Origin of the sequence: Butyrivibrio proteoclasticus B316, from assembly GCF_000145035.1 — a bacterium.
Taxonomy (GTDB): domain Bacteria; phylum Bacillota; class Clostridia; order Lachnospirales; family Lachnospiraceae; genus Butyrivibrio; species Butyrivibrio proteoclasticus.
The window spans coordinates 2,635,756-3,097,128 of record NC_014387.1 but is presented as its reverse complement, the minus strand read 5'-3'; the positions used below and the strand labels follow the sequence as shown (position 1 = coordinate 3,097,128).

Annotated in this window: 382 protein-coding genes, 9 tRNA genes, 3 pseudogenes, 2 riboswitches and 2 other annotated features (2 of these 398 cut by a window edge); of the genes and pseudogenes, 340 read left to right on the top strand and 54 right to left on the bottom strand. The window is 40.0% G+C overall.

Annotated elements, in window-relative coordinates; genetic code table 11:
• The 17 genes from BPR_RS12855 to BPR_RS12775 form a co-directional block, all read left to right on the top strand.
• A protein-coding gene (locus BPR_RS12855; RefSeq protein ID WP_143754304.1) for a glycosyltransferase crosses the window boundary here: on the top strand, positions 1–369 show its 3' portion. The gene continues 864 nt to the left of window position 1, outside the view; the window shows 369 of its 1,233 coding nt (coding positions 865–1,233); its start codon lies beyond the left edge, outside the window; it ends in the stop codon at positions 367–369.
• A 5-nt stretch (positions 370–374) separates the two neighbouring features.
• Positions 375–1,895 carry an MBOAT family O-acyltransferase gene (locus BPR_RS12850; RefSeq protein WP_013281916.1) on the top strand — a complete coding sequence of 507 codons (1,521 nt, stop codon included), beginning with the start codon at positions 375–377 and terminating at the stop codon, positions 1,893–1,895.
• A gap of 14 nt (positions 1,896–1,909) precedes the next feature.
• Positions 1,910–3,001 carry a hypothetical protein gene (locus BPR_RS12845; protein WP_013281915.1) on the top strand — a complete coding sequence of 364 codons (1,092 nt, stop codon included), beginning with the start codon at positions 1,910–1,912 and terminating at the stop codon, positions 2,999–3,001.
• The gene (asnB, locus tag BPR_RS12840) at positions 2,998–4,899 is read left to right on the top strand and encodes an asparagine synthase (glutamine-hydrolyzing) (protein WP_242662169.1); all 1,902 of its coding nucleotides are present in this window, start codon (positions 2,998–3,000) and stop codon (positions 4,897–4,899) included. Before BPR_RS12845 ends, asnB begins: the two co-directional genes overlap by 4 nt.
• A gap of 88 nt (positions 4,900–4,987) precedes the next feature.
• On the top strand, positions 4,988–5,860 hold the full coding sequence (locus tag BPR_RS12835; protein ID WP_013281913.1) for an alpha-1,2-fucosyltransferase: 873 nt from the start codon (positions 4,988–4,990) through the stop codon (positions 5,858–5,860).
• Between the two features lie 21 nt (positions 5,861–5,881).
• Entirely contained in the window at positions 5,882–7,687 is a 1,806-nt protein-coding gene (locus BPR_RS12830; protein ID WP_013281912.1) for an ABC transporter ATP-binding protein, read from the top strand.
• Between the two features lie 13 nt (positions 7,688–7,700).
• The gene (locus tag BPR_RS12825; RefSeq protein ID WP_013281911.1) at positions 7,701–8,744 is read left to right on the top strand and encodes an O-fucosyltransferase family protein; all 1,044 of its coding nucleotides are present in this window, start codon (positions 7,701–7,703) and stop codon (positions 8,742–8,744) included.
• 60 nt (positions 8,745–8,804) lie between these two features.
• On the top strand, positions 8,805–9,572 hold the full coding sequence (locus BPR_RS12820; protein WP_174261970.1) for a DUF5672 family protein: 768 nt from the start codon (positions 8,805–8,807) through the stop codon (positions 9,570–9,572).
• A complete protein-coding gene (locus tag BPR_RS19995) occupies positions 9,569–10,642 on the top strand; it encodes a glycosyltransferase family A protein (protein ID WP_013281909.1) in 1,074 nt (357 codons plus the stop codon). Before BPR_RS12820 ends, BPR_RS19995 begins: the two co-directional genes overlap by 4 nt.
• Positions 10,632–11,585 (top strand): glycosyltransferase family 17 protein, encoded by a 954-nt coding sequence (locus tag BPR_RS12810; protein ID WP_013281908.1) that lies wholly within the window; start codon positions 10,632–10,634, stop codon positions 11,583–11,585. Before BPR_RS19995 ends, BPR_RS12810 begins: the two co-directional genes overlap by 11 nt.
• 10 nt (positions 11,586–11,595) lie before the next feature.
• A complete protein-coding gene (locus BPR_RS12805) occupies positions 11,596–12,777 on the top strand; it encodes a hypothetical protein (RefSeq protein WP_013281907.1) in 1,182 nt (393 codons plus the stop codon).
• A complete protein-coding gene (locus BPR_RS12800) occupies positions 12,761–14,122 on the top strand; it encodes a DUF3329 domain-containing protein (RefSeq protein ID WP_013281906.1) in 1,362 nt (453 codons plus the stop codon). The genes BPR_RS12805 and BPR_RS12800 overlap by 17 nt, the downstream gene beginning before the upstream one ends.
• Before the next feature lie 19 nt (positions 14,123–14,141).
• Positions 14,142–15,134, top strand: a complete 993-nt coding sequence (locus BPR_RS19990) for a glycosyltransferase family 2 protein (protein ID WP_013281905.1) — start codon at positions 14,142–14,144, stop codon at positions 15,132–15,134.
• Positions 15,134–16,300, top strand: a complete 1,167-nt coding sequence (locus BPR_RS12790; protein ID WP_013281904.1) for a polysaccharide pyruvyl transferase family protein — start codon at positions 15,134–15,136, stop codon at positions 16,298–16,300. The genes BPR_RS19990 and BPR_RS12790 overlap by 1 nt, the downstream gene beginning before the upstream one ends.
• Positions 16,301–16,330: 30 nt before the next feature.
• Positions 16,331–17,260 (top strand): alpha-1,2-fucosyltransferase, encoded by a 930-nt coding sequence (locus BPR_RS12785; RefSeq protein WP_013281903.1) that lies wholly within the window; start codon positions 16,331–16,333, stop codon positions 17,258–17,260.
• The gene (locus tag BPR_RS12780) at positions 17,260–18,780 is read left to right on the top strand and encodes a lipopolysaccharide biosynthesis protein (protein WP_013281902.1); all 1,521 of its coding nucleotides are present in this window, start codon (positions 17,260–17,262) and stop codon (positions 18,778–18,780) included. The genes BPR_RS12785 and BPR_RS12780 overlap by 1 nt, the downstream gene beginning before the upstream one ends.
• Positions 18,777–19,985 carry a glycoside hydrolase family 88 protein gene (locus tag BPR_RS12775; RefSeq protein ID WP_013281901.1) on the top strand — a complete coding sequence of 403 codons (1,209 nt, stop codon included), beginning with the start codon at positions 18,777–18,779 and terminating at the stop codon, positions 19,983–19,985. Before BPR_RS12780 ends, BPR_RS12775 begins: the two co-directional genes overlap by 4 nt.
• Positions 19,986–20,068: 83 nt before the next feature.
• Here BPR_RS12775 and BPR_RS12770 read toward each other — a convergent pair whose 3' ends face one another.
• On the bottom strand, positions 20,069–20,326 hold the full coding sequence (locus BPR_RS12770; protein ID WP_013281900.1) for a hypothetical protein: 258 nt from the start codon (positions 20,324–20,326) through the stop codon (positions 20,069–20,071).
• 217 nt (positions 20,327–20,543) lie between these two features.
• Here BPR_RS12770 and BPR_RS12765 point away from each other — a divergent pair, with 217 nt between their 5' ends.
• The 14 genes from BPR_RS12765 (at position 20,544) to BPR_RS12700 (ending at position 38,408) form a co-directional block, all read left to right on the top strand.
• On the top strand, positions 20,544–22,061 hold the full coding sequence (locus tag BPR_RS12765) for a hypothetical protein (RefSeq protein ID WP_013281899.1): 1,518 nt from the start codon (positions 20,544–20,546) through the stop codon (positions 22,059–22,061).
• A gap of 851 nt (positions 22,062–22,912) precedes the next feature.
• The gene (locus tag BPR_RS12760) at positions 22,913–23,623 is read left to right on the top strand and encodes an IspD/TarI family cytidylyltransferase (protein WP_013281898.1); all 711 of its coding nucleotides are present in this window, start codon (positions 22,913–22,915) and stop codon (positions 23,621–23,623) included.
• Between the two features lie 12 nt (positions 23,624–23,635).
• Positions 23,636–24,793: a galactitol-1-phosphate 5-dehydrogenase gene (locus BPR_RS12755; RefSeq protein ID WP_013281897.1), complete on the top strand. Its 1,158-nt coding sequence runs from the start codon at positions 23,636–23,638 to the stop codon at positions 24,791–24,793.
• A 76-nt stretch (positions 24,794–24,869) separates the two neighbouring features.
• A complete protein-coding gene (gene rfbF, locus BPR_RS12750) occupies positions 24,870–25,649 on the top strand; it encodes a glucose-1-phosphate cytidylyltransferase (protein WP_013281896.1) in 780 nt (259 codons plus the stop codon).
• 5 nt (positions 25,650–25,654) lie between these two features.
• Positions 25,655–27,514 (top strand): thiamine pyrophosphate-binding protein, encoded by a 1,860-nt coding sequence (locus tag BPR_RS12745; protein ID WP_013281895.1) that lies wholly within the window; start codon positions 25,655–25,657, stop codon positions 27,512–27,514.
• Positions 27,515–27,591: 77 nt separating this feature from the next.
• Positions 27,592–27,783 carry a hypothetical protein gene (locus BPR_RS12740; RefSeq protein WP_042257074.1) on the top strand — a complete coding sequence of 64 codons (192 nt, stop codon included), beginning with the start codon at positions 27,592–27,594 and terminating at the stop codon, positions 27,781–27,783.
• A 117-nt stretch (positions 27,784–27,900) separates the two neighbouring features.
• A complete protein-coding gene (locus BPR_RS12735) occupies positions 27,901–31,743 on the top strand; it encodes an InlB B-repeat-containing protein (RefSeq protein ID WP_013281894.1) in 3,843 nt (1,280 codons plus the stop codon).
• A 5-nt stretch (positions 31,744–31,748) separates the two neighbouring features.
• Positions 31,749–32,219, top strand: coding sequence for a hypothetical protein (locus tag BPR_RS12730; protein WP_013281893.1), 471 nt, complete (start codon positions 31,749–31,751; stop codon positions 32,217–32,219).
• 55 nt (positions 32,220–32,274) lie between these two features.
• Positions 32,275–33,054 carry an alpha/beta hydrolase gene (locus BPR_RS12725; RefSeq protein ID WP_013281892.1) on the top strand — a complete coding sequence of 260 codons (780 nt, stop codon included), beginning with the start codon at positions 32,275–32,277 and terminating at the stop codon, positions 33,052–33,054.
• A 162-nt stretch (positions 33,055–33,216) separates the two neighbouring features.
• Entirely contained in the window at positions 33,217–34,791 is a 1,575-nt protein-coding gene (locus tag BPR_RS12720; protein WP_013281891.1) for a glycoside hydrolase family 28 protein, read from the top strand.
• 29 nt (positions 34,792–34,820) lie between these two features.
• Entirely contained in the window at positions 34,821–36,395 is a 1,575-nt protein-coding gene (locus BPR_RS12715; protein WP_013281890.1) for a glycosyltransferase family 39 protein, read from the top strand.
• A 79-nt stretch (positions 36,396–36,474) separates the two neighbouring features.
• Positions 36,475–37,023 (top strand): ribonuclease domain-containing protein, encoded by a 549-nt coding sequence (locus BPR_RS12710; protein WP_013281889.1) that lies wholly within the window; start codon positions 36,475–36,477, stop codon positions 37,021–37,023.
• Entirely contained in the window at positions 37,020–37,298 is a 279-nt protein-coding gene (locus tag BPR_RS12705) for a barstar family protein (protein WP_013281888.1), read from the top strand. Before BPR_RS12710 ends, BPR_RS12705 begins: the two co-directional genes overlap by 4 nt.
• A gap of 69 nt (positions 37,299–37,367) precedes the next feature.
• Positions 37,368–38,408, top strand: a complete 1,041-nt coding sequence (locus BPR_RS12700; RefSeq protein WP_013281887.1) for a S66 family peptidase — start codon at positions 37,368–37,370, stop codon at positions 38,406–38,408.
• A 690-nt stretch (positions 38,409–39,098) separates the two neighbouring features.
• Here the strand turns inward: BPR_RS12700 and BPR_RS12690 are convergent.
• On the bottom strand, positions 39,099–40,241 hold the full coding sequence (locus tag BPR_RS12690) for a glycoside hydrolase family 88/105 protein (RefSeq protein WP_013281886.1): 1,143 nt from the start codon (positions 40,239–40,241) through the stop codon (positions 39,099–39,101).
• 219 nt (positions 40,242–40,460) lie between these two features.
• On the opposite strand from BPR_RS12690, the gene BPR_RS12685 reads away from it, so the two are divergent.
• The 39 genes from BPR_RS12685 to BPR_RS12490 all read left to right on the top strand — a co-directional run bounded on the left by BPR_RS12685 (position 40,461) and on the right by BPR_RS12490 (position 84,207).
• A complete protein-coding gene (locus BPR_RS12685; RefSeq protein WP_013281885.1) occupies positions 40,461–41,444 on the top strand; it encodes an ABC transporter ATP-binding protein in 984 nt (327 codons plus the stop codon).
• Positions 41,437–42,804, top strand: coding sequence for an ABC transporter permease (locus BPR_RS12680; RefSeq protein ID WP_042257067.1), 1,368 nt, complete (start codon positions 41,437–41,439; stop codon positions 42,802–42,804). The genes BPR_RS12685 and BPR_RS12680 overlap by 8 nt, the downstream gene beginning before the upstream one ends.
• Complete coding sequence (locus BPR_RS19985; RefSeq protein WP_013281883.1) at positions 42,801–45,107, top strand: CPBP family glutamic-type intramembrane protease; 2,307 nt, start codon at positions 42,801–42,803, stop codon at positions 45,105–45,107. Before BPR_RS12680 ends, BPR_RS19985 begins: the two co-directional genes overlap by 4 nt.
• Positions 45,108–45,186: 79 nt before the next feature.
• The gene (locus BPR_RS12670) at positions 45,187–46,509 is read left to right on the top strand and encodes a M18 family aminopeptidase (RefSeq protein WP_013281882.1); all 1,323 of its coding nucleotides are present in this window, start codon (positions 45,187–45,189) and stop codon (positions 46,507–46,509) included.
• 76 nt (positions 46,510–46,585) lie between these two features.
• A complete protein-coding gene (locus BPR_RS12665) occupies positions 46,586–47,890 on the top strand; it encodes an SseB family protein (RefSeq protein ID WP_013281881.1) in 1,305 nt (434 codons plus the stop codon).
• 107 nt (positions 47,891–47,997) lie between these two features.
• Positions 47,998–48,885: a chemotaxis protein CheX gene (locus BPR_RS12660; RefSeq protein WP_013281880.1), complete on the top strand. Its 888-nt coding sequence runs from the start codon at positions 47,998–48,000 to the stop codon at positions 48,883–48,885.
• A 39-nt stretch (positions 48,886–48,924) separates the two neighbouring features.
• Complete coding sequence (locus tag BPR_RS12655) at positions 48,925–49,281, top strand: response regulator (RefSeq protein WP_013281879.1); 357 nt, start codon at positions 48,925–48,927, stop codon at positions 49,279–49,281.
• A 105-nt stretch (positions 49,282–49,386) separates the two neighbouring features.
• The gene (gene ymfI / locus BPR_RS12650) at positions 49,387–50,109 is read left to right on the top strand and encodes an elongation factor P 5-aminopentanone reductase (RefSeq protein WP_013281878.1); all 723 of its coding nucleotides are present in this window, start codon (positions 49,387–49,389) and stop codon (positions 50,107–50,109) included.
• Between the two features lie 122 nt (positions 50,110–50,231).
• Positions 50,232–51,170, top strand: a complete 939-nt coding sequence (gene trxB / locus BPR_RS12645) for a thioredoxin-disulfide reductase (protein ID WP_013281877.1) — start codon at positions 50,232–50,234, stop codon at positions 51,168–51,170.
• A 172-nt stretch (positions 51,171–51,342) separates the two neighbouring features.
• The gene (locus BPR_RS12640; protein WP_013281876.1) at positions 51,343–52,665 is read left to right on the top strand and encodes a C40 family peptidase; all 1,323 of its coding nucleotides are present in this window, start codon (positions 51,343–51,345) and stop codon (positions 52,663–52,665) included.
• Positions 52,666–53,184: 519 nt separating this feature from the next.
• Positions 53,185–53,715: a ribosome hibernation-promoting factor, HPF/YfiA family gene (gene hpf, locus BPR_RS12635; protein ID WP_013281875.1), complete on the top strand. Its 531-nt coding sequence runs from the start codon at positions 53,185–53,187 to the stop codon at positions 53,713–53,715.
• A 222-nt stretch (positions 53,716–53,937) separates the two neighbouring features.
• A complete protein-coding gene (locus BPR_RS12630) occupies positions 53,938–55,131 on the top strand; it encodes an acetyl-CoA C-acetyltransferase (RefSeq protein WP_042257064.1) in 1,194 nt (397 codons plus the stop codon).
• A 68-nt stretch (positions 55,132–55,199) separates the two neighbouring features.
• Complete coding sequence (locus tag BPR_RS12625) at positions 55,200–55,994, top strand: enoyl-CoA hydratase-related protein (RefSeq protein ID WP_013281873.1); 795 nt, start codon at positions 55,200–55,202, stop codon at positions 55,992–55,994.
• A 38-nt stretch (positions 55,995–56,032) separates the two neighbouring features.
• Positions 56,033–56,905: a 3-hydroxyacyl-CoA dehydrogenase family protein gene (locus tag BPR_RS12620; RefSeq protein WP_013281872.1), complete on the top strand. Its 873-nt coding sequence runs from the start codon at positions 56,033–56,035 to the stop codon at positions 56,903–56,905.
• Between the two features lie 131 nt (positions 56,906–57,036).
• The gene (locus BPR_RS12615; protein ID WP_013281871.1) at positions 57,037–58,197 is read left to right on the top strand and encodes an acyl-CoA dehydrogenase; all 1,161 of its coding nucleotides are present in this window, start codon (positions 57,037–57,039) and stop codon (positions 58,195–58,197) included.
• Positions 58,198–58,241: 44 nt separating this feature from the next.
• Positions 58,242–59,033, top strand: coding sequence for an electron transfer flavoprotein subunit beta/FixA family protein (locus BPR_RS12610; RefSeq protein ID WP_013281870.1), 792 nt, complete (start codon positions 58,242–58,244; stop codon positions 59,031–59,033).
• 204 nt (positions 59,034–59,237) lie between these two features.
• Positions 59,238–60,287 carry an electron transfer flavoprotein subunit alpha/FixB family protein gene (locus BPR_RS12605; protein ID WP_013281869.1) on the top strand — a complete coding sequence of 350 codons (1,050 nt, stop codon included), beginning with the start codon at positions 59,238–59,240 and terminating at the stop codon, positions 60,285–60,287.
• Positions 60,288–60,401: 114 nt separating this feature from the next.
• Positions 60,402–61,073 (top strand): DNA alkylation repair protein, encoded by a 672-nt coding sequence (locus BPR_RS12600; protein ID WP_013281868.1) that lies wholly within the window; start codon positions 60,402–60,404, stop codon positions 61,071–61,073.
• Between the two features lie 16 nt (positions 61,074–61,089).
• A complete protein-coding gene (locus BPR_RS12595; protein ID WP_013281867.1) occupies positions 61,090–61,284 on the top strand; it encodes an SEL1-like repeat protein in 195 nt (64 codons plus the stop codon).
• A 30-nt stretch (positions 61,285–61,314) separates the two neighbouring features.
• Complete coding sequence (locus BPR_RS12590) at positions 61,315–64,428, top strand: family 78 glycoside hydrolase catalytic domain (RefSeq protein WP_013281866.1); 3,114 nt, start codon at positions 61,315–61,317, stop codon at positions 64,426–64,428.
• Between the two features lie 34 nt (positions 64,429–64,462).
• On the top strand, positions 64,463–65,584 hold the full coding sequence (mtnA, locus tag BPR_RS12585; RefSeq protein WP_013281865.1) for an S-methyl-5-thioribose-1-phosphate isomerase: 1,122 nt from the start codon (positions 64,463–64,465) through the stop codon (positions 65,582–65,584).
• 244 nt (positions 65,585–65,828) lie between these two features.
• Positions 65,829–66,839, top strand: a complete 1,011-nt coding sequence (locus BPR_RS12580; protein ID WP_042257061.1) for an energy-coupling factor ABC transporter permease — start codon at positions 65,829–65,831, stop codon at positions 66,837–66,839.
• A gap of 46 nt (positions 66,840–66,885) precedes the next feature.
• A complete protein-coding gene (gene cbiQ / locus BPR_RS12575) occupies positions 66,886–67,683 on the top strand; it encodes a cobalt ECF transporter T component CbiQ (RefSeq protein ID WP_013281863.1) in 798 nt (265 codons plus the stop codon).
• Positions 67,684–67,747: 64 nt separating this feature from the next.
• Entirely contained in the window at positions 67,748–68,488 is a 741-nt protein-coding gene (locus tag BPR_RS12570) for an energy-coupling factor ABC transporter ATP-binding protein (RefSeq protein WP_013281862.1), read from the top strand.
• A 138-nt stretch (positions 68,489–68,626) separates the two neighbouring features.
• On the top strand, positions 68,627–69,808 hold the full coding sequence (locus BPR_RS12565; RefSeq protein WP_013281861.1) for an acetyl-CoA C-acetyltransferase: 1,182 nt from the start codon (positions 68,627–68,629) through the stop codon (positions 69,806–69,808).
• A 32-nt stretch (positions 69,809–69,840) separates the two neighbouring features.
• Positions 69,841–70,977: an HD domain-containing phosphohydrolase gene (locus BPR_RS12560; protein ID WP_013281860.1), complete on the top strand. Its 1,137-nt coding sequence runs from the start codon at positions 69,841–69,843 to the stop codon at positions 70,975–70,977.
• Positions 70,978–71,100: 123 nt separating this feature from the next.
• Positions 71,101–71,174 (top strand) — tRNA-Arg (locus BPR_RS12555).
• 350 nt (positions 71,175–71,524) lie between these two features.
• A complete protein-coding gene (locus BPR_RS19980; RefSeq protein WP_013281859.1) occupies positions 71,525–79,723 on the top strand; it encodes a pectinesterase family protein in 8,199 nt (2,732 codons plus the stop codon).
• A gap of 179 nt (positions 79,724–79,902) precedes the next feature.
• On the top strand, positions 79,903–81,051 hold the full coding sequence (locus BPR_RS12540) for a THUMP domain-containing class I SAM-dependent RNA methyltransferase (protein ID WP_013281858.1): 1,149 nt from the start codon (positions 79,903–79,905) through the stop codon (positions 81,049–81,051).
• A 6-nt stretch (positions 81,052–81,057) separates the two neighbouring features.
• Positions 81,058–82,107 carry an N-acetylmuramoyl-L-alanine amidase gene (locus tag BPR_RS12535; protein ID WP_013281857.1) on the top strand — a complete coding sequence of 350 codons (1,050 nt, stop codon included), beginning with the start codon at positions 81,058–81,060 and terminating at the stop codon, positions 82,105–82,107.
• On the top strand, positions 82,104–82,721 hold the full coding sequence (locus tag BPR_RS12530; RefSeq protein ID WP_013281856.1) for an XTP/dITP diphosphatase: 618 nt from the start codon (positions 82,104–82,106) through the stop codon (positions 82,719–82,721). The genes BPR_RS12535 and BPR_RS12530 overlap by 4 nt, the downstream gene beginning before the upstream one ends.
• A gap of 15 nt (positions 82,722–82,736) precedes the next feature.
• A complete protein-coding gene (locus BPR_RS12525) occupies positions 82,737–83,219 on the top strand; it encodes a metallophosphoesterase (protein ID WP_013281855.1) in 483 nt (160 codons plus the stop codon).
• 99 nt (positions 83,220–83,318) lie between these two features.
• Positions 83,319–83,393 (top strand) — tRNA-Pro (locus tag BPR_RS12520).
• Between the two features lie 20 nt (positions 83,394–83,413).
• Positions 83,414–83,484 (top strand) — tRNA-Gly (locus BPR_RS12515).
• Between the two features lie 120 nt (positions 83,485–83,604).
• A tRNA-Arg gene (locus tag BPR_RS12510) sits at positions 83,605–83,678 on the top strand.
• A gap of 22 nt (positions 83,679–83,700) precedes the next feature.
• Positions 83,701–83,774, top strand: a tRNA-His gene (locus BPR_RS12505).
• A 115-nt stretch (positions 83,775–83,889) separates the two neighbouring features.
• Positions 83,890–83,961: transfer RNA gene (locus BPR_RS12500), tRNA-Gln, on the top strand.
• A gap of 45 nt (positions 83,962–84,006) precedes the next feature.
• Positions 84,007–84,079, top strand: a tRNA-Lys gene (locus tag BPR_RS12495).
• A gap of 48 nt (positions 84,080–84,127) precedes the next feature.
• A tRNA-Leu gene (locus tag BPR_RS12490) sits at positions 84,128–84,207 on the top strand.
• A gap of 63 nt (positions 84,208–84,270) precedes the next feature.
• On the opposite strand, the gene BPR_RS12485 is transcribed toward BPR_RS12490, so the two are convergent.
• Positions 84,271–84,666, bottom strand: coding sequence for an RrF2 family transcriptional regulator (locus BPR_RS12485; RefSeq protein WP_013281854.1), 396 nt, complete (start codon positions 84,664–84,666; stop codon positions 84,271–84,273).
• Positions 84,667–84,890: 224 nt separating this feature from the next.
• Between BPR_RS12485 and BPR_RS12480 the strand changes: the two genes are divergently transcribed.
• The 8 genes from BPR_RS12480 to BPR_RS12440 all read left to right on the top strand — a co-directional run bounded on the left by BPR_RS12480 (position 84,891) and on the right by BPR_RS12440 (position 93,603).
• On the top strand, positions 84,891–86,168 hold the full coding sequence (locus tag BPR_RS12480) for an O-acetylhomoserine aminocarboxypropyltransferase/cysteine synthase family protein (protein WP_013281853.1): 1,278 nt from the start codon (positions 84,891–84,893) through the stop codon (positions 86,166–86,168).
• Positions 86,169–86,193: 25 nt separating this feature from the next.
• Positions 86,194–87,105 (top strand): transporter substrate-binding domain-containing protein, encoded by a 912-nt coding sequence (locus tag BPR_RS12475; protein WP_013281852.1) that lies wholly within the window; start codon positions 86,194–86,196, stop codon positions 87,103–87,105.
• Positions 87,105–87,764, top strand: coding sequence for an amino acid ABC transporter permease (locus tag BPR_RS12470; protein WP_013281851.1), 660 nt, complete (start codon positions 87,105–87,107; stop codon positions 87,762–87,764). Before BPR_RS12475 ends, BPR_RS12470 begins: the two co-directional genes overlap by 1 nt.
• Complete coding sequence (locus BPR_RS12465) at positions 87,745–88,419, top strand: amino acid ABC transporter permease (protein ID WP_013281850.1); 675 nt, start codon at positions 87,745–87,747, stop codon at positions 88,417–88,419. Before BPR_RS12470 ends, BPR_RS12465 begins: the two co-directional genes overlap by 20 nt.
• Before the next feature lies 1 nt (position 88,420).
• Positions 88,421–89,161, top strand: a complete 741-nt coding sequence (locus BPR_RS12460; protein WP_013281849.1) for an amino acid ABC transporter ATP-binding protein — start codon at positions 88,421–88,423, stop codon at positions 89,159–89,161.
• Between the two features lie 81 nt (positions 89,162–89,242).
• On the top strand, positions 89,243–90,406 hold the full coding sequence (locus BPR_RS12455; protein WP_013281848.1) for an ATP-binding protein: 1,164 nt from the start codon (positions 89,243–89,245) through the stop codon (positions 90,404–90,406).
• Positions 90,407–91,225: 819 nt separating this feature from the next.
• Entirely contained in the window at positions 91,226–92,623 is a 1,398-nt protein-coding gene (locus tag BPR_RS12445; protein WP_013281847.1) for an MATE family efflux transporter, read from the top strand.
• A 20-nt stretch (positions 92,624–92,643) separates the two neighbouring features.
• Positions 92,644–93,603 (top strand): radical SAM protein, encoded by a 960-nt coding sequence (locus BPR_RS12440; RefSeq protein WP_013281846.1) that lies wholly within the window; start codon positions 92,644–92,646, stop codon positions 93,601–93,603.
• An 87-nt stretch (positions 93,604–93,690) separates the two neighbouring features.
• Here BPR_RS12440 and BPR_RS12435 read toward each other — a convergent pair whose 3' ends face one another.
• Positions 93,691–96,441, bottom strand: a complete 2,751-nt coding sequence (locus BPR_RS12435) for a transglycosylase domain-containing protein (RefSeq protein WP_013281845.1) — start codon at positions 96,439–96,441, stop codon at positions 93,691–93,693.
• Positions 96,442–96,594: 153 nt separating this feature from the next.
• Between BPR_RS12435 and BPR_RS12430 the strand changes: the two genes are divergently transcribed.
• Positions 96,595–97,227: a YigZ family protein gene (locus BPR_RS12430; RefSeq protein ID WP_042258017.1), complete on the top strand. Its 633-nt coding sequence runs from the start codon at positions 96,595–96,597 to the stop codon at positions 97,225–97,227.
• Between the two features lie 501 nt (positions 97,228–97,728).
• Here BPR_RS12430 and typA read toward each other — a convergent pair.
• Positions 97,729–99,558, bottom strand: a complete 1,830-nt coding sequence (typA, locus tag BPR_RS12425; protein WP_013281843.1) for a translational GTPase TypA — start codon at positions 99,556–99,558, stop codon at positions 97,729–97,731.
• A 279-nt stretch (positions 99,559–99,837) separates the two neighbouring features.
• Between typA and BPR_RS12420 the strand changes: the two genes are divergently transcribed.
• From BPR_RS12420 to hisA, 5 genes are all read left to right on the top strand, one after another.
• Entirely contained in the window at positions 99,838–101,271 is a 1,434-nt protein-coding gene (locus tag BPR_RS12420; protein ID WP_013281842.1) for a TldD/PmbA family protein, read from the top strand.
• A 13-nt stretch (positions 101,272–101,284) separates the two neighbouring features.
• On the top strand, positions 101,285–102,559 hold the full coding sequence (locus BPR_RS12415) for a metallopeptidase TldD-related protein (RefSeq protein WP_013281841.1): 1,275 nt from the start codon (positions 101,285–101,287) through the stop codon (positions 102,557–102,559).
• A 123-nt stretch (positions 102,560–102,682) separates the two neighbouring features.
• Positions 102,683–102,854, top strand: a riboswitch (Lysine riboswitch).
• 193 nt (positions 102,855–103,047) lie between these two features.
• A complete protein-coding gene (gene dapA, locus BPR_RS12405; protein ID WP_013281840.1) occupies positions 103,048–103,935 on the top strand; it encodes a 4-hydroxy-tetrahydrodipicolinate synthase in 888 nt (295 codons plus the stop codon).
• Positions 103,936–103,988: 53 nt separating this feature from the next.
• Positions 103,989–104,744, top strand: coding sequence for a 4-hydroxy-tetrahydrodipicolinate reductase (gene dapB / locus BPR_RS12400; RefSeq protein ID WP_013281839.1), 756 nt, complete (start codon positions 103,989–103,991; stop codon positions 104,742–104,744).
• A gap of 12 nt (positions 104,745–104,756) precedes the next feature.
• Positions 104,757–105,533, top strand: coding sequence for a phosphoribosylformimino-5-aminoimidazole carboxamide ribotide isomerase (hisA, locus tag BPR_RS12395; RefSeq protein ID WP_013281838.1), 777 nt, complete (start codon positions 104,757–104,759; stop codon positions 105,531–105,533).
• Between the two features lie 218 nt (positions 105,534–105,751).
• On the opposite strand, the gene BPR_RS12390 is transcribed toward hisA, so the two are convergent.
• Positions 105,752–105,952: a cold-shock protein gene (locus BPR_RS12390; RefSeq protein ID WP_013281837.1), complete on the bottom strand. Its 201-nt coding sequence runs from the start codon at positions 105,950–105,952 to the stop codon at positions 105,752–105,754.
• A 272-nt stretch (positions 105,953–106,224) separates the two neighbouring features.
• On the opposite strand from BPR_RS12390, the gene BPR_RS12385 reads away from it, so the two are divergent.
• On the top strand, positions 106,225–106,512 hold the full coding sequence (locus BPR_RS12385; protein ID WP_013281836.1) for a YerC/YecD family TrpR-related protein: 288 nt from the start codon (positions 106,225–106,227) through the stop codon (positions 106,510–106,512).
• Positions 106,513–106,606: 94 nt separating this feature from the next.
• On the opposite strand, the gene BPR_RS12380 is transcribed toward BPR_RS12385, so the two are convergent.
• The 3 genes from BPR_RS12380 to BPR_RS12370 form a co-directional block, all read right to left on the bottom strand.
• Positions 106,607–107,086 (bottom strand): bactofilin family protein, encoded by a 480-nt coding sequence (locus BPR_RS12380; protein WP_013281835.1) that lies wholly within the window; start codon positions 107,084–107,086, stop codon positions 106,607–106,609.
• A gap of 15 nt (positions 107,087–107,101) precedes the next feature.
• Positions 107,102–107,884, bottom strand: coding sequence for a murein hydrolase activator EnvC family protein (locus BPR_RS12375; RefSeq protein ID WP_013281834.1), 783 nt, complete (start codon positions 107,882–107,884; stop codon positions 107,102–107,104).
• A 179-nt stretch (positions 107,885–108,063) separates the two neighbouring features.
• Positions 108,064–110,517 carry a GH36-type glycosyl hydrolase domain-containing protein gene (locus BPR_RS12370; protein ID WP_013281833.1) on the bottom strand — a complete coding sequence of 818 codons (2,454 nt, stop codon included), beginning with the start codon at positions 110,515–110,517 and terminating at the stop codon, positions 108,064–108,066.
• 397 nt (positions 110,518–110,914) lie between these two features.
• Here BPR_RS12370 and BPR_RS12365 point away from each other — a divergent pair, with 397 nt between their 5' ends.
• The 7 genes from BPR_RS12365 (at position 110,915) to BPR_RS12335 (ending at position 119,033) form a co-directional block, all read left to right on the top strand.
• The gene (locus BPR_RS12365; protein WP_013281832.1) at positions 110,915–111,946 is read left to right on the top strand and encodes a LacI family DNA-binding transcriptional regulator; all 1,032 of its coding nucleotides are present in this window, start codon (positions 110,915–110,917) and stop codon (positions 111,944–111,946) included.
• A gap of 16 nt (positions 111,947–111,962) precedes the next feature.
• Entirely contained in the window at positions 111,963–112,868 is a 906-nt protein-coding gene (locus tag BPR_RS12360) for an ABC transporter permease (protein WP_013281831.1), read from the top strand.
• A 24-nt stretch (positions 112,869–112,892) separates the two neighbouring features.
• Positions 112,893–113,828 (top strand): carbohydrate ABC transporter permease, encoded by a 936-nt coding sequence (locus BPR_RS12355; protein WP_013281830.1) that lies wholly within the window; start codon positions 112,893–112,895, stop codon positions 113,826–113,828.
• 61 nt (positions 113,829–113,889) lie between these two features.
• Complete coding sequence (locus tag BPR_RS12350; protein WP_013281829.1) at positions 113,890–115,458, top strand: ABC transporter substrate-binding protein; 1,569 nt, start codon at positions 113,890–113,892, stop codon at positions 115,456–115,458.
• Between the two features lie 444 nt (positions 115,459–115,902).
• Entirely contained in the window at positions 115,903–116,358 is a 456-nt protein-coding gene (locus tag BPR_RS12345) for an ACT domain-containing protein (protein WP_013281828.1), read from the top strand.
• Between the two features lie 60 nt (positions 116,359–116,418).
• Positions 116,419–117,627, top strand: a complete 1,209-nt coding sequence (locus BPR_RS12340) for a homoserine dehydrogenase (RefSeq protein ID WP_042257049.1) — start codon at positions 116,419–116,421, stop codon at positions 117,625–117,627.
• Between the two features lie 86 nt (positions 117,628–117,713).
• Complete coding sequence (locus tag BPR_RS12335; protein WP_013281826.1) at positions 117,714–119,033, top strand: aspartate kinase; 1,320 nt, start codon at positions 117,714–117,716, stop codon at positions 119,031–119,033.
• A gap of 146 nt (positions 119,034–119,179) precedes the next feature.
• Here BPR_RS12335 and BPR_RS12330 read toward each other — a convergent pair whose 3' ends face one another.
• Entirely contained in the window at positions 119,180–119,983 is an 804-nt protein-coding gene (locus BPR_RS12330) for a hypothetical protein (protein ID WP_013281825.1), read from the bottom strand.
• A gap of 259 nt (positions 119,984–120,242) precedes the next feature.
• On the opposite strand from BPR_RS12330, the gene BPR_RS12325 reads away from it, so the two are divergent.
• The 5 genes from BPR_RS12325 to BPR_RS12305 all read left to right on the top strand — a co-directional run bounded on the left by BPR_RS12325 (position 120,243) and on the right by BPR_RS12305 (position 127,834).
• Positions 120,243–120,755: a hypothetical protein gene (locus BPR_RS12325; RefSeq protein WP_013281824.1), complete on the top strand. Its 513-nt coding sequence runs from the start codon at positions 120,243–120,245 to the stop codon at positions 120,753–120,755.
• Between the two features lie 85 nt (positions 120,756–120,840).
• The gene (gene guaB, locus BPR_RS12320; RefSeq protein ID WP_013281823.1) at positions 120,841–122,298 is read left to right on the top strand and encodes an IMP dehydrogenase; all 1,458 of its coding nucleotides are present in this window, start codon (positions 120,841–120,843) and stop codon (positions 122,296–122,298) included.
• A 39-nt stretch (positions 122,299–122,337) separates the two neighbouring features.
• On the top strand, positions 122,338–125,067 hold the full coding sequence (locus BPR_RS12315) for a sensor domain-containing phosphodiesterase (RefSeq protein WP_013281822.1): 2,730 nt from the start codon (positions 122,338–122,340) through the stop codon (positions 125,065–125,067).
• 143 nt (positions 125,068–125,210) lie between these two features.
• Positions 125,211–126,917, top strand: a complete 1,707-nt coding sequence (locus BPR_RS12310; protein ID WP_013281821.1) for a glutamine--tRNA ligase/YqeY domain fusion protein — start codon at positions 125,211–125,213, stop codon at positions 126,915–126,917.
• Positions 126,918–126,973: 56 nt separating this feature from the next.
• Entirely contained in the window at positions 126,974–127,834 is an 861-nt protein-coding gene (locus tag BPR_RS12305; protein ID WP_013281820.1) for a DUF2225 domain-containing protein, read from the top strand.
• A gap of 74 nt (positions 127,835–127,908) precedes the next feature.
• On the opposite strand, the gene BPR_RS12300 is transcribed toward BPR_RS12305, so the two are convergent.
• Together BPR_RS12300 and BPR_RS12295 are read right to left on the bottom strand one after the other, a co-directional pair.
• Entirely contained in the window at positions 127,909–128,877 is a 969-nt protein-coding gene (locus BPR_RS12300; protein WP_013281819.1) for a glycosyltransferase family 2 protein, read from the bottom strand.
• 121 nt (positions 128,878–128,998) lie between these two features.
• On the bottom strand, positions 128,999–129,325 hold the full coding sequence (locus tag BPR_RS12295) for a hypothetical protein (protein WP_013281818.1): 327 nt from the start codon (positions 129,323–129,325) through the stop codon (positions 128,999–129,001).
• A 177-nt stretch (positions 129,326–129,502) separates the two neighbouring features.
• Here BPR_RS12295 and BPR_RS19975 point away from each other — a divergent pair, with 177 nt between their 5' ends.
• The 6 genes from BPR_RS19975 (at position 129,503) to BPR_RS12265 (ending at position 138,023) form a co-directional block, all read left to right on the top strand.
• A complete protein-coding gene (locus tag BPR_RS19975) occupies positions 129,503–130,108 on the top strand; it encodes a TetR/AcrR family transcriptional regulator (RefSeq protein WP_013281817.1) in 606 nt (201 codons plus the stop codon).
• Between the two features lie 42 nt (positions 130,109–130,150).
• Positions 130,151–131,089: a carbohydrate kinase family protein gene (locus BPR_RS12285; RefSeq protein ID WP_013281816.1), complete on the top strand. Its 939-nt coding sequence runs from the start codon at positions 130,151–130,153 to the stop codon at positions 131,087–131,089.
• A gap of 220 nt (positions 131,090–131,309) precedes the next feature.
• Positions 131,310–132,830, top strand: a complete 1,521-nt coding sequence (malQ, locus tag BPR_RS12280; RefSeq protein WP_042257045.1) for a 4-alpha-glucanotransferase — start codon at positions 131,310–131,312, stop codon at positions 132,828–132,830.
• A gap of 82 nt (positions 132,831–132,912) precedes the next feature.
• Entirely contained in the window at positions 132,913–133,941 is a 1,029-nt protein-coding gene (locus tag BPR_RS12275) for a LacI family DNA-binding transcriptional regulator (RefSeq protein WP_013281814.1), read from the top strand.
• A gap of 58 nt (positions 133,942–133,999) precedes the next feature.
• Positions 134,000–134,776, top strand: a complete 777-nt coding sequence (locus tag BPR_RS12270) for a hypothetical protein (protein WP_013281813.1) — start codon at positions 134,000–134,002, stop codon at positions 134,774–134,776.
• A gap of 127 nt (positions 134,777–134,903) precedes the next feature.
• A complete protein-coding gene (locus tag BPR_RS12265) occupies positions 134,904–138,023 on the top strand; it encodes a lectin like domain-containing protein (RefSeq protein ID WP_013281812.1) in 3,120 nt (1,039 codons plus the stop codon).
• Between the two features lie 21 nt (positions 138,024–138,044).
• On the opposite strand, the gene BPR_RS12260 is transcribed toward BPR_RS12265, so the two are convergent.
• On the bottom strand, positions 138,045–139,049 hold the full coding sequence (locus BPR_RS12260) for an acyltransferase family protein (protein ID WP_013281811.1): 1,005 nt from the start codon (positions 139,047–139,049) through the stop codon (positions 138,045–138,047).
• 31 nt (positions 139,050–139,080) lie between these two features.
• Entirely contained in the window at positions 139,081–140,004 is a 924-nt protein-coding gene (locus BPR_RS12255; protein WP_013281810.1) for an ATP-grasp fold amidoligase family protein, read from the bottom strand.
• 157 nt (positions 140,005–140,161) lie between these two features.
• Between BPR_RS12255 and BPR_RS12250 the strand changes: the two genes are divergently transcribed.
• The 11 genes from BPR_RS12250 to BPR_RS12200 are packed head-to-tail and all read left to right on the top strand — an operon-like array spanning position 140,162 to position 153,066.
• Positions 140,162–141,235, top strand: a complete 1,074-nt coding sequence (locus BPR_RS12250) for an acyltransferase family protein (RefSeq protein ID WP_013281809.1) — start codon at positions 140,162–140,164, stop codon at positions 141,233–141,235.
• 14 nt (positions 141,236–141,249) lie between these two features.
• Positions 141,250–142,641 (top strand): polysaccharide biosynthesis tyrosine autokinase, encoded by a 1,392-nt coding sequence (locus tag BPR_RS12245; RefSeq protein ID WP_013281808.1) that lies wholly within the window; start codon positions 141,250–141,252, stop codon positions 142,639–142,641.
• A 3-nt stretch (positions 142,642–142,644) separates the two neighbouring features.
• A complete protein-coding gene (locus tag BPR_RS12240) occupies positions 142,645–143,571 on the top strand; it encodes a glycosyltransferase (RefSeq protein WP_013281807.1) in 927 nt (308 codons plus the stop codon).
• A gap of 10 nt (positions 143,572–143,581) precedes the next feature.
• Positions 143,582–144,931 carry a hypothetical protein gene (locus BPR_RS12235; RefSeq protein ID WP_013281806.1) on the top strand — a complete coding sequence of 450 codons (1,350 nt, stop codon included), beginning with the start codon at positions 143,582–143,584 and terminating at the stop codon, positions 144,929–144,931.
• 18 nt (positions 144,932–144,949) lie between these two features.
• Positions 144,950–145,546, top strand: coding sequence for a VanZ family protein (locus BPR_RS21340; protein WP_013281805.1), 597 nt, complete (start codon positions 144,950–144,952; stop codon positions 145,544–145,546).
• Entirely contained in the window at positions 145,543–147,762 is a 2,220-nt protein-coding gene (locus BPR_RS12225; protein ID WP_013281804.1) for a CotH kinase family protein, read from the top strand. Before BPR_RS21340 ends, BPR_RS12225 begins: the two co-directional genes overlap by 4 nt.
• A gap of 20 nt (positions 147,763–147,782) precedes the next feature.
• Positions 147,783–148,799, top strand: a complete 1,017-nt coding sequence (locus BPR_RS19970) for a glycosyltransferase family 2 protein (protein ID WP_013281803.1) — start codon at positions 147,783–147,785, stop codon at positions 148,797–148,799.
• An 8-nt stretch (positions 148,800–148,807) separates the two neighbouring features.
• A complete protein-coding gene (locus BPR_RS12215; protein WP_013281802.1) occupies positions 148,808–149,971 on the top strand; it encodes a polysaccharide pyruvyl transferase family protein in 1,164 nt (387 codons plus the stop codon).
• 3 nt (positions 149,972–149,974) lie between these two features.
• Entirely contained in the window at positions 149,975–151,150 is a 1,176-nt protein-coding gene (locus BPR_RS12210; RefSeq protein ID WP_013281801.1) for a Coenzyme F420 hydrogenase/dehydrogenase, beta subunit C-terminal domain, read from the top strand.
• A gap of 24 nt (positions 151,151–151,174) precedes the next feature.
• Positions 151,175–152,347, top strand: coding sequence for a galactokinase (locus BPR_RS12205; RefSeq protein ID WP_013281800.1), 1,173 nt, complete (start codon positions 151,175–151,177; stop codon positions 152,345–152,347).
• Positions 152,344–153,066, top strand: coding sequence for a nucleotidyltransferase family protein (locus BPR_RS12200; RefSeq protein WP_013281799.1), 723 nt, complete (start codon positions 152,344–152,346; stop codon positions 153,064–153,066). The genes BPR_RS12205 and BPR_RS12200 overlap by 4 nt, the downstream gene beginning before the upstream one ends.
• Positions 153,067–153,111: 45 nt before the next feature.
• Here the strand turns inward: BPR_RS12200 and BPR_RS12195 are convergent, their stop codons facing one another.
• Both BPR_RS12195 and BPR_RS12190 read right to left on the bottom strand, forming a co-directional pair.
• On the bottom strand, positions 153,112–154,662 hold the full coding sequence (locus BPR_RS12195) for a lipopolysaccharide biosynthesis protein (RefSeq protein WP_013281798.1): 1,551 nt from the start codon (positions 154,660–154,662) through the stop codon (positions 153,112–153,114).
• 127 nt (positions 154,663–154,789) lie between these two features.
• Entirely contained in the window at positions 154,790–155,341 is a 552-nt protein-coding gene (locus BPR_RS12190) for a DJ-1 family glyoxalase III (RefSeq protein WP_013281797.1), read from the bottom strand.
• Between the two features lie 166 nt (positions 155,342–155,507).
• Between BPR_RS12190 and BPR_RS12185 the strand changes: the two genes are divergently transcribed.
• From BPR_RS12185 to clpX, 5 genes are all read left to right on the top strand, one after another.
• Positions 155,508–156,113 carry a CYTH domain-containing protein gene (locus BPR_RS12185; protein WP_013281796.1) on the top strand — a complete coding sequence of 202 codons (606 nt, stop codon included), beginning with the start codon at positions 155,508–155,510 and terminating at the stop codon, positions 156,111–156,113.
• A gap of 168 nt (positions 156,114–156,281) precedes the next feature.
• The gene (gene tig / locus BPR_RS12180; RefSeq protein WP_013281795.1) at positions 156,282–157,739 is read left to right on the top strand and encodes a trigger factor; all 1,458 of its coding nucleotides are present in this window, start codon (positions 156,282–156,284) and stop codon (positions 157,737–157,739) included.
• A 58-nt stretch (positions 157,740–157,797) separates the two neighbouring features.
• Positions 157,798–159,309, top strand: coding sequence for an ArnT family glycosyltransferase (locus BPR_RS12175; RefSeq protein ID WP_013281794.1), 1,512 nt, complete (start codon positions 157,798–157,800; stop codon positions 159,307–159,309).
• Between the two features lie 94 nt (positions 159,310–159,403).
• Positions 159,404–160,009, top strand: a complete 606-nt coding sequence (gene clpP, locus BPR_RS12170) for an ATP-dependent Clp endopeptidase proteolytic subunit ClpP (RefSeq protein ID WP_013281793.1) — start codon at positions 159,404–159,406, stop codon at positions 160,007–160,009.
• A gap of 68 nt (positions 160,010–160,077) precedes the next feature.
• Positions 160,078–161,346, top strand: coding sequence for an ATP-dependent Clp protease ATP-binding subunit ClpX (gene clpX / locus BPR_RS12165; protein ID WP_013281792.1), 1,269 nt, complete (start codon positions 160,078–160,080; stop codon positions 161,344–161,346).
• Positions 161,347–161,646: 300 nt separating this feature from the next.
• Here clpX and yihA read toward each other — a convergent pair whose 3' ends face one another.
• Positions 161,647–162,249, bottom strand: a complete 603-nt coding sequence (gene yihA, locus BPR_RS12160) for a ribosome biogenesis GTP-binding protein YihA/YsxC (RefSeq protein ID WP_013281791.1) — start codon at positions 162,247–162,249, stop codon at positions 161,647–161,649.
• 156 nt (positions 162,250–162,405) lie between these two features.
• Between yihA and BPR_RS12155 the strand changes: the two genes are divergently transcribed.
• The 16 genes from BPR_RS12155 (at position 162,406) to BPR_RS12080 (ending at position 177,082) form a co-directional block, all read left to right on the top strand.
• On the top strand, positions 162,406–163,008 hold the full coding sequence (locus BPR_RS12155; RefSeq protein WP_013281790.1) for an HdeD family acid-resistance protein: 603 nt from the start codon (positions 162,406–162,408) through the stop codon (positions 163,006–163,008).
• Positions 163,009–163,059: 51 nt separating this feature from the next.
• Positions 163,060–164,037, top strand: coding sequence for a glycosyltransferase family 8 protein (locus BPR_RS12150; protein WP_013281789.1), 978 nt, complete (start codon positions 163,060–163,062; stop codon positions 164,035–164,037).
• A gap of 28 nt (positions 164,038–164,065) precedes the next feature.
• A complete protein-coding gene (locus tag BPR_RS12145) occupies positions 164,066–164,680 on the top strand; it encodes a vitamin B12 dependent methionine synthase activation domain-containing protein (protein WP_013281788.1) in 615 nt (204 codons plus the stop codon).
• A 105-nt stretch (positions 164,681–164,785) separates the two neighbouring features.
• On the top strand, positions 164,786–165,319 hold the full coding sequence (locus BPR_RS12140; protein ID WP_013281787.1) for a cob(I)yrinic acid a,c-diamide adenosyltransferase: 534 nt from the start codon (positions 164,786–164,788) through the stop codon (positions 165,317–165,319).
• A 110-nt stretch (positions 165,320–165,429) separates the two neighbouring features.
• The gene (clpB, locus tag BPR_RS12135) at positions 165,430–168,030 is read left to right on the top strand and encodes an ATP-dependent chaperone ClpB (RefSeq protein ID WP_013281786.1); all 2,601 of its coding nucleotides are present in this window, start codon (positions 165,430–165,432) and stop codon (positions 168,028–168,030) included.
• 1 nt (position 168,031) lies between these two features.
• Positions 168,032–168,214, top strand: a complete 183-nt coding sequence (locus BPR_RS12130; protein WP_013281785.1) for a DUF4250 domain-containing protein — start codon at positions 168,032–168,034, stop codon at positions 168,212–168,214.
• 195 nt (positions 168,215–168,409) lie between these two features.
• Positions 168,410–169,135 (top strand): CpsB/CapC family capsule biosynthesis tyrosine phosphatase, encoded by a 726-nt coding sequence (locus BPR_RS12125; protein WP_013281784.1) that lies wholly within the window; start codon positions 168,410–168,412, stop codon positions 169,133–169,135.
• A gap of 9 nt (positions 169,136–169,144) precedes the next feature.
• On the top strand, positions 169,145–169,876 hold the full coding sequence (locus tag BPR_RS12120; protein WP_013281783.1) for a YveK family protein: 732 nt from the start codon (positions 169,145–169,147) through the stop codon (positions 169,874–169,876).
• 48 nt (positions 169,877–169,924) lie between these two features.
• A complete protein-coding gene (locus BPR_RS12115; RefSeq protein ID WP_013281782.1) occupies positions 169,925–170,755 on the top strand; it encodes a polysaccharide biosynthesis tyrosine autokinase in 831 nt (276 codons plus the stop codon).
• 42 nt (positions 170,756–170,797) lie between these two features.
• Positions 170,798–171,256, top strand: a complete 459-nt coding sequence (locus BPR_RS12110) for a DUF5011/hyalin repeat domain-containing protein (protein ID WP_013281781.1) — start codon at positions 170,798–170,800, stop codon at positions 171,254–171,256.
• A 76-nt stretch (positions 171,257–171,332) separates the two neighbouring features.
• Complete coding sequence (locus tag BPR_RS12105; protein WP_242662167.1) at positions 171,333–172,391, top strand: LCP family protein; 1,059 nt, start codon at positions 171,333–171,335, stop codon at positions 172,389–172,391.
• A 25-nt stretch (positions 172,392–172,416) separates the two neighbouring features.
• Positions 172,417–173,169 carry a class B sortase gene (locus BPR_RS12100; RefSeq protein ID WP_013281779.1) on the top strand — a complete coding sequence of 251 codons (753 nt, stop codon included), beginning with the start codon at positions 172,417–172,419 and terminating at the stop codon, positions 173,167–173,169.
• Positions 173,170–173,207: 38 nt separating this feature from the next.
• A complete protein-coding gene (locus BPR_RS12095) occupies positions 173,208–174,182 on the top strand; it encodes a hypothetical protein (protein WP_042257036.1) in 975 nt (324 codons plus the stop codon).
• A gap of 302 nt (positions 174,183–174,484) precedes the next feature.
• Complete coding sequence (hisC, locus tag BPR_RS12090; protein WP_013281777.1) at positions 174,485–175,588, top strand: histidinol-phosphate transaminase; 1,104 nt, start codon at positions 174,485–174,487, stop codon at positions 175,586–175,588.
• A 69-nt stretch (positions 175,589–175,657) separates the two neighbouring features.
• Entirely contained in the window at positions 175,658–176,140 is a 483-nt protein-coding gene (locus tag BPR_RS12085; RefSeq protein ID WP_013281776.1) for a COG2426 family protein, read from the top strand.
• Between the two features lie 57 nt (positions 176,141–176,197).
• Positions 176,198–177,082 carry a class I SAM-dependent DNA methyltransferase gene (locus BPR_RS12080; protein WP_013281775.1) on the top strand — a complete coding sequence of 295 codons (885 nt, stop codon included), beginning with the start codon at positions 176,198–176,200 and terminating at the stop codon, positions 177,080–177,082.
• Here BPR_RS12080 and dapF read toward each other — a convergent pair.
• The gene (gene dapF, locus BPR_RS12075; RefSeq protein WP_013281774.1) at positions 177,079–178,002 is read right to left on the bottom strand and encodes a diaminopimelate epimerase; all 924 of its coding nucleotides are present in this window, start codon (positions 178,000–178,002) and stop codon (positions 177,079–177,081) included. The genes BPR_RS12080 and dapF overlap by 4 nt on opposite strands.
• Before the next feature lie 279 nt (positions 178,003–178,281).
• Here dapF and pssD point away from each other — a divergent pair, with 279 nt between their 5' ends.
• The 8 genes from pssD to BPR_RS12035 are packed head-to-tail and all read left to right on the top strand — an operon-like array spanning position 178,282 to position 186,090.
• A complete protein-coding gene (gene pssD, locus BPR_RS12070) occupies positions 178,282–178,755 on the top strand; it encodes a PssD/Cps14F family polysaccharide biosynthesis glycosyltransferase (protein WP_013281773.1) in 474 nt (157 codons plus the stop codon).
• Positions 178,752–179,228, top strand: coding sequence for a PssE/Cps14G family polysaccharide biosynthesis glycosyltransferase (gene pssE, locus BPR_RS12065; protein ID WP_042257032.1), 477 nt, complete (start codon positions 178,752–178,754; stop codon positions 179,226–179,228). Before pssD ends, pssE begins: the two co-directional genes overlap by 4 nt.
• Positions 179,229–179,244: 16 nt before the next feature.
• Positions 179,245–180,648 (top strand): sugar transferase, encoded by a 1,404-nt coding sequence (locus tag BPR_RS12060; protein ID WP_013281771.1) that lies wholly within the window; start codon positions 179,245–179,247, stop codon positions 180,646–180,648.
• Between the two features lie 20 nt (positions 180,649–180,668).
• Entirely contained in the window at positions 180,669–180,932 is a 264-nt protein-coding gene (locus BPR_RS12055) for a PqqD family peptide modification chaperone (RefSeq protein WP_013281770.1), read from the top strand.
• 36 nt (positions 180,933–180,968) lie between these two features.
• Complete coding sequence (locus BPR_RS12050; protein ID WP_143754357.1) at positions 180,969–181,976, top strand: glycosyltransferase family 2 protein; 1,008 nt, start codon at positions 180,969–180,971, stop codon at positions 181,974–181,976.
• Between the two features lie 29 nt (positions 181,977–182,005).
• Positions 182,006–183,166: a nucleotidyltransferase domain-containing protein gene (locus tag BPR_RS12045; RefSeq protein WP_167531171.1), complete on the top strand. Its 1,161-nt coding sequence runs from the start codon at positions 182,006–182,008 to the stop codon at positions 183,164–183,166.
• A 9-nt stretch (positions 183,167–183,175) separates the two neighbouring features.
• A complete protein-coding gene (locus BPR_RS12040; protein WP_013281767.1) occupies positions 183,176–184,111 on the top strand; it encodes a phosphoenolpyruvate carboxykinase (ATP) in 936 nt (311 codons plus the stop codon).
• A 14-nt stretch (positions 184,112–184,125) separates the two neighbouring features.
• Positions 184,126–186,090, top strand: a complete 1,965-nt coding sequence (locus BPR_RS12035) for an asparagine synthase-related protein (protein ID WP_013281766.1) — start codon at positions 184,126–184,128, stop codon at positions 186,088–186,090.
• Between the two features lie 82 nt (positions 186,091–186,172).
• Here BPR_RS12035 and BPR_RS12030 read toward each other — a convergent pair whose 3' ends face one another.
• A complete protein-coding gene (locus tag BPR_RS12030) occupies positions 186,173–186,361 on the bottom strand; it encodes a hypothetical protein (RefSeq protein WP_042257025.1) in 189 nt (62 codons plus the stop codon).
• Positions 186,362–186,485: 124 nt separating this feature from the next.
• Between BPR_RS12030 and BPR_RS12025 the strand changes: the two genes are divergently transcribed.
• The 33 genes from BPR_RS12025 (at position 186,486) to BPR_RS11860 (ending at position 229,306) form a co-directional block, all read left to right on the top strand.
• Complete coding sequence (locus BPR_RS12025; protein ID WP_013281765.1) at positions 186,486–186,938, top strand: lasso peptide biosynthesis B2 protein; 453 nt, start codon at positions 186,486–186,488, stop codon at positions 186,936–186,938.
• Positions 186,939–186,942: 4 nt separating this feature from the next.
• On the top strand, positions 186,943–188,640 hold the full coding sequence (locus BPR_RS12020; RefSeq protein WP_013281764.1) for an ABC transporter ATP-binding protein: 1,698 nt from the start codon (positions 186,943–186,945) through the stop codon (positions 188,638–188,640).
• A gap of 5 nt (positions 188,641–188,645) precedes the next feature.
• Positions 188,646–189,341 carry a response regulator transcription factor gene (locus BPR_RS12015; protein WP_013281763.1) on the top strand — a complete coding sequence of 232 codons (696 nt, stop codon included), beginning with the start codon at positions 188,646–188,648 and terminating at the stop codon, positions 189,339–189,341.
• 20 nt (positions 189,342–189,361) lie between these two features.
• Positions 189,362–190,168 (top strand): sensor histidine kinase, encoded by an 807-nt coding sequence (locus BPR_RS12010; protein ID WP_013281762.1) that lies wholly within the window; start codon positions 189,362–189,364, stop codon positions 190,166–190,168.
• A 102-nt stretch (positions 190,169–190,270) separates the two neighbouring features.
• Positions 190,271–190,777: an SEC-C metal-binding domain-containing protein gene (locus BPR_RS12005; protein WP_013281761.1), complete on the top strand. Its 507-nt coding sequence runs from the start codon at positions 190,271–190,273 to the stop codon at positions 190,775–190,777.
• A gap of 114 nt (positions 190,778–190,891) precedes the next feature.
• Positions 190,892–192,775, top strand: a complete 1,884-nt coding sequence (locus BPR_RS12000; RefSeq protein ID WP_026663350.1) for a threonine--tRNA ligase — start codon at positions 190,892–190,894, stop codon at positions 192,773–192,775.
• 127 nt (positions 192,776–192,902) lie between these two features.
• Positions 192,903–193,499 (top strand): PsbP-related protein, encoded by a 597-nt coding sequence (locus tag BPR_RS11995; protein ID WP_042257021.1) that lies wholly within the window; start codon positions 192,903–192,905, stop codon positions 193,497–193,499.
• A 350-nt stretch (positions 193,500–193,849) separates the two neighbouring features.
• Positions 193,850–196,981 (top strand): pectate lyase family protein, encoded by a 3,132-nt coding sequence (locus BPR_RS19965; protein ID WP_052301827.1) that lies wholly within the window; start codon positions 193,850–193,852, stop codon positions 196,979–196,981.
• A 55-nt stretch (positions 196,982–197,036) separates the two neighbouring features.
• Positions 197,037–197,169 (top strand) — a sequence feature (ribosomal protein L10 leader region).
• Positions 197,170–197,192: 23 nt separating this feature from the next.
• A complete protein-coding gene (rplJ, locus tag BPR_RS11985) occupies positions 197,193–197,768 on the top strand; it encodes a 50S ribosomal protein L10 (RefSeq protein ID WP_013281757.1) in 576 nt (191 codons plus the stop codon).
• Between the two features lie 69 nt (positions 197,769–197,837).
• Positions 197,838–198,215 (top strand): 50S ribosomal protein L7/L12, encoded by a 378-nt coding sequence (rplL, locus tag BPR_RS11980; RefSeq protein WP_013281756.1) that lies wholly within the window; start codon positions 197,838–197,840, stop codon positions 198,213–198,215.
• A gap of 352 nt (positions 198,216–198,567) precedes the next feature.
• Positions 198,568–202,434 (top strand): DNA-directed RNA polymerase subunit beta, encoded by a 3,867-nt coding sequence (gene rpoB, locus BPR_RS11975; RefSeq protein ID WP_026663246.1) that lies wholly within the window; start codon positions 198,568–198,570, stop codon positions 202,432–202,434.
• A gap of 103 nt (positions 202,435–202,537) precedes the next feature.
• Positions 202,538–206,266 carry a DNA-directed RNA polymerase subunit beta' gene (gene rpoC, locus BPR_RS11970; protein ID WP_042257990.1) on the top strand — a complete coding sequence of 1,243 codons (3,729 nt, stop codon included), beginning with the start codon at positions 202,538–202,540 and terminating at the stop codon, positions 206,264–206,266.
• 148 nt (positions 206,267–206,414) lie between these two features.
• A complete protein-coding gene (gene rpsL / locus BPR_RS11965) occupies positions 206,415–206,834 on the top strand; it encodes a 30S ribosomal protein S12 (protein ID WP_013281753.1) in 420 nt (139 codons plus the stop codon).
• A 194-nt stretch (positions 206,835–207,028) separates the two neighbouring features.
• Entirely contained in the window at positions 207,029–207,499 is a 471-nt protein-coding gene (gene rpsG, locus BPR_RS11960) for a 30S ribosomal protein S7 (RefSeq protein WP_013281752.1), read from the top strand.
• Positions 207,500–207,547: 48 nt separating this feature from the next.
• Positions 207,548–209,665: an elongation factor G gene (gene fusA / locus BPR_RS11955; protein WP_013281751.1), complete on the top strand. Its 2,118-nt coding sequence runs from the start codon at positions 207,548–207,550 to the stop codon at positions 209,663–209,665.
• A gap of 136 nt (positions 209,666–209,801) precedes the next feature.
• Positions 209,802–210,992, top strand: coding sequence for an elongation factor Tu (gene tuf, locus BPR_RS11950; RefSeq protein ID WP_013281750.1), 1,191 nt, complete (start codon positions 209,802–209,804; stop codon positions 210,990–210,992).
• Positions 210,993–211,411: 419 nt separating this feature from the next.
• Complete coding sequence (locus tag BPR_RS20755; RefSeq protein WP_013281749.1) at positions 211,412–211,585, top strand: hypothetical protein; 174 nt, start codon at positions 211,412–211,414, stop codon at positions 211,583–211,585.
• 631 nt (positions 211,586–212,216) lie between these two features.
• Positions 212,217–212,675 carry a zinc ribbon domain-containing protein gene (locus BPR_RS11945; RefSeq protein ID WP_081441781.1) on the top strand — a complete coding sequence of 153 codons (459 nt, stop codon included), beginning with the start codon at positions 212,217–212,219 and terminating at the stop codon, positions 212,673–212,675.
• Positions 212,676–213,189: 514 nt separating this feature from the next.
• On the top strand, positions 213,190–214,488 hold the full coding sequence (locus BPR_RS11935; RefSeq protein ID WP_013281747.1) for a zinc ribbon domain-containing protein: 1,299 nt from the start codon (positions 213,190–213,192) through the stop codon (positions 214,486–214,488).
• 1 nt (position 214,489) lies between these two features.
• Positions 214,490–215,818, top strand: coding sequence for a zinc ribbon domain-containing protein (locus BPR_RS11930; RefSeq protein ID WP_013281746.1), 1,329 nt, complete (start codon positions 214,490–214,492; stop codon positions 215,816–215,818).
• A 55-nt stretch (positions 215,819–215,873) separates the two neighbouring features.
• Positions 215,874–217,628: a zinc ribbon domain-containing protein gene (locus BPR_RS11925; RefSeq protein WP_013281745.1), complete on the top strand. Its 1,755-nt coding sequence runs from the start codon at positions 215,874–215,876 to the stop codon at positions 217,626–217,628.
• Positions 217,629–217,658: 30 nt separating this feature from the next.
• A complete protein-coding gene (locus BPR_RS11920; protein ID WP_013281744.1) occupies positions 217,659–218,597 on the top strand; it encodes a zinc ribbon domain-containing protein in 939 nt (312 codons plus the stop codon).
• 15 nt (positions 218,598–218,612) lie between these two features.
• Positions 218,613–220,649 carry a zinc ribbon domain-containing protein gene (locus BPR_RS11915; RefSeq protein ID WP_013281743.1) on the top strand — a complete coding sequence of 679 codons (2,037 nt, stop codon included), beginning with the start codon at positions 218,613–218,615 and terminating at the stop codon, positions 220,647–220,649.
• 468 nt (positions 220,650–221,117) lie between these two features.
• Complete coding sequence (locus BPR_RS19960) at positions 221,118–222,131, top strand: non-canonical purine NTP pyrophosphatase (protein WP_013281742.1); 1,014 nt, start codon at positions 221,118–221,120, stop codon at positions 222,129–222,131.
• Between the two features lie 52 nt (positions 222,132–222,183).
• Complete coding sequence (locus BPR_RS11900) at positions 222,184–222,807, top strand: hypothetical protein (protein WP_013281741.1); 624 nt, start codon at positions 222,184–222,186, stop codon at positions 222,805–222,807.
• 83 nt (positions 222,808–222,890) lie between these two features.
• Complete coding sequence (locus tag BPR_RS19955) at positions 222,891–223,388, top strand: HAD domain-containing protein (protein WP_013281740.1); 498 nt, start codon at positions 222,891–222,893, stop codon at positions 223,386–223,388.
• 92 nt (positions 223,389–223,480) lie between these two features.
• Positions 223,481–223,945, top strand: a complete 465-nt coding sequence (locus BPR_RS11890) for an 8-oxo-dGTP diphosphatase (RefSeq protein ID WP_013281739.1) — start codon at positions 223,481–223,483, stop codon at positions 223,943–223,945.
• Positions 223,942–224,340, top strand: coding sequence for a hypothetical protein (locus BPR_RS11885; RefSeq protein WP_052301826.1), 399 nt, complete (start codon positions 223,942–223,944; stop codon positions 224,338–224,340). Before BPR_RS11890 ends, BPR_RS11885 begins: the two co-directional genes overlap by 4 nt.
• A 337-nt stretch (positions 224,341–224,677) precedes the next feature.
• The gene (locus BPR_RS11880; RefSeq protein ID WP_013281736.1) at positions 224,678–225,652 is read left to right on the top strand and encodes an aminoglycoside phosphotransferase family protein; all 975 of its coding nucleotides are present in this window, start codon (positions 224,678–224,680) and stop codon (positions 225,650–225,652) included.
• A 36-nt stretch (positions 225,653–225,688) separates the two neighbouring features.
• Positions 225,689–227,215 carry a hypothetical protein gene (locus tag BPR_RS11875; RefSeq protein ID WP_013281735.1) on the top strand — a complete coding sequence of 509 codons (1,527 nt, stop codon included), beginning with the start codon at positions 225,689–225,691 and terminating at the stop codon, positions 227,213–227,215.
• A gap of 96 nt (positions 227,216–227,311) precedes the next feature.
• A complete protein-coding gene (locus tag BPR_RS11870; protein WP_013281734.1) occupies positions 227,312–227,815 on the top strand; it encodes an RNA polymerase sigma factor in 504 nt (167 codons plus the stop codon).
• Entirely contained in the window at positions 227,812–228,588 is a 777-nt protein-coding gene (locus tag BPR_RS11865) for a hypothetical protein (RefSeq protein WP_013281733.1), read from the top strand. Before BPR_RS11870 ends, BPR_RS11865 begins: the two co-directional genes overlap by 4 nt.
• A gap of 115 nt (positions 228,589–228,703) precedes the next feature.
• Positions 228,704–229,306, top strand: coding sequence for a 2-dehydropantoate 2-reductase (locus BPR_RS11860; protein WP_013281732.1), 603 nt, complete (start codon positions 228,704–228,706; stop codon positions 229,304–229,306).
• Between the two features lie 25 nt (positions 229,307–229,331).
• On the opposite strand, the gene BPR_RS11855 is transcribed toward BPR_RS11860, so the two are convergent.
• Positions 229,332–230,027, bottom strand: a complete 696-nt coding sequence (locus BPR_RS11855; RefSeq protein WP_013281731.1) for a YczE/YyaS/YitT family protein — start codon at positions 230,025–230,027, stop codon at positions 229,332–229,334.
• Positions 230,028–230,602: 575 nt separating this feature from the next.
• Between BPR_RS11855 and BPR_RS11850 the strand changes: the two genes are divergently transcribed.
• The 6 genes from BPR_RS11850 (at position 230,603) to BPR_RS11825 (ending at position 238,914) form a co-directional block, all read left to right on the top strand.
• The gene (locus BPR_RS11850) at positions 230,603–232,027 is read left to right on the top strand and encodes an ABC transporter substrate-binding protein (protein WP_013281730.1); all 1,425 of its coding nucleotides are present in this window, start codon (positions 230,603–230,605) and stop codon (positions 232,025–232,027) included.
• Positions 232,028–232,135: 108 nt separating this feature from the next.
• Positions 232,136–233,053, top strand: coding sequence for a carbohydrate ABC transporter permease (locus BPR_RS11845; protein ID WP_013281729.1), 918 nt, complete (start codon positions 232,136–232,138; stop codon positions 233,051–233,053).
• Positions 233,054–233,056: 3 nt separating this feature from the next.
• Entirely contained in the window at positions 233,057–233,884 is an 828-nt protein-coding gene (locus tag BPR_RS11840) for a carbohydrate ABC transporter permease (protein WP_013281728.1), read from the top strand.
• 186 nt (positions 233,885–234,070) lie between these two features.
• On the top strand, positions 234,071–235,681 hold the full coding sequence (locus BPR_RS11835) for an extracellular solute-binding protein (protein ID WP_013281727.1): 1,611 nt from the start codon (positions 234,071–234,073) through the stop codon (positions 235,679–235,681).
• Positions 235,674–237,449 (top strand): sensor histidine kinase, encoded by a 1,776-nt coding sequence (locus tag BPR_RS11830; RefSeq protein WP_242662165.1) that lies wholly within the window; start codon positions 235,674–235,676, stop codon positions 237,447–237,449. Before BPR_RS11835 ends, BPR_RS11830 begins: the two co-directional genes overlap by 8 nt.
• 4 nt (positions 237,450–237,453) lie before the next feature.
• Positions 237,454–238,914 carry a response regulator transcription factor gene (locus BPR_RS11825; protein ID WP_013281725.1) on the top strand — a complete coding sequence of 487 codons (1,461 nt, stop codon included), beginning with the start codon at positions 237,454–237,456 and terminating at the stop codon, positions 238,912–238,914.
• Between the two features lie 14 nt (positions 238,915–238,928).
• Here the strand turns inward: BPR_RS11825 and BPR_RS11820 are convergent, their stop codons facing one another.
• The 7 genes and pseudogenes from BPR_RS11820 to BPR_RS21635 form a co-directional block, all read right to left on the bottom strand.
• Positions 238,929–239,477 carry an ANTAR domain-containing response regulator gene (locus tag BPR_RS11820; RefSeq protein ID WP_013281724.1) on the bottom strand — a complete coding sequence of 183 codons (549 nt, stop codon included), beginning with the start codon at positions 239,475–239,477 and terminating at the stop codon, positions 238,929–238,931.
• A gap of 60 nt (positions 239,478–239,537) precedes the next feature.
• On the bottom strand, positions 239,538–240,872 hold the full coding sequence (gene glnA, locus BPR_RS11815; protein WP_013281723.1) for a type I glutamate--ammonia ligase: 1,335 nt from the start codon (positions 240,870–240,872) through the stop codon (positions 239,538–239,540).
• A 161-nt stretch (positions 240,873–241,033) separates the two neighbouring features.
• Entirely contained in the window at positions 241,034–241,663 is a 630-nt protein-coding gene (locus BPR_RS11810) for an anthranilate synthase component II (RefSeq protein WP_013281722.1), read from the bottom strand.
• A 6-nt stretch (positions 241,664–241,669) separates the two neighbouring features.
• Complete coding sequence (trpE, locus tag BPR_RS11805; RefSeq protein WP_013281721.1) at positions 241,670–243,181, bottom strand: anthranilate synthase component I; 1,512 nt, start codon at positions 243,179–243,181, stop codon at positions 241,670–241,672.
• Positions 243,182–243,272: 91 nt separating this feature from the next.
• Positions 243,273–243,568, bottom strand: a binding site (T-box leader).
• A 54-nt stretch (positions 243,569–243,622) separates the two neighbouring features.
• Positions 243,623–244,714 (bottom strand): ribose-phosphate pyrophosphokinase, encoded by a 1,092-nt coding sequence (locus BPR_RS11800; protein WP_013281720.1) that lies wholly within the window; start codon positions 244,712–244,714, stop codon positions 243,623–243,625.
• An 82-nt stretch (positions 244,715–244,796) separates the two neighbouring features.
• Positions 244,797–245,198: pseudogene (gene tnpA / locus BPR_RS11795) on the bottom strand (IS200/IS605 family transposase); the annotation flags it as partial.
• 4 nt (positions 245,199–245,202) lie between these two features.
• A complete protein-coding gene (locus BPR_RS21635) occupies positions 245,203–245,337 on the bottom strand; it encodes a DUF551 domain-containing protein (protein WP_167531170.1) in 135 nt (44 codons plus the stop codon).
• Positions 245,338–245,469: 132 nt separating this feature from the next.
• Between BPR_RS21635 and BPR_RS11790 the strand changes: the two genes are divergently transcribed.
• The 3 genes from BPR_RS11790 (at position 245,470) to BPR_RS11780 (ending at position 249,825) form a co-directional block, all read left to right on the top strand.
• Entirely contained in the window at positions 245,470–246,609 is a 1,140-nt protein-coding gene (locus BPR_RS11790; protein ID WP_013281718.1) for an RNA-guided endonuclease TnpB family protein, read from the top strand.
• A 471-nt stretch (positions 246,610–247,080) separates the two neighbouring features.
• The gene (locus tag BPR_RS11785; protein WP_013281717.1) at positions 247,081–248,295 is read left to right on the top strand and encodes an LL-diaminopimelate aminotransferase; all 1,215 of its coding nucleotides are present in this window, start codon (positions 247,081–247,083) and stop codon (positions 248,293–248,295) included.
• Positions 248,296–248,418: 123 nt separating this feature from the next.
• A complete protein-coding gene (locus BPR_RS11780) occupies positions 248,419–249,825 on the top strand; it encodes a carbon starvation CstA family protein (protein WP_013281716.1) in 1,407 nt (468 codons plus the stop codon).
• A gap of 106 nt (positions 249,826–249,931) precedes the next feature.
• On the opposite strand, the gene BPR_RS11775 is transcribed toward BPR_RS11780, so the two are convergent.
• Positions 249,932–250,576, bottom strand: coding sequence for a DUF4867 family protein (locus BPR_RS11775; protein WP_013281715.1), 645 nt, complete (start codon positions 250,574–250,576; stop codon positions 249,932–249,934).
• A 192-nt stretch (positions 250,577–250,768) separates the two neighbouring features.
• Entirely contained in the window at positions 250,769–251,845 is a 1,077-nt protein-coding gene (locus BPR_RS11770; protein ID WP_013281714.1) for a glycosyltransferase family 2 protein, read from the bottom strand.
• Between the two features lie 185 nt (positions 251,846–252,030).
• Here BPR_RS11770 and BPR_RS11765 point away from each other — a divergent pair, with 185 nt between their 5' ends.
• Positions 252,031–252,537 (top strand): acyl-CoA thioesterase, encoded by a 507-nt coding sequence (locus tag BPR_RS11765; protein WP_013281713.1) that lies wholly within the window; start codon positions 252,031–252,033, stop codon positions 252,535–252,537.
• 131 nt (positions 252,538–252,668) lie between these two features.
• Here the strand turns inward: BPR_RS11765 and BPR_RS11760 are convergent, their stop codons facing one another.
• Both BPR_RS11760 and BPR_RS11755 read right to left on the bottom strand, forming a co-directional pair.
• A complete protein-coding gene (locus BPR_RS11760) occupies positions 252,669–256,814 on the bottom strand; it encodes a glycoside hydrolase family 16 protein (RefSeq protein WP_013281712.1) in 4,146 nt (1,381 codons plus the stop codon).
• A 128-nt stretch (positions 256,815–256,942) separates the two neighbouring features.
• Positions 256,943–258,121, bottom strand: coding sequence for an ROK family transcriptional regulator (locus tag BPR_RS11755; RefSeq protein ID WP_013281711.1), 1,179 nt, complete (start codon positions 258,119–258,121; stop codon positions 256,943–256,945).
• Between the two features lie 237 nt (positions 258,122–258,358).
• On the opposite strand from BPR_RS11755, the gene ptb reads away from it, so the two are divergent.
• From ptb to BPR_RS11725, 6 genes are all read left to right on the top strand, one after another.
• Entirely contained in the window at positions 258,359–259,285 is a 927-nt protein-coding gene (ptb, locus tag BPR_RS11750) for a phosphate butyryltransferase (protein ID WP_013281710.1), read from the top strand.
• A gap of 20 nt (positions 259,286–259,305) precedes the next feature.
• Positions 259,306–260,370 (top strand): butyrate kinase, encoded by a 1,065-nt coding sequence (gene buk, locus BPR_RS11745; RefSeq protein WP_013281709.1) that lies wholly within the window; start codon positions 259,306–259,308, stop codon positions 260,368–260,370.
• 188 nt (positions 260,371–260,558) lie between these two features.
• On the top strand, positions 260,559–263,123 hold the full coding sequence (gene secA / locus BPR_RS11740; RefSeq protein ID WP_013281708.1) for a preprotein translocase subunit SecA: 2,565 nt from the start codon (positions 260,559–260,561) through the stop codon (positions 263,121–263,123).
• Positions 263,124–263,150: 27 nt separating this feature from the next.
• Positions 263,151–264,293, top strand: coding sequence for a peptide chain release factor 2 (gene prfB / locus BPR_RS11735; RefSeq protein ID WP_013281707.1), 1,143 nt, complete (start codon positions 263,151–263,153; stop codon positions 264,291–264,293).
• Between the two features lie 139 nt (positions 264,294–264,432).
• Positions 264,433–264,852 (top strand): hypothetical protein, encoded by a 420-nt coding sequence (locus tag BPR_RS11730; RefSeq protein WP_013281706.1) that lies wholly within the window; start codon positions 264,433–264,435, stop codon positions 264,850–264,852.
• A 5-nt stretch (positions 264,853–264,857) separates the two neighbouring features.
• On the top strand, positions 264,858–265,892 hold the full coding sequence (locus BPR_RS11725; RefSeq protein ID WP_242662162.1) for a glycoside hydrolase family 43 protein: 1,035 nt from the start codon (positions 264,858–264,860) through the stop codon (positions 265,890–265,892).
• Positions 265,893–265,941: 49 nt separating this feature from the next.
• On the opposite strand, the gene BPR_RS19950 is transcribed toward BPR_RS11725, so the two are convergent.
• Positions 265,942–267,024 (bottom strand): GGDEF domain-containing protein, encoded by a 1,083-nt coding sequence (locus BPR_RS19950; RefSeq protein WP_013281704.1) that lies wholly within the window; start codon positions 267,022–267,024, stop codon positions 265,942–265,944.
• A 214-nt stretch (positions 267,025–267,238) separates the two neighbouring features.
• On the opposite strand from BPR_RS19950, the gene BPR_RS11715 reads away from it, so the two are divergent.
• The 3 genes from BPR_RS11715 to BPR_RS11705 all read left to right on the top strand — a co-directional run bounded on the left by BPR_RS11715 (position 267,239) and on the right by BPR_RS11705 (position 270,777).
• Entirely contained in the window at positions 267,239–268,186 is a 948-nt protein-coding gene (locus BPR_RS11715) for an AAA family ATPase (protein ID WP_013281703.1), read from the top strand.
• A 112-nt stretch (positions 268,187–268,298) separates the two neighbouring features.
• Positions 268,299–269,342, top strand: a complete 1,044-nt coding sequence (locus BPR_RS11710; protein WP_042257009.1) for a DUF58 domain-containing protein — start codon at positions 268,299–268,301, stop codon at positions 269,340–269,342.
• Between the two features lie 160 nt (positions 269,343–269,502).
• A complete protein-coding gene (locus tag BPR_RS11705) occupies positions 269,503–270,777 on the top strand; it encodes a hypothetical protein (protein ID WP_013281701.1) in 1,275 nt (424 codons plus the stop codon).
• Here BPR_RS11705 and BPR_RS11700 read toward each other — a convergent pair.
• Positions 270,702–271,898 (bottom strand): YncE family protein, encoded by a 1,197-nt coding sequence (locus tag BPR_RS11700; RefSeq protein WP_013281700.1) that lies wholly within the window; start codon positions 271,896–271,898, stop codon positions 270,702–270,704. The genes BPR_RS11705 and BPR_RS11700 overlap by 76 nt on opposite strands.
• Positions 271,899–272,148: 250 nt before the next feature.
• Between BPR_RS11700 and BPR_RS11695 the strand changes: the two genes are divergently transcribed.
• The 9 genes from BPR_RS11695 (at position 272,149) to glf (ending at position 281,194) form a co-directional block, all read left to right on the top strand.
• On the top strand, positions 272,149–273,132 hold the full coding sequence (locus tag BPR_RS11695) for a glycosyltransferase (protein ID WP_042257007.1): 984 nt from the start codon (positions 272,149–272,151) through the stop codon (positions 273,130–273,132).
• Between the two features lie 54 nt (positions 273,133–273,186).
• Positions 273,187–274,290: a CDP-glucose 4,6-dehydratase gene (gene rfbG / locus BPR_RS11690; RefSeq protein ID WP_242662161.1), complete on the top strand. Its 1,104-nt coding sequence runs from the start codon at positions 273,187–273,189 to the stop codon at positions 274,288–274,290.
• A 23-nt stretch (positions 274,291–274,313) separates the two neighbouring features.
• The gene (rfbH, locus tag BPR_RS11685; protein ID WP_013281697.1) at positions 274,314–275,678 is read left to right on the top strand and encodes a lipopolysaccharide biosynthesis protein RfbH; all 1,365 of its coding nucleotides are present in this window, start codon (positions 274,314–274,316) and stop codon (positions 275,676–275,678) included.
• Between the two features lie 40 nt (positions 275,679–275,718).
• Positions 275,719–276,633, top strand: coding sequence for an NAD-dependent epimerase/dehydratase family protein (locus tag BPR_RS11680; protein WP_013281696.1), 915 nt, complete (start codon positions 275,719–275,721; stop codon positions 276,631–276,633).
• Between the two features lie 174 nt (positions 276,634–276,807).
• Complete coding sequence (locus BPR_RS11675; protein ID WP_013281695.1) at positions 276,808–277,146, top strand: hypothetical protein; 339 nt, start codon at positions 276,808–276,810, stop codon at positions 277,144–277,146.
• Positions 277,147–277,191: 45 nt separating this feature from the next.
• Complete coding sequence (locus BPR_RS11670; RefSeq protein ID WP_042257005.1) at positions 277,192–278,349, top strand: glycosyltransferase; 1,158 nt, start codon at positions 277,192–277,194, stop codon at positions 278,347–278,349.
• 116 nt (positions 278,350–278,465) lie between these two features.
• Positions 278,466–279,194, top strand: coding sequence for a hypothetical protein (locus tag BPR_RS11665; RefSeq protein ID WP_013281693.1), 729 nt, complete (start codon positions 278,466–278,468; stop codon positions 279,192–279,194).
• Positions 279,195–279,521: 327 nt separating this feature from the next.
• A complete protein-coding gene (locus BPR_RS11660; RefSeq protein ID WP_013281692.1) occupies positions 279,522–279,857 on the top strand; it encodes a hypothetical protein in 336 nt (111 codons plus the stop codon).
• A gap of 134 nt (positions 279,858–279,991) precedes the next feature.
• Positions 279,992–281,194 (top strand): UDP-galactopyranose mutase, encoded by a 1,203-nt coding sequence (gene glf / locus BPR_RS11655; protein WP_013281691.1) that lies wholly within the window; start codon positions 279,992–279,994, stop codon positions 281,192–281,194.
• Positions 281,195–281,352: 158 nt separating this feature from the next.
• On the opposite strand, the gene fliD is transcribed toward glf, so the two are convergent.
• The gene (gene fliD / locus BPR_RS11650) at positions 281,353–282,654 is read right to left on the bottom strand and encodes a flagellar filament capping protein FliD (RefSeq protein ID WP_042257003.1); all 1,302 of its coding nucleotides are present in this window, start codon (positions 282,652–282,654) and stop codon (positions 281,353–281,355) included.
• Positions 282,655–282,971: 317 nt separating this feature from the next.
• Here fliD and rpmG point away from each other — a divergent pair, with 317 nt between their 5' ends.
• From rpmG to BPR_RS19940, 7 genes and pseudogenes are all read left to right on the top strand, one after another.
• Complete coding sequence (rpmG, locus tag BPR_RS11645) at positions 282,972–283,121, top strand: 50S ribosomal protein L33 (RefSeq protein ID WP_013281689.1); 150 nt, start codon at positions 282,972–282,974, stop codon at positions 283,119–283,121.
• 36 nt (positions 283,122–283,157) lie between these two features.
• Positions 283,158–283,421: a preprotein translocase subunit SecE gene (secE, locus tag BPR_RS11640; RefSeq protein WP_013281688.1), complete on the top strand. Its 264-nt coding sequence runs from the start codon at positions 283,158–283,160 to the stop codon at positions 283,419–283,421.
• A gap of 35 nt (positions 283,422–283,456) precedes the next feature.
• Positions 283,457–284,098, top strand: coding sequence for a transcription termination/antitermination protein NusG (gene nusG, locus BPR_RS11635; protein ID WP_013281687.1), 642 nt, complete (start codon positions 283,457–283,459; stop codon positions 284,096–284,098).
• 224 nt (positions 284,099–284,322) lie between these two features.
• Positions 284,323–284,748 (top strand): 50S ribosomal protein L11, encoded by a 426-nt coding sequence (gene rplK / locus BPR_RS11630; RefSeq protein ID WP_013281686.1) that lies wholly within the window; start codon positions 284,323–284,325, stop codon positions 284,746–284,748.
• Between the two features lie 13 nt (positions 284,749–284,761).
• Positions 284,762–285,451 carry a 50S ribosomal protein L1 gene (gene rplA / locus BPR_RS11625; protein WP_013281685.1) on the top strand — a complete coding sequence of 230 codons (690 nt, stop codon included), beginning with the start codon at positions 284,762–284,764 and terminating at the stop codon, positions 285,449–285,451.
• Between the two features lie 87 nt (positions 285,452–285,538).
• Entirely contained in the window at positions 285,539–285,982 is a 444-nt protein-coding gene (locus BPR_RS19945; RefSeq protein ID WP_143754300.1) for a hypothetical protein, read from the top strand.
• A gap of 90 nt (positions 285,983–286,072) precedes the next feature.
• Positions 286,073–286,828 (top strand): annotated as a pseudogene (locus BPR_RS19940) (CapA family protein); the annotation flags it as partial.
• A 13-nt stretch (positions 286,829–286,841) separates the two neighbouring features.
• Here BPR_RS19940 and bilS read toward each other — a convergent pair.
• The gene (gene bilS, locus BPR_RS11615; RefSeq protein WP_013281682.1) at positions 286,842–287,381 is read right to left on the bottom strand and encodes a flavodoxin family protein BilS; all 540 of its coding nucleotides are present in this window, start codon (positions 287,379–287,381) and stop codon (positions 286,842–286,844) included.
• 226 nt (positions 287,382–287,607) lie between these two features.
• Here bilS and trkA point away from each other — a divergent pair, with 226 nt between their 5' ends.
• The 3 genes from trkA (at position 287,608) to BPR_RS11600 (ending at position 291,152) form a co-directional block, all read left to right on the top strand.
• Entirely contained in the window at positions 287,608–288,969 is a 1,362-nt protein-coding gene (gene trkA / locus BPR_RS11610) for a Trk system potassium transporter TrkA (RefSeq protein WP_013281681.1), read from the top strand.
• A 15-nt stretch (positions 288,970–288,984) separates the two neighbouring features.
• Positions 288,985–290,418 (top strand): TrkH family potassium uptake protein, encoded by a 1,434-nt coding sequence (locus BPR_RS11605; protein WP_322786858.1) that lies wholly within the window; start codon positions 288,985–288,987, stop codon positions 290,416–290,418.
• A 143-nt stretch (positions 290,419–290,561) separates the two neighbouring features.
• Positions 290,562–291,152 carry a hypothetical protein gene (locus BPR_RS11600; RefSeq protein WP_013281679.1) on the top strand — a complete coding sequence of 197 codons (591 nt, stop codon included), beginning with the start codon at positions 290,562–290,564 and terminating at the stop codon, positions 291,150–291,152.
• A gap of 79 nt (positions 291,153–291,231) precedes the next feature.
• Here BPR_RS11600 and BPR_RS11595 read toward each other — a convergent pair whose 3' ends face one another.
• Together BPR_RS11595 and BPR_RS11590 are read right to left on the bottom strand one after the other, a co-directional pair.
• Positions 291,232–292,059 carry a TraX family protein gene (locus tag BPR_RS11595; RefSeq protein WP_013281678.1) on the bottom strand — a complete coding sequence of 276 codons (828 nt, stop codon included), beginning with the start codon at positions 292,057–292,059 and terminating at the stop codon, positions 291,232–291,234.
• A 47-nt stretch (positions 292,060–292,106) separates the two neighbouring features.
• On the bottom strand, positions 292,107–293,258 hold the full coding sequence (locus BPR_RS11590) for a DUF3048 domain-containing protein (RefSeq protein ID WP_013281677.1): 1,152 nt from the start codon (positions 293,256–293,258) through the stop codon (positions 292,107–292,109).
• 264 nt (positions 293,259–293,522) lie between these two features.
• On the opposite strand from BPR_RS11590, the gene feoB reads away from it, so the two are divergent.
• The 17 genes from feoB (at position 293,523) to BPR_RS11505 (ending at position 314,090) form a co-directional block, all read left to right on the top strand.
• Positions 293,523–295,886: a ferrous iron transport protein B gene (gene feoB / locus BPR_RS11585; protein ID WP_013281676.1), complete on the top strand. Its 2,364-nt coding sequence runs from the start codon at positions 293,523–293,525 to the stop codon at positions 295,884–295,886.
• A 129-nt stretch (positions 295,887–296,015) separates the two neighbouring features.
• Positions 296,016–297,620 carry an MBL fold metallo-hydrolase RNA specificity domain-containing protein gene (locus BPR_RS11580; RefSeq protein ID WP_013281675.1) on the top strand — a complete coding sequence of 535 codons (1,605 nt, stop codon included), beginning with the start codon at positions 296,016–296,018 and terminating at the stop codon, positions 297,618–297,620.
• A gap of 49 nt (positions 297,621–297,669) precedes the next feature.
• Entirely contained in the window at positions 297,670–298,521 is an 852-nt protein-coding gene (gene thyA, locus BPR_RS11575) for a thymidylate synthase (protein ID WP_013281674.1), read from the top strand.
• Between the two features lie 58 nt (positions 298,522–298,579).
• The gene (locus tag BPR_RS11570; protein ID WP_013281673.1) at positions 298,580–299,074 is read left to right on the top strand and encodes a dihydrofolate reductase; all 495 of its coding nucleotides are present in this window, start codon (positions 298,580–298,582) and stop codon (positions 299,072–299,074) included.
• A 42-nt stretch (positions 299,075–299,116) separates the two neighbouring features.
• The gene (locus tag BPR_RS11565; RefSeq protein WP_042257968.1) at positions 299,117–300,040 is read left to right on the top strand and encodes a diacylglycerol/lipid kinase family protein; all 924 of its coding nucleotides are present in this window, start codon (positions 299,117–299,119) and stop codon (positions 300,038–300,040) included.
• 154 nt (positions 300,041–300,194) lie between these two features.
• The gene (locus BPR_RS11560; protein WP_042256999.1) at positions 300,195–301,232 is read left to right on the top strand and encodes a hypothetical protein; all 1,038 of its coding nucleotides are present in this window, start codon (positions 300,195–300,197) and stop codon (positions 301,230–301,232) included.
• A gap of 43 nt (positions 301,233–301,275) precedes the next feature.
• Entirely contained in the window at positions 301,276–302,289 is a 1,014-nt protein-coding gene (locus tag BPR_RS11555; protein WP_013281670.1) for an HD-GYP domain-containing protein, read from the top strand.
• Positions 302,290–302,371: 82 nt separating this feature from the next.
• Positions 302,372–303,574 (top strand): DUF362 domain-containing protein, encoded by a 1,203-nt coding sequence (locus BPR_RS11550; RefSeq protein ID WP_013281669.1) that lies wholly within the window; start codon positions 302,372–302,374, stop codon positions 303,572–303,574.
• A gap of 70 nt (positions 303,575–303,644) precedes the next feature.
• Complete coding sequence (locus tag BPR_RS11545; RefSeq protein ID WP_013281668.1) at positions 303,645–304,601, top strand: leucine-rich repeat protein; 957 nt, start codon at positions 303,645–303,647, stop codon at positions 304,599–304,601.
• Between the two features lie 18 nt (positions 304,602–304,619).
• Positions 304,620–305,573 (top strand): TIGR01212 family radical SAM protein, encoded by a 954-nt coding sequence (locus BPR_RS11540; RefSeq protein ID WP_013281667.1) that lies wholly within the window; start codon positions 304,620–304,622, stop codon positions 305,571–305,573.
• Positions 305,574–305,609: 36 nt separating this feature from the next.
• The gene (locus tag BPR_RS11535) at positions 305,610–307,049 is read left to right on the top strand and encodes an MATE family efflux transporter (protein ID WP_013281666.1); all 1,440 of its coding nucleotides are present in this window, start codon (positions 305,610–305,612) and stop codon (positions 307,047–307,049) included.
• A 117-nt stretch (positions 307,050–307,166) separates the two neighbouring features.
• Entirely contained in the window at positions 307,167–308,489 is a 1,323-nt protein-coding gene (locus BPR_RS11530; protein ID WP_013281665.1) for a replication-associated recombination protein A, read from the top strand.
• A gap of 69 nt (positions 308,490–308,558) precedes the next feature.
• The gene (locus BPR_RS11525) at positions 308,559–310,442 is read left to right on the top strand and encodes a DUF5722 domain-containing protein (protein WP_013281664.1); all 1,884 of its coding nucleotides are present in this window, start codon (positions 308,559–308,561) and stop codon (positions 310,440–310,442) included.
• 70 nt (positions 310,443–310,512) lie between these two features.
• Positions 310,513–311,676 carry an NAD(P)-dependent malic enzyme gene (locus tag BPR_RS11520; RefSeq protein ID WP_013281663.1) on the top strand — a complete coding sequence of 388 codons (1,164 nt, stop codon included), beginning with the start codon at positions 310,513–310,515 and terminating at the stop codon, positions 311,674–311,676.
• Positions 311,677–311,721: 45 nt separating this feature from the next.
• Positions 311,722–312,243, top strand: a complete 522-nt coding sequence (locus BPR_RS11515; protein WP_013281662.1) for a DUF4364 family protein — start codon at positions 311,722–311,724, stop codon at positions 312,241–312,243.
• 519 nt (positions 312,244–312,762) lie between these two features.
• A complete protein-coding gene (locus BPR_RS11510) occupies positions 312,763–313,317 on the top strand; it encodes a hypothetical protein (protein WP_013281661.1) in 555 nt (184 codons plus the stop codon).
• 38 nt (positions 313,318–313,355) lie between these two features.
• Positions 313,356–314,090 carry an ion transporter gene (locus BPR_RS11505; protein ID WP_013281660.1) on the top strand — a complete coding sequence of 245 codons (735 nt, stop codon included), beginning with the start codon at positions 313,356–313,358 and terminating at the stop codon, positions 314,088–314,090.
• 81 nt (positions 314,091–314,171) lie between these two features.
• Here the strand turns inward: BPR_RS11505 and BPR_RS11500 are convergent, their stop codons facing one another.
• Positions 314,172–316,142, bottom strand: coding sequence for a zinc-ribbon domain-containing protein (locus tag BPR_RS11500; RefSeq protein WP_013281659.1), 1,971 nt, complete (start codon positions 316,140–316,142; stop codon positions 314,172–314,174).
• A 205-nt stretch (positions 316,143–316,347) separates the two neighbouring features.
• Positions 316,348–316,420: transfer RNA gene (locus BPR_RS11495), tRNA-Thr, on the bottom strand.
• A gap of 769 nt (positions 316,421–317,189) precedes the next feature.
• Between BPR_RS11495 and BPR_RS11490 the strand changes: the two genes are divergently transcribed.
• The 3 genes from BPR_RS11490 (at position 317,190) to BPR_RS11480 (ending at position 321,569) form a co-directional block, all read left to right on the top strand.
• Complete coding sequence (locus BPR_RS11490) at positions 317,190–318,974, top strand: ABC transporter ATP-binding protein (RefSeq protein ID WP_013281658.1); 1,785 nt, start codon at positions 317,190–317,192, stop codon at positions 318,972–318,974.
• Between the two features lie 15 nt (positions 318,975–318,989).
• Complete coding sequence (locus tag BPR_RS11485; protein WP_013281657.1) at positions 318,990–320,777, top strand: ABC transporter ATP-binding protein; 1,788 nt, start codon at positions 318,990–318,992, stop codon at positions 320,775–320,777.
• 177 nt (positions 320,778–320,954) lie between these two features.
• On the top strand, positions 320,955–321,569 hold the full coding sequence (locus BPR_RS11480; protein ID WP_167531169.1) for a PilZ domain-containing protein: 615 nt from the start codon (positions 320,955–320,957) through the stop codon (positions 321,567–321,569).
• Positions 321,570–321,666: 97 nt separating this feature from the next.
• Here the strand turns inward: BPR_RS11480 and glmS are convergent, their stop codons facing one another.
• Positions 321,667–323,490 carry a glutamine--fructose-6-phosphate transaminase (isomerizing) gene (gene glmS, locus BPR_RS11475; protein WP_013281655.1) on the bottom strand — a complete coding sequence of 608 codons (1,824 nt, stop codon included), beginning with the start codon at positions 323,488–323,490 and terminating at the stop codon, positions 321,667–321,669.
• Between the two features lie 182 nt (positions 323,491–323,672).
• Here glmS and BPR_RS19935 point away from each other — a divergent pair, with 182 nt between their 5' ends.
• A complete protein-coding gene (locus tag BPR_RS19935; RefSeq protein WP_052301823.1) occupies positions 323,673–324,653 on the top strand; it encodes an SH3 domain-containing protein in 981 nt (326 codons plus the stop codon).
• 173 nt (positions 324,654–324,826) lie between these two features.
• Positions 324,827–326,137 carry a sugar phosphate nucleotidyltransferase gene (locus tag BPR_RS11465; protein WP_013281653.1) on the top strand — a complete coding sequence of 437 codons (1,311 nt, stop codon included), beginning with the start codon at positions 324,827–324,829 and terminating at the stop codon, positions 326,135–326,137.
• A gap of 454 nt (positions 326,138–326,591) precedes the next feature.
• On the opposite strand, the gene BPR_RS11460 is transcribed toward BPR_RS11465, so the two are convergent.
• From BPR_RS11460 to BPR_RS11445, 4 genes are all read right to left on the bottom strand, one after another.
• Positions 326,592–327,461: a carbohydrate ABC transporter permease gene (locus BPR_RS11460; protein WP_013281652.1), complete on the bottom strand. Its 870-nt coding sequence runs from the start codon at positions 327,459–327,461 to the stop codon at positions 326,592–326,594.
• Positions 327,461–328,510 carry a carbohydrate ABC transporter permease gene (locus BPR_RS11455; RefSeq protein WP_013281651.1) on the bottom strand — a complete coding sequence of 350 codons (1,050 nt, stop codon included), beginning with the start codon at positions 328,508–328,510 and terminating at the stop codon, positions 327,461–327,463. Before BPR_RS11455 ends, BPR_RS11460 begins: the two co-directional genes overlap by 1 nt.
• Positions 328,511–328,644: 134 nt before the next feature.
• Positions 328,645–329,973: an ABC transporter substrate-binding protein gene (locus tag BPR_RS11450; RefSeq protein ID WP_013281650.1), complete on the bottom strand. Its 1,329-nt coding sequence runs from the start codon at positions 329,971–329,973 to the stop codon at positions 328,645–328,647.
• A 409-nt stretch (positions 329,974–330,382) separates the two neighbouring features.
• Positions 330,383–331,399, bottom strand: a complete 1,017-nt coding sequence (locus tag BPR_RS11445; RefSeq protein ID WP_013281649.1) for a LacI family DNA-binding transcriptional regulator — start codon at positions 331,397–331,399, stop codon at positions 330,383–330,385.
• Between the two features lie 168 nt (positions 331,400–331,567).
• Between BPR_RS11445 and BPR_RS11440 the strand changes: the two genes are divergently transcribed.
• The 4 genes from BPR_RS11440 to BPR_RS11425 all read left to right on the top strand — a co-directional run bounded on the left by BPR_RS11440 (position 331,568) and on the right by BPR_RS11425 (position 337,574).
• A complete protein-coding gene (locus BPR_RS11440) occupies positions 331,568–332,548 on the top strand; it encodes a nucleoside/nucleotide kinase family protein (protein ID WP_013281648.1) in 981 nt (326 codons plus the stop codon).
• Between the two features lie 29 nt (positions 332,549–332,577).
• Complete coding sequence (locus BPR_RS11435) at positions 332,578–334,236, top strand: alpha-amylase family protein (RefSeq protein ID WP_013281647.1); 1,659 nt, start codon at positions 332,578–332,580, stop codon at positions 334,234–334,236.
• Positions 334,237–334,426: 190 nt separating this feature from the next.
• A complete protein-coding gene (locus BPR_RS11430) occupies positions 334,427–335,974 on the top strand; it encodes a vWA domain-containing protein (RefSeq protein WP_013281646.1) in 1,548 nt (515 codons plus the stop codon).
• 61 nt (positions 335,975–336,035) lie between these two features.
• Complete coding sequence (locus BPR_RS11425) at positions 336,036–337,574, top strand: ATP-binding protein (RefSeq protein ID WP_013281645.1); 1,539 nt, start codon at positions 336,036–336,038, stop codon at positions 337,572–337,574.
• 94 nt (positions 337,575–337,668) lie between these two features.
• Here the strand turns inward: BPR_RS11425 and BPR_RS11420 are convergent, their stop codons facing one another.
• Positions 337,669–339,711, bottom strand: a complete 2,043-nt coding sequence (locus BPR_RS11420) for a HelD family protein (RefSeq protein WP_013281644.1) — start codon at positions 339,709–339,711, stop codon at positions 337,669–337,671.
• Positions 339,712–339,852: 141 nt separating this feature from the next.
• Positions 339,853–341,580 (bottom strand): glycoside hydrolase family 43 protein, encoded by a 1,728-nt coding sequence (locus tag BPR_RS11415; RefSeq protein ID WP_013281643.1) that lies wholly within the window; start codon positions 341,578–341,580, stop codon positions 339,853–339,855.
• Positions 341,581–341,900: 320 nt separating this feature from the next.
• Here BPR_RS11415 and BPR_RS11410 point away from each other — a divergent pair, with 320 nt between their 5' ends.
• From BPR_RS11410 to BPR_RS11395, 4 genes are all read left to right on the top strand, one after another.
• Positions 341,901–342,305, top strand: coding sequence for an amino acid-binding protein (locus BPR_RS11410; protein ID WP_026662377.1), 405 nt, complete (start codon positions 341,901–341,903; stop codon positions 342,303–342,305).
• Between the two features lie 207 nt (positions 342,306–342,512).
• Positions 342,513–344,504, top strand: a complete 1,992-nt coding sequence (locus BPR_RS11405) for a 2-isopropylmalate synthase (protein ID WP_013281641.1) — start codon at positions 342,513–342,515, stop codon at positions 344,502–344,504.
• Between the two features lie 101 nt (positions 344,505–344,605).
• Positions 344,606–346,075 (top strand): NAD(P)/FAD-dependent oxidoreductase, encoded by a 1,470-nt coding sequence (locus BPR_RS11400; RefSeq protein ID WP_081441779.1) that lies wholly within the window; start codon positions 344,606–344,608, stop codon positions 346,073–346,075.
• A 174-nt stretch (positions 346,076–346,249) separates the two neighbouring features.
• Positions 346,250–347,320 carry a peptidylprolyl isomerase gene (locus BPR_RS11395; protein ID WP_013281639.1) on the top strand — a complete coding sequence of 357 codons (1,071 nt, stop codon included), beginning with the start codon at positions 346,250–346,252 and terminating at the stop codon, positions 347,318–347,320.
• Between the two features lie 21 nt (positions 347,321–347,341).
• Here the strand turns inward: BPR_RS11395 and BPR_RS11390 are convergent, their stop codons facing one another.
• Positions 347,342–349,204: a GGDEF domain-containing protein gene (locus BPR_RS11390; protein WP_013281638.1), complete on the bottom strand. Its 1,863-nt coding sequence runs from the start codon at positions 349,202–349,204 to the stop codon at positions 347,342–347,344.
• Between the two features lie 261 nt (positions 349,205–349,465).
• Between BPR_RS11390 and htpG the strand changes: the two genes are divergently transcribed.
• Positions 349,466–351,595, top strand: coding sequence for a molecular chaperone HtpG (htpG, locus tag BPR_RS11385; RefSeq protein WP_013281637.1), 2,130 nt, complete (start codon positions 349,466–349,468; stop codon positions 351,593–351,595).
• 137 nt (positions 351,596–351,732) lie between these two features.
• Here htpG and BPR_RS11380 read toward each other — a convergent pair whose 3' ends face one another.
• Positions 351,733–352,185, bottom strand: coding sequence for a hypothetical protein (locus BPR_RS11380; RefSeq protein ID WP_013281636.1), 453 nt, complete (start codon positions 352,183–352,185; stop codon positions 351,733–351,735).
• Positions 352,186–352,397: 212 nt separating this feature from the next.
• On the opposite strand from BPR_RS11380, the gene BPR_RS19930 reads away from it, so the two are divergent.
• The gene (locus BPR_RS19930; RefSeq protein WP_013281635.1) at positions 352,398–354,467 is read left to right on the top strand and encodes an AAA family ATPase; all 2,070 of its coding nucleotides are present in this window, start codon (positions 352,398–352,400) and stop codon (positions 354,465–354,467) included.
• A gap of 14 nt (positions 354,468–354,481) precedes the next feature.
• On the opposite strand, the gene BPR_RS11370 is transcribed toward BPR_RS19930, so the two are convergent.
• Positions 354,482–355,114: an HTH domain-containing protein gene (locus BPR_RS11370; RefSeq protein WP_143754298.1), complete on the bottom strand. Its 633-nt coding sequence runs from the start codon at positions 355,112–355,114 to the stop codon at positions 354,482–354,484.
• A 49-nt stretch (positions 355,115–355,163) separates the two neighbouring features.
• Between BPR_RS11370 and BPR_RS11365 the strand changes: the two genes are divergently transcribed.
• The 4 genes from BPR_RS11365 (at position 355,164) to BPR_RS11350 (ending at position 359,077) form a co-directional block, all read left to right on the top strand.
• On the top strand, positions 355,164–355,910 hold the full coding sequence (locus BPR_RS11365) for a DnaB-like helicase C-terminal domain-containing protein (RefSeq protein WP_013281633.1): 747 nt from the start codon (positions 355,164–355,166) through the stop codon (positions 355,908–355,910).
• A gap of 72 nt (positions 355,911–355,982) precedes the next feature.
• Positions 355,983–357,344: an MBL fold metallo-hydrolase gene (locus tag BPR_RS19925; RefSeq protein ID WP_013281632.1), complete on the top strand. Its 1,362-nt coding sequence runs from the start codon at positions 355,983–355,985 to the stop codon at positions 357,342–357,344.
• The gene (locus BPR_RS11355) at positions 357,334–358,323 is read left to right on the top strand and encodes a hypothetical protein (RefSeq protein ID WP_143754297.1); all 990 of its coding nucleotides are present in this window, start codon (positions 357,334–357,336) and stop codon (positions 358,321–358,323) included. The genes BPR_RS19925 and BPR_RS11355 overlap by 11 nt, the downstream gene beginning before the upstream one ends.
• A gap of 43 nt (positions 358,324–358,366) precedes the next feature.
• Positions 358,367–359,077: a metallophosphoesterase gene (locus BPR_RS11350; protein WP_013281630.1), complete on the top strand. Its 711-nt coding sequence runs from the start codon at positions 358,367–358,369 to the stop codon at positions 359,075–359,077.
• Between the two features lie 15 nt (positions 359,078–359,092).
• Here BPR_RS11350 and BPR_RS21630 read toward each other — a convergent pair.
• A pseudogene (locus tag BPR_RS21630) lies at positions 359,093–359,476 on the bottom strand (ATP-binding cassette domain-containing protein); the annotation flags it as partial.
• 173 nt (positions 359,477–359,649) lie between these two features.
• The gene (locus tag BPR_RS11345; protein ID WP_013281628.1) at positions 359,650–360,528 is read right to left on the bottom strand and encodes an SPL family radical SAM protein; all 879 of its coding nucleotides are present in this window, start codon (positions 360,526–360,528) and stop codon (positions 359,650–359,652) included.
• Positions 360,529–360,737: 209 nt separating this feature from the next.
• On the opposite strand from BPR_RS11345, the gene BPR_RS11340 reads away from it, so the two are divergent.
• From BPR_RS11340 to BPR_RS11260, 17 genes are all read left to right on the top strand, one after another.
• On the top strand, positions 360,738–362,111 hold the full coding sequence (locus BPR_RS11340; protein ID WP_081441777.1) for an MFS transporter: 1,374 nt from the start codon (positions 360,738–360,740) through the stop codon (positions 362,109–362,111).
• A 26-nt stretch (positions 362,112–362,137) separates the two neighbouring features.
• A complete protein-coding gene (locus tag BPR_RS19920; RefSeq protein WP_013281626.1) occupies positions 362,138–363,250 on the top strand; it encodes a helix-turn-helix domain-containing protein in 1,113 nt (370 codons plus the stop codon).
• Between the two features lie 225 nt (positions 363,251–363,475).
• Positions 363,476–364,207, top strand: a complete 732-nt coding sequence (locus tag BPR_RS11330) for a hypothetical protein (RefSeq protein WP_143754296.1) — start codon at positions 363,476–363,478, stop codon at positions 364,205–364,207.
• A gap of 114 nt (positions 364,208–364,321) precedes the next feature.
• A complete protein-coding gene (locus tag BPR_RS11325) occupies positions 364,322–364,972 on the top strand; it encodes a CatA-like O-acetyltransferase, family 3 (protein WP_042256984.1) in 651 nt (216 codons plus the stop codon).
• 206 nt (positions 364,973–365,178) lie between these two features.
• Positions 365,179–365,688, top strand: coding sequence for a YcxB family protein (locus tag BPR_RS11320; RefSeq protein ID WP_013281623.1), 510 nt, complete (start codon positions 365,179–365,181; stop codon positions 365,686–365,688).
• An 87-nt stretch (positions 365,689–365,775) separates the two neighbouring features.
• Positions 365,776–366,054: a hypothetical protein gene (locus BPR_RS11315; protein ID WP_013281622.1), complete on the top strand. Its 279-nt coding sequence runs from the start codon at positions 365,776–365,778 to the stop codon at positions 366,052–366,054.
• A 71-nt stretch (positions 366,055–366,125) separates the two neighbouring features.
• Entirely contained in the window at positions 366,126–366,287 is a 162-nt protein-coding gene (locus BPR_RS20750) for a hypothetical protein (RefSeq protein WP_154649886.1), read from the top strand.
• A 169-nt stretch (positions 366,288–366,456) separates the two neighbouring features.
• Complete coding sequence (locus BPR_RS11305) at positions 366,457–367,026, top strand: HD domain-containing protein (RefSeq protein ID WP_013281621.1); 570 nt, start codon at positions 366,457–366,459, stop codon at positions 367,024–367,026.
• Positions 367,027–367,160: 134 nt separating this feature from the next.
• Positions 367,161–368,357, top strand: coding sequence for an ATP-binding protein (locus tag BPR_RS11300; protein ID WP_013281620.1), 1,197 nt, complete (start codon positions 367,161–367,163; stop codon positions 368,355–368,357).
• A gap of 100 nt (positions 368,358–368,457) precedes the next feature.
• Positions 368,458–369,417: a GNAT family N-acetyltransferase gene (locus BPR_RS11295; protein ID WP_013281619.1), complete on the top strand. Its 960-nt coding sequence runs from the start codon at positions 368,458–368,460 to the stop codon at positions 369,415–369,417.
• A 78-nt stretch (positions 369,418–369,495) separates the two neighbouring features.
• Positions 369,496–370,299, top strand: coding sequence for an APH(3') family aminoglycoside O-phosphotransferase (locus BPR_RS11290; RefSeq protein WP_013281618.1), 804 nt, complete (start codon positions 369,496–369,498; stop codon positions 370,297–370,299).
• 161 nt (positions 370,300–370,460) lie between these two features.
• Entirely contained in the window at positions 370,461–372,539 is a 2,079-nt protein-coding gene (locus BPR_RS11285; RefSeq protein ID WP_042256977.1) for a hypothetical protein, read from the top strand.
• 28 nt (positions 372,540–372,567) lie between these two features.
• Positions 372,568–373,062: a hypothetical protein gene (locus tag BPR_RS19915; protein ID WP_013281616.1), complete on the top strand. Its 495-nt coding sequence runs from the start codon at positions 372,568–372,570 to the stop codon at positions 373,060–373,062.
• 134 nt (positions 373,063–373,196) lie between these two features.
• Positions 373,197–373,901, top strand: a complete 705-nt coding sequence (locus BPR_RS11275; protein WP_013281615.1) for an HAD family hydrolase — start codon at positions 373,197–373,199, stop codon at positions 373,899–373,901.
• A 27-nt stretch (positions 373,902–373,928) separates the two neighbouring features.
• A complete protein-coding gene (locus BPR_RS11270; protein ID WP_013281614.1) occupies positions 373,929–374,426 on the top strand; it encodes a GNAT family N-acetyltransferase in 498 nt (165 codons plus the stop codon).
• A 547-nt stretch (positions 374,427–374,973) separates the two neighbouring features.
• On the top strand, positions 374,974–375,348 hold the full coding sequence (locus BPR_RS11265) for a YccF domain-containing protein (RefSeq protein WP_013281613.1): 375 nt from the start codon (positions 374,974–374,976) through the stop codon (positions 375,346–375,348).
• 171 nt (positions 375,349–375,519) lie between these two features.
• Positions 375,520–376,665, top strand: a complete 1,146-nt coding sequence (locus BPR_RS11260) for a hypothetical protein (RefSeq protein ID WP_013281612.1) — start codon at positions 375,520–375,522, stop codon at positions 376,663–376,665.
• Here the strand turns inward: BPR_RS11260 and BPR_RS11255 are convergent.
• The gene (locus BPR_RS11255; protein ID WP_013281611.1) at positions 376,655–377,437 is read right to left on the bottom strand and encodes a formate/nitrite transporter family protein; all 783 of its coding nucleotides are present in this window, start codon (positions 377,435–377,437) and stop codon (positions 376,655–376,657) included. The two genes, BPR_RS11260 and BPR_RS11255, sit on opposite strands and share 11 nt — an antisense overlap.
• A 404-nt stretch (positions 377,438–377,841) precedes the next feature.
• Here BPR_RS11255 and BPR_RS11250 point away from each other — a divergent pair, with 404 nt between their 5' ends.
• From BPR_RS11250 to tnpA (BPR_RS10945), 64 genes are all read left to right on the top strand, one after another.
• Positions 377,842–378,543: an ABC transporter ATP-binding protein gene (locus tag BPR_RS11250; protein WP_013281610.1), complete on the top strand. Its 702-nt coding sequence runs from the start codon at positions 377,842–377,844 to the stop codon at positions 378,541–378,543.
• Positions 378,544–378,645: 102 nt separating this feature from the next.
• Positions 378,646–380,265, top strand: coding sequence for an efflux RND transporter periplasmic adaptor subunit (locus BPR_RS11245; protein WP_013281609.1), 1,620 nt, complete (start codon positions 378,646–378,648; stop codon positions 380,263–380,265).
• A 65-nt stretch (positions 380,266–380,330) separates the two neighbouring features.
• Entirely contained in the window at positions 380,331–381,539 is a 1,209-nt protein-coding gene (locus tag BPR_RS11240; RefSeq protein WP_013281608.1) for an ABC transporter permease, read from the top strand.
• Positions 381,540–381,542: 3 nt separating this feature from the next.
• A complete protein-coding gene (locus BPR_RS11235) occupies positions 381,543–382,748 on the top strand; it encodes an ABC transporter permease (protein WP_013281607.1) in 1,206 nt (401 codons plus the stop codon).
• 99 nt (positions 382,749–382,847) lie between these two features.
• Complete coding sequence (locus tag BPR_RS11230) at positions 382,848–386,435, top strand: DUF5717 family protein (protein ID WP_013281606.1); 3,588 nt, start codon at positions 382,848–382,850, stop codon at positions 386,433–386,435.
• 21 nt (positions 386,436–386,456) lie between these two features.
• Complete coding sequence (locus tag BPR_RS11225; protein ID WP_013281605.1) at positions 386,457–387,758, top strand: DUF5716 family protein; 1,302 nt, start codon at positions 386,457–386,459, stop codon at positions 387,756–387,758.
• 23 nt (positions 387,759–387,781) lie between these two features.
• Positions 387,782–388,630 (top strand): hypothetical protein, encoded by an 849-nt coding sequence (locus tag BPR_RS11220; RefSeq protein ID WP_013281604.1) that lies wholly within the window; start codon positions 387,782–387,784, stop codon positions 388,628–388,630.
• The gene (locus tag BPR_RS11215) at positions 388,630–389,823 is read left to right on the top strand and encodes a hypothetical protein (protein ID WP_013281603.1); all 1,194 of its coding nucleotides are present in this window, start codon (positions 388,630–388,632) and stop codon (positions 389,821–389,823) included. Before BPR_RS11220 ends, BPR_RS11215 begins: the two co-directional genes overlap by 1 nt.
• 135 nt (positions 389,824–389,958) lie before the next feature.
• Positions 389,959–390,897 (top strand): MetQ/NlpA family ABC transporter substrate-binding protein, encoded by a 939-nt coding sequence (locus tag BPR_RS11210; RefSeq protein WP_013281602.1) that lies wholly within the window; start codon positions 389,959–389,961, stop codon positions 390,895–390,897.
• Between the two features lie 316 nt (positions 390,898–391,213).
• Positions 391,214–392,185: a methionine ABC transporter ATP-binding protein gene (locus BPR_RS11205; RefSeq protein WP_013281601.1), complete on the top strand. Its 972-nt coding sequence runs from the start codon at positions 391,214–391,216 to the stop codon at positions 392,183–392,185.
• A gap of 85 nt (positions 392,186–392,270) precedes the next feature.
• Entirely contained in the window at positions 392,271–392,933 is a 663-nt protein-coding gene (locus BPR_RS11200; RefSeq protein ID WP_330367318.1) for a methionine ABC transporter permease, read from the top strand.
• Between the two features lie 153 nt (positions 392,934–393,086).
• The gene (gene purF / locus BPR_RS11195) at positions 393,087–394,529 is read left to right on the top strand and encodes an amidophosphoribosyltransferase (protein WP_013281599.1); all 1,443 of its coding nucleotides are present in this window, start codon (positions 393,087–393,089) and stop codon (positions 394,527–394,529) included.
• A gap of 417 nt (positions 394,530–394,946) precedes the next feature.
• On the top strand, positions 394,947–396,380 hold the full coding sequence (gene purB, locus BPR_RS11190) for an adenylosuccinate lyase (protein ID WP_013281598.1): 1,434 nt from the start codon (positions 394,947–394,949) through the stop codon (positions 396,378–396,380).
• Between the two features lie 98 nt (positions 396,381–396,478).
• Positions 396,479–397,342 carry a methylenetetrahydrofolate reductase [NAD(P)H] gene (metF, locus tag BPR_RS11185; RefSeq protein ID WP_013281597.1) on the top strand — a complete coding sequence of 288 codons (864 nt, stop codon included), beginning with the start codon at positions 396,479–396,481 and terminating at the stop codon, positions 397,340–397,342.
• Positions 397,343–397,521: 179 nt separating this feature from the next.
• A complete protein-coding gene (locus tag BPR_RS11180; RefSeq protein ID WP_013281596.1) occupies positions 397,522–398,583 on the top strand; it encodes an AAA family ATPase in 1,062 nt (353 codons plus the stop codon).
• Positions 398,584–398,659: 76 nt separating this feature from the next.
• On the top strand, positions 398,660–399,559 hold the full coding sequence (locus tag BPR_RS11175) for a DUF58 domain-containing protein (protein WP_013281595.1): 900 nt from the start codon (positions 398,660–398,662) through the stop codon (positions 399,557–399,559).
• Positions 399,525–400,016: a hypothetical protein gene (locus BPR_RS11170; protein ID WP_013281594.1), complete on the top strand. Its 492-nt coding sequence runs from the start codon at positions 399,525–399,527 to the stop codon at positions 400,014–400,016. Before BPR_RS11175 ends, BPR_RS11170 begins: the two co-directional genes overlap by 35 nt.
• Positions 400,007–401,119, top strand: coding sequence for a VWA domain-containing protein (locus BPR_RS11165; protein WP_013281593.1), 1,113 nt, complete (start codon positions 400,007–400,009; stop codon positions 401,117–401,119). Before BPR_RS11170 ends, BPR_RS11165 begins: the two co-directional genes overlap by 10 nt.
• Positions 401,116–402,075 carry a vWA domain-containing protein gene (locus tag BPR_RS11160; protein ID WP_013281592.1) on the top strand — a complete coding sequence of 320 codons (960 nt, stop codon included), beginning with the start codon at positions 401,116–401,118 and terminating at the stop codon, positions 402,073–402,075. Before BPR_RS11165 ends, BPR_RS11160 begins: the two co-directional genes overlap by 4 nt.
• 66 nt (positions 402,076–402,141) lie before the next feature.
• The gene (locus BPR_RS11155; RefSeq protein WP_013281591.1) at positions 402,142–402,921 is read left to right on the top strand and encodes a tetratricopeptide repeat protein; all 780 of its coding nucleotides are present in this window, start codon (positions 402,142–402,144) and stop codon (positions 402,919–402,921) included.
• Between the two features lie 71 nt (positions 402,922–402,992).
• On the top strand, positions 402,993–404,144 hold the full coding sequence (locus BPR_RS11150) for a hypothetical protein (protein WP_013281590.1): 1,152 nt from the start codon (positions 402,993–402,995) through the stop codon (positions 404,142–404,144).
• Positions 404,145–404,199: 55 nt separating this feature from the next.
• Complete coding sequence (locus tag BPR_RS11145; RefSeq protein WP_013281589.1) at positions 404,200–404,760, top strand: DUF3990 domain-containing protein; 561 nt, start codon at positions 404,200–404,202, stop codon at positions 404,758–404,760.
• A 141-nt stretch (positions 404,761–404,901) separates the two neighbouring features.
• The gene (locus tag BPR_RS21470) at positions 404,902–406,122 is read left to right on the top strand and encodes a flagellin N-terminal helical domain-containing protein (protein ID WP_013281588.1); all 1,221 of its coding nucleotides are present in this window, start codon (positions 404,902–404,904) and stop codon (positions 406,120–406,122) included.
• Positions 406,123–406,547: 425 nt separating this feature from the next.
• Positions 406,548–407,117 carry a flagellar basal body-associated FliL family protein gene (locus BPR_RS11135; protein ID WP_042256965.1) on the top strand — a complete coding sequence of 190 codons (570 nt, stop codon included), beginning with the start codon at positions 406,548–406,550 and terminating at the stop codon, positions 407,115–407,117.
• Between the two features lie 63 nt (positions 407,118–407,180).
• Entirely contained in the window at positions 407,181–408,239 is a 1,059-nt protein-coding gene (locus BPR_RS11130) for a hypothetical protein (protein WP_013281586.1), read from the top strand.
• Between the two features lie 156 nt (positions 408,240–408,395).
• On the top strand, positions 408,396–409,499 hold the full coding sequence (locus BPR_RS11125; protein ID WP_013281585.1) for a DegT/DnrJ/EryC1/StrS family aminotransferase: 1,104 nt from the start codon (positions 408,396–408,398) through the stop codon (positions 409,497–409,499).
• On the top strand, positions 409,496–410,557 hold the full coding sequence (locus BPR_RS11120; protein ID WP_013281584.1) for a LuxE/PaaK family acyltransferase: 1,062 nt from the start codon (positions 409,496–409,498) through the stop codon (positions 410,555–410,557). The genes BPR_RS11125 and BPR_RS11120 overlap by 4 nt, the downstream gene beginning before the upstream one ends.
• The gene (locus BPR_RS11115) at positions 410,547–411,746 is read left to right on the top strand and encodes an acyl-CoA reductase (RefSeq protein WP_013281583.1); all 1,200 of its coding nucleotides are present in this window, start codon (positions 410,547–410,549) and stop codon (positions 411,744–411,746) included. Before BPR_RS11120 ends, BPR_RS11115 begins: the two co-directional genes overlap by 11 nt.
• A gap of 8 nt (positions 411,747–411,754) precedes the next feature.
• Positions 411,755–412,564 carry a transketolase gene (locus tag BPR_RS11110; protein WP_013281582.1) on the top strand — a complete coding sequence of 270 codons (810 nt, stop codon included), beginning with the start codon at positions 411,755–411,757 and terminating at the stop codon, positions 412,562–412,564.
• A complete protein-coding gene (locus BPR_RS11105; protein ID WP_013281581.1) occupies positions 412,557–413,537 on the top strand; it encodes a transketolase family protein in 981 nt (326 codons plus the stop codon). Before BPR_RS11110 ends, BPR_RS11105 begins: the two co-directional genes overlap by 8 nt.
• Positions 413,518–414,339 carry a transketolase gene (locus tag BPR_RS11100; RefSeq protein WP_013281580.1) on the top strand — a complete coding sequence of 274 codons (822 nt, stop codon included), beginning with the start codon at positions 413,518–413,520 and terminating at the stop codon, positions 414,337–414,339. Before BPR_RS11105 ends, BPR_RS11100 begins: the two co-directional genes overlap by 20 nt.
• Before the next feature lie 31 nt (positions 414,340–414,370).
• Complete coding sequence (locus BPR_RS11095; RefSeq protein ID WP_013281579.1) at positions 414,371–415,303, top strand: transketolase family protein; 933 nt, start codon at positions 414,371–414,373, stop codon at positions 415,301–415,303.
• Between the two features lie 4 nt (positions 415,304–415,307).
• On the top strand, positions 415,308–415,544 hold the full coding sequence (locus tag BPR_RS11090) for an acyl carrier protein (RefSeq protein WP_013281578.1): 237 nt from the start codon (positions 415,308–415,310) through the stop codon (positions 415,542–415,544).
• 12 nt (positions 415,545–415,556) lie between these two features.
• Positions 415,557–416,669 carry an aldo/keto reductase gene (locus tag BPR_RS11085; protein WP_013281577.1) on the top strand — a complete coding sequence of 371 codons (1,113 nt, stop codon included), beginning with the start codon at positions 415,557–415,559 and terminating at the stop codon, positions 416,667–416,669.
• A 1-nt stretch (position 416,670) separates the two neighbouring features.
• A complete protein-coding gene (locus BPR_RS11080) occupies positions 416,671–418,170 on the top strand; it encodes an AMP-binding protein (protein WP_013281576.1) in 1,500 nt (499 codons plus the stop codon).
• Positions 418,171–418,286: 116 nt separating this feature from the next.
• Positions 418,287–418,943: an acetyltransferase gene (locus BPR_RS11075; RefSeq protein WP_013281575.1), complete on the top strand. Its 657-nt coding sequence runs from the start codon at positions 418,287–418,289 to the stop codon at positions 418,941–418,943.
• A 122-nt stretch (positions 418,944–419,065) separates the two neighbouring features.
• Positions 419,066–420,052, top strand: coding sequence for a hypothetical protein (locus BPR_RS11070; protein WP_143754294.1), 987 nt, complete (start codon positions 419,066–419,068; stop codon positions 420,050–420,052).
• An 11-nt stretch (positions 420,053–420,063) separates the two neighbouring features.
• A complete protein-coding gene (locus BPR_RS11065) occupies positions 420,064–421,161 on the top strand; it encodes a hypothetical protein (RefSeq protein WP_013281573.1) in 1,098 nt (365 codons plus the stop codon).
• Positions 421,162–421,182: 21 nt separating this feature from the next.
• Positions 421,183–422,592, top strand: a complete 1,410-nt coding sequence (locus BPR_RS11060; RefSeq protein ID WP_013281572.1) for a radical SAM/SPASM domain-containing protein — start codon at positions 421,183–421,185, stop codon at positions 422,590–422,592.
• A 38-nt stretch (positions 422,593–422,630) separates the two neighbouring features.
• On the top strand, positions 422,631–423,953 hold the full coding sequence (locus BPR_RS11055; protein WP_013281571.1) for a glycosyltransferase: 1,323 nt from the start codon (positions 422,631–422,633) through the stop codon (positions 423,951–423,953).
• Positions 423,950–425,254, top strand: a complete 1,305-nt coding sequence (locus BPR_RS19910; RefSeq protein WP_013281570.1) for a glycosyltransferase family 2 protein — start codon at positions 423,950–423,952, stop codon at positions 425,252–425,254. Before BPR_RS11055 ends, BPR_RS19910 begins: the two co-directional genes overlap by 4 nt.
• Positions 425,255–425,262: 8 nt before the next feature.
• Complete coding sequence (locus BPR_RS11045; protein ID WP_013281569.1) at positions 425,263–426,435, top strand: glycosyltransferase family 2 protein; 1,173 nt, start codon at positions 425,263–425,265, stop codon at positions 426,433–426,435.
• Positions 426,436–426,448: 13 nt separating this feature from the next.
• Complete coding sequence (locus BPR_RS11040) at positions 426,449–427,588, top strand: DUF5672 family protein (protein WP_013281568.1); 1,140 nt, start codon at positions 426,449–426,451, stop codon at positions 427,586–427,588.
• 96 nt (positions 427,589–427,684) lie between these two features.
• A complete protein-coding gene (locus BPR_RS19905; RefSeq protein WP_052301821.1) occupies positions 427,685–428,773 on the top strand; it encodes a glycosyltransferase family 32 protein in 1,089 nt (362 codons plus the stop codon).
• 21 nt (positions 428,774–428,794) lie between these two features.
• Positions 428,795–429,973 (top strand): radical SAM protein, encoded by a 1,179-nt coding sequence (locus BPR_RS11030; RefSeq protein ID WP_143754293.1) that lies wholly within the window; start codon positions 428,795–428,797, stop codon positions 429,971–429,973.
• 15 nt (positions 429,974–429,988) lie between these two features.
• Complete coding sequence (locus BPR_RS20405) at positions 429,989–430,198, top strand: glycosyltransferase family 2 protein (protein ID WP_013281565.1); 210 nt, start codon at positions 429,989–429,991, stop codon at positions 430,196–430,198.
• A 111-nt stretch (positions 430,199–430,309) separates the two neighbouring features.
• On the top strand, positions 430,310–432,055 hold the full coding sequence (locus BPR_RS11025; protein ID WP_013281564.1) for an AAA family ATPase: 1,746 nt from the start codon (positions 430,310–430,312) through the stop codon (positions 432,053–432,055).
• Positions 432,056–432,166: 111 nt separating this feature from the next.
• Entirely contained in the window at positions 432,167–433,783 is a 1,617-nt protein-coding gene (locus BPR_RS11020) for an AAA family ATPase (protein ID WP_013281563.1), read from the top strand.
• A 96-nt stretch (positions 433,784–433,879) separates the two neighbouring features.
• On the top strand, positions 433,880–434,209 hold the full coding sequence (locus BPR_RS21110; protein ID WP_042256960.1) for a hypothetical protein: 330 nt from the start codon (positions 433,880–433,882) through the stop codon (positions 434,207–434,209).
• A gap of 249 nt (positions 434,210–434,458) precedes the next feature.
• A complete protein-coding gene (locus BPR_RS11010) occupies positions 434,459–434,824 on the top strand; it encodes a helix-turn-helix domain-containing protein (RefSeq protein ID WP_042256959.1) in 366 nt (121 codons plus the stop codon).
• 2 nt (positions 434,825–434,826) lie between these two features.
• Positions 434,827–435,633 carry an ImmA/IrrE family metallo-endopeptidase gene (locus tag BPR_RS11005; RefSeq protein WP_013281560.1) on the top strand — a complete coding sequence of 269 codons (807 nt, stop codon included), beginning with the start codon at positions 434,827–434,829 and terminating at the stop codon, positions 435,631–435,633.
• Positions 435,633–436,571 (top strand): hypothetical protein, encoded by a 939-nt coding sequence (locus BPR_RS11000; protein ID WP_013281559.1) that lies wholly within the window; start codon positions 435,633–435,635, stop codon positions 436,569–436,571. Before BPR_RS11005 ends, BPR_RS11000 begins: the two co-directional genes overlap by 1 nt.
• A gap of 124 nt (positions 436,572–436,695) precedes the next feature.
• A complete protein-coding gene (locus BPR_RS21320) occupies positions 436,696–436,971 on the top strand; it encodes a hypothetical protein (RefSeq protein ID WP_013281558.1) in 276 nt (91 codons plus the stop codon).
• A 13-nt stretch (positions 436,972–436,984) separates the two neighbouring features.
• Positions 436,985–437,545 (top strand): radical SAM protein, encoded by a 561-nt coding sequence (locus BPR_RS21315; protein ID WP_013281557.1) that lies wholly within the window; start codon positions 436,985–436,987, stop codon positions 437,543–437,545.
• A 12-nt stretch (positions 437,546–437,557) separates the two neighbouring features.
• On the top strand, positions 437,558–437,872 hold the full coding sequence (locus BPR_RS21310; RefSeq protein ID WP_052301820.1) for an SPASM domain-containing protein: 315 nt from the start codon (positions 437,558–437,560) through the stop codon (positions 437,870–437,872).
• 259 nt (positions 437,873–438,131) lie between these two features.
• Entirely contained in the window at positions 438,132–438,743 is a 612-nt protein-coding gene (locus BPR_RS10985) for a hypothetical protein (protein WP_013281556.1), read from the top strand.
• Entirely contained in the window at positions 438,706–438,897 is a 192-nt protein-coding gene (locus tag BPR_RS10980) for a hypothetical protein (RefSeq protein ID WP_042256957.1), read from the top strand. Before BPR_RS10985 ends, BPR_RS10980 begins: the two co-directional genes overlap by 38 nt.
• A gap of 61 nt (positions 438,898–438,958) precedes the next feature.
• Positions 438,959–440,176, top strand: a complete 1,218-nt coding sequence (locus BPR_RS19890) for a glycosyltransferase family 2 protein (protein ID WP_013281554.1) — start codon at positions 438,959–438,961, stop codon at positions 440,174–440,176.
• 35 nt (positions 440,177–440,211) lie between these two features.
• Positions 440,212–440,859, top strand: coding sequence for a hypothetical protein (locus BPR_RS10970; RefSeq protein ID WP_013281553.1), 648 nt, complete (start codon positions 440,212–440,214; stop codon positions 440,857–440,859).
• Positions 440,817–441,344 carry a DUF4422 domain-containing protein gene (locus BPR_RS10965; protein WP_013281552.1) on the top strand — a complete coding sequence of 176 codons (528 nt, stop codon included), beginning with the start codon at positions 440,817–440,819 and terminating at the stop codon, positions 441,342–441,344. Before BPR_RS10970 ends, BPR_RS10965 begins: the two co-directional genes overlap by 43 nt.
• A 618-nt stretch (positions 441,345–441,962) precedes the next feature.
• Complete coding sequence (locus tag BPR_RS10960) at positions 441,963–442,289, top strand: type II toxin-antitoxin system RelE/ParE family toxin (protein WP_013281551.1); 327 nt, start codon at positions 441,963–441,965, stop codon at positions 442,287–442,289.
• A gap of 9 nt (positions 442,290–442,298) precedes the next feature.
• On the top strand, positions 442,299–442,592 hold the full coding sequence (locus BPR_RS10955) for a helix-turn-helix domain-containing protein (protein ID WP_013281550.1): 294 nt from the start codon (positions 442,299–442,301) through the stop codon (positions 442,590–442,592).
• 94 nt (positions 442,593–442,686) lie between these two features.
• A riboswitch (TPP riboswitch) is annotated at positions 442,687–442,789 on the top strand.
• A gap of 105 nt (positions 442,790–442,894) precedes the next feature.
• Positions 442,895–443,605 carry an energy-coupled thiamine transporter ThiT gene (gene thiT / locus BPR_RS10950; protein WP_042256954.1) on the top strand — a complete coding sequence of 237 codons (711 nt, stop codon included), beginning with the start codon at positions 442,895–442,897 and terminating at the stop codon, positions 443,603–443,605.
• Positions 443,606–443,799: 194 nt separating this feature from the next.
• Entirely contained in the window at positions 443,800–444,270 is a 471-nt protein-coding gene (gene tnpA, locus BPR_RS10945; protein ID WP_013279565.1) for an IS200/IS605 family transposase, read from the top strand.
• A 131-nt stretch (positions 444,271–444,401) separates the two neighbouring features.
• Here tnpA (BPR_RS10945) and hflX read toward each other — a convergent pair whose 3' ends face one another.
• The gene (hflX, locus tag BPR_RS10940) at positions 444,402–445,736 is read right to left on the bottom strand and encodes a GTPase HflX (RefSeq protein ID WP_013281548.1); all 1,335 of its coding nucleotides are present in this window, start codon (positions 445,734–445,736) and stop codon (positions 444,402–444,404) included.
• Between the two features lie 525 nt (positions 445,737–446,261).
• Complete coding sequence (asnA, locus tag BPR_RS10935) at positions 446,262–447,272, bottom strand: aspartate--ammonia ligase (protein WP_013281547.1); 1,011 nt, start codon at positions 447,270–447,272, stop codon at positions 446,262–446,264.
• A 312-nt stretch (positions 447,273–447,584) separates the two neighbouring features.
• On the opposite strand from asnA, the gene BPR_RS10930 reads away from it, so the two are divergent.
• The 9 genes from BPR_RS10930 to BPR_RS10890 form a co-directional block, all read left to right on the top strand.
• A complete protein-coding gene (locus BPR_RS10930) occupies positions 447,585–447,824 on the top strand; it encodes an HPr family phosphocarrier protein (protein WP_013281546.1) in 240 nt (79 codons plus the stop codon).
• Between the two features lie 198 nt (positions 447,825–448,022).
• Positions 448,023–450,488 carry an ATP-dependent DNA helicase gene (locus BPR_RS10925; protein ID WP_013281545.1) on the top strand — a complete coding sequence of 822 codons (2,466 nt, stop codon included), beginning with the start codon at positions 448,023–448,025 and terminating at the stop codon, positions 450,486–450,488.
• A 579-nt stretch (positions 450,489–451,067) separates the two neighbouring features.
• Positions 451,068–452,702 (top strand): tetratricopeptide repeat-containing diguanylate cyclase, encoded by a 1,635-nt coding sequence (locus BPR_RS10920; protein WP_013281544.1) that lies wholly within the window; start codon positions 451,068–451,070, stop codon positions 452,700–452,702.
• A gap of 458 nt (positions 452,703–453,160) precedes the next feature.
• The gene (locus tag BPR_RS10915; protein WP_013281543.1) at positions 453,161–455,833 is read left to right on the top strand and encodes a valine--tRNA ligase; all 2,673 of its coding nucleotides are present in this window, start codon (positions 453,161–453,163) and stop codon (positions 455,831–455,833) included.
• A gap of 455 nt (positions 455,834–456,288) precedes the next feature.
• Positions 456,289–457,686, top strand: coding sequence for a bifunctional folylpolyglutamate synthase/dihydrofolate synthase (locus BPR_RS10910; RefSeq protein WP_013281542.1), 1,398 nt, complete (start codon positions 456,289–456,291; stop codon positions 457,684–457,686).
• Between the two features lie 79 nt (positions 457,687–457,765).
• A complete protein-coding gene (locus BPR_RS20985) occupies positions 457,766–457,930 on the top strand; it encodes a hypothetical protein (protein ID WP_013281541.1) in 165 nt (54 codons plus the stop codon).
• A 2-nt stretch (positions 457,931–457,932) separates the two neighbouring features.
• Positions 457,933–459,351, top strand: a complete 1,419-nt coding sequence (locus tag BPR_RS10900; protein WP_013281540.1) for a tetratricopeptide repeat protein — start codon at positions 457,933–457,935, stop codon at positions 459,349–459,351.
• Positions 459,352–459,390: 39 nt separating this feature from the next.
• On the top strand, positions 459,391–460,935 hold the full coding sequence (locus BPR_RS19885) for an MBOAT family O-acyltransferase (RefSeq protein ID WP_013281539.1): 1,545 nt from the start codon (positions 459,391–459,393) through the stop codon (positions 460,933–460,935).
• Positions 460,936–460,953: 18 nt separating this feature from the next.
• A protein-coding gene (locus tag BPR_RS10890; RefSeq protein WP_013281538.1) for a GDSL-type esterase/lipase family protein crosses the window boundary here: on the top strand, positions 460,954–461,373 show its 5' portion. Its footprint extends 591 nt past the window's final position; only the first 420 of its 1,011 coding nucleotides appear in the window; the start codon lies at positions 460,954–460,956; the stop codon falls past the right edge of the window.

The window sequence follows — 461,373 nt, the reverse complement described above, 5'->3', positions numbered from 1 at the left end:
AACGTTCAGTTTCTTGGAATGGTCAGTAATGTTGCTGAATATATCGAGAAGGCGGATCTTTTTGTGCTTGCATCGAAACAGGAAGGAATGCCAAATGCTCTTATAGAGGCTATGGCTCTTGGACTTCCATGTATTTCTACTGATTGCCCGTGTGGCGGTCCCAGGGACCTTATTACGGACGGAGAAAACGGCCTTCTCATCCCTGTGGATGATGTTAAGGCTCTTGAGGCAGCCATGCTGAGAATTCTGGGAGATAAAGAGTTTGCTGAGAAGCTTGGCAAAAATGCGGCAAGAGTACAGGAGAAGTATTCTCCCGATGCTTCTAATAAAATGTGGGAGAAGTACTTTGAAGGTATTCTGAAGAGGTAGTTTTTATGCAGTTTAATTCATATATTTTCATATTGCTTTTTCTGCCGCTTGCAATCATCGGTTATTATGGCCTTAATGCCTTGGGAAAAGAGAAACTTGCAAAAGTATATCTTCTTGTGATGTCTTTGTGGTTTTATGACTACTTCAATGTGATCTATTTAGTGATCATATGTGCCAGCATCGCAGTGAATTACCTCCTCTCAAAGGGCATGAGTTTATTAGATGGTAATCGCAGAAAAATAACGTTACTATTTGGGATTATTTTCAACGTTGGACTAATTTTTTACTTTAAATACAAGAACTTTTTTATTTCCAATATCAATGAAGCATTTGGAACAGGATTCCATTTGCAAAAGGTGATCCTGCCACTGGGAATAAGCTTTTTTACTTTTCAACAGATTGCCTATATTGTGGATTCGTATAAGGGAGAGACCAAAGACTACGGATTCATTGAATATGCACTTTTTGTGACATTTTTTCCTCAGTTGGTGGAAGGACCTATCGTGCTCCACTCGGAGATTATTCCGCAATTTAGAGATAAGAGTAAATGGAAAGTGGATTATGATAACCTCTCTAAGGGCTTTATGATGTTTGCCAGAGGACTTACCAAAAAAGTTCTCATAGCAGATGCCTTTGGAGTTGCTGTTGAATGGGGATTTTCAGTGGCCTCTTCTACTCCTTTGGGAGAGGGAGCACTTACCATCTGGGAAATCATAATAGTAATGCTCTCATATACTTTCCAGATTTACTTTGATTTTTCGGGATACAGTGATATGGCTATAGGCCTGGGCCTCATGTTTAACATTGTACTTCCGGCAAATTTCAATTCTCCCTACAAGGCACTTTCTATAATTGACTTCTGGAAACGGTGGCATATGTCACTTACAAGGTTTCTTACGAAGTATATATATATTCCTCTCGGAGGAAACAGAAAAGGTGTTTGGAGAACTTATCTCAATATAATGATCGTTTTCCTTGTGAGTGGTATATGGCATGGGGCAAACTGGACATTTATATTATGGGGACTTATACACGGAGCATTTCAGTGCATAAACAGAGCTGGAAAGGGTATATATACAAAGTGCATTGGCTTTGCAGAAAGACTCCCCGTGGCAAAGGTGTGGATAAGTCTGATCCAGGTAGTTCAGTGGGTTGTTACATTTATAATTATTAATGTGGCGTGGCTTTTATTTAGAGCTGACAGTGTAGGACAATTCACTCAGATAATGAGTAGACTTACTGTCCACAATTACAGTATCAGAACAGAACTGCTTGAGAGCTTTAGGATACCTAAGATCAGATATTTATTTGCACTTTTAGGTCAGAATCCTTCTGAGATGTTTACACTTGGCTTATCTACTGTGGTAGTTATGATGACAGCCCTTTTTATAGTGCTGATCCTTCCAAACAATGGTCAGTGTCAGTACAAAAAAAGCAAACTTAATCTTGTATGTACTTTTATAATGATGATAATCTGCATGATATCTCTTAGCAAAGTATCTACATTCCTATACTTTAACTTCTGATGTATGAGGATCATATGACAGGAAAGAAATTTTTTTATACAAGCCTCATATTGTTTGTTTCAGCATTGGCAGTCATGGCACTGACAGTGTTTATTGTGGACCCGTTTTTCCACTATAGGGCCCCGAATCCTAATCTGTATTACAGACTGTACGATCAGAGGTCTCAGAATGACGGTATCACCAGGCATTTTAGTTATGACAGCATTATCACGGGAACATCAATGGCTGAGAATTTCAAGGCTTCACGCTTTGATGAAGCTATGAATACAAGATCCATAAAAGTGTGCTACTCGGGAGCAACCTATAAGGAACTTAATGACAATCTAAAGGTTTCTTATGAGTCAGGCCATGATATTAAATATGTTTTCAGAACGCTTGATTATTCGCTTTTGTACAGGGATAAGGATGCACTCAGGGAAGACATGGGAGAATATCCATATCATCTTACAGACAGTAATCCCTTTAATGATGTTAAGTACCTTATAAATCGTGACGTGCTGATCAATTACACGCTTCCTGTAATCTATCATGCGATTAAAGGGGATGCCAGTGGCTATACGAATTTTGATGAGTACAGTTATACTGATGCAGAAAATGTCTATGGAAAAGAGTATGTTTTAGCCTCAGTACAGGGCTTTGATGAAGCTGAAGAAGTCATAAGCCCAACGGATGAAGAGATTTCACTTCTTGTAGATAATATGGAGCAAAATGTGGTTTCTCTTGCAAGGAGTCATCCTGAGACAACTTTTATTTATTTTTTCCCTCCGTATTCCATGGCATACTGGGGAAGTCTTAGACACGAAGGTACGCTGGATCATATGCTGGAGGGCAAGAAAAAAGCTATAGAATGCATGCTTGAATGCGATAACATTCATATATATAGTTTCTCAACTCATACAGATATAACAGGAAATCTTGATAATTACAGAGATCCCGGGCATTACAGGGCAAGCATTAATGATCTGATCATGGATATAATGACGCAGGCAGAGGTTTCAGGTGAGCCTGTATATGATAGAATATGCAAAGAGAATTATATTCAGTACCTTGATGATGAAAAAGAGCTGTTTCATAGCTATGATTATGACAGCCTTCTTGATGAATGAGATTTGACGAGGATAATATGTGCGGAATTGCAGGTCTGTTAAAATTTAAAGGTGATACCAAAAGAAACATTCGCAAGATGAATGAGAGGATGGTCCACAGAGGACCGGATGATGAAGGCATCTATATAAGTGAAGATGGTAAAGTGGCGCTTGGACACAGGCGCCTTTCTATCGTTGACCTATCCAAGATGGGAGCTCAGCCTTTTGTATCAGGAAGTGGCAAGAGCATCATGGTTTATAACGGAGAAATCTATAACCATCAGGAGATTAGAGATAAACTCTTAAAAGAGGGTGCCGTTACTAAATTCAGGAGTACTTCAGATACAGAAGTACTTATTGAAGCCATTGAATATTATGGAATTGAAAAGGCTCTTACCATGTGTAAGGGTATGTTTGGAATTGCAGTTTATGATACTGAGAAAAAAACAATTACTCTTGCAAGAGACAGAGTAGGTGAAAAGCCTTTATATTATGGCACTGTTGCAGGATCCTTTGCCTTTGCTTCTGACCTTGGATGCCTGAGAGTGGTCGACGGCTTTGATAACAAGATCAATACTCAGGTACTTACGATATATTTTACTGAAGGATATATTCCTGCGCCCTATTCTATTTACGAGGGCATTTACAAGCTGGAAGCAGGAACTTATATGACTGTGGATGTTGAGACATTTAAGACAGATGTTCACACCTATTGGTCGATGAAAGAAGCTGCAAGAAGGGGACAGAGTAATATCTTTACAGGAAGTAGGCAGGAAGCTGCGCTTGAGCTTGAGAGGCTTTTAAGAGCTTCTATCAAAGATCAGATGGTCGCTGATGTTCCGGTAGGAGCCTTTCTTTCGGCAGGAATAGACTCAAGTACTATAGTATCTCTTATGCAGGATCTTGCTCCGGGCAAGGTTAAGTCTTTTACCATTGGAATGGATGATCCTGCTTACAATGAAGCTACCTATGCTAAAGAAATAGCCGCTCATTTAGGAACTGAACATACTGAGTTATACATATCTGACAAGGATGCCAAGGCAGTTGTACCTAAGCTTGCAACTATGTTTTCAGAGCCGTTTGCGGATTCATCACAGATACCAACATACCTTGTAAGTAAGATGACAAGAGAGCATGTTACTGTCTCTCTTTCGGGTGATGCCGGAGATGAGCTCTTTTGCGGATATACATCCTATGGATCAATAGACAGAATCTGGGGTAAAATGAAGGGATTCCCATATTTTATCAGAAAACCTGTCAGCAGCCTGGTTCTTCACAGCCCTTTAGTTAATAAGGATATATACAGGATCAAGGGAACACTTCTTGGAGCAAAGGGACCGTGCGAGATCCATAAACTTGAACATGAAACTGATCCGATAATATACAGTATTGCTCTGGATAAGAGAACACTTCCATATAAGCTGACAGAGCTTCCGGAGGACTTTCTCACTGAGCCTAATCATGAATGCATGCTTGCAGATATGCTCCTGTATCATCCGGACGATATCCTGGTTAAGGTTGACAGGACAGCTATGGCTGTGTCGCTTGAAACAAGGGTTCCAATGCTTGATAAGGATGTTGTTGAGTTTGCCTGGAGCCTGCCTTTAGAGTATCTTAGAGAAGGCAGCGTTGGTAAAATGGTTTTGAGGGATGTGCTATACAAGTATGTTCCAAGGGAAATGATGGAAAGGCCGAAGAAAGGCTTTGCCATTCCTATTGATAAATGGCTTTTAGAGCCGGAGCTCAGAGAATGGGCGGAAGGACTTCTTGATAAAGATAAGGTCAGGTCACAGGGAATACTTGATCCTGACGTTGTTGAGAAGATTTGGAGAGATTACACCGACAGAGGTATTTATAGGATACAGATTTGGTATATTCTTATGTTCCAGCAGTGGTATGAGGAAGAATACAGACAATGATGCTTGTACATAACGCGATGAAGACTGTGCCATATTATGCTATAATGCTTTTAGGTATGCGTTACTTGCTACTTTCTTTGGAGGGGATATGATAATAATTCAGTTGAAGGGCGGAATGGGCAATCAAATGTTCCAGTACGCTCTATACAGGCAGCTCAAAAAGCTTGGCCGTGAAGTTAAGATCGATGACGAAACGGGATTTGTGGATGATGAACTTCGAATTCCTGTTTTACAGAGATTTGGAATAAGCTATGATAAGGCCACCAGAGAAGAGATTGTTAAGCTGACTGATTCCAAGATGGATATTTTCAGCAGGATCAGGAGAAAGCTTACAGGTAGGAAGACTTTCAGAATTGATGAGGAGTCAGGAATCTTTGACCCCAGGATTCTTGAGGTTGAGGATGCTTATCTTGTTGGCTATTGGCAGAGTGACAAGTATTTTGCAAATGAAGAGGTTGAGAAAGAGATAAGAGAAGCTTTTGAGAAAAGACCTCAGGAAGTTATGCAGGATAGTGTCAGCTGGACTATTTTACAGCAGATTGAATGTTGTGAGTCTGTAAGCCTGCATATCAGACGAACAGACTACATTGATGAGGAACATATTCATATTCACAATATCTGTACTGAGAAGTATTACAAGTCAGCAATTGACGAAGTGAGAAATCAGTATCCAAGTGCTGTGTTCTTTATTTTTACTGATGATAAGGACTGGTGCAGACAGCATTTCAGGGGACCGAATTTCTTTGTGGTCGATCTGGATGAGGATACCAACACAGATATAGCTGAAATGACTCTTATGAGCAGGTGCAAACACCATATACTGGCTAACAGTTCTTTTAGCTGGTGGGCAGCATGGCTTAATGATAATCCAGGCAAGATAGTTATCGCCCCTTCAAAGTGGATCAATAACAGGAAGATGGATGATATCTATACTGCCAGAATGAAAAAAATAGCTATATAGTATTTAGATGGGAAATATGTAATGAGCAACAATAAAAACACTGAGAAGGTTTCTCTTCTCGGGAAGATAGGCTATATATTTGATAAAAAACAAAAGGGACAGCTGGTTTTACTGGCTGTCCTTATACTGATTGGAGGCGTATTTGAAACACTTGGTGTATCGGTGATGGTCCCTGTCGTTTCAACTATCATAGTCCCCAAAACTCTGCATGATTTTATTGACAGACATGAACAGGTAAGCAATTTGATAAATATTCTTGGCCTTGATAGTGACATGAAGATAGCCTGTGTGCTTCTGATAACAATGATAGCTCTTTTTGTAGTCAAGAATACTTATATGCTCTTTTTGATATACAAACAGAATACTTTTGTGGCAAGAGCCAGAAACGATATGATAAGCCGTGTCATGAGAGAATTCTTGAACAGACCTTACGAAGATTATCTTGGCGCGGATATTCCTACTGTATTTAGAATTACAGACAGTGATATTCCAAGAGTTTTTTCACTTGTACTTGCTCTTCTTTCTCTTTTAACAGAGCTTGTAGTTTCAACATTCCTTGGAGTGGTCCTTATGCTTGTTAACTGGCAGATGACACTGCTTATGATAGTAGTTCTTTTGGTGATGACATTTATCAGTGTCAAGGGACTTAAGCCAAGGCTTAACGATATTGGAAGACGTAATCAGGAGACTCAGTCAAGGATTGCCAGATGGAGACTTCAGGCTATTTATGGCCTTAAGGATGTCAAGGTACTTAACAGACAGGATTTTTACATTCGTAATTACTATGAATCAGGTAAGGTTGGCGCCAACATTGCCAGAGATTATGCGGTACTTAATAGTGTGCCAAGGCTAATGATCGAGACAGTATTTATGGCATCGGTTATGCTGTTTATCCTGGTCTATATATTAAGAGGTGGTGATGTAGGGCTACTTATTCCACAGCTTACCGCCTTTGGTCTTGCTGCTATGAGGATCATGCCTTCTGCAAACCGAATTAATACTTATATTACAGAAGTTGCCTATAATCAGTATTCATTGGATTATCTTTATGAGAATCTTACCGAGTCAATGAAGAGTGATAAGGCTATGAGAGCAGAGAGGGCAGCTATTGCAGGCCCAGCCCTTCATCTTGAAGATAAGATTGAACTTAAGGATATCACTTTTGCTTATCCTGATTCAGATAAGAATATCTTTACTAAGGCGAACATGGTAATTCCTAAGGGAAAGTCTGTTGGAATCATGGGACCATCAGGTGCAGGAAAGTCTACAGTAGTAGATATTCTGTTAGGACTGTTGCATGTTCAGTCCGGTGAGATTTTGTGTGATGGTTCTAGTATTTTCAGCAACTATGACTCCTGGCTTTCACAGATTGGATACATTCCACAGTCAATTTATCTGGTTGACGAGACTATCAGAGAGAATATTGCTCTTGGTATGGATGCAGATGCGATTGATGAGAATAGAATCTGGGAAGTAATGGAAGAAGCCCAGCTTGCAGATTTTGTAAGGTCTCTTCCAGACGGCCTTGATACAACGATCGGAGACAGAGGAGTAAGGCTTTCAGGTGGGCAGAGACAGCGTATTGGTATTGCCAGAGCTCTTTATCATAATCCTGAGATACTTGTCTTTGATGAGGCTACAAGTGCACTCGATAATGAAACCGAAGCGGCAGTTATGGAGGCAATCAACGGATTCCATGGTAAGAAGACTATGGTAATCATTGCTCACAGACTTAACACTATTGCTGACTGTGATATTATCTATGAAGTTAGTGATGAGCAGGTGAGAGAGACAACGCTTAAGGGCAAAACAATTATTCAGGGATGATCAAGAGGTTTATATGATAGGAACAGAGTTTGAACATGGCTTTGGACTAGGAAATCAGCTTTTTTGGTACGTATCAATGAGAGCTGTAGCTGAGGAAAAAGGATTTGAGTTTGGTATTATCAATCCAAAAGGACTTGCCAACAATATGCATTCAGATACAGGAATGTATTTTATGGATATTGACCTCGGTAAAGAGATAAAAGCGGAAGATAAGGATAAGTTCAAGATTTTTGAGGATAACGACAACAGATTGTATCTTGGCAATTCTGTCCATGATATGACACACGGTGCCTATATCAGTGGCGTTGATCCTGAGTTTGAGAATATACAGGATAATACTCTGATGTACGGTAATCTTCAGGCAGAGGCTTATTTCCAAAAATATAAGGATAAGCTTAAAGACTGGCTTAAGATCAAACCGGAGTATGATTCACATGAATATACCAGGGATAATCTGTGCATCATACATTTAAGGTGCGGAGATTATTCTAATTCACCGGAGTTATGGCTTGATCGCAGTTACTGGGTACATGGGATCAGACAGATGCGTAAAATAAGACCGGATATGGAATTTCTGGCTGTTACAGATGATGTTGAGGCGGCATATAAGATATTGCCTGAAGTTAGGGCTGTGAGAAATGATATTGGTAAAGACTATGTTACAATCAAGAACGCCAGATATCTTCTTTTGTCTAATTCATCATTTGCTGTTTTTCCAGCACTTACAAGTGATGAACTTAAATATGCAATAGCGCCTAAGTATTGGGCCAGACATAACGTTTCAGACGGCTATTGGGCTTCTGAACAGAATATTTATAGTTGTTTTCATTACATGGATAAAAAAGGCAGAATATTTACTCCTGAGGAATGTAAGGCAGAACTGGAGGAATATAAGAGAACATCAGCTACTTATCGCAGGATAAATGTTAAGCCGGGGACTATTAGAAAGTGTATGCAGAACATACGGGCCAAGTATTTATACTCAGTATATATGGGCAAAAAAATCTGGCGAAGTCTGGAGCGCAGAACCGGGCTGATAAAGGTATTTAGAGCGTAACAGGTAATGATGTAAGAATTACAGTTAATAATAAAGTTGACTATTTGGAAAGACAGTAATATGGAAGCTAGGGCTAAGAAGAAGCTGCCTGACGTGACGCTGGTGGCTATGACCAGTGTGGATATATATGAGACTTTAAAAGCTATGGAATATAGCATGAGGGAAATAGAGTTTGGTGATGCTGTTATAGTAACACATAAGAAACCTCTTTTCATGCCCAAGGGTATTAGATACAGCCATACTGATAAACTTGATAATATTGATAAATTTAATTATAAAATGACCTATGAATTGGGTGAGCATATTCGAACCAATTATGCGCTAATAGTGCATGCGGATGGATTTGTAATACACCCCGAGAATTGGCGAGATGAATTTCTTGAATATGATTATATTGGTTCACCATGGCCACTTCCAACCAATGAATATGCCTACAGAGACAGTAGGGGCGAAATATGCAGAGTTGGTAATTCTGTTTCCATAAGATCCAAGCGTCTGATGGATTATCCCAAAACTCATGATCTTCCATGGGAAAAGGGCTTTGATGATTTTTATAATGAAGACATTTTCCTGTGCTGCATGCATAAAAATGAAATGGAAGATGATGGACTAAGGTGGGCTCCGATAGAAAAGGCAGTACTGTTTGGGAGAGAGCATCCACTTCCTGAGAATAAAGGAATAGAGCCATTTGTGTTTCATAAATGGTGGGGAGAAAATGAAAACTATCCAAGGTTCTATAGTCCTGTCAAAAGATTTAAGAATGCTGTGAGACCACTTCTTTTCTGGCGTAGAACTCGCAAATGGAAAGAGGAGCATAACGTTCAATGACATTTTCTATTATTATTCCGGTACACAATGCTGAAAAGTATATAGACGGTGCTATGAAGCCACTTATTTCTGCATATGAAAAGGGATACCAACTGGAAGTCATTCTTGTTGAGAATGGCTCAAGTGATGAAAGCGCAGGTAGCTGCGATCATTATGCAGACAGATATGATTATGTTAAGAGTTATCATTATGGTCCGATAGGAGCGTTTAGGGCAAGACTTGAAGGAATTAAGCTTGCAGGCGGTGACTATCTTGTCTTTTGCGATTCTGATGATGAAGTAGCTACGGACATGTTTGATGTTTTGTCTAACAGCATTTCATCGTATCAAAAAAGAGGCTTCGAGCCGGATATAGTTGTTTATAATGCTGCAGATAGCATATACAGAGAAGAGAAACTTTTTTCATTCCCTTTTGATGAAAATAAAGTATATTCAGCAGATGAAAAACAGGTGTTTTACGATGTGATGAGTTCATCTGATGCGCTTAATGCAATGTGGAACAAAGCTATCAGAAAGGGTTTTGCCAGAAGGACTGATTGCTTTGAAGGACTCAGGCTTAATCACGGAGAGGACTTGTTACAGACTGCTGAATTTATAGATAAGGCAGATACGATAGTATTCATTAACAGGATATTATATTATTACAATCAGAATTCGCTTGGATTGACAAGTGCTTTTCATAGACAATATATGGAAGACCAGATTTGCGCCTGGGAACAGTTTGATAAGTATATTCGAAAATGGCAATGCATAGACAACCAATATACAGATATTGTGGATAAAAGAAAAACTTTGACCTGTGCAATTGCTGTCAGTAATCTTATATATTCCAGCATTCCTTTTGGCAAAAAGGCTGAGTATCTTAGAGAAATGATTAAAATGCCTTTTTACGAAAAATATGCCACAATGGCTCTGCCTGACTGGGCACCTGAAGGAGAAGTGTTTGTCTATGATCTGATGAACAGGGATAACCCGTTTTGGGCGCTTATGCTTTCAGCAGGCAAGTTCGGGATCAAACGCTTTGTTAAACGGTTACTTGGTTGGAAAGAGGACATAAATAATGGTAATTGATTGCGTACCTTTTTTTAATGAGGTAGATATTTTAAAGATGCGCCTCAACATATTAAATCCATATGTGGATAAGTTCATTATTGAGGAAGCAACGACAACTTTTTCCGGAGAGCCAAAAGAGCTCTGTTTTGATAAGTACAAAGCAGAGTTTAAAGAATTTCTTGATAAGATAATTTACGTAGTAGTTTCAGAGGACAGAGAGTTTTCAATGACCCATGAGAGAGACTATTTCCAAAAGAATCATCTCATGGAAGGGCTAAAAAAAGTTGGTGCAGGTGAAGATGACATCATCATTTTTGGTGACGTTGATGAAATTCCTAATCCGGAAGTACTTGAGAAGATTATAAACGGTTTTGATAAAACTAAGGTTTACCATCTTGCTCAGCGTAATTTTTATGCCTTTTTGAACATGGAAGAAAAGTCCGGAGAACTAATGTCTATAACAGGTGATTTTCCGGAAATCCCAAGATGCGACAGAAAATGGCTTGGTACGAAAATCACTGGCCTTAATAATATTCCATCAGAAGGAATAGTAAGGCTAAGGGACCTGGTCCCTGTAACTGATGCCCGGTCTGTTCGGGTGGATAATGGAGGCTGGCACTTTGGCTATATGGGTGGAAAGGGAGAGACAAACCCTGTTAAGCGTATCGGGGTTAAGGTCAAGGCTGCCGCTCATCAGGAGTATAATGACAGAGAAATCCTAGCTGAAACTATGGACAGACTAATTCTTGGACAGGACATATTTGGCAGAAATGCCAGATTTGAGAGAGTTGAGATTGATGATTCATATCCAGAATTTTTGAGAAGTCATTTTGAAGAATATGGATATCTGGTAATGCCGAAAATAACAGCAATTTCAAGAGCTTACCACAAGTTGGATATTACGTTGGGAAGATTCTGCCGTAAGGCATATCACAAGATACTGAGGACAATAAGGAAATAAGAGATTATTTATGGATTATCTGACGGTAGAGGGAAGAAAGAGAATATCTAACAGGCTTTTTTATCTGGCTCTTGTAATAGAACTTGTGCTGATGATTGTCGAAAAAAGTGAGCTGTACTTTAGCTTTGAAAGCTATGTTTTCAGATTGACGTTTATGCTTACTCTTTTGGCCGTGTTTATCAACCATCATGAGAAAAAAGAGTGGGTAATAATTGCATGTATCTTGTTATTTACGTTTATTTGCTACAAGATTACAGGTAGGAATGAACTTCTTAGGTATGCAACATTTGTTATGGCGGCTCGCGATATTAATCTGGGCAAGACTATGAAGTTTGTTTTTTATACGTGCCTGTCCGGATTTTCGCTTATAGCAATTCTTTCAATATTGGGAATTGTAGGAAGAGTATATGTCATACAGGATTATGGCAGGGGAAATGTCAATGAATTAAGGTACGTACTTGGCTTTGGCCACCCTAATGCTCTTTGGGGCTGTGTGTATGCACTGATACTGATGTGGTTGTGGATATACGGCAGTAAGGCCAAATTGTGGATGTACGCAGTTTTGCTTGCAATAATATGTGGCATGTATCAGCTGACAACTTCAAGAACAGCTTTTTTGATTGGTATTGCAACTTTTATACTGGCTCTGATAGTCAGATATGTTCCACTGATCAGTGGGAAAAAGATATTCTATATACTTACAGGAATAGTAACTCCGTTTATGTGTGTGGCCTTCTCTACCTGGGGAGCAATTGTGAGCCCGGTGCCAAGGTATGAGTTTCATTATCCGCATTATAAGCAGATTGAAGCTATAGATGAACTGTTAAACAACAGGATACACGACCTGTACAGAGGAAATGAGAAACATGCAGGTTCTATAGGAACCTGGAAACTGTTTTCAGACAGAATGTCAGAAGAATACTTTGACATGGGATGGGTCAGGCTTATCTATTGGTACGGAATAATACCGGCAGCACTTATCTGTATACTACTCATAGTATTTATATATGTCTGTTACAAGAGAAGAGACTTATGGAGTGTGTTGCTTCTTCTTTCGATGTCAATATATACGGTTATTGAGGCTACATTTGTGTCTGTGTATATCGGAAGAAATTTGATGCTTCCTATTATGGGCGTCTATCTGTGCTCTTTTAGTGAAAGGATGATAAATAAAAATGTCTCTAAAGACTAGGAAGAATGTTTTTTACATAATGGTTATAGTGGCGTTTTTGGCTGTGACTATTTATGAGTTTTTAACGCCATATCTGTCAGATGACATAATTTATATGGATACTGTTGCAGGGGCCAATAGCTTTTTTGATCTTTTTGCTCAGGAATATGAGCATTGGGTAGGACATACCGGCCGAAGCGTTGCGCACATGATCCTCAGAGTCTTTCTGTATATCGGAGTAAAGGGCGTATTTAATGTTGTTGCCGGCGCGGTATTTACATTGTTATCGCTACTTATTTATCTAAACGTTGATGTCAGAAAAGAATTTGATGTTCGCGTGTATGGATTCATACTGATAATGCTGTGGTTTTTTGATCCGGCCATTGCAAATACAGTTTTCTGGGAAGATGGGGCTTGCAACTATCTCTTTACGACTACTATCATAATGGGCTTTATTACTCTTTTTAGAAAGAGCATCAGGCAGCAGAAGAATGGTGCCTTACTTGCTGTAGGAATGTTCTTTTTTGGAGTTTTGGCTGGCTGGTGTAATGAAAATACATCCGGTGGTCTGATTTTGTTCATACTGATCGAACTGGTATATCACTTTGTTATCAGTAAAAAGAGCTTTAGTTTTATCAGGCCATATATGATAACAGGACTGGTGGGAAGCCTTGTTGGGTTTGGACTTATGGTTTCTGCTCCTGGTAACTTTGGAAGATTATCTGTTACTGAAGAGGAGCATACCGGACTTTTGGCGCTTGTAGCAAGGTTTCTTAAGATAACCCTTGTTATCAAGGATTACTATTTTGTTCTGGTTGCTGTGTTTGTATCAATTGTAATAATTGCATTGTTCGTATTTGGACGTGACAAGAAGATACTTGAAAAGATGTCAGTAATGGCTATGTTTGGCTTTTTATTCCTGGCGACATGCTATGCGCTTATAATGGTCCCTTCTTCTGCACTCAGATCATATTATGGTGCAAGTATTTTTCTGATGACGGCAATAGCTCAGGGGATTTCGATATTATCAATGTCTTCTGAGAAGCTTCTTCAGGCTGCTCTTGCCTGCATCGTCGCAGTGTTTGGAGTCTTTTTCCTCCTGGGATATATAGAGGATGGGGCTAATCTTGCCAGAATCAAAAGAGAAGTTGACGAGAGAGACGTTTATCTCTCAGAACTGGATGTAGAGCCGGGGGCTAATGTTCAGGCGCCTATATTAAGACCACAGTGGGAGAATAGATTTACTGTAGCCTATGAGAATGATATCCAGGAGGAATGGAGATTCTGGATAAATCAGGTACTTGCTGAACATTATGGACTTGGAACAATACATGGCGTTCCAAGAGATGAGTGGACTTTATACTAATATGGAGTAGGGATTATTTATGTCTTTGGATAGGAATAAGACAATCAGCATGATCATTCCTGTATATCAGGCTAAGGACACACTAAAGAGGTGTGTCTTGTCATGTTTGAACCAAAAGAATCTTGATCCGAAAGAAATTGAAATTATTCTTGTTGATGACGGTTCTACAGACGGGAGTGATATCCTATGTGATGAACTTGCAGCAGGAGATGAGCTTGGAAGGATAAAGGTTAAGCATACAGATAACGGTGGAGTATCACGTGCCAGAAATATCGGTATTAGCGAGGCTACAGGCAGATTTGTCGTGTTTGTAGATGCGGATGATGCGGTTACAGATGGACTTTTGGGCAATATGATCAAATTTGCTGATGAGAGTACTCTTTTGGTAGATGAAACGGATAATTATTCAGCTACCAGGAAAATAAATGGCTATCAGTACATAGAAAATGTGATCCTTCGTGAAAATACCCATGTTTGGGGCAAACTTTTTGACAGAGCTTCAATTGTTGAAGGCGGGATCAGATTTATAGAGGGCCTTACAATAGGCGAAGATCTGCTATTTCTCATGGATTATGCTCTGTATCTTGAGAAAAAGTATAGTATTCGCTGTATAGCCGACGGTGACTATATTTACTCTGAAAATGAGAACAGCGCAATGAACAGAGCATTTAAAAAGAGCTATCTTGATCAGATAAAGTGCTGGAGGCTTGCAGAGGATAAGCTTATGGAAGCTAAGGAGTACTTTTCGCCATATGCATTTGTTTCAGTAGCTGTGTCTCAGATATTGACAGCTCTTTTGGTTGCGGGGAAGGTTGCAACTCAGGGAGACTTACGTGATGAAAAGCTTGATAAAGAAGCTATGAAGCTGGTTAATGAACAGATAAGACATGCGCTTAAGACAAGGGGGGCCTTTGCCGGACTTCCTATCGGACATAAAATAAAAGTGATGATGTTCAGGATAAGTCCTGATTTATATCTTAATCTGTATGCCAGACATAAAGGGGCTAAGTGATGAGTATGGATCTTAACAGACCAATAATTTTATATATGCACGCCGGTTCAGGCAATCATGGCTGCGAGGCAATTGTTAACAGCACTGTCAAATTGATAGCAAAACTGAGAAAGGAAGCAGGTGTCAGCACCAGTATCCCGGTTTTGGTGGTTTCAAACAGTGTAGATGAGGACCGCAGATATTCTCTGGCTCATCTGGAAAAAGAAGGCTTGTGCAGGCTTGTTGAAGACAGGCATATTGACAGAGATACAATTGCTCACATTTTCTATTATGTCTACCGCAAGATCACCGGGGACAGGGAGTCTTTTCTCAGATACAAGTATAAGGATGCTTTTTCTCTTTTCCGTAAAATAACAGCAGAGTATCAGAATGTGACACCACTTGCAGTATCAATTGGCGGTGATAATTATTGCTATCCTGATATGGTAGAGGATTTAATTCTTGCCCATAATGTTTTTAGACAAAAGGGCTTTGAGACAGTTCTCTGGGGATGCTCTATAGAGCCGGATTCTCTTAAGGATCAAAAGCTCGTACAAGATCTTGATTCATATTCAAAAATATATGCAAGAGAGTCGATTACTTACAAGGCTCTTTTGGACGCAGGTATTTCTGAAGATAAGGTCATATTGCGCAGAGACCCTGCTTTTGAGCTGGAAACCAGCAAGGTTACTGTATCCAAGGCATTTGTTCCAGGCAAGACCATAGGAATTAACCTTAGTCCGATGGTTCAGGACAAAGAGAAGATTCCGGGCATAACGATTGAGAATTACAGGAATTTTATCAGGTATATCCTGAATGAAACTGATCAGAATATAGCACTTGTTCCTCATGTTGTATGGCCAAGTAATGACGACAGGAGACCACTTGAGGAGCTTTATCTTGAGTTTAAGGATTCAAAGAGGGTTACACTAATCGGCGATGCTCCTGCACAGGAACTTAAGGGGTATATTTCTATGTGCAGCTTTTTTGTAGGCGCAAGGACACATTCTACAATTGCAGCTTACAGCTCAGGTGTACCTACACTTGTAATTGGATACTCTGTAAAGAGCAGAGGAATTGCTACAGATCTTTTTGGAACATATGAGAATTATGTTCTGCCGGTTCAGGAGATCAGTGAGCCGGATGCAATGATCAGGGCATATAAGTGGATCATTGCAAATAATTAAAAACATAAAAATGTACCGGGGGTATGGGGAATGGTTATAGTTAAGATTGCAGGCGGTTTGGGGAACCAAATGCAACAGTATTCTGTATATAGAAAGCTACTTAGCTTGGGGAAAGAAGCTAAGCTGGATTTATCATGGTTTTCGCCTAAGGTTCAGGAGAAGATGCTTGCCAAAAGAGATTTTGAGCTGCCTCTTTTTGTAGGAATCCCATATGAAGAAGCCAGCAAGGAAGAACTGGATAAGCTTCTTGCACAGAGCTTTATGGAGAAGGTAAAGGGCAAGATTAGACGTAAACTTGGTAAACAGGATTCAGATAATGAAAACGTATTTCTGGAAAAAGAGATGTATCATCCGGAAATTTTTGATTTTGACAACAAGTATATTGATGGTTATTTTGCATGTCAGAAATACTATGGAGACATAATGCCACAGCTCCGTGAATTATTTGTTTTTCCGGAGCACTCTATTCCTGAATTACAGCAGAGGAATATGGTCATGGCTCTCAAAATGGATAAAGAGAATTCTGTCAGCGTGCATATAAGAAGAGGGGATTATCTTGATCCGGAGAACTTTAAGGTCCTTGGAAATATTGCTACAGAGCAGTATTACAATAGCGCCATGAAATACTTCATGGACAAGTATCCGGATACGCATTTTTATATTTTTACCAGTGATCATGAATATGCCAGGGAGAACTTCAAGGATGAGAGCCTGTATACCATCATTGACTGGAACACAGGCAGGGACAGCGTTCAGGATCTCATGCTCATGAGCCACTGCAAGGGGAATATATGCGCTAATTCCACTTTCAGTTTCTGGGGAGCAAGACTGAATAAGAGACCGGATCATGAGGTGATAAGAACCTTTACCATGCGCAATAATCAGCACTGTGAGCCTGATATCATGCATGATTACTGGGACGGCTGGATTCTGATGGATAAAGACGGGAAGATTGTTTAATGGGTAGAGTTAAATCTGCAACAAGAAATATTAAATTCGGATATATAGGTCAGATTGCAACTGCGCTGGTTTTTTTTATCCTGCGTAAGCTGTTTATCCTATACCTGGATGAAACTCTTCTGGGAGTTAATTCCCTTTATGGTAATGTGCTCTCCATTCTCAACATGGCTGAGCTTGGAATAGGAACGGCTCTGAATTTTAGCCTCTACGGCCCTGTTGCGAGAGGTGAAAAAGAGAAGATCAAGTCTTATATGCAGCTATACAGGAAGGCTTATTATATTATAGCCATAGTTGTAGCTGCAATTGGACTTATGTTGACACCCTTCCTGGAACTATTGGTTAAGAATCCCGGGAATATAACTACTACAGAATTATATACCTACTATTTTATTTTTCTGTTTAATACAGTCAGCAGCTATTTTGTTGCTTACAAGTACAGCCTTGTTAACGCTGAGCAAAAGAACTACATACAGACCAATGTTATTACAATAACCAAGATCATTACTGTATCCATACAGATGCTTGTTATTGTGATAACTAAGAACTTTTTCTTTTTCCTTATTACAGATGCGGTTATACAGCTGATCCAGAAGATATTCGTTTCAAGATTTCTCGACAATATGTATCCTTATCTGAGGGAAAAGAATGTTCAGAAGCTTAGCAAGGATGAAAGTGATGCTGTCTGGACCAAGACCAAGGCACTTGTTTTCCATAAGGTTGGTGATGTGGCAAGGCTTCAGACCGATGCACTAATTATATCTTCACTTATTGAAGTTGCCATGGCTGGCGTTGTGGATAACTACAACATGGTGATCAGTACAGTTTCAAACTTTGTAAATATTATCTTTAATTCAGTAATATCAAGCTTTGGAAATCTTATAGCCACGGAGTCCAAGGAAAAGCAGTTCGATATGTTCAGGGTATACAGATTCTTTGCTTCCTGGATATATGGTTTTTCCTGTGTCGGATTTATGATCCTTCTGACACCGCTTGTCAGAATATGGCTTGGAGATAGCTGGATACTTGCTCCGGCTGCAGTGTACTGCATTTTGACGGATTACTATTTTAAGGGCGACAGGATTGTACTTAGTAACTACAAGACAGCGGCTGGTGTATTCGAACCGGATAAGTATCTGGCTCTTATTCAGGGAGCAGTTAATCTGGTCCTGTCAATCTGGCTGGTGCAGACACCTCTTGGAATCACAGGCGTATATATAGGAACTATAGTTTCAGGCCTTATCGCCAACGTGACTAAGCCGGTAATAATTTACAGAACATGTTTTGACAGGTCGGCAAAGAGTTATTTTGTTGACACTTGTAAGTATCTTGCAAGTCTTATATTTGTTCTTGTGGTTTGCCGGTTTATCAGTACAAGGATATTGGCGAATCTGAACATTGGAACATTTCTTTTAATGGCTATCATTATTACTGTGATCTTTAATGGCGTTTATTTGTTGCTATACGGAAGGACCAAAGAGTTCAAGTATCTATTCGGCAAAGTAAAGGAAAAGCTTTTATGAATGAATATGAACTGATAGTTTCAAGAACTGCAGATGAACTAAATAGCATCATGAAAGTAAGCCCTGCGCAGAGAGCCAAGGATACAGTTAAAAAACTCCTTGGAAGATCTGTCAGGAGTAAAGATCCCATGTTCTGGCCTTCAGGTATGCTCATGCTGGGGTTAACCGAGGCGATTTCTAATTGCAAGGATAAGCAGGAGCTTGATAAAAAGATACATAATGCTCTGGAAGATCATTTTAGACTCTGGCAGAATAATTATGGCAGCAGGATACGCTTTATAGACGATTCACTTGCGGGATATTGTATGCTAAGACTCGGAGAGAAAGAGCATCTTGAGAGCTTTAATGCAGGCTGGGAAGTTGTCAGGGACTATCTTAAAACAGCCAAAGTTGATAATATTGGTTCATTTATTTATAATCCCGGAATGAATAATCGCAATATATTTGCGGATGGTGTCGGGATGGCGACTTTGTTCTTGGCGGCGGATGTAATCAGTAAGCTAATGGCTGGTGAGAGCTCTTTTGAAGATAATACGCAAAACGATCTGCATTATTATAATGAATCTGATTATGTAGCGATCATGGGCAAGATGTACACTCAGTTCATGAACTATCATATGTATGGGCGAGATGACAACAGCGGACTTTTATACCATGGATATCAGGTTTCAGTTGACAAAAAGGCCGTGAGCAAAGAAGTTACCTGCGAAAGAAAAGGGCTTCTTGGCTGGGGAAGGGCACACGGCTGGATGATGCTTGGAATGTCTGAGGCTGCAATGCTTGAAATGGAAATAGATAAAAGAAGTACCACATTTCAGGGGAAATCAATATTTAATATTCGCCCTTGGTTTAGAGAGATGTGCGATACTGCTGTTTGTTATCAGAGAAAAGATGGTGGCTGGAGCTGGCAGATCAATGCTGTGGAAGGCCATATAGATATGTCTGCTACCGGAATGATTGCTTATTCTATTGCAAAGGCATATGAAGCCGGTTTGTTTGACGGAGACGACAAGGAAAAAGAGATACTTAAAAACAGCCTTATTAAGGCGAAAGAGTCTATGTTGTCCCATGCGCATGGTGGAATCGTTACTGATGCTCTGGGGTCATGCGATGACTTTGCTGTTCATTACCAGAACTATGGTAATTATCCATGGGGGCAGGGCGCTGTATTGGCGGCTTTATCTGTCATAAACAGGATTGAGTAATTGTGAAAATAAAAAATGTCCATATGGAAATGTTCGTTTTCGTCTGATAACTTCACATTTCCATATGGACATTTTATTATCATTTATTTGGCAGGTGCCCATGTAATTCCGTAGAGCTGTTCCATGAGCTTTCTAAGCTCATCCTTCATGGAGTTGCAGGCAGAAGCTTCATCTACAAAGTTCATAACTCCGATACGCTCTTTATTATCCTGGAAAAATACTGCCCAGCCTTTATCTGTCTTGTCGAGGCAGATTCTATTTTTATGATGGCCACCTATCTTATAAAGCTTTTTAGGTACCAGATGATCTTTAAAATATTTTTTTAATTCTTTTGATGTCATAGTGTAACCCCCAAATGTGTGGTTTTAAAAATAATCACATGTAGTTTTGATTACTACATATAATATAACACAATACTACCTATGTATCAAGAGTTAAAAGTCATTATTACCGGATTATTAATTCTTGGTGAAATTACTCTAAAAACTAATGATTATTAATATTTTACCGATATAATATATGAACCAATATTAGGTTTGTTTCACAGGAGGGACAAGGATGTTGACTCTTAAATACCTAAAAATTGCAATAAGTACAGCGATGGCTGCTGTTTTAGTAGCGGTAAACCCTGTAATGATAATGGCTGCGGATGTCGAGGAAGTATCTGTCTTCGGCACTGGAAGGAGTGCTACTGACCTTGAAGAGGTCAGAAATGCTTTACTTGAGTCAGAGATTACAGGAGATGAAATTATATATGGAATAGATGATGAAGAGATCTGGGCTCTTATAGATAAAGACGACCTAAGGTCTTTTGTTGACGTGGACACAATCAGAGAAGCTATTGATAAAGAGGCAATTCTAGGAAAAATAGATGTTGACATGCTTGCTGAGGAGATAGACGAAGAAGACCTGGCACGTCAGGTGGATACAGATCAGCACCCTGTTGATATTATCAATACTAAAATGCCTATTATTGGGGAAAAAAGTCCCTTTGACTTTATCATTGACCCGATGAAGCTTGTATATGATACAGATGCTGCCAAGTATGGCGGCGGAAGAGTTGAAGAGGGGGCATCAATACTTTTTAAAAATAATGAAGGGGATTACCTGTTCTCTAGTAAGAGTGATCTTCTCACAATATCCAATCACGGTAATATTCCGGTTCAGGTAACGATAAGGGCAAGTATAAACAATTCAGCCGGCATAGAGTTTGTGGGCAGCAGATCAGAGCTTGGCGGTGCAAATCCGCAGATATTTATGGCACTTTGCGATGAAGACGGGATCAGATCAGTTATGACAGAAAACGGCGAGGCCAGGATAGATATAGTTCTTGATGCGGTTCCCGATGATTCATATAGTTTTGTTTGGAATGAAGAAGATGAAAAATATGATTATACAGTTGCTGAAGGTTTTGAAGAAAGCGACTATGACTCCTTTTCGTTCCAGGTTTATGCAGACTGTAATGCAGATGGCAAATGGAATAGAATCGACAGTTCTCCAACTATATTAGTTTCATGGGAAGCTGCTCCTATTCATCCTGAAAAAGATGCTCTTGATGAAACAGTTGAACAGTATGAGTCAGAAATAGACAAGATGGCAGCTGATTATATCAGTAGCCACCCATATCAGACCGAAGAATTATCAAATGCTCAGGCAAAAGAGCGTGGTGAGAAAATTGAAAAGCTTAGAGAGGAAGAGCTGATTAAGCTTGTTAATGCTCAGTTTAAGACTTTGCTTGATGAAGAACTTCAGCGTCTTGTAGATGAGAAAGTGGAGGTTCTTGCACAGGAACAGTTTAAGGAGCTTAGAGCTGAAAAGATAAGACAGCTTCTGGAAGAAGCCGGTAATGAAGCTGAAGAGGAAAACGAAGAAATTGAAGAAACTGAAGAAGAGATTACTGAAGAAATAGTAAGTCAAAAGCCTACACCAGAAGATTCTGCTACATTGGAAGAAACAGAACAGACAACTGAAAGTGAAATAGAAAAAGAAGCTTCCGAGGACAGTTCGGCGAACAGTAATGAAAGTACGCCAGCAGATAATGTCGCTTCTGATGAAGTGATAATCTTTGGAGAATGATATTACAATATCATTTTGAAGATGAATTATATAGTAGATAAGCACCGCTCGCAGGTTTGGTTACTATTCACACGCAGTCACGCCGCGCCAACCCGCCTGCAGAGACGTAAGCGATTCGCAAAGATGTATTTTCGCGCCTTTGTGAGTGCCGGGTTATTTCATGAGCCTCACAAATTCAGCCGGATATTCTTGTCTATGGCTCAACTGTCTGAACATCCGACGGCCCTTTTATCCGCGCAGTGTTATTGCCTGCTCGTCACTGACAAAGGCAGATTTTCTTAGATGTTTCCGCATTTTTTCTTTTATTGATGCATGCTCAGCTAAACTTGCAGGACGGATAAGAAATCTACTAAATGAAAATGACAGAGCTCGCAATAGCGAGCGTATTAAAAAGAGAAGAACTCAATCTTTCAAGTAAACTTGAAGAAGTTGAGTTCTTCTCTTTTTATAGATGCTACGCATCGTATGTCATTTTCATATTTTCAAAACTAAACGCTCCGTCCTGCTTCAGACAAAGCTTCGCATGCATCGTGAAAAAATGCCATGGAAACATTAGAAAATCGCGTTTGCCATCTCAGACTCGCATGCAACAACATCTGCTTGAAACCGGGCCGAGGATGTGAGTACTTTGAGCCATAGAATAGACGGCTGAATTTTTAAGGCCTTGAAATCCCGGCAGGAGTGGCAAGAAAATACATCTTGCGCGAGCGAAAGGCCTGCAGGCGGATTGTGACGCGGGGACCTACGTTGTGAATAATAACCAGGTTTGCGATGCGGTGCTTTATTTCGTATAATTAATTAGTAAAATCGCGAAAATGGGCATTGCTGTCAAGGCAAAGAAAAGGAGCTTTATGAATATAGCTATTATTCTTGCAGGTGGTAAGGGAGAGAGAGTTGGAGGGGATACCCCAAAACAGTTTATGGATCTGTCAGGCCAAATGATGATACTTCATAGTATTAAAGCGTTTTCAGAATCAGAATACGTAGGAAATATACAGATTGTGGCAGATGAAGCCTACAGAGAAAAAATAGAAGATGCTATTTTTGAAGATAGTGATTCTCCTATTGCAGAAAAATTTCTAAGCTTTTCTGATCCCGGGGAAAACAGACAGATGTCTATCTATAATGCTCTTAAGGATATCGGGGATATATTGGGCAGGGATTCTATAGACGGAGTGATAATTCATGACGCTGCAAGGCCATTTGTTACAGTGGATACTGTTAATGAATGTCTTTTGGCACTGGATGAACATGACGGCGCCATGCCTGTAATTCCCATGAACGATACTGTGTATTTCAGCAGAAGCGGTCAGAAAGTAGATGAACTTCTAAACAGGAATAATATTTATGCTGGTCAGGCACCGGAGGCTTTTTGGTACGATAAGTATCTTGCAGCAAATGAGGATCTTCTTCCGGATAAGATATTGCTTGTTAAGGGCTCAACAGAAGTTGCTATCATGGCCGGCATGGATGTGGCGATGATACCGGGAGATCAGAGAAATTTCAAGATTACTACTACTGAGGATATGGAGAGAGCCAGACAGATTATCAGAAACGAATGACGGGTGGATAAAATGAAAGCGCAGATACTGTACGGTATTGGTAATATTAAATATGCAGAGCTTGATAAGCCTGTTCCCAAAAAAGGAGAGGCTCTTGTTAAAGTTTCATATTGCGGGATCTGTGGCTCTGACATTCCGAGAATCTATAAATCGGGAGCCCATAACATGCCGATTATTCCGGGACACGAGTTTTCAGGACTTGTAGAAGAATGCAAGGACAATCCATCACTTGTTGGAAAAAGAGTTGGCGTATATCCGCTAATTCCCTGTAATAGCTGCGCGCAGTGCCAAAGCGGATACTATGAAATGTGCGAAGACTATAACTACCTTGGATCAAGATGCGATGGAGGATTTGCTGAATATGTTTCTGTCCCTGTATGGAATCTGATCCCGCTTCCGGATGAAGTGTCTGATATAGAAGCTGCGATGATAGAACCAATGGCTGTTGCAGTACATTCCATCAGACGGGCAGGTCTTTTGACAAATAAATACGAAGTAAACAAAAATTATGATAATGTGACAGTTCTTGTATGCGGCCTTGGGACTATAGGTCTTTTGACGGCCATGTTTCTGATCGACGCAGGATTTCCAATGACATATTGCATAGGCAACAAAGATATACAAAAGAAAAAACTATTTGAAATGGGATATGGCAAGGAACAGTTCTGCGACGTCAGATATGAGGACACAACAGGATTTGTAAAGAGTCTTCTTGGTGGCAAGGGAGTTGATTACTATTTTGAGTGCATTGGCAGATCTGAGAGCTATGAGCAGGCTATAAAGAGTACTGCTCCTCTTGGAACCGTTATGCTTGTTGGAAACCCCGCATCAGACATGGAGCTTGGAAGGGATGTTTACTGGAAGATTCTGAGAAACCAGATGACAATCCTTGGAACCTGGAATTCATCTTATGAAGGCCGAAATGGCAGGAAAAAGACCTATCATGATGACATACAATACGTATTGGATAGGCTTGTTAATTGGAAATCCGCTAATGACCTCGGCCCCGGATATTTTGAAGATAAAAGCAACGGAAATGAAGCTTTTGTACATTTTTCTCCTGAAATGCTTGTTACCCACTGCTACGGATTAGAAGATTTGCATAAGGGGCTGGATATAATGAAGAGAAAATCTGAGGATTATGTAAAAATTATGGTCAAGATGGTTTGACACTCACTTATTGTGCTAAAATAAATTTTTGTTTATTAAACAGTTAGTTTCATTCTGGAAAGGAATCGGAATAGTAATGAAAGTAGTAATTTTAGCAGGTGGTTTTGGAACAAGAATCAGTGAAGAGAGTCATCTTAGACCAAAGCCAATGATTGAGATCGGTGGAAAACCAATTCTCTGGCACATCATGAAAGAATATTCCCATTATGGGTTTAATGAATTTATAATCTGCGCAGGATATAAGCAGGAAGTTATCAAAGAGTATTTTGCCAATTATTATCTTCATAATTGTGATGTGACATTTGATTTTGCTGATAACGGCAAAGTAGAATTCCATTCACAGAAGGCAGAACCATGGAAGGTAACGGTAGTTGATACGGGCTATAGTACCATGACAGGTGGACGTATCAAGAGAATCAGAGAGCATGTAGGAAACGAAACTTTCTTTATGACTTATGGTGACGGCGTCTGTGATATTGATATGAACGATCTTCTCAAATTCCATCGTGAGCATGGCAAAATAGCTACAGTTACTGCTATTCTTGCCGGTCAGAGATTTGGAGTTTTTGATATAGACAGAAATGATAAATCAATTGTCAGAGATTTCAGGGAGAAGGCCAGCATCGACGGCGCTCGTATAAACGGTGGTTATATGGTACTTGAGCCGGGAGTCTTTGATTACATTGAGGGTGATGAGACTTTCTTTGAAAAAGAGCCTATGCACAACCTGGTAAAGGACGGACAAATGGCGGCATACGAGTACAATGGTTTTTGGAAATGTATGGATACAGCAAGAGAAAGAGATGAACTGTCAAGTGTTATTGAAACTGGCAGAGCACCTTGGATTAAGTGGTAAAGAAAATGAAAGTTTCAGATTATATAGTAGATTTTTTGAGGAAAAAAGGCGTCACAGACTGCTTTATGGTAGTTGGTGGTGGCGCTATGTTTTTGGATAATTCATTCGGTCATGCGGAAGGAATAAAATGCACTCATTTTCATCATGAACAGGGAGCGGCTATTGCAGCAGAGAGCTATTCAAGGCTCAACAATCAGGTTGCAGCTCTGTGTGTGACATCAGGACCTGGAGGAACAAATGCTATAACAGGTGTTCTGGGAGGTTGGCTTGACAGTCTTCCGATGTTTATTGTTAGTGGCCAGGTTCGCTATGATACCACTGTAAGATATTGGAAACAGACAGTGCAGAGCTCTTTGGAACAGGCTGAATATGATGACTTAAGATCTCTTGGAGATCAGGAATATGATATTACCAAAATGACCGGGCATATATGTAAATATGCAGTAATGATTGAAAAACCGGAAGACATCAGATATCACCTGGAAAAGGCATGGTTCCTGATGAAAAATGGCAGACAGGGTCCGGTTTGGCTTGATGTTCCAGTAAACTATCAGAATACGGATATTGAAGTAGAAACACTTAAGGGGTTTGAACCTGATAAGGAAGGCTATGGCAAAACTTTTCCGCCTGCATTTGGCCCTGATAAGGCCAGAGATATCCTTGAACAGATAAGACAGGCTAAGAGGCCTGTGATCTATGCCGGAGCAGGTGTCAGGTTATCAGGAGGCTTTGAGGCCTTTAGATCGATGGTCAGGAGGCTTGGAGTTCCGGTTTGTACATATTGGGATTCAATTGATCTTATGGAAGATGATGATCCTTTGTACTGCGGAAGAGGCGGGAACATGGGAGATCGTTCGGGCAACTTTGCAATTCAGAATTCAGATCTTTTGCTTGTTATAGGAAGCAGACTTTCTATCAGACAGGTGGGCTACAACTGGAGCAGCTGGGCAAGAGAAGCCAGAGTTATCATGGTTGATATTGATAGAGCTGAGATGACCAAGCACACCATACATGTAGATGAGAGAATATGGGCAGATGCAAGAGATTTCTGTGAAGTGATGGCTAGGGAAGCAGGAGACATGACGCCTGTAAGCCCTCGAGATGAATGGAGAGAGCAGTGCATCAGGTGGAAAGAGAAATATCCTGTTGTGTCCGATCAGCAGAAGAACACAGGAGATGATCCTGTTAATGTCTATGGATTTATGAGAAGCCTTTCGGAGAGACTACCAAAGGGAAGTCTTACTGCTGTAAGTAATGGTGCTTGCTGCGTAGCAGGACATCAGAGCTATGTTATAAAGGAAGGCAGCAGATTTTTTAACAATAACGGCGTTGCAAGTATGGGATATGGACTTCCTGCCGCAATTGGTATGTGTATAAGCTCCGGAAGACGTGATACCATCTGTCTTGAAGGAGATGGCAGTATCATGATGAACCTTCAGGAACTTCAGACTGTGATCACCAATAAGCTGCCAATAAAAATATTTGTAATTAATAATAATGGTTATCATTCTATCAGGCTTACTCAGAACAATATTTTTTCTGAGTATTCAAAAGTGGGTATCGGACCTGAAAGTGGGGACCTTGCATTTCCAAGCTTTGAGAAGATAGCAAGTGCTTTTGGGTATAAATATATTCCTATCAGAACAGGTAATGAACTTGCAGATAAGCTGGGGGAAGCTTTGAATACTGACGGGGCATTACTTTGCGAGGTATTTACTGATACTACACAGGTATGGGAGCCTAAGAGTTCTGCAAGGAGAAATCCTGACGGGACGCTTTCAAGCCCACCACTTGAAGATTTGGCACCATTTCTTCCTAGACAGGAACTTAAGGAAAATATGTATATTGCGCTTGAGTGCGAATAATTAATCAAAAAATTATTAAATTATGATTAGCTGTATGATTGACGTTCGGTAAAATAAAGACTGTGAAAGGAAGTATTATGGGCGGAAAAAAGGGGACGTTTATCGTTAAGATAGACAACTGCCAAAACGATACGTGGCAGGGGCGCGTCGTTTGGGCAGATGAAAACAAGACAGAGCATTTCAGAAGTGCTCTGGAATTATTCAAGCTAATAGATAATGCAATGATCAATAATGAAATGGGCAGTAAGAAAGACGCGGGGACTGCCTAATTATTAAAAAACGATAAATATTCGCTATTTTGTTGGATATCATTGCAACTTTATTGCATAATATTAAATGAAAATAAGTAAATAATTTTCGATTAAGTATTCAGAGGGGGCATTGTGATGCTTAAAGAGACAAAGAGATTACTGGCAGTTTTACTGGCGGTCGCTTTCGCAATCACTACCTTTGGTAGTGATTTTTCTTTTGCACGAGTTTTTGCTGCGGAAGATGAAGTAGTGCAGAAAACAGTTGCAGAAGATCAAATTGATACAGTGGAATGGGAAGCTGTACAAGGAGATGAACAGAATGAGGAATCACCTGCCGAGGGGGCTTTAGCAGATGGTTCTGATTCAAATGAAATAAAAGAAGAGGTAAGTTCAGAGGACGCTGCTTCTGCTCAGGCTGAGACTCCGGATCAGGAATCTGAGGCAAGTGGACAGGAAGTAGTCCCTGAAGCTAACCCTGACGTTAATAATGAGGGACAAATAGTTGAAGAGAGCATTTCTGAGAATACTTTGGAAGTTGCTGTTACAGAAAATTCTTCTGACAACGCTTCAACTATTGCTTCATCAGATAGTGCCAGCCTTTCAAGTTCAGAAGAGGCAGCAACATCTGCTTCTTCAGATGCAGCTTCAACAGAAGCTTCTAATAAAAAAATATCCAGTCCGGCACAGGGCTTTACAGGTGAATCTGTTGGGATCCATGTAGAGGTAGAGGCCCAAGAAGGCGTATTCCCTGCAGGAACAACAATGGTAGTCAATGCTATATCAGATCGTCTTGCCATTGATACAGCCAAGGAAGCTCTTGGCGAGACTGTTCAGCAGGCTAAGGGCGTGGATATTTCTTTCTATAACGCTGAGGGTCAGGAAATAGAACCATCAGATTCCAAGTATGTTCATGTATCAATTTCACTTAGCAGCGAACTTAGTGGAGAAACATTTAGTGTACTTCATAAGGATGACGCCGGAAATACAGAAAAGGTAGCAAATGCAAATGCTGACGGTGCATCTTTTAACGCGAATGCATTCTCTGTATATATTGTTGCAGGAGAAGGCGATTCTTCCCACGATACGGATGATAAAAGAGCAATTTGTACTTATACCTTCTATGTTGATACTACAGAGTTTAACACTCAGCTTGTAAAAGAGGGTGATACTCTTGCTCATCCGGGTATCCCTTCAGGACTTGGCTCTGATGAGGAATTCCTTGGATGGTTTACATCTGATGGCCAGGAAGTTAAGTTTGGAAAAGTCGAGCATGTTACAGCTAATAGCAAGGTTGATGCCTATGCCAAGATACAGACAACATATTATCTGACTTTTATTGGTGTTGACGGTGAAGTAGTTCATGTTAAAAAGAAAGTAGTTGTTACAGGCGAATCTACCATGGTAGATGTTAATGATATAACTACCAATCCCAAGAAGGATACACAGGCGTTTTACGGCTGGTCACTTAAAAAGGACAGCAAAGATATTATTACGGGTCAGGTAGATATATCCAAAGTTCATGAAGTTTATGCTGTAGCAACAGATGTACACTGGATTCATTTCGATGAAAATGATGGAGTGAAGGGCGGTGGAGCTTCTTACACCGGACCTATTCATGTAAAGACTGGAGAAACAGCTTCAGAACCTGCAGAGCCAACAAGGCATGGATACATTTTTGGAGGATGGTATACAAAGAAGGGGGCTGAGGCAGGAAAAGTAGACGAGTCATCTAAATTTGACTGGAGCAAAGTGTTTACTGACGATGACGAAGATATCACTCTTTATGCGAAGTGGAGTCCTAATAAATATGCTCAGTACACAATTGTTGTTTGGAAGCAGAATATAGAAGATGACAAAGCGATAACTGATAATAGTCAAAAGACTTATGATTATAGTGGAACATATACTGCGACAGCAAAGGTTGGAACAAAAGTTTCAAAAGCTCTTGCAGGTGATTATGCAAAAATTAAGGAAGAAGGATTCCATTATAGCTGGATAGAGGGCGTAAGGCTTGAAAATGGAACACCTGTCAAGGAAGAGAAGGTTAGAACAGAAGAAGACACTATCATAAATGTTTATTATGACCGAGATCTGATGAGTATTAAGTTTTATGTAGACAAACATGGTACTACATATAACGACCTTGTCTTTACCGGCCTTTATGAACAGAAATTATCCAAATATGGGTATGTATGGCCTGAGGATGCTGGACCATGGGTATTTGAACCAAAGCTTCTTGAGACAGAACTTAAATATTTGCATCTGGATTTTGTAGATTCATTTATCTTTACTACATATTGTAAGGGAACAGTGCTTAAAGTTTACCAGTACAAAAAAGGAGAGGTAAACACAGACTACTATTATTATTACCAGGAACTTGACGGAACTACCTATACACTTGACCATAAAATATCTCATTATGGTCATGAAGGTTATAGGTTCGAGTTCTTCTGTGATGATTACTATAATGGATTTAAACCGGAGTATTATATTCAGAATGGCGTAAAACATGATATGGTTTCCGGAGAGAAGATTACCGGAAATTATACAATAGATAATAGCGACGATATACATCTGTATTTCAAGAGATTGTCAAGCAAAATAGAATTCAAAGACAATTTCATGGGGAACACTTCAGTGGTAGCGGCTGATCCTGTATTTGATAGTATTCTCTATGAAATGCCACTTGATGGAAGTTACAACAACATAGATTATAAGGGACTTGCTCCTGATCTTAGTAAAGATCATGCATATGATAAGCCTGGATACAAATTTGTGGGCTGGTATGTGGATGAAAGCGGCCAGAAAGAGTATAAATGGAATGATAAGATGCCACTGGCCAATAAGATTCTCTATGCTAAATATGAGAAGGTTACATGCCATGTGATCCTTGATCCAAATGGAGGCCAGCTTATCAATCAGCAAAAGGCTGAATTTGATGTTCCTTACAGGGACACGCTTTCTAAGATCTCTCTTAATAAAAATATAGTAAGAGATGGCTATGAGTTTGTAGGTTGGTTCGAGGATACAGCAGGAAATAGCCCATATGGATATGGAGAGGTTCTCACTGATATCAAACTTACAGCTATGTGGAGAAGACCGGGTAATGTTAAGATTGTATATGTAGCCGGTGATCATGGAAGTGGAGAACCTGAAGATAAGTATATTTATGCTGTGGATTCATCGGCAGTTGTCGGGGCTCCTCCAAAGAACGTCGAGAAGGATTATGTATTTATAGGCTGGACAATTGATAACGATAAGAATAATATTTTGTATTATCCTAATAACTACTTTGGTATAAAAGAAGAGTATCTTGTAGATAAGGTTACAAGAGGAGCTGATACTGTTAAATATGTGGTCCTCAGAGCTAACTATAATACCAGAGAAGGAAGCGGTATCGATCCTGTTTATACAACGATCACATATCATTCCAATGATCCAAGAAACTTGTCCAAGGATGTAATTCTTGGACCAAACGGTGTAGATAAGCTTAAGGTTAATGAAGCTGTTAATTCACTTACTCTTAGTGAAGCGGGCTTCGAAAGACCTGGGTATGTATTCCTTGGTTGGAGTAAGGTACCGGGAGATAACAGAAACGCCAAGTTTGTTGATCCTGGACAGAAGATAGCGGCAGATAATGATGGAATACCTAATGACCTCTATGCTATATGGGTGACATCAGGTGATAATCCACCGCCACCAGATGAACCAGATCAGCCAGTTGTTATTCCTACACCACCAGATCCACCAACAACAGTAACAACAGTAACAACAGTTACTCCTGCACCAGCCGGACAGGTCCTTGGCGCAAGGAGAGAAACAGGAAATGGTCAGGCAGTTCTTGGAGCCAGAAGAGGAAGGACAGAAGATACGACCAATTTGGCACTTAGAGTGCTGGCAATAGTTGCAGCTGGGGCTGTGGCAGCAGGTCTTTTGATTACATCCAGGAAAAAGGATGATGAACAGAAGGAAGAGTAAGACTAATGAGTGAAGCCAAGCAAATGTTATTTGCCAGGAACTTAATAAGCATTTGTGTTGACGGTATCGAGAACGCAGATTATCAGGGCTGTTTGTGGCATCAGTATTCGGATGATCCGATACATTTTGAAAGTGCTACGGGCATGATAACGACTATGGATAATCTGATGGATGACTGGGATTTCCCACAGAAAGGACTGGATCAGAGGGAGTTTTCTCCCAAAGAACATCGTATTCACAGACGTAATGAAGTCAAGGATGATGAGCTTGTAATTGATAAAGTCCAGAAACGGCATGGAACCAGAAATATCCAGGGCAAAAGAGGAAAACTTGATACATTCATAGTGCATGTTGCTTATAGGCAGAATGCTACCTGGCAGGGGCAGGTTGTAGTAGCTTCAACGAATGAGAAAATATCTTTTTCCAGTGCTATGGAGCTTCTAAGGATTATGGATAAGAGCTTACCAATAGAATAAAAATATAGCAAAATGCGCACATTGCTGCGCATTTTTGCTTGAGAGGAAAAAGAATATGAAAGAAATAAAAAAAATCAACAAAAAAGTCAGCAGAGTATTGGGGGTGATCCTTGTCATTATCATGTTAATGGCAGTTGGATTTAAGTATTATGCCTCAAATTACTATAGGGCTGATATGAAAGCTATTTCTGAAATAGAACAGAGCGTCATTGAAAATGTGCAGACAATCAAAGGCGATGATCTGATTGTTTTTGCCCCTAAAAACAGTGAGCCAAAGGCTATCATAGTTTTTTATCCGGGAGGTAAGGTTCAGTACACAGCTTATAGCGGCCTTATGTATGAGCTTGCAGACAGGGGATATACGTGTCTTCTTCCCAGAATGCCGGAAAACCTCGCATTTCTGCGGGTTGGTACAGCAGATGATATCAAAAACAAATATCCGTTTGAGGTTCAGAAATACCAGGATCTTGACTGGTATCTGGCGGGCCATTCACTTGGAGGAGTTGCTGCAACCCAGTATCTGGCAGGGCAGGAGGATGGAATGTACAAGGGAATACTTCTTTGTGCATCATATACCACTTCTGATTTCAGTAACAAAGACATAAGATTGTTATCTATTTTTGCTTCCGAGGATGGGGTTATCAATACTCAAAGCTATGAAGAGAGTAAAACTAAATGGCCTTCAGATTCAGAAGAATATGTAATTCAGGGCGGAATTCACTCTTTTTTTGGAAACTACGGAATTCAGGACGGAGATGGAGTTCCAACTATCAGCAATACTGATCAGCTTATAGAAGCAGCTGATGCCATTGATGCCTTTATCAGCAGAGGATAACCTTATTTTGTTCAATGAGTGACAATTATTTTGTAGGGAAATGTGCTATCATGTAAGGGAATATGTTTACATGATGGCACTTTTTGGTATAGAGCACTTGGTGTGTGATCATTGAATTTGGTGAATAGTGCCATGAAGTTTGGTTGTAATAAGGAGTAGTTGATGAAATTTAATATTTTAGAGATCTTTAACAGAAGCGTAACTATAGAATTGGAGACAGATTCTATTTATCAGCAGGATGAAAAATATACTATAGAGATTGACGGGAAAGTGGTTTATGCAGGTAAGCAGAACGTAGTGTCTATTCCTGATCTTTTACCTGATAAGGATTACAGTATTTCTGTTAAGATGGGCGACACTGTAGAGACCAGGAACTTTACTACAGGGCATGAATCCTATCTTCTTGACGTTACAGCTTTTGGTGCAAAGGGCGATGGAGTAACTATGGATACAGCAGCAATACAGGCTGCTATTTGTGCATGCCCAAAGGATGGAACTGTTTATCTTCCAAAGGGAGAGTATCTGGTAACACCACTGTTTCTTAAGAGCGATATGACTTTGTGGCTTGATAAGGGCGCTGTGATCCTTGGAGATACAGATAGAAACCACTATCCTGTTCTTCCGGGAATGACAAGAGCTACCGATGAAAAGAGTGAGTACAATCTTGGAACCTGGGAAGGCAATCCGCTTAATTGTTATGCATCACTAATTACAGCTATTGATGCACAGAATCTCGATATAATCGGACCTGGAACAATTGATGGCAATGCCGGAAACAGTGACTGGTGGGTGAATGCCAAGGTTAAGAGAGGAGCATGGAGACCTTTTGCGATGTATCTTGTAAGATGTCAGAAGGTCAGAGTTCAGAATGTACGCGTCCAGAATTCTCCGTGCTGGACAGTTCATCCGTACTACAGTGATGATCTTGCATTCCTGAATCTGTATATTCATAATCCATCTGATTCACCTAATACAGATGGCCTTGATCCTGAGAGCTGTAAAAATGTCCTTGTGGCAGGAACAACGATTTCTGTGGGCGATGACTGCATGGCAATCAAGAGCGGCAAGTTTTATATGAGTATGGAACATCATAAAGTTACTGAGAACATTATTATCCGTAACTGCAGGTTTGAAAGAGGCCACGGCAGTGTGACAGTTGGAAGTGAAGTTGCAGGCGGAGTTAAGAATGTAAGGGTTACTCAGTGTATTTTTGATGGAACAGACAGAGGACTCAGAATAAAGACAAGGCGCGGAAGAGGCGAAAGATCTGTTCTTGATGATATTCTTTTTGAAAATATTGATATGAATGGCGTTCATATGCCATTTACAGTTAACATGTTCTATTTCTGTGACCCGGATGGACATACTGATTATGTTCAGAATCAGGAGCCGGCGCCTGTTGACGAGATGACACCTGCGATTGGCTCTATTACCGGCAGAAATATTGAATGTAAGGGCGCAAGCGCCAGCATAGTATGTGCTGTTGGCCTTCCTGAGAGACCTATTGAGAAGCTTGTATTTGAGAACATTAACGCGAGCTTCCTTCCTGAAAACGAGCGTGTTCCTGAGAGACCTGTCATGATGGATAATTTCGATGAGATGAGTGGCAGAAGCATTTATGCCAAGAATGTCAAAGAACTTGTTGTTTCAAATGTCAATATAACAGGAAGCGTAGACAGTGAGCCTGAGCTTATAGGCGTTGAACATGCAACTTTTGAAAATGTTAAATACAATTAAAGATAATATGTGATTACGTGGAGATTTATATGACAACCTTGAAAAAATCAGTATATGTAAAAGCTAATCTGATTGTCCTATTAGTTGCCTTATGCGTAGCTATTTTGCAGGGAAACTACGCGACTTCTATTGCAAGTGGAGCAAATGGTCAGATTCAGCTGGCGCTTCTGTTTCTTATTGGATTTGTAAGCCTGTTTTTGATAGCTGAGCAGAAACTTAAGGGAGAGCTTGATGCGCAAAAGGGAATACTCTGGACAGTTTGGCTTGGAATGCTGTTTAGAGCAGGCTATGTTTTGTTTTATGACATTTATACTCTTCAGAATGATGAAGGAACATATACAGGTTTTGGAACGGATGCTATCAATAACGGTCATATAGGTTACATTGAATATATTTATAAATTCTTCCATTTGCCGGATATGGATCCATATGAGCATTTTGGATACTATCATCCACCGCTTCACCACACGATTGAAGCGGTTTGGATGACAATACAGAGGCTCATTGGAGTTCCTGAGAAACTGGCATTTGAAAATCTTCAGGTTCCGACACTTATCTACTCCGGTCTTTGTATTGTTGTTATGCTGCACATTCTTGAAAAGAGCGGGATAAAAGAGGAACTTCTTAGTCTTGGTATGTGTCTTTTTGCTTTCCATCCAAAGCTGATTGTCCTAGGCGGTTCTATCAATAATGATATTTTAGCTCTTCTTCTTTTGCTGGTTACAATATGGAGAACATTGGAATGGGTTGAGGACAGGACATATCTTAATATCATTTTGATCGCGCTTTCTCTTGGCTTTGGAATGATCAGCAAACTAAATACTGCAATCTGCGCATTCTCTATTGCGCTTGTTTTCTTTATTTACTTTGTTCAGGTGATAAAAGAAGGCAACAGGGTTGCAATTGGAAGAACATTACTTGAGTACGTAGTGTTCGGTGTGATATGTATTCCAATTGGATTATCATATATTGTCAGGAATCTTATCCTGTTTGGAGAAAAGCCCGGAATTCCTTCACCGGCTCTTATTCCAAATGAGTCTGTAATGTATACAGGACCGTATTCTGTGTGGTCAATAATTGGAATACCAGGCCTTGCAGACTGGCATGCTGAATTTCCTTTCCATGTAATAAGTGCCGCATCTATCCATAATACCTGGGTTATTTTGTTCCAGACAGGGCTATTCTCAGAGAGTTATCCGGCAGATATTGGAAGAGGATTATTGGCTGTGTGTCAGATAGCGTATGTGGCTTCTATAATAGCAGGGGTTCTTTTGACAATAGCATTTATTGCATACTATACAGGCCGGTTGATTGGAGAGATCAAGGGAAAGGACGATTGTCTCAGAACAACATTCCTTCTGTTTACTTATGTATTTATGCTGATCAGTTTCTGTCTGTATGTGTTTAAGTATCCATATACTTGTAGCAGTGACTTTAGATATATGACTGCGTCACTGGTATTTACATCACTTGGACTTGTTTCGGTTTGTGACAACAAAAAGAATTTGTTTATGAGAGTTATTTCTCTTGTGGCAGTTTTTAGTGTAGTTCTTGCCTTGGCAGGATCTGTTATTTACTTCATGTTTTACAATCTGTCTGCCTGATCAGGATGGAAAAGCTTATTAGCTTATTTGTGTGTAATAAAACTCGAGATATAGGATAGTTATCTGGGAGATTAGACTGATGAAGGTTTGGAAAAAGATATTTAGAGGAATATCACTGTGGCTGATCCTGGCATTTGTATTTCTGACTGCAGGCTGCACCAAAACTGGAGAGTTTACAGAGGAGGCCTATACAGCGAATGAAGCTTTTAGCATCAGCAATGAAATAGGCGATTCCGGTGATGACAGCGCGGAAACTGATTTAGGTCAGAAGAGCCTTGGAATTGATGAAAACGGGACATACACCAGCAAGGATGATGTGGCAGATTATATTATCACATTTGGAAAGCTTCCGGCTAACTTTATTACCAAAAAGGAAGCGCAGAAGCTTGGCTGGCCCGGAGGAAGCCTTGAAGAGTATGCACCGGGTATGTGTATAGGCGGAGATTACTTTGGCAACTATGAAGGTCTTTTACCAGCCCAAAAGGGTAGGAAGTATTACGAATGCGATATTGATACGCTTGGTAAGAGTAAGCGCGGAGCCAAGAGAATAATATATTCCAATGACGGACTTATTTATTACACTGACGATCACTACGAATCATTTGAACTATTATATGGAGAGCCATGATGGAACAGGTTTTTTATATTGATCTATTTGAAGTATACAGTAAGGAAGACCTGCAGGACTTACTTGTGAGAGAACTTCCGCTTCCTGATTACTATGGTAAAAACCTTGATGCATTTAATGATGTGCTGAGAGAATTGGGAAGTGAGTGGAATGTTATCTTCTATAATTCTAAATTTGCCAGATACAGACTGGGCAAATATTTTGATGCTCTTGAAAGGCTTTGTGATGAAGCCTGCGAGGATATGCAGGGACTTAAGATAAGATTCTATCCATAAGTACAATAGGTACTTAAGCTGCTGATTCCTCGTATTTGTTTGGATCATAATAATCACAGGAGGAAAAATATGAGATATCCTGAGTTTTTGAAACCGGGTGGAACTATTGGATTTGTTGCACCATCTTTTGGATGTACCTTTGAGCCCTACATAAGCAGATTTGAAAACGCGAGAAAGACATTTTCGGAAATGGGCTATGGACTGGATATTGGCCCAAACTGTGATAAGGCTGAGGGAATCGGTATCAGTAATTCTCCCGATAAGTGCGGCGCTGAACTTAATGAGTATTATAAGAGTGACAAGAATGATGTACTGATGTCTGTAGGCGGTGGAGAGCTTATGGACGAGGTTGTGCCTTATATAGATTTTAAGGCAGTTGCAGCAGCCAAGCCTAAATGGTACATGGGATACTCTGATAATACTAATTTTATTTTTCCATCTGTGACACTCTCCGATACAGCTGCCATCTATGCTCCCTGCGCCGGAGACTTTGGAATGATAAAGTGGCATCCTGCTGTTGCAGATGCTTTTGATCTTATTACCGGTAAAAAACTTTCCTTTGAAAGCTATGATAAATGGGAGATGGAACTTCCTGAGAATCCCGATGATCTCTGCAGTTATTATGTGACTGAACCTAACAGGATGAAGGCTTACATTGGGAAGGACAATTCGGAGGATGAAGAAATAAGCTTTTCAGGCAGACTAATTGGTGGCTGCCTTGATTGCCTTGTAAACCTTTCTGGAACACCCTACGAAGATGCCAAGGGCTTTTCGGAGAGATATGCAGATGATGGAATTATATGGTTCCTTGAAGCTTGTGATCTTAACGTATACAGCATAAGACGTTCAATATGGAACCTGAGGGAGTCCGGCTGGTTTTCACACGTTAAGGGTTTTCTCATTGGAAGACCGGGAGCGGCCTTTGGACAGGAAATGTTCGGACTTGACCAGTACAACGCCGTAACAGACATGTTAGGTCAATATGGAGTACCAATCCTGATGGATCTAGATATCGGCCATCACCCTCCAATGATCCCAATGCTCTGCGGTGCCCTCGCTTCAGTATCCTTCAAGGACAACAAATTCACCATCGCCTACACCTTGAAGTAATGCGCCATCTGCAGACCAGATAAGCGCCCCGCGGGAATATATGCGTCGTTCAAGAAAGGATTTTTTCGTCCTTGTGAAAATTCGGAAGATTTCATGAGCTTTTTATAAGCGCCTATGAGAATTCTGCTTCGTTTCAACATGTGTGAGCACCCTGGAAGCTTTTTCCTCGCACCACTTTCCCCTGCTCGTCACTGACAAATGCAGATTTTCTCAGATGTTTCCGTATTTTTTCTTTTATTGATGCATGCTCAGCTAAACTTGCAGGACGGACAAGAAATCTACTAAATGAAAATGACAAAGCTCGCAAAAGCGAGCGTATTAAAAAGAGAAGAACTCAATCTTTCAAGTAAACTTGAAGAAGTTGAGTTCTTCTCTTTTTATAGATGCTACGCATCGTATGTCATTTTCATACTACAAAACAAAACGCTCCGTCCTGCTTCAGACAAAGCTTCGCATGCATCGTGAAAAAATGCTATGGAAACATTAGAAAATCGCATTTGCCATCTCAGACTCGCATGGGAAAGCCGGCTGCATCAGAAGCGCTTCATGGGTGCGAGTTTTGAAACGAAGAATTCTTATGGCGCTTATAAAAGGCCATGTAATCCCGGATTTGAGTGGCGAAAAAACCTTCTTGAACAAGCAAGAGGTCTCCGCGGGGGGAGTTACTGAGCAGGGCAGATGGCGATTGATTTATTGTCTGCGGAGGATCTCTGTGTAGGCGAGGATAAGGGGTGCAACACCCTTGGCTTCGTTCTCTACGACGGGCTCTGAGAAGTAGTACTCGAGAGAACCGTCACGGTGCTGAGCACCGCCAAGACCTGCTACGAGGCAGATACCACCAAGCTTTGGTGAGCCGTCTTCGTTACGGGATAAGTATTTTTCTGTGATTCCATCGAAGGCTTTCATGGCTACTTCTTCGAAACGCTTAGGAAGATATCCAAGGCGCACACCCTTCAACAGACCATAAGCGATAAGTGCAGTGCCGGAAGTCTCAAGGTAGTTGCGGGAATCATCTTTTTTATCAACAACCTGATAGAACATACCACTTTCATCCTGGAAAGGAATAAGTGAGTTTGCCAGGTTTTCAAGCATTGTCTGGAGGTATCTGTATTCATAGTACATAGATTCATCCATTGCTTCAGCTGTGTCTACTAAAGCTACTGTAAACCAGCCAAGAGCACGGAGCCAGAAATTGGGGCTGCAGCCGGTTTCCTTGTCAGCCCAGTACATTTCACGGCTCTCGTCATAGCCGTGGTAGTACAGACCGGTCTTTTCATCCTTCATAAGAGCTTCAACATTTTTGAACTGCTTGAAGGAATCAAGGCAGCCCTGCATTTTGTTGTAACGTCTCTCATATTCCATGTAGAATGGCTGTGCCATGTACATGCCATCAAGCCATACCTGATATGGATAAATGTTCTTGTGCCAGAAATTGCCTGCATTTGTACGAGGCATTGTATCGAGCTGGGCTCTTACTGTATCCATGGCTTTTCTGTATTTCTCTTTGCCTGTAAGATCATATAATTTGAACAGGTTCTTGGATGGATTAATATTATCAAGATTGTATTCTTCTGTACTGTAGGTCTTGATAGAACCATCGTCCTGAACAAACCATCCAACAAATTTATCAGCAAAATCAAGGTATTTCTGATCTTCTGTCATCTCATAGAGAGAAAGAACAGCAGTGATCATGCAGCCATCAATGTAATTCCACTTGTTAGGTTTGCCGCTAAGGACGTTCTCGATGTTCCAGTAGGGGTGCTCAGCATCAGATTTCTCAAGCAGGAAATCCACATATTCGCTCAGCATCTTGAAGGTTTCTTCTCTTGTCATAATAACTCCATTCGTGATAGTTGTTTTATACTTTGGGTTGTATATTTACAAAAAAATGCTCAAATGTAAGTGCTTACATTTTAGCATATATAGCATTTTTATCCAATATGTATTTTTTTGAGCATTGAATAGCTAATAAAGCTAGGAAATACGGGCACTGTCTGATAGAATCAAATCTTGTAACGTGGTGTTTTAAAGTTTTGTTAGGGAGATTAATAAATGTCATTTGAAGTAAAACATTTACAAAAGAAATTCGGAGAAAAACAGGCGGTTGAAGACCTTTCATTTGAACTAAGGCAGCCGGGTGTATATGCCCTCCTTGGTACAAATGGAGCAGGCAAGTCAACTTCAATCCGTATGATGCTGGGAATTCTTGCCAAGGATCACGGAGAGGTTCTGTTAAACGGAGAGAATTTTGATACCCGCAAGGTTAATGTGGGATATCTTGCAGAGGAGAGAGGTCTTTATCCTAAATATCCTATTATGGATCAGCTCATGTATTTTGCTGCTCTTAAGGGACTCTCTGCAGATGTAGCAATGGACAGGATCAAGTACTGGGGAGACAGACTTAAGGTAACAGAATATCTTTTCCCTGAGAGAAAACTTGGTAAAAAGTTTAAGCCAACTCTCGCTGAGCAGATGTCTAAAGGTAACCAGCAGAAGATCCAGCTGATGGCTGCTCTTATATCTGATCCGGAATTCCTTATCCTTGATGAGCCTCTTTCAGGTCTGGACCCTGTCAATACAGATCTTTTCAAGAGTGTTATCCATGAAGAAATTGATAAAAAGAAATATATCATTATGTCTTCTCACCAGATGCCGGTAATTGAGGAATTCTGTGAGGATATCACAATACTCACAAGAGGAAAAGCAGTAGTTTCCGGCAATCTCAATGAGATCAAGAAGTCATACGGCAGAGTAAACCTCTTTGTTAAGTGCGATGAAGATATATCTGATGATATCAGAACTCTTGGAATCAAGGTTATCAACGATACTCCTGCCGGAGTTCAGCTCAAGGTAAAAAATGAGTCTGAAGCCAGAAATCTGTTGAAGCAGTTATGTGATGAAAACAAAAACGTCGTAAGATTTGAATTACGCGAGCCTTCCCTTCACGAGATATTTGTTGAAAGTGTTGGTGCAGGTCAGGATGCAGATACTGAAGATACAGAAAGTGATAAGGCGGAGGGCACCATAAGTGAATAAAAGTGAATTCAGAGGCTTTAAGCAGGTCTTTATGTTTGAATTTATTACAGGCATTCAAAAGACAGGCTTTAAGGTCTTCGTTGCAATACTATGTGCAATGGCATTTTTTACAATGCCAATAATTCTGATAATAGGAAAAATAAAAGGCGATGATAATGCCGATAATGAAGCAATAAGATCAGCCATAGAAACTGTATATGTCTATGATGAGACAGGTTTATCCGTGAATTATGATCTTTTTGGCGATAAAGAGAAATATAAAGATGTTACTTTTGTTACAGATAGTGAGATTTCTTATTCAGATGCTGTCGACAAGCTTAAAAACGAAAACGATCACTATAACCTTGTTGTAAAGTCAGAATATGACAGTGAGGATGGGTTTGATATCACGATTGTTCACTCATCTAAATCAGGGATAAGTGATAAGGAGCTTGAATATTTCGAGGAAGATTATCAGGAATTCTACAGACAGGAGGTGCTCAAGAACCTGAATGTCAGTAAAGAGGAGTATGAGTATCTTTCTGAGGAAGTAAGCATTACTGTCATGAAGGCCAATGAGGATGGCTCTTTTTCTGAAGGCGGAAGCAGGATCAGTTATGATGATTATTTCATATTGATCGCAGGCCTTATGATTGTTTTCATGTTTATAAACATGTCAGTTGGTAATGTTGCAACTTCCATAGCAACTGAGAAATCATCAAGAGTTATTGAATATCTTTTGACAGGAACAAGGCCGCTTTCATTACTCTCCGGTAAAATTGCAGCAAGGCTTTTAGAGAGCGTGATAATGGCATTTGCAGCCTATTCAAGTTACTTTTTGTCACAGTTTGTTTGTATTTTCCTGATAGCGGGCGAGAAAGCTTCTGAGAGCGTATCAGATAATGTGGTTGTGATCTCATCAATGTGGGAGTCAATCACGTTTTCAAAGCTTGTTATTGTTGTATTATATTTTGTGGCAGGGATAGCTCTTTATACGATCATCGGAGCTTTGACAGGAGCAAGTGTTTCCAAACTTGAGGAGCTTCAGGAGGCTTTAAAGTTCTATAGCTTTATCATGGTAATCTGCCTTTATGCAGATATGTTCCTGATAATAATGATGCTTAATGCAAGTGGCTTGGAAGCTTTTAAGAATTTCTGTACCATTTTCCCTCTGACCGGAGCTTTTCTGACTCCGGCGCTTATTCTTACCGGAAAAGTGGGAATGACTACAGGAATAATAGCTCTTGTAGTTCTTATAATCACAGCAGTTGTAGCCTTTGTACTGGCGGGGGCAGTTTATGAATCTATGCTTCTGTTCCAGGGAAAACGTATTAAGGCTAAAGACATAATAGCACTTATGAAAAAGCAGGTGATCGCATGAAAAACTGGCTTAAGATATGTAAATTTACTTTAAAGCAGGCAATCAGAGGAGCTAAATTTATTCCTTCTACAATCATTGTCGGATTAGTTATCTTTGTTGCTGTAATTGTTTCTAATTTTCTTCTTTCCGGGGCGATTGATAATGACTCTCCCATGGAAGAACTTGAAAAAGTATATATTGTTAATGAAACTAAACTGGATATTGATACAGATAGCTTTGTAAGCAATCATCAGAGCAAGTATCCCAATCTTGATATTACTGTGACTAGTGATAAGAGTGCAGAAGAAATTGCGTCAGATTCAGATGCTACTCTTGTTATGAAAATTGCGGAAGATGAGGATGGCACAAGGCTCGTAGTCTATATTCCAAAAGAGAGTTCTTTGGGAAATGGAGATGCCGATGATTTTGCAGAAGCCTTCTCTAAATCTATCAGTGATGCCAAGATAAGCAGTATCGGAATATCTGAGGATGAGTTTGATATGGCTGTAAGTGATCTTAATATCACAGAGCTTGAGGCTGAGAACTCAGAAGATGAGCAGGATTTATCTCTTTTTGCTTATATGGCTCCGCTTGCTGTAATGATGATCCTGTATTTCCTTGTAATATTCTATGGTCAGAGTATAGGCCAGGTTGTGAGCATTGAGAAAACATCTAAGCTCATGGAATATATCCTCACACTGACAGGACCTTCGGGGATCATATTCGGTAAGGTCACAGCCGCCTTTTTGGAGGCACTGATACAGTTATGCGTGTGGATTATTTGTGGCGCATGTGGTCTGGTGATAAGTGACATTGCCATAAAAGGAATTATTGGAGAAAACGATAAGAATATCATAGCTCTTTTCATGGAAGCTATGCCTGAAGGAGGCGTATCAGGAAACTTCATTGTGCTTGTTATCCTCGCAGTCATTGCACTTTTGGTGGCATTTCTTTTCTACTGCTTTGTTTCTGCCATGTTCGCTTCTTTTGCGGCAACAGCAGAAGAACTGTCTCAGACAAATTCAATGTCACTTATGACAATGCTTGCAGGATTTCTGGTATCAATGTATGTACCCCTTTTCACTGATAATTCCAAGGTGGGAATGACAATTATCAGGATCATTCCTTTTACAGCGGCTTTCTGCCTGCCGGGTGATGTTATCAGCGCAAGGATAGGAATTGTTGAATATGTATTGTATCTTGCACTTTTGATATTCTTTACAGTAATGCTGGCAATTCTCATAGGAAGAGTGTACAAGAACAGGCTCTTTAAAAAAGGAACCAAGGGTATTTTTGCAGAGATAGTTTCAGCAATTACAGGTAAAGAATCACCTGCAGAGGACCAGACAAATAGACAGGAGGGCACATCGGTAAAAGAGAAGGCGCTGTCTGTCAATGATTTTGCTAACTATGACAAGGCTAAAAAGGCATATACTGTTATTGGATTTGGCCTGCTGATATTTATACTTGCAGCAAATTCACTTGGGGGAAGTATAGGAAATGTTATTGCCAATATTGTTGCGGCAAATGGTCACAAGGACATTTTAGATATTTATGAGAGTATAACTTTCCTGACTATAACCAATATTGTTGGATCATACCTGATTGCATTTCCTTTGTTCGTGCTTGTATCAAGATTTGCCAATGATTCTGTTTCCAAAATTAAAGGGAATATAACAAAGGGGCAGTATTTAAGAGCTTTATGTATTATATTTCCTGTAGATATAGGCCTTGGATATCTTAGCAATATGCTTGCATCTGTCATTTCAGGGGGACAAGCAAATAACGATTTGATCGAGGGCCTTTTAACAGGCGAGAGTATTTTGACCATCATCATGGTTGCTGTCCTTGCACCAATATTTGAAGAACTGATTTTTAGAAAGATCATCATCGACAGGACACGTAAATATGGTGAGGTGGTGGCTATAGTTTATTCAGCACTTGCCTTTGGAATATTCCACTGCAATCTTTACCAGATATTCTATGCTTTTGCTCTGGGACTGATATTTGGCTATGTATATATCAAGACAGGTAATGTAGTTCTTACTATTATAATGCATATGGCTATAAACGGGACATCGTCAATATTTTATCCGTTGGCACCGGAAGCCTACAAAGTTTTCTGTATTGTAATGTGTGTTCTTGGAGTTATGTCGATCATTTATACTTTGATCAAGAGAGATGTCAGAATTGAGCACGCTGAGAATGAGGTTTCGTCAAAAGAGCTGACTAAGGTAGCCCTGCTTAATTCAGGCTCAATTTTATTTGCCATTGTATGCGCTTTAATAGCTGCATATGTGCTTTATCAATCAACACTTGGTTGACACTTGCGTTTTAATGGATTTTATTGACTTAAAAGGGTGTAAATATTAATATAGGTGAGTACAGATTGAGAGGTATATTATGGCAAAGAAAACAAGTTCAAAAGTTAATAATACATATAAAGATATTACAGCCAGAATGCTGAATTTCATTGATGAGAGCCCAACATGTTTTCAGGTGATCGACAACCTCAAAAAGAGACTTGTTGCAGAAGGCTATGAAGAGCTTGATGAAGCTAAAGAGTGGAAAATAGCTCCTGCAGGTAAAGGCAAGGGTGGCAAGTATTTTGTTACCAGAAACGATTCCTCAATCATCTCTTTCAGGGTACCTAAAAAGGATTTCAAAGGCTTTTACATGATTGCCAGCCACAGTGATTCACCTTCTTTTAAGATCAAAGAGAATCCTGAGATGGAGGTTCCTGGGGCATACATTAAGCTTAATGTTGAGAAATACGGCGGAATGCTCTGTGCTGAATGGTTTGACAGACCTCTATCCGTAGCCGGAAGACTGATTGTTAAGGGCAAAAACGGCAAGGCTGAAACAAAGCTAGTAAATGTGGATAAGGATCTTTTGATGCTTCCTGCTCTTGCTATTCATATGAACAGAGAAGCTAATGACGGATACAAGTATAACGCCCAGAAGGATATGCTTCCTATTTTCGGTGACGACAGTGCCAAGGATAAGTTCTTTGATGTAGTTGCCAAGGCAGCAGGCGTTAAAAAAGACGATATCTATAGTCACGATCTCTTTTTATATAACAGGGTTAAACCTACAGTATGGGGAGCTTCTGATGAATATATAGCAAGCTCACGACTTGATGATCAGGAGTGTGTATACACTACCTTCGAAGGCTTCCTTAATGCTGCTGATTCTGAAAACGTTGCAGTTCACTGCGTGTTTGATAATGAAGAGGTTGGAAGCGGAACCAAGCAGGGTGCGGCTTCTACATTTTTAAAGGATACGCTCACAAGGATCAATGAATGTCTTGGAAGGACCAATGAGCAGTATTACACTGCTGTTGCCCAGAGCTTTATGATTTCAGCTGATAATGCACATGCTATTCATCCTAATAACCTTGATAAGGCAGACCCTGTCAACAGACCGGTTATGAATAAGGGAATAGTTATCAAGTACAATGCTAATCAGAGATATACTACAGATGCTGTTTCAGCCGCTACTTTTAAGATTATGTGTGAAAAAGCAGGTGTTCCTTACCAGAGCTTTACAAATCGTTCGGATATGCCTGGAGGATCTACACTCGGTAATATTTCAACAACTCAGGTAGCTGTCAATACTGTAGATATTGGCCTTGCACAGCTTGCCATGCACTCTCCATATGAGACAGCAGGAAGTAAGGACCCTGAGTATCTTGCAGCTGTATCGCAGGTTTTTTACGAGAGCTGATATATAAAATAATGTTCATTTCAGAGTTTCTATTCGTCGGGGCGAAGGCTGAAATGTACAATCAAGGAGGATTTTAATGGGTATATTTGATTTGTTCGGAGGGAAAAAAGCTTCTGAGAGCGCCAAGGAACAGGAACAGCTCAGCGCAGCAGCTCAGAAGGAAAAAGAGATGCAGGCAGCAATGGATGCGCATGCAGATCTTGAATGGCCGGGATTTCCCAAGCTCAATCCGGTAAACGCACCGGAGCTTGAGGCGCCACAGATGCCTGAAACAGTATCTGAGGAGAGAAAAAATGAGATTGGTGAGATGATCTATGATGCGGATTTATCACCGGATTCTCTGAGATTTTTATCAGGACAGGAACTTCTATTTCTGTTGACAGCACTTGAGGTATTCCACAAAAAGGCTCCACTTCCGGGATTTGAGAATAATCACAGGAAGGTTTACAATGAGCTTCTTTCAAGGGTAAGAGATGCAGAAATACTCTATGTTTTGTATGATGCTACTACCGGATATCCTTTTATTGATCACGGTTTTGGAAATGTCTATTTTGAAAAAGAGCTTGCCCAAAAGGCAGCAGAGATTTTTGCCAGGCAGTTCAGAAGGCTTATGGTAAGAGAGATCAAAGTAGAGAATCCGGATGATACATCTGCTGTTAAGAGAGGCTTCTTTGATTATCTTTATTACATCGGTATTGAAAATATTATTGTGGATAACGGTGCATACAGGGCTAGATTTAAGAGAAATGAGATTGTAGCTGCTCCGGGCGAGTGGAATAGCGAGGACCTTGGTAAGAATCCTGTTAATCCGGCACTTAATTTTGCAATGCTTGATTTTATGGAAGAACTCAGGTGGCCGGTTAAATATGAGAAGAGAGATGATGTTGTAAGAGCCAAAGAGATGAGAATGCTTGCTCTTATAAGATCAAGTAACTTTATCATCCCTATGCAGCATGAAGGCCCTGTAGAGGTTCTTGAAGACGGAAGAATGCAGTTTAATAAAGATACCAAGTTTAAATTTCTTGTTCTCAACACCAAGGATGATAAGCATTTCCTTCCGGTGTTTACAGATGCTATAGAATTTGGCAAGAAGCTTAGAGGATCTGAGTGGAATGCCGCTGTATTCAAATATCAGGATATTCTGAAATTCATGGGTGATAAGGACGGAATCACCATCAATCCTGAAGGACAGAGTGTTGTTCTTCCCAAGGACAGGATGATGATGCTGGAGGTTGCCGGACAGCAGGCTGACAAGATGAAGGCACAGGCAGGAGCTGTTAACAGAACTACAGGAAGCAGTGCCTCAGATTCACAGGAAGTTGCTGTGCAGAAGGCACTTAATCAGGCAATGGCCCGCATGAACGAGAACAAAGAAAGCTAAACTATAATTAGCTTGTTTATAAACGGATATTAGTCTAAAATATATAATGTAGACTAATATCCGTTTTCATTTTGTTGAGAAGCTATTTTTCTCTCGAGGGAAATTTAATGCTGGATAGATTACTAGGCAATTATATGCTTGAGAAAGGTCTTTTGACCAAGCAGCAGCTCGTACAGGCTTATAAGGTCCAGGAAAACAACAGGGCTAAGCTTGGTGTTATAGCTGTTTCCGAAAAGCTTATGACCATAGCTCAGGCAGAACAGGTAAATGCGCTTCAGGCTTCTATGGATATGAAGTTTGGAGATATTGCTATTGAGAAGGGATATCTAACTCAGAATCAGCTTGGAAGGCTTTTGGAGCTTCAGGGAAATGATTATCTTGCATTCGTTCAGGCACTTGTAGATGAGAATTTTCTTACCATGGAACAGGTGGGGGATACAGAACTCCAGTATCAGAGAGACTTTGGATATACAGGGACTGACCTTGTAGAGCTTAAATCCAATGATATTGACAGAATCGTACCTATTTTCCTGGGAGAGGAGTTCTCTAAGTATGGGGATATTGTTTCTATGGCAGTTAAGACCATGTACAGACTGATAGATAACCATGTGTATATAGGTAATGCTTATAAGTCAGAATCCTTTAGAAGTGAAGTTATAGGTTATCAGAAGTTTCACGGTGATGAGAAGGCCTTTGTGGCTATATGCGGTAAGTACCAGGATGTCGAAAAGCTGGCGGTTTCATATACTAAAGAAGAGTTTATTGAAACTGAAGAGGATGCTCTTGATGCAACCTGTGAATTTATCAACTGTATCAATGGCCTTTATGCTACAGAGAGAAGTAAAGATGGCAAAGTAGTTGAACTTGAGCCGCCGGAGTTTTCTGTTACATACACAGAGGCAAAGGGAGGACTGATTGTTGCTGTGCCTGTTCATTTAGGTGGTGGAGAGATTCTTTTATTGAGCGCACTTGAAGATAATATCAGTATAGGGTAAATCTGATTAGTGTTTTATATCTCAGGCCGGAGGGAAAACATGAAGAAGGTACTTATAGTAGATGATTCCAGAACATCTCGCAGAGTGTTAAAAGATATATTGGATAGAGCAGGGTACGAAGTAGTAGGCGAAGCAATCAATGGTCAGGAAGGGTATGATCAGTATATTAAGCTTCAGCCTGATATTGTTACAATGGATATAACAATGCCTGTAATTGACGGGATAGAATCCCTTAAACTTATAAGAAAATATGATCCTGATGCCAAGGTCATAATGATAACTGCGGCGGGGCAAAAAGAAAAAATGGTAGAAGCAGTTAAATTTGGTGCAGTGGAGTTTATAACAAAGCCATTTATGGAAGAAAGTGTAGTTTCTGCACTTCAGCATTGCTTATAAGGGAAATATTTGCGACAATAGAAGCCGGGGAGTGACGCTCCCCGGCTTTTGATGTTTGATTAAACAAGAAGTTGCTCCGCTTTAGGTTATAGAGAGGTCAGATATATGAACAGAAAAGTGCTGATAACAGGCGCATCAAGAGGAATTGGGAAAGCTATAGCAGGCGCCTTTGCAAGAGAAGGCGATGACTTGTTTTTGTTATGCAGGAATAATATAGAAGATTTAGAGGCTTTTGCCGGTGTCCTTGAAAAAGATAACGGGATAAAGGTTAAGACTTTTAAATGCGATGTTGGTGATTATGATTCACTTCGAGAGGTATTTTCACAGATTGATGATATTGATATTGTAATAAATAATGCCGGAGTTGCGTGGATTGGACTCCTTACGGATATGGATGTATCTGATTGGAAGAATATAATGTCCACTAATCTTGACTCGCTTTTTTACATATGTAAGCTTGCTGTTCCCCGTATGGTACAGAAACAGAGCGGAAGAATCATAAACATTTCTTCTGTGTGGGGAAACGTAGGAGCATCCTGTGAGGTTGCCTATTCTGCTTCCAAGGGAGGCGTTAATTCTTTTACCAGAGCTCTTGCCAAAGAACTTGCGCCCAGTAATATCAGTGTTAATGCAATAGCCTGTGGAGTGATCGATACAGATATGAACAGGCAGCATTTAAGTGAAGAGGATTTGGAAGAACTAAGAGAAGATATTCCTATGGACAGACTCGGAAGTACAGATGAAGTAGCTGAGCTGGTCCTAAAGGTCGCACATGCTCCGGTTTATATGACGGGACAGGTGATAACCATTGATGGTGGCTGGATTTAACATAATTAATTATCTTTTTATAATTTAGGTATTTACAAAACAACGGAAAGTGCTATCATAAAATTAAATTGTATGCAATCTAAATTGTTATTATATTAAATGCGTTTCTAAAGGAGGACAATATGTACGATCTTGTTATTATAGGTTCAGGCCCTGCAGGCCTTTCAGCAGCTGTTTACGCTAAGAGAGCAGGACTTAATATGATCATTATCGAAAAGAATCCGGTAAGTGGCGGACAGATCATCGACACTTACGAGGTAGATAATTATCTTGGAATTCCAGGTGTTAATGGATTTGATCTTGGTATGAAATTCAGAGAGCACGCTGACAAACAGGGTGCAGAGTTTGTTAATGCAACTGTAACAGCCGTTGAGTGTGTTGAAAAAGGGTCTGACACAAAGGCTCCTGTTTATAAGGTTATAACAGATAATGGAGAGTTTGAGACACATACTGTAATTCTTGCAACAGGCGCTCATCATTCCAAGCTTCAGATTCCAGGAGAGGAAGAGTTCATTGGCAAGGGCGTATCATATTGCGCTACCTGCGATGGAGCCTTCTATAGAGGAAAGGTTACAGCTGTTAATGGTGGCGGAGATGTAGCTGTTGAAGATGCTATCTTCCTTTCAAGATTCTGTAGCAAGGTATACCTGATCCACAGAAGAGATGAGCTCAGAGCTACCAAGGTATTACAGGAAGAGCTGTTCGGCCTTGATAACGTTGAGGTTATCTGGGACAGCGTTGTCAAAGAGATCAAGGGCGAAGATAAGGTAACTCACCTTGTTGTGGAAAACGTTAAGAACGAAGAAACAAATGACGTTAACGTCTATGGAATTTTTGTTGCTATCGCTATAGTTCCTTCCACAGATTTATTCGAAAATATGATAGAGTGTGACGAAGAAGGTTACGTAATTGCGAATGAAGATGGAGCAACATCTGCACCTGGTATTTTTGTTGCAGGTGATTCCAGGAAAAAGAGACTTCGTCAGATCGTCACAGCTGTCGCAGACGGCGCAAATGCTGTAACATCAGTTCAGGATTTCCTTGTTGGAAAAGAAAAGTAAAACGTTATTATATTATAGATAGAAACCAAATAATGCAAAACCAACATCCAAGAAGTGGCGAAAATATCGGATTTTCGTCACTTCTTAAATTATTTTAGGGTTGACAAAAATTTATAATTAGTTTATATTCTAAAAAGATGTAACAAAATTCGTAACAATTTGGAGGTTGGTTTTGATAAAAGCGAAAATGCAGCTTGTTGCACTTTCAGTTACAGCTGCTCTTACTTTTTTTGGTTCAGATATAAACGCTTTTGCTGCATCAAATAATAAGGTGTCAGATGTAATGCCTCAGGCAGGTTTTACTTATGCACTTGGTGATAATCAGGTGTCACTTTCATCTTTGCAGCAATCGGTTGAAGCCGAAAAAACTCAAACAGAAAATTCTTCTACCAGCAGCACTTCAAGTGACAAGGTAGATTTATCAGATGCAGTAACAGATATTACTCCTCTTGCTTCTACAGTAAGAGACAGTGTTCTTTCAGATATTCAGAATGCTACAGGTGCGGTGATCAAGAACACCAAGAATGTAGCAGCTGAAGCAACAGCAGAGTCTTCAGAGGACTCTGAAGAAGAACTCTTTAAATCTCTTGTTATTGCTAAGGTTACTAACTACGTTAATGTAAGGGATATCCCTAGCGAAGAAGGCGAGATTGTAGGTAAACTCTATGATAAGTCTGTTGGTACTTATATAGAGGAACAGGATGGCTGGTACAAGATCCAGTCAGGATCTGTCGAAGGCTTTGTCAAGGCAGAGTTCTGCGTCACAGGTGAAGATGCAGTAGAACTTGCCAAGGAAGTAGGAACCAGAATTGCAACTGTAACTACAACTACTCTTAAGGTTAGAAATGGTGCAGGCCTCGATGCAGAGGTTATTGGTCTTGTTCCTATCGAGGACGAACTTGTTGTTGAGGAAGAACTTGACGGTTGGGTTAAGGTTAGCATAGAGGAAGGTGACGGATACGTATCTACTGATTACGTAACACTTTCCACAGAGTTTGTTAAGGCTGAGTCCAAGGCTGAAGAGGAAGCTCGTCTTGCCAAGGAAGCTGCAGCAAGAGCAGCAGCTAATAAGGCAGCTAAGAGCAGTACATCCAAGGAGTCAGGCTCAAGTAACTACAGCTCAGCTAGTTCATTTACAACAGCTACAAGTTCTATTGGTTCAGCTGTTGCTCAGTTCGCACTTCAGTTTGTTGGTAATCCATATGTATATGGTGGAACAAGTTTGACAAACGGTGCTGACTGTTCAGGCTTCGTAATGAGTGTCTACAACAACTTTGGTGTTAGCCTTCCTCATAGTTCCGGTGGTGACAGATCAGTCGGAGCTGCTGTTGACGGACTTGCTAATGCACAGCCTGGTGATATCGTATGTTACTCAGGTCACGTTGCTATTTATATTGGTAATGGTCAGATTGTTCATGCTAGTACAGCCAAGACCGGTATCAAGGTTTCAAACGCAGACTACAGAACAGTTCTTGCAGTAAGAAGAATCTTCTAAGTTTCAAAATTAGATAAATGTATTTACAGGGCTTCGCACAAATCGGTGCGAAGCCCTTTTTTCCGCTATAACAGTTAGATTATAACGTCATAAGATAAGAAAACTGCGAAAATACGGGAGTTTCCATTTCTCACTTTTGCACATAAAATTAAAAGTCAACATGAAATTAATATTTTTTTTTAACATTTTTTTTACAAGTTATCCACAATCCACAAAATAAGAATGCCTATTTTACCAACTTATACACGAAGTTATCCACATTACCCACAAAAATGAGTCAATCACAAGTGAGTTTTTCGCAATTGAAAGCAAGAGATATTTTTTGTGCATGTTGAACAAAATGACATTGTTAATAAAAAGATTATCTTTGCGTTGCTCTTATAAATTGCACAAGGGCTTTATCTAATGGTATAATAGCGTATAGACAAAAACTGTAGAAAGAGCAGAATTGTCTTAAATAATGGCTGGTGGTTTCTCTTTTGTCAGAAATTAAGCAGCTATCGAAAAGGGGATGATTGCATGAAATTTACAATCGTAGGAAAGAACATTGAGGTAACACCCGGCCTTCGCTCCGCAGTAGAGGACAAGATAGGCAAGCTGGAGAAGTATTTCACTCCCGATACAAACGCAAATGTGACTCTTAATGTGGATAAAGAGAGACACAAGATCGAAGTTACCATTCCCGTCAAAGGAAAAATAATCCGTGCAGAGCAGATCAGCAATGATATGTATGTATCAATTGATCTGGTAGAGGAGGTTATTGAGAGACAGCTCAAAAAGTATAAGAGCAAACTTGTAGACAAACAGCAGGCAGAAGCCAGCAATTTCAAAAAAGAATATATTGAAACTGATTATATGGATGAAGAAGATATCCGTATCGAACGTATGAAGAAGTTCGATCCTAAGCCAATGTATGCTGAGGATGCATGTGTTCAGATGGAACTTTTAGGACATAATTTCTTTGTATTTGTAAATGCGGATACAGATCAGGTCAACGTGGTATACAAGAGAAAAGGAAATACATACGGACTGATTGAACCGGAGATGTAATACCGTTGAATGCTGATATGAACAGATAATAGCGATAACAGTGCTGTAGGAATACGGCACTGTTATTTTTTTAACAACATATTGATAAATAAATATCAATTTTATAGCATTTTAATAAAATTCAAACGTAAGACTGATAGTTTTTGTTGCATTTGCCTAATGTGTGTGCTACAATTATTCTGTTCTGATAAAAATTTAACGAGTTATATGGAGGAAAACTTTATGGCACAGAAGGTAGTTATAGCAGGTGCATGTAGAACAGCTATCGGTAAGATGGGCGGAGCTCTCAGCAATACTCCTGCAGCAGAACTTGGTTCAATCGTAATCAAGGAGGCACTTAACAGAGCAGGTGTTAAACCTGAGATGGTAGACGAGGTACTTATGGGATGCGTTATCCAGGCTGGACTTGGACAGAACGTAGCAAGACAGGCTTCCATCAAGGCTGGTCTTCCTATTGAGATTCCTGCAGTAACACTTAACGTAGTTTGTGGATCTGGTCTTAACTGTGTCAACATGGCAGCTGACCTCATCAAAGCTGGAGAGGCTGACATCGTAGTTGCCGGTGGTATGGAGAACATGTCAATGGCTCCTTACGCACTTCCTAATGCACGTTTTGGATATCGTATGAACAACGGAACTGTTGTAGATACAATGGTTAACGATGCTCTTACAGACGCTTTTAATCACTATCACATGATGATCACAGCAGAGAACATCTGTGACAGATGGAACCTTACAAGAGAGGAACTCGATGAGTTCTCAGCTAATTCTCAGCAGAAGTGCGAGAAGGCTATGGCTGAAGGCAGATTCAACGACGAGATCGTTCCTGTTCCAGTTAAGGTTAAGAAGGAAATGGTTGAGTTCAAGACAGATGAGGGCCCTCGTGCCGGAACAACTGTTGAGACTCTTTCTAAGCTTAAATGCTGCTCTGGTAAAGAGGGTGGTCTTGTAACAGCTGGTAATGCATCAGGTATCAATGATGGTGCTGCTGCAGTTGTTGTTATGAGCGAAGAGAAGGCTAAAGAACTTGGTGTTAAGCCTATGGCTACATGGGTTGGCGGCGCTCTTGCAGGTGTTGAACCTGAAATTATGGGTATCGGTCCTGTAGCTGCTACTAAGAAAGTACTCAAGAAAACTGGTCTTTCACTTGATAATATCGATCTTATCGAAGCTAACGAGGCTTTTGCAGCACAGTCAGTTGCAGTTGCTAAGGACCTTGGCTTTGATATGAGCAAGGTTAACGTAAATGGTGGTGCTATCGCACTTGGTCACCCTGTTGGAGCATCAGGATGCCGTATCCTTGTTACTCTTCTTCATGAGATGGCTAAGAGAGAAGATGCCAAGAAGGGTCTTGCTACTCTTTGCATCGGTGGCGGAATGGGCTGCGCAACTATCGTTGAGCGTTACGAGGCTTAAGATTTTTCAGGTAGCCTGCTGCTGATTGGCGGCAGGCTATTATCACAATATATTAGGAGGAATATAAAATGGGTTTTGTTAATTGCGAAGTAAAAGAGAACATCGCTGTTGTTACTATCAACAGACCGGAAGCGCTTAATGCACTTAATTCACAGGTACTTGATGATCTTGCTGCTGCTTTTGACGGCATTGATACAAACGTTGTAAGAGCGGTAGTTCTTACAGGTGCTGGTGAGAAGTCATTTGTTGCCGGCGCAGACATCGGTGAGATGTCAACTCTTACAAAGGCTGAGGGTGAGGCTTTTGGTAAAAAAGGTAATGATATTTTCCGTAAGATCGAGCAGTTCCCTGTTCCTGTAATCGCAGCTATCAACGGCTTTGCACTTGGTGGTGGATGTGAGATCTCTATGAGCTGTGATATCCGTATCTGCTCAGAAAACGCTATGTTTGGACAGCCTGAAGTAGGCCTTGGAATCACACCTGGATTTGGCGGAACACAGAGACTTGCAAGACTTATCGGTGCCGGAATGGCTAAGCAGCTCATTTACACAGCTCGCAATATCAAGGCTGACGAGGCTTACAGAATTGGTCTTGTTAATGCTGTTTATCCACAGGAAGAGCTCCTTGCAGCTGCAGAGAAGATGGCTTCACAGATCGCAGCTAATGCACCTATCGCAGTTCGTGCTTGCAAGAAGGCAATCAATGATGGTCTTCAGACAGATATAGATAATGCACTTGTTATTGAAGAAAAGCTTTTTGGTTCATGCTTCGAGACAGAGGATCAGAGAGAGGGAATGGCTAACTTCCTCAGAAAGAAAGATGATCCTGCCAAGGTTAAAGTTGTTGCTTTTAAAAATGCGTGATTATTAAATTATATTTATTTATATAGGAGGAATTTAAAATGAAGGTTGCAGTTATTGGCGCAGGTACAATGGGATCTGGTATTGCACAGACATTTGCTCAGGCACAGAGCGTTGAAAAAGTATATCTTTGCGATATCAAGACAGAGTTCGCAGAGGGCGGATTTGCCAAGATCAAGAAAGGCCTTGATAAGCAGGTTGCTAAGGGAAAGAAGACTCAGGAAGAGGCTGATGCTATCACAGCTAAGATCCAGACAGGTCTTAATGACATTTGTGCAGATGCTGATCTCGTAGTTGAGGCTGCTCTTGAAGTTATGGATATTAAGAAGAATCTTTTCAAGGAGCTTCAGGAAAACATCGTTAAGAATCCTGATTGCATTTTTGCTTCAAATACATCATCACTTTCAATCACAGAGATTGGTTCAGGTCTTGCTAAGCCTATCATTGGTATGCATTTCTTCAACCCAGCTCCTGTTATGAAGCTTGTTGAGGTCATCCAGGGCGCTAACACTCCTGATGATTATGTTGAGAAGATCAAGAAGATTTCTGAAGATCTTGGAAAGACTCCTGTTCAGGTTAACGAAGCTGCAGGATTCGTAGTAAACAGAATCCTTGTTCCTATGATCAACGAAGGTATCTTCGTATATTCAGAAGGCGTTTCAGATATTCAGGGTATCGATACAGCTATGAAGCTTGGATGTAACCATCCTATGGGACCACTTGAGCTCGGCGATTATATCGGACTTGATATCGTTCTTGCTATCATGGATGTTCTCTATTCAGAGACTGGCGATTCCAAGTATCGCGCATGCCCACTTCTTCGTAAGATGGTTCGTGGTAAGAAGCTTGGTGTTAAGACTGGTATCGGTTTCTACAACTACGCTGATGGAAACAAGGTTCCAACAGATCGTTGATTGCTCGATGAGAGAATAAACGAACTTAGTGGTTTAATTCACTTAAATACGGGGCGTGCTTTTTGCCCCGTATAACAAGTGTTACATTATAAGATAATTAAAAATTTCAATGAAATACGGAGGAAATTATAATGGATTTTCAGCTTGATCAGCAACATGAAATGGCTAGAGCTCTTTTCAGAGATTTCGCAGAAAAAGAAGTAAAGCCAAACGCTATAGAGGTTGATGAGACAGAGGTTTTCCCTATGGAAACCGTTAAGAAGATGCAGAAATACGGTTTCATGGGTATTCCGATTCCTAAGGAGTACGGCGGACAGGGATGTGACCCTCTTACATACATTATGTGCGTAGAGGGGCTTGCTAAGGTATGTGGTACAACAGCAGTTATCGTATCTGCTCACACATCACTTTGCTGCGATCCTATCATGACATACGGAACAGAAGAGCAGAAGCAGAAGTACCTTGTACCTCTTGCAAAGGGCGAGAAGCTCGGCGCATTTGGTCTTACAGAGCCAATGGCTGGTACAGATGCTCAGGGCGTTCAGACAAAGGCTGTTCTTTCAGAAGATGGTAAGGAATGGATCCTTAACGGATCAAAGTGCTTCATCACAAACGGTGAGGTAGCTGATATTTACATTATCATTGCTTACACAGATATCGTAGAAGATAAGAAGGGCAGAAAGCAGAAGAAGTTCTCAGCATTTATCGTTGAGAAGGGAACACCTGGATTCACATTCGGTACAAAAGAGAACAAGATGGGTATCCGTGGTTCATCAACATACGAGCTCATTTTCCAGGATTGCCATATTCCTGCAGAGAACCTTCTTGGTGCAAGAGGAAAGGGATTCCCTATCGCTATGCATACTCTTGACGGCGGACGTATTGGTATCGCTGCTCAGGCTCTTGGTATTGCAGAGGGCGCTCTTGACAGAACAGTTGAATATGTAAAAGAGAGAAAGCAGTTCGGAAGAGCAATCGGTGCTTTCCAGAATACACAGTTCCAGCTTGCAAACATGGCTACACAGTGTGAAGCTGCAAGACTCCTTGTATATCAGGCTGCAGATGCTAAGAAGAATAAGGACGTTTACTCAGTAGAAGCTGCTAAGGCTAAGCTTTTTGCTGCTGAGGTTGCTATGGATGTTACAACTAAGGCTGTACAGCTCCATGGTGGTTATGGTTACATCAGAGAGTACGAAGTAGAGAGAATGATGCGTGATGCTAAGATCACTGAGATTTACGAGGGTACATCTGAGGTTCAGAGAATGGTTATCTCTGGAGCATTACTTAAGTAATAGTGATCATCTGAATAATATAATCTGATAGAAGGAGAATAAAAATGAAAGTTGTAGTTTGCATTAAGCAGGTCCCTGACACAAAGGGCGGCGTAAAGTTCAAACCCGATGGAACATTGGATAGAGGTGCAATGCTTGCAATCATGAACCCTGATGACAAAGCAGGACTTGAGGCAGCACTTAGATTAAAAGATCAGTATGGCGCAGAGGTTACAGTTCTTACTATGGGACTTCCTAAGGCTGACGCTGTACTTAGAGAAGCTCTTGCTATGGGCGCAGATAAGGCTGTTCTTGTAACAGACAGAGTACTCGGCGGCGCTGATACATGGGCAACATCTTCTACAATCGCTGGCGCACTTAGAAATCTTGAGTATGATATCATCATCACAGGTCGTCAGGCTATCGATGGTGATACAGCTCAGGTTGGTCCTCAGATTTCTGAGCACCTTCATATTCCTGTAATTTCCTACGCTGAGGAAATCAAGGTTGATGAGAAGGCTAAGACAGTAGAAGTTAAGAGACAGTTTGAAGACAGATATCATATTGTTAAGGCTAAGATGCCTTGCCTTGTTACAGCTCTTTCAGAGCTCAACGAGCCTAGATATATGACTCCTGGCGGAATCTTCGATGCTTTCGAAAAAGAAGTTACTGTTTGGGGCAGAGCAGATCTTAAGGATGTTGACGATTCTAACCTTGGTCTTAAGGGATCACCTACACAGATCGCAAAGGCTTCTGATAAGGTTAAGAAGGGTCAGGGTGAAAAGGTTGCTCCTGATTCAGCTGATGAAGCAGTAGATTACATTGTTGCTAAGCTTACAGAGAAGCATGTGATTTAAGTGATATAGGGAATGAGTAAACACGGTGCAGTGCTTGCACTGTGCAGCGTGTTTATAAAATGACCGAACAGACATGAGGAAAAAAGATATGCGAATGAAATGAACATATCGTTTTCCGAATGGCTGTAGCATAACGAGAGCGCTGCGGAGTTATGCGTATATCACATACTACAGAAAATATTTAAATGATAAAGGAGAAAAGTCATGTCTTTAGAAGAATATAAGGGTGTATTTATATTTGCTCAGCAGGTAGACAATGAGCTTTCAAGCATTGCTCTTGAGCTTCTGGGCAAAGCCAAGAATCTTGCAGAAGATCTTGATGAGAAAAAAGTAACAGCTGTACTTCTTGGAAGCGACGTTAAGGGTCTTGTTGACAAGCTTGCAGAGTATGGTGCTGATAGAGTAATCGTAGTTGATGATCCTGCACTTAAGGATTACAGAACAGAGCCTTACACACACGCTCTTGCATCAGTAATCAATGAGTTCAAGCCTGAGATCCTCCTTGTTGGTGCTACAGCAATCGGTAGAGATCTTGGTCCTAGAGTTTCATCAAGAGTACACACAGGTCTTACAGCTGACTGTACAAGTCTTGATATCGGTGATTTCCCTCTTGAGCCATCACCAGCAAGAGAGACTAAGCACAAACAGCTCCTTATGACAAGACCTGCATTCGGCGGTAATACAATCGCTACAATCGCTTGCCCTGACTTCCGTCCTCAGATGGCTACAGTTCGTCCAGGCGTTATGCAGAAAATCGACCCTATCAAGGGTGCTAAGGCAGAAGTAGTAGAATTCAATCCTGGATTCGAAGAGAACGACTGCTATACAGAGATCGTTAAGATCGTTAAAGAAGCATCTTCAGTAGCTGATATTCAGGCTGCTAAGATTCTTGTTTCAGGTGGTCGTGGAGTTGGTTCACCTGAGAACTTCAAGATTCTTGAAGATCTTGCAGAGGCACTTAACGGAACAGTTTCCTGCTCACGTGCCGTTGTAGATTCAGGCTGGAAGCCTAAGGACCTTCAGGTAGGTCAGACAGGTAAGACAGTTAGACCTCAGCTCTACTTTGCTATTGGTATTTCAGGTGCTATCCAGCACGTAGCAGGTATGGAAGAGTCTGATATCATCATCGCTATCAACAAAGATGAGAATGCTCCTATCTTTGATGTAGCTGATTATGGTGTAGTTGGAGATCTTAACAAGATCGTTCCTGCTCTTACAAAGAAAATCAAGGAAGCTCTTGCAGCTAAGAACTAATTTATTTAGAAAAGAGATGGTAACCACATTTTTGTGGTTACCATTTTTTTACATTTTGGTCTATTTCAAGTATAATTTTCATGCACCAAGATTAGGTTGTATAAGGAGAATCCCATGGATGTTTACGAAAGACTAATTAAGGAAAAAGATGATGAGTACAAGGAGTTTCAGGCTAAACTTGTACCTAATATTGACCCCTCTATAATTATTGGCGTCAGAACTCCACAAATGCGTACTATAGCTAAAGAGGTGTTTGCCAATAAGGACAGGGATGAATTCTTAAATGATCTTCCGCATAAATATTATGAGGAGAATCTTGTGCACTTTTTTGTTATTTCAATGATAAAGGATTTTGATGAGACAGTTCAAAGGGTTGAGGAGTTTCTTCCTTTTGTTGATTGCTGGCCGGTGTCTGACCAGGCAACTCCCAAGTCTTTTAAAAGGAACCATGAAAAGCTCCTTCCTTATGTGAAAAAGTGGATAGCCTCAGACGAAGTTTATACCGCTAGATTTGGCATTCGTATGCTGATGAATGAGTACCTTGGAGATGATTTCAAAGAGGAATATCTTGAACTTGTGGCATCCAAAAGGGGAGATGACTACTACCTTAAGATGATGGTGGCCTGGTACTTTGCAACTGCTCTGGCCAAAAGATATGACGAAAGCGTCAAGTATATAGAGGAGCACAGGCTTGATGACTGGGTACATAAGAAGGCAATACAAAAGGCTGTAGAGAGCTTTAGGGTGTCTGATGAGCACAAGGAATATTTGAAAAGATTTAGGTAATGGAGAATTATAGTAAATGGACAAGAAACAAAAATTATTAGATTTAATTGATAAGGCAGGCAAGGGAAGTATTGAGGCTGCTGAAGAGATAGCTGTTGGATATTATAAAGGCAGTTTTGGCGATAAGAATCCTGCTAAAGCAAAAAAGTGGGCTTCTTATGCTGCAAAACACGGAAGTGAAGTTGCTCAGGAGCTATTGGGGAAACTGTAATGTATTTAAATGCGATAGGTGGATAAAAGGTTGTTTGCAGGAAAAAATGAGAGGCTAAGAGGAACGAAAATAATTGCGACGCTTATTGCAATTGCGATGTTATTGCCGGGGCTATCAGGCTGTGACATTGGCGGCGATAAAACTGTTTCAAAAGAAAAAGAGATTCCTCTTATAGATGAATATGATCCTGGCATGAGCAGAGCGCATTTTTTAAGTGCTCCAAAGGAAAATGAAGCTGACCAAGGCACGTTTTCTGGGAATGTGCATCCTAAAGAATATGAAGCATCTTTTGTCATGGCTGTAAGCGGAACTGAAGCAAGTTTTGCTCTTGGAGATTCCAATGGAGAGTACGGAAGAGTTTCATTATACGGAATCAGAGCTGTTGAAGGAAATGAATGTTTCACTTTTAGAAGCTTTAATGGAGGCGTTGAGGATAACAGCTATAAAGCAGAGATTCCGCTTGAGCCAGTAAGTGAAGATTCAGAGTCTGATAATTTGGATGACGGGCAAAAGAGTGAAATTGCAGGTGTCTATAATGTGAGGATAGCTGTGAGCGGCGATAAAGCCAGCGTATCAGTAAATGATCAGGAGCTTGGAGAGATAACTGTACCTGAGTTTGAGCTTGCCTGCGTTGGAACCTACAAATCAAGAGGCACAGACAAAGCTTATATTGATGATATTGAAGTGACTTCTGCTGGCCAGGAGATTTTTAGCGATTGTTTTGACGGGATTTTTGAGAATAAGCTTCATAGCTACGATTATGAAGGAGTGCAGGAGAGTGCCTTTGACCCAATGTATTATAAGTATGCTTATGATACCAAGGGAAAGAGCATGATCATTACGTCCGGATTTACACTATCAGAAACAGATAAAGATCCGGCCGGAGTTTTTAAGCGTGAAATTGATATTGATAAAAAGAAGCTGGATAGCGCGTATTTGTATATGACGGCTCTTGGCTCTTTTGATATAGAGTTAAATGGACAGAAGGTTTCAGAAAACTTTTTTGACCCCGGGAAAATGGTGTTTGATAAGTATCTTAATTATGTTACTTACAATGTGACTGACATGCTTGAAGATACTAATGATCTGTATATATATCTTTTCCATGGGTTCTATGACAGGGCGGTTGGATACCCTGAAGTGGCTGCGCCCTGGGGAGATGACCTGGCGGTGAAGGGTGAACTTGTAATAAATTACAAGGACGGGACCAAAGAGGTAATTCCAACTGATGACAGCTTTTGGGTCAGCAGAGACAGTAGATATAGATTTGATGACATCTATCAGGGAGAGATCATTGATGACAGACTGAATATATATTCTACGGGGAACTGGAGTCAGCCTTTGCTTGATGCTGTCGATGATAAGTTTATAAAAGCGCAGATATGTCATAAGGAAAATGAGTCTATTTCGGAGTGGGGTAGCCTTGAGTACACCGGTGTCAGCAAGACTGAAAGCGGGCATTTTGTATATGACTTTGGACAGAATATTGCAGGAACTATTGAGATAGATCTGGATAGGCTTACAGGAAGTCAGACAGAAACCGGTAATGATACCGGAAATGCAGATGAAGCTGGCATTGAATTAAAGAATGGCCAGGTGATTACTTTTAGATACGGCGAGATATTAAACGATGATAATATGATCCCGGCAGGCAGGGATGGAGAAAAAGGCTCTGTCTGGACAAAAGGGCTTTTGTCTGCAAAAAGTACTGACTATTATGTTTGTGGAAATCAATCTTGTGGAAAACTTTGCTTTTCTCACACTTACCATGGCTTTAGATATGTAGAAATAATTGGACTTGATTGGCAGATACCTTCTGATGCCATAAGAGCAATTGCTATTTCTTCTAATGTGGAGCAGACGGGAGAATTTAGCTGTTCGGATGAAACAATCAATAGGCTTTATCAGAATTCGATTTATAGTCTTAGGGCGAATATGATGGATAATCCTACTGACTGTGCCCAGAGAGATGAGCGACTTGGATGGTCAGGTGATGCGCAGGCAGTATCGGGATTTGCCATGTATGCATATGACACGGAAAAGTTTTATCGCAATTATTTAAAAGAGCTTAGAACGCAGCAGGCGGGAGATGGCTCAATAAATGATGTGGCTCCCACCAATAATCCGTTTGGTGGCCATAGTTGCTGGGGAGACAGTATTACACAGATTACATGGAATGCTTATCTGCATTATGGTGATGAGTCGATAATTACTGATAATATAGGAGCTTCCGAGAAGTGGGTTGACTATTTGGTTGGAAGGTCTGAGGATTATCTTTTAACAACAGATGGTTATGGAGATCATTTATCCGGCCAGACGACTCCGCAGGCTTTGTCAGATACTGCCTGGGCAGCGCATTCAGCAAGACTTGTTGCCAGGATGAATAAAGTGTTAGGCAATGAAGATAAGGCTGCAATTTATGGTGGTTATGCAGATGCGTTTGCCGGAAAATGGCAGGAGACGTTTATAAGAGAGGACCCTTCAGTTGCTGCAGGCATACTGGAGGCTGACGCAGAATCAGAAACTGCGTATGCTTTGGGGATAGCATTTGATCTTTTCCCGGAGGACATGAAGCTGGAGGCAGCAGAGAGACTTAATATTTTAAGTGAGTATGGTTCATACCTCTTTTACCCGGGGTATGCAGGAATGGCACATTATCTGCCTGCTCTTTCGCAAAACGGCTATGGAAGTACAGCAGTTAAGGTCATGACTAATACCAGTCCAGGAGGGCTGGCGCATCCTCTTTCCATGGGGATGACTACCAATCCTGAGGATATGGGAGTATTCAGATATCAGGACAGAGATGGAAATCCTTATCCTGATGGCATTTATGAAATAACAGGATCGCTTAACCATGCGGCATACTCAAGCGTTCTGGCATTTTGTTACAGTGATATTCTGGGGATCAGGGCTGATGAAGAGGAACCGGGATACAAGCATTTTTATGTAAAACCTACTGTTACGGAAGCTCTTGAGAGCGCAGAGGGGTCACTAAAGACCAGAAGTGGGCTTATAAAGGTTTCCTGGAATGCGGCTGCTAAAGAAATATCGATCACAGTACCTGTTGATTCTACATGTACTCTTATTCTTCCGACAGGCGAAGTTAAGGACTATGCAGGCGGGAAATATACAATTAACTGGTAAGAAGCAGATAAATAAGATTAAAAGGGAGCGCAAAATGAGCAATATTTTAGACTATGAGACAGTGGCACTTGTTGATGATGACGATGCCATAGAGATAATTGACCAGACTCTTTTACCGGGGAAGACTGAGATGATCAGACTTCACACTGCACAGGAAATCTGGGATGCTATTTATCTTTTGCAGGTTAGAGGTGCGCCTGCTATAGGCGTTACAGCAGGCTTTGGAATATATCTTTTAATGAAGCACTCTAAGGCAGAAAACTATAATGAGTTTATTGGAGAACTTAAGGAAAAGAGTGATTATCTGAATTCATCAAGGCCTACAGCTGTAAATCTTTCCTGGGCACTTAAGAGGATGCAGAATCATATTTTTGAATTCTGTAATATCAAGGCTTTAGAGGACGGCTCAGTATGCCTGGATTCTGCAAAAGAATATGATTTAAAAGGCATGATCTGTGAGATGAGAGATGAGTCTGAGCGCATTAAGGCTGAAGACATTGATGTATGCCGCAGGATTGGTGAGTATGGTCTCACACTCATAAAAGATGGCTATGGACTTCTGACACATTGCAATGCGGGACAGCTTGCAACCTGCAAGTATGGAACAGCCACAGCGCCAATGTATCTTGCACATGAAAAAGGTATGAACATCAAGGTTTACTGCGACGAGACAAGACCTCTTTTACAGGGAGCCAGACTTACAGCTTACGAGCTTCATTCTGCAGGAATAGATACAACTCTTTTATGCGACAATATGTCTGCATCTCTTATGAAGAGCGGAGCTATCAATGCAATATTTGTTGGCTGTGACAGAGTAGCTGCAAATGGTGATGCGGCCAATAAGATAGGAACAAGCGTTGTTGCAACAGTAGCAAAGCGCTACAATATTCCATTCTATGTCTGTGCTCCAACGTCAACAATAGATATAAATACACCTACAGGTGAGGAAATCAACATTGAGCAGCGAAAGCCTGAGGAAGTAACTGAGATGTGGTACAAGGAGCGCATGGCTCCGGAGGGAATCAAAGTATATAACCCGGCTTTTGATGTGACAGACAACGAACTGATAGCGGGCATTGTAACAGAATATGGAGTTCTGGGGGCGCCATATAAAGAAGCTATCGCGGATTTGTTCAATAAAATCCAAAAGAAATAATCTTTGCCTTAATAAAAAGTTAAAAAATGCAAAAATAGAACCCCCCAGGGGGCTTGCGAGTAAATTTTGTACAATCTATACTTATGATATTGCCAAGGTGTGTAGCATGCTGAGAATTGTCCGATACTCAGTATGCTGGCGCACCATTTTTATATCATAGATATTCTTCCGGATTTCCTATGATATAAAAGCTATCCGCAATGAATGCTAATACTTTTAAATTACTATGGAGGAGGCAAGCAATATGCATATGGCAGATGCCCTTGTGGCACCGGCAGTAGCTGGGACAATGTATGTATTATCAACAGGAGCAGCGGGAGTTTCTGTAAAAAAAGTCAGAGAGGAGAACGATCCTAAGAAGATTCCTGTTATGGGCGTAATGGGAGCTTTTGTATTTGCAACTCAGATGCTCAACTTTACCATTCCGGGAACGGGTTCTTCAGGACATCTTTGCGGAGGCATGATGTTATCTGCTATGCTTGGACCTTACGCAGGATTCCTCACAATGATAGGAGTTCTACTGGTTCAGTGCCTTTTGTTTGCTGATGGAGGCCTTTTGGCACTTGGATGTAATATATGGAATATGGCCTTTTACGGGTGCTTTGTAGGTGCCATGCTGATCTGGAAGCCAATTATGAGAAAGGGAGCTTCTAGGATCAAGATAATAGTTGCATCAATTCTTGGATGTGTACTGACACTTCAGATGGGAGCTTTCTCTGTTAGTATAGAGACTTTATTGTCTGGAATAACAGAGCTCCCGTTCTCAGTATTTGTGGGAACAATGCAGCCTATACATCTTGCAATTGGTCTTGTTGAAGGCCTGATCACTGCAGCTGTCCTTGTGTTTGTAAATGAAGCCAGACCAGAGCTTTTATGGGGGGTTGGCAAATCTGAGGATGTTAAGGTAAATGAAGGTAAGCTCTCATTTAAGGGAACTATCATTGCAATCGCAGTGGCAGCAGCTATCTGCGGAGGAGCTATTTCCTTATTCGCATCTGCTTTTCCTGACGGACTTGAGTGGTCTATGGAACAGGTTGCCGGAACAACAGAACTTGAAGCAGATGGTGGTGCCTATGAAACTGCGGCAAACATTCAGGAGACAACATCTCTTTTACCTGATTATGCTTTTAAAGATAGTGAATCACCTGTAGGTACAAGTTTTTCAGGAATTGTCGGCGCACTTGTAGTGGTTGGCGTTTGTGTCGGTGCTTCCTATGCGTTTAGATTTTTCAGGAAAAAGGATATAGCAGCCTGAAAAAATACCAATATATAAGTTGGTAAAAATGTGCTAAGCTACATGTATGAATTCAATTGAGAAAAATATAAACGAACTAAATAAATTACAAAATTTGCAGCAGCGTTCCCACTGGATGAATGACCTTCATCCGCTGGGGAAGCTGCTTCTTAGCGTTTTATACATATTTACTGTGGTGTCATTTGATAAATATAGTATTGCGCCGCTTCTTGTTATGGCTGTTTACCCTATATTTGGCTTTATTGTGGGTGAGCTTTCTTTTAAAGAGGGACTGTACAGGATGAGACTCATTCTTCCGCTGGTCCTTTTTGTAGGTATATTTAATCCTTTTTTGGATAAGACTCTTTACACTTTGTATAGTATTTCCGGAGACAGCTCTTTTACCATTAGGATAACAGGTGGAATGGTGTCAATGATAACTGTAATGCTAAAGGGCTTTTATAGTGTTCTTGCGGCATATATTCTCATAGCAACCACGTCGATAGATGATATATGCTATGCGCTTAGATGCCTTCACGTACCGAAAGTAATGGTGATTGTAATACTTCTTATATACAGATACTTTGGAATTATGGCTATTGAAGCTGACAGGATCATGACTGCATACAAATTAAGAGCACCGCACCAGAACGGAATCCATTATAAGGCCTGGGGAACTTTAGTTGGACAGTGGCTCCTTCGCAGCATGGACAAGGCTGAGGACGTTTATGAGAGTATGCTTTTAAGGGGATTTACCGGCGATTTCAGAGTCAGGAAGAAGAAAGTAAGGGCAATAGATGTGCTGTATCCGGTAATTTGGATCATAGCTTTTGTCTTTATCCGGCATTCGGGAATTTTTGGATGATATATTCTTGAATGATTTGTTGTCATATGTATTGTGAAAAGAGCTTTTTTAGAAAGAGGATGAGATGCATACAGGTATTTGCGGAGAATTATTACGAATTGAACATTTGAGCTTTGCTTATGAGAAGGATGAGCAGGTGCTGACTGATATAAATCTGGTTGCGCACGATGGCGAGAGCATAGGAATAATTGGTGCAAACGGAATTGGTAAATCTACGCTCATGAAATTATTGGTTGGTCTGTATCTGGATTACAGTGGAAAGCTTGAAGTTGCAGGACATCCTGTGGATAAAAAGAATCTAAGTCATGTAAGAGAGCATATTGGATATGTGTTTCAGGACTCGGACAGCCAGCTTTTTTTATCAACTATAGAAGATGACGTTGCGTTTGGACCGCAAAATTATGGGCTATCTGATGAAGAGGTTGAGAAAAGAGTTTGTCAGGCACTTGAAAAAGTACATATTACAGAGCTGAGGAAGAAACAGACTTATAAACTTTCGGGCGGAGAAAAGAAGCTGGCTTCAATTGCAACAATCCTTGCTATGGAGCCTGACATAATAATAATGGATGAGCCGTCGATAGCGCTTGATCCACGAAACAGAAAGAACCTTATCAAGATCCTAAATGAGATTAATTCTCTTAAACTTGTAACATCTCATGATCTTGACTTCATCATGGATACATGCGAGAGAACAGTACTCTTGGATGATGGCCTAATAATAGCTGACGGAAGTACCAGGGAAGTATTGTCAGATGAAAAACTGCTTACGGAGCATGGACTTGAATTACCACTTCGCCTGCAATAGATTATCTTTCAATAGAAACAAGTATATCAATGTTTCGTTGAGATAGATTGATTAAAGTGATAAAATATTTTATAGGTATGTGTAACATTATTTAATGTGTTTTTGAACAAAATATAGATTGTGTTTATGGAGGATGTTATGGCAAGAAAAGTAGTTTTAGCAGGAGCATGCAGAACAGCAATTGGAACAATGGGTGGAACACTTTCAACAACTCCGGCACCGGCTCTTGGTGCTATTGTTATCAGGGAAGCTTTGAAAAGAGCAGGAGTTAAGCCTGAGCAGGTTGATGAAGTATATATGGGATGTGTTATCCAGGCGGGTCTTGGACAGAATCCTGCTAGACAGTCAGCTATTAATGCAGGAATCCCTGTAGAAGTACCGGCAACAACAATCAATGTACTCTGCGGTTCAGGACTTCATTGCGTAAACCTTGCTGCCAAGCTCATTGGAATGGGCGATGCTGATATTATCGTAGCAGGCGGTATGGAGAATATGTCAATGGCTCCTTATCTTATGCAGCAGGGCCGTTATGGTTACAGAATGGGTTCGGGTGAGCTTCAGGATGCTATGATCAAGGATGCTCTTACAGATGCTTTCGGCGGTTATCATATGGGTATCACTGCTGAGAATATTGCTGAGCAGTGGCATCTTACAAGGCAGCAGCTTGATGAGTTTGCAGCATGGTCACAGAACAAAGCTGAAAAGGCAATTGCTGAAGGCAAATTCAAGGAAGAAATCGTTCCTGTAGAAATCAAGAAAAAGAAAGAAACTATTATTTTTGATACAGATGAAGGCCCGAGAAAAGGTGTGACTGTAGAGGGAATTTCAGGTCTTAAGCCTGCATTTAAGAAGGACGGCGGTGTAGTTACAGCTGCTAACTCTTCAGGAATTAACGATGCAGCGTCTGCTATCATAGTTATGAGTGAAGAAAAGGCCAAAGAACTTGGGGTTAAGCCACTTGGAACATGGATTGCAGGAGAACTTGCAGGTGTAGAGCCAAGTATTATGGGTATCGGACCTGTAGCTGCTACTCAGAAGGTAATGAAGAAGGCCGGATATACAATCGGTGATTTTGATCTTATTGAAGCTAATGAAGCTTTTGCAGCTCAGTCTGTGGCTGTACAGCATGATCTTGGCTTTAGCAATGATGTACTTAATGTTAACGGTGGTGCTATTGCGCTCGGACATCCTGTAGGATGCTCAGGAAACAGAATATTAGTATCTCTTTTGTATGAAATGCAGAGAAGAGATGTGCATAAAGGACTTGCTACTCTGTGCGTAGGTGGCGGAATGGGATGTGCTGCTATAGTTGAGAGATAAGACTATATCGGCGCTGATTACAGGAGGAACAGATGGCAGATCGATCAATTCTAATAGTTGATGACAATGAGATCAACAGAGGAATTCTTGGTGAGATCTTCAAGGACAAGTACAACATACTCGAGGCAGGCGATGGTAAGGAAGCCATGAGTATGATTGAGGCTAATGAGGAAAAGCTTGCGGCTATTCTTCTTGATATTGTCATGCCTGAAATGGACGGTTATCAGGTTCTTGAGGCCATGCAAAAGAAGGATAACCTAAACGATTCTGTTCCTGTTCTGATGATCACGGCAGATACTTCAACTGAAGCTGAGCGTACAAGTTACCAGAAGGGGGCTGCGGACGTTATACACAAGCCCTTTGACCCTGTTATTGTAGATAAAAGAGTATCAAGGACCGTTGAACTGTTTGATTCCAAGAATAATTTGGAAATCCAGGTTGATGATCAGACAAGAGTATTAAAAAAGCAGTTTATTTATCTCAAGAAACAGGAAGAGCGAATAAAAAGCAGTAATGAGAGAGTAATTGATACTATTGCTACTATAGTCGAGTTCAGGAGCATGGAGTCCATTTATCATTTAAAGAGGATAAAGGGCTTTGTGAGAATTCTTGCTCTGACAGCGATGAATAACTATCCTGAACTCGGACTTAATCCTCATATGGTCGATGTAATTACTCAGGCTTCAGCTATGCATGACATAGGTAAGATTTCAGTGCCGGATTCAGTTCTTTTAAAGCCCGGAAGACTTACGAACGAAGAGTTTGAAGTTATGAAATCCCACACTACCAGAGGCAGCGAAGTAATTGAGATGCTCAAGGATGTTCAGGATAAAGAGTATTATGAAATATGTCTTGATATTTGCAGACATCATCATGAGAGATATGACGGCGGCGGATATCCGGACGGCCTTAAGGGAGAAGAAAATTCAATAGCTGCGCAGCTGACAGCAATATCGGATGTTTATGATGCCCTTGTAAGTGATAGGGTCTATAAATCTGCTTATCCTGTGGATAAAGCTTACGAGATGATCAAAAATGGTGAGTGCGGAGTATTTTCACCCAAGATTCTGGCTTGCTTTGAATTTGCAAGACCTGACATGGAGAAACTGGTTGCCCAGACCAAAGCTGCAGAAGCAGCCGAAAAAGGGTACTCTGCAGATGCTACGTAATATGACTTCTTACGGGCAAAAGCGGAAATAGCCAACAAGAAGCCATACATTATAGAAGTATAAAAAAATTGTTGACAAGAGTCGCCCTCGTGCATATAATATATTTTGTTGCGAAAGTGACTTGTGCGTGTAGCTCAGCTGGATAGAGCGTCTGGCTACGGACCAGAAGGTCGTGGGTTCGAATCCTGTCACGCACACTAAGATAAAGATAGCATTCAGAGAAATCTGGATGCTATTTTTCGTTTATTAGGATATTTCTCCGAAAAGTCTTCGATATTCCATTCCCATGAAACCGCATACATTTTATAAAATTGATTTTTGACTTTGCTTAACAATTAATCAGAAAAAAGATAATTGGTGCAAAATGCACAAAACTATACAGTGAAATTTTGTTTAGTTTTGAGCGAAATATATGAAAGAAACTTACAAATATACCTTGTTTTCGTCAAACTGATTATGCTAATATAAAGGCACATTTCAACTGGTAATGTAAGCGTTTACATTATTAAAAATGTATAAACTTACAGGTTTATTTGGGAGGAAGAGTATGATCAGAAAGACGAGATGGCACAAAGCTGGCGCTTTGATGCTGTCAGCAGCTATGGGGCTTTCATCATTTTCTGCAGCCTTGCCTGGTGGCGTGGTATATGCTGAAAATGGTGATGTATTAGATGCTGACACAGAAGCGAGTGCAGAGACATCGACTGGGGACAGCGAAGCTGGAAGCGATGAAGCTTCAGTTTCTGCTACAGAAGAGACTTCAGCTACGGAGGATTCACAGGAAACAGACGCAGCATCACTGGAATCAACAGATGAATCTTCTAAGGAATCAGAAGAAACAGATACTGATTCTGCATCAAAGGGGCAGGATGCAGAAGAGTCAGAGCGTGAAGGAGCAATAACATTGCTTGATGAAAAAAAGACATCTGACAGAAACTTTGATTCATCCAAAGTTGATGTATGGGACTTTGGCGCAGAGAATCTTGGCGATGCCTATAACAACAGACTTGACGCTGATACGATCAATGGATTTTATTCTGTTGAAGCAGGGTCTACGGGGGTAAATATTGCCTCTTTTTCTGTAGATGATGGGGATTTTGTGTTCAATGATGGTGGATATTCTACCACTCACAGACTGAGAACAACTAACACATCACTTACAAGATATGATGCTAAATCACTTAAGGATAGTGATGGAAATGTTTATTCAGGTTATCTGTACTCCAATAAGGGATCTACAGATGCAGTATATGTTGCGCTTGAGTGCAAGGCTGATGATGTTATAACAGCCTTTGTTGCAAGTAATGGAACTGATTCAACAGTTCATTTCCAGAATGTTTCAGATGCTTCTGATGATGCATCTATGGTTCATACCCTTGGTGGCAGTACAGTAACTAAGATGACTTTCTATCCTGCCAAGGATGCACAGTACAAGCTCTTTTCAGCAACTGAGAAGCTTGTTCTTGCCAGAGTATATCGTGAACACGCGCAGTATGGATATCTTACAGGTTCTGTTGAGGGCTATGAAGGAACAGGCTCTTTTGACATTGTATTTACAAATGTTCAGAACGGAAATGTAGTTAAGGCAACTGTAGCTGACGGCAAGTATACAGCTCAGCTTGCAGAAGGCTTCGACTATACAATGAGTCTTGCAGGAGCTGATGATTACGCTATCACATCAGACAAGAATGTTAATATCTCTTCAGATACAGAGATGGACATCACTGTTGAGGGCGTAGATCTTGTTGAGGTATCAGGTAAGCTCACAGGTATAGCAGATAAAGACATGGCTAAATTCGTATCTGCAGCTGAGTTTGAGTTTGCAGCTCAGGATGAGAAATCTGTATATGTACCTGAAATTGCTCTTACACTTACAGATTCAGCAATTGAGTATGAATTAAAGCTTCAGAAGGATGTTACATATTCAGTTTCAGTAGCAGACAAGAAGAGCACAGCAACAGAAAAGTTTGCAGGTGTTGAGGACTATGAGCTTGTTACTGATGAGCTGACACTTGATAAGTCATCAGATAATGTGGACATTGAATTTGAGGCAAAGCCTTTATATAAGGTAACAATTGTTCCAAACGGAGCAACACTTTCAGATCTCAAGGATGCTGTATTTACATTTACAAGACTTGATGCAGAAAATGAATTTGCTGCAGATGGATATGTATATGAATTTACAGGAACAGAAGATATTGCTCTTAGAGATGGTCAGTACGCTGTAGAAGTAAGCAACACAGGAGCTCTTGTACAGAAACTTACAAGTGACCTTATTGTTAATGGTGCAGACGTAACTAAGACTATCAGCTTCTCATCAGATATTACTGAGTGGGATTTTAGTGATCCTTCTTTTACATCTAAATTTGCAGGCGTTACAGAGGGAACATACAACGGTCTTTCATGGACAAACGGAAGATCTCACAATAATGTATACCTTTACTCCGGTGCAGGAAAAATCTCAGTTCCTGTAAAGGGAGACTGCCAGATTCAGGTGACAGCAAATTATCAGTATTCATACTACTTTGAGAATGATACAGAACCTTCGGTAAATGTTAAGACAGGTTCAACCAGCACTAATGAGACCTTTACTTATGACTATAAGGGCGGCGCAGGAACTTTTGATGTAACAGTTTTGGGATCATCATATATCACTAAGATTGCAACTGTTTATCAGACAGAGTACAAGTCAGAAATCCTTGTAGGATCATCAGATAAGGCTGATTATGCAAGTATTAATGATGCTCTTTCTGCTGTTCGTCGTATGGACAGAAAAGACGGACAGAGAGTAACAATCAGCATTGAGCCTGGCAACTATGAAGAAATGCTTGTTATCGATGTGGCTGATGTAACTCTTGCCAACGCAAGCAGTAATCCAACTAATACTCTTAAGAACAGCGGCGTGGATATTGATGACAACGCAGTTCGTATTACCTGGTACTATGGACATGGCTACACATATTACAGTATGGGTAGTGACTACAAGTACGATGCAGATGTACTTGCTGCAAATAAAGAGAACGGATATGCATCTGTGATCAATCCGGGTTCAGGAACAGGTACATATTGGAATGCTTCAGTAGTTGTTGACGCAGCTGGTTTTGAAGCAAAAGATATTATTTTCGAGAACTCTTTTAACCAGTATGTTTCACCAAAGGCTGCAGAGGATGTGATCGTTCCTCAGAGCTCTGCTAAAGAAGGTTCAATAGCAAGAGCATCCATGTCAGCAAGTGACACAACAGTACAGGATAAAAAATATGTTGAGAGAGCGGCAGCTCTTGCCCTTACAGGCAGCGCTACAGAAGCATATTTTGAAAACTGCCGTATTATAGGTCGTCAGGATACACTATATGGACATACCGGAACAACAGCTGCTTTCTATAACTGCGCTGTATATGGCGGAACAGATTATATCTTTGGCGGAATGACAGCTGTATTTGCAAAGTGTGATCTTGTTCTTAACACAAGTGAAGACAAGAATGATGTTGCTTATATCACAGCTCCTCAGCAGAAATCTGCTTCAGAGCGTGGTTATCTTATGTATAACTGTACAGTTAAGAGCACAACTCCGGGAGTTGATACTGCATCTAAGTATGTATCCAAGCCTGGTCAGTTCGGAAGACCATGGCAGGCCAATACTTCTGAAGCTGTATTCTTTGACACTGTAGTTGAGGCAACACAGTGGGCAAATGGCGCTTATGATGAAAATGCGAAGACCTCTCTTATTCAGCCTGTAGGCTGGAACACATCTCTTGGCGGACAGTCTGCAAGAAATGTCGAGTTCGGAACATTTGAGGTATCCGGAGAGGATAACAGCAAGGAAAGAGCGTCATGGGTTCAGCAGCCAAAAGAGGCGGTGCTTGCAGACGGAACAGCAATTTCAGTAGCAGCATTCCTTGGTGAGTGGGATCCATTTGCTGGTCATAATAATGACATGACAATTACATTCCCTGACGGAAGCTCTGAGGTTGCACCTACACCAGGCTCTTCTGAGACTCCGGTTTCAGAGAATAATGAATTTACATTTGAGTCATCAACTCTTGAGACATTTGCAGCCGGAGCCAAGGCAGATGGCGAAATGGAAAAAGTTGGAACTGATGACTACTTTACAATTATCTATAGTGTTAAGTCCAAGGTAGATACATCAAGCAAGACATGGGCTGATGAGTATACATCAGGAGTAAGACTTAATCTTGGCGGCGCAGCTGCAACTGAGAAGAATTCAGTTAAGTTTACAACTTCCAACGCAGCTACTGTAAAGGTATGGTGGGCTTGCGGTGATGCAGGACGCCAGATGACAGTCCTTAATGGTTCAGGAGAGACAGTAGCTACAACTGCAGAAGAAGCTGTTAAGAATTCTCCTTATCTTTCAACAATTAAGCTTGATGAAGCCGGAACATATTATCTTGGCGGAACAGCTAATAACTACATCTTTAAGATTGTAGTTACAGAGGATAAGGCAGCTGAGCCTGTAGTATCAACTCTTGAATCTGCAGACCTTACAGCATTTGCAGCAGGAGCCAAGGCTGATGGCGAAAGCGAGAAGGCTGGAACTGACGACTACTTTACACTTGTTTACAGTGCAAAGTCCAAGATTGATACATCCAGCAAAACTTGGGATGATGGCTACACATCAGATCAGAGAATTAATTTTGGCGGTGCGGCATCTACAGAGAAGAATGCTATTAAGTTCACAACTTCAGCAGATGAAGCTACAGTTAAGGTATGGTGGGCATGCGGAGACGCAGGACGCCAGATGGCAATTCTTGATTCAACAGGAAATGCAGTAGCAACAACTGAAGAAGCAGCAGTTAAGAATTCTCCTTATATTTCAACACTTAAGACAGGTGCTGCTGGAACATATTATCTTGGTGGCGCAACTGGTAATAACTACATCTTTAAAGTAGAAGTTACTGATGGAGCTCCTGTAGAAGTTAAGAGAGCAGAGTGGTCAGAGGTTAAGGCTCCAGTAATTAGCTCTGTTTCACTTAATAAAGACAACTCAGGCAAGATTGATGTTAGTGTTGACGCAGTAATTGGCTTAAATGGCGGAGACAGCCTTGTGGTTGAAATGCTTGATGCCGATGAAAATGTAGTAGAGACACTTAAGTCTCTTGCTGAGAAGAATGAGTTTACATTTGCGTTTACTCCTTCTAAGAGTGGTGATTATCACTTTAGAGCTACTCTTTCAAGAGATGATGAGGAAGACGTTAAGAGCGTTGTGAGAACAGATGCATTTTCATTTGTTCTTCCACTTAAGGCTCCTTCATTCAAAAACGCAGTTAATAAGGGCGCGGGTACAGTTGTAGTTAAGTTCTATTCAGTACCTGAGGCTGAAAGCTATAGCCTTACAGCTACAGATAAAACAGATGCAGCATCTCTTTCTAAAGCAGTTGTGACTGCCAAGACACCAGATGTTGATGAGTCTACTGAGTATTCATATACATTTGTAGGTCTCAATGTAGGACATAAATATGAACTTGCACTGGTAGCTAATCGCGGACAGGATACTTCAGATAAGTCTGTAATGGACTTCGAAGTTACAGAAGAAGGCGAGCGTGAGTGGGTATTCTCTGCATTTGGTCAGGGTGTATCCAAAGGCTCTAACATAGGTTCTACTGTTAATGATGATGGTTCAGTAACAGTTTGGAATATAGGAAATAAAGGTAAGCTTGTTCCTGCATCAACTGACGGACTTTCATTCTATTACACAGCAGTTCCTGCAAATAAGAACTTCACTCTTACTGCTACAGCAACTATTGATACCTGGACATTTACTAATGGTCAGGAAGGCTTTGGTCTTATGGCTGCCGATAGAGTAGGTGTAAACGGAAACGCTGCAGTATTCTGGAATAACTCCTATATGGCATCCGGAAGCAAGGTAGAATATTACTATGACACTGTTAATCAGGAAGTTACTACTGATACTTCAGCAGCCAAAATTACAATGAAGCTTGGTCTTGGGGCTCAGGAGAAGGTTGGAGTAACAAATGAAAACCTTGCAAGGCTTGAGGCTAACGACACAGAGACTGTTAATAACGAGTTCTCTTCAAATATGTATCCACTTGAGACAAGTGGTGGTCAGAGCGGCGTTGGTACATATAACCTCTTTGGAAAAGAAAAATCTGGAACAGTAGTAGGTACCATAGCTAACCCTCTTGCTCAGGTAAGACTTCGTATCCAGAAAAACAATACAGGATACTTTGTAAGTTATCTTGATGGAAATGATAATGTAATAACAACCAAGAAGTTCTATGACACAGAAGCTCTTAATAAGCTTGATTCAGAGAACGTTTATGTTGGATTCTTTGCTGCAAGAACATTTAAGGCAACATTCAGCGATATTGAACTTACAGTGATCGATCCTTCAGAGGATGCTCCTGCAGAGGAGAGACCTGTAACATATGTAGTACCTGATTACAAGATAATCTCAGCTACATATTCAAATACAGCAAAGTATGACCTTCAGTATGCAGGAAATGCAGACGGTGTTCTTACTATTACTGATGCTAAGGGAAATGCAGTAGTAGATAATAAGGCAGTAGTAGCAGGAGAAGTTGTAAGCACTTCTGTTAAACTCAGCAAGGGAGATAATGCATACAATGTAACATTTACTCCTAATGCAGACTTTAATCCAGGTGGTGATGAGTATCAGAGACTTTCTTCTTATGATACAGTTGAGTTTGTTCATACTGTTAAGTATGCAACTGTAAATGATGACGAGAAGATCTATGTAAGAGCTGATGGTAAATTCGATGCTACAGGAACAGCTAATGATCCTGTAGACATTTATACAGCTGTTAAGTATGTACAGCCTGGTCAGACAATTGTTGTTGCAGCTGGAACCTATAGCCTTACAAGTACAGTAACAATTGCCAGAGGAATTGACGGAACACCTTCAAAACCTATCAAGATGGTTACAGAAGGCGGAAGAGCAATCTTCGACTTTAACAAAAAATGCGCAGGATTCGTTCTTGCTGGTAACTACTGGTATATAAACGGAATTGACTGCACACATTCAGGAAATTCACTTAAGGGTATCCAGGTATCCGGTAGTCACATCACTCTTGAGGATATCCGCACATATGAGAATGGAAACACAGGTATTCAGGTCAGCAGATATCTCACAACAGACGGAAGAGATATGTGGCCAAGCTACGATCTGATCCTCAACGGTACATCATACAGCAATGCTGATGCCGGATATGAGGATGCTGACGGATTTGCAGCTAAGCTTACATGTGGTGACGGAATTGTATTTGATGGATGTATTTCCTATAACAACGCTGATGATGGATGGGATCTCTTTGCCAAGGTTGAATCCGGAAGCATCGGACAGGTAACAATCCAGAACTCTGTAGCATTTGCTAACGGATATGGCGTTGATGGAACAAACGAAGGTAATGGTAATGGATTTAAGATGGGCGGATCAAGCATGTCAGGTCCTCATAAGCTCATCAACTCTGTAGCTTGGGGTAACAAGGCTAAGGGTATCGATTCAAACTCTGGCCCTGATATCCAGGTATACCATTCAATGTCATTTAACAATGGCAGCAACAACGTAGCTCTTTATACAAACGATACAGCTAATACTAATTACTATGTAGATGGTGTTCTTTCATACCGTACAACAGGTACTGGTACTAATGAGAACATTAAAGCTAAGGGAACACAGGATACAAACAACATCTATGGCAAGAAGAACTTCTTCTGGAATGATGGAGCAAGTGCAAATAGCGATGGACTTAAAGCTTCTGATGACTGGTTCGTATCTCTTGATGCTCCTTATGCAAATGCAAATGATCCATACGCAGTAGCAGCATCTCTACGAGCAGCAGATGGTTCAATTGATCTTGGAAACTTCTTAAAGCTCAGCGAAACTGGTATCGCAGCTCTTGCGGCAGCAGGACTTGATGCTTCTGAAATAGTAGCAGGCGTTGATGGACAGTATGAGGCTGTCAGGGATGAGAGAGAGATCAGCGGATCATCAGATGATGCTCAGAAAGATGTTGAAGAGGATCCTCAGGAGCCTGAAGAAGAAGAAATTAAGGGCGAATTTGTTACTAAGTATTGGAGAACATACTTTGTCACAGAAGATGGCGAAAAGCTTACTGGTCTAAACAAGATTGGCGGAGAGCTTTACTACTTCAATGAGACTGGTGTAATGCTCACAAACAGCTACATTACTATTGATGGCAACAGATATTTCTTTGATGACGAAGGACATGCTGTTAAGGGCTTCATGGAAAGATATGGAGCTACATATTTCTTCGATGAAGAATACCATGAAGTATATGACGCAATTGTAGAAGTAGACGGCAACAAATATTATCTTGGTGATAACGGCAAGATGGTTAAGGGTAAGTTCGCTACTATTGGAGAGAATAAATATTACATTAACGATGATGGAGTTATTGTAACATCAGCATTTATAACACAGTATGGTTCAACCTACTATGTGAATGCAGAAGGTGTCATGGTCAAGAACTACCTTGCAAATATTGAGGGCAAAAAATATTACTTCAATGATCAGGGCAAGATGGTTAAGGGTAAATTCACTACAGTAGATGATAATAAATACTACTTTGGTGATGATGGCGCAATGCTCATAGAGACATTTGTAACCCAGTATGGTTCAACTTATTACCTTGGATCAGACGGAGCAATGCTCAAGAACACAGTATTCACAGTAGATGGCGTAACATATTCCGCTAATTCTGCAGGTAAAGTAAAAGTAAAAAAATAAGAAAATAACGTTTTAAGAAATGAGGGCCTGTCACCTAGTGTGAACAGGTCCTTTTTTCCTTATATATGGGTTAATTCATGAGGGTAGAAAATCCTTGAAGTTTGCAACATGTCTTTAGCATTGTTATAATAAATCTGCTGTTGTTGTAGACAGATGAATGAGGAAACAGAGATTAATATATGAAAAAAATGGAATTAATTGCTCCATGCCACTTTGGACTGGAAGCCGTACTAAAAAAAGAAATCATTGACCTTGGATATGACATTACTGAATCTGTGGATGGCAGAATTACTTTTGCCGGTGATGCTGATGCCGTATGCAGAGCTAATATATGCCTTAGAACTGCAGAGAGAATCCTTATCAAAGTAGGAAGCTTTCATGCTGAATCTTTTGAGGAATTGTTTCAGGGAGTAAAGAGCCTTCCCTGGGAAGAATTTATCCCTGAGCGCGGTAAATTCTGGGTTAAGAAGGCATCTAGTGTTAAGAGTAAGCTCTTTAGCCCGTCTGACATTCAGTCTATTGTCAAAAAGGCTATAGTTGAGCGTATGAAGCAGAGCTATCATACAGACTGGTTCAAGGAAGATGCAGAGAGCTTTCCTATCAGGGTATTTATAATGAAGGATGAAGTTACTGTTGCCCTTGACACAACAGGAGATTCACTTCATAAAAGAGGCTATAGAAAGCTTGAATCCAAGGCTCCTATTGCAGAGAACCTTGCAGCTGCTCTTATCATGCTCACTCCATGGCATGCTGACAGAATTCTGGTCGATCCTTTCTGCGGAAGTGGAACTATTCCAATCGAGGCTGCCATGATGGCTGCCAATATTGCTCCGGGAATGAACAGACATTTCACAGCTGAGAGCTGGACTCATATCATAACTCCTCAGAACTGGGCAGACGTACGAGATGAGGCCAGAGATGATATAGATACAAGCGTAGAGACAGATATTCAGGGATATGACCTTGATCCGGAAATGGTTGATATAGCACGTATTAATGCCAAAAAGGCAGGCGTGGAGAATATGATACATTTCCAGGCTAGGGATATAGCTGATCTTAGCCACAGGAAGAAATATGGCTTTATTATTACAAACCCTCCATATGGAGAGAGAATCGGTGAACAGGATGAACTACCAGCCCTTTATAAGACAATTGGTGCAAGGTACAAGGAACTTGATTCCTGGTCAATGTATCTGATAACAGGATTTGAGCAGGCTGAGAAATTTATTGGTAAAAAAGCTGACAAGAACCGTAAAATTTATAACGGTATGATAAAGACATATTTTTACCAGTTTATGGGACCTAAGCCTCCTAAGAGAAACGGATGAGAATAGATGAATAATGCAGAGATGAAAAAGATGTTTATCAAGGCATCTGTTTTTACTGTCTGCAGCATCGCAGTGATGCTACACAGATCTGCTACCAAGCATATTCTCATTACTGACGCTGCAGGTACAAGTGTTGACAGAGAGTTCAGCAGTGAGTCATATAATCTTTTGGTAGATAGAAATGTGTCAGGGGATCAGAGTGGGAAACTTACTATTCCTCTATCTAAGAGTGTAAGCTCAGATGATATTGTCATGGAAGACAGATATGTAGATCACGAACTTCGTATTTACATTGACAGCAGGGAAGAAGGCTATTATCTGGATAATGCTGTTTTATCCGATCTGGATATAATAGATGAGGCGGTTTGCATTACTGAGAATGATACAGGCAGCGTATGTCTTGATTTTAAGTTAAATGGCCTTTATGCCAACGAAAGCTCATTGACAGAGTCGAGTACTATAGAAGTCAGATTTTTTAAACCACACGAAGAATTCGATCAAATCGTAGTGGTTGATCCAATCGGATACGTTGATCCGGATACTGATATATCAGATGAAGCTTCAGATAAAGACCTGGCGCTTGATACAGCTCTTTTACTGAGAACTCAGGCTGAGAAGGATGAGAATAATAACATTAAATTCTACTATACAAGGCTGTCTGACGCATATGTGGACGATGCAAGAAAACTTCAGCTGATAGAAGATGTGCAGGCAGATATGGTAGTCAGGATTGGTGCTAATTCTGATCAGACGGGAGCCGATGGAATCATAGCTTATTATAATGACGAATACTATCTTAGAAGGCTTAGTAACGCCTCTCTTGCGGGAACTTTAGTCAATTCATGCACTTCAAGTGGAATAAATGTTCTTGGGACCAAGCCGGAGTATGAGGATGATGCAATACTCACAACATCGGAAGTTCCTTCCGCGAAACTGATAATACAAGTACCTGGTGATGAATCGGGTCAAAAGAAATTACAGGATAAATCATATAAAACTAAACTTGCATCCGGTATTTATCAGGGAATTTCGGATGCTTTTGAGGAGATGCGATGAGAATAGTTTTTGCTACTGGCAATAAAGGCAAGTTAAAAGAAATACACAGAATTCTGGGGGATCTTGGCATGGATATTTTATCTATGGCTGAGGCTGGAGTTCAGGATGATATAGAGGAGACAGGAACCACTTTTGAAGAAAATTCCATGATAAAGGCCGAGTCTGTTTCAAAGAGTCTTAAGAAGCTTGATCCTGCAGATGAGAGTATAGTTCTTGCAGATGATTCAGGTCTTGAGGTTGACTACCTTGGTGGGGAACCTGGTATATATTCGGCCAGATATATGGGAAAAGATACATCCTATGACATTAAGAACAAGGCCATAATAGATAAACTTGAGGGTGTACCTGAGGATGAGAGAACAGCAAGGTTTGTGTGCGCTATTTCAGCTGTTTTCCCTGATGGACGTAAGTTTGCATTTCTTGGCAAAATGGAGGGACATATAGCACATGAAATAGCCGGTAGCAATGGCTTTGGATATGACCCTATATTCTTCCTGCCTGAATATGGCAAGACAAGCGCGGAGCTGACTGAAGATGAGAAAAATGCGATCAGCCATAGAGGTAAAGCGCTCAGAGAAATGGAAGAAGTACTGCGCGCAGAGCTTGGAAAGTAATGTTTGGGGTGTAATATGCATAAGTATCTTGTTGTAAGCGATACACATGGAAGAGATCAGAACTTCTATGATGTACTTGATATAGAAGAGCCAGTGGATGGAATAATCCATTGCGGCGATTTTGAAGGTTCTGAAGGTAAATTTGCACTGGCTGCAAATTGTCCGGTTTATTTTGTGGCCGGTAATAATGATTTTTTCTCTGATCTTAACAGAGAGCTTGAGTTTGAACTTGACGGGCATACTTTTTTTGTTACTCATGGCCATCATTATTATGTGAGCATGGATTACGAGAGTATCAGAAGTGAAGGAATTGCCAGAGGAGCAGATATAATTATTTTTGGACACAGTCATAAGCCTGTTGCCAAAAAGATAGATGATGTTTATCTGTTCAATCCCGGAAGCTTATCCTATCCGAGACAGGAAGGCCGAAGACCCAGTTATTTAGTGCTTTTGATCGATGATGAAGGACAGGTTGAATACGAAATTAAGTATTTATAAAATCGTAAAAAAACTTGTAAAAATAGTGTTGACATTTCCTTTGAAATCGTTATATAATACTTCTTGCGTTACGGCAAAAGGCAACAACGATTAAGAAATCGGGGTGTGGCTCAGTTTGGCTAGAGCACCTGCTTTGGGAGCAGGGGGTCGCAGGTTCGAATCCTGTCACCCCGACTAACGTAACGCAACACCTTGCGGGTGTAGTTCAATGGTAGAACACCAGCCTTCCAAGCTGGATACGTGGGTTCGATTCCCATCACCCGCTTTGAGTAGAGCACTTGGCGAGGTTCTTTCGAGCCTAGTGCGAACCATACATTTTCACTTAGCGAGACTTGTCGAGCTTAGTGAAGAATGTAGAGCAAAATGCTTTACTCACTTTGAACGTGTGTCCGTAGCTCAGCTGGATAGAGCAACGGCCTTCTAAGCCGTGGGTCGGGGGTTCGAATCCCTTCGGGCACACTAATTTTTTAGCCAAAATATGGTGGCTATAGCGTAGTTGGTTAACGCGCCAGATTGTGGTTCTGGAGATCGAGGGTTCGAGTCCCTCTAGCCACCCTAGAGAAATAAGTGCCGATGTTAGTCGGCGTTTTTTCTTGAATATGCTCTATAAAAGGCATAGAATAATAATTGTAGAAGCTCCAGCTAAACGTGGCTCAAGCTCTTACATTCTTGGGCTATCGCCAAGCGGTAAGGCACAGCACTTTGACTGCTGCATACGACGGTTCGAATCCGGCTAGCCCAGCTAGAAGCGATGGATTTACTACGTCGCAGTTTTACAATTACATATGGGATACTAGCTCAGGTGGTAGAGCACTTGACTTTTAATCAAGTTGTCGGGGGTTCGAATCCCCCGTGTCTCAGTAATAATCCCTAGCTTCTTTATGAAGGTTAGGGATTTCATTATTTTTGCGGATATGGCGGAATTGGCAGACGCGCTGGATTTAGGTTCCAGTGGGCGACCGTGCAGGTTCAACTCCTGTTATCCGCACGAATATTTAAGGTTGTTTACATGTGAATGTAGACAACCTTTTTTCTTGAGTAAATATTTCTTTTATAGCAGGTCACTGAGTTTTTTACCGTAAAAGAAATTCCTCTCAAGTTCGTAAAATTCTGTCCACATGGATATAGTTTTGCATACTCCGGAACGAGGACATTCACCTGCATTTTCTTCAAGACATACAACCGGAGCAAAGGTACCTTCCATATGATCAATAATTTCTCCTACAGAATAATCCTCAGGTGCGCGGGTTAACATATAACCACCATGTTTGCCGCTGGCGCCTCTTATAAGGCCGCCCTTTACCAGGTCCTTGGCTATGATCTCAAGATATTTTTTGGATATGTCCTGTCTTTCGGCGATATCCTTAAGAGGAATGAAATCATCACTTTTTTGTTGTGCCAGATCTATTAATATACGAAGTGCGTAACGACTCTTTGTAGAAAACATATATATCTCCTAATCTTTCTCTTTATCATATTGTATCAGAATTAAATGAGTTTAGTGCAGTTGTACTGATAGCTTTTGATTATATGTAGTGATAAGTAAAGCATATTATAAAACATATTGACATAGTAGGTAAATAGAAGTAGCATAACAACAACACTTAAAACGCTTTAACGCATTAAACAGTATTTTGGAAAAAGAAAAAACATAATCAGGAGGAGAAAGATATGAGTTACAAATTTGAGACACTTCAGTTACATGTAGGCCAGGAACAGCCGGATCCGGCAACAGACGCAAGGGCAGTACCTATTTACCAGACAACATCTTATGTATTCAGAAACAGCCAGCATGCGGCTGACAGATTTGGTCTTGCTGATGCAGGAAACATTTATGGAAGACTTACAAACTCAACTCAGGATGTCCTTGAGAAGAGACTTGCAGCTCTTGAAGGCGGAAGCGCAGCACTTGCACTTGCATCCGGAGCAGCAGCTATTACATATACTATAGAAGCACTTGCAGCAAATGGCGGACATATTGTAGCTCAGAAGACAATTTACGGCGGAAGCTATAACCTCCTTGCACATACACTTCCACAGTTTGGAATTACTACAACTTTTGTAGATGCTCATAACCTTGCAGAGGTTGAGGGAGCTATTCAGGATAACACAAGAGCTATCTACCTTGAGACACTTGGAAATCCTAATAGTGATATTCCTGATATTGATGCTATCGCAGAGATTGCTCACAAGCATGGACTTCCACTTGTTATTGATAATACTTTCGGAACACCTTACCTTATAAGACCAATCGAGCATGGTGCAGACATTGTTGTACATTCAGCAACCAAGTTCATTGGCGGCCATGGAACAACACTTGGCGGAATCATTGTTGAGTCAGGTAAGTTCAACTGGAAGGAAAGCGGCAACTATCCTCAGATAGCAGCTCCTAACCCAAGCTATCACGGAGTATCTTTCTATGATGCTGTAGGACCGGCAGCTTTCGTTACATATATAAGAGCTATTCTCTTAAGAGACACAGGAGCTACAATTTCTCCATTCAATGCATTCCTTCTCCTTCAGGGAGTTGAGACACTGTCACTCAGACTTGACAGACATGCTGAGAATACCAAAAAGGTTGTAGAGTTCCTCAAAAACCATCCTAAGGTTGAGAAGGTTAACCATCCATCTCTTTCGGATCACCCTGATCATGCTCTTTATGAGAAGTACTTCCCTAATGGAGGAGCATCAATCTTTACATTTGAGATCAAGGGCGGAAAAGAGGCAGCATGGAAGTTTATTGATAACCTTGAGATTTTCTCTCTTCTTGCAAATGTAGCCGATGTTAAGAGTCTTGTAATTCATCCTGCATCAACAACTCATTCACAGCTTAATGATGATGAGCTTGCAGATCAGGGAATCACACAGAGTACCATCAGACTATCAATCGGTACAGAGCACATTGATGATATTATTGCAGACCTTGAAAAGGGCTTTGCAGCAGTATAAACAGAAATTATCGGAGGAAAAAATTATGAAAAAGAATCTTTTTACTAAGTCAGCAGGCGTGATCACAGCAGCAACACTCGTTGGAGCTTCAATAACCGGATGCGGAAGCAGCGTAAGCACAGCAAGCGCTTCAGACGCACAGGCTCAGGCAGAGACAGCAGAGGCTCCAGCTTCTTCAGAGGTTTACAGAACTCTAGATGAGATCAAGGAAAGCGGAACAATCAACATCGGAGTATTTTCTGATAAGAGCCCATTTGGATATGTTGATGAGAACGGTGAGTATGCCGGTTACGATGTATACTTCGCTGAGAGGATTGGTCAGGATCTTGGAGTTAAGATCAATTACGTATCAACAGAAGCTGCAAACAGAATTGAGTATCTTCAGACAGGTAAGGTAGACATCATTCTTGCAAACTTTACAGTAACTGAGGAGAGAGCTCAGGAAGTTGATTTTGCTCTTCCTTACATGAATGTAGCACTTGGCGTTGTTTCTCCATCTGATGCAGTTATCGACAGCCTTGACAATGTTGGTGCAGACGATGAGATCATTGTTATCTCAGGAACCACAGCAGAGACTTATCTTGAAAAGAACTATCCTGATATCAAGCTTCAGAAGTATGATGCATACGCAGAAGCCAAGACAGCTATTGAGAATGGTAATGCAGCAGGCTGGGCTAACGACAACACTGAGGTTATAGCCTTTGCAATCGAGAATGAAGGCTTTACTGTTGGAGTTCCATCACTTGGAGATTCTGACACAATTGCACCTGCAGTAACAAAAGGCAACGAAACACTTTTAAACTGGCTCAACGATGAGATCAAGGCTATCGGCGAAGAGAACTTCTTCCACGCTGATTATGAAGCAACCCTCCTTGATACATACGGAGCTGATTATGAGGATACTCTTGTAGTAGAGGGTGGTAAGGTACAGAAGTAATGGATATTGAGGTTATTAAGACCTATTTGCCTCTATACAATGAGGCAATCCTTCTGACTATCAGAATTGGATGGCTTGGAATCCTGGCAGCCTTTGTAATAGGGCTGCTGGGAGCAGCTGTCTTATATTTCAGAGTGCCGGTATTAAAAAAGATCATAGCTGCATACATAGAAGTTTTCAGAAATACGCCGCTTCTGGTTCAGCTCTTTTTTATTTATTTCGCACTTCCCAAGATTGGGATCAGGATATCTGCTGAAATATGCGGAATCCTTGGATTGGGACTGATAGGCGGAGCATATATGATTGAGACTATAAGAAGTGGTCTAGAGTCTGTTGACAGAATTCAGAGTGAAAGTGCATTGTCTCTTGGAATGACTAAGGGGCAGGTGTTCTTTCACATTGTTTTGCCACAGGCTTTTTCCATTAGTATTCCGGGATTTGTGGCAAATGTGATTTTCCTGTTAAAAGAAACATCTGTTTTTTCCACAATTAGTCTTATGGATCTGATGTTTACGGCCAAAGACCTGATAGGCATGTACGCCAAGACTATAGAATGTCTTTTCCTGTTGGTTGTGTATTATCTGATCATGCTTCTTCCTGTGTCAATACTGGGAACAGTAGTAGAAAGGAGGGCAAGATATGCACAATTTGGGGATTGATGTCCTTTTCAAAGGAACAAATATGATAAGGCTTCTAAAGGGACTATGGGTTTCTGTGGAAATCAGCCTTATATCAGTAGTGATCAGTATTGTTCTGGGACTTGCTGTTGGAGTATTGATGACTTCAAAGAATAGGGCACTAAAAGCAGTACTTAGGCTCTATCTTGAGACAGTTCGAATCATGCCTCAGATGGTTCTTTTATTTATTGTTTATTTTGGAAGTACCAGAGTTTTTGGACTTGATATATCGGCGGAAATTTCTGCCATAATAGTTTTCGTATTCTGGGGAACAGCAGAAATGGGAGATCTTGTCAGGGGCTCTATTAAGAGCATACCGAAGATACAATATGAGTCTGCGTATGCACTTGGTTTTAACAAAACTCAGGTTCATTTCTATATTATTTTTCCGCAGACACTTAGAAGGCTTCTACCGCTTTCTATAAATCTTGTTACCAGAATGATCAAGACAACTTCGCTAGTAATGATGATTGGAATAGTAGAAGTTCTGAAGGTTGCGCAGCAGATAATCGAGGCCAACAGAAGGTCGTCACCAAATGCGGCATTTGGCGTTTTTGCCGTGGTATTTCTTCTGTATTTTGTAGTTTGCTGGCCTATTTCACGACTTGCAGCTTCTCTGGAAAAAAGGTGGACATAAATTGAGCGATTTAGTTAAAGTTAAACATTTACATAAAGAATTTGGAAAAAATGTAGTCCTAAAGGACATCAGTCTTTCTGTGGAAAGAGGAGAGGTAGTAGTCATCATCGGCCCATCCGGGTGTGGAAAGAGTACTTTTCTTAGATGTCTTAACGGACTTGAGAGTATAGAAGGCGGCGTGGTAGTTATAGATGGACTTCCCGTAGAACCAGATAAAAAAGATATCTATAAGATCAGGCAGAAAATTGGAATGGTTTTTCAGTCCTATGAGCTCTTTCCTCACAAGACTGTCCTTGAGAATATTATTCTTTCACCTGTTAAGGTTCAGAAGAGAAACAAGGATGATGCCATGAGAGAAGCCTTGGTTCTTCTTGATAAGGTAGGACTTGCTGATAAAAAAGACTATTATCCAAGACAGTTATCAGGCGGACAAAAACAGAGAGTTGCCATCGTAAGGGCGCTGATCATGCATCCGGAGGTACTTCTGTTTGATGAAGTGACAGCAGCTCTTGATCCTGAAATGGTTCATGAGGTATTGCAGACTATGCTTGATCTTGCAAGGACTGGCTCAACCATGGTGATAGTCACCCATGAGATGGCATTTGCCAAAGCTGTGGCAGACAGAATTGTATTTTTTGACCAGGGTGAAATAGTAGAAGAAACAAGGAATGTTAAGGCATTTTTTGATGAGCCTTCAACTGAAAGGGCCAGAAAGTTTTTGAAGACATTTGCTTATGACTAATCTGATCATGGATGATGAGTTTGTATATTAAGGAGAAAGGCTTGGAAGCATGAATGCTACTTTGCAGATAGAGGCCGAAAAATGAGTAGTTGTGTAATTTACAATAAAGATATAAAGGACATGATCGCTGACAGCAGGGATAAGCAGATAATAGATATCAGAGAGCCTGAAGAATTTTTAAAGGGCTCATATCCAGGCGCAGCCAACTATCCCTGGAAGGAATTTGATTCATATTCTGATAACCTCAGTAAGGACAGTCCGATATATCTCATATGTCATTCGGGTAAAAAATCCATGGAAATCTGCGAAGAGCTGGCTTACCAAGGGTATGAGGCCTATAGCATCCAGGGCGGTATATATAGCTACTACGTTTATCTCATGGACAATCAGTACACTGATCTGGCAGTTCTTGAAGAGAAGCGCAAAAGCATAGAGCATAGTATCATTAAGAAATTCAGAAAAGAATTATGGAGCCAGTTTACCAAGGCGATAAACGTCTATGACCTTATAAAGGATGGCGATAAAATAGCAGTTTGTATCTCCGACGGAAAAGACTCAATGCTTATGGCCAAGCTCTTTCAGGAGCTTGAAAAGCATGGAAAAAAGAACTTTAAAGTTGTATATATGGTCATGAATCCCGGATACAACAGGATAAACTATGAGACAATCCTTAGTAATGCCAAGCTCATGGGGATTCCTGTGACGGTATTTGATTCAGACATATTTGATGTAGTTGATGCAACTTCCAAGGGGTCACCCTGCTATCTCTGCGCAAGAATGAGAAGAGGGTATCTCTACAGTAAGGCCAAGGAACTTGGCTGTAATAAGATAGCTCTTGGCCATCACTATGATGATGTCATTGAGACTATCTTTATGGGAATGACCTATGGCGGACAGGTTCAGACTATGATGCCCAAGCTTCACAGCACGAATTTTGAAGGTATGGAGCTTATAAGACCGCTCTATCTTGTAAGGGAAGAAGATATAAAGAGATGGAGAGATTATAATAATCTGACCTTCATCAACTGCGCATGCAGACTCACAGAGAGCTGTGCAAGCTGCGGAGGAACCGATAAAGGCAGCAAACGCGCCGAGGTAAAGAGCATCATTGCGGAGCTCAAGAAAACCAACCCCTACATCGAATCAAACATTTTTAAGAGTGTAGAAAACGTCAGCCTCAACACCATCATATGCTACAAAACTTCAGATGGGCAAAAACACCATTTCCTTGAAGATTACGAGTGAGCATATTGTAACTACAACAAAAATACCTTGCCCTCCCCGCTAGCAGTGGCCTTCGCTCTCGCAAAAGGTATTTTTCACCACTCCTGCCGGGATTTCATGGCCTTACAAATTCAGCCTTCTATTCTATGGCTCAAAGGACTCACATCCTCGGCCCGATTTCAAGCAGATGTTGTTGCATGCGAGTCTGAGATGGCAAATGCCATTTCTAATGTTCGAAAAGCGCCCTTTTCTGCGCCCTCGGAGGACTTGTTTGAAGCAGGGCAGAACGTAGTTATCAAAAAGAGAATGCCATAGCTTGCAAAGCAAGCGTATATAACGAATAAGAAATCTGTCTCTCAAGCTCGCTTGGAGAGCAGATTTCTTTTCGTTATTAAGGTGCTACGCACCTGTATGGCATTCTCTTTAGCACAAATAAATAATACTGCCCTGCAAGTTTTGGCCTACGAGTGGCGCAATAAACTAAAGGGCGCTCGAACATCTAAGAAATGTTTCATTTGCCAGTGACGAGCAGGCAATAACACTGCGCGGGTAAAAGGGCCGTCGGATGCTCAGACATGTTGAACCATGAGCAAGAATATTCAGCTGAATTTGTGAGGCTCATGAAATATCCCGTCACTCACAAAGGAGCCAAAATACCTTTTTGCGAATCGCTTGGCCACTTGCTGGCGGTGATGGGCGCGAGGATTTTTGTGAATGGGTGTAACTATTTTGGGGCGACATGCTTTTTTAACATATTTTTGGTATAATTCTTGACTTGGGACTTTTTAAGTTCAATCATTAATCTATATAGATATAGGTTTATTAACAAGTCAGGAAATTATGGATAAGAAAACTACAACAAAAAACAACAATATAATTGAGGGCTCAATCTGGAAGAGCATGCTGGCGTATTTTGCTGCTCTTCTTCTTGGAGCCTTTTTTCAGCAGTTCTACAATACTGTGGATGCCATTATTGTGGGTAAGGCGGTTGGAAGTGACGCTCTCGCTGCTGTTGGCGGATCTGCAGCTATGGTTGTAAATCTTTTCGTTGGCTTTTTTATGGGGCTATCATCAGGTGCGACCGTTGTTATCGCCCAGTTCTACGGCGCTGGCAGAAGGGATGAGGTTAAAAAGGCAGTCCATACTGCAATTGCCATGTCCATCGCTGGAGGCGCTCTGATAACCCTTATTGGACTTTTTATAGCTCCATGGATAATAAATGCCATGAAAACTCCAACAGAGGTTATAGAGGCCTCTACGATTTATTTGAGGATATACTTCCTTGGAATGATTGCTAATCTCGTTTATAACATGGGAGCCGGAATCTTAAGAGCAATTGGTGATTCCAAAAGGCCCTTGTATGTTCTTATAATTAGCTGCTTTGTTAACATCTTTTTGGATGTTCTATTTGTCATCTGGATGGGACTTGGCAAAATGGGCATCAATCAGGGCGTAATGGGAGTGGCAGTGGCTACAGTTATTTGCCAGATCATAAGTGCAGTCATAATCGTTGCTATGCTGATGATGACAGGCGATTCCTACAAGCTTATACTCAGGGAAATACGAATTGATGCAGAAATGCTATCTAGAATAGTCAGAATCGGATTCCCAGCAGGAATTCAGACTACTATGTACACTCTTTCCAATATCCTGATCCAGGCTTCGATAAATGAATTTGGAAAAGATGCAACAGCGGCCTGGGCAGCCTACGGTAAAATTGATGTACTGTTCTGGATGACAATCGGCTCTCTTGGAACTGCGGTAACGACTTTTGCAGGTCAGAACTATGGCGCAGGCAAATATGACCGTGTTCGCAGCAGTACAAGGCAGGCATTTATAATTGCTGCCTGTATTACAATTCCTCTTAGTACAGTCTTGTACTTATGGGGAGAAGGATTTTTATATATCTTTGTTAATGAAAGCCAGGTTATACAGATTGGAATTCAGATGATCAAATTCCTGGCACCCTTTTATTGCCTTTACATAGGAGTTGAGATATTCTCAGGTGTCCTCAGAGGAATGGGCTCTGCGCTGATCCCTATGCTTCTCACATTAAGCGGGATATGTCTTCTCAGAGTTGTGTGGATAATGGTGGTATTTCCGCTTAACAGAACGATTGTAACTGTTGAGACAAGCTATCCGATAACTTGGGGAGTCACTTCTTTTCTTTTCCTGATCTATTACACATATTATGTGAGAAAGAATAAGATCAAGGGTGACGCGGATTCTGTAAAGTAACAGAGTTGGAATTGGATTATATGATAGAGGAAAATTACTTATCAGAATATAATAGTTGCATGCTATGCCCCAGAAAATGCGGAGTAAATCGAAATGAAGCTCCAGGCTATTGCAGGGAAAAAAGCGATCTGCATGTAGCAAGAGCTGCTCTTCATATGTGGGAAGAGCCATGCATTTCAGGAACAAATGGTTCTGGAACAGTTTTCTTTTCAGGTTGTAACATGGGATGTGTCTTTTGCCAGAACAGAGCGATCAGCAGAGGACAGGTGGGAAAATATATTTCTGCAGACCGCCTTGTGGATATATTTTTCGAACTAGAGGACAAGGGAGCTAACAATATAAACCTTGTGACTGGAGATATGTTTATCCCAACTATAAGGGTCGCCATCGAAAGAGCAAGAAACAGAGGAATTAGCATACCTTTTTTATTTAATACCTCGTCGTATCTTACTCTTGATTCAGTCAGAAGTCTTGATGGTCTTATTGATATTTATCTCCCGGATATGAAGTACATAAGAGAAGAGGATGCGGTAAGGTATAGCGCTGCAAAAGGCTATGTGGAAAGCGCTAAGGCTGCTATAGATGAGATGGTCAGACAGTGTCCTGAATGCATATTTGAAGATGAACGGGTTTGTGACAGACCGTCGGAACAGTCCCCTGCATATGACCACGCAGCCATAATGAAAAAAGGTGTAGTTGTAAGGCACCTTTTGATGCCGGGAATGCTGATACAGGCCAAATTGATCGTTAAGTATCTATATGATAAATATGGCGATAAAATATATGTTAGCCTGATGAACCAATACACTCCCGGTGGAAATCTTAAAAATTTCCCTGAAATTGACAGGAAAGTTTCAGGCAGAGACTATGACAGCCTGATTGAATATGCTGCCCGGATAGGGCTTGTAAATGGTTTTATGCAGGTTGGAGAGACCGCTCAGGAAAGTTTTATCCCTTCCTTTGACTGCGAGGGCGTATAACTTAACAGTACCCATCAAAAAACAGCCACTTTGGTGAAAGATTATCACTAAAGTGGCTGTTTGTGTATATGTTATAGGTGAAGCGGTTTAGTTGCCGGCTGAAACATCAGCGGGAACTTCGTTGACTACTGAATCGCCGGACTGTGCAGGAGCTGGCTGAGCAGCTTCCTGTGTACCAGCTGCAGCAGCTTCTGCTGCGGCCTGGGCTGCCTGTGCTGCAGCTACTGCAGCAGCCTGTTCGGCAGCGATAATACCTTCTATTCCAGGTTGAGTCATAAACTCAACTGTATGGTGACAGGTATTAAGCACTCTTGTCTGATTGCCTTCCTCATCAGTAACTGTGGTATAAGCTGAATTGGTAGGTGTATAGTTTACAAATCCTGATTGAAGAGCAGCAGGAACTTCAGGTGTGAGTTCAAATACTCCTGCAGTCTTAAATGGACAAAGCTCTGTAGCAGGGCATCCGTCAATGCCGCACATGGTGCCGGCATAGTGAACATCACAGCTCTCTGTTGGAACTGTACCTTCTTCAAAGTACTCTGTCCTGAGTGTTCCGTTACATAGCCCTTCGATAGGCTGTTTGCCTGATCTGGAGCAAACTGTGGCGGCAACAATACCTGCAGGCTGTGCAAAGGATGAAGCGGGAAGATTTTCATGTACTCTTGCCATTACCTTTCTCCACAATGTCTTGGAGAGGTTCTTCTCTGCGGAATCCTTCATGCTGACGTTATTGTCGTAACCTGTCCAGGTAGTAGCTGTATAGTAATTGGTGTATCCGGCAAACCATACATCCTTATAATCTGTAGTAGTACCTGTTTTACCTGCAATAGCAGTAGTACCAAAGTTAACAGATGTAGCTGTACCTGAAGTAACAACATCCTGCATTGCACTTGTCAGAAGAAATGCTGTAGTCTCTTTTAACACGCGCTTTGATTTGGCTTCTGTGTTATCGAGCAGAACATTACCGTCATGATCAACAACCTTGGTGTACAGCTTGGGCTCTACATAGACACCGCCGTTTGCGATGGATGCATAGGCTGCGTTAAGCTCAAGGTTCTTGACACCATAGGTCAGTCCTCCAAGGGCTGTTGACTGCTGGATATCTGAGTATACCTTACCGTTGATAGTTACACCGTCTGTAATAGTAGTAAAGCCGAAATTCTTGAGGTAATCATAACCAAGCTGAGGAGTGATGAGAGTAAATGCCTCAACGGCAATAACATTCATTGAATCCTTGATAGCTGTTCGTACTGTGTTAAGCCCTCTGTATTCTGACCCCCACCAGTTCTTGACGAGAGTTCCGTTGTCGTAAGCAAAAGGAGCATCATTAAACACTGTGGCAAGTGTGAGGCCTGCGCTGTCAATACCCGGAGCGTAGGTTGAGAGAACCTTGAAGGTAGAACCTGGCTGACGATATGAGTCAGTGGCTCTGTTAAGGGTTCGGCTGGCAGTTTTCTGGCCTCTTCCGCCGACCATAGCAACTACATAACCTGTGCTCTGCTCTTCAACAGTTATGGAAACCTGAGGCTGAGGAGTAAGATTGTACTTCTCACCAAGAACAGTGTCACCTTCATTCATAACAGCGGCCTTGTAATTCTCAATAGCTTCCTCAGCTGCTTCCTGAGAGGAGTAGAGCATATTAAAGCCATTGATACTCTGCTTGTAATATGACTGGAACATTTCACTACTGTGATTGGTGATAGTTCCATCAGGTGACTGTACTGAAAGTTCATAGCTCAGAAGCCACTTGGTACCTGAAGGATAGTTCTCTTCATTCTGGAACACATCGTCACAGATGGCCTGAATCTCGGGATCCTGTGTTGAATAAATCTTAAGACCTCCACTATACAAAAGAGTATAGGCCTGTGTCTCGTTGTAACCGGCTGCAATAAGGTCATCAAGAATATCGTTGGTAAGGGCATCTACAAAGTATGAGTTGATTGTAGAATCACCACCGGTTTCCTGATTGACATTCTGGATCCTGGAATAAACGTCATCTGTCATAGCAGCATCATATTCAATCTGAGTAATAAACTCATGTTTGAGCATATGCTCAAGAACTTTATTACGTCTCTCTGCATTCTTGTCAGGATGAGTGATCGGGTTGAAACGACTCGGGTTCTGAGTGATAGCCGCAATAACAGCTGACTCTGAAATAGTTAGCTCACTACAGGATTTATTAAAGTAACGTAGAGACGCAGCCTGAACACCAAGAGTATTAGAACCGAGGTTAATGGTGTTAAGGTAGTTAAGAAGGATATCCTCTTTGCTCATGCTCTTCTCAAGCTGAATTGCCAGGTACTGTTCCTGAATTTTTCGCTTGACCTGCTGAATCTTACTCTCGTCTGTCCATCCGGAAAATACGTTATTCTTTAAAAGCTGCTGAGTGATAGTACTGGCTCCCTGAGAGAAATGACCGGAAGTAAGACCGACAAAGCCGGCTCTTATGATACCCTGAATATCAATTCCGTTATGCTCGTAGAAACGCTCATCCTCAATGGCAACAAAGGCTTTACCAAGGTGATCAGGTATCATGTCCCAGGTTACAGGGATACGGTTTGAATCAGTTGAGACAAGCTTGGCTATCTGATTGCCGTCAGTATCATACACAAAGGTCGAAAAGCCCTTTGGAGTAACACTGATATTACCAATGTCAGGAGCTGTATCTCTGATCCCATTGAATACACCGATTCCGGCGCTTGCTCCAATGATCACACCACCTATCATCAGTGATAAAATGATGTAGAAGCCAAAAAGACTTATCTTTTTGCCCCATTTATTAGTACCGGAGTTCAGGGCTCTTGCCTGCTCAACGATACCTCTTTTTCCATAATTCATATGATTTCCTCGCTGTAATTTGTGTCACCGGTAATGAGTCAGACTGACCGGAGACAGTTAAGTCGCATAATATAACATCTTATTATAGCACGGAGGCGGAAAAATGAAAAATCCAGCCCAATGATATCTGTAATCCTATGGTATAATGCTTCTATGAGTGAACGAGAATCTTATAAAGTACTAATTTCAAATGGAACCGGAGAGATTGTGGAAAAGAAATCCAGATTTATTGCCGGTGTATATAAAGTAGAAACTGTGGAGGAAGCGGAAGCAAAGATTGCGGAAGTGTCCAAGAAATACTGGGATGCACGCCACAATTGCTATGCTTTTGTGATAGGAGAAAATAGTGAGATCACAAGGTGTAGTGATAATGGAGAACCTTCAGGTACCGCAGGTAAGCCTATTCTGGAAGTAATAAAGGGAAGCGGGGTTACCAATGTGCTGGTTATTGTGACAAGGTACTTTGGAGGAGTACTTCTGGGAACGGGAGGACTTGTCAGAGCTTATACCCAGGCTGCTCAGGCAGGACTATCTGATTGTGAGATAGGAGAAATGGTTTTTTCTCAGAAACTGACACTCAAGGTCGGCTATAACATGATCAATAATGTGCAGTATTACTTGTCGCAGAATGAGATAAATATTGCGGATTCCCGTTACGAGGCAGATGTTCAATTTGATATCTGTGTCCGCGATGCAGATAAACAGCGCATCTGTGACGGCCTCATCCAGAAATGTGAAGGACAGATTGAAATCGTCGAGGGCGACAAGGGGTATTATATATTGTGAGAATTGATTTTTAGCCGCATGTAAGTAGGTTTAATGATTTAGGCTAATGAGATTATTGAATGTAAAGAGCAAACTTTAGCCGAAGGTGTAGAAAATGCTTTTTTGCGGCTAAAGAAAAATGGTAGTATATTACAGATGCTTTAGCCGAATGATGCTTATATTTAGCCTTTCGGCTAAACACAAAAGCCATGAATCTTATGCATAATTAGCCGCATTTGAAAGATTCAAGCTATGCGGCTAATGAACTTGGAATAGCAGTGATAAATGATGTAGCCACAATCAAAGGAAAAATAAGATTGCGGCTAAAAACCAAATGAAATCAGTAAAAGAAGATTAGCCGAGGATGGCCTAATACTTAATATGCGTATGATAATAGTAATAGTTGAGCGCTGAAATTACTAAATGAAAAAAGAGAGCCGAGGATTTCGGTAATGGGCAATATGTTTGAGATGCGTAGCATCGAGTTTTGCCCCCTGAAATCCAAGGCTCTCTTTTACTATATTATTTCTTGAAGCTTGCGCGCTTTCTAAGTGTAGGATCAAGAATTCTCTTACGGATTCTAAGGCTTGTAGGAGTTACCTCTAAGAGCTCGTCGTTATCAATGAATTCGATACACTGCTCAAGTGACATGATCCTAGGTGGAACAAGTCTGAGAGCTTCATCTGAAGATGATGTTCTTGTGTTTGTGAGATGCTTGGTCTTACATACGTTAACCTCTACATCCTCACTCTTACCACTGGTTCCGATTACCATTCCTGAGTAAACCTTGTCACCTGTCTTGATAAAGAGTGTTCCACGGTCCTGAGCATTGAAAAGACCATAAGCTGTAGCTTCACCTGTCTCAAATGCGATAACAGAACCTGTCTTACGGTAGTTCATATCTCCCTTGTATGGAGCATATCCGTCGAAAATAGTATTGATGATACCGTTACCCTTAGTATCTGTCATGAACTCACCTCTGTAACCGATAAGTCCACGAGATGGAATGTTGAACTCAAGACGTGTGTAACCACCGTTACCTGCGCCCATGTTTACAAGTTCACCCTTTCTCTCACCGAGCTTCTGGATAACTGAACCTGAGAATTCATCAGGAACATCGATGTAGCACTTCTCCATTGGCTCAAGCTTGTGGCCGGCTTCATCTGTGTGGTAGATAACCTCAGCCTTGCTGACTGCAAACTCAAAGCCTTCACGACGCATTGTCTCGATAAGAACTGAGAGGTGAAGCTCACCACGTCCTGAAACCTTAAATGTCTCTGTTGTATCTGTATCCTCAACACGAAGAGATACGTCTGTGTTGAGCTCTCTGTATAATCTGTCACGAAGGTGACGGCTGGTTACATATTTACCTTCCTGACCAGCAAGAGGAGAGTCGTTAACAATGAAGTTCATTGAAATAGTAGGCTCAGAAATCTTCTGGAAAGGAATAGCTACCTGATTATCAACTGAGCAGATAGTGTCACCGATCTTGAGGTCTTCGATACCGGAAATAGCAACGATAGAACCAATCTTGGCTTCCTGAACTTCCACTCTTCCAAGGCCGTCATACTCATAGAGTTTGCTGATCTTGGTCTTGATACGTCTTTCAGGCTCATGGTGGTTAACAACAACAACTTCCTGATTGACTTTAACAACGCCGTTATCTACCTTACCTACACCGATACGTCCAACGTACTCGTTGTAGTCGATTGTGCTGATAAGTACCTGTGTGCTGGCATCAGGGTCGCCAACAGGAGCAGGAATATAGTTGATGATCGTATCAAGAAGAGGCTTCATATCTGTTCCCTGCTCATCAAGTGAAAGAGAAGATGTGCCAGCCTTAGCTGATGCAAATACAAATGGGCAATCAAGCTGATTGTCATCTGCTCCAAGATCCATAAGGAGTTCGAGAACTTCATCGATAACTTCCTTTGGTCTTGCCTCAGGTCTGTCAATCTTGTTAACGCAAACAATTACAGGAAGACCAAGATCCATAGCCTTACCAAGAACGAACTTGGTCTGTGGCATTGGACCTTCAAATGCGTCTACTACAAGAATAACGCCATTTACCATCTTGAGTACTCGCTCAACCTCACCACCGAAATCAGCGTGGCCTGGAGTATCAATGACGTTGATCTTGATATCCTTATATGTGATAGCTGTGTTCTTAGACATGATGGTAATACCACGCTCTTTTTCAATATCACCGGAATCCATTACACGCTCAACAACTTCCTGACCTGCACGGAATACACCACTCTGACGAAGAAGTCCATCTACAAGAGTTGTCTTACCATGGTCAACGTGGGCAATAATTGCAACGTTTCTTACATCATTTCTAGTCTGCTTCATAAATTTATTTGTCTCCTTAATATAGAAAAAACACTATTACATTTCAAACTATGGCATTATAGCACGCGATTTTTTCTTATTCAATATGTTTTTATAACCGTCAAATAAAATAATGATAAAAAAACACATAATAACTGCAGATTTTGGCTACAAATTCCTTGTGTGATAAGGTGCAAACATATATAATGAACTCATTCGGCGGCTTTGGCAGTTTAAATAGATAAAACATAAAAACGGTAAAGCGGCTGAAAGAGGAAAGTATCGGAAAGGGGAAATGGTATGAAAGCAAAGTTTTCAGAGTATTTAAGCTCTATTGCTCCAGGCATCAAGCAGCTGATTGCTGAGCTTGGAAAGAGCTATGATTATGTCAGTGTTCTTTCTACAGATTCTGTAGGATTTAGCATGACGGCCTCCCAGAGGGTTAAGAGCATAAGCGCAAAAACACTTATGGTGGAGAGGGGAAACGTTGTAAGAGTTTATAAAGATGGTCTTTACAGCGAATATTCTTTTAACTTGTTTGATTCTGAGAATGCGGCAGAAAAGGCTGGCAAGATCAAGGAAGTTCTTGATAAGCAGCTTGCAGTATTAAAGGCAACACAGACAGAAGTTTATAACACAGAGAAGCTCACTGATGAGCCTCAGGAGCTCTTTGTTGAGATGGAGACCACAGATCTTCCGGAGGAAGCAGATCTTGATGCACTTATCAGGAGATTCAAGGAAATTAGTGATAAGGGAGCTGCTATTTCAGAAGAAATCATAGACTGTAATGTAAGAGGCGAATCAACTCACGTTAGCAAGATGTTCCTTACAGCCAATAAGGACCTTCGACAGAGCTATGTCCAGTCTACAGGCTCAGTTGTTATGTTTGGATCCAGAAATGGTAAGACAGATAACGGTTATCAGGCAATCTCTGACAGAGAAGGACCTGCTATTTTTGATGGCCTTGAAGATCTGATTGATAAATCATACAGGGAACTTAATGATTGTCTTGGTGCAGAGCACGTTGTTCCAGGTGAGTATGACGTTGTCACATCTCCTGAGGTTTCAGGGCTTATTGCTCACGAAGCCTTTGGACACGGTGTTGAGATGGATATGTTTGTTAAAAACAGAGCGCTTGGCCAGGAATATATTGATAAGCGCGTAGGATCTGACCTTGTTTCAATGCACGAAGGAGCGCTCGTATGTAAGGATACTTCAAGCTATGCCTTTGATGATGAGGGAACTCCTGCCGGGGACGTATTGGAAATTGATAAGGGTATCCTTAAGACCGGTGTATGTGATGCTCTTGCAGCCCTCCGTCTTGGCACAAAGCCAACAGGAAATGGAAAGAGAGAGAACTTTGAGCATAAAGTTTATACCAGAATGACAAACACTATGTTTGACAGCGGAAACAGCACCAAGGAAGAGATGATTGCTTCTATCAAGAAGGGATATCTTTTGGAGGGATTTAATTCTGGAATGGAGGATCCTAAGCACTGGGGAATTCAGTGTATCATTTCAAGAGGCTATGAAATTATTGATGGCAAGCTGACAGGCAAGGTTGTTGCTCCACTTGTACTTACAGGTTATGTTCCGGATCTTCTTAACTCTATTTCCATGGCAAGTACTGATTATGAATCATTTGGAAGTGGAATGTGTGGTAAAGGCCATAAGGAATGGGTTAAAACTGCAGATGGTGGCCCATATCTTAAGTGTAGAGTAAGACTTGGCTAAGCGGGAGGATGACATGACAGATAAGATTATTGAATTATTAAAGCAGTCCGGTGCTGATGCCTGGAGTGTTACAGATAAGATTACAGAAGGCTGGGAGTTTTATTTTATTAAGCACCAGCTGGATCAGAACAGAGTTCGTGATGTAGAACATATTACAGTAGAAGTCTTCAAAAAACTTGAGGATGGAAAGTTTATCGGAAAAGCTTCTGAGGAAATTGCCCCAACTGCTTCAGTAGAGGAAGCTAAAAAGATTATTGATGCTCTGTGCGTAAGAGCTACTTTTGCTCCAAACCCTTATTATGAGCTGAACAAAGAGAAGGTAGAGGTTGAAAACAAGTCTATCGACGTTCCTAAGATGGCACAGGATTTCATTGAAGCCCTGCAGCAGGTTCCTGAGACATCAGGTGAGGATATTAACTCCTATGAGATATTTGCTGAGAGCAATAAGAAAAGATATGTAAACTCTGAGGGAATTGATGTTACGGTTACTTATCCTAAGTCAATGGTTGAAGTAGTTGTAAATGCCAGAAACAAGGAGCATGAGATTGAGCTTTACCGCATGTACGAAGCTGGAACCTGTGACAAGGATCATCTGGTAAAAGAGATTTCAAATACCCTTAAGTTTGGTAAAGACAGACTGGATACAAAGCCTACTCCAAATCTTTCAAAGGCAACAGTTATTTTTTCTACAAACGATGTCGAGCAGATCTTTAAGTGGGCTGCACTGAATTTGCACGCAGCATACAAATATATGGGTTACTCAAAGTGGGAACTTGGTAAGGAAGTCTTGGAGGACGTAAAGGGAGACAAAATTACTATCAAGGCAGTGAAAGAACTTCCAAACTCTTCCGAAAACTATGCGATAGATGCAGAAGGTGCTGCTTTCAAAGATATGTATCTTGTTAAAGACAATGTGCCAAAATGCTATTGGGGCGATGCACAGTTCCGTTATTATCTTGGCGTAAAAGATTCCTACATCGTAGGTAACTTTACAGCAGAGGGTGGCGAGCTTACTGAAAAGGAGCTTAGAAGCGGCAGTTATCTTGAACCGGTTGAGTTCTCTGACTTTAGTGTTAATCCTATAACCGGAGAAATTGCCGGAGAAATCCGTCTTGCATATCTTCACGATGGAAACAGTGTAACAGCAGTGAGTGGCGGTTCTGTATCAGGAAATCTTAATGAACTTATGAAGAACGTAAGATTTTCAAAAGAACTAAAACAGTATAACAATGTCGTTGTTCCATCAGTTGTTAAGCTTGAAAATGTTACAATTGCAGGAGCAGAGTAACTAGCGAAGTGATTTTGAGCTTGGAGCAGAGTGATTACACAAATTGCTCACTTTATGGGAAAAAATGCAATTGTATTGACAACAACTTGACATAGGTTGTACTATTTAAAAAACAAACATAAGACTTTAGATAGAGGTTGCGTATTCAATGAGTAATTCTGCGGATGTGTCAGGCACAGGAGAAGCAGAATGGAAGGTGAATATGCCGAAAGGTTCGGTCTCCTGAGGATCGGATGCTTGGGCATATAGTTAAGAGCTATATGACTGTCATCGCAGATGGGGCGCTATCAGTTCATTCTTTAATATGTATTTGGATGGAAATGTATACGGCTCATCAGATTATCTGGTGAGCCTTTTTATTCTGTCGAATAAAAAAAGAATTGCGCAACTCGCGGAAATGAAATTATTGCTTGCGCAATCCGCTCGTGCGCAGAAGAGTCGCAAGCGACTCTTCATTCAATGGTCGAATCATATCAAAGGAGGATAACATGGCAATATTTAAGGGAGCAGGAGTAGCAATTGCAACACCATTTAATCAGGACGGATCTGTTAACTATGACGAGTTTGAAAGACTTATCGAGTTTCAGATTGCAAACGGAACGGATGCTATAATTGTCTGCGGAACAACAGGCGAAGCAGCAACAATGTCAGAAAAAGAGCACATGGACGTTGTTAAGTTCTGCATTGATAAAGTAAACAAGAGAATTCCTGTAATTGCAGGAACAGGATCAAATTGTACACAGACAGCTATTGAACTCTCTGCGCTTGCAGAAGAATATGGTGCTGATGGAGTTCTTTGTGTAACACCATATTATAATAAGGCAACACAGGACGGACTTTATGCTCACTTTAGCGCAATCGCTGATGCTATCAGCATACCGATCATCCTCTATAATGTGCCTAGCAGAACAGGATGCAATATCCTCCCTGAGACAGCAGTCAGACTTTGCCGTGATAAAAAGAATATAGTTGGCATCAAGGATGCAACAGGAAATATTGCTCAGACATCCAGAATGATGCAGCTTGCAGAGGGATGCATAGATCTTTATTCAGGAAATGATGATGAAATCGTTCCTATCATGTCTCTTGGTGGACTTGGAGTAATTTCAGTTCTTTCTAACGTTGCTCCACAGCAGACACATGAAATATGCCAGAAGTGTCTAGATGGCGATTTTGCAGCAGCAAGAGAGCTTCAGTTTAAAGCTATTCCGCTTGTGAAGGCTCTTTTCTCAGAGGTTAATCCTATTCCTGTTAAGAGCGCACTTAAGATGATTGGTATAGAGGCAGGTCCTCTCAGACTTCCTCTTACTGAGATGGAAGATGGCCACAAAAAAGTACTTGAAGATGAAATGAGAAGCTTTGGTCTTATAAAGTAATTGGAAAGGAGCTACAGCATGCCATCGGTTGAGATGGCTGCGTGAAAAAAACTATGACAAAAATGATAATGCACGGCTGCAATGGCCGTATGGGACATGTAATTGTTGACCTTGTTAAAGAGGATGCTGATATCGAAGTTGTTGCAGGCGTAGACGCTTATGGCGAGAGTAATTATGATTTTCCTGTATTTAAGAGCCTGTCTGATTGTAATGTGGCAGCAGATGTTATTGTGGATTTTTCTAATGCATCAGCTGTAGACGGCCTTCTTGACTACGCAGTGTCAGTTAATACACCGGTTGTTCTCTGCTCAACAGGTCTTTCAGAAGAGCAGCTTAATAAGGTAAAAGAGGCGTCTTCCAAGATTGCAATCCTCAGATCTGCGAACATGTCAGTTGGAATAAATGCGCTTCTCAAGGTGCTTAAGGATGTTGCTCCTCTTTTTGCCGAGGCCGGATTTGATATAGAGATAGTTGAAAAGCACCATAATCAGAAGCTTGATGCTCCAAGTGGAACAGCTATTGCACTTGCTGATGCTATCAATGATTCTTTTGAGGATAAATATGAGTATACCTATGACAGAAGTCAGCGCAGAGAAAAACGCCGTCAGAAAGAAATTGGCATTTCTGCAGTCAGAGGTGGAACAATTGTTGGTGATCATGATGTAATATTTGCCGGTCTTGATGAAGTTGTTACACTTTCTCACAGGGCATATTCAAGGGCAATTTTTGGCAAGGGCGCTATTCAGGCAGCCAAATTCCTTGGCGGCAAGAGTGCCGGAATGTATGATATGGCTGATGTTCTCGCGTAAAAGGGGATAAGAATGAGGTTCAGACCTTGTATTGACATACATAATGGAAAAGTTAAACAGATAGTTGGCAGCAGCCTTGTGGATACAGGTGATCAGGCAAAAGAGAATTTTGCATCCGCCAAGGGCGCTGATTTTTATGCAAGAATGTACAGAGAAAAGGGCTTAAGCGGAGGACATATCATTTTGTTAAATCCGGCTGAAAGCCCTTATTATGAAGTAACAAAGAGGCAGGCAATAGCTGCTCTTACTGCGACTCCGGGACTTCTTCAGATAGGAGGAGGCATAACGGCGGATAATGCGCAGGAGTTTCTTGATTATGGAGCGTCACATGTCATTGTTACCTCATATGTGTTTAAAAATGGCAAGATAAACTATACAAATCTCAAAAAGCTTGTAAAGGCTGTTGGTAAAGAAAAGATAGTTTTGGATCTATCCTGTAAGGCTGATGAGAATGGCAGATACAAGATTGTGACAGACAGATGGCAGAAGATGACTGATGTTGAGCTATGTGCGGAAACATTGGATGCTTTGGCTGAGTACTGTGATGAGTTTCTGGTTCATGCGGCTGATGTTGAAGGAAAGCAAGGCGGTATTGAAGAAAAAGTGGCCAATATCCTGGGAAACTGGGGGAAAATACCTGTAACCTATGCAGGCGGAGTACATTCACTTAAAGATATCGATAAGATCAGAAAAGCTGGAAAAGGAAAGATAGATGTCACCGTGGGAAGTGCACTTGATATATTCGGTGGAAATCTAGAGATGGATGATGTAATTACCTCTTGTGGGTAAAAGCGGAAATAACCAGCAAGAATCCTGCCTTGCTGCAGAAAAAGACGTGCAAAATAATATTGCGAATAAATAAAGATTAGGTCAAAAAATCCATCTGGTAAAACCAGATGGATTTTGTTGATTAATCATTGTTACAATCTTGCGAATTCAAAATATATATCTATATTAGAATAAGGCACTATGTAGTCTGATTAATTAGCCTTTAACTCATCTAAGAATCAAAGCTTGTTTACGTTTACGGCCTGAGGTCCCTTTTCGCCCTGGATTACATCATACTCTACAGAAGCGCCCTCTTCGAGAGACTTGAAACCTTCCATGTTGAGTCCTGAATAATGTACGAATACATCATTTCCAGCCTCGTCTGAGATGAAGCCGTAACCCTTCTGGTTGTTGAACCACTTAACAGTACCTTTGTTCATTGTAATACCTCCACTAAAAATAAAAAAATAATCGTTCTGTTGTCCACGACAACATATTAATGCTAACACATAAAGGTACAAAAGTAAAGGTAATTTATTGATGTTGAGCATAAGTTTTACGTTTGAGAAAATATTTTTCTGTAATATTTCGATTTGCGATATTGAGTACTTTACTTTACTAGTTCAGAGTGATAAAATGTTTAAGCACGAAAGTATTATTGACGGAATATGGTTTAGTTATGGCGAAAAAATAAAATAAGGAGACTTTTGACATGAATAAGAAAATTAGAACAGATGCTGTTGATCACCTGTTTAATGCAATACTTTGCCTCCAGAATAAAGAGGAGTGTTATAGTTTTTTTGAAGACTTATGTACTGTTAATGAACTCTTATCTCTTTCACAGAGATTTGAAGTTGCGTCTATGCTGAGAGATCGTAAGACATACCTGGAAATAGCAGAGAAGACTGGTGCTTCTACAGCTACAATCAGTAGAGTTAACAGATCACTTAACTATGGTGATGACGGATACGAGCTTGTATTTGAGAGAATGCAGGACTGATCATTATTTGAGATATTTGTAATATAATACTTTTGCATTAAAAAGCCGAATGCATGTGATAAGCATTCGGCTTTAATATTGTAAGAAATAATTATTATTTGTTGGCTTCTTTTTGTGAGTTGTCGTTTGTCTTTTCTTCTGCAGGCTTACTGTCATCAGAAGCTTTATCTGCTGCAGCTCTTTCCTTGGCAACAGTAGCAGAACTCTTATCAATGTTTGTCATATCACACTTGCCCTGAAAGACTGCATTTTCATCAATGATAATACCCTTGCAGGTAACATCTCCGATAACTTTACCGGTATCACTGATCTCAACCTTGCCCTTGGGAGAGGAAATATTTCCGTTAACCTCACCGGCGATATAAGCGTTCAGGCAGGAAACAGTACCTGTGATCTTGGCATCTTGTCCGACAATCAGAGCGCCGTTAATAGTTACGTTACCATTTACAGTACCATCAATTCTGGCTGAATCCTTGGTAGAAAGAGGTCCGTCGATAATTGCACCGGGGCCGATGATGGTTCCAACCTGTTCCATAGATGGATCAAGGGTGGTATCTTTTTTGCTTCCAAACATGTACTTATCCTCCGTTTATCCGTTAATCTCAATTAGTGTTACAGGATCGATGTAATTATCATCCTGTTTGATTTGGTAACCAAGAGAAGTGTTGTTCTCATCAACTACAAACAAAATGTCGCCTTTATCGATGACAGCGCCCTCAGAAACAAGGGGGTTACCTGAATTTCTATATATAGAAACGTAGCCGTTTCCATGATCAATAGATATAACGTAGCCAAATTTGGCATCACTTGTAACTGTTGTAACTGTACCGGAACCTGATGCGATGACATTGCTGCCTTCACCGGCACTGAATACTACAATTGGATTTCCTGTAGCGGTATCCTTGTTCTCGTCAGTGATTTCTGTAATAGAAGTAGAATTGGTATCATCTACAGCACTTGTCATAGAAGCTGTTCCTGAAAGAGGAAAACCGGAAGGTACTGCAAGTGCCTCTGCCTCCTCTGCAACAACATGCTCATCCTCGATTCGCTTGTTGATCGCGGCTGAGAGCTGCTCGTTTTCTGTCTGGAGCTTGTCGTTGGCAGTAGAGAGCTCGTCATTTTCAGACAGAAGCGCTTCGATACTGGCTTTCTGCTCAAGTTCTATTTCTCTCAGAGTATTTATGGTAATTGCTGTATAGATGATATAGCAGATAATTGCAAGAGCGATTGCAAAGCAGGTATACGCCAAAAGCTGTGTCTTGAAGTGGTTTAGGTGTAAGCGCTTTGTACTGCCGTCAGAATCCCCCGAGATTATCATAAAAGTATAATGCCGTTTATGCCTGTGCTTTTTAGGCTTTGCTACTTTTCCCATATTAACCTCTCATAAAAAGTATTACCCTCAACGCCTAATTTTATCATAACATGTGTGATTTATGCAACCTTACAGAAATAGAGCCAGAGGATTGTGAAATCCTCTGGCTCTTCCCCTCATAAGTATGTTAATTCGCAGGTTTGCTACGCCAGGTGGCGCATTTACGATATTAACCCTGATCAGCCCATTTCAGCGACAACAGTATATTCCTTGACACCGGACTCGTAAGGAATAACGTTTCCTGAAACTTCTTTTCCGTTAACAGTGAGCTTCTTGATGCCTTTCTGGACACCATTCTGCTTAACACTGATGTGGTAAACTGCATCACGATATTTTCTTGTGATCTCAAAATCACCAAAATCAGCAGGTACACAAGGATTGATTGACAGACCGTTGTGTGTAGGATATACACCCAGAATGTACTGGGAAATATTTACAAAGGTCCAAGCTGCTGTACCTGTGAGCCAGCTGTTCTTGCCCTGTCCAAAGAACTTGGCATCTCTTCCTGCAACCATCTGTGAATATACGTATGGCTCTGTGCAGTGGATTTCGCTTATATCTTCGATGTAAGCAGGACATGTTTTTCTGTATATTTCAAAAGCTCTGTCTCCATGACCAAGAACTGTTTCTGCGATAGAAACCCAAGGGTTGTTGTGACAGAAAATACCAGCGTTTTCCTTGTATCCCGGTGGATATGAAGAAACTTCGCCGAGTTCAAGATGGTACTTGGTGTAAGCAGGCTGGAGGATCATAACACCATACTTGGTATCAAGTCTTTCCTCAACGCTCTTAAGAGCCTTCTCAGCAAGACCTTCTTTTACACCGATTCCTGCAAGAACGCAGAAGCCCTGTGGCTCGATGTAGATCTGGCCTTCTTCACACTCTTTTGATCCAACCTTGTTGGAATATGCATCATAAGCACGAACAAACCATTCGCCGTCCCATCCGGCTGTGATAGCTGCCTGATAAACTTTGGCAATTTCTTCACGTGCTCTCTTGGCTTCAGCATCATCTCCGAGAAGTTCAGCAAGCTGAGCGTACTCCTCACCATACTTAACAAACATACCGGCGATGAATACTGATTCAGCAACAGGTCCCTCAGAAGGTCCGAAAGTCTGGAATGATTCACCCGGGTGCTCTGAGAAGCAGTTGAGGTTAAGGCAGTCGTTCCAGTCAGCACGTCCGATAAGAGGAAGTCCGTGAGGACCCTTGTGAGTAGCTGTGAAATCAAATGAGCACTTGAGGTGTCCCATAAGAGTCTTGGCTACGCTCATATCATTATCGAAAGGAACCATCTCTTTTAAGATGGAAAGATCTCCTGTCTCTCTTACATATGCGCTTGTACCTGCTATGAGCCATAAAGGATCATCGTTAAAGCCTGATCCGATATCAGAGTTACCTTTCTTGGTAAGTGGCTGATACTGGTGGTATGCGCTACCATCCTGGAACTGAGTAGAAGCGATATCGATGATACGCTGTCTTGCTCTGTCAGGAATAAGATGAACGAATCCAAGAAGATCCTGGCAAGAATCTCTAAAGCCCATTCCACGGCCGATTCCGGACTCATAGTAGGAAGCAGAACGTGACATGTTGAATGTAACCATGCACTGGTACTGGTTCCAAATGTTGACCATACGATCAACCTTCTCATTAGAAGATGAAATGTGATAATTGGAAAGAAGCTCTTTCCAATAGTTCTTGAGTTCTACAAGTGCAGCATCTACAGCAGCCTCTGTCTTGTATGCTTCGAGCATCTTAAGAGCAGGTTTCTTGTTAACTACACCCGGAGCTTCCCACTTGTCATCCTCGGGATTCTCGATATAACCAAGAACGAAGATGAAAGTCTTGGACTCGCCGGCTGCAAGATCAATGTTGATCTGGTGAGAAGCGATAGGTGACCAGCCGCTTGCTACAGAATTAGTGCACTTGCCTTCAGCAACTACATCCGGGCTGTCTGGCCCGTTGTATGCACCAAGGAAAGCATCTCTGCTGGTATCAAAACCATCAACTGCAGAGTTGACACTGTAAATAGCGTAGTGGTTACGTCTCTCTCTGTACTCAGTTTTGTGGTAGATAGTAGAACCACCATCTGTAACTTCTACTTCACCTGTGCTGAGATTTCTCTGGAAGTTCTTCATGTCGTCATCTGCGTTCCAGAGACACCACTCAACATATGAGAAAAGAGATAACTTAGCTGCGGTTTCTTTATTATTGGTAATAGTAACCTTGGAAATCTCACAGTTATCATTCATAGGAACAAAGGTGAGAACTTTAGCTTCCACGTTGTTCTTGCTGGATGTAAATGTGCTGTATCCAAGTCCGTGACGACACTCATACTGGTCAAGTGTTGTCTTGACTGGCTGCCAACCCGGATTCCATACTACGCTGCAGGCGGAATCTGTGTTGTCCTTAATGTAGAAGTACTTACCATTATTATCGTACGGAACGTTGTTATAACGATATCTGGTGAGTCTCAGCAGTTTGGCGTCCTTGTAAAATGTGTATCCACCACATGTGTTGGATATCAGTGAAAAGAACTCTTTGTTGCCGAGGTAGTTGATCCATGGCAATGGAGTCTTGGGTGTGGTGATGACATACTCAAGGGCTGCATCATCAAAGAAGCCGTATTTCATATAAAACCTCCCATTACATATAAATAAACTTAAACGTTTTCGGAATTTCTAGTGACATTATATATGCTAAATCCATATAATGCAACAAGAAAAAAATAAAGTTTAAAGTCGCATAAATACTGGGGATGAGACAATAGTTTCCGGTGAAACCGGTATCAAAATATCGATGAATATAAGTTTACGAAACACTATCGAAAACGTTTAATAAATTTTTTATAATTATAAACATGAATTTATAAAAGTGTATGAAAAAACGACAATGATTTTATAAAAATGTACCAAAAGTATAAAACTTGCACAAAAAAATATAAAAACATATTGCTTTTGGGGTAATAATGTTGTACTCTGAAACTACGAAAACGATTTAGTAACAAACAAGGCGCAAACGGTAAATAGAATGGTGTCATTAAAAGATATTTCTAAGGCTTGTGGAGTATCCGTTGCGACAGTATCCAAGGCACTTAACGATCATAGTGATATCAGCCAGGAGACCAAGAAACATGTCAGAGAGGTGGCTGAGAAGCTTGGATACAGACCAAACGCTGCAGCACAGGCTCTTAAGACGAACAAAACAAAAAATATTGGCGTCCTCTTTGTTGATGAAGCTAATAGCGGACTTACACATGACTATTTCAATCATGTTCTGGACAGCTTTAAACGCACAGCTGAGGAAAACGGCTATGACATAACTTTCATCAACAGTGGTAATAAGAGGCTGAACAACATGTCCTATTTATCACATGCGATTTACAGAGGTTTTGATGGGATCGTGATCGCCTGTGTGGATTTTTCAGATCCTCAGGTAGATGAACTTATAAAGAGTGAGATTCCGGTGGTTACAATTGACCACTTGTTTTACAACAGAACTGCAATAATGTCTGACAACGTCAATGGAATAAATGAGCTTGCCACTTATGTATATGAACAGGGCCACAGGAAAATAGCTTATATCCATGGTAAAGAGTCAGGAATGGAATCTTCGGTTACCAAGAGCAGACTTTCAAGCTTTTACAAGACACTTCAGGATCTTGGGGTAGAAATTCCGGATGAATATGTTCCGGCAGTTCCTTATAGAGATACAGATGCAGCTTATGAAGCGACCAATAAGCTTCTTGATTTAAAAGATCCGCCGACATGTATTTTTTACCCGGACGATTTTGCAGCATTTGGCGGAATAAATGCGATCAGGAAAAAAGGACTCAGAATACCTGAGGATGTATCCGTTGTTGGTTATGACGGAATAGAACTTGCCAGAAAGATAAGTCCTATTTTGACAACAATGGTACAGGATACAGAGCAGATCGGTTCAGTTGCTGCTTCTAAGCTGATTGATCTTATCAATAATCCTAAGGGGACAATCGTTGAACAGGTTGTAGTTAAAGGGAATATTGAGAGGGGAGAGTCAGTAGCTAGGTTAGCTAGTAATTAAAAGGGAGAGTAGAGGTATGAATGAATTTTTAAAAAACACCTGGAAACACAGAGCTCATGTGGTTATGGCACTGCCTGTTTTCCTCATCTTGTTCTTTATCATGTACGTGCCTATGGCCGGCTTGGTAATGGCGTTTAAGAACTTCAACTATGTTGATGGTATTTGGAAGAGTCCATGGAACGGACTTGACAACTTCAAGTTCCTGCTTGCTTCCAAGGCAACATTCATTTCAATTACAAAGAATACAATTTTATATTATCTTTTGTTTACTATTGTTGGTACATTCCTCAATGTAACATTGGCAATCATGATTGATAAGCTGGTGTTCAAGAAAATGGCCAAGACAATGCAGACACTTATGATCATTCCGGTATTCATTTCTTATGCAGCCGTTCAGTTCATAGTATATGCATTCATCAGTTCTGACACAGGTATCATCAACCACATGCTTGGTACATCTACAAGATTTTACTCAGCTGCTAATCTTTGGCCATACATCCTGCTTGTAGTTAAGATCTGGAAGGATACAGGATACGGCTCAGTACTTTATATGTCAGTACTTGCCGGAATTGATTCCGAACTCTACGAGGCAGCAGATATCGATGGTGCTAACTCATGGCAGAAAATTTTCCACATTACTATTCCATCACTTATTCCAATGATAACAGTAATGCTCCTTCTTTCAGTTGGTTCAGTAATGCATTCTGATACAGGTCTTTTCTATCAGGTAACACGTAACAACGGTATGCTTTACTCAACAACACAGGTTATTGACTCATATGTTCTGAACGCTATCTTCAGTAGTTCGAACTTCGGATTTGTAGCTGCAACATCCTTCTTCCAGTCGATTGTTGGACTGCTCCTGATGCTCTTTGCGAACACAACAGTCCGCAGAATAGCACCGGAAAATGCATTGTTCTGATAAAAGGCTAGAAAGGGGAAAGAGATGGCTCAGTTAAAAAGAAATAACAAACTTGATATAGCTCCTTCAAGAGAGGAGAGAGTAACAGTAGGACAGGTCATACTTGCAATCATTCTTATCATTTGCACATTGTTTGCCTTCCTTCCTGTAGAACTTACTTTTGTAGCTGCGTTTACAGATGAAAAGAGTATCGCAGTAAACGGATTTAGATTCTGGCCCAAGGACTGGTCACTGGCTGGTATGTCAGCAGTCCTGAAATATGGTAAGCAGCTTGCTCAGTCTTACCTTGTAACTATTTTTGTTACAGTAGCCGGAACATTTATGGGACTTTTGTTCATGAGTATGTTTGCATACTCAATCAGCCGTAAGGAATTCAGACTTGCAAGATTCTTATCAATCTATCTGCTGATTCCTATGCTGTTCAATGGTGGAACACTTTCAGGATATATCGTATTCACAAGTTACTATGGATTAAAGGATAGCTTGTGGCTCCTGATTCTTCCACTTTGCGTATCTACTATGAACGTAATTATTCTTAGAACATATATAGCTAACAGTATTCCTGGAGAGCTTATGGAAGCTGCCAAGATCGACGGAGCTGGTGAGTACAGAACCTTCTTCCAGATCACACTTCCACTTCTTAAGCCTTCACTTGCAGCCGTAGGTTTCATGATGGCTACAGCATACTGGAATGACTGGCAGAATGCACTTCTTTATATTGATTCAGATGCCAAGAAGCCTTTGCAGCTCCTTCTGATCAATATCCAGAAGAGTATCGAGTTCCTTCTTAACAACGCAAACGTTCCTGCATCAGCAAGAGCAGCCATGGGTGGTACTATTCCACAGTATTCATCAACAATGGCAACAGTTCTGGTAGTTATCGGACCTATCATGGTTGTATATCCGTTCTTCCAGAAATACTTCATCAAGGGTCTTACTGTTGGATCAGTAAAAGGTTAACGATATTCACCCCTATGGGGATAGAATATAAAAACACAAACCAATATAAAGGGAGGTCAATATGAAGAAAAAAGTATTATCAGTAATGATGGCAACAGCAATGTCACTTTCATTGCTCGCAGGCTGCGGAAGCTCAACTCCAGCAACAACAGAGACTCCTGCAGACACAACTGCTACAGAGACACCTGCAGCAGAGACAAAGACAGAGGACACTACAGCAGCTGCTGAGACACCTGCTGCAAGCGGAGACGTTACAGAGATCAGTCTTTACAGATGCTCATTTAATGTAGCTAACCCTGATTCAGCTCAGGTACAGAAGGTTCAGGATGCAATCAACGCTTACATCGCTGACAAGATTCCTGTACAGATCAAGCTTACAGATATCGGATCAGGTGAGTACACAGAAAAAGCTAACCTTGCACTTGCAAATAACGAGATCAACCTTCTTTGGACAGCTTCTTGGGAAGGCACAATTGGAACAAACGATCTTTATCCAGCTAAGGCTGTTTACGATCTTACAGATCTTCTTCCAGGCACACCTCTTTATGGCTCAATGGCTGAAGGACAGTGGGAAGCAGCAAAGTATGATGGCAAGATTTACTTCGTACCTGTATACAAGGACAATGTAGAAGGCTATGACTTCATGTTCCGTAAGGACGTTGTTGACGCTCATGGTTGGGACATCACATCAGTTAAGAAGCTTGCAGACCTCGAGCCAATGCTCGCAGATGCTAAGGCTGATGGACTTAAGTATCCTTTCCTTACACAGAAGACAGCTATGTTCTACAGATGGTACATCGACAGCTTCGATTTCTTCACAGCTGATGCTGGTGCAAACTTCGTAGCAGTTGATCGTAAGACAGATGAAGTTGTAGATACAATCCTTACACCTGAATACCTTGAGTTCGCTAAGCTTATGGCTGATTGGGCTGAAAAAGGCTATATTTCAGAGGATGACGCTACAAAGACAACTAACGACCAGACAACTCAGACACAGGATTGGGCTGTAACATGGTGGACAGATATCCCAGTTAACGACGAGGCTAACGCTCGTTATGGTCAGGAAGTTGTAATGCAGCCTGCAACAAGCAGATGGGCTCATTCAACATCAGCTCTTGGTTCTTGCTACTGCGTAACAGCAAACTCAACACCTGAGCAGGCTAAGGCTTGTGTAGATTTCCTTGGACTCCTTTACACAGATTCAACACTCGCTGATATGTATACATTCGGTATCGAGGGTGAGGACTTCACATACGATGCTAACCATCAGGTTGAGCAGAACTCAGACAAGTACAACCACTCAATGTGGGAGTCAGCTAACGCTACAATCGTTACACCACTTTCTAACGAGCCAGCTAACAAGGCAGAGCTCTATGATGCATTCAACGGTGGCGCTAACACATCATCAGCAGCTGGATTCAGATTCGACAAGTCTCCTGTAGAGGCTCAGTACACAGCTTGCGCTAACATAGCTGGTGAGTACGGATTCGCTCTTGAGAACGGTGGTGTAGCTTCTAAGGACGTTGAGTCTACAATCGAAGCTTATCAGGCAGCTCTTGACGGTGCTGGATATCAGGACGTTCTTGCTGAGTTCCAGAACCAGTACAACGCATGGAAGGCTTCTAAGTAATTTGGATATCCTCCTTTCTTTATCCTTGGCCATACCTCCAGGATAAAGGTTACTCTTTCCTTTTATAAGCGTTATGAAAGCCATGGCATTCCCCGATGCCATGGCTTTCGCACGTTTAAGGGCCGGCCCTTAAGCCAATGATGGTGGCTTGCGGGGGCGGGACCTTTTGTGATATTGTCATTTTATACAAAAAATGTGTATAGGTCGCATATATATTGGTAATAATAATTATTGCCTTCAGAACTTTACTGTGCTAAACTCTTTGTATCGCACACAGATGTCCGTGAGTGAAAAACAGATTACGCAGATAACATACAGTTGTTTGCGAGAAACGGACAGATGTATATCTCGATACAAAGAGTTATTTTTTTATACATATTGATGTGAAAATATACAGATATGCTAAATGCAATCTTATGAATGGTTGGGAGATTATTCTGTAAAATGCAGCAGGACACAGGTTATTACGTTATAAAAAGACAGGCTGTTCCGGAAGTGCTTCTCAAGGTTGTGGAGGCCAAGAAGCTTCTTGAATCAGGTAAGGTCAAGACAGCTGCTGAGGCAGCAAGCAGGCTTGGCATCAGTCGCAGCTCTTTTTATAAGTATAAGGAAGATATATACGAATTTCACGACAGTCTGCAGGGGACTACACTGACGCTTACATTTCAGATGAATGATGAGGTTGGACTATTGTCCTACGTACTTAATCTTATTGCTGAATTTGGGGCTAATATTCTTACGATACATCAGTCAATTCCGCTTAACGGTGTAGCTTCACTTTCAATTACAATTCAGGTATTACCAACAACAAGAGATATTATGGAAATGATCTCCAAAATGGAGAATGTTGAGGGAGTTCACAAGGTTCATATTACAGGACGTAGTGCAACACTTTCATAAGGCAAGAGTAACATACGGAATATTATGGCTTAGACCATATTTAGGATAATGGAGGACAACATGGCAAAGGTAGCAGTTTTGGGATATGGTACAGTTGGAAGCGGAGTGGTTGAGGTTTTAGATACTAATGCCGCTGAGGTTTCTAAGAGCGCAGGAGAGGCACTTGAAGTTAAGTATATTCTTGATCTTCGTGATTTTCCCGGTGACAAGCATGAAGCACAGGTAGTTCATGACATAGATGTTATTCTAAACGATCCTGAAGTGGAAGTTATCTGTGAGACCATGGGAGGTATTGAGCCTGCTCTCACTTTTGAAAAGAGAGCACTTGAAGCCGGAAAGAGCGTCTGCACCTCCAATAAAGAGCTTGTAGCTGCTCATGGACCTGAACTTGTAGAACTTGCTGAGAAAAATAATGTAAGCTATCTCTTCGAGGCCAGTGTAGGAGGCGGTATTCCTCTTCTTCGTTCACTGAATGATTCTCTTAAGCATGAAAAAGTTGACTCTATTACAGGTATCCTAAACGGAACTACTAATTATATTCTCACCAAGATGGATAAAGAGGGTGCTGCTTTTGAGACAGTCCTTAAGAAAGCACAGGAAAAGGGATACGCTGAGAGAAATCCTGAAGCTGATGTAGAGGGCTACGATGCGTGCCGCAAGATTGCAATCCTTGCAAGTCTCATGAGCGGCAAGCATGTTCACTATGAAGATATTTATACTGAGGGAATTACCAAGATTAATATTCATGATTTTGAGTATGCAAGAGCGCTCAATATGTCAATTAAGCTCCTTGCAATGTGCAAAAAGAATGAGAACGGCTTTTTTACAATGGTTGCTCCATTCCTTGTTCCATATGAGAATCCCCTTGCAAGTGTAAACGGTGTGTTCAATGCTATAAGCATACATGGAAATATGCTTGGTGATGTGATGTTCTACGGTAAGGGTGCCGGCAAGAATGCGACAGCAAGTGCAGTAGTAGCAGATGTTATTGACATTGTTAAGCATAAGGGTAAACATATTGAAATAAATATGAAGGCCGAGAAGGCAGTTCTTTCGCCCAAGGACAACGCTGTAAGAAATTTCTTTGTAAGAGTATCAGATGATCTTGAAGAACAGGCCAGAGAAGTTTTTGGAAATGGCGTAGAAGTTGTAAAGAGAAACAGTATTCATGGAGAATTTGCTTTTGTAACTGAGCCAATTTCCGAGAAGGATTTCGAGGAAAAGCTCTGGAAGATGGACAGCGTTAAGGGATATATCAGATTGTACTAATGCTAAGAATATGATCAGGCAGGTGTCAAAAGGAAATATTGATGCCTGCATCATAATAGAAAATGGTAGGAAAAGAGAAGAATATTATGAAAAAGGTAGTTAAATTTGGTGGAAGTTCTCTTGCAAGTGCAGAGCAGTTCAAAAAAGTTGGCGAGATAATAAAGGCAGACCCTGACAGAGTTTATGTTGTGCCTTCTGCTCCAGGTAAAAGAAATTCCAAGGACACTAAGGTTACAGATATGCTCTACAAGACTTATGCTCTTGCAGAGGATGGCAAAGATTTTAAGAAACAGCTCTCTGACATCAAAGCCCGCTATGATGAGATCATCAAGGGGCTCGGACTTAAGCTTAGTCTTTCAGATGAGTTTAAGACAATTGAGAAGAACTTTAAGGAAAAGGCCGGAAAAGATTACGCTGCCAGCCGAGGAGAATACCTCAATGGTATCATTATGGCTGCGTATTTGGGCTATGAATTTATCGATGCAGCTACAGTAGTGGCTTTTGATAAAAACGGCGAATTTGACGGCGAGAAGACCAATAAACTCATGGGTAAAAAACTTGAGAAACATGAAAGAGCTGTTATTCCCGGTTTTTATGGAGCTTATCCTGATGGAAGTGTTAAGACCTTTTCAAGAGGCGGTTCTGATATAACAGGATCAATCGTTTCAAGGGCTATCAAGGCTGATGTTTATGAGAACTGGACAGATGTTTCAGGATTCCTTGTAACAGATCCCCGCATCATTGACAAGCCACCGCACATCGAGACAATCACATATACTGAACTTCGAGAGCTTGCGTACATGGGCGCAGGAGTTCTTCATGAGGATGCTATTTTCCCTGTCCGTAAGGAAGGAATTCCTATCAATATCAGAAATACCAACAAACCTGAGGATCCTGGAACATGGATTGTTGAGTCAACTGCCAAAAAGTCCAAGTATGTTATCACAGGAATTGCAGGTAAGAAGGGCTTTTGCTGCGTAAACGTCCTTAAGGATCAGATGAACTCTGAAGTAGGCTTTGTCCGCAAGGTATTACAGGCCTTTGAAGATCAGAATATCTCAATTGAGCATGTTCCTTCAGGAATTGATACTATGACAGTATTTGTTCAGCAGGATGAATTCATAGAAAAAGAGCAGGCTGTTGTGTCAGAAATCCACAGACTTGCACATCCTGATATGTTGGAGATTGAATCAGATCTTGCTCTAATTGCTGTAGTGGGACGTGGAATGAAATCAACACGTGGTACAGCCGGAAGAATCTTCTCAGCACTTGCTCATGCCAGCGTAAACGTACGCATGATCGACCAGGGATCATCAGAGCTTAACATCATCATCGGTGTTGAAACCCGCGATTTTGAAAAAGCAATCCGTGCAATCTATGATATTTTTGTAACTACACAGATTTAAGTGATATTTATCTTGAGATAAGAAATAACAATAAAAGAGATATTTCTTTTTTGCTTTATTTTGGCAAAAGAAATATCTCTTTTTATATTACAGTATAGATTATTGTATTTAGACAGTTCTGAAGTAATAGAGAGGCCCTTCTCTCATCAACCAAGAAGATATTCGAGAAATTGCAGTGCAACTTCAGGACGCTTGGTGTTGATCATAACGCCGACCACGGGAATAGAATTGGTCATGCTGTAAGCTCCTGATTCTGCAAGTTTCTCAGAAGATGTTAATCTGATTCCGACAGGAACAGGGTTTTCCATCTTAGAAGGATCGGTGTTAGGCGTGGTAAAATTCTTGTTGTATTCATCGGCCATAACAGCATATTTGTCGGAATGATCGAACTCTCCGGTGCTGATGTAGTCCTGATAAGCTTCTGAGTTGAGATAGTCAATGTAGGACTGGTCCACATAGACAAATAAATCTTCATATTGGGCAATCTGCTCAGCACTTAAAACATCTCTTAAATCTGCAAAAACCTGCTGATTGGCATAGTATGTGAAGATGTCGCTGTCAGCAGTTAGAACATCAAGGTCTCCGCCAGCGATATTGGCCATGATCTTCTGGCTTGTGGCAATAGTAGTTTCTGTTATGATAGACAGATCAAAGCTTGCTGAGGTGTCGATAAAGCAGCTGTACTTGCTGGTATCTATCTGAGCGTAAGGAACAAATCCCTGCTCAAGGGTATCCTGAGCACTGGACATTCCTGAATTGAGCATAATTGCATAAAAACCATAAGGTTTATTATTTCTGATATCGTGGATGAGCATTGATATCAGGACCAGAACAAATACGGCTATAAGAGTGTGGATCTTGTAATATTCCCAAAAGTATTCCAAATGAGCTTTAACGCCCTGACCTTTTAACTTCTTTTGCTGCTCTCTTATTTCTTCATGTACGGACATTTGACTAATCTCCTTAATTAATAGTTAACAGAAAAATAATACTATTTTATCAATAAAACATATATAATGATATTAGGCATTTTTTGACCAAATCATAATAAAATCAATAATAAAAATAAAGAAGAAAAGTGTCAATTATCATTTTTTGAAAAAAGTGTGATATATAAAAAATCCCTTGAAAGATTGGGCAAAGTAATATAAGATAGTCGATAAAATGGCTATTATTATTTGGCCAGAATACAGGAGGCTATTGTTACAAATGGTTAGTGATAACAGTTATGTAGAATGTCTTGTCTCTAGTAAGGCGTCGCCGGTAATGGTTTTCTTAAAAGGCGCTTCCCTTACACTCGCAGTTATTTCCTTTTTATCATCAATTCTAATGGGTACTGGTATTGTGGGAATGATTCTTGCCATAGCCTTTGGTGCAGGTTATTACTTTGCTTCACTTAATGCCAGCATTGAGTTTGAGTATCAGTATTGCGACAGAGAAATTACTGTTGACAAGGTTCTCAACAAGGAGAGACGCAAGAATATCGGTAAATATGATGTGGGTAAGATTGAAGCTATGGCTCCATCACGTTCATATCATCTCGACGAGTACAAGAACAGAACCTACAAAGTTCTCGATTTCTCCGCAAGAGAAAAGGATCCTCAACCAGATCCGACTTATACAATTTATTATGATGGCAAAGAGAAAATAATTCTTGAACCCACAAAAGAGTTTGTGGATGCTGTTAAGAATGTTGCTCCAAGAAAAGTTTTTGTAGACTGAGTACTATATAAATAGATAGAAATAAACTACTAATGTATGGGGATACATTGATATAACATTATTTTTATTAGAATGGGAGTAGAAAATGGGACAGATTATCGGCGAAGGAATTACTTTTGATGACGTACTTTTGGTACCTGCTTATTCACAGGTTATACCTAATCAGGTAGATGTAGGTACTTATTTGACCAAGAAGATCAGACTTAACATTCCAATGATGAGTGCAGGAATGGACACCGTTACTGAGCACAGAATGGCAATTGCCATGGCAAGACAGGGCGGTATTGGTATTATTCACAAGAACATGTCAATCGAGGCGCAGGCTGAAGAGGTTGACAAGGTAAAAAGATCAGAGAACGGCGTCATCACAGACCCATTTTCACTTTCACCAGAGCATACACTTGCTGATGCTGATTCTCTTATGGCTAAGTTCCGTATTTCAGGCGTGCCAATCACTGAAGGTAAGAAACTTGTTGGTATCATCACAAACCGTGATCTTAAGTTTGAAAAGGATTTCTCACAGAAGATCAAGGATGTTATGACAAGTGAGAATCTTATCACAGCTAAGGCTGGAATCACTCTGGAAGAGGCTAAGAGCATTCTTGCCAAATCCAAAAAAGAAAAACTCCCAATCGTAGATGATGACTATAATCTTGTAGGTCTTATTACTATCAAGGATATTGAGAAGACTATCAAGTATCCGCTTGCTGCCAAGGATGATCAGGGAAGACTTCTGTGTGGCGCAGGTGTTGGTATCTCTGCTAACTGTCTTGAGCGTGTAGCAGCACTTGTAGATGCCAAGGTTGACGTAATTGTACTTGATTCTGCACATGGACATTCAGAGAACGTTTTGAAGTGTCTTAGAATGATCAAGGAGAAATTCCCGGATCTTCAGGTTGTAGCAGGTAATGTTGCAACAGGAGAAGCTACCAAGGCTCTTATCGAGGCTGGTGCAGATGCAGTTAAGGTTGGTATCGGTCCTGGTTCTATCTGTACTACAAGAGTAGTTGCAGGTATCGGTGTTCCACAGATCACAGCTATCATGGACTGCTATAAAGTTGCTAAAGAGTATGGTGTTCCGATCATTGCTGATGGTGGTATCAAGTACTCAGGAGATATCACTAAGGCTATTGCTGCCGGCGGTAATCTTGTTATGATGGGTTCAATGTTTGCAGGATGTGATGAGGCTCCCGGTGAATTTGAACTGTTCCAGGGCAGAAAATACAAGGTATATCGTGGAATGGGCTCAATTGCAGCTATGGAGAATGGTTCCAAGGATCGTTACTTCCAGGAAGATGCCAAGAAGCTTGTTCCTGAAGGCGTAGAAGGACGTGTTGCCTATAAGGGTACTGTTGAAGATACAGTATTCCAGCTTATGGGCGGTCTCAGATCCGGTATGGGTTATTGTGGATGTCAGACTATCGATGAGCTCAAAGAGAACGGCAGATTCATTAAGATGACTTCAGCTGCTCTTCGTGAATCTCATCCTCATGATATCCAGATCACCAAGGAAGCACCTAACTATAGTGTTGATAACAACTAACAATATATGATCTAACTACATTTTCCTTGAGGGGGGACAATGCAGGAGACATTTACCAAAGTGGAATTAGAAAATACCACAGAAGCAGGCTCTTTGGTTGAAGAAAAAGGGGCCTCTGGTAATCGTGCGCCTAAACAGCTGGCAAATATGCAATCCTGGCAGGACAAATTCTGTGAAATGTCAGGAGTTTATGCTATGTGCCTGGATGAGAATGGCGCTCCACTTAGCGAATTCTCAGGTAATCCCCACGAAATAGAGATCATTAAAAAGTATGTGACAGATGTTCGCATACACAATATCTACAAAAGAGTATCAGAGAGTGAGCTGGAGGATCAGGCTGTAGAAATAACAGAAGTTCCTAACCTCCGGCTTGCTGCTGTTGCTGTAAAAAGTGGAAAACAGACATCCGCAGTGTGGATTGTCTGCGGTGTATTTACTGACGCAGAGTATGAACCGGAATTTTTCCATATCCCGCCAATAGATTCTTTTGGCTATCAGATTTCCGAAGATAAATTTTATAGAGTTTTAGATCTCCTCAGGGCATCTCTCAATGTCTTTATTTCTATTGAGAAATCAAGAACACAGGCGGTTGCCAAGAGCGAGGAATCAAAAGCCCAGGAACTTGAAATGACGACATCTTTCCACAGAGCAGAGACAATGACAGAGATCGTGTCTCTCTTGGATAGCGATGATGGCATAGAAAACATCATGGTGCAGATATTGTCCAAATTGTGCGGTTATTTGCAGATTAGCAATGGATTTACCTGCAGGATACATCATAATACCCTGATGGATATTGTGGTGCAGTGGAATGCGCAAGGGTGCAGTAAGATGTTCCTTGAAACTACTGACCAGGAAGTATGCTGGTTCCTAGGCACAGAGAAGGCGATTGTCATATCCAGTGATACACAGATGAATGCCGGAGAGCGTGAACAGCTTGATATGCTGGGGATAAAAGCTCTTGTTGCCATGCCTATAGTAATAAACGGAGCTCCCAGATTCTATGCCTGCATAACAGAGAACAGAGAAAGCCGTATATGGTCAATCGATGATGTTAAATTTATAAATGATACTATAAGGATCCTTCAGAGTATCATTACCAAGAGAATACAAACCAACTCACTTGCCAGCTCTTTTGCCTCACTTGAAGCGGTTCTGGATAATGTGGGAAGCTCGATATATGTAAGAGATATAGGTACAGGCGTGCTGTTGTTTGCCAACAGAAGCTTTAAAAAGAATTTCAGCAAAGAGCTTGCAGAGAATAAACTTATGGAGCTCTTTGAATCTAATATTCCACCAAGAAGCCACAGCGGAAACTATGAGGTTAATCATAAGGCAAGATCCAAGTGGTACGACGTGTATTACACCAGGATAAAATGGGTTGACGGAAGACCTGTTTCTCTTTGCGCAATTTACGATATTACAGAGAAAAAATTGTACCAAAAGAGAATTGAGCAGCAGGCATATACTGATTTCCTGACAGGTCTTTATAACAGAATGTGCTGCGAAAAAGACCTGGCTAAATATGTGGATGATGCCAGAAATTCAGGAAGAACAGGTGCCCTTATGTACCTTGATCTTGATGACTTCAAGCATATTAATGATAGTCTTGGACATCAGTATGGCGACGTTCTTTTGCAGGATATTTCCAAGGCAATGAGCAGGATTGAAGGAATCAGCAATTCCTGTTACAGAATGGGCGGAGATGAGTTTGTCATCATAGTTCCTCCCGACAACTACCATTTGATGGACAAGATCATAGAAGAAATAAAGGATGCCTTTGCAACTCCATGGTATCTCAAGGATACGGATTATTATTGCACTATGAGTATGGGACTTGTTCGTTTCCCTGAGAATGGAGACAATGTCCCTGAACTTATCAGAAAATCCGATGTTGCCATGTACGAGGCCAAAAAATCAGGTAAGAACAGGATTGCTGAGTACTCTGACAATATTGATTCTTCATCTATTCACAGGCTTGATCTTGAGAAAAATATGTTTGATGCTATTGGAAAGAGCTGTGAGGAATTTGAGGTTTATTTCCAGCCTGTAATAACTAATGAAAAGAAAGCAAGGAGTGGCAAAGGAATCAAGCATATTGGTGCTGAGGCTTTAGTTAGATGGAACAGTGACAAACTTGGATTTTTAAATCCGGATGAGTTCGTTCCACTTGCGGAATATTTAGGGCTCATAAATCCTATTGGAAATCATGTCCTGAAAAAAGCTTGCGAGTGCTGCAGACAATGGAATGAGTCCGGAGTTGGCGATTTTTCTGTAAGCGTTAATCTGTCTGTTGTTCAGATCATGCAGACAGATATAGTCGATATTATAAAAGAATGTATAGAAGAGAATAATCTTAAGCCGGAGAACCTGATCCTGGAGCTCACAGAGAGACTTGCGATAAATGATCTTGCAAGAACCAAGCAGACTCTCCTTGATATTAAGGACCTTGGAGTAAGACTTGCGCTTGACGACTTTGGAACCGGGTATTCAGCACTTAGCAGCATCAGAGCGCTTCCGTTTGATATAATCAAGGTTGATAAGGATTTCGTCAAAGATATTGCTACAGATGACTATTCCCAGGCGTTTGTCAGGATGATGGCTCAGCTTGGCGAGACAATAGGTGCAGACATATGTGTTGAGGGAATAGAAACCAAGGAGCAGTTGGAAGCAATTAAGAATATGGGAGTTAAGTATATTCAGGGCTACTATTATGATAAACCGCTCAGAAGAGCAGCCTTTGAAGAGAAGTATGTCTATAACAAATAGGCTCTTTTACCGGCTTTCCAATGTGTCATCTGATGATATATAAAGAGCGTGGAATTATGTTATAATGTATGATATCATAAGTATTCGTGATGAAAGTCCGAATAACAAAAATCTATATTTTAGAAGGTTGGTTTTAGTAAGTAATGGCAGATGAAGTAATTAAGAATTTGAATGAGAAAGAGGAGAATGACAACACTCCTTCAAGACATTTCATTGAACAGGCAATTGACAAGGACCTGGCTGAGGGCGTTTATGATCATGTACATACTCGTTTTCCTCCTGAGCCTAATGGATTTTTACATATAGGACATGCCAAGAGTATTCTTCTCAACTACGGTATGGCCAAGGAATATGGCGGCAAGTTTAACATGAGATTTGATGATACCAATCCTACCAAGGAGAAGGCAGAGTTCATGGACTCAATCATCGCTGATGTTAAGTGGCTTGGCGCTGATTATGAAGATCGTCTTTTCCATGCATCAGATTATTTCGATGAGATGTATGAAGATGCTGTTAAGCTTATCAAGAAGGGTAAGGCTTATGTTTCTGAACTTACAGCTGATGAGATGCGTGAGTACAGAGGTACACTCACTGAACCTGGTAAGGAAGATCCTAACAGGAACAGAAGTGTTGAAGAGAACCTTAAACTTTTTGAAGATATGAAGAACGGCAAGTTCGAGGACGGAAGCGTTACTCTTCGTGCCAAGATCGATATGGCATCTCCTAATATCAACATGAGAGATCCTATCATTTACAGAGTTGCACACATGACACATGCCAGAACAGGCGACAAGTGGTGCATCTACCCTATGTACGATTTTGCTCATCCTATTGAGGATGCTATCGAGGGAATCACTCATTCACTCTGCACACTTGAGTTTGAGGATCACAGACCACTTTATGACTGGGTCAAGACAGAGTGCGAGTACAAGAATCCTCCTCGTCAGATAGAATTTGCCAAGTTATATCTCAACAACGTTGTAACAGGTAAAAGATATATCAAGAGACTTGTAGAAGAGGGAATCGTTGATGGATGGGATGATCCACGACTTGTAACTATTGCTTCTCTTCGCAGAAGAGGCTTTACTCCTGAATCTATCAAGATGTTCGTTGATATGTGCGGTATCAGTAAGGCTAACTCAACAGCTGAGTATGCAATGCTCGAGTACTGCATCAGAGAAGACCTTAAGCTCAAGGCTAAGAGAATGCTTGCTATTCTTGATCCTGTCAAGCTCATTATCGACAACTATCCTGAGGGACAGACAGAATACCTTGAGATTGAGAATAACAAGGAAGTTCCTGAAATGGGAACACGTAAGGTTCCATTTGGAAGAGAACTTTTCATTGAGAGAGAAGACTTCATGGAGGAACCACCCAAGAAGTATTTCCGTTTGTTCCCCGGCAATGAAGTAAGACTTATGAACGCTTACTTTGTTACATGCACAAGCTTTGTTAAGGATGAAAATGGTTTAATTACAGAGATCCACTGCACATATGATCCTGAAACCAAGGGCGGAGACAGTGCCGATGGCAGAAAAGTCAAGGGAACTATCCACTGGGTTGCAGCCAAGGATGCAGTTACAGCAGAGGTTCGTCTGTATGAGAATATCATTGATGAAGAAAAGGGCGTTTATAACGAGGATGGTTCACTTAACCTCAATCCTAACTCCATCAAGGTTATCAAGGATGCCAAGCTTGAACCTGAACTTGGAAATGCAGTAGCATATGACAAGTTCCAGTTTGTCAGAAATGGATTCTTCAGCGTTGACAGCAAGGATTCCAAGCCTGGTGCACCTGTATTTAACAGAATAGTTTCACTCAAAAGCTCATTTGTATTACCCAAGAAGTAATAAGTAGTGGAAGTAATGTCACCAAAACAATATTTCGCTTAAAGAGAGGTTATGTTATGGCTGGTATTTTTTCTGGACTTGAAAAACTCGGACTTGGAAACATTGGCGGTAAACTTTTTGAAGATCCCAAAGAAAAGGAAGCTGCCGTTAAAAAAGAGGCTCCTAAGCCTAAGCTTCAGCTTGTAAACGAAGAGGACTATCTTTTTGATAAGAAGTATAAATGTCCTGTTTGTGAAAAAGAATTTGAGACCAAAACCGTTAGAACAGGTAAGGTCAGGATGAAGAATGTTGATATAGATCTTCGTCCCGACTACGATGAACTTGACCAGAATAAATATGATGTCATAGCATGTCCTGATTGTGGATATGCAGCCCTTGGCAGATATTTTGCAACGCTCAATAAACGTCAGATTGATGATATCAGGATCAAAGTCTGCATGAACTACAGAAAGCTCGATTATCATGAGCCGACCTTTAGTTATGAACATGCCAGAAACCTTTACCAGCTTGCTCTTGCAAATGCAGTAGTCAAGAAGGCCAAGAACAGTGAGAAAGCCTATATATGTCTTAAGACTGCCTGGGTTATCAGAGGTGAAACCCAGAGACTGGATCCTTCAGAGGATACTTACGAACAGAAGAAGGCTGATAATGATGCTCAGGAAAAAGAGCTTCTTGCTAATGCCCTTAATGGATTTGTAATGGCGAGACAGTCAGAGGAATTCCCTATTGCAGGAATGGATTCTTCGACACTTGACTATCTGATTGCTGCTCTTGCTGTAGAGACAGACGATTTTGATACAGCAAGCAAGATGGTTTCAGAGCTTCTGACATCAAGAGTTGCTAATAGCCGTATCAAGGATAAGGCTAGAGCACTTAAGGACTTGATTGCCGAGAAGAAGGGCGAAAGTGCTGAGTAATGTATGATTATACTAGAAAAGGTGTGGCTTGATGCCACACCTTTTGTTTTTGCAGAGCCGCTGTACAAAACTATTTATTTTATATTTCTCAAAGCTATTTTCTTGTATATGAAAAAGAGCAGTGGGGCATACGCGTAGAGAATGAATATTATAGAGGCTTTTTTATTACGCAGATCTACTTTTCCAAAGCTCTTCACAGTAGTGATATCATTATAAACTTCTTTGAAGTTCCCCTTTTCTCTTACTAATGCTTCAGCTTTCTTCATGGCGCAGAAGATGAACATGCGCTTGCTATAATCTGTAATGAATCTGTTTTTTTCTTTTTGTAAAACGTTATTGTAACCTTCAACATCTTTTTTCCATTTTAGATAAGCGCGGCTATGAGTGTTTGTGAGACTGGTCTCGCTCCATCTGTAATAATACAAAACGCTATTGTCATAAACAGCTTTATTGCAATTTTGCATCACATACATATTAAAGAGTCCATCCTCACCCATGTTGATAAGTTGATTCATGCGAAGGTTGCCGATTACTTCTCTTTTGTATACCTTATTAAATAAATATCCTTGCAACTTGGGCAATGTAGGTGTATGTCCTACTAAAGCTTCTAGAATTTTTTCGCTGCCGTTTATAACGGCTGTTGTTTTATTGGTACGAACTCCTAAAGAATCCCTATTCATGCTAAAGCTGCAAACTGAAACATCAGCATCATAGGTTTCCAGGTTTTGAATGAGAACTTCATAAATATGAGGATCGAGTGCATCGTCACTATCTACAAATGCTATATATTTACCAGTTGCAATATCTAGTCCGTTATTTCTTGCAACCTGTCCACCACTATTTTCCTGATGAACATACTTTATTCGCTTATCATTTTTGGCATATTCCTCGCAAATATCTGAACTACCGTCAGTAGAACCATCATCTATAATGATTAGCTCAAAGTCTTTATAAGTCTGATTGATCACACTATTTAAAGCATCTGCCAGAAATTTTTCACTGTTATATACGGGCATTATGATGGATAGATTTGTTATAGGCATTTGATATATGACTCCTTACTCCTACTATAAAGATCTACATAATGTACTAATATAATAAAAAGTCTCGGATGCTATTTCCGAGACTTTCTGCTAACCTGTCATGGAGACAGTACACTATCGTTTATTTCTCGTCGTTAAAAAACTCTTCTGAAGAATCAGGCTGTGCTTCTTCATATGAATCAGCTTCATCCAGCTCTTCATTATCCTTTTCAGTAGTTTCCTTGGACTCATCAGCAGGACTGATATCTACATACTTGCGACCAAATTTGATCTCTGAAGAGTAATCATCATCTTCCTCGAAATCATCGAAGTCTTCATAATCGTCATCGTCAAGATTGTCGGCAAGTTCCTTGTCTTTCTTGGATAAGTAATAATATGCTCCAGCTGCAGCAGCACCTACAGCAGCACAAAATACAATAAATTTACCAAAGCTGTTATTTTTGGACATAAAAAGCCCCTCCTATCAAGCGATAAACTAATTTTAATACAATTTAATCACAAATAAAAGCACTATTGATTAAAAATTGATAAATAACGGTAAATCGTTTGTATGCCCCTTGGCTTATATGTTATATTAAATGTAGACTGAAATGGTCAATTGGCATCAATATAGGCGGGCACAGGGATGAATGAAAAATTTTGGGACTTAAAAAAAGAAAAACAGGACAGGATGATAAATGCCGCACTTAAAGTCTTTTCACAATATGGCTATTACCATGCCAGCACAGATGAGATTGTAAAGACTGCCGGAATCAGCAAGGGCCTTCTGTTTCATTATTTTGGCAGTAAAATAGGTGTATACGCTTTTTTGTATGACTACGCCACAAGGTTCGTCACACTTGAGCTTACGGGGCATGTGGAAAAAAATGAAAATGGTTATTTTGAGCTGTATGAGCAGATACTGTCCGCAAAAGTAGCATCCATGGCCCAGTATCCCTATATATTTCTTTTCCTGAATAAGGCTGATGAGGAAGACTACTTAGAGGCGGTAGACGAGATCAGTGAAAGAAGAGATAAGTATCATAGGATAATGGAGGCTCTTCGGGAAAGGGCGGATGTCACAAGGCTGACAGATAAAGCTGATTACAGAAAAACCTGGGATGTGATGGATTTTACTGTTCAGGGACTTATAGATAAAGATGTAAAGAGCGACAACTTTAGAGCCGATATATTTATGCAGGAAGCATTAGAGTACATAGATATGATAAGAGAGATGTCTATAAAAGAGTAGTTTTTGGATATTTTGAAGCATGAAGTACAAGGAGGCTTAAATATGAGCAAGTTCTTAGTAGCAGGAGTTACGCAGATTGAGACTATAGTCAGAGTGGATAAAATCCCGGTTAGCTATGCTCCGATTACCAGTGCTAATGAGTCAATCTTTACAGCAATGGGCGGCGATGCATACAATGAATCCCTGGCTCTTGAATGGCTTGGAGATGATGTGACTTTCATGTCTATTGTTGGAAGAAATCAGGATCTTGGCATGATCAATCCTCCTGACAGAAAGATTACTCTTTCTACGGAATATATTATTCCGCAGATGAAGGAAACTCCAACAGAGGTTGTTCTGTACGATAAAAACCGCAAACAGCAGATCTTTGAGGATATCAAAGATCTGAGAGAAAATGTTTACGATATGTCCATGGTGGCACCAATAGCAGAGGCGTGTGATATGATGGTTCTTGCTAATGCCAATTTCTGCAGGCCTTTTGCAAAAGAGGCAGCGGCCAGAAATAAACCTATTGCAGTTAATATCAGAAGCTACAAGCCAGAAAAAGAGATTTATAATACAGATTTCCTTGAACCGGCCAAGGTCCTTTATTTCAGTGATGACACACTTGCAGAAGATCCATATGATTTCATCGACAGAATATCAGGAACTTATGGAACTGAAATAATAATCCTGGGACAAGGTAGTGAGGGCCTTATACTATTCGATAAGACTCATAATCTCAGAGTGCATTATAATACAGTTAAGACTAATGAAGTTGTAAACACGATCGGTGCAGGAAATGCCCTGTTTGCCTGCTTCCTGCATTATTACATGGAGACAGGAGACAGCGTCAATGCAATAAAAAATGCACTTTTGTTTGCCTCCTACAAGATAGGTTATATGGGAACCTCAAATGGTTTCATGACAACAGATCAGCTTGAACAGTGGAGAAATCTGATCTGGGGTATTAAAAAGAGTGAGTTTGAGTCAAATTCATAATACAAAGTGACTATTCACAGAAAGGCCCTGCAGTCGATAATCCTGCAGAGCCTTTCGCTTGCACAAGATGTATTTTTTACCACTGTAAAAAATCTGGTTGCGATGATGCGATAAGAGTGGTAGAGTAAGATTATGGAAACGTTACCGGGAACGGACGATCATTTCCGGTAGTTATAATTGTATTTATGTAGTTTGTTTATCAGAAGGCGAGGATAAAGTGATGGCAAAGAGTAATAAGAAACAGACAAGAGCTTGCGGCGTTCTGCTACCTATTTTTTCATTAGCATCAGAATATGGTATAGGCGCATTTTCCAAGGAAGCATATGATTTTGTGGATTTTCTTGAGAAAGCGGGACAGCGCTATTGGCAGATTCTTCCGCTTGGCCCTACAAGCTATGGGGATTCTCCATATCAGTCTTTTTCAACTTTTGCCGGAAATCCATACTTTATAGATATAACAGAGCTGATTTCATTAGGTCTTTTGACCAGGGAAGAGGCTGACAAATATGATTTTGGCGAGAGCGATGAGTACATTGACTATGAGAAGATGTACAAATCCAGATTCAGACTCCTTATGAGTGCATTTGAAAATTTGGATAAGGCTACAAATGCTAAGACTATCAGAAAAGAGTTTGAGGATTTTAAGAAGAGTTCTGATAATGACTGGTTACAGGATTATTCTCTTTTCATGGCACTTAAAAATGCTAATGGCGGAAGATCCTGGAATACTTGGGAAGAGGGAATCAGACTTCGTAAGAAAGAGGCTATTAAGGAAGCGCTTGTTAAATATGCTGATGAGGTGGAGTTTTACTCATTTTTGCAGTTCTTGTTCCTCAAGCAGTGGAGCGCGCTTAAGGCATATGCCAACGGTAAGGGAATTGAGATCATTGGAGATATCCCGATTTATGTAGCTTTTGACAGTGCAGATACCTGGGCTAATCCTGAACTCTTTCAGCTTGATAAGGAGAATACGCCTATTGATGTGGCAGGATGTCCTCCTGATGCTTTTTCTGCGACTGGTCAGCTCTGGGGAAATCCTCTTTATAAATGGGATTACCACAAGAAGACAGGCTACAAGTGGTGGATGAAGAGAATCGGACACTGCTACAAGCTCTATGATGTAGTCAGGATCGATCATTTCAGAGGCTTTGATGAGTATTACGCAATACCATATGGCAATCCTACTGCCGAGATTGGTGAGTGGAGAAAGGGCCCCGGCTATGAGCTCTTTGAGACTATGAAGAGAGAGCTTGGCGATAAGAAGGTTATTGCTGAGGACCTTGGATACCTGACACCTTCAGTAATAAAGCTTGTTAAGAAGACAGGCTTCCCGGGCATGAAGATTTTGCAGTTTGCTTTTGATTCAAGAGAAGAGAGTGATTATCTCCCTCACAACTATACCAAGAACTGCATCGTTTATACCGGTACACATGATAATGAGACTACCAGAGGATGGTTTGACAATCTTCCAAGAGCTGATAAGAAGTTCTGTAAAGAGTATCTTGGCATTCACTATGCCAAGGATGCTGTTTGGGAGCTTATAAGAGCTGCATTTGCAAGCGTTTCAGATACTGCAATTATTCCTATGCAGGATTATCTGGAGCTTGATATGAGTGCAAGGGTCAATACTCCATCAACCCTTGGCGGCAACTGGGTATGGAGAATGAAGAAGGATGCACTTACTGATGAATTGTGTGGTAAGATGCATGATTTTGCCAGAATTTATGGCAGATTAAGATAATATTTGATAAGATAAAGAAGTTTCCATGTATGTTTAATATGCATACATGGGAACTTATTTTGGATAATAAGGAAATAGTAAAATGGCTGAAATAACGATCAGAGAAATTGCAAAACGTTGCGGAGTTGGCGTTAGTACTGTTTCAAGAGCAATCAATAATCATTCCGATATAAATCCTGAAACCAAGCAGAGAATAATGGATGTGATCAAAGAGACAGGTTACATTCCTAATAACAGCGCAAGAAATCTTAAGAGAACAGATGCTAAGTGCATAGGAGTTTTGGTCAAGGGTATTACCAACCCATTTTTTACTCCTATTATAGAAAAGATTGAACAGGAGACCGAGAAAAAAGGATATGCGCTTGTCCTCAGACATGTTGAAGCATATGAGAATGAGGTTAACGTTGCCCTGGAACTGGAAAAAGAAAAAAGGCTTCGCGGTATCATTTTCCTTGGCGGCAGTTCCAAGCATGATGCGGATAAGCTAAGACAGCTTAATGTGCCTGTAATCTTTGCAACTATAGGCTCTGATATATCTGATAACCTTGGAAGAAATGCATATTCCACTGTTTCTGTCGATGATGCTGTTGAGAGCCGCAAGATGGTAGAATACCTGATTGGCCTTGGGCATAGGAAAATAGCTATTCTGACAGAAGGAAATGATCAGCCATCTATAGTAAGTCTTCGTTATGAAGGTTATTGTGATGCTCTTAATAAGCATGGGATCAAGCTAGACGAGAAACTGGTCAAATACGTTGATCGTCGTATCTATGCTATGCAGAACGGATATGAGACAACTAAAGCTCTTATAGAGTCCGGAGCTAAATTCACAGCTCTTTTCTGTGTGTCTGATGTCCTTGCAGTTGGTGCGCTAAGAGCCCTTGCTGATGCAGGTATCAGGGTTCCTGAAGACGTTTCTGTCGCAGGCTTTGACGGCCAGGAAATTGCCCAGTTCTGTGTTCCGAGACTTACAACAATTCGCCAGCCACTTGCTGATATTTCAGAAGAGACCATGAGACTTATTTTTGACCTGATTGAGGAAAAAAGAGGACACAAACATCTTATTTTTCCAGGGGAACTTGTCGAAGGTGAGTCTACTAGAAAGATATGATCGGCTTTGATATAATTAGGATGTTTTCGTTAAATAGTTAATAGGGGGAGATTTAATAATGAGTGATAACAGAAAACCTGATATTTATGTTCTTTGGACAGGTGGATGGGATTCAACATTTAGGATGGTACAGATACAGAAAGAACCAGGGGAGAAGCCAATAGTAGTTCAACCTGTATACATTTCTGAAAATGGCCGTAAGAGTGAGAACATAGAAATCGAGAGAATGCAGAAGATGCTTCCTATGCTGAGGGAAATAGGGCCTAATGATTTTCTTGATCTGATGATAATTAAGAAATCTGAGATTCCTGAGAATGAGCAGATATCTGAAGCTTATGGCAGACTCAATAAGCTTGTCAGACTTGGCTCTCAGTACGACTGGATTGCAAGGCTCGCTGTTCAGTATCCTGGGATTGAGGTTGGTATTGAAATGCCTACCGGCCAATATGGCGGATGTAGTACCGCACTTTCCAAGTATGGAAAGCTTGTGTTTAGAGACAATAGCTATTACGTAGACAAGGAAAACTCAACAGATGACGTTAACCTTGTTCTGGGTAATCTTTCATTTCCTATTAAGATGATAACAGAAGACAGAATGATAGAGCTTATACACGAATGGCATTGTGATGATTTGATGACAAACATCTGGTTTTGTCACACACCAATTGATGGTAAGCCATGTGGTTATTGTCGTCCGTGCCAGCAGAAAATGGAGGCAAATATGGAATGGCTTATCCCTGAGTCAGGCCAGAAGAGATATCGTTTCTTTAAGCGAGCAGCAAAAATTGTAAGTACCAGGTACAGCTATAAGGTTACAGGATGGTTTTGTAAATAAACAGAATTTTCAAACAAATACTTTATTATGCTAAGAACTAACTGAAATTTAATAACAATTTAATTGAATTAAGCAAAAAAATAAATGTATAATTAGCTTATTATTTTGAATAGGGGGCTATAACCAGATGAAACTGCCGGAGAGAACATTTATTTTTTTGTTGATTGTTGCTTTATGTGTTGGAACATTTAACATTCAGGTCAGCGCAGAGAATGATTCATCAGAATCATCAAGCTGCTATTCTACTGATACAGTAGAAGATGACCTGATTTTTTTTATGGATGAAGAAGAAATATCATCAGGTGGTGAAAACTTCGAATCAATTGATGAAATAACTGATGATGGAGATATATCAGATATAAATGAGGATATATCGGATAAAAAAGAAAATAAATCAGATATAAACGAGAACACATCGGATATAAAAGAAATTATACCGGATATAGATGAAGAGAGTCTTCCGGATGATTTTTATACTGAGTATCCGGTAGGCGGCATTATTGACGAAGAACCGATAGATGAACGTGAGAGTGTTTATGATGGACAAAAAAAGGTGTTCAGAACTCAAGCAATCCTTCCTTCAGAATATATTACGCCTGACTTGCCGCCGCTGCGTCGCCAGACCCCCTATGGGACATGCTGGGCCTTTGCTGATGTGGCACTGGCTGAAATTAATCTTATGAAGAAGGGATATATGTCTGACCCTGATTTATCAGAGCTTCATCTAGCTTATTTTACTTATAATAAAGTTACTGATCCGCTAGGTGGAACTGAAGGCGATTCAATGAATGTTAATACATCAAATATATTGGATTTTGGCGGCAGAATTGAGTGGGGACTTAGTACTTTTTGGAAATGGATCGGGGTTGCTGATGAGACCTTAGTTCCGTATTCGATGGGGGAACAGGCAGAAAGTGAAGGGCTTGATGACAGTCTTGCCTATGAAGGAAGTGTACATATCGTCAATTCATACGAAGAGCCTGTGGAAAAAAGCGCAACTCGTATCAAAACAAATAAACATGCAAGCTTAAAGCAATTGATAATGGATCATGGCGCTATAGGAATAAACTATTATGCGTACAATTCGATGAGTGCAGCAACTACTGACGAGATATACAATGTAAAAACTAACGCATATTATAATCCCAGCAATCCCCAAAAGACTAATCATGCAGTTGTAGTTGTGGGATGGGATGATAGTTTTTCAAAGACAAACTTTGCGACTGAAGCTCCCGGAGATGGGGCTTTTCTGGTAAGAAATTCCTGGAGAGTAGGAACCGGAACGAGTGGGGATTATTCTTATTCAGGTTATTTCTGGATGTCCTATTATGAGGCAAGCCTTGGAAGTTACGCATATGCTGCGGAATTTGCGATGGCGGGCGATTACGACAATAATTATCAGTACGATGGGGGACTTACGTATGGAGGATTAAGTCTTAATAGAGCAGCAAATGTCTTTTGCACACATGCAGAGGGTGGAGAAAGTGGAGAACTTTTGAAAGCTGTATCTCTATATTTATTATCGTCAAATATTGATTATACAATAGATATTTACACCGACCTTACTGATGCCAATGATCCTGTAAGCGGAACCCACGTTGCAGAAGCTACTACGAAGGGAACTACAAGCTATGCAGGATTCTATACAATAGAGCTTGCAGAATCAGTATCTATGGCGGCTGATACGTTGTTTTCTGTTGTTGTCACAATGGAAAAAAATGGATCATATAGTGCAATAGGACTGGAAGATAGCTTAAAATATGGAACTGCAACTAATTCTCCGGGACAGAGTTTTATTTGTTCGGGTGATAACTGGATAGATCTTTCAAGTGTTTATTCCAAAGGAAATTTTGCTATTAAGGCGTATACCCTAAATCAGGCATATACTCCCGGAATAATTGATCAGGAACCCAGAAAAACAGATATAAGTGAGCTGACATTGGAAAGATTTGTTAACTCCTATGAATATTCAGGGCAGGAATGCAGACAGGATAAGGCAAGGATATATAAGGTTGAAGATTCGAAAAAGGTGTATTTGGAGGAAGGAATAGATTATCTGGTGGAATACTCACCGGAAGATCTTATTAATGGTGGAACAAAAACTGTAACATACACTGGAATTGGTGACTATACAGGTGTAATAGAAAAAACATACAGAGTATTGGCTTTTAATATGATGAAGGATGCAGAAAAAAATAATCCATGTATTTCTGTCTCTTTTGATAATGTAAAACAACCAGGCGCTGATGGGAGATATTCATTTGATTATAATGAAGACGGAGTTTATCCGGAGCCAATACTGACATTTAATAGTGGTTCATCCAGCATGGTCCTTGAAAAGGATAAGGACTATATAGTTAAATACTACAATAACATTGAACCATGTGAAAGCGATGATACCAGCGTTCTTCCAAGGATAACTATCACCGGTAAAGGTAATTTCATTCGTTCCTTTAGTGTATATTTCTACATACTACCAAAGGTAGATAGCAGGCCATCAGAATTAACAGTTTCTTTTGACGCAAATGGTGCCAAGGCAGGAACAATGGCAAATCAGATTTATTATAGAGAAGAAGAGGCTAAAGCTCTTAGCACAAATAAGTATATAAGATCCGGTTATGTATTTATGGGATGGGCAGCTAGTAAAGAGGATGCAGATGCTTATAATACGACTTATGAAGATAAGGAAATTTTAGATTTTGAAACTTTGTATCGAAAAAATAAAGATTCAGAAATAACACTGTATGCTATATGGCGGTCAGAGTTTAATATTACTTATGACACTAAGGGAGGAAAACTTCCGGATGGAGTAAGTGATCATGAAACCTATAAATTTGCAGTTATCAAGGAGCTTCCAATACCAGAGAAAGAGGGCTATAGATTTGTTGGTTGGTATACAGATGATACTTACCAGACAAGGGTATATTCTATAAAATCCAGAACTTATGGGGACTTTGATCTTGTGGCTAAGTGGGAAATATTTACTTACACGATAAGCTATAATGGGAATGGAAGTACAAGTGGAAAGATGGCTTCACAGGCTGGAGAATATGGGACACCTATTGTCTTGAATAGTAATTCTTTTGTAAAGAAGGGATATAGCTTTGCGGGCTGGAATTTGGTCAAGGTTCCTACTGAGGATGATCCGGGAATAAACTATGCAGATAATGCGACAGTGGTTTTCAAGCCTGAGGCTAAAGGTGTAAAATATGTGCTTTATGCACAGTGGAAAAAGAATACAGATTAAATAATATAAAGCTCCTGAAAATCAAGTTTTTTCAGGAGCTTTTTTTGCGCTGGAAATCTTTAAAATAAAAAGATGATATAACCAGGATAACAGATAGGTAGTTGATACAGAGATAAGTGCAGTTAAAAGCAGAGGAAACGGCAAACTGAATACTTCAAAATACAATTTAAAAATCAAAACATGTAATAGGTATATTTCATACGAAATACCAGATGTGAAATGAACAAATCCAGGTAAAAAGTTACATCTGTATAGAATAAGACATATTCCGCCAAAAGCTATAAGACTAAAAGGATCATTAAAGGCTTTTAGAAATCCGCCAATCAAGCTAAGAACAGAATAAATGACAAATGAAATCAATGTAACCATTATCAGCTTGGGCATAGACATTGATTCTAATCGAAGTTTTCCTTCTCTGGCATATTCAGCGGCGAGTACCATGCCTAAGGCAAATTCCCACAGATATTGTAAAAAGAAACTGTTCCATACACGAACTTCGGTAAGACCAAGAAGTGAAATGAGAACTGCCCAGCTAAAGCTGATAAGACATGACATTATAAAAAAATTTCTGGCTCCAATTTTCTGAAAAAGCATAACAAGAACAGTAAAGAATAAATAGAACTGTATAATGGTTGAAATGTACCAAAACTGGAAGCCAAAGGTGGCTGTATAGGCAGGAATAAACATTTTAAAAAGGAATATGTGACTTAGTAAAGCCATCGTTTTGTTAAAGCCCGAGTATACATTTGGAAGCAGAAAAGCAATAATAACAACGACAATATAAGGAACATAGACCTTTAAAAAACGTTTCCTGATGAATGGAATAAAATTAAGAGGTCTACGTATGTTGGAATACATCAGCCCAAAACCTGAGCAGAGGATAAAGACATGTACACCTGCACCACCAAAAGAAACGCCTTTTGCAATTATAGGATGCCGTGCCAAATAACATGAAATCAAGTGATATAGCATGATCCCCAGTATCGCTATACCTTTGCTGTATGAAATAAGCTTGGCTCTTTGCATGTCGTAGTACTCCCATGTACATATTAATAAGTTATTGTTCTGTGGTCTTAGGAGGAAGAGTAATCCAATCTCCTAAGGTATTATCCCAGTCTTCGGTCGTAAATTCGTTAAAACCTGATGCCGGGAAAAATGTTAATTCTCCAAAATATATCAAGCCATTAATATTGTATAGATCAACTCTTACAAAAGGTATATCTTTGGACAGCTTCATTGCTATATCGATCATTTCGTCAAGATGCTGTGGCTTGTCCAACTTCTGACTTGGATCAGGAGGGCAGGTCTTTTTACCAAGAGTAAGCAGCTCAAATTCAGGTGTATAGTAATTAGCTCTGTGATTGGTGAAACGATTAAAGTCTACGCTGAAACATTTTACCTGACCATTGAAGCAGAAAAATTTATAGTCTTTGAGTTCCTTGCCGCTTTCATCCACCATAAACTGCTCTATTATGATTCTCGGCTTAACATATTTGTATGGCCATTCCCTACCTATCATATAATAGTGTTTTTTGAGACTTTTATTGATTTTCTTTTGAGCATTCTTGAAATCAAAAGTTTTTTTATCAGTGCATATAAAGATGCTGGCACTGTCATGCGTGCATTTCATAACGAATTTATCCGGAAGTTTACTAAAGTCTATATCCTCATAGCGTTCATATATTCCTAATGTAGGAATGATGTTAAGATCAGGAACAATAGAGGAAACGTAGTCCTTGACAGAAGCTTTATCTACCATCTGACCATATTCGGGTTTCTGGTTATAGAGCTTGAGCCATTGTAGCTTCTCACTAAAAGAACGAGGGTTTTCTAAATCCAATTTTCTATGGCGATGATGCCAGAATTTACGGCGAATAAACTCTTCATCTGAAAGATAATTAAAAAATTCTCTTCGTCCAAGGTAAATCCATCTAAAATCTTTATCGTAAATCAGTTTACAAAAGTCTTGAAAGGAAAGCATTATTAGAACCTCCACATAAGAAAATATAACCATATTATTATAGTCATAATAATGGAAAAGGTAAATATACACTATGTTTGCCATTATATGATTGTTTTTATGATTGAGAATGTGATATAGTATAAAACTGTAAAATTATATGGGCGGGTATTTTTTTATGGGGAACAATTCTAGGGGAAGAATGACATACATAGATGCTATGAAGGGGATAGCTATTCTATTGGTTGTTGTTACGCATTCGTTGATGAATGCGGATAAGAATATCGATTCTAATTACGCAGCGATCATAAATTTTAATGCTTTCGTTGCTGTTCCATCTTTTTTCTTTATAAATGGATACCTATATAATCACAATCATTCATTAACACCCATTAAGTCTATAATTAAAAAATTTAAAGTTTATTACATTCCGTTTGTCGGATTTAATTTGTTTTTTTGGCTTTTTCACAATGCTTTTGTTTCTTTGCACATGACAACAGAATCGCTCTATGACATCAAAGATTACATAAAGCATTTTTTTGTAATATTTGCTCTTCACCTTGAGTCAGAATTAAATGGGCCTATGTGGTTTTTGAGAGTACTGCTGATAATGGCATGTATGTATATATGCATTGATTACCTGGCTCTTAAAATCGATAATAAGAGGACGCGGTATGTGGTGCTTACCATAGTGGTAATCCTTATGTATATTGCGTATTCAGTAAAAATCGTTCCAACAGTCATGAACATGAGAAAAGTTTTTTCTAACATGATTTTTTTCTATGCAGGAGTTGTTATTAGGGAATTTGATCTGGATAAGCTGATAGATAAGTATAAAAGTGTTGTATTTATCCTTGGAATGGTAATGCTTTTTATTACTTCCATTGTTTCGAAATCTGCTATAGGTCAGGAAAAGCATCTTATAGATGTTCCGGGGCAGATATGCGGTATTGTAGGCATCTTTGCTCTTAGTATGGTTCCGCTTGTGGCTAATAGTAAAATGCTTCAATTTCTGGGAAATGCTTCTCTTGACATAATGTGTCTACATTTTTTGGCCTTTAAACTAGTGTCTTTTATTTTGATCATGACAAGGCATCTGGAGATTGAGAGATTATCAGAACTTCCGGTACTGCGAGGTACTAATGGATTTGATTTTCTTTTTTATGATCTGGTTGCACTTTGCATATGTTCACTTGAATACCTCCTGCGTACGAAAGTATGCAACAGGTTTAAATATAATAATAAGTATTGAAAAGGGAGTTTCATATGTTTAACACAATTTTGGAGAATTTTCATATCGAAAAAATACTGACAACCCTTAAAAACAGTATTGTTTATATGGTGATCGTCGGTGTAGCAGCTGCAATCATAGCTGCAGTAGTAGGAAGGTCATTTACTTACAGGACATACACTGCGGATGTTTCGTTTTATGTATATTCTAATCCTGACAACGTGGATGATATGGGGGTTAATCAGACAACAGCAGAAATATCACAGGCCAACAGACTTATTACATCTTATGTACAGGTTTTGAGAAGTTCAACTTTCCTTTCAGCCCTGGCAGATGAAGTCAATATGGATGGTTATACAGTTGAGAAACTTCACAGAAGCATTTCAACAAGAACTGTCAATGATACAGCTATGTTCATTGTTTATGTAAGTGATCCTAATCCGGCAAATGCGCTGACTATTGCTAATGCTATCAGTGACCTTGCACCGGTTATCATTCCTTCCGTAGTTAAAGCCGGAGGTTTTAGAGTATTTGATGCAGCAGAGCTGCCTACAGCTCCTTCAGCTTCACTTAGCCTTACAATGATCGTGGCTTTAGCCTTTGCAGTTGGCGTTTTTCTGACCATTGTTTTCTTTGTGATCAAGGCTCTTTTAGATACGACGATCAGACGTGTTTATGAGGTAGAGGACATCTTTAATATTCCGATAATTGGTAAGGTGCCAAGTATTTCCGGAGATAAAAATGATGACAATCCATATTCCAACATTACACTCAAAGAAGACAGCAAGTTCATACTCAATGAAGCATATAATGACATCCGTGCAAATATGTTATGGAGCAGAGAAGAAAAGAAATGCTCTGTATTTGTTGTTGCCAGTGCAGATGCTTCTGAGGGACGAACAATAAATGCATATAATATCGCAAAAGCTCTTTCCGCAGCAGGTAAGAAGGTTCTTCTTATTGATGCAGATATGAGAAACAGCAAACTTCGCGAAATAATTCCCAATAAAGACAAGAATGGCCTGGCTGATTATCTGGCTGGTAAAATTGGTAAACCAGTTATCGTAAATAAAGGTGACCTTCTTGATATTATTTATTCCAGTGAAAATATGAAGAATAAGAGCGAACTTCTTGCTGCTGATAAATGGTATGAATTGATCGATGAGATGAAGGAAAAGTACGATGAGATAGTTATAGACATGCCACCTCTTAGAGTATATGCCGATGCGCTTTCTCTTGCCAGAACAGATGCATACTATCTGATTGTTATAAGAGAGGGAATGACCAAGTTTGTCAGAACCAAGCTTATAGTTAAGAAGCTTGAGAGTTTGAATGCCGATATATTTGGCATTATTTACAATGGAATTTCAACCAAGTCCAAAGATTATGCATTTAGAAATTACAAAGAGGAACAGCAAAAGGCTTAAACAGTGAAAACATCGGTAGTGGTATGCACATATAACGGTGCAGAAACAATAATTGAACAGCTTGACTCAATAAAGAACCAGACAAGAAGTGTTGATGAGGTTATTATCTGCGATGACAGGTCTCAGGATAATACTGTCAGTGTAGTCTCAGATTATATAGACAGAGAAAAGCTCTCACAATGGAAAGTCTATGTTAATGAACATAATCTGGGATATGCTTCTAACTTTTTTTATGGAGCATGTAAGGCTTCTGGAGATTATATCTTTTTCTGTGATCAGGACGATATATGGGTGAGTGACAGAGTAGAAAAGATGCTTTTTCAAATGGAGAATAATCCAAGCATATTACTGCTTGGATCTGAATTTGAACCATTTACTGTATCTGAAAATGCTTTGTCCGTTCCTTCGTGGGAACTGGCAACTTTCAAAAATGATGAATCTTTAGAGCACTTGGAGTTTAACAATAAGAATATTTTTATTGGATGCCAGGGATGTACAATGTGTGTCAGAAGGGCTTTTTGGGATATTATCAAGCCCTATTGGTTTAAAGACTGGGCACATGATGAATTTGTGTGGAAGCTTGCGCTTGTTAATGACGGATTATATTTTTACCACTACACATCACTTAAGAGAAGAGTGCATGAAGGCAATGTTTCACTGGGCAAGATGAGAGATCTTCAAAAAAGAATTCTCTTTTTTAAAAAGTTATTGGCTAGTCACGAATCAACACTGAAGTTTTCAGAGGATAACAACAGACCAATAATACAGAAAAAAATACTGGATAAGAATATAAGAGCTACAAAGCTCAGGATTGATTTAATGGAAAAGAGGAAGCTCTTTAATGTCTTTCCTCTCATCATAAAATACAGTGATTGCTATCACAAAAAGAGAGCAATTCCTGTTGAGCTATATATGGCAATTAGGCAGTGAAGGTTATAAAATGAGTGGTTTATCAGATAGCAAATATATCAATAATATAGAAGAAAAGGTATTCAAGGCTGTTTCTGTCATTTTTATCATATCAGCTATAGTCATGCCTCCATATTTTGGAATACCGGCTCCGGGATTTGATCTGACAGCAGTCAGGATGCTGATAATAGCACTGATGATTATGATATGCGCTAAACGTGAGAGATTATATGATTTTCTTCCGATGATCAAATATAATGGAGTCTTTTTGGCTACGGCACCATACATATTTGTTATCACATATACAATGGTCCTCAGAACAGACTTAAAAGCTTTTCTAAATCCGTTTATTGAATTCTTGATATTGTTTTTGGCTATATATGTGATAAGGCGTTCTCTTGGAGTAGATACAACAGTAAGAATTATACTTGGATGTTATTACCTGCTCGCTATAGAAGGTATTATAGAATACTTTTTGGGCTATTCCTTATTCTATTATTTAAAAACACTAGACGGAGCATTGTCGAGTGGAATATTTGTCAGGAATGGTCATTATCGAATAGTAGGTCCGGCGGCTCATGCTTTGGGATATGGGCTTATGTTAAATGTTGCATTACCATTAACATGCCTGGATCTTAAGAACAATAAGTTTTATATGTTCCAAAGACCGCTTCTGTTTTTTATGCTGATCATCAATATCGTTTTTACAGGATCGCGTTCATCTTTTGCGGTTATGGGAGTTGAAATTATAGGAATATTCCTTTTTTCTGCCAAAATGGAAAAAAAGCGTACACTGATAACAGGTACCATTGCGATTGTTGTTATTGGCGTATTATTGATTGCTTTATCGGGTACAAGCGTAGGAGGCTATTTTATGCTCCAGATCACCGGTGTAATTGACGAACTGTTTGATACGAGTTTATCTGTAAAGTATGGTGCTACGCTGGGTACAAAGACAAGCTCTGACTACAGAGATTATTTGTGGTATGTCTTTAAAGTTAATTGGCTCAATCCTTTGCTTGGTTTGGGCAGATCAAGGCCATTTTCTACTGTGATCAATGGTGTTACACTCAAGTCTCTGGATAATCATTATATTGGTGAATATGTGAGATATGCTTATCCGGGAATGTTTTCCATATTATTATTTTTTGTTGTAATGCTCTTTATGATGCTCAAAAAGATAATAAAGGATAGGGATGCTTATACTAAGGCTTTTTTCTTAGGATCGCTTTCCTACATGATCGCCTTGTATTATGTTGATTCACTGGGAACACTTAAGTATTTGTATTTGTTCTTTGCTTTATTTATTAGTTATGCGCCAGAACAGTTTGTGACCAGGATTAAAAATAAGACAAGTAAGTATATGAAACTAACGATATGAGTTAGATAGGCAATTTATATGGGACAGTTAAAAATATATTTTGATTATTTTATATATTTAACAAGTCAGCAGATGGATGGTGCATCTATATTGCTATTTATTGAAACGAGTGTTTTATCTGTTCTGCTACTTTATGGATTGTTTTTTGTATATGAAAAAGTAACTGGCAGGATAATTAACTCGAACAAAAAAAGAGCCCTTTGGCTCATGGCAATCTATGCATGTTTTATATTTCAGATAGCTTTTTATAGAAGACTTGGGATGGAAAAGTCGGCTATTCATACGAGAATATATTTCGGATTTAGAAAATGGGATGGGACTGTGGATGAAAAGCAGGTGGTATACAGCTTTTTGAACGTAGTGTTTTTTATTCCCTGGGGATTTCTCATAGCAAGTGCACTTGATAATAACTATAGAAGAATTGTCATGACTGTTTTTTATAGTCTTATCACAAGTCTGATCATAGAGGTTGCACAGTATTTCACCAGGACAGGTGCTTCAGAAGCTACTGATTTAGTAACAAATGCCTGCGGCGGCTTTATTGGCTGCCTTATATATATTGTTATAAAAAGTGTTTATACAAAAATAAACATTTTGAAAGAGGGTAATGTATGAAAAAAAGTTTTTTTAGTAATTTTAGGAAAAGGGATGTAGTGGTAGTTGTTATTACTATCGTTGCAATTGTTCTTCTGTTTTTGGTAATAAGGATGACAAGAAACAGAGACCGTATGGCGCAGCAGGAATTATTGGATAGTGCAGGTGCTTCAGAAACTTCAAATGATACAGAGGATTCCGAAAGCGAATTATTAGCAGGCAGTAATACAGCCAAAATAACAATAAATGAAGTTGATGGTAAGGGCAATATAGAATTATTAAATGGAGATTTTAAACCAATCTCTATAGGGGGATACATTGTCTCTGCTAATGGAAAGGAGACAATTATTGATGAAGGAACTTCCATAGATGCTAAGGGTCTGTGTGTTGTTCAGGTAGTCGGTATTGATGCCGATAGTGACAGTAATGTTATTCAGATATTCAATGATAAAAAAGAACTTGTCAGAGCAATAAGTTTTGGAAAGTTATCTTCAGGAACAAGCTACGGATGTTTAACTGATGGCAGCTACGAAGTGGGGTATATCAATTCATCTGTTGGTGAGAGTAATGAAGGAAGCACTTTAGCTGAGTCTGATGAGATTCTGCTTTCTGTTCCAAGTGGATTCTATGAGGAGCCTTTTGATCTGGAAATCATTGCTCCTAAGGATTGCAAACTTTTTTATACTACTGATGGTACGATTCCAACCACGGATTCTGAAGTTTACGAATCCAAGATATCTATTTCAAGGCCAAGTAGTACAAGTTACGTGTATGCAGTAAGCGATGGAAAGGGATACACACATACTTCAATTGTTCCCAAGAAGGTTAACAGAGGAACGGTAATTAATGTAATAGCGGTCAATGATAAGAATGAAATAGTGAGCCAGAAAACAGCGTCATATTATGTTGGTTATAATAATGATGCGGATTATGTTGGACTTCCGGTTCTTTCTATTGAAGTTGATCCTGATGAAATGTTTGGATTTGAGAAAGGCATATATGTACCCGGAAAGAGCTACTATGACGGATATATTCAGGGAAATATGTCTCTGGCAAACTATCTAAATGGTAACTCTGCCAAAGCTAAGATAGAATACTTTGAGCCGTGCAAGGATAAGACATATTCCGGTGATGTTTCTATTACCATCATGAGAGATGAAAGAAGAGGAGCAGAACAGAGGTCTATGGTTATCAAGGCTGAGAGTGATTATCCATCAGGAACAGGCCTTGATGAGTTCCTTAATAGTTCATCAAACTATTTACAGCTGTTGTCAGGCGGCGGTGATGTAAATTCCAAGATAAGGAATTATTTCGTAAAAGGCATTACTGAAGGAACTAATGTGATCACAAGAGATTTTCAGCCGTGCATGGTATTTATAGATGGTGAGTTCTGGGGAATGTATTCACTTGCAACCAACTATGATGAAAAGTACCTTGGAGAAAAGTATGGCGTTACAGACAAGGTCATAAAAGTAGAAACAGACTATATAGGATCATCTGAGTACAGAGAATTCTATAACTATGTTGTAAATACAGACTTTTCTGTTCCTGAGAACTATGAGAACCTTAAATCCATGATGGATATCAGTAATTATATTGAGTTTATGTGCGCCAATATATTTATCGGCAATACCATTATGGACAGGGGCTTTAGTGCCTGTGTTTTCAGGACTGAAGGAGATACAGGTTCAGGCTTTAATGATGGCAGATGGAGATGGGCTATAAATAGTGTAGATAATACTTTGGGAAATACATCAAGCTTTTTGACTCCATATAAAAAAGGTGATTTTTCTACACCTATGATGAACACATATCTTTCGCCAGGAATCAGGGATAATGCTTTCTTTAATTCTATTTTGCAAAATGATTCATTTGCAAAGGAATTTGAGCAGACGATGAATGAGTTGGTTGAAAATGCATTTACACGTGAGCATGCAGATGTGGTGTTGGAAGAATTGAATCAGACAATAGGACGAGCTGTTTATGCAACTAACCTAAGATTCTATTCTAATGAGATTAACTATTATGAGAGTGCTGAGAAAAAGATTAAGAGCTTTTTCTCAGCGCGTGAGAGATATCTGGATATATATACTAAAGAGTATATTGGACAAAAAGGTAATGTCTCCGGGAAAGTAGATGCTACTGATGAAGGAACAGAAGGGGCTTCTTCTGAATTTGAGGAGATGATACCAGGTGAAAATCAGGTAACTGATAATAGTCAGGTAGAGGAAAACTAATTACGGGGAAACTAGTTGGAATGACAGAGCTAATCAGAAAGTACGACTATAGGCTTTACTTTGGACTACTCAGAAAAGTGGATGATCGAGGTTCAAGGAAAGTATTGTATGTAGTACTGTCTCCACTTTTGTTATTATGCGGAGTATATAATTTCATATTTGAGAAAACCATTGACAGGCTTTTGGTTAAGAGAGAACTGGCAAATTTTCATGACAGGCATTATATAAACAACTTGTCTTTTGTGGCGTGTGTTTACAATGAGGCAAGGTATATTGAGGAATGGATAGAGTATCACAGGCTTGTTGGAGTTGATAAATTCTATATTTTTGATAATGGAAGTACTGATAATACAAGGCAGTTATTGCAAAAATATATAGATAAGGGAATTGTTGAGTACGAATTATTCCCTGGCAAGGGTAAGCAGCTTGATATGTATTATGCGGGCCTACGCAAAAGTAAAAGAACTTCCAAATATGTAGGCTTTATCGATCTTGATGAATTTGTAGTACCTACTGACAGCAGCAAAAATCTGGTTCAGGTTCTTGATGAGAGATTTAAGCATTTTCCGAATATGGCAGTTTTATCTATGAACTGGCTTGTGTTTGGTTCTTCCGGACATAAAAACAGACCGGAGGGGCTAGTTATAGATAATTATACAAACAGGGCAGAATACAACTCTTCAACAAACAGGTTACTTAAGTTTATATGTAATCCAAGGCTTATAAAGGGCTGCCTTACAAGTCCTCATTTTGCATATCTTAGAAATGATAAACTTAAGCAGCTGAATGAAAAGGGCATAGAAATTGATTCGCCATGGAATGATTATCCTAATAATACTTATGATTACATCAGGGTTAATCACTACTATGGTAAATCTGAAGAAGATTGCAGGGCCAAATTTGAGAGGGGAAATGTGAGCCGGCCTGATTATAAAAAGAGGAAATGGGATCAGTTTGTGCTATATGACAGAAACGAAGTACATGATGAGCGCATGTTGATTTATTCGGACAGAATTAAAGCATCACTGGGGGAGTGAGGTAATTCATGAAAAAGGAATACAATGTGTCAATCATTGGTTTAGAGATAGAAAATGATAATTTGGGCTGTGTTGCTCTCACGCTATCTTTTATAAATATTCTCGAGCAGATTGGCAAAGAATTAGGAGCAAGTATAAATATTACTGCTATCAGTTATTCAGATAAACAGTATGAGTGCAATGATATTATTCGTAAATTTGATGTAATAAGGGTGCATCCAAAGAGTTTTTCGTTTTGGAGTCAGCTCAAACATAACTTCAAAGAAGCGGATCTTGTATTTGATTTTACTTTGGGAGATAGTTTTTCTGATATTTATGGAGCGGATAGATATATTAAGACAAATCTGCTCAAAGACTTTGCAGAAAAATATAATGTCAGATTTATTCTTGGACCACAAACATATGGACCATATAATAGTGCATGGTCTAGGCGATGGGCTAAGCGTATAATTAAAAAAGCATATAAAGTTTATTCGAGGGACAAACAGTCGGCTGATGTTATTAAGCAGATGTGTGACAGAGAGGCTACGGTAGTTACTGATGTGGCGTTTGGACTTACATATACTGCCAAAGAGCTGGAGCAAAGCGGAAAGATAAAAGTAGCATTAAATCCGTCAGGACTACTGTGGAAAGGCGGCTATACCAGCAATAATCAGTTTAATCTGAGTATTGATTATCAGGAGTATTGCAAAAAAATATTATCGGAAGTTACAAGTAATGCTAATTATGATGTATATCTCATACCTCACGTTGGAGGCGGTAATCATGGAGGAGAGAATGATTATGAGATATGTCAAAAACTACATGAATTATTTCCAAATACTCATGTAGTGGCAAAGAGTAATAGTCCAATAGAGATTAAGAGTTATATTGCTGCTATGGATATTCTTATTGCTGCCAGGATGCATGCAACTGTGGCTGGCGTATCTGCTGGTGTTGCAACTATACCCGTGGCTTATAGTAGAAAGTTTATGGGATTGTATGATAATATTGGCTACGGATATGTTCTTGATGCCAGGAAATTGGATACAGAAAAGGCAGTAAGACAGACGATGGAATGGATATCTGGTTATAAAGAGCTTCAGATGGCGGCAGAAAGCTCCAGAGCTAGTGTTCAGGATAAATTAAATGATTTTTCAGGAAATCTGCTAGATATATTTAAGGCGATTTAATTTATGAATAATAAAAGAATTAGTGAGTATTGCTCAGCATGTGGTCTTTGCCAAGGAAAGGGATATGCTGAGCTTAAATTTAACGACGGACTTCTTAAACCAAATATGAATGTGGACAATACCGATTTTTTCGAATCAGTATGTCCGATCACAGGTTCTGTGTACGAAATACAGCCTGAATGGGGAGAGTTCGAGAAAGTATATGTGGGCTACTCAAATGATCCGGATATCAGGCATATGGCTTCAAGTGGTGGCGTTATCACATCACTTGCATCATATTTACTTGATAAGAAGCTTATAGATGGAGTTATCCATACAGGAAAAGATACAGATAAGCCCTGGAGAACCAAGACTTATTGCAGTACAACGCCAAAAGAAGTTGTGGATAGATGTGGCTCCAGATATACTCAGTCTATGCCACTGGCAGATATTTTTAATCTGACAGAATATGGCAAGAAATATATTTATATCGGGAAGCCTTGTGATGTCCTTGCCCTTACCAATTATTTCAAATTGGACAAGGAGTTTGCTTCAAGGTTCATATGTACAATATCTTTTTTCTGTGCAGGAGCACCTAGCGAAAATGCACAGATGAGGCTTCTTAAAGAGCTAGATTGCAAACCGGAGGAGTGCATTGAGCTAAGGTATAGAGGAGATGGATGGCCGGGCTACGCTACTGCTGTTAACCGTAGCGGCATTAAAACACAAATGACCTATAATGATTCATGGGGCAAGATCCTGGGCAGAGATATCAGGAAGTCTTGCAAGTTCTGTATGAATGGAACAGGTGAACCAGCTGATATTTCCTGTGGAGATGCCTGGTATTCCAAGGCGGATGGAACTCCGGATTTTACAGAGGGTGATGGCAGAAATATCATTTTCACCAGGTCAGATATCGGTGAGAAATTGTTTGAAGAGGCAGTTGAAGCCGGCTATATTACTGCAAGTGATTACAGAAGTGAACTAGTGGATTTTAAGAAAATACAGAAATTTCAGTATGAGAGAAAAGCTACAATGATGCAGAAATGCCTGGCGCTTAAAGTTATGTTTAGAACCGCGCCTGCATACAAAATATCTTCTTTAATGAGAGTGTCAGGAGCGGCAGAAGGAGTACCCCTTAAGAGAAAACTCTCAATATTCCTTGGGACTATTAAACGGATAGTTAAAGGAAAAATATAAGAATATTATGGGGAACATTAGAATATGAAATGTATTGAAGTTTATAATCAGTTTTATCACAAGGAGCCTGAAGGAATTTCTTTTTGCCCTTACAGAATATCACCGCTTGGAGCGCATATTGATCACCAGTATGGCAAGATCAATGGATTCGCTATAGATAAAGGGATTCATATTGCTTACTCTGCAAAGATGAATGGCGTTATTGAGGTTCAGTCTGTGGATTTTCCGAAAAGAGCTCAGTTTCATGTAATGTCCATACCGGATGAAAAGGTCGGCGACTGGGCTGATCATCTTAGAGGAGCGGCCAAAGAGCTGTCTGAGAAATACCCTCTCAGAATTGGCCTTTCAGCTGTAATTGAAGGATCACTTCCAATAGGTGGACTTAGCTCTTCTGCAGCAGTTATTATTGCCTTTTTGTCAGCTCTTGCCAAGGTTAATAATATTGTCCTTGATCAGTGGGAAGCCATCATGATGGCAAAAGCTGCTGAGAATAAATATGTTGGAGTAAACTGTGGTAAGCTTGATCAGTCATGTGAAGTACTCTGCAAAAAGAATAATCTTTTGTATCTTGACTGTGCAGATGACAGCTATGAACTCATTCCAAAGAGTGAAAACATGAAGCCTTTCAAGATAGCAATATTCTTTAGTGGTCTTGAGAGATCACTTGCTAACAGCGATTATAATCTTCGTCAGGATGAATGTAAGGCAGCAGCATATAGCCTTTTATCCTATGCAGGACTTCCATACGGAAAGTTTGCTGATACCAGGCTCAGAGATGTTCCAAGAGAAGTATTTGATGCATATAAGGACAGGCTTCCTGAGAAATTTGCAAGGAGAGCAGAGCATTTCTTTACCGAAATAGAGAGAGCAGAAGCAGGTGCCAAGGCGTGGAAAAATGGCAATCTTGATGAATATGGAAATCTTGTATTTGCTAGTGGAAAGAGCTCAGTTGTTAACTACGAATGCGGATGTCCTGAGCTTATTTCTCTATACAATATCATGACAGGTACTGACGGAATATATGGCGGAAGATTTAGCGGGGCCGGATTCAAGGGTTGCTGTATGGCTATTATTGAGCCGGACAAGGCAGAAGAGATCACAAGACATGTAGGTGAGTTGTACCTCAAGGAATATCCAAACCTTGAAGGCAAGTATTCATCATATATTTGTAATATTTCAGATGGAGTTAATTTATGAAGTGTATTATTTTAGCGGCGGGATATGCTACAAGACTATATCCTCTTACAGAGAATTTTCCTAAACCTTTGTTAAAGGTTGGAGACAAGGCGATACTGGACTGGCTTATTGATGATATTGAGCCTGTGATAGATGAATTTATTGTAGTATCCAATCATAAATTTGCTCAGATTTTCGAGGATTGGGCAAAAGGTAGAAGTGGGAATATCACTATCATAGATGATGGTACTACTAGCAACGAAACAAGACTTGGAGCAGTTAAGGATATACAGCTTGCAGTAAATAAAGCAGATATCAAGGATGATTGCATTGTAATGGCGGGAGACAACCTTCTCGATTTCTCTCTTGGCAAGTTCGTGGAGTTCGCAAGGGATAAGGGCACAGCTTGTGTAATGTGTCATCCGGAAGACAGACTGGAGGCACTTAGGAAAACAGCAGTTATTACAATGGATGATAATTGTAAGATTACTTCTTATGAAGAAAAGCCTGTTAATCCAAAGGGAAATCATGCTGTTCCGCCATTTTATTTCTATAAGGCAGAGGATCTACAGCTCATACAGACAGCTCTTGATGCGGGCTGCGGATACGACGCTCCGGGAAGTTTCGCAGCATGGCTCAGCACTCAGAAGACAATGCATGCTTTTGTTATGCCGGGGAAGAGATATGACATCGGAGACGTAGAGAGCTACGAAAGAGTAAAAGCTATTTTTCAGAAATAATAAAAAACTCATTAGTCAGGTAGTTTTGACTAATGAGTTTTATTTTTATGACTTTTTACTAAGACGCTTCCTGCCTTTACTAATTAATTTGATGAGCAATTCTTTACAATCATCAAATTCAGGCAGCATTTTGAATGTTACCAGTATAAGTACGTTTGATATGATAACGCATACAATGCCTCTTGTTATAAAGGTAAGCCAAGGAGATAGAACTATCTGGTTACATACAATAAGTGAAATAACACATATTATAATGGCATCAACAAAATAGAATATTATTCTCTTTACATATGAGAAAAAAGCTTTCTGATCAAATACATATTTGAAAAGGTTTCTAAGTATCCATGGGATAGATATAACAAGCTGGGCTACTACAGTTGAAAGGATAATACCGTAAATGCCTAAAAAGCGCACGGTTAAAAGATTAAGAGTGAGATTTGCTCCTGCAGCCACCATAGGTCTGTATTTATCATAAGTCCAGATACCAGCAGCATCTTTGTACATGTTAAAAAGACGAAGCGTCGCACTTGTGAAATAATAAATGCAAAAACAGATAACGATGCCAAAACTAAACTTTAGATCAGGGCCTACCCATATATCCATAACAGGCTGAATACAAGATATTATTCCAACAACAAAGACAGATGAGAGCCACATAATTATCATTGTGAATTTCTTGAGGTCTCTAATGTTCTTCTCAGAAGTTTCGGTAAGAAGGCTATTTCCAAATCCAGCCATGACTGAAGAGAGGAGAACTGATAAAAGTGTAGCAAGAGCATGTACTATGTAGTAGTAATTCTGGTACATAGCCAGTGCGGTAAGACCTAAAAACGAAGAAATGATAATTGGATCAGAAGAATTCATTACTACTGTGGAAAACTTGGCAGTAAAGATATCCTTAACTCTGCGATTGATAGCTGTGATAGTGTCTTTTGATAATTCGCCTTCAGGATGATATTTAGGAAACATTTTGGTCGTGATATATGCAGTACATACATTTATCAGAAGCTGAGAAGCCAGTGATAATATCAGGTAAATATAATAGTTTCTAAATAAAACAAGCGCTATTGCCTGCAAAATATATGTAACTGTATGTACGCTGATTGTAACCTTGCTGGTTATATCATTTCTTTGAAAAGAGGCTACCAGACAATTTCTGTAAGCAAAGAGAAAGTAACTAAATACTGTAGTTGCAAGATTAAGAATATAAAGGACAAATACATTAAGATCTTCAGGAACACTTCCTTTTATAAGCTTTGGAACGAAGGGAAGAATAATAAGACCTATTACTGCAATAACAGAGCCGATGATCCTATAGTATTTCCTGTATAACTTCATAAGAGCGCAAATCTGTGCCTCGTCATCATTTGCTATGGCTCTGTACATACTGTAGTTCATGGCGCTTCCGACGCCGAGTTCTGTCAGATTCAGTACTTGTAAAATGGATGCAAATAGACCATTAAGACCTGTGTACTCTACACCAAGATAATAGAGCATGAGAGTTCGCATGATAAAAGGTGCGATAGTAGTGTATGCGAAATTTATTCCCCCAAAAAAAGAATTTCTTACCGCATTTTTTGTTCTGTTTAATTTCATAAAATCCCCTTAACAAAAAATATGATTTTGAATATAAGTTTAAATTATAAGTCATTTATTATGATAGGGCAAATAGAACCTATCATAATAAATGGCTGCTTTAGTAAGTCTTTTGTTAATAGAGGAATCAGCACTTATATACAATTTTTGATGCCATGTTTTCTGCTGCATTACCATCCATAAAATGGCAGATGATCGCAAGACCAAAATCAATAGCAGTTCCCATACCACGGCTTGTTATAAAGTGGCCATCAACTGTAACTGGTGTTGTCTGAACATCAGCTCCTGTGAGGTCAATTTCACATCCCGGATAGCAGCAGGCTTTTTTACCATTAAGGAGTCCCATTTTTCCATAGACAGTTGGAGCTGCGCAGATAGCACAGAGCATTTTGCCTTCTTTATCAAATTCCAGAATTCTGTCTTTAAGTGGCTCGAAGTTATACAGATTAGTTGTTCCGGGCTGTCCCCCTGGAAGAATCAGCATATCAAGCGCATTAAAGTCGATATTTTCAAATAATTCATCTGCGATAACAGTGATGTTGTGAGATCCTGTAACCTCTTTTCTTCCCATGATTGATGATGTAATTATTTCTATTCCTGCGCGCCTTAACAGATCAACTACTGTAAGAGCTTCGATTTCTTCAAACCCGTCTGCGAGAAAAATAGCTGTTTTTGCCATGATAACCAACCTCCCAAAGCATAGTAATTTATAGTTGGAAACATTGTATCATAGTTTTTCTCCTAATGAGTTGTAATATCTTATTATTAGTGGATAATTTATATATACTGAAATCATATTATTATCAAAAAAAAATACTATCTCAGACCAATAGGAGTTTAAGACAATGGGAGTAGAAATCGAGAAGAAATTTACAGTAAAAGAAATACCATTTGATTTGGAAAAATATCCGTTTCATGATATAGAACAGGGCTATCTAAATGTGCATCCTGCAATTAGAGTCAGAAGAGAGGACGATATCTACTATATGACATATAAGGGGAATGTTTCGCCAAAAGGCATTGATTGTTTCGAGGCAGGAGATACAAGCGGGAATAATAACAGATATGCAGATGCTCATTCTGCGAATGATAGAATAGGTCAGACGGAGTACAACATGCCACTTGATAAAGAGAGCTATGAGAATCTTGCAAAGAAAGCTGACGGGAATGTGATCAGGAAGAGGAGATATCTTATTCCACTCAATGAGGATGCTTATTCCAGTGATTATCTCGAAAAAGATCCATCAACTAAGAGGGCATTAGAATCCGGTAACATGAAGATCGAGCTTGATGTGTTCAAGGCTCCTTTTGATGGAAGGATTCTTGCTGAGGTCGAATTTCCGTCAGAGGAAGCGGCCAGAAACTATAAACCTGCTGATTGGTTCTATGAAGATGTGACGGGAGACAGAAGATATTCCAATTCACAGATGAGTACAGAAAAAATAATTTAGAAATAACTGTTAAGCGTGTAAATCCATGTACTTACAGGAATAAGTGCATGGATTTTTTGTGCGTATTTATAACAAAAAAGTGTGGAAATTTATAAAACTCTATGTTAAAATGTTAAACGATTGTGCCCAGATGGGGCTAAGACTTTTTTAGGAGGAAACAATAGTAACATGAGCGTAACAGTAGAAAAGCTCGAGAAGAGCATGGCTAAGCTTAAAATCACAGTTTCTGCAGATCAGCTTGAGAAGGCTATGCAGAAGGCATATGAGAAGAATAAGAATAAGATCCAGCTTCCTGGATTCCGTAAGGGTAAGGCTCCTCGTAAGATGATCGAGCAGATGTATGGTAAGGGAGTATTCTACGAAGATGCAGCTAACGAGCTCATCGAGGAAGAGTATCCTAAGGCAGTTGAAGAGTGCGGCGAGAGCGTTGTATCTTCACCTAAGATTGATGTAGAGCAGATCGAGGCAGGTAAGGACTTCATCTTCACAGCTGAAGTTGCTCTTAAGCCACCGGTTAAGCTTGGTAAATATAAGGGCGTAGAAGTTCCTAAGATGGACGTAGAAGTTACAGATGAGGACGTTGATGCTGAGATCGACAAGCAGCGCAACACAAACGCCAGAACAGTAGATGTTACAGACAGAGCTGTTAAGGATGGCGATATCGTAACTCTTGATTTCGAAGGATTTGTTGATGGAGTTGCTTTCCAGGGCGGTAAGGGAACAGATTATCCTCTTACAATTGGTTCAGGTGCATTCATTCCTGGATTCGAAGAGCAGCTCGTTGGATTTGAGATTGGTAAGGAAGGCGATGTTAACGTAACATTCCCTGAGGATTACCAGGCTGAGGATCTTGCAGGTAAGGCTGCAACATTCAAGTGCACAGTTAAGGCTATCAAGGCTAAAGAGCTTCCTGAACTCAACGATGAGTTCGCTAGCGATGTATCTGATTTCGATACACTTGCTGAGTACAAGGAAGATGTTAAGAATAAGCTCGTAGAACGTAAGACAGCTGATGAGAAGGCTAAGAGAGAAGATCTCGTAGTTAAGGCCGTTATCGAGGATTCTGAGATGGAGCTTCCTGAGGCTATGATCGAGACTCAGCAGAGACAGATCGTTAACGATTTCGCTCAGAGACTTCAGATGCAGGGCATGAACTTTGATCAGTACATGCAGTACACAGGCAACACTGTTGACAAGATGCTTGAGCAGGTTAGACCACAGGCTATCGAGAGAATTCAGGCTAGACTCGTTCTTGAGGCAGTTGCAGAGGCTGAGAAGATCACAGTTTCTGATGAAGATTTCGATGCTGAGCTCAACAAGATGGCTGAGCAGTACAAGATGGAAGCTGACAAGCTTAAGGGACTTATGGGAGATGCTGAGCTTAAGACAATGCGTGAGGATCTCACAGTTCAGAAGGCAGCAGATTTCCTTGTAGAGAACGTTAAGGAAGGCGCTAAGAAGGCAGCAGCCAAGAAGACAACTAAGAAGGCAGCTGATGACGCTGAAGAGAAGCCAGCTAAGAAGACAACAACAAGAAAGACAACAGCTAAGAAGGCAGCTGATGAAACAGCTGAAGAGAAGCCTAAGAGAACAACAAGAAAGAAGAAGACAGAAGAAGAGGCTTAATATATAATTAACAGGGTCGGCATATGCCGGCCCTGTTTTACGATGGAGGAGAGTGAAAATGAATACCCAAAAGAGCACGATAAAATTTGTGATCAAATATGGCATTATGCTTTTGACGGCATTTATATTTGTGTTTTATGCATCAGCTACCACAAGCCCCTTTATCGATTTTAAAAGAATAGATTCATATATGTTTTTGATCATGGGAAGAGGTTGGAGTAAAGGGCTCATTCCTTATGTAGATCTTTTTGATCAAAAGGGACCTGCTATATTTTTTATAAATATGCTAGGTTTTTGGTTAACGGGGAATAAATACGGTGTGTTTTTACTTCAGATTCTATTTATGTTTGCTTCTGAATGTTTGATTTACTTCATGTTTAGAAGGGTATACTCTGACAAAATAGCACTTGCTATGGCTTCTCTTGGTATATTTACTTTTCTATGGAACTATGAAAATGGAAATATGAATGAAGAGTACGCCAATCCATTTTTAATAGCCAGTTTTTTATGTCTGACTAAATGGCTTGATGAAAAAGACAATGACAAAATAGATCATAATCCCTGGTATGCATTTGTTTATGGCATTACTTTCGGATTTTGCCTGATGTCCAGGGTTACAAATGCCATAGGCGTATGCATGGCAATTCTATTGATCTTAATATATTTAATATATAATAAACGTTTTATCAACATATTTCACAATGCTGTAGCTTTCATACTTGGTGCACTCTGCATAGTCACTCCATTTGCTCTATATTTTGCAGTTAAGGGTGCAACCTATGATTTTTGGTATGGCACGATCCTATTTAACTTGCATTATGCAACTCAGGGGAAAACAGGGCTTGTCATGCTATTGAAAAGTGCTATTGGCCAGATTGGCAGTTATGCTCTTATGGCTATTGGGATAATGCATATAGCAAGGAAAAAATACTTTGATGGCGTTTTATTTTCCTCAATTGGTATAGTTACAGAACTATTGATGCTGAATATCAAAAACTATAAGCACTATTACATGATAATATTCCCTTATCTTCCGGTGGCTTTCTATGAACTTAAGAAGATCATGGATGATAAAGATATATCTATAAATAAGGCTGGTAATGTTATAAGAAAGCTTGCTCTTGTCGTGTTAATAGGACTTTCTCTTATTACTGTAGCAAGAACCGGCAAGGAAGTATTGGAGATAAATAAATTGTATGATGAATATCCATCCAGTATTGAGGCTCAGCAATATGCCCAAGAGATCAGCTTTACCTCGCAGATCCCGGAAGAAGAAAGAACATCAGTATTATGCTATGGCCTTATGCCTGGTGTATATTTTGATCTGAATATAGATCCGCCATGTAAATATTTTGTACTTCAGGAGTGGATGGGCAAATTTACAAATGATTTTGCAGGAAAAGTAGTAGAAGAGGTTGAAGATAAAAAGCCCGAATATATAGTGTGCAATTATTCTGAGGGTATGATAATTGAAAAAATCATAAATGAGAGTTATAGAGTAATAGCAAATGAGAATATAGTGAGAGATAAGAACGAAGGCAAATTGGTTTTATATAAGAGAAACCACTGATAATGCCTTTGATTGCAAAATGCTTTTAAAAAGAAGAAATAAGCATTATAATATTCTTGATATGTGCTTTTATGCTTGGAAAGGAAGATAGAATATGAGTTTAATACCTTATGTCATTGAACAGACAAGCCGTGGAGAGAGATCTTACGATATCTATTCCAGACTTTTAAAAGAGAGAATTGTATTCCTTGGAGAAGAGGTTAATGCAGCTTCAGCTAGTACTATAGTTGCACAGCTCCTGTTCCTCGAGGCAGAAGATCCAAACAAGGATATCCATATGTACATCAACAGCCCAGGAGGAGAGATTTCTTCCGGTATGGCTATTTATGACACAATGAACTATATCAAGTGCGATGTCAGCACAATCTGTATTGGTATGGCAGCCAGCATGGGAGCATTCCTTCTTGCAGGCGGTGCTAAGGGCAAGAGAATGGCTCTTCCTAATGCAGAAGTTATGATCCATCAGCCACTTGGTGGAACACAGGGACAGGCTACAGAAATTGAAATCGCTGCTAAGCATATCCTGAAGACTAAAGAGAAGATGAACAGAATGCTTGCTGCTAATACAGGCAAGAGCTATGAACAGGTAGCTGCTGATACAGAGAGAGATAACTGGCTCTCAGCCCAGGAAGCTCTTGATTATGGCCTTATTGATTCTATTATTGAGAATCGTCCTTCAGAAAAGGAAGACAAGAAGTAATAGAGTAATATAGTATTATATTTTATGTGTCGGAGAGGTTATTACCTAGACACGATTTAAGGAGAAATATGGCAGGAAAGAATTCCGGAGAGATCAGGTGCTCTTTTTGTAACAAGACACAGGATCAGGTTAAAAAGTTAATAGCAGGACCTGCAGGAGTATATATTTGTGATGAATGCGTAGATATCTGCGCAGATATCATTGAGGAAGAATTTGAGGATGAACCTGTATCAGGTAAAACACAGCAGATCAATCTTTTGAAGCCTGCTGAAATCAGAAACTTTCTTGACGAGTACGTAATCGGACAGGATGAGGCCAAGAAGGTACTTGCTGTTTCAGTTTACAATCATTACAAGAGAGTTCTTGCTCCCAAGAATGATGACAAGAACGATGTAGAACTTCAGAAGAGTAACATTATCATGATAGGACCTACAGGTTCAGGTAAGACATATCTTGCTCAGACCTTGGCCAAGATCATCAATGTTCCTTTTGCTATAGCAGATGCAACTACTCTTACAGAGGCTGGATATGTAGGTGAGGACGTAGAAAACATCCTCCTCAAACTCATCCAGAATGCAGATTATGATATTGAGCGTGCCCAGTATGGTATCGTTTATATCGATGAAATAGACAAGATTACCAAGAAGAGTGAGAATGTTTCAATTACTCGTGATGTTTCAGGCGAAGGTGTTCAGCAGGCACTTCTTAAGATTGTAGAGGGTACTGTTGCAAGTGTTCCACCTCAAGGTGGACGTAAGCATCCTCATCAGGAGCTTATACAGATTGATACCAGCAACATTCTCTTTATCTGTGGTGGCGCATTTGATGGCCTTGATAAGATTGTCGAGGCAAGACTTGACCGCAACTCAATCGGATTTAATGCTGAGATAGCAGATAAGTCTGAGAGAGAAATCGGTGAAGTGCTCAAGGAAGTTACACCTCAGGACCTTGTTAAATTTGGTCTTATCCCTGAGTTTGTAGGACGTGTGCCTATTACAGTAACTCTTGAGGGATTATCCAAGGAAGCTCTTATGAGAATCCTCACAGAGCCCAAGAATGCTCTTGTTAAGCAGTATCAGAAGCTCTTTGACTTTGATGATGTTAAGCTTACATTCGAGGATGAGGCTGTACACAAGATAGCTCAGATGGCATACGAGAGAGAGACTGGAGCAAGAGGCCTTCGCTCTATCATGGAGAAGACAATGATGGATGTTATGTATGAAATTCCATCAGATGATACTATCAGCGAATGTGTTATCACTGACGCATCTGTTGATGGAACAAGCCAGCCACTCATTGTTCACAAGGATCAAAAGAAGCTTAAGCAGGCTAAATAACTAGGGGATTCGTAGAAATACTTGTTTTCGTCTGCGTCGTAATTACCCTAAATTCAAAAACAGATAAATGTCTCATTTCATGTTATTCAGAGAAATCGACATTTATCTGTTTTTTCATTTGGGTAATTATCTCCTCGTCCGAGAACTGCGTATTTCTACGAATTTGCAATATTTTTCGTCCGAGAACTGCGTATTTTTGTGAATATGCAATATTTTTCGTCCAAGAACTGCGTATTTTTGCGAATAGGCAATAATTTTCGCCCAAGAACAGCGTATTTCTGCGAATAGGCAATATCTTTTTTACTTCTGCGTGTTGGCCTCGGCCAGAAGCTCATCCATGAAATCATAAATTTCCTGACGGCCTTCTTTGGAAAGGGCTGAATACGGGAATATCTTAATCTCATCCGGAAGTCCTAGTGTGTTGCGCAGCATATTGAGGTGCTTCTCATGCTGGGATTTCTTGATCTTATCAGACTTGGTCGCAATGATGACTGGCTGGAAACCCTGATGAACAATCCACTTGTACATCTGAACGTCATTAGCTGAGGGTTCGTGTCTGATATCTATAAGAAGGAATACTCTAAGGAGCTGCCTTGATGTATGAAGATAATTTTCAATCATCTTGCCCCACTGCTCCTTGACTTTCTCGGGGACACGCGCAAAACCATATCCAGGAAGGTCTACAAGATAGAACTCATCGTTGATATTGTAGTAGTTGATGGTTTGAGTTTTGCCGGGTTCCTGGGATGTTCTGGCGTAATTCTTACGATTCATAATACCGTTTATAAGTGAACTCTTGCCAACATTACTCTTTCCGGCAAAAGCAAATTCAGGATGAATGTTATCCGGAAGTGTACTGGTTATTCCACATACTGTTTCAAGATTTACGTTTTTAATTACCATTTTTAATCTCTTTCTTATTCATTATTTACAAATTCATCGTTAGATATTTATTTGTTTCTACCCTATTATATTTGATGTGGACAAGGATTGCAAAAGGGCGAACAGGTGTCTTATAATTGCTGATAAAGGTATTACGTCATCTAAAGGGGATTTTATATGAAAACACTAAAAAATATAAGACCGGATTATTTGATCAGAGCTATCGTACTTATAGTTGTTGGTATTATTTTAGCTGTATGGACGGCTGCAAGTCTTGATGTGATGGCCAGAGTGCTTGCTGTTTTACTTATTGTCATTGGTGCAGTTCTTATAATTACTTATCTTGTTCACAAGGAAAAGAGTTTTACGATTTCCGGAGGATTTGTTGCAGGGATAATAATTGCAGCAGTAGGCGCATGGATTTTTGCTAACCCAGGAAAGTTTACAGATTTTATTCCCAAGCTTTTTGGTATTTTTATTTTGATCAGTGGTCTAAGTAATCTGGGCCAGACTGTATCACTTATCAGGTATAAATCAACCACCTGGTGGATTTCGCTTATTATTGCATTTGTAACTGTAGGCCTTGGTGCATTTTTGTTCTTTAATCCGACCAATGCCAAGGAGATTGCAGTTACGCTGATTGGAGTCTTTCTGATAATTGACGGAGTAACTAACCTGATAACAGCGGTACTTGTAGGCTCTGCAGCCGGGAGAGTCCAGCAGGAAAAAGAGGCTATAGATGTTGAAGCTGTAGTGGTAGAAGAACATCAGGAAAAATAGCAAAATATATTATTTTTGACATAATAATTGTTTGAAACTTGGAGAGAAAACTTGGATAGGCTTTGTTTTGCGTTTTCATCTGATGAAAACTTTATTGTTCCAACATATGTAGCAATGCATTCACTTATGCATTTTGCGGATAAGAGATTTGACTACATTATATATTTATTGACTCCTTCAAATTTACCAATCGAACAGATTGATCTGATCAAGTCACTTGAATCAATATTTGATAACCTTGAGATAAGAATTATAGATATGGGAAGTGCTTTTAGTGAATCTACTATAGTACTTAAACATACTTCTATACCTACTATGTACAGACTATTACTGGCAGAACTTTTGCCTGAATATGACAGGTGCATTTATGTGGATGGAGATACCATAGTTTGCAGGGATTTATCAAATCTTTTTACGGTTGATATGGATAATAATTATATTGGCGCAGTGCGTGATATTGAAGCTGCCAAATATATAACAGGATTTGACTATAGATCACGCAGACCGGACACTACAGGATATATTAATGCCGGAGTTCTGCTAATGAATCTTAGAAAGATAAGAGAAGATAATCTTATTCGGGATTTCTTAGAGCTATCAAAGGAAAAGCTTATCTTTGCTGATCAGGATATATTAAATATTGCTTGCAAGGATAAGATTCTTTTCCTTGAACTTAAATATAATGCGCTTGTAAAATATAGGTTTTTAAATTATAAAGAAGATCGATATGCTGGTTTTATTACTAAGTATTTTTCAGTAGATGAAATACATGAGGCTATTGATAATCCTGTCATTATTCATTATGCTCAGCCGGTGAAGCCATGGCATACACCATATGTTTATAAAGGCGAATACTGGTTTGACTATGTTAAAAGATATATTAGCCATGACGTAATAGAAAATTGGATAAAAAAATATATTCTTACGCAGGAGTGCGCTTCAAAGATTTATTTTAAATCAGTGATCCACATGGTTCTTTATAAGATGGGCCTTATGAGATTAATAATAAAAAAGCGACACGAAATATAAAAGATTAGACATTGGAAGATATCTAAACATGAATTTCATTCCGCTTAGCGTATCACTTGATGAAAGCTGCATATCAGATTTTATCAGGAGATATCATTTTGAAGAAAAAGATAAAAATGACATATTTCGGTTGTACAAACAGGTGATGCCAAGAATTCATGCTGAGTTTCACTATGTAATAAAGAGCTCGGGAAGTGTTTTGGAGTTTGATGATAAGTATGACGAAAAAGAAGATTGCTCAGAGGAGCAGGCTGTAGTCATAGCCACGTTAGGGCAGGCGTTTGATGAATATCAGGAGAACCTTTTGACAAGGGGTGATATCCACAAGGGCTATATGCTAGATTGTATTGGACTTGAGTTATTATGGGCCGCCTATGACGAGATAGATAAAAAGCTCCATGAAATTACAGGTAAGTATGCAGGAAACTATATATTTACAGGGGATAATACTCTTCCTATGTCGGAAGTACCAAGGCTTATGGGCTTTTTAGGACAAAAAGTTGTAACCTACAATGAGGCTTATGCGATGATTCCTAAAAAGAGCGTCTTGTTTGTAGTGCCTCTTTTGGATGAGAGCCAAAAGAAATCTAATAGATGTTCATGCTGCAATAATGTTAACTGTAATATGAGAGATACCGCCTGATGCAAGCAAAAGGGCAGTTATTACTGCATTATCTTAGAAAATGATTTACACTTTGCTGGCTTGGCATGGCAGGTAGTAGACAGCAGATTACAGGAAGGAGAGAATATGTCAGAAAAACTTGGTTTTATCCACTTGTATACAGGTGACGGAAAGGGCAAGACTACAGCGGCGATAGGACTTGCTGTCAGGGCAGCAGGCGCCGGAATGAAGGTTGTATTTGCTCAGTTTATGAAGGGAAGAGATACTTCTGAGCTTAATAGCCTTAGCTGTATAGAGGGAATTACGATTGTCAGGAATAATACAGATCTTGGCTGGTACAAGAAAGATGACTCCGAGCAGACTAAAGAATACACAAAGGTTCACAATGAGATTCTTGATGAAATAGAAACACTTATCATGAACAGGCAGTGTGACGTGCTTATTCTGGATGAAGTAACATATCCTTATAACTACGGGATTATAGACAAGGAAAGACTGGAAAATCTAATTGAAGATGGTCCTGAGGATATGGAGATCGTTCTGACAGGGCGCGATGCACCTGATTTTATGTCAGAGAGTGCTGATTATATTACCAATATGCAGAAGATAAAACACCCATATGATAAGGGGATTGATGCCAGAGAGGGAATTGAATTCTGATCCGGACATAAAAGGAAATTGTTGACATATGAAAAAAGGATTGTTATAGTTGTAATAGAACAACAATAACAATCCTTTTTATGCTATAGTTTTCTGGAAGGGAGGGAGTTATGAATATACAGAAATTTACGCAGAAATCAATAGAAGCGGTTAATCGCTGTGAGAAGGTTGCTATGGATTATGGCAACCAGGAGATAGAACAGGAACATCTTCTCTACGCGCTTATGACAATAGACGATAGCCTTATAGCCAGACTTGTTGAGAAAATGGGAATTGATACTGCATCATTTCTTAACAGGATTGAACAGGCCCTGAGTAAGAGGACCAAGGTACAGGGAGGTAATCCTTATATCGGATCAGACCTTAATAAGGCTCTTTTATCTGCTGAGGACGAGGCCAGAGCACTTGGTGATGAATATGTATCTGTAGAGCATTTGTTCATGGCCGTTATAAAGAAGCCTAATAGAGAGGTCAAAGAGATACTCAGGGAATTTGGAATTGACAGGAACAGATTTCTTCAGGTGCTCTCAGAGGTAAGGGGTAACAGAAATGTTACTACAGACAATCCTGAGGCTACTTATGATACTCTCAGCAAATATGGTACAGAGCTTGTTGAGAAGGCCAGGAGACAGAAACTTGACCCTGTAATTGGACGAGATACTGAGATCAGAAATGTTATCAGGATTTTGTCCAGAAAGACCAAGAACAATCCTGTTCTGATAGGCGAGCCCGGTGTAGGTAAGACTGCTGTTGTAGAGGCACTTGCCCAGAGAATTGCAAGCGGTGATGTGCCGACAGCTCTTAAGGACAAGAAGATCTTCTCTCTTGATATGGGAGCCCTTGTTGCAGGCGCCAAGTATCGCGGAGAATTTGAGGAAAGACTCAAGGCGGTTTTGGAAGATGTAAAAGGATCAGATGGAGAGATAATTCTTTTCATTGACGAGCTGCACCTTATCGTTGGCGCAGGCAAGACTGATGGAGCCATGGATGCAGGTAATATGCTAAAGCCTATGCTTGCAAGAGGCGAACTTCATTGTATTGGTGCCACAACACTTAATGAGTACAGACAGTATATTGAGAAGGATGCCGCTCTTGAGAGACGTTTCCAGCCTGTAATGGTAGATGAGCCGACAGTAGAGGATACTATCAGTATTCTGCGTGGACTCAAGGAGAGATATGAGGTATATCACGGAGTTAAGATCATGGACAGTGCTCTGGTGAGTGCAGCAGTTCTGTCTAACAGATATATTTCTGACAGATTTCTGCCGGATAAGGCTATCGACCTTGTAGATGAAGCTTGCGCACTTATCAAGACAGAAATGGATTCAATGCCTGCTGAACTTGATGAGCTTAATCGTAAGATCATGCAGATGCAGATTGAAGAGGCAGCTCTTAAGAAAGAGGATGATTCTCTTAGCAAAGAGCGACTTGCAAACTTGCAGAAAGAGCTTGCTGAACTTCAAGAGGAGTTTGATCTTCGCAAGACCCAGTGGTCCAATGAAAAAGAGGCTGTGGATAAGCTTGCGGCTATGCGTGAGCAGATAGATACAATTAATTCTGAAATTGCGATTGCCCAGAGAGATGGGGATTATGAAAAGGCTGGAGAACTTCAGTATGGTAAACTCCCTGCTCTTAAGAAGGAACTTGAAGAGGCAGAGGCACTGGTAAGAGAAAAAGAGTCTGACACAACACTCGTACATGAAAGAGTATCAGATGAGGAAATTGCCGGTATTATCAGCAGATGGACAGGTATTCCCGTTAACAAACTTACGGAGAGTGAGAGAAATAAGACACTTCACCTTCCTGATGAACTCCACCAGAGAGTAATAGGTCAGGACGATGCTGTAGTTAAGGTTTCAGAAGCAATCATGAGATCCAAGGCCGGAATCAAGGATCCTACCAAACCAATCGGCTCATTCCTGTTCCTTGGACCTACAGGTGTAGGAAAGACTGAACTTGCAAAGAGTCTTGCACAAGCACTTTTTGATGATGAGAATAATATGGTCAGGATTGACATGAGTGAGTACATGGAGAAGTATAGTGTATCAAGACTCATTGGAGCACCTCCAGGATATGTAGGATATGATGAGGGTGGTCAGCTGACAGAAGCTGTCAGAAGAAAACCTTATGCGGTAGTTCTTTTTGATGAGGTGGAAAAGGCTCACCCGGATGTTTTCAATATCCTGTTGCAGGTACTGGATGATGGAAGAATCACAGATTCTCAGGGCAGAACTGTGGATTTCAAGAATACGATCCTTATAATGACTTCAAACATCGGCGCTCAGTATCTTCTTGATGGTATTAGGGATGATGGCACGATTAGTGAAGAGGCGGAAAAAGAGACCATGGAAGATCTGAGGGCTCATTTCAGACCTGAGTTTCTCAACAGACTTGATGAAATAATCATGTTTAAGCCTCTGACCAAGGATAATATTGGTGGCATTGTTGATCTTGTAATTGCAGACCTTAATAAGAGGCTTGCAGACAGAGAGATAACAGTCAGACTTACCGATACAGCCAAGGATTATGTCATTGATAATGCTTATGATCCTATATATGGTGCCCGCCCGCTTAAGAGATACATTCAGAAGTATGTTGAAACCTTATCTGCTAAGCTCATTCTTGAAGATCAGGTACAGCCACATGATGCTATAGAATTTGATGTCGAAAGCGGAGAACTGACAGCAAGGGCGGTCAGGGACAGGAGATAATATGATACCAAATGATCCAATAATGCTACTAAGTTTTATAAATATGAAGCTTCGCGATGAATATGGAAATCTGGATGCCCTGGCAGAAGGACTCGATATCAGCACATCCGAACTGGAGACAATAGTTCAAAAACTTAAAGACGTAGGATATACTTACAACGCTGAGCTTAACAAGTTTGCATGATCTATTACAATCTAGATAATGATATTTTGTGAATCATTATCTGTAAATATGTTACTCTACATCTTGGAAATGCACCGTGTTTCAACACATCATGTTGAAACGGTGCATTTTTTAGGTGTATAATAAATTTGTAATATCATACACATTTATATGTAATAGTGTGTTTGATTATAATAACCAGACAGGGGGAACGAGATGCTTTCATCTATCGATATTCACTGTCATATTATGCCGGGAGTTGATGACGGGTCACCTGACATGGAGACTAGTCTCAGGATGTTGCAGATTTCAGAAAGAAATGGAATTGAGCAGGTAATTCTGACTCCCCATCATAAACCAATGCACCACAATGTCAGCCCGGAGCACAATAGGCTTTATTGTGAGAGACTGCAGGAAAATGCTGATAAGGCTGGTATTCATATACATCTATATTCAGGAAACGAAATATACTACAGTGATGAGACTCAGAGAGAACTTGAAAAAGGCAAGATATGTACTCTGGCGGGCTCTGACTATGTTCTTGTGGAGTTTCATCCGACTAATCCATATAAAGCAATACATAATGCAATCTACCAGGTTCAGGCAGCAGGATACATCCCAATCATCGCTCATATAGAAAGATATAGCGATATAGTATCTCATGCTTCTTATGTAGAAGATCTTATCAGCATGGGATGCCTGGTTCAGGTAAATGCTTCTAGCGTAATGGGAAAATATGGCTTCGGAATTTCCCATTTTACTAAAAAACTATTAAAGAACAGACTGGTTCATTTTGTAGCTACGGATGCTCACGACAACCTTAAAAGAGCTCCGGAAATTCTGGACTGCAGGAACTACGTGGCTAAGAAATATGGCCAAGGGTATAGCGATAAGGTTTTTTACACTAATCCTATGTCGGTTATTCGAAATGAAATGTTGTGAGGGAGATTAATGAATAACAGAGATGACGTGCTGGAAATTAATCTTGGGGAACTGTTTGCGGTACTTATGGGAAGAGCATTCCTGATTATCAGTGCAGGTATTTTCTTTGCGCTGGCAGGCCTTTTTCTCAGTAAGTTTGTGATTCGCCCGGAATACGAGTCCACAACCAAGATATATATTCTGAACAAGGAAGAAAACCAGACTGTAACCTATTCGGATGTGCAGATATCAACGCAGCTCACTCAGGACTATGCGGAGCTTATCAAGTCAAGGCGTGTTCTGGAAGAAGTTATTCAAAGACTCCATCTGACAGATATGGAATATAAGGACCTTTATGATGTCCTCAAAGTGGATACACCATCAGATACGAGAATAGTTGCAATTACTGTCAGGGACAAAGATCCCCTGATGGCTATGAAGATTGCCAACTGTATCAGAGAGGTTGCGAGTGAACATATCACAAATGTTATGGATATTGACGCCATCAATATAGCTGAAACTGCAAATGTTCCGACAGACAAGGCAAGTCCTTCAGTAGCCAGATGGACAATAATTGCAGGCTTTATAGGTGCAGTAGTTGTAGCCTTTTTTGCAATACTTGGGTATCTGCTTGATGACTCGATCAAGAGTAATGATGATGTTGAGCGATATCTTGGGCTTAGTACACTTGCACTTATACCTCTGACGACGGATGAGATGGACAAGAAAAAGAAAAAACAAAAACCTAAGAAGGTTAAGTGATCATAAACCATAAATCGTACATTTTGACTGTATTTTACAGGGGGATTCATGCAAAACGCGAAGCTACATTTTAGCCAGTCTGAGAACAATTATCAGATAAAAGAGGCCTACAAGACTCTTCGAAGTAATATAGAGTTTAGTGGACAGAATGTAAAAGTGGTATCAGTTACGAGTTGTACTCCGGGTGAGGGTAAAACAACAGTCGCAATGGCGCTTGCAAGAGCCTTTGCAGAAGCGGGCAAAAAGACTGTTCTGGTGGATGCTGATATGCGTAAGTCTGTTCTTGTGGGACGATATAAAACGGGATCTGTAAGGCTCGGGCTTACCCACTGCCTAGTTGGAAGAGAAAGGCTCTCAAGTGTGATCTGTGAGACAGACACTCCTAATCTGTATGTTATATTCAGTGGACCGGTTCCACCAAACCCAAGTGAGCTGCTTGGGGGACGTATTTTTAGTAAGGCGTTGGAGAACATGAAACAGGTCTTTGACTATATTATTGTTGATACGCCTCCTCTTGGAAGCGTTATTGATGCAGCAGTTGTAGCCAAACAGTGCGACGGAACAGTTATGGTGATTGAGAGTAATGCTATCAGTTACAGATTTGCTCAGAGAGTAAAAGATCAGCTTGATAAAGCGGGAGCCAAGATGCTTGGAGTTGTTCTTAACAAGGTTGATATAGCTGGAAAAGGCTATTATGGCCACTACGGTAACTACTATGGTAAGTATTACGGCAAGTACTACGGAAAGTACTATGGCAAGTATGGTGAGGACAATATCGATGTTCCTACCAAGCCAAATGCTACCGTTACTGACCCTGAACCTGATGAAGATGATCTTGATGAACTTAATTATCTTGCAGGAGTAATGAGAAAAGACTGATGTTATTGCAGGGTTAGAAAGAATTGATTATGGGGGCACATAGTGAAAGGAAATATTCTAGGAATTTTTTTTACTATACTAAGTGGAGTATTGATAGCCTTTATTGTTATTGCATACGGAAGAAGCGACAGGCAGGAGCCTGAATTTAGATTTTCTGCGCTGAACCTGATATATGATTCCAAAACGGAGGACTCTGACCTGATAGCTGGCATAAATGCATATGATTCACGGGATGGAGATCTTACAAGCAGGATTGTTGTGGAAAAGGTGGTTCTAAATAGAGAAGCAGAGACAGCCGTAGTTTATTATGCTGTTGCTGATTACAGTGGAAATGTGGCTAAGCAGTCCAGAGTTTTTCCGGCGGATATCAAAGATATAGAAAATGATGGAGAAATGGACGAAATAGTTGAGGATGAGCTATATCCTAATTTATTTATGAGTGACGGTGCTGAGGAGTTTAGCAGTGCTGAAGGTAGTTCTGAAGAAGAGATTATACAATAAACATAAATTACCTGATGAACATATATATAACCACACTAGCGCGGTTTTGTGAGAATGAATAAGTGGAGATATGCCTATGGGAAGAGTGGGCAAAGTATTTCTCATAGTATGGGCGGTCCTGATGACAATCATTGCAGGAGGACTTGCCGGCTTTGAAGCTATGAGATTTTTTGGAAAAACGAATCTGGATTCTAAATCAGCGACCAGTACCCCTATGCTTGATCAGGCGAATGGTGCATATTCTGTAGACACTGCAGAAAAATGGCAGAGCGACTGGGTCAGATATAACGGAGAGGTCTATGATTATAATGAGGATATAATAACCTTTTTGATAATGGGTATAGATAAGGAGGATGAAGTTGTCAAAGAGGTTAAAGAAGGAGCTGATGGTGGGCAGGCGGATGCTCTTTTTCTCCTGGTATTAAATCCACATGATGAATCGATCAAGATAATCGGAATAAACAGAAATACTATGACAGATGTGGATATATACGACGAATATGGAAGGTATATGACCACAATGATCGCGCAGATTGCTGTGCAACATGGCTTTGGAAATGGGATGGAGGAGTCTTGTGAATATCAGGTCAAGGCTGTTTCCAATCTATTTTACCAGCTTCCGATTCATGGATATGCGGCTATTAATATGAGTGCGATTCCAAAGATAAATGATATGGTAGGCGGAGTTGATGTTACTGTACTGGAGGACCTGACCAAGTTTGATAAAAAGCTTGTGGAAGGCGAGAAGATTCACCTTGAGGGGGCGACTGCTTTTAGATATGTTAAATGCAGAGATACTTCCGTTTTCGGATCGAGCGACAGAAGACTTGAGAGGCAGAGACAATATCTGAATGCTTTTATTAAGGCTGCCAGAAATGCAAGTTCTGAAAATAATAACGCTGCTATTCAGATTTTTACAGAAATCAGAGATGCAATGGTAACCAATATTACTGCCGATGAAGTTTCATATCTGGCTCCGGACATGATCAATTATTCTTTTGACCCGACTGACTTTATGATGATCAACGGCGAGACTACAAGAGGAGAATTTTTCGAGGAGTTTTATGTTGATGAGGATGACCTGTTTAAAACTATAATTGAAGTTTTTTATGAAAAAGTTAATTATGTGGACTAAAGTTTTGAGGAGAAGATGCCGATAAATGAAAAGTAGAGGTGTGAAAACCCGAAATGGACTGATTGTCATGCTTCTTTTGACAGCTTTTTTGTTTGGGTGCGGAAAAGAAAGTGCCGCAGATAATGCCACTTTAGATGGTGAAGAAGCAGAAGAACAGGTAATTGATGTACAAAAGCTACATGAAGCCAACAGCGATATATTTGCCTGGATAAAGATTCCTGGAACGACGATAGAAGCGCCGGTTCTCCAAAGCTCTGAGGGTGATGACAGCTATTATGCAAGCCATGATTATGTCAAGAGGTATGACCCTGATGGAGCACTTTATATTGAAGCAGCTAACGGGAATGATATGTGTGATTTTAATACCGTGATACACGGATCATCCCCTTCTGATGGCAGCAGGTTTGCAGGGCTTAGCCAGTTTTTAGACAGAACCTATTTTGATGAAAATCAGTTTATTTATATTTATCTTGATGGAAACGCACTTGTGTATTACATTTTTGCTGCGTATTTGAGAGATGATACAAGGCTTTTAGAACAATATGATTTTTCATATGCTTCAGGCTGCCAGGCTTTTCTGGATGAAATATATGATTCCAGGAGTATGTCCAAGATTATCAGAAATGGCTGGGAAGATCAGGTGGTACCGGAAAACTTTTTGGTTACGTTAACTACTACTGATCCGGCGACTGGTAAACAGCTAGTAGTGATTGGCAGTTTAATAGGAGACGTGGCAGGGACGATAGACAGATACGTGGATTATGGAGACCCTGAATAATAGATGTTGTTAAGGAAAGTATGGAGGCGACGAAAAAGATGAAGAAGATTCTGGCACTCATGTTATCTTGCGTTATGGTAATAGCATTTAGCGTAAGCGCTCTTGCAACGAATGGCGGCTCCAATGGAGACATTCCTCCAGCACCTGGCTCACAAAGTGCCTGGGCAGCATTCTGGCAGGAATATGCCAAGGCTATAAATGATCGTAATGCAGCTCAGACTGCCGCAAGTGCTGCCAAATCTGAAGCTGAAGCGGCAAGAAACGACGCTGCAGCCGCAAGATCTGAAGCAGCAAGTGCAAGTGAAGCAGCTGCAGAGGCAAATTCCAAGGCAGATGCGGCAAATGCAGAACTCAGTAAGGCTATGGATAGTCTTGATGCCGCTACACAGGCTTTGAGTAAAGCTGCTGAGGATTACAAAGAGGCTACGAACAAGAATCAGGATCTGCAGAAACAGGTCAATAATTATGCAGCTCTCGCTTCCAAACAGAGCGCAGATATTGCAAAGCTTTCTAAGCAGGCTGGTGACTACGAGAGCAAGCTTAAGATGGCTGCAAATGATGCCAGGAATATGGCTGGAAGAGGAAGTTCTTCTGGAAATACTACTCGTAATCAGATGATGATCAATAACAACGCTGTTTCTTATGGAGGAAACGTTGTTGCTCAGGGCGGCCATGTAGAGATAAATGGCGGTAAAAGTAATGTTACTTTTATCGTTGGCGTTCCGGATGGTGGGACTATGACATCGGCTGCAAGCTTGGCTGCAAATGTTAAGGGATCATTGATAAACTGCGTAACAGTAACTTCAACAGTTGCATTTAGAAACGCACGAGTAAACTTCTATGTTTCAGGAGTTACTGCTGCTGACAATATCGCTGTTTACCAATTGCAGAATGGTAAGTGGGTACAGCTTCCAACTCCGGAGATCAGACAGGATCATGTCATTGTTAATATGACAAGATATGGAACATTGGCATTTATCAGGGTTCCGGTGCTCGCATCTGTATCATATTAAGATAGTAAACAAAAATCTGCACTTGCTGCTTTTTTAGCAAGAACATGATTTGGACTTTGTGTGAGAAATGTTTATTCATTGATAGAATTAAGATAGGTTGATGGTTATAAGAGCTTTGCGTGGATAATTGGATCCGGCAAAGCTCTTTTTGCTCATAGATTAAGGGGAAAATAGATGTGTTGAAAGAATTTATTATACATGCTATGCTATGGTAGCGTGATAAAGTAAAAACATGCCTTACATAAGCTTATAAAAAGTGCGCAAAACGACGCATGATATTTGAATATAAAGGAGTACCGCTAATGAATTGGGAAGCTAACGTTAGAAAGGTTGTTCCATATACACCGGGAGAACAACCAAAGATTAAGAATATAATTAAACTTAATACAAATGAAAACCCTTATCCGCCTGCACCGGCAGTTGCTGAGAGGATTAAGGAGACAGATGTTTCTGATTACAGGAAGTATCCGGATCCTACGTGCTCTGTTTTGGTAGATGCAATTGCAGATTATTATAATGTGGATAAAAAGAATGTCTTTGTGGGAGTAGGATCTGATGATGTACTTGCCATGGCATTTCTGGCGTTTTTTAATTCAGAGAAGCCGGTTCTTTTCCCTGATATAACATACTCTTTTTATGATGTATGGGCTCAGCTTTATAGGATTCCTTACAGGCAGGTTCCACTTAAAGATGATTTCACAATTGACGTAGACGACTATACAGGATATGGCGCAGGTGGCAGCAAAGCATCTGATGAACAGAAGAAAGAAGGGTGCGGCGGAATAGTAATAGCAAATCCCAATGCACCTACAGGTGTCTTTCTTGGTTTATCAGCTATTGAGAAAATTGTCGCGGATAACCGGGATGTTGTTGTGATTGTGGACGAAGCATATGTTGACTTTGGAGCTGAGAGTGCTCTTCCACTTATCAATAAATATGATAATCTTCTCGTTGTACAGACTTTCTCCAAATCAAGATCAATGGCTGGCATGAGAATTGGATATGCATTCGGATCAGAAAAGCTCATTAAATACCTGTCCGATGTAAAATTTTCTTTTAACTCCTATACCATGAACATGCCATCTTTGGAACTTGGCGCCCTTGCAATTGCCGATAAGGAATACTTTGAGGAAACCAGAAACAAGATTATTGCAACTAGAGAAAGGACAAAGGTTAAGTTAAAAGAGCTCGGATTTGAATTTGCTGATTCCAAGACAAACTTTATTTTTGTAAAGCACCCACAAAGGTCCGGAAAAGAGATATTTGATGCTCTCAGACAGCGCAATATTATTGTCAGGCGCTGGGATATTGAGAGAATTAGTGAGTACCTCAGAATTTCAATTGGAACTGATGAGGAAATGGATCAGCTGATCAAAGCATTGAAAGAAGAATTAAAGAAATGTTGACTAGACTTCGTTATTCCGATATGATACGTTTTACGTGTTGCAATTAGAATAATAGGAGGAAAGTTATACATGTTAGTAAAATATCTGTCAGTATTTTTGTGGGCGATGGTTCCACTTGTTGAGCTTAGAGGCGCTATTCCTATCGCACACACAATACATGCAGTTGATCCGAGTTTTAATCTTAAGCTTGCTTATGTACTTATAGCATTAGGAAATATGATTCCTGTTCCATTTATTTTTTTCTTTGCCAGAAAGGTTCTTGAGTGGGGAAAAGATAAGCCTGTAATAGGTAAATTTTTTACATTTTGCTTGGAAAAAGGTGAAAAGGGAGGCAAAAAGCTTCAAGCAACTGCAGGAAGAGGCTTGTTTGTAGCACTTCTTCTTTTTGTTGGTATCCCTGTTCCTGGTACAGGTGCCTGGACTGGAACATTGGCTGCAAGCATTTTGGATATGGATTTTAAACAGAGTGTTCTTGCTGTAATTTGTGGTGTTGCTTTAGCCGGGATTATAATGAGCATAGTAAGTTTTGTTATTGTTGGCGTTGTAGTATGAGAATCTTTTTGGCCGCATAATAGAGCTGATAATATTGTTTTTTGAGAGGTGATCAGGATGGAAGCATACTCTGATTTTGCAACTGTATATGATACCTTCATGGATGAAACCCCATACGATGTATGGGGTGATTTTATTGATGAGCTTATCAGAAAATATGGGGTATCCAAAGCTTATGACATTGATAACAATGAAACAAAGGATACTCTGTCTGATAAGACTAATATTGATGATGGCTCTACAGATAGTAGCAATCATGATTATGAAGAAGCTATTGATGAGGAACGCAATCTTGTCGTAGAACTTGGATGTGGGACAGGATCTTTTACCCAGGTCATGAAGCAAAAAGGTTACGACATAATGGGGATAGATATGTCTCCGGAAATGTTGAATATTGCAAGGAATAAGGCTACAGACGCAGGGTTTGATATTATGTATCTGGAACAGGATATGCGGGAACTTGATCTGTATTGTACTGCCGGAACGATCATCAGCGTGTGCGATAGCGTCAACTACCTTCTTGAGGATGAAGATGTTATAGAAACCTTCAAACTGGTTAATAATTTTCTGTTTCCGGGAGGAGTTTTTATCTTTGATTTTAATACTCTTCATAAGTACAGAGATGTGATAGGAGATGCGACTATTGCGGAGAATCGTGATGAATGCAGCTTTATCTGGGATAATTACTATCATGAAGATGAGCACATTAATGAATATGATCTGACTATTTTTGTTAAGACTTCTGATAATGCAGAGGATGAGCTGTTCAGGCGATTTTCTGAAACACATTATCAGAGGGGATATACTCTTGATGAGATGAGAGGATTTGTTGAGGCAGCAGGACTTGAGTATATTACCGCTATCGATGTTGACAGCCATGAGGAGCCAACAGACGATAGCGAAAGAATATACATCATTGCCAGAGAACATGGAAAATCTTAAAGATCTATTTCACCGGTAAAAACGGTAGTTGCAGGGCCTTCCATGATCACTGAGGATTCTGCATTTCCGTCCCATGTGCAGGTTACGATTCCGCCTAGGACATGAACAGCTACTCTATTGTCTGTCAGCCCGTTTAAAACACAGGCAACAGTTGTGGCGCAGCATCCGGTGCCACAGGCAAGAGTCTCGCCTGTTCCGCGTTCCCATACACGCATATGTACGTTGCCTCTGTCATCAACTTTGACAAATTCTGTATTGGTGCGGTTAGGGAAAATAGAGTTATTCTCAAACCTTGGACCAATCTTTTCTATTTCAAATGAATCAAGGTTTACATCTTCGGGAAGAAAAACAACTGCGTGTGGGTTCCCCATGGAAACACAGGTGATCTTCCACTCTTTTCCATCTATGATAACAGGAGTATCAATTACAATATCCGGCATGGAGCTTAATAATTCACGAGTAGCAGAAGGCAAAGAGCTTCTATCTGTGGATATATCAGATTTAACTGCTACAGGAACTTCTGAAGCTGCCAGTATCGGAGCTCCCATATCAACTTTTACTGAAAATACAAGATTATCTGTTCCGATTTCCAGATTTATGTATTTCTTTTTGCCGGCGCTAACTATGACTAAATCAGTCTTGTCTGTCAGTCTGTTGTCGTATACATATTTTGCAACGCATCTGATTCCGTTTCCGCACATTTCTGAGCGAGAGCCGTCGGCATTATACATTTCCATTTCAAAATCAATAGAATCATCATCCACAGGATTTATAAATATAAGTCCGTCTGAACCAATTCCAAAGTGTCTGTCAGAAACTATTCTGGCAATCTCAGATTTCTTAGACTGCTCAATAATTTCTTTTGAACCGTCAACGTAGACATAATCATTTCCACAGCCATGCATTTTAGTAAAAAACATAATTCTGTACTCCTTTGCAATTGTTGTAAAGTTAGTTAATTTTAAGGCCTTTACATATCAAATTCAACGATATTAGTAAAAAAATAAATAAAAATTATAAAAATAATATTATTTATATTAAATCCCTATTCAAAAAATCTAACAAATATGATAGATTTTATGATTGAGTACAGTTTAAAGTATTTAGTGAAAAGATATATTTTATACTTGTCTGCATTTAAGGGGACGAATATACGCTGTTAACTGGGGGAACCCGTGTATTTGTAAGTGGAGGTTTGTATGAATAAAGAGGGGGTTAAAAAGATTTGTTTTGTCGCATCTTCAGGTGGTCACCTGGAAGAGATATCCAGACTCAAGGGAATAGAGAAGGCATATGACTGTTTTCTGGTTACAGAGAAAAGTGATTTTGAAATCAAGAATTTCTGTGACAAGAGATATATTGTGCCAATGATGAATAGAAGGCAACTTAATTTTTTGCCTAAATTTATTTGGTTGTTTTATAGAACCTTACGCATTCTTCTCAAAGAGAGGCCTGATTTTATAATAACTACAGGTGCTTTGGTAGCATATCCGTTTTGCGTTGTCGGTAAGCTTCTTGGAATTAAGGTTGTTTACGTTGAGTCTTTTGCAAGAGTCAACGAGCCATCTCTTACAGGAAAACTTGTTTACAACATGTCAGATCTTTTTATGGTGCAATGGGAAGATATGCTTGAGAAATATCCGAAATCGATGCTTGGAGGCGGAATATTTTGATTTTTGTCACTTTGGGGACACAGAAATTTCAGATGAATAGGCTGGTAAAGGCTGCGGATGAATTGGCCACGCAAATATCTGAGGGGATATTTGTGCAAAAGGGGTGGTCGGATTATGTCCCCAAGAATTGCCAATATACAGATTTTATGGATGTGGCGGATTATAACAAGAAAATAGCTGAGTGCAGCGTGCTTATCACCCACGCGGGGGTGGGTACCATCATATCAGGCATCAATTCCAAGAAACCAATAATCGTAGTACCACGTAAGAATAAATATCTGGAACATGTAGATGATCACCAGTGTCAGATAGCAGAAGCATTCTCATCAAAGGGATGCGTTTTAAAATGTGAAGAAGTAACAGAATTAAAGGATTATATTGATAAGGCAAGGACGTTTGATTTTAAACCATACGAACTTAAGGGCGGCAACATTGAGGAGACTATCATGCGATTTATCAATATTTTTGACTGAGAATTAGGACAGATAAATGAATCGTAGTAATAAAGGAGCCAATACAAATACTATACAGATGATCGAGGACATTTTAGTCCTTTTATTAGTATATTTAATTGAGCGCAAGGCGTTTGAGAATGTTATTTTACCATCTTCCAATCTCAAATGTCTTGCGCTTGTTGTTGCTTTTATAGTGATTTACATTTTGGCTAATAAGGAAGCAAGAATATACAACGTCACACTATTTTTCTATCTGGACAGATTTTGGAAGATTATTACCAAGTCCTGGATACTGGCAGCAGGTATAACCATGGTTCTCATGTATGTATACAATCCGCATTATAATATCAGGAGATTTCATTTGTATTATATTGCCTGGACTTATGTTGCTATATGCATAAATATGGTTCTCAGCAGATTATTGCAGATGATGTTTACAAACATTCAGGCTCCGAGAGCAGCTTTTGTTGGTATGTTTGAGGAATATGAGAAGTTTAATTATTTTCTTAATAAGACCAGCATGAAGGTTGAAGAAGTTGGTTATATCCTAGACGGTGAAATGCCTGAAAAAAAGGTGTTTAACACATTGGGGAAAATAGAAGATCTGGAGCAGATTATCAGAAACAAGGAGATTGATCAGGTCTATTTTATCCAGCATAGCGATGATAATATAGCTCAGATACAGAAATACATAGATATATGTCTTGAGATGGGAGTAACAGTCAGAGTTGTTCTGGATGTCTCTTATTCTCATAGAATGCTTAGATCTAACAGCTATGTAAGTTCTGTCGGAACATTTCCACTTATTACATATCACACTATAGCTCTTAACAGTTATGAACAGGCAATTAAGAGAATTCTGGATATTATGTTAAGTGTATTTGCGACGGTTGTTCTGTCACCTGTCATGCTTGTAACTGCTATTGCAATAAAGTTTGACTCAGAAGGACCTGTTATTTTTAAACAGAAGAGAGTAGGGCAGAACGGTCGCACCTTCAATATGTACAAGTTCCGTAGTATGTGTGTGGATGCAGAGGCTAGAAAAGAGGAGCTGCTCCAGAAAAATGAAATGGACGGCTTCATGTTTAAGATCAAGGATGATCCCCGTGTCACAAAAGTGGGTAAATTTATCAGGAAGACAAGTATTGATGAGCTTCCACAGCTATTTAACGTTATCAAGGGAGACATGAGTCTTGTGGGGACAAGACCTCCTACAGTTGATGAAGTATCAAAGTATGAGCGTGGGCAGTGGAGAAGGATCAGTATTAAGCCTGGAGTAACCGGATTGTGGCAGATAAGTGGCAGAAATAGTATAACGGATTTTGATGAGGTTGTAGAACTGGATTTAAGGTATATAGACAACTGGTCCTTAAGTGCGGATATTGCAATTCTCATCAAGACAGTTGGGGTACTGCTTACGAGAAAAGGGGCATATTAATTTAGGGAGGAATGTAAAAAATGGATATGAAGGAGTCAGTCAAGCTGAAAAAACAGCTCAATGTAACAGATCTGTCAGGGGAGAAGGTAATGATAGATTTTGAATCCGGCAAATATTTTATGATAAAAGGAGCCGGAAATGATATATGGGATCTTATTCAGGAGGAAATTACTGTAGAGGATATTATCAACAGACTTCTTGGTGAGTATGATGTTTCAAGGGAAGAATGTACAGCATCAGTACAGGAATTTCTGGGCAAACTTAAAGAGCTTGACTTTATTTGAGCAGAGGAATCTTGCTTATAGTCTTTGAATAAAGTGATGGCGGGGAATATGGTAAGTGTAGTTGTACCGGTTTATAATACCGAGAAATATTTAAAGCGATGTCTTGATGCCCTTGTCGGACAGACAATTCCTCATTCGGAATTGGAGATTGTTGTGGTCGATGACGGATCTACAGACAGTTCACCTGATATATTGCAGGAGTATGAGGAAAAATACCCTGAGCTTATAAGAGTGTTCCATAAGACAAATGGCGGACAGGCTACTGCCAGGAATATGGGAATCCAAAAGGCAAGGGGGGAGTATATAGGATTTGCAGATTCTGACGATTACGTTGATGTCACAATGTATGAGAAATTATTGAATCTGGCAAGGTCTGATGGGGCAGATCTTGTAGAGTGCCATTATCATAGCATGTTTGAAATAGCTTCAGAAGATGGCTCTTTTCCGACATACAAAGAGATTGGTACCAGGGGAACGATATCTGCGCATGAAGATGTGAGAGAATTGTTTTTGAATCCGCAGGTTTCACCGTGGAATAAGTTATATAAAAAGAGCATTTTGATAGATAATGATGTTTTTTTCCCAGAAGGGATGATCTATGAGGATACATCATTTTATCTAAAAGCACTTCCTTTTATAAAAAAACATGCTTATCTTGATGAGAAACTTGTATATTACAGTGTCAGACAGAGTTCTACTATGACAAGGAATCTGGGAGCTAAAGTCGGCGACATTTTCAAGGTACTTTATGACATAACAGATTTTTATCACAGAAAGGGTATTTATAGTAAATACAAGGATGAACTTGAGTATTTCTGCGTTAAGATAGCCTTTTGCAGTAATTTTAGCAGAATAGGCAGAGTCCCAAACAGATATTTGAGAAAAGAGTTATTTAACAAAACATTTGATTATGTGAATAAATTTTTTCCGGATTATCATAAAAACAAGTATTTCAGAGGGAAGATTGGACTGTATATCAAATCAGTCGCCAGATGGAATTGTGCGCCTTATGCATATGTCCTGTCCAAGGTGATGATTGGATGATGAAAAAAAGTATTAGGGGAAAACAGAAAATGGATGCTAGTAAGGCCAACATCAGAATATATTACAGCGAGCTTGTAAAGGCCTGTTTTGAAAAAAGAAAACCGGATGATATTCCGGATGGCATAGATATCGGGGAATTGATAAATTACGCAGCGAAAGGACATATCTATTATCCAATTGCCAGTTCATTAATTAAACTTGATATTGATGAGAAGCATGCTGAAATTATGCGAAATGACTTAAAAGTCAGTACGTTTATGACTTTGATGCAGACAGTTGGCAGCAGAGAAATTACAGAAGCCTTTGAAAGAGAAGGAATCAGGCATCAGCTATTAAAGGGAGCAATTATTAAAAATGATTATCCCTCTCCGGAAATGCGTGAGATGAGCGATATTGATCTGGTTGTCTATGATGAGTCTCTTGATAAAGCTGCTAAAGTTATGGAGGCAATGGGATATACAAACCATGGCCTTATCAAGCACCATATGATCTTTAGTAAAGGCGGGAACCTTCATGTTGAGATTCATTGGTGCCTCTTTGATGAAAAGGTGGATCATAATCAGCACGTTTATTTCAAAGACTTTAGGGCGAAACTTGCTGATGGAAAGAAGTATACGTACGAGTTTTCTCATGAGGACTTTTATGTATATATGATCGCACATATGAGTAAGCATTTCTTTGAGACCGGATGTGGAATCAGAAATCTTATGGATATCTATATTTTCTGGAATAAGTATGCTGGTAGTATGAATCGGGCATATCTGGACAAAGAGCTTATCAAGTGTGGAATAAGAGACTTTGAAATAAACATGAGAGAGCTGGCCTTTATTTGGCTAGATAATACTGAGTGTTCGGAATTCTATGAGAATCTTTTTACTTATATGTTAGATAGCGGAATCTATGGCAAGAGTGAGAACGGAATTTGGGGCCAGCTTGCCAAAGAAACACCAAAAGGGAATCACGCAAGACTCCATTATTACTTTCCTTCATATAAATTTATGGTTGAGAAGTATAAATGGCTTGAGAACAAGGCTTTTTTGTTACCTATAGCATGGGTAGTCAGAGGATGTACTGCTGCTTGTAGCGACGAGGCCAAAAAGCATAAGCAGTTGTTTGAAAATACTGAAGAAAAAGATGCAGCTATGATGATAGAAATGTATCACAGACTCAATCTTAATTTTAGAAGGTAAGATATTTTCATGTACAGATATAGCTTATATGGACTAATCGCAGAGTCAAATACAGAATTTCCGCAGCTTCTTGAATGTAATAAGCAGGGCGAAGCTGATATAACGATAGATATTTCTAAAGAAAAAACACTTAAAGAGAAGTACAGATCGCTTCTGGAAAAAGGGCATATTCATTTTTTTACTGAACATGGAGTGTGGTTTCATAATCAGGCAGGAGATTTTCTGGTTGAGACAATAAATGAGAAGACCAGAATGATCTGCGAAAAAAATGAAAATACAGATGTAGGTATTGCAAGATCATTTTTGATGGGAAACGGTATTGCTCTTGCCATGACACAGAGAAAAAAAATAGTGCTTCATGGAAGTACTGTGTCTATTGGGGATAAGACAGTACTTGTATGTGGAGACAGCGGTACCGGTAAGTCTACGACTTCAATGGCATTGATAGATGAAGGTGGCAAGCTGCTTGCAGATGACATTTCAGTTCTTGATGTTGGAAAAGATGGTTTAGTCTATTCATATCCAGGCTTCCCTGAACAGAAGCTATGCAGGGATGCAGCTGAGTCTAATGGATATGATCTTGAAAAACTCAGATATATTGACGAAGACAGAGACAAGTTCTCGGTGGACAGACGTGATATTTTCGTGAATGAAAAACGAAAGGTTGATGCTATGGTATCCCTCCATATTATTCCACGGGCTGTCAATGACGAGGAGTATGTAAATGGCGTTAAGCTCAGATTTATCGATGGAGCAGAGAAGGTAAATGCTATTACTTCAAGATTTTTTCTTGAATGGCTCTATGGATACGGAATTGGCCTTGAACCTGATGAAATGCTCAAATGTGTTTATCTGGCCGGTCAGATTAATATTATTGATGTGACAAGAGTAAGAGGCGTTGAGACGAAAAAAGAGGTTGTTGATCGAATACTTGAAAATATATAGGCGGGAATGATCAGATGTCAGCAATATGGGGATATATCAATCTTAAGAATAATACTTCAGAGGACTATACTAAGCTCAGTGAGCTTATGAAAAAACCTTATGACGAGTGTGTTATAGAACGCATAGGTATTGAACAATTTGAAAACGGTTTTTTTGCATGTGGGCTACAATGCTTTAATAAGCGGTCTCATAATGAAAGGCTACCTATTTATGACAGCGAAAGTCAGATAGTTTTCACTGCTGATGTGGTATTAAATGACAGGAAAAAACTTATCGAAGAACTAACTGTTGCTGGAGTTGGCGGTTTAAATGAAGAGACTCCTGATGGGGAGCTTTCTTTTTATGCATGGAAAAAGTGGGGACATGAATTTACTGATCATATTATAGGCTTATTTGCCATAGCTGTTTATGACAAAAAAGATAATAGCTTTTATCTCTTTACAGATCATACAGGTAGTAGATGCGTGGATTATAGTATTTGCGGTAATGAGCTATTTTTCTCAACTCTTTCAAAACCTATTTTGAATGTTATGCCACAGGAGTATAAGGGAATAGACGAGCAGTTTATAGTTGGTTGTGAAGCTTCACTCACGCCATATATGTATGTATTTCCGGATCGTACTCCATTTAGAAATGTATATCATTCTGTTCGCGGTAATTATGTTAAGGCAGAACCAGGAAAAGACAAATGGAAATACCGCTCTGTAGTATATTATACCCCTGGAATAACCCGTAAATTGGATAGAGTATGGCCAAAGAATCCCAAAGACAGCGCATATAGAGAGGCTTTTCGAGACGTCTTTTTCAAATGTGTAGAGGATGCTATGGATACAGATGGTGAAGTTGCTGCAACAATCAGCAGTGGACTTGATTCATCATCTGTTGCGACTGTTGCCGCAAAGTCATTGCAAAAAAAAGGCAGAAAACTTTATGGTTTTACATCTGTTCCGATAAAGGGATTTGATAAAAGTACTTCTAAATGGGAAATAACGGATGAGAGTAGTGGTGTAAAGAATATAATTGCCGGATATCCGAATATAGAACAGGAATTTTGTGATTGTTACGGCATGAGTCCCTTTACTGAAATGGATGAACTTGTCCATATGTTTGAAATACCCGGAAAAGCGTTTGTTAATCAGGTATGGATGAAATACATTATAAAAACAGCATCTCAAAAAGGATGTAAGGTGCTGCTTACTGGAGAATTTGGCAATTTTACTATTTCAAGGGGAGAAATAAGGGAATACTTCTTCCAGAAGTTCTTATCCGGCCATGTACTGGAAGCTAAGAAACAGCTGGGAATATATGGCGGCAAATGTGGCATTCCTAGGAAGGCACTTTTTCAGGGAATGTTAGATGAAATAGTATCAGAAGTTACTTTTAAGCTCGGAATCAATAATGCGTATAAAAAGATTATAGACGATGAGCTTATAAAACCAGCTATGCTGAGTAAATATAGAATCAATAAAGTGCTAATAAAACGTTTCAATTTCTATGGCTTTACAAGTGTTTTGAGCCCGAAGAAAATGTATAGGAACTTGGGGGATATAAATATTCTTCAGACTCAGGGATTATATGATACCAAGTATAGTCTGTACTTTGGAGTTCTCTTTAGGGATCCTACCAAGGATAAGAGACTTCTTGAGTTATGCGCATCATTTTCTCCGGATCAGTATGTTTTCAATGGATTGGAGCGTCGATTAGTCAGGGAATACCTTGATGACTATCTTCCTGACCGTGAAAGGCTGCAGTACAAGTATAAGGGAAGACAGGCGGCTGATAAGGTAAAAAGACTAAGTAGTTTCGGCGAAGATAAGCGCCAAAGCAAGATAAATGAAGCCGTTTATGGCTTTATGAATCGGGATGGTGTAGAGGCCTTGATGAAAGAGGATATTAATGAGAAAAATGCCCTGAATGTCGTCAGAATTTTAGCTCTTGGCAGATTTTTTGACGAGTTTTCCGAAGTAATAAATATATAGTAAGCTCGGCGGGATTCGATGAAACGCAAAAAAAGGAGTCATAAATGACTCCTTCTATGCTTTGATAGCTCAGGCTTATGTATCAAGGATTGCCAATGATTACTTCACCTGGAGTAGCAGTATCGTCTACATTGTTACCGCTGAATGTGAACCAGTTCTCGTTTCTCTGAGCATCATAGATTTTTCCATCAACGTATGGATTTGGGGTACCATGCTGCTGTGTACCGCTGAGACAAAGCTCCTTGATTTCAGGTGCGTTCCAGTTTTTCATACAAGTTTTCCTCCTATTAAAATTACTTGTTTGCTCAAGAATATCGCGGGAAAACGTCAATGTAAAGATTTCTAACAAAATTGTAACTATTTTTTGAAACAATTCAAACTATATAAGGTGATTTATGGGTATAATTGCAAGAGGATATAGATTTATCAGATATAACGAGCATAAGGCATTGACCTTAAAGGCCTGGGTATTGTCTGCCCGTTTCAGATTTCAGATGTTATATGAAGATACTGCTAAATTGAACAAGAAATGGGGAATTGAAGGAGAAGAGACTCCAGAGGAGGCTACTCTGGATGAATACCGCTTCTGTAAAAGAGTTGCCTATGCGGTCAATCAGGTATGCAATAAGACTAAGTGGGAGAGTAAATGCCTGGTCAGAGCCCTTACGGCACAGAGACTTATGGCAGAAAAGGGAATTGAATCGACTATGTATCTTGGATGCAAAGAGTTGGATGGTAAGATGGTTGCTCATGCATGGATACGTGTTGGGAGGATGTATGTAACCGGCGGGAATGGCACAGCTGAAGGTTATGGAGTTGTGGCCAAATTTAAATCAAGGATGAAGTGATAAAATGGGGAAATTTGATAAGCTGAAAAAATACTGGAATAAAAGAGATGATGCTAAGGAATATTTAAAATGGTGTCTCAGCTACAGTAAGCCATATATTCCGCAGCTTCTTTTACTGATGCTATTTGATCTGGCAGCAACACTTATGTCTGTCGGGATGGCTATTATCGGTAAAAAGATGATTGATAGGGCTTCTGAGGGTAATCTGTCAGATTTATGGAAAATAATAGCTATATATGTTGTCGTAATTTTGGGTTCACAGTTTTTGGGAATCGTCAGTTCCTTGTTCTCTGTCATTGTTTATGAGAAATTTGGTTTTGGAATCAGAAAGAAAGTTTATAGAAGAATTCTTGATACCTGCTGGATTGATGTGTCCAAATATCATACTGGAGATCTGATGACGAGACTTACCAGTGATGTTGGAGCTGTTTCAGATGGTATTTCATCTACTATTCCTACTATTATAAGGTTGGTAGTTGAACTTTTAGTTACATTTTGCACACTAGCATATTATGATCTAAAACTTGCTCTTTTTGCACTTCTTGTAGCACCAATTGCTTTGTTTGCGAGTGTTGTACTGGGCAGAAAACTGAAATATCTTACTGTTAAGGTGCAGGAAACAGAGTCCAAATATCGTTCATTTATGCAGGAAAGTCTTGCCAACATACTCATAGAGAAGTCATTTTGTCTTGAGGACTATTCAGAAGAGAGGCTTACACAGCTGCGTGATGAGCGTATTTACTGGGTGTTTAAGAAGAACAGAACAAATATGTTTGCATCAGCGGCTATGGGACTATCATTCCAACTTGGATATATAGTTGCGTTTGCCTGGGGAGCAATCTGCATAGCCAACAGGACTATCACATATGGTACAATGACTGTTTTCCTGCAGCTGGTTAACAGAATACAGGCTCCTATCGTGAGTCTTGCCCAGTTGGTACCAAGGCTTATTTCAATGCTCGCTTCTGCAGGCCGTATTATTGAACTTCAGAACCTTCCAAGGGAAGAGTATAGCGGGGCATCAATTAAGCAGAAGAACATTGGAGTTAAAGTAGACAAAATTTCTTTTGGCTATACAGATGAACTGGTATTTGATGATGCCAGCATAGATTTTAAGCCCGGGGAATTCACTGCAATCGTAGGTAAATCCGGAATTGGAAAGACTACATTAGTCCGCCTTATCATGGCCTTTACCAATAAGATGAAGGGCAATATTGAATTTTACAACGATGCAGGTGAGACAATGCAGGCAAGTCCTGATGCCAGGAACTTTATAGCTTACGTTCCTCAGGGAAATACTTTGTTTAGCGGTAGCATTAAAGATAACGTACTTATGGGTAAAAAAGATGCCACTGACGAGGAAGTCATAGAGGCTCTCAAGGGTGCTGCGGCTTATGATTTTGTTATGGATTTCCCGCGTGGAATAGATACGGTTATTGGGGAAAAAGGTGTAGGTATATCTGAAGGTCAGGCTCAGAGAATTGCAATAGCCAGAGCACTTGTCAAAAAGGCTCCTTTCCTTATATTGGACGAAGCCACGTCTTCTCTTGATGAGAGTACTGAACTTAGCGTACTTGAGGGAATCAGGAAATGGAATCCTTCACCTACATGTCTTTTGATAACACATAGAAGGTCAGTATTACAGTATTGTGACAGAGAAATCCAGATAGTTGATAAGAAGATGGCTTCAATTGCGGGGTAAGCGTTATGTACAAGATTCTTATGGTGGATGATGATATTGAAGTTTTAGAGATTAACAAGAAATTCTTTGAGGAAAAGAATTGCAAGGTGGAAATTTGTTCAAAATCAACGCAGGCGATGGATCTTGTCAGGAACTTTAAGCCTGATTGTATTTTGCTGGATGTGATGATGCCGGAACTTGATGGATACGCCCTTTGTAAGCAGATCAGAGGCGTTACAAACGTTCCTGTTTTATTCCTTTCAGGCAAGGTGTCTGAGGATGATAAGATAGAAGGTTTTGAAGTTGGAGGAGACGATTATATCGAAAAACCGTACAGCCTCAGAGAAGTTTATGTCAGAATTATGGCGCATATTAAGAGAAACTCTCAGAAACAGGTGCAGAAACGTGACGATATGATCATTGACCTTGATCCATTTTTTGTTGATAGAGAGAAACATAAATTGTTCTACAGAGAAACTGAAATTCCTATTTCTAATAAAGAGTATGATCTTATATTATTTCTGGCTCAGAATCCCGGAAAAGAAATCACTTTTGAGGAAATAGGGCTCAAACTCTGGGGAACATACATAGAAACAGACAGACGAAGCGTAATGGTCAATGTGTCCAGATTGCGCAAAAAGATACAGGATCAGACAGGAGTAGATAATCTGATCGAGACAGTGTGGTCTAAAGGATACAAGCTTGTTAATCCCGGCAGATGATCAGGCTGAAAGGAATTTCAATGGCTGAAAAGAAAAAGTTTAGGCAACCTGAGGTTGATAGTAATACAGTGGCAGAGTTGTCCCAAAAATTATTGGAGGCGAATGCCAGATTGCAGCAGGCTGAACGGGAGAGAAAGCTTATGCTTGAGAATATTTCCCATGATCTGAGGGCTCCACTTACTGCAATCAGAAGTGCTATAGACTATCTTAATCAGAAAAATACAGATTGTGGTCTTCAAAGTTCCGGAGATGAGATGACGCAGATGCTGCATCTGATAGACAACAGGACAAGGACACTTGAAGTTCTGATCAGTGATTTGTACTATCTGACATGTATAGAAAATGGCAGCGATGAGCTTAAGCTTCAGAAAGTGCCATTGTCCCAGTTTCTTGAGGAATATTTTTTTGCTGCTCAGATAGATGATAAGTATTCGGCGAGAAATCTAATATGCGAAATACCGGATGATTATGATGCGGAAGTAAATGTAGATGTTGGTAAGATGAGCAGAGTTTTGGATAATCTTTTTACCAATGCGCGTAAGTACTCGGAGAATGGGGCTGATATAGTTCTTGGAGTATTGGATGAGGGGCAGTTGTCCACATTTTATGTAAAGGATACCGGAAAAGGGATTCCTGAAGAGGCATTGGACCATATATTTGAGAGAACTTATAGAGTAAGCGGGGCAAGGACTCCTGATGGAGAGAGCAGCAGCGGCCTTGGGCTATCTATTGTCAAAGGAATCGTTACGCAGCACGGGGGAAGAATCTGGTGCGAAAGTAAACTTGGAAAAGGTAGTTGTTTTTATGTTGAGCTCCCTAAAGCGTAATTGTGTTTACAGAAATAATCAAATATATTAAAATAATGACTACGTGCATTTACAAAAAATGTAAGAAATAAATTTTTTTATACAAGAAATGGAGTATTGGTTATGGCATTATTACAAGAGTGGCGTGACAAAGCCTATTCTGAGACAGCTAATAAGGGCGATCTTCAGAGATTATGGACAGATTATTTTCAGAAAGAGCGCGATATTTACGCACAGCTTCTCAAGAATCCTGATGAAGTAGTTACAGGTACTGTTAAGGGACTTGCTGAGAAGTTTGGCATTGATCTTATGTATATGGTTGGATTTCTTGATGGTATCAACGATTCCCTCAAGGAGCAGAATCCAATTGACGATATGACCGAGGATACAGAGGTTAACCTTGGATTTGACAAGGAACTCCTTTACAAGAACATGGTTGCAGCCGGTGCTGATTGGCTCTATGGTCTTGAGGAGTGGAAGGCAATCTTTGATGAGGACAAGCTTAAGGCTCTTTACAAAGAGGAGAAGTCTTCACATACTGTTAGAAAAGAGAACAAGGTTTATCCTAATGATCCATGCCCATGCGGAAGCGGCAAGAAGTACAAAAAGTGCCACGGAAGAAACGCATAATCAATTAATTAGGTAACTAAGTGGCATCATGAATTCTGTGATGCCATTTGTTATGATAACTATTATTTTATAAGATGCATTACCCGGTAGGTATTGCAGAGAAAGGACAAAGAAATGAATAAAGAAGAGTTTCTAGAGGTTTACCGCCATTCAATGGCACATGTGCTGGCTAAGGCTGTTATTGAGCTTTACGGCAAGGAAGTACAGTATGCGATCGGACCACAGATTGATGATGGTTGCTACTATGATTTTGTTCTTCCTAAGGCTGTAACACAGGATGATTTCAAGACCATCGAGGATAAGATGCGCGAGATCATCAAGAGAAGAGAGGATTGGACACGCAAAGAGGTTTCAAAGTCGGAAGCACTTGAAATGTTCAAAGACCAGAAGTTTAAGACAGAGCTTATTAACGACCTTCCAGAGGATGAGGTTATCACAGTATACTACACTGGCGATGATTATGTTGATCTTTGCCGTGGACCTCACGTTGACAACTCTCAGGAACTTATGAATGTTTCATATCAGATCAAGTCTGTATCAGGTGCTTATTGGAGAGGCGATGAGAAGAGAGATCAGCTTTCCAGAATTTATCTCTATGCTTTCCCAAGCAAGGATGAACTCAAGCATCACATCAAGATGATACAGGAAGCACTTGAGAGAGACCACAAGAAGATTGGTGCAGAGCTTGATCTTTTCATGTTTGATGAGACAGCTCCAGGTATGCCTTACTGGCTTCCAAGAGGATGGAAGATGTATCAGGCACTCCTCAAGTATTCAAGAGAGATTCAGGAGAGACATGGCTATACAGAAATTGCTGCTCCTCTTGTTAACAACAAGAAGCTTTGGCTTATCAGTGGACACTGGGCTCACTATGTGAACAACATGTTCATGGTACCCGGAGTTTCCGGATGGCTCAAGGCTGATGCTGAGATTCCCGGAATCTTAGAGAACAATAACGATCCTACAGAAGAGCCTAAGAATATCAAGATCCAGGCTGGTTCAGTTATCTATAATCGTGAGCAGAACGACACAATGGCAGCTAAGCCTATGAACTGTCCTAATGCCATGATGACATATAAGAGAACAAATCATTCTTATAAAGAGCTTCCTATCCGTTACAGTGAGTATGACGTTCTTCACCGTAAGGAGAAATCAGGACAGATGAATGGTCTTTTCCGTGTTCAGGAGTTCCGTCAGGATGATGATCATACATTTGTAATGGAATCACAGATCAAGGAAGAAATTGCAGATGTAATTGCTATTGCAGATGAGATTTATTCTACATTTGGTGTAACTTACAGAGCAGAGCTTTCTACTAGACCTGAAGACTTCATGGGTGACATCGAAGTCTGGAACAGAGCTGAGGCTGCACTTAAGGAAATTCTTGATGAGAAGTATGGCGAAGGCGGATATGAGATCAATGAAGGAGATGGTGCTTTCTATGGCCCTAAGATCGACCTTCAGATCAAGGATGCTCTCGGAAGAGAATGGCAGTGTGGTACAGTACAGCTTGACTTCCAGCTTCCTCACAACTTTGGTCTTACATATCAGGCTCAGGATGGAACAATGCAGATGCCTGTTGTTATTCACAGAGCTATTTATGGATCACTTGAGAGATTTATCGGTATTATCATCGAGAACTTCAAGGGTGTATTCCCATTCTGGCTGAGCCCATATCAGGTAGGTATCGTTCCTATCAGACTTGAGCATAATGAGTACGCCAAGGAAGTTGAGCAGGCTCTTATGAATGCCGGAATTCGTGTTGAGGCTGATTACTCAGATAACAACATGAAGGAGAAAATCAAGAAATTTAAGAATTACAAGGATCCATACATTCTTGTTGTTGGTGATAAAGAAGCTGCTGAGAGAACAGTATCTATCAATGTTCGCGGTTCCAACAAGCAGGTTCAGAATGTTCCTCTCGATGCACTTGTTGCTATGTGCAAGAAGATGAATGAAGAGCATTCCCTTGAGCTTATTGACAGCTATGAGGCATGATTGTTATAGTCTGTGAACTGTATTTTTCTATGATATAATTATTTAGCATTACTTATTTATGATAGGCACAATGCAATATGCATTGTGCCTATTAAAAGATAGAGGTGTTTGGGTGGGAGATTTGTCTTTGAAGACTAAAAGTAAATACATGCTTATTTCATCAGCATTGGCGGTTGTTTTCATAATAACTGCCCTGGGCTCACTTAAGGTTAAGGCGGCTGATGATCTTGAAACGGCAGTTCAATGCTCTTTTTCTATTCCAACTGAGTTTGTCCCGGGAAATCAAAAGGGATTATTTGTAAATGTTAACAGCCCGATGGAATCCTCTACTATCCAATATAGTGTTTATGATAATGGGCTTGATAAAGTACTGACTAACAGAGAACGAAAGGAATTAGAGGAGTCGGGAACAGCGGCTGTAATCGATGAATCAGTTAATCTGACTAAAGATATTTATCAATCCCGCCTATCTGATGCATATAATAAGGTGTATGGAGAGAATGTTAATTTCAATGTCAGCTCTTTTACCAAGATAAAAGTAGATGGGTATCCCGGATTTAAAATCGAGTCTACATATCAGAAATCTGATGAAGAACAGATCCATCAGACCGTTTATATGATCATATCCAAGTACAGACTGTTTACAATAGCTTATCAGAGGGCTGAGGATGATGATTGCCAGGATGCTTTTGAGGCAAGCTCTGAAACGATACATGTAAGATAATAATGATAAGAGGTGGACGTCAAGATTATTTAGACGCCGCTTGATATACGAAAAGGTAGCCTTTTGCAGGCTATCTTTTTTTGTATGTTATGAGGAAATATCTAATATTATAAAATGGCTCCGAAATGAATAAAATTGTGGCTAAGAAACTTTATAATATTCGATTGTAATAGCTTCCAAAAATCAATTGTCGAAAATACACAAAAATGTCTGAATATTTTCTCTGTAAACGCTTACATAAAATGATTGATTATAGCCTGCTGTGACCTTATGATTAAGAAAGATAGCGGGGGTTGCTGCGAAGGGGATACCAGCACCTCGGGAAAACTAATAATTTCAAGGGAGGCTATATGTTGGGGAAAAAATTAAATACCAGACTTGGGCTTGCCATGGCAGGAGTTCTTATTGCGACTTCTGCATTTGCAGGTTCCAAGGTCGATGCGGCAGCAGCGGTGGAAGCACCGGTTGTTATGGAGGACAGCGGATGGCTCGAGTCAGCGTATGTTACATGGAGAGCAGTAGATGGGGCTTCGGGCTACAATGTTTATGTGAATGGGGACGGTGGACAGGTGCAGCTTGATGATGAGCTTATCCGTCTTTATTCTTCTGATTCCGGTGAGAAATATTACAGGGCAGATGCACTTGGACTTTCTGCAGGCAATTATTCTTTTACCGTGGTTCCTTTAGAGGATGGTGATGAAGATACAAGCGCAGCTGTGAGTACAGATTCAGTTTATGTACAGAATCATGACAGATCTGGATTTGCGTTTGTAAATGGTGATTCCAACGGAGCATATAACTATGATGGAACACTTAGAAACGATGCTGTAGTTCTTTATATTACTAATGAAACTAAGGATTCAGTTGCAATGGATGTTGTTACTAACGCTAAGGGCGCAACGACACCTGCGACAGGACTTCAGAATATCCTTAATCTGTACAAGAAGGGCTATGATCTTAGACCACTTGATGTGAGATTTGTAGGCCAGATCACAGATTTTGCTACCATGGAAGGTGGCGATATTGTTATAAGCGGAGCAGGAGATAACAAAAGAGTGTCCTGCGGAATTACATTTGAAGGAGTTGGAGAAGACGCTACGGCTGATGGCTGGGGACTTAGGATCAAGAATGCTTCAAATGTAGAAGTAAGAAATATTGGTTTTATGAATTGTGACAGTTCAGAAGGTGATGATCTTGGACTTCAGCAAAGCGATGATCATGTCTGGGTTCATAACTGCGATTTCTTCTATGGATATGCAGGAGGAGATTCAGATCAGGCTAAGGGCGATGGCGCTCTTGACACCAAGAAGTCAACATTTGTAACTCATTCCTATAATCATTTCTATGATACAGGAAAGAGTAATCTTCAGGGGATGAAGTCTGAATCTACAGAAAACTACATTACATATCACCATAACTGGTATGATCATTCAGACTCAAGACACCCACGTATCAGAACCTGTAGCGTACATATTTACAATAACTATTATGACGGAAATGCCAAATATGGAGTTGGCGTTACTATGGGTGCATCAGCTTTTGTAGAGGCTAATTACTATAGAAACTGCAAATTCCCAATGCTGATATCTGAGCAGGGCTCTGATGTTATGGCTGATTGGGAGACCCTTACAAGAAATGAAGATTATGGCACTTTCTCAAGCGAGAATGGCGGTATCATCAAGTCTTTTAACAACTATATGGAAGGCCAGCAGTCCTACGTTACATATCAGGAGAACAGCACTGAGTTTGACGCATATGAAGTTTCGGCAGCTGATGAGCAGGTTCCATCAGAAGTTGTTTCCTACAAGGGTGGCACAAGCTACAATAATTTCGATACTTCAGCAATCATGTATTCATACTCTGCAGATTCTCCGCAGGAGGCAAAAGAAAAAGTTGTATCTTTTGCAGGTAGAGAAAATGGAGGAGACTTTAACTGGGAATTTAACAACGAAGTTGACGATGCTGATTATGGTGTAAACCGTGCTCTCAAGGCAGCACTGAATTCATATCAGACAAACCTTGTCTCAGTTGGAGGAGGTTCTACTGCAGGTGAAGCCGGAAATTCAGGAGAAGAGTCATCTTCAGAAAACTCCGGAGCTGGAGAGGCATCATCAGAAGATTCAGGTGCAGGTGAGGCATCATCAGATAACTCTGGCGAAGCATCATCTGATAGTTCAAGTGAGCAGCATGAAGAAACTCCTGTTAATGTAGGAAGTTATGTTCACAACTTTACGGCATCAGGAAAAGACAGTGATTTCTTTACTATAGAGGGTAATCTTTCTACAGGAAAAGGTACTGTAACATACAATGGTAAATTACTGACACAGTGCCTTAAGATTGAGAGTAAGACCAGTATCAAGTTTGCAGCTCCTTCTGATGGTCAGCTGATCCTTGTATTTGGGGATAAAGATTCTTCGATTAAGCTTGATGGAACAGCGGTAAAAGAGGCAACAAACGTAATGAACCTGGATGTCAGGAAGGGAGATCATGAGCTTACCAAGAAGGATACAGAAAATCTTTTCTACATGGAATATGTGAGCAATGATCAGCCATCAGGAGATGATCCTGGAAATGATGATCCTGCAAGTGAGGCATCAAGCGAAGCGGCATCGGAAGCAAGTTCAGAGGCAGCTGGAGAGGCATCAAGCGAAGCAGCATCAGAGTCAAGCTCAGAAGCAGCTGGAGAGGCATCAAGCGAAGCAGCATCAGAGTCAAGCTCAGAAGCAGCTGGCGAAGCATCAAGCGAAGCGGCATCTGAAGCAAGTTCAGATGAAGCCGGAGAAGCATCAAGCGATGAGCCTGGAACAGGATCTTCAGAAGAAATCGCTGAGCCTGAGCCGGATGAACCATCATCAAGTAATGGCGAATGGCTTACCAAGTACGGCAAGACATACTATGTCCTTACTGATGGAACTAAGGTAACTGGAATCTATACAATTGATGGTGATACTTACTATTTTGATGCAAATGGTGTGAGAAAAACTAATGTATTTGTGACAGATGGTGATACCAAGCATTTCTTTGGCGCAGATGGTAAGATGGTCACCGGCTGGCTTACAAGATACTTTAAGACCTATTATTTTGATGAAAATGGTAATATGGTAACAGGCTTTGCCTATGTTGATGGCATATATCATTACTATGATGAAGATGGAGTAATGTTCAAAAACGGCAATAAGACTATAAACGAGAAAAAGTATTTCTTTAACAGTGATGGAGATATGGTTACTGGCTGGCTTGAGAGATATGGATCAACATATTACTATGATGAGTCTGGTGCTATGGTTTATGGTTTGCAGATTATTGACGGAAATATGCATTTCTTCCGCGACAATGGAAAGCTTGCCAAAGATATGATGGTAACAGTAGATGATAAGACATACTATTTTGATAATGACGGAAATATGTATGTAGGAGAACTTACCAGATGGTTCCACAAATATATCTTTGACGAGAATGGCGTTTTAATTTGGAAAAAATAATTAATATATTGACAATAAAAAAATAATGTGCTAATTTATACAAGGTTGTCAGATAAAACCATATGACAGCCAGCCGAAGACAGCAGGTGTTCCTTTATGAGGAACATAATGATTTATCGCCTGCCGAGGAAAAGTTTGATTAGACTTTTTTACCTCTCGATGTCTTCGAGAGGTTTTTTTTCGGCGGTATATTCTATAAGGAGGTAAAAAAATGGCAAAGGTTGAACTTAAACAGCCTGTAGTAGCTGAGATTTCAGAGAAAATCAAAGACGCTCAGGCAGTCGTACTTGTAGATCACCGCGGACTTACAGTAGCACAGGATACTGAGCTTCGTAAGAAACTTCGTGAAGAAGGCGTTACATACAAGGTTTACAAGAATACGATGATGAACTTCGCATTCAAGGGAACAGACTTCGAGCAGCTTTCAGACCTCTTAAACGGTCCTAGCGCAATGGCTGTATCTGAGACAGATCCAGCAGCTCCAGCTCGTGTACTTTACGAGTTTGCTAAGAAGGCTAAGGCTCTCGAGATTAAGGGTGGTGTTATAGAAGGTAAGTTCTATGACGCAGCAGCAATGACAGATATTGCTTCTATCCCTTCAAAGGAAGTCCTTCTTTCAAGACTTCTTGGTTCTATGCAGTCACCTATCACAAACTTCGCTCGTGTTCTTAATCAGATCGCAGAGAAGGGTGGCGAGGCAGCTCCAGCTGCAGAGGAAGCACCTGCTGAGACAGCAGAGGCTCCAGCTACAGAAGAAGCTCCTGCAGAAGCACCTGCAGCAGAGTAATCTGTATATTTTAGTAAGTTTTATTAACAAACAAAAATCAGAAATTATACTATATGGAGGTATATAATAATGGCAAAGTTAACAACAGCAGAATTTATCGATGCTATCAAAGAGCTTACAGTGCTCGAGTTAAATGATCTTGTAAAGGCTTGTGAGGAAGAGTTCGGCGTATCTGCAGCAGCAGGCGTTGTAGTTGCAGCAGCAGGTGCTGGCGCAGCAGCAGCTGGTGAAGAGAAGACTGAGTTCAATGTAGAGCTTACAGAAGTTGGTCCTAACAAGGTTAAGGTTATCAAGGTTGTTCGTGAGCTTACAGGTCTTGGACTTAAGGAAGCAAAGGATCTCGTTGATGGAGCTCCTAAGATGGTTAAGGAGAACGCTTCTAAGGCAGAGGCTGATGATATCAAGGCTAAGCTTGAGGCTGAAGGCGCAAAGGTTACTCTTAAGTAATTGATATAAGTGTCAAAAGCAAAAGGCGTATTACATGCTTGCATGTAATACGCCTTTTATTTTTGACCTGAACAGTTATGAAGAAGGAGCACGGTAGTGCGGATTCTTCATAACTGTAGAATTGCGAGAGCACCATGTGCGGAGCAATTCGTATATCAATTACGTGTGGTGAGAAGCACAATTTCGAGTCTGCTTGTCTTTCAAAAAAGTTCTTGACATTCAAATTTCTTTGCAGTATGATTTAGGGTGCACTATTGTGGTGTGGTAGGCCTTTTTGCGCACTTTTTTACGAGCGCTTCTAAATGCCTATTTTACCGCAAAAAATAAAAATTTTAGAACGGGGTGAATGTCAATGGAAAAAAACAGATTACATCCTACCGGCTCTGGTAAAAACATTCGTATGAGTTTCCAGCGTCAGAAGGAAGTCCTGGAGATGCCAAACCTGATTGAAGTACAGAAGAATTCATATCAGTGGTTTCTTGACGAAGGCTTGAAGGAAGTCTTTGACGATATTTCTCCAATTGAGGACTACAGCGGCAAGCTCAGTCTGGAATTTGTTGATTTCAAACTTTGCGAGGATGAGATTGACAAGAACAAGAACACGATTGAGAAATGCAAGGAGAGAGATGCAACATTTGCTGCACCTTTGAAAGTAAAGGTTCGTCTTCATAACAAGGAGAAAGACGAGATCACAGAACATGAAATATTCATGGGCGATCTTCCTCTTATGACAGCTACAGGTACCTTTGTTATCAATGGCGCAGAAAGAGTTATCGTCAGCCAGTTAGTTCGTTCACCCGGTATTTATTATGATATTACATACGATAAGATCGGTAAGGAGCTTATGGCTTGCACTGTTATCCCTAACAGAGGTGCATGGCTTGAGTATGAGACTGATCCTAATGATGTATTCTACGCAAGAGTAGACAGAACAAGAAAAGTTCCTGTTACTGTTCTTATCAGAGCTCTTGGTATTGGATCTAATGAGGAGATTCTCGAACTCTTTGGTGATGAGCCTAAGATTCAGGGAAGTTTTTCTAAGGATTCTTCTACAGATTACCAGAGTGGTCTTCTTGAACTGTACAGGAAGATTCGTCCTGGTGAACCACTTAGTGTTGAAAGTGCTGAGAGCCTTATCAATGCTATGTTCTTTGACCCTAGAAGATATGATCTTGCTAAGGTTGGTAGATACAAATTTAATAAGAAATTACATTTCAAGAACCGTATTAATGGACATGTTCTCGCTGAGGATGTTGTTGATGAGACAACAGGTGAGATGATCGCTTCTGCTGGTACCAAGGTAGATCGTGCTCTTGCTACAGAGATTCAGAATGCGGCTATTCCTTATGTTCTTTTACAGGAAGAGGAGAGAAACGTTAAGGTTCTTTCTAATATGATGGTTGATATTACACACTTCATCGAGTGTGATCCTGCTGAACTTGGAATTAATGAGAATGTTTATTATCCGGTTCTTAAGGAAATTCTTGATGAGTATACTGCCAAGAATGATCCTGAGGGACTTGCAGAAACAATCAAGAAGCGCGTACATGAGCTTATTCCTAAGCACATTACCAAGGAAGATATCATTGCTTCTATTAACTACAATATCCATCTTGAGTACGGTATTGGTAATGATGATGATATCGACCACTTGGGTAACAGACGTATCCGTTGCGTAGGTGAGCTTTTACAGAACCAGTATAGAATTGGTCTCTCAAGACTTGAGAGAGTTGTTCGTGAGAGAATGACAACTCATGATACAGAGGAAGTTTCTCCACAGACTCTTATTAACATTAAGCCTGTACAGGCTGCTGTTAAGGAGTTCTTTGGATCATCACAGCTGTCTCAGTTCATGGATCAGAACAACCCTCTGAGTGAGATTACACATAAGAGACGTCTTTCAGCACTTGGTCCTGGCGGTCTTTCAAGAGATAGAGCCGGATTCGAGGTTCGAGACGTTCACTATACACATTATGGACGTATGTGTCCTATCGAGACACCTGAAGGTCCTAACATCGGTCTTATCAACTCTCTTGCAAGTTATGCAAGAGTTAACGACTATGGTTTCGTTGAGGCACCATATCGTGTAGTAGACAGAACAGACCCTGAGAATCCCAGAGTTACTGATGAGGTTGAGTACCTTACAGCTGATGAAGAAGATAATTACCATGTAGCTCAGGCTAACACTCCTCTTGATGAGGAAGGCCACTTCGTTAAGAAGACTGTTTCAGGACGTTTCAGAGAGGAAACATCTGAATATCCTAAGACAGCTGTTGAGTACATGGACGTATCACCTAGAATGGTATTCTCAGTTGCTACAGCACTTATCCCATTCCTTGAGAACGACGATGCTAACCGTGCCCTCATGGGATCAAACATGCAGCGTCAGGCGGTGCCACTTCTTATGACAGAAGCTCCTGCAGTTGGAACAGGTATGGAGAAAAAAGCAGCTGTTGACTCAGGTGTATGTGTAGTTGCAAGAAAAGCTGGTACTATTGATTTTGTTGATAGTAAGCTTATCCAGATTACATATGATGATGGCGAGAAGGAAGAATTCCATCTTATTAAGTTCCAGAGATCTAACCAGAGTAACTGCTACAACCAGAGACCTATCGTATTTAAGGGCGATCATGTTGAGGCAGGACAGGTTATTGCAGATGGTCCTTCTACATCACAGGGAGAACTTGGTCTTGGTAAGAACCCTCTTATCGGTTTCATGACTTGGGAAGGTTATAACTACGAGGATGCTGTTCTTCTTTCAGAGAGACTTGTACGTGATGATGTTTATACATCTGTACATATTGAGGAGTATGAGGCAGAGGCTCGTGAAACCAAGCTCGGACCTGAAGAGATCACTCGTGACGTTCCAGGCGTAGGTGATGATGCACTCAAGGATCTTGATGATCGCGGAATCATCCGTATTGGTGCAGAGGTTCGTGCCGGTGATATCCTTGTTGGTAAGGTAACACCTAAAGGCGAGACAGAGCTTACTGCAGAAGAGAGACTCCTTAGAGCAATCTTCGGTGAGAAAGCAAGAGAGGTAAGAGATACATCTCTTAAGGTTCCTCACGGTGAATATGGTATTGTTGTAGATGCCAAGGTATTTACAAGAGATAATGGCGATGAGCTTTCACCTGGTGTTAATCAGGCAGTTCGTATCTATATCGCTCAGAAGAGAAAGATTTCTGTAGGTGATAAGATGGCTGGTCGTCATGGTAACAAGGGTGTCGTATCACGTGTACTTCCTATAGAGGATATGCCATATCTTCCAAATGGTAGACCACTTGATATCGTGCTTAATCCTCTGGGCGTTCCTTCCCGTATGAATATCGGACAGGTCCTTGAGATTCACCTTTCTCTTGCAGCTAAGGCTCTTGGATTTAACATCGCTACACCTATTTTTGATGGTGCTAACGAGATAGATATTCAGGATACTCTTGAACTTGCCAATGACTATGTAAATAGCACATGGGATGAGTTCCAGGCTAAGTACAAGGATCTTGTACATCCTGAGATTATGGATTACCTCTATGAGAACAGAGATCACAGAGAACTCTGGAAGGGTGTCCCAATCAGATCAGACGGTAAGGTTCAGCTGCGTGATGGTAGAACAGGACAGAAGTTTGATAGCCCAACAACTATCGGACACATGCATTACCTCAAACTCCATCACCTGGTAGATGATAAGATCCATGCTCGTTCAACTGGTCCTTACTCTCTCGTAACACAGCAGCCTCTGGGTGGTAAAGCTCAGTTCGGTGGACAGCGTTTCGGAGAAATGGAAGTTTGGGCTCTCGAGGCTTATGGTGCAGCTTACACACTTCAGGAAATACTTACAGTTAAGTCTGATGATGTTGTAGGACGTGTTAAGACCTACGAGGCAATTATTAAGGGTGATAATATTCCTGAACCTGGTGTTCCAGAATCATTCAAGGTTCTTCTCAAAGAGCTTCAGTCCCTTGGTCTTGATATCAAGGTACTTCGTGAAGATAACACTGAAGTTGAGATCATGGAGAGCGTTGATTATACAGATTCAGATTATCGTTTTGAAATGGAAGGCGATAATGCACGTGATTACAGCCAGGAATCTTTTGAGGCTAACGGCTATTCCAAGCAGCACTTCGATGAGAGCGGCGAGCTTGTAGCAGAAGCTGAAGATGCAGATGAATTTGAGTCAGAGGATTCATTTGAGGATTTTGATTCATCTGATGATGAGTAATCAGAAATAAACTGCCAGACCGGGAATCCCCGGTCAGGCAGATTGCTGTAACTTAAACTCACATTAACATATAGAAAAGAGGTTACGAATGTCTGATTCAACAATGAATAAAGCAATAAATGAAGCTTCAAATGGCAGAGGCAGCACTCTTCAGCAGGTTTACCAGCCAATGACATTTGATTCAATCAAGATTGGACTTGCATCACCTGAAAAGATCAGAAGTTGGGCACATAGAAACGACAATGATCCACATAGTGGTGAGGTTACCAAGCCAGAGACAATTAACTACAGAACACTTAAGCCAGAGAGAGATGGTCTGTTCTGTGAGAAAATATTTGGACCTACCAAGGACTGGGAATGTCACTGTGGTAAGTACAAGAAGATTAGATATAAGGGCGTTGTCTGCGATCGTTGTGGCGTAGAAATCACAAAGAGCAGCGTTCGTCGTGAGAGAATGGGATATATTGAGCTTGCAGCTCCTGTATCACATATTTGGTACTTCAAGGGAATCCCTAGCAGAATGGGACTTATCCTTGATCTTTCACCTCGTGTACTTGAGAAGGTTCTGTACTTTGCTTCATATATAGTACTTGATCCAGGTGAGACAACACTTGAGTACAAGCAGGTTCTTTCTGAGAAAGAGTATCAGGATGCAAGAGAAGAGTGGGGCGGCAAATTCCGTGCCGGAATGGGAGCTGAGTCCATTAAGGAACTTCTTCTTGATATTGACCTTGAGAAAGAATATACAGAATTAAAAGAAGGACTTGATACATCAAGCGGACAGAAGAGAGCAAGAATCATCAAGAGACTTGAGGTTGTTGAAGCTTTCAGAGAGTCTGGAAATGAGCCAGCATGGATGATCATGGATTGCATTCCTGTAATCCCACCAGATCTTCGTCCTATGGTACAGCTTGATGGTGGTCGTTTTGCAACATCAGATCTTAATGATCTTTATAGAAGAATTATCAACAGAAATAATCGTCTTAAGAGACTTCTTGATCTTGGAGCTCCTGATATCATCGTTCGTAACGAGAAGAGAATGCTTCAGGAAGCAGTAGATGCTCTTATAGATAACGGTAGAAGAGGAAGACCTGTAACAGGCCCTGGTAACAGAGCTCTTAAGTCACTTTCAGACATGCTTAAAGGTAAGTCAGGTCGTTTCCGTCAGAACCTTCTGGGTAAGCGTGTTGACTACTCAGGACGTTCAGTTATCGTAGTAGGACCTGAACTTAAGATTTATCAGTGCGGACTTCCTAAGGAGATGGCTATTGAGCTTTTCAAGCCTTTCGTTATGAAGGAACTGGTTTCAAGAGGAATTTCTCAGAATATCAAGAATGCCAAGAAGCTTGTTGAGCGTCTTGACGAGCAGGTTTGGGATGTACTTGAGGATGTAATTAAAGAGCATCCTGTTATGCTGAACCGTGCCCCCACACTTCACAGACTTGGTATTCAGGCATTTGAGCCTATCCTTGTAGAAGGTAAAGCTATTAAGCTTCATCCACTTGTATGTACACCTTTCAACGCCGACTTCGACGGTGATCAGATGGCTGTACATCTTCCACTTTCTGTTGAAGCTCAGGCAGAGTGCAGATTCCTTATGCTCTCACCTAATAATATTCTTAAGCCTTCAGATGGTGGCCCTGTTAACGTTCCTACACAGGATATGGTACTTGGTATCTACTACCTTACACAGGAAAGACCAGGTGCTCTTGGTGAAGGTAAGTGCTTCAAGAATGTGGACGAAGCTATTCTTGCTTATGAGAATGGTTATATTACTCTTCAGTCAAGAGTTAAGATCAGAATGGATAAGAAGGATGCTGATGGTGTAGTTAAGACAGGTATTGTTGAATCTACACTTGGAAGATTCCTCTTTAACGAGCTTATTCCTCAGGATCTTGGATTTGTAGACAGATCAGATCCAGAGAATTTCTTCAAACTTGAAGTAGACTTCATGGTTGGTAAGAAACAGCTCAAGCAGATCATTACTGCTATTATCAATACACATGGTACATTTGCAACTGCAGAAGTACTTGATAAGATCAAGGATACTGGTTATCACTATTCAACACGTGCTGCCATGACTGTTTCAATTGCAGATATGACAGTGCCTAAGCAGAAGCAGGCTATGCTTGATGAAGCACAGGCTACAGTTGATAAGATTGCTATGAACTTCCGTCGTGGTCTTATTACAGATGAAGAGCGTTACCGTGCAGTTGTTGATACTTGGATGGAGACAGATAAAAAGCTTACAGAAGAGCTTCTTGCAGGTCTTGATAAGTACAACAATATTTATATGATGGCTGACTCTGGTGCCCGTGGTAGTAACCAGCAGATCAAACAGCTTGCAGGTATGCGTGGACTTATGGCTGATACAACAGGTCGTACAATCGAACTTCCTATCAAGTCAAACTTCCGTGAAGGTCTTGACGTTCTGGAGTACTTCATGTCAGCTCATGGAGCTCGTAAGGGTCTGTCTGATACAGCTCTTCGTACAGCCGATTCAGGATACCTGACACGTCGAATGGTTGACGTATCACAGGAACTTATCATTCGTGATGTTGATTGCTGTGCAGACAAGGAAGTTATTCCTGGAATGACAGTTAAGGCATTCATGGATGGCAAGGAAACTATCGAGCCATTAAAAGATAGAATTACAGGAAGATATTCTTGTGAGACTATTAAGGATAAAGATGGAAATGTAATTGTTAAGAAGAACCACATGATTACACCATCTCGTGCAGCTAAGATCCTTTCAGTAGGTGTAAATGCTAAGGGAGAGCCTGTTGAGGCAGTTAAGATTCGTACAATCCTCACATGCCGTTCACACAATGGTATTTGTGCAAAGTGCTACGGAGCTAACATGGCAACAGGAGAAGCAGTTCAGGTTGGTGAGGCTGTTGGTATCATCGCTGCTCAGTCAATCGGTGAGCCTGGTACACAGCTTACAATGAGAACATTCCATACTGGTGGTGTTGCCGGTGGTGATATCACACAGGGTCTTCCTAGAGTAGAAGAGCTTTTCGAGGCAAGAAAACCTAAGGGACTTGCTATTATTTCAGAACTTGATGGTAAGGTAGAAATCAGAGATACCAAGAAGAAACGTGAAGTTATCGTTACTAACGATGAGACTGGCGAGTCTAAGGCTTATCTCATTCCTTACGGATCAAGAATTAAAGTTCAGGACGGCGTTACAATTGAAGCCGGTGATGAACTTACAGAAGGTTCAGTTAACCCACATGATCTTCTTAAGATTAAGGGAATCCGTGCTGTACAGGATTATCTCCTTAGAGAAGTTCAGAGAGTTTACCGTCTGCAGGGTGTTGATATCTGCGATAAGCATATCGAGGTTATCGTACGTCAGATGCTCAAGAAGGTAAGAATCGATGAGAGTGGTGATACAGAATTCCTTCCAGGAACTCTTGTTGACTTCCTTGATTTTGAGGATAGTAATGAAGCACTTGTTTCAGAAGGCAAGAAGCCTGCTGAAGGTAAGCAGGTAATCCTTGGTATTACCAAGGCAGCTCTTGCTACTAACTCATTCCTCTCAGCTGCTTCCTTCCAGGAAACAACAAAGGTTCTTACAGATGCAGCAATCAAAGGTAAGGTTGATCCTCTTATCGGACTTAAAGAGAACGTTATCATTGGTAAGCTGATTCCTGCAGGAACAGGTATGAAGAGATATAGAAATACAACTCTTAATACTGATGTTAATTTCAAGGATCCTGAGAAACTCATTCTCAAGAAGAGAAGAAGAGATTTCGATGATGAGTTCATTGATGTTGCAGATGACGTTGAAGATGACGAGCTTACTGTAGCAGATGATGAAGAGTAATTTATAAATTTTTACTAAAACGGTTGTACTGAAAAATTTAGTTGACAACCAAAATGATAGTATTTATAATTCATAATTGCGTGTATCGACAAAGGGGTGAATTCTGCCCCTTTGTCGTATGCATATATCAAAATAGGAGGTAAAAAGAATGCCAACATTTAACCAGTTAGTTAGAAAGGGTCGTCAGACATCTGTTAAGAAGTCTACAGCACCTGCACTTCAGAAGGGATTCAACTCTCTTCACAAGAAGGCTACAGCAACAGCTTCACCTCAGAAGCGTGGTGTATGTACAGCTGTTAAGACAGCTACCCCTAAGAAGCCTAACTCAGCTCTGAGAAAAATCGCCAGAGTTCGTCTTTCTAACGGTATTGAGGTAACAAGCTACATTCCTGGTGAGGGACACAACCTTCAGGAGCACAGCGTTGTTCTTATCCGTGGCGGAAGAGTTAAGGATTTACCTGGTACAAGATACCATATCATCAGAGGTACTCTTGATACAGCAGGTGTAGCCGACAGAAAACAGGCTCGTTCTAAGTATGGCGCTAAGAGACCAAAGGCGTCCAAGTAAGATAGTAACTAAAAATCTAATTTTATAGTGTTGGGATTCTTTTAACATAGTTATAAGTAACACCCCATTTTATGGGTAGTATTATTTTTTCTAAGTTAGAAAACCGCACGTACACTAAGATTAGTGAGTACCGATGATTTATAGTAAGCAGTGACTTTATTATAATCATTGCAATTCTAAAGGAGGGAAGAACCGTGCCGCGTAAAGGACATATTGTAAAACGTGACGTATTAGCGGATCCTTTATACGATAACAAGGTTGTTACTAAGCTTGTTAACACAGTTATGCTTGATGGTAAGAAGGGCGTAGCTCAGAAGATCGTATATGGTGCATTCGCACAGGTAGAAGAGAAGGCTGGTAAGCCTGCTCTTGAAGTATTCGAAGGAGCCATGAATAACATCATGCCTGCTCTCGAGGTAAAGGCTAGACGTATCGGTGGTGCTACATATCAGGTTCCAATCGAGGTTAGACCAGACAGACGTCAGGCTCTTGCACTTCGCTGGCTTGTAAACTTTTCACGCGCTAGAGGCGAGAAGACTATGGTTGATAGACTCGCTTCAGAGATTATGGATGCATACAACAACACTGGTGCAGCTGTAAAGCGTAAGGAAGATATGCACAAGATGGCAGAAGCAAACAAGGCGTTCTCACACTACAGATTCTAATCTGCAGCGTAGAGATGTGTGTTTAGATTTAATTAGGAGGAAGAACCTTTGGCTGATAGACAATACCCATTGGAGAGAACCAGAAACATCGGTATCATGGCTCATATTGATGCTGGTAAGACTACACTTACAGAGCGTATTCTTTACTATACCGGTGTAAACTATAAGATTGGTGAGACTTACGAAGGTACTGCTACCATGGACTGGATGGAACAGGAGCAGGAAAGAGGTATCACAATCACATCTGCAGCTACAACATGCCATTGGACACTTCAGCAGAATGGTAAGCCTAAGCCAGGTGCTCTTGAGCATCGTATCAATATCATTGATACACCTGGACACGTTGACTTTACCGTTGAGGTTGAGCGTTCACTTAGAGTACTTGATGGTGCTGTAGGTGTATTCAGCGCTAAGGAAGGCGTTGAGCCACAGTCTGAGAACGTTTGGCGTCAGGCTGATGGATTTAATGTTCCTCGTATGGCATTCATCAACAAGATGGATATCATCGGAGCAAACTATTATGGAGCTGTTGAGCAGATTCGTAATAGACTTAAGAAGAATGCTATCATGATCTATATTCCTATCGGTGCTGAGGATCAGTTCCAGGGAATTATCGATCTTTTCGAGATGCAGGCTTACATTTACAATGATGATAAGGGTGAGGATGTTACTATTGGTGAAATCCCAGCTGATCTTAAGGATGATGCTGAACTCTATCATCAGGAGCTTGTTGAGAAGATCTGTGATCTTGATGAAGATCTTATGATGAAGTATCTTGAGGGTGAAGAGCCTTCAATCGATGAGCTTAAGGCTGCACTTCGTAAGGCAACTTGCGAATGTAAGGCTTTCCCTGTTTGCTGTGGTTCTGCTCACAGAAACAGAGGTATTCAGAAGCTTATCGACGCTATCATCGAGTTCATGCCTTCACCTATCGATATCCCTGCTTGTAAGGGTACAGATATGGATGGTAATGAAGTTGAGGTTGAGTCAACTGATGATGGCCCATTTGCAGCACTTGCATTCAAGATTGTCAGCGATCCATTCGTAGGAAAGCTTGCTTTCTTCCGTGTATATCGTGGTACTGCAAATTCAGGTTCTTATGTACTTAACAGTACTAAGGACAACAAGGAACGTCTTGGACGTATCCTTCAGATGCACGCTAATAAGCGTTCAGACCTTGATAAAGTATATTCAGGAGATATCGCAGCTGCTGTTGGTCTTAAGAACACAGTAACTGGTGATACACTCTGTGATGAGAAGAATCCTGTTATTCTTGAGTCTATGGAGTTCCCTGATCCTGTTATTGAGCTTGCTATCGAGCCTAAGACTAAGGCTGGTCAGCAGAAGCTTGATGAGGCTCTTATGAAGCTTGCTGAAGAAGATCCTACATTCAGAGCTCATACAAACCCTGAGACAGGTCAGACTATCATCGCTGGTATGGGTGAGCTTCACCTTGATATCATCGTTGACAGACTTCTTAGAGAGTACAAGGTTGAGGCTAACGTAGGTGCTCCTCAGGTTGCTTATAGAGAAGCTCTTACAAAGGCTGTAGACGTTGAGTCTAAGTATGCTAAGCAGTCCGGTGGACGTGGTCAGTACGGACACTGTAAGGTTCGTTTCGAGCCTATGGATGCAAACGGCGACAATCTTTACCAGTTTGATAGCGAAGTTGTTGGTGGTGCTATTCCTAAGGAATTCATCCAGCCAATCAGCGAAGGTATCGAAGAGGCTATGAAGGCTGGTACACTTGGTGGATATCCTGTAGTAGGTGTTCATGCAACAGTTTACGACGGATCATACCATGAAGTTGACTCTTCAGAAATGGCATTCCATATTGCCGGATCTATGGCATTTAAGGATGCTATGCAGAAGGGTGCTCCTGTTCTTCTTGAGCCTATCATGAAGGTTGAAGTAACAATGCCTGAGGAGTACATGGGAGATGTTATCGGTGACGTTAACTCTCGTCGTGGTCAGGTTGAAGGTATGGATGACCTTGGTGGCGGTAAGATCGTTAGAGCACATGTTCCGCTTGCTGAGATGTTCGGATATGCTACAGACCTTCGTTCTAGAACACAGGGACGTGGTAACTACTCAATGTTCTTTGAGAAGTACGCTCCAGTTCCTAAGAACGTACAGGAAAAAGTCCTTTCAAATAAGGGCAACTAATAAAATATGAATGTTTCGCCGTTTAAATCAAGCAAAATGCTTGATTTAGCGGCAAACATTTAATATAATCGATATAGTCGGTTAAATTATGTATGAAAATGTTGGATAACATTTCACTTAAGGAGGATATTTAGAAATGGCAAAAGCTAAGTTTGACAGAAGCAAACCACATGTTAACATTGGTACAATCGGACACGTTGACCATGGTAAAACAACTCTTACAGCTGCTATCACAGCAGTACTTGCTGATAGAGGATTCAGCCCTGCAGTAGCATTCGATCAGATCGATAAGGCTCCTGAAGAGAAGGAAAGAGGAATCACAATCAACTCTGCTCACATCGAGTATGAGACAGCTAACAGACACTATGCTCACGTTGACTGCCCAGGTCACGCTGACTACGTTAAGAACATGATCACAGGTGCAGCTCAGATGGATGGTTCTATCCTTGTTGTTGCTGCTACTGATGGTGTTATGGCTCAGACTAAGGAGCACGTTCTTCTTGCTCGTCAGGTTGGTGTTCCTTACATCATCGTATTCATGAACAAGTGCGATATGGTTGATGATCCTGAGCTTCTTGACCTCGTTGAGATGGAGATCAGAGACCTTCTTACAGAGTATGAGTTCCCTGGAGATGACACACCTATCATCCGTGGTTCAGCTCTTAAGGCTCTTGAGGATCCTAAGTCTGAGTGGGGTGACAAGATCATCGAGCTCATGGACACAGTTGATTCTTACATTCCTGAACCTACTCGTGAGACAGATAAGCCTTTCCTTATGCCTGTTGAGGACGTATTCACAATCACAGGACGTGGAACAGTTGCTACTGGTAGAGTAGAGAGAGGTCACCTTAACCTCAACGACGAAATCGAAATCGTTGGTATCAAGGAAGAGACTTCTAAGTCTGTATGTACTGGTATCGAGATGTTCAGAAAGACTATGGACTACTGCGAAGCTGGTGATAACGTAGGACTTCTTCTCCGTGGTGTTGATCGTGATGGCATCCAGAGAGGTCAGGTTGTAACAAAGCCTGGCACAGTTACATGCCACACAAAGTTCACTGCTGAGGTTTACGTTCTTACTAAGGACGAGGGTGGCCGTCATACACCTTTCTTCACAAACTACAGACCTCAGTTCTATTTCAGAACAACTGACGTTACAGGTGTCTGCAACCTTCCAGATGGTGTTGAGATGTGCATGCCTGGTGACCACGTAACAATGTCTATCGAGCTTATTCACCCAATCGCTATGGAGCAGGGTCTTAAGTTCGCTATCCGTGAGGGTGGACGTACAGTTGGATCAGGTAAGGTTGCTACAATCGTTGAGTAATCTTAACAAACCTAGATTTTATGCAGCTTCCAGAGTTTCTCTGGAAGCTGTTTTTTTGTATACAATCTTGCTAAAATTGGTCTATGGCTCTAATTTGGCTCTAAAAATTTGGATAAATTCAGAGTCAAGCGAAAGTATTTCAAAATTCATATGTCGAGCTCGCTCGAACAAATGTATTTTGGAATACTTTCATTTGGCGGATATCCGCCAATGAGGAAAAGATTTCGTTTCCGAGTCTTGACTCTGATTATATTCAGTATTTATGCGCTTTTGAAAAGTGGAGTCATGGTGCTAATTCTAGCTATGTTTTGTCGAAAATAATTATATATACGACTTGTTTTTGTTATGTGTTAAAAGAAATAACAATGGTTGCCAAAATCATTGTTTATTCTTCGTGAGTATCCAGAAAGGAGGATTTTATGGCAGATATTAGATCTGTTCAAGATTTTAAGGAATTTCTTAAAGACAACAGAGAACTATTACATAAAAAAGCTGTAAGAATCGAAGATCTTCCTCCTGATGATGATTGGATTCTCGATGATGAATGGGATGAAATCTATGAACAAGAGGTTTTAAAGCGTGGAAAAGTATGAAATTGGGGATGGTTCATTTTCCTTTTGAAGATAAGGATCAGGAGAAACGAAGACCTGCATTTCTTTCTAAAAGACGATGAAGACGATTGTACACCAATGTACCTTGCTTTAGACTATTAAGGATAATTATAAAAGAACTGCTGAATGATATTGTTCAGCAGTTCTTTATTTTATGATATAGGAAATTTCTCCGAAATTCCTATATCATAAAAAACGCTCCGCTATGGATGCGCACTCGCGCGATAGGTAAATGTTGCATAAATGCAACCGCGCTCGGCGCGAGCATGTTGCAAGCAACATGCTTTCTTGATACTTGGAAATTATATTTACTGATTATCTTCCGTCGATAGAAATAATAATTCAAAAAACCGAAAAAACGTAAATATCTATATATTTTTTAAAGAGTAAACATGATAAAATAGTTTACACATCTGAATAAGAAAGGACTTGCAGATTAAGTGATTCAGAAATATACTTTGACAGACAGACAGACAGACAGACAGACAGACAGACAGACAGACAGACAGACAGACAGATGAGATAATTCTGTCTTCTTTTGATATAGAAATAGTATGTGACGTCCATAAATGAGCTTGTTGAAGCTAACAGGTTCATTCATGGGCGTTTTTGTATGCAAAAAATAATGGAAAAGAATGGGAGAAAACAGGTTATGAGACTTTTTGACAGACCACAGGAAAATGAAAGAAAGGGAGATGCTTACGAAGAGAAGCTAAGAGACTTAAAGGCTCAGAAAATTCGTATTACAAGACAAATCGGAGAGAAGTTTATTGAGGAGAGCGCAGGAAAAGATATGGCAGCAACTCCATATGCAGATCTCTTTGCACAGCTGTCAGGAACCGAGGATGAGATTGATCTTACATTAAAGCGCCAACTTGCATCAAGGGGACTTAGAAAGTGTGAAAGCTGCGGAGCAGAGCTTCCAATCAACAGTGCATTTTGTAATAAGTGTGGTGCCAAACAGGGAGAACTTGAAACTGAAGTTGTAACAGCTGGTAGAATCTGCCCTAAGTGTGGAGCAACTTTGGAAGAAGGGGATGTATTTTGCATTAGTTGTGGGTATAAATTGTAAAAATATTACGGTGGTATTTAGAGATGCATGGAAAATGGATATGCCCATGGAACATCAGCACCGACAACTTCATGTTCAGGAGAAAAAATCCTATGTGTATGATACTTCAACCTCAACAAGGATGCCCACCCTAATCAAGGTCGCGCCAAAAACGTGACCCTGAAGAGTGATTATCATATACAGTGCATGACCTATGGCAGAATGGCCAGTCGTTCTCGTGCTTCTTTGTTAATCTAGCTTTTATGCTGATGCGTTTAACCCCGTCTACATCATCATATATATAACAGCACTCGATAACAGTATTCTTGACATTGAGTTTTTTCTTTCATGATGCATTAGTTGAAACCACTTGTGGATACTCTTTTTTGTTTTTTGTTTGGTCGCTAATACATTAAAGAAAACCAAGTGGTTTTCAAAATGCAACTGTTATTAGTTTAAGGCTAGGTACCCCACAATCATGCTTGATGCTCAAATTAAATTGCAAATTATGAAGACTTGTACAGGAGATTGTATTATGTATTGCCAAAACTGTGGAGAAAAAATTAATGACAAAGAATCATCTTGCCCGTATTGTGGTTCAATTATAGACATAAAGAATGATGGCAATGACAGTGAGAAAAAAAGGATAATGAATAACCGAGGCGGAATCATATATTTAGTAGCTTTAGTATTTGTAGCAGTTTGTGTGTTGGCACTTTATATCTATATAAATACTTATGAATATGAAGTTGAAACTATGTGGCTTGAAGGAGCGCTTAGAAACACAGAAGAGAAGATGTTTTGCATTTTTCCGGATGATATTTTATCTCACTATGCAAGAAATAATGACTTATTTGAGGATACTATGGGATTGCCTCAAAAAGCAATAGTCTACAGTTATGATGGAGACGAATACAAAGAATTGAAAGAGTATGACTGTGGACTAGCTGCAATGGTTGAGTATGATAACGTAGTTGTCAACTATAAAAAAGATAAGAATAAAAGAATATCTGAGCTGGAATGGGATGAATATGATGAAATAGAACATTATTCATTTTTTTATACTAAAAGCGATCATCTGAGTTATATTTTAGAAGACAGTTTAGATACAGAAAGCAGAGTAATGGCGATAGTATTTGATAATAGAGCATATGAAAAAAATGCAATGGTAAATTGGGCAACTAATGGTGTGTGGGCTTCGTATGCATGTATTCATTCAACTCAAAATAATGTTGTAGGAGGCGACACTATTGATGTAAAGTGCAGAAAAGATGGGTTGGTAAGCGAACTGTATTGCTATGATGAACTAATGAATTTAGTTATGAAATATGATTTTGACTACAATGAAGATGGCTTTTTTACTCAAATAATTGCCACCGACAATACAGGAGAAAATGTATTGGAATGTATATATAGTTATTTATATGATAACGAAGGAAGAGTATTAAAAGAGAATTGTTCAGAAACATGGAAAGAAAATGAAAGATTACAAACTGTTAAAGAGAGCAGCAGTTATAATTTTAATTTTGCATATTTGGATAATAATCTTTCTGAAATAGAAATGGAACGTAAATATGAATCAGGTACAATCGCACACACCATATGTTTTGATGTTTTTGGGAATGAATTAGGAGAAGATGTAAATAAAATATTATATGAGAAGGATTCATCAGGCAAAATAGTTTCTGCTAAAATTTCTTATAAAAATAGTGATGGTGTTAGAAAAATTGAATATGACAAAAACGGTAATGTGTCTAGTGTTACAGATTTTGACGATAGGGAAATTGTTAGAAAAGTGAGATTTCAATATAAAAAAAATAGAGGTAAACGTTAACATGTATTGCAACAAATGTGGTGAAGAAATAAGAAATGGGGTTGCTTTTTGCCCTAAATGTGGGAACAAGGTCAATGCAAGAAACAATAATGTAGTATCCCGTAATTATGTTGATGGAAGAATTAAAAAAAATAGTGAAGTAAGTAAATTTGGCAGCAATTTTTGTGGGAAATTAAAGGATATTCTGATCAATATAAAAATATTGTTCATGAAAATGAAAACGATTGTTGGTAGATGGCTTATTAGAGGGAAATATTGGAAAGTAGCTATACTTGCTATTGTTTTTGCTATGGCGATAATACTGATAAACAAGGGAATCAAAATATGCAGATATAATACATCCCCTGAGTATAGATGCTCTGTTGATGGACACACGTGGGATGAAGCTATATGCGATAAACCAAAGACATGTAGCGTATGTGGAGTTATTGTGGGGAACCCGCTTGGCCATGAATGGACGGAAGCAACCTGCGAGAAACCTAAAACTTGCCAGAGGTGTGGAGCAACTGATGGAAGTGTCATTGTTCACCAGCTTAATACATACGTAGGAAGTGATAATGTAGGTCGCTGTGATATATGCGGAAAACAGATTGCTCAATCCATTGGAGAGTGGGACAAAGAAAAAATTAAAGATTATTTCAAAATTATACTTGATAAGGAACAGATAAGTTGTTTTGATTCATATTGGGATAATTTTTGGGGCGTTACGATGTATGGAATATCATATCCGCTTAGCATAAAGCCAACAAGTCGTACGGATATGCATTTTTTTGGCCGAGTTAAGGTTAAAGATGCTATGAAAAGTCACATGAAAGATTTTTACTTTTATATAGATGATGATGGATATGGAGATACAGAGGCAACAGTGTATTCATCTCACTATATAAATGATCAAGAATATGATTTTAATGCCACTTATGATTCTGAGTGTTGGGGAGATTGCTATTTCTACTATGAAAAAGAACTGTTACCGGAAACATATAATTCGAGTGGTAACGATGATAATGAAGTAGCTTCATATATTATGAACCAGAGTCATTTCTATAAATTGGCTGGTACTTGGACGAACAGTAGCGGGACGTTTTTGATTACAATTAAGAATAATGGGATTATGGAAGTGGAGGATACTAACAGAGAATCTCTTTTTCAATTTGATTCTTATTTCTATACTGAAAAGGATGAGGAGACGATTTATCTATCGTCCATTAATGAGGATTCAGGCGTATTAGGTGATTTTTATCAAAATGGAAATATGTACTATCGGTACGATGGAAAAATCTTAAAAATGTGGTCTGACGAAGAAGAGTATACCTTTACGAGATTAGAATAAAAAATAGCGTAATAATTTGATTTTCTGTATTTTGGAGCTTTTAGGAGGTTTTGGAATGTATTGTGACAATTGTGGGGCAGAGGTAAGAAATGGAGCAGCATTTTGTCCTGTCTGCGGCAATAGGATAAATAAACAGAAAAAGGTAGTAAGTAAAAATATTGTTGTAATCATCATGATTGCTATTATAGCGATAATAGTGGGAACTATAGGAGTTATTTTAGTGAAAAAAAATACTGTTGTAGAGCAGGAAACTTTAGCGTCTGAGGCAACTGTCATAGAGAAGCAGGAAACAGCTATAGAGGCAGCTTCTGAGCATGAAGAGAAAAAAGATGATGTTTACAGAGAGTATGCAGATGACGGAACACTTTTGATGGAGCAATTTTCAAATAGTGATGGGAGCATTGTTAAGGAGGTCTATTATACAGACGGGTATGTAAGTAAAGAACTGCTATACAGCAAAGACGGTTATGTTCAGCAGGAAACGGTGTATAACTCAGATGGAGTGGTTATTAAGGACTCAGGCTTTTATGGGGCTGAGATGCCGGAATACCTGAATGAATACTATGATGAGGGAAATTTGAAATATGAAGCGAGATATAATAGGAACGGTGCTCTTAGATTTGTCCACGAATATGATGAAAGAGAAAATCTCATAAAAGAATCCCAATATAACGAAGATGGGACCTTTGATTATTCATATGGCTATGAGTATTTTGAAGATAACAGCCTTATGAAAATGATTTATTTTGATCATGAAGGTAATGCTCAAAAAGAGGAAGTGTATAAAACAGTTGGTGGAATCAGATACATTGTTGAACATAATCGTGAAAATAATACTGAAATAGATGTGTTTTACCGAGAAGATGGCAGCAAAATAGGGAAAATTGCCTATGAGTATGACGAAAACGGAAACATCACTAATATGTTCCAATATTCAAAGAACGATGCTGAACCCGACTATCATTATGAGTACGAATACAATGAAAGTGGGGACATTACGAATTTTTATACATATTACTCAGATATCGAGGAGCATGTTTCGTACTCATATGAGCTTGATGATCAGGGAAAGAGGATAAAACATACTTATGATGACAAGTGGAATGAAGAAAGACTCTACGATGAAAATGATAGGGAGATAAAGTGCCTTGCTGGTGATGATGTTCGCGAATATTCCTATGATGAGAATGGAAATAAGATAAAGGAGCATAGCTACCATATCTGGCATTCAGATACAGATGTCATTCAGAATGAAGAAACAATTGACTACGAATACGATAAGCAAGGAAATCTTTTGATTAAAAGAGATACTTCCGATTCCAAAGTGACAATAGAGGAATATGAGTATGACTACAATCTATCCGAAGGAGGTATTTTGAAGAAATATAAAAAGACTTATCCGGACGGTGGATGCGATATTGGTGAGCTGATTTATGATGATAGCGGAAATGCTGTTAAATATGAGGAATACAGCGAATGGGATGGTGAAAAGCACGTTAAAAAAGAAATGTTCTATGAGAACAATATTTTAACCAAGTCTTGTAGGTACATGGATAATTACGAAACCGGAGAGCGTCAGGTTTTAATCGAGGAGCGGTTTTATGATAATTATGGGAATTGTACAAAGTGTATTGATTATAACTCAGACGATAATTATAGAAGTATAGGGTATGTCGTTACAACTGATTATGACTTTTATGGCGGGCGTGATGAAAGACAGATTGATGATAAAGGTGAAAATATCAGGTATGTGTCTCGGATTCCTAACAGACGCGGCGGATTATCGTTGTTTGATCTTATGTTGAAATGATAATTTATTAGTTACAAGGAGTGTTGGGATATGTATTGCAATAATTGTGGAGAAAAAATACGAGAAGGTGCAGCGTTCTGCCCTGTCTGTGGAGAAAGGATTGTTTCGAAAGGAAGAAGTGAGAAAGCAGGCGCTGGAAATAATATAGAAAAGAGTTTTGAGATTAATGCTGAAAATATAAAAACTAAAGCAGGCGAAACTCTTTTGGATATTTCAGATGCGGCAAAAGAGGTTAAGGATAAAACTGCTGAGAAGATAGAAAACTTCGATGCTTCAGAAAAAATTGAAGCAGCAAAGAAAGGTACAAGAAATTTCTTTGATTGGTACGGATATAACTGGAACAGGCTTTTTAAACATAAGTGGAAAGGAATAGAGCTTAAGCATCATCTTATCTGGGGTGGTGCGCATGTAGCAGCTCTTTTGCTGATAATTCTCATTATCAATCCTTTAAAAGGCGTTTCAAAAGACGAGGAGAGAGCAGATAAAGTAGGATATGAAAACATAGAATCTGAAAATGCGGAAGAATCTAAGAACTTTACTCAGATTGTAACGGATGTGGTATCGCAGGGGCAAAATGACGGAAATGAAACTGAGGATGCAGAGGAAAAATCTGCAGTAGATCAGGCAGTTGACGTAGCAAAAGAAAAGGCAAATGAAATAGGAAATGAGCTGGATTATGCAGCCAAAGTTCTTTTCAGCAGTCTCTACGGCACTTGGACCAATGAGTCAGGAACATTCACGTTAACTATTGGGAAAGACGGAACTGTTAAGATTGCTGATTCTACAGGAACTTTTGGGGCAGATGCTTTCACCTATACTGAGGTTGATGATGATACAGTGCGCCTTAAGGTTGCATCGGACAGTTTTATTGCTAGCATGTTGTCGATTGATATGGACTATGAGGTAAACGGTGAAACTCTGACTGTAAGCGCTTTGAATCAGAGCTTTGACTTAAAGAGAAAGAAATAACAGGAGTTTTTGGTTATGAATTGTCCAAATTGTGGAGCAAAATTAAGAAAGGGAGCGCAGTTCTGCCCTAAGTGCGGAACAAAGCTTGATGTACCTGCAGAGAAAAGAGTTATCAATAAAAGTATTGTTATTGGAAGCGGTCTTGGTGCTGCGATTTTGGTAATTATAGTGCTGGTAGTTCTAAATTTAAATCATAACAAAGTAGGTCAATCTGCTGGTAATGAAGAAATTGTTGCTAATGGAGAAAATGAAATTAATGAAGTGACGGATGCTAATGCAGAGGAACTATCGGAAGAGAATACTAAAGAGGAGCTTTTGGCAAACTTTGGCATTTCATCTGATAACGATGCAGATTATAGCATTGCTCAGATTTTGGATTATACCCAGTATAAAAAGTATGATTCCGGAATAGGAAGTTTTAGCTTTGGTTATCCATCAGATATTTACAATGACGTAGAAGTAGTAAGTGACATGGAAGGTGGAGAATATGGCAGGATACTTCATCAGGTGAAAATGGCCGGTTCGGATGGTTCAACAGCTCTTTTTACAGTATATCAGAATGAAATCACTGATGTTGATGAAAAGACAATGGAAGCAATGACGGAATATGTTTTTGACCATGAGAAAAAGAGCTTTTTTGCTCCAAGAGTGGAAGTAAATGGTGTATCAACTGATGGTGGTCATGGCACACTTATTATGAGGGGATATGTCGGGAGCATAGCAAATTCTGATTGTATATATGATCTGTGCAGAATTGAAAGTGAATATGTATATCAGATGAAATTTACATATCCACGTCCTACAACACAGGAAGATGACCAACATAAGGCATATTTTTCTGATGTGATGTATAGGCTCTGTGCATTCAGCGGAACAAGCAGAAGTACGCCGGATAAATATGCGGATTTTGTTGATAGCAGATACACGAATTTCCATTTGGCTGACTGGCAGAAAGAGATTTTGCAGGAGATAATCCGGTATTATGTTGACTGTATGGAAAGGACTGAGAGAACCGCTGCTTTTTACGGGACTGATTATGACTACGAGATGCCGCTTGGAAGTATAGAAGAAATCGCAGAAAAGCTTTCTACGGAAGAATCTCTTTTGCAGCTATTTTATTATGCTGGTAATAACGGCGGCGAGGGAACTGTTGAGAGTGAACGAATAGCATATATTGGATGGCATCAAGATGATGATTACGACTTTTATTACAAGGACGAACTTGGGGATTCGTTTGAAGATTACAGTTCATTGGCATGTGGTGAAAAATCCCTGGAAAAAGGCCTGCTAAACTATGCAAGGACATTCTATAGGGATGTGTTTAATATGGAATTAAACACTAATGTTGTTTTACAGGATAGTTATGATTTTTGTCCCGGAGATAGGTTACTTTATATCTATAACAAAGATTATGACGAAATAGTCTATGCCTGGGGGTACGCAGGAGAGGGCGGTGTTGATGGCCCTGATGACTGGGATTACAATGAAGAATTGGATTGCTTTGATTATCACTTTGGTCCGGTTTATGATATTTCCGGCAGCGGAGAGCCTTGGGAAGACCATCGTGATGCAAAAGAGCCAGGGAATGGAATCTATGTATTCCATGTAAAACCTTTCTGGAATAACTGTGTTGGCTTTAAACTTCTTGGAATAGAGATGGCTGAAGCTCCCGTTGGGGATAATGCTTATTCAGAAGAAAATCACGACCATGATGAAAGTTATTATACTGAACTAAGCACGGAAAATTTCAAAGACTACTTCACATATGATTATGACTACAATTCAAAAGATATGACGGTGACAATAAAGATTACGCCTATTGATGGAAAGCTAACAGAGTATCAGGATTTTAATGTTACTTTTAATGCAAATGCGGTTAAGAATTCGAGCGGAGTTAACAAGGGAGATTCTGACTATTCAACAATTAGCATAAGCCCCGGATCGGGAAGCGGGGTGTACTCTAAAAAATATAATCTTTATGATTATGGATTTGACAAAAAAGTTAGATTTATGGGCATTAACCTAAAAGATGTCACGGGCAAAGTGCGTTGAGGAAAAAATATTAGATAGCCAGTTGTGATGGTCATTGGCTCTAAAATGGCTCTAAAAATTTCAAAAACCATCAAAAATACAGCGAAACAAGAGATATGTGCGAACAGAAGCCACGCAAAATAAAGGCTTTTCAAATAGATATAATAAACGTTAAACCGTGAGGGTGGATGTACAGTTGGATCAGGTAAGGTTGCTACAATCGTTGAGTAATCTTATCGGATTGCATAAACACTGAACTTATAAAGAGCTTCAAGCCTTGTGCTTGGGGCTCTTTTTTCGTACAATAAAGAAACGTATTGAGTATATTTGGGGGAGTAAAAAGACTATGCGTATCATTATTTGTGGTTTAAATGGAGCTGGTAATGGAACTGCCGAAGTAGCTACCAATGTTGAAATAATATTAAAGCGTATTGCTTGCTGAGTGGATGCAAGGGTGATGAATAAGCTTGTGAGAAAGGTATTTGAAATATGCAATTATTATATGCTACAAGTAACGACTCAAAAATATGCAATATGAGATACAGGCTCACGGGATATGATATAGAGATTATTACTCCTAAAGACCTGGGAATTCATATAGATGTCGATGAATCAGGCAGTACTCCTATAGAGAATGCCAGATTAAAGGCAATGGCATATTATGAAAAAACAGGACTTCCGACATTAGCAGCAGATTCAGGGCTCTATGTAGATGATATTCCAGCAGATGCGCAGCCAGGATTATTTGTGCGCAGGGTAAAAGGTAAGACATTATCGGAAGAGGAAATGATTGAGCATTATAGTAATCTGGCTGCAAGATACGGAGGAAGGCTGAAGGCTAGTTATATTACAGGATTGGTTCTTATTATAGATGGAAAAGAATACACTACAGAAATACCTGATGATGATTTTTACATATCTAATGAACCAAATGTTAACAGGCAACATAGAGGTAATCCACTTGATGTTGTAACGATTTGTCCTGCCAACGGCAAGTACTTTAATGACTGCTCATTAGATGAGCTTTCAGTTCTTGCAAGCTCTTTTGACAAAAAGTGCATTAAATTTCTGCAGGAAAGCCATATCATACCGGAAAAATCATGTGGTGGAATTGTTTATAAAATTGTAAATGGTGAAGTAGAATATCTGCTTGTAGAAGAAACAAGCGGATTTATTAGTTTCCCTAAAGGACACATTGAGATAGGAGAAACAGAGGAAGAAACGGCAATCCGAGAAATAAGAGAGGAAACTGGATTGGAGTTAAACTTGTTACATGGATTTAGGGAAATTCAGGAATACTATCCTGCTGAACGTCCAAATGTTAAAAGACAAGTGGTATTATTCTTGGCTGAGTATTCAGATCAAGTTCCTCATATTTTGCAGCCAGAGGAAGTTATATCACTCAAGAGTTTGAGATTGGATGAAGCCCTTTCAGTATTAGAATATGATGAACCAAAGCGTAATCTTCTGGAGGCTGACAAATATTTAAAAGGCAAATTGTAAAAACACATTTATCTAAAAATAGCTATCTATGATACTGATGAGGATATTTTATATGTTTTTGAAGAAGACACATAATGGAACAGGAACAAGATTTGCGATTGGCTTATTATTGGCATTGATGGCCTTTCAGCTATGCGCTTGCGGGAAAAAGGCTGAAGAGTCTCAGGAGGCGTCTTTCTATATCCCACAGGTGTACAGATACTCATTTGTATCATTATCTGAGGAAGATGGCCATAGAAATACCTTTAGGCATAAGATGAGATATGATCTTAATGATTTCTACAGGCACAATGACAGCTACGAAGCTATTTTCAGACTCTACAGAAACGCTTCAGCTAACAGCTTTCTGTTTGAAGTAACTGATTACAACTTTGGAATAGAGAAACTTACTGGTGCGGACAAAAATCATTTCCACTATGTTGTGATAGATCTATGTGAAGAAGAACTGTTTCCAGGGACAGATAATAAATATCAAACCATGGTTTATGATGTGGAGTCTGGGAATTTCTGGCTGGGAAAAGATTGTGACCATTTATACTCATATGGCAAATGTGCAATCGAAGATTACAGAGCCGATTCAGATTTGCTTGCATATGTAGAAGGCAAGTGGGAGGTTCCGGAATATCAGACTTTTTATGATTACCTTTGTTCTATGGATTGGCTGAAAAACTCATAAATGAACTGAAGAAGATCAAGAGTAATCTTGCCAAAGATGCAAGGATATTTTTTTATATAAAAACGTTAGTAAGGGGTTGTATTATGAGCAATGTAATATTCCTTGATGTGGATGGAGTCCTTAATTCGAAGTTTTGGGACAACGATCATCAACGTGAGATTAGTAATGGCAAATATATTGATTCTGAGGCAGTAAAGTTACTTGGAAGCCTTGTGAAAAGAACTAATGCTAAGATAATTCTTCATTCTGGCTGGAGATTTTGGTTTGATGAAACGATGAAACCATTAAGGACGGAAGCAGATTTTTTGGCTAACACAATGAAGGAAGCAGGCATTACGATTGCAGGAGTAACACCAGACTTAACTACGGAAGAGATAAGAAAGACCAGGAAGTTTAGCCTGGTAAAAGCTGATGAAATACTTTTGTGGTTAAAAGATAATCCCTCTGCGAATTGGGTAGTACTTGATGATCTTGAACTTCATAATAGTGAGATTGAAAAACATCAGGTAAAGACAGATGCTGAGGTTGGCCTTACTACAAAAGATGTTGAAAAAGCTATAACTATACTACTGGGAAATTAGTAAGAAAGAAGAGATTATATGTTAAGACTTGAGAAGATAAATGGTAAAAATGTTTGGGATATTTTAAAACTATAAAGCATGATGAGGAAAACATGAGCAGAACTGAAATATCAGAAATAACAGTCCTTTGCCTCATTTCAGATGGAGACAAAGTGCTGCTTCAAAATAGAGTCAAAGAGGATTGGAAAGGCTACACTCTTCCAGGGGGTCATGTCGAAATGGGAGAGTCTTTTGTTGATGCGGTAATTCGTGAGATGAAAGAAGAAACCGGCCTGGATATAAAGAACCCACGACTTGCTGGAGTTAAGCAGTTTCCAGTCAGGGACGGTAAATACGAAAATGGAAGATATATAGTATTTCTTTTCAAAACATGCGAGTTTGTCGGAAATGTTATCTCTTCAGATGAAGGCCAGATGGAGTGGGTAGAGAAAAGTAAACTGTCAGAATTTGAAACAGTTGATGACTTGGAAGAACTACTGGAAGTTATAAATAATCCTGAACTTACAGAGTTCCAATATCTTGTTGAGGGTGATAACTGGATGGTATCTGTTAAATGAGAGTAATGATAATTAGGCATGGCAAAGTACTTCATGACTGGAAAAAGTGGTGCACATCTGCTGAGTTTGATGAGCAATGTGCGTTATATGACAAAGCTCCGATTGATAAGGCATCTGTAGATACAGTGAACGATGATATTCAAATAGTTTATATTAGCGATTTGGACAGGACTCTACAAACTGCAGAAAAGATATTTGGAGAAGAGGATTTCAATAGGACAGCACTGCTAAATGAGGTTCCGCTTCATTCAGGATTTGATATAGCAATACGTTTGCCGCTTAGTGTTTGGAATTTTCTAGGAAGGCTACAGTGGCTAATCGGAAATAAAAGACAACCTGAAGGCAGGAAGCAGACCTCTAAGAGAGCAGTTTGTGAACATGATAATAAAGCATAATGAGGATTGTGCCGTAGTCACACATGGCTTCTTTATGCATACTTTGATCAGAATAATGAAGAATGTGGGCTTCAAAGCGGATAAAGAGCGAGTGAACTATAGGAATGGAGAAGTAATTTTACTTACAAGAAAGTGTTAAGGGGAAGAAGCATGGTCCTGAAGCTTCTAATGCAGATAACCCTGAGCGTGAGCACCTGATAGAAGAGCTTGCAGATGTCTTAATGTACTATAACGATGTGCTTCTTTGCTGTGGAATAACTGCAGAGGAGTTAAAGGAGACATATACAAACAAGTTTCAAAAGAACATGAAGCGCTGGTGATTGGAAAGGATTAAATTATGATCAAAAGTAAAACGAAATATGAAGCTTCACTTGAAGAAATAAGGGAACTTTTTTCTTTTCATAAACTTGGGAGTGCTACAGATATTTCACCACTTGGCAATGGAGAGTTTAATTCTGCGTATAAGGTGGTACTTGATGATGGTCAGAAATATGCACTTAAGATAGCACCTCCAGAGGGAGCTATGGTCCTTTCATATGAGAAAAACATGATGGAATCAGAAGTTTTCTGGTATAAGATGATGCATGAGAACACAGATATTCTTTGCCCGGAAGTATACGTGTCCGACTTTTCTCAGAATATTATTAAAAGCAACTGCTTTATCATGCAGATGATGGAGGGAGAGCCCTTGTGGGCTGTAAAGTTTTCTGATCGTGAATATGAAAATGTTCAAAAGCAGAAAATAGAAATGCTTACAAAGATACATAGGATCAAAAATGACAAGTTTGGTTACAGACAGTCCGGACTTCATGATACATGGTATGATGCGCTAAAGTCCATGGCAGGTAACCTCGTTAAGGATTGCAAGTCACTTGGATACGAGACACCTGATGGGGAGAAGTTTATTTCATATATTGATAAACACGCTAAGCTCCTCCGGAGTGTGCCTTGCCGAATGGTGAACTTTGACCTATGGGACAGCAATGTCTTATATAACGATGGCAAGATTTGCTGGATTGATCCTGAGCGCGGATTTTGGGGTGACCCGGTGGCTGACTTCATTACCCTTGGTACAGGGCAAAAAGCACCGTTGTCAACAAAACAGAAAGAGCTGGATATTTATAATGAAACAGCAACAGAGAAGATAGTTCTTTCTAAAGAGACTGAAGTTAGATATGCGTTAGCAGTCTGTTACCTGGCTCTTATTGAGGAAGTTGAAAAATATGTCAGATATGAGCCTGATGAACCTAATTACATAAGAAATACCAATGATGCAAGAGAAATGTATGACATGGCTTTTGCAATACTATAACAGTCTATATTAAAGGTGAGTCAAAAGAGGCTTCATATGAAAACTAATAAGAAAATATGCATAATACTGTCAGTTTTGCTGGCAATTCTTAGTTTTGTGACAATAGTATTTATCAGGCTCAAGCTTGGCGAGACACATTTGCGCAAGCTATATGAGGGCTATAACAGCATGGGGTTATACCTGATAGTCATATGGCAGATTGTTATAGTTGCCGGATGTGCGCTGTTCTGGATAAGGGGAAGCAAACACATAGAGGGACCATTACAATATATAGGGCGAGGCGTAAGTCTCGTCCTATCTTTCGTGCTGATAATTTTCCTGGCAGGAAGGTGGCTGCATCTTATATTTGATTATAATTATGGGCATGTTGCCCTTGAAAAAGACAATCTGATGCTCATAAGGCAGACCAGCAAACTGGAGGATGACAGCTATTCCATATGGTCCAGAGATGGATTGTTTTATAGAAGACTTGAAAGAATAATAGGTTCTTCAGCAGACTCTGTAGCTGAGGGCATTTTTTATGCCTATGTCAGTGGCTTTGAGGATAATCTTGGAGCTACCCCTAGTGATTCCGCAGAGGATATGACAGATGAAAAGAGTGAGCAGAAAAGTCGCGAGTATGAACTTCTAAACAAGTACATTGAGATAACAGAAAATACATTTCCCGAGAAGTTTCAGAGAGGTTTGTACTGGGAGGAAAAAGAGTGCAGTGAAAATGCTATAGGAACAGTACAGGTTGCGATTCTTGAAGAAGGCGGAATGCAGGATATGACCTGGTTTTGCGAGAATTTTTGCGACTGGCTGGAAGAGTGCCTTCAGGAGGTTCCTTATGATGAGGCACCTTGGATATATAAAGCCGTTGGGGTAATAATGCCTTCAGTAACAGGAGAATTTGATCCATCGCCATATATCGAGGGAAACTATAACAGAGATGCTCTTTATGAAGGAATATATGACTTTATAGATACTATGCTGACTTCGGAGGATTACCCTGAGCAGAATATAAACTATGGAATGCTCGAGTTTGTGGATAACGGGAGCGATGACTATTTAAAAGATATAGAGCCCGACTGTACCTATACAACTAACGATGGCATTACCTATGGCATGTATCCTGTTGACAGGGCAGCAGGCAGCAGCTACTACATTCTTGCAGCATACAAAAAGGCAGGAGATACACCCGAAGTTATAAATGAGTATCCCTTTGGCGGAAGCGGAGGGCAGGCAACATGGATTACCTTTATTGATGATACAAACCTTGGCTTTGCATGCCTTACCTACAACGGAGGAGACAACGCATATCTTTATAGAACTGAGGATGGAGGCAGGTCTTTTACCCAGATAAATTATCCATCAGCCAAAGTCAAACTTGCTGATGGAACAATCTACAATCCATTCCTGATTCCTGAAAAAGTATGGGCTGATAACGGAGATATATACCTTCTAGCCGGTCAGAGTCAGTGGTCAGGGGATTATTACAGTGAGAAACTGGGAAAACACCCCTCAGGACTCTATGTCTCACATAATAAGGGACTGAGTTTTGAATATGTTGGGGAGAAGTAAATATTTTTTCTAATTATTTTGTCCAGTTTTTGTTTCATGAATCGTATTACTAATAGAAGGCCTTCTAATAGAAACAGAAAGTGAGAATATTCGCACATGGATGAACAGGAAGTCAGACGCGTTGTAGATACCTACTCTGACATGATAAAGAGAATAAGTTACAACTACCTTCAGCAGACCTACGACTGTGAAGATATATGCCAGACAGTTTTCTTAAAGTATTTAACAAGCACCATACTCTTTGAGGATAGAGCACATGAAAAGGCTTGGATGATACGAACTACGATAAATGCCTGCCATGATCTTAGGAAGAATGCATTTTTCAGGAAAACTGTACCACTGGATGAAGCACTTGAAAAAGAAATCCAGCAGGAGCAAGGTTCTGAGGTACTTGAAGAAATCTCGAAACTTCCGGTGAATTACAGGACCGCCATTTATCTGTATTATTTCGAGGGATATAATACGGAGGAAATTGCAGATATCATGGGTAAAAGAAAGACAGCAGTTTCCAAATATCTATCAAGAGGCAGGAAGATTCTAAAGGATACATTATCAGAGGAATACATAAGCGTATATAAGGTAGGTGAACAGGTCCTATGAAGAGAGAAAAAATAGAAAACTATATAGAGTCCATGGAGAATATCAAATTTTCTGATCATGAAAAAGAGCATATGGTTCGCCGGATAATGAATGGCGGAAATGCGAATGGAGGTCGTATGAAGGGAAAACTTGATATTAGAAAACTGGGAATAGTTGTTGCAGCATGTATGACGATATTTAGTGCAACTGCCTTTGCGGCAGGAGAAGCAGCGGGAATAGTCAGCTGGAACAGAATAGATACCAGAACCGGTAACTTTGAAGATCTGTCCAGAATTGAAGAAAAAGCTGATCTTGATATAGCAGCTATTGAATCATTTAGTAACGGATATAAATTTGATTATATGGAGGTTGAAGAGGCCAAGACCCAGGATGAAGATGGCAATGACCTCAGGCATTTCAAAGGGATCGATATAACCTATGAAAAAGAGGGATGCCCTTGGATCAGTGTCAATGCTGATCCTGCAGAAATGTATGATGATCCGCATGAGGAAGACACAGCTGTCAGGGAAATTGAGGGAATAACCGTATACTATAACTACACAGAGTGCTTAAATCTTCCCGTTGATGAAGAACCTAGTGAGGAAGAACTTGAAAGAGAAGAAAAAGATAGGCATTTTTCTATTAGCGTTGGAAGTGATGAGCGATATACCGATTATCTTAGCTCGATAGACTTTGAAATGGATGGTATTTCATACGTTTTGATAGGATTTGACCTTGATATGACGCAGGATGAGCTATTTGATATGGCAAAAGAAATAATTCTTGCAAGGTGAGACTCAGAAAAACAAGTTGCTCAGTAGGAGATGACCAGATTCAAAATCTGTGGTATTATTTATTTTCCTGAAAAGGAATGATAAAAATATAGAAAAGGATATATCAGGAAGTACTATGAATATTTACATTGATTTTGATGATTGTCTCTGCGAGACAGCAAGGTATTTTACAGGTCTTGTTGAGAATTTATATGGTAAAAAAGTGCCCTACGAGGATGTTAAATTCTTTGACCTTCAAAGGTCATTTGATCTTACAAAAGAAGAGTACGAGCATATGATGATCGAGGCTCATACTCCGGAAGCGCTTCTTTCTTTTGAAGAAACTAATGGAGCATCCAGAGTAGTTAATAACTGGATTGATAGCGGTGCGAATGTGTCAATAATTACTGGCCGCCCCAGCAGTGCCTACGAACCATCACGTTTGTGGCTTGATCAGCATGGACTTGAGAGAGTTAAGCTTTTTTGCCTTAATAAGTACGGGCGCGACAGCTTTATCAAGAATAGTGAGTTCACACTTGAGCTTGAAGACTATTACAAAATGCACTTTGATTATGCTGTAGAAGATTCACCTGCAGCTTTCAAATTCTTTGACCACATGCCGGACCTTAAGGTAATGGTATTTAACCGTCCTTGGAATCAGGAAGTCCAGTTCCCGAATTCCGGATATACAAGATGCCCTGATTGGGAATTTATAGAAAAAAGCGTTGCTCTGGGATGATCTCAGAGCAACGCTCGATTTTTGTTCAGGCAACCTTTTTGTGAGCAAAAACTCTTACGGAGTCAGCCAGATGCTGGTGATGAACGCTTGTAGCATCGAACTTAACTGAAGAAAATGCCAGTTGCATTATTGGTCCTGTGGCGAAAGCGCAGATTAGTGTGCCTATACCTACAGGGCCTCCAAGGAGCCATCCAATCAGTGTTGCAAGGCTCAAAAGAGTTATACTGACAGCGCCGATAGGAACCTTTCTGGCGCGCTTGGTAAGTGCCACCAGCAGAGTATCTCTTGGACCGCAGCCAAGAGAAGCACTCATATATGTGTACTGGGTATATGCTATGATCACAAGCCCTATCAGCATCACGGGTATTCCACTGGAAAGTGACTCACATTTAGGGACTACATTTAATCTGTTAAAAAAGTCTACTGATTTTCCAACGACAAACGCATCTATGAACATTGCAATACCAATCGGCTCTCTCAAGGCTATATCTATACCAAGAATCGCGTAAGATACTGCTACAGAGGCTGTTCCATACAATATTCCAAGACTCTTTGCAAGCCCAAGATTTAAGACATCCCAGGGACCTGCACCGATATTGGCCTGAATGGTCATATATACGCCAAAACCATTAACAAATAGGCTGACAGCCGCAAGTATCATATTTGCAAAGATCGCACTAACTGTGCGGTTTTCTCTTAAACTCCTAAATCTACTGATCATACCAAAACTCTTCTTATAAAATACATTTCAACGATTATGACTTCGAATATTGAATTTCTGAGGAAAAGCAATATTCTCATCGGGACTACCTGCCCACAGAATTATACACAAACAAAATCAAATTGTACATAAAAAATAGCATACTTGCACACTCTTTATAAATGTGTACTGACACAATTATTTGTTAATCATTATCTATCGAACAAAGTCCCTTTAAAAATATGACTTAGCCGCGATGTTTCCTCCATAAAACGGGTATGCTTCAGTTATGTCATAATCGTATGAAGCAGGCAGAAATGTGCAGTTCTCGGACGAGGAGATAATTCATGAGATGAGAATGTAAGAACCTGCTGACTGTTTTGAACAACGTTGAAAGGAGGCAGGTTCTTACAGTCGAATCTCCATGAATTACGACGCAGACGAAAACAAACATTTCTGACTGTTCATATTATGTACACCTGAAAAAATGACACCTAAATATAAAAGGTGTCATTTTTTTATGTCCTCCCCAAAACTAAAATAAGCTCATAACAAACAACCAATGAAGCCAATTGTAATTGGAGGGAGGAATAGTTATGAGATTTAAAAGAGTAATGGCAAGCGTTCTTGCCGGAGCTATGGCAATGTCACTTGTAGCTTGCGGAAGCGAAAGCGCAGCAACTACTGATTCAGGATCACAGGCAGCAGAAGAGACAGCTGCAGCTCCTGAAAACACAAATACAGAGTCTGTAGGAACAAGCGGAGAGAAGCTTGTTATCTGGACTTTGGCAAAAGACCTTCAGACCTTCGCTGAGAAGTATGTAGAAGATCATGATGTACAGATTGAGACAGTTGTTATTGAGCCTGCTGACTATGTAACAAAGGTTCAGACAGCACTTAATGGTGGACAGACAACACCTGATATCATCGTAGGCGAGCCTCAGATGCTTGAAGATTTCTACGATGCAGGATATTTTGAGGACCTTAATCAGGCTCCATACAATGCACAGGATTACGCAGATCAGATCGTTGATTATGTATGGGAAGTTGGACAGGATGCAGATGGCATTCAGAGAGCAATTTCTTATCAGATCACTCCTGCAGGTATCTACTACAGAAGAGATATCGCAGAAACAGTATTCGGCACAGATGATCCAGAGGAAGTAGGTAAGCTCTTTGCAGATTACCCAACAATCCTTGATACAGCACAGAAACTTAAAGACAATGGCTATCGTATCTTTGCTTCAGATGCAGAGATGGGATACTTCTCAGGAGACACAGCTTGGGTAGTTGATGGCAAGCTTAACCTTGACCAGGCGCGTCTTGACTATATGGATCTTGTTGTAGATCTTTATCAGAACGACCTTACAGCTTATGCTAACCAGTGGTCAACACCTTGGTATCAGGCTATGGCTGGCGAGGTACCTATCCTTACAGCAGCTGTTCAGAGTTATGCTGATGATTCAGTAAACGTATGGGATGCTGAGGCATTCGCAGAAGCTACTAAGGATCTTGACACAACACAGGTATTTGCATTTGGACTTCCAAGCTGGGGCGTACTTACTCTGAGAGACAATGTTGGTGAAACATCAGGCAAATGGGGCGTATGTTCAGGACCAGCTTACGGTTTTGGAGGGGGTACTTTCATCGGCATTTCAGCAATGTCAGAGCACAAAGACCTGGCTTGGGACTTCCTTAAATGGGTAACACTTGATGAGAACACAGCTGAGTGGTGGATTGAGAAATCAGAAGGTGACACAGTTTCACTTGTATCTGTTCTTGAGAAGCACAAAGATGATGCTAATGAAGTTTATGGCGGACAGCACCTTTACAGCTTCTGGCAGGAGCAGGCTGCAGGAATTGACTACTCTAAGGTAACTCGTTACGACAAGATCGTTAACGATGCTTGGGGACAGGCTTGCACAGCAGTTAAGACAGGCGAGGCAGACAAGGAAACAGCTATAAATGAGTTCTACGATGTAGTTGAATCTACATATCCGGAAATCCAGATAGAGCGCTAATCCTTAAACTTAATCTATATAAATTCGGGGCACTGCTACGAAAGCGGCAGCGCCCCGAAAAATATCTATGGACGAGCGTGCAACTGGTAATCAATTTGGGAGGAAAATATGGCAGCAGCAAGAACTAAAAAAAAGAACAGGAACAACGCAGCATATCTGTTTGTGCTCCCATTCATCATAGTTTTCCTGATCTTTAGTGTTTATCCTGTTTTCAGGACTTTATATCTTAGCTTTACTACCTACAAAGGTTACGGTGAACCTGAATTTACCGGACTTGCCAATTATATTAGAGTGGTAAAAGACAAGTTTTTCTGGCGTTCACTGTTTAATACAGTAAAAATGTGGTCTCTTAATATTGTACTGCAGCTTGGACTGGCATTTCTTTTGACCATAGTATTTAGTGACATCAAATATAAGATTCGCGGACTTGCTATTTTCCGTGCAGTTTATTATCTTCCAAACTTAATTGCAGCAACTTCTGTTGCATTCCTGTTCAAGACACTTCTTGACTGGAAATATGGAACAGTTAACCAGATCCTTCTTGCGAGCGGACTTGTTTCTGAGCAGATCAACTGGCTTGGACAAAGAACTACTGCTTGGGGAGTAATTTCTGTAATACAGGCCTGGATGTGGTTTGGTAACTCATTCATTATCCTTATGGCCGGAGTACAGGGAATTCCTAATGATTACTTTGAGGCAGCAGCTATCGACGGAGCAGGCAGATGGAAAGTATTCGGAAGTATTACACTTCCACTTCTTCGTCCGATTCTTTTATATGTAGCTGTAACATCACTTATTGGAGGTCTTCAGTTATTTGACCTGCCATTCCTTATGAATGGAGCAGGTGGCCCATCTACATCAGGTGATCCGGGCGGAACCCTTCAGACTGTAGTAATGTATCTGTACAAATTTGGATTTGAAACTCGTCAGGTTGGCTTTGCTTCAGCAATAGCGTACACCCTGTTCTTTATAATCTTGTTTATTTCTGTAATGGAATTTAAGTTCATTGGCGGAAAGGAGGATTAACAAGTGGCTAATAAGATTAAAAAGTTTATATTATATGTTCTCTTGATAGGACTTGCCCTGATGTGTATTCTTCCATTCTGGCTCATGATAGTGAACGCAACCAGATCAGGTGTTGAAATAACACATTCATTTTCCTTCCTGCCGGGCAAGAGCCTTAAGGACAACTGGGTAGTGTTATTTGATTATGTAAATCTTTTCAGAGGACTCTTTAACAGTGTTAAAGTGGCTCTCCCGGCAACTCTCCTTACAGCTTACTTTTCAGCCATAACAGCATTTGGAATGGCTATGTATGAGTGGAAGGGCAACAATCTTTTATTCAGAATAATTGTAATATTCATGATGATTCCCGGACAGTTGTCTCTCATTGGTTTCTATAACCTTTGTCAGAAACTGCACCTTATCGATTCATATATACCACTTATTATTCCGGCTATGGCATCACCGGGAATAGTGTTCTTCCTGCGTCAGTATGTTAAGGCGACACTTTCCAAGGCGCTTATGGAGGCGGCAAGAATTGACGGAGCATCTGAAATCCACATCTTCCATAGAATTGTGCTTCCTATCATGGCACCTGGTATTGCAACAATGTCGATCGGAGCATTTATTGGAAACTGGAATTCATACCTTGTTCCTTTGATCCTGTTAAATACACCTAAAAAGATGACTCTTCCTGTAATGATCTCTACTCTTAATGCAGCTACGGATCTTCAGAAGAATCAGGGAGCTATTTACCTTGGAGTTGCTATTTCCGTAATACCGATCATCATCGTATTCAGCTTTTGCTCCAAGTACATTATCAGCAGTATTTCCGCAGGTAGTGTAAAAGAATAATCTTAAGAAATAAAATATAATCTAAGATAGGTTTTTTACATAAAGAGCCTATCTTAGATTTTTCGTTTTCTTTTTCATTTTACAGTTTATTACTTTATCAGAATGACTTTCTATTATTGACGTAAAATGGTAATATTGATAAATTGGAAGTTTCAAATTTAATAGTATACAACAAGAGGTTATTTGATGAATAAACTGTTTCATAAGAGCCTGTTGCTCATAGGAGCCTTAGCTCTATCTCTTAGTGGATGCGGCGCTATGGAAAATGATGAGCAGGCTTCTGAGAACGCTGAAATTAATATTACAAGTATGCAGGGTGATGAAGTTACGCTTGACTGGTATATCAACTTCTCCTGGTTTAACACCAAGTGGGGTGATAATGCTGTGTCCAAAGAAATAACGAATAAGACAGGCGTCAATATAAACTTCATAACGCCACTTGGCAATGAAGAAGAAAAACTGAATTCGCTGATTGCTTCAGGAACGCTTCCTGATCTGATTACTCTGGGCTGGTGGGAGCCTCAGGTCAATGAGATGATACAGGGAGATATGGTTTATGCTCTGAATGCACTGGCTGATGAGTATGATCCTTATTTTTATGAGGTTACAGATCCCCAGGCAATTTCCTGGTATACCCAGCCGGATGGCAATGTTTATGGCTATCCATGTTCGTCTGTAACACCTGATGACGTGGCAAATAATGACAACATCGGCTCTAATCAGACCTTTCTTGTAAGAAAAGACATCTATGAAGCCATAGGAAGCCCTGATATGACTACCACAGAAGGGTTTGAAGCTGCAGTTAAAAAAGCTTACGAGATGTTTCCTGAAATAGATGGTAAGCCCCTTATACCTGTTGGTGCGCATATTTTTGACGATACGGGAAATGTTTCTTTTGATGCCTATCTTCAGAACTTCCTTGCTATTCCTTATGAGAAGGACGGAAGGCTATATGACAGAGACACCGATCCTGAGTATATTAAATGGCTCAAGATGTTCAGAAGGTTGGGAGAACAGGGATATCTTTCTACAGATCTTTTCATAGACCAGAGGGTTCAGATGGAGGAGAAGATCGCAGAGGGAAGGTATTTCTGCATGCTGTATCAGTATATCGATATGTCAGCCCAGCAGAAAGCTCTTTATGCCAAGGACCCGGACAGCATATATATAGCAGTGGATGGTCCCAAAAACAGGAATGGTGCTGATTATGTGCTCCCAACCAACACGGTAAGCGGATGGACTATAACCATGGTCAGTAAGAACTGTAAGAATCCTGACAGGGCAATAGAATTTATAGACTATATGCTCTCAGAAGAAGGGCAAAAGACGATCTATCTTGGTGTTGAGGGCATTACATACGATGTTATAGACGGAAAAGAAGTGGTGAAACCGGAAGTTCAAAAGCTCCTTGATACAGACAGAGGCCAGTACGATGCTTTGTATGGGGCAGATGATGCCTACTGGATGTTTCAGGATAATGTAATGCAGTTAAAGTGGAAACAGGAAACTACGGGACCAATAGACCAGCTTGAAAAATGGACTTATCCTTATGCTACATATACAGGAGTATATGACATTATTCTTCCTGCTGATACAGAGGATGCCTACACTAACGCAAGAATTCAGAAATTATGGAGCGAGACACTTCAAAACCTCCTCCTGGCCAAAAGTGAAAAAGAGTTTGATGAAATCCTTGAAAAATTTGTAACAGACAGAAATGCTATGGGATTTTCGCAGTTACAGGAAAAGAGATACAAGTATGTCGAAAGCGCAAAAGAAAAGCTTGGCATTGAGTAAAGGCCTAAAACTAAATACCAGACTGACCGGCGTTGTCCTTATTTTTGTAATGCTGCCGATAGCTATCCTTGGAGGTATTGTCTTTTACAATATGGAACAGTCCTCTATAAGGGAAAATGTCAGCTTCATGCAGGCAACTATGGAGAGACGAAGAGATAGCATCTCTAATAACATCGATTCTATCAACATGACAACACAGTTCTTTCTGACCAATGACACCATGAACAATGTGCTAATATGCGCCGCGCAGAACGGACAGTTCAGTACAAGACAGCTAATTGACATTTACAGAAATGACGTGGCAGCTCTTGAGAGACTTATCAATAACAACCCTGTTCTTCACGGAGTGCGATACTATGCCATCAATGATAACGTTCAGGAGATGATGCCTGTTTTATTTGGGCATAGTCGCATGAACAGGCAGAAATGGGCTGGAATGGCTTCAATTGGCGGTTGGTTTTTTGACTATCAGGACAATCTTTTTGCAGGTTATGAAGATTCTCCAATGATTGGCCTTATAACTCCTGTGACTGACAGACAGCACGGAAAAATAGGTGTGATAGAGGCCAACATGACTATGCGCACTATGTTTCCCTCTATGTATGAGGATATGAAGGGGGAAAGCAGCTGCTTTGTCACAGATGAGGGCAGGATAATCTATGGAAGCAATGAAGATGACAGCATTGCCGAGATTGCAATTGAGGTTGCCAATACTCTTCGCTCTGCTCAGGATACAGGTGAAACATCAAGGATTGCAACTAACTATAAAAAAGAAAAGAAGAGCGTCATATCAGGTATGTATATCCCTGAGCTTAAAGGAACGCTTGTATCTGTAGATGACATTTCAGAGAGCCTTAATGATGTCTATAAGCTAAGGACCAACTACATCATCGGAATGCTGATCATATTGGCAGGAATGGCCTTTGTAATAGATGTTGTGGTCAACCATGTGCTCAAGAAGTTTTATGAGGTTCTTGCGACTATCAGAAAGGTTAGAAGCGGAAACCTTGATGTCAGAACCATAGAAAGCGGAAGAGATGATGAGATGGGAGAACTTGCCCATCAGGTCAACAGGATGCTTGATAATATCCAGGAACTCATGAAGGAGAACATCAGCAGAGAGGTTCTGGTCAAAGATTCCCAGATCAGGGCTCTTCAGAATCAGATAAATGCACATTTTATTTACAATGTTTTGGAATCCATCAAGATGATGGCTGAGATCAAAGAGGATTACGATATTTCAGATGCCATAACAAGCCTTGGTAAACTTCTTAGATACAGTATGAAATGGACGTCTGATACAGTTATGGTCTCAGAGGAAATTGAGTATATCAAGAACTACATGGCACTTATTAACTTAAGGTTTGACTACGAGATATATCTTTCTCTGAATGTGCCTGATGAGATCATGAAGCAGAGGATTCCCAAGATGTCTCTGCAGCCGATAATAGAAAATGCCATTATCCACGGCATTGAAGAACTTGCAGATGACACCACGATCTATATGAAGGGAATACCTGAAGGTGACTTCTGTACTATAGAAATAACTGATAACGGGCGCGGAATGAATGATGAGGAACTGGATATACTCAGGAAAAAGATATCCGGAGAGATCAAGACTGAGGGCGGTTCAGGAAACGGAATCGGACTTAAGAATGTTCAGGACAGAATCCGCATGGAATATGGAGATAAATGCGGAATAGATGTAGCAACAATGGAAGGCTGCTACACCAAGGTTTACGTGAAAATACCGATGAAAAGAGGTTAAATACATGCAGACAGTACTGGTAGTTGAAGATGAAAAGTTGATCAGACAGGGAATATCCACCATGATAAAAAGATGCGGAGTCCCTGTTGATGAAGTAATAGAATGTGCCAACGGGCTTAAGGCCATGGAGGTTTTAAGGGACAAGCATGTAGATGTCATGTTTACCGATATCAGGATGCCCAAAATGAACGGAATAGAGCTTGTTAAGGAAATGCAGAGCCTTGAGGACACTCCAATCACAATCGCAGTAAGTGGTTATGATGACTTTTCCTATGCTGTAGAAATGATGAGGCAGGGCGTAAGGGAATATATTCTTAAGCCGGTCGAGAGAGATAAGCTAAGAGAAGTAATGGAGAAACTGGAAAAAGAGATAAGCCAGAGGAATGATGTTGCCCAGAAAACCGAAAAGCTTGGGAAAAGATTTCTCAAGTACATTTTGACTGATGGAAACGAGGACCATGAAGACCTTGATATTATTGGCAGGAGGATAAGGGCTGATATTGGCGAGGAGTATCACATTCTTGCCGCTATCAGAAATGACGACATACAAAAAGATCTGGCTGAGCTTACTCCTATCGCAGAGATAGATGGAACCGATGTCTTTATTATAGGTAACAGTAAAATGGCTGAAATCAGAAACAGGTTATCTGATGAAACTGAAGAAATTGTTTCAGCAGCCGGAATAAGTGATGGATATAATGACCCTAAAGACCTCAAAAAAGCCTATCTTCAGGCCAAAGAGAGAAGGGAAAAAGCTTTCTTTTCCGAGGAGATAGTTCTGTCAGATGATGACATTAAGGTTCCGGAGCCTTTATATGAAAATGGTAAAAAACTGTGTGATAAAACTGCAGTCAGTGCCAGAGTTCAGCTTACAGGTACAGAAAGAGCCGAAGCACTTGAAAAAGAGTGGAACGCCTTTTTTACAGCTGCCAGGAGACGACAGATAAAACCGGAAGATTTTGACAGTGCTATGAGTCTTTTTGTGCAGGAATACTCGAATGTGTATAAAAAAGATATCGGGGAAAGGGTTGGAAGACCCTATATTTACGGAACTCTGTCTGAGTATAAAGAGATTCTCTTTGAAACTGTTTTTGAGGAAAACAGCAGGCTCCTGGAGAGGGCAGGGGAGGGCCAGGCTGAGAAAAAAATGCAAAAGGCAGTTGAATATATCAGGAATAATTACAACACAGACATAAATATGGCCGTGGTATCTAATTATGTATCGATGAATTATTCACTGTTTTCCACAGCATTCAAGAATTATACAGGAATAAACTTTGTCTCTTATATCAGGGAACTCAGAATTGACGAAGCTAAACGCCTTCTCAAGGAAACAGATATGAGAGTTAATGAGATTGGACAGAAGGTTGGATACGACAATGACAAACACTTTATGAAGAACTTTAAGGAATTTGTTGGAGTATCACCTACTGAGTACCGCAGAAATACAGCAAATAATACATGATTATCGTGCAATACTCACATATTGCCAAGGGATAATACCATCTCGGCTGCTTCCACCATGTTGCAGCCGGACTCCATGGAGCATTTCTGAAGATACTTATGAGCTTCGGGCTCTGTCATATGATGCTTATCCATAAGAATTTCCTTGGCTTTATTTATGACCTGTTTATCAGCATCGCTTCTACTTAAGCGGTGCTGTTTTGCTTTCTGACGGGCTCTGGAAACTCCCTCCATCATCATACTGAGGGTGGAATAGAGATTTTCTTTGGTTACAGGTGTCGGAAGATAAATGAGGCGCGAATTATCGTTGCCTGCAGGAGATTTGTCAGCAGAAGCGATCATGAGCATTTGAAAGTATCCGGGCAAATCTTCAACAAGGTCGGAATAGAGCATGTCACTTAAGCGGTAGCCACATACAATGACACCGCTTCCAAGGTCCTCCATGGCGGAAAGCGCCTGCATGCCGGAAGTGACAGCTGTAATGTTGTCAAATCCGCCACGGAGCAATATGCTTTTGAATTTATGGGCATCTTCTGCCTTGGCAAAAGCAACGATAATATTCACAAATCCAACCTCAACAATCCTTGTTTTATATAAATAGTATTAGCCGGTACGGTTTCCTGATCAGAAATTATTGAGGTATTTATCAAGTTCCCACTTTGTCACGCAGGTGCGGAACTCTTTCCACTCAGCCTTCTTGGCTTCTATGATCTTGCGATAAACAGACTCGCTCAGAATCTCTTTGCCAAACTCATCAGCTTTAAAGGCTGTTATAGCTTCACCAAGAGTCATAGGAAGAACATCCACATTTGATGAACTTGTCTGGTCAAAAGAGATACTTCTGATATTCTCAGTCAGCTCAGCAGGAGGTGTGAGCTTTTTTTCAATGCCTTCAAGGCCGGCTGCAAGAATAAGAGCAATAGCAAGATATGGGTTGCAGGTTGCATCAGGGTTACGAACTTCAATTCTTGTAGCAGAGCTTTTTCTTGAAGGAATACGAATAAGAGCGCTTCTGCCGTTTGATGACTGGGACCAGGAGATATTAACAGGAGCATCATAGCCGGGAACTAGTCTCTTATAGGAGTTAACAATAGGATTTGTGATAAGAGTCATTCCTCTTGCATGAGAGAGTACTCCGGCGATGAAACTTCCGGCAGTCTCAGAAAGCTGCCCGTCTTTATCAACAAAAATATTCTCACCATCTGAATTTTCAGCAAGAAAACTCATATGCATTCCGGATCCGCTGATCCCTTCTACGGGCTTGGGCATAAAGGTGGCATAAAGACCGTGCTTTTTGGCAATCGTCTTAACTGCCATACGGAATGTCATGATCATGTCAGCAGCCCTTAGAGCATCTTCCTCTTCAAACTGGATCTCATGCTGGGCAGGGGCAATCTCGTGATGGGATGAAGAGATGTTAAAGCCCATTTCTTCTAAGTTCAGAATGATCTCTCTTCTGACATTTTCGCCCTGATCAAGCGGAGCTACATCAAAATAGCCGGCTCTTTCCTTGGTGGTAGCAGTTGGATTTCCATTGTCATCGTAGTCGAATAAAAAGAACTCAAGACGTGGGTTAACTTTAAAAGAGATACCCATATCTGCAGCCCTTTTTATGACATTGCCAAGGATTGATCTGGGGTCACCTGAAAAAGGCTTATTGTCTGAAGTGTAGACATTACAGAACATGCGGGCAACCTTACCTGCCTGAGGTCTCCAGGGATAAATCTCAAAGCTGTCAAGGTCAGGGTAGAGGTACATATCGCTTTCATCATCTCTGGTAAAACCATCAATTGAGATCCCGTCAAACATGCACTCATTACTCAGAGCTTTTTCAAGCTGGCTTGATGGAATGGCGATGTTCTTGGGAACACCAAACAGATCGCAGAACTGCAGTCTGATAAATGCAACATCTTCTTCCTCTACAATTCGGAAAATGTCTTCTCTTGTGTATTTGCTCATGATTTCCTCCTGTTTGTATGAATGAAAAAAGGTGCACAAAACAGTGGACAACACTGTTGTCGCTGCTTTGGCACCCTTGCCTTCTAAAATCATAATTAAACTTACTACAAACAATGTTAATTTTTTTGCCTGCTTGTGTCAACAAAAAAAGATTCATTTAGTCATAGTTTAATGAAGTTCTTGAGCATGGTTTTACCGTCCGGAGTAAGGATGGATTCAGGATGAAACTGAAGGCCGAAAATGGAATACTCCCGGTGTTGAACTGCCATTATCTCTCCATCATCAGTGGTTGATGTGACACTAAGGCACTCAGGAAGTGTGTCTGCGTCAAGAGAAAGAGAGTGATATCTTGCAACATCTCCCTCGCTTCCAAGTCCTGCAAAAATAGGGCAGGAGGAATCAAAGTGTACATGAGACTGCTTGCCGTGCATTAGCTCCTTGGCATAGGTTATTACGCCCCCATAGGAAGCACAGATTGCCTGATGCCCCAGACATACACCCAGGATTGGTATCTCTTTTCCCAGCTCTTTGACCACATCTATGATGATTCCGGCATCTTCAGGGCGACCGGGGCCCGGAGAAATAATTATCTTATCCGGTGAGAGCCTTCGGATTTCTTCGATTGTAAGTTCGTCATTTCGGATCACTTTGAGGATATCTTCTGCAGGCAAATTATTCCGGGATACTGAGTCTTTTTGCTGATCAGGGTCCTTGGAATTATAAACAATGTCGCCTACCATCTGGTATAGGTTATATGAAAAACTGTCGTAGTTATCTATTAGTAGTATCATGCCTGTTTACCTGCCTTTCTCATCTGCCATAGTGTTCTCAAGAGCAGTAAGAGCTGCCTTTGCCTTATTTATGCATTCCTCATATTCTTTTTCCGGGTTAGAATCTGCGACTATTCCTGCGCCGCTTCTTACAAAGACTTTGCCGTTTTTCTTGTAGAGAAGCCTTATGGCTATGCAGGCATCCATGTTTCCTGAAAAATCAATGTATCCGATAGCACCTCCGTAGACGCCGCGCTTATTGCCCTCGAGAGCCCCAATAAGCTGGCAGGCGCGGATTTTGGGAGCTCCTGAAAGAGTTCCTGCTGGAAGCACGGCTTCTATTGCATCAAGAGCATCCCTGTCATCTCTGATGATCCCTCGAACGGTAGAGCCGATATGCATAACGTGGGAGAACCTTTCGATAGAATGAAGCTTTTCAACTTCTACAGTCCCAAATTTACTGATCTTACCAAGATCATTTCTTCCAAGGTCAACGAGCATGTTGTGCTCAGCCAGCTCCTTTTCATCGGCAAGAAGCTCTTTTTCCAAGGCTATATCTTCAGCTTCTGTAGTTCCTCTTTTTCGTGTTCCTGCAAGAGGAAAGGTGTGGAGGACACCATCTTCAAGTTTTACCAGCGTTTCGGGAGATGCACCTGCAATCTCAACATCTGTCCCTGAAAAATAAAACATGTAGGGCGAAGGGTTGATAGTGCGAAGCCTTCTGTATGTTTCAAAGAGACTTCCTTCATAATCCGCTGTCAGATAGTTGGAGAGTACGATCTGGAAAATATCACCCTCGAAGATATGCTTTTTAGCGCGGATAACCATGTCAGAGTAGGTTTCCTTGTCAAACAAAGGCTTTATAGGGCTGAGTAACTTCCCTTTGGGCTCTATTTGTTTCTCTCCGTATATGAGGAGATCTTTTATCTTATTAAGCTCTGAAACAGCTTCATTATAGTTATCTTCAAGTGTACTGAAGCTTACATCTGAAGCTGAACCTGCAGCGTTTGAATTCAAATTCATGTTGGCGATGAGGATTATCCTTTGCGTTACATTGTCAAAAACAATGACCTTGTCGAATAGCATAAGATCCACATCTTTGAATTCCTCTGTGTCGTTGACGCTTACCTTGGCAGTCGGTTCTGAATAAGTCAGATAATCATAGGAAAAATAACCTACAAGACCTCCTGTAAAGGTTGGAAGAGTGGAAAGCTTAGGACTTCTGTGACTGTGCATGATATCTCTGATATGAGCAGATGGGTCTTTAGTGTCAAAAGAACTGTCACCTATCTTCATATGTCCGTTAATGCATGTGATTTCAAGCTTAGGGTCATATCCAAGAAAGGTATACCTGCCCCATTTCTCATCTGCCTGGGCTGATTCGAGCATATAGCAGTGAGTGGATGCCTTTTTGAGCTTTCGCATGACTTCAATTGGTGTTATGAAGTCGGAGAGAAGAGTGCAGCTTACAGGAACAATATCGTAATTGCCGCTTGCTGCATAAGTTTTGATCGTGTCTAAATCCGGATAAAATGTCATGTCTGCCTCCCTGAGAATAAAATGTTCGTTTCTATCCAGGACGGAATTACCTTATCATATAAAAAAGTCCCTGACAGAAACATAAGTTTCTATCAAGGACGAAAATTATCAGATATTCCGCGGTGCCACCTTGAATTCATAGGATTACCTATGCTCTTATCAGGGTACTAGTACACCACACAATGATTATCGTACGATACTCACAGGATACCAACATACCCCTGGCAACTGACGTATGCCTTCACGTCGCCATATACTCTGCAGTACAAACTGCATTTCCCTGCGCCCTCAGGAGTCCATTCCCAGATCACTATCCTACCGCTTCCCAGCAACACGGCTCTCTCTGAGGCATCATGAAAAGGTACTCCTCTCCTTCATTGGTTTAACGTGCTATTTAATTAAATCCACTTTACTATATCCGCGAATCCATTGTCAACAATTTCATACGGATTTATAGTTGCGGATGGTTTCGCGGATTCGTTTTTCGGGTTTGACGAGGGGCTGCATTGGTTCGTGTTTGTTGAGGGTGTCGATGATGGCAGCGATGTAGCGGTTCATGTTTATGCTGTAATAGTATTCTTTTTCGAGGAGCTCTTTTTTCTGGTAAACCAGGTTGGTGGTGAAGATCCTGTCAAAGAGGCCCTCTTCGTAGGCTTTGTCCAGCTTGGCAAAACCGTTAGTGAAAAGTCCAAAGGTTGAGAAGATAAAGATCCTTCTGGCTCCGCGTTCTTTTATCTGCCTGCAGACATCTACGATGCTGCCTCCGGAAGCAATCATGTCATCCACAACGATCGCATCCATTCCATCCAGGTCTCCACCGCAGAAATCATGGGCAATGATAGGATTGACACCATCTATGATATTGGCGTAATCACGCCTCTTGTAGAACATACCGATGTTGACGCCATATACTGAAGCCAAAAAGACTACACGTTCTGTGGCTCCTTCGTCGGGAGCTATGAACATAAGATGATCTGAGTCAATCTGAATATCTTCATATTCCGTCAGAAGCCCCTGAGTGAACTGAAGAGCAGGAGATACATTCTCAAGCCCCATAAGCGGAAGTACATTGGACATTCTCGGGTCGTGAGCATCGAAGGTCACTATACTGTTAACACCCATGAATTCAAGCTCTTTGAGCATGATTGCACAGTCAAGAGATTCCCTGCCGGTTTTGCGATGCTGTCTTGATTCATACAGAAACGGCATGACAACAGTGATCCTTGAAGCCTTGCCATTGCAGGCCGCAATGATTCTCTTTAAATCCTGATAGTGATCATCCGGAGACATGCGATTATATTCGCCGTCCATTTTGTAGCGAAGAGAACTGTTGCAGACATCCACCATGATGTAGAGATCTTTATCACGTATGGATTCTGAGATTATCCCCTTTGCTTCGCCGCTGCTAAATCTTGGACATTTGCAGGAAATCATAAAATTGTCGGCATTTCGCCATTTGCACAGGATTTCATTTACTTTTTTACCCTGTTCATGGAAAGATTCAAGTGCGATAATAGCAAGGTTATTTTTCATAAATATAATCCTTTCGGTTGTCGTAGGCGGAAACCCACTGCCCTTGGGCGGTGGGAGGAGCCGTGTAAATTCGTAGCCATTGACCTTGACTTTCTATGTACTTCTGTATGGTGGCTGATGATACTTCACCTATGCTACAAGCAAAGTATCCGTCAGACCAAAAGATTCTCTTCTTCCAATACTGCTTAGACAGAAAGTTTGGATATTTTTGCCACAGATAGTATGTGGTCTGCTGTTTAATAAGTTTTACAATGTCGCAAACTCTGTCCGTAGTATCATAGCTTATAAGAAAATGTATATGGTCTTTATCAGTTTCCATAGCAATAATGCTGTACCTTTTGGAATTACTGATATCGTATATTTTCTGTTTCACATCGTCGGCAATAGTACCTCTGAGCAGTTGCTTACGATACTTTGTAACGAGAACTATATGTACTTTTAGACTGTACTTACGTCTATTTTGACGATTGTATCTGTTATCCATACCGTTATTTCTCTGGAGGCGCAGGATACGGCATCCAGTGTGTGATTGTTCCATTCATCCAGTAATCTTGATATTCAAAGCGGGAAGTGATGATATGTTGGTCACTATGGAATGGGTCATCATAGGTATGATATGCCAAGACCAACTCTCAGCTATTTGGCATTTTATCTGATACTTTAATCCATTTATCCATGCTAAAATCTCCTATAGATGATTGATTTTCACTAAAAATTATTATATCATATGCTTAGTGAAAAAACGAGGTTAACTTATGGAACAAATGACAGTTACGGCTAAAATACAGATATCCGTTAATACAGAAAGTAAGGTTTTACTTGATGAAACCATGTATGTTTATTCTGATGCCTGCAATTATGTATCTGACTATGTGTTCCGTACTCACGACCTAAAGCAGTTCTCACTTAACAAGGCTTTGTATTCTACACTCCGAGAAGAGTTTGGACTTAAATCTCAGATGGCTCAGTCCGTATTTAAGACTGTCATTGCAAGATATAAGACCATTCTTGAAAATCAGAAAGAGTGGATTCAGCCATCTTTCAAGAAGCCACAGTATGACCTTGTATGGAACAGGGATTATTCCCTTACACAAAGCTGTTTTTCGGTTAATACACTGAATGGTCGTGTGAAACTTCCTTATTTTGCTGAAGGTATGTCTAAGTATTTTGACCATACAATCTATAAGTTTGGCACGGCTAAACTCGTAAACAAGCATGGTAAGTATTTTTTACATATCCCCGTTACTTATGATATCGAGGAATGCAATATCTCCGATATCTGTAATGTTGTTGGCATCGACAGAGGTATTAACTTTGTTGCTTCCACTTATGATAGTAAGCACAAGTCTGGTTTTGTAAGCGGTAAAGCCATCAAGCAGAAACGTGCAAGCTATGTCAAACTTCGTAAGGAACTCCAAATGCGTCAGACACCATCATCAAGACGTAGACTCAAAGCTATCGGTCAGCGAGAAAACCGTTGGATGCAGGATGTAAACCATCAAGTATCAAAGGCACTCGTTGAGAACAATCCGAAGCATACACTCTTTGTCCTTGAAGATTTGTCGGGCGTTCGCAATGCTACAGAGCGTGTCAGAGCCAAAGACCGCTATGTGTCTGTTTCTTGGTCTTTCTATGACCTTGAGCAGAAACTCTCCTACAAGGCTAAACAGAATCAGTCTATCGTTATTAAGGTTAATCCTCGCTATACAAGTCAGTGCTGCCCTGTATGTGGGCACATTGAAAAAGCTAACCGTGACAAGAAGATACATCTGTTCACCTGTAAGAACTGTGGCTATAAGTCTAACGATGACCGCATTGGAGCTATGAATCTGTACCGTATGGGAATCAATTATCTTGAAGATAGTCAAGTACCTGATACAGTTACGGCAGAGTAAATCTTTGTCGTAAGGGGCGGTGTCAACCGTCCCATGATGCGACCCCACGGAAGTTCCACCGACAAAATGTAGGAGTTGTTAAAACGAACTACAGGGGAGTCGCAAGCCACGTACCTTTAGGTGTGTGGTAGTTGACAGGTAAATCTCCCTTAAATGATATAAAAAAGTATTTTTTCACATATGATATACGAATTACTCCATAACTTCGTTATTTTCGTAATTCTAAAAATATTCGGAAATCGCTAATTTACTTCGTAAATTGCTAATTCCTCATATTTGTTCGGGTCATAAAGTCAAAATGCTTAACATGCAAGCATGTACGCATTTATGACTTTTGACACCTATATCATATTATTATATCTTCTTGACAGCAAAAAATACATGGAATACAATCTATTTTGATTAAGACAAGGGCGTCTTAGAGAATATTCTCTAAGGCGCCTTTGTGCGTTTGGGAAGGAGCAAAAGAAAATGGCAACTGTAAATAAGAATTACCTTAGGCTTCAGGGAAGTTATCTTTTTTCCAGGATCGGAGAGAAGGTTAGAAACTTCCAGAGCGAGAATCCTGATAAAAAAGTTATAAGGCTTGGCATTGGCGATGTTACAAGGCCTATTGCACCTGCAATAATAACAGCACTTCATAGTGCAGTAGACGAAATGGGACAGGAGAGCAGCTTTAAAGGCTATGCGCCTGATCTTGGCTATGAGTTTCTTAGAAACGCCATTGCTGAGAATGATTTCAAGGCAAGAGGCTGTGACATATCTCCGGATGAAATCTTTGTTTCTGACGGAGCTAAGGGAGATTGCAGCAATATCCAGGAAATATTTGGAAGTGACAATAAGATTGCCGTCTGCGATCCGGTTTACCCTGTGTATGTTGATTCAAATGTTATGGCCGGCAGAACCGGAGAGTATGACGATATTACAGAAGGTTACAAGGACGTTATCTACATGCCATGTACCAGAGAAAATGGTTTTGCACCAGACCTTCCAAGCCAGGTGCCTGATCTTATCTATCTCTGCTTTCCGAATAATCCGACAGGTGCTGTTATCACCAAAGAGAGACTTCAGGAGTGGGTTGACTATGCCAGAAAGAACGGCTCTATAATCCTATATGATGCAGCTTATGAGTCCTTTATTACTGAGGAAGGTATTCCTCATAGCATTTATGAGTGTGAGGGGGCAAAAGAGTGCGCAATTGAATTCAGGTCTTTTTCCAAGACCGCAGGATTTACAGGACTTCGCCTGGGCTTTACAGTAATTCCCAAAGAACTTACAGCTGGCGGAGAAAAGCTCTGGCCGCTGTGGGCAAGGCGCCATGGTACCAAGTACAACGGAGCACCTTACATCATTCAGAAGGCAGGAGAAGCCTGCTATTCACAGGAAGGCAGAGCACAGATCAAGGAGCAGGTTGCATATTATCTTGAAAATGCCAAATACATCTATGATGGCCTTAAGAGCGCAGGCTATGAAGTGTATGGCGGAGTAAATGCACCATATATCTGGCTCCGTACTCCTGGCAACATGACAAGCTGGGAATTCTTCGATCAGCTTCTTGAGAAGGTAAACGTAGTTGGAACACCCGGTTCAGGTTTTGGCCCTCATGGTGAACACTATTTTAGACTCACGGCTTTTGGAAGCAGAGAAAACACAATTGAGGCAATTGAAAGAATACGTAACATATAATTATTGATGCTGAGAATAGAAAAGGGATTTTTTTGACATAAAAAAAGCAGAATTATAAAATATAATTAACGAAATAGCGAACGCTCATTTAAAAACCAAAAGCGAAAATGGGGGGATTAAATAGTGATATCGTTAATTGTATCTTTTATTGTTCTTATTGTCGGTTATCTTACCTATGGAAAATTAGTCGAGAAGATTTTTTGTCCGGATAACAGGAAAACTCCTGCTTATGTGTTTAATGATGGAGTTGACTATGTTCCCCTTAAAACGGGTAAGGCATTTTTGATACAGCTGCTTAACATAGCAGGTACAGGCCCTATCTTTGGCGCGATAATGGGAGCGTGCTTTGGACCTGTTGTATTTTTGTGGATAATATTTGGATCAATTCTCGCAGGTGCCGTACATGATTTTATGGTAGGCATGATATCTGAGAGAAATGAAGGTAAATCGATAGCCGAATTATCCGGCATCTACCTTGGACAAAAAGTTAAGTGGGGGATGAGGGTATTCTCTGTCCTTTTGCTACTACTCACCGGAACAGTATTTGTAACCAGTCCTGCGGCTCTAATTGCAAGGCTTACTCCTGACAGCCTCGGAGTGACCTTTTGGATCGTTGTTATCCTGATGTATTATGTGCTTGCCACGCTTCTGCCAATCGATAAGATAATTGGTAAACTATATCCAGTATTTGGTGTGGTCCTGATACTGATGGCTGTGGGAATCGTGGCAGGAATAATCATAGGCGGATATCAGATTCCTGAAATAAGACTTGAAAACCTCCATCCCGAGGGACTTCCAATATGGCCATATATGTTTATTACCGTTGCCTGTGGTGCCATCTCGGGCTTTCATGCAACTCAATCTCCTATGATCTCTAAGTGCATATCTTCAGAGCATGACGGTAGAAGGGTTTTCTACGGAGCGATGTTAACAGAATCCGTTATCGCCCTTATCTGGGCAGCGGGTGGAGTTGCTTTCTATGGAACTTCGCAAGTACTAAATGACGCAATAAGTTCAATGGGACAATCCGGAGTTGTCTATGATATTTCAACAGGTATGCTTGGGGGAGTTGGAGGAGTTCTGGCTATAGTCGGTGTTATCGCCTGTCCTATCACATCTGGCGATACGGCATTTAGAAGTGCAAGACTGATCCTTAGTGAAATCACGGGACTTGAGCAAAAGCCCATAGCGAACCGCCTTATTATAACGCTTCCTCTTCTGGGCGTAGGAGCGCTTCTAACTCAACTTGATTTTAATGTTCTATGGAGATATTTTTCCTGGAGTAATCAGACCCTCGCAATGATCAGTCTGTGGGTAGCTACAGCTTATTTGTTAAAAGAGTCCAAGAATAAATACCATAGCCTCATCACAGCAGTACCCGCTGTATTCATGTCTGCGGTCAGCGTAACATATATCCTGATCGCAAAAGAGGGCTTTGGTATAAGCATTCACATCGCCTACTGGATAGGTATCGCCTTGGCGGCACTTTGTGCAGTAATCTATTCCATCATATTGCTTAAAAAAAGATAATAAAAATCCCCCACGGTTATTGCAAGCCGTGGGGGTTATCATTATAGGAATATGTTGCATAAAAGCAACCGCGCTCGGCACGAGAATGTCGCTTGCGACATTCGTTTTATGCGAGGTCTTCTGCGATGTCGATGTTTTTGCCTGTGATGCCGACCCAAGCACCGTCCTTGGCTTCGTTTGCTTCTGCGTGAGCAAGGAGCCACTTGTTGGTTGCTGTGAGCATGCGGTCTTCCTGGTTGCGAGCTTCGAATTCAGGCTTACCTACGTTAGTTCCCTTAGGAAGTCCTACGAGAACCTGGAAGCCGCTGTCCTTGTGAGCCTGACATGGAGCATAGTGAAGAGCTGTTGCGTAAACTTCGATCATTGTTCCTGCAGGGCAGAAGAAAGCCTTAACCTTGCTGGAATCAAGCTTGTAATCAACGATTTCTTCTCTCTTGGCAAGAAGCAGAATGAAGTCTGTTGAACCAAGGTTAATTTCTGATGAACGATGATACTCAAGACAGTTGAGCTTGGTGTTGTGTCCGTTACACCATCCAAACTGCATAGGTGATCCGCCAAAGAGGCTGTTTGTAATGGAAGTAGCAGCATCGAGAGACTGAAGAGCAGGCTCCTCAGCTACATAATCTGTTCCCTCAGGAATAGGAGTGCTAGTCTTAAGTGCCTCTGCGATAGCCTTCTTTTCCTCTTCGTAACCTTCAATGATCCTGCCGTAATTTGTAAATTCAGGATCTGTAACATTATATATTTTCATACCCTTCTCCTTTCAAACTGCATAAGCGCAGCTTTCATATCAATTTAGTTATCATCTAGTAGCTATGATAGTTCTAAATCCCCATTTTTTCCTATCATTTGATAGCCATTTCTTTTCAAAAGTTGCTCTATAATCACAGTTCCAATAGATATGCAAAGATAATTATAAAACTGTGCTGCAAATGAGTAGTATTTACGAATTAGTTTTTTTATCGTAGGCATTTATTATAGCCTTGGAAATATTTACAGCTGCTGCATTTGGATGCTTCATACAGAAATATAGAAGCTTGTTTGCTTTGGAACTAACAGTAATTTTGGTTTCCAACACTTTTTTCCTGATATCTTCTCGCATAAAGATATTTCGAACTCTTTTTACAGTATCCGGATTCTGACAACGGAGCTCATTTTTAAGAGATAAAAAGAGCATTTGTACATATTCTCTGTCCATCTGAGCTTCTCCGTTGGATATGCCCTTTATTTTTAATATTTCTCTATATGTTTTGTCAGTGAGCTCAAGGTTTGCCATAAGCCCTGTATCATAGCTGTGGACTATAGATTCTCCAACAGATCTGTAATGATAGAAATAACTTCCCTCCATGATGACAAGCCTATGACAGTCACACAGGCAGGGGAGCATGATGTTAACATCCTCTGACATTCTTATTTTAGGGTTACAGTACTGAATATTTTCAAGGACGAGCTGCCTTGAAATCAGCTTCATACATCTGGACATTGTTACAGGACGGATTTCTTCTCCAAGAAGACGAAATCTGATAATATCGAGCCCTTTTTCTGTGTATTCACCTGGCGCAAGTGTCTGGGTTTCCTTTCGGCGCTCATTTGTTTTTTCCACAATGTAGTTACTTGAAATAATTTCTGACATGACAAAATAGTCTTTGCCGGCCTCGGACATATCGCCATCTTTTTCATAACGGAAGAGGGTTGTCTTTTTATACAGAGCTTCATACATATCTGTATCAACCCAGTCGTCGCTGTCTACATAGCTGACATAAGGAGCTTGGGCTTCTTTGGTGCCGCATATCCAGGCGGACATGAGACCACCGTTTTCTTTGTGGATAACGCGTACACGGCTATCTTTTGCCGCATAGTCATCGCACATCTGAGGGCTTATATTATCTGTTGAGCCGTCATCTACGAGAATGACCTCTATATCTGACATGGTCTGGTCCAAAACTGAACGAACGCATTCATCCAGATATTTGGCTTTATTGTAAACGGGAATGATAATGCTGATTTTGGGTGTATTCATACTAACTCCAATAATCCAATAGTTTTTTCGTACATAATCATATCATATCTTGATCAAGCTAACCATTGCGGAAACAGGGCAAAATCCTGTAAAATAATGGTATATAATTCATGATTTTGAATTATTCCGACCGAAAGGGCAGGATCACATAGTGATCGTGCCAATACTATTTAGGAGGTATGGGGATGGGCAAGGTATTTCATGTAGATAAACAGATTGCCAAAAAGAATGTTGAGGACTCCATCACAGAATGGACCAAGGTTGTCAAATATGATGACATAAACGCGGAGAACAGACTGTTTGGCGGAAGGCTTATGGAATGGATAGACGAGGTGGCAGGAACAGTTGCCATCAGACATTCCGGAAATCCTATTGCAACTGCAGCAATCGATAACATGCAGTTCAAACAGGGAGCAGTCCTTGGTGATGTGCTTGTCATGATCGGAAAAATTACATATGTTGGAAAAACTTCTATGGAGGTTAGAGTAGATACTTATGTTGAGGATGTCAGAACAGGTATGAGACACGTTCTGAACAGGGCATATCTCACAGAAGTTTGCATTGATGATGACGGAACACCTGCAATAGTTCCTTACGGACTTAATGTTCGTACAGAGAGTGAGAAGGCGGAGTGGGAAGGCGCCATTAAGAGAAGAGAACTTCGTAAACAGCGCAGAATGGAAGGCTTTTAATTATTTATAACCAGATTAAAAAGGGCATCGCACCTGATGATTTATCATTCATCAGGGCGACGCCCTTTTTTGAGCTATTCTTTGTCAGAAACAGCTTATTCGTTTACAGCAAGGTAAGCTTTTACTTTTTATCATTTGATAAGAACACCGTTTTTATTAAAAGTATACTTTTTGAACAACAATCTGATGGATGTGTTTTTGAGCATATGGCCCTGGATGTTAAAATAGTGAATTCCATCCGGAAGCTCTACAAAGCTGCTCTTTACAACAAGTCCAAGCTTATTTACATAGTAGGTATATCCACCATCTTCAATCAGAGTGTTGAACTGCTGAATACCATCTTCGTTAAAGTAATACTCGAGCAGGAGAAGTGACTTAAAACCTGTAACCATGTGACCGTTTATATCAAAATAGTAGGTTCCCTTTTTGGTAGTTACAAAGGATGCTCTTACCATGGCTCCGCTTGATCCAAAGTAGTAGGTGTGATCACCAAGAGTGAGCATTCCCTTGTATTTGCTGCCATCACTAAGGATATAATAGGTTATTCCCCATCTCGTCTTAAAACATCCTGTAGGTACTTCCGGCTTATCAGGAGTATCAGGTGTTTCCGGAGTTTCTGGCTCGGTTGGGGCATCAGGCTCTGTTGGAGCAGGATTAAATATACCGTCATCGATATCTTCTTCGTTATCGGAGCCGCCTGACTCAGATGTTTCTTTTACAAGTGTCATGGACACGTTTCTGAAGTAGAAACTCATATCACCGCTAGCTGCACTGTCACCAAAACCAAAGTCAATGTGGCAGTCATCCATGGATGCGCCTGCTGTAAGGACTGTCTCGTAGGTGTAGAAACCATCTTCCCCTGCAGTCATTTCCTTGGAATCAACCTGAACAACATCCTGAACAACTGTCCAGCTTCCACCGTTTTCCTGAACAATGTACTTAAATGTTCCATTGCTGTTTCCTGTTATCTTGTAGTCAAAAGAAAGCTTATATTTAAGACCAGCAAGAACAGAGAAGTTGCTGCTTCCTATCTGAGGTGAATACCATGTGGAGCCGCTTGCAATACCGTGCATGCTGTGAACATTGTTCTCATCTACGTCTATTGTAATACCTGAACCTGCACCGCTGTCACCTGTCCATGTTGTGTCATCATCAACAGGATTTTCATCAACTACGGATGCCTGATTGTCGCCGTGCATTGTTACATTATCAATCTGTACACTTGTACCCTTGGCAAAAGAAAGGACAACAGCGCCGTTTGCAACGTCTTCAGTAGTTGTGATGCTAAGAGTATATCTCTTTACATTTCCAAGGTCCTTGTATGAAGCTTTGGCGTTTCCAAGCTCTTTTCCTAATACCTGATCTCCATTCTCATTTGTAGTAACTTCGTGGAGAGAAGCTCTTACAGCTGATTCTGAATCTGAATACAGGTCAAAAGAGAGATTGTAGGTGTCAGCAGTCATTTTAATACCGCTCTGGTATATAGTTGCTGAAGCTGATGCGTCAGCGGAAACCTGACCTCTTCTCTCGTAATACTTGATTCCGTCGGGAATGTTCTCATAGTTACTCATGGAAGCAATGTCTTTAACTCTTACGTCATTGTCTCTTAGAGCTGAGAGAGTATATCTTGGAACAAGGAGAGTAGTTCCGTTTGCTGCTGACCAATATCCGGTATGGCCGTTCCCCTGATCGAAAGTTCCGTTGAATATCATGTTTCCGTCTGCAAGAACGCCGTGAACACCACTTTGATCAATTGTTCCAAGTGCGGAAGGATCAACAATTTCGACTTTGACATTCGAAATATATACAGTTCCTGTTCCCTGACCACCAATATTGAACTCTATTCTGCAGTTGTCGAAATCTTCTGACTGTGCAAAAAGGAAAGAGTTGTGAGCAGGTGCATCAGTAAGGCTAAATGCCTGGATTCCGTAGGTGCTCCAGCCGGCATATTCTTTGGAATCGCAGTTTACCTGTTTACCTACAAGAGAACCCTCTGCATAAGTGTCATAGGATACTTTGTATACATAGCCTGCCTTGGCATTGTAATGGCCGATGAGCTGAACGCCATAGTCCTGGCTGCCCTGACCGGTTACGTTAACTTTAGCCCAGGTTGTTCCGTTTTCATCTACAACTGTTTCTGCATTTGCGCTTGCATCTGACTGATTTGAAAGGAACCATTTTCCGGATCCGATTGCCTGTGAGTCATCGTGACCACCACCTGTGACATCAAGGTTTTCAGATGAAATATCAGCTATCTGGTTTATACCCTGGTAATTTGCCCAGTCATCATGGACACCACCATCAGCAGATCTTGATGCGCTGTCAGGGTATCCGTCTGATTTCTGGAAGCAGCGGATATAGTCAACGTACATGTTGATATCATCCTGGAAATCTGCCTTGTTAGCAGAACCACCGAACTGACCGCTGTCTACAGCAAGGTTTAGTATCATGTAAAATGGTGCATCAAATGGAGCATCAAAGCCCAGTGAATCAGAAGCACCGGAAATAGCACTTGACCAGTTGGTGGATGAATAGATTTCTTTTCCATCATAGTAGAAGGTCATCTTGCCTGGTTCCCAGTCAACAGCATAGGTATGGAAATATCTGATGTCTGAGTCGAGGGCTGTATATCCGCTTCCCTTGTATACATGGCTCGGAACGCCCCAGTGGAGTGTTGAACAAGCCTCATTGGTTTTTGTACCTGTTGTTTCGAGAATGTCAATTTCTCCGGATACAGGCCATCCTCCGTATATAGATGTGCTCTGAGGAAGCATCCAGAAAGCAGGCCATGCCCCCTTACTCTGAGGAAGGGATATTCTTCCTTCTATGTAGCCATAGGTACTGTTAAAGAGCTCTTTAGTCGCTGTTGTTGTACGGATTCTTGCAGAAGTGTAGTTCTTTCTGCTCTCAGATGCGTAATTATATCCGTTTTCTTCATAGGAAGCAGTAATACGAAGAAGTCCGTCAGGATTTCCGTCTCCGTCAAGGTCCTCGTTTACAGAGATATTTTTGGCATCACTTGTGTAGCATTCAAGCTCGTTGTTACCCCAGCCGTAATTGCCGCAGTCAGTAGTTCCGTCGCCCAGCTGATATCCCCAGTTATCAAGGTTAAGACCTGTATTGCCATCTACATTTGATGAGCCATAGTTGCCATCAAATTCATCTGCCCAGATGAGGTCATAGCCTTCCTTGTATGCACCTGGGTCTGCATAGTCATAAAGGTCGTTATCATCAGCTGCAAAGTCATATTCAAGACCTTTTGAGCCGTTGGCAGTACCGCCTGATAATGTTATGTAATTGCCGCCTGAATCACAGATTCTGAGGTTTTCGATTGTAAGATCACCTGATAGATTTGCAGGCTCTCCCTGCATCTGTCCAAGAGCAATATAAAGAGTGTTGTTTGAAAGCTCGTTCATTGTTGCAGTAGCTGAATATTCATAAGTCTTTCCGGCTTTAAGATCGATAAATTCATAAACCTGTCCGGAATCATCAAGCTTAATAAGAGCTTTTTTGTCGATTGAAGATGTGAGATCAGCGGATAAAGTGTAGGTTTCTCCTACAGATAGTCCAAGGTTTTTGATGATATACTGAAGTCCCCACTCGCCATTCCAGCCATAGCTGCCTGCAGTGATAAGGGCTTTTGTACCTGTTTCTTTGATAGTTGCATTTACTCCTGCCCAGTCACTTCCAACGTACAGTTCACTTTCGGCATCAGCAAGGCTGATAGCGCCTTCTTTAAGCTGTACCTGCTCATTTTCGTTATTATCGTCTGGGGTCTCGTTACCATCACCGCTTCCAGGGGTATCAGGTGTTTCTGTGCCTGGAGTGTCGGGACCAGGGTTTTCGGGAGTAGGTGTTTCGGGATCCGGATATTCCGGATTTGGTTCTTCTGACGGTTCACCAATAGTAACAGTTGCAGTAACTGCACCTGTGAGTTCGTCACCAACCTGGCCCTGAAGCTCGATCAGATAGACTCCGTCCGCATACTCGTCGGGATACCAATGATATCCAAGTTCCTGATCGGTATAGACTTTTTCATAACCGTTAGATGCGCAGGAGATAGTAACAGTGTACTTATCATAACCTGCTGCGCCCCAGACAAAACCAATTCCCTGATTTTCGTCGTAAGCGGCTACCTGCCCAAAAGGGAGAGAGAGGCTTTCGTTGACAGGTCCCATGGCTGCCATAACCTGCAGACTTGTTGCCGAGACAGACGACAACGAGAGGGCAAATGCCACTGCTATGGCAAGACGCCCCTTCAAATTTCTCTTTTTCATACCTAAATACCTCCTTTAAATTTAGGAATACTCCACAATACAAATCTAGTTTAAAGGAGGCAATAGACGAATTTTAGTTCACATATTTTAGTTAAGTTTCTTTTTTACAGGGGTGATACAGGAGAAGATCAAAAAAGTGCAGATGCTATATAAACTGCCGCAGGACCGATGTATGACTCCCGGCCTGCGATAGCAGAATAGATCAGTCTGTTATTATCATAAGCAGGATCATAAGACTTGCATGCATCTATCAGTTTGTCACGGATAAATCGGTCTTTAAAAAGACTTCCTGCAAGTACGATCCTGTCAGGGACTATGATAGTGCATGCATTTACTATGCTTCCGGCAAAGTAATCCATGATCTGATCAAGGCGCTTTTGGGAACTGATATCAGCTTTTTTATAACAGGCGCCAAAGTCCTCCGAACGGAAATCTGATATTTTCAAAATATCTGCAAGGTAAGATGAAGAAACATAAGATTTAAGGCACCCCTTCCTTCCACAGCTGCAGAGAGGACCGTCTTTTTCTACTATAAAATGACCGAGCTCTGCTGTTTTGCCGTGTCTTCCTTCATAGACAATAGAGTCTACGACGATAGTACTTTCAAGCTCAGGGCCCCATTTTATAACAAGAAGGCTATCGTACTGTTTACCTGCGCCAAACAGTATTTCTGCTGTGGCAAAAGCATTTACGCTGTTGGAAACCAGAATAGGAACATTCAGATGGAGCTCATCAGACAGAATGTCCTTGACCGGGACAGGCTGATCCCAGAGACCATAGGAATTCTGCGCTGTGCCGCTTTTCTTGTCTATGATTCCAGGCGTACTTACGCTTATGCAGCTGAGTTTTTTTCTGCAGGCTGATGAAAGGCTCTGGAAAAGTCCGAGAGTTTCCTGACAGATATCATGTAAAAAAAGCTGTGGCTTTAATTTACTCTGGGTTTTAAATTCTCTGATACTGGGATTATTGTGTGAATCAGTGACGAGCTCACCATTGAGATTACATATGGCGATTGTGGTTTTTTGCGTATCTATGTTGATCGCACAGATTATCTTTTTGTCATGGTCTATATCAAGAAGAACTTTTTTTCGCCCCTTAAGTCCAGTGCTTTCGGAAACAGAACCTAGTTCTGTTAAGATGTTTTCGTCAATCAGTTTAGTTGTTATCTGTGTGACTGAAGCTGCTGTAAGATGCGTCAGATCAGCGATATCCTTGCGAGACATAGGACCGTTTTCGTTTATGCATTTTAGAATAAGCGAACGGTTTTCTTTTTTGACGAGCTCGAGATTAATACCATTTTTTTTCATACCTTCCCCCCGAATATATAGCGTTGTGGCATTGCCGGTGTAACCTCTCCCCAAAGATAAAACGGCAATTAATTAAAAGCTATAACCAAACGAATTATAGCATGGCTACATGGCAGAAGTAAAAATTAAATTTACCTAAAGATGTACAAAGGCATTGAAATAAATAATGGCGAGTGTTAAAATTTTGTCATATGGCGAGTTCGTTGGACTAATAACGCAAAATGGAGGTTTTATAATATGAGTAAGAACTTTGACGATATCCTGGCCAAGCTCAAGACTGCTGATACCAAGAAGATGTCAGTAGCTGTAGCTCAGGATACACACGTACTTGAGGCAGTTAAGGTTGCCAAGGAGAGAGGAATCGTTGATTCTATCCTTGTTGGTGACAAGGAGCAGATCGAGGAGAAGGCTAAAGAGGTTGGAATGGACCTTGCTGATTACGAGATCATTGATGTTAAGGATACTATCGAGGCTGCACGTACAGCAGTTTCACTTGTACATGATGGCAAGGCTGATATCTACATGAAGGGTGCTCTTGAATCCAAAGATTTCCTTAAGAGCGTTCTTGATAAAGAGGTTGGACTTCGTACAGGTCGTCCGCTTTCACACGTTTGTGTATTTGAGATTCCTGGCATTGATCGTCTCTTATTCCTTACAGACGTTGCTTTCATGCCATACCCAACACTTGAGGACAAGAAAGTTATTATTGAATATACAGTAGAAGTAGCAAGAGCTTGTGGCGTTGAGTGCCCTAAGGTAGCTCCTCTTGCTGCAGTAGAAGTTGTTAACCCTAAGATGCCTGTTACTGTTGAGGCAGCAGAGCTTACAAGAATGTGTGAAGAGGGCGAGATCAAGAATTGTATCGTTGACGGACCTCTTTCCATGGACCTTGCAATTGATCCTGAGGCAGCCAAGCATAAGGCAGGCGCTCTTGATCGTAAGATCGTTGGTGATGCAGATATTCTTCTGTTCCCTGACATCCACGCAGGAAATCTTACATACAAGACAATCGTAAGACTTGCTACAGTCAAGAATGGTAACATACTTACAGGAACCAAGGCACCGGTTATTCTGACATCAAGATCAGACTCAGTTGAGGTTAAGGTTAATTCTATCGCTCTTGCAGCAGTTGTTGCAGAGGACAAGAAGAAGGGAATTCTGTAATTAGGAAAAGGAGATTAGTCATGATAAAGAGTTTGATCATTAATCCAGGTTCTACATCTACAAAGGTTGGTATCTTCGAGGACGAGACTCTTGTTAAAGAGGAAACTTTAAGACACAGTACAGAGGAGATAGAATCCTATGCATCAATCATTGATCAGAAGGATTTCCGCAAGAACATCATTCTTGATTTCCTCAAAAAAGAGAACATCGACATTAAGTCTTTTAACGTAATCGTAGGAAGAGGCGGCCTTCTTCGTCCTATTCCAGGTGGCACTTACGAGTGTACAGACGCACTTCTTGAAGATCTTAGAAAAGGCGTTCAGGGACAGCATGCATCTAACCTTGGTGGTATTCTTGCAAGAGAGATCGGTGATGAGATCGGAGTTCCTTCATACATCGTAGATCCTGTAGTAGTTGATGAGATGGAGCCGGTAGCTCGTATTTCAGGTGTTCCTGAGATTGAGAGAGTTTCAATTGACCACCCTCTTAACCAGAAGGCAGTTGCCCGCAGATATGCCAAGGAAATCGGCAAAAAATATGACGAGATCAGCGTGATCGTTGTTCATATGGGCGGTGGTACTTCAACAGGTGTTCACAAGAACGGCAAGATGGTTGATGTATATGCAGCACTTAATGGTGACGGCGCATTCTCACCGGAGAGAGCAAATGGTATTCCTGCCAAGGCTCTTGTTGATATGTGCTTCTCAGGCAAGTACACATATGATGAGATGAAAAAGAAGATTGTTGGTTATGGCGGACTTAATGCATACCTTGGAACCAACGATATGAGAGAAGTAAACAAGATGTGTGATGAGGGCAACGAGAAGGCTATCCTTGTTCGTGACGCTTTCATTTACCAGATCTGCAAGAATATAGGCGCTTGCGCTACAGTTCTTAAGGGTAAGGTTGATCAGATCATCCTTACAGGTGGTATTGCTTACGGTCAGGTTATTACAGACGCTATCAAGGAGCGTGTTGACTGGATATGCCCTGTTACTGTTTATCCTGGAGAAGATGAGCTTCTTGCTCTTGCTCAGGGAGCTATCCGCGTACTTAACGGTGAAGAGAAGGCTCAGCAGTACTAATTCATAACAGAATAAAAATCACAAAACCCTCGATTTCATGTTAGCTGAAATCGGGGGTTTTGATATGGTTGAATAGTTGGCGTAAATCTGCTACAATGTGCAATGGACTTTTGCAATTATATGGGGATTACTATGCCCTTTTCAGCATATAATAACAGGCCAAATCCTTATGCATTGGGAGAATTATTATGAGTATTATTGACAAGATTATAGGAACACACAGTGAGAGAGAACTTAAGCGCATCCGCAGTACTGTTGATGCTATTGAGGCTATGCAGCCACAGATGCATGCACTTTCAGATGAGGAGCTTCGCGGCAAGACCGAGGAGTTCAAGAAGAGGCTTGCAGATGGCCAGACCCTCGATGATATCATGCCTGAGGCATATGCAGTAGTTCGTGAGGCAGGTAAGAGAGTTCTTGGAATGGAACACTTCAGAGTACAGCTTATTGGTGGTGTTATTCTTCATCAGGGACGAATTGCGGAGATGAGAACCGGTGAAGGTAAGACTCTTGTAGCTACACTTCCTTCCTATCTTGATGCTCTTGCTGGCAAGGGTGTTCATGTAGTAACAGTTAACGATTACCTTGCTAAGCGTGATGCTGAGTGGATGGGTAAGATTCATGAGTTCCTTGGTCTAACAGTTGGTGTAGTTCTCAACAGTATGACTTCTGAAGAGAGAAGAGCGGCATACAACTGCGATATTACATATGTAACCAATAATGAGCTGGGATTTGATTATCTTCGTGATAACATGGCAATCTACAAGGAACAGTGTGTTCTTCGTGGACTCAACTATGCGATCATCGATGAGATCGACTCTATTCTTATTGATGAAGCCAGAACTCCTCTTATTATTTCCGGTCAGAGCGACAAGTCTACCAAGCTCTATGAGGCATGTGATGTTCTTGCCAAGCAGATGACTCGTGGTGAGGATATGGAAGACCTGACCAAGATGGATGCCATCATGGGTATCGAGAGAGAAGAGACAGGTGATTTCATCGTTAATGAAAAGGATAAGATCGTAAACCTTACAGCACAGGGTGTTGCCAAGGTTGAGAGATTCTTCCGTATAGAAAACCTTGCTGATCCTGAGAACCTTGAGATCCAGCACAACATCATCCTTGCTCTTCGTGCAAATAACCTTATGCAGAAGGATCATGACTATATTGTTAAGGATGACGAAGTCCTCATTGTTGATGAGTTTACAGGACGTGTAATGCCGGGACGTCGCTATTCAGACGGTCTTCACCAGGCTATTGAAGCCAAGGAGCATGTTAAGGTTAAGAGAGAGTCCAAGACTCTTGCTACTATTACTTTCCAGAACTTCTTTAATAAGTTTGAGAAGAAGTGTGGTATGACAGGTACAGCTCTTACTGAGGAGAGAGAATTCCGTGATATTTACGGACTTGATGTTATCGAGATTCCTACTAACGAGCCTGTTATCAGAATAGATCATCAGGACGCTGTATATAAGACCAAAAAAGAGAAACTTAATGCTATCTGTGATGCAGTAGTAGAAGCTCATGCTAAGGGACAGCCTGTTCTTGTCGGAACTATCACTATTGAGTCTTCTGAGGAAATCAGTAAGCTTCTCAAAAAGCGTGGCATTCAGCATCAGGTACTTAATGCCAAGTTCCATGAGATGGAGGCTGAGATCGTTGCTGAGGCTGGTAGAAAGGGCGCTGTAACAATAGCTACCAACATGGCAGGACGTGGTACTGATATCAAGCTTGATGAGGAAGCAAGAGCAGCCGGTGGACTTAAGATAATTGGTACAGAGAGACACGAGAGCAGACGTATTGATAATCAGCTCCGTGGTCGTGCCGGTCGTCAGGGAGATCCGGGTGAATCCAAGTTCTATCTTTCACTTGAGGATAATCTCATGCGTTTGTTTGGCTCTGAGAGACTTATATCTATGTTTAACGCACTCAAGATACCGGATGGACAGGAGATTGAGCATTCATCTCTTTCCAAGGCTATTGAATCAGCTCAGAAGAAGATTGAGTCTAATAACTACGGTATACGTAAGAATCTTCTTGAGTATGACCAGGTTAACAACGAACAGAGAGAAATCATCTATGCAGAGCGTAAGAAGGTTCTTGATGGAGAATCACTTCGCGATTCTATCTACAAGATGATCACAGATATAGTGGAGGCTGATGTTCAGACAGTAGTAGGTGAGGAGTCAGATCCTGATAATTGGAATCTTCAGGAACTTAATGAGCTTCTTTTGCCTACAATTCCTCTCAAGAAGATCAACAGAGGACGTATTGATAATCTGACTAAGAGTGGTCTTGCCCAGCAGCTCAAAGAAGAAGCTGTTAAGCTCTATGAGGCTAAAGAGGCAGAGTTCCCTGAGCCTGAGACCATTCGTGAGATTGAGCGAGTTATTCTTCTGAAGGTTATCGACAGAAAGTGGATGGATCACATTGACGATATGGATCAGCTCCGTCAGGGTATCGGACTTCAGGCTTATGGCCAGAGAGATCCAAAAGTTGAGTATAAGCTTGCCGGATATGAGATGTTCGATGATATGACCAAGGCTATCAGAGAGGATACAGTAAGACTTCTCTTCCATGTTCACATTGAGGAGAAAGTTGAGCGTGAGCAGGTTGCCAAGGTTACAGGAACTAATAAGGATGACAGCGTTGCAAAGGCTCCTGTTAAGAGAGTTGAAGCTAAGGTTTATCCAAATGATCCATGTCCATGCGGCAGTGGTAAGAAATACAAGAACTGCCACGGCAGGGTCTAAGGTTTTATAGAATGGAGTTAGAAATAAATGGTAATACTTGATCAAATGAAAGTTGAAATTCAGAATCTGAAGGGTACTCTCGATGAGGTTACTGCTTCTCTTGACCTTGGAACCAAGAAGAAGATAATCGAAGAGCTTTCTCGTGAGATGGAAGAGCCTGGATTCTGGGATAATGCTGAGAAGGCTAACAAGAAGACCAAGGATCTTAAGAACATGCAGGATCTTGTGGCTGATATTGAGAGACTTAATAGCCAGTACACAGACATTATTGATCTCATTGATATGCAGAATGCAGAGGGTGTAGACGATGATGATATGGCAGCAGAGATCAGATCTGAGCTTGATGAGTTTGAAGAGAAGCTTGAAAATATCCGTATCAGCAATCTTTTAAATCAGCCTTATGATAAATATGATGTAATTCTCAGACTAAATGCAGGTGCAGGCGGAACTGAGGCTTGTGACTGGGCTTCAATGCTGTACAGAATGTACACAAGATGGGCTGAGAGAAAGGGCTTTACTACAGAAGTCCTTGACCTTCTTGATGGAGATGAAGCTGGTATTAAGTCAGTAACATTCCAGATTTCCGGAACTAATGCTTATGGACTTCTTAAGTCAGAGCACGGCGTACACAGACTTGTCCGTATCAGTCCTTTCAACGCACAGGCCAAGAGACAGACATCCTTTGTATCCTGCGATGTTATGCCTGATATTGAGGAAGATTTGGATATCGAGATCAATCCTGATGATCTTAGAATTGATACATATCGTTCATCAGGTGCCGGTGGACAGCATATCAACAAGACTTCATCAGCTGTTCGTATTACTCATATTCCTACAGGTGTTGTTGTTGCCTGTCAGAATGAGCGTTCACAGTTCCAGAACAAGGACAAGGCTATGCAGATGCTGAAAGCCAAACTCTTTATCATGAAGCAGGAAGAGCAGGCTGCCAAACTTGCCGGCATTCGTGGTGAGGTTATGGACAACGCATGGGGCAGCCAGATCCGTTCTTATGTCCTTCAGCCATATACTATGGTTAACGATACTCGTACAGGATTTAAGGCTTCTAATGCAGATGGCGTCCTTGATGGTGAGCTTGATCCATTCATCAATGCATACCTTAAGTGGCTTGCAACAGGTGGTAAGCCTGTCGGAGATACATCCGAAGAATGATCATAAATTAAATAATTCGCATGAAGTGAGCAGTGTATTGCCAATATCTAGGGAGTACACTGCTTTTTTTATTTGTATAATCATATGGTGTGAAAATAAACTTTTGACACCTACATCATATAACGAAGGAGCTTGAAATATGGGGAACTGGGGAGAAGACCTGGACTATGAAGCACAGGCAATCAAAGATTATGAAGGGAGATTTACAATAAATTTCAAAAAGATATACATGGATGTAGATGAGATATCTGAGAGGACTACAGAAGTTACAGATACCCATCCTAAGGATTCGCTTATGAAGCTATGGGGCGGAACAATGGTGGGAATGCTTATATTATTTGTCTGCTCTTATTCGTATTTTTCTTTTGTAATGTTGCCGTTTATGGCATTTTATCTGGTTGCATTATTTAGAATATCCAAATGCTGGAAAAGCTTTAAGTATAATGTTGCTCAGTTCTGGGGAATGACTATTGCTGCACTTATTATAATATTTGCTTTATCAAAGGGGATTCAGCTTTGCATAGGATTTATACGAGCATTATTGTTTGCCTCATTGTAATGCAAATGGGGTGCGGAACTGACAAACAGATAAATGATACTGATACCAGATCAGATGAGATAGTACAGGGATTAAAAGAGACAACTAAGGAGATAACTATGACAGAAACTATGACAGAAGAAAAGACATTTCACAAAAATCCGATCATCAAGGATATTTACACAGCAGACCCTGCACCTATGGTGTATGGAGATACACTGTATTTATACACAACTCATGATGAAGATGAGCTTGTAAATGATTTCTACACTATGAATGACTGGCGTTGCTTTTCCACTAAAGATATGGTTAACTGGACAGATCATGGGGCTATTTTTTCACTGGATGATATAGGCTGGGCAGATGCAAGAGCCTGGGCTCCACAGGCTGTAGAGAGAAATGGTAAGTTCTATTTATACTGCCCTGTTCACAAGAGAAATGGCGGAATGGCAATAGCTGTTGGCATTTCAGACAGCCCTACAGGCCCATTTAAGGATCTTGGATATCCTCTTGTTGATGAAGGAGACTGGAACGATATTGATCCTACAGTGTTTATAGATGATGATGGACAGGCCTATCTATACTTCGGAAATCCTGAACTTAGATATGTACTTCTCAATGAAAATATGATCACCTATGACAAGGAAGTTGGAATTGTTAAGGTTCCTATGACAGAAGAAGCCTTTGCCAAGGGAAGTCATGATACAGGAACATCTTACGGCGAAGGACCATGGTTCTATAAGAGAAATGACCTCTATTACATGGTTTATGCTGCGTTTGGCGTTGGTAAACAGAATGAACATCTGGCTTATTCAACATCAGATTCTCCAACAGGTCCATGGAAATATGGCGGAGTACTTATGACTGAGGAAGGCGGAGTATTTACAAACCATCCGGGAATTGCAGATTTTAAGGGACATTCATATCTCTTTTACCATACAGGAGATCTTCCGGGAGGAAGCCTTTTCCACAGAAGCGTATGCGTAGCAGAGTTCACATATAATGAGGATGGAACAATAAATCCAATACCGAAATGTGATGGGGTTGAAAAGATAAACTGAATTAAAAAATCCTGCAGGGTAAATTCCTGCAGGATTTTTTTACTGTTTTTTAAACAACTACAACTTTGTTTCTGCCAGTGTTTTTGGCTTTATATAACGCGTGATCAACGTTCTGTATAGATTTACTAAAGTCACCGGTGTATCTGGATACACCAACAGAAATTGTAAATGGAACAGGTGTGTCGGTTGCGGATTCAATGTCGCGTCTGAACTGTTCCATTCGGGCGCAGGCATTGTTTACATCACAGTTTTTGAGGATAATGACAAATTCTTCTCCTCCATATCTGATTACGTAGTCATCTTCGTGAGTACCTTTTGCAAGCTTCTGACCAATGTACAATAGAGTAAGATCTCCGGTGTAGTGACCATGCTCATCATTTACCTGCTTAAAATGATCAATATCAAGCATGGCAATAGCTACAGGCCCTGCTATATCTTTCAGCGCATTCTTGGTGATTATTTTTTCAAGGAGATGCCTGTTGTAAACCTGAGTTAGCGGATCGGTGATCATGGCAAGCTCCAGTTCCTGGCGCGTACGATAGTGATCAAGATAAAAGAGCATTAGTAGAGCATGGGATACAAATACGGCAACCATCAGCGGAAGCTGGAGTGCAAGTATTATGTCCAGATTTGAATAGTGGTTAAAGGTATTTGAAATAAGTATTTCTAAAATGAATACAACCGAAGAAAGTAGAGTTTCCCTTGGTCTTGCGACAAATCCCACTGTCATGAACATTACATTCATGATAATGAAACCTTCACTTGCATGTATTCTGTCATCCAAATGGTAAATTGCCCAAATTGTTGCAAGCACTATGCAGTGAGCAAGTAAAAAGTCCATGAAGACAACAATTTCCCGTTTTTTGAAGAAATGAGTTATGATAAAAAAGATTGCAAGAGCCAATAATGCAGATAATCTGGGAATTAAGGTTGGTAAAAAAGATCCGTTTAAAAGATAGTCAGAGACTATATAAGTAATCGAAGCGAGGACTCCGGCCACAAGGCTGATTCCTACATAGTTCTGATAATAATCACACTTGGACTTATAAAAGTCCGCGCGATCTTCATCATCCATAGAACGGTAATCTTTATAAAGGTCGATTAACGTCCTGGCATTTGTTAATATTCTCATTATCCACCCCTCAAGTCACTGACATAAATCTGACAGTGACGTCGTTCACTATATATTGTACTAATAAAAATGAAATAAAGGAAGTGTAAAAAAAAGATTAATTGGGGTATGATTATATATAGTCACCGCTCAAAAGATGGAGCATGTGCCTTAAACAGGGCATGAAAACGGTTGCAAAAAAGTTGTGGGAATACAAAAAAATCGGGGATAAAAAATGAATAAAATAAAAGAAGTATGTTCTAACATTTCTAAAATCATTGTCGGAAAGGATGAGACAGTTCTTTTAACTATATGTGCTATGGTTGCCGGCGGACATGTCCTTTTAGAGGACGTTCCGGGAACCGGAAAAACTATGCTTGCCAAGGCACTTTCGAAATCTACCACAGGTACTTATAACAGAATACAGTTCACACCAGATCTTTTACCTTCTGATATCACAGGTCTTAATGTTTATCAGGCAGGCAAGGGGGAGTTTGTTTTTAATCCGGGACCTGTTTTTTGTAACATTCTTCTCGCAGATGAGATCAACAGGGCAACTCCCAGAACTCAGGCAGGACTCCTTGAGTGTATGGAGGAGAGACAGGTTACTATTGATGGTGTGACCAGAAAACTGGAGGAGCCGTTTTTTGTAATAGCTACCCAGAATCCGATTGAGACCAGTGGAACCTTTCCTCTCCCGGAGGCTCAGCTGGACAGATTTGTCATGAAGCTTTCTATGGGATTTCCTGGCAAAGAACAGGAGCTTGAAATACTGAAGAGATTTCAGGAAGGAAACAAGTCTGAGAAACTTGATGAACTTGGAGCTGTCGTGACAACGGAAGATATTGCAGTGATGAGAAAAAAGGCTATGAAGGTTGAGGTTCATCCTGATCTTATGGCATATATTACTGACATTATAGATGCGACAAGAAACAGAACAGATGTTAATTCCGGTGTAAGCCCAAGAGGAAGCCTGGCTCTCTTGTATTGCGCCAAGGTTTTAGCATATGCAAATGACAGGGATTATGTGACACCGGAGGATATCAAGACTCTGGCTGTTCCGGTCCTGGCTCATCGCCTTATACTAAACGGAGGCTATGGCGCTTCGGGAAATGCTAAGAGCATAATTGAAGAAATTCTGGCAGAAGTTCCTGTGCCGACAGAAAGTACTATTTCCCGATAAATACTGATTACGGACGGAAATTACAATGCCAATAATATTGATACCCATAGTGTTATTTCTTTTGTATATGGCGCAGCGCCGCATCTTTAACAGGTACTGGCAGAGAGGGCTGATGGCAGAACTTAGCTTTGACCAGGAGGCAGTTTCAGAGGGAGATGAGGCTTCACTTACAGAAGTCATAACCAATAGAAATTTCATACCGCTTCATATACTACAGGTGAACTTTCAGACTGATGTGGGACTGTTTTTTAAGGATACGACTAATGCATCTGTAACTGACAGAGTTAATGTAATAGATGTATTCAGCTTGCGATTCTATGAGAAGATAACCAGAAATCTTTTGATGGATTGCAGGAAAAGAGGTTTCTACAATATTTTGCAGACTTCACTTGTGGCATCGGATCTTTTTAGCCCGGATATCCACTACGCTGACAGAAAACAGAGTACCAGTATGTATGTGTATCCCAGACTTATGCCGACGGATAAGATAGATGTTCCTTTTCAGCAGCTGATGGGAGAAGTTCAGTCCAGAAGGTTTCTGTATGAGGACAATTTTACTTTCAGAGGAATTCGTGATTACGCTCCAACAGACCAGATGTCTGATATTAACTGGAAGGCAAGTGCCAAAACCGGTGCGATGAAGGTTAATCTCCACGATTATACTTCAAGTCCGGAGATCGTGCTTGTTCTTAATGTGGAAGAACCGGGAATCCTGTTTGAGATAGAGCTTATTGAGGACTGTATCAGAATAACAAGAACTCTTGCTCTTAAATTTATTCAGTCGGGAATTCCGGTATCTCTTTTGACTAATGGTAAGGATAAGGTCACGGGGGAAATGATCAGACTGGAGTCAGGATCTTCCATGGACCATAACAGGAACTTTTGCAGAGCTCTTTCAAGGATTGATCTTACTAAGGAGACCGGAGATATAGAGGCTTTGGTCAGGGATGAGCTTCATGGCGGAAGAAATGCACAGGTTGTTTACTGCCTGATATCAACCAGCAGAAGAGATGGCGTGGTAAAGGCTTCCAGGGAGTTGTGCGATGAAAAGGGAAAACTTGTGTGGATATGTCCTTTGACTAAGAGTATGGATATGAGAGCACCTGATGATTCAAGGATTAGCTTTGTTAAGATAATGCACGATAGTTATCTGTGAGATTAGTTTTTATGATATAGGAAATTTCTCCGAAATTCCTATATCATAAAAAACGCTCCGCTATGGATGCGCACTCGCGCGATAGGTAAATGTTGCATAAATGCAACCGCGCTCGGCGCGAGCATGTTGCAAGCAACATGCTTTCTTGTTTGAGGAAAATATGCATAAGAGAATAGAAATACTGCGGATAATCAATAATATACTGATAGTTACTGTAATAGCGACTGTGGCACTTATGACTATGCAGCTCAAAAAAGTTCCCGCAATAGCCGTAGTTAATGTTACACTTGCACTTTTTGTGCTTTTTTCCGAAGCTATTTCTGCATTTGTAAACAATCTTGTGGCCTTTCTTGCTGCGCACGGACTGGCAATGGCTCTTTGCAGCTATATTTCTTTTTCCGGAAATCACAGATTACTTGCAGGGGATTTCTTTGCCGGGGTTTATTTGACCAGTGTAATACAAGTTATGCACATTATGGCGATAATCATTATTACGATAATTGCTATTTATGCAAGACTTGATGGAAAGGGACGTTTTTATCCGACTATTTTTGAGGGCTTTTTATTTATCGGCTTGTACCTTTTATGCCTTATCACCGGTGAGAAAACGGCAACTGTTTTTGTTCTTTTTTCTGAGGTGATCTGGGGGATACTTTGTATTATCTTTTACAATGCAAGGCAGACTATTGGCGCTCTTGTAACCTTCAAGGACAGAGATTTTATTCCCTATGATTCTATTAAAAGAACTAACGGCCTAATGCTGAAGCTGTCTCTTGCTGTGGCATTTGTGCTTATGCTTACATGCACTTTAATTGATTACGGAAGAGAAGTTATGGCAGTGCTCAAAGCCGGCATATCTGCGCTGCTTCGTTTTGTTTTCTCTTTTCTTAAATTCGAGTCTCAGGAAGAATATGATGTTCCGGAAACTGCAATGAGCAGCGGTGGCGGAATGTTTACCCCTGAAGAGTATGTGGATAATTCAATCTGGCATACCCTATGGCAGATACTGTTCTGGATTGTTGCGATAGTAGTGACAATCGGAGTGATCATCCTGTTCGTAATGATGATAAAAGAGTTTTATAAACTGTTTAATTCTTCGAGGAATAATATAAAAGACAGACTGGCAAGAGATAAGATAGAGTATTTAAGCCCCTGGTCCGTACCTTCAAAAGTCATTTCAGGTAGTGACAGTAGCCGCATGAGAATAAGGGACAGGTTGTCACCTTCCGGCAGGATCAGACTGCTCTTTACCCGCTATATAGAAAAAAATCGTGGCCTTAATGATATAAATGGCTCCGATACACCTCTTGAAATGGAAGAGAAAATAATTTCCGAAAGAGAAGCATCAGCCTACAAGCTCTATGAAAAGGCCAGATACAGCTCCAACGAGATTACACAGGCAGACCTCCAGACCATGAAGAAAATCTGCAGGTAGTCATGACCACCGCCTCGTAGCCTCCAGACCATCATTGCGGATGGTGGGCGATAAGTTAGTAGATGGTCTGGACATCTACGATTTTGTTGTCCTTTACCTTGAAGCTCCAGATCTGGTGGTCCTGTGAGTCTGTGCTCTGTGAGGAAGTAGGTGTCGTCTACGTTTGAAATGTAGTAAGGAGTTCCACCACCCACAAAGTATTTACTGTAGATATCTTCATAGTTTCCTGATTTGAGGTCATCTATGTCATGTGCTCTTACGATCGTAGCTACGTTCTGGTTTCCGCTGAGATCAGTTGATGTTGAGAAGTAGTAGTAATCGTCTATCTTTGTGATCTGAACCATTCCGGCCAGATTATCAGGAACGTCATAGCTCTTTTTAACTTCCAGAGTATCCAGGTCGCAGCAGTAGATCTTGGCTGGAAGACCCTCATCTGAAACACCTGATACAAAGTAAATATCACCATCTATTATGGAAAAAGATCTAACGTAAATGCCATCAAGAATAGAAATCTTTCTGATATCTGTTATATACATTCTGCTGGAATCCGCTTCCTGCCTGATGCAGTAAAGCTCACCTGTTGTAGAACTCCATACATAAAAGGTATCGGTTGCCTTATCATATACTGTGTAATGAGGGCGGTTTCCGATGTTGTAGATTGTCTGTGTGTTAATGAACTTGCCATCTACCATCTCAAAGATAACGACTCTGTTATTTTCTGTATCATCACACATATAAACTTTTCCGTTGCTGGCTATAGTGTGCGGCTGTGTGACATCTGATGTCATGATGTACCAGTCTGTGAGCGGAGCCCCAAGGTTATCAGAGTAGATGATCCTGTTGTGGTAGCAGTCAACGATAAACCAGTAGTCCCCAAACTTTGAAATATATGTTGGAACGCTCAGCTTGGTATCAAAATTTTTGATTGGTTCATAGTTTCTTGCATACTCTTTGGGATTTTCTCCTGCAGCTGTCATTGAAGATATGACAAGATAATCCTTCCCGTCAAAGGGAGGAACTGACGCAACCGCATTATCTGACTGAAAACTGCAGCCACAAGCTGCACATATACAAATTATTATTGAGGATATAACTAATCCATATCTGATAATTCTGCTCATATATTAACCACCTTATGGGATCATACTTATATTACTTGCCCGAAATCAAAAAGAAATCTTAATTTCTATAGAATATTGAATGCCCTCGGAAATTCAATAGTCTATGACATTTTCGCACGTTTGTGACAAAAAGTGAATACTTAGTTACTAGTTGAAAAAATATCATTAAAACGATAACATTAATATGTATTCATGTGCGTATGAGCAGTTTGAAATTCAGCGTTTGGATGTCCCTAGCAGGAGGTGCGATGTGATTACTATCATTTTATGTATGATCGTTAAAAATGAAGAAGCTTGCCTTGGAAAATGTCTTGATTCTCTAAAAGGAATTGTTGATGAGATGATTGTCGTTGACACAGGCTCTACGGATAATACTATTCAGATTGCCAAGGATAAGGGTGCCCAGGTCTACAATTTCAATTGGACAGGGGATTTTAGTGAAGCCAGAAATTATGCTTTTTCGCTTGCTAAATGTGACTATATATACTCTGCTGACGCTGATGAAGAGATAGATGAAGATAACAGGGAACGTTTCATCAAGCTCAAAGAAGATATTGACGAGCTCAACGTTGATATAGTTCAGATGTACTATTGTAATCAGTTGGCATTCAGGACGGTCTATAATTATGACAGAGAGCTGCGCCCCAAGCTGTTTAAGAGAATCCGTGAATTTGTATGGGTTGATCCTATTCATGAACAGGTTTTGTTAGAACCTGTTGTGTGCGATAGCGATATCGAGATAATCCACAATCCCAGAGAAAACCATTCCGGAAGGGACCTGGAGACTTTTAGAAATGCCGTAAGAGAAGGCAGACGAATTTCCAGAAGACTTCTTGGAATGTATGCAAGAGAATTGTTTCTTGCGGGATCTGATGAAGATTTCCTGAATGCAAAAGAGTTTTTTACAGAGGCAACGCTTGATAATAACAGAAGCCTTGATGAGATAAAGGAAGCCAGCTGCGTACTGGCCCATGTTGCTGTGCTTGAAAAAGATGCCGATGCGATGTTAAAATACTCACTTAAGGATGCCATCACTGAAATGTCCAGTGAGATGTGCTATGAGCTAGGCAATTATTACTACAACAAGAAGGACCTTGATGAGGCGATTGTGTGGTATTATAACGCAGCTTATGAGTGCAGCAGCATTCTGGATATTAGAAAGAGCAGAGAGCTTCCAAGACTTGCTATTGCCAAGTGCTATAGAGAACTCGGCAATGAAGAACAAGGCTCTTGACTACGAGAGAGAAGCCTCTGATGTCTTAAATGAGGAATAATGAGGAGATTTTTAATGCTTGATTTTTATAAGGGAAAGAGAGTATTTATTACCGGCCATACCGGCTTTAAAGGAACATGGCTTACCAAAGCGCTGGTCATGGCTGGCGCAGAGGTGTATGGATATTCATTAAAACCCGGAGTTAACGAAGATATTTTTTCCAAAGATTATCAGGAAAAAGAAGTAAGTGAGAATCTGTACGACATTTCCGGTGTTGATAGTCAGATACATTCATGCATAGCTGATATCAGAGATTTTGCCAGGTTAAAAGAGTTTTTTGACGAGGCAAGACCTGAGATAGTATTTCATTTAGCTGCCCAGCCTATAGTAAGGGACAGCTATCAGAGTCCCAGATATACTTATGAAACTAATGTCATGGGTACAGTTAATATCTGTGAGTGCGTTCGCACATCTGACACTGTCAGATCTTTTTTAAACATCACAACAGATAAGGTTTATCAGAATAATGAATGGGAATGGGGATACCGTGAAGATGAGAAGCTTGACGGATATGATCCATATTCGAACAGTAAGTCATGCTCTGAGCTTGTGACTCATTCATATATCAATTCTTTTTTCAGAGACAGAAAGATAGCAGTATCTACCGCCAGAGCAGGCAATGTAATTGGAGGAGGCGATTTTGCCAAGGACAGGATTGTTCCGGACTGCGTAAGAGCCGCCAGGGCAGGAGAAAAAATAGTCCTTAGAAATCCTGATTCTACAAGGCCTTTCCAGCATGTACTTGAAGCTCTTTCAGCATATCTTTTGATAGCTGAGCTTCAGTATGAGGACTATTCCAAGGCTGGCTTTTATAATGTAGGACCAAATGAGAGTGATGCAGTAACTGCATATAGAATTGCTTCGGCATTTGCTGATGAGTGGAATGCTCATCTTGATGGTAACAGGAAGGAGCTGCTGATAAATATTCAGTCAGATGGCGGACCTCACGAAGCTAACTATCTTAAACTTGACTGCTCCAAAATAAAGAGTAGACTTAATTGGGCTCCAAAGTGGGATATTGATATGGCAGTTAAGAAGACTGTGGAATGGACAGATGGCTATTTAAACGGCCATGGCACCGAATCTTTGGAGAAACAGATCAAAGAGTATTTTGAATAATTATTTAATGGTAAGGAAGAAATATGAGTAAGGATTTAATTGAAGAGAAGAAAGCAAGACAGGAAATATTTGATAAGGTTGCAGAGTATTACAAGAATTTCCTCAAGGCAGACACAGAGAGTTTTACTGAAGGCGACAGGATTCCCTATGCAGGAAGAGTGTTTGATGAGAAGGAAGTAATAAACCTTGTTGATTCTTCTCTTGATTTCTGGCTTACAGCCGGAAGATATACAGATGAATTTGAGAAGAGATTTGCGCAGCTTCTTGGAGTTAAGTATGCCAATCTTGTAAACAGCGGATCTTCTGCTAATCTTATTGCGTTTATGGCTCTTACAGCTCCTGAGCTTGGCGACAGACAGATCAAAAGAGGCGATGAAGTAATCACAGTTGCCTGCGGATTCCCCACTACAGTTGCTCCTATTATGCAGTATGGTGCAATTCCTGTGTTTCTTGATGTTACAGTTCCTGAGTATAACATCGATGTTACTGATCTAGAGGCAGCTCTTTCTGAGAAGACCAAGGCAGTTATGATTGCTCACACTCTGGGCAATCCTTTTAACCTCGGTGAGATCAAGGCATTTTGTGATAAGCACAACCTCTGGCTTGTGGAAGATAATTGCGATAGCCTTGGATCTGAATATACGATTGATGGTGAAACCAGATATACAGGAACCTGGGGAGATATCGGAACTTCAAGCTTCTACCCTCCACACCACATCACAATGGGTGAGGGCGGCTGCGTATATACCAATAATGCACTTCTTAATAAGCTTATTAAGAGTTACAGAGACTGGGGAAGAGACTGTGTATGTCCTCCCGGAAAAGACAATTTCTGTGGCAGAAGATTTGATGGTCAGTTTGGCCAGCTCCCTGTTGGCTATGACCACAAGTATGTATATAGCCATCTGGGATATAACCTTAAGGCAACAGATATGCAGGCTGCAGTTGGATGTGCACAGCTCGATAAGCTTGTTGGCTTTGCTGACAGCAGACGTCATAACTGGGAGAGACTTCATGAAGATCTTGCAGATCTTGGCGATGTTCTTATCCTTCCGGAAGCTTCCAAGGGAAGCAAACCTTCATGGTTTGGCTTTATCATGAGCGTGCGAGAAGGTGCTGTGGATTCTAAGGGAGAGCCTGTTACAAGAAACAGGATAACAAGAGCTCTTGAGGATAACAACATTCAAACAAGACTTCTGTTTAGCGGCAATATCATAAGACATCCGGCTTTTGATGAGTATAGAGATACGGATGCTTACAGAGTAGTTGGTGACCTTAAGACTACAGACTTTATCATGAACAATAGCTTCTGGGTTGGAGTATATCCGGGACTTAATGATACTAAGATTGATTTTATAGCAAATGTGATCAGAAACGCCCTGCGATGAGTTAGTGGTTGATAATAGTGATCATAAGAATGGAAATCACATGAAAATTGCGATAGTTACAGGTGCTTACGGGTTTGCAGGAGCAAACCTTGTAGAGCACCTTTTGAGTAAAGATTATAAGGTGTATGCGGTTGGCAGAAGAAATTCTTTTCACAACGAAAGATTTCAGGATGCACCGGCTGATAGACTTATCAAGGTGTTTCTGGAAATGGAAGAGTATGATAAGCTCCCTGAAGAAATAGGGGAGAAGGCGGATTTCTTTTTCCACCTGGCCTGGGGCGGGGGAAGAGAAGACTTTGAAGTCCAGATGAAAAATGTGGATGGTGCTTTAAAGGCTATAGAAGCAGCTGCAAAGATTTCTAAAGATATACGCTTTGTTGGAATCGGTTCTCAGGCTGAATATGGTATAAAGTCAGATCATGATTTTATCACTGAGGATATGAGACTTGAACCTTTTTCGGCTTATGGGTCATGCAAGGCAGCAGCTTTTTATCTTTTGAGGAATAGAGCAGATCAGCTTGGGATAGACTTTATCTGGGGCAGAATATTCAGCCTTATAGGAAAATATGAGCCTTCAGGGCGAATGATCCCGGATCTGATAGCCAAACTTTCAAGAGGAGAACAGGTGAGACTCTCATCCTGCGAACAGTACTGGGATTACCTTGACGCTGAAGATGCTGCGGCTGCAATCGAGGCACTGGGAAACAGAGGAGTGGCTGGAGAAGATTACAACATAGCCCACGGTGATTTCAGACCTCTTAAGGATTATGTCATGGAAGTAGCAGACATCATTGCTAATGAAAAAGGCAGAGAAGATACTCATAAGCTTATTACTTTTGGAGATAAGGCGTCTCCTTTTATTTCACTCAGACCTTCGGCAGAGAAGATTAAAAGAGACACAGGATGGGCACCTGAGGTGGCGTTTGAGAATACGATAATGAAGTATGTTATGTGAACTATAATACGAATAAATGTATGTGATATAATGTTATATATAACTGAAATGTAAGGAATATAGGCATTAGTAAAAAGTTGTAAGTAAGTGAGGTATCAGTAACAGAGATATAAGTACTGATATATGGGCAACTGATACATTAGGAACTGATAGCAACAAGCTGAGGACTTATAAGTGTTTGACAAGTTATCTGATCTTATTTCCCAGGGCGAACTTCAGGATGCGTTATATGAGTTTCAGGATGAGTATTTTCACATTAATGAGAGAACTCCTTCTGAGGCTGCAAGGCTATGCGTATTGGAAGCTTCCATCTGGGAGGGACTTAACGATGGTACAGCTGAACTTACTGCACTTTATAATGGCCTTCATTATGATCATACTAATTATGAAATCTATTATATGCTCGGCCTCTATTACATGAATATAAATGTAAACTGGGCATATCTATGCTTGGAAATGGCTCTTGATTACTGCACTGATGATGGAGATGTGCAGATAATGAGAGCTCTTTGATATGTCAGAAACAGGCCGGACTGTAGGGTCAGAAACACAAGTGTGATGATCCTGTCTTATAACGATCTCGAACTTATTCAAATGTGTATAGATGCAATAAATCAATATGCTCCTGCAAGAAGTGAAATAGTTGTTGTGGATAATGCCTCAACTGAAGAAGGGGTTATAGATTATCTTAAAGAGGCAAGCAGAACATCACGGCTTAATTTTACGCTGGTGTTAAACGATGAAAATCTCGGTTTCCCTGCAGGTTGTAATTTGGGAGCAAAAAAATGTGCTCCGGGAAACGACATTTTTTTCTTGAATAATGATGCGATAGTGACGCCTTTATCACTTTTCTGGCTCAGAATGGGGCTTTACGATAATAGGAACGTAGGAGCTACAAGCGCCTTTTCAAACAGCGCATCTTTGCAGGAAATAGATGCCCTTTCTTTTAAACCTTTTGTAGATGATAAAAAAGTTTTTGAGGCAGAAGGAGCATGGCATAAAAAGCTTGGAGCAGCCAGGGCATATAAGGCTTTTGAGGATTATGCATCTGAAAGGGTGCCTGTTTATATTAATCCATATGTCAAAAGTTTCAGGCTTACGGGTTTTGCGCTTTTACTGTCGAGGGAAGCTATATTTGCTGTTGCACCTGACCTTCAGGTGTTTGATGAATTCTTTTCGCCTGGGTATTTTGAGGATGACGATCTGGGAATAAGGCTGTCAAGTGCAGGATTTCAGGAGTATATTTGCAAGAACAGTTTCATATATCACAATGGCGGAGGTGGCTTTGAAGGGCACGCGGATGCAATGGAAAAAGGCCGTGAGAAATTTGAGAGCAAGTGGGAGTTTGATATATGGAGCTATAGCCTTCCGTGGGAGTCAGCTTGTGAAGAAGTTATAAGACTTTCCAAAGAGAAAAAAGGCATGCTGAGAGTTCTAGACTTTAGCTGCGGCCTTGGAGCAAATGCCTCATATATTAAAAGCAGGACAACAAATGTGTTTATTGCGGGGGTGTGTGCCAATTCTTTTGCGGCTGCAGTGGCTGGAAATATAGCTGATGAAACAGCTTTTGGTGATGCTAATACCACAAGGCTTCCTTGGGATGATCACTCTTTTGATGCCGTCATTGCAGAGAAAGCTTATGTCAGCAGGGGGCAGATTGGAAGATTTCTTTCTCCGGACGGCATCAGTATCTGTGAAGATAAATATCCGTTTTGACATATAGGTGTTGACAGCTATTCGATTTTAATATACATTTGTATTTCATTTTTTCTTAATAAAAGAGTGAATGAAATTATGATATTATTAATTGGAACTAGTAGAGGAGATGGCACATGAATTGCCCTAACTGCAATAGCGTACTTCCTGATAAAATGAATAGTAAAATGAACTTCTGTCCAATCTGCGGAGGGAAACTTTTTGAAGACGGCAAGGAGTACATGATAGAAATCTGCTGTACTGGGCAGAGAAGTCTTGATGGCGGAACGATTATGCTGTTCTTGGATGATACCTCGCTTTATGAGATAGAGCCCGGCGATAAAATTTATCTGAAGCTGAGATCAGGATTTCATACATTTAAATTCAGACACAGGATCAGAAATAAAACAATCCAGCTGCTTATTTCTCACAACTATACAATCCGTGTTTACTACAATACGCTGAGCAGCCTCATAGAGACTATTGTAAATGAGGCGGATGATAGTCTGTATGGATCGATCTTTGCAAATGTTCAGATAGCCCAGCCGTCTATGGTTTCACCTGATGGACAGAGAAGCTTTGATGTAATGCTTGGAGAGGATGATCCGGAGTATGAGATAAGTGCAACATCAGGTTTTAAGCAGGGAATTTTGAGACTGTTTGCTGAACGCCTTGAATTTAGCAGTGAAAAAGATTTTAAAAAAGAAATTATTCAATATAATGATGTTGTTGCTATAAATAAGAAAATGGGTTCTTTAGATATTCAATGTACGGGAAATGTCCACAAAGTCTACATTATTCCGAAAGATATCTACAACGAAGCGTTGGCATTTTTGAACAATAGAGTGGCTGATGTACAAGGCTGATGAACAGTGATGAAGCAGACAGTGCGATTGCACTGTTTGTTTTTTCGTATATAAGAATATGAATTGTATCGAAAATTAATGAGCGTAAAAACGTCATTAACGGTAAAATGTCTTTTATTGTAACAATGAATTGTGAAAAAAGTGTGAACACTTTCGCAAATTCTTGTTATCGGTTACATTTTCGTTAAAATGCCAAAAAACAGTCGGCAATCTTGATAAATTTTTATTGGAAAATTCCCTTAAAAAGTGAATGACGAAAAAACGTCTATGTGGTAGACTAGTGTAGCAAAAGGAAAGAAATATAAGAATTATTTAGGAGGTAATGGCATGACAAAAGCAGAGATTTTAAAGAAGGAAATCTTGCAGCAGTATAAGAGTGTCAGACAGTTCGCAATTGATATGTCTATTCCATACAGCACACTGGTAACAGCACTTGATAGAGGAATCGAGGGAATGGCTTACGGCACAGTTATTAAGATGTGTGATCGTCTTAACCTTAACCCGGTTGATTTCTCAACACTTGAGCAGGGCTCAGATCTTGGCAAGAAGATCGTTGAGAACCGTGTAATGCAGCAGTATGTTAAGCTTAACAAGGCTGGACGTAAGAAAATCCTTGACATGATGGGAGACTTCTCTCAGCTTGACAAGTATCAGGCAGACTGATCTGTAGCAGTCAGTTTATAGCGAGATTAGTAAGGGATGCAGTTTTCTGCATCCCTTTTTCGTTTTATACTGTGATTATGATATAATTATCTGGCTGGTTATATTTACAGGATTATTTTTGAGGAGCATGAAATATGAAGTATGATTATTTAGTTGTTGGCGCCGGACTTTTTGGAGCTGTATTTGCACATGAGATGGCAGTACAAGGGAAAAATGTGCTGGTAATAGATAAAAGAGATAATGTGGCAGGTAATATCTATACCTATAATAAGATGGGTATTAATGTTCATCAGTATGGCGCACATATATTCCACACATCAGATAAGGAAGTATGGGATTATATCAATGAGTTTGCTGAGTTTAACAACTACATTAATTCTCCTGTAGCGGTATATAAGGATGAATTATATAATCTTCCTTTTAATATGAACACCTTCAGCAAAATGTGGGGGATCAAGACTCCGCAGGAAGCAAGTGATATTATCAGTAAGCAGGCTGAGGAAGAGATTTCCCGTATTAATAAGGAAAAGGGAACGGACGAGTTCGAGGCAACTAACCTTGAAGAGCAGGCTCTTTCACTTGCAGGAAGAGATATCTATGAGAAGCTGGTTAAAGGCTATACTGAGAAACAGTGGGGAAGGGATTGTACAGATCTTCCGGCCTTTATTATTAAACGTCTTCCGATGAGATTTACCTATGATAATAATTACTTTAACGACAGATATCAGGGTATACCTATTGGCGGATATACTGCTGTAATAGAAAAGCTCCTTCTTATGGCAAAGGATAATGAGATTCCTTTTGTTTCCGGAAGCATCACAGTTAAGACGGGCGTTGACTATTACGACTTTATTAAGATGAGTGGCAATGTTCCGGCAACTCCTTATGAGTCTGTGACAGGAGATTCTTTTGATAAGATTCTCTTTACTGGAATGATCGATGAGTTCTTTGGATATAAACTTGGAACTCTTGAATACAGATCACTTAGATTTGAAACACAGGAACTTCCTGATGTGGATAACTACCAGGGAAATGCCGTTGTAAATTACACAGAAAGAGAAGTTCCTTACACAAGGATAATTGAGCATAAGCATTTTGAATATGGCAAGGGAGCAGGAACTATCATAACCAGAGAGTATCCTGCAAACTGGAAACATGGAGATGAACCATATTATCCTATGAACGATGATAAGAATAATGAGCTTTATTCCAAGTATGCAGAGATGTCCAAAGAGTATCCGAATATCCTCTTTGGAGGAAGACTTGGCCAGTATAAGTACTACAACATGGATCAGGTAATTAGAGCTGCTCTTGATATGGCAAGAGAATGCAAATAATAACAGGTATTAATGACAATAGCGGCGAGCAATGAGCTCGCCGCTATTCGTTGCCTAAGGTTCAGACAACTTTATAATTTCAAATCATAGCCCTGCAGTGCTATGATCGAAGCCTGAGGCACAGCAATTGGTTTAAATACTGTGGGTCAGGTTTTCTTTTAACAATAATTGTTGAACATCATTCCGGAATACTCGCTTGTAATATAAGGAGAAGATGTATCTTTATTATCCGGATTCTTGTAATTAACTACCGGTCTGTCTACATATTTCATAGGATCAACAGATATTTCTTTGGCTTTATCAATCAGAGCACTTGAAAACTGTTTGACCGGAGCAAGTGAAATATCACTTTCTGCACCTGAAATTGCCTGTGTCAGAAGTTCATCATCTATAGAAAGCGTTCCGTCGGCTTCCAGGTTGATTCCTGTATCAGTCATGGTAGACATGTACTGTTTGGCTATTCCTACTATTTCAGATTTGAGCTTGTCACTCTTAAACTTGACATCTTTATCACCGGCTGCATCTTTTACAAAGCCATTGTAATTATCAATCAGTGAACTGATATGCTTCTTGAGCGCTTCGTTATCTTTTTTGACACCTACAAAAACAGGTTCGGTAGTTGTGGGGCCCTGAAGGGTTAATTCAAATTTACCGCCAACTGTGAATCTGTTGGAGATTGAGGACTTCTCTTCGCCATTTAATGTAAAGTGCGCATTGGATGCGGGGGCGGACACCTGATCAAGACCAAGGTGTGCAACGGATCCGACTGCAAGTCCACTGGATGATTCATACACTTCAAACTGACTTGATTCGCCGGCGCGAAGACCTGTCTTGGTTGAAGTGATCTGAAGAGCACTTCGCCCCTGTGAATCCTCTATAATATTAGATGCAAGACCTATATTAGCCTTGTTGATCAATTTAGATATCTTATCCTGGATGTCTATGTTTCTGTCAGTCTGATAAATACTGAACTGGAATTCAAATTCCTGTTTGCCGACACGAACATCAAAAGCGTAATCCTTGGCCGGAAGACCGAAGGAATCCTTTTGAAGGAAGCGACCGGTGTTGACCTGGGCTGATGCAAGTGATGATACTTCGATCACAAAACCTGTCTTGCCAATGTCTTCATCCGGAGTCTTACCTATATAAGAAGCAACAACTTTTTCTTCATCACTGGTGTAACCGGAAGTGTGATCAAGAGATAACTTATCTTCCTGATTATTAAGCCCAATGATATTACCTTGAAGCTGCCTTGCTCTTTCTTTTATTTCAATTGCGTCATTGCGCGATTTATCGTCATCTGTTAAAAGATAAAGAGGGGAGTTCTTATTGATTCTTGCAATAGACTTATACACATCCCGAAGCTCATCTTTTCGATGAGTATCAGCATGTGCCACATCTTTGGATACATAATCTTGTATGAAATGGTTATAAGCGCCATTTAAAGAAATGCCTGCCATAATGCCCCTCCTTTCTTCCTTGATAACATGCGAATATATATTCTGCCATTCCATTGGCATCTGTCGCATTAAGGGCATATCTAGCCACGTTTAGTTACTTTTATTCTACTAAAAACAATGCAAATGTCAATGAAATAATCATGAAAAATGAACGATTTAATAAAAATGTTATAATTATGATTGGAAAACCGTTGACGTATGCAAAAGACTATGATATATTAGACAAGCGACATAAGATTTACGTCTTTTTTTTATGCAAAAAAATATGTTTTGTGGCGCGAAGTATAGTATAGATTAAAACGCCCGGAGGTGAGATAATGCGTACAAGAATTACACTGGCATGCACAGATTGCAAGAATCGTAACTATGACACAACTAAGGATAAGAAGACACATCCTGATCGTGTTGAGATGAAGAAGTATTGCCCATTCTGCAAGAAGCATACATTACATAAGGAAACAAAATAATCGTTTCCCTATATTAATTAGGAGGTTGCTACGGGTATGGAAGAGACCAAAGCAGTATCAAGCAGTTCCAATACTACTGCCAAGAAGAAGGCTAAATCTAAGGACGGAGTTTTCTCTAAGATTGCAGACTTCTTTTCAGGGGTTAAGGCAGAGTTTGGAAAGATTATATGGCCTACAAAAGACGATATTATTAAGCAGACAACTGCAGTAGTTGTTGTTTCTGCTATTTGTTGCGCACTGATCGCAGTATTGGACATTGTGTTTGAATATGGAGTGAACTTTATTACTTCTATATTTTAAGTAGGACACATATTCACTTTTATAAAGGAGATAATATGTCAGAAGAAATGGAAAAGGATCTTGAATTAGATTCTGCCAACACAGTATCTGAAGAGGTATTATCAGATGCTTCTGAGAACCAGGAAGCTACAACAGAGGCTGGCAATGCATCAGCCAATGAGAATGCTCATTGGTATGTTGTTCACACATATTCAGGCTATGAGAACAAGGTTAAAGCTAACCTTGAGAAGACCATCGAGAACAGACATCTTGAGAATCAGATTCTCGAGGTAAGAGTTCCGCTTCAGGATGTAGTCGAAGTTAAGAATGGTGCTCGCAAGAATGTCCAGAGGAAAATGTTCCCAGGCTATGTTCTTGTCAACATGGATATGAATGACGAGACTTGGTATGTTGTTCGTAATACACGTGGTGTAACTGGTTTCGTAGGACCGGGAAGTAAACCTGTTCCTCTTACTGATGCAGAGATCAAACCTCTCGGTATTAAGACAGATACAATTTCTGTTGACTTCGGCGTTGGCGATGAGATTGCAGTTATCGCTGGTGTTTGGAAGGATACAGCAGGTGTTGTACAGAGAATGGATTTTGGTAAGCAGACAGCTACTATCAATGTAGATTTGTTTGGCCGTGAGACACCGGTTGAGATTTCATTCGCTGAAGTTAGAAAAATTGATTCATAATTATTAAGGTATTTGGATGCTTGAGCATCTGGATATATAGCCTGCATTGCAGGCACGTAACCGCTGAGTGGGAGCAAGACCCGGCATGTATATTATACATGTAGTTGGCGCTGCCTCCGGTGATGAGTTTTGGTCGAGATATGATCGAGACTGGTTAACTGAACCACTGGAGCAAGACTAACGTGGGCGATTGCGCCGACCACATATTTTCAGGAGGTGCCATAATGGCAAAGAAAGTCGAAGGATATATTAAGTTACAGATCCAGGCTGGTAAAGCAACACCAGCACCACCAGTTGGACCAGCACTTGGTCAGCATGGTGTAAACATCGTTGAATTCACAAAGCAGTTCAACGCTCAGACAGCAGATAAGGGTGACGTTATCATCCCTGTTGTTATCACTGTTTATGCAGACAGAAGTTTCACATTCATCACAAAGACTCCACCTGCAGCAGTTCTTCTTAAGAAGGCAGCTAAGATTCAGAAGGGATCAGGAGTTCCTAACAAGACTAAGGTTGCAACTATTTCTAAGGAAGAAATTAGAAAGATTGCAGAGACAAAGATGCCAGACCTTAACGCTGTTGACATCGAGGGTGCTATGAGCATGATCGCTGGTACAGCACGTAGTATGGGTATCGTAGTAGAAGACTGATGGAGGATGAGAGATGAAACACGGAAAGAAATACGTAGAAGCTGCTAAGCTTATTGATAAGACTCAGCAGTATGAAGCTGCAGAAGCTATCGCTCTTGTTAAGAAGTCAGCTACTGCAAAATTTGATGAGACTGTAGAATTACACATCAGAACAGGCTGTGATTCACGTCACGCTGATCAGCAGATCAGAGGCGCTGTTGTTCTTCCTAACGGAACAGGTAAGACTGTTAAGGTTCTTGTTTTCGCTAAGGGAACAAAGCTTGACGAGGCTCAGGCAGCTGGTGCTGATTATGTAGGTGGCGAGGAGCTTATTCCTAAGATCCAGAACGACGGATGGCTTGATTTCGACGTTGTAGTTGCAACACCTGATATGATGGGCGTTGTAGGACGTCTTGGTAAGGTACTTGGACCTAAGGGTCTTATGCCAAACCCTAAGGCTGGTACAGTAACAATGGATGTTACTAAGGCTATCGCTGATATCAAGGCTGGTAAGATTGAGTACAGACTTGACAAGGCTAACATCATCCACGTTCCAGTTGGTAAGGCTTCTTTCACAGAAGAGCAGCTTGAGCAGAACTTCAACGCTCTTATGGATGCTATCACAAAGGCTAGACCAGCATCTGTTAAGGGTCAGTATCTCAAGAGCATCACTCTTGCTACAACAATGGGCCCTGGTGTTAAGGTTGTATCTAACAAGTACTAATTAGTATATCTAGAGCTATCAAAGCCGTCGCATTTTGCGGCGGCTTTTTTTTCTGCTAATATGACAAAGTGTGGTATACTTATTCACATGGGGAAAAGAGACAGAAATAATTACAATGATTATGATGATTATGACGATTACAAGAATTCTTCAGGGGGATATGTAGTCAGAAAGGCTTTTGTAGTATTTTTACTGACACTGGCTGTCATTTTTTGTATTGGAATTCCAATTTTATTAATTGCAAATAACAGACAAAATGGCCCAATTGAGAATCCAATTGATTATTCTTTTGCCGGTAAATGGGAGAAAATACCTGAGGCGGATAAAATAGAGGAACCGGTGATCACTTTGGATGAGAATGACAAGGTGGAAATAGTTATTCCTGATGAAGATGTCGATTATACGCAGGTTATCAGCACGTTGGATGACAGTTGTGTCACAATTGGTTTTGCAGGAGACATTCTATTTGATGATAACTATGCTGTTGGCAATGCCTTCAAAAACCATGGCAATTCTGCAGTAGGTGTGTAGGAGACAGTCTCTCAATAGGATGAGACTGTTGATATCATGATGTCATAACGAGTTCCATATCCTCCGTGGAATTCCAACGAAGGAAAGACATATACGTTCAGGGCAAGGCCGGAAACAGCTAATATTCTTAATGATATGGGTGTGGATATTGTTGGGCTTGCCAATAACCATGCATATGATTATGGAAATCAGGCTCTTTTGGATACCTTTGATATTCTTGATTCTACAGGGATTAAATATGTGGGTGCCGGCCATAATATTGATGAGGCTTCGCATACTGTGTACTATGTCACAGAAAGTGGTATGAAAATAGCCATTATTTGTGCGACTCAGATTGAAAGAATTACAAACCCGGACACTAAAGAGGCTACAGCTGATTCTGCCGGAGTCTTCAGATGTCTGGATGATTCTCTTTTACTTCAGAGAATAAGAGAAGCCAAGGAGAAAAATGCATACGTAATAGTTTTTGTGCATTGGGGAACAGAGAGTACTACAGAGATTGATTATCTTCAGAGAGATCAGGCAGCAGAATTTGCAAGTGCGGGGGCCAATCTTATAATTGGTGGTCATCCTCATGTACTACAAAAAATAGACTACGTAGGAAATGTTCCAGTAGTCTACAGTCTGGGAAACTATATTTTTAATTCCAAAACGCTCGATACCTGTATGGTAATAGCAACTTTGCATAATGACGGAGCTGTCAATTTACAGTTTGTTCCGGCTATTCAGAGCGATTGCCGGGTTAATGAAGCTTTTGGAAGTGAAGCTCAACGTATAATCGGTGATATGAATGCTATGTCATCTAATGCTTTGATAGATTCAAATGGCTACATAAGCCATAAATAAAACAAGTGATTTGTTATACATGTAATAGTGATTCTTTGGCCTGCAGATAGCACTCATTGACGAATTGATGTGCTCTTTGCAGGTCTTCTCTTGAAGGATGATTTTTGGCTGAATCGAAAATCTTAATAATCTGATCTATTTTCTCATCATCGCACTTTCCTCTGTAGGATTCATACTTGGCTCGTAGTTCATCTGTCATTTTACCCTGACAAAAGTATGAGCCAAGATAGTTATTATCATCAGAAATCCACACACTTGCATTTTGCTCGAGCAAAGAGTAGTATCCTTTTGCATTTCCTGTTCCGCAGGTTCCGAACAGTGCAATATTGCGATGATTAAGTGAGGAGAGTATATCTATAATTTCAAGTGTACATGAGCCTCTGTTGGCCCAAAAGCCTATAAAGTATGTTTCTGCATCAAGAGTTCCGTTCCAGGTCCGCACGTCAACTAATGCCTTATCTTTTTTGGAGGAAGGTAAAGCTTTATATATTTCTTCAGCTAGTTTTTTGGTGTTGCCAGTTTCACTGGCATAAATAACCAGATATTTGAGCATACTAAACCCTTCATGGACCGGAAAAACCACTTTTAACAAGTTCATTTTATGTTCAAAGCACCGCAAATACAAGAAACAAGGGATTAGATTAATCTTAAAAATCAATAATAGCCTGTGAACAAATACAAAAGAGTATAAACTAATAGTGATTGCGCAGTGAGTTGATTTAAAGGGTGGGGATGATATAATGTAATGTGGATTTATGTGTTTATAATGGAGGATGAATATGCATATTCTGATTGTGGGCTGCGGCAATGTAGGACAGACACTGACAAGGCAGCTTAGCAAAGAAGGACATAATATAACAGTTATAGAGGAAAAGAGTAGTGTTCTTCAAAATGTAGTTAATAACTACGATGTTATGGGAATTGTTGGCAATGGTGCCAGCTATTCTATCATGAAGGACGCAGGTATAGAAACTGCAGATCTTATGATTGCGGTTACTGATTCTGACGAGCTTAACCTTTTGTGCTGTCTGATTGCCAAGAAAGCAGGTAACTGCCATACTATAGCGAGAGTACGCAATCCTATATATAAAAAGGAAATCAACTTTATTAAGGAAGAATTGGGACTTTCCATGGTAATCAATCCAGAGGAAGCTGCAGCCAACGAGGCTGAGCGTCTTTTGAAATTCCCTTCAGCAACTAAGATTGAGACTTTTGCCAGAGGAAGAGCTGAGATGGTTAAATTTATCATCGATGAGAATTCCAGACTCTGCAATAAGGCTCTTAAAGATATTCCTGCGGATCTTCGTAAGCAGGTACTTATTTCTATTGTCAGCAGAGGAAATGAAGTATTTATCCCTGATGGAAATACAGTTCTTCATGCAGGAGATGAGGCTACAGTTTTTGCGTCCAGCAGAAATACAATTAACTTCTTTAGAAAGCTTGGACTTCCTACTGCCAAAGTACATTCTACAATGATAATTGGAGGAGGAGAGACGGGCTTTTATCTGGCTCAGAATCTTCTTTCTCTTGGAATAAAGGTTACTATTTTTGAAAGAGATCCTGCAAGATGCAAGGAATTGTCAGATCTTTTACCACAGGCTCTGATCATATGTGGTGATGGAACTGACAAGGATATGCTCCTTGAAGAAGGTGTAACAAGTGTGGAATCATTTGTTTCACTGACTAACCTTGATGAAGAGAACATTATGCTCTCAATGTATGTGAAGAGCATCAATCCCAAGGCAAAGCTTATTACCAAGGTACACAGAGTTGACTATGGTGATATCATAGGCTCACTTAATATTGGAAGTATCATTTATCCCAAGAATATTACTGCTGACAGAATTGTTCAGTTTGTTAGAGGAATGTCTGCGTCCAAGGATAGTAATATTGAGACTCTTTATAAGCTTAATGATGAGAGAGTTGAGGCGCTGGAGTTCATAGTACGCGGAGGAAGCCAGGTTGTAGGAGTTCCGCTTTCTCAGCTTCATCTAAAAAAAGGTATCCTTATTGCGTGCATAAACCATTATGGTGAAATCACTTCTCCAAGTGGTGACAGTGTTATAAGAGATAGAGATTCAGTTATTGTAGTTACTACAAGAACCGGATTAAAAGATATAAATGATATTTTGGAGAATTGATAAATGAATTACTCAATGATCAGATTTATTCTGTTTAGACTGTTGAGGATCATGGGAACTCTTTTTACATTGCCTCTGATTGTTGCTCTTGTTTACAAGGAATATGACAGTGCAATTTCTTTCTTGATCCTTGCGGCTGTATGTTTTGTTGTCGGAACGATTTTTACTATTAAAAAGCCTGCAAATAGAGTTATTTATGCAAAAGAGGGATTTGCTATAACCGCTGTTGCGTGGATTGCAGTCAGTATGATGGGAGCGGTTCCTTTTGTAATAACAGGAACAATTCCAAATTATATAGATGCTCTTTTTGAGACTGTTTCCGGTTTTACTACTACCGGAGGCAGCATATTAACAACTGTTGATAACATTGAAAAGAGTGTTCAGTTCTGGAGAACATTTACTCACTGGATTGGTGGAATGGGAGTTTTGGTCTTCCTTCTTGCTGTTGTGCCTATGGCAGATGGATATAGTATGCATCTGATGAGAGCTGAGTCTCCGGGACCTGTTGTTGGTAAGATTGTTCCCAAAGTAAAAGACACAGCTAAGATTTTATATATCATATACTTTGGAATTACAGTTACAGAGATAGTTTGTCTTATTATTTCCGGAATGCCAATATATGATGCTATAACTATTTCTTTTTCTACTGTTGGAACGGGTGGTTTTGCAGTTCGCGATACCGGAATGATGGGATACTCCCTGGTGAGTCAGGCGATTATCATTTTGTTTATGGCCCTTTGCGGAATCAACTTTACTGTTTATTATTTTCTTCTCAATAGAAAGCCCAAAGAGGCATTTGCTATTGATGAAGTCAAATTCTATCTGGGAACAATGCTGATTTCTGCAGGAATCATAGCTTTTAATGTATACAGAAGCGGGTGTGTGACTGATCCGAGACTTGCCTTTCATCATTCGCTTTTTTCTGTGGCTTCTATTATGACTACGACGGGTTTCTGTACACTGGATTTTGATACATGGCCTATGCTATCCAAGCTTATGTTAGTGGTCCTTTCTCTGATAGGAGCTTGCGCCGGATCTACCGGCGGTGGATTTAAATTTTCCAGAGCTCTTATAGTTATCAGAAATGCCAGAAATGAGCTGAATTTCATTGTTCATCCCAAGGCTGTTAAAAGAGTCTACATGGACGGACATTCAGTAGAAGGAACAACAGTTAAGTCAGTTACAGCTTATCTTGGAATTTATGTAATTACATTCATAGCATCAACACTGATAGTTGCACTTGATAACTTTGATTTTCAGACAACTGTGACTTCAGTAGTTGCTACGCTTAATAATATAGGTCCCGGACTTGGTATGGTAGGGCCGACAGGTAATTATTCTCAGTTCTCATATCTGTCCAAACTGGTTCTGATGTTTGACATGCTTGCGGGCAGATTGGAGCTTTTGCCTATTTTTGTAATACTCAAGCCTAAGACCTGGAGAAGATAAGTTGAAATATTGATAAAAATCAGACTGCAATAAATCTAAAATTTTTATAAACAAAAGTTAAATTTATTATTGCTAATTGTGTCCAAACTGTGATAATATTTAGTAGGTTTTGTGAAAAGACAATTTATAAGTAGGTGATTTTTATGAAGAATACGAGGAAGTGGCTATTTGCATTCCTTGTTTCTGTACTTTTTATATGCTGTGTTGCGTTTGGCATAACAGCCTACTCTCGTAACTATAGTGGCAATGGTATGGATATGGACGACGAGGTGCGTTCGGATGCTGTATACACGCTTAATGGTTATCTCGGCATGGAAGATAACAGTAGTGCCGGGGGAAGAGAGGCAAGTGTTGCCGAACATAATATAGATGATGGCGTAGGCAGACTTACTCAGAGAGTTACTATAGTAAGTGATGGAAATGTTCTTCCGATAAGTGGTACAGTTACTAAGATGCAGGATGCTTTTTATCCGGGGACATATGTAGTAAGATTCAGCAATAAGGCAATATTGACTTCAGAAGCTACAGTTAAGGTCAGAATTGATGTTGCCAAGGATGATCAGGTATATATTTTAACCGGAGACAAGGATAAGGGATATACACAGGTAGAAGTGGTTACAGCTGATGAAGATAATTGTGTAACTTTTGATACCGGTGTTATTCAGGATTATACGATATCCAAGACGGATATTATTAGTGCACAGGCTGCTATGGCCAGTGTGATGGCGAATTGAATAAGAATACTATGAAAAAGAGCGGACTTAACATTGAAAGTCCGCTCTTTTTTCATAGTATCGGTAAATGAATTTGTATTCACAGAACCATCTGATATTTGCCCCATATGATGCACCTTATAATGTATATCAGTGTCAGATGCACAGGGTAGAAGAGGTAAAAGAAATACTTAAGCCAGCCGAGTTTCCTGCCTCTCTTATGATTGTATAGAGCCATAAGGATAAAACCGGGAAATGCCAGGTATTCTATTCCTAACTGTGAAATAAAGACATATCCGGCCAAAATACGCAAATATTCATATTTCTGCAAAACATAGAAAATAGTGATCAGAAGGACTCCGTAAAAGTCATAATCGGAGTTGATCCTGTAAGCAATAACGCACCCTATGAGGGTTATAACAGCTGCTGCAAGAAATGATAATAGCGGTGGAATATTTTTTTCTTTTATCAAGCGGACAGTAGCATCAATTGCCCAGATGACCAAAAGACCAATAAGCAAAGTGAAGAACACATTACACTGATAATTTAAGAGATAGCTGTTGGCTTCAAGAGCCTCTATGATATTTATGTTAAATATTTCTTCCTCAGCATAGAAGATGAGGTCGAAAGGTATTTCAGAGATTATACCAAAAAGAAGCAGACTAAGAGCATATCTTAGCCTGCTTCTGGTATGTATGAAGCCTTCTACGAGGAGAAAACAGAATATTGGAAAAGCTATTCTGCCGATTCCTCTGAGAATAATATATATAGTGTTGAGTTCATTGGCAGTGAGATCTCCGGAATACAAACCATTACGAACAACAGGAAGCATAATGCCTGCTGTTAAATGATCAATCAACATAGTTATACAAGCTATAATCTTAAGAGTGTTTCCGTTGATTTTCTTGAATCTGTCTAATACCTGCATTTTATTCTCACACTAAATTTAAAAAATTTACTATTTATTATGGCTTATTACTGAAGTGTTATGCTATCCCATGAATCAGAAGGGATGAGTGAAATATAAGTCTTACCTGTGTTGATCTGGAGCTCATCACCGTTGTCATCATAATACTTGGTAACACCTGTCTCACTTGTCTTGGACCATGCAATGATCTTGGCTTCGCCATTAGTGAGATACCATCCAAGCTGACCTTCACTGATGCAGTTGTAGATGAGGTAGCCGTTATCATCGAGCTGAGTGAAGCTGCAGTTCTGAAGAATTACATTCTTGAAACTAAGTGGTGCTCCATCCTCTGCATCTTCATGTCTCTCACCATACTCATAGTACTCATACTCTTTGGTATCAGCATTGTAAACAAGCTGTGATGAGTTGTGTTTGAATGGAAGAGTAACTACTGTTCCAGGGTATGTATTGGAGTATTTCTCTGAGAGAACAAGCTCCTTGCCGTACTCAACAAAGTTGAAGTGGCTTCCTGGGTTAGCGTACTCGTTATATGTAGCAGAAATATTGAATTTCTCAATATCTGACTCGAGATCACCGGGTAAGATATATTCTGTAAACTCTCTTGCCTTACCATTGTTAACTCTTGAGAAATAACCGGAGAGGTGATCAGCAGCCCAAGGATTAGCAAAGTAAGCGTCATTGTGGTAAGGACCACCGTCATGACAAAGAATTGCGTTCCACTCTGAAGCGAGAAGGATGTTGGTAGGACGAGTACTTCTGATACTTCCGAGCTGCTCAATGCTGCCCCAATCCTTAACTACGCACATGAGACGAGTGATCCTGTCATTCTTGGTGCTGTTCATAAGTTCATATACAACATCTGCCTCAGATGTTCCATAGTGAGGAAGAGCAGTAAGTTCATTGTCAACCATAGCAGCTATAGGACGCTGATCCTTGATGGATTCGCTGATTGGCTCACCTGTAAGTTCGCTGAAATACATTCCCTCAGGAAGCACGTAAGGTTCACCACTTGCTACTTCCTCTGTAGCAGCTTCTGAAGCTGTATCGGTATTTGTTGTTTCTGAGTTGATTGGTTCAAATGAAACACCTGAAGATGTGCCATCTGCAGTATCTTCCGCACCGCAGGCTACCATGGAAAGTACCATAGCTGAGCAGAGCAGGGAAGCTACAACTTTTTTGCCATATGTTCTAATATGCATTACTTGTAATCTCCTTATAAAAAGTTAAAACATAATTTACCTACGAAATCGCATAGTGAAGCAATTTTAAATCATAGATAATCTTTATTTTAACAAATATATAATATTTGAGCAACCCTGTAATCCGGAGGCGAAAAAGTGAAGTAAAAGTGATATAGTTAAGGAAAGATAAAATGTTATGTATAATGACGTGTGTAAAAAATATAGATTCCTGTTTTTCTGAGAGAAAACAATAATCTATAGTGTAGTAGTGAGGAGTTTTTTGTGACTTTAAGAGAATTAAAAATTGGCAAATCGGCAAAAATCATAAGTGTTGGAGGAGAGGGAGCTCTACGTCAGCACTTTTTGGATATGGGCGTGATCCCCGGAGCAGAACTTACTGTGATCAAGTATGCACCTATGGGAGATCCGCTTGAGATTGAGATCCAGGGCTATAGGCTGACCCTTCGCCTTGCTGAGGCAGAGCAGATAGAAATTGAAGAAATTGCAGAACTTAGTAAGGAAACAACTAATAAAAGTGAATTAGATAAAAACGACCCTGTTAAAAAGAAAACAGTCCATCCGGGCCTTGGTGAAACCGGTATTTATCATCCCAAAGGAAGCGGAAATCCTCTTCCTGACAGGACAACTCTTACATTTGCGCTTGTAGGTAACCAGAATAGTGGTAAGACGACTCTTTTTAACCAGCTTACTGGATCCAAGCAGCATGTTGGAAACTTCCCTGGGGTTACAGTAGACCGCAAGGATGGCGAGATCAGAGGCTACAAGAATACGCTTATTACAGATCTTCCGGGAATTTATTCCATGTCTCCCTATACAAGTGAAGAGATAGTATCCCGTAATCATGTCCTCAATGAGAAGCCTACAGCTATTATTAATATTGTAGATGCTACAAATGTTGAGCGAAACCTCTATCTTACCATGCAGCTTTTGGAGATGGATGTGCCGACAGTAGTTGCCCTTAACATGATGGATGAGCTTAAGGGAAATGGCGGAGTTGTTGACATCAACAGGATGGAAGAGATGCTTGGAACTCCTGTAGTTCCTATTGCTGCAGCCAAAAATGAAGGCGTTGATGAGCTTATAACGCATGCACTCCACATTGCCAAGTATCAGGAAAAACCTCTTGAGCAGGATTTTTGCTCCAAGGATGATAATGGCGGAATTGTTCATAAATGCCTGCACACTGTCATGAACCTTATTGCAGATAATGCCGACAAGGCGGGACTTCCGCTTAGGTTTACTGCCAGCAAGGTTGTGGAGGGTGATGCACTAATAATAGATAAACTTGCTCTAGATGATAATGAAAAAGAAGCAATTGAACATATCGTCTCTCACATGGAAAAAGAGACAGGACTTGATAGAAGCGCTGCCATTGCAGATATGCGCTTTAAGTATATTCGCAAGGTATGCCAGAGTTGTGTGACCAAGCCAAAAGAGAGCAAAGAACAAATCCGCAGCAATAAAATAGACAGGATCCTTACAGGAAAATATACTGCAATTCCTATGTTCATCTTGATAATGGGACTTGTCTTTGTGCTGACATTTAACGTTATAGGAGCCTGGCTTCAGGGAATACTCGAGGAGGCTATTGGAGCACTCCAGGGTATTGTCGGAAATGCCATGCAGGCGGGAGGCGTTAACGCTGTTTTACAAGGCCTGGTAGTAAAGGGAATATTTGAAGGCGTCGGCAGTGTTCTTAGCTTCCTTCCTATAATAGTAGTTCTTTTCTTCTTCCTGTCACTTATGGAGGATAGTGGATATATTGCCCGTGTGGCTTTTGTTATGGATAAGCTCCTTAGAAAAATAGGTCTCTCCGGCCGAAGCATTGTGCCGCTACTAATAGGTTTTGGATGCACAGTTCCTGCTGTAATGTCAACGAGAACGCTTCCTAGTGAGAGAGACAGGAAGATGACAATTGTACTTACTCCGTTCATGAGTTGTACAGCCAAGCTTCCGATATATGCATTTTTTGTAAATGCCTTCTTCCCTGGAAAAGGCGGACTGATTATCACTGCATTATATGTTTGGGGAATTGTTATTGGAATCTTCAATGCTTATATATCCAAGAAAACTGTATTTAAGGGAGAGCCGGTGCCATTTGTCATGGAACTTCCAAATTACAGACTGCCGAGCCCCAGAAGCGTAATGCAGCTATTGTGGGAGAAGTCCAAGGACTTTATACAGAGAGCTTTTTCGGTAATCTTTATAGCAACAATTGTTGTATGGCTGCTTAGTAACTTTGACCTTCATTTTAATCTGGTAGCTGATTCAAAAGAGAGTATACTTGCGTTTATTGCCGGAATAATCGCACCGGTATTTGCGCCGCTTGGACTTGGAGACTGGAGAATATGTACATCGCTTATCAGCGGATTTATAGCTAAAGAGAGTGTTGTATCTGTTTTGGGAGTTCTTTTTGTTGACGGGGTTGAAAAATCTTTGTCAACAGTTACAGCCATTACTCTCTTGGTATTTAGCTTGCTGTACACACCATGTGTTGCTGCTATTGCGGCTATCAAAAGAGAGCTTGGCAAGAAATGGGCAATTGCAGTTGTGCTGTGGCAGTGCGCTGTGGCATGGATCGTTGCATTTGCTGTAAGACTGGTAGCTCTTTTGATAATAAGATGATCGTCATGGTATGATATAGGTGTCAAAAGTCAAAATTGTACATGCCTGCATGTCATACTAATTGACTTATGGTGCGAGTAATTCGTATATCAAAGATATAAAAATAAACATAAAGGCAAGGTGTTGCGTATGAAACTGACCTTTATCGGTGCAGATCATGAGGTGACGGGAAGCTGTCATTTTATTGAGGCCTGCGGGAAAAATATCCTTGTGGATTACGGAATGGAGCAGGGAAAAGACTACTTTGAAAATGTTTCTCTTCCAGTGTCCGCTCCGGAAATTGATTATGTTTTTCTGACACATGCACATGTTGATCATTCGGGTAATCTTCCGCTTCTATATTCCAAAGGTTTTAGAGGCAAGATATATTCGACTGATGCCACAGCTGACTTGTGCAATATTATGCTCCGCGACTGTGCTCACATCCAGATGCAGGAAGCGGAGTGGCGTAATCGTAAGGCTAAGCGAAGCAGAGATATCGCTCAGATTGAGCCGGCCTACACAATGGAAGATGCTGAGAAAACTATTAAGGCTTTTGTTCCATGCGGATACAATCAGGAAATTGAAGTCTGTGAAGGTGTTAAGATCAGATTTACGGATATTGGACATCTCCTTGGTTCTTCCAGTATTGAAATTTGGCTTACAGAGAAAAACGTCACCAAAAAGCTCGTCTTTTCAGGTGATATAGGTAACAAACAACAGCCTCTTATCAGAGATCCACAGCCTACGCATGATGCGGATTATGTTGTTATGGAATCGACCTATGGAGACAGACTTCATGCGACGGAGAAACCTGATTATGTAAGAGACCTGGCCAGAATACTGGATGCAACATTCCAGAGGGGAGGCAATGTAGTTATTCCTTCCTTTGCAGTTGGCAGAACTCAGGAAATGCTGTATTTTATCAGAAAGATCAAACTTGAAGGATTGGTCAAATCTAATCCGAATTTCCCTGTGTTTGTGGACAGTCCTCTAGCTGTAGAAGCTACTGAGATTTTTGAAGATCATCAGTATGAGTGCTACGACGAAGAGGCCATGGAGCTTGTCAAAAAGAGAGTTAATCCGGTAACATTTCCGGGACTTAATCTGGCGATTACTACTGAGGAATCAAGGGCAATCAATGAAGACCCTGAGCCTAAGGTCATTATTTCAGCTTCCGGAATGTGCGAGGCAGGCAGAATAAGACACCACCTCAAGCACAATCTGTGGCGCGAAGAATGTACTATTTTGTTTGTGGGATATCAGTCGATTGGCACAACCGGAAGAGCTATAATAGACGGCGCTGACCAGATCAAGTTGTTTGGCGAAACTATTGATATAAAAGCTCAGATTTGTAAACTTGAAGGCCTGTCAGGACATGCTGATAAGAACGGCCTTATTGACTGGCTTAAGGGCTTCGATGTTAAAAGACCGGATAGAGTATTTATTGTTCATGGAGAAGACAGTGTATGTACTTCTTTTGCCCAGTGCTTACGAGAGGAGTATGGGTACAATACATATGCGCCTTATAGCGGAACAGAATTTGATATTATTTCAGGACAGATCCTCAAAGAGGGCATTCCGATTCCTGTTAAAAAGAAAGAAGCGACGCTTGTTTCTGATGTTTATGCAAGACTTAAGGCAGCAGGCGCAAGACTTATGGGCATCATAGCAAAGAGCGAAGGAATGACCAATAAGGATAAGGCTAAGTTTGCAGATCAGATAATCGCACTTTGTGATAAGTGGAGTAAATGATAGCCGGAATCGCAGGGAATTATAAATAAAAGTTTGAATAGGGGAAAATATGAGCAGAGCAGATGAGATTTTTATAAATATGTGCAAGGATATTCTTGAGAATGGGACATCAACTGAAGGAGAAAAAGTCAGACCCCATTGGCCTGATGGTACACCTGCCTATACTATCAAGAAGTTCGGTGTCGTCAACAGATATGACCTTTCCAAAGAGTTTCCCATAATGACTCTTAGAAAAACTGCGCTTAAGAGTGCTACAGATGAGATATTGTGGATTTATCAGAAAAAGAGTAATAATATTCATGATCTCAATAGCCATATTTGGGATGAATGGGCAGATGAGACCGGCTCTATTGGTAAAGCCTACGGTTATCAGATTGGGCAGAAGAGTATTTACAAGGAAGGCGAGTTTGATCAGATTGACAGAGTTATCTACGATCTTAAGAATAACCCATTTAGCCGCAGAATCATGACCAATACCTATGTCTTTTCTGATCTTCACGAGATGAATCTTTATCCATGCGCGTATTCAGTAACATATAATGTTACACAGAAAAAGGGTGAGGATAAGCTGACTCTTAACGCTATTCTCAATCAGAGGTCACAGGATGTACTGGCTGCCAATAACTGGAATGTTGTTCAGTATGCGGTTCTGGTACATATGCTTGCTCAGGTGTGTGATATGAACGTAGGTGAGCTTGTGCATGTAATTGCAGATGCGCATATTTATGACAGACATGTTCCGCTTATCAAAGAACTTATAGAGCGTAAGCCTCTTCCTGCACCTAAATTCCATCTGAATCCTGATATCAAGGATTTCTATGAGTTTACCAGAAATGATGTATCACTTGAAGGATATGAAGTGGCGGGTGAGCAGCTTAAAGATATTCCGATAGCTATCTGAGCATTTGCGCATAAATGAGTATATTGCCAGTAATATCAACATATTAAGAGGAGAATGTATGAAAGCAATCGTAGCAGTAGATTCCAACTGGGCAATTGGAAACAAGGGACAGCTCCTTGTCAGTATTCCGGCTGACCAGAAGAACTTTAGAAATGAAACGATAAATAAGACAATAGTATATGGAAGAAAGACACTTGAGACTTTTCCACAGAGGGTTGTTCTTCCAAAGCGTAACAATATTATTCTTTCTGCCAAAAAGGATTATAGGGTAAAAGATGCAGCTGTGGTCCACTCAAGACAGGAACTTCTTGATCTGGTATCTGATCTTGATACAGATGAGGTTTATATCATTGGCGGCGAGAGCGTTTACAGAGAGTTTATAGATCTGTGTGATACAGCAATTGTCACATTTATAGATAAAGAGTTCGAGGCTGATACCTATTTTCCTAATCTGGACAAGGATCCTGATTGGGAGATGGCAGATGAGAGCGATGAACAGGTTTATTTTGATCTGACCTACACTTACAGAACTTATAAGAGAATTTCCAAGTGATCCGGTGACACCTACAGACTTATGGACGTGATAAAAGTGAGCATGGATAAGAGAAAAAAAGCATTAGTTCTTATAAATAAAACATCAGGCATGGGTAAGGCAGGTAATGACACGATAGAGATTGCAACAAAACTTGCAGCTAAAGGATATGAACCTATAATCTATCCTATTATCCCGGGAACAGACCTGACTTCTGAGACTCTTGTTGAAGAGTATGGCGGGCAGGTAGATATGATTTTATGCAGTGGCGGTGATGGCACGCTCAATCATGTAATGAATTCCATGATGAGTCTTGATAAGAGACCGCTTTTGTCCTTCATTCCATCCGGAAGTACTAATGATTTTGCCAAGGGGCTGGGAATTCCAAGCGTAAGATCCAAAGCCCTGGAGGTTGCGGTTAATGGCAAGCCTATAAGTTATGATGTTGGAAGGATGAATGACAGATTTTTTAACTATGTGGCTGCATTTGGCGCCTTTTCCAAGGTGAGCTATGCGACTGATCAGGATCTTAAAAATGTTCTTGGCTACGCTGCTTACGTTATAAGCGCCATAGCTGAACTTCCGCAGAACATCGGCTATAGCTGTCATATGAAGATAGAGGCCGATGACATATCTGAGGAAGGGGATTATATTTTTGGTGCTGTCAGCAACTCAGCCTCAGTTGCCGGAATGACTCTTTTTGCTGATGCAGATATCAAACAGGATGACGGGCAAATGGAGCTCCTTCTCATTAGGGCGCCCAGGAATCTCGCAGAGTTCAATGCTGTTATTGCGGCACTTGCTACCAGAGAACCCGATAATCCATATATCACATACAAGCAGGTGACATATGCAAATCTTTTGGCTGACGAGGAAGTTGAGTGGACGCTTGATGGAGAATTTGGTGGAAGCTACCGCGAGACCAGAATAGAAGTAATAAGTAATGCTATGAAAATAATGACTAAGGATTCCGGAAACCGGGACTGAAAAAAACAGGATGTACAGGGATTTATGCAGGTCGCAGTAGTTGTGACCTGCATTTTTTATAAAAAAACAATTAACGATAAAGAGATGAAACCTGAACATGATATAATAAAATATGCACCTATTGCCTGTACTTTTCTTACGAAAGGAACGCGTAATGAAAAAAATATGTGATTGCGTTGATGGGAATATGGATGTTCTCATGTATGACAATACGATCAAAAAGGTCCGTGATCTGTGCAAAGACGATATTGTCTATTCAGTTAGTTATGATGGTGAAGATCTGACGTTTACAAGGGGAACAATCCTTGAAGTAAACAGAAGGAAGAGCTCTGCAGTCAGGATAACACTTAGTGATGGCAGAATTCTTATCAGTAGTCCGTGCCATCAGTGGCTTTCCCAGTCAGGATGGCTTTTGACATATGATGATAGTGAGGCTTCTAATTCTTTTCTTTTCCTGCAGGAAAACACTTATATGCAGGGAATATATCGAAATATTCCGTTAAACATTAAGGAAAGCAAACTGTATATGGCAGGGTATCTTATAGGTGTTGAAGTATTCGGAAAGAGTCTGGTTCCGCTAAGAGGCGGTGAATATGCGGATTTTGTGAGCCCGGATATAGAAGTGACAAGACGTGTATATAACTATTACAAGTACTTTGGGGTTGAAACATCCCTATCTGATTTCTGCGCTACCAATCTTGATACTAATGAGATTTTTGCAACCAAGAAACTAAAGGCTTCGTACAAAGATGTACTGAAATTGTCAGAAAAATATGTGGTAAATAAAGAAAATGAAGAGTTTAGAAGAGGCTTTGTAGCCGGGCTTTATGACTCGGCGGGAACCGTTAATCCTATAAAAAAGAGTTTAAAGAGCCTGAAAAAGGACTTCCTGGAGATACTTGAAAAGGGATTGAAACAGTATGACTTTGACTATTCCTATAGAAGCGAATTCTGGGAAGGCGCTTTGCTAGGAGGCGCGCCGGAACTGATAAGATTCTACAACATATTTAAACCTGTTAATAAGCTGCCTGTTGAAAATATTGAAGCTTCTAATATCCATCAGGAAAATAACAGGATTGTAAGTATAGAAGAAATCAGAAGTGATAATCTGTATGAAATTGTAACTACTTCAAGGAATTTCATCGCAAACGGAATAGTAACTCATGATTGTGCAGTAATTGATCAGAACTGAAACCTTTCGGACACGATTCTGATATAAGCTGATTGAGGTAACTATGAGATATATCAATGTTAAAGATCTGACTCCGGGAATGATCATTGCGAATAACCTCTATGATAATAATGAACTGGTTCTTCTCAAGGCAAATACGGAGCTTACACAATTTTATATAGACAGGATAATAGGTCTTGACTACGATGGCATCTACATTTTTGATCAGGGTGATGTAGAAAAGGCGAAATCTATAGTATCCGATGAAACCAGAATTAAAGTGATCGGCAAGCTCAAAAAACTTGACATTGACGCTTGTATGTTTCTGGCAAACAGTATAGTGAATGAAATCCAAAACTCAGATTCACTGATAATAGAACGCGTTACTCTTAGTAGCTATGACAATTATACCTATGTTCACAGCGTAAATGTAGATATCCTTTCGGTCATAATAGGAATTGGGCTCGGACTTAGAAATGAGGAACTTAATAAGCTCTCTCAGGCAGCTCTTTTGCATGACATAGGAAAATGTGATGTGCCTGTTGAGATAATAAATAAGCCTGCGAGACTGACTCCGGAAGAATATGAAGAGGTTAAAAAACATCCTCAGTACGGGTTAGAGCGCCTTCGGGCCAAAGAAAAAGGCGGCGATGATATAGCTGCGGTAATTAAAAATGCAGTTTATTCACATCACGAAAACTGGGATGGATCCGGTTATCCAAGAGGACTTATAGGAGAAAAAATACATCTTTTTGCAAGGATCATCCATGTTGCGGATGTCTATGATGCCCTTACTACCAAAAGAGCTTACAAAAATGCCCTAAACCCGGCTGATACTTTGGAATATCTTATGGCTAATACCGGGATAATGTTTGACAAGGATATTGTCAGTACATTTCTGCAATATGTGGCTCCATATCCTATTGGCTGTACTGTCCTTCTTTCTGACGGTCAGCAGGGAGTGATAAGTGAAAATAATCGGATAAATCTTCCAAGACCAAAAGTTAAATTGTCTAATGGCACAATTATTGATCTCACAGAAAAGCTGGATGTGACGATAATAAGTATTTTGATGTAAAGACTGTGAAAAATAATGAATCCGAAGGGTATGTGTGATAGTATTGTAGGGACTAAAAAAGTAAAAGGATATGGAAAAATAGTTGGGAAACAGTAATTTTGAAAGAGTTGCTATTGAAAAGTGCAGCTCTTACGGTTATGCAGAGATTAAGACAGCAGTGGACAAAGCCCTTGATGATATTGGAGGGCTTTATTTTGTGAAGAGTGGTATGACAATTGGAATTAAGGCCAATCTTGTTTCTGCCATGGCGCCTGAGAAATCGGCTACAACTCATCCGATGATCCTGAGAAGGCTGTGTGAGAGATTGCTTGAACTTGGTGCAAGTGTAGTTATAGGTGATAGCCCCGGAGGTCTTTATACTCCTCCTTTTCTCAAGAATGTATATAGGACCTGCGGTCTTGAAGATATGGTCAAAGAGCTTGATCCAAGCGGAGAAAAAGTCAGGCTTAACGATGACTACTCCATATGTTCCGGAGAGTTTCTTAAGGCGGTATCTCTTAAGACTTTTATCTTTACCGGATGGCTCAACAAGGTGGATGCGATCATTAATGTATCCAAGCTCAAGACTCATGCGATGATGGGGATGAGCTGTGCAGTAAAGAACATGTTCGGCACAATACCCGGAGCTACCAAGCCTGAATACCACATGAGATTTCCTAATGAGCAGGCATTTGCCAATGTAATGGTGGATTTAAATGAGTTTTTTAAACCGGTATTATATGTGGTTGATGCGATAGATGGCATGGAAGGAAACGGACCTACAGCCGGGGAAAAGAGACACATAGGGGCTGTACTTACATCCCGTAAGCCTTATGCCCTTGATATGGTATGCGCAGACCTCATAGGAATGGGATATTCCGATGTGCCTACTCTGGTTGCTGCCGGAGAAAGAGGCCTTGGCCCTAAAAATGTAAGTGAAGTAGAAATTACAGGATGCGCAGTTTCTGATGTCAAGGTAAGTGATTTTAAGCGAGCTACGATACATCAGAGCATAACCTTTGAAGGCAAAGGAATTAAGGGCGCAATTGCATCTGTTGGTATCAAACTTGTGTATAATACCAAGCCAATGGTCAGGGCTTCTGAGTGCATTGGCTGCAAAAAGTGCTATGAAACCTGCCCCGCCAAGGCAATTACCATGGTAGATTCCGGCAAGAACAAAATTCCGCAGATTGACAGGAGCAAGTGCATCAAATGCTTCTGCTGTCAGGAGTTTTGTCCTAAGGGAGCTATGAAGGTACACTATAATATACTTGGCAAGCTCGCAAACCGTATAAACCACATATAATGGCGCAGATGCAATTAGCTTACATCTGCAGGCGGCTTTTGCGTGAAGATATCTATGACTGGAAATATCTATGTTTTTATATGAATTAGTTAAAGATAAAAAAGACAATCATGAATATATAGAAATAACAGGCTACGAAGGAAGTGTAACAGATCTCGTTATCCCTGATGAAATTGACGGAGTGAAAGTGGAGTCTATAGGAAGTCATGCTTTTTCATCCCGCGATGATCTTAAGTCAGTTCAGATTCCTGAAACTGTAAGGATACTTAGAAGCTATGTTTTTCACAATAGTAGAAACCTTAAGAAAATCTCACTTTATGACAGCATAGATGATTATTATGACGGAGTTGTCAGGCAGTGCGATAGTCTTGAGGAAGTTGATATAACAATTAACCGCAGCTGGTTTGAAGTTATGAGAAACTTTTTATCTGACAGCGATAGGGCGATACGCTTTGTAATACATGATAAGTTTGCAGCCGGAAATGATCATGACATGGGAAAAGCTGAGGGAAGCAGTATCGAAGCTATGTTGTCTTTTCCCGGATATGTTTATGATTTTAATGAGAATACTATGGCGAGAACTATCCAGTTTTCTATTGCAGGAGCAGGTTATGCCTACAGAGAATGCGTGGATAGGAGGAAAATAGACTTTCGCCAGTATGACAGTCTTTTTGCCAAGGCTATGATCGACGGAGGAACTATCTGCCAGGACATAGCCATAGGAAGGCTCTTATACCCTCTTGAACTTGAGGAGAGATTCAGGGCATCATATGCAGAGTATGTCAGGAACAATGGAACTGATATTTTGAAGCGGTTTATAGATCTTGCTGCCGGAAATACTGAGCAGCTTGCTTTTTTGGGAAAACTTTTGGAAAAAGATGATAAGGGTAATGACCGTTTTTCTGATAATGACATTGAAAAAGCTGTGGAATATGCAGCTACCAAGGACAATCCGGCTGTCACATCTCTTTTTATGGAAAAGACAAGAAAGGCAAGCGTAGGTAGCGAATTTTCATTTAAATTTTGATTAGAAGAAATAGTTTTTATGGCAATTAAGTTATCAACATATCTTAAGAATACATATGGCGAAAAAGTGTACAGATTATCCCTGTCTTCAGGCTGCGGATGCCCTAACAGGGATGGAACAGTTGGAACAGGGGGCTGCACATTTTGCTCTGAAGGCGGATCCGGCGAGTTTGCCGCGGGAGCCGGTAATGGATTTAGAAGGACTTCTGATCTTAGTGATGAAGACATTATTACGATACTTGATAAGCAGATAAGTGAAGCCAAATCCAAGGTCATGAAAAAGAGCGATGCCAGAAAGTTTATAGCCTATTTTCAGTCTTTTACCAATACCTATGGGGATTCGGAGTTTCTGCGAAAACTCTATACTGCTGCTATATCGCGGGATGAAGTGGTCATACTGTCAATCGGGACAAGACCGGACTGTGTTGGCCCTGATATAGTGGCCATGTTAAAAGAGCTTAATAATATCAAACCAGTGTGGGTGGAACTGGGACTTCAGACTATCCATGACGATACAGCAAGGGCTTTTAACAGAGGATATGATCTCGAATGCTTTATAGATGCATACCGACGCCTTAAAGAAGCCGGATTATCTGTGATTGTTCATCTGATAATGGGGCTTCCGGGAGAGAACCGTGAGGACATGCTGGAATCAGTGCGGTTTCTGGCTGATCTCAGGCCGGAGCTTGACGGGATCAAGATTCAGAACCTTCAGATACTGAAAGGGACAGTAATGTATCAGCAGTATCTTGAGGATAAAGAGCGCGGTGAAGGAAGATTCCATATAATGTCAATGGAGGAATATACTGATCTTGTGGCTGAGGCAATAGCTCTTTTACCGGAAACAACTGTGATCCATCGCATGCAGGGAGATGGGCCGAGGAAGCTATTGGTAGAGCCTCTCTGGAGTCTTGATAAAAAGAGGGTTCTCAATATGCTGACAGCCAAGACCGGGAATGTACTAGGCATATAGTTAAGAAATAAATAGTAGGTGGTTTAGGAATAAAATATGAGTTTTGAAACAGGAAACAGGCAGGAAGCAATTAAATATAAATTTACGCTAAGAGAAGCGCTGATAGGTGATGAGTCCTTCTACCGGAGAGTAGCGATGGTCGTTGTTCCGATGATCGTCCAGAATACTCTTTCAAACGTTGTCGGACTTCTTGATAACATCATGGTTGGCCAGGTGGGAACGCTGTCAATGTCAGCTGTTGCCATCGTCAATCAGATTCTCTTTATCTTTTATCTGTGTATATGGGGATCACTTGCAGGGGCAGGTATTTTCAGTACTCAGTTCTTTGGAAAAGGAGATATGGAGGGTGTAAGGGCCGCTATAAGATTTAAGTTTATTACAGCCATTACGATACTGCTGATTGCAGGAGCTGTTCTTTTAACATTTGGAAGTACCCTTATTAATCTGTATATTGCAGCTGATACTCCGGCTGCAGATGCTGCTGAGACCTTGGGATATGCATCAGGCTATCTTCGCATTATGATAGTTGGACTTATTCCCTTTAGCTTGACGCAGGTTTATGCAAGTGCCATGAGAGAGTCGGGTAAGACTACGCTTCCTATGATAGCCAGTATGGTTGCCATGGGCGTAAACTTTGTGTTCAATGCACTGCTTATTTTTGGACTTTTTGGCTTTCCTAAGATGGGAGTTTTGGGAGCAGCGGTAGCCACTGTGCTTTCAAGATTTGTTGAGCTCTTTATTGTGGTTTATGGCGCTCACAGGAAGAATAGCAGATATGAGTTCTTTAAGGGACTGTACAGTAAATTTGTTATTCCCGGACACTTAGCAGGGCAGATGCTGATAAGATCACTGCCTCTTTTGATGAACGAGTTTTTGTGGAGCCTGTCTCAGGCAACGCTCTTACAGGCTTATTCAGTCAGAGGAATTGCGGTTATAGCAGCTATGAATATCAGCGGAACTATCTCTCAGATATTTAATGAAGTCTTTTTGTCACTGGGTAATTCCACAGGTATCATTGTTGGACAGGAACTGGGGGCAGACAGGCTTGTGTCTGCAAGGCGTACAGCTTGGAGAATGGCAGCACTTAGCGTTGCATCTACTTTTGTTATGGGATCGCTTTTGGCACTTGCTGCGCCTTTTATTCCACAGGTTTATAATACAGAGCCCGAGATCAGAAGGCTCGCCACAAGATATATCTGGATTGTAGCCCTTTGTATGCCTATAAATTCATATGCGAATGTATCTTATTTTACAATGAGATCAGGCGGCAAGACTGCTGTTACATTCCTCTTTGACAGCTGCTTTGCATGGCTTGTTCCTGTACCATGCGCATATATTTTGAGCAGATATACAGCACTTCCTGCGCTTACTGTATTTACAGTAGTTTCTCTGCTTGAGTTCCTCAAATGTGTTATCGGATTTATACTGGTCAGAAGTGGTGTATGGGTTCGAAATATTGTTAAGACCGAAAAATGATATTTTTATCAGATGATGAATTATTTGGAAATAAACTGTTATTAGGCGGATTTTACAAGGATATGGCACGAACGGCACTTGTATAATCCGGCCCATTTAGTGTAAAATTTTAATGTTATGGACTTATTTGATTATATGAGACAAAACAATAAAGAAAAGGAATCTCCGCTTGCCGCAAGGATGCGTCCGAGGACTCTTGATGAGGTCGTCGGGCAGCAGCATATCATTGCAAGAGACAAGCTTCTTTATCGTGCAATTTCAGCAGATAAGCTGAGCTCCATAATCTTATATGGGCCTCCCGGGACAGGTAAGACTACACTTGCCAAGGTCATCGCAGGAACTACCAAGGCGGAGTTCATGCAGATAAATGCCACAATAGCCGGCAAAAAAGATATGGAAGATGTGGTTAATAAGGCCAAGGATAACCTTGGAATGTATGGCAAGAAGACCATTCTTTTCATAGATGAGATACACAGATTTAATAAGGGGCAGCAGGATTACCTCCTTCCGTTTGTTGAGGATGGAACAGTTATCCTGATAGGTGCAACTACTGAAAATCCATATTTTGAAGTTAACGGGGCTCTTATTTCGAGGTCAATTATCTTTGAACTCAAGCCTTTGACAGCAGATGATATCAAGGTTCTGCTCAATAGGGCTGTTACAGATAATGAGAGAGGAATGGGAGCGTACAAGGCTGTTCTTGAGACAGATGCAGCGGATTTTCTTGCAGATCTGGCTGATGGAGATGCAAGACATGCTCTTAATGCAATAGAGCTTGGTATTTTGACTACTCCCAGAAGTGAGGATGGACTTATCCACATCACCAAGGAAGTCGCCGAGGAATGCATCCAGAAGAAGGTTGCCAGATATGACAAAGATGGGGATAACCATTACGACACAATCTCCGCATTTATCAAGAGCATGAGAGGCTCTGATCCTGATGCGGCCGTATATTATCTTGCGCGAATGTTAAACGCAGGTGAGGATCCCAAGTTTATTGTTCGTAGGATGATGGTCTGTGCTTCTGAGGACGTGGGAAATGCTGATCCACAGGCACTTCAGGTTGCAGTTTCTGCTTCTCTTGCAGTTGAGAGGCTGGGAATGCCGGAAGCCAGGATCACACTGGCTCAGGCTGCGAGTTATATAGCTACTGCGCCCAAGTCTAATGCAGCTATCTGCGCTATTGATGATGCTATGGCTACTGTCAGGGAAACAGGAAATCTTCCAATTCCGTCTCATCTTCAGGATGCACATTATAAATCAGCGGGTAAGCTTGGACATGGAATAGGGTATAAGTACGCTCACGATTATCCTAACAATTATGTGGAACAACAGTATCTTCCATATGAACTAAATGGCAAAGAGTTTTATAATCCATCCGGAAACGGATATGAAGTTAAGATCAAAGAGCATATGAAAAAGCTCAAAGGTCAGAAATAATTATGATAAGCGCAAGAGCGCGTGCGAATGAATGATCAGCATAAGCATAGTGCTCTTTTGTGAGGGGTAATGGCTAAAAAGAAAAAGATGCATACAGGGGCAAAAGCCCGTAAGAATAGAAGACTTGTAATTCTCAGCAGCATAGTGGCAGGACTTGCCACTGTTTTTGTGATAGGAACAATAATCTATGTGATATTCGGAATGGATGATGGTTCTGCTGGAGAAATTGCTCAGACTGGAATGTCAGAGGAGGGACTTGCTGTACTTGATTCATCTCAGGATAGCAGTGTTATGGACCCGTTTACAGGAATGGCTATTACAGCCGCTTCGGTAGAAAAAATAGATACAGAAAGTCAGGAGTCTGAATATATAAATCAGGATATTGTGGATGCTATTGTTTCAGGTGGTAAGTCTGTTTCCAAGGCACTTTCTGGTCGCCCTGCCACAGTTGAGATGACAGATGAGAACAGAAGCACATTTGCTTCTATTGATAGCTGCCTTATCGAGAATTCTTCTAAGGTTACAGTAGCTGTCACATCTGATGGCATCCCTAAGAGTGATGACAAATACTATTATCTGTTTGAGGAAAAAATATATGAAGATTCAATAGGTGAAGATGCCGAGCCTCTTTCCAAGATTTATAAGGGAGATGATACATCTTTTACCATAAATCTCAACAAGGGAGATTCTTCATCCAAGCTCTTTTCCAAGTTTACAGTTGCTGTAAAGCTTGATGGAGAGTATGTTTCAATAGCTCATCCCAAGTTTATTACAAACCCTGAGGCATGTGCGGGATACAGCTATGGCGGTATGAGCCATAAATCAATTAAAGGAATCCTTCCGGATCCGCTCAGGATTGGAGAACTGCCTGATCTGGGAGTCAGTTACTGTACCTATAATATTCCTCTTTCACATATTTTATCTACATCTGGAGGAATTGCTTATACCTATGGTGGAGTGACCTATCACTTCAAGCAGGGAGCAATAGAGACTTACGATTATCTTTTCAAAAGACTTAACGGAATGGGGATAGATGTAGCTGCCATTGTTTTAAATGATGCAAGCACAGCAGCTTTCCCGGAGATCACTCATCCGGATGCAAGACATGGCTCAACAGCTCCATATTATATGTTTAATGCAGTCAATGATGGCGGAGTGAAGGCCTGCGCTGCAATTGGAAGCTTTCTTGCCAACAGATATTCAGGATCAGGACACGGCAATGTCAGCATGTGGATCATTGCCAATGAGGTTAATGCAAGACGAGAGTATAACTACATGCCATTTGTGGATGTTAATACATATTCAAATGCCTTTGCAGATGCCTTCAGAGTTTTTTATAACGCTATAAAGAGCCAGAACTCTGCGGCCAAGGTATATTGGTCAATTGATCAGAGATGGACTTACAATACACAGAAGACCGGGGATTATGACGCTAAGGATGTTCTTGACATCTTTACTGCAACTATCTCAGAATATGGCAATATTGACTGGGGACTAGCAGCGCATCCATATTCATTCCCTAATGAGAACACACCTTTCTGGAAGCCTACCAAGTATACTAATCACACGGTTTCTACACCGGTTATTTCAATGGATAACCTGGAAGTTCTCACTAACTATATGCAGAGGGATGAGATGAGAGATACTTCCGGCAATGTCAGATCTATTATCTTAAGTGAGATCGGTTATTCTTCAACTTCCGGTGAAACTATGCAGGCAGCGGCCTTTGCGTATGCTTATACCAAGATGGAAAAAAATGGCTATATTGACGCGTTGATGTTCTCAAGGCAGACAGATGCTAGTGATGAGATAGCAGCTCTTGGACTTGCTCTTGGCCTTCAGACTACCGGCGGTCATCATAAATATATTTATAATGTGTTTAAATATATTGATACGGACAAGCGAAATGAGGTAGTATCATTTGCGTATGATATAGTCGGTACTAAGTTTTGAGAATAGATGATTTATGAATTGACATTTACCTATCACCTATTTCGAAATAAATGTTCAAGAGGAGAATGATATGACAAACGCTGAGAAAGCCTTACAGATGCATGAAGAGTGGCAGGGGAAACTTGAGATCAGATCCAAAGCAGAGGTTAAATCCAAGGAAGATTTGGCTATAGCTTATACACCGGGGGTTGCAGAGCCTTGTAAACTGATAGCTGAAGATAAGAACCTTGCATACAAATATACGATCAAGTCAAATACAATTGCTGTTGTCTCTGATGGAAGCGCAGTTCTGGGACTGGGTAATATTGGTCCTTATGCGGCTATGCCTGTTATGGAAGGTAAAGCTGTTCTCTTCAAGGAATTTGGCGGAGTCAATGCAGTTCCTATCTGTCTTGATACTCAGGATACAGAGGAAATCATCAAGGCTGTAACCTACCTGGCACCGGGCTTTGGAGGCATTAACCTTGAAGACATTTCTGCTCCAAGATGTTTTGAAATAGAAGAAAGACTCAAAGAGAAACTTGATATTCCGGTTTTTCATGATGATCAGCATGGCACAGCTATTGTAGTTCTTGCAGGTGTTATCAATGCACTTAAAGTTGTTGGCAAGAAAAAAGAGGACTGCAAGGTTGTAGTTAATGGCGCAGGAAGTGCCGGTATTGCTATAACCAAGCTTCTTCTCAGATATGGTTTTGAAAATGTTACAATGTGTGATAAATCCGGAATCCTCAGTAAGTCATCACCTGATCTTAACTGGATGCAGGAGAAGATGATGGATGTTACCAACAAGGAAGGCAAGACAGGCAAGCTTGCAGATGCTCTTAAGGGGGCAGATATCTTTGTTGGTGTTTCAGCTCCGGGAATTGTGACCAAAGAAATGGCACAGGAGATGAACAAGGATGCTATAATGTTTGCGATGGCAAATCCTGTTCCGGAGATCATGCCTGATCTTGCCAAAGAAGCTGGAATTCGCGTTATCGGTACAGGTAGAAGTGATTTTCCTAATCAGGTCAATAATGTTCTGGTATTCCCTGGAATATTCAGAGGAGCTCTTGAATGCGGAGCAACACAGATAACAGAGGAAATGAAGCTCGCTGCAGCTAATGCTCTTGCAGCCCTTGTTCCTGAGGATGAGCTTAGTGATGTGAATATTCTTCCTGCTGCATTTGATCCAAGATGTGCAGATGCTGTATCTGCAGCAGTTAAGAAATGCTTTTTAGATAGCTGTAAATAATATATTAACTATAGAATTACTTGAATTGTGAAGGAGGGAAAGCTTTTGAGTTCCCAATACCTAACCTTATACAAAATGATTGTTCTGTACATGTTAAGACGCTGTGAGGTACCTCTTAGCAAGTCGCAGATTTATGATTTTATACTGGAAAAAGAATATACGACCTTCCTGACGCTTCAGGAGGTATTCAGCGAACTTGCTTCGTCTGAGCTTGTTATCGAGAAAACTGTAGCCAACAGGACTTTCCTTGAAATAACCAAGGAGGGAGATGAAACTCTTAATTATTTTGGTAACAGGATCAATCCTTCTATCAGACAGCAGATCGATGAATATCTTCGTGATAATAGCATGAAGTTGAGAAATGAGACTGCTATTCAGGGTGATTATCACAAGACCGCAGAAAATGAGTACACTGTCAGACTCGTGGCCAAGGAGAATGGCCAGAACCTTGTGGATATAAGTCTTCCTGTTCCTACTGAGGAGATAGCCCAGAGTATATGCGATAAGTGGCAGGAGAAGAATGCAGATATTTATCAGTATCTTATCAACCAGCTTATGATGGACTAATTAAAAACTCTTAAATCTAGTTTGAGACTAGGTTTAAGAGTTTTTGTTTGATTTCCTTATCAAATAAAAAAGCCCCAAACCATAAGGTCTGGAGTAAAGCTTCTGATGGGAATTGCACTACCAATATCTCTCAAATTTCTTGGATACTGATTTGATATCCTGATTCTGAGGCAGAAGTACGCTGGCATTTGTGTGTCTCAGATCATGTGAGCATATATAATGGAGCTTGTTGGATTCTGTTAGAGTATATTTTGTTAATAGTGATACAATATAAGAAGTGACAATTATGGTTAGCTACGATAGGCGCTCAATATTGTATGAAGGGTAAAAAGAAATATTACAAAATGTGTGGAGTTCAGTTTTGTCTGCACCTTTATGAATGATTATGACGAGCATAGCATAGGTTGTGATGGTGTATATTGTGCACTCAAGGAGTCGGGTGAGGCAATAAATGAGACTTATTGAGAATTATTAACTCAAGCTCATAAGAGAAATTGCTGTGTTATAAGGAGAGAAATTATGCAGGCAATAGCTTTTTTGTCGTTACTAATATGCTTGTGGAATATAGGTGATTATCCTAAAGACGAACGTGTTGGCAAATATAAATGGATGACATTGGTTCCATTTATAGCTGTGTTTCTTATAGCCTTTTCATTTTTTGAGGCGGCATCTACAAGCGTTCCTCAAGGCAAGAATATTACTAAACTAGTCAAAGTTGAGGATAGCGATGACAATGTGCTTTATTGGAATCTTTTGATAAATGTCGATACAGACGGGTCTTATGACGTTGAGGGCTTTGTTTCCCCTGCTGATGGTAGGATTATCGAAGTTGAACCATACTCCTACGAGTATTTTGGGCAGGAGGCTAGCTTTACTTGTTGGGACGAAGAACTAGATGATCATATAAGGTATGATACTATAATATATCGGCAAGACGTTGATGTAGCAATAATGGATAGAGTAAAATCGTTAGGAATATTCAATGTTATTCTATATTCTTTAGGTATGCTCATTTCGATATATGCATCTTATATATCAATAAAATATTGGCAAAAGTGGAACAAAGACAATTAAGCAATATAGATGAATGTTGGTGGCTGAGGTATATCATAATGAGAAGAAGGCTATTCGAGATAATAGAGACTTCAAATAATGATGATAAAGTGAGTTCGATATATGATGCATTGATGTTACTTGCAATTATTATAAGTATAGTTCCGCTTGCTTTTAAGAAGTCTTATCCAGTTTTTCGCTATATGGATGTAATTACTACTGGGATGTTTATTGTGGATTATTTTTTCAGGTTTATTACAGCTGATTATAAACTGGAGGAGCGCTCTGCTACAGCTTTTGTTAAATATCCTTTTACTCCTTGGGCTATAGTTGACCTTATCTCAATTCTGCCTACTGTAACTGTTTTAAACCCTGGTTTTAAGCTGTTCAGGCTCTTTAGAATTGTAAGAACATTCAGGATTTTTAGAGTCTTTAAGGCTTTCAGATATTCAAGGAGCATAAGAATTATTGCGAAGGTAATTAAGAACTCAAGAAGCGCGCTCTTGGCAGTTTGTACTCTAGCTATATGCTACATCCTGATTTCCGCATTGGTGATATTCAATGTTGAAGCAGATTCTTTCGAGACGCTGTTTGATGCCATATATTGGGCTACAGTCTCTCTGACTACTGTAGGATATGGAGACATTTATCCAATAACAACTGCGGGTCGAATTATAACCATGATATCTTCAATATTTGGAATCGCTATCGTGGCTCTTCCTGCGGGAGTTATTACAGCTGGATATTTAGATGCTTTAAACGAAGCGAAAACAATAGAAAAAGACGATGATTAAGCCCTATGACATTTGCAAAAAATAAGCAATATCACTCCCTATAATATTGCTTATTATCTACACTACAGCCTTTAACATGTTTTAATCTGTAATATATCGCCAATAGAATCCTTTTGATTTTCGTCCACTTTTTACGGCTTGGAAAATCGCATTTGGAACTACTTGCAGTGCTCTTGCAGCTTCGTGAAGACTTTGATATGTATTGATCAATGTATCATTATCATCATATTGCCCTATTTTTTTCGAATTCTTCGCACCAACTATAGCTCGAGCGCAAAGAGGACAACCATGTCCGTTTATTCTGCTTCCTGAAGTTGAGACATAAGGTTTATGTCCTTTAGGGCAGTTCCAATAAAACTTATGGTTTGAATATGGTTTTATCTGAGATGGCAGTACTTTGTTAAGATCATGATTCCATTCCTTTGCTAATTCAGGATATAAAGTCTCAAAATCATCGACTCCTGACATTGGAACTCTTCCAGTACAATGAGGGCAGTCAGATATTTTCTTGTTTGACTGCATTCTCGAGTTTGGTGAGCTAGACCATTCATATCCACATCTATCGCACTTCCATGCAACCTTAAAGCTATAATTTAAAGGAATCTCATACGGAGAAAGATTTCCATTCTTTTTATAATCCCATTGTCGTAGTAGGAGTCCACTTTTTTCAGCAAGGCTTCCGTTCTTTTGAGTTTTTACTCTTGTATTAGTTAGTCCATTAGCTTTCATGGAGCACTCTTTGCAGCTTTTAGCTTTTCTAGAAACGATGCTACATATAGGAGACTTCCAAGTTTTTCCGCATTTAGGGCATTCCCAAGTTGCCATGAAGTTAGAGCCTGATGTGAACATAAAAGGCGTTACCCGTCCGTTGGCTTCTTTGCACCACATAGAAGCTAATTCAGGATATTGAGAACCGAAAGAGTCGTCAATATCTATTAAATACTCTAGAATTTCAGGACGGTCTCTAGATATATCAAAATCTGTCGGAAAGCCATAATGGCTGTTCAAATATGCGTCTTTACTATTGTCTGTATTAAATGTATACATACTGAAGGAGAATAGGCTTCCAAACAAAAAACTTAGAAACGCAGAAAGCTCTATATCTTTCATTCTCTTCTTAATATAGAAAATATCATCGGCTGTATCTTCCCAAGTGTCCTTAGATTCCTTGATTCTAACAAGCCTTATCCCCATTTCTTGACATGCCAAGTATTTTCTGCGTTCACGATCATGCTGACCTTCGTCATTATGAAAAGCGATTCCATCATACTCAATTCCCAATCTATACATTGGTATGTAAATATCTAATTCCATTCCCTTTTCAAAAGGCTCTTTATATCTATTAATTGCATCGGGGAAGCATTTTTTCGCATAGTAATAAATTGCTTGCTCTGGAAATGATGTTGAGTAAGCTTTTACACACTTAGGGCAATCTATGGGCTTGTGAAACTTTGTTCTCTTGATTACCTTTTTCTTATATGAATGACCTTTAGGACATATCCAGTTATACGAAGTGTAAGAATAAGGAGATACCTCACTTGGTAGAATTCCGTTATTCTTTGATGTATCCCATTCTTTTGCTATTTCAGGGAAAAGTGTTTCTAAATCGCTTTTACCACTAATGATTTTTCTTCCAGTACAATAAGGACAGATTGTATTCCTACTTACACGATGCTCAACACTTTGTTGAAAACTTGGATGACTATTTTTACATGTCCACCAGTAAAGACCAGTGTCTTTAGGAGATATTTTATCAGGTGTTATATTGTTTTTTTCTATATCAAATTCTGCTGCAAGTTCAGGATATAGAGTCTTTAGATCATTCTCGCCTGACAACACTTGCCTACCAGTACAATAGAAACACTTATGCTTCCTTCTGTACATCAGGCTTACCTTTTCTTTGAAACTATGCTCCTTTTCACATTTCCAGTTTATAACCTTGGAAGAGTTAACGAATAACGATGATACATTGATACCTTCTTTTTTGTTTTCTTCATTATCAACTATGGCTGTCAGTTCAGGTATTTCTGTCAATTTGATTTTTTCGTTCATATTTTCAATATCTCTCTGTTCTATAGCACTGCTATAAACTTATCCTTGCCTGATTAATACTATCATAGGTGGTGATGCACAGAAAGTAAAAGACTCCTGAAAGTAGATTCAATTTGGGATTTTATAAAATTGGTAGGTTTTTTGTGAAAACGGGAAATTGAGAATAACAAAAAAGAAAAGCCCCAAACCAAACGGTTTAGGGCAAAGCTGCTGACGAGAATCGAACTCGTGACCTCCGCACTACCAATGCGACGCACTACCGACTGTGCTACAACAGCTTGAACTCCTTGGAGTCACAAACGATATTATAACAACCACCTGTTAGCTTTGTCAATCCCAAAAGCATATTCAGATAACATGCTGTTACTATTCGCAGAGTATTCACTCCGCGCCCAATCCGCCTGAAGGCCCTTTCGCTTACGCAAGAGGCATTTTTTTGCCACTCCTGCCGGGATTTCATGGATTTACATATTCAGCCGTCTATTCTATGGCTCAAAGTACTCACATCCTCGGCCCGGTTTCAAGCAGATGTTGTTGCATGCGAGTCTGAGATGGCAAATGCGATTTTCTAATGTTTCCATAGCATTTTTTTACGATGCATGCGAAGCTTTGTTTGAAGCAGGACGGAGCGTTAAGTATTGAAAATATGAAAATGACATACGATGCGTAGCATCTATAAAAAGAGAAGAACTCAACTTCTTCAAGTTTACTTGAAAGATTGAGTTCTTCTCTTTTTAATACGCTCGCTTTTGCGAGCTTTGTCATTTTCATTTAGTAGATATCTTATCCGTCCTGCAAGTTTAGCTGAGCATGCATCAATAAAAGAAAAAATGCGGAAACATCTAAGAAAATCTGCATTTGTCAGTGACGAGCAGGCAATAACACTGCGTGGATAAAAGGGCCGTCTTTGGGCATAACAATTTATGATTAGTAAATGCTTGAAAATGATAAGAATATTGCGCAAAATCTTATTGCAATCCTATTTTGGTGGTAATAGAATCAAATCTATAGCAAACTTTATTATATGCTACATACGGGGTGATCATTATGAAAAGGAAAGACAGAAAGTGGAAGTATCCCAGGACCAGATTGCAATGGTTATGGGACAATATGGAAGGGAACAGATTCATTTATATCTGCGCAGTATTAGGCACGGTTGTTTACAATATGTTGCAGCTTACAGTGCCTTTTTTTTCTGGCAAAATTGTAGATGAATTCCTGACCGGAGAGGGTGCCAGACAGAACATGGCTGAGCATTCGGATCAGTTCTTTAAACTCCTTGCGCTCATGGTAGGGCTCACTGTGCTCAGATGTATCATCGTATATCTGGACTGCATGGCTTATGAGCATGTATCTCAGGGAGTGCTCTTTAGAGTCAGAAATTTCCTGTATAACAAAATACAGAGACAGGACATGAAGTTCTACAGTACCTATAGGACAGGTGACCTTATGACAAGGGTTACAGGTGACCTTGATGCTGTAAGACACATGGTTGCCTGGGTTGTGAGAATGGTAGTGGAGGCTTTTTCTCTGGTTTCCGCAACTGCAATCTATTTTATCATCATGGATTGGAAGCTTGCGTTTAACCTTCTTATCGTAGCTCCGCTTATTTTCTTTATTATTTATGTTTTCAAACTTCTGGTTGCGCCTATGCATGCACTTCTTCGTGAGAAGCTTGCGTATATGAATACAGTTGCCCAGGAGAATATAGCAGGTAACAGAGTTGTCAAAGCTTTTGCAAGAGAAGACTATGAGATCAGCAAATTTGATGATTGTAATACAGATTATAGGGATACCAACAAAAAGACTGCTCGCATTTGGCTTCGTTTCTATCCCTTTGTAGAAACACTTGCAAACCTTTTGGGAGTTATTCTGCTTTTGGCAGGTGGTTTGTTCCTCATAGGCGGTGAGATGACAATGGGTGAGTACGTATCATTTTCGGGCCTTATCTGGGCAATTGCAAACCCTATGAGACAGCTTGGTAACGTTATGAACGAATTCCAGAGATTCTCTGCTGCTTCTGCCAAGGTTATGGAGATTTACTATTCAGAGCCTAAAATTGTGGATGCTCCTGATGCAGTTGATGTTCCAGACAGATTCAAAGGAGAGGTTGAGTTTAGGAATGTATCATTCCAGTATGCGGATGCCAAACTCCCTGTCCTTGAGCATATCTCTTTTACCGCCAAACCCGGACAGACTATCGCAATCATGGGAGAAACCGGATGTGGTAAAACATCCCTTATTCATCTGATTCCAAGGTTCTATGAACCTACAGAGGGAGAAATCCTGATAGATGGAATAAATGTGAATAAGCTCAAATTAAACCAGCTTCGTAAGAATATAGGACTTGCAACCCAGGATGTACTCCTTTATTCGGATACTATAGATGGAAACATAGCTTACGGTGACAGCAATATCAGCAAGGAAGAAGTAGTTCGATTTGCCAAGTACTCTGCAGCTTCAGACTTTATTGCCAAGATGCCTGAAGGTTACGATACGATAGTCGGAGAAAGAGGTGTCGGCCTGTCAGGAGGACAGAAACAGAGAATATCTCTTGCTAGAGCTCTGGCGGTAAGACCATCTATTTTGATACTTGATGATACGACCTCCGCTGTGGATCTCGAGACGGAAAAAGAAATCCAGGATAGCCTGCGTCATCTTGATTTCCCATGTACCAAGATCATTATTGCTCAGCGAATTTCCACAACTAAGGATGCGGACCAGATCCTCATCATGCAGCATGGTGAGATCAAAGAGCGCGGAACGCATGAAGAGCTTATAAAGCTTGGCGGTTACTATGCTGAACTTGTTAAATTGCAGGCAGGTGCGTGAGAAAGGAGAATAATCATGGCAAGAAGAAATACATATAAAGAAGATGAAATTCTTGAAGAGCCTTTTGACCTGCGCCACCTGTTGAGGGCATGGGTTTATATCAAGAAACATGCGGGAAAAATGGTGCTTGCACTCGTTCTGTCAGCTCTTGGTGGTGCGGCAGCACTGGCCAGCCCGATGATCGTGCAGAAGGCACTTGATGAAGCTATACCAAGTGGCAATGTTCATATGTTGTATGGACTTGTTGTAGCAGTTTCCTGCTTTTATATATTGAGCGTTATCTTTACTACGATTCGTTCACACATTATGGTAAATGTCAGCCAGGATATTATTTACCAGATCAGATCAGATCTATTTAAGCATTTACAAAAGTTACCTTTCCAATACTATGATGACAGACCACAGGGTAAGATCCTTGTGCGAGTAGTTAACTATGTAAACTCAGTTTCTGATATGCTCAGTAACGGCCTTATAAACGTAGTTTTGGAAATCATCAACCTTGTATTTATTGTTGTGTTTATGTTCGCAGTTGATGTGAGCCTTAGCCTTGTAGTACTCGCAGGCGTTCCTTTCCTCATGGCTTTCATGTTCTGGATCAAGAATAAACAGAGAAAAGCCTGGCAGGCAGTATCCAACAAGAACTCAAACCTCAATGCCTATTTACAGGAGAACATTGTTGGAGCAAGAATTACACAGATCTTTGCAAGAGAGGATGAAAATGCTGAGATTTTCAAGACTCTTTCTGGTAACTGCAGAAAGACCTGGATGACAGCTGTCGGCTACAGTACCCTTGTATGGCCGGGAATTGACACTATTTCTGTTCTGGTAAGGGCAGCAATTTTCCTGTTTGGCCTCTTTATCTTTTCACATGGAAGTGAGACTCTTGGTACAATTGTGGCTATTTCAAGCTATGCATCAAGATTCTGGCAGCCTATCATGAATCTTGGTAATATTTTTAACGGCTTTATCAACAATATGGCCTATCTAGAGAGAATTTTTGAAACTATGGATGAGCCTGTAACTGTAGATGATGAGCCGGATGCTATAGAGATGCCCAAGGTTGTCGGAGAAGTTACTTTTGAGAATGTTTCTTTTTCCTATGAGAAGGGAAAAGAGATACTTCATAACGTTTCATTTAGCGTTAAGCCGGGAGAGAGCGTTGCTCTTGTAGGACCAACCGGAGCAGGAAAGAGTACGATAGTCAGCCTGATATCGAGATTTTACAATGTGGATAGTGGAAGGATCCTTATTGACGGACAGGACATCTCTAAAGTTACGCTTCAGTCTCTTCGTTCTCAAATGGGAATCATGCTTCAGGATAGCTTTATTTTCTCAGGTACGATTGAAGACAATATCAGATATGGTAAGCTCGACGCTACTGAAGTTGAGATAAGGCGGGCAAGTAAGACAGTCTGTGCACATAGCTTTATCAAGGGTATGCAGGATGGCTACAGGACTGAGGTAAAAGAGAGAGGTGCTCTTTTGTCACAGGGACAGAAGCAGCTGATTTCTTTTGCCAGAACTCTTTTATCAGACCCTTCAATTCTTGTTCTTGATGAAGCAACTTCAAGTATTGATGTACAGACTGAGAAAGCTCTTCAGCAGGGCCTTGACGCTATGCTTACAGGAAGAACAAGCTTTATCATTGCGCATAGACTTTCTACTATTACTAAATGCGATAAGATCATGTATATCAATGACGGTGGTATAACTGAGTGCGGAAGCCATGATGAGCTTATGGCCAAAAAGGGAGATTATTATCACCTTTATACTGCTCAGATGGAAGGTCTGGAGGTGGGCTGATGCCTAACTTTAGAATCATACTTTCAAAGAGCTATTGGGTATGTGAAATTATATTGTGGAAACTGGATTTTGGATTATCGTTTTTATAATTAATTCACAATTTATTCACAATTATGATATATTATATTTCCCATGAAAATATATGATATACCGCAAGCAACAAAAATAACCATTAGTATGGTTCATAACAATCAGAATCGCACTGTTGAAGCCACTGTTCTTACCAGATACGGTGATGGCCTTCTTATTACACCGGTGTATTGCGATGGAAGATTGCTTGATATCATTTCAAATGCCAATTTTGAATATGAGGAGTCAATTACCGGTGACAAGCATATGTTCCAGGCAGACACCATCAGCAGAGTTGATTTTGCAGGGACAGATTTCCATGTTGTTACCGGAAGAGAAATCGTTATTGCAGACAATCAGCGTAGGGCAGAGAGATATCCTGTGCAGATAATTGGAAATGCAGTTATCAACCATTCAGCTAATATAAGTGTTGTTATACATGATATTTCCATGCGTGGTATTTCACTGATAGTTGGCAAGAATTCAGGATTTAAGATTGGCGATGAAGTTAAGGTGGAATTTGCCAAGGATGCAAACAGTGCTAAAATGACTATTCGAGGAGTAATAGTAAGAGAGTTTACTATTGGTACTTATAATGCCATTGGCTGTGAGATTGAGAATATTGGCCCGAGAGCACTTAGCTTTATAATGGATAAAAAGATAGAGCATGCCAGGAAGAATACTGCTATGGCCATATTTGATGCTAAACAGGCAGCGTTATAAATTGAATAGCACCTGATTTTAGTATTTTAGATTTGTAATTTAATTATTTATAAGAAAGCTCAGCTGGTTTTCGAACCGGCTGAGCTTTTTAACATGTTTATTCAACTGTAACAACCTTGGCAAGGTTACGTGGCTTATCAACATCGTAGCCCTTGGCAGAAGATGTGTAGTAAGCAATAAGCTGCATTACAACTGCTGCAGGGAATGTCATGAACAGGTCATCCATTTCAGGAAGAATGAAAGTGTCTTCCTCAGGAATGTTCATATCTTTGTACAGAGACTGTCTTGTGATCAGAAGTACGCTGGCACCACGAGACTGAACCTCTCTGATGTTTGAATACTCTTTGGAAGCAAGCGCTGACTGTGTTACAAGAGCAACAACAGGAATACCATTCGTAATAAGGGCAATGGTACCATGCTTGAGTTCTCCGGATGCATAAGCCTCTGAATGAATGTATGAAATTTCCTTGAGCTTAAGTGATCCCTCCAAAAGGAGTGAATAGTCAAGACCTCGACCAATCATAAATGCCTGATCGTGTGAGAGGAACTTGTTAGTCATCTTCTGGATAAATGACTTCTTATCAAGAATCTGAGTGATGATCTCAGGAATTCTGTTAAGCTCGTCTAAATAATGTGCAACTTCCTCAGTTGAGAGAAGTCCGTTAAGTCTTGCTGCATGTATAGCAAGAAGATAGAAAACAGAGGCCTGGCTGGTAAAAGCCTTAGTGCTGGCTACAGCAATTTCCGGGCCTGCATGTGTATAAATGCAGTAATCACTGTTATCTGCTATAGTTGAACCCTTAACGTTAACAATAGAGAGAACCTTGGCGCCCTTCTTCTTGGCAAACTTGATAGCTTCAAGTGTATCGATTGTCTCACCTGACTGTGAAACTGCGATAACAAGAGTTCCTGGCTTGATAACAGGGTTGGTATATGTAAATTCAGAAGCGATAGCTACATCAGTATGGATGTTAGCAAGAGTGTGGAAGAGCTGCTGTCCGATAAGACCGGCATGCATAGCTGTTCCGCAGGCAATTACCACGATGTTCTGATTTTCTCTAAAGAGTGAATCAGGAATACCTTCCTCTGCAAAAGAGGTCTTGCCGTTTACAATGTGAGGAGAAACAGTATCCTTAATAGCATCAGGCTGTTCATGGATTTCTTTTTCCATATAGAAAGGATATCCGCCCTTGCCTCCACGGCTTGTATCCCAGTCAATAGTCATGAGCTGGAGAGGAACCTCATGTCTCTTCTCATCATGCACGATGATGCCTTTAGAAGAAAGGCATGCTACGTGGTATTCAGGAAGGAATGCGTATTCCTTGGCGTGTACACCAAGAGCAGCAACATCAGATGCAAGAAGAGCCCCGTGGTCTGTCATTGCAACAACAATTGGGCTGACATTACGTACAGCAAAAATCTTGCCTGGCTGATCGGAAAAGAGAATAGCAAAAGCAAAAGTGCCCTTTAAAACCTTGACTGTCTCTCTGATTGCAGTCTCAGGATCACCATCATAGAAATGATCTAATACAGAAGCAGCGACTTCTGTATCTGTCTCTGAAAGAAGCTGATCCTTGAGGTTATACTCTTTGATAAGTTCCTTGTAGTTCTCAATGATACCATTATGAACGAGGGTAACTCTGCCGTGATGATGAGGGTGAGCGTTTGCATCACTGACACCACCATGTGTAGCCCAGCGTGTATGGCCGATTCCGGCACAGGCCTCATCAGTAACATCGCCACACACTTCTCTTAAGTTGGAAACTCGGCCTGCAATCTTCCTGATAGTAGGTTCATCTGCACCATTTGGGAAAAGAGCTATCCCGGCACTGTCATATCCTCTGTACTCAAGAAGCTCGAGAGAATCAAGAAGGATTTCCTTGGTGCTTCTTTTTCCTATGTAACCAATTATTCCGCACATATAATCTCCTATCGCGTATTAGTTTATTCCTTATATTATAGTGTCAAATTTTGCCCATAAAAAGACATGCTATATTATATTAGCTTGATAGTTTTTAGTCAAATTTGACATATTGTTAAGACCATTGTAAAATTTCACTGGTTGGGGAATACTTTTTATTTATGCGACAGAGTAATAGGATTATGAAAATGTATAAAGAAAAAAAGAAAAACCTGATTATTCTCATAGTCTTTTCTGCAGTCTTTTGCACTGCACTCGGATTTGGAATGGCTATGAGTAACAAACCGGAAATAGAGACATTATCAGCTACAGACTTTTCTTCTGAGACTGTAGTCAGAACTATTACTGACTATACTAGCAATGCAGTTGCTGAGACAGCAGATGAGTACGAGGAATATCTTGATACCACTCTTGTAGCCAAGGAAGAAAACGCTGCCGAGCTTACGCTTACAGCTTTTACTGTAACTGAATATGAGAATGTAGCCAAGATGTTTGCCAGCGATACAGTTAATGTCAGAGCCGGCGCAGGAACAGATTATGACAGGATTGGCAAGGTCGCCTGGGGAACAGAGATGGATGTTACAGGCGTTACAGATAATGGCTGGTTTGAGGTGTTATATAAGGATCTGATCGGGTATATCAGAGGCGACTATATGGTTGATGAGATGCCGGGAATCCCTTACTTGTTTGTTGGTGATTCCAGAACTGTACAGATGGAGTTGGCAGTAGGTTCAACGGATAAGGCATATATTGCCAAGATCGGAGAAGGCTATAGCTATTTCAAGAATACAGCAATTGGCCAGATTCCTAAATATGCAGGTCAGGGAACGGTTATGATCATCAATTTTGGCGTCAACGATCTTTCCAATGCATCCAAATATATCAAGCTTGTCAACAGCAATATAGATGCCTGGGAGAACGCAGGAATTACCGTTTATTATTCTTCAGTTACTCCGGTAGGTTCATGTAGTGTATCTAATGCGCAGATAGAGAGCTTTAATGCTGCACTTCAAAATGGCCTTGATGAGAGAGTTCATTGGATAGACAGCTATTCATATCTTATGCAGACAGGCTATAGCACCAATGATGGACTTCATTATAATAAGGAAACTTACAAGAATTTATATTCCTATTATATGTCAGTAATTGGACAGCAAATTTAACTTTACGAATTGGCGATTTGTGATATAATTATTCGCAGTGTACCGGCCCTGAAAGGTTTGTGCTTTTCAGGGCTTTTTGCTGCACAAGACCGGCAAGCGAATGGATGCTTGCATACAAATTCATTTGCCGGAGGCGGGCAAGCAAATTATGTACATAGGTTTTGGAGGTTATTATGAATATAGTATTATTATCAGGTGGATCAGGAAAACGTTTGTGGCCACTTTCCAACGATATCAGGTCCAAACAGTTTATTAAAATATTTAAGACAGAGGATGGCTCATATGAGTCAATGGTTCAGAGAGTTTATCGTCAGATCAAGAAGGTAGACAAGGATGCTTCTGTTACTATAGCAACCAGTAAGACACAGGTATCAGCTATTCACAATCAGCTTGGATCAGATGTTGGAATATCAATTGAGCCTTGCAGAAGAGATACATTTCCTGCAATTGCTCTTGCAACCAGCTATCTTGTTGATGTTCTTGGCATCAGTGCAGATGAATCTGTTGTTGTATGCCCTGTAGATCCATATGTTGAGGATGAGTATTTTGAGGCTCTTAAGGCTCTTTCAGATCAGGCAGATAAGGGAGAGGCTAACCTTGTTCTCATGGGCATTGAGCCTACATATCCTTCAGAGAAATATGGCTATATCATTCCATCATCCAAGGAAGATGTGAGCCTTGTATCAACATTTAAAGAGAAACCAACTATAGATGTTGCCAAGGATTATATTAGCCAGGGCGCTCTTTGGAACGGCGGAGTATTTGCATATAAGCTCAAATACGTTCTTGATAAGGCCCATGAACTTATTGATTTTACAGACTACCATGATTTATATAGCAAGTACGATACACTTACCAAGATTTCTTTTGACTATGCTGTAGTAGAAAAAGAAGATAAGATCCAGGTAATGCGTTTCTCTGGGCAATGGAAGGACCTTGGAACATGGAACACACTGACAGAGGCTATGGAAGAGAGCGTTGTCGGTAAGGGTATCATGAATGAGACCTGCAAGGGCGTTCACATAGTAAATGAGATGGATGTGCCTGTTCTTGCAATGGGATTAACAGACGTTGTTATTTCAGCTTCTCCCGAGGGTATTCTTGTATCTGACAAAGAGCAGAGTTCTTATATCAAGCCATTTGTAGATGGTATTGAACAGCAGATCATGTTTGCTGAGAAGAGCTGGGGAAGCTTTAAGGTTATAGATGTCGAGCCGGGCAGTATGACAATCAAGGTTACTCTTAATGCCGGTCATGCTATGAACTACCACAGTCATCAGCACAGAGATGAGGTATGGGTTGTTATCTCAGGAGTAGGCCAGACAGTTATTGATGGCGTAGAGACATCAGTTAAACCTGGTGATGTCATCACTATGAAAGCCGGTTGTAAGCATACTGTCAGCGCTGAAACAGAACTTAAACTCATCGAAGTTCAGGTTGGAAGTGAGATAAGCGTAGAGGACAAGACCAAATATAAACTGTGATATTTGAATTATAAGAATAAAAAGCCTACTGTTACTTAGAATATTAATTCTTACGTATCAGTAGGCTTTTATTCAATAGGAAATAAAGACCAGAAGAACTATACACATAAATGTGCAGATCTCAGACAATGAAGTATATTGCAAGAATAAAAGACCAGAAGAACTATACACATAAATGTGCAGATCTCAGACAATGAAGTATATTGCAAGAATAAAAGACCAGTAGAGCTATGCACATAAATGTGCAGATCTCAGACAATGAAGTATATTGCTAGAATAAAAGACTAGAAGAGCTATGCATAAATGCGCAGTTCTCGGACGAGGAAGATAATTCATAGAATGAAGAAAAAAGAACCATCTGACTGCTTTGAACAACGCTGAAAGTCAGATGGTTCTTTTTGATGAGTTCTAATGAATTACGACGCAGACGAAAACAAGCATTTATGCATACTCATCATCCCTTGACTGCGCCTTCGATCATACCTTCCATGATCTGCTTCTGTGCAATCAGGAATATGATGATCATAGGAATGATAGCAAGAAGTGCTGCGGGAAGAATTCTATCCCAGCTCTTAACGTAAGATCCTACGAATTTCTGAATTGCGATAGGAATAGTCATTACTTTACCGTTCTGTCCAAGCATCATGGATGGAAGAAGGTAGTCGTTCCAGATCCACATACCGTTAAGAATAGTAACAGTGGTAATTACTGGAGTAAGAAGAGGGAAGATGATCTGGAAGAAAGTCTGCTCAGGTGAGCATCCATCGATTGATGCTGCCTCTTCAAGGTCATAAGGAACTCCCTTAATAAATCCGTTTAAGATAAATACTGTCATTGCCCCGCCAAATCCCAGGTAGGCGAACACAATACCTGGAACTGACTGAAGCATTGGAATACCAATAAACTTACCAACATCACGGAAAGTAGAAATGAGTGGAAGCATTACTACCTGGAAAGGTATTATCATGGATGCGATGAAGGTAAAGTAGATAACTGTTGACCAAATTGTCTTGTTACGACAAATAACCCATGCTGCCATAGCTCCAAAAAGTGAGAGCAGAACAAGAGACAGAACAGTAATAAGTGCAGATGAACCAAATGATGTAAAGAACATGAAGTTAGGATCATTTACTACTGCCTGAATGTTTTCGGCAAACTGACCGAAGCTTGCTCCGGCAAAACTTACAGGATTAGCAGTAATATCTGATGTTGCTTTTCCTGAGTTAATAAGAAGCAGGAAAAATGGAAATAATACATATATTGCAATTACGATAGCTATAATGAATCTGATCACTACGCTGGAAGTTTTTTCCTTGGTATGCATTATAATTCAACCTCCTTCTTATTAGAAATACGTACCTGTAAAATTGAGACTACAGCGAGGATAACAAAGAAGAGAACAGCCTTGGCCTGACCAAGTGCGTAATCATTGTTGATAACTGCAGTTGTGTAAATGTTAAGGGCGAGCATCTCGGTTCCGTTTGCTATATATGAGCCAAGGAACTGTACAGAGCCCTTACCATTTGTTAATGCAAGGTTTACATCGAACTGTTTGAAAGCAGATGTAAGTGTGAGGAAAGTACAAATTGTAATAGTAGGTGCTATCATAGGAAGCTTGATGTTAAAGAGAGTCTGAGTTTTGTTAGCACCGTCGATGGCAGACGCCTCAAGAACATCGCCCGGAATAGTGTTAAGTCCTGTGATGTAGATGAGCATGATATAACCTGCGTACTGCCAGATATATACGATAATTATGGCAAGGAAAGCCGTATTAGTGTCCGAAAGCATGGAGTAAGTTCCAGTGAACTTAGTTACTACATTACTGAAAATGAACTGCCAGATATAACCAAGAACAATTCCTCCGATAAGGTTTGGAAGGAAATAAGCAGCTCTGAAAAATCCAAGACCCTTGATCTTTGAAGTGCATAGAAGTGCAAGTAAAAAGGCAACAAGGTTAACAAGGATCATATTGAACACAACAAATAAAAATGTTAAAAGAATTGACCACAAGAATGCGGGCTGTTTAAACATTCTGGTATAGTTGGAAATACCAACGATACCTTTCATTCTGATACCATCCCAGTCGGTAAAGGAATATCCGATACCAAGAATAAGAGGAATGATAACAGTTACCATAAAAGCAAACAGAAGTGGAAACAGGAAAATGAAATTAATAATAGAACGATGATGCTTAAGTGTTGGGAAAAGATATAATCCAATAAAGAATAAAACTATGCCAACTATCAGCATTGCTCCCCTTAGCGCATTACCAGTTTTAGCAATGGACAATCCCAAACCGGCTATCGCAAGCACAATTCCTGCTATAAGGCTGATAAATGAAGCAGCCTTTCTCCCTATAGAAAATGTACTCATGTGTAATCCCCCTTTCGTGGGTGTGGAAATTAGAAATAGTATTATTGCCTTGTCATCGGGTTACCGGTCAGGAACTGAACAGTAACATAATGGGGCAGGACACGTATGCCCCGCCCCCTAAAATCATATTTAAATTACTGAGCGTAGTAATCAGCGATTACCTGAGCCATAGTAGAAACGAATCCGTCAGCATCAAGCTTGCCCTTTGCATAATCAGCAAATACGTTACAAGTTGAGTTCTGAAGTCCGTCCTTCTTGAGCATTGTGTGCCATCCTGAGTAGTTACCAGCTGTGATGTAGCTGTTCATGCTCTTGTAGAATGGGTTAACAGCTTCGTACTGGCAATCATCAAATGGAGATACAAGACCAGCATCGTTTACAAGAATGTTCTGAGCTGAATCGCCTGCACACCAGTTGAAGAATGCTTTTGCACCATCAACATTACCTGCTGAATAAGCAACCCAGTATGAAGGTGGTCCTGCAATGATTGTGTTGATGCCATCTTCAAATGCATATGGAGCAAATCCGCACTCGAAAGATACATCTTCTGGAGAAGTTACACACCAGTTACCCTGTGTGATAAATACATACTTGCCTTCCTTGAATCCGGCTACCTGATTGTCGTATGTGCCATCGATAAGAAGAGCAGGATCTGAATACTGGTTCATCATTCCGATAAACTCAGCAAAGTTCTTCATTCTTGCTTCGTCAATCTTACCACCATCGTTAAGAAGATCGATGTATGTTGTGTCGTCAGCCTTAAGACCTGCGTCAAGGTACTGACCAAATACGTGTGTACCTGATGACCAGCCAAGGTTTGTAGGCTCAGCGCACCATCCGAATACAGCTGTAATTCCAAGTTCATCTTTCTTGGAATCAAGTGTCTCACATGCAGCCTTCCAAGCATCTGGGCTTGTAAGAGAAGCAGGATCTACACCAGCCTTAGCAAGAAGATCAGCATTGTAACCAAGTGCTGTAGCTTCTACTGTGTAAGGGAATCCGATTGTTCCCATGCTAGGATCTACAAGTTCGAATCCTGTCTTGTTTGTCCATTCCTCACCTGAAAGATCAGCAAGCATGCCGTCCCAAGTAGCTGCCTGGTTAGCTTCGATAACGAAGATGTCTGGCATGTTATCAGCCTGATACATTTTCTTAAGCTCGTCAGATGCGTTTGTATCACCACCGATAGTCTCTACTGTAAGAACGTTACCTGTCTCTTCCTGGTACTTAGCTGCAAGTGCCTGCATCTGATCGTTGATCTCTGGCTTACCATTGAGAAGACGAACAGGAGCTACAGTTGAAGCAGAATCTGTAGTCTCAGCTGCAGGAGTCTCAGTTGTTGTTTCTGTCTGAGTCTGAGTGTTGTCAGATGTTGTTGTTGTGTCAGTTGTAGTTGAGCCGCAGGCAACAAGTGATGCTGCCATAGCACCGGCTAAAAGAACTGACATGAGTTTCTTTTTCATTTTGTAATCCTCCTTTTGTGCATTTTGCCATAACATGTTTACTTTTTGGCGGTTCCTTTTGCGCATAAGTTGTACGCTAAAATCAAAATATCACATATTTGCACAAAAAACAAGTAGGTAGCGAGAAAATACGCAGACTGCGTAAATTAAAAATGCCTGAATAGCGGATAAATACTGGGATAAGCACATTATTATTTTTTTATAAAATTATAAAATAATAATAAACTAATTAACGACATAAAGTGAATTTGTGTAACTTATGCGCAAAAGTTGGTTTTGTACAATTTGTATATAATAGATTGCTTAAGAGTATCTAAGTTAACATAATTGCAAGGATTTATTTGTGGGTAAAGAAAAAAGCAGATAAGCACAAATGCAGTGCCTATCTGCTTTGAATGATCGTTTATGATTATTTTTGAATGTTTTTGACTGTGTCTCTGATAACTAACTTGGTTGGCAGTTGAATCTGATTTGGCGTCTTGTGCCCTGAAAGCTGTTTGAGAAGAGTGTCAGCAGCAGTTACACCTTTTGCCTTAATATCCTGATGGACTGTAGTGAGTGCCGGCCTGTGATATTTGCCAAGCATGTTGTCATCGAAACCGACAATTGAAATGTCATTTGGTACAGAAATGCCCCTGTCCTCAAGTGCTGCCATCAATGTTACCGCGTAAAGATCTGAAACGCAGACAATAGCAGTAAAATCTTTCGAACGCTTGCATATCTCATCTAAGCTTTCTTCGATTTCGCTTGAACGAGGACGGATTTTGAGGAAATTATCTGACTTATATTTGATCCCGGCATCCTTAAGAGCTTTTTTGTAGCCTGTAAGTCTTGCAAGATCGACACCTGTCATGTTATCTGACAGAAAAGCGATTTTCCTATGCCCCTGTGTTATCAGGTAATTGGTAATATCGTATGTTCCCTGCTCATCATCAAGACCAACGTTGGTGAAATGTTTGAGCCCCTCAATACTGTAAGTATCAATGCACACAATGGGCTTTTTGTACTTCTCACTGACACGTATGCCATCATCTCCAATCATACCAAATAGTATGAGACCGTCCACATTCCAGGTTGATACATGGCGCATGATTTCTGTAGTATCGCTTGAAATATACAGCATCATGAAATAGCCGGCATTTCTGATAGTTTCTTCCACACCACCGATCAGCTCGGAAACGAATGGATCCATTATCAGGTTTTCATACTTATCAGCTCTTGCCTTGAGGGCCAGTCCTATGATCTTTGATTCGTTTTGGGCCAGGTTACGTGCATTTATATTCGGCACATAATCAACTTTATCAAGAAAATCCTGAACCTTCTTTTTGGTATCGTCAGACACTTCGCTGGTTTTTCCATGAATAACATTTGAAACCGTTGTAGTGCTCATATTTAGTTGCTTTGCAATCTCTTTAATCGTTATCATAATTTTATTTTGGTCTTTACAAAGAAAAAAAGTTATTGTATCTTGTGTTCAAAATAACATGGCGGAACATAAGTTGTCAAAAAGACGGGATTTATTCTATGCATAATTATACAAAACTGTCTTTGGTGTCACAAACATTTTTTACTGATAATCAGAAAGAGGAGAATTATGAATACAAATTACAACAGAATATCTGAAACAGCAGATACTGTTATTACCAAGCTGGATGTTGCACCTTCAAAGGTTGCTGATATTGAGATCCCGGCTGATATCCCACATGGTGATATGCCTGGGGACAAAATTGAGATTGGAGAGAGTCATGTAGCTAAGGCTAAGACTATTTTTCCGAAACTTGTAGAAGAATTAAAGAATACAATGAGTGGTAACAAATACGGACGTGCAGTTGTAGCTGTATGCGGCGGATCTGGTGTAGGTAAATCAGAAATTGCGTCATGTCTGTCATATTTACTTGAACAGGCTGGAATAGGCAGCTACACAATGTCAGGTGATAATTATCCACATCGAATCCCTATGTACAATGATGCTGAAAGACTTCATGTATTTAGAGAAAGCGGTATCAGAGCAATGGTTGACGAAGGTGTCATGTCTCCTGAGAATATGGAAGTTCTCAAGAAATGGCAGCTCGCAGAGGATGATGCAAATAAAGCACACGAAGAAAATGACACATGGTTCAGATCATATCTTGAAGGCGGAGCAAGAGGTCTTAACAACTATCTTGGTACTCCTAATGAGACAGATTTTGAAGAAGTAGATCAGATCATGAGAGCGTTCAAGGACGGAGCAGACAAACTTTTCCTTAAGAGAATGGGAAGGGATGAAGCTTCTCTTTGGTATGATGAAGTAGATATGAGCAGTAAGCAGGTTCTGATCGTTGAGTGGACACATGGCAATTCAGATTATATGACACAGGTTGATATTCCTGTTCTTCTTAACAGCACACCTCAGGAAACACTTGAACACAGAAGATCAAGAAACAGAGATGGTAAGCTTGACAGCCCATTTACTATGATGGTTCTCGAACTTGAGCAGAATAAGCTTGTAGCACAGGCACACAAGGCCAAGATCATCATCACTAAAGCTGGCGAGATCATAAGCTATGATGAGTTCAAGAAGCTTATGGGAATCTGATAATTATTGTTGTTTTATGAGGAGAATAGATGAGTAAGAATTTTGTAGATAACGGACCAATGCTTAATGCCTACCCTGATAGCATGGGCGGTAAGCTCTCTGATATTGTTTCAGTTCTTGAAAAGAAAGAATTTGAGGATGTATTTCAGTCTTTTTACATCCTTCCGAGCATTTTCAACACTGATCTGGACAGAGGCTTTTCAGTTATTGACTATGGCATTAACAGAGAACTTGCTGATGCAAAGGATTTAGAGGCTCTTGATAAGCTTGGAATCAATTTAAAGCTTGATTTTATCCTAAATCATGCGTCAGTTCTTTCTCCACAGTTTCAGGATCTTGTTAAAAACGGTGAGAAATCCAAGTATGCTGATTTCTTTATCAACTGGAACAAATTCTGGGAAGGTTGCGGAGAGATGACAGCTGAGGGCTATATTCAGCCTGATGAGAAATATATCAAGGACATGTTCTTTAGAAAACCCGGGCTTCCAATTTTGATGGTAAGGATGCCTGATGGCAAGGATGTGCCTTATTGGAACACATTTTATCAGGAAGTTCAGTACAAGAGACCGGATGCTCAGGATCTTATGGACAAGATTGACATACAGTATCTGGCGGCTCAGAGACTTTCTGCAAGAGTCTGCGAGGGACTTGATGAGGGTAAGAAGCCGGCAGAAATTGATTTTACCGGTTATGAAGAATATAAAGATGCGGTTGTTGATCTTTTGGAATCAGGCAGACGCTATCTTGGACAGATGGATCTTAACATTAAGTCTGACCTGGTTTGGGAGCACTATAGAAATACACTTAAGGCTCTTTCAGGATACGGAGCAAGGATTGTCAGGCTTGATGCCTTTGCTTATGCACCTAAGGAACCAGGCAAGAAGAATTTCCTTAATGAACCTGATACCTGGGATGTACTTGAAAAGGTTCAGAAACTGGCTGATGAGTTTAATGTATCTCTTTTACCTGAGATTCATGCAAGCTACAAGGAGAAGATATATGAGACTGTAGCTAATAAGGGCTATATGACATATGATTTCTTCCTTCCGGGACTTCTGATCTATGCTATTGAGCATAAGAACGGAGAAGTGCTTGCTAAGTGGGCAAAAGAGATCCAGGATAAGAAAATCCGTGTTGTAAATATGCTTGGATGTCATGATGGTATTCCGCTTCTTGATCTGAAGGGAATCCTGGCAGATGAAGAGATTGAAGAAATGATCCAGACAATCGTTGGAAGAGGCGGATATGTCAAGGATCTTCACGGTGCCAAGAACATGTACTATCAGGTGAATGCAACCTATTACAGTGCGCTTGGCGATGATGATAAGAAGATGCTCTTTGCCAGAGCTATTCAGATGTTCATGCCAGGTAAACCACAGGTTTGGTATCTTGATCTTTTTGCAGGCAAGAACGACCATGAGGCTGTTAAGCGTGCAGGTGCCGGCGGTCATAAGGAGATTAACAGAACTAATCTATCTCTTGAACAGATCGAAGCAGCAATGGGTAAAGAGGTAGTTCAGAAACAGCTTGAACTTCTTAGACTTCGTAACACAAATCCTGCATTTGGATTTGATTCAAATCTTGATATCAAGACAAATGGAAGTGTTATGACATTTACCTGGACAAACGGTGAACATAGTATTTCACTTGATGCTGATTTTGCAGATTATTCATACAGTATTAAATAATTCAGCCTGGATGCGGAATTTACCAGCTGAATAGTCAAAGAAAAATAATAGAAGCCATATATTTCTTAAGGCAACATCCGGTGTTATGCACTGGAACTGGGTGCTGCCATGACAGAAATATATGGCTTCTTTTAGTGTAAAGGTGCTATACTTCAATATGTGGTAATAACAAGAATGGTTGGAGCTACGTATGATAAGCAATGATAATTTGAGTAGGAGGCAGCAGCTTGACGAAGCGGGAAAGCAGGTTCTGAATGCTTCCAGAACTGAACTCTATATAGATATGCGTTTCTTTGGTTCAGCGCTTAATTCGCTTGGATATGAGATGGACCTTAGTACCACGACTGTTGGCACAGATGCAGTAAACATCAGGTTTAATCCGTCCCATGTTCTGAGACTTTTTGTGGAAGAACCGGGGAAACTTAACAGAACTTATCTTCATATGCTTCTTCATTGCATATTTATGCATATGTATACCTCGGCAGAGTATCAGGATGAAAGACTTTTTGATATCTGTGCTGATATAGTTGTTGAGTCAATCCTTGATGGAATGGACTATCAGTGCATCTACAGAGTTTCATCTGATTATCGCGACAGGTGGTATGACTTATTAGATAAAGAAGTTAAGGTTCTTACTGTGGAAAAACTCTACAGATATTTTTCTGATGAGCATAAACTGGACATCTTCGAGATTGAGAAATTAGAGAGGGAGTTTGCGCTTGATGATCACGGCTTTTGGTCGAGGCTGATTGATGAGCCAAGCGATGATACCTCTGATAAAAAAGATGACGAGGACAATAAAAATCCCAAAGAAATGCCACCACTTGATGATGATTATCAGAATCCTGCAGGGAAAGATAAGACAAATCCTAAGGATGATCCTAAGCAGCCTAACGGAAATAGTAATAACGAAGATGATGACAGTCATAAATTTGATAGTAATGATGATAATAAAAATGACGATAATGGCAGAAAGAAAACCAAATATATATCGCCCCGTCGTCTTCAGAAGATAAAAGATGCCCGGAAGAACTGGGATAAGGAAGGAAAGCGGATACAAACTGAAATTGAAACTATCGGAAAAGAGCACAGTGACAGGCTTGGCAAACTGACATGGCTTTTAAAAATTCAGAATACAACAAGGACGGATTACCGCGAGTTCTTAAATCAGTTCAAGGTACTTAGAGAAGAAGGCGGAGTTGATCTTGACAGTTTCGACTACGGAATGTATGCCTTCGGCCTTGATACCTACGGAAACATGCCGCTTATAGAAGAAAATGAATTCCGTGAAGTCAAAAAGATTCAGGAACTTGTAATAGCGATAGATACTTCAGCTTCCTGCAAAGACTCTTTGGTTCAGCGTTTTCTTAATGAAACGGCAGCGATTCTTTTGGACAGAGAGAGCTTTTTTCAAAAAATAAAAATCTGTGTGATCCAGTGTGACAATCAGGTGCAGAGAACAGATTTTATAGAAAATAGTGATGAAATGAATAAATATTCTTCCGAAATTCATGTTGAGGGAGGGTATGGAACGGACTTTAGACCTGTTTTTGAGTATGTGGAAGAACTTAAAAATCAGGGTAAGTTCGAAAATCTTAAGGGACTTATTTATTTTACGGATGGTTTTGGAGAGTATCCTGATAAACCGACCACTTATGACACCGCCTTTGTTTTTGCTAGTGAGGAGGATTATGATGATGTAAAAGTTCCTGATTGGGCCATGAAATTGTACATTTGAAATGGTGAATATTGAACAGTTAAGTTAAAAAATGTAAGAGCATATAGATTGAGGATTAGACATGAATATTGACAGGGCAAAAGAAGAAGTCAAAAATGCGATAAGAGCTTATCTTGAAAAGGACGAGGCCGGGCAGTACGAGATACCGATTGAGAGACAGCGACCGATCCTGCTGATGGGGCCTCCCGGAATTGGAAAAACTGCTGTAATGGAGCAGATAGCACATGAACTGGGCATTAATTTGGTTTCGTACACTATCACGCATCATACCAGGCAGAGTGCGATCGGACTTCCGATGATCTCGGAAAGAGAATTTGACGGTAAAAAGTATTCTGTTACCGAATATACCATGAGCGAAATAATAGGCGCTGTATATGAACAGATTGAAAAATCCGGAATTCATGAGGGAATTCTTTTCCTTGATGAAATAAACTGTGTATCGGAAACTTTGGCGCCTACAATGCTACAGTTTTTGCAGTATAAGACTTTTGGAAGCCATAAACTTCCGGAAGGATTCATTATTGTTACAGCTGGTAACCCTCCACAGTACAATAAGTCAGTCAGGGACTTTGATATTGTTACTCTTGACAGAGTGAGACAGATCAATATCGAAGAGGACTTTGAGGCCTGGAAGACCTATGCTTACAAGGCCGGTGTACATGGCTCTATTTTGGCATATCTCGAAATTAAGAAAGATAATTTCTATAAGATCCAGACAAATGCTGATGGCAGAAGTTTTGTTACTGCCAGAGGCTGGGAAGATTTATCAAGAGTAATTAAGGTTCATGAGAAACTTGGAATAGAAGTGGATGAGGACCTTACTTCTTCATACCTTCAGAACAAGGATATTTCCAGAGATTTTGCTACCTATTATGAGCTATATCGCAGATACAATGAGCTTTATAAGATTCCTGATATTTTGGAAGGAAGATTTCCTGAGGATAAAAAGGCTATCAGAGAGGGCTCTTTTGATGAAAAACTCAGTATTATAGGACTTCTTACAGATAAACTTATGGAGGAGTTCAAGGAATACGCAAGGCAGCAGGCGATACAGAAGGAGCTGTTTGAAATTATCAAAGAGTATGCCGGGAAGGGAACTCTTTCTGATGAGGGAAAAGATTATCTTGCACAAAAAGTATCTGAGCTTGAAAAGGAACTTGCAGATAACGTGGATGCAGGCCTGATCAGCAGAGAAGATGAGAAGATAAAGAGACTGGTCATAGCTCTTTTAAATGAGTGCCGGGATGAAATACTAAGGCAGAGCTCTGGTGCTGCGATAATAGCAGATGATGAGAAAGCCATAGCTATAGCGAAAGCCTGGTTTAATCAAAGAGAAGCGGACAGGCAGGAAAAAATAAAGATTACCGATTCTCATCTTACAAACAGCTTTGAATTTTTGGAGGAAACATTTGGCGATAGTGAGGCCCTTTCGGGCAGCCAGGAAATGGTCATATTCTTGACAGAGCTGTCCAAAGCATATCACAGTCTTAAGTTTGTGAGAGAAACCGGAAATGAAGCCTATTATAAATATAACAAAATGCTTCTTTTAAATGACAGGAAGCAGGAACTTAAAGAACTGGCTGAGAAGCTGATCTTGTGATTAACTTTTGCTTTTTATGAATGAGTCAGAAATATAAAAGCTGTTACCCCTTATTTGTAACATTTAGAGGGGCAACAGCTTGTTTCTTTATAGTTTAAATACAATCTGAGAGTTTACCCTTTGCAAGAATTGACAAGTGCTGTGTTGCACGTGACATTGCGGTGTAGAGGCAGTGCTTTCCAAGCTCGTCTGCCGGATAGCTGTCGTTGTCTGCATCGGCAATGATGACATTGTCAAATTCAAGTCCCTTAGCAAGAGAAAGCTCAATGAGAAAAGCTCCGGAAGATGGAAGAGAATCGTTTTCTTCTATTACAACAGGGGCTTTATCTCCAAGTTTGGCTATTGCTTTATCAAGACTAAACTGGTTTCTGAATATAACGGCAGTAAGTCCTGATTTTTCACTATATTCTGAAATGAGAGATGTGAGTTTTGTGTAATACTCATCATCTGAATCCAAAGAGAACATAGCTACTTTTTCTCCCGGCCTTTGCACTGAGGAAACCAGCATTTTTTTCTCTGAAGGCAGAAGAGAAGCGAACATCTCTGTAATCTCCGGTGAACTTCTGTAACTTGTCATTAGTGGCAATTCGACAAATTTTTTATCATCGGCTTCGGCAAGCTCTTTTATCTCAGAAAAAGAAATAGTGCCTTCCCTGATGGCCTGATTCTCATCACCAAGGAGCATAAATTTGGCATTGGGGAAGAATTTTCTAAATACCATGAGCTGAGCCTTGGTATAATCCTGAACTTCATCAATCATCATGTACTTCATGTTGCGGTCGCACAGGCCTGTAAGCTCCATCTTGGTGTAGAGCCATTCAGCAGCAGTAATGTGATCAGTACCAAGAATTCTTTTGGCTATGTGCATGACATTCACAAAACCGCAGTGTCTGATGCTGCGAAGTGCTCCGCCGTAATCATTTTCAATTCTGTTATTCTCGGCAGAATCAGATTTTGGTGATCCTTCTGACTCTTCCTCTGTTTCTTTATCAAGATTGTGAAGAGCATTCTTGGCTCTATGCTCAAGTTCATCTGCAACTGTCTGGATGAGACGTACTCCCATAGGAAACTGTTTGAACATCTTAACGACAGAGAGAACTTCGTTTTTGTTCATGACAATGGTCTCTTTTTGCCTGATATCGAAGAAATCATCTGCTTCAGGAGTGAGTGTTGGTAAACACTCGTGAATCTTAAGAAGACTCTCTGACAGTGTGTGATCTGAACCATTTTCCGTGAATGGAACATGGACCATATCGAGAAATTCGTTCCAGGTAATGGTCAGTGGATTTGTTTCCCCGAGGTCAGGAAGGACATTGTCTATATAGTCACGAAATACCGGATTAAGTGTCATGAGACACACCTGATCCGGACGCAGAGTCTTTCTTTTCTGGTAAAAGAGATATGCAATTCGCTGAAGAAGTACAGAGGTTTTACCACTTCCTGCGATTCCGTTTACAAGAAGTACGGGTACATCAGGATAGCGGATAACTGTGTTCTGCTCCTTCTGAATGGTTGCAGTGATTGCCTGCATCTTGTCTGAGCGCATTTGAGACAGGGACTGCAGGAGCATTGGGTCTTCAATAGCAATTTGTGTATCAAAATAAGAAATCAGCTTGTCTTTATTGATATCAAACTGACGTCTTAATTTAAGATCTACAGGAATAACTCTGTCCTCAACTGTGTAGCTGGTGTGGCCGCTTTCCTGATTGTAGTACACTTCAGCAATTGGAGATCTCCAGTCAACAACCATCTGGTCATAACCATTCTCGGAAATAGGAGCCCTTCCTATATAATAGCTTTCGGGCTCTTCAGATGGGTCAAATTGCAAACTGATCTTGGCAAAGTAAGGCGATTCGAGAAGCTTGTTGACAGTCTTTAGTCTCTTACCAAGTGAACTGCTCTCAACATTATATGTATCAATATATCTGTTCCAAACTTCTATCTCTGCGAGAGTTTCCATGGTCGTTTCAATATCTGCATAGTCGAAGCGGATATTGTCTCGAATATCATTTTTATCATCCAGGGCCTTGGCATCAAGATCTGAAATCTGACTTTCCAGGTCTTTCTTCATTTCCAGAAGCTTGCCATAGGTTTTGCTCAAATGATTTTGTTCCTGATCAAATATCTCTTTTTCCATAATAATTACCTTTATAAAATGAATGTTACGTGTAAAAATGCTTTGGTTTGTCTATACAGTATAACATATAATCTTTGGATAGGTTTTTAGTTATTTCTTATTGGTAAATTATGGAATTGATCGTAAAAAAAGTATCAATAATTAGTACAACCAGTTGGAAAAGGTAGCACTACCGCCGGCTTTTGCTGTGCTATAAACAAAAAGACCAAATCTTGTGCCTGTAAAGTGATCAAGCTTGAACTGCAGGCTGTAAGAGGCGCCAAGCTGTGAAGTCATGGAACTGTCTGCTGTTTTGTAACCAAAGACCACATGGTCATCAGCAACATCGCCGGCTACCCAGGAAGGCTTAAATGCCGGATAGCAGGTATTATTGTCATAACAGATATATGAGCTCAGAGATACGATAGGCGAATCAATCTTTATTTTCTCAAGTTCCTCAAATGGTTCATCGTCATGGCGCTCACCCCAGAATCCTCCGGATGTGATATCTCTTTTGCCGAGGACCAGGTAATAAGAAGAGTCCTGTCTTGTTATTCCGATAAACCTGTAGTTACTTTCAAGTACGCACAGCCCTGCATAGTCACCATCATTAAGAGCAGATCCGTCAAGTATGACGCTGCACTTACATTCAGGGAAAAGAGTTCTCTGAGTAAGAGTGTTTCTGGCCTGGACAAGGTTTGAAGAAAGCTTGCCGGTGGTAATTGTAACTGTTCCTTTATCATAATCTCTTTTTATAAGAGATAAGTCAGGTTCATGGTTAAACTGCCAACAGGCCTTGAAACCAAAACTTGCTTGTAAATATGGTAAAGAATTATAGTCTGATGAAAGTGAAGCCCCATTAAGTTTAAAATCGTCACTTGACACAAGAGGAGTGTATTCATAGCCGGGATTTAAATCTTCAATATCGAATTCATCGGGAATGATCCCCCTGTCACCAAACACAGGGAAAAGAACTTTTTCTCCTGGATGATCACTGCCATCTGAAAGACCCGCCTCGCCCAGAACAGTGTACTCAAAGTGAACAGGCATAAGAACCGGGATTCTTCCGACAGCGCCGCTATCCTGGAACAATATGCTGTACCATTTTCCGCTTGGAGTATCGACAATGCCGCCTTGGGCTACACCTGACCCCCTGTAACCTCTGTCATCATACATTACATCTTTGCCTATGTATGGCCCTTGCGGCTTATCAGACACAAATACAGCTTCTGTACGCTTTCCTGTGGACTTTGGCATGTGTATGAAAAAGAGATAGTATTTGCCGTTGATCTTATAAAAATGTGTTCCTTCATAGCCAAGATATACATCATCAGAGTCTTTGATTATGATCTTTCCTGAAGGAGAGGCAGCGTTATCGTCAGAAAGAAAGGTGGATATGCCATCATGATATTTTACTGAGTCTTTCTCTACTAGTTCCAGCTCCTGCAAATAGATTTCCTTGTTGCCGGATACAATATAGATTTTTCCATCATCATCAAAAAGAATAGAGTTGTCGTGATAAAAACCTTTGAGATTATATTTTTCCCACGGACCGTTTATGCTTTTGGACTGGTAAATGTAGGTTTTATGGGTGTCGTTACAAACAAAACATATGTAAAAAATGCCCTGGTGGTAACGGAGACTTGCTGCCCACATACCCTGGCCATAGATGTTTTCTTTTCCCTCAAGCTGCTGAGCAGGAGTGCTGTCAAGCCTGTCATAGACATAGGAAGCGTGTTCCCAGTGTACAAGATCGTAGGAGCGGAGAATTTCGCAGCCAGGCATGAAGTACATGGTAGTGCTGACCATATAATAAGTATTATCTACTCTGATAATGTCAGGGTCTGGGTAGTCCAGCCTGGTTATAGGATTTATATTATCTTTATTCATTGTGAACCTCTTTGGATTTTATTCTCTGTAAAAATGAGTTGTAGTTTTTGACACCTATATCATTATATAAAAATCGTCATACCAGATATTGCTGATTGTTGCTATTGTTCTACTTATTTTTGCGAAATTATGCACCGGGCTTGACCGGAGCGTTTGGGAAGTATTTATACTACGCGTATTCTTTACAAATGTAAGAAATGTGATATAGTAGACAATAACGGCATGCTTTAACGCTTTTAAGTGATAGAGTAATATAGCACTTTTAAATGTGGATAATGTATGAGAGAATAAGAAAAAACAACTGGTTTGGAGGAAATATAATGCTTAAGCAGGTTTCAATTTATGCTGAAAATAAGAAAGGATGTCTTCAGACTATCACAGGTCTTCTGAGGGAGAATGATATCAACATTCTTGGCTCTGTAACTAATGATTCGGCTGAATATGGCATCATCAGAATGGTGGTTTCCGACGCTGCGAAGTGTATGGAAGTTTTGCAGGCAGCAGGATACATGTGTAAGACATCTTCTGTACTTGCTGTAGAGTGTAAGGATGAAGTAGGAGCACTTGATAATATTCTCAAGACTCTCAAGGATAGTCATATCAACGTCAATTATACATATCTCTCATTTAACAGAGAGACCGGTAACCCGATCATGGTAATGCATACGGAAGATGTAAATGCTGTAGAGAACATCCTGATGAATAAGGGATATCAGTGCGACTGAGATTAAAATAAATCAAGAAAACTGGTTAATTCTGCCATGATGTAATTGCCTATAATTATGTTATCATAATATTTATCAAAAAATATGTACTAATTTATCTTATACAGGTATAAAAAAGTCAAGTAAACCGACCGATATTAATATCGTAGGATAAAAAACATCAAGTCAGATTGATAAGACCGGAATAATAAAAAGGGGAGAAGCATTATGAAGAATTTCGAGAAGTATCAGCGTCAATATTTTATGCCGCCCAAGGCAAGCTATGACTGGGTCAAGAAAGACTACATCGATCATCCGCCAATATGGTGCAGTGTGGATCTTCGCGATGGTAATCAGGCACTTATTGAGCCCATGAGTCTTGACGAGAAGCTCGAATTTTTTACAATGCTTGTCAACCTTGGCTTTAAGGAAATTGAAATTGGTTTTCCGGCAGCTTCTGAGACGGAGTTTGAGTTTGCCAGAACTCTTATCGAGAAGAACATGATTCCGGATGATGTTACAGTCCAGGTACTTACTCAGGCGAGGGAACACATCATCAGGAGGACCTTTGAAGCGGTCAAGGGGGCTCCAAGGGCTATCATCCACCTCTATAATTCGACATCTGTTGCTCAGAGAGAACAGGTATTTAAAAAGAGTAAAGCAGAAGTTAAGCAGATTGCAGTTGATGGCGCAAGGCTTCTGGATAAGCTGGCCAAAGAGACAACAGGTAATTTCTCTTTTGAATATTCTCCTGAGAGCTTCCCGGGAACAGAGGTTGACTACGCGGTAGAAGTATGTAACGCGGTTCTTGATGTGTGGAAGCCTACCAAGAAAAATAAGGTTGTTATCAATATCCCTACAACAGTAGAGATTGCAATGCCCCATGTGTTCGCTACCCAGGTTGAATATATCAGCAAAAACCTTAAGTACCGCGACAATGTGGTTTTATCACTCCATCCTCACAACGACAGAGGAACAGGCGTAAGCGATGCTGAACTCGGCTGCCTTGCGGGAGCTGACAGAATTGAGGGTACTCTTTTCGGAAACGGTGAGAGAACGGGTAATGTGGATATAGTTACACTGGCAATCAATATGTATTCTCATGGTGTTGATCCGGGACTTGATTTTAGCCATATCATGGAAATCGGTGAGGCTTACGAAAGACTCACAAGGATGAGAATCTATGAGAGACAGCCCTATGCCGGACAGCTTGTATTTACTGCTTTCTCCGGATCCCATCAGGATGCTATTTCTAAGGGCTTTACCTGGCATGATCAGAAAAAAGACAAGGGAATATGGTCAGTTCCTTATCTTCCTGTTGATCCCAAGGATCTTGGAAGAGAGTACGACGGTGATGTTATCAGGATCAATAGTCAGTCCGGTAAGGGCGGTGTAAGCTACATCCTCAAGACTAACTATGGAATGATGGTTCCCAAGGAAATGCAGGCTGATGTCAGCTATACCATTAAGGACATATCAGACAGAGAGCATGCTGAGTTGTCACCATCCAGGATTTATCAGATCTTCGAGGATAAGTACGTTCACAATGACAATGTTTTCAAGATTACAGAATGTCACTTCAAGCAGATAGACGGTATTTTGACAGAAGTAACAATATCTCATGCGGATAAAGAACATGTGGTTGAGGCTAACGGTAATGGTCGCCTTGACGCAGTCAGCAATGCTATCAAACAGTATTTTAACGTCAGCTATGAGCTCTCGACCTATGAGGAACACGCTCTTTCAAGAGGATCATCCTCTAAGGCATGTACATATGTGGGAATTACACATAATGGCAAGAAGTACTGGGGCGTAGGAATAGACGAGGATATTATCAGATCTTCGATTAATGCTCTTGTAATCGCAGTTAATCAGATTGATGAGGTAAAAGATATCAAGAATAGCAAAGATGAGAGGATCAATTCCATCATTAATTATATCCAGGAAAATTACCTGACAGTTACTCTTGATGATCTGTCCAGTCAGTTCTACCTTTCCAAACCTTACCTTTCCAAATATATCAAGGAAAAGTCAGGCATGACCTTTGGAGAAAACGTTAAGCGCATCAGACTCAACAAGGCTAGCACACTTCTTAGAAATGGTAATATGAAGGTGGAAAAAGTTGCTGAGGCAGCAGGTTATCAGAACGTTGAGCACTTTAACAGACTCTTCAAAAAGAAATATGGAATGACTCCGGTTCAGTACAGAACCAGCAGATAATAATAGCGCCTTTATTAAAAACAGATAAATGTCCCATTTTATGTTATTCTAAGTTGGTGGCATTTATCTGTTTTTTTGACATCTATTTCATTGTAGGCAATATGATTAGATTGTGTTATAATGTATACCCCTACGGAGCAAAAATAAAACGATTATGCGAGGAAATATATATGAGTAAAAATGTAGACGTAATTATTATCGGAGCAGGCCCGGGTGGCATTTTCTGTGCCTATGAGCTTATGGAAAAGAGACCTGATCTTAAGGTTCTCATGATAGAAAAGGGCCGCTCTATCGAAAAGAGAAATTGTCCTAAGCGTGTGACTAAGACCTGTGCCGGCTGCAAACCATGTTCTATTACAACCGGATTCGCAGGTGCGGGAGCTTTTTCAGACGGTAAGCTTTCTCTTTCACCTGATGTCGGCGGAACACTTCCTGATATACTTGGATATGATGCAGCTACTGAGCTTATCCACGAGTCAGATGAGATTTATCTTAAATTTGGCGCTGACAAGAACGTATATGGCGTTGATAAAGAAAACGAGATCCGCGAGATCCGCAGAAAAGCAATAAATGCCAACCTCAAGCTTGTAGAGTGTCCTATCAGACATCTTGGAACTGAGGAAGGTTACAAGATTTACAGTAAACTTCAGCAGCATATTCTTGATCAGGGCGTAGAGATTCAGTTCAACACTATGGTTACAGACATACTCGTAGAAGACGGCGTTTGTAAGGGGGTTAGAACTGACAAGGGCGAAGAGTTTTTTGCCAGAGAAATTGTAAGTGCTGTTGGTAGAGAGGGTGCTGACTGGTTCAAGGATAAGTGTGAAGAGATCGGAATTGAGACTAAACCCGGTACTGTCGATGTCGGAGTCAGAGTTGAGGTGCGTGATGAAGTTATGCAGTTCCTCAACGAGAACCTCTATGAGGCCAAGCTCATTTATCACACTCCAACTTTTGACGACAAGGTTCGTACTTTCTGTACCAATCCATCCGGAGAGGTTGCTACAGAGTACTATGAGAATGGTCTTGCAGTAGTTAACGGACATGCTTATAAGGGAAAAGAGTTCAAGACTAACAACACGAACTTTGCTCTTTTGGTGTCCAAGAATTTCACAAAGCCTTTCAAGACACCTATAGAATATGGTAAAAAGATTGCAGAGCTTTCAAATATGCTCTGTGGTGGAAAAATACTTGTTCAGACTTACGGAGATTTCAGACGAGGCAGGAGAACAACAGAAGAGAGACTATGCAGAAATAACCTGATCCCTACACTTAAGGATGCAGTTCCCGGAGATCTTTCACTTGTATTCCCACACAGAATCATGGTGGATCTTGATGAGATGATCCAGGCTCTTGATAAGGTTACGCCGGGTATTGCTTCAGATGAGACTCTTTTGTATGGTGTAGAAGTCAAGTTCTACTCCAATAAAGTTATAGTAAATAAGGATTTTGAGACCAGCATAAAGGGACTTCGCGCTATCGGCGATGGAGCAGGTGTTACTCGCGGACTTCAGCAGGCAAGTGCCAACGGACTCTGCGTAGCTCGCTCAATCATCAATTCTTTAGGGTAATGCGATCAACTGCATGATCTTCCGGATATATGTACAACGTCTCTCATGGCTCTGGACACTGCGATAAGCCAAATCAATGGATTTGTCTTATCTTCGTAGAACCAAAATCGAGACTATTTGAACATATATTCCGTCAGATCATAAGTTACTTTACCGCCAAGGCTTAGGGGATATATGGACAGGATTGCAACTATACATATAAAAAGAATATCGATGATCCTTATTGGAATGATTCTGGTAGTATCTTTGACGGCCTGCGGAAGCCTTGATGGAACCAGAAAAGTTGTGTTTACTACAGGCTTTTCGGATGATGAGATCTTCAGAATAGAAGATTCTGTATGTAGTATACAGGAAATCATGGCATATCTGATCAATACTCAGAATGGCTATGAGGGCACTTTTGGCAGAGAAATCTGGGAGACACAGACGGATGACGGAACTGTTGCACAGCAGCTCAAGGAGTCTATCCTTGCCAAGGTTGCACAGATCAAGGCAATGAATCTTTTAGCGGGTGAAATGGGAATTGTACTTGATGATAATGAGTTGTCGATGGCACGAGAGGCGGCAGCTACTTACTATGAGTCCCTTACACCTGAAGAAATCGAAGCTATGAAGGGAATAACTCAGGAGGATGTTTTCAGGATATATTCTGAATATGCCCTTGCTGATAAGCTCTACGACTACATTATCAGAGATATCAATCCTGAGATAAGTGATGATGAGGCCAGAACTATCACTGTTGAACAGATTTTTTTGAAAACCTATGATCTTAATGCGTCAGGCGAAAAAGTTCCTTTTAATGACACAGCCAAGAACACTGTTTACCTTAAAGCTAAGAGCATCAGAAACCAGTTTCTTGACGGAGCAAGCTTTGAAGAGCTCATGTCGGAATACAATGAGGCGGAGGAATCCACAATCTCTTTTGGAAAGGGAGAAATGGAGGAAGCCTATGAGACAGTAGCCTTTAACCTTGGCACCGACGAGGTGAGCGATGTGGTTGAAGTTAATGACGGATACGTTATAATCAAGTGCGTCACCACCTTCAATAGAGAAGAGACTGAATATAACAAGGTCAGGATCGTAGCCGAGAGGAAAAGAGAAGTCTTTGGAGAACAGTACGATGCCTATGTCGACACACTGACCAAGGAACTCAACGAGGAACTGTGGGATTCAATTACTGTCACAGGTGATGACAATGTAAATACCAGTTCACTATGGAATGTATATACTGAATATTTTGGATAAAAAAACGGTAGTTTATGAAGATCATAGACTACCGCTTTTTTTAGATTTAATTCTGCGTTTCATTTCATACATGCGTTCATCGGCAATGTTTATAACTTTATTGATGTCCATGCCGTTTTCGTAAATAGTTGAATAGACACCAACGCTTGCGGACACATCAAAACCGTAAGTTTTACTGTATTCTGCCATTTTTTCTTTGATGTCTTTTTGAATGCTGTCAACGTTGCAATCACCAACTATAAGGCTAAGAAGCTCATCTCCGCCGGTTCTTACGCATATTGCTTTTTCAGGACAGGAATCTTTTAGAGCTGTTGCAACTGCCGTTATAGCCTTGTCTCCGGCCATGTGACCTAGATTGTCGTTGATCTGCTTGAGACCGTTGAGATCGAGCATAATGACCGTGATTTTCTGACCAATGTTGGACTCATGGGAGAAAATCTCACTTGTAATAGATCTGAAGGCGAGCCTGTTGTATAGTCCTGTAAGAGCATCGTTCTGATACATTCTTTGAAGCTTGTCCCGCAGATATTTCTGGTACATATTCACAACATATCCACCGATACTCATCTCAAAGCAATTGGTAAGATTAGGCGTCTGGTTATAATCTATAAGCATGCGTCTGGGATATGAATAGCACACAAACCCCGGACACTTATCCATGTAAACAAGACTGTTAAATATAAGAGGATAACCTGCTTCCATTATTTCTTCTAAGTGAGGAACAATTGACTTGGGATCGTAGGCATAAGAATCCTCTGAATCACTGTAAGAATCAAAAACTACAATTTTATCGCCCTTTTCAACATCATCATAAAAATAGTTGTTCTCAAAATCAAAGCATGATTTTTCAACGACAACCTGAGCATGCTTGGCGTGGTTTTCTTTCAGATGGCGAATACTTTTTTTGACATCTTTGCTCATAAGCATCTTGGAAATAATAGCCTGCATTGCATGTATTTCATCTTCGTGATGGTAAAAGAGATTATTAAGTTCACCGACTGCCGCTGTAACATGAAGGTCTTTTCGCAGACATCCACAGGATTCGTTAGGGATAAAAACAGGTTGTATCCACTTGGATGTATAGCGGTCACCGGAAAAAATGTTTGAAAGAGCTTCGATCACTGTGTGTGCCAATTCGCCATTGTCACAGATTGCAGTGGTTATGCCGGGAGATGAGATAAAAGCTTCATCAAGCCCATCAAATCCGGAAACAAGGATATCATCGGGAACTTTTATGCCAGCCTCTTTAAGGACATCACATACATTTATGGCCATGATATCATTGGCACAGATGATCGAATCCGGAAGCTCTTTTCGCTTAAGCAGTTCTGCTGTTGCTGCCCGACAGGGAAAAGCCCAGAAATCGCCGTAGCTTATCATGCTCTCATCAAAGGGCATGTTGTTTTCTGCAAGGACCTTTTTGAATACTTCAATTCTTTCATTGGAAAAGACATTGTTTCTGTGCCCTGCCATGAAATGAGGCTTTTGCACCTTGTGATCTTCGATCATGTGTCTTACTACTTTTTCAAAGCCTCCTGCGTAGTCGAAACGGACAGTTGCTACATGATCGAATTCACCATCAACAACGAGAACAGGTACATCGTTAGCACTTGATTTATCTATGATATTCTGTATGACGCTGCGGTTTTTGATCTTCTCGTTCATGATCACTACAACGTCAACTTTATCGTACGGGATCAGATTAAAGACTTCTACTTCAGGAGAAGAGTCTTCCACGATTCCTATTTCGGAATTCATGGCATATATGAATAGAAAATAGTCTTCTTCAGATAAGAGCCTTCCAAGCTCGGAAAGAAAAGCAAATTCAGGAGCTCCGTATATTCTGTAAGTACAAAGAGCTACTATTTTTTTACCATTGATCATTGTATCTGACTGTCCCCCTACTTGAGTAGCACTTTACATAGCAGTGCTAATTTCCCATATTCATTTTATATTATTTTTCCTTTAATACAATAGAGTTATTTTGCGAGAAAAAGATGACATAAAAGTTTGTTAGCACTCTTTTGAGTTGAGTGCTAATTTTTTATTGACTTTTAGTCATGGCGGGAATACAATTTTTTTTGTAGTCAAATGCTGGACTAGTAGAAATTTGATTACGTATAAAACATAAAAGGAGTGAGAATTATGGCTTCAAAAAAAGGTAATCTTTCAATTAACAGCGAGAACATGTTCCCTATCATCAAGAAATGGTTGTATTCGGATCATGATATTTTTTACAGAGAAGTTATTTCAAATGCTTGCGATGCTATCACAAAGATCCGCAAGATGGATATGATGGGTGAGTACACACTTCCGGATGGCTTCAAGCCTCGTGTAGACGTTGTGCTCAACGATAAAGATAAGACGATCAAGATTACAGATAACGGTATCGGTATGACAGCCGAAGAGGTTGAGGAATACATCAACCAGGTGGCTTTCTCAGGTGCTACTGATTTCCTCAACAAGTATAAAGATAAGGCCAATGCTGATCAGATCATTGGACATTTCGGACTTGGTTTCTATTCAACATTCATGGTATCTGATTATGTAGATATCGATACACTTTCATACAAATCAGATGCAGCTTCTGTTCACTGGACATGCGATGGCGGATCAGACTTCGAAATGGAAGACGGTGACAAGAAGGAAGTTGGTACAACAATCACACTTCACCTCTCAGAGGACTGCCTTGAGTTCTGCAATGAGTATAAGGCTAGAGAAGTAATTGAGAAGTACTGCTCATTCATGCCTTATGAAATCTATTTATCCAAAGAGAACGAAGAAGGCACAGAGACAATAGCGGAATCAGAAAAACGTGATGACGACGTTGTTATCGAGGTTATAGAGCCTGAAAAGAAGGAAGCCAAAGAGGGAGAAGAGGCCAAGGAAGAAGAGAAAAAACTCAAGATCAAGAGACGCCCTCAGCTTCTCAATGATACACATCCTCTTTGGGCTAAGACACCTAAGGATTGTACTGACGAAGAATACAAGGAATTCTACAGAAAGGTATTCCGCGATTATAAGGAGCCTCTTTTCTGGATCCACCTTAACATGGACTATCCTTTCAACTTAAAGGGTATTCTCTACTTCCCTAAGATCAACATGGAGTTTGAGTCAATCGAGGGAACTATCAAACTGTACAATAGCCAGGTATTTATCGCTGATAACATCAAGGAAGTAATTCCTGAGTATCTGATGCTCTTAAAGGGTGTTATTGACTGTCCTGATCTTCCTCTTAATGTATCAAGATCAGCACTTCAGAATGACGGCTTTGTCAAGAAGATTTCTGAATACATCAGCAAGAAGGTAGCAGAGAAGCTTGCCGGCCTTTGCAAGACTGATAAAGAAAACTATGACAAATACTGGGATGACATTAGTCCATTCATCAAATATGGTTGCCTTCGTGACGACAAGTTCTGCGAGAAGATGACAGATTATATCCTCTTCAAGAATCTTGATGGCAAGTATCTTACAACACCTGAGGCTCTCCAAATCAACAAGGAGGCTGAGGAAGAGGCTGCCAAGGAAGAGGCTGTCGGCGAGAACGGCGAGAAGGTAGAGGCAGAAGTTTTAGATGCTGATGGAAATCCTGTTAAGGCAGAAAATGGTGCAGATGAGAAAGCTGCTGACACAGCTTCTGACAAGAAGGATGAGGACAAAGAGCCTCGCACAATCTACTATGTAACAGACGAACAGCAGCAGAGCCAGTACATCAAGATGTTCAAGGCTCAGAAGATGGAAGCTTTCATCATGAACCACAACATCGATGTTCCTTTCATGCAGCAGCTTGAGAGCAAGAATGAAGGTATCCGCTTTGCAAGAATTGATGCAGACCTTACAGATACATTTAAGTCCAAGACTTCCAAGAAGGCTCAGGCTGAACTTGAAGAGAAGGAAAAAGAGTTATCTGAGAAGATCAAGAAGGCTCTTAAGAATGACAAGCTCACTGTTAAGCTTGAGAAACTTAAGGATAAGAAGATGTCTTCAATGCTGACAGTATCCGAAGAGTCAAGACGTATGGCTGAGATGATGAAGATGTATGCTATGAACGGCATGAGCATGGGCGATTTTGGAAACGAAGGACAGACTCTTATTCTCAATGCTAACCATCCTCTTGTTCAGTACGTTATGGATCATGAAGACAGTGATAACACCAAGATGATCTGCGAGCAGCTCTATGACCTTGCACGTATCCAGAACGCTCCTCTTGAAGGCGAGGCTATGAGCAAATTCGTAGCACGTAGCAATGAGATCATGATGGTACTTGCTAAATAATTAGATAAATAATATGAATAGTTAAAAAGAGCTTCTGTCAGTTTGTTTAGACTGGCAGAAGCTCTTTTATGAAATTGGAAATTGTTCAGCTATTGATGCGCCTTACGGCGTAGGCTTTATCACTGTATGTTTGTCATTTAGTACAGGTTATCCTCTTTGAAACGGGTGACTTTCTTGGGGCTTGTAAGATAGGGCCTTATATTGGTAATCGTATCAAGGAAACTATCAAAATTTTCATTCATTATGCCGTCTTCGTGTTCTTTTATCCCTCCAAATCCTTCCATGTTATCAAATTCGTCTATGTGTAATTCTCCCAGGAATGTCTGTGACAGGTATTCAATTGGCTTTGCCAAGGTTATACGCGCTCTATCTGGAGAAAAAGTGATTTCTACCTTAAACCAGGGATCCATAAGATAGTCCTGCGCATATCCTTCAGCCGAATACATATACAGATAGTATTTATCATCATCCTGCTGGACATACATTCTGAAGTTCCAGTCATCTTCAATTTTAATATCGCCACCATGTGGGGCAAGAAAATCATATACCTTATTCAGTTTTTCAAGTGTTTTCTCATTTACATAACCCATATTTAAATCTCCTTTTCTTATTCTTTGTTAGTGTTTTTTGATATTAACACGGCGTTTTTTTATCGACGTCATTTAGGTGACACCATATGCAACAAAAATGTCAATAAACTCATATATAATGAGGGATATTTTAAAATGGGTGACACCATTATGACGCATAGCCCAAAATCATATGCTAAACTTCCTGATACACAAACAAAGGAGGTGCAGAAATGCTTTTTTATGATTGTACTTTTACACATAATGGTGAACTGAAACTAACGATAGAATCTACTTATTCCCGCTTTGGGAGGGGAGATGATATTGTAAGTACTCTTTTTACGATTAACGATAAGTTCTCTATGAGAAATACATATGAGAATACTTTCTGTATTAGTTATTACTATGATGAAGAAATAATTAAGCTTGCTGTTGGGGTATGGCAGGGAAGTCATGACCTTGAAGAAGTTTGCCACAGGTATGCCGGTGTGGCCCAGGATATAACGGAAAACTTTGAAATAAAGCTTAAATCTTATAAAGAGATTACATTTAAAGAAGCAAGTGAGCTTTTGGAAATAGCACTGGAGAAAGACTATTCCAAGGGTTCAATAAGAGATACTTATAAAATGGATGTTTATGACTCTCGCAGATATGTCCTGACAGAAGAATGTTTGGAAAAAGAGTCATATTCTTATCCAAAGATATGTGAGATGTCTGATGAAATAATGGGAAGCGATTCCCTTAGGGAAGAACTGGATAGAATATACGCTGAGGGGAATATGAAGAAGTTTTATGGATGTCCTGTACATTACCGTATTCAGACCAAAAACTTGGAAAATGCCAAAATGCTGATAAGGGTACTGGTTAAAGCGCTTTATTCTAACAACAGGCTTTTAAGTTCAAGAATATGTATGTTGGATTTTGAAGAAGGCAATGAGAACTATTATGGCGAGAATTTGTGCAAGGAGCTGGATAATCTTGGATATCACTCTGAAGGCGGATGTGTGGTAATTAGTTCGTTAGAAACAAATGAATCCGGTCAGTATGCTACAGAAAATGAGACAATCGCTATTATGCTAAGGAAATTCTTACGCAAATATGCAAATACTGTCCAGATTTTTGTGATAGAAGATGAAACTAATCCGGGATTTTCGAAAATATTATATAAAGAGCTGGCTGGAAAAGTGGATTTTGTCAAAATCTCCGAAGGGGTAGGGGATATAACTCAGGCCCAAAAATATATGGATAATCTTGCAAATGCTTCCAAGTATCAGTCTCTTTTTGATAAAAATGCATATAAGTACCTTCCTGACAGAAAGTATTTTTCTGCTAGCATGGTCGCTAAAGCTTTTTTGAATTGGTCTGAGGATGTTCTAAAAAAGAGTGTTTACCCATCCTATAGCAAAGTATGTATACATAAGGCCATTAAAAGAACTAAGAGTAAAAACAATGCATATGAAGAACTGATGAATATGGTGGGGCTTAATGAAATCAAGCAGGTTACACAGCAGATAATATCAACCTATAAACTGTCAAAGTATAAGAATTCCTATGGTATTAATTCGTCTGAATGCTGCAGACACATGGTGTTTATGGGAAATCCCGGATGCGCCAAGACTACTGTTGCAAGGCTTCTTTGTGACATTCTAAGAAAAGAAGAAGTGTTAAAAACCGGGAAATTCGTTGAATGTGGCAGAGCTGATCTTGTAGGAAGGTATGTGGGATGGACCGCCAAGGAAGTAAAGGCAAAGTTTAGGGCGGCAAAAGGTGGCATTTTATTCATAGATGAAGCCTATTCACTTGTGGATAGCACAAATTCTTATGGAACTGAAGCTATAAATACAATTGTTCAGGAAATGGAGAATTCCAGAGATGACGTGATAGTTATATTTGCAGGATACCCTGAACCTATGGAGAAATTCATAGCGCAGAACGAAGGAATGAAGAGCAGAATAGCTTTTACGCTTAATTTTCCGGATTATACCCCTGAGGAACTTATGAAGATCATGGATTTAATGCTGACGAAGAAAGGCTTGGAAGTGGACCTTCCAGCCAGAAGTGAGTGCCAAAAGATATTCCAGCAGGCGGTATTGGCTGAAAACTATGGAAACGGAAGGTTTGTTCGTAATCTCCTTGAACAGGCAACTTTGAAGCAAGCCTCAAGACTCCTTCCTCCTGGAAGCAAGAATAAACCTACAAAAAGCGAGGTTAAGCTTCTGAAAAAAGAGGACTTTTCGGTCAATTTAAGTCAGATGCTAAAAGATGAGCCAAAACGTGAAATAGGATTTGCCAGTAATTTCTGATAGGAATTGGCTTTTTAGGATCCTCGCTTTTTCCTGATATCGCCTGCTTTTTTCAATGCTTTATATAAAGCAGAATCTTTACTGGTGATGTAGGAGTCATCATCAGTAAAAAGGTATTCTCTATATCTTTGTGAGTAAAAAATTACAAAACCCGCATCACGCAAGGTTTGAAAATCCCTCTGCCTGGTGCGCTCACTTACCTCCGGGCATATATTAAAGTACTCATATTTAATATCAGGAATATAAGGCATTTTGGGAGGCCCATATGGATCTGGTCTTTTAGGATATTTTTTTCTTTCGGATAGATAGTCCTTTAGATCAGCTTCATATTCGTTAAGCTTCTCCAGATTTGTAAAAGGGAGCTTTTTCACAATCCTACACATTCTGGCAAGCTTAGTCAGATATAGCTTCCTTCGCCTGTCCGCACTTTCGATTTTGGTAGCGTCTTCCTCGGAATAGACATACTCACCTGATTTCGAGTTGTAGGTGTAATTGCTGGTGCCGCTTTCACGAAGATCTTTAAAGTCTCTTTGCAAAGTGCGCAAAGAGACACCCAGATAATCAATGAGCCTTTCAGGGCTATGCTCATAATTATCGGGATCATCCATGTACATATAAAGATGTATCTGACGGGTAAGTTTACTCATAAGAACATTATAAACCAAAGAAATTGATTTTATTCAAAGGAGAACAATATTGGAAAAGAATAATAAAATTGAGATAAAACATGAGATAAATATTAATCCCATAATCACAGGAATAAGACCACTTGATCATGTTCTAGGGGGCGGCATTCATAGAGGCGAACTTACCGTAGTAGCAGGAAGACCTGGAATGGGGAAGTCAGCCTTTATGATGGAACTTATGCTTAATGCATGCCGGGAAGAAGGCATAAAGGCTACAGCATTTAGCCTTGAAATGTCCCGTGACAGATATAAGAAGCGGCTAATGGAGCTAGATGATAAAGCATCAGAAATGCTGGATCAGAAGAAGATAACCATAGATGACACTATCGAAATAACCATAGATGAGATAGAAAGAAAATGCAGAGAAAAGAAAACTATGAACGGAATTTCTCTGGTGATAATCGACTATTTTTATCTGATTGGAAGAGAGCAGGAATTTGATATGGCCTGCAGAGGACTTCTGCCTAGGCTAAAGAGACTTGCAAAAGAGATAGGTGTCGCGATAGTGCTTGATATTGAGCTGATGAAAACCTGCGAATATAGAGAGAATCCGCATCCTAAGCTCCAGGACATAAGATGGGAAAGCTTTCTTAGACACACGGATTATATTCTGATGCTACATAGAGATTCATATTACGATTCGGAGATTAAGGATAAAGACAAGCTGGAAATTGTGATATCTGAGCTTCCTTATACAGATTTTTTTACCAGAACTATTGATGTATGCTGGCCATTTCCTAAGGGATATTTTGATTGACTATTTATGATTAATTTATTATCGGAGGAAAGAGCGCGTGGGGTATAATCGAATTTAGGAGGAAATCTAAACATGGATGGAATCAAGATATACAGAGGTTCAGACCAGATAGGTGGAATCGTAACAGAAATTACAAAGGGTGACCATAGGATACTGATTGATCTTGGTGCAGACCTTCCCGGGACCAAGAATCCCGCACTGAGCGACGATGAGCTAATAAAGAGAGTATTTGCCGGCGAGGGAGATACTATCCATACAGATGCAGTTCTTTTTACTCATTATCATGGGGATCATGTGGGGCTTCGAGGAAAAGCCCCTGAGGGCATCCCTATGTATATTGGCGGTACTGCAAAAGAAATTATGGAAACCATCGCAATGCGAGTGGATCTCTTGAACAAAAAGCTGTGCAAAAATGCACCGTCGCAGATGGAAACCATTAACAGGATGGAGCCATACTGGAAGCTGGGAAGTAGCCGCGACTTTAGCGGAATCAAGGTCACGCCCCTTGTTTGCGATCATTCTGCCATCGATTCATATATGTTTGTCATAGAATTAAATGGCAAAAAAATTCTATATACCGGAGACTTCAGAGATCACGGGATTCCTGGGCAGGATACCTTTGAGAGCATGATAAAAAGATATGTTGGCAAGATAGATGTTCTTGTTACAGAAGGAACCATGATATCAAGGCTTGAAGAGACGGGAAATAACCCAATCAAGTCGGAGGATGATCTTGGTAAAAGAGCTTCAGAAATTTTTGCAGAACACAAAGAAAATGTAGTGCTGGTGTCATCCACAAATCTTGACAGCGTAATGGAGTTTTATCATGCTACTCCAGCAGATAAGGTGTTTTTGTGCGATGCCTACCAGGCTGAAGTCATGAATATTGCCATAAAATCAAGAAGCAGGTTTTTTGACAAATACAGATATAAAAAGTGCATTTATGTGCTATGCCCTGATAATAATTCATTTTATATGAAGAATCTTGAGGGAGTTCGAAATCCAGTAACTAAGCGAAGATGCTTTGAAATGGCAAACGAAGATATTTATCTGGACAAGGGATTTGTAATGCTGGCAAGACCAAATAACAACCCCAATATGGCGGTGGGACGCTTTGAGGAGCGGATGAAGAAAATGAAGGATCCTTTTATCACGTACTCTATGTGGACCGGTTACCTTGAGGATGGCAAGGCTCCGGATGCTAATATTGTTAGATTCCTAGAGGGTAAAAATGACAAAGCTCACATGGAGATCCTACATACCAGTGGCCATGCCTATGTTGAAACTATTGCAAAGCTAATGGAACTTACTAACCCGGATAAGATAATCCCTATGCACACTGAGGGAAGAGATGCCTTTACGAATCTTCCGCAGTTTGGCGAATATGCAAACAGAATTTGGAAAAAAGAGGATGGACAAGTATATGAGTTCTAATAGGGAAGTACAGAATCCAGCTATTTTAAATACGATTTCTGACAGGGTAATAAGAGACTATTACACAGCTGCCATAAAGAGCGAAGTGATATTGGATACGCTGATAACGCCGGTGGTTGAAGATTTGCTCAACATTGCGTTGGGAAGAGATGGGGAAAATAAACTGCATTATGTTACAAAGGAGTTTCCTTTGATGACTAAGCTTTTGGCTAAAGAAGATACTGAAACTGAGGTCAAAACCAAGGAAGATGACAGATCTGTGAAAGCAGATTATTTACTATGCGATGATAAATATGTTTATGTGGTTGAACTGAAAACAACATCGGGAAGTTTTGATTATAAACAGTTTAATAAATACAAGGCTTTTTGCGAAGAATGTTGTTTCTCTAAATTGCTGGACTGTTTTGCTGATGTTGTAGCCAAAGCTTATTCGGTAAATAATGATGGAGAAGGAAATTCGTTTGAAAAGTTGGAAGGTTTGTATAATAGCATCCTGAGCAATGAGCGTTGGAAAAAAGTCTCTGGAGACACGCATAACAGACTATTAGACAAAAAGGATATAAAAGAATTAAGGGAAAGAAAAAACTATACTTCAACTAAGAAATACATGACTCAAGTAGCTGAAATTATAGATGCTAGAGAGTATTTTTATGACTCGAATAATAAACCCAGGGATTTCATAATAGAGCGCGGGGGAAAGCATTCTAGTGACATTAAATGCATTTATCTGCTTCCGATTAGCAAGCAATACGGGGATATGCATAATGCTATGCATAAAAAAGATGCTAATTACATAAATGAAGGCAATAAAGAGGATTATTCAAATGGACCTTTGATGTATATTGGTTTGGATGATTTGCTAGATAAGATTACAAAAGAGGGCTATTTAGAAAGCGAAGATAAAGCATTTCGGAAAAAAGAGTATTTTGAATGGCTGGTAAAAGGCGTGCTGAAGCCGATATTTGGCAAATCAGAGTGAATACTGCTGCAGAAATAGGTAGGGGTAAGGTGAGAATAGTTTTATGGCAACATATGTAATTAGTGATATTCATGGTGAATATGACAAGTTCATAGCTCTTTTACAAAAGATAGGTCTAAAGGATGAGGATACGTTATATATTCTGGGGGATGTGCTGGATAGAGGACCGCATCCCATTAAGACACTTCTAAAACTCATGGAAATGCCAAATGTTATCTGCATTGTCGGAAACCATGAACTTATGGCGCTGGAGTGTCTTAAGTTTTTGAGCAAGGAAATTACTGAGGAAAATGTTGATCGGCTAGACCGGGAGATGGTGGAAAACCTCGCTAACTGGCAGTATAACGGAAGTAAACCTACTATTGATGAGTTCAGGGAACTTTCACCTGACAGGCGGCAGGACGTAATAGACTTTTTGGGGGAGTTTGTTATCTACGAAGAAGTTACGGTTGGAACTAGGGACTTTCTCCTTGTTCATGCAGGATTAGGCAATTTTTCTCCGGAAAAAGAAATGGAAGATTATAGTTTACACGATCTCATATGGGAACGAGCAGACTATAACACCCAGTACTTTAATGATAAGTTTGTGGTAACAGGCCATACCCCCACGCAGCTTATAGAAGAGAACCCTAATCCGGGATACATTTATAAGAATAACAATCACATCGCAATTGACTGCGGAGCACATTTTCCAGGCGGAAGTCTTGCTGCAATATGCCTGGACACTTTGGAAGAGTATTATGTACAAGGTTAATTGAATTAGCTTGTTCATAATATCTGAGAGCTTCAGGATGTCTGACAGCTCAGCGAGCCTGCTTTTTATGGTCCTGTCATCAAGCCCCAGCATTTTGGATCTTATGACGATGTTCTCTTTTACTGTAAAAAGATCGTCCAGCACATTTGACTGATACACAACGCCGATGTTTTTTCTTATCTCCATGTCCTCTTTGCCAAGCCTGTAGCCGCAAAGGTAAGCTTCGCCTTCGTCCGGAGTAAGGATAGTGGACATCATGTTCACCGTGGTGGACTTGCCTGCGCCGTTGACTCCGAGGAATCCAACGAAATCGCCCTGCTTTATCTCAAAGCTAAGATCGTCTACTGCCCGGAATGAACCATATCTTTTTGTTATGTTTTTAAGTTCGATGGAATTCATAATCTTTTACGCCTCCCGTTTTTTGCTCGTCGTTATCTTATAATCGGATGATAAGGTAAAGCGGGAAAAGGCGAAACAGATTATAAGGTAAGTTGTAATTTTGGAGGGGTAAGTTGCATTTTGATGCGTTTTACATCTCTTCGGGGCATTCTGTCAACACTAAGAATGTTTATCTAAAAATCAAACAGGCTCATCTGTGTATACTTATCCGGAAGATCACTCATATATCGGAAACATTCATCAGGGGTAGAGAGAATTCCATTTTTCTCACATATATCCTGAAAGAGTGCCCTAAGTTCTTTTGAATTAGGGCTTGGAAGCTCGTAAGCATTTCCGTATTGTTTTATGTACTGTTCCTTCATTCCGGGGAAATGCTTATCAAGCGCCTCGTAGTAATATTCTCTATCGCCTTCACGAAGGGTGAGGCCCATACCAAAATCAATGACCCCCTTAACGCCGGTCCTTGCACATTCATTCAGGATGGCAGAGATGTTTTCTTTTGTGTCATTGATGAAGGGCAGGATAGGAGTAAGCCATACAACTGTGGGAATGCCTCTTTCCTGCATCATCTCAAGGACTTTTATACGACATTTTGTATTGCAGACATTGGGCTCAAGAATACTGCAGAGTTCATCATCGTAGGTAGTAAGGGTAATCTGAACTACGCATTTAGCACTTTTGTTTATTTCTGAGAGAAGATCGATATCTCGAAGAATAAGATCTGACTTGGTCTGAATCGCTACGCCAAAGCTGTACCTTAAGATTATCTCAAGGCATTTTCTTGTGAGCTGTAGATCCTTTTCGCAGTGCATATAGGGATCAGACATTGCCCCGGTTCCGATCATACATTTTTTTCTTTTGGATTTCAGTGTCTTTTCCAGAAGCTCCGGTGCGTTCTGTTTTACCTCAATGTCTTCAAAGGGATGAGTGAACTGATAGCACTTGCTCCTGCTGTCACAATATATGCAGCCATGGGTGCATCCGCGGTATATGTTCATTCCCTGGAATCCGTTTTTTCCTGTAAGAATTCCTTTTGCGTCAACAAAGTGCATGTTTTACCTTCCCAATAAAAATGAATTGCGGCTTTGCCGCATGAACTATTTGATAATAATTGTATCAGATATCAATTATTCCAGCTAAATATATCACTTACCTCATACCAGTGGGCAAAAGAAAAACTTTCCGTAATGGAAAGTTTTTCTTTTATAACTAGTACAATAAGTGTATTATAGTTTGTGTAAGTTCCATGTAGAATGAAGTCATGAAAACAAGTATGGAGGCTTCAGATATGGAACAGAACAAGGAAATGTATGGGGAAATCATTAAGGAACGTGAATATAGAAAGCTGATTTTTGCCACGGTTATCAACCGATTTGGTGATTCTGTAGATGCAATCGCTTTTACATGGCTGGTTTATCAGATTACACACAGTGCAGCATGGTCAGCAATAGTTTTTGCACTTAATACACTTCCAAACGTGGTGGTTCAGCCCTTTGCCGGAGCTATTGTTGAGAAGATGGACAAGAAGCATGTGATTGTAGCAACACATCTTCTTAGGGCAGTCATTATTACATTGTTTGCACTTCTATATAGAGCAGGCCTGGTGAATGCACTGGTTATGGCAATCTTTACTTTGGTCATCACGACAGTGGAATCCTTTAATCTTCCTGCAACTTCAGCATTTACAATCCAGGTGGTTAAGAAAGAGCATATGACCTGCGGAATGAGCCTTAATTCCATGCTTTCAAGTGCTGCATCACTGGCAGGTACAGGTGCTGCCGGCGTGATCATTGCAACAGCAGGCGTTACTACAGCAATGATGATTGATGTAGTAACTTTTGGAGTTGCAGCGGTGCTTATCAGTGCAATGAAGGCTGGGAGAGTAGCAATTACTGAGGCAGCACAGAATGAAGCATCCAAGACAACATCCGAGGCCGGAGAAACAGAGAACAAAAAAGAGCAGAGTAAAATTGAATTCTTTTTAGACGGCTTTAGATATGTGGCAAATTCACGAGTTATCTGCAATTATGGCTTACTTGCAGTTGCCCTTAACTTCATGCTCATTCCTATAAATGCACTTCAGGCACCAATTGCCAGCGAGATTTTCAAGATGGGCGGAGAAATACTTAGTATTGCAGGTGCATTTGCTGCAATCGGAGGTATTGCAGGATCAGCACTTGTTCCGGTTCTTTCACAGAAACTCTCACCACTTAAGATGATAATGCTTGGAACAGCAACGCTTGGCGCTGGAATGCTGGGAATTGCCTGTGGTGGTTTCTTTGTTGGAAATAGTATTGCTTGCTATGTGGATGTAGCAGCATCATTTTTTATCATAATGGTTGCAGCATCAACCATAGGTGGTACGATCAATATTCAGTTCATGAAAAATGCTGATCCCAAATATATTGCTAGAGCAGCCGCAGTAATGGGCGCTTGTGGAACGGCATGTATGCCGGTTGGATCAATCCTTTTAAGTGCAGTAGTAGCTAAGGTAAGCACTGAGTCAATCCTTATTTTCTGTGTGATTTATGCAGCAACTATTTTTGCAATCTTAGCACTTGTAAAGCCACAGATGGAAATTGAGGAAGGTTCACTTGGAATTAAAAACGAGAAAGTATCAGCAAATTTAGTATAAAAATTCTTTCGTTGAAGGAGTTTGCAATGCAGATAAAGCTTAATGAAAACATAAAGAAGTACCGAAAGAGCATGAATCTGACCCAGGAAGAACTGGCAGAAGCCTTTGGAGTTACTGTTGGAGCTGTATCAAAATGGGAAAGCGGCGCCAATGTCCCGGATATTCTAACGCTTATGCAGCTTGCAGACTTTTTTAGCATATCTGTCGACGTACTGCTGGGATATAGTATGTCTTCCAAGAACATCAAAGACATTTCCGACAGGCTGGATGCTCTTTTACATGAGGATAAATATGACGAGGCTATAGCCGAGGCTGAGAAAGCACTTGCAAGATATCCCGGTAATTTTAAGATCCTCATAAGCTGCGCGGATACATACAGTATTGTTTCATCGGTAAAAGACCTAAAGAATTACAGGGACAAAGCAATAGAGCTTTTTGAATCGGCTCTTCGCTATGCTTCACAGAGTGATACTCCGGATCAGGACACCTTTAGCATCAAATTTCGCATTGCAACCTTGAAAGGTCGTGATAACCCAGAGAAATCTCTCGAAGAGTTTAAAAAGATTAATTATCAAGGAATAGCAGACATCAGTATAGCCAATAATTTAAGAATGGCTGGCAAACCAAACGAGGCAATGGAAGTCTATACAAGAGTTTTGGTGTCTATTCTCGTTAAGGTTTTGCAGTATGCTACAGAAATGTATATGATCCTTGTTTCTATGGATGACATAAAGTCATACAAAGAGGCCAGTGAGCTCATGGACTGGTACATGACTATAGTAGATGCAACCAGCCTGGATAAAAGTGAGAACAGCTATCTTTCCAAAATGAAGATTATGGGATTGATATTTAAAGCTTTGGTTCTTTCGTGCCTTAAAAAATATGATGACATGGAAATGTGCATCGACTCAGCCTTTGAAATAGCCAGGAAATACGACAAAAAGCCTTCAAATGATTTTTCAGGAAAGATTAAATTTTGGCATGGAAGTAAGGACTACCATACATCTATTTATGATGAGTTTGGTGTTGGCGCTGTTGCCGGAATTGACAATCTGTTTAATATAGGACCAAAGGTGCTGCCTCCTAAGGTTATAAAAAAGATGGAAACAGCGCTTGAATACTGGAATAGCGTAAAATAGACTGATTATGAAGAATTAAAGATCATGCACCGAAATTAGCCTTCTTTTTGCCGAAGTATTATATACGAATTATTTTTCTACGGAGGACTCATTAAATAAGGAATGAACACGATTTTGGAATATGCTCAGAGGAATAAATCCTCTTTTGAGATGGGAGGAGTCTCATCCAATGAAATTCGTTTTTTTACATACGAGGGAAAAAGATATATTTTAAAGACTCCCTTAATGACAAGAGATGATTTTTCACCGTTCTGGACAATGATGAGAAAGGTGTTTGGTTATTCGGTAAAGGAGCAGAATTCAAGTCTTCATAATATCTACAATACTTTGAAGGATAACCCTCATATAAAAGTGGCTCCGTTTGTAGCAGCCAATGAAGATGCAAGCGTTTTTGAGTTTGTTGAAGGAACAGCATGGGATAATGATTTTTTTCCAAAGGGAAAGAAAAACGCTTATACTCTGGGGCAGTTTATTGGATATAATCACAGGACAAAGTACGATTATTCCGGACTTTTGGGCGTTTCAAAAGGAGATCTATTTTTTGAGAATGCCAGAAGATATATTGAAGATTGTATTAGCGAGCATTGGAGCGGGGATGATGATGCAGATAAAAAGGTCAGGGGATGTTACGAGCAGATAAAGGATAAAAAGCTTTCAAACAGTGGGAATTCTCTAATTATGGTCGACATCTGCGCGGATCAGTTCTTGTTTTGCGATGAGAATATTGTAGCGTGTGTTGATTTAGATGCGTATGTGATTGGACCTGTAGAATGGGAGCTTAGCTTTCTTCATTACCAGATTGAGGACTGGGATGAATTCAAGGCGGGATATGAGACATATTGTGAGATGCCGTCGTTTGAGGAAGTGAGTAAATTATTCTTTTTGCTTATGGCACTCAGTTCATACGATAACAAAGCAGCAATTGATGGCTACTGGGCTGCTCTATTAGAGAAATAATATGGAAATCGAAATCAAGAAAGAGAATTGGTGTGAAGATGCTGAAAAGATTGTCGGATAGAATCTGGTACTAGTATAGACGATGACAAATAGGAATTTGTAAGGGTGAAGAAAATGAATTATAAAGTAATTGACAAAGAGACATATTATCGTAAAGGCGTATTTCGCCACTTTACGGAAGATTGCAAGTGCTCAACCTCGATAACGTCGAGAATAGACGTAACAGAGCTCGTCACACATTCAAAGAACACAGGAACGAAGTTTTATGTCAATTTCCTGTATATTCTTTCAAAGGTTATGAATTCACGTGAAGACTACAGAATGGGATACCTTTGGCAGACAGATGAGCTGATCTGCTATGACGTGATCAATCCAACACAGTATGTTTTCCATGAAGATACGGAAACCTGTACGCCTGTTTATACGAAATACGATGAGGACTATGAAAAGTTCTACGCTGCCGCATTGCTGGATGTTGAAGAGGCAAAGAAGACAAGGGAATATGGTCTGGATATAGTGAACCATCCCAACTGGTTTGATGCGTCGTTTATATCTTGGCTTTCCTATGATTCACTTCATCTTGAACTTCCCGATGGAAATCTATATTTTGCGCCGATCATTAACTGGGGAAAATACAGAGAAGAAAACGGTAGGCTTGTCATGCCTGTGACCGTTCGTCTAAATCATGCAATCGCTGATGGCTATCTGGTTGCAAACGTATTTCGTCTCTTGGAACAAGAAATCAAGTCTTTCATGAAGCTCTAATCGCTAAATTCAGGTTTGCTGATTTGATTATCTTCCAGTTTTTATTTACGATGGGGGTATTAGTTTGGGTATCCCAATCAAGTATTTGTTTTACATCCTTAAATTCCAGCTTAACTGGCTGGATATCCGTGCTGGTAAGATATATAATTCTCTGTGATCTTGTGCAATAGCATAAGAAAAAAGTATTGTTTGGAGGAAAAACATAAATGCCATATGAAGCAGATTTTTTTTGTGATTATAAGGGGTTAAAGAAGGCGACAAGAGCTAGGCTGATTACTATGCTAAAGGAATACTGGTGGTTATTTCTCCTTATTTACATAGCTATGCCGGGCAAATTAATCATATCCGGCATAATGAAGAATAATGCCAGCGATATTTTCGCAGGTGCAAGTGCTCCAATTTTTCTAATAGTTGTCTATGCTTTTGTAATTGATTTCAGTGTTCGCAGACAGGTAAAGACCAATAAAGCCCTGGGAAATTTAAATGTGCACTACACCTTCAATGAAGAAGATTTCGAGTGGACATCTCCAAAGGTTAGCGCCAGATCAAATTACAGCGCTATCTACAGGATTGTCGAGGACAAAAACTTCTTTTTCCTTAAGCCTTCAGCGAGACAGATGATGATAGTTCCAAAAGAAAACTGCTCGTCTGAGCTGATAGCTTTCCTGGAGAATAAAAAGACTGAGATAAACTGCAATAAGAAAAAAATGCTTTAAGACTGTATCTGCGAACTAATAGAATAAAAAGAAAGATAAGCTAATGTCAGACAGGAAATACTTATATACGGAAAGCCTGATAAGGAAATGCTTGTTCTCTCGTGTTATTTCAATATGGATCCGGAACTTCTTGATGCCATAGCAATATCGACTCTTGGAGGTTTTGAGAGCAAGGCCGGAAGATTTGTCGGCAGCAAGATGTTCGGCTATGAAAAGCGTGATGGTCATTGTATAACGAACCTTGGCAGGGTAGAGAGCAGAGTCATAAGTGAGGGGATATTCATTCCACCGGCATCTCCTGCAAACAGGAAGGCGTGGGGAGTCCTGACGATAAACAAGAAGATGAGGATATGTTCGATACAGTGACCATATGTATGGGCGGAGTAAGCATTTACCATCAGATGAAACGAAACTCTCAAGAGGGAGTGAGTAGAAGGATGAATAAAGTGATGAAAATGGGGTACAGTATCAGAATCGCAATTCCGGAGGATGAACAGAGAATTCGTGAATTGTTTATAGAGATGCTTCAGACAATTTATCATACAGAAGAGGTGGAGGGCTACGAATCCGGCTGTTTGAATCGATATTGGACAAATTGATATACTGCACATTCTCTTTCATGTTGAAAAATCTAATACTAAAGCATTTCAGCTATATGAAAGATTGGGCTATAAAGTATATCGAGATGACGGCAACAGATACATGATGATAAATGATTAGGATTTATCTTCCAGTTTTACTGTTTATCAAAACAGAGGAGGAGCAGATATGAACGCAAGGGAGTACTTAGAGATTTTACATGTTGCTGAGAGGCTTAAAGATACGCCTCGTCATTGCACTACAACGAAAAGAAGAACGGAGAGTGTGGCAGAGCACAGCTGGCGGATTTCGCTCATGGCATTTCTTCTTAAACATGAGTTTGAAGATGTGGATATCAATAAAGTTGTAGATATGTGTCTCATTCATGATCTTGGTGAGTGCTTTACGGGCGATATTCCGACATTTATAAAGACCGATTCCGATAGAGAGGTTGAGGATTCTCTTTTGAACCGGTGGGTTAAAACTCTTCCAGAGGAACTATCCGGGGAAATAGCTAATCTTTATAAAGAGATGGATGCCCAAGAAACTAAGGAGGCTAAGTTATACAAATCATTGGATAAGCTGGAGGCCTTGATTCAACATAACGAGTCTCCAATTGATACATGGTCTGAAAATGAGTATGAACTCAATAAAACCTATGCATTTGATACAGTATCTTTTTCAGAATGGCTTACTGACCTTAGAAAGGCGATTCTTGAAGACACCTTAGACAAGATTGAAAAAGAAGGTCACGGGTGAGTATATTACTGAATATAGAAGCTTCCGAATTCAAACTAATAGTTTGTGATTCGGAAGCTTTTTCATTTCGCAAATTTTAAAATTGATTAAAATTGCGAAATGAAATACAATTAAATAAAGGCGGTGAAATTACGATGAAACTTATAAAAAGAGACTATTATCTAAATAAACTTTTATCGGTAAAGGATGTTCCGGACATAAAAGTAATAACCGGGGTAAGAAGAAGCGGTAAATCTAAATTGATGGATGCTTTCATAGATTTGATAGCTGCTGATGATAAGGCTAATATCGTCCGGATCAAGCTGAACTTAAAGAAGTTTGAGAAATTGTTGGATGCGGACAAGCTTTATGACTACATAGAGCAACAGTATGCAAACGACAAAACGAATTATCTTTTCGTTGATGAAATACAGCTATGTGAAGGTTTTGAACGTGTGATCAATAGCATTTACGAAGAAGAAATCTATGATATTTACCTTACCGGGTCAAATGCATTCCTTTTATCAAGTGATTTGGCTACGTTGTTTGGTGGAAGAGTTTATGAGATAAGCTTATATCCATTTTCATTTAAAGAGTATCTTATGTATTATCCATCAAATGATATAGATGAAGCCTTTGATTCTTATGTAAAGAAAGGTGGAATGGCTGGTTCATATCTTTATAAAACGGAGGAAGATGCCAGACAATATGTTAATGGTATCTATAGGACCACTATTACAAAGGATATCGTTAGAAAATTCAAGATAGAAAACGAAGATCTTTTGATAATGATTGGGAACTATCTTATGGATAACGTTGGTAACCAGACTTCGATAAGAAATGTGGCATCCAAACTAACTTCTGGAACATATAAAACTAATGACAAGACCGTAGGCGCATATATAAATTACTTCTGCCGGTCATTCCTTTTTTATCCAATCCAGCGTTATGACATAAAGGGGAAAAGATATCTGGAATCAGATAAGAAGTACTACCTGTCCGATTTGGCTTTCCGCTTTTCTGAGATAGGAACAAAAAATGCGGATTATGGGCATCTCTACGAAAACATTGTTGCAATAGAACTTCTCAGACGCGGATACGAAGTATACGTGGGAAAGTTATATGAAAAAGAAGTGGATTTTGTCGCAATCAAAGAAGGCGAAAAGGTCTACATTCAGGTATCTGATGATATATCCAGAGAGGATACTTTTAAGCGAGAAGTTTCATCGCTTTTAGGGATTAAGGATGCTTATCCGAAGTTGCTGATAGCCAGGACAAAACATGATGAAAGCCAGCATGAAGGAATAAGGATTGTCGATATCGCCAGGTGGCTTTCTGATTCGCAAAAATAATAAAAGTTCAAATTTGCGAAATAAATCAAATTGCTGATTGCCGATTATATTTCAGTATTATAGACAATGACAAGAATCGAGATTTGCAGAAAGGGAAAAAATGATAATTCGAGATTTTGAACCGAGACATACAGAGGAAGCAGCGGAAATTGCCCTTGACGTATATAATTATGAGAGAGCATTTACACAGGAGCTTCCGGAGGTATCAAGCATTCCAATACTGAAACAATTATCCGGAAATGGCTTCGGCGTCGCAGCATTTGAAGGCGGAAAAATGGTCGGATTTCTTTGCAGCGTGGAACCATTTGAGAATGTTTTTCGTTCCACTGATGTGAGAGGCGTTTTTTCGCCCATGGGTGCGAATGGCGCGGTTATGGAAAATCACGGCAGGATTTATGCTGCATTGTATCAGGCGGTTGCAAAAAAGTGGGTAAAAGCCGGAGCGGTGTCACATGCAATTTGTTTATATGAACATGATGAGGAAGCAAAACGGCAGCTCTTTCAGTATGGATTTGGCATGAGGTGCGTAGATGCCATTCGTCCGATGGAAACAATTGATTGCGTTGTATGCGGCGGATATGAGTTTTTGGAATTGCCCAAGGAAGATTACGCATATGTTTATCCGTTGCATTTGGCACTGAACGAGCATTACTGCTCCAGCCCCTTTTTTATGAACCGAAAACCAGACACACTGGAAGAGTTTTTGGATTTTTCGGAAAGGAATAAGGAACGTTACTTTGCAGCGAAGATAGGCGGAGAATTATGCGCTTATTTGGAAGTGTCAGATCAGGGTGAAACCTTCATTGCATCAGGGAATCTTTATCGTCATATCATGGGGGCATATTGTATGCCGGAACACAGGGGCAGGGGGGTATACAAAAACCTGTTGAATTATGTTATCAATACCTTGAAAACTGAGGGATATACCAGACTTGGCGTGGATTTTGAAAGCATCAATCCGTCGGGCAGCGGGTTTTGGCTCAAGTTTTTTCATGCCTATACCAACGGCGTTGTGCGCAGGATAGATGAGCGGATTATGCAGAGAGCTTCTCTGATATAATCTCATAAGAGTGTTATTTCTGGACAAATCTAGATTTGTTGATTTGATTATGTTCCAGTTTTACCATGGGGTATTTATATGATGGACAGCCAGATACAGAGTCTTCCTGAAGCAATTAGAAAGTATATTGAAGGTAGAGAATACACGATAGACGATATGGGTAAGTCAGGATCGAAGGTACTTATCTTCGAGGATATGGTGCTGAAGATCACTGATAAGCCTTGTGATGATAAAGATGCAGTCGAAATGATGCGCTGGCTTGAAGGCAAGATCCCTGCACCTCAGGTAATAGTATTCGAAGAAGATGATTCTTATAGTTATCTTCTTATGACCAAAGTAAGAGGAAAGGTTGCCTGTGACAAGTATTATCTGGAACGTCCGAAGGAACTTGTTCCGCTTCTTTCGAAGTCGATAAAGATGCTTCAGAGTATAGATATAACAGATTGCCCTGTCGTAAAGAATGTGGACAGAGAACTTAAGAAGGCTGCATACAGGGTAAAGAATGGTCTTGTGGATATAAGTGACGCTGAGCCTGATACCTTCGGAGAGAACGGCAGGTTCAGGGATCCCGAAGAGTTGCTTTCCTGGCTTCAGGAGAACAGACCTCCCTATGAACCCGTGTTATCTCACGGAGATCTTTGTCTTCCCAATATCCTTATTGAGAAGGGTAATATAAGCGGTTTTATCGATATGGGTAACTGCGGTATCGCAGATAAGTGGGAAGATATAGCAATATTATACAGAAGCCTTCGCCATAATTTTGATGGGACATATGGCAAGATATATCCAGGCCTTGAACCTGACAGCTTTTTCGAGGAACTTGGGATAGAGCCGGACCGTGAGAAGATAGATTACTATATTCTTCTTGATGAACTCTTCTAGGTGGAAGTGGTAAGTTATTCCGGAATAAGGAGATAGCACGATGATAGATTATATCCGAAGATGATGCAGACAGTGAACTTTAGAAGAAACTGTTTAGAAAGAACTGGAAAAAGGAGAATTCAGATTCTACTTGGGAAAATGGAATCTGAACAGTGGCTTATATGAGAAAGAAATTAGTTGGGACAATTCTTATTGGCATGCTTATTATGTCTGCATGCTCTTTTTCCAATTCAAATATAAATGAAACAGAAGAAGCGGGGGCTACTACGGACGAAATATCAGATAAAGAAGCTGCTCCTGATAGTTCAAGCGAGGAAGTTATTGATGATACAGATTCTATAGATGCATACGAAAGCCTTTGGACTACATTCGGAGTCAGTGAAGAAACAATCTATGATTACGGTGGAATGGTATTTTACTGCAAGGAATTTAGTGATAAGCATCTTTCCGGGAAGTTAGTAAATGTTGATTTGGGTTCTCAAAAAACGGCAGAAATACAATTTGATGATATTGCTGTTGATGAAAATCGAGCTAGGTTCTTTTTTGAGGATGAATGGGGCAATACTGGGAAAATGATTGTTTCTAAATCTGAAATAGTCATGCATATAACTGTCGATGATTTTGTGTTATCTGCTAATAGTCCAAGCGAATTTAACATGGATTCTGGTTATTCACTGGTAAAAGTAAGCAATGTAGATATAAGTAGCGAAAGAACTAAAGCGATTCAAGCTGCAAAAAAGGAGCCGGTAAGTATTCCTGAATTTATTAGATATGAGGATAAGGATACCATTACGGGAAGTGGTGTTGATGGAGAAGAAATGTCTTTTGAAAAAGATCTTTCTCTCGCATATTTGTCAGATAAAAGTGAAGAACAGTTTCAGGCACTAGCTGAAGAAATCGCACAAGTAGCGGATGAAAAAAGAGCTTATATCAAAGAAGATGAAGATGGTTTCAAAAAGGAAATACAGGAAATTACTGATGGAACATGGCAAATAGAGCATGCTGATGAAATAGGCGTTGTTGGATATCCTGAGAGGACTGTTCATGAAAGGACAGATTATTTACAGAGAGTAGATCCTGAGTATGTAAGTATCCTTTCAGCTGAGGATGATTATAGGGGGCAGTTGAGTGTTTCTGCATATTATGAAACTTACAACTATAGTGTCTATACTGGAGAAAATATCAAGATTTCTGATGTGATACCGGACAAAGAGGCATTAAGATATTATCTTGTTAGAGAGCTTTTGCTCATGGAAAAGGAGTATAATTATAGCTTTTATCCAACCTTAAGCAAAATAGATGAATACATCGGTTATGATTATGATGGTATAGTCGAAGATAAGTACTCCAGAGGTTTTATATGGTATTTGGATAGTATTGGTGTGACTGTTATTCTCAATCCTTATGATGTAGATAGAAATTCAGTTTGGATAACGATACCATACTCAAGTAAACTTGTTTCTGATAATTATCTTCCTTTTGAAGGGCTGGAAATCACTTCGGAATTTGATGATGACCATCAGCGATGGAATAAGCATATTGAGCTTGGCAGAGATATTGAATACTATCTTCCGGTGCTCTCTGAAGATGAAGACGTCAACAATCTTTTTATTCAAGCTATGAAAACACTTGAGTCTACTGGGTATATGCCAAATGGTCAGTACTGTTACGGACGAGAAGAACAAGATTATGCATGGGAGAAGGACATATCTTATCCTGATTCAGTTGCTGTTTGTGATGTTACTGGCGATGGAAAAGATGAGCTTCTTATTACAATCAATGGAGGATATACGTCTACTATCTCTCAATGGGTTTTCTCATATAATGAAGAAAAGAAAGAGTTTGAAAAAATGTTTGAAACATTTTCTACAGAATTCTTTGAAGGCGGAATAGTAAAATGTGCGTATTCTCATGGCGGGGTGTATGAGGATAATTTTTGGCCTTATGACTTGTACAAATATAACAGCGAAACGAATAGCTATGATTTTATCGCATCTGTAAATTCACATCAGCTCCTTCATGATTACAAAACAGGAGAACTTGATAATGAACTAAACAAAGATTTTCCCTATGAAGAAGATAAGGACAAGGATGGAAAAGTCTATGATATCAGCATCGATGGTCAGGTTATTTGGATGGATAATGCTGAATTTGAGGCATGGCAAGCTGACTATATAGAAGAAAGCAAGAGGATATGCCCTGACTGGCATAAAATAGCTAAGACAGCGGTGATTCACTGATGAAACAAGATCTAATGGAAGGTGACTTATGAGTATTGAAGATAAAGATATGAGTGAAATTATTGAAAGTGATTTTGATGAGGCTGATAAACGAAACTCTCAAGAGGGAGTGAGTAGAAGGAGGAATAAAGTGATGAAAATGGGGAATAGTATAAGAGGGAGAGTATCTGTTTTTTTGGCTGCATTGCTTGTTGTGGTATTTTTGTGTTCATGCGGTAGTGATGCTACCTTTGACGGAAGCAAGACCGGTGATGAGAATCATTTCGATATTGAATTTAATATGCTGAATACATCTTATACTCACGAGTTGGAGATGAAAGAAGGCGAGAGTATTGATGTGCATATTGAGGCCCAGTCAGGCAATATTTCTTTGAGCATTCAGAAAGAAAACGAAACGCCTATTTATCGCGGCAACAAGCTTGAATCCGCAGATTTCAAGGTTGGTGTAGAGTCTTCGGGAAAATACACACTTACTGTCACGGGGCAAAAAGCGAAAGGTCATGTTGTACTGACTAGGGAATAGTGTGAATACTTGTAATCGTAGGAGAGAAAATGGGGTACAGTATCAGAATCGCAATTCCGGAGGATGAACAGAGAATTCGTGAATTGTTTATAGAGATGTGATAATCGACTATTAGGTTTGTTTGGGGAGGATTAATGATACTGATATTTGATCTTTTTGAGACACTTGTAGAAGATCTTTCGCTAGACTTTAATCGTGGGTTAAAACCCCTTTGGGAAGAGCACTATAAGGATAAGTGTTCTTTTGATGAAATCAAGGCTTATGGCGAAGAATTGTTCGCACATATGCAGGCTCTTCATAAACAAGGTTTTGAGTTTCCTTTTGTAAAAGACGAGTTGCCGATGTATGCAAAAAAGTATGGCGGTGATGTTGTTTCCATGAGCATTGAAGATGAAGCTTTATTTCTAAGTAGATGTAATACAGTGAGAGTTTATGACGGCCTTGCTGATATGCTCGATGATTTTTCTAACAAACAAATACCAATGTATGTATTGTCAAATAGTGGTTTCAGGGCCGGTGCACTTCAGATAATGCTCAATTGTCATGGCATCGGCAAATATTTCGACAAAGTCTGGTCCAGTGCTGACTTTGGCCGGGTCAAGCCATGTACAGATTATTTTGAGTCTGCTGTAGGTGAAATTCTTAATAAGTATCCAGAAAGCACAAGAGATGAGATTTTGTTTGTTGGAGACACTTATGAAACTGATATCACCGGAGCTCACAATGCGGGACTCAAGGCAGCATGGATCAATCGACAAAATGCATCTGACATATATGGTTTTGCTACATATCAGGTAAGGGATGTAACGGGTATTGTTAACATCTGCTTTGCTACATAAAATCGCTATTTGTGTGAGGAAAAAGATATGATACATTTGGAAAAAATCGATTCAGCTAACATATGGGATATTGTAGATCTGAAGGTATTCAAATCTCAGAAAAGCTTTGTTGCGGCAAACTGGGTAAGTATCGTCCAAGCATACGGCGTTCGGGATTCGGCCACAGCTGCATTTCCATTTGCCATTTATAATGACAAAAGACCAGTTGGGTTCCTGATGATCGGTTTTAACGAGGCTGCGATGTATGAAAATTGGGATGACGTTGAAGCCCCAAAGTCACTTGTTAACAACTACTCAATCTGGCGTTTGATGATTGACAAGCGATATCAGAAACGCGGTTATGGTAGAGAAGCGATAAAACTAGCTCTTGACTTTATCAGAACTTGGCCCTGCGGAAAAGCTGAGTATTGCTCCCTTTCTTACGAGCCGGAGAACAATGTGGCAAGAGAGTTATACCGTTCATTAGGCTTTATGGAAAATGGCGAAATGGACGGCGATGAAATCGTCGCAGTAATGAAGCTGTAATACAGAGCGCGTTATTCAATTTCAGGATAATCGGCGAAGTATATAGGGGATTGTTGGAGTAGTAAAAAACTGCCACTATCTAGGATTTGCCTATAGAGGCAGTGCTATTTTGAGCAGAGATACTGCCACTATTTGAAATTGATGAAAAAGTAGCAGTTGATTATTAGTTTGTGAATCTGCCACATTCAAGAATTTGAGGAAAGTAGCAGTTGATTTCTAAGTGATCGCACTGCTACTTTTTAGAAAACCTAAATAGTAGCAGTAGAACGGACTTCAAATGAACTGCCACTATTGGTGAAAACAGAATAGCGGCAGAAAAGGACACTTTCAATAAACTGCCACTTTTAGAAAAAATACAAAAAGTAGCAGAGAAGAACCTCAAAATTGTAATGCCTATATTACAATTTTGAGAATGGTAGCAGAATAAATGAGATAGCCGTTTATTCGAACATAATCTCCGAACATAATTTTACAAAATAGTTTTGCCACACAACAAACCAGTTTCGTATATATAAGCATCAAACAAAAAACAAAGGAGATTTAAAAAATGAGAATTTTAGGAAATATACTTTGGATAATTTGTGGTGGCTTTATCAGTTGGTTTTCATGGATAATTGCAGGATGCTTCTGGTGTATAACAATTGTGGGAATTCCAGTGGGATTCCAGTGCTTTAAGCTTGCTTCTATTTCACTTAATCCTTTTGGAAAAGAAGCAGAGTCCGATGGCGGATGCGTTTCCTTTGTCCTGAATGTGATCTGGTTCTTTGTAAGTGGCATTGAGCTTGCACTAATCAACTTTATCCTTGGATGTCTTCTTTGCATCACTATCGTAGGAATTCCTTTTGGAAAACAGTTCTTTAAGATAGCAAAAGTATCACTCATGCCTTTTGGAACAACTGTAAGAAGAGTTCATTTTGCATAAGAATAGTACTGGAAATTAACTATCACAAATAATATGAGCAAGTTTCACTAAGCTGGATCAGATTAAATGACATCTGGTCCAGTTTTTTTCATTAAATGACAAAAGATGATATAGTGTCATATATGCATTACAAAGATTTGTCTATATGAAAGGATATTTGAATAGTTCTATATGTTACGTGTTTTTAGATGTTCAGTTAGAACCGGTGATCTCTTTCTCAAGATTGCCTTTATATTTAGTATTCTCTTATTTCCAGGAGCGTTTAAGGTGCTTGTCAGGATTGGAGGCTTTATTTCAGAGGCAGGCTTTGTACTTTATATAGCAGGATTCATGGGGTTATTCTTCTTTGGAGTCCAGAGTTGCCAGTATGTCCCGCACTGGGCGTATAGGTTCGGACTTATCAGAACCATTAAGCTGCTAAAAGATGAGACCTTTGATTATTACGTCACCAAGGATGGTACAGTATGCGAAGATTTGCTGATAGGCACAAGGTGGTTTTGTATTGGATACAAGAACTTTCCAACCAAGCTTGTGGCAGAGGTCACCAAGAAAAACAATGACCTGCAGTTCACCATGATTGATGGTGGCAGAGCAGTGGTTAAAAATGTTACAGATGAGAATACTTTTGTTGGGCTTCGTGAAATGTTTGGTAAGGATTTTAAAACAATCGGCGGGGTAGATTCTTTTTACAGGTGGGAAGACCACAAATATAAAGAAGCACTTGGAAGGGTAATCGGCGAAAAAGGCTCTGCAATTGCCAAGGCTGACTGGAATGACCTTAGGCTTTCTTTTGACAAGGAGATTCGTGCAAAAGAGAACAATTCCTATTACGAGAATTCTCATAGAAATGCTAAGGCCAGAACTACTTTTGAAAAGTGTGTTGGAAAGCCGGGTAAAGGCTCAAAAGCCAAGTTAAGTAAAACCAAAGCGATGTTTTATAATGAAATTCTTTTGGACTGTGAGATTGATATTCTGAAGAGAGCTATAGATTTAAATAAGTCCCTTGGCTGGGAACTATCTGATTTCATGCAGTATAGGGAAGATAATGAGAATGCTACTTATAACTCAGTAAGACTTATTTCAAGGTATGAATTTCCTGAGTCAAAAGTAGGAATGGACTTTCTGTTTGACTGTATGAAAGATATTTCTAAACCTGATTATCAAAGAGCTCTTGCTGTACTTAAGGAATTTCCGTCTCCCATAGTCAGAGAGCGCATAGATTTAGACATGGAAAAAGCGCAACAGCAAGCTGATGCGCTTTGGATAGCCGGTCTTATGGGCCTTGCCAGAGAATTTAACTATAATGTCATTTCTTAAGGTATATTGCATAGTACATGGCACCGACACAAATTGATCCACCAATGATATTTCCTATTGTTACAGGAATAAGATTTGTTACAAAGAATCCAAACAGGCTAAGCCCTTCTGCAGGCAATCCATAGATTGCAGATGTGAGCATTCCTGCAGGAATGAAGTACATGTTGGCAACACAGTGCTCGAAGCCGCAGATGATAAAGAGCATTACAGGAAGCCACAGAGCCAGGACTTTACCTGCAACTTCGTCTGCTGAAAATGAGCACCATACAGCAAGACATACAAGTACATTACACAGGATTCCTCTAAGGAGTCCATCACTAAAAGATATATTTGCCTTGGTAATCGCGGTATTTATAACGCCTTCTGCCAGGGCATTATTTGCAAATGAGTAAATGTGTGAGGTTGCAGCTAAAAGAGCTATCAAAAAGCCACCAACCATGTTTCCGAGGTAAACCAGAACCCAGTTTCTGAGCATTCCGGTAAACTTGGCCTTTCCTGATAAAACGGGGATAAAGATAAGGCAGTTTCCTGTAAAGAGTTCAGCGCCTCCGACAAGGACCATGAAAAGACCTATTGGGAATACTACGCTGCTGATAAGACGGGCGCTTGACGGATCAGCTGCTGTACAGCTTGCTATCTGGCTTCCAAGGCCACCAAGGGCGATGTAAGCTCCTGCCAGGATTCCGAGCAGGAATGTTTTAAGAGCGGAGAGCTCTGTCTTGCCTTTTCCTATCGATTCGTATTTGACTGCAATTTCTGCGGGTGATTTCATATTAAAAACTCCTCCAAAAGATAAATCTACGGCAACTGCTGAATTAATTCTTACATGATTCGCAACTAAGGCGGAATTATTGTTTATAATTTAAGACACTACACACTATATAGTACATTAATGTTTGAGAAAACACAACATGTAGTGAGAATCAACTGCAATTTCCAATTCTTTTAAAAACCATGCTAAATATTTGGCCGCAAGGATTGATTTTATAAAAAATTAATAAAGTTGGCAAGTTTTCTTCATGAAAATAAGGGATAATAAGAACGAAAACGTTTAATTTTATTCTGTTTTTATTTACAAAAGCTTGATAATGTCATAATCTAGAAAAAGTAGTTTGATTTTGCACAATGGAAACCAAATTCATTTGCAATCTCGGAGAAAGGCTTTAGAGGAGCAATATGAAAAAACTTGTAGAGGTTAAGGATGTATGTAAAGTATACAATCCCGGGGAAAACGAAGTCAGGGCTCTTGATCATGTGAGCCTTATAATAGGAGAAGGGGAATTCGTAGCAATAATCGGCCAGTCAGGCTCAGGAAAATCCACGCTTATGAATATGTTGGGCTGTCTTGATACTCCCACCAGTGGCAAATATTTTTTGCATGGACAGGATGTATCCCACATGACAGATGATGAACAGTCTGATGTCCGTAACAGGGAAATCGGATTTATATTCCAGGGATTCAATCTGATACCATCCCTGACAGCACTGGAAAATGTTGAACTTCCTCTTATTTATAGAGGTGTTGGCAAAAAAGAAAGAGAGCTTCTGTCAATGAATGCTCTTTCAAAGGTTGGTCTCGGACAGAGAATGACTCATAAACCAAACGAGATGTCGGGAGGTCAGCAGCAAAGAGTTGCCATAGCAAGAGCGATAGCCCAGGCACCGCCAATACTTCTTGCAGATGAGCCAACAGGTAACCTTGATTCGGGCTCCAGCAGAGAAATCATCAGTATAATCAAGAAATTATATGCTGAGGGTCGTACAGTGATCATAATCACCCACGATCCGGGAATTGCCAAGCAGGCGAGGAGGATCATCACAATCTCGGACGGACGAATTGTGAGTGACATAATTAATCCGGATTATGTTGAGGAGTAATCATAGTCAGATTAGTTATTGGTAGGATTACTTGCTTTAGAATAGTCGGAATCAGATTAGATAATAGTTAGGAATAATTGCTTTAGAATAGCGGAGGATAGTATGGCACAGGATAAGGAATTGGAAACAAAGGTAAAAGAAGAAACAACAGCTTCTGATGTTACAGTTAAAAATACAGAAGATAACAAGCCAGAGGCTCAGAAGGATGAAAATACATTAGTTTACGAAGAGTATGAGCAGCACGAAGTTGCTGCTAAACCAAAGAGAAAATTCAAGAAAAGATATGTGGTTATAGGTGTAGCACTGCTCCTTGTTGCATTTATTGTTTTTAACAGCATTAATTCTGCCAAGAAGGCAGTAGTTATGGTAGAAACCAAAGAGGCTAGCCTTGGAACGATTGAAAACATATTGTCCATATCTGGAACCGTACAGAGCGCAGAGTCCAAGACATACTTTTCTGATGTGACAGCTCCTTTATCTGAAATCAATGTTAAGGTCGGAGATAAAGTAGCTGCTGGTGATACTCTTTATACCTACGATGAGGCAGCACTTGATTTGTCCAAGCAGACAGCAGAACTTGCGATCAAGCAGGCCAAGGGAAGCTATAACTCATACTGGTCAGGAACAGCAGCGGCTGACAGAAAATATGCGGAGGGACTTACTCCTCAGCAGATCAATGACAGGCTTGATGCTATTACAGCAGAAATCGATGCTCTTAATAATAAGATCACAGAAAAAACAAGCCGTATGAATCAGACACTTACTGACCTTCAGAAGGTTCAGGCAGATATCAACCAGAATGGTATTGCAGATTCAAGTGAGAACCTTTTTGAGAATGGTAATACTGAATATATCTATAGAACTGAGTCAGGAAACAAAACTGATGGAGCCTATAATAACCCTTCAGAATCAGACAGGCAGATGTCTCTTGCAGTATCCCAGTCTATGCTTGATGTTCAGTATGCTCTTTCAAATGATCCTGAAATTCAGGGATGGAAGAGACAGATTACAGCACTTCAGGAGGAACAGTCTCATCTCCAGACTGGAAAGGCTGCCCAGGTAAATCCCGGAACAGCAACTTCTGCCAAGGCACAGCTTGATTCCACAACACTTACTCAGGAAGATGCTATTTCCAAGATTGATGCGGCAAAAGAGGGTGTTAAATCCGATTTTAACGGCGTAGTAACAGCTGTTTCAGTAGTAGAGGGTGCGACTGTTGCTGCGGGAGCACAGACGGTGACACTTGCAAATCTTGATGATGTGGAAGTATCTGTTCAGATTTCCAAGAGCGATCTTCCCAAGATAGCTATCGGACAGCAGGTAGATATTACTATCAACAGCAAACCTTACACAGGTGAGATTTCAAAGATTTCAGGAACAGCTACCAAGAATAACAATGGTGTTGCTGTTGTAGATACAACGATCAAAGTTACAAACCCTGATTCAGATATTATCCTTGGAGTTGAAGCAAACAATAAGATTCATGCTCAGAAGGCAGAAAATACTCTTGTGCTTCCTTATGAATATGTTCAGACAGATTCCGAGGGCGATTATGTTTATGTTGTAGAAAACGGAATTGTTGTGAGAAAGAACGTTACTATTGGAATTGCGTCCAGTACAGAAGCACAGATTGTCGATGGTTTAAACGCCGGCGATAAGATTGTTACAGGTAATTACGAAAACCTTTCAGATGGAATGGCAGTTGTAGAGATGGAAGGCTGAGTTTTTATAGAAATGTTAATAACATTAGTGATGACAGGGAATTTTGGCATCGCGGATAGAGTAACATGGGAAAATTAGGCGAATATATAAAAAGTGCAATTAAACAGATAATAGGAAATGGTTATCGTACAGCTATGACCATGCTGGGAATTGTCATCGGAATTGCTGCTGTAATTGCTGTTGTATCTCTTGGTAATGGTATGAGTAGTTTCGTACAGAGCCAGATAAACGGTATTGCCGGTAATTACGGATCTATCAGTATTGATTCTTCCAAGACTTCAGAGACATTTACCCAAGATGATTTTGAGCTTATTGAGAGTTCGCTTCCGGATATAAAAGGCGTTTCTCCTGATCTTAGCGCTTATGGTAAAGTATCCTCCAGAAAAGGCACATTTAATGCCCAGATTGAAGGCGTTGCTGCATGCTATGTGCATGCTATGAGTAACGAGATCGTAAAGGGAAGCTATTTTAATGAGCAGCAGGTGGAGAGCGGACAGAAAGTATGCGTTATGCTTGTGGACGATGCCAGAAAGCTCTTTGGAACAGAGGATGTTATAGGTCTCGAAGTAGACCTTTCTGCCTGGGGCTTGACCTCTACCTATACAATTGTCGGACTTCGCGAGAGTATGAACAGAATGTACGAATTTCTGATGGAAGGTCAGGACTACTACGCAACAATTGAAATTCCATACACAGCTATGGGAAGTGACTTTTACTATGACACTGAACATTTTTACTCAATGATGCTCTTTGCAGATCAGGATATACTTTCAGACAGAGTTACTGAAGCTAAAGAGATTTTGATGAATGTTCATGGACTTAGAGGAACAAAGGCAATTAGTGGATATAGCCTTGCGGATTTTTCTGAGGAACTTGACACAATCCTTGGCTATGCAACCAAATTCCTGATGCTGGTATCTGTAATATCACTGATAGTAGGCGGAATTGGAGTTATGAATATCATGCTGGTTTCTGTAACAGAGAGAACAAGGGAAATCGGTATCAGAAAGTCAATTGGAGCCAAGACCGGAGCTATCATGACTCAGTTCCTTGCCGAGGCGGCAATCCTGACCCTTCTTGGAGGAATTGTTGGCATTATTCTTGGAATCATTATGGCTACAATAATATGTACGCTCATTGGATTTGATGTGATCATAACACCATCTTCTGTAGTTGGAGCAGCTCTTTTCTCGGTTCTGATAGGCCTTTTCTTTGGACTTTATCCCGCAAGAAAGGCTGCCAAAATGAAGCCTATAGATGCGTTGAGGTTGTAATATATGTATCTTGAGTATATAAAAAGCGCAATTGCCAGTATAAGAAGTAATAAAGGCAGATCTTTTCTTACGATGCTAGGTATCATCATTGGTATATCTGCCGTTCTTACTGTGCTCATAATTGGTGATGGTATGAAAGAGACAGTTAATAGTGAGATGGATTCGATCGGAGCCACCAGTATCACTATATCTCTTGATAATACCAAGACAGATAAAAAATTTTCTCTGGAGCAGCTAAGAGAAATTGAAGAGAATATTGATGATATTTATGGAATATCTCCAAGTATAAATTTAGGCGGCTCTTTAATTAATAAGCAAAAGACCTATGACTGTATGATCCAGGCCGGAACCGAGGCAACTGTTAATTCTGCCGGAGTTAAGATTGTTCATGGCAGGTACTATTCCAGGAATGATGTTCTTGAAGACAAAAATGTAATTGTTATCAGCCAGACTGCGGCAAATAAGCTTTTTGGCTATGAAGAGGTTGTGGGTAATACTCTCCAGATAGATGCTTATGGTAATGCAGGTGAACTGACTGTAGTAGGCGTCACAGAGGATACATCAATGGATCTTGCTCTTGCAATGTATGCTGATGAACCAACACTTATAGCTAGTATGCCTTATACCACTGCAGCAAGTCTTTATGGTCTTTCGACAGATGGCATAGATGGTGCAACAATTTATCTGGACAATGAGAACAGGGATGAAGTCCTTGGAGAAGCCAGATCTGTTGTTGAAAATATAATGGGACTTCGCGGAGAAAATGCCGTCAAGATTTCATCATCTCTTGGTTTTGACAAGACAACTGACAGTATCCTTAACATCATTACTTCAGTTGTAGCCATTATAGCAGCAATATCCCTACTTGTAGGCGGTATCGGTGTTATGAATATCATGACTGTATCTGTAACTGAGAGAACAAGAGAAATCGGGATCCGCAAATCTCTCGGAGCACGTACTTCATCTATCCTCACTCAGTTCCTGGCAGAGGCAGCAATCCTGACCTTTACAGGTGGTGTGATTGGTATGCTCTTCGGATTTTTAGTATCCTACATCATATGCCAGATAGTAGGATTTGCCTTCAAGATCAATCCACTCCTTGTAATAATCGTTGTGGCCATCTCGACAGCTATTGGCCTCTTCTTTGGTATCTATCCCGCCAAAAGAGCCGCAGCCCTTGATCCCATAGAGGCCCTCCGCACCGAGTAACCGGAAACTGTGAATGATGTTTGAATTTTCTGCGCAAAGTGCCGCAATGCCCCATTCTATGGTATAATATTGAATATATGTTTTGTTTTGGGGTGTATTGTGAGAGAAATTGTTGATCAGCTTCTAAAGGGTAAATACTATTATGCAGAGAGAAATCTTGATTTCTCAACATCACGTGTGGAGATATCTTTGAGCGCAGGTGAGGTGGTAGAGGGCTCATTTACTATCTTTGGACCTGAGAGTGGCCTGCTTGTGGGAGAGGTATCTTCTACTGAGATGAGAATGCAGGTGATCACCAGGGATTTCTCGGGAACACCTTATGAAGTATCTTATAGATTTAATGGAAAGGGCCTTAGCAAGGGAGATGTATTGCAGGGCGATTTCCGTATCATATCCAATCAGGGAGAATTTTTTCTTCCTTTCGTTGTTACTGTGAGACTTGATCATATTGCATCAAGCCTTGGTGACATCAAGAATCTGTTCCATTTTGCAAATCTTGCCAAGACCGACTGGAGAGAGGCTGTAGACCTCTTTTATTCCAGTGAGTTCATTTCGCTTTTTGATGGCACTGAAAGCTCTTATGAGAGCTTATACAGGGGCTTGTCGGAAATTCCGGGCAATGAACAGAATGTGGAAGAATTCCTTATTTCCATTAACAAGAAACAGCCAATGGCTTTTTTTCTCGATCAGAAGGAAGTCCAGTTTGAATATACGTCTACTTTAAGAGAAATACCTGTTGTCATCACCAGAAGCGGCTGGGGATATTCTGACCTTCAGATCAGTGTTGACGGAGATTTTCTTTTTGTGGACAGACAGAATATCAGGGATGATGATTTCTCTGCTACATCCTGTCTTGTTAAGCTGAGAGTACGGCCTGACAGGCTTCATATGGGCAATAATTTTGGAAGAGTGATCTTTTCAAATGCTTTTACAAGTGTTGTTCTTCCGGTAACTTTGTCTGTGAATGTGGACAACAGGAGGGTTACAGCAGAATATCAGGAGAAGAAGAGACTTACGGTAGAACTGGTCAAGGCTTATGAGAGTTTTAGCTGCAAGAAGATAACTCCAAGGGCATGGCTCTCCGAGACAGGTAAGATCATCACCAAGATGAATGCTCTCGATGAGAATAGTCTGGAATTCAGATTATATACAGCTCATTATTACATCACGGCAGGAAGAGTCAATGAGGGCAAATGGCTTCTTGATCAGATGGCAAGGGAAGTTGAGGAGTCTCCGGGAGATACACTTTACAGCTACTATCTCTATCTTTCTACTCTTAGCAGCAGAGAGGATAGTTTTGTTAATGACATAGCAGAGAGAATGGAAGGAATTTTCAGGAGAAATCCTGACAACTGGCGTATTGCCTGGCTCCTTCTGTATATCTCCGAAGAGTACACAGCCAGTAGCCCCAGAAAATGGATGATGCTGGAAGAGCAGTTTTCATATGGATGCAGGAGTCCGATCCTGTATCTTGAGGCTATGTCTCTTTTAAATGAGACACCATCAATTCTTACAAGACTTGATGAATTTGAATTATATGTACTTGAATATGGAGCCAGGAAGGGCACCATAAGCCTTAATCTTATAGATCAGATTGTCTATCAGGCAGTTAGGATAAGGGGATATAATGACAGACTGTTCAGGATCCTTAAGGCCTGCTACGAGATCAAGGGTAATGATGAAGTATTGGAAGCTCTGGTGGGACTTCTGATAAAGGGTGGCAGAACTGACAAGGGTTCTTTTGAGTGGTATGCCAAGGGCGTTGAACGTGAACTTCGCATCACAAGGCTCTATGAGTACTATATGATGGCAATCTATACTGATGAGGAAGGTCTTTTACCATGTGAGATAAGTAAGATGGTGCTGATGTATTTCTCATATCAGAGTGACCTTGAGTATGAGAAAAATGCAATCCTCTACAGATATATGCATGAGAATCGTGAGGAATATCCTGAACTGTATGAATCCTACAGGCCTCAGATTGAGAAGTATCTGATGTCTCAGCTTGATAAGGGCAGAATCAACAGAGATCTGGGATATCTCTACAAGAATCTTTTGACAAGGCAGATGGTAGATGCTGCAAATGCATCTAAGGTGTTAAGCGTTCTTCAGACTTCTGAGATCAGAACAACAGACCGAAGAGTTAACAGTGTTCTTGTAGTTTATGATAAGTGCCAGAAGGAGATGAGATATCCGCTTACTGATGGCAGGGCATACGTTCCGCTTTATGGCAGTGATTACTGCGTGCTTCTGGCAGACCATGATGACAACAGATATGTCAGCAGTATTCCCTATACCAATACTAAGATGATGTTGCCTGGTAAGCTTGCAGCTTATGCAACTCCTTATATTCAGAAGGGTAAAGAGAATCTGGATCTGTTTTTGTCTGATCTTGGTAAAAATGCTTATTCAATCACCATGGATAACGTTGGAAGATATAGAGATCTTGCGGCGTCTGAACTTGTAAGGAAGAAATGCAGAGATGAGATCCGCAACAATCTGATCAGGTTCTATTACGATAATGATTTTACCAGACAGCTTACTGAGTATCTGGTTGATATTGATCCATCCGAGCTTGGGAAAAATGAGCGTGCAGAGATATTGGAGCTTGTAGTTATGGCAGGGCTCTATGAGAAGGCCATAGACTGGGTTAAGACCTATGGAACCTATGGCGTAGATGCCAAGACAATCCTTCGCCTGTGTAGCAGGATGATAGACAGACAGCAGTATGCGGCGGAGCCTGCAGAGGTTGAAATTGCATATTTTGCTTTCTCAAATGGCAAGTATGATGAGCAGCTTCTCACATATCTTGTCAAATACTTCGAAGGAACCATCAAGGAGGAGAGAAATGTCTGGAAAGCGGCTGAGTCTTTTGGACTTGATACTTATATCCTCTGCGAGAGAATGCTGTTACAGATGCTATATACCGGATCCTATGTTGGTGAGAAGGTAGATATATTCAAGCAGTATGTCAGAATGGGCGCCAACACAGATATTGAGGTGGCTTTCCTTACACAGGGTGCCTATGACAGCTTTGTGGCAGGTAAGGTTACAGATGTATTTTTCTTTGAGGAAATCGGCAAGCTTTCCATTGAGGGAATACCTCTTCAGGATGTGTGCAAACTGGCTTATTTGCGTTATTTTGCAACTGAGAAGAGCTCAGGAGAAGAGATTAACAGGGAAGTAGCTGAGAGCTTTATGAGAAGCCTCATGAAAAAAGATATTTATTTCCCATTTTACAAGGAATACGAGGAGCTTCTTCCTGATATGGTCCAGTTCTCAGACAAGACAATGCTGGAATATAGAACTGTGCCGGGAACTCACTGCACAATTCATTACAGACTCGTTGGAGAAGCGGACGAAGAATATAAGAGCCGTGACATGCAGGAAATGTACGATGGAATTTTTGTCAGCAGTTTTGTTCTGTTCTTTGGAGAGCAACTTCAGTATTACATTACCGAAGAGGGCGGCGAGAATTCAGATGTAGCCACTGAGAGCGGAACTATTTCCAAAAGTGACATCGTCAGGAATATAGTTGGCAGTAGGTACAACCTTATCAACGATATCATGATCGGCGAGACACTGCAGGACTATGACACTGTGGACAAGCTCCTGGAAGAGTATTATCAGAAAAGAAATATTTGTGACCGGATTTTCACCGGTTATGAAAATAATGTTGAGTATTAATGATACAGGGATAGTTGAGAAATGTTATTTGGAAACTCGAATGAAAAGCGCTTTGTACTGGGATATGATCTTGGCGATAAGGTGTCTCAGATAAGCTACTTGGCATCTGACGCCGATATGCCGGAAACTCTCTCAGTACTTGCGGGAGCAGAACTTTATAATATTCCTACCGTTCTATGCAAGAGGAAGGATGTCAATCAGTGGTACTATGGCAAGGAGGCCATACGCCATCTTGATGATGGTGATTCTATTCCTGTTGATAATCTTGTATCGGCAGCTAGAGATGGTAAGCCTGTGATGGTCGGAGAGTCTGAATATGATCCGATAGCTCTTTTGACACTATTTATCAAAAGAAGTCTGTCACTTCTGTCAATGGAGCTTAAGCTTGATATGGTCGAGGCTATTATGTTTACGACCAAATCACTTGATCACAGGATGGTTCAGGTCTTAAATGCTGTTACAAATGCTTTGGAACTCAAGACTTCCAATATCTTTTACCAGAGTCATGAGGAGAGCTTTTATAACTATATGCTCTATCAGCCTGATGAACTGATGCACCATGACATTATTGCCTGTGACTATGATCTTGAGACTCTTCATGTGTATGATATGCATCTTAATCCTAATACCACTCCGATTGTTGCAACGATCAGTGTTCAGAACTATGATGACCTGAGGCTTGGCACAGATGGATTTCCCAAGGATGCAGCTCTTTTCCACAAGGCCTGTGACAGACTGGATGATGAGTTTCTAAATATTATGCAGAAGGTATGTACAGATAAGATAGTTTCAACTGTATTTCTTTTGGGAGAGGGCTATAGAGAGAAGTGGCCCAAGAGATCTCTTGAGTTTTTGTGCAGGACAAGGAGGGTTTTCCAGGGAAATAACCTCTTTAGTAAAGGCGCCACGATTGCTGCAAGAGAGAGAATAAGACCAAGTGAAAACGCCGGAAGATATGTATTCCTCGGCGAGGACAAGCTTAAGTCTAATATAGGAATGAATGTTTTGAAGTGCGGCAAAGAGGCGTATCATGCAATTCTTGATGCGGGAGTCAACTGGTATGAAGCGCAGGCACAGGTTGATATTTTTGCTGATCCTTCAGGAGTGCTTGATCTTGAGATCACACCGCTTACAGGCAAGAGTCCCAAGGTGGTACAGCTCTTTTTGGAAGGCCTCGAAAAGAGACCTAAGGGTACTACTAGGCTTCGCCTAAATATGACCTTGAATGCAGTGGATGAAGTTTATATAAGAGTTCAGGATCTGGGCTTTGGAGAATTGTTTCCTGCGACTAATAAGGTCTGGGAGCAGGTTATTGAGTTATAAAAAGAGAGAACCGGGAGAAAGTTATGGGTAAGCCGATTTTATGCATAGGAACTTATGCGAAAAATCCATACCATATTGATAAAATGGGCAGAAATGTCTACTGCATTGAGGAACTATGTTACCTGATCGTGCAGAATGCGTTTTTGCTGGATGAGGATAGCTTTGATAAAGAGCTGTTTGACTGGATCGCTGCTGAATGTAGCCTGGACAGGCTGGCAGATGAGCTCAGGCGAATGTATGCCAAGAAATGCTCTATCGCGTCAATAGCAGGAACAATACTGGATTACGTAGGGTATAACACCAAAAAAGAAGTCAACAAAACAGAAGAAATCCTTAGAGCCAATGCAGGTATGGATGTTTACAAAAAACGTCTGTCGAGAGCGGATTTCCTCATGAGAAACGGCCGATATCAAATGGCTTTTAAGGAATATGAATTTCTTTTGACCAATACTCCTGACTTGAACAATGAACTTCGTGCCAGAATAGAGCACAACGAGGGCGTTATGTATGCAAGGCTTTTCCTGTTCGAAAGAGCTGAGAAAATGTTTCTGGCAGCTTTCGAGCACGGACATGACAAGGAATCATATATTCAGTATCTGGCATCAGTCAGGATGCGACTTACAGACAAGGATTACGTTGCGTTTATAGCAGATAATGAAGAGGCCTATGAGGCTTCTTTGGAACTTGAGAAGCGTATGGATGAGGCACATGATCTGTATGCGGCAAGTGATGATAAGCATACCCTTGGAACTATTTCAGTATATAAGGCTGAGGGCAAGATGCACGAGTATTACCAGCAGGTTGGGGACACAGCAGAAGCACTTAAACTTGAGTACAGGGATCTTGTAAAAGAGAAGATTGGGAGTAAGTGATGGGGTTTCTTCAGAATATTTTTGGTAAGATTCAGGATGAGGATTGGGTCAAGCAGGCAGAGTTTGAGAACTGGAACGACATTGTCTATACCAGAAAAGAGATGGATATGGATGACCCGGTCCAGCGAAGAGAGTACATCGGGAGCTGCCTTCAGCAGATGGAGGAGGCTGCCAGAGAACTTGAGGCTTTGGAATATGAATATAATGATGTCACAAGTCATCTTCGTGACATTGATGAGATCAATGCCCTTCCACCGGAACAGAGACTTGAAGTCAATGAGCTTGCCCAGAAAATAATTGACTCGCAGACGCAACAGGATAAGTTTGCAAGGCGCAAGAGCAAGATGACTGACGAAGAGTTTGAACACATGGAGAGGCTCGAGTCTCAGGCCAAAGAGGGAGCCAAAAAGCTTTCTGAAGCAGAGGACTATCAGAAGAAAATACGTAATGACTTAAAGCGTCTTGACGGCGAGCGTGAGGCATATATTTACAGGGAAGAAGAACTGATAAATACAATTGAGAACAATAAAAAGCTGATAATAACAATTGCTGTAGCACTTGGGCTTATCATATTGTTTTTAGTGATCCTTCAGTTCGCCCTTGACCTAAATGTAGCCTTTGGCTATATGATAGCGGTTCTTCTTGCCGCTGTTTCTGTGACTCTTTTGTATGTGGGAAGTACCAATTCCCTAGTGGAACTCAGAACTGTGCGCAAGTCTATTTCAAGGCTTATCATGTTGCAGAACCAGGTCAAGATAAGGTATGTCAACAACACTAATCTGATAGATTATCTGTGCCTTAAATACAGAGTATCGTCAGCCAAGGAACTGACCAGTTTGTATAACAGATATCTTCAGGAGGCCAAAGAAAGAGCGGAATTTGAGGATGCCACGAGAAATCTTGATGCAACCCAGAAGGATCTTGTATTTACACTTAGACATTTCAGAGTAAGAGATCCCGAAATATGGATACATCAACCGGAAGGACTTGTTAACCACAATGAAGAAGTTGAAATAAGGCACAGCCTCAATGTTCAGAGACAGTCTCTCAGAAAACGAATGGAGTATAACAGGGATGTTGTAGCAGGTAATGCCAAGCTTGAGATTGAAGATATGGCACGCCAGTATCCCAAGTATACTCAGGAGATCCTGGATATGGTGTCCCGGTATGAGGAGAAATATCCGTCGGCTTGAATATCACTTATAGCTTAAGGTTATAGCATGATATAAATTTTGGATAATTCACAAGATATTTGTTGTGGTATATTATAAGTTCAAGTTAATAAACCGCAGGTAATTTATATGCGGGTTGAGGAGGAATTATAAATTATGAAAAAGAGACTATTTACATCAGTAGTACTTGCAGCTGCACTTTCATTCGGTGCACTTACAGGCTGCGGCAGCACAGAAGCTTCATCAGCAAATGAGACTGCAGATCAGACAGCAGAAGTAAAAGAAGAGACTCAGACAGAGGCAGCACCTGCTGACAGTGCAGACGCAGGAGATAAGACTATTACAGTTGGTGCAACACCTGTTCCACACGCTGAGATCCTTGATAACATTGTTAAAGATGTTCTTGCAGAGGATGGATGGACACTTGAGACAGTAGTATTTTCAGACTATGTACTTCCTAATACTTCTCTTGAACAGGGTGAACTTGATGCCAACTATTTCCAGACTCTTGGCTATATGAATCAGCAGAATGCAGATGCAGGTCTTCATCTTGCAGCAGTAGCAGGCGTTCATATCGAGCCAATGGGTATCTATTCACAGAAATACACATCACTTGAGGATCTTCCTGACGGAGCAACAATTGGTATTCCTAACGATCCTGATAACGGACTTCGTGGAATCGATCTCCTTGTTCAGAAGGGACTTCTTGTATCAAACGGTGGTTTCGGAACAGATGCTAATTACACAGAGGATTCACTTACTAATGATAAAGAGGCTAACCCTCACGGATATGTGATCACTCCACTTGAGGCAGCAAGCCTTCCACTTTCACTTCCTGATCTTGATGCAGCTACAATAAACGGAAACTATGCTCTTGAAGCAGAACTTCCTGCTAAGTATCCTGCTCTTGATATCGAGGAATTTGATGCAGAGGCAACAGTTAAGAGAACAAACTTCCTTGTTGTTAAGCAGGGTAACGAAGAGTCAGAAAAGACCAAGGCTCTTATCAAGGCTCTTACATCTGAGAAGGTTCAGGCCTACATTGATGAGACTTACAAGGGAGCAGTTATCACATCATTCATTGATGCCGAGTAATTGCAGCTGACAGATAGTTTGACAGCTTGAATGTTTCATTCAAAGAATGCACAGATATTAGAATATACATAACATAGCCAACTATATTTTAGAAGCCATAATATTTCATAATATATGCCATAAAAATCCTACCTAAGAAAGGCACGCTGCCCATCCGCAGCGTGCCTTTCCATATAAGATCCTTTTTTGTTCCGTTAATGAATTCAATAGTAGAGTTGCCGATGGAAGAAGCGGTGGAAGTGTGGTATACTGTGGAATGACTTTGTGATTATAGGTTGATAAACGACTTAATTTATGTAATGGAAGAACGAAGAATATGATACAGATTCAGAATGTTAAGAAGTCTTTCAAAAAGACAGAAGTTTTGAAAGATATTTCAATTGAAATTGAAAAGGGAGAGATATACGGAATTATAGGACAGTCAGGAGCCGGAAAATCAACGCTTCTTAGATGTATAAATGGCCTTGAGTCCTATGATGACGGAAGTATCCTTGTAGATGGACAGAAGGTTGATATCAGGGATAAGAAGAAACTCAGGCTCCTTCAGAAGAGAATGGGAATGATATTCCAGGGCTTTAACCTTCTTGAGAGACTTGATGTTTATCAGAATGTGGCCCTTCCTATGAAATTCTGGGGTATCAATCCTAATACGGAGGAGTCCAAAGAGAAGATCCTCAGCCTTCTAAAGCTTGTAGGACTTGAAGAAAAAGTACATGCAAGACCAAAGGAGCTTTCCGGTGGACAGAAGCAGCGTGTTGCCATAGCAAGAGCCCTTGTTCTTGATCCTGAATTTCTGCTGTGCGACGAGGCTACAAGTGCCCTTGACCCTGAGATTACCAGAGAAATCCTTGCACTTTTACAGAAGATCAACAAGGAGATGGGAATTACAATAGTTGTTGTAACTCATCAGATGGAAGTCGTTAAGCAGATATGCCAGAGAGTGGCCTTCTTAAGTGACGGCAGAGTACTTGCTGTTGGAAGACCTGAGCAGCTCTTTATCTGGCCCAAGGAGAGAGAAATCAGAGATTTCCTCAGAGAAGAGAGCGACAAGCTTCCTACAACAGGAGTTAACCTCAAGCTCTTTTTCTATGGAGAAGGCAATCAGAGGCCTATCGTTACACAGATGTCTCAGGAGCTTCATGCGGACTTTAATATCTGCTGGGCTAAGCTTGAGGATTTCCGTGAGGATGTTTACGGAAGTCTTGTCCTTAATATGGATAAAGAGAATCTTGAAAAAGCCTGTGCTTTCCTGGATGCACATGATGTAACCTGGGAAGTTGTCAGCTGATAGCTGAGAAAAACAGCTCTTTTGCCAGCGAATTATCTTAGGAATAAAAATGGGCATGGTCATTGCCCTTTGGAGGAAACAATTAATGTCTGGAATTTTAACAACAACCGGAATGACTGATATTATAATGAATGCTTTCAAGCAGACTCTTTATATGGTATTCTGGTCAACACTTTTTTCTGTGATACTTGGGTTTATACCTGCAATTATCCTGACGCTTACAGCTCCTGACGGACTTAAGCCCAACAAAATCGTTTATGAGATACTAAGTTTTATTGTAAATGTGTTCAGAAGCTTTCCATTTATAATCCTGCTTGTTATTCTCATCCCATTTACAAGACTTGTTGTTGGCAAGGCCATTGGAACAACAGCTTCTATTGTGCCCCTTACTATTTCTGCAATTCCTTATATTGCAAGAGTTTTTGAGACAAGCCTTCGTGAGACAAATCCCGGAGTGATTGAGGCAGCAAGATCTTTTGGAGCATCTAATTTTCAGATCCTCATGAGAGTATATGTCAAGGAATCCATTCCAAGAATGCTCAATGGAATAGTACTCCTTGTCATATCACTTATCGGATATTCTGCAATGGCAGGTACTGTCGGTGGCGGCGGTATCGGTGATATTGCTATCAGATATGGTTATCAGCAGTACAAGACAGATTACCTTATCGTGTGCTCCATCATTTTGATTGCTTTCGTTCAGCTGATCCAGATGCTGGGCAACTATATGTATAAAAAAATGTCATAAAACAAGGGACTGTTTGCATTCTTTTTCCGTGAGAGAATAAGGATACAAATGGTCCTATTTTAGTGCAAAATGTGCATTGTCTTATTTTGGGGCAGATGATATTATTCATTTTGTTGTATTTATTTTTTACATTCGCATTAAATGGGAGAGCGTATGAGCGAGAACAGATGTGAGAGTTACAAGCACCTGGGGGAAGAGTGCGGAGTATTCGGAATGTATGACTTTGATGGGGGAAATGTGGCAGAGTCTATCTACTATGGACTTGTGTCGCTTCAGCACAGAGGACAGGAGAGCTGTGGTATTGCTGTAAGTGATACTGCGGGACCAAAGGGCAAGGTCATAAGCTACAAGGATATGGGGCTTGTCAATGAAGCATTTACACCCGAGCACCTTGATAATCTCGTAGGTGACATTGGTGTAGGACATGTGCGCTATTCTACGGCTGGTAGCAGCACAAGAGAGAATGCTCAGCCGCTCGTTCTTAATTATGTTAAGGGAACCCTGGGACTTGCCCATAACGGTAACCTTGTCAATGCACCCGAGCTTCGTAATGAGCTTGCTTATACCGGTGCTATTTTCCAGACTACTATTGATTCAGAGGTAATTGCATATCTTATAGCAAGAGAGAGACTTGTGACCAATTCTGTAGAAGAGGCTGTCGGCAAGGCTATGCAGAAGATAAGAGGCGCTTACAGTCTTGTTATCATGTCACCAAGAAAACTCATTGGAGCAAGAGATCCTTATGGATTTAAGCCACTTGTTATAGGAAGACGTGAGAACTGCTATATTCTCGCCTCTGAGACATGTGCTCTTGATACGATTGGAGCTACATTTATAAGGGATGTTGAGCCCGGTGAGATAGTTACTATTTCTCCTGAATACGGTATCCGTTCCGACAAATCAATGTGTCTGCCCAAAGAGCAGCATGCACGCTGTATCTTTGAATATATATATTTCTCAAGACCTGACAGTATGATTGATGGGATCAGCGTCTATGATGCCAGAATTGCAGCAGGAAGATTTCTTGCCAAGGATTCACCGGTAGATGCCGACATGGTTGTAGGTGTTCCGGAATCCGGAAATGTAGCGGCTCTTGGCTATGCGCTTGAGTCAGGAATCCCATACGGACAGGCTTTCGTCAAGAATTCATATATTGGAAGAACATTTATCAAACCCAGACAAAAGAATAGAGAATCCAGCGTTCAGGTTAAGCTTAATGCCTTAAAGAGCGCTGTTGCAGGTAAGAGGATCATCATGATAGATGACTCTATAGTAAGAGGAACAACTTCAGACCGCATAGTCCGCATGTTAAGGGATGCTGGGGCTAAGGAGGTTCACATGAGAGTTAGTTCGCCTCCATTTTTGTGGCCCTGTTACTTTGGAACCGATGTTCCTGCCAAAGATCAGCTGATCGCCTACAACAGAAATGTAGATGATATCTGCAAGATCATTGGTGCGGATTCACTTGCATATCTTGGAATAGAGAGACTTGAAGAGATGGTTGGAGGAAACCTTGGTATCTGTAAGGGCTGCTTTACAGGTAAGTACCCGGTTGATCCGCCAACAGGGGATATTCGCGGCGAATTCGAGAGATAATTGGTGGCAGAGTTACCATTATTATATGAGCAGACATAAATGCTTGTTTTCGTCTGCGTCGTAATTCATATGGATTCGTATACATAAACCGGCTTCCTTTCAGCGCTGTTCAAAACAGTCAGCCGGTTCATGTATATTCATCTTATGAATTATCTCCTCGTCCGAGAACTGCGCATTTATGTCTGCTTCATATACATACTTGCAACCAGCTACTGCGAGAAGTTACTGCGAGTAAGATAGTTTGAATGATTTACGTGTAGACTGTATTTGAGTGTAAGTAAGATAGAGAGAAGTTTTGCAGGATAGATGTAGTAATGGTACTATGGTGTAGATAAATACTTAGTATTATTCTGTTATAGATTATAGAGAACATAATAAAAAATATAATAAAAACGTTGAGTTATCAGGAGGAGTTTTATGAGTACAGATCGTTACAGTAGCCCATTGTCAGAGCGTTATGCCAGCAAGGAGATGCAGTATATCTTTTCCCAGGATATGAAGTTCAGAACCTGGAGGAGATTGTGGATTGCTCTTGCTGAGATTGAGCATGAACTCGGACTTAACATAACTCAGGAACAGATAGATGAGCTCAAGGCTCACAAGGACGACATCAACTATGAGGTTGCTATCGCCAGAGAAAAAGAGGTTAGACATGACGTTATGAGCCATGTATATGCATATGGACAGCAGTGTCCTAAGGCAAAGGGAATCATTCACCTTGGAGCAACAAGCTGCTACGTTGGTGATAACACTGATATCATTGTAATGACAGAAGCACTTAAGCTCGTCCGCAAGAAACTTGTCAACGTTATTGCAGAGCTTTCAAAGTTCGCTGATAAGTATAAGGCTCAGGCTACTCTTGGATTTACTCACTTCCAGCCTGCACAGCCTACAACAGTTGGTAAAAGAGCTTGTCTCTGGCTTCAGGATTTTACAATTGATCTTGAGGATCTTGACTATGTACTTGATAATATGAAGCTTCTTGGCTCTAAGGGAACAACAGGAACACAGGCTTCTTTCCTGGAACTCTTTGACGGAGATCTTACTAAGGTTGATAAGCTGGATCCTATGCTTGCTGAGAAGATGGGATTCAAGGGATGCATGGCTGTTTCAGGTCAGACTTACAGCCGTAAGATTGACATGAAAGTTATTAATGTCCTTGCCGGTATCTGTTCTTCAGCAACCAAGATGGCTCAGGATATCAGACTTCTTCAGCACCTCAAGGAGGTTGAGGAGCCATTTGAGAAGAGCCAGATTGGATCATCAGCTATGGCATATAAGAGAAATCCTATGAGAAGTGAGAGAATCTGCTCACTTTCAAGATATGTTCTTGTAGATACACTCAACCCTGCAATTACAGAGGTTTCACAGTGGTTTGAGAGAACACTTGATGACTCTGCCAACAAGAGATTGTCTATTCCGGAGGGCTTCCTTGCAACAGACGGTGTTCTTGATCTGTGCCTCAATGTTGTAGACGGTCTTGTAGTTTATCCTAAGGTTATCGAGAAGCGCCTTATGTCAGAGCTTCCTTTCATGGCTACAGAGAATATCATGATGGATGCTGTTAAGGCAGGTGGAGACAGACAGGAGCTTCATGAGAGAATAAGAGAGCTTTCAATGGAAGCCGGAAGAAATGTCAAGGTAGAAGGTAAGGAGAATAACCTTCTTGAGCTTATCGCAGCTGACCCTGCTTTCCATTTATCACTTGATGATCTCAAGGCAGCAATGGATCCTAACAAGTATGTTGGCTGCAGTGTTCATCAGGTTGAGAAATTCCTTTCAGAGGTAGTTCAGCCAATCCTTGATGCCAACAAGGATGATCTTGGAGTTAAGGCAGAGATCAATGTGTAAGATAAAGGAATTCAAAGTCATGTAATGCTGTGCTTGCACAAGGCATTACATGGCTTTGAGCAATCCGTATATCTTACACATATATAGGAGAAAGTATAATGAAGATTAGAGATATTATAAAAGATAAAGAGGTTACCCTTTCATTTGAGGTATTCCCTCCCAAGACTGACGCAGGATATGAGGCTGTAGAAAAGGCAGCGGCTGAGATTGCTGCTCTTAAGCCTGATTTTATGAGCGTAACCTATGGCGCAGGCGGTGGAACCAGCAAGAATACTGTAAATATAGCTGCTGATCTGCAGAATAAATATGGTACTCCTGTTCTTGCTCATCTGACCTGTGTTTCTTCTACCAAAGAACATGTCAAAGAGGTGGTCAGAGAATACAAGGAAAAGGGAATAGAGAATATCATGGCTCTTCGCGGTGATATTCCCAAAGAAGGCCGTATTTGCTATGACTATGATCATGCTATGCAGCTGATCTATGACATCAAGTCTATAGATGACAGTATCTGCATAGGTGGAGCCTGCTATCCTGAGGGACATGTGGAGTGTGCGAGACAGTCCGAGGATATTGAACATCTCAAGGAGAAAGTGGCAGCAGGCTGCGACTTCCTTACAACACAGATGTTTTTTGATAATTCAACTCTTTATCAATTTCTGTATCGCATCAGGGAAAAGGGGATTGATGTTCCTGTTCTTCCCGGAATCATGCCTATCACTAATGCCAAGCAGGTAGCAAGAAGTGTGGCTTTATCAGGCTCTACGATTCCGCAGAAGATGAAAATAATGGTAGATAGATTTGCTGATGATCCGGAGAAAATGAAAGAAGCCGGGATCATCTATGCCAGCGATCAGATCATCGACCTTATTTCAAACGGCGTCAGCCATATTCATGTCTATTCAATGAATAAGCCGGATATAGCAGCGGGAATCATGAGAAATCTTGCTACGATCATCAGATAAAAATAATAGTGGATAAATAGAAATCTGTTACACCTGATCATTAGAAAAAGGGGTAACAGATTTCGCTTTATGAGAATTTGTTGTAAAATAACCCACTACTGTAACAATTGGAAGTTTATAATTGTTAATAGTATAGACTCTAAGCACTAATATTCAAGAAAAAAAGCAGGAGATATAAGATGAGTGACCAGATAAATAATCAGGTATCAGACAATATGGTACCGGGGCAGCAGATATCGCAAGCTGCAAATAAACAGATCAAAATATCAGAGGAAGAGTACAAATATTCTCAGGAAGTGATCAAGAAGCTGTCAGATTACTATGATGCCAAGGTTGTTGGACAGCAGCAGCTCAAGTTTTCCTTAATAGGGGCAATTATAGCTGACGGACATATTCTTATAGAGTCAGTTCCCGGACTTGCCAAGACAACGGCAGCCAAGGCTATATCAGATGCGGTAGACGGCAAGTTTGCAAGAATTCAGTGCACACCGGATCTTTTACCGGGAGATATTATAGGAACACAGATTTATAATCAGGCAAACGGCAAGTTTGAGACAATTCTTGGACCTGTATTTGCAAACTTTGTTCTTCTGGATGAGGTCAATCGTTCAAGTGCCAAGACACAGTCAGCTATGCTGGAAGCAATGCAGGAGAAGCAGGTTACAATAGGTGGCAAGACTTATAGAATGCCTGAGGATATCTTTACTGTAATCGCAACTCAGAACCCAATCGAACAGGAAGGAACTTATCCTCTTTCTGAGGCGCAGACAGACAGATTTCTGATAAAAGAGGTTATTACTTATCCTCTTGCATCAGAAGAAGTTGAAATCCTAAACAGGATGGAGAGCGGTGCAATTAACAGAGTAGAGCCACCTGTTCTTACTATTAACGATGTTGATAAAGTTCAGGACATCTGCGAGAAAGTATATGTTGATGAGGCTATCAAGTGGTATATATCCAGTATCGTAGTTGCCAGCAGACGTGCAGGCCAGATTCCGGGCTGTGAAGTTGGCAAGTACGTAAGGATCGGATGTAGCCCACGTGCTTCAATTGCTTTCCTCAAAATGGCCAAGGCGGTTGCTCTTATTCAGGGAAGAACCTACGTTGTACCTGATGATGTCAAGGCAGTAAGTCATCAGGTCCTCAGACACAGAATTGGCCTTAATTACTCAGCTGTTGCCGATAATGTTTCTGTTGAGCAGGTAATCGACGGTATCGTAAACGCAGTCAAGACACCTTAAATATTAGAGGAAGCTAGGAATGTACAGAACTATGAGTGACGATACATATTTAATCTGATATGTCAGGAATAATAAGATGAAACTAGATTACGAGTATTTATCGAGGATAAGAAGAGCAGTATCTCTTTATACCAACAGGAAAACCTCCAATATTCTTGATGGTGACTTTCATTCGATCCACCGCGGCAGGAGTATGGAATTTGATGACCTTAAGACTTACACCTTTGGCGATGATGTCCATGACATCGACTGGAAATCCTCATCCAGAATGGGAGACATACTGGTCCGCAGATATATGACAGACAGAAGACATAACGTAATGTTCGTTGTTGACTGCGGAACCAAGATGCTGGGAGATGCAAAGGGTGGAGATGCCAAAAGAGAACTCGCTCTTATGACCTTTGGAACAATAGCTTATATAACGGGAAGAAATGGGGCAGATTATGCCTTGTCTTATCCTGATGGAAATAAGTCAATGATCAGTCTTTTCAGATCCGGCCCAGAGCATATGGAGAAGCTCATCTATGATCTGGAAAAAAAGATAACTCTTGATCATCAGACTTCTTTATCTGATGTACTTAGCGAAGTCATGAGCACTGTCCACAAGAAAATGATAATTTTCCTTATCACTGATATGGATGGACTAAATAACCTTGATGGGAACATGCTACGCGGAATAACCGCAGATCATGATCTTATGATCATAAATATAGAAGATTCTATGCTGACAGGCGACATTACCTACGATTCTGACTTATCTTTGTATGAGAGATTTTTCTTTTCCCATAACAAGAAGCTCCATGAGGAAGAACTGCGAATTCGTAAGGAAATATTGCAGAAAGCTTCTGAGCTGTGCAAGCAGAACAGAGTTGGGCTCACCTGCATCAGCACTGAGAGTCAGATCATTGACGCTACTATAGATTTACTTGAAAGGTACAGACATGGTTACTACGGTTTCATTACAGCCGCCCTTTGAATACTACTGGTGGGTGGTTTTGATAGCTTTTTTGCTGGCTGCGGCTTGTATTGCTATTTTTGTTTATGTGATCAGAAAACTACTTAAGATAGAGGGATTTATCAGGAAAAAGAATCCTGCTATCCATGTTCCGCCGCCAAGAAAACTTTATGAGATTAAAAATGATTATACTGAGCAGATGGAGCGCCTTGCAGCGACCTATGCAAACAGACAGATAGACAAAAGAGCTGCTTATCAGAGACTCAGCCTCCAAATCAGAGGCTTTGTGCATGAGGCAACAGGTTTAAATGTTGAGAACTACACAAAAAGTGAGATCAAAGCTTTTGGGATAAGGCAGTTGGACAGACTCATGGAGGAGTATTATATTCCTGAATTTGCCGAGGATGAGAGGTCAAGGGATAAAGACTTTATGAGCTCCTGTAATAAAGCTTTAGGGGTGGTCAGAGCATGGAGCTGATGAATAAATGGGTGATCATTGTTGGAATATTGGCAGCAGGCATAGGTATTGCCGTTTCTGTTTTCTTTAGACTAAATGGCAAGGATAGATATGTGTCCGGGACCAGAGTATCCAACACATCACTTCTTAAATCAACTAAATTATATAAAGCATTAAGCCTTAAGTACAACATTTTAAGAGGAGTTCTGGCAATTGGGATGATAGGGAGCTTTGTGTCAGCTCTTTTACTGGTGGCAAGGCCTTATCAGAATCAGGACGTTTACACAGGCGTTAAGAAAAGAGATATCATCATCTGCATGGACGTTTCTTATTCGCTGTATGACTTAAATGGAGAGCTGACAGATTACCTAAAGGGCGTTGTCAAGGGACTTGCAGGTGACAGGATTGGGATCAATATCTTTAATACATCTACCGTTACCTATGTGCCTCTTACAGATGATTATGACTATGTGGCCCAGAAACTCGATGATCTTAGTGAGTACTTTATAATGCAAAAAGAGCTGTATACGGAGATTTACGATGTATATGGCTATGAGTATTATATGTACCCTTCAGAAGTCCAGAAGAGATACGAAGAGCTCAGAGAGAAGCTTGAGTACTACGACGCGGGAACACTTCTTAATAATTCCAGCAGAGGATCATCACTTATAGGTGAAGGACTTGGCACTGCACTCTATTCTTTTCCTTATATAGAGGATACAGAGCGTACAAGAGTCATCATAATGTGTACTGACAATGAGCTCAATTCTTTTGGCAGTCAGATCATGAATCTCAAGGAAGCTGCAGAGTATTGCAAGAACAAGAAGGTTACAGTATTTAGTATTTTTCCATCAAGGGAAGCTTTCTATGATCCTGAAAATTATGACTATGATGCCTGCAAAAATGAGCTTGAAAGAGCTGTTAACAAGACGGGCGGACTTCTATATGTGAGAACTCCGGATTTGCCGGTATCTGCTATAGTTCAGGATATTCAGAAACAGAAGGTCATGATGGTAAATATGGTAATGACCAGAGAAACTCAGGATATGCCTCAGAATGCTTTCGTTGCTTTATTTTTATGCCTCGCATTTACCTGTGCGGCAGGATTGGTGTTGCAGAAATGAAATTTAAACCTATTTTACCACCGGGCCTTATGCTGCTGGTGTTTGTAGCCTTTATGGCGCTGACTGTATACATTATAGTCAGGAATAAGACAACTATATTAGAAAAGCTTTTCTCTATAGGGAGAATGGCTGTTATCTATATTCTCGTTCTGGTCATCGGCCTTAGACCTGTGACGATCAGGACAGATTATGAGTTCTCTACCAAGAACCTGGATGTTTTGTTTGTAATAGACGGAACCCTTAGTATGTGGGCTCTTGATTACAATGGTAAGAACGAGAGAATGGAGGGAGTCAAGGCAGATGTTAACTACATCCTGTCTGAGCTTGCAGGCAGTAACTTTGGCCTTGTGACCTTTGATGATACAGCCCATGTGCTTTCGCCTTTTACCCAGGACCTTAAGTATATTTCCGATATGGTAGATATTATGGCAACGCCTGAAACTTACTATTCATCCGGATCTAACCTGGCAACTCCTTACAAGGATATGGAGGCGCTTTTACAGTCTTCCAATAAGAAAGAGAACCGCAAGACGATAGTTTTTTTCATAAGTGATGGAGAAGTGACTAACTCAAATATGGAGATGTCCTATGCAGAATTTGCACAGTACATTGACTCCGGAGCGGTTCTTGGCTATGGTTCGGAGGCAGGTGGCAAGATGAAGGAGAATCACAACTATGTCTATGATTATGATACTCATGACGATGCCATTTCCAGAATTGATGAAGAGAACCTTAAGCGCATTGCTGATGAGATGAATATTAAATATCTGAACATGAACAGTGGGAATGCTGCTCTTTCCGGAGTGCTTGAGATCATCAAGGAGCAGAGTACTACAGTTGTGGAAAAAGGAGATGGCGCTGAGAGATACATTGATACTTATTACTACTTTGCAGCTCTCCTGGCGATGATGCTCCTGGCTGAAACTATTGTGTTTATCAGGAAAGGAAGACTGTAAGAGGAATTACCTGTATAGGCAATTCTTAATGTCGGTTTTGATATAATTAGTGGGAAGGAGCATGATATGGATTTTAAGAAAATTCCTGTAAAAATATATGGTTTGCTGGCGCTTTTTCTAGCGCTTGCTATTGCTTCCGGAATACTATTTGGCCGGATCCTGGTCAATCACTCATTTGTAGTTTCATATGCAAAGGGGAATTATCAGCCAGCCAAGGAAGAGGGCCTTCTGACGCTTAATGTGCCGGAGAGCTACCTGCCATATTACAATCTTGGAAATGTTGCCTTTGAAAAAGAGGATTATAACAGTGCGATAGGTTACTATACGAGGGCGTTATCTCTTTATCCTGTGGGACAAAAAGAGTGCGATATCAGGATCAATCTAGCGCTTTCAATGTGTTATAGTATCGATTTTGATAATCTTACGACTCAGGACAGTCTTGACTCTGCGCAGGTAATCCTGTATAAAGCAAGGGATATCCTTTTGACCAATAAGTGGGCTACGGAGAATGGAGCGGGGCATAGAGATGACGATGCCCAGCAGCTCAAGGAAGATATCGACAGAATGCTTGAGCAGCTACAAAATCCGAATGGTGATGACTCTCAGAATGATCCGAACCAGGATGAAGAAGATAAGGACGATGGTGAGAACTCTGATGACAGTGATAAGTCAAACAACCAGACAGAAAAAGAAAAGAGACAAAAGGATAAGCTTGACAGGAATAAGAAGGATGCCCTTGAAGAGCGAAGGCAGGATCAGGACTTTCTGGATAAGTATGGCAGCCAGGGAGATGGCGAGGATGCTGCAGGAATAGGAGAAAAAGGCGGAAGCTATAAGCCTTGGTAAATTAAAGAATTTGAAGTGCTCATGTTTTGTGGACACTTAAGTGTTAAGGAGTATTTTTTTTAAGGAGTTTTATGAGAAAATATCGTTTATTAATATGTAGTCTTGGACTTATTGTGAGTCTAGCAGGTTGTAGTTTTTTACAGAACGGAGAGGCAGACGAATCTGCTAGTGAAGCTTCCTGGGAAAAAAATCCTGGAGCCTCAGCAAATACCGGTAATTCAGATGCTCCAGACAAAGAAGCTTCATTTGATCTGGCTTTAGATGGAGAGAAAAGCGACCTTGGAGAATATAAGGAGTTTCTTGATGGCACAAAAAGTGCGTTAGGTAATTACGAGGGAAATGAATATGAAGTATGGTACAATAAGCTCCCTCATGATGCTGATGACTGGGAGAGTTACAGTGTAAGCGATGAGAGAGTAGACCTTGATAATGATGGCAAATATGAACTTATCTTAAATGGCCCTTATGGCGGAATGTATATTGATGAGAGAAATGGTGAGTATTATGTACTTGCTGAGGGAGAGGGAACCGCAGGCGAACTTGGACATGTCGAGTATGACGGAAAAATGTACATTTTCCACAGGGATGTATCTCACGGCGGACGTAAGATATATTTATTTGACTGTTATAACCAGGATGGGGAGAAAGTAGATTCTTTTAACCTGTCAGCAGAATACTGGGATGCTGAGTATGATTATTATAATTCAGACAGTGATTTTACTTATAGAGGACAGAAGATCACGATGGATGAGTATGAGAAGCTCATGAAAGAGATCATGAATTCTCCTACTAAAGCAGAATACGGCGAGATTCTGGCTTCCCATGAATTTGACACAGAAGATGACAGCCCCAAGATAGCCTACGACGGAAGCGACACATTTTATGATGCCATGGACGAGTTCTATGGCGAATATACTTATAAGAAATCATCTGACGGACTGGACGGAACCCTGAGCATCATACAGGAATTTGATAATAGCAGAGAGTACAGCATTTTTGATGGGAATACAAATGGATACAGATTCACTGCGCTTGGTTCCAATGTTGAGTATATTAAGGGCAACAAGATGTTTATGAAGTATCCAGAGACAGTTTATGAAGACGGAACTGAGGTGCTCAAATACTACATCATTGCAAGGCGCGACGACTGTATATTCCTCTTTGAGACAGATGAAAACTACGAGAATCCTGCATATATCTATACTGCATGGGAGAAGTATTGATACAAATGCATTATAACTAGAACTGGCGCAGCTTATCTGAAAGCGAGGAAAAGAAATGATCATTCTTTTTCATACAGGCTACAATATCATAGAGAAACCCGATGTTCACTATGGCAGGAAGAATGCTGATTTCGGACAGGGCTTTTATACAACGGATGATGTGGATTTTGCGCACAGATGGGCAAGAGAACAGGATGGCTGTGATATTATAGTCAACCACTATGAACTTGATGACAGTGCCCTTAAGGTAAAAGAGTTTAAGAGAGACAGCGAGTGGTTTAGATATATCTTTTCCAACCGAAGGATGATGCCGGATCTTTACAGCGATTACGATCTGATCATTGGCCCTATTGCCAATGACACTATTTATGAGACCTTTGGCATAATTACAAGTGGCTTCTTATCTGATGAAGAAGCCATGAAGCTTCTGCTGGTGGGCCCCTGCTCACAGCAGATTGTATTAAAGTCCCAGAAGGCAGCAGACAATCTGAAGTTTGTGTCCAGTGAGATACTTACCAGAGATATGATACTCGAAGCTGCAGCCAAACACCAGGAGGACAGCAAATTCTACCAGACAGAATTTGCCAGAGTTATGAAGGAAATGGAGATAGAGTGAGATAGAAGGTAAATACCTTGTAAACCCTTGCGCTGAAAAAGTGCAAGGGTTTTTTATCGTATGTATTATCCCTGTTTTAAATAATTGCAATAAAATAGCCGATACAATACATGGATAATAAACTTTTTTAGGAGCCGGAGTATGGTTATACAACATTGCATGGAGGCGATGAACGCCAACCGAATGTTAAATGTTAATGTCAAAGACCAGGCCAAGGCATCTGAGAAACTATCTTCAGGATATCGCATTAATAGAGCTGCAGATGATGCAGCCGGACTATCTATTTCCGAGAAGATGAGGCGACAGGTGCGAGGGCTTACTCAGGCTGCCGAAAATGCTCAGGATGGAATATCTCTAGTCCAGATTGCAGAAGGGGCTCTTAATGAAGTTCATGATATGCTTCAGAGAATGAATGAACTGTGTGTTAAATCTGCAAATGATACCCTTACATATGAAGATAAAACTTATATTCAAAGCGAAATAGAGGCACTACAAAGTGAAATAGACAGAACTGGTGGTGTTACTACTTTTAATGAAATAAAAATCTTAAATGGAATCAGACAGGAAATGATAAGGGCTGCGTCTCCTACGCTTGCTTATAATGGCATTAGTGGTGGGACTCTTACACAGGCTACATCAAATGCACTAGCCAGCTATTCAATCAGACCATTGTCAGATGGTACCATACTTACCACAGGAAATGGCTCAGAAAAAACATATTATAGCGTAAATGGCCCCAATCCCCCTGCCCACCAGGTGATTTACGATGATGATGGAAATATAATAGATGAAATTATCCCGGGATCAAGTAGATATCCATATTCAATTTCCAAGGAAAGTGTGTACAGAGATATTGCCAGCAGGTTATCAAAAGCTAACACAACAGATGATTATACAGTATCTATCACTTACCAAATTGCCGGCCCTGATGAGGGTAAGTTTAATATGGAGTTCTTTGGCAAACTCCAGTTAAAGCTTCAGGTTGGCTCAGAAGCCGGGCAGACAATGGATATTAAGATCAGCCCTGTTAATGCATCTTCCCTGGGCTTATGGAATGTCAATGTTGCAACCAGGGATAACTCAGGCCCGCTTTCAGGTATAGAAACTGTCAAAAATGCTATCGAGATTACTTCCCGTGAGCGTTCTAACCTTGGAGCGTATCAGAATCGTCTAGAACATACAATACGTAATCTTGATAATGTTGTTGAGAATACAACCGGAGCTGAATCAAGAATAAGAGACACTGATATGGCGCACCAGATGGTGAACTACTCTAATAGGAACATATTGATTCAGGCAGGTCAGACTATTCTTTCTCAGGCTAATCAGACTAATCAGGGAGTACTCAGTTTGCTTCAATAAATACTTCTGGAAAAGACATGCAGGATTAAATTTCATTTTTGGGAAAAAGAAATGAAATAAAATGTTTGAAAAAGTCTTATATTTCACTTTTTTTATATGTAGTTTATTTTGTGTTAAGAAATTGATGTTATAGTACATCAAGACATGTGGTGTTTACTAATCAAAAAACACCAGCGATAAACTTAATATGAATTTTATAGTTTTTTCGAAGAGTTCATCTAAAGTTTTAATTATGGTATGCCGATAAGCAATTTGAAAAGGCTACGGGTGATTTATTTTGATGGATGAGGCTGCGATATTAATTCGCAGAACTATGCTACCACGAAATATGCTGGAACATCTATAGCCGCGACACGAGCATACCTGCCGAAATGTTTACGTTCGATTCTAAAGTTTCGGAGGTAGGACAGATCGGAGGGAAAAGAATGAGCTCTGAAACAACAAACATCGAAAACAGAGGGAAAGGAGATGGTAAGAAAAAGCTTATAATTGCTATTGTCGCTGTTGTCTTTTGCGTCCTCATCATAGCAGTTACTGCCATGGCCGCACTTCTTGTTAAGACCAATAGAGAAAAACAAGCAGCTCAGAAACCTGAACAAAAGCCTAAGGAAGTAATCACTGCTGAAAATGTGGATGAAGTATTAGCTGAGATGGAAGAAGATCAGGAATCAAGAAAGAATATTCCACAAAGCTATACAGTATCTCAGAATTCTGATTGGGAATTTTCTGCGGATACACTCGAAACTAAAAATGCATATGTCAAAAATGATCAGTCTAATGAGACCCCGATATACTTTGATCTTGTAGTTGATAATACTGAAGAAATAGTATATTCATCTCCTGTACTGGAGCTCGGTGCAGAGATAAGAGGTTTTAAATTAGACAAACCATTAAAGGCAGGCACTTATGTTTGCACAGTGGTCTATCACTTGGTTGACGAAGAACAAAATGAGCTTACCTTTGTAAACATTGGTGTCAATGTGACGGTGAATTAAATTGGTAACTATTCGTCCAAGGATGGACGGAATAATATACACATAATCAAGGAGGATTTTATTATGTACAATTTTAAGAAATTTGTAGCTTTAGGAATGGCAGCAGTAATGACACTTGGATGTGGTGTTACAGCATTTGCAACAGCAGGAGACGAGGATGCCGCCGTAGAGGTTACTGGAGCAGGTACTAGTGCATTTGTAGATAAGGATGTTTACGCAGTTGCAGTTCCTACAGGTGATGCACTTACAAAAACACTTGCATTCACTACTGATCCTTATGGACTAGTTGCAGAGGCTCATCCAGACAAGAAGATTGAAGATGGCGCTAAGGTTTTATTTGCTTCAACTTTAGATGGTCTTGATTATGCAGGAACAAGTGATGCACTTACAATTACTAACAAGAGCTCAATGGGCATAGTTTTGGATATTGAAGCTAAGCTTGTCAAGGGTTCTGCGACATATGCTGCAGGATATTCTAAAACTAAAGACTTTAGTGGCACTGGTGATGATGCTACAGGATTGTATTTTGGACTTCTTGCAGATAATGAGGTTGAGAAACCACTTGACGAAACTGGTGTAACATTTAAGAATGTAGCTCTTTCAGCAGCTGATGAGTATGAAGTTAAGGACAATGATGGCACATATACATATACTATAAAAACTGATGCTACAGATCTTCCTAAATACGAGTTTGCTGTTACTGCAGCGCTTAATACAGATGCTGCTGAGACAACATGGTATAGCATATCTAACAAAGTTAAAACAGCACTTACAATGCCATCTCTTTCAGTAAAATTCACTCCTACTGGAATTAGAGAGTGCAAAGAAGCAAGCGTTTTAGTTGAAGGTGAAAATTTCTATATTTCAAAGCCTGATGTTGAGGGTGGCTTTGGAACAACAAAGCCTACAGCTATCCTTGTAAATGGTAAGGCAGTAACTACTGTTTCAGATAATGAAGATGGCTATGTAAAGGTTACATGGAAAGATGTTTATACTGCATGGGGCTACACTGACACAACTATTAAAGACCTCTCAGAGGATGAACAGAATATAATCTTTAATGGTGTTAAGAACTTCAAAGTAACTGCAAACTCAGTGGATTACTATGCTGAAGTTAAGTAAATAAGAAAACTACATTTTTCTTGCGGGTGGCGAATGCCACCCGCTTTTTTGATATATGATAGTATGAAATGTTGTTAAATATACGAAATTGCATTAAAATTAATATATCGAGTTAGCGGAACAATAATACCAGGAAGAACAGAAGCTTGAGATAATATGAATAATCGCAAAGAGATTTTTGTCACCAGATCGTCAATGCCAAGTTATGAAGAATACTGTGAAGCTATAAAGCCATTGTGGGAATCACGATGGCTTACTAACATGGGCGAATATCATCAGCGATTGGAAAAAGAACTGGCTGATTATTTGGATGTTCCACAGATATCGCTTATGGTTAATGGACACATGGCTCTGGAAATGGTCATTCAGACATTTGATTTTCCAAGAGGCAGCGAAGTCATTACTACTCCATTTACATTTATTTCTACCACTCACGCGATTGTTAGAAATGGGTTAAAACCAGTGTTTTGCGACATAAAATTGTCTGACGGAACTATAGATGAAAATAAGATAGAAGATCTTATCACAGAAAATACTGTGGCTATTCTGCCTGTTCATGTCTACGGCAATATTTGTAATGTAGATGCCATTCAAAAGATTGCAGATAAATACGGATTAAAAGTAATTTATGATGCAGCCCATGCTTTCGGTGAAAAGCTAAACGGTGTGGGAATCGGTAATTATGGAGATGCATCTATATTCAGCTTTCACGCAACGAAGGTATTCCACACCATTGAAGGTGGCGCCGTAGTTTGTAAAAATGACGAGATATATGAAAAACTCTATAATCTTAAAAATTTTGGAATAAGAGATGAGGAATTGGTAGTTTCTGTCGGGGCAAATGCCAAGATGAATGAGTTTTCTGCAATTATGGGACTGTGCAATTTGACACACATAAATGATGCCATTGCTGCCAGAAGATATGTTTATGATACCTATAGAAGATTACTTATGAATGTGAAAGGGATAAGCCTTTTTGATGAGCAGGCAGATGTAAATAAAAGTTATGGTTATATGCCCATTATTGTTGAAAGTGATTATTCTTTATCTCGAGATGAACTGAACCTGAAATTAAGAGAAAAAGGAATCTTTCCTAGAAAGTATTTTTGCCCGGTTACAGCTGATCACGTATGCTTTAAAAATAGGTATAGGAATGAAAAAATTGATAATGCCAGAAAACTCGCTGAGAAAATACTTGTTCTTCCTATCTACGAAGGGATGGAAGAGTACGATTTAGAAAGGATTATCTCATTGATATGATATTTGAAGAACTCTATAATTACCAGCCCTATGCATTGGAGGTATCAGATAAAGAAAAATTATTATTGCCATATCTTAATGAATTGAGTAACTATCATTATCATAATTGCCAAGAATATCGCAATGTAATAGATGTGTTACTTGGAGGGTATAAAGAAGCAGGCACTATACTGGATGTTCCTTTTTTACCTGTAAGGCTTTTTAAGGAACTAGATTTATATAGCGTTAACAGAGATGAGATTATAAAGGTAATGACATCTTCAGGAACAACAGGGTCACAACCTTCGCGGATATATCTTGATAAGGAAACTGCAGCCAGACAACAAAAAGTAATGATAAAAATACTGTCTGATTTTATTGGTACTAAGAGACTTCCAATGCTTATTATCGATAATAAAAGCGTTTTACGAGATCGAACAATGTTGGCAGTTCGTGGAGCTGCAATACTGGGATTTTCTATAGCAGGCTCAGATCGTTTTTTTGCTCTTAAGGAAGATATGAGCTTTGATATAAATGGTGTGAAAGAGTTTATTGACAAACATCATGATGAAAAAATATTGATTTTTGGTTTTACATCAATGATTTGGCAGTTTTTTTATAAAGCTTTTGGAGATAGGGAAATATCATTTGAAAACTCAATTCTGATTCATGGTGGCGGATGGAAAAAACTTGAACTTGAGAAAGTTAACAATGATAGATTCAAAGAATGTTTAAAAGAGAGATTTGGGATTAGTAGAGTTCACGACTATTACGGCATGGTAGAGCAGACAGGATGCATCTATATGGAGTGTGAATACGGTCATTTGCACGTTAGCAACTATTCAGATGTCATAATTAGAAGAAAAGAGGATTTCTCTGAAGCTGAGGTTGGAGAATCTGGACTTATACAAGTCATTTCAACTATTCCGATTTCTTATCCGGGACATTCCATACTCACAGAAGATATGGGAATGATATTAGGCCATGATGACTGTCCATGTGGAAGAAAGGGGAAATATATAAAGCTTCTTGGACGAGTGAAACAAGCAGAAATCAGAGGATGTAGTGATGTTTACTGAGAATGGAGCAGAGATTCTTTTTGGTAATGCAGATTGTTCTTTTAAGCCTTTTAGTGTTTTTGATGATAAAGTATGTAGCTTTTTAGATTTATTGTCGAAAGAACTAAGGACAAATAGAGATACAAGGGCGTACTCGGATATTCATACATTTGCATTCTTTATCAGGAAAGCGAATTTAGATAGATTAAAGCAGAGAACAAATATAGGCAGTAGCGAGTTTTATAGATTTGGGAGAGGGCTTGTATTTCATATCACCCCATCTAATATTCCTATTAATTTTGCTTATTCATGGGTCTTTGGACTGCTATCTGGTAATTCAAATATTGTTAAAGTTTCCTCTAAAAGATTTGAACAAACAAAAATAATATGCGAAGCGTCAGAGAAAGTTATCAAACAAAATCCAGAATTATTGTTTATAAAAGATACTAATCAGATAGTTTTGTATGAACGAAATCGTGATGATATTACAGGAGCATTTTTGTCAAAATGTGATGCCAAAGTTATTTGGGGTGGTGACTCAACGATAAAAAAAGTACGTGGCTTTGAGTGTAAACCTAGGAGCATAGAGGTAGCTTTTGCAGATAGGTATTCTTTTGCTGTATTTAATTCTGATGCCATTTTAAATGCAAATGAAGAGGAAATTGTAGAAATATGTCACAGATTCTATAATGACACTTTTTTAGTTGATCAAAATGCTTGTTCATCACCACATATGATCTTTTGGTTAGGCAATTCATCCGAGTCAGCTAAAGATATTTTTTTCTCAAGGCTAAAGGAAATAAGCAAAAAATATCAATTATCGGAAATAGTTGTTAGTGACAAATTTGAGCACTTATGCAGAATGGCTGCAGAGAAAAAAATTGATTCTGTAAATAGATATAGCAACGTGCTATATGCATATGATTTAAATGATCCAAATTCGGATATAGAAAAATATAGAGGAAAGTGTGGGGAATTTTTCAATATTCATGTGAATAAAATCGATGAAATGATTCAATATTTTGATGATGAAAAAATACAGACGTGTGTAGTTTATGGTGTGAATAAAAATGAAATTCTCTCTAGTATTTTACAGAGAAATATTAAAGGAATAGATAGAATCGTGGATGTTGGACAAGCTCTTTCTTTGGATATTTTTTGGGATGGATGCAATGTGCTTGAAACCCTTTCAAGAGTAATTATGTATTAAGGTGGAAAATGGCTGAAATAAAAAATTTAAAAGAAATGTCAAAAAGAATGCGACTAAATTCAATTGATATGGCATATAACGCAGGTGCTTTAGGAGCACACCTTGGCGGAGGGTTATCTTGCATTGAGATATTTGCAGCTTTGTTTGGAAGAACAGCCAAGTTAGTTGGTGATCATTCAGAAATAGATAGAATTATAGTTGGAAAAGCACATTGTGTTTTAGCTTATTATTCTGCTTTGGTAGAAGTAGGAAGTCTGAAAATCGATGATTTGAAACAATTTGAAAAAAATGGATCCCAATTGGCAGGCCATCCAAAAAGAAATATAGATATAGGCATTGATTTTTCAGGGGGGAGTTTAGGAATGGCAGCTCCTGTCGCAGTGGGAATGGCTATTTCGATAAAGAAACATAATAGGAATAATAAAGTGTTTCTGGTCTTGGGAGATGGAGAATGCGAAGAAGGAACAATTTGGGAAAGCCTGATGATAGCTTCTCATTATAAACTGAATAATTTGGTAATTATAGTAGATAATAACAAGCTTCAGTCAGATGGCCCTGTATCATTAGTGGCTGGAATAGATGATTACAGGGAAAAGTTTGAAGCATTTGGGTGCAGTGTTGTATCGGTAGATGGACATAATGCGGATGAAATTGCTGATAAACTAGATATTTCTATGGAAGATAAACCATTATGTGTTATAGCAGATACTGTTAAAGGCAAGGGAGTTTCTTTTATGGAAAATGATCCGGGATGGCACCATGGGGTTCTGACAGAGGATATGTATGTAAAAGCTAAGCTGGAGATTATGAATGGTTGAAAAAAAGAAAATAAGAAGCTGGTCAAGATTAGGACAATCTGGTACAGCTTGTGGAGTGGCAATTTATGAAAGTATTGAAGAATATAGCAATATATACGTCATAACAGCAGATCTAGGGGTTACCGCTGGATTAAAGCGAGTAATGGATAATTATCCGGATAGATTTATAAATGTTGGAATTGCTGAACAGAGTTTAATAGGCGTAGCGTCTGGAATGGCATTTGAGGATAATAATGTATTTGCAGTTTCATTTGCTACGTTTTTGACGATGCGTGGGTATGAGCAGATCAGGCATAACTTGGGCTATCAGAAGGCAAATGTTAAACTACTAGGAATATCCGCGGGAGTAGCGATGGGGATGTTCGGTAATACTCATTATGCCATAGAAGATATTGCAATCATGCGGGCAATTCCTAATATGCTTATTTTATCGCCGGCGGATGCTCTTGAGGCATATTATTGCATTAAAGCAATGTCTTCTTATATAGGCCCGGCTTATATAAGATTATCGGATGGGGTAAATTCTTTGCCGGTATATGATGAAGATTATGACTTTGCTATTGGGAAAGCTGTTACTCTAAGAAGTCTTTCAAAGATCAACATAATTGCAACTGGGCGGATGGTACATGAAGCAATCGCTGTATCAGATATTTTTAAGGAAAAGGAAATTAGTATTGGAGTAATAAACATGCATACCATTAAGCCTATCGATGAAGAAATATTAAAAACTATTTGTAATTCGCAGCTTATTTTCTCTATTGAGGAACATAGTGTTATTGGTGGTCTCGGAAGCGCTATTTCAGATTATTATGATTGCCTTGATAAAAGACCAAGAATAGAAAAGATAGGTATTCATGATGTTTTTCCTACAGTTGGTAATAAAGAATATGTTAGAAAAGAGTGTGGCTTATATACTGACGCTATAGTAAAAAGGATTGAGAATATTATAAGCAATGATAGAGCGATCAATTGATGAATTAAAGAAAATAGCAACTAGTGTAAGGATTGATATAGTGGAAATGACATATAATGCTGGTAAAAGAGGTGCTCATCTAGGCGGGAGTATGTCATGCGTGGAGATACTTGTTGCACTATATATGGGAATAATGAAATGCCCTGAGGCTGTTCAGCGGAGTGATAGAGATAGATTTATTCTGAGCAAAGGACATGCGGCGATGGCTTTGTATGCAGTATTGCATCAAAAAGGGATTATTCCTGAATACGAAATTAAAAATGCGCTTAAAGATGGCTCATTATTGTGTGAACATCCCAAAATGAATGATTCATATGGGATAGAAGTTTCTGGCGGAAGCCTTGGGCAGGGTTTATCAATTGGAGCAGGGATGGCGCTGGCACTCAAAAAGAAAAACAATAATGCAAATGTGTATGTTCTACTTGGAGACGGTGAGTGTAATGAGGGGCAAGTATGGGAAGCTGCGCATACAATACAGCATTACAGACTTAATAATGTTGTGACTATAGTAGATAAAAATGGGTTACAGTTTGATGGTAGGACAAAGGATGTACAAGACGGAAATCGATTGAAAGAAAACTGGGAAAGTTATGGATTTGATGTAGTAGAAATTGATGGTCATAGTTTTGAGCAATTGATAAGAGCCTTATCAGATAGAAACAGCATTCCAAAGGTGATAATAGCAAATACTGTTAAAGGGAAAGGTATTTCATTTGCTGAAAATGCTACAGAGTGGCACAGTAATTTTTTGACGGATGAACAATACTTTAAAGCAAAGGATGAACTGAAAAAAAGTGATTGAAATAACGCATAAGAATTGTAGAAAATGGTCTATGCTAGGAATGCGTAGGACTTGTGGTATGGTTCTGAAGGAATTAGCTATAAGCAATTCAAATATTATCATAGCCACAGCGGATATGGCACGTTATTTTGGTGGAGAAGCGTATTCACGTGACATACCGGATCAGTTTGTCGATGTAGGGATAGCTGAACAAAATCTTATTGGAGTAGCAGCGGGAATGGCAAAAGAGGGCTATACCGTTTTTGCTGAGTCATACGCAACTTTTATTACTTCCAGGTGCTTGGACCAGATTCGAATGAATATGGGGTATATGGAATTGCCTATTAAATTGATTGGTGTTGGAGGTGGACTTTCAGATGGCAGATTTGGACCTTCACATATGGCGTTGGAGGATATTGCGAATTTAAGGGTGATTCCTGGAATAACTATTTTATCACCTGCTGATTGTGCAGAGCTGACGTTAATGCTTGAAAAAGTAGTTGATTATGATAAACCCACATATATCAGGCTGACAGGCGGCGCAGAATGTCCAATTGTATTTGACTCAAGTTTTGAGTTTGAAATTGGAAAAGCAAATTGTATTATTGATGGAAAAGAAATTGCGATTATTGCGACAGGAACTATGGTTGCATGTGGAATTGAGGTTGTGAATTTATTAGAAAAAAATGGGTATTCTGCAAAACTAATAGATATGCATACATTGACCCCATTAGACAAAGATTCAATAAATGAGCTTATGGATTATAAGCTAATTGTGACAATGGAAGAGCATATGATAAATGGTGGCTTAGGGAGTGCAGTATCTGAATATCTGGTGACCCAAAAAAAGCATCCTGTTCAGATGTTTGTAGGAATAAGGGATGGTTATCCTAAAACGCGAGATTATAAAGAATTGCTCAATGTGAGTAATTTTGGGGCAGAACAAATAGCGAATAACATAATAAAAAAATTAATGGAGATATAACGATATGACTAATTATGAAAAGTATTTGGAGGCGTTTGTTGAGTGTTTTTCTGTGACTACAGAGCAGGCGATTGGATTAAAGTATCAGGATGTTAAAGAGTGGGATTCTGTTGGTCATATGGATCTTATAGCAACGCTAGAGGAAAGCTTTGACATCATGATGGAAATGGACGATGTAATTGATTTTAGTTCATTTGAAAAAGGAATAGAAATAATAAAAAAATATGGGGTAGATATCTGATGGGGGATTCGAATGGAATATAGAACGATTCCGGGTACTGATGAAAAAGTTAGTGTGATTGGGCTTGGAGCATCATATGCTTCTGAAAATTTAGATAGAATTCCCCAAATAATTGAAATGGCTATAGATAATGGAATTAATTTGTTTGACACTGTTATGTCTGTGGAAAATGCATTTAAGTATTACAAAGATGGGTTGTCGAATTATGCTAGAAAATCATATAAGCTTCAAATGCATTTTGGCAGTAATTATGTAGATAATAGATATTGTTGGTCAAGAGATTTAGAAACTATTAAAAAAGGTTTTGATAGTCAATTGGAATTGCTGGGATGCGAGTATGCTGATTTCGGCCTTGTTCACTGCATTGATACGCTAGAAGATTATGACAATGTGATGAATAATGGCTTATGGGATTATCTATTATCTTTGCAAAAAGAAGGAGTTATCAAAGAAATAGGGTGTTCCACTCATAATCCAGATATTCTAAGAAAGTTTATAGCTACTGGAAAGATAAGATTGGCCATGTTTAGTATTAACATGGCGTATGATTATCTTAATCTTGGAAATTATGCAATTGGAACATTGGAAGATAGATATAATCTATACAATGAGTGCGAGCAAGCAGGAATAGCGTTAACTGTAATGAAACCATTTGCCGGGAAAAGAATGCTACATGCGGATTTGAATTCTTTTGGAGAGGCGTTTTCCGTAACTCAATGTATTCAATATGCCCTTGATAGGCCCGCCGTTGTTTCCGTTTTACCTGGAGTGGCAAATATCAATGAACTTGAGGGGGTACTGGCATTTTTATACTCATCGGAAACTGAAAGAGATTATTCGAAATTATATAGTCTATCAGAGCATTATTTTCATAGCGGTGGAGAATGTGTGTACTGTAATCACTGTCAGCCTTGTCCAGTTCATATAGATATAGGTTTGGTAAATAAATATTATGATTTGTCTCGCATAGGAGATAAATTAGCAGATGGTCATTACGATAAACTGCAGGTAAAAGCAGACTCCTGCATAATGTGTGGCCATTGTGAACAGGTATGTCCATTCCATGTTAAACAGATGAAGAGAATGAAAGATATATCAGATTATTATTCCAAAAAGGGATTATGAAATGGGAAATGTTTTAGATCTTTTTTTGAAAAATGTAAGTGACATTCCGAATAGTGTTTTTGTGGTAGATAACAATCGAGAATGTACTTATCTGGAAATGTATAGAAAAGCTATAAATGCTTCTAAATTGATTTCATTTTCTACGGAAAGTGTCATTTGCCTTTTTATGGAAAAAGGTATAGAGGCCATAGCTATGATGCTTGGGGCGGCTTTAGCAGGTAAAGCATATGTTTTTATTAACACTACGGCGCCTGAAAATAGAATTAAGAAAATGATGGAAGTAGCTGGAGTTAAATATCTTTTTGCGGAAGAGTGCTTTTCAGAATTTTTTTTAGAAACCGACATTGAAGATAGAATTGTAATAGTTAGGAAAGCAGCATTTGATAAAGCAGAGTCAGAACCCAGTGTAGACAATTGTTGGCCTACCAGTACCTTACTTTATGGCATGTTTACAAGTGGAACTACAGGTATTCCTAAATTGGTAGTAGCTAGTTCTGAAGCAGTATATGAATTTATAGAAGATTTTGTAAATGAAATTGGATTATCGAGGGAAGATATTGTTGGTAATCAAGCACCTTTCGATTTTGATGTATCGGTAAAAGACATTTATTCTACAATTTATACTGGCGGGAAACTGGTGCTAATAGACAAAAAGTTTTTTTCCAGGCCAGACGAACTTCTTGACTATATAAGAGAAAAGAAGATAAACACTTTAATATGGGCAGTAACAGCTTTGTGCATGGCTTCAGCAACAAAAGAGTTCGATGAAAAAATTAGTAAAGAGATAAAAAAAGTATGTTTTAGTGGTGAAGTAATGCCGATGAAGTATCTTCGTATATGGAAATCAGCACTTCCAAATTGCTCATTTTACAATGTTTATGGCCCTACAGAAGTAATCTGCAATTGTACCTGGTATCAAGTTAATGATTCGGATATGACTTCTGATAGTATTCCGATTGGAAAGCCGTTTAGAAAGAGACGAGTATATTTAATAGATAATAAAGGAAACTTGATTTGTGACGATGATGTAAAAGGAGAAATTTGTGTAGGTGGGGGATTGTCTTCCGGGTATTACAACAATTTAGAAGAAACAACCAAGAAATTTGTAGATTTTCAAATTAACGACAATGACAGTGTCTATGTTTATCATACTGGAGACATTGGATACTACAAGAATGGCTTATTGTATTTCGTTGGTAGAAATGATTTTCAAATTAAGAGAATGGGGTATCGCATAGAGCTTGGTGAAATTGAAAACCGAGTTATGGATATAGACGGAGTGGAACTTGCATGTTGCATATACAATACAGAAACTCAAAAATTATGTCTTTTTTACACGGGATATATAAAGTCAGATCGAATTAGAAGAGAATTAAGAAATACAATTCCAGTGTACATGCTTCCTAACAGGATTATCCAACTAGTTGAAATGCCTGTTAATAAAAATGGAAAGATAGATAGAAATGGGATAAAGCAAGACTATGAGAGATATTTTGCTTAGTAATGACGAGTAGCATATGTTTTACAGATTAGATGCTCAGATTAGAAAAGACATACTATATATGACGTATGGTTCAGGTAATGCTGGTGTTCATGTTGGCTTAAGGAGATTGAATAATGAATTTAGCTGTATATGGTGCAGGAGGGTCAGGAAGAGAGGTTTATGATTTATTGCAGCATTGCCCTAAGCAAAGACAAAAATGGGATGAGATAGTTTTTATCGATGACACAAAAGAAGAGGGAAATTTACATGATAGCAAAAGAATGCCTTTTTCAAGATTGAAGGAGTTGTATACCCCGGATAATACAGAAGTGATCATAGCAATAGGAGAACCCAAGCAAAGGGAGCGACTATATAATGAAGTAATAAGTAGTGGATATATATTTGGTAATTTGATCCATGATAATTCTTTTATCAGCGACTATGCAAAAATAGGATCTGGCATAGTAATACAAGAAGGGGTGATTATTTCATCAGATGCTGTAATAAATGATAATGTGTACATTAATCATCGATGTATGATTGGCCATGATGTTGTTATAGGTAGTAATTGCCAGATATCAGCAAATGTAGTTATTTCTGGTGGAGCACATGTAGGAGAAACAACTTTTATTGGTGGAATGTCATGTGTAAGGGATCATACAAACATAGGGACTCATTGTATAGTGTCGATGGGAGCAGCAGTATTAAAAGATGTTTGTGATTATTCTATTGCAATGGGAAACCCTGCTAGAGTCATAAGAAAAAATGAAAATGAAAAGGTTTTTAATTAGAAACATAGCCAAAATTATCAATGGGGTATCAGCAAATGATTTCGTATAACTGTTTTATATCTGTAGTTTCCGACGGAAATTATATATATTGGGTTTCTGAAATAACTGGAATAGGTATGCGTATGAGTATTGAGAGTAATGTTGTCGAATATCTTAATATTCCATGGAAAAGCGTTGGAATTAAACCGAGTGGAAACGCTGTATTGGCTATAGACGGAAAAGAGCTATTTGGAATAGCTGGAAATGGGAAATATTTTTTTAGTTTTAATATTGAAAAATGCAGTATTAAGCTTACCAGTTTATCGCTTGAGAATGTTTTTGCTCATGATTTTGCTTTTTCTGGGATAAATGGAGATTATGTTTATTTTTTGCCATATCAGTTTGATCAAATTGTTTTGATGAATAAATATAGTGGGGAAATTGAATATATTTCATTGGAAACAGATTCAGCTATTAGTGAAGATGGATTATTTTGCGCAGGTAGAAACGATACTAAATCTGATGTTGTTACATGCTTTGATTATAGTAGTAATAAGTTGTTTAAAATCTCATTCACTAATAGAGAATGTTTGACAAGTCATTATCCCTCAGATATACAAAAACCATTATACGTTTATGAGTGTACTGATGGATATTATATATTAACTATTTCCGGAGATGTTTTCTATTGGGAAGAAAAGAACAGTAATGTAAGGCAAGTGTATAACAATCTTTCTAGTGAAAGAGATAATACAATTCCTTTTGCATCTATTTGTGTGAAAAATAATAAATTATGGATAATGCCTTGTTATAGTGAGGATATAGTATTAGTTGATCTTAATAATGGCTCAACAAAAAAATGTATTGATTATCCATGTGATTTTCATTATAAAAAAAATAATAGGATGTCAAATTACACAAGGGCTGTCGAGATAAATGGAACCACCTATTTTGCAATGCACACTGGGAATTATATTTTTGGAGTTAATGAAAATGGTAATGGAGAGTTTATTAATGTGATTTGGCCGGATGATACTATGCTTATTGATCAATGGTTGCTTTCGAATGACATTGTAAATGAAGGAGAGATGAAGCTAAGTGGATTCATTAACTATGTGAATAGGGTGTAATTTAGATAAGTATGAAAAAAAAGATAATAATATATGGCATATCGAACACAAAACTTAGAAGTATGGCAATATCGTATCTAGACGATGATTATGAGATACTTGGCGTTAGTGATAGCTTTTTGCATGAAGATGTTCTGCAAAACGAGCAGTTTATTTCTCCAAATCAAATTATCAACTGTTCATTTGATTATATTGTTTTGCTTATATGGGATGAAGAAAAGCGCAAAAAGGTATTATCCTATCTTCAATTTATAGGAATTGAAAGATCGAAAATAGTTGAGCCAGTATTGTTTTTATTGAATCAACCAGAGTATATTCCAAATTTAATTGAAGAAATATATTCAATTAAAGAGAAAAGTATTGAAACGCTTGTTATGGGACTATCTTATTCACTTAGAGGATTAGACTATTCAATGTTTTATGGTGGGATAATTGATTTGTCTTGGCATGGACAAGATTTGTATTACAATTTGAAACTATATTCAGAACTGAAAAAGAATAAAGAGTTGCATGATTCGATAAAGACTATTCTGATGGTATTTCCTTATTATTATTTTAATTATGATATGTCTTTGTCGTTATATCAGTATTCTTCTGGGCAAATTTTTGCAAATAGAGGATTACAGGACTGGCATAATGCTATAAATGGAAGTGATGATGTGAAGGAATATATTAAATGTCAGAAGCTTTTTGGAAATAAATTTTGGAAGAACAAAAGATGGAGAAAAGTACAACCAGATAATTGTAATATAGCGTTGGATGAAAAAGTAACACTAGATGACATATGGAAAAAAATATATGAAGATACATGGAGGGAGAATATTCTAATATTTTATGAGTTTATAAAGATTACAAATAAAAACGTATCAGTGGTGATTCCACCAGTATTGCTACATTGTATTAAAGATGAAGAATTTGTCTATTATAATGAAATGAAAACTCGCTTTTATAGAGTATTGGAAGAGTGTAGTGACAGAATTGAGATATATGATTTTTCTGATGCGATAAATGATAATAGTTTATTTTATGACTATGAGCATCTTAATAATTCAGGGCGTTTAGCCTTTACAGAATTACTTATTAAGAAAATTGAAAGTGCAAATAAATAATTTCTCTATGAGGAAAACGTCATGAGGATCTGTAATACTGGTTTGAATTTTTTTCAAGTAAATAATGATTTAGGTGATTGCAGAATATGTGCTTGGACAACAGATTGCTATGTTGGAAATTTAATAGACCAATCTTATGAAGAAATCTGGAACGGTAAAAGAGCTTGTGCTTTGCGAAATAGACTGATCAATCAGGATTACTCAAAATGCATTATTGATAATTGCCCTTATTTAAGTAGAAATGAGATAGATAAGCATGTTGTAGATATAGATGATATACCTGAATATCCAGAACAATTAAGTTTGTCCTATGATAACGTATGCAATTATAACTGTAGTACATGTGATATACATGAACGATATAATGCAGCTGACAAAGATCAGATGCAACAAAGGTTTGATAAGATTGAAGAGGAATTAAAAAAGGTTTTTCCACATGTCAAAGAGATTAGTGCAAATGGGCAAGGAGAGCTCTTTGCCAGCAAGAGAACATTAAAAATGTTATCTGAATGGAAACCACTTGCTCCGGCAAAGGAATGTAAAGTCTCATTGGAAACTAATGGATCCTTATTTGATGAGGAACACTGGAAACAAATTGAAAATTTGGGACAATATAACCTATCTGTTTCAGTTACTGTTATGAGCTTTGATGAGTACACTTATCAGCAGTTATCTGGTGTTAGATACCCTATTTCACGTATTGAGAATAACTTACGATTTATTAAGTCTTTACGTGAAAAGGGGATAATTAACTATCTGGAACTTGCGACTGTTGTTCAGGAAAGGAACTTTAGGCAATTACCTGATTTTACTAGGCGATGTATTGAGGAATTTGGAGCAGATGAAGTAAGACTAAGATACTTTTTGCCGTGGGGGAAATATTCTGCTGATATTGAGTGGTTTGCAGATGTAAGAAATCCATATCATCCTTATAACAAAGAATTCTTGGAAATCATGAAGAATCCTATTTTCAAACATCCCAAGGTCAATGACTGGAGCGGCGGAAGAGGATCTCTTCTTGGAGAACATCCCTATAAGAAGAAATATGATAAAGCATTAGCTAAGCTAAAGATTCTTGACATGTATATTCATGATAGAACGCAGTTTGCAGAAAAGTTAAAAGGAGCTGTTTCCAATGATAAACCTATTGTGGTTTATGGTGTCGGAGAGATAGGCAGATTGATTTTGGATCAGCTCGCAGGCAATTATACAGATATTTGCGCGCTTGATAGAAATGCTGTAATGAATGCATACCAAGGGATTAAGATCAGTTGCCCAGACTGTGAAAAAGTATCGATTGATGGATGCCAGGTCATTATTACACCTATAGGTGATGATAATAATATAGAAATGTATTTAAAGCAGTTTGGATGTCCTGACCAATTCATTGAGATAGATTCTTTATTTGGCGAGACTATAAAAAATACGTAACAATTGTGCTGTTTTGTTGAAAATGTTCAGAAGATAAAATGAATATTTTGGAGTTGGCTCGATTTGAAGAGCTAAATGGTGAAAACTTCATAGATAGACCTTGCGATATAAGTATACTTGTCAATGTATATAACTTTGGCAATTTTTTGAAAGAAACATTTGAGGGGATTCTAGAGCAAGATACAGATTTTTCCATGGAGGTACTTGTTCATGATGATGCCTCAACCGATGAATCACAGGATATTGTAAAAGAATACTGTGAGAAATATCCAAATCTTTTTCATGGATTTATTGGACATAAAAACGTTTATGGAACGTTATCTGATAGTAAATGCGCAGAGTTTGAGAATGAATGGATAAGGCAATATGCCAATGGAAAATATTTTGCATATTGCGAAGGAGATGATTTTTGGACAGATAAAGATAAAATACAGGTTCAATTATCCTATATGATAAAACATCCGGAATGTAAACTAACTATGCATGATGCGATAATATGGGATTATCGTAATGAGAGCAGATACCGGATGAAAGAGGGCGAACCAGATCATGATCTATTAGTTGATGAACTAATTATGCAGAAAACGGGAATATGGCCAACTGCATCGATGATTTTTTCTAAGGATGTTGCATTGAGCCCTAAGTGGATGACCGAATGCTGGGTTGGAGATTGGCCTAGGCAATTGTACGCCATAGCGAATGGAACTGTGCACTTTTTTGGCAAGGCAATGAGTGTATATAGGTATATGCATTCTATATCATGGAGTAAAAGAACTTCTGAAAACATTGACATGGAATTAAAGCATTGTTTACAGATGATGCATTTTCTTGTTCTTTATGATAATTATACAAATGGTCAAAATCATGATGATATTGTTGAACGATGTGGAGGCTTTTACCTGAATTTAATTGGTAAAGTTGCAAACTATTCAGATTTAATAAGCATGATAAAAAAAATGAGTAAAGATATTAGAGAAAGCTTTACTTGGGAAATAGAACAACTTGAAAGTATTTGCATGTTGTTAAAATGTGAAGAGTGTTTGCCTCAAGAATTAGAAAAATTTGTTTCTGAGCAAAAGGAGTTTTATATATACGGAAATGGTAATAATGCACATTTATTGTCTGAGAAGTTGATAAAGAAAGGCATAAATTTTAATGGATATGTAGTATCGGATAATGAAATTATTAGTCTGGATGTTAGTAATGTCTTTCATTTATCTGATATTAAAGATAAAAACATTCCATTTGCAGTAGGAGTTGGTCCACAACACTATAAGGCAATTAAAAAGGTTCTTGAAGATTGTAAGGCAAAATACATTTTTCCATTTGTGATATCTGATTTTCCTAAGGTGAGAATATGAACAGGCCAAAAGTTTCAGTAATAGTTCCTACACATAATAGTGAAAAGTATATATCAGAAGCTTTGGACAGCTTACTGGCTCAGACATTTAAGTGCTTTGAAGTAATATGTGTCGATAGTAGTTCGGACAGTACACCGAGGATATTAGAAACGTATAGTTCAGAATACGATTGCTTTAAGACTATTTATGATCAAAATGGGAGTTATGGTCATAAGCTCAATAAAGGGATAAGTGAAGCATGCGGTGATTACCTGGCTATTTTGGAATCGGATGATTTGTTTACAGAGCATATGCTTGAAATTTTGTATAGTAAAGCATTGGAAAATGATGTTGATTTTGTAAAATCGTCATATTCGAATTTCTTTTCATTAAATCAAGAAAAAGTATTTGTAAGACAACATATTTATTATGGATACAAATATCTGAATCAGGTCATTGATCCACATGAATTACCAAATTGTCGACAATATACTAGTAACAATATCTGGACGGGTTTGTACAAAGCAAAATTTATAGAAGAGAATGATATAAGATTCAACGAATCACCAGGAGCATCCTATCAGGATACTGGTTTTAGCGTATTATGCGCAGCATATGCCAGGAAGATTATGCTTATAGGAGATAATCTGTATTTATATAGGCGCGATAATGAAGGCTCTTCTGTAAAAAGCCAGGAAAAGTATAAATGTGTTTATGATGAAATAAAGTGGTTAAATGGAGAACTAGAAAAGCGAAATTTGATGAGTGGTGACATAATTACATATTTTAATCTGACTAAAATCAATGCATATAGATGGAATGTTGCCAGATTGAACAGTGATTATCGGGAAGCGTTTTTGGACTTGGTAAAAAGCGATGTGGATGAGCATTTCTTTAAAATTGTAAAAGAAGATGCAATTTTGAAAGAAAAATCGGCTGAGCATTTCAATTTGACTAAAGAATTATTAAAGAAAAAAAGAAGTATTGTAATCTTTGGTGCTGGAATTAAAGGAGAATCGGTAGTAAAACTGGCGAGTCTTCTTGGAGAAAAGGATAATGTTGTATTATGTGATAATGATTCACGTAAATGGGGAACTAAGCTTGATGGAGTTTCTATTAAATCTCCAGAATATATTAGCAAAAAATCAGAGTGCAATGTAGTGTTGGCGATTGATGAAAAAAATCAAAGGGAAGTATACAAACAATTGTTAGCAATGGGTATCGAAGAAGATAAAATATTGGCAGTCCCTTTTTTTCCAGACCAAGATAATCTGGTTTTTAATTTGATTAGAGCGCTTGGACAATGCTCGCATGTTAGTTGAGGAAATCAATGAGATATCATCCTTTAGTATCAGTAATTATCCCTGTATATAATCGTGAAAAAACTATAGTACGTGCATTGCGTAGTGTTTTAAATCAGACATATGCTAATTATGAAATCATTGTTGTAAATGACGGATCAACTGATGGAAGTTTGAGTTTGATTAGATCATTTGTAGATGACAGAATAACTGTTATTAGTCTTAGCGAAAATCATGGTGCGTCTTTTGCAAGAAATATAGGAATGACGGAGGCAAAAGGGGAATATATTGCTTTTCAAGATAGCGATGATGAATGGTTAGCGGATAAACTGGAAATCCAAGTTGATTACATGTTTAATAACGGATTATATGCCGTTTTTTGCCCATATAATCAGTTTTTTTATGGTTATAAGTCATTAATACCTGATCAAATATTCTACCAATATGAGGAAATTGAAAAATCTATCTTAAAAATATTATCACGAAATAATATAATCGGGACACCATCTTTAGTGATTAGCAAGGAGATTATTGAAAAGGTTGGCGTTTTTGATACTCAACTTTTTAGACTAGAGGATTATGACTATGTAATTCGTATTGCAAAAAAATTTAAAATTGGTTTTATTGGTAGACCACTTTTAAATGCATTTGTTCAGGAGAATAGCCTTACAGTTAATGTGCATGAAGAAGAGGCAATTTTACAACTATTAAAAAAACATTCTGATTTTTTGGATAGTGAATACTTTGCAAAATATCTATGTTCAATTGGCTTTTTTGATAAAGGTGGGAAGGTAGATTGTAGCAAGGTTGAATGCTTCAATAATTTAACTTCCTATGACTGTTCTTCAAATGTTATTGATTATTATAGTACTGAATGTAATAGGAAAATAAAAATACTAAATACTCAGTTTAATTGTTTTGCCAATAATCCTAATGCGAATGAATTTGTAATTTATGGCGCTGGACTTAAAGGATGCAAGGCGTTGTATGAGCTAAGAAAAAAAGGAAAAGAACCAGTTGCTTTTGTTGTGTCAGATTGTGTGGAGAATTGTCAACTGAATGGTGTTCCTGTTTGTTCGATTGACGATATAGAAAATAAAGAATTACTGTTCATTATAGCGGCAGGGAGCAAAAATACAGAAGATATTGCGTTTAATCTTGTAAGCAAAGGATTTTTTAAATTCATCGTTTTTGAAGCATGAAATTGGAGGTGGAATGATTGAAAATAATGTGGATAATGTTGCTATCATAGTTCCGGTATATAGTAAAGAACTTACTCAAATTGAGAAAATAGCGCTTATTCAATTAAAAAAGACTCTTAATAGATATCCGATTATTTTTATTGCTCCAGAATCTTTGGACCTTTCTGGGATTACTGGAATAACAGATATGGATTTTGTGCAGAGGCTTCCAAACAATTTTTTTGAAAATGTTGAATCATATAATGAACTATGCCTTAGTAGAAAATTTTATGAGCTATTTTTGAAATATGAATATTTATTGTTTTATCAACTAGACGCATTTGTATTTGAAGATCAATTAATAGATTTTGTTAACTTAGGTTATGACTATATTGGCGCACCTTGGCTTAGAGGATACTGCAATTATGCATTTTTTGGACGAAATGTTTTTTATGTTGGAAATGGAGGCCTATCTCTTAGGAAGACATCCAAGATGATAGAGGTGTTAGAAAAGTATGAGAAAGAAAAGGTCGATTGTTATATAAATGAAGATGTTATTTTTGCTTCATATAAAAATAGAGGATTAAATATTGCACCAATAGAAGTGGCTTTAAAATTTTCATTTGAAGGAGAACTACATAGGTGCTTGGCAGAGAATAGGGGGGTGTTGCCATTTGGGTGTCATGCATGGTATAAGACGGATTTAAAATTTTGGAAACCATATATAGAAAAATATGGATATATATTACCAAAAGACATTCCTCCTAAACAGATAGATATGGATTCTATACATATGTATAAATGGATGGAAAAGAATTCTCTATTACTTAAGGATGATGAAAAATTTTTTTCTCTTAATGCGATAATTAATAAAAGGTGGCCTGACTTAAAGGAATCACGTCTTTTTTTGTGGGGGGCCGGATTCTATGGGAAACATATATGCGAGGTGCTAAAACAAAATATGATTAGGCTTGATGGTTTTTTGGATTCGGATTTGAGCAAAATAGGACGTCAAGTTTGTAATATGAGAGTTTTTCCAATAGAAGAATTGGAAAACGGAGATAAAATCATCGTTACAGCAGCTCCTCCTGTGGATAAGAGTATTAGCCACAGATTAACTGATATTAAATGCAATATTCAAATTGAATATGCTACTTGGGATGAATTGATTTAAGGAAATATGTAGTGAAACTAAACTAGTTATCTTCAAATGAAATTACAGGTAATTATATGACTTCTGGTGCAGTCAAAAGAAATGAAAAAGGTGTTTATGATTAATAATGGATCAAGCATAAAAGAATTCATAGGTGAAACTGCGACTAAAAAGGTAGTTGCGTTTGGAGCAACTGTTTTTATGCAGGTTATTGCGGACAATTATTCTGAGTTGAATCTAGGAGAAAAGGTTACCTATATTATTGATAATGATGATTCAAAAGATGGTCAAACTTATGTATTGAATGGGAAGACCAAAATTGTGCATAAAGTAGATTTTTTATTTCATGATGATTTGAAAAACATTGTAATCCTTATTGGTTCAGATGGTTATGCGCTAGAAATGTACGAGCAGTTAGAAAAAAATGTGCATTTAAAAGATGTCCCATGTTTTTGTTTGGCAGCTATGATAATGAATAGAGTTGATGATACATGTGAGCACGCGGTTATTGAGAATGGAGAAAGAATCCCCAAAATAATACATTGTTTTTGGTTTAGCGGTGATGAGAAGGATGCACTTTCAAAGAAGTGTTTGGATAGCTGGAAAAAATATTGTCCTGATTATGAGATAAAAGAATGGAACACATATAATTATGATGTGAGCAAGAATGAATATATGTACCAAGCTTTTAAGGCTAGAAAATGGGCGTATGTTACTGACTATGCCCGACTTGACATGGTTTATGAGTATGGTGGTTTTTATTTTGATTTGGATTTAGAACTGGTAAAGAATATAGATGTACTACTGGGAGCTAAGTTTGTTACCGGCTTTGGACCTATAAGAGATGTTGAGTTGGCTGCATTTGGGGCAGAAAAAGGATCCGAGTTGGTTGGAGATTTATTAAGTGAGTATGAGTTAAGATCATTTGATGCATCTAAAAAACTTACATTAAAAGATGTACAGCCGATTTTTATGGACCATTTTATGAAGAACAAAGGTTTTGAAATTAATGGGATGTTTCAGAATAATGATGGCAATGTTCTTTTGCCAAGAGATTCTTTTTCACCTAGAAATTGGTTTACTGGAGAGATTGATGTTTTGCCTACATCTTTTGGTGTTCATCATTGTGCTGGTGGCTGGGTTAACAAGGCAGATGTTGCTCATAAGCAAGAAAATATGAGCAATATACAAAGAATTATTGAATGAATATAGATGGAGCATTGTGATATGTTTCAGAAGAGTAATAAATACCTGATTTTTGGCGCAGGATTTTACGGGCAGAAAGCGCTAGAGCAAATTGGCATAGAAGATGTCGATTTTTTTATTGATAATGACACCAATAAGATCGGCTCTTTTTGTAATGGAAAAGAGATTATTGCGCCCCAAAAGGCAGCAGAGCTATGTAATGGCGGGAATTATAGCGTTGTCATAGCAAGCCTTTATGCTGAGAGCATGGCTGCCCAGTTAGAGGAGCTGGGTGTTTCTGATTATTCTTTTTATATCAGCCCTGTCCATGGAATGTATGAGACAGAGGATTTGATAGTCAATCCATATGAATCCAATAAAGAAGCAACAAGTGAAAAAGAGTGGTCTGAGTCTCAGAGGCTTAAGTATGCGAGAGATGAGGTATACAAGGCGGTAGAAAGGCTTCATGACAAGCAGGCTCTTTTTAATCATATTGAAATTGAGACCATCAATAGGTGTAACGGCGGATGTAGCTTTTGTCCGGTCAATAAGAATGCAGATCCTAGAATAAAAGCTGTGATGCCCAGAGAACTGTTTGAAAAAATAATAGGTCAGCTTGAAGAACTTCAGTATTCTGGCAGGTTGACCACATTTTCCAACAATGAGCCGCTTTTGGATGAGAGAATTATAGAATTCAACAGGTATGCCAAAGAGCATCTTCCAAAGGCCCGAATTCATATGTATACAAATGGAACGCTGTTTACTTTGGATAAGTTTAAAGAACTTGTCGAGGTGCTGGATGAACTTATCATCGACAATTATAATCAGGAGCTACAGCTTATTAAGCCGGTAAAAGAAATAGTGGATTACTGCGAGGCACATCCCGAGCTTGAACTAAATAAGAAAGTTACGGTAGTGTTGCGCAAGCCTCATGAGATATTGACATCGCGTGGTGGGAATGCTCCAAACAGGAAGGAGCTTGTCGAGTATCCTGATGATAGATGTCTTTTGCCATACAAGCAGATGATAGTTCGGCCGACAGGAGAAGTATCGCTCTGCTGTAATGACGCGCTTGGTAAATGGACACTTGGAGACCTGACCAGGGAGTCTATAACGGATGTCTGGTACGGCACTAAGTTTACCAAGGTAAGAGAAGCGCTATATAAAGGGCGACAGAACTGCGGTGATTGTAAATACTGCGATACGTTTTCGATGGGATGAGAAGCGGGAACAAACATGGTCAGCATAATTGTTCCGATGTACAATTCCGAAAAGTTCATAGACAGATGCCTTAAGAGCATTTTGAATCAGAGCTATGAGGATTTAGAGGTCATTGTGATAAACGATGGCTCGACTGATAGCTCTTTTGAGCGTACAAGTAGATTGGCTGCATGTGATGCGCGATTACATATCGTGAGTCAGGATAATCATGGGCTGGTATATTGATTGACCCTCAAAAACTTTGAATAACCAATGTGTGTGTAAAGATGCACTTGGGAAGTGGGAAGCCCACTTCCCACTTTTGTGTTATAATATACCCATGGAGGATAAAAGGTTATGACATCGAAAGAAGCTGCAGAGAAATGGAAACTGTCAAAAAGACAGATAAACTCACTATGTGCATTAGGAAAGATACCTGCTGTTAAGCTTTCTAATGGCAGATGGGAAATACCGGATGACTATGAATATAATTCTGGTTCTGTAGCTGGCAGTGGGATGAAAGCCTTTATACCAAGGAAATATTTTAATATAGGTAATGACGGATTCAGGGCTATAAGAAATAGTGAGTATATAGATAAAACGGGACTTATTTCTTTCATGAATTCTTGTCTTACAACATCACGTAAGCTTATTTGTGTGAGTAGACCCAGAAGATTTGGTAAGTCTTTTGGCGCTAAGATGCTCTGTGCTTATTACAGCAAAGGGTGCAATTCCAGGAATCTTTTTAAGGGACTTGCGATTTCGAGAGATGCAATGTTTGAAGAACATTTGAATAAACATGATGTTCTTTATCTGGATATGACCTTTTTTATATCTACACTTAAAGAAAATGAAGATTTGATTGAGAAAATTGAAAAGGAAGTAATCGAGGATCTTTCAAATGAATGCCCGGAGATTTGCTGCAATACAGCTTTGATAGATGCTCTGGCTCAATTGGTTTCAGTTATAGGCAATAAACTTATTCTGATAATAGATGAGTGGGATGCTCCTTTTAGAGAGTTTAAGGATAAAAAGGATATCCTGGAAAAATATATTCAACTATTAAGATCTTTGTTCAAGAGTAGTTTCACTGACAGACTTTTTGATGGCGTTTACATGACCGGAATATTGCCTATTAAAAAGTATGGCCATGAATCTGCTATGAGTGATTTCTATGAATATAGTATGGTTGAGCCGAGGCCTTTGCAGGAATACATAGGTTTTACGGAAAAAGAGGTCAAAGCTATTTGCAAGAAGCATGACATGGATATTTCTGAGATGAAGGCTTGGTATGACGGGTATCATGTAGGAAGTGAACATATATATAATCCTAAATCAGTTATGGAGTCAGTTTTGAGAGGAAAACTCAGCAATTATTGGACAAAGACAGAGACTTATGAATCTTTAAGGGATTATATAGATTTGAATTTTGATGGATTAAAGGATTCTGTCATAGATATGATAGGCGGAGGGGCAGTTAAGGTTGACACGAATTCTTTTCAAAATGACCTTACTTCCATGAGGAGTAGAGACGATGTGCTGACACTTTTGATACATCTTGGATACCTCGCTTATGATGAGAATACTGAAACAGTATCAATTCCAAATGATGAGATAAAAAGTGAATTTATCAGGGCCATAAAGAATGGTAATAGAAAAGAACTAATGAGGGCTGTGCAAAAGTCCGATATGCTATTAAATGCTACCTGGAACATGGATGAGGATACTGTTGCACAACTTATAGAGGAAATGCACACAGACATTACTGCTCCCAACTTCTACAACAACGAGCAAGCTCTTAGAAGTGTGATCAAAATGGCTTATTTAAGCGGTATAGATTACTATACCAGGATTGACGAATTACCTACTGGAAAAGGATATGCAGACATGGTCTTCTGGCCCAAGCAGAATACATCATGCCCGGCACTTATTGTAGAACTTAAGTGGGATAAGACTAGTGAAAAAGCTGTTGATCAAATTTCGGAAAAGCTATACAGTTCAGTTTTTAAGAAGTTTTCAGGCGTTATTCTGAAGGTAGGAATTAATTACAGCGTTAAGGATAAGAAACATTCCTGTAAGATTGAGAAAGTAGTGTGCGAATAAATGCTTTTCGAAGGTTAGTTTGTATGGGAGGGCGCTACTACTTGTGCTAAATATAGTGCATAAAGTCGATATGTAGCTGAAATTACATAATATGTTTAATGGAGCAAAAGAATGGGGATATATATAAATTCACCAGAGCAGTTTTTTAAATATAGAGACCTTAAGGATAGCAAATGGTTTGTTGATAAAACATTACTTATAGATGAAGTATCTAGGCAGATAGGAACAGAACAGAAATATATTTGCATTACAAGGCCGCGAAGATTTGGCAAAACATATGCAGCAAATATGCTTGCTGCATATTATTGTAATGTGTCTGATAAAGATTCACATGAGCTTTTTGACAATCTTAATGTGTCAAAAACAAGTGATTATAATAAGCACATCAATAAATATAATGTTGTATTTATTGATTTTAGTAAGGTGGATGATGAATGCACATCCTATGAGGAGTATATAGGAAATATAAAAGCTATTTTAAAGGACGATTTAAGAGCTTTGTTTCCTGATGTGGCATATAGAGAAGGTAGTAATGTCATAGAAGATTTTAACAGGGGCTTTAATGAGCTTGAAGCTCGTTTCATCTTTGTTTTGGATGAATGGGATGCTGTTTTCCATATGAGCTTTATTAGTGAAGATGATAAGAAAAAATACTTGATTTTTTTAAGAAATCTTCTCAAGGATCAGGCTTATGTAGCTCTTTCTTATATGACAGGTATTTTGCCAATTGCCAAATATTCCAGCGGCTCCGAGGTTAATATGTTTATGGAATACAGTATGGCAGGCGGAACCAAGTTTGGAGAGTACTTTGGATTTCTTGAAAATGAGGTTAATGATCTATACCAGCGCTTTGTCAGCATAGAACAGAGACCGAATTTCACAAGGACTGAGCTGGAAGAATGGTATGATGGATATAGAACTATTAAGGGAGATAAAATTTATAATCCAAGGTCTATTACAGCAGCTTTGACAGACAATCACATTGGTAGTTATTGGACCAGCGCAGGACCTTATGATGAAGTATCTTTTTATGTTAAGAATAATATTGATGAAATCAGAAATGATATCGCGGAGATGATTTCTGGTGAAAAGGTAAGAAGCGAGGCAAAAGAGTACGCTGCTGTATCTATGAATTTGAAGACAAGAGATGAAATTTTGTCTGCTATGGTTGTGTATGGATTCCTGGCTTATGAAGATGGATATGTAAAGATTCCCAATATGGAACTGATGAAGCAGTTTGAGAATATGCTTTATAAAGAATCAGACTTGGGGTATATAAATCGTTTAGCTAAAGAGTCTCAGAAAATGATTGATGCCACGATTAACCAGAATACTGAAGTTATGTCCAAAATATTGGAATATGCCCATGATTCAGAATCGCCAATTCTTGAGTACAACAATGAAATAGAATTATCGTCGATTGTAAATCTTGTTTATTTATCTGCAAGAGACCAATATGATATTCAAAGAGAAGACAAAGGTGGAAAAGGTTTTGTAGATTTCATTTTTTATCCGAGACTTTCAGGTAAACCGGGCATTATTCTTGAGTTGAAAGTTGATGAAACGGCGCAATATGCTCTGAATCAGATAAAAGATAAGAATTACATTATGCGTTTTAAAGGAAAAATAGCCGAAAAAAGCGCTTGCGATGAAATTATTCTGGTTGGAATAAGTTATGACAAGAAAAACAAAAAACATCACTGTATAACAGAAAAGATTATTTTGTAACAGGGATGAGATAATTAAGCCAAATGGAGTGAATATTTTTTTAATGGGATACAATAAATATATATACGTTTAACTGAAAAAGTGAATGGGGCTATTATGATATTCATAAACTGTTCCTATGAAATATTCCTCCAAAAACTTAATAACAGAAAGATAGTTCAATTTGGAGCTTCCTCTGCCTGGGGATATTTTGCCAGCTCTTTTCCCGATATTGGGAGAGAGGTGGTGGATAAGACGTTGTGCGTTGTTGATAATTCCCCAGACAAGCAGGGAAGCTTTTTTGATATATGTGGCAGAAAAATAAAAGTAGAAGCCCCTGACATCCTTGAGAGGCTTTCTGATTATGTGATTCTAATCATTGTGAGCGTTCAGTATCAGGAAAAAAATGCCAGCAATTGGAAGAAATGGGGCTTCCCACTTTTGTAAAGAGGAGGGCTAGTTTGTTCTTCTCTTAATTTGATTTGGCCATGAAATTGTATTGGAGTATTACTTAATCGGAAAATCTTTAAATATGAGATTTGTAATGCGATATATTGAAAATAATGTAACAATATCCTTGTTACATGAAAAATATCTCATATTATAATATTTTTATTGGATTATTATTTGCTATAGTGTATTATGAAATTGAATGATTTAATGTGGTTGATGCATTTTGTGAAAGGAACACCAGTTATGACACTATTTATCAACAACTTCAACAGTTATATTGATCATATGAAGATTAAGCAGATATATCTCAGCAAATTATGTGGTATTGAGAAAAATAAACTGTCTCGTATTTTAAATGGCTTACAGGATGAGACTGGGGCTGACATGGAGAGGCTTGCAGATGCTGTAGGAAAAAGGGTGGATTATTTTTTGACGGAGTCATTTGAACTTCCCCCTTTGGATGAGGCATCTCAAGGTAAAATCGCATTTTACGCGGGGAATCCATCCAAAAAGCAGGAGATAATGGCAAATGATCTTGTTGAGATGATAGAGAATATCGATCAGGTTCTTAGTGCCAAAAAAAGATTCGAAAACATAGGCAGGATTTGAGGATGGATATTGGAAGAATAAAGAAAATCGTAGATTACAGTAGCAACCATAAAGCGGAAATTGTTACTGATATACAAAGATTTTATGCTCTCGGCGGTATCGATATAAATAGTGATTTTCTTAACTTGTTACAGATAGCCAGACGAATTCTTTTTGACAAGGGATATTTGGTGTTCGAGCTTCCATTTGCTGATGATGAAATTGGTGCCATGTGTTACAAGGGAGATGGTATTGGTTACGTGGTACTAAACACATCTCTGCCGGTCATTAATTACAATTTTGCGTTGGCTCATGAAATTTACCATGTTCTGTTTCAACAAGACTATCACATGACCAATATAGAATTTGCAGCAGAGAATTACTATGAACATGATGAGGAATTTGCCGCAAATCTTTTCGCAGGGATGATTGTTATGCCTGAAAATGGCTTTATTAGGATGTTTAACAAGTATAAAGCAGAGTCTCAGGATAGTATTCGTGACGTTTTTATAAAGCTGATGGCATATTATAAAGCTCCTTACATGGCTGTGGTGATAAGAAGCATTGAACTAGAATTATGTGGATGGAAGCAGTTATCTAAAGGCATTCTGGATTATTCTAAAGATCAGATTAGGGATAGAATGTTTGAACTATGGTTGGATGTATCTGTACTGGATGCTTCTTTTAGGGATGATACTCGTCGTATAGAGATGATGATAAGAGAATATGGACAGGCTTATATTAGTGAAGGATTTTTAAGTGATCATGTTCTTGATAATGTAATATCCAATTTTCAAGCCCTTAGCAGCAAGATTAAGGGGGAGTCTTGATGGGAGAGAACTATTCTGATATTCCGGATAATTGGAATGAAGTTGCAATGTATGTCAAGTGTGAGGATACTGATTTTATAGATATAGTTATTGAGAGCAAGAAGATAGTTATATATGACACCTGTTCATTTAGATTTCATTCTAACTGTGGCAGTCAGGCACAAGATAAGTTGATTGAGTATTTTAAGGCAGAAAAGGTAGTTTTCATACTGCTTAGAAGTATTCTAATGGAATTGGCGTCGATAGAAAGAGTTATTAACAGGGAGTACGTATCTTTTCTTAAGAGAATATCACAAAGTGGACTGACGGTATTGGTGCTGTATGAGGAGAGTTTATTTGATATATTAAATGAATGCTTTTCCAGTCAAAAAAGAGCTTTTGAATATCTTTCCTGGGCAGTAAGAGCATTAAAACAGCCTGTTAGTACAATTACTAATACTCTTAAATCGGATAAACGTTTGTATAACCAAGTACTTGAAGGAAAATACCGTGATGGTGTAAATGTTTATCGGGAGTTTTTTTCTGCAGTCAGAGAGAATAAGGCATCAGGGGATAATCTTGGAGAAGAGATAATCGCAATCTGCACTAATATCCTGTCGCAATTACCGGGGACGAGGGACGGGAAGTTCTGTGTTATCACAGATGACAAGAAAGGTGCTGCGGCAATCGCTACGCTGTTTCATAGGACTAACCATTATTTTGCCGGGGCCAGAATCATCATATATAGCACACCAAGGCTTTTACAAACTATGTATAATATAGGAATTTTGAAAGAGAAGGAAGATGTACTGCAAATGCTTTCTTATCATGGAGATTCCAAGATTACGATATATGGTACTACGGAATATGATATTGATACGGGTGAATATCTTAGTTTTGATATTGAGCAATTTGCAGATGAGATAATGAAACCAAATGGAGTGAATATTTTGTTTTAATAGGATAAAATATATAGTAAGAATATGAAAGATTACAGCTAATAATACTTGATAATGAATAGTTATTGATCTAAATGAGTATTGGTATATTTATATCATAGATACTATTTTGGAGTATTGCGATATGTATCTAAATAGTAATAAATACTTGATCTTCGGCGCAGGATTTTATGGACAGAAAGCGCTGGAACAATATGGATCACAGAATGTCGATTTTTTTATTGATAATGACAGTAATAAAATCGGCACTTTTTGTAATGGAAAAGAAATAATTACGCCTGCAAGGGCGACTGAACTTGCGAAAGAAAGTAGGTATCAGGTGATAATTGCCAGTCTCTATGCAGAAAGCATGGCAGCTCAATTAGATGAACTTGGGGTAACAGAATACACTTTTTTATAAGCCTATACATGGTATGTATGAGACGGAGGAGCTGATTGTTAATCCATATCTGCAGGCCAAGGAAGCTGAATCCGAGAAAGAATGGTCAGGTTCTCAGAAGATAAGGTTTGCCAGGGAAGAGGTTAATAAGGCTGTTGAAAGGCTGCACAGGCAGCAGGGGCTTTTTAATCATATTGAGATTGAGACAATTAATAGATGCAATGGTATTTGCAGTTTCTGTCCGGTTAACAGAAATGATGATCCTAGGGAAAAGGCAGTGATGTCTGTTGAATTATTTAAAGACATCATTGGGCAGCTTGAAGAAATGCAGTATTCAGGAAGATTGACTACTTTTTCCAATAATGAGCCACTTCTTGATGACAGGATAATAGAATTTAACAAGTATGCGAAAGAGCATTTGCCTAAAGCACGAATACATATGTATACTAATGGAACTCTTTTTACTTTGGATAAATTCAAAGAGCTGGTAGAGGTTTTGGATGAGCTCATCATCGACAATTACAATCAGGAACTTCAGCTTATTAAGCCGGTAAAAGAGATAGTGGAATATTGTGAGGCACATCCAGAACTTTAACATAACAAGAAAGTGACAGTAGTTCTGCGCAAGCCTCAGGAAATATTGACAAACCGCGGCGGTAATGCACCGAACAGGAAAGAATTTGTGGAGTATCCTGGCGATAGATGTCTTTTACCATATAAGCAGATGATTGTAAGGCCTACAGGGCAGGTTTCGCTGTGTTGCAATGATGCACTAGGAAAGTGGACCTTGGGGGATCTCACCAAAGAATCAATACTTGATGTCTGGTATGGCACTAAGTTTACCAAGGTAAGAGAAGCTCTGTATAAAGGACGTCAATACTGCGGTGATTGTAGGCTGTGCGATACATTTAGTATGGGATAAGAAGAGTTAAGACTTAATGTAAGACCTGGCACCTTGAAAAATACATACTTTACACCAGACTTTAGATGTGTTATCCTATCGGCTGTTCGAAAAAATGATTTGCATCTAGCTACGATATGGATAGTCATCTGAACATTTCGTTCATTTTTCCACGAGTGTTATTGAGATTTAGAAGATTTGCCTTGCTATTCTGCTATTAATTCTTTGCCTTATCTGGAAATATCTTTATCCTTCGTATGCTGATGCAGGGAAGGAGTAAATGAGAGAAAAAGAGGAACAACGGTACGGACGTAATAAAGAAACACAGGTCGATAAAAAATATTTAGAAAGTGGTGAGTTCCGAAAGAAATTTGATGGCATTTCAGATTCTGAAAATCTTAACAGATTGTTATATCAGTTAGCTAAAAAAATGTTATTCCATAGAGCGGGAACAAGATTTGAGGACATGTATTGGATTAGTCCGAATAATTATCAGGTATTAGCTCAAGAAACTGAGACTGACATTGAAAAGAAAGTCCTTTATTCTTCAAAAACAAAGCAGATTATTAAAGATAATCCCAATCTTATTACGATTCATTCTCATCCAGATAGTTTTCCGCCTAGCATAGAAGATTTTAATTCTAACTATGAAAACAAGTATGGACTAGGTATAGTGGTTACTCATAGCGGGATAGTGTATATGTACAGCAGCCAAGAACATATTGAACCGGTGTACTACAAACTAAAAGTTGATGAGTACTATCTTGAAGGTTATAATGAAAGTGAATCACAGATAAAAGCATTGGAGTATTGTATGAGTCATTTTGATATCTATTTTAAGGAGGTGACTTGCGATGCCAGAAGAGGAAATGGATATGTTTTACGAAGATGATAGTTGGGACTTTGAACTTCCTGATGATATAAAGAAAATGAGCGTGGAAGAACGTAAGATGGAAATGGATAGGTTATTTAATGAAATGAAGAGTAATCCAAGATATCATAAGAAAGAAAAAATGAAACTGGATAATGTTAAATTTTTCTTTTGAAGATGAATTGCTGGTGTAGGGTAGAAGAGCTTTACACCAGTTTTTTACTATATGGAGAAACATGATCAGCATAATAATACCTATGTACAACACAGAAAACTACATAGAGAAATGTCTTAAAAGTGTGCTGGACCAGTCGTTTGCTGATATTGAGGTTATAGTTATAAATGACGGATCAACAGATGCTTCTGAGGCTATAGTCAGGAGTATTGCAGAGGGTGATTTACGGGTACACCTGTTTTCTCAGGAAAATCATGGGCTTGTTCATGCCAGAAAACAGGGAATCAGGCATGCTACCGGGGAGTATGTTCTGTTTGTTGATGGAGATGATTGGATAAGTGAAAATGCGGTAGAGGAGCTCTTTAAACTGGCCAGGGATAATGATGCGGATGTTGTGGCCAGCGGAGCTATGAAGGCATACTTATTTGAGAATTCCAATGAAGAGTTTAGGGAAGAATCACCGGAAGAAAATGGTAGTTACTGGACTTTTTTAAAAGAAGCAAATATCGCAGAACCCGGACTATACCGCGGGGAAAAGCTTGAGGAGCTTAAGCGTAAGCTTTTTTGCATGGAAGAAACTTTTTGCCTGGCTCTTTTACCATATTTGTGGAATAAGCTGTGGAAGAGAGAACTGATCGAGAGGTTTGTGCTTGCTGCGGATGAGAGGATAACAGTTGGAGAGGACGTTGCGATTGGATTTCCAGCGATTCTGGCATCAGAGAGTCTTGTAGTTACTAATGCTTGTTTTTATTACTATAGGCAAAGCAATGCTTCAATGATGAAAACAATCGGAGATGAGCAGGCTGAATATGAGAATGCAAGGCGCCTGGATTCATATTTACGGGATAAATGTGCTGAACTTGGATATCTGGATCAAGTAGGCGCTGGACTTGACAGGTTCCTATTCAATCAGGTATGCACCAGGGCTTACAGTGTTCTTAATAGGGAAAAAGAGTGTCAGGGGCTTTACCCATTTATGGACCAAATGCCGGAGAATCTTGTGATATATGGCGCCGGGGAGCTTGGAAAGACAGTTTACAGGTATGCCTCCGGGAAAACTAATGTAAAGGCCTGGATAGATGGGCGTGCAGACATTTATCAGAGGCTTGAAATGCCGGTGATTTCAATAAATGAGTACATCCCGGATGCACAAGATACAATTGTTGTTGCTGTTTTCAGGAAAAAGAGCGTTGATGCAATAGTCAAAGATTTGGCTGATAAAGGGGCGCGCGAAGAAAATATTCACAGTATTATTATTCCGGAAAACTTGGATTTGTAGCATTAACAGGCTCAACTAATGAGTGAGCTGCCTTATTGAAAATTGATAGGATTGCTATGAACTATTACATCTTTGGTGCTCATTCCCGTGGACAGACCATGGGAGTGTACCTAAAAAAACTGCATGATGATTGGAATAATCTCGGATATCTTTATGATGATGATCAGATAAATCCGGAGACTGTTAGAGGTGTGCCTGTTTTTAAGATTCAGGGTGAGCAGGAAATTGATGTTTCAGCAACTGTATATATTGCGACACGAGGTGGCTCTTTTGCCCATGTTAAAGAGGTTCTGGAGGAATATGGCTTTTCTCCGGATAATATCATGCCCGTGGACGTTGAACTTGATAGCAGGCTAAGAAATGAGTTTGTGCCTGAGTACTTCAGGGAGCAGAAAAGAGAGTTTATAAGACTTGAAAATGAGCTGGACTTATGTGGAAATGCTCCTGAAAGTGCTGCCAGGAATGTTGACGCAAAGATATATGTGGTCCGGTCAGCTGCAGATTCTGAAATTATGAGTGTAGTGCCGCTATGCGATGATGAGAGCTTTATCCAGGCAGGGCGTGCACTCAGTGATACTGCGCTTTCTGAATGTGATACTATGATAATACCGGTGATAATATTTCAACTCAAAACAAGCAGATGTGCGAGCTTACGGCTATGTACTGGATATGGAAAAACGTGATCTGTGCAAAAATCGATGTTGTTGGCCTTGAACATTACAGGAGGAGATTTATCCTTCCCAAGAATTGGAAGAATGCCTTTGTATTTGACAAGGCCGATGCTATCCTTCCCGTGCCACTTTTTGTTAATCCCAGTATTATGGGAAATTATGTGGACAGACATGAGAGGAAGCCGTGGAATTCTATGATGGCTAATCTTAAGGAAATTCACGGCGCTGATATATACGAAGATGCTGGTCGTTTTTTTGAGAATACCGGATGCTATAGCCCCTGCAATATGATGATTGCACGGAGTGATGTTTTTGCAAAGGCCTGCGAGTTTGTATTTCCTGTTATCTTTGCTGTGATGAAAGATGTTGGAACAATAAATGACAGCTACCAGAACAGATATCCGGGATTCTTGGCGGAGAGGCTTTTTACTTATTTCTTTTTCCGTAATTCTGATAAATACAGGATTTGCTTCGCAGATAAATCTTTTCTGAATTAATAGTAAAGAGTGCACTCTGCTTCGCATGTTTGATGCATCCCTTAAGAAATTATTAATAAACTGACAATAAATGGATTGAGAGTGATTGGCATATCGACAATTGTCTGCCAATATCAATATAAAGATAGGGTGTTTAATGATAAATAGTTAAATTCTTGCGATTTTCTTAAGATTTTCTTGAGATTTTATTAATGTTGGGCCTAAACTGTTTACAGCGTTTGGATGTGGTGATATCCTTACGCATGTGTTTAGAGAAAATAAATGTCTGATCTCTGAATAAGGTGGAAAACAGAGATTCAGACTGATATAGATTTTCAATAATCCGGCTTTTTCTGAGCAATCAATTATGCAGACAGCGTGTCTAATTCGCTGGTACTTCCTTGAACAGAATCTTGCATGATTGATTTCTTCAAACACTTTGCCTATAGGGATTATCTTTGGGACGACTTGCACGTGCCATTTTATGTGGCTTATCTGTGCCTTCTAAAAGTGCGCCTTTTTACAGCGCATGTCTATGATCTCTATAGGTGGGTGGATTGTCTCAAAAGAGAGAAAGAGAAACAAGAATAATTAAGGAGATTTCAAATACATCAAAAATGATGTATAATAGTTTTGAATATGGATATATTCGATTATGCTACGGCAGGAGGCAAGAATCTTATTACAGAGTATATAGATGAATTGCTCATTGCTGAGAGACTTGAGATATATGATATCAGGAACGAGATACGAGATAAAGGATTAGACGCTTTTGAAAAACTTAATACTCGTCAATTAAGAGGAAAATTGTGGGAGATAAAGTCTTCGCAAACTCGAATAATGTATGTAGTTATAAATCAGGATGGAGTAGCTTTCTTGCATATTTGTAAAAAACAAAAGGGAAAAGCAGAGAAGCTAGAAATAGATAAAGCTATCCGTAGAGCTAAAAGAGAAGGACTTTTGTGAGGTGTTGAGATGCTGGTAAAAAGTGATTCTGAAAAAGAAAAAAAGATTGTAGAAGATATTATTACAAATGACGAGCAATTGAAGCAACAACATGAGCTTTTTGTTGCGGAAATGGCGTTTAAACAGGAGATGATCAATGCAAGAAAGACATTATCTCTTACACAAAAAGATGTTAGTCGATTGTCGGGGCTTTCTCAACAGGCAGTTAGCAGAATAGAAAATGGGGCTAGTGGCACGATTTCAACGGTTATAAAATATCTCAATTCACTAGGGTACACATTGTCTATAAAAAAGAACTGCTGATAGTACCTTTCTTACGAATGCAGCCAATTTCCAATATATGATTTGAAATATATCTTGACATAATTTTTCCATGAGTGTTTAATGAAATAGAACTAAAAACCGCTAGGGGAGCAATGCTGAGAGTGTACGCCGTGTGCGTCTTACCCTTATTACCTGACTCGGATAATGCCGTCGTAGGGAAGCTGATGAGCTTGAATGCCATGCATGTGATATTTGTTGCTGGCGTATAGAGCTTGTAACCAAGATAGGATGACTTAGGGTCCTCCCTGGATGCGGAAATGTATCAAGGGAGGAATTTTTTTATGAGTTTATTTTTGGAAAAAGTAGTTGAGGATGGTGATGTTTACTACAACATCACAAGCGGAGGATATGCTCTTATTGTTGTGCTTGCACTTTTGGCTTTCGCAATGATCAGCTTCTTCAAGAATTCTGATGGCAAGGGTAAGATGAGTGTCAAGCAGATTACAGTTTCTGCGCTGTGCCTTGCACTTGCTTTTGTTCTGTCTAACATCAAGTTGTTCAAACTGCCTACAGGTGGATCACTTACAGTATTTAGCATGTTCTTTGTAACTTTTATTGGTTATCTTTATGGACCAAGAGTCAGCTTATCAGCCGCTTTTGCATACGGATTGTTGCAGATGATCGCTGATCCTTATATTATCAGTATTCCTCAGCTTCTGTGCGATTATATCCTTGCTTTTGGTTCACTTGGACTTTCTGGATTTTTCCACAACACCAAGTACGGAATGTTTAAGGGATATTTTGCAGGAATATGTGGAAGATACTTCTTCTCGGTTCTATCAGGTGTGATCTTCTTTGCTTCATATGCTCCGGAAGGAACATCAGCACTTGGATATTCACTTACTTATAACGCTTCTTACATAGGAGCAGAGGCGATTCTCACAATTGCTGTTTTGTGCATTCCTGCTGTAAGGATTGCCCTTAACAGGATCAAGGTTGAGGCCCTTGAAAAGGGTGTTGCCAAGGGCGAGAGTATTTCTGTAGCAAGGTAATCGAGCTAGTTAAATATGATAAAAGGCAAATGGCTGAAATTAACTGCCATTTGCCTTTTTTTTGTGTAGCATCTTTTAATAAACCCCCTGCTATGCAGGGGGATAACAGCTGCTTTAGCTTACAGTAGAAAACCTCCCGTGCTAGAATTACTTACGGTTCGCCAACCAAAGTAAAGCACAGGAGGTAGTCCAAAATGGACATGAATAGTTTATCACACACTAAATGGGAGTGTAAGTACCACATAGTATTTGCACCTAAGTTCAGGAGAAAGGTTGCATATGGTCAGATCAAGCAGGATATTGCAAATATTCTCAGTACATTATGCAAGAGGAAAGGCGTGGAGATCATAGAGGCAGAGGTTTGCCCGGATCATATACATATGCTGGTAAGGATCCCACCGAGCATGAGTGTATCAAGTTTCGTAGGGTACTTAAAGGGAAAGAGCACGCTTATGATATTCGAAAGGCATGCGAACCTCAAGTACAAATACGGTAACAGGCATTTCTGGTGTAGAGGATACTATGTCGATACAGTAGGCAAAAATGCAAAGAAAATAGAGGAGTACATAAAGAATCAGTTAAAAGAGGATTTAGAGTACGACCAAATGACACTAAAAGAGTATATCGACCCGTTCACGGGTGAGCCGGTAAAGCAAAACAAATAAGATGAGCCCAGGGGGCTCTGTAGAAAAATGATGTTGCGGCTGGCGAACCATTCGGCGAGTCTTTAGACTCAGTGCCGGCAACAGGCCCTTATAGGGCCAGAACAAACCACCGGCTAAGCCGGTGGTTCTGATTAATCCATTTCTATCATTTCTTCATATTTATCAATTTCTGTTCTTGTGAGCAGAGCAGATACCTTGACACCTTCTGGAAGGTACTCGGTACTCTTTATTTTGCCTGCTTCATTAAGAAAGCTCAAAAGCCCACCTTCTGAGTAGGGCAGGAGCATTTCGCACAGAGTGTCGGCCTTTCCCAGATGGCTTTCTATAAGAGATATGAGAGTGTCAAGGCTGTCCTGATCCTTGGCACAAATATAGGCCCTGTCGTCAATTGACCTTGGAACCTCCATGACAAGTTGTCCGTTTTCGCGCTGCTCATCCTGAACCTGATCGGATTTATTGAATACGTATATGACCGGAATATCACCGGCACCGATTTCTGCAAGAGTATCACGTGTCACATCCATGTGGAATCTGTATTCCGGATCTGAAAAGTCGATTACCTGAAGCAGAATATCAGCATATTTAGCCTCTTCAAGTGTGGAGCGAAAGGCTTTGACAAGTGAGTGTGGAAGCTCGCTTATAAAACCAACTGTGTCCGTTAAAAGAAAAGGTCTATGGCCGGGCGCTGTAATCTTTCTGACAGATGTATCTAGTGTGGCAAACAGCATATCTTTTTCAAGAACCTGCTTGTCATCGGAAGTTTCTCCACCGTACAAACGCAAAAGATTGTTCATGATTGTTGACTTTCCTGCATTTGTGTAGCCTACAAGAGAAACCTTGGGTATTCCGGAATTAACTCTTTTACCTCTCTGGGTATCACGTTCCTTCTCAACAGCTTCCAGCTCGCGTCTCAGCTCAGCCATTCTGTGCTCGATTCGCCTTCTGTCAAGCTCAAGCTGCTTCTCACCTGATCCCTTATTGGATAAGCGGCCGCTTCCGCCGCCCTGTCTTGAAAGAGAACTTCTCATACCTACAAGCCTTGGGAGCATGTACTGAAGCTGGGCGTATTCTACCTGAAGCCTTGATTCTCTTGTCTTGGCACGCTTGGCGAAAATCTGAAGAATCAGTCCTGTTCTGTCAATGACCTCTGTATCAAGGATCTTTTCAAGGTTTCTGATCTGCATGGGAGAGATGTCTCCGTTAAAGATAACAATGCTGGCATCAAACATCTCAACTGCGCCCTTTATCTCTTCAACCTTACCGCTTCCTACATAAGTACTTCTGTCAGGAGTTGGAAGATTCTGAGTAGTAGTGCACGCAACTATAATATCAAGAGCTTTTGTCAGCTCTTTAAGTTCATTCATTGACCTTTCAAACTCGTCGTCAGTCTTGTCTGTATTAAGCCCAACTAAAACGGCTCTGGTTTCTACTACATCTTCTACAATCTGATGAATAACATTTTTCATAAATTCTTTTTTCTCCTAAATCAATGAAAAACATACTCCCCATCAAATCGCAAGAATATTAACGATTTTCTTATTATGGGAATATGTCATTTACGCAGCAATGGTTTCACTATAAATCCAAATAATCATGTCATTCACCTCCGAAAGAATGTAAAATATCTTTTCATATAAACAAACAAGTTATTAACCTGTTGTGTTATCAATATAATCGTTTTAAGTTCCGATTATAAAAACATATCATTTGCCCAAAAAACTAGGATAAAGACATGTGATTTGTACGTTTTTGTACTTATGTAACGTAGTAGAAAGGGCGTGTTATGAGATTTTACAAGGATAGATATACAATATTTTGCGACATTTGAACTGCGGATATGAGACCAGGCAGTCCAAGTGCCTTTGCACGATGGACTGACGTTATGGGCTCATAGGAGCGTTTAGTTCAATGGGATGCAAAAATTGTATATCAGACGAATAAAATCACATAACACGCCCTTATCAAAAAATTACAAATAACAACAACTACAATTACAGCAAATGAATTCCGTTTTTGTCGCACTCGCTGACCATTTCATCAGGCCAGATTGAGCACTGGACTTCTCCAATGTGTGCCTTCCTCAGGAAGAACATACAAATTCTGGATTGTCCGATACCGCCTCCGATAGTGTATGGAAGTTCACCATCAAGAATAGCTTTCTGGAATGGAAGCTGAGCTCTCTCTGTACATCCGGCCTTCTCAAGCTGAGTCTTAAGAGACTTCTCATCAACTCTTATGCCCATGCTGGATAACTCAAGAGCAATATCAAGAATAGGATAATAAACAATAATGTCAGCGTTGAGCTGCCAGTCATCATAGTCTGGAGCTCTGCCGTCATGACGGTCACCTGAAGCAAGCTCATCACCGATCTGCATTATGCAGACAGCGCCCTTTGCCTTGGCAATGTAGTACTCACGCTCCTTGGGAGTGTTATCAGGGAACATATCTTCAAGTTCCTGAGTTGTGATAAAGAAAATATCATCAGGAAGGAGCTCTTCTATATAGTCGTACTGGATGGACATGAATTTCTCTGTCTTGCGAAGAACCTTGTAAACATCGCGTACAGTAGCCTTGAGGAAGTCCATGTTACGATCTTCCTTGCGGATAACCTTCTCCCAGTCCCACTGATCTACAAAAATTGAATGAATATTGTCCGGAACCTCGTCTCTTCTGATAGCGTTCATATCAGTATAGAGACCTTCGCCAACATTAAAACCATATTTCTTGAGAGCGAATCTCTTCCACTTGGCGAGAGAGTGAACTACTTCAGCAGGTCTCTGGCCTTCGTTCAGAATATCAAAAGCTACAGGACGCTCAACACCATTAAGGTTATCGTTAAGGCCTGACTCGGGTGTTACAAATAATGGCGCAGTTACGCGCTGCAGATTAAGTCTTGTTGAAAGCATTCCCTGAAAAAAGTCTTTGACAGTCTTGATTCCAACCTGAGTATCATGAAGATCAAGAGCGGACTCGTATTTCTTGGGGATTTTAAGGTTCTCCATATTAGTACTCCAATTCTCAAAAATTTACTTATTACATATTAAAACCATGAAATCTATATTGCAAGTTATTTATACGATAAAAAAAGTAGTGACATGTTGATATATTGTAGTTTTTTAAAAGCCGCTATCCATGCACCTTATGTAAGCAGTTACATAAAATTCGTATTTTCGTCACAGTTTCGTCACAAAAAACTATTTACAAAAACGTTTACGGTCTGTATATTACTAGGAAGGTTTGTGACAGTTTTACGTTTTTTATTCACAGATATTAGGTAGAGGTTTCCGTGATTTGGTTTTACCAAGGAGGTTTTTATGTTAGAAAATGTTATTAAGAAGCACATTATGCTTCAGCCAACACAGGTTCAGGACTTTGTAAAAGAGGCTACAAAGTGTGATTTTGATGTTGATATATATTACAACAGATATGTAGTTGATGCTAAGTCTATTTTAGGTGTATTTGGTCTTGATCTTACCAAGACTCTTACTGTTGAGTACCAGGGACATAACAAGCAGTTCGAGCAGTATCTTAACGGACTTGCTATCGCTGGTTGATAATTTAGCTTTTTCATTTTGAATCCTTTTATATAATGGCGGATAAGATATCAATAGATGTCTTATCCGTCTTTTTATGATATAGCTCCGCTATGGATGCGCACTCGCGACATTCTTTTTATTAAACAGAATTTTCCGCATAATCCCCTCAGCATGATACAATAAGTTCTGAAAAACAATCTTCAATCGGAGATATTCATGACAACGATCACTATTTCAGTACGCGGCCTTGTAGAATTCATTCTCAGAAGTGGCAGCATAGATAACAGAATACAGCAGGCACCGGCCGATGCAATACAGGAGGGTGGAAGGATCCACCGCATGATACAAAAGAGTATGGGGCCTGACTATCACGCAGAAGTTCCCCTTTCCTTTATTCATCACGCAGATAATTATGACCTTTTAATAGAGGGTAGAGCTGACGGAATCTTGGATAAGTATATAGATGATCCTGACGCATATGATGCTCAGGAGAGCTTTATTGATAAGCCTAAACCAGCTCCACTGATAGATGAGATCAAGGGTACTTACAGAGACCTCAGGAAAATGGAGGTTCCTGTTGATGTTCACCTTGCCCAGGCCAAGTGCTATGCCGCAATGTATTGCAAGGACAGACATTGCCCTAATATAAATGTCCGCATGAGCTATTGCAATATTGATACAGAAGAAATGAAGTATTTTGACTTTTCTTTTTCCTATGAGGAGATAGTAAAGTGGTTTGATGAGCTTATTTCAATGTATCTCAAGTGGTCAGACTTTGAATTTAACTGGTCCGGAGTAAGGACAACGTCTATAAAGGCAGTTCAGTTCCCTTTTCCCTACAGAGATGGCCAGAAAGACCTGGCGGCTGCAGTTTATAGGACTATCGTCCATGGTAAAAAACTGTTCCTCGAGGCTCCTACAGGAACCGGCAAGACAATAACAACGGTTTTTCCCACTGTTAAGGCAGTTGGTGAAGGCAAGATCAGTAAGCTCTTTTACCTGACAGCCAAAACTATCACCAGAACTGTTGCTGAGGAAGCCTTTGCTACTCTTAGAAAGGCCCAAAATCTCAGGTTTAAGACAGCTACTATAACTGCCAGAGATAAAATATGTTTCCTTGATGAAAATGAAAGAAACTGTAATCCACAGGCCTGCCCTTATGCAAATGGGCACTATGACAGAATAAACGACGCTATTTATGATCTTCTGGCACACGAGGATTCTTTTGACAGGGAAAAAATAGTAGAATACGCTACAAGGCATCAGGTCTGCCCTTTTGAGATGTCTCTTGATATGAGCCTTTGGGCGGATGGCATCATATGTGATTATAACTATGTTTTTGACCCCTTTGTTTATCTTAGAAGGTTCTTTGCAGAGGGTAAAAAGAAGGACTACGTTTTCCTCGTAGATGAGACGCACAACCTTTTGGACAGAGGGCGCGACATGTATAGCGCTTTTCTCAGGAAAGAGAGCTTTTTGGAGCTTAAGAGCCTTATAAAGGAATTTCACCCAAGTATCGCCGGGCACCTTGATAAATGCAACAAAGCTATGCTGGAGCTAAAAAGAAATTGCGACGGCTGTACTGTGCTTACAAGCATAGACAGTGTGATAAATCCCCTAAACAGGCTGGCGGGAATAATATCAGAGTATCTTGAAGACCATTCGGAAGGCCCTTGCAGAGAGGATATATTGGAATTCTACTTTGACGTATCAAGGTTTCTGACCATTTTTGACCTTGTGGATGATCATTATGTTATGTACAGCGAATTTGCGGAAAATGGCGATTTCCTTGTAAGACTGTCCTGTGCGGATCCATCGAGAAATCTGGCGCAGTGTATGGAAAGAGGAAGGTCATCGATACTGTTTTCGGCTACTCTTTTACCTATTCAGTATTATAAAAAGCTTCTGGGAGGAACAGAAGAAGACTACGAAATTTATGCAAGATCAATCTTTGATCCGGAGAGGCTTGGCGTATATCTGGGAGTTGATGTTACCAGTAAGTATTCAGAGCGCAGTCCGCAGCAGTACTACAATATAGCAAGTTATATTAATAGTGTGGTGGGAGCCAGAAGCGGCAATTATCTGATTTTCTTCCCTTCACATCAGTTTCTTGAGGAAGTTCTTTATATTTATGAAGAAGAGTTTTATGACGAAGAAAACACAGAACTTCTTGTCCAGCGTGATTACATGAGTGAGGAAGCAAGAGAAGCTTTCCTTGACAGGTTTTCCACAGGAAATGATATTGACCTTTCAAAAGTTATCCACATGGATCTTGAGATAGTAGAAGATAAGAATATTCTGGGCTTTTGTGTAATGGGCGGAATATTCAGTGAGGGAATTGATCTGAAATATGACAGCCTGATTGGCGTTATAGTTGTTGGGACAGGAATTCCACTTGTATGTAATGAGAGAGAAATTCTAAGGGAATACTTTGAAAAGGCAGGTTTTGACGGATTTGACTATGCCTACAGATTCCCGGGAATGAACAAGGTTTTGCAGGCAGCAGGGCGTGTTATCAGAACGGAAGAGGATAAAGGAGTTGTGACTTTACTTGATAATCGTTTCACGGCGGCGAGTTATAAATCTCTATTTCCAAGGGAGTGGAAGGGTTACAAAACAGTAACGACCAAAACGGTCAAAAATGAGATAACCCAGTTTTGGTCCGAAAAAACAGGTGACTAAGCCATTGAATTATAAAAAAATACCCCGAAATGCTAAAAAATGATTTACATAAAGCAGTATAAAATAAATTTATGTAAACCGATAAAAATAATGAATTGTATCAATTGCTCGAACAATAATACGTTTTTTTGAAAAAATGATGAAAAAGCTTTAATAAAATGACGAGTGTGTCATGTGGATAACTCTGTGGAAATTGGGGATTAGTTAAAAAATATAAAAGCAAACCCCAGTAAAATAGCGGATTTCTAAAGCGTGTGGAAATTAACTAATAAACGAGTAAAAATAATCATATGACCAAATAAGTCAACGTGTATATGTAAACCAACATAAAGCATGACATACGTGTCATATAAAAAGCGCAACCCCAGTATTCATGCATGTTTCACATAAGAATTCACTATTCATCAAATTATTATTTTCCTTGAAATGTAACAGCCAGGTGATGTAAAATTGTATTTACCTTCAAATGTTATCGAATTTTTGTTGGACTAGTTTGCGCAAAAAAGTCGCAAATCCACAATTTGTGGGGGCTTTACGATTGTGGATAACTTTTTGTGATAGATGAACTGGGGGTGCTTTATGAACATAAAGGATTACGATCGGGAAATACAGACTCTTAACAGCGAAATGATGCTTGCAAGATCTTCAATGTCCAGTAGCTACATTGGAATATGTAATCGTTTTGTTCGTGCGGCCAAACGTCTCGACGACAATAGTCTTGTCGGCTATGCGTATTACTATCTGGCTGATGCTTATTACCTGCTCAGCACTGATTATCGTAAGTTCAATATGAATCTCCTCAAGGCAATTGAATATTTACAGATGGAAGGAGATGCCGAGCATCTTGCAAGGTGTTATAACCTTCTTGGAATAGATTCTCTTAATCATGGCAACTACGAGCTTGCTATTGATTTCTTTTTAAAGGGAATTAAATATTGCGAAGATCTGCCTGACAGTGGTGTTCCTGGGTTTATGTTTTTTAACATAGGACATGTGTATTACAGATTTGGCGATGTTAAAACAGCCCTTTCATATATCAGATCGGCCTATAAACATATCAGAAAGAATCGTAAAGAGAGCCTTTATTACAGAAATATCCTCTATTGTCACTGCTTCGAGGCTGATTGCTATATAAGGCTTGGCAAACCTGATTCAGTACGAAAGTGCCTTGAAGCCATGGACAAGCTGGCAAATTACCAGGAGTTTAATGAGGAGTATCTTTTAGGACTTCCTATCCTCGATACCAAGATGAGAGCCTATTATTATCTTGGTGATGAAAAGAGGTTTGAGTATTATTTCAAAATGCTGAACGGTCTTATCAAAGACAGGAAGTTCTCGCTTGATGATATGGTGGATGTTTACAATACTGCCCGTTTTTACCTTGAGATAGGAAAAGAAAAAGAGGCTATCAAGGTGGCTCAATTAACCGAGCAGGAACTTGATGATCTTAACATTGCTAATTTAAGACTTAACCACGCCAAGTTAAGATGCGAGATTTATGAAAGGGTAAATGATCCTGAGGCCAGAACAAGGGCTCTCGAAGATTTTTACAGATATACTCTTGAATTTGAAAAAGAGAAGATGGTCAACTACAAGTTTTTTGCCGCTATGAGAACTAAGCTTTCCAATGTGGAAAAAGAAAATGACAAGCTCATGAGACAGGCGGAAACAGACCAGCTTACAGGTCTTGGTAACAGGTATAGTCTCAACAGGTATGCGGAAACAGCTTTTGAAAAGGCCTGTGAAAAAGGGCATTATCTGGCTGTTGAAATTCTTGATGTGGATGATTTTAAGCAGTTTAATGACAGGTACGGTCATCAGGTAGGAGATATGTGTCTCAAGCAGATATCCAAAGCTATAATCGATATCTGCGAGCATAGTAAGGGAATCCACGCTTTCAGATATGGCGGAGATGAGTTCATAATAATCTATGAGAGTATGAGCGATAAAAAGGTTCTGGATTATGCAGTTAAACTCCGGGAAAGAATAGGAAATATAGCGCTGGAATCAGAAATGGCTGATGAAGGCATAACTATCAGTATTTCCCAGGGAATACGTAATTCTGTCCCCAAGGAAACAACCAAGCTCTGGGATTACATGTATGCGGCAGACAATGCACTTTATCAGGTTAAGGAGAGCCGCAAAGGAGAGATAGCACTTATCCACAATGCTGTGATCTCACAGAAATCCCTTGATGAAGTTAAACATAGCTGAGGATTTGGGCGTGAGTAAGTTATTCTGTGAATAGAAAAGGTTTACCATGTTTATATCTTGACATTATTTTTTTGAACTAATATAGTTATTTTAAATTATTTTTTTAAAGGTTATGAGAAAGAGGAGTACATATCTTTACAGAGTCTAAAGAGAAGATACCTGTGCGGAGGATTTTCATGAGGCATAAGTCTTATATGAAGCGGCGCACATGCTGAGAGGTATCGGCGATGGAGATGTGGAAGGTAGCTTTTGAACCGGGCACCCAGAACGGGATTATGTTCCCATAAGTGTCCCCGCGTCATCTGCGTTAGAGGATGAGAGTGAAATCCCATTTTTATGGAAGAGCACTTACTGAGTTATAAATCAAGGTGGTACCGCGTATATTACGCCCTTGGTAGCTTATTGGCTGCCAGGGGCTTTTTTATTAGCTGCCTGGCACAACAAAAAAGGAGAAAATCATGAAGAAAGAACTAGCTAAGACTTATGATCCCAAGAACATTGAGAGTCGTCTGTACTCCAATTGGGAAGCCAAGAAATACTTCCATGCTGAAGTAGATGAGACCAAAAAACCATTTACTATTGTTATTCCACCGCCAAACATCACAGGTAAGCTCCACATGGGACATGCCCTTGATAATACAATGCAGGATATTCTCATTCGTTTTAAGAGAATGCAGGGATACAACGCACTTTGGCAGCCAGGAACAGATCATGCATCAATCGCTACTGAGGTTAAGATCATTGATGCTCTTAAGGCAGAAGGAATCGACAAAAGAGATCTTGGCCGTGAGAAATTCCTTGAAAGAGCCTGGGAGTGGAAAAAAGAGTACGGCGGAACTATCATTCAGCAGCTCAAGAAGATGGGATCTTCCTGTGACTGGGACAGAGAGCGTTTCACGATGGATGAAGGCTGTAACGAGGCTGTTACAGAAGTCTTCTGCAAGATGCATGAAAAAGGATATATCTATAAGGGAAGCCGTATCGTAAACTGGTGCCCTGTTTGTAAGACTTCTATCTCTGATGCTGAGGTTGAGTACGAGGAGCAGGCTGGACATTTATGGCATATCAAGTATCCTGTTATCAATGAGGATGGATCAGTTTCTGATACTGAGTTTATCGAGTTTGCGACAACACGTCCTGAGACAATGCTTGGTGATACAGCTGTTGCTGTTAACCCTGATGATGACAGATACAAGAACTTTAAAGGCAAGAAGGTTCTTTTACCTATAGTTAACAGAGAGCTTCCTATCGTAGAAGATTCTTATGTTGATATGGAATTTGGTACAGGTGTAGTTAAGATCACTCCAGGCCATGACCCTAACGACTTTGAGGTTGGTAAGCGTCATAACCTTGAGGAGATCAATATCCTCAATGATGATGCCACTATCAACGCTAATGGCGGCAAATTTGAAGGCATGGATCGCTACGCAGCAAGAGAAGCCATTGTTAAAGAGCTTGATGAGATGGGACTTCTTGTTGAGATTGAGGACTATTCTCACAATGTTGGTACACATGACCGTTGCCACACAACAGTAGAGCCTATGATCAAGGCACAGTGGTTCGTTAAGATGGATGAGCTCATCAAACCTGCAGTTAAGGCTGTTAAAGAGGGTGAGATCAAGCTTATTCCACCTAGAATGGAGAAGACATACTTCAACTGGACAGACAACATCCGTGACTGGTGTATTTCAAGACAGCTCTGGTGGGGCCACAGAATTCCTGCTTACTACTGCGATAAGTGCGGAGAGGTTGTTGTATCCAAGACTACTCCTACAGTTTGTCCTAAGTGCGGTGAAACTCACTTTACTCAGGATCCTGACACACTTGATACATGGTTTTCATCAGCTCTTTGGCCATTTGAGACACTTGGCTGGCCACATGACACCAAGGAACTTAAGTATTTCTTCCCTACAGATGTGCTTGTAACAGGTTATGACATTATCTTTTTCTGGGTAATCAGAATGATCTTCTCAAGCTATGAGAACATGGGAACATATCCATTCCACACAGTTCTTTTCCATGGTCTTGTAAGAGACTCTCAGGGACGTAAGATGAGTAAATCTCTTGGAAATGGTATCGATCCTCTTGATATCATTGAGAACTACGGTGCTGATGCTCTTAGACTTACACTTATTACAGGAAACGCACCGGGTAATGATATGCGTTTCTATAATGAAAGAGTTGAGAATAGCCGTAACTTTGCTAACAAGGTTTGGAATGCTTCAAGATTCATTATGATGAACATGGCTGAGGATGCTAAATCTGCAATCCATCAGGATATGCCTGAAGGTCTTGAGCCTGTTGATAAGTGGATCCTTAGTAAGCTCAATAATACGGTAAAAGAAGTTACTGAGAACATGGAACACTATGAACTCGGAATTGCAGTTCAGAAGGTTTATGACTTTATTTGGGATGAGTTCTGTGACTGGTACATTGAGATGGTTAAGCCTCGTCTTTATAATTCAGACGATGCTGTTTCTCATGAGGCAGCTCTTTGGACACTTCAGACAGTACTTCTGAATGCACTTAAGCTCCTGCACCCATACATGCCATTTATTACAGAAGAAATCTTCTGCACAATGCAGGATGAGGAAGAGTCAATCATGATCTCTGACTGGCCTGTATACAAGGATGAGTGGAACTTTGCAGCTGATGAGAAGTCTATCGAGACAATCAAGGAAGCTGTTCGTGGTATCCGTAACGTTCGTACACAGATGAATGTTGCTCCATCAAGAAAGGCAAAAGTATTTGTTGTAAGTGATAAGGATGATGTTCTTGATATCTTCAGAACAGGTAAGCTGTTCTTTGAATCACTTGCTTATGCTTCTGAGTCTGTTTGCCAGAAAGATAAAGAGGGTATTGCAGAGGATGCTGTTTCTGTAGTTCTTGCAGATGCAACAGTTTATATTCCTTTCTCTGATCTTGTGGATCTTTCTGCAGAGATTGAGCGTCTCACCAAGGAGCAGAAGAGACTTGAAGGCGAGCTTAAGAGATCACAGAATATGCTCAGCAATGAGAAATTCCTCTCTAAGGCGCCTGCAGAGAAGATTGCAGAAGAAAAAGAGAAGCAGCAGAAATACCAGCAGACCTACGACCAGGTAACTGAGAGACTTGTACAGCTGACAAAATAAGGCTATGAGCATGTCTGCAAACAGGGGGCTCGTGATGTACAGATAAACCTCCGATGATGCGCTAATCCTATGTGTCGTATATGTGCATTAAAACCTCCGATGATACGCTGTCTCTATGTGTCGTATATGTGTATTAAAACCTCTAATGATGCTTCGCATCAAATCGGTTTTATACACATATACTTCTATAAGAGCAGCTGCATCAAATCGGCTATTTACACATATACATCCACAAGGAAGCCGCATCAAATCGGTTTATCTGTACATTCACTTCGCCTATACTAGCTTGAAGACATGTGCGTAGTTTACTAATGTGTGTAGGCACAAGTCACAGTGGAAATTGGTTTTGTGGGGAAAATGATATATGCAAATTGGCATAAATGCGGAAGTTTGGTAATAGGATTTTGAAAAGCATGTTGTGCCGATATCTGCTGAAAGGCGTTTTATAGTAGGATATGAGTACAGAAATTTTGGGTAAGGTGGCTGATTTTATCAGCAGAGCTGATGGAGGAGAGCATATTTCAGTCACTGAGTGTGAGGATTTTCTCAATCAGGTTCCGAGTTTTACTGACAAACATACAATAGAAGATACAAGGGCTTATCTGGATTTTCTTGGAAATCCTGATGAGAATATGAAGATAATACATGTTGCCGGAACTAACGGAAAAGGTTCCGCTTGCAGCTATATTTCATCTATTCTAATGAAAGCCGGATATAGTGTGGGAATGTTCACATCTCCACATTTGGTTAAGATTACAGAAAGATTTCAGATTGATGGTAAACCGATAAGCGATGGTGTTTTTGTTGAAGTATTTATAGAGATGCTTCGCAGAACTGTCGAATATAATTCAGATAAAGGCAATACAAATAGTTTTTATTTTCCTACCTATTTTGAATATCTCTTTTTCATGGCAATGCTGCTGTATGATGTGTATCCGGTAGATTATCTGGTGCTGGAGACAGGACTTGGTGGGAGACTGGATGCAACTAATGCTGTTAAAAAACCTCTTGTTTCAGTTATTACTGAGATTGGCTATGACCATATGCAGTATCTTGGCGAAACGATAGAGGAGATTGCCTTTGAAAAGGCAGGTATCATTAAAAGCGGTGTTCCGATAGTATTTTTTGACAAGAGAGATGAGAGCACGGCTGTGATCAAGAAAAGAGCTCTTGAACTTGACAGCAGAGCTGTGGTTGTTGAGAGCAGAAATATACAGGATACAAGGCGAATTGAGGATGAAGCAGGGAACAAATACATTGCTTTTTCGTTAAATAGCTTATATGATAAATATGTTGACATAAGGCTTTCGACAGAGGCGCTTTATCAGTCGGAAAATGCTGCCCTGGCAGTTGAAACTGTAGGCATTCTGCGAGGCTTGGGTACAGAGATCTCTGAACTTGATATCAGAGAGGGACTTCTGTCAGCCAAGTGGGAAGGCAGAATGGAAGAAGTGCGTCCGGGTATTTATGTGGACGGCGCTCATAATATTGACGGAATTATGGCTTTTCTCGAGAGTATCAAGAATATGAACTGTTCCGGAAGGAAATTGATGCTGTTTGGAATAGTAAGTGACAAGCAGTACAAGGAGATAGTCCGCAGTATTCTTGAAGCCAGAGAGTTTGAACAGATATACGTGGCTGTACTTGAGACCAGCAGGTCTTTATCAGTTTCTGATCTAAAGGGTGCTTTTGAGGATGCCAAGGACGAGCTTGGTATAATTGGTGTTCCGGTCAAATACTATAGCAATGTAAGAGATGCAATAACAGATATCATAACCAACAGGAAATCCGGAGATATGGTATTTGCTGCAGGTTCTCTCTATCTGGCAGGTCAGATAAAGGGAATGTTATAAACTGGGAGATAATTTGTTACTGGAGCTGTATACACGCGGCAGACAGTTACGATAATTATATCTGAGGGGATAAATATAGATGATCAATTTTGAAGAAGAACTTAAAAAGTTCAGACCCAGTCTGGAAATCGAGGATGCAGAAGACATTATATACAACCAGGATCTGGATGATATGTCAGATGTTTTGGTCAAGCTTTTAAAAGAAGCTAAGGGAGATTTCGATAATCAGAAGAGGACTAAATAACAATGAAGTGCAATCGTTGTGGGGCGGAACTTGATAAAAGCGATGTTTGCCCAGGATGCGGGGCGAATGTCAGAATATATAAGAAAACAGTCAGCCTTTCCAACAGGTTTTACAATGAAGGATTGGAGAAGGCTACAGTAAGAGATCTGACAGGAGCTGTAAGTGCTCTTAGACAGTCACTCAAGCTGGATAAGAATAATATAGATGCAAGAAATCTTCTGGGGCTTGTTTATTACGAGACCGGAGAGGTTGTTGCGGCTCTATCTGAATGGGTTATCAGCAAGAACCTTGAGCCGGAGGAAAACCTTGCAGACAAATATATGGACTATGTCAGAAATAGCCCTTCTCAGCTTGATACAATCAATCAGACTATCAAGAAATTTAATATAGCGCTTAATTACTGCCGTCAGGATGGACTTGATCTGGCTGTGATTCAGCTCAAGAAGGTGCTTTCATTAAATCCCGGATTTATTAAAGCGCACCTTTTGCTTGCCCTTTTATACTTGAAGGGTGGAAACTATGACAGGGCCAAGATAGAGTGCCAGAAGGTATTAAAGCTGGATACCGGCAATGTTATGGCCAAGCGCTATTTAAGAGAAGCGGACAGTATGCTTCTTCCTGGCGAAAGTGGCAAGCTTGTATCAGATATAGCTTCGTCAGATAGTGAAGATGTGATCAGATATAACAGCGGTAATGAGATGATCATTCAGCCGGTTAAAAAGTCACCTATTACAAGAACAGGTTCGATTTGGGGAATAGTTCTTGGAGCTGTTCTGGGACTGGCTGCCGCATGTTTCCTTATTTTGCCTCAGCGTATTCAGAGTATTAACAACAGCAATCAGAATAAGATTTCACAGATAAGTGAGGAGTCTGATGCCAAGTCAGCCAAGATCAATGAATACGAGCAGCAGGTTAAGACTCTTGAGAATCAGATTACTGACCTTCAGAGCAAGGTTACTGATTATGAAGGCGTAGACAGTACTTCTGCGGCCATGAACTCACTTATGAGTGCAACCAATATCTATATGACCGATTCATCTGATATTGATTCGATGGCACAGGCACTTTCAAACCTTGACCTTAACGCTATAAGTGACGATGTTTCACCTGAATTTAAGGCTCTTTACGATACTCTTATGTCACTTGTTGGAAGTGAGCTTGCAACATCATATTACAACGCGGCTAATGATGCGTATAAGGCTGAGGATTATGAGACAGCAATAGCTAATTATTCCAAGGCTTATCAGTTTGACAACACTAATGTCAATACACTTTATTATTTGGGCAATTCCTACTATGAGAGCGGAGATTTTGAGAACGCCAAGACTACTTATGATGCGGTTATCACCAATTTCCCTGATACTCAGAGTGCGGCAGCAGCTCAGACCAAGCTTGCAGAGATTAACAATTCAGGAAACTGATATGCTTTTCGGCTTTGATATATAGGACAGATATTATCGATGATTAATTTTTCGGATTTAACTTTTATTTTCAGGTTTTTGCCTGTATTTATAGTGGCTTTTTACCTGACCCCATATGAATTCAGAACGCTGACCCTTTTGCTGGGAAGCCTTGTGTTCTATGGAGTTGGCGATATCAAGATGTTCCCGGTTCTTCTGGGAGCTGTAATAATCAACTATTTATTTAGCAGAGCGCTAAAGGGCGGAGGAAGCAAGGTCCTTTTGGGCTTTGCTATTGTTCTTGATGCCCTTATGCTTGTTGAATTCAAGCTTCTTGGGCAGTTTGTAGACAGTTCATTTATGCCGATCGGCGTGAGCTTTTTTACCTTCAAGATGATATCATTTCAGATTGATAATTACAGAGGCAAGGTTGATGAAAAAGCGGGATTTTTGGATATTGCCGCTTATTTTGTCATGTTCCCTCAGATTGTTTCAGGACCTATCATGAGATTTGAGGACTATGTCAAGAATCCTTTTATGAAGTTGTGGAACAGAGAAAATGTCGAGACAGATTCAGAAAGTGCTTCCGAGACAGAAACTGATCAGGAAAAAGAGATAGAGGTACTAGAAACTGTAAAGAATGATTCTGATAGTGATTCGGAGATAATAAATCTTGATACAGATGAAGGCATGGAAAAGCTTGAAGATACCGGCAAGAATGAAAGTGCAGCAGAGGGTGAGAGACCAAGTAAGCTTGCTGCAATTGAAGATGGCATTAGATTTTTTGTTATCGGTCTTGCCTTTAAGGTTCTTCTTGCAGACCATCTGTCCATGCTGTGGAGAGATATAGGTACTATAGGTTATGAGAGTATTTCTACTGCATTGGCCTGGCTTGGTGCATATACATATTCAATGGAGCTTTACTTTGACTTCTGGGGATATTCTCTCATGGCAGCAGGAATTGGTGTGATGCTGGGATTTCCTTTTATTGTGAACTTTGATCAGCCCTATGGCTCTAAAAATGTATCTGAGTTTTACAGAAGATGGCATGCAACTCTTGGCTCGTGGTTCAGAGATTATATATATTTCCCTATGGGAGGCAGCAGAAAGGGGAATCTTAGAACAATCCTCAATCTTTTAACTGTCTGGCTTATCACAGGATTTTGGCATGGAGTTACCCTCAATTTTATTTTGTGGGGAATGATCATTTTCGTTATAATTTTATGTGAGCGTTTTATTCTGTCTAAGCTTCCGAAGTTTTTAGGAGACTTTATAGGCAGGATTAATGTGCTGGTTTTAATCCCTCTTACATGGGTGGTATTTGCACTTCCGGATAATGGTATGTTATCCACTTACTTTATGAGATTGTTCCCATTCTTTGGTGTTGGCGTCTCTATTAATCAGGGAGACTTCATCAAGAATGTTGGAATATATGGCATTGTGCTGGGAACAGGACTTATCCTTATGATCCCGGCTGTTTACGGATTTTTTGTTAAGCATAGGAAAAATCCTGTGTTTACTGTTGGTTTACTTTTGCTGTTCTGGGCATGTGTGTACAGCCTTTCAAATGCGGCAGGTAATCCGTTTATGTACTTTAAGTTCTGATTGTTGAAAGTGTGATTTATGAAACTGCTAAAAACTTGCCCGATTCTTATTGGGATTGCGGTAATTACAATAGCATTAACGATTGTCTCTTATGTCTATGAGGACAGCACCTATGCAGATTATGCAGGGGATTTTAACAATGCTGAGATTCCTCATATTGCGCTTGTATTTAAGGGAGCGACAGATGGAGTTTTTCCATGGGGAGGAGTGAAGCTTTCAGGAGAAAGTGACCCTGATAATGGCATGGATACTGATCTGGCAGCAGGGGCAGATGGAAGCGCAGATACAAATGACGGCCTTGTGACTTCTGATAATGGCAATGCGGAAATTTCTGCAGACGGACAGCCTGGCATAAACTTAAGTGTATCTGGCAACAGCTCTTTTGATGATATGGAAATGATATCAGAGAATGATGCAGATAGGACTTATGAGTTTCAG

Bases quoted from the DNA above. Each gene is read 5' to 3' on its own strand.
- BPR_RS12850 (WP_013281916.1), top strand. From the start codon at position 375: ATGCAGTTTAATTCATATATTTTCATATTGCTTTTTCTGCCGCTTGCA.
- BPR_RS12845 (WP_013281915.1), top strand. From the start codon at position 1,910: ATGACAGGAAAGAAATTTTTTTATACAAGCCTCATATTGTTTGTTTCA.
- asnB (WP_242662169.1), top strand. From the start codon at position 2,998: ATGAGATTTGACGAGGATAATATGTGCGGAATTGCAGGTCTGTTAAAA.
- BPR_RS12835 (WP_013281913.1), top strand. From the start codon at position 4,988: ATGATAATAATTCAGTTGAAGGGCGGAATGGGCAATCAAATGTTCCAG.
- BPR_RS12830 (WP_013281912.1), top strand. From the start codon at position 5,882: ATGAGCAACAATAAAAACACTGAGAAGGTTTCTCTTCTCGGGAAGATA.
- BPR_RS12825 (WP_013281911.1), top strand. From the start codon at position 7,701: ATGATAGGAACAGAGTTTGAACATGGCTTTGGACTAGGAAATCAGCTT.
- BPR_RS12820 (WP_174261970.1), top strand. From the start codon at position 8,805: ATGGAAGCTAGGGCTAAGAAGAAGCTGCCTGACGTGACGCTGGTGGCT.
- BPR_RS19995 (WP_013281909.1), top strand. From the start codon at position 9,569: ATGACATTTTCTATTATTATTCCGGTACACAATGCTGAAAAGTATATA.
- BPR_RS12810 (WP_013281908.1), top strand. From the start codon at position 10,632: ATGGTAATTGATTGCGTACCTTTTTTTAATGAGGTAGATATTTTAAAG.
- BPR_RS12805 (WP_013281907.1), top strand. From the start codon at position 11,596: ATGGATTATCTGACGGTAGAGGGAAGAAAGAGAATATCTAACAGGCTT.
- BPR_RS12800 (WP_013281906.1), top strand. From the start codon at position 12,761: ATGTCTCTAAAGACTAGGAAGAATGTTTTTTACATAATGGTTATAGTG.
- BPR_RS19990 (WP_013281905.1), top strand. From the start codon at position 14,142: ATGTCTTTGGATAGGAATAAGACAATCAGCATGATCATTCCTGTATAT.
- BPR_RS12790 (WP_013281904.1), top strand. From the start codon at position 15,134: ATGAGTATGGATCTTAACAGACCAATAATTTTATATATGCACGCCGGT.
- BPR_RS12785 (WP_013281903.1), top strand. From the start codon at position 16,331: ATGGTTATAGTTAAGATTGCAGGCGGTTTGGGGAACCAAATGCAACAG.
- BPR_RS12780 (WP_013281902.1), top strand. From the start codon at position 17,260: ATGGGTAGAGTTAAATCTGCAACAAGAAATATTAAATTCGGATATATA.
- BPR_RS12775 (WP_013281901.1), top strand. From the start codon at position 18,777: ATGAATGAATATGAACTGATAGTTTCAAGAACTGCAGATGAACTAAAT.
- BPR_RS12770 (WP_013281900.1), bottom strand. From the start codon at position 20,326: ATGACATCAAAAGAATTAAAAAAATATTTTAAAGATCATCTGGTACCT.
- BPR_RS12765 (WP_013281899.1), top strand. From the start codon at position 20,544: ATGTTGACTCTTAAATACCTAAAAATTGCAATAAGTACAGCGATGGCT.
- BPR_RS12760 (WP_013281898.1), top strand. From the start codon at position 22,913: ATGAATATAGCTATTATTCTTGCAGGTGGTAAGGGAGAGAGAGTTGGA.
- BPR_RS12755 (WP_013281897.1), top strand. From the start codon at position 23,636: ATGAAAGCGCAGATACTGTACGGTATTGGTAATATTAAATATGCAGAG.
- rfbF (WP_013281896.1), top strand. From the start codon at position 24,870: ATGAAAGTAGTAATTTTAGCAGGTGGTTTTGGAACAAGAATCAGTGAA.
- BPR_RS12745 (WP_013281895.1), top strand. From the start codon at position 25,655: ATGAAAGTTTCAGATTATATAGTAGATTTTTTGAGGAAAAAAGGCGTC.
- BPR_RS12740 (WP_042257074.1), top strand. From the start codon at position 27,592: ATGGGCGGAAAAAAGGGGACGTTTATCGTTAAGATAGACAACTGCCAA.
- BPR_RS12735 (WP_013281894.1), top strand. From the start codon at position 27,901: ATGCTTAAAGAGACAAAGAGATTACTGGCAGTTTTACTGGCGGTCGCT.
- BPR_RS12730 (WP_013281893.1), top strand. From the start codon at position 31,749: ATGAGTGAAGCCAAGCAAATGTTATTTGCCAGGAACTTAATAAGCATT.
- BPR_RS12725 (WP_013281892.1), top strand. From the start codon at position 32,275: ATGAAAGAAATAAAAAAAATCAACAAAAAAGTCAGCAGAGTATTGGGG.
- BPR_RS12720 (WP_013281891.1), top strand. From the start codon at position 33,217: ATGAAATTTAATATTTTAGAGATCTTTAACAGAAGCGTAACTATAGAA.
- BPR_RS12715 (WP_013281890.1), top strand. From the start codon at position 34,821: ATGACAACCTTGAAAAAATCAGTATATGTAAAAGCTAATCTGATTGTC.
- BPR_RS12710 (WP_013281889.1), top strand. From the start codon at position 36,475: ATGAAGGTTTGGAAAAAGATATTTAGAGGAATATCACTGTGGCTGATC.
- BPR_RS12705 (WP_013281888.1), top strand. From the start codon at position 37,020: ATGATGGAACAGGTTTTTTATATTGATCTATTTGAAGTATACAGTAAG.
- BPR_RS12700 (WP_013281887.1), top strand. From the start codon at position 37,368: ATGAGATATCCTGAGTTTTTGAAACCGGGTGGAACTATTGGATTTGTT.
- BPR_RS12690 (WP_013281886.1), bottom strand. From the start codon at position 40,241: ATGACAAGAGAAGAAACCTTCAAGATGCTGAGCGAATATGTGGATTTC.
- BPR_RS12685 (WP_013281885.1), top strand. From the start codon at position 40,461: ATGTCATTTGAAGTAAAACATTTACAAAAGAAATTCGGAGAAAAACAG.
- BPR_RS19985 (WP_013281883.1), top strand. From the start codon at position 42,801: ATGAAAAACTGGCTTAAGATATGTAAATTTACTTTAAAGCAGGCAATC.
- BPR_RS12670 (WP_013281882.1), top strand. From the start codon at position 45,187: ATGGCAAAGAAAACAAGTTCAAAAGTTAATAATACATATAAAGATATT.
- BPR_RS12665 (WP_013281881.1), top strand. From the start codon at position 46,586: ATGGGTATATTTGATTTGTTCGGAGGGAAAAAAGCTTCTGAGAGCGCC.
- BPR_RS12660 (WP_013281880.1), top strand. From the start codon at position 47,998: ATGCTGGATAGATTACTAGGCAATTATATGCTTGAGAAAGGTCTTTTG.
- BPR_RS12655 (WP_013281879.1), top strand. From the start codon at position 48,925: ATGAAGAAGGTACTTATAGTAGATGATTCCAGAACATCTCGCAGAGTG.
- ymfI (WP_013281878.1), top strand. From the start codon at position 49,387: ATGAACAGAAAAGTGCTGATAACAGGCGCATCAAGAGGAATTGGGAAA.
- trxB (WP_013281877.1), top strand. From the start codon at position 50,232: ATGTACGATCTTGTTATTATAGGTTCAGGCCCTGCAGGCCTTTCAGCA.
- hpf (WP_013281875.1), top strand. From the start codon at position 53,185: ATGAAATTTACAATCGTAGGAAAGAACATTGAGGTAACACCCGGCCTT.
- BPR_RS12630 (WP_042257064.1), top strand. From the start codon at position 53,938: ATGGCACAGAAGGTAGTTATAGCAGGTGCATGTAGAACAGCTATCGGT.
- BPR_RS12625 (WP_013281873.1), top strand. From the start codon at position 55,200: ATGGGTTTTGTTAATTGCGAAGTAAAAGAGAACATCGCTGTTGTTACT.
- BPR_RS12620 (WP_013281872.1), top strand. From the start codon at position 56,033: ATGAAGGTTGCAGTTATTGGCGCAGGTACAATGGGATCTGGTATTGCA.
- BPR_RS12615 (WP_013281871.1), top strand. From the start codon at position 57,037: ATGGATTTTCAGCTTGATCAGCAACATGAAATGGCTAGAGCTCTTTTC.
- BPR_RS12610 (WP_013281870.1), top strand. From the start codon at position 58,242: ATGAAAGTTGTAGTTTGCATTAAGCAGGTCCCTGACACAAAGGGCGGC.
- BPR_RS12605 (WP_013281869.1), top strand. From the start codon at position 59,238: ATGTCTTTAGAAGAATATAAGGGTGTATTTATATTTGCTCAGCAGGTA.
- BPR_RS12600 (WP_013281868.1), top strand. From the start codon at position 60,402: ATGGATGTTTACGAAAGACTAATTAAGGAAAAAGATGATGAGTACAAG.
- BPR_RS12595 (WP_013281867.1), top strand. From the start codon at position 61,090: ATGGACAAGAAACAAAAATTATTAGATTTAATTGATAAGGCAGGCAAG.
- mtnA (WP_013281865.1), top strand. From the start codon at position 64,463: ATGAGCAATATTTTAGACTATGAGACAGTGGCACTTGTTGATGATGAC.
- BPR_RS12580 (WP_042257061.1), top strand. From the start codon at position 65,829: ATGCATATGGCAGATGCCCTTGTGGCACCGGCAGTAGCTGGGACAATG.
- cbiQ (WP_013281863.1), top strand. From the start codon at position 66,886: ATGAATTCAATTGAGAAAAATATAAACGAACTAAATAAATTACAAAAT.
- BPR_RS12570 (WP_013281862.1), top strand. From the start codon at position 67,748: ATGCATACAGGTATTTGCGGAGAATTATTACGAATTGAACATTTGAGC.
- BPR_RS12565 (WP_013281861.1), top strand. From the start codon at position 68,627: ATGGCAAGAAAAGTAGTTTTAGCAGGAGCATGCAGAACAGCAATTGGA.
- BPR_RS12560 (WP_013281860.1), top strand. From the start codon at position 69,841: ATGGCAGATCGATCAATTCTAATAGTTGATGACAATGAGATCAACAGA.
- BPR_RS19980 (WP_013281859.1), top strand. From the start codon at position 71,525: ATGATCAGAAAGACGAGATGGCACAAAGCTGGCGCTTTGATGCTGTCA.
- BPR_RS12540 (WP_013281858.1), top strand. From the start codon at position 79,903: ATGAAAAAAATGGAATTAATTGCTCCATGCCACTTTGGACTGGAAGCC.
- BPR_RS12535 (WP_013281857.1), top strand. From the start codon at position 81,058: ATGAATAATGCAGAGATGAAAAAGATGTTTATCAAGGCATCTGTTTTT.
- BPR_RS12530 (WP_013281856.1), top strand. From the start codon at position 82,104: ATGAGAATAGTTTTTGCTACTGGCAATAAAGGCAAGTTAAAAGAAATA.
- BPR_RS12525 (WP_013281855.1), top strand. From the start codon at position 82,737: ATGCATAAGTATCTTGTTGTAAGCGATACACATGGAAGAGATCAGAAC.
- BPR_RS12485 (WP_013281854.1), bottom strand. From the start codon at position 84,666: ATGTTTTCTACAAAGAGTCGTTACGCACTTCGTATATTAATAGATCTG.
- BPR_RS12480 (WP_013281853.1), top strand. From the start codon at position 84,891: ATGAGTTACAAATTTGAGACACTTCAGTTACATGTAGGCCAGGAACAG.
- BPR_RS12475 (WP_013281852.1), top strand. From the start codon at position 86,194: ATGAAAAAGAATCTTTTTACTAAGTCAGCAGGCGTGATCACAGCAGCA.
- BPR_RS12470 (WP_013281851.1), top strand. From the start codon at position 87,105: ATGGATATTGAGGTTATTAAGACCTATTTGCCTCTATACAATGAGGCA.
- BPR_RS12465 (WP_013281850.1), top strand. From the start codon at position 87,745: ATGCACAATTTGGGGATTGATGTCCTTTTCAAAGGAACAAATATGATA.
- BPR_RS12455 (WP_013281848.1), top strand. From the start codon at position 89,243: ATGAGTAGTTGTGTAATTTACAATAAAGATATAAAGGACATGATCGCT.
- BPR_RS12445 (WP_013281847.1), top strand. From the start codon at position 91,226: ATGGATAAGAAAACTACAACAAAAAACAACAATATAATTGAGGGCTCA.
- BPR_RS12440 (WP_013281846.1), top strand. From the start codon at position 92,644: ATGATAGAGGAAAATTACTTATCAGAATATAATAGTTGCATGCTATGC.
- BPR_RS12435 (WP_013281845.1), bottom strand. From the start codon at position 96,441: ATGAATTATGGAAAAAGAGGTATCGTTGAGCAGGCAAGAGCCCTGAAC.
- BPR_RS12430 (WP_042258017.1), top strand. From the start codon at position 96,595: ATGAGTGAACGAGAATCTTATAAAGTACTAATTTCAAATGGAACCGGA.
- typA (WP_013281843.1), bottom strand. From the start codon at position 99,558: ATGAAGCAGACTAGAAATGATGTAAGAAACGTTGCAATTATTGCCCAC.
- BPR_RS12420 (WP_013281842.1), top strand. From the start codon at position 99,838: ATGAAAGCAAAGTTTTCAGAGTATTTAAGCTCTATTGCTCCAGGCATC.
- BPR_RS12415 (WP_013281841.1), top strand. From the start codon at position 101,285: ATGACAGATAAGATTATTGAATTATTAAAGCAGTCCGGTGCTGATGCC.
- dapA (WP_013281840.1), top strand. From the start codon at position 103,048: ATGGCAATATTTAAGGGAGCAGGAGTAGCAATTGCAACACCATTTAAT.
- dapB (WP_013281839.1), top strand. From the start codon at position 103,989: ATGACAAAAATGATAATGCACGGCTGCAATGGCCGTATGGGACATGTA.
- hisA (WP_013281838.1), top strand. From the start codon at position 104,757: ATGAGGTTCAGACCTTGTATTGACATACATAATGGAAAAGTTAAACAG.
- BPR_RS12390 (WP_013281837.1), bottom strand. From the start codon at position 105,952: ATGAACAAAGGTACTGTTAAGTGGTTCAACAACCAGAAGGGTTACGGC.
- BPR_RS12385 (WP_013281836.1), top strand. From the start codon at position 106,225: ATGAATAAGAAAATTAGAACAGATGCTGTTGATCACCTGTTTAATGCA.
- BPR_RS12380 (WP_013281835.1), bottom strand. From the start codon at position 107,086: ATGTTTGGAAGCAAAAAAGATACCACCCTTGATCCATCTATGGAACAG.
- BPR_RS12375 (WP_013281834.1), bottom strand. From the start codon at position 107,884: ATGGGAAAAGTAGCAAAGCCTAAAAAGCACAGGCATAAACGGCATTAT.
- BPR_RS12370 (WP_013281833.1), bottom strand. From the start codon at position 110,517: ATGAAATACGGCTTCTTTGATGATGCAGCCCTTGAGTATGTCATCACC.
- BPR_RS12365 (WP_013281832.1), top strand. From the start codon at position 110,915: ATGGTGTCATTAAAAGATATTTCTAAGGCTTGTGGAGTATCCGTTGCG.
- BPR_RS12360 (WP_013281831.1), top strand. From the start codon at position 111,963: ATGAATGAATTTTTAAAAAACACCTGGAAACACAGAGCTCATGTGGTT.
- BPR_RS12355 (WP_013281830.1), top strand. From the start codon at position 112,893: ATGGCTCAGTTAAAAAGAAATAACAAACTTGATATAGCTCCTTCAAGA.
- BPR_RS12350 (WP_013281829.1), top strand. From the start codon at position 113,890: ATGAAGAAAAAAGTATTATCAGTAATGATGGCAACAGCAATGTCACTT.
- BPR_RS12345 (WP_013281828.1), top strand. From the start codon at position 115,903: ATGCAGCAGGACACAGGTTATTACGTTATAAAAAGACAGGCTGTTCCG.
- BPR_RS12340 (WP_042257049.1), top strand. From the start codon at position 116,419: ATGGCAAAGGTAGCAGTTTTGGGATATGGTACAGTTGGAAGCGGAGTG.
- BPR_RS12335 (WP_013281826.1), top strand. From the start codon at position 117,714: ATGAAAAAGGTAGTTAAATTTGGTGGAAGTTCTCTTGCAAGTGCAGAG.
- BPR_RS12330 (WP_013281825.1), bottom strand. From the start codon at position 119,983: ATGTCCGTACATGAAGAAATAAGAGAGCAGCAAAAGAAGTTAAAAGGT.
- BPR_RS12325 (WP_013281824.1), top strand. From the start codon at position 120,243: ATGGTTAGTGATAACAGTTATGTAGAATGTCTTGTCTCTAGTAAGGCG.
- guaB (WP_013281823.1), top strand. From the start codon at position 120,841: ATGGGACAGATTATCGGCGAAGGAATTACTTTTGATGACGTACTTTTG.
- BPR_RS12315 (WP_013281822.1), top strand. From the start codon at position 122,338: ATGCAGGAGACATTTACCAAAGTGGAATTAGAAAATACCACAGAAGCA.
- BPR_RS12310 (WP_013281821.1), top strand. From the start codon at position 125,211: ATGGCAGATGAAGTAATTAAGAATTTGAATGAGAAAGAGGAGAATGAC.
- BPR_RS12305 (WP_013281820.1), top strand. From the start codon at position 126,974: ATGGCTGGTATTTTTTCTGGACTTGAAAAACTCGGACTTGGAAACATT.
- BPR_RS12300 (WP_013281819.1), bottom strand. From the start codon at position 128,877: ATGCCTATAACAAATCTATCCATCATAATGCCCGTATATAACAGTGAA.
- BPR_RS12295 (WP_013281818.1), bottom strand. From the start codon at position 129,325: ATGTCCAAAAATAACAGCTTTGGTAAATTTATTGTATTTTGTGCTGCT.
- BPR_RS19975 (WP_013281817.1), top strand. From the start codon at position 129,503: ATGAATGAAAAATTTTGGGACTTAAAAAAAGAAAAACAGGACAGGATG.
- BPR_RS12285 (WP_013281816.1), top strand. From the start codon at position 130,151: ATGAGCAAGTTCTTAGTAGCAGGAGTTACGCAGATTGAGACTATAGTC.
- malQ (WP_042257045.1), top strand. From the start codon at position 131,310: ATGGCAAAGAGTAATAAGAAACAGACAAGAGCTTGCGGCGTTCTGCTA.
- BPR_RS12275 (WP_013281814.1), top strand. From the start codon at position 132,913: ATGGCTGAAATAACGATCAGAGAAATTGCAAAACGTTGCGGAGTTGGC.
- BPR_RS12270 (WP_013281813.1), top strand. From the start codon at position 134,000: ATGAGTGATAACAGAAAACCTGATATTTATGTTCTTTGGACAGGTGGA.
- BPR_RS12265 (WP_013281812.1), top strand. From the start codon at position 134,904: ATGAAACTGCCGGAGAGAACATTTATTTTTTTGTTGATTGTTGCTTTA.
- BPR_RS12260 (WP_013281811.1), bottom strand. From the start codon at position 139,049: ATGCAAAGAGCCAAGCTTATTTCATACAGCAAAGGTATAGCGATACTG.
- BPR_RS12255 (WP_013281810.1), bottom strand. From the start codon at position 140,004: ATGCTTTCCTTTCAAGACTTTTGTAAACTGATTTACGATAAAGATTTT.
- BPR_RS12250 (WP_013281809.1), top strand. From the start codon at position 140,162: ATGGGGAACAATTCTAGGGGAAGAATGACATACATAGATGCTATGAAG.
- BPR_RS12245 (WP_013281808.1), top strand. From the start codon at position 141,250: ATGTTTAACACAATTTTGGAGAATTTTCATATCGAAAAAATACTGACA.
- BPR_RS12235 (WP_013281806.1), top strand. From the start codon at position 143,582: ATGAGTGGTTTATCAGATAGCAAATATATCAATAATATAGAAGAAAAG.
- BPR_RS21340 (WP_013281805.1), top strand. From the start codon at position 144,950: ATGGGACAGTTAAAAATATATTTTGATTATTTTATATATTTAACAAGT.
- BPR_RS12225 (WP_013281804.1), top strand. From the start codon at position 145,543: ATGAAAAAAAGTTTTTTTAGTAATTTTAGGAAAAGGGATGTAGTGGTA.
- BPR_RS19970 (WP_013281803.1), top strand. From the start codon at position 147,783: ATGACAGAGCTAATCAGAAAGTACGACTATAGGCTTTACTTTGGACTA.
- BPR_RS12215 (WP_013281802.1), top strand. From the start codon at position 148,808: ATGAAAAAGGAATACAATGTGTCAATCATTGGTTTAGAGATAGAAAAT.
- BPR_RS12210 (WP_013281801.1), top strand. From the start codon at position 149,975: ATGAATAATAAAAGAATTAGTGAGTATTGCTCAGCATGTGGTCTTTGC.
- BPR_RS12205 (WP_013281800.1), top strand. From the start codon at position 151,175: ATGAAATGTATTGAAGTTTATAATCAGTTTTATCACAAGGAGCCTGAA.
- BPR_RS12200 (WP_013281799.1), top strand. From the start codon at position 152,344: ATGAAGTGTATTATTTTAGCGGCGGGATATGCTACAAGACTATATCCT.
- BPR_RS12195 (WP_013281798.1), bottom strand. From the start codon at position 154,662: ATGAAATTAAACAGAACAAAAAATGCGGTAAGAAATTCTTTTTTTGGG.
- BPR_RS12190 (WP_013281797.1), bottom strand. From the start codon at position 155,341: ATGGCAAAAACAGCTATTTTTCTCGCAGACGGGTTTGAAGAAATCGAA.
- BPR_RS12185 (WP_013281796.1), top strand. From the start codon at position 155,508: ATGGGAGTAGAAATCGAGAAGAAATTTACAGTAAAAGAAATACCATTT.
- tig (WP_013281795.1), top strand. From the start codon at position 156,282: ATGAGCGTAACAGTAGAAAAGCTCGAGAAGAGCATGGCTAAGCTTAAA.
- BPR_RS12175 (WP_013281794.1), top strand. From the start codon at position 157,798: ATGAATACCCAAAAGAGCACGATAAAATTTGTGATCAAATATGGCATT.
- clpP (WP_013281793.1), top strand. From the start codon at position 159,404: ATGAGTTTAATACCTTATGTCATTGAACAGACAAGCCGTGGAGAGAGA.
- clpX (WP_013281792.1), top strand. From the start codon at position 160,078: ATGGCAGGAAAGAATTCCGGAGAGATCAGGTGCTCTTTTTGTAACAAG.
- yihA (WP_013281791.1), bottom strand. From the start codon at position 162,249: ATGGTAATTAAAAACGTAAATCTTGAAACAGTATGTGGAATAACCAGT.
- BPR_RS12155 (WP_013281790.1), top strand. From the start codon at position 162,406: ATGAAAACACTAAAAAATATAAGACCGGATTATTTGATCAGAGCTATC.
- BPR_RS12145 (WP_013281788.1), top strand. From the start codon at position 164,066: ATGAATTTCATTCCGCTTAGCGTATCACTTGATGAAAGCTGCATATCA.
- BPR_RS12140 (WP_013281787.1), top strand. From the start codon at position 164,786: ATGTCAGAAAAACTTGGTTTTATCCACTTGTATACAGGTGACGGAAAG.
- clpB (WP_013281786.1), top strand. From the start codon at position 165,430: ATGAATATACAGAAATTTACGCAGAAATCAATAGAAGCGGTTAATCGC.
- BPR_RS12130 (WP_013281785.1), top strand. From the start codon at position 168,032: ATGATACCAAATGATCCAATAATGCTACTAAGTTTTATAAATATGAAG.
- BPR_RS12125 (WP_013281784.1), top strand. From the start codon at position 168,410: ATGCTTTCATCTATCGATATTCACTGTCATATTATGCCGGGAGTTGAT.
- BPR_RS12120 (WP_013281783.1), top strand. From the start codon at position 169,145: ATGAATAACAGAGATGACGTGCTGGAAATTAATCTTGGGGAACTGTTT.
- BPR_RS12115 (WP_013281782.1), top strand. From the start codon at position 169,925: ATGCAAAACGCGAAGCTACATTTTAGCCAGTCTGAGAACAATTATCAG.
- BPR_RS12105 (WP_242662167.1), top strand. From the start codon at position 171,333: ATGGGAAGAGTGGGCAAAGTATTTCTCATAGTATGGGCGGTCCTGATG.
- BPR_RS12100 (WP_013281779.1), top strand. From the start codon at position 172,417: ATGAAAAGTAGAGGTGTGAAAACCCGAAATGGACTGATTGTCATGCTT.
- BPR_RS12095 (WP_042257036.1), top strand. From the start codon at position 173,208: ATGAAGAAGATTCTGGCACTCATGTTATCTTGCGTTATGGTAATAGCA.
- hisC (WP_013281777.1), top strand. From the start codon at position 174,485: ATGAATTGGGAAGCTAACGTTAGAAAGGTTGTTCCATATACACCGGGA.
- BPR_RS12085 (WP_013281776.1), top strand. From the start codon at position 175,658: ATGTTAGTAAAATATCTGTCAGTATTTTTGTGGGCGATGGTTCCACTT.
- BPR_RS12080 (WP_013281775.1), top strand. From the start codon at position 176,198: ATGGAAGCATACTCTGATTTTGCAACTGTATATGATACCTTCATGGAT.
- dapF (WP_013281774.1), bottom strand. From the start codon at position 178,002: ATGTTTTTTACTAAAATGCATGGCTGTGGAAATGATTATGTCTACGTT.
- pssD (WP_013281773.1), top strand. From the start codon at position 178,282: ATGAATAAAGAGGGGGTTAAAAAGATTTGTTTTGTCGCATCTTCAGGT.
- BPR_RS12060 (WP_013281771.1), top strand. From the start codon at position 179,245: ATGAATCGTAGTAATAAAGGAGCCAATACAAATACTATACAGATGATC.
- BPR_RS12055 (WP_013281770.1), top strand. From the start codon at position 180,669: ATGGATATGAAGGAGTCAGTCAAGCTGAAAAAACAGCTCAATGTAACA.
- BPR_RS12050 (WP_143754357.1), top strand. From the start codon at position 180,969: ATGGCGGGGAATATGGTAAGTGTAGTTGTACCGGTTTATAATACCGAG.
- BPR_RS12045 (WP_167531171.1), top strand. From the start codon at position 182,006: ATGGATGCTAGTAAGGCCAACATCAGAATATATTACAGCGAGCTTGTA.
- BPR_RS12040 (WP_013281767.1), top strand. From the start codon at position 183,176: ATGTACAGATATAGCTTATATGGACTAATCGCAGAGTCAAATACAGAA.
- BPR_RS12035 (WP_013281766.1), top strand. From the start codon at position 184,126: ATGTCAGCAATATGGGGATATATCAATCTTAAGAATAATACTTCAGAG.
- BPR_RS12030 (WP_042257025.1), bottom strand. From the start codon at position 186,361: ATGAAAAACTGGAACGCACCTGAAATCAAGGAGCTTTGTCTCAGCGGT.
- BPR_RS12025 (WP_013281765.1), top strand. From the start codon at position 186,486: ATGGGTATAATTGCAAGAGGATATAGATTTATCAGATATAACGAGCAT.
- BPR_RS12020 (WP_013281764.1), top strand. From the start codon at position 186,943: ATGGGGAAATTTGATAAGCTGAAAAAATACTGGAATAAAAGAGATGAT.
- BPR_RS12015 (WP_013281763.1), top strand. From the start codon at position 188,646: ATGTACAAGATTCTTATGGTGGATGATGATATTGAAGTTTTAGAGATT.
- BPR_RS12010 (WP_013281762.1), top strand. From the start codon at position 189,362: ATGGCTGAAAAGAAAAAGTTTAGGCAACCTGAGGTTGATAGTAATACA.
- BPR_RS12005 (WP_013281761.1), top strand. From the start codon at position 190,271: ATGGCATTATTACAAGAGTGGCGTGACAAAGCCTATTCTGAGACAGCT.
- BPR_RS12000 (WP_026663350.1), top strand. From the start codon at position 190,892: ATGAATAAAGAAGAGTTTCTAGAGGTTTACCGCCATTCAATGGCACAT.
- BPR_RS19965 (WP_052301827.1), top strand. From the start codon at position 193,850: ATGTTGGGGAAAAAATTAAATACCAGACTTGGGCTTGCCATGGCAGGA.
- rplJ (WP_013281757.1), top strand. From the start codon at position 197,193: ATGGCAAAGGTTGAACTTAAACAGCCTGTAGTAGCTGAGATTTCAGAG.
- rplL (WP_013281756.1), top strand. From the start codon at position 197,838: ATGGCAAAGTTAACAACAGCAGAATTTATCGATGCTATCAAAGAGCTT.
- rpoB (WP_026663246.1), top strand. From the start codon at position 198,568: ATGGAAAAAAACAGATTACATCCTACCGGCTCTGGTAAAAACATTCGT.
- rpoC (WP_042257990.1), top strand. From the start codon at position 202,538: ATGAATAAAGCAATAAATGAAGCTTCAAATGGCAGAGGCAGCACTCTT.
- rpsL (WP_013281753.1), top strand. From the start codon at position 206,415: ATGCCAACATTTAACCAGTTAGTTAGAAAGGGTCGTCAGACATCTGTT.
- tuf (WP_013281750.1), top strand. From the start codon at position 209,802: ATGGCAAAAGCTAAGTTTGACAGAAGCAAACCACATGTTAACATTGGT.
- BPR_RS20755 (WP_013281749.1), top strand. From the start codon at position 211,412: ATGGCAGATATTAGATCTGTTCAAGATTTTAAGGAATTTCTTAAAGAC.
- BPR_RS11945 (WP_081441781.1), top strand. From the start codon at position 212,217: ATGCAAAAAATAATGGAAAAGAATGGGAGAAAACAGGTTATGAGACTT.
- BPR_RS11935 (WP_013281747.1), top strand. From the start codon at position 213,190: ATGTATTGCCAAAACTGTGGAGAAAAAATTAATGACAAAGAATCATCT.
- BPR_RS11930 (WP_013281746.1), top strand. From the start codon at position 214,490: ATGTATTGCAACAAATGTGGTGAAGAAATAAGAAATGGGGTTGCTTTT.
- BPR_RS11925 (WP_013281745.1), top strand. From the start codon at position 215,874: ATGTATTGTGACAATTGTGGGGCAGAGGTAAGAAATGGAGCAGCATTT.
- BPR_RS11920 (WP_013281744.1), top strand. From the start codon at position 217,659: ATGTATTGCAATAATTGTGGAGAAAAAATACGAGAAGGTGCAGCGTTC.
- BPR_RS11915 (WP_013281743.1), top strand. From the start codon at position 218,613: ATGAATTGTCCAAATTGTGGAGCAAAATTAAGAAAGGGAGCGCAGTTC.
- BPR_RS19960 (WP_013281742.1), top strand. From the start codon at position 221,118: ATGCAATTATTATATGCTACAAGTAACGACTCAAAAATATGCAATATG.
- BPR_RS11900 (WP_013281741.1), top strand. From the start codon at position 222,184: ATGTTTTTGAAGAAGACACATAATGGAACAGGAACAAGATTTGCGATT.
- BPR_RS19955 (WP_013281740.1), top strand. From the start codon at position 222,891: ATGAGCAATGTAATATTCCTTGATGTGGATGGAGTCCTTAATTCGAAG.
- BPR_RS11890 (WP_013281739.1), top strand. From the start codon at position 223,481: ATGAGCAGAACTGAAATATCAGAAATAACAGTCCTTTGCCTCATTTCA.
- BPR_RS11885 (WP_052301826.1), top strand. From the start codon at position 223,942: ATGAGAGTAATGATAATTAGGCATGGCAAAGTACTTCATGACTGGAAA.
- BPR_RS11880 (WP_013281736.1), top strand. From the start codon at position 224,678: ATGATCAAAAGTAAAACGAAATATGAAGCTTCACTTGAAGAAATAAGG.
- BPR_RS11875 (WP_013281735.1), top strand. From the start codon at position 225,689: ATGAAAACTAATAAGAAAATATGCATAATACTGTCAGTTTTGCTGGCA.
- BPR_RS11870 (WP_013281734.1), top strand. From the start codon at position 227,312: ATGGATGAACAGGAAGTCAGACGCGTTGTAGATACCTACTCTGACATG.
- BPR_RS11865 (WP_013281733.1), top strand. From the start codon at position 227,812: ATGAAGAGAGAAAAAATAGAAAACTATATAGAGTCCATGGAGAATATC.
- BPR_RS11860 (WP_013281732.1), top strand. From the start codon at position 228,704: ATGAATATTTACATTGATTTTGATGATTGTCTCTGCGAGACAGCAAGG.
- BPR_RS11855 (WP_013281731.1), bottom strand. From the start codon at position 230,027: ATGATCAGTAGATTTAGGAGTTTAAGAGAAAACCGCACAGTTAGTGCG.
- BPR_RS11850 (WP_013281730.1), top strand. From the start codon at position 230,603: ATGAGATTTAAAAGAGTAATGGCAAGCGTTCTTGCCGGAGCTATGGCA.
- BPR_RS11845 (WP_013281729.1), top strand. From the start codon at position 232,136: ATGGCAGCAGCAAGAACTAAAAAAAAGAACAGGAACAACGCAGCATAT.
- BPR_RS11835 (WP_013281727.1), top strand. From the start codon at position 234,071: ATGAATAAACTGTTTCATAAGAGCCTGTTGCTCATAGGAGCCTTAGCT.
- BPR_RS11825 (WP_013281725.1), top strand. From the start codon at position 237,454: ATGCAGACAGTACTGGTAGTTGAAGATGAAAAGTTGATCAGACAGGGA.
- glnA (WP_013281723.1), bottom strand. From the start codon at position 240,872: ATGAGCAAATACACAAGAGAAGACATTTTCCGAATTGTAGAGGAAGAA.
- BPR_RS11810 (WP_013281722.1), bottom strand. From the start codon at position 241,663: ATGATACTACTAATAGATAACTACGACAGTTTTTCATATAACCTATAC.
- trpE (WP_013281721.1), bottom strand. From the start codon at position 243,181: ATGACATTTTATCCGGATTTAGACACGATCAAAACTTATGCAGCAAGC.
- BPR_RS11800 (WP_013281720.1), bottom strand. From the start codon at position 244,714: ATGAAAAATAACCTTGCTATTATCGCACTTGAATCTTTCCATGAACAG.
- BPR_RS11790 (WP_013281718.1), top strand. From the start codon at position 245,470: ATGGAACAAATGACAGTTACGGCTAAAATACAGATATCCGTTAATACA.
- BPR_RS11785 (WP_013281717.1), top strand. From the start codon at position 247,081: ATGGCAACTGTAAATAAGAATTACCTTAGGCTTCAGGGAAGTTATCTT.
- BPR_RS11775 (WP_013281715.1), bottom strand. From the start codon at position 250,576: ATGAAAATATATAATGTTACAGATCCTGAATTTACAAATTACGGCAGG.
- BPR_RS11770 (WP_013281714.1), bottom strand. From the start codon at position 251,845: ATGAATACACCCAAAATCAGCATTATCATTCCCGTTTACAATAAAGCC.
- BPR_RS11765 (WP_013281713.1), top strand. From the start codon at position 252,031: ATGGGCAAGGTATTTCATGTAGATAAACAGATTGCCAAAAAGAATGTT.
- BPR_RS11760 (WP_013281712.1), bottom strand. From the start codon at position 256,814: ATGAAAAAGAGAAATTTGAAGGGGCGTCTTGCCATAGCAGTGGCATTT.
- BPR_RS11755 (WP_013281711.1), bottom strand. From the start codon at position 258,121: ATGAAAAAAAATGGTATTAATCTCGAGCTCGTCAAAAAAGAAAACCGT.
- ptb (WP_013281710.1), top strand. From the start codon at position 258,359: ATGAGTAAGAACTTTGACGATATCCTGGCCAAGCTCAAGACTGCTGAT.
- buk (WP_013281709.1), top strand. From the start codon at position 259,306: ATGATAAAGAGTTTGATCATTAATCCAGGTTCTACATCTACAAAGGTT.
- secA (WP_013281708.1), top strand. From the start codon at position 260,559: ATGAGTATTATTGACAAGATTATAGGAACACACAGTGAGAGAGAACTT.
- prfB (WP_013281707.1), top strand. From the start codon at position 263,151: ATGGTAATACTTGATCAAATGAAAGTTGAAATTCAGAATCTGAAGGGT.
- BPR_RS11730 (WP_013281706.1), top strand. From the start codon at position 264,433: ATGGGGAACTGGGGAGAAGACCTGGACTATGAAGCACAGGCAATCAAA.
- BPR_RS11725 (WP_242662162.1), top strand. From the start codon at position 264,858: ATGGGGTGCGGAACTGACAAACAGATAAATGATACTGATACCAGATCA.
- BPR_RS19950 (WP_013281704.1), bottom strand. From the start codon at position 267,024: ATGAGAATATTAACAAATGCCAGGACGTTAATCGACCTTTATAAAGAT.
- BPR_RS11715 (WP_013281703.1), top strand. From the start codon at position 267,239: ATGAATAAAATAAAAGAAGTATGTTCTAACATTTCTAAAATCATTGTC.
- BPR_RS11710 (WP_042257009.1), top strand. From the start codon at position 268,299: ATGGCAGAACTTAGCTTTGACCAGGAGGCAGTTTCAGAGGGAGATGAG.
- BPR_RS11705 (WP_013281701.1), top strand. From the start codon at position 269,503: ATGCATAAGAGAATAGAAATACTGCGGATAATCAATAATATACTGATA.
- BPR_RS11700 (WP_013281700.1), bottom strand. From the start codon at position 271,898: ATGAGCAGAATTATCAGATATGGATTAGTTATATCCTCAATAATAATT.
- rfbG (WP_242662161.1), top strand. From the start codon at position 273,187: ATGCTTGATTTTTATAAGGGAAAGAGAGTATTTATTACCGGCCATACC.
- rfbH (WP_013281697.1), top strand. From the start codon at position 274,314: ATGAGTAAGGATTTAATTGAAGAGAAGAAAGCAAGACAGGAAATATTT.
- BPR_RS11680 (WP_013281696.1), top strand. From the start codon at position 275,719: ATGAAAATTGCGATAGTTACAGGTGCTTACGGGTTTGCAGGAGCAAAC.
- BPR_RS11670 (WP_042257005.1), top strand. From the start codon at position 277,192: ATGATCCTGTCTTATAACGATCTCGAACTTATTCAAATGTGTATAGAT.
- BPR_RS11665 (WP_013281693.1), top strand. From the start codon at position 278,466: ATGAATTGCCCTAACTGCAATAGCGTACTTCCTGATAAAATGAATAGT.
- BPR_RS11660 (WP_013281692.1), top strand. From the start codon at position 279,522: ATGACAAAAGCAGAGATTTTAAAGAAGGAAATCTTGCAGCAGTATAAG.
- glf (WP_013281691.1), top strand. From the start codon at position 279,992: ATGAAGTATGATTATTTAGTTGTTGGCGCCGGACTTTTTGGAGCTGTA.
- fliD (WP_042257003.1), bottom strand. From the start codon at position 282,654: ATGGCAGGCATTTCTTTAAATGGCGCTTATAACCATTTCATACAAGAT.
- rpmG (WP_013281689.1), top strand. From the start codon at position 282,972: ATGCGTACAAGAATTACACTGGCATGCACAGATTGCAAGAATCGTAAC.
- secE (WP_013281688.1), top strand. From the start codon at position 283,158: ATGGAAGAGACCAAAGCAGTATCAAGCAGTTCCAATACTACTGCCAAG.
- nusG (WP_013281687.1), top strand. From the start codon at position 283,457: ATGTCAGAAGAAATGGAAAAGGATCTTGAATTAGATTCTGCCAACACA.
- rplK (WP_013281686.1), top strand. From the start codon at position 284,323: ATGGCAAAGAAAGTCGAAGGATATATTAAGTTACAGATCCAGGCTGGT.
- rplA (WP_013281685.1), top strand. From the start codon at position 284,762: ATGAAACACGGAAAGAAATACGTAGAAGCTGCTAAGCTTATTGATAAG.
- BPR_RS19945 (WP_143754300.1), top strand. From the start codon at position 285,539: ATGGGGAAAAGAGACAGAAATAATTACAATGATTATGATGATTATGAC.
- bilS (WP_013281682.1), bottom strand. From the start codon at position 287,381: ATGCTCAAATATCTGGTTATTTATGCCAGTGAAACTGGCAACACCAAA.
- trkA (WP_013281681.1), top strand. From the start codon at position 287,608: ATGCATATTCTGATTGTGGGCTGCGGCAATGTAGGACAGACACTGACA.
- BPR_RS11605 (WP_322786858.1), top strand. From the start codon at position 288,985: ATGATCAGATTTATTCTGTTTAGACTGTTGAGGATCATGGGAACTCTT.
- BPR_RS11600 (WP_013281679.1), top strand. From the start codon at position 290,562: ATGAAGAATACGAGGAAGTGGCTATTTGCATTCCTTGTTTCTGTACTT.
- BPR_RS11595 (WP_013281678.1), bottom strand. From the start codon at position 292,059: ATGCAGGTATTAGACAGATTCAAGAAAATCAACGGAAACACTCTTAAG.
- BPR_RS11590 (WP_013281677.1), bottom strand. From the start codon at position 293,258: ATGCATATTAGAACATATGGCAAAAAAGTTGTAGCTTCCCTGCTCTGC.
- BPR_RS11580 (WP_013281675.1), top strand. From the start codon at position 296,016: ATGAAACTGACCTTTATCGGTGCAGATCATGAGGTGACGGGAAGCTGT.
- thyA (WP_013281674.1), top strand. From the start codon at position 297,670: ATGAGCAGAGCAGATGAGATTTTTATAAATATGTGCAAGGATATTCTT.
- BPR_RS11570 (WP_013281673.1), top strand. From the start codon at position 298,580: ATGAAAGCAATCGTAGCAGTAGATTCCAACTGGGCAATTGGAAACAAG.
- BPR_RS11565 (WP_042257968.1), top strand. From the start codon at position 299,117: ATGGATAAGAGAAAAAAAGCATTAGTTCTTATAAATAAAACATCAGGC.
- BPR_RS11560 (WP_042256999.1), top strand. From the start codon at position 300,195: ATGAAAAAAATATGTGATTGCGTTGATGGGAATATGGATGTTCTCATG.
- BPR_RS11555 (WP_013281670.1), top strand. From the start codon at position 301,276: ATGAGATATATCAATGTTAAAGATCTGACTCCGGGAATGATCATTGCG.
- BPR_RS11545 (WP_013281668.1), top strand. From the start codon at position 303,645: ATGTTTTTATATGAATTAGTTAAAGATAAAAAAGACAATCATGAATAT.
- BPR_RS11540 (WP_013281667.1), top strand. From the start codon at position 304,620: ATGGCAATTAAGTTATCAACATATCTTAAGAATACATATGGCGAAAAA.
- BPR_RS11535 (WP_013281666.1), top strand. From the start codon at position 305,610: ATGAGTTTTGAAACAGGAAACAGGCAGGAAGCAATTAAATATAAATTT.
- BPR_RS11530 (WP_013281665.1), top strand. From the start codon at position 307,167: ATGGACTTATTTGATTATATGAGACAAAACAATAAAGAAAAGGAATCT.
- BPR_RS11525 (WP_013281664.1), top strand. From the start codon at position 308,559: ATGGCTAAAAAGAAAAAGATGCATACAGGGGCAAAAGCCCGTAAGAAT.
- BPR_RS11520 (WP_013281663.1), top strand. From the start codon at position 310,513: ATGACAAACGCTGAGAAAGCCTTACAGATGCATGAAGAGTGGCAGGGG.
- BPR_RS11510 (WP_013281661.1), top strand. From the start codon at position 312,763: ATGCAGGCAATAGCTTTTTTGTCGTTACTAATATGCTTGTGGAATATA.
- BPR_RS11505 (WP_013281660.1), top strand. From the start codon at position 313,356: ATGAGAAGAAGGCTATTCGAGATAATAGAGACTTCAAATAATGATGAT.
- BPR_RS11500 (WP_013281659.1), bottom strand. From the start codon at position 316,142: ATGAACGAAAAAATCAAATTGACAGAAATACCTGAACTGACAGCCATA.
- BPR_RS11490 (WP_013281658.1), top strand. From the start codon at position 317,190: ATGAAAAGGAAAGACAGAAAGTGGAAGTATCCCAGGACCAGATTGCAA.
- BPR_RS11485 (WP_013281657.1), top strand. From the start codon at position 318,990: ATGGCAAGAAGAAATACATATAAAGAAGATGAAATTCTTGAAGAGCCT.
- BPR_RS11480 (WP_167531169.1), top strand. From the start codon at position 320,955: ATGGTTCATAACAATCAGAATCGCACTGTTGAAGCCACTGTTCTTACC.
- glmS (WP_013281655.1), bottom strand. From the start codon at position 323,490: ATGTGCGGAATAATTGGTTACATAGGAAAAAGAAGCACCAAGGAAATC.
- BPR_RS19935 (WP_052301823.1), top strand. From the start codon at position 323,673: ATGAAAATGTATAAAGAAAAAAAGAAAAACCTGATTATTCTCATAGTC.
- BPR_RS11465 (WP_013281653.1), top strand. From the start codon at position 324,827: ATGAATATAGTATTATTATCAGGTGGATCAGGAAAACGTTTGTGGCCA.
- BPR_RS11460 (WP_013281652.1), bottom strand. From the start codon at position 327,461: ATGCATACCAAGGAAAAAACTTCCAGCGTAGTGATCAGATTCATTATA.
- BPR_RS11455 (WP_013281651.1), bottom strand. From the start codon at position 328,510: ATGAGTACATTTTCTATAGGGAGAAAGGCTGCTTCATTTATCAGCCTT.
- BPR_RS11450 (WP_013281650.1), bottom strand. From the start codon at position 329,973: ATGAAAAAGAAACTCATGTCAGTTCTTTTAGCCGGTGCTATGGCAGCA.
- BPR_RS11445 (WP_013281649.1), bottom strand. From the start codon at position 331,399: ATGATAACGATTAAAGAGATTGCAAAGCAACTAAATATGAGCACTACA.
- BPR_RS11440 (WP_013281648.1), top strand. From the start codon at position 331,568: ATGAATACAAATTACAACAGAATATCTGAAACAGCAGATACTGTTATT.
- BPR_RS11435 (WP_013281647.1), top strand. From the start codon at position 332,578: ATGAGTAAGAATTTTGTAGATAACGGACCAATGCTTAATGCCTACCCT.
- BPR_RS11430 (WP_013281646.1), top strand. From the start codon at position 334,427: ATGATAAGCAATGATAATTTGAGTAGGAGGCAGCAGCTTGACGAAGCG.
- BPR_RS11425 (WP_013281645.1), top strand. From the start codon at position 336,036: ATGAATATTGACAGGGCAAAAGAAGAAGTCAAAAATGCGATAAGAGCT.
- BPR_RS11420 (WP_013281644.1), bottom strand. From the start codon at position 339,711: ATGGAAAAAGAGATATTTGATCAGGAACAAAATCATTTGAGCAAAACC.
- BPR_RS11415 (WP_013281643.1), bottom strand. From the start codon at position 341,580: ATGAATAAAGATAATATAAATCCTATAACCAGGCTGGACTACCCAGAC.
- BPR_RS11410 (WP_026662377.1), top strand. From the start codon at position 341,901: ATGCTTAAGCAGGTTTCAATTTATGCTGAAAATAAGAAAGGATGTCTT.
- BPR_RS11405 (WP_013281641.1), top strand. From the start codon at position 342,513: ATGAAGAATTTCGAGAAGTATCAGCGTCAATATTTTATGCCGCCCAAG.
- BPR_RS11400 (WP_081441779.1), top strand. From the start codon at position 344,606: ATGATTAGATTGTGTTATAATGTATACCCCTACGGAGCAAAAATAAAA.
- BPR_RS11395 (WP_013281639.1), top strand. From the start codon at position 346,250: ATGGACAGGATTGCAACTATACATATAAAAAGAATATCGATGATCCTT.
- BPR_RS11390 (WP_013281638.1), bottom strand. From the start codon at position 349,204: ATGATCAATGGTAAAAAAATAGTAGCTCTTTGTACTTACAGAATATAC.
- htpG (WP_013281637.1), top strand. From the start codon at position 349,466: ATGGCTTCAAAAAAAGGTAATCTTTCAATTAACAGCGAGAACATGTTC.
- BPR_RS11380 (WP_013281636.1), bottom strand. From the start codon at position 352,185: ATGGGTTATGTAAATGAGAAAACACTTGAAAAACTGAATAAGGTATAT.
- BPR_RS19930 (WP_013281635.1), top strand. From the start codon at position 352,398: ATGCTTTTTTATGATTGTACTTTTACACATAATGGTGAACTGAAACTA.
- BPR_RS11370 (WP_143754298.1), bottom strand. From the start codon at position 355,114: ATGAGTAAACTTACCCGTCAGATACATCTTTATATGTACATGGATGAT.
- BPR_RS19925 (WP_013281632.1), top strand. From the start codon at position 355,983: ATGGATGGAATCAAGATATACAGAGGTTCAGACCAGATAGGTGGAATC.
- BPR_RS11355 (WP_143754297.1), top strand. From the start codon at position 357,334: ATGAGTTCTAATAGGGAAGTACAGAATCCAGCTATTTTAAATACGATT.
- BPR_RS11350 (WP_013281630.1), top strand. From the start codon at position 358,367: ATGGCAACATATGTAATTAGTGATATTCATGGTGAATATGACAAGTTC.
- BPR_RS11345 (WP_013281628.1), bottom strand. From the start codon at position 360,528: ATGCACTTTGTTGACGCAAAAGGAATTCTTACAGGAAAAAACGGATTC.
- BPR_RS11340 (WP_081441777.1), top strand. From the start codon at position 360,738: ATGAAAACAAGTATGGAGGCTTCAGATATGGAACAGAACAAGGAAATG.
- BPR_RS19920 (WP_013281626.1), top strand. From the start codon at position 362,138: ATGCAGATAAAGCTTAATGAAAACATAAAGAAGTACCGAAAGAGCATG.
- BPR_RS11330 (WP_143754296.1), top strand. From the start codon at position 363,476: ATGACAAGAGATGATTTTTCACCGTTCTGGACAATGATGAGAAAGGTG.
- BPR_RS11325 (WP_042256984.1), top strand. From the start codon at position 364,322: ATGAATTATAAAGTAATTGACAAAGAGACATATTATCGTAAAGGCGTA.
- BPR_RS11320 (WP_013281623.1), top strand. From the start codon at position 365,179: ATGCCATATGAAGCAGATTTTTTTTGTGATTATAAGGGGTTAAAGAAG.
- BPR_RS11315 (WP_013281622.1), top strand. From the start codon at position 365,776: ATGCTTGTTCTCTCGTGTTATTTCAATATGGATCCGGAACTTCTTGAT.
- BPR_RS20750 (WP_154649886.1), top strand. From the start codon at position 366,126: ATGAATAAAGTGATGAAAATGGGGTACAGTATCAGAATCGCAATTCCG.
- BPR_RS11305 (WP_013281621.1), top strand. From the start codon at position 366,457: ATGAACGCAAGGGAGTACTTAGAGATTTTACATGTTGCTGAGAGGCTT.
- BPR_RS11300 (WP_013281620.1), top strand. From the start codon at position 367,161: ATGAAACTTATAAAAAGAGACTATTATCTAAATAAACTTTTATCGGTA.
- BPR_RS11295 (WP_013281619.1), top strand. From the start codon at position 368,458: ATGATAATTCGAGATTTTGAACCGAGACATACAGAGGAAGCAGCGGAA.
- BPR_RS11290 (WP_013281618.1), top strand. From the start codon at position 369,496: ATGATGGACAGCCAGATACAGAGTCTTCCTGAAGCAATTAGAAAGTAT.
- BPR_RS11285 (WP_042256977.1), top strand. From the start codon at position 370,461: ATGAGAAAGAAATTAGTTGGGACAATTCTTATTGGCATGCTTATTATG.
- BPR_RS19915 (WP_013281616.1), top strand. From the start codon at position 372,568: ATGAGTATTGAAGATAAAGATATGAGTGAAATTATTGAAAGTGATTTT.
- BPR_RS11275 (WP_013281615.1), top strand. From the start codon at position 373,197: ATGATACTGATATTTGATCTTTTTGAGACACTTGTAGAAGATCTTTCG.
- BPR_RS11270 (WP_013281614.1), top strand. From the start codon at position 373,929: ATGATACATTTGGAAAAAATCGATTCAGCTAACATATGGGATATTGTA.
- BPR_RS11265 (WP_013281613.1), top strand. From the start codon at position 374,974: ATGAGAATTTTAGGAAATATACTTTGGATAATTTGTGGTGGCTTTATC.
- BPR_RS11260 (WP_013281612.1), top strand. From the start codon at position 375,520: ATGTTACGTGTTTTTAGATGTTCAGTTAGAACCGGTGATCTCTTTCTC.
- BPR_RS11255 (WP_013281611.1), bottom strand. From the start codon at position 377,437: ATGAAATCACCCGCAGAAATTGCAGTCAAATACGAATCGATAGGAAAA.
- BPR_RS11250 (WP_013281610.1), top strand. From the start codon at position 377,842: ATGAAAAAACTTGTAGAGGTTAAGGATGTATGTAAAGTATACAATCCC.
- BPR_RS11245 (WP_013281609.1), top strand. From the start codon at position 378,646: ATGGCACAGGATAAGGAATTGGAAACAAAGGTAAAAGAAGAAACAACA.
- BPR_RS11240 (WP_013281608.1), top strand. From the start codon at position 380,331: ATGGGAAAATTAGGCGAATATATAAAAAGTGCAATTAAACAGATAATA.
- BPR_RS11235 (WP_013281607.1), top strand. From the start codon at position 381,543: ATGTATCTTGAGTATATAAAAAGCGCAATTGCCAGTATAAGAAGTAAT.
- BPR_RS11225 (WP_013281605.1), top strand. From the start codon at position 386,457: ATGTTATTTGGAAACTCGAATGAAAAGCGCTTTGTACTGGGATATGAT.
- BPR_RS11220 (WP_013281604.1), top strand. From the start codon at position 387,782: ATGGGTAAGCCGATTTTATGCATAGGAACTTATGCGAAAAATCCATAC.
- BPR_RS11215 (WP_013281603.1), top strand. From the start codon at position 388,630: ATGGGGTTTCTTCAGAATATTTTTGGTAAGATTCAGGATGAGGATTGG.
- BPR_RS11210 (WP_013281602.1), top strand. From the start codon at position 389,959: ATGAAAAAGAGACTATTTACATCAGTAGTACTTGCAGCTGCACTTTCA.
- BPR_RS11205 (WP_013281601.1), top strand. From the start codon at position 391,214: ATGATACAGATTCAGAATGTTAAGAAGTCTTTCAAAAAGACAGAAGTT.
- BPR_RS11200 (WP_330367318.1), top strand. From the start codon at position 392,271: ATGTCTGGAATTTTAACAACAACCGGAATGACTGATATTATAATGAAT.
- purF (WP_013281599.1), top strand. From the start codon at position 393,087: ATGAGCGAGAACAGATGTGAGAGTTACAAGCACCTGGGGGAAGAGTGC.
- purB (WP_013281598.1), top strand. From the start codon at position 394,947: ATGAGTACAGATCGTTACAGTAGCCCATTGTCAGAGCGTTATGCCAGC.
- metF (WP_013281597.1), top strand. From the start codon at position 396,479: ATGAAGATTAGAGATATTATAAAAGATAAAGAGGTTACCCTTTCATTT.
- BPR_RS11180 (WP_013281596.1), top strand. From the start codon at position 397,522: ATGAGTGACCAGATAAATAATCAGGTATCAGACAATATGGTACCGGGG.
- BPR_RS11175 (WP_013281595.1), top strand. From the start codon at position 398,660: ATGAAACTAGATTACGAGTATTTATCGAGGATAAGAAGAGCAGTATCT.
- BPR_RS11170 (WP_013281594.1), top strand. From the start codon at position 399,525: ATGGTTACTACGGTTTCATTACAGCCGCCCTTTGAATACTACTGGTGG.
- BPR_RS11165 (WP_013281593.1), top strand. From the start codon at position 400,007: ATGGAGCTGATGAATAAATGGGTGATCATTGTTGGAATATTGGCAGCA.
- BPR_RS11160 (WP_013281592.1), top strand. From the start codon at position 401,116: ATGAAATTTAAACCTATTTTACCACCGGGCCTTATGCTGCTGGTGTTT.
- BPR_RS11155 (WP_013281591.1), top strand. From the start codon at position 402,142: ATGGATTTTAAGAAAATTCCTGTAAAAATATATGGTTTGCTGGCGCTT.
- BPR_RS11150 (WP_013281590.1), top strand. From the start codon at position 402,993: ATGAGAAAATATCGTTTATTAATATGTAGTCTTGGACTTATTGTGAGT.
- BPR_RS11145 (WP_013281589.1), top strand. From the start codon at position 404,200: ATGATCATTCTTTTTCATACAGGCTACAATATCATAGAGAAACCCGAT.
- BPR_RS21470 (WP_013281588.1), top strand. From the start codon at position 404,902: ATGGTTATACAACATTGCATGGAGGCGATGAACGCCAACCGAATGTTA.
- BPR_RS11135 (WP_042256965.1), top strand. From the start codon at position 406,548: ATGAGCTCTGAAACAACAAACATCGAAAACAGAGGGAAAGGAGATGGT.
- BPR_RS11130 (WP_013281586.1), top strand. From the start codon at position 407,181: ATGTACAATTTTAAGAAATTTGTAGCTTTAGGAATGGCAGCAGTAATG.
- BPR_RS11125 (WP_013281585.1), top strand. From the start codon at position 408,396: ATGAATAATCGCAAAGAGATTTTTGTCACCAGATCGTCAATGCCAAGT.
- BPR_RS11120 (WP_013281584.1), top strand. From the start codon at position 409,496: ATGATATTTGAAGAACTCTATAATTACCAGCCCTATGCATTGGAGGTA.
- BPR_RS11115 (WP_013281583.1), top strand. From the start codon at position 410,547: ATGTTTACTGAGAATGGAGCAGAGATTCTTTTTGGTAATGCAGATTGT.
- BPR_RS11110 (WP_013281582.1), top strand. From the start codon at position 411,755: ATGGCTGAAATAAAAAATTTAAAAGAAATGTCAAAAAGAATGCGACTA.
- BPR_RS11105 (WP_013281581.1), top strand. From the start codon at position 412,557: ATGGTTGAAAAAAAGAAAATAAGAAGCTGGTCAAGATTAGGACAATCT.
- BPR_RS11100 (WP_013281580.1), top strand. From the start codon at position 413,518: ATGATAGAGCGATCAATTGATGAATTAAAGAAAATAGCAACTAGTGTA.
- BPR_RS11095 (WP_013281579.1), top strand. From the start codon at position 414,371: ATGCTAGGAATGCGTAGGACTTGTGGTATGGTTCTGAAGGAATTAGCT.
- BPR_RS11090 (WP_013281578.1), top strand. From the start codon at position 415,308: ATGACTAATTATGAAAAGTATTTGGAGGCGTTTGTTGAGTGTTTTTCT.
- BPR_RS11085 (WP_013281577.1), top strand. From the start codon at position 415,557: ATGGAATATAGAACGATTCCGGGTACTGATGAAAAAGTTAGTGTGATT.
- BPR_RS11080 (WP_013281576.1), top strand. From the start codon at position 416,671: ATGGGAAATGTTTTAGATCTTTTTTTGAAAAATGTAAGTGACATTCCG.
- BPR_RS11075 (WP_013281575.1), top strand. From the start codon at position 418,287: ATGAATTTAGCTGTATATGGTGCAGGAGGGTCAGGAAGAGAGGTTTAT.
- BPR_RS11070 (WP_143754294.1), top strand. From the start codon at position 419,066: ATGAGTATTGAGAGTAATGTTGTCGAATATCTTAATATTCCATGGAAA.
- BPR_RS11065 (WP_013281573.1), top strand. From the start codon at position 420,064: ATGAAAAAAAAGATAATAATATATGGCATATCGAACACAAAACTTAGA.
- BPR_RS11060 (WP_013281572.1), top strand. From the start codon at position 421,183: ATGAGGATCTGTAATACTGGTTTGAATTTTTTTCAAGTAAATAATGAT.
- BPR_RS11055 (WP_013281571.1), top strand. From the start codon at position 422,631: ATGAATATTTTGGAGTTGGCTCGATTTGAAGAGCTAAATGGTGAAAAC.
- BPR_RS19910 (WP_013281570.1), top strand. From the start codon at position 423,950: ATGAACAGGCCAAAAGTTTCAGTAATAGTTCCTACACATAATAGTGAA.
- BPR_RS11045 (WP_013281569.1), top strand. From the start codon at position 425,263: ATGAGATATCATCCTTTAGTATCAGTAATTATCCCTGTATATAATCGT.
- BPR_RS11040 (WP_013281568.1), top strand. From the start codon at position 426,449: ATGATTGAAAATAATGTGGATAATGTTGCTATCATAGTTCCGGTATAT.
- BPR_RS19905 (WP_052301821.1), top strand. From the start codon at position 427,685: ATGATTAATAATGGATCAAGCATAAAAGAATTCATAGGTGAAACTGCG.
- BPR_RS11030 (WP_143754293.1), top strand. From the start codon at position 428,795: ATGTTTCAGAAGAGTAATAAATACCTGATTTTTGGCGCAGGATTTTAC.
- BPR_RS20405 (WP_013281565.1), top strand. From the start codon at position 429,989: ATGGTCAGCATAATTGTTCCGATGTACAATTCCGAAAAGTTCATAGAC.
- BPR_RS11025 (WP_013281564.1), top strand. From the start codon at position 430,310: ATGACATCGAAAGAAGCTGCAGAGAAATGGAAACTGTCAAAAAGACAG.
- BPR_RS11020 (WP_013281563.1), top strand. From the start codon at position 432,167: ATGGGGATATATATAAATTCACCAGAGCAGTTTTTTAAATATAGAGAC.
- BPR_RS21110 (WP_042256960.1), top strand. From the start codon at position 433,880: ATGATATTCATAAACTGTTCCTATGAAATATTCCTCCAAAAACTTAAT.
- BPR_RS11010 (WP_042256959.1), top strand. From the start codon at position 434,459: ATGACACTATTTATCAACAACTTCAACAGTTATATTGATCATATGAAG.
- BPR_RS11005 (WP_013281560.1), top strand. From the start codon at position 434,827: ATGGATATTGGAAGAATAAAGAAAATCGTAGATTACAGTAGCAACCAT.
- BPR_RS11000 (WP_013281559.1), top strand. From the start codon at position 435,633: ATGGGAGAGAACTATTCTGATATTCCGGATAATTGGAATGAAGTTGCA.
- BPR_RS21320 (WP_013281558.1), top strand. From the start codon at position 436,696: ATGTATCTAAATAGTAATAAATACTTGATCTTCGGCGCAGGATTTTAT.
- BPR_RS21315 (WP_013281557.1), top strand. From the start codon at position 436,985: ATGTATGAGACGGAGGAGCTGATTGTTAATCCATATCTGCAGGCCAAG.
- BPR_RS10985 (WP_013281556.1), top strand. From the start codon at position 438,132: ATGAGAGAAAAAGAGGAACAACGGTACGGACGTAATAAAGAAACACAG.
- BPR_RS10980 (WP_042256957.1), top strand. From the start codon at position 438,706: ATGCCAGAAGAGGAAATGGATATGTTTTACGAAGATGATAGTTGGGAC.
- BPR_RS19890 (WP_013281554.1), top strand. From the start codon at position 438,959: ATGATCAGCATAATAATACCTATGTACAACACAGAAAACTACATAGAG.
- BPR_RS10965 (WP_013281552.1), top strand. From the start codon at position 440,817: ATGTGCGAGCTTACGGCTATGTACTGGATATGGAAAAACGTGATCTGT.
- BPR_RS10960 (WP_013281551.1), top strand. From the start codon at position 441,963: ATGGATATATTCGATTATGCTACGGCAGGAGGCAAGAATCTTATTACA.
- BPR_RS10955 (WP_013281550.1), top strand. From the start codon at position 442,299: ATGCTGGTAAAAAGTGATTCTGAAAAAGAAAAAAAGATTGTAGAAGAT.
- thiT (WP_042256954.1), top strand. From the start codon at position 442,895: ATGAGTTTATTTTTGGAAAAAGTAGTTGAGGATGGTGATGTTTACTAC.
- tnpA (WP_013279565.1), top strand. From the start codon at position 443,800: ATGGACATGAATAGTTTATCACACACTAAATGGGAGTGTAAGTACCAC.
- hflX (WP_013281548.1), bottom strand. From the start codon at position 445,736: ATGAAAAATGTTATTCATCAGATTGTAGAAGATGTAGTAGAAACCAGA.
- asnA (WP_013281547.1), bottom strand. From the start codon at position 447,272: ATGGAGAACCTTAAAATCCCCAAGAAATACGAGTCCGCTCTTGATCTT.
- BPR_RS10930 (WP_013281546.1), top strand. From the start codon at position 447,585: ATGTTAGAAAATGTTATTAAGAAGCACATTATGCTTCAGCCAACACAG.
- BPR_RS10925 (WP_013281545.1), top strand. From the start codon at position 448,023: ATGACAACGATCACTATTTCAGTACGCGGCCTTGTAGAATTCATTCTC.
- BPR_RS10920 (WP_013281544.1), top strand. From the start codon at position 451,068: ATGAACATAAAGGATTACGATCGGGAAATACAGACTCTTAACAGCGAA.
- BPR_RS10915 (WP_013281543.1), top strand. From the start codon at position 453,161: ATGAAGAAAGAACTAGCTAAGACTTATGATCCCAAGAACATTGAGAGT.
- BPR_RS10910 (WP_013281542.1), top strand. From the start codon at position 456,289: ATGAGTACAGAAATTTTGGGTAAGGTGGCTGATTTTATCAGCAGAGCT.
- BPR_RS20985 (WP_013281541.1), top strand. From the start codon at position 457,766: ATGATCAATTTTGAAGAAGAACTTAAAAAGTTCAGACCCAGTCTGGAA.
- BPR_RS10900 (WP_013281540.1), top strand. From the start codon at position 457,933: ATGAAGTGCAATCGTTGTGGGGCGGAACTTGATAAAAGCGATGTTTGC.
- BPR_RS19885 (WP_013281539.1), top strand. From the start codon at position 459,391: ATGATTAATTTTTCGGATTTAACTTTTATTTTCAGGTTTTTGCCTGTA.